Source organism: Gordonia sp. CPCC 206044, assembly GCF_048537895.1.
Classification (GTDB): domain Bacteria; phylum Actinomycetota; class Actinomycetes; order Mycobacteriales; family Mycobacteriaceae; genus Gordonia.
Genome location: NZ_JBCLVL010000004.1, coordinates 115,344 through 445,480, shown reverse-complemented (window position 1 = coordinate 445,480; position 330,137 = coordinate 115,344). Strand labels below are relative to the sequence as shown.

Here is a 330,137-nt window from a genome sequence, read left to right as displayed (position 1 = left end):
TGTTCTGGCACCAGTTCTCGATACGCGGCCTCGCTGCGCTCGGACGCTACTCGATCAGCGGACTCAGGGACACCTCAGCGCGCTCGGACACTACTCGATCAACAGGCACGGCTTACTACCCCTGTGCACCAACAGGACTCACCATCCCGAACTTGTCGGAGGGTGCCTTTACAATGGCAATTAGGTGACGACTGTGGTGGTGAAAGATATTGCAGCACAGTCCGATAACTGTGGATGAATTCTTCCATGGGCACGTATGTTCGACTACAATCGAGTCATGCCGTTGGACACCCTGATACCCCTGCTGCGTGAGGTGACGATCGACGCCGATGCGACCGGTCGCCACGTCTTCGACACCACGAAGACATTGATGGACGTGCGTAACCTCGTCGACCACCAACTGGCCGTGCATGTGGCGGCGATGGACAGGTTGGGGGTGGCACAGCGTTCCGGCGGCCGCACGCGACGACTGCTGATCGAGATGGGGGCTGCTCCGGCGGTCGCCGACCGCTGGCTACGCATCGGGACGGCCCTGGACCGGCTGGAACGCGTCGCGGCCTACTCTGCGGACGGCGTGTTCTCCGGCGAACACGTCGACGCGGTGGTGCGCGGGATGGCCCACATCGATCAACGGGCGCCGGAACCGCTCTCGGCGGGGTCGGTGATCGAACACGAACTCGCCCTGATCGCCCAAGCCTTCTCCGGCGCCACCCCACGCGAGGTACTCGCGGTGGCGCGCTCGCGCGGCAATCAGATCGCCGACGACCAGGACGGGCTGCCGGCCGCCGAGGACCGGACGATCAACGAGGTCTCCACGACCGTGGCCGGTGATGGTCGGTTGGAGGTGTTCGCCAATCTCGACATCGTCACCGGCGAGAAGTTCGTGTCCGCCGTCGAATCCCTGTCCCGCAAACGGCCTGAACCCGACGGATCCGAGGACGCCCGGTCGGCCGGGCAGCGGCGTGCCGATGCATTGGAGATGATCCTGGATGCCGCGGCCAAAGCCACCAGAACAGGTGACGCCGACTTGGTGGTCGCCCCGAAAACGCAGGTGAGTGTGACCGTGCCCGCCGACCATCCGGATCGTGCGTCTCTGGAATGGTTGGGTCCGGTCTCGCAGACCACGGCACATTTGGTGGCGTGTGATTCCGCGGTCACCGTGTTCGAGGTCGACGAGCACGGCGCGCCCCTCGGCGTGAGCAACGCAGCGAGGTTGTTCACCGTCCAGCAGCGTAAAGCGTTGATCGTGCGTGACCAATGCTGCGTGAAGTGCGGCGCCGCCGCCGGATTCACCCAGTGTCACCACATCATCTACTGGTCACGCGGTGGTGCCACCGTCATCGACAACGGCTGCCTGTTGTGCACCGCCTGCCACGCCCAAATCCACGCATCAGACTGGGAGATCATCATGGGCGCCGACCGACATCCCTGGCTGATCCCACCCGCCGACGTCGACCCGACACGGACTCCATTGCCGGCCTACAACCGACGCACCATGACACTCGCAGCCTGACCACCCCAGTGAGCGCCCGCCTGCCCCGGTCTCTGCGGCCACCGCCCGCAGTGAAGGCACAGTCAGGAGGTTGATCTCGATACGCTCGCTCGCCTTGCGCCTCGCGCGCTACTCGATCGGCGGCGGGTGAGCATCCCGCGCGCGGATTCGATACCGAGCACATCCGCAGAGCCGAAACAGGCTGACCCACCACAACTCTCACCAACGCCTAGACCAACGACCCAGGACAGCCCCGGGACGTACACGACCCTTGAAAACTCCACGGTGTGAACAGGGAAACCCCGTTCGGGTGCTCGCCGACCAGTAGACACGGCGGGCACCCGAACGGCGGCCATATCGCGACGCCCGAAAACCACCTGCCGACAGGATGGGATGCTCACACGCTGGACGCGCAGTCCGAGAGCTCAGGCGAAGGCGCGTCCGACAACCCGTGAGTGGGTGTGTCCGGGGTGCACAGGGCTGCCCGAGAGCCCGACGGTCTACCGCTCGTCGAAACTCGTCTCCGTCGGTGCAGGCGGAAGTGTCACCACTGCACCGGCGTAACTGAGGCCCGCCCCGAAACCGAGTAGGAGCGCGGTCTGGCCGCCCTTGGCCTTACCGGTCGCGAGCATCTCCTCCATGGCGAGCGGAATCGATGCCGCCGATGTGTTACCGGTGTTCTCGATGTCGTTGGCCATCGGCACCTCCTCGGCGAGTCCGAGGTTCTTCTTCATCAGTTCGTTGATGCGGGCGTTCGCTTGGTGCGGCACGAACACCTCGATGTCCTCGATGCCGACCCCGGAGGTCTCCAGGACGCTGGTCAGGGCCTTGGGTAGGGTGATCGCCGCCCATCTGAACACTCGCGGACCCTGCATGGTGACGACCATGCGCCCGACCGGGTCGGTGGCCGGATCCCTGTGCTGGAACTCCTCGGCACGATCCATGTACTCCGGGATGTCCCAGTTCTGGCCGATCGCCTCGGCGTTCTCACCGTCGCTGCCCCAGACGGTGGGAGAGATGCCGTTGTCGGTGCTCGGCCCGACGACGACCGCGCCTGCACCGTCGCCGAAGATGAACGCGGTGTCGCGGTCGGTCGGTTCCATCACCACCGACATCGTCTCCACGCCGACGACGAGCACGTACTCCGCCGACCCGGCTCGCACCGTGTCGGCAGCGATCCCGAGTCCGTATCCGAAGCCACCGCAGCCCGCGGCGACGTCGTAGGCGGCGATTCCGTTGAGTCCGATGTCGTAGGCGACGATCGGGCCGCCATGCGGGATCTTGGTCTTCCAGCTGTTGGTCGCCAGGATCAGCGCGCCGATCTTCTCCCTGGGGACACCCGAGTTGCGGATCGCGCGCTCGGCGGCGACCGCGGCCATCGAACGCGCGGTCTCGTCGCCGCTGATCCAGCGGCGATTGCGGATGCCGCTCCGCTCGAAGATCCATTCGTCGGTGGAGTCGAGGACCTCGCAGACCTCGTCGTTGCTGACGAGACGTTGCGGTCGGTACGCACCGATGCCCAACATCGCAACATTCTGGTGCCCGGTCTTCGCCGCAATACCCACCGCAGTCTCCGTTCCTCGTTGATCGGACGGTGCGATTCTAGTCAGCTCTGACCCAAGCCCACGTGGCCCTTTGGTCCTTTGCTTCGCCTGCGCCCGCCGCGGTCGGTCACAGCGGCCAGAAGACCGGGATGATCCCGACTGCGACGACCAGCCACACCAGCATGACCACCGCACCGAGACGCCAGTAGTCGCCGAAACGGTAGCCGCCCGGGTTCATGACGATCATGTTGGCGGGTGTCGCGATCGGCGTGAGCAGTGCGGCGGCGCCGGCGGTACACACCAACATCAGCACCGGCCTCGCGTCCACCCCGACATCGGCGGCGGCCGCCAACGCGATGGGGATGACGATCAGGGTCGTCGCGGCGTTGCTGATGAACTGGCCCAATGCCGCCGTCAACGCGAACAGCACCACGAGCAACACGTACGGGCTGTGATCGGACACGGCATCGACGATGGGCCGGGCGATGTCCTCGGCGGCGCCGCTGCTCGTGATCGCCGACGACATCGGGATGAGCGCCGCGATGAGCACGATGGTCTCCCACGACACCGCGCGATAGGCCTGTTCGGTCGTCAGGACGCGGCTGCCCACCATCGCGACGGCGCCGAGTAGCGCGGCCACCACAGGAGGCACCAGCCCCGAGGCCAGCAAGACGATCATCGCGACCAGGATGATCCCGGCCCGCGGCGCGGTGCGATGCAGCGGCACGGTCTGCCTGCGCAGTTCCTCCGACGACGCGACCACCAGAACCTGCTGATCCTCCTCGAGTGCGTCGATCGCCTGCCATGGACCGTGCACCAGCATGGTGTCGCCCTCGACCAGGTCGACCATCCGTGGCCCGACGTCGGAGCTGCGTCGCCGCACGGACAGGACGAGCAATCCGGTGTCGGGCCGGATCATTCCGGGGAAGACCGGTTGACCGATCAGATCGGAGCGTGGCGGAACGACGATCTCGCTGATGCCGACGTCGCGGTCGACCAGCCGCCCGCGGGTGCCGCGCCGGCCGGCGACATCCTCCAGGGTGAGGTCATGGGTGCGGGCGAAATCGTCGACCGCGGAACCGGAGCCGGACACGACCATCACGTCACCCGCGGCGACGTCGTGGTCGTCGCCCAGCGGCGTACTCTCCCGCGCGCCCTGGACGGCGATCCCGACGATCTCGGTGCCGGCGAGCAACTGATGGGCAGTCTTGCCGACACATGCCGACTCGGGGTCGACGTGCAACCGGTAGATCCGGTCGTCGAGCCCGTAATGGTCGACGACCTGTCCCACGTAATTGCCGAAATCGACTGGAAGGTCGTCGGATTCCCGTGTCGGTAGCAAACGGTCGCCGAACAGTGCGATCGCGCCGTAGGTCAGTATCACCAGCGGGACACCGACCAACGCGAACTCGAAATACCCGAAGCCTGCGCCGGTCGCATCCCGGGCGGCGTCGTTGACGATGACGTTCACCGGGCTGCCGCTGAGGGCCAGTAACGAACCCGCACTACACGAGTAGGCGAGGGGGACCAGGATCTTCGACGGCCCGATGGATGCGTGCCGGGCGACCGCGACGGTGACCGGCACCAGGGCCGCTGCGGCGCCGTTGATCGTGATCAGTGCCGAGAGGATCGCGGCGAGCAGCGCGATGGCGCCCAGCACCCGGACCCGTGTGGTGCCTGCTGCTCGGGTCAGCAGCCTGCCCGCCCAGGCGGTGATGCCGGAGGCCTCGAGACCTTCACTGACGATGAACAGTGCCGCGATGAAGACGATGACGCTGTCGCCGAAGCCCGACGTCAAACCCTTCAGGTCGATCAGGTCGAAGAAGTAGAGCGCCAGGGCAGAGGCGACCGCGACGACCCCGACGGGGAGGCGGTTCCAGACGAACAGGGCGACGGTGACACCGAGGATGAGCAGGCTCAGCGCGGCATCCGTCACCGACTCATCGTTACACCACCGGTTGACGGTTCGCAGTCGATGAGGTGATCAGGACCAGGCGTGGACGACGTTCTGGGCTGCATCCAGGCCCTGGGCGACCAAGGTCTCCGTCGCTTCGATCCCGTTCTCGACGAGCAACTCCACATCGGCCCGTGCCGACGACGGGAAGGGTTTGAGGACGAAATCTGCCGGGTCCTGACGACCGGGCGGACGACCGATGCCGAGGCGGACGCGGAGGTAGTCACGCGATCCCATGGTCTGACTGATGGAGCGCAGCCCGTTGTGTCCGCCTTCGCCGCCGCCGCGTTTGAGGCGTACGACGCCGAAGTCGATGTCCAGCTCGTCGTGCAGCACGATCAGATCGTCGGGGCCGATCGAATAGAACTTGGCCAGCGGGCCGATCTGACGCCCGGTCACGTTCATGTACGTGCGTGAACGGGCGACGATCACCTGGTGGCCGGCGATGGTGATCGGGGCGGCCTCGGCCCCCGATTTCTTGTGCAGTTTCCACCGCTCGCCGGCCGAGGCGACGAGGCCATCGGCGACCATCGCGCCGATGTTGTGCCTCGTCTTCTCGTACTTCGGACCAGGATTACCCAGTCCGACAATCAGTTTCACCGTGTGGTGAGTGGTGCCGGATTATTCGGCCGACTCGGCCGGTGCCTCGGCAGCTTCGCCTTCGCTCTCTTCGCCCTCGGTGTCGAGGTCGCTGGAGGTCGGCGACTCGTTGATGGCGACGATGAGCAGGTCCGGGTCGCTGACGAGTTCGACGCCGGCCGGCAGATCCAGATCGGAGGCGTGGATGGCGGTGCCCGCCGCGACGCCTTCGACGCTCACCACGAGCTGCTCGGGGATCGACAGCGCGTCGGCCTCGATCTCCACGTAGCTGGCGTCCTGGACGACCAGGGTGCCGGCAGCGGCGTCGCCCTCGACGACGACGTAGACCTCGACGGTGACCTTCTCGCCGCGGCGGATCACGAGCAGGTCGACGTGCTCGATGTAGTTGCGGATCGGGTGGACGTCGATCTGCTTGGTCAGCGCGAGCTGGCTGGTGCCCTCGATGTCGAGATCGATGATGGCGTTGGTGCCGTTGGCGCGCAGGATCGCGGCGAGATCGCGGGCCGGGAGGTTGAGGTGCTGCGGGTCCGAGCCGTGACCGTAGAGGACGGCGGGGACCTGGCCCTCGCGGCGGGCACGACGAGCGGCGCCCTTGCCCTTCTCGGTGCGGGTCGTCACGGACAGCTTGGCGGCATCGGTGGCCATGTGTTCTTCTCCTCGTTCGGCGGTTCGCGGTGAACCGCGGCGGTCCTATTCGGTCGCGGCGGGCGGCATCGAACCGAACCGTCCGGGTGTGCAGAGCACCCACGGAGGAGGCACAGATGGTCGCGCCGATAACGGTGATCGCTCACCCTCGCCGAGACAGCCCGACCAGAATAGTCGATGTCCAGGGCCGATGTCACATCGGGACTGTGCCATGGCAAAGCGGCCAACGGTGTTCCCGTGACCCCGGGTGACAGGCATACTGGCGCCATGACCTCGCAGACCCCCATCGAGATCGTGACCGGCTTCCTCGACGACCTCGCGCGCGGCGACCTCGATCGCGCCCTCGAGGCCGTCGACGACCACATCGCCTACACCAACGTGTCGTTGCCGACCGTCAACGGGAAACACAAGGTGGCCAAGATCTTCGCCCCGATATCTCGCCCGTCGTTGGGCTTCAACTACCAGATGATCAACGTGGCCGCCGACGGTCCGGTCGTCATCACCGAACGGATCGACGAACTGCGGGTCGGTCGGCTGGTCGCCCAGTTCTGGGTGTGCGGTCGTTTCGAGGTCCGGGACGCCCGGATCACCGTGTGGCGTGACTACTTCGACTACTTCGACATGACCAAGGCGTTGCTCAGGGGAGTGGTCGGAGCCGTCATCCCCGCCGCGAGCAAACCGTTGCCCGCAAAACCGGCGATCGCGGGGTAGACGGCACCGACATCCCGGTGCGTCACGCGAGCTGCAGCTCCGGTGAGTACATCTCGATCCAGTGGTAGAGGTCGAGGACCCGGTCCATCTGCGAGCGCAGGTCACCGGGTACGTCGTGGGAGTCGGCCGCGACCATGGCCCGCACCGCGCCGTGATCGACCACGTCGAACACCTGATGGGTGCGCTCGGCGGCCACATCGGCCAGTTGGTACTGCAGGGCCTGCGTGTACTTGACGTCCTGGGTCGACGGGTATGGACTCTTGGTCCGGTTGACCACAGACCGCGGGAGCACGTGTTCGGTGGCGTGGCGCAGCAGACTTTTCTCCTGGCCGTCGAAGGTCTTCATGGCCCACGGCGTGTTGTACACGTATTCGACGAGCCGGTGATCGCAGAACGGCACACGGACCTCGAGGCCAACCGCCATCGAGGCGCGATCCTTGCGGTCGAGCAGCATCCGCACGAACCGGGTCAGATGGAGGTTGCAGATGACACGCATACGTCGCTCCTGTGCGGACTCGCCGGGGACGTCGGGAACCGCCGCGCGCGCCGACGCGTATTGATCGGCGATGTAGGTCTCGATGTCGAGGTCACTCTTGAGCTCCGGTGTCAGCATCGAGTAGCGCGATCGTGTCATGGTGTTGTCGAAGGCCAGCCACGGGAACGTCTCCGCCGAGGTGGCCTCCTCGTCGAAGAACCACCGGTAGCCGCCGAACACCTCGTCGGCGGACTCGCCGGACAGCGCCACCGTCGACTCGTCGCGAATCGCCTTGAACAACAAATAGAGTGATGCATCCATGTCGCCGAGTCCGGCCGGGATGTCGCGGGCTCGGATCACGGTCCGGCGAACATCCGGGTCGGTCAGGTCTGCGGGGTCGAGCACCACGTCGCGGTGCATCGAGCGCACATGCGCGGCGACGTCTCGGACATACGGTGAGTCGGGGGTGTCCCTCATCTCGTCGGGTTGGAAGTTCTCTTCTTGGGCGACGAAATCGACCGAATAGGTATGTACGCGTTGACCTTCCGCGCCGAGTCGGGCGGCGGCGAGGCCGGTGAGGGCGCTGGAGTCCAGTCCGCCAGAGAGCAGGACGCACCGCGGGACGTCGGCCACGAGCTGTCGGTCGACGGTGTCGGTGAGCAGCGAGCGCACGTGTGCGACGGTCGCGTCGGTGTCGTCGGGATGGGGGCGTTCGGGCAGCGACCAGTACGTCCGGGTCGACATCGTGTCGCGTGAGACCGTCATGACCGTCCCGGGTTCCACCTCGTGGATGTCCTCCCAGAGTGCCCAGCCCGGGGTCTTGGTCATCGCGAACAGCTCTCGGAGTCCGTCCTTGCCGACCCGGTGCGACACAAGGGGATTGGCGAGGATCGCCTTGGGTTCGGATCCGAACACCACGCCGTCTGCCGTCCGCGAGAAGTAGAACGGCTTGATGCCGAGCCGATCGCGGACCATGATCAGCTGCTCGCAGCGGCCGTCCCAGATCGCGAAGGCGTACATGCCGTTGAGGTGATCGACGACGTCGGTGCCCCACTCCAGATAGCCGTGCAACACGACCTCGGTGTCGCTGTCGGTGTCGAACTCGTGCCCTCGAGCGATCAGTTCCGTGCGGAGTTCGCCGAAGTTGTAGGTCTCACCGCTGTAGACGATCACGACATCGCCGGCGGCGGTGCCGACGACCATCGGTTGGCGGCCGAGTGGGAGATCGATGATCGCCAGCCGTCGGTGTCCCAGGCCGACGTGGCGGTCGAGGTAGACGCCCGCGTCGTCGGGACCCCGATCGCTCATCGTCGAGGTCATCTCTTCGAGGATTCGTCGCTTGTTCGCCAGGTTGTCGGCGTAATCGACCCAACCGGTGATTCCACACACGTTCGTACACCACCTTTTTTATTAGCATTGCTAAATATATTGGTGGTTCGGTCTAACACGGAACCGTCGTGCTGACGACCGGCGTTGCGAGGGTTGCCGGGGATGCCCGAATAATTGTCCGGTCAGAGAATCTCGTCGAGCCTGTCGATCGGGCGGGCCAGGCGAGTTCCCTTGTCGGTCACCACGAAAGGCCGCTCGACGAGAATAGGATTGGCCACCATCTCGGTGAGCAGTTCGTCGTCGGAGCGTGCGTCGAGATCGAGTTCTTTGTACAGGGCCTCACGTTTGCGGGCGGCCTCCCGGACGGTCAGCCCGGCATCGGAGATCATCGTCGTGAGCTGTTCGCGGGTGTACGGCTCGTTCACGTACTTCACGATGTCGGGTTCCACGCCGGCCTCACGGAGTTTGTCCAGGGCCTTGCGGGAGGTCGAGCACTTCGGATTGTGATAGATCGTCGCGTCCACGGAGGTCAGCCTACCGGTCTACGTGTTCGTCTCCGGTGATCTCCGGGCGACGTCGATTCCCGGGCATGATCTCCCGACGGCATGATCTCCCGACGGCATGATCGCCGGACGACGACGAGCTCCGGACAACGCAGCCGCGGGCCGTCCGTGCAGAACTGTGTGAAGCTTCACTCAGATCTGCCCAGACGGCCCGCGGCTGTGGGTCGTCGTCGGTGCGTCTACGCGCTGCCGTTGAAGAGACTCGTCACCGAGCCGTTCTCGAAGACCTCGCGGATCGTCTGTGCGAGCAGCGGTGCGATCGACAACACGGTGAGGTTTGCGAAGCGCTTCTCCTCGGGGATCGGCAGGGTGTCGGTCGCGATGACCTCCTTGGCGCCGCAGTTGGCGAGCCGTTCGGCAGCCGGATCGGAGAAGACGCCGTGGGTGGTTGCGATGATCACGTCACCGGCGCCGGCGTCGTTGAGGACCTTCACCGCACCGGCGATGGTGCCGCCGGTGTCGATCATGTCGTCGATCAGCACGCAGGTGCGGCCCTCGACGTCGCCGACCACACGGTTGGACTTCACCTGGTTGGGGACCAACGGGTCACGGGTCTTGTGGATGAAGGCCAGCGGTGCGCCGTTGAGGGAGTCGGCCCACTTCTCGGCGACGCGCACGCGGCCGGAGTCCGGCGACACGACGGTCACGTTGTCGGTGCCGTAGTTCTCCCGCACGTAGTCGGCGAGCTGACCCTGGGCGTGCATGTGGTCGACCGGACCGTCGAAGAAGCCCTGGATCTGATCGGTGTGCAGGTCGACCGTGATGATTCGGTCCGCGCCCGCCGCCTTCAACAGGTCGGCGATCAGGCGAGCCGAGATCGGCTCGCGCCCACGGTGTTTCTTGTCCTGCCGGGCGTACGGGTAGAAGGGGAGGATCACGCTGATGCGTTTGGCCGAGCCGCGCTTGAGAGCGTCGATCATGATGAGCGACTCCATGACCCACTGATTCATCGGGTAGGGGCAGCTCTGCAGGACGAAGGCGTCGGAACCACGTACCGACTCCTCGAACCGTACGAAGATCTCTCCGTTGGCGAAGTCGCGTGCAGTCTGGGGTGTCACCTTGATCCCGAGTTCATCGGCGACGGCTTGTGCGAGATCGGGGTGAGCGCGGCCAGAGAACAGCATCAAGTTCTTCTGGTTGTCCGTGGTCCAGGTCATGGAAACCTTCTACTAGATATGTACTGCGGTCAGACGGTGCGCTGTTACGTGCCGGGCCGGCTGTTGACCGAATCGGCCTGTTGGGCATCGAGCGCGGCGCGCGCCGACTCGGTGTCCGGGCGCTTGCGCACCACCCAGTTGTCGATATTTCGTTGTGGTCCCGACGACACCGCGAGCGCGCCGGGTGGGACGTCGTCCCGCAAAACCGTACCTGCTCCGGTGTACGCGCCGTCGCCGACCTGTACCGGTGCCACAAACATGTTGTCAGAACCGGTGCGGCAGTGGGACCCGATCACCGTACGGTGTTTGCTCACGCCGTCGTAATTGACGAAGACGCTCGACGCACCGATGTTGGTGCCGTCGCCGATCGTCGCGTCGCCGACGTAGGTGAGGTGCGGGACCTTGGAGCCGTCGCCGATCTCGGCGTTCTTGGTCTCCACGAAGGTGCCGATCTTGCCCTTGACGCCGAGACGCGTGCCCGGGCGCAGGTAGGCGAACGGCCCGACGTTGGCGCCCTCGCCGATCTCGGCCTCGCTGCCATGGGTGCGGATCACGGCCGCCCCGGCCCCGACGGTGACGTCGCGCAGCGTGGTGTCGGGTCCGACGGTCGCGTCGTCGGCGATGGCGGTGCCGCCCTGCAGCTGGGTGCCGGGTTCGATGCGGACATCCTGGCCGATGGTGACGTCGACGTCGATCCAGGTGCTGGCGGGGTCCACCACGGTCACCCCGGCCAACTGATGGCGACGCACGACACGGCGATTGAGTTCGGTCGCGAGGTCGGACAACTGGGCGCGGTCGTTGCAGCCGGCGACGAGATAGGGGTCGTCGACGGTGTACGCGCGAACCGTCGCGCCTGCCGTGCGGGCGATCTCAACCACGTCGGTGAGGTAGTACTCGCCCTGCGTGTTGTCGGTGGACAGTTGGGTCAGCGCGGTACGCAGCAGTGCCGCGTCGAAGGCATAGACGCCCGCATTGACCTCGGTGATGGCGAGTTGTTCGTCCGTGGCGTCACGATGCTCGACGATCGCGAGGACATCGGCGCCGTCGTCGGTGCGCAGGATGCGTCCGTAGCCGGCCGGGTCAGGGGCGATGAAGCCGGTGACGGTCACCCCCGCGCCGGTGTCAGCTTCATGATGGGCGACCAGTGCCTCGAGTGTCGGGCCGTCGAGGAGCGGCACATCGCCCGGCGTGACGACGACGGTCCCGGTGAAGTCGGCGGGCAACGCGGCCAGACCGGCGAGAACCGCGTGCCCGGTACCGAGCTGCTCGGTCTGTTGGGCGACGGTGATCTCGCGGCCGATGCTCGTGCCGATGGCGTCGATCGCCGACTCGATGCGTGCACGTTCGTGACCGACCACGGCGATCACATGGTCGGGTTTCAGCGCGGCGGCACCGCGCAACGCATGCCAGATCATCGGGTGGCCACCGAGGGTGTGCAGGATCTTCGGCGTTTTGGACTTCATCCGAGTCCCTGCGCCGGCGGCCAGGACGATCACGGCGGTGGTCGGTGAGGACGGCATGTCAACCTCCGCTGTCGGGATTCGAGGTCGTGGGCGAGGCGATGGCGATGCCGCGACCGCGGACGCGCCCGATGTTACGCACCGGCCTTCACCGACTGTGCCCTCACCCGCCGGTGACACGCCTGATAGAACACTTGTGGGCGGGATGCCTATCACAGACCACATGGAGGTACATCCAAGATGAGCACACAGAAAGTCGCGATCGTCACGGGCGCAGCGCGCGGTATCGGCGCGGCGGTCGCCAAGCGGCTGGCGTCCGACGGTCTGGCCGTGGCCGTGCTGGACCTGAACGCCGATTCGTGCGCCGACACCGTCAAGGCGATCACCGACGCGGGCGGCAAGGCCGTGGCCGTCGGTGCGGACGTGTCGAACGAGGAGTCGGTGGCGACTGCGGTGACCAAGGTCGCCGAGGAGCTCGGCCCGCCGACCGTCGTCGTCAACAACGCCGGCATCACCCGTGACAATCTGCTGTTCAAGATGTCCGTCGCCGACTGGGACGCCGTCATGGGCGTGCACCTGCGTGGCGCCTTCCTGGTCACCCGCGCCGCACAGAAGTACATGGTCGACGCCGGCTGGGGCCGCGTCGTCAACCTGTCGAGCACGTCTGCCCTGGGCAACCGCGGCCAGGTCAACTACTCGGCCGCCAAGGCAGGTATGCAGGGCTTCACCAAGACCCTCGCGATCGAGCTGGGCAAGTTCGGCGTCACCGCCAACGCGATCGCTCCGGGCTTCATCGAGACCGAGATGACCGCCGCCACCGCCGAGCGAGTGGGCGTGCCCTTCGAGGACTTCAAGGCCGCTGCCGCCAAGGAGATCCCGGTCAACCGTGTCGGTGCCCCCGAGGACATCGCGCACACCGCGTCGTTCTTCATCAGCGAGGGCGCGGGCTTCGTCTCCGGCCAGGTCGTCTACGTCGCCGGCGGTCCCAAGGACTGATCCGTCTTCCCGCTCACTGATCTCGTTCCCGCTCACTCGGTTGAGTGAGCGGGAACGAAACAGGGGAGCGGGAACGCGCGTCGATCAGCCGCAGCAGGGCTGTGGCACAATCGTCTGCGCAGTGATCCCCCATGGTGTAATCGGCAACACTTCTGATTTTGGTTCAGGCATTCCAGGTTCGAGTCCTGGTGGGGGAGCAACAACGCCGATCGATCCCGGTGCGTACCCGTCGGGTCAACGACGCCGGGCCGCCAGAACCTTGTGGGTGACGTCGTCGGGATAGATGTTGCGCCGCGGCGTCACGAGGTCGCGGGCGCGCAGTCGACCGGCGAACCCGGCCAGTGCGCGGCGGTCGGATGCGGTGACCTCGATGCCGAGATGTTGTGCGGCAACAGGATGTTGGATCGCGCGGATCGCGGCGGTGGGCAGTTTCTTGAAGTACCAGTGGTCGGGTCGCAGGAGTTGATCGCGATACCAGTCGAGGCCGGGATCGGGATCGAGTTCGGTGGCCAGGGCGTGGTCGAAGTAGTCGTGGAAATCGGCCAGGGACGTGGGCATCTCGCGCGCGGAGATGCCGTAACGCCGATACCACTCACAGGTCTCGCCGTAGAGCCGGGCGCGATCGGCGTCGTCGATCCCGCCGAAGAAGGCGTCGACGCATGCGAACAGCGCGTCGACGTAGGTGGCGTGTTCGAAGAAGAAGACCGACGGATTCAGCGCGTGGTAGCGAGCTCCGTCGGGTCGGCTGCCGTGGAACTCCTCGTGGCTGTAGCGGATCAGCCGCACATCGTCGAAGCCGTCGTCGTATGCGGAATGGATGATGCAGGGCGCGGTCCGTTGCTTGTGGACGAACACCCGCCGCGGCACGATCGAGAACGAATGCGTTGCCGTCGCGATCGACGGATGCAGCATCTGCAGGGACACCGCACGGCACATCGACATGACGAAGCGCCGGTCGCCGACGAAACGCCACAGCAACGATGTCTCGTCCAGCGTGACGGTGTCGTCGGTCTGTCGACGTGGGCGGGTTGTGCTCATCGAATGGATCTCCCGGCAACGGCATTTCTGACAACAGTTGTGATCAGATTACCGTGATGTCGGGGCATCGGCCAGGGTCCTTGGTCCTGGCGTCAGTTGCCCGCACCCGCGACGGCCTCCCATGTGGCGCGCTCTACGTCGGGGCCGAGCAGGCCGGTCTGGGTGACGATGATCTCGGTCGCGCCGGCGTTCCGGTAGTCACGCAGTCCCGCTCGGACGGCGTCAGCTGAGCCGATCAGTCCGACCTCGGCCGCGGTCGACTGTCCGCCGAGTTCGATCACCCGCCGGTACGACGGGATGGTGTCGTACAGAGCGGTCGCCGATGCCAATTCGGCGCGGCCCGCGTCCGGGTTGTCGGTGACGAGCGTTGGCACCAGTGCCACCACTCGCGGTGCCGGCCGTCCGGCCTCGTCGGCGGCGGCATGCAAGGCCGGCACGATGTCCCGTTCCAGCACAGTCGGATTCGCGAGGAACGGGAGGATGCCGTCGGCGAGCCGTCCCGCAACCGACAGGGCTCGGGGCCCCAGTGCGGCGACCAGGATCGGTGGCACCGTGTCGGCGCCGGGCAGGCGGGTCGGCAGGGTCGTCGAGGCGGTGATCTCGGTTCCGTGGAAGTCGACAGATCCGGTCGACAGCACCGTGCGCGCCACCGTCAGGAACTCTTCGAGGCGTTGGGCCGGGCGGCGGAACTCGATGCCGAACGCACTCTCGGTGAGTATCCGTGTCCCGAGGGCCAATCCCAGTTCGAATCGCCCGTGGGTGGCCGCCTGCGCCGTCTGGGCCTGTGCGGCAACGATCAGTGGATGACGTCCGAAGATCGGCACGGCCGAGGTGCCCACGGACACCTCGGGCACTTCTCGGCCGATGATCCCGGCCAGTGCGATCGCGTCGTAGTCGTATCGCTGTCCCAGCCATACGGCACCGATGCCCGCGTCCGCGGCGGTGCGGGCCTGTGCGATCACGGTGTCCACTGAATTTCCGGTGCCCTCGACCGTGAGGGCGGTGCCGATCGTCATGACGGTCACAACGACGTCGGACGCGCCCTCCTTCCCCTGATCGAGTTTTACGCGCGATGAACTTGATGTGGTGTCGTCGGGGGTAACTCAGACCAGTGGCGACGTCGGTGGGAGTTCGAGTGCGACGCGGCCGACCTGTTCGCGGGTCACCTCCCAGTCCCAGAACGCATGTGTCGCGAGCATGTTGATGTCGCGGAAGAACCGTTGCAGCGGGACGTCGTGGGAGAAGCTCGACGACCCGGCACTGTGCGCCATCTCGTTGACCGAGGTGCGGCAGTGTTCGACGATGGCCGCTGCGCTGCCCTTGAGGCGCGCGCGGTCGGCCACCGAGAACCGCTCTCCGAATAGTTGTTCGGTCTGCCGGATCTGATCGACGACGAGGCGTTCGGCCATGTGCGCGTTGATCTTCGACTGTCCGAGCATGATGTGGGCGTACTTGTTGTCCTTCATCACCGTTGCGCCGTGTGTCCCGACCCGGCGGTGGGTGATCTGCTCGAACGAGTTCGCTGCGCCCCGTAGCGCGCCGGAGAACACCGGCATCGCCTGTGCGTAGAGGAAGGGCAGCAGCGGGGCATGGTAGATCGGGTTGTCGAAGAGTCTGGTGCCCTCGCTGTCACCGGTGGCGACGTCGCGCTGGGACACGACGCGATGGTCGGGGACGAAGACGTTGTCGAGGACGATGTCGTTGCTGCCGGTCGCGGCCATGCCTGCCATGTGCCAGACGTCGTCGACGCGGACGTCGGCGACCGGCATCGCGAACGAGTACATCTGCTTGTCGGAGCCGATCCCGGAGATGATCACCCAGTCGGCGTGCATGATCCCGGTGCCCCAGGGGACCTTTCCGGTGACCAGCCATCCGCCGTCGGCTCGCTCGGCCCGGGTCGTCGGCGAGGTGGTTGCCGGGGCCAGGACGAACGGGCGGTCGGCGAAGAACTCGTTCTGTGCCTGTTCGGAGAATCGGGTCGCGAAGACCCCCGAGTGTCCGATGTAGAACGCGAACACCCAGCCGGTGGACATGCATGCGGCACTGACGATCTCGACGACGGCCCGATGTGTGTCGAGGCTCAGTTCGTGGCCGCCCCAGCGTTTGGGGGTGAGGATCTGCATCAGGTCGGCGTCGATGAGCTCGGCGATGGTGTCGTCGTGCGGTCGGCGCATCGCTTCGGCTTCGCGGGCGCGGGCGGCAATGTTCGGCGCCAGGGCGCGAGCGCGTTCGACGGCTTCGTCGTGGGTCAAGGACATCTTCCACACCTCTCGTCGGTCCGCGCAGCGGGCTGCCGGCGCGGAACTCGACCTCGAGTCTGACAAGTGTCAGAAAAAATGACAAGTGTCAGATCCGTGGAATCGTCACGACCCGGTGACCACGAACAGCCCGTCGATCACGAGTTCGGCGATCTGGTCGGCGTAACGGTCGAGGTCGTCGATGTCCGTCGGGGTGTGGCGGCCGAGTCGTGCGGCCAACGGGGCGTGTGTCATCGCCATCGTCGGGCCGATGATCGTGAAGAAGAGCAGGTGTCGCGGGACGTCGAGGATTCGCCCGGCCGCGGTGAGGCGGTCGATCGGCTCCCAGATGTGCACGAACGACGGCTCGATGTACTTGTCGTACAGGTAGGTCAGCCGGTCCGAATCGCGAGCCGCTTCGTCGGCGAGGAGGCGGTGGAGGTCGGGATGGCGTGCGGCATTGCGGTAGAAACCGCGGATCGTCTTCTTCACGAACTCGTCGTCGGGGAGGCGTGCGTCGGGCGTCGACATCACCTCGGCCTCCGCGCAGGCGAAATCGACGACGGCGAACCAGAATGCCGACTTGGAACCGAAGCGATCACCGACGAAGTTGCGGCTGACCCCGATCCGGGCGGCGAGCTCGCGAACGGTGGTGTGGTCGTATCCCAACTCCGAGAACGCGGTCAGTCCGCGGCGCAGGATCTCCTGGTCGGACCTGCCACGGTCGCCGGTCGGTACTGGCTTCGTCACGACGCCACCGTAGCCGCCGGTGTGCCACAGCGGGGTCGAGGTCGACGCGAACGGTCACCGGGTCGACGCCGAGTGCGCGGACGTACATCGCGTTGAGCCATCGCAGTGGGTGCAGTCCGCAGAACATCCGTTGTCGCAGGAACGGATCATCGTCGACCATTACGTGAGCCGATCCGTCCACCCATGCGAATCGCAGCCCGAGCCGCAGACGTACCCGTACGCGCGGATCCGACCGGATGTTGGCCACATACCCGGCGCGCATGCCGTGCTCGGCCACGATCCACAGGGTGTGGCCGCAGCGCCCGTTGCCGACCGGTACCACCCGTCGTAGACCGGAACGGCGGCCGGTCGTCTCCAGCAGGGCCCAGCCGAACGGAACGACGCCGACGCGAAACATGAGGCGCACCAAGGGGTTCACCAGCCAACGCTGCATGCAGGCCACCGCTGTCCGTTTGCCGTGAGGTGAGAAGACTGTCAGCGCAACGTTGCCTGCCATGACCGCGGTGACGATCACGGGTTGCACGGGCCGGTCGGACGTGGTCGGGTCCGCGGCCCACATGAGCCAGCTCAGTCCGGCAACCGCTGCGGCACCGGAGCCGACGAAGGACACGCGACGCTCCATACGTTTGTATGGTTCCATACGCATGTATGGTTGTCGAGTGTCTCGACGAATCCATCCGGACCCGCTCACCTCCGATGAACTCGGTCTCGCCGTGCTGGCCGTGGCCGCCGACCACGGACTGGCGGCCGCGACCATCCGGGAGGTGGCTGCGCGGGTGGGCGTGTCAATCGGGGCGGTCCAGCATCACTTCCCGACGAAGGCCTCGCTGCAGATCCACGCGTTCGTCGCGCTGGTCGACCGAGTGTCGGCACGGGTCGATCGTGCTGTCCGCGATTCGGCACACCCGATCGAGGACGCCCTCGCCGAATTGGTGCCCCTCGACGAGGAACGCCGTGCCGAAGCCCGGGTGATGATCGAGTTCGCCGCGCTCGCGGTCCGCACGCCGGCGCTTGCCGAGGTGCAGGAGCGCACGCTACGCCGGATCCGCGACGGCCTCGCGAACGCCCTGGAGCGTCGAGGCGTGTCGCAGCCTGGTCTGCGGGCGGCAGCGTTGATCGCCGTCGTCGACGGACTCGCGCTGCACATGGCGAGTACCGGTGGTGGCTACCCCGACGAGGATCTCGGCGCGGTCCTCCACGATCAGCTGAGCCTGGTCCTCGGCGAGCGTGCCGCCGGCTGACGAGCTACTCGACGAGCCCTTCGCTCTTCAGCCAGTCGAAGGCGACGTCGGAGGGATCTTCACCGTCGATGTCGATGCGTCCGTTGAGTTCCTGCATCACGTCGTCGGTCAAGCGCTGCGACAGCGTCTCCATCAACGGCTGGATCTCCGGGTGGCTGTCGAGCGTCTCCTTGCGGACCACCACGGTGCCGCTGTACGGCAGGAAGTACTTCTTGTCGTCCTCGAGGACGACAAGGTCGAGGTTCTTGATCCGGCCATCGGTGGTGTAGACCATGCCGAAGTTGCACGGTGAGCCTTTGGCGGTCGCCGTGTACACCACGCCGGAATCCATCTGCGTCACGTTCCCCGCCGGTACGCCATTGGGTGTGTTGTAGGGCATCCCATAGGTTTTCAGCATCGGCAACAGCCCGTCCGGCCGGCTGAAGAACTCGTCGTTGACGCAGAAGGTGCGCTCGTTGACGGGCAGCCGGGCGATGTCGGACATCGTCTTGATGTTCAGGCGTTTCGCCGTCGGGGTCGACATCGCGAAAGCGTAGGTGTCGTTGAAATTGGCGGGTGGCAACCAGACGAGGTTGTTCTCGCTCAACTCGACGTCGTGGACCCGCTGCCAGAGCTCTTGCGGATCCGCGATCACGTCGGTCTCGTGGTGGTAGGTCACCCATGCGGTACCGGTGTACTCCCACAACAGATCCGCGTCACCGTTGAGCTGAGCCTGCCGCGACGACGCCGATCCCGGCGCGTTGGTCATGTCGGTGACGTCGGCACCGGCCGCCGCGAGGTACGTGGCGGCGAGCTTGCCGAGCAGGATGCTCTCGGTGAAGTTCTTCGACGTGACCGAGATCTGCGCACCGTCCAACGGCTTCTCGCCATCGGGCAGCGACGCGCTGTGGAAGGTGCCCGACGAACTGACCAGTCCGCAACCGGCGAGTGCGATGATCGCGACGACGAGCGTGAGGATCGGCCGGGCGCGCCTCATGACAGTCCCCTCGGGGTCGCGAACAATTCCACGAGTCGGCCGAGCCAGTCGATGATGAGCGCGAGCAGACCGACCAGGATCGCCCCGGACACGAGCAGTTTCGGCAGGAACAGGGTCACCCCCGTGGTGATCAGGGTGCCGAGGCTGGTGGCGCCGATGAAGGTGCTCAGGGTGGCGGTGCCGACCAGGATGACCAGGGCGGTCCGGACGCCGTTGAGGATCACCGGAACGGCCAGCGGGAGTTCCACCTGCACCAGGGTGCGCACGGCGGAGTACCCGATCCCACGGGACGCCTCGACGGTCCGCTGATCGACCTGGCGGAGTCCGACGATGGTGTTCTGCAGGATCGGGAGTACCGCGTACACGACCAGACCGATGACGGCGGTCTTGAATCCGGTACCCAGCCAGAAGGTGAACAGGACCAGCAGGCCGACCGCCGGCGCGGCCTGGCCGACGTTGGCGATGTTCACGGCTATCGGGTTGAGCCAGCGCATCGACGGACGGGTCAGCAAGATACCCAGCGGGATCGCGATGACCACCACGATCACCGTGGAGACCAACGTCAGTTTGATGTGGTCGATGATGGTGGTCTGCAGCGTGCTCCAGGACAGCGATGCCTGCTCGGTCTCGGTGAAGGTCGTCGACTGGTACCAGACGATGTACCCGACGAGGAGCACCACGATGATGAGTGGCTCGAACCACACATCCATCGGTAACCGTCGCAGACGCTTCATGAGCGCTCGTCGGTCTCGTCGGCCGGGTCGGCGGTGTGCTCGGTGTCGTCGACCTCGTCGGTGGCCACGACGATCGCCGGGGTCTGGTCGGTGGCGGTGCCCTCCGTGTGCTCGACGTAGGAGGTCTCCTCGTCGTCGCGCGCCTCGGCCAGCTGGTTGCGGATGATCTCCATGACCGTGTCGATCGACAGCGACCCGACCACGACGCCGCGACCGTCGGTGACCAGGACGCCGCCCTGGCTGGCGGCCAGCATCGTGTCGAGGGCATCGTTGAGCGTCGACGAGCGGGCCACCACGGGCAGTCGGGGCTCGATGTAGTCGGAGATCTGTGGTTTGGCGGCGACCTCGTCGAGTGTCGGCCACGCCCGCGGGTGACCCACGTTGTCGACGACCACCACCCAGCCGTTGCCTGCCTGATGGGCCCGTGCGAGCACTGCCTGGGATGATTCCCCGACACGCGCGGTGGTCACCTGTTCGTGCTTGACGTCGCGTACCCGGGAGAACGTCAGATGGGCAAGTGTCGCACCGGATCCGATGAACTTCTCGACGAACGGGGTGGCGGGGTTGGCGAGGATCTCTTCCGGTGCGGCGTACTGCTCGATGTGGCCGCCCTCGGAGAGGATCAGCACCTTGTCACCGAGTTTGGTCGCCTCTTCGAAGTCGTGCGTGACCACGACGATGGTCTTGCCGAGCTCGTGCTGGATACCGATGAGGCTGTCCTGCAAGCGAACCCGCGTGATCGGGTCCACCGCACCGAAGGGTTCGTCCATCAACAGGATGGGCGGATCCGCGGCGAGGGCCCGTGCGACACCGACACGCTGCTGCTGGCCGCCGGACATGTCCTTGGGTAACCGGTGGGCGAACTCGTCGGCGTCGAGCCCCACGAGATCGAGCAGATACTCGGTACGTTCGGCGATGCGCTTCTTGTCCCATCCGAGTACGCGGGGGATCGCACCGATGTTCTTGGTCACCGACCAGTGCGGGAAGAGGCCTCCGGACTGGATGACGTAGCCCACCGACTGCCGGAGCTTGTCGGGGTTGGCATGGGTGACGTCGCGGCCGTCGATGAGGATGCGGCCCTCGGTCGGCTCGATGAGGCGGTTGATCATCTTCAAGGTCGTCGTCTTGCCGCATCCCGACGGTCCGACGAAGGCCACGATGTGGCCTGCCTCGATCTCCAGGTCGAGACGCTCCACCGCCGGTTTGTCTTGTCCCCGGTAACGTTTCATCACACCGTCGAGCTGGATGGGCACCCCGGTGACGGTGCGCTCCGAGGTCGCGGAATCGGATGCGGAGTGGGTCATTGGAGTCCTTTGGAGATCGTGGCGCGCCCGAGCAGGACGAGGAGTCCGTCGAACACCAAGGCGATGATGACGATGAGAATGGTTCCGGTGAGGGCCATTTCGAGGGCGTTGGCACCGCCGAGCCTCGACAGACCGCTGAAGATGAGCGACCCGAGGCCCGGCCCGAGCACGTAGGCGACGATCGCGGCGACGCCGATGATCATCTGGGTGGACACCCGGATCCCGGTCAGGATCACCGGCCACGCGATGGGCAGTTCCACCGACACCAGGATTCGCCACCGCGGCAGGCCGATTCCGCGGGCCGCCTCGACGACCGCGGGAGGCACCGAACGCAAACCGACGATCGCGTTGCCGATCACCGGCATCGTCGCGAAGAAGGCCAACATGACGAACGACGGCACCACACCGAGGCCGAACGGCACGATCAACAGGGCCAGCAGGGCCAGTGACGGGATGGTGAGTGCGACACGGCTGCTGGTCAATGTCAGGGCCGAGAAGAACGGGAGCCGATAGACGATGACCGCGACGACGACGGCGATGATCGTGCCGACGAGGACGGTCTGAAAGGCCAGAGATGCGTGTTGATAGGTGAGAAAGGTCAGCGTGCTCGCCTGATCCTGTACGTAGTCCCACAACTGCAATGGGAATCCCCTCGTCGTCACGCCCGACCGTGTCCAGCATCGTCAACCGGCGACCGGAATCACGAGCTGAACCATCGGTCAGACTATCGGCGTAGGCGAGATCGCATGCGGCAATGGACTCGTCAGGTCGTCGAGATCGGCGTTGCCGAGGCTGCGCAGCCCGCGGAATATTCAGCTGACCAGGGCAGATGTCGAATCCGTAACGATTGTCGGGTGTGTCTGGCGTTTCGGCCGTCCTGCGTCAAACCTTTTCGTCGAAACACTTTTCCAGCACGCGGCTCCGGATGCGCCACCCATCGTCGGTGTGTACCCAGGTGTCGACGTACCAGATCCCGATCAGGAACGTCGAATGATCGGGCGTCTGCATCGGATTCAGGCACAGACTCCGGGTTGTGGCCGTGTCACCGTCGACACGGATGTCGTGGTTGCCCAGGAGATGGCAGTAGGCAGAGAACGCAGGCAACACCTCTGCGAGCCATCGCTTCACCTCGGTGAGATCGCCGACGATCCCGCCCATCACGCTGTAATCGACGACGGCATCCGTGGTGAACACGGCATCCAGGTCGTCGAAACGTCCGGAGTCCACGGCGGTCGAGTAATCGGTGAGTGTTTGTTGGATCTCCAGTCGCGCCGAGATCTCTTCGATCGTCATCATGCTTACTGATTACCGCACCCGGCGTCACGTCGTTAGTGTTGTGGGCGTGGCAGTGAGCCGGCCGAGCGACAAGTCCGAAGAGGTGCAGCGCGCACCTCGGGCCCGGATGACCGGTGCCCAGCGTCGATTGCAGCTGATCGAGGTCGCCCGCGGATTGTTCGCCGAACGCGGATTCGAGGGCACATCCATCGAGGAGATCGCCCAGCGCGCCGGGGTCTCCAAGCCGATCGTCTACGAGCACTTCGGCGGCAAAGAGGGTCTCTACGCCGTCGTGGTGGACCGCGAGATGGAGACACTGCTGGAAATGGTCACGTCGTCGCTCACCAAGAACCGGTCGCTGTACCGGATTCAGCAGGTGGCGTTGGCGCTGCTGACCTACATGGAGGAGCGCACCGACGGATTCCGCATCCTGGTGCGCGGCGATCGCACCAGCACCAGCGAGACCGCCACCTACTCGAGTCTGCTGAACGACGCCATCAGTCAGGTCGAGCACATCCTGGCGGGCGATTTCGAACGTCGCGGATTCGATCCCGCGCTGGCTCCGCTCTATGCGCAAGCTCTCGTCGGGATGGTGTCGGTGACCGCACAGTGGTGGCTCGACGTACGGGAGCCCTCGAAAGAAGTGGTCGCTGCCCACCTCGTGAATCTGTGCTGGAACGGGCTCACCCGTCTCGATCCGCACCCGGTACTCGTCGGCCCCGACTACGTCGAACCGGTCGGGCGAACCAGCGCCGAATCCGATTGATCCACTGCACCAACTGATCTCGCGTGAGAGGCGCAGACGCGAGTTGGTCTCTACGGGATCACGAGAGCACCAGGCTGCGTTTGGCGAGTCCCATCCAGAAGCCGTCGATGACCTGATCGGGGATCTGCTCGGGATCGTCGCTCGCGCCCAGGGCAACGAACAGTGGCGAGAAATGCTCGATCGTCGGATGCGCGTACGGCATACCCGGTGCACGGCGTCGGAAGTCGATCAGGGACTCGACATCGCCTGCGGCGAATCGTTCGTGTGCCCACGCATCGAACTCCACCGACCAACCGGGCGGCGCCGCCTCCGGGCGGGGATCGGTCAGGTAGGGAAGTCCGTGGGTGGTGAAGCCCGAGCCGATGATCAGCACCCCCTCGTCGCGCAGTGGGGCCAGCCGCCGGCCCAGGGTCAGCAGCGATTCGGGGTCCAGCGTCGGCAGTGAGATCTGCAGGACCGGGATGTCGGCGTCCGGGTACATCACCGTGAGCGGGACGTATGCACCATGGTCGAGTCGGCGATGCCGATCGTGTGCCACCGGTTCGCCGTCGGGCATCAGCGCGGCGATGCGGTCCGCCAGATCGGGTGCGCCGGGTGACCAGTAGGTGGTCTCGTAGAAACGGTCCGGGAAGCCCCAGAAGTCGTAGGTCAGGCCGACGGTCGGGTCTGTCGAGCCGATCGTCAGCGGGGCGGCCTCCCAGTGCGCAGACACCATCAGGATGGCCGTCGGCCTGTCCAGACGGGCCGAGAGGTCCGTCAATTCGTGGACCCAGCGCTCACTGTCGACCAGGGGCGGTGCGCCATGGCTGAGGAACAGGGCGGGTTGACGGCCGTCGGCCGCGGGCATGCTCATGTCACCATCAACCGGACCGTGGTCCGGATGATTCCGGGGCGGCACCGATCGTCCCGCCACCGGTTGCGTTGCGGCATCATCGACACCATGGCCACCATCCGTCCCGCGACTGTCGCCGACTGCAGTGCCATCGCCGACATCTATCGACACTACGTCGAGCACACGGTCGCCACCTTCGATTACGTGGCACCGACGACGCAGACGTGGGAGGAGAAGCTCGCCGCCATCCATGCGGCCGAGCGGCCCTTCCTGGTCGCCGAACTCGCCGACGACGTGGTCGGTTTCGCCTACCTCGGAGCATTCCGGGGCAAACAGGCCTACGCGTGGACGGCCGAGGACACCATCTACCTCCATCCCGCCGCCGGAGGCCAGGGGATCGGTTCGGCGTTGATGGTGGCGTTGCTCGAGGCCGCAGATCCGGCCAACGTGCGCCAGATCGTCGCCGTGATCGCGGATCCGGGCGGTGCCGCGTCCATCGCGCTGCACGCCAAACACGGTTTCACCGAGGTCGGGCGGACCCCGGGGGTCGGATACAAGTTCGACCGCTGGATCGATTGCGTCTACATGCAGCGACCGACGGTCTGAAGTGTCGTCGCACCCGCCTACAATCTCTTGAGTGTCATCTCCCTCCGCCCTGCATGGGCTCGCAGCTGTCACATGTGCGGACAAGTCCATCGCAGACCTGGTCGGTCGGCGGGGGCAGGACCGTCTCGACATCACCGCCCCCGACGCCGCCCGGCCGTTCGTGGTCACGAGTCTCGCCGCAACCGGCGATGCACCGTTGCTGGTGGTCTCCGCGAACGGACGTGAAGCAGACGACCTGACCACCGAACTCACCGAACTCCTCGACGACCCGACGGCCGTTGCGCAGTTCCCGTCGTGGGAAACCCTGCCGCATGAGCGCCTGTCGCCGAGCGCCGACACGGTGGGGCAGCGGTTGGCCGTGCTGCACCGCCTCGCCCACCCCGAGGAGGGGTCGCCGCTTCGGGTCGTGGTCACCACGGTGCGGTCGCTGGTACAGCCGATGGCCCCCGGACTGGGTGATGTACGCACCATCGTGCTGCGCGAGGGCATCGAGGTCGACTTCGACGGTCTGCTCGCCGACCTGGTCGACATGGCCTACGAGCGCGTGGACATGGTCGGCCGTCGAGGTGAGTTCGCGGTGCGCGGCGGCATCCTCGACGTCTTCCCGACCACAGCCGATTTCCCGGTGCGTGTGGAATTCTGGGGCGACGAGGTCTCCGAGATGCGCGCCTTCTCGGTTGCCGACCAGCGCAGTCAGCCGGAGATCGACGCGTCGGTCGTCCGCATCCTGCCGGGCCGCGAGATCATCCTGACTGCCGACGTCCGGGCACGCGCCGCCGAGTTGGCCCAGCGTCACGCGGGCGAACAGGTGCTCGCCGAGATGCTGACCAAGCTCGCCGACGGCATCCCGGTGGAGGGCATGGAGGCCCTCATCCCGATGCTCGTCGACGGCGAGATGCAGATGCTGACCGAGGTGCTCCCCGACGGCACCGGTGTGCTGCTCCTGGATCCGGAGAAGATCCGGACACGAGCCGCCGACCTGGCCCAGACCGGCGCGGAGTTCCTCGAGGCGTCCTGGACTGCCGCGGCGCTCGGCGCGGCCGCCCCGGTGGACGGCCGTGGAGCCGACGGATCCGGAATCGACCTGCAGGCCAGTTCATATCGCGCGCTCGCCGACGTCGAGAAGATCACCCTCGCCGCCGGGCGGGCATGGTGGACGCTGAGCCCACTCGCCACCGGCAGCGACGAGGAACTCGCTCTCGACCTGACGGCGGGGCCGGCGCCACACGGCAGCGAGGACGAGATCACGACCATGTTCGCGACGTTGCGCGCGCACGTGGGCACCGGCGGAGCCGCGGCGATCGTGGTGGCGGGCAAGGGAACTGCGCAGCGTGTCCGCGAGCGGCTGTCCGAGGCCGAGGTGCCGGCCGAGATCGCCGAACCGGGCGCGCGCCCGGAACCGGGGCACGTGTCGGTGTACCACGGCACCCTGCGGCGCGGGATCGTCTGTCCGGATGCGCGATTGGTGATCGTCACCGAGGCGGATCTGACCGGCAACCGGGTGGCCAGTGTCCGTGACGGCAAACGGTTGCCTGCCAAACGTCGCAATCAGGTCGATCCGCTCGCACTGTCGGCAGGCGACCTCGTGGTGCACGATCAGCACGGCATCGGGAAGTTCGTCGAGATGATCGAACGCACCGTCTCCGGGGCGCGACGCGAGTACCTCGTGCTGGAGTATGCGTCGAGCAAACGCGGTCAGCCCGCCGACCGGCTGTTCGTGCCGATGGACGCGCTCGACCAGCTGTCACGCTACGTCGGCGGTGAGCAGCCTGCCCTGTCGAAGTTGGGCGGCTCGGACTGGCAGAACACCAAACGCAAGGCGCGTAAGGCGGTTCGGGAGATCGCCGGTGAGCTAGTCCAGCTCTACGCCGCGCGACATGCGGCACCCGGCTACGCATACAGCCCGGACACGCCGTGGCAGCGGGAGATGGAAGACGCCTTCGACTTCACCGAGACGATGGACCAGCTGACCGTGATCGCCGAGGTCAAGGCGGACATGGAGAAAGCGGTACCGATGGATCGCGTGATCGTCGGCGACGTCGGCTACGGCAAGACCGAGATCGCCGTGCGCGCCGCGTTCAAGGCGGTGCAAGACGGCAAGCAGGTCGCCGTTCTGGTACCGACGACCATTCTCGCCCAACAACATCTGCAGACTTTCAGCGAACGAATGGCAGGCTTCCCGGTACGGGTGCGCGGACTGTCCCGCTTCACCGATGCCAAGGAGTCCAAGGAGATCATCGAGGCGATGGCCACCGGTGAGGTCGATGTGGTCATCGGCACCCATCGTCTGTTGCAGACCGGTGTGACCTGGAAGGACCTCGGCCTCGTGATCGTGGACGAGGAACAGCGTTTCGGTGTGGAGCACAAGGAACACATCAAATCGCTGCGTACCCACGTTGATGTCCTGACGATGTCGGCGACACCGATCCCGCGCACCCTGGAGATGTCGATGGCGGGCATCCGCGAGATGTCGACCATCCTCACCCCGCCCGAGGAGCGTCATCCGGTGCTGACCTACGTCGGCGCCTACGCGCCCAAACAGGTCTCCGCGGCGATCCGACGGGAACTGTTGCGGGACGGTCAGGTCTTCTACGTGCACAACCGGGTGTCGACCATCGACAAGACGGCGCGCGACATCGCCCAGATGGTGCCCGAGGCGCGCGTCGTGGTGGCGCACGGGCAGATGAACGAGGACCAGCTCGAACGGACCGTGTCCGGATTCTGGAACCGTGAGTTCGATGTGCTGGTGTGTACCACCATCATCGAGACCGGCCTGGACATCTCGAACGCCAACACCCTCATCGTCGATCGCGCCGAGAACCTCGGACTGTCGCAGTTGCACCAGCTGCGCGGCCGGGTCGGCCGGAGTCGCGAACGTGGCTATGCCTACCTGCTCTACAGTCCCGAGCGACCGCTCACCGAGACGGCTTACGACCGGCTCGCCACCATCGCGCAGAACAACGAACTCGGCGCCGGTATGGCAGTCGCACTCAAGGACCTCGAGCTGCGTGGTGCGGGAAATGTGTTGGGCGCCGAGCAGTCCGGACACGTCGCAGGCGTCGGCTTCGACCTCTACGTCCGGCTGGTGGGGGAGGCGGTCGAGGCCTACCGCGCGGCCGCCGACGGTACGCCGGTGCAGACAACCGAGCAGACCGAGGTTCGGATCGACCTTCCCGTCGATGCCCACATCCCGGTCGAGTACGTCGATTCCGACCGATTGCGTCTGGAGGCCTATCGCAAGTTGGCGTCGGCCACCGACGATGCCGTCGTGGACGGGGTGCTCGCCGAACTCGCCGACCGCTATGGTGAACCACCCGAGGAGACCCGCCGGCTCGCGGCCATCGCACGTCTGCGGTTGCGTTGCCGCGAACGCGGTGTCAACGAGATCGGTTTGGCCGGAACGAATGTCAAGATCGCGCCGATTTCGCTGCTGGACAGCGAACAGGTCCGTCTCAAGCGGCTGTACTCGTCGGCGGGCTACCGGGCGACGACGTCGGTGGTGACCCTGCCGATCCCGCGCACCGGTGGTGTGGGTTCCGAGCGACTGCGCGACGAGGAACTCATCGACTACCTGACCACGTTCCTGTTGTCGTTGCGACCGCCGCAGGCATCGGCCGAGTGATGGCCGCCCGGACGCCGACGACGACGGCGGTGGTCGGCTGCCGTCGGGACCGCACCCCTCGAGCGGGAGGTATTGCCCGGTGACCGTCGTTCTCCTCGATCCGCTTCGGCCCGACGTGATCCCGATCCGCGCGATCGGATTGCTGTCCGGACCGGTCGTCGTCACCGCGGAGGTGAGTCCGTCGACCCTGCGAGATCTGGGCCTTCCCGAGTCCGTCCGCACCGACGTCGATGACCCCGAGGCCACCCTGATCACCAGCGACCGCACGCATCCGTTCGTCACCGCGCGACGCGAACGCGACGACGAGTTCATCGCCGCGAGCAGACAACCCGGCGAAGACCTACTCGAAGCCGTTGCGCTGATGGAGACTCTGCGGCGGTCGGGCCCCTGGGAGCGTACGCAGACACATCTGTCGCTGCGGCGCTATCTTCTCGAGGAATGCTACGAGGTGCTCGACGCGATCGACGACGGCGACCCCGAGTTGCTGCGCGAGGAACTCGGAGACCTGCTGTTGCAGATACTGTTCCATGCCCGCATCGCCGCCGACGACACTGCCGACCCGTTCACCATCGACGACGTCGCGCGCAGTTTCACCGAGAAGGTCACGCGCCGAACACCGGGAGTCCTGTCCGGCGCCCATGCAGACCTCGAGACACAGATCCGTGAGTGGGAGGAACGCAAGGCTGCGGAGAAGCGGCGAGGCTCGGTGCTCGACGGTGTGGCGACCACTGCGCCCGCACTGGCCCTGACGCAGAAGGTGCTCGAGCGCCTCGCCGCCGCCGACTTTCCCGCGGATGCGATCGACCCGGCGGTCACCGATGTCGTCGTGGCGCCTGGCGGTGACAGTGTCGAAGAGGTTGCGCGTCAACGTGTACGAGCGTTGATGCGTGAGGTGCGGGCCATCGAGGAGCGTGCGGCGGCGCACGGCGTCGCACTCGAGAGTCGTGACGCCTGGTCGAGATTCGGCGTCGACGGCGACCGCTGAGGAGCGCTCAGCCCTCGAAGAGGTGCTGCCCCCACCATTCGCCGGGCCGGAGGCCGGGCGGGATCGCGAACACCGACGAGCCGTTCGGGATCAGGTACTCGGTCATCGCGTCCTGGCGAGAGAGCACCTGCTGCATCGGCACGAACTGCTTGGACGTATCACGGTTGAACGCGATGAAGAACAACCCGGCGTCGAGATGGCCGAAGCCGTCGGAGCCGTCGGTGAAGTTGTAGCCGCGACGGAGTATCTGGATGCCGCCGAGGTTGTCGGGGTGGGCCAGGCGTACGTGCGCGGTTCTCGGAATGAACGGTGCGCCATACGAAGTCACGTTGAAGTCCGGGGTGTCGAACTCGTCCTGCTGGCCGAGTGGGGCGCCCGAGCCCTTGTACCTCCCGACGATCTGTTCCTGTTCGAGCAGGTTGCCGCGGTCCCAGGGTTCGATGTCCATGCGGATACGTCGCGCGACGAGGTAGGTGCCGCCGGTCATCCACTGCGCGGCGGCCGGGTTGTCTTCGGGCGCCACCCAGACCCAGCGGTCCAATAGGTCGGTCTGCTCGGCGCGGAGGTTGGCCGTTCCGTCCTTGAAGCCGAACAGGTTGCGCGGGGTGTCCTGACCTTCGGTGGTCGACGAGGTGCGGCCGAATCCCAATTGCGACCACCGCACCGCGACCACCCCGGTGCCCATGCGGGCCAGGTTGCGAATGGCGTGCACGGCGACCTGCGGATCGTCGGCGCACGCCTGAATGCAGATGTCCCCGAAGGATCGGGCGGGTTCGATCTTCTCGGCGGCGAAGGCAGGCAGGTCGGCGAGGGCGGCCGGTTTGCGGTCCGCGATGCCGAAACGGTCGCGCCGGGCCGGATCCGAGACACTCGGGCCGAACAGGCCCGGCCCGAACCCGATGGTCAGGGTGAGGTTGGCGGCACCGAGGCCCAGTGCCTCACCGGTGTCGGTGGGCGGCTTGTAGTCACCCATGCCGACCGCGCCGTCGGGTGTCGTCTCTTCTCCGCGGGTCATCCGCTCGGCGGCCGTCGTCCAGGCCTTGAGCATCGCGATCAGATCGGCCCGCGAGTCGGTGATCACGTCGAAGCTGGCGAAATGCAGACGGTCCTGCACAGCCGTGACGATGCCTGCCTGGTGTTCGCCGCGAAAGGCGACCATGTCGGTGCCGGTGTCCTCGGCTGCCGTGGCCCGGCCCAGCGCGGCGCCGCCCGCCGCTGCGGCGACCACCCCGACGCCCGCGCCACCCAGCAGTGCACGGCGCGAGAAGCCTTGCCGCTTGGGGGGTTCGGCAGGAGTCGGGGTGTCGTCGGTCATCAGCCCAGCACCAGCCCCGGCACCTGCGACAGCGTTGCCGACAGGGCGTCGATCTTGTTCGACAGATCCTTGCGCTGTTCGGGTGTCACCTGCGTGTACGACACGTAGCCGTCGCCCTCACGGAACTGGTTGATCGCCGTGCGCACCTCGCCGAACTGACCGGTGATCTTGTCCATCAACTGCGGATCCTTCGCGGCGATGATCGGCTGCATCGTCGCGATGGCGGTTTCCGAACCGTCCACGTTGGCCGCGAAGTCCCACAGGTCGGTGTGCGAGTACCGATCCTCTTCACCATCGACCTTGGTGGCTGCGATCTCGTCGATCAGCGCCTGCGGTCCCTGCACGAACGAGCGGGTCTCGAAGGTGAAGTCGGGCTTGCCGACCTCCTCCTTGAGTTTGGTGACGTTCGCGAGCAGTTCGTCGGCCACCTTGTCGATGTTCGCCTTGGTGTCGGTGGCCTTCGCGTCGGCCGCGTCCGTCGGTGCGATCTGGCCAGGCGCGTCGCCGATCTCGGCTTGCTGCGGCGGCCACAGGTAGCGCTCCAGACGGTGGAATCCGGTGAACGGCTGCTTGCCGTCCTCGGTGTCGTCCCAGCGCATGTCGATGGCCGGATCGAGGTCGGGGAACGACTCCGCCACCGGCTCGATCCGCTCGTACGGGGTGCGGGTGAGGCCGAACTCGGCGCGGGCTGCGTCGAGGTTGCCGCTCTTGATGTTGCCGACGAAACTCTGGGTCTGCGCGACCAGCGTGTTCAGCTGATTGCGGACGTAGGTGACGTACTGCTCCTTGGCGTTGTTGACGTCGGCCGGGTCCTGGGACTTCTCCTTGCTCTCACCGCTGACGCTGATCTCCTCGCGGATGCCGGTGCCGACCATGCCCGGCTTGCAGGCCACCGTGTAGGTGCCCGGATCGGTGACCTCGACGGTGAGATTGCCGGACAGGCCCGGCCCGATGTTCTCCACCTCGCCCAGCACGCGATTGTTGTTGCCGTACACGTAGAACTCGGTGACCTTCGATCCGTTGTTGGTCACCTTGAAACTCACGTCGCCGGTCTGGGCGTCGGTGCCGTCGAGCTCGCAGGCGTCGTTGGTCGAGGTGACCGCGATCGCGCCGTCGGCGCCCGCCTTGGAGGTACAGCCTGCCAGCAGCATCGGCGCGGCGACTGCCAGCGACAGCATCGTGACCGCGGTGGTGCTTCTCGAGTTCAACTGCATTCCTTTCAGATACCGGCGTCTGTGGCGGCCGGGGATGGGGACGTCGACTCGGCGCGTTTCGGGGCGGCGGGACGTTGGCGGTTGGCGCGCAGGAAGAAGAAGAGTACGACCACGACGTACACGCACCATGCGACGACCTGCAGGACCGTGGGGTCGGGTCGGAAGTTGAAGATGCCGGCGAACACCGTGCCGTACCACGACGACTGGTCGTAGTGCTCGCTGATGTCGAAGGCGAGCGCGTTGCCACCGGGCAGCCACCCCACCGTCTGCAGTGCGCGGACGCCGTACGAGAGGATTCCGGCGGCGACGAAGATCAAGAAGATGCCGGTGTAGAGGAAGAACTTGTGGAAGTTCAGGCGGATCGCGCCCCGGTAGAGAAGCACCGTCACCACGACGGCGACCACGATGCCGACCAACAGGCCGAGCAGCGGCCACAGGCCACCGGACACGCTCTCGGCGTATCCGACCATCAGGAGGGCGGTCTCGAATCCCTCGCGACCGACCGCGAGGAACGCCAGACCCAGGACCGCCGACGCGCTCGTCATCAGGGCCGTCGACATGTCGTGTTTGAGATCGGACGAGATGTGCACGGCCGCCTTGCTCATCCACAGCACCATGAACGTCACGATGGTGACTGCGACCAGCGATGCCACGCCGGCGATGAGCTCGGCTGTCAGCGTGGTGACCGTTGAGGTGCCCAGGTGGATGATCAGGAAGATCGCGATGACCATCGCCACCGCGGCGGCAACGCCCGCCCAGATCCATTTCAGGGCATCGCGTCGGTCCGCCTTGACCACGAATGCCACCAGAACCATCACCACGATGCCCGTTTCGAGGCCTTCGCGAAGTCCTATGAGCCCGCTCCCGAACATCTGCGCGAAAACCGACGGCGCGCTACCCGCGGCCAAGTACTCCATGCGGACCTAACTGCTCGCAGCATCGCAAGACGCTGGTTTGGTGAGGCTAACCACGTGACGATAGCCTCCGCATCCGGGAACCGAAAGACCCGATTGTCAGTTGTCACATCGGCCGAGTTCTCGGTCGGAGAACTCGGAGGGAGGCTGCCAGGTGCGTGTCGGAACGGTGAACGTGCGGCGCAGCGTGCTGGTTTCGCTGGCGCTCGGTGCGACATTGCTGTTCGTGTCGGCCTGCCTGGACCTGCCGAGGGTCACCCGCCCCGACATTCCCGACGGCATCCCGCCGGGTGCCGGAGCGCCGACGCCGTACATCGACATCAACGCGCCCGGCCGCACCGCCGAACTGTTGCGTGGTTGGGCGACCCCGATCTCCGATTCCACCGGCATTCCGTTGATCGCGCTGGAGTCCTACGGCAACGCGGCGGAGATCCAGCGCCAGCAACACCCGGAATGTGGGCTGGCGTGGACGACGCTCGCCGGGGTGGCGGCCGTGGAGAGCAAACACGGAACCCATCACGGCACCGACATCGCGCCGAACGGCGACACCTCGCCGCCGATCCGAGGGGTCGCGCTCGACGGCACCCGCGGCAACATGACCATCCACGACACCGATGGCGGCAAGATCGACGGCGACCCCACCCATGATCGTGCGATGGGCCCGTTCCAGTTCATCCCCGAGACCTGGAACCGCTTCGGCGTGGACGCCAACGGCGACGGCCGGGCCAATCCCGACAACCTCGACGACGCAGCGTTGTCGGCGGCCCGCTACCTGTGCGTCTCGGCGGGTGGCGACATGACGACGCCGGAGGGCTGGGAGAAGGCCGTCAAGGTCTACAACAACTCGACCAAATACGTCCTCGACGTGCGCGACCGCGCCAACGCCTACTCGATCAACGTCCGGTACTGAGCCGGGTCGGCTCACGAGTCCATCCCTTGGCACATGTGTCGCGCACGGACAGATTAGGCTTTGACCCGTACCTGTCGGTGTCGTCGACGACGCCGACCCGTCGACCGTAAGGGGCTAGGGCTGTGGCAATGATCGAGCAGGTCGGTGCACGCGAGATTCTCGATTCTCGGGGCAACCCGACCGTCGAGGTCGAGGTGGTACTCGACGACGGCACATTCACTCGCGCCGCGGTCCCGTCCGGTGCCTCGACGGGTGAGCACGAGGCCGTCGAATTGCGCGACGGCGGTGAACGTTACGGCGGCAAGGGTGTCACCAAGGCCGTGGAGGGCGTGCTCAGCGAACTCGCCCCCGCAGTGATCGGGCTCGAGGCCGAGGACCAGCGCCTGGTCGACCAGGCGCTCCTGGACTGCGACGGCACCCCGGACAAGGGCCGCGTCGGTGCCAACGCCATCCTCGGTGTCTCGCTCGCCGTGGCCAAGGGTGCCGCCGAGTCCGCGGGTCTGCCGTTGTTCCGTTACATCGGCGGCCCGAACGCACACATCCTGCCGGTCCCGATGATGAACATCATCAACGGTGGTGAGCACGCCGACAACGGAATCGACTTCCAGGAGTTCATGATCGCCCCGGTGGGAGCTCCCACCTTCAAGGAGGCGTTGCGCTGCGGAGCCGAGGTGTACCACGCGCTCAAGTCGGTCTTGCACAAGCAGGGGCTGAACACGGCACTCGGTGATGAGGGCGGCTTCGCGCCCGACCTGCCGAACAGTGCAGCCGCGATCGAGGCGATCGGTACCGCGGTCGACAACGCCGGCTACAAGTTCGGCCAGGATGTCGTCATCGCCCTCGACGCCGCGGCCACCGAGTTCTTCTCCGGCGGCGTCTACAAGCTCGAGGGTCAGGACCGGTCGTCGGACGACATGATCGCCTACTTCGAGAAGCTGGTCACCGACTTCCCGATCGTGTCGATCGAAGACGGTCTTGCCGAGGACGACTGGGCAGGCTGGGCGAAGTTGACCGAGGCGATCGGCGACAAGGTGCAGCTCGTCGGCGACGACCTGTTCGTCACCAACCCCGAACGACTCGAGCGGGGGATCTCCGAGGGCGTCGCCAACGCACTTTTGGTGAAGGTGAACCAGATCGGTTCGCTCACCGAGACCCTCGATGCGGTCGCTCTGGCGCACAACAACGGCTACAAGACGATGATGAGCCACCGGTCGGGTGAGACCGAGGACACGACCATCGCCGATCTCGCGGTGGCATGCGCATCCGGCCAGATCAAGACCGGTGCGCCGGCACGCAGCGAGCGCGTCGCCAAGTACAACCAGCTGCTGCGCATCGAAGAAGGTCTGGGAGACGCGGCACGCTACGCGGGGGACCTCGCCTTCCCACGGTTCTCGTTCGGTTCGTGATTAGCTGTTCCCCATGACATCAGGCGGGCACCGAGAGCGTGGTGAGCGGGCCCAATCGACTCGTGGGGCGCCGAACACGCGGCGTCATCGGGTGCGGGCGGACCGGCGTGCGACCACGCGCGGCCCGGCCGGTCCCCGGTCTCCGGGGGCCGGCGCCGGGCCGACACGTCCATTGCGTGGATCGGTCACCGAGACGGGTGAGCAGGAAGTTCACACCGACGACCTCGAACTCGACGACGTCGACGTACCGCCCGCGACGCGGGTCCGTCGGGATCGCGGCCGTGGCCGACGGCTCGACGCGGCTCGGATCGCTGCGCGTTGGGAGGGCCTCGACGCCAAGCGTGCGATCGTGTTGGCGTTGGTCGTCAGTGTCGTCGCGTTGACGCTGGCGATGCCGGTGCGAACCTACTTTTCGCAGCGCGCCGAGTTCGATCAGTTGAGTACCAGCAACGACCAGCTGCGCACGCAGGTGAGTGACTATCAGCAGAAGGTCAATGAACAGGGAGATCCCGCATACGTCGAGGCGAAGGCGCGCGAGCGTCTTCAGTTCGTGCGGCCGGGGGAGAAGGCATTGGTGATGATGTACCCCGGCGACGATGCACGCGCCGCCGCTCAGAAGCAGGCGGCCGATCGTGCCCGCAATCCCTGGTACGGCAACTTGTGGGAGTCGGTGTCGACTCCGCCCGACGCCAAGTGAGCGTCTCGGAATCGGATCTCGCCACCATCGCGGCACAGCTCGGACGTGAGCCCCGCGGTGTCATCGAGGTCAGCTATCGCACTCCGGACGGGGCGCCCGCGGTGATCAAGACGACGCCCCGACTTCCCGACGGCACGCCGTTTCCGACGCTCTACTATCTGACCGATTCACGTCTGACCGCCGAGGCGAGTCGGCAGGAGTCGGCCGGGGTCATGAAGGACATGACCGCCCGTCTGCAGTCCGATCCCGAACTCGCCGCCGCCTACCGGCGGGCACATGAGGAGTACCTGGCCGAACGCGACGCCATCGAGTCGTTGGGGACCGATTTCACCGGCGGTGGGATGCCCGATCGCGTGAAGTGCCTGCACGTACTGATGGCGCATTCCCTGGCAAAGGGCCCCGGCACCAACCCGCTCGGAGACGAGGCCGTCGCGCTGGCCGCGACCGGCGCGCTGCGGGGCACCGCCATCCCGCAGGACTGGCCCGCGCACGTTGCGGACCGGGACGAGCCCACCGACACCGCACCGGAGGATCCGACCGCATGACCGTAGTCGGCGCGGTGGACTGCGGGACCAACTCGATCCGCCTGCTGGTCGCCCGGTCCGACGACTCCGGTCGTCTCGTGGACCTGCACCGTGAGATGCGTGTGGTCCGGCTCGGCCAGGGTGTGGATGCGACTGGCCGGTTCGCCGCCGAGGCGATCGAGCGCACCCGGGTGGCCCTGGCCGATTACGTGGAGATCCTGTTGTCGCTGGGTGCCGATCGAGTCCGTATGGTCGCGACGTCGGCCACGCGTGACGCCGCCAATCGCGACGAGTTCTTCGAGATGACGTCCGCCCTCCTCGGCCGAGTGGTGCCGGGCGCAGTCGCCGAGGTGATCACGGGTGACGAGGAAGCGCGTCTGTCGTTTCGGGGTGCTGTCGGTGAACTCGACCCCGCGAGTGGACCTTTCGTGGTGACCGACCTCGGCGGAGGCTCCACCGAGGTGGTGGTCGGCGACGGCGACGGTGTCCGCGCCGCCTTCTCCGCCGACATCGGGTGTGTGCGTCTCACCGAGAGGTGCCTGCCGTCGGATCCGCCGACCGACGACGAGGTCACTGCTGCAAGGCAATTCGCGCGGCGCCGACTCGACGAGGCGTTCGCCGCGGTGCCGGTCGACGGTGCGCGGACCTGGGTCGGCGTCGCAGGCACGATGACCACGTTGGCCGCCGTGGGTGCGGGGCTGACCGAATACGATCCCGATGCGATCCACCTGTCCCGGATCTCGCTGGACGATCTCGACGTCGTGTGCCGCAGGTTGGTCGCGATGACCCGAGCCGAGCGTGCCGCGCTGGGGCCCATGCATCCGGGCCGCGTCGACGTCATCGGTGGGGGATCGCTGGTGACCATGGAACTGGCCGACGAACTGCGTCGGCGAGCCGGCATCACCGAACTCGTGGTGAGCGAACACGACATCCTCGACGGAATTGCGCTGGGCATCCTGCCCGGCCCGACGTCGGATTCCTGACCCACCGCACCTACCGCTGGGACCTTCCCGCTTGTCGCACCGACCGATGGTCGAGTAGGCACCGAGGCGCCAGCCGAGGAGCCGTATCGAGACCACCGACCGCCGCACACACCATCATCACCTACAGCGTTGCGGCAGTTGCACATTCCGGCCACGTGCTCCTGGAGGTGATGGCCATGCACGGCGCGACCCTGCTCCGCGGTGCCTTCACCAGCGAGGAGCGTGTGCGACCGACGGCCCGGTCGTCCAGGCCAGGTCATCGAGAGATTAGGGTAGCCTTCCCCATGAACCTGCAGGTGTGGTCGTGCAGTCGGTCGTCACGCGAACCGACGGCCGGGCCGGCCGGCGGGCACGTCCACTGGCGATACGGGTAGGGGAACGGAGGGCGGCGATGGCTGCTCGCGGCTTCGGAGGGACCGTCATGCGCGCATTCGGCGCGCGTGACCACCAGGTGACGGTGATCGGATCGACGTCGATCACGTCGCACTGTGTCCGGATCAGATTCCGTTCGGAAACATTGTTCACGGAAGCGCTGACAGGGCCGACCTCGTGGATTCGTGGGTGGTTCCCGGACGGCGCGGGTAAGGAACACCAGCGCGGCTACACCTTCGCCGAGGCCGACGCCGAGACGGGTGAGTTCGCCATCGACTTCGTCCTGCACGAGCCGTCCGGCCCGGCGTCCCAGTGGGCACGTGACGCGCAGCCCGGAGACGAGTTGTCGGTGATGTACATGAGTTCGGTGCCCTTCGAGGTGCCGAAGGAGAACCCGCCGCTGGGCTATCTGCTCATCGGCGACTCCGCGTCGATTCCGGCGATCAACACCATCGTGGACGCGATGCCTGCCGAGATCCCGGTGGAGCTGTACCTCGAGGAGCATGAGCCTGCCGACCGTGAGATCCCCCTGAACAGTCATCCCCGGCTGCGTGTGCACTGGGTGCAGCGGGCCGACGCAGCGTCCCTGGCCACCGCGCTGGAAACCCGCGACTGGTCGAACTGGTACGCCTGGGTCGGTCTGGAGTCCAACTCCCTCAAGGAGGTTCGCAAACGCTTCAAGGAGTTCGGCTTCCCGCGCTCGGAGGTGCACGCGCAGGCGTACTGGGCCCAGGGCAAGGCGATGGGCAAAGACCGCGACCCGGAGGCGCAGACCCCGGTGGTCGACACCATCGAGGCGAGTATCGACTCTGCAGATGAGACGGCACCAGTTCCGGCCGCCGCCGCGCCGCCATCCACGGACACTCCCGCGTCGGGGCAATGGCACGCCAACGCCGCAGGTCGCCTGCTCGCACCGCTGAAGGGCACGCTGATCGCCGCGGGCGTCTTGCAGGCGATCGTCACACTCTTCCAGTTCGCGCCGTACCTGCTGCTCGTGGAATTGGGCCGACGGCTGTTGGCGGGTGCCGACTCGAGCGAACTCTGGGCGGTCGGCATCCTCGCGTTGATCCTGCTGGGCGTCGGTGCGTTGTTGGAGGCGGTGCTGCTGCTGTGGCTGCACGCCGTCGACGGCAACTTCGCGCGCGACGTGCGCAGTCGGCTGCTGGGCAAGCTGGCCCGTCTGCCGCTGGGCTGGTTCACGGCACGTACCTCGGGCAGCATCAAATCGGTCGTGCAGGACAACACGTTGTCGTTGCACTACCTGGTGACCCATGCGGTCCTCGATGCGGTCGCCGCTGTTGTCGCGCCGATCGCGGTGCTCGTGTATCTCTTCACCGTCGACTGGGGCATCGCATTGTTCCTGCTCGTGCCGGTGCTCGGCTACGTGCTCACCATGTATCGCATGGTGATCGCGTCGGGCGGGAAGATCCCGCAGTCGCAGGTCTGGGCCGAGCGGATGAACAGCGAGACCGCGGCGTATCTGGATGCGCAGCCGGTGATCCGGGTGTTCGGCGGTGTGATGGCGTCGGGTTTCCGGCGCAGCCTCGACGGGTACATCGACTTCCTCGAGGACTGGCAACGGCCGTTCGTGCGGTCCAAGACGGTGATGGACCTCGTCACCCGGCCGACGACGTTCCTCTGGCTGATCGCCGCGGTGGGCACCGCGTTCGTGATCTGGGGCTGGGTCGAACCCGTCGACCTGCTGCCGTTCCTGTTGCTCGGCACCACCTTCGGTGCTCGACTGCTCGGTATCGGGTACGGCCTGAGCGGGCTGCGCAGCGGCATGCTCGCGGCCCGCGACATCCAGGTGACGCTCGACGAACCCGAACTCGAGGTCCTGCCGGGCTCTGCGGAGGCGACGGTGCCGGCTGCCCGGGTCGACTTCGACCGGGTCGTCTTCGGGTACCGGCGCGACCTTCCGGTGCTGCACGACATCTCGCTGACCCTGGAGCCCGGGACGGTCACCGCGCTGGTCGGTGCATCCGGTTCCGGGAAATCGACGTTGGCCGGTTTGTTGGCCAGGTTCCACGATGTGGACGCGGGTTCGATCAGGATCGGCGGGTGCGACATCCGCACCCTGAGCTCGGACGAGTTGTACCGGCGGATCGGTTTCGTGCTGCAGCACACCGAACTCGTGCACGGCACCGTCGCGGAGAACATCGCCCTCGCCGTGCCCGATGCCTCCCGTGAACAGATCGAGGAGGCGGCGCGCGCGGCCAACATCCACGACCGCATCCTGCGTCTGCCGGACGGCTACGACACGGTACTCGGCCCCGACGCGGCGCTCTCCGGTGGTGAACGTCAGCGTCTGACGATCGCCCGCGCCCTTCTCGCGGATGCACCGGTGCTGATCCTCGACGAGGCAACGGCGTTCGCCGATCCGGAATCGGAATACCTTGTGCAGCAATCGTTGAGTCGGCTCGCGCATGATCGCACGGTGCTGGTGGTCGCACACCGGCTGCACACCGTCGTCGACGCCGACCGGATCGTCGTCCTCGACGGTGGTCGCATCGTCGAATCCGGAACGCACAGTGAATTGCTGACCACCGGCGGTCGCTATCGAACGTTGTGGGAATCGACCGGTGAAGCGCAGCGGATGGCAGGAGTGGACCGATGATCCGCACTTTGTTGGCATTGTTGCCCACCCAGGGCCGCGCCGAGTTGATCCGGTTCGTCGGCTACTCGATCATCTCGGTGATCGCACGTGCGGTCGGCGTGGTGATCTTGGTGCCGCTGATCTCGGCGCTGGTGGAAGGCCGACACGACGACGCATTGATCTGGCTCGGTGCTCTGACGGTGGTGACGATCGTCGGATGGGCGGTCGACGCCGCCGGTTCGCGGGTGGCCTACGAGCTCGGATTCGGCGTGCTGAACAGCGCGCAGCATGGTGTGGCCGAACGTCTTTCGCGTACCAGGTTGACCTGGTTCGGCGCCGACAACACGGCCACGGCGCGACAGGCGATCGCATCCACGGGTCCCGATCTGGTGGGCGTGATCATCTATCTGGTGGTGCCGCTGATCGGGGCTGTTCTGTTGCCGATCGCGATCGCGGTCGCGTTGATCCCCATCGCCTGGCAGCTCGCGCTGGTCGCGCTCGCCGGAGTGCCGCTACTGTTGACCGCCCTGTGGGCGACCGGAGCGGTCAGTCGACGCGCGGATCAGGTTGCCGACGAGGCGAACTCGCGTCTGACCGAGCGGATCGTCGAGTTCGCCCGAACCCAGCAGGCGCTGCGGGTCGCGCGACGGGTGGATCCCGAGCGCAGTCTGGTCGCCGGCGCACTGAGCCATCAGCACGGTGCGACGATGCGGTTGCTGCTCATGCAGATCCCCGGTCAGTTGGTGTTCAGCGTGGTCAGTCAGATCGCGTTGTTCGCGCTCGCCGGTACCGCGGCGTGGCTGACGGTGCGTGGGGACCTGTCGACGCCCGAGGCGGTCGCGCTGATCGTCGTTGCCGTGCGATACCTGGAACCGTTCACCTCGCTCGGTGCTCTGGCCCCCGGCCTGGAGACCACCCGCCTGACCCTGCAGCGGATTCGGACGGTGCTCGACGCGCCGGTCGTCGCCAGTGGGGCCGAGCAACTGTCCCTCGACCAGGCGCCTCGGATCGAATTCGATTCCGTCGGTTTCCATTACGGAGATCCGGCACACCCCGTTCTCGACGGTCTCGACCTCGTCCTCGACGCCGGTTCGGCCACGGCGATCGTCGGACCGTCCGGTTCCGGCAAGAGCACCATCCTGGGATTGATCGCCGGGCTCCACGAGCCCACGTCGGGACGCATCCTGTTCGACGGCGTGGACGCTGCCACACTCGACACCGAATCCCGACGCGCACTGACCAGCGTGGTCTTTCAGCAGCCGTACCTGATGGTCGGCTCGATCGAGGACAACATCGCTGCAGGCGCACCGGATGCGGCGCCCGCTCGGGTTCGTGCGGCCGCCTCGGCAGCACGCGTGGACGAGATCACCGACCGTCTGCCGGACGGATTCGCGGCGCAGGTCGGGGAGGGGGGCTCGGTGCTGTCCGGCGGGGAACGTCAGCGCGTCAGCATCGCCCGTGCGCTGGTGAAGCCCGCGTCGGTACTGCTCATCGACGAGGCCACCAGCGCGTTGGACAACGAGAACGAGCGGGCCATCGTCGATGCGCTGTCGTCCGACGACGTGCCGCGTACGCGCGTCATCGTCGCGCACCGGCGTGCCGGATTGCGTCGCGTCGACCGTGTCGTGGTCGTCGAGGACGGGGCGGTGGTCGAGTCCGGTGCTCCCGAGGAGTTGCTCGGCGCGAATGGTAGGTTCGCGAAGTTCTGGCAGCACCAGGACGCGGGCGCGTCGTGGCGCCTGACCGAGACCGTGACACCGGGCTGACCCGCATCGAGCAGACCATGCCACCCAACAGATTTGTTGGGTAGGATGAGCGCATGACCAGTGCCCGTGTCCGCGACCTGCCGACGAGTTCACGCAGGCTGACGTCGCGATCCTCCGAACGCAACGACCCGCTCGCGCCCACTCGGGTCAGTTATCTCGCCGACAGCTTCGGCAAGACGCGACTGGCCGAACTCATCGGGGTCAGTCGCTCCCAGCCCACGCGGTGGATCACCGGTGAAGAGCATCCCGGGCCGATCGCCGGACCGTTGCTGATCGACCTCGAGCACATCTACGCCCGCGCCCGCCTGATCTGGGGTGAGAACGCAGCACAGGTCTGGTTGACCAGCCAGAACTCCTACCTCGGCGGCGCCCGCCCGATCGATGCCTTGAAGCTGTCGGGGGCGGCGGCGGTGTTGACGGCGCTGGACGCCGAAACCTGGGGCGGGGCAGTCTGATTGCTTGCCTATCGGGTGTTTCCATATCTCGAATCAGCACCGCCCGGTCGACCCGGTCACCCCTTGTACGAGCATCGTCCGCAGCTCGGCGGCAGGATCGATCACCCGGACTACCACGTCTGGTATGTCTCGCGCCTTGCTGAGGCGGCGTGCGGCGAGACCTTCGGCAACCTGCGCGAGTGGAGCGAGGACATGTTCGAGTTCCCGCAACTGCCCGGTGCTCGTCGCGCGTTGGGTACCTTCCGGTTACCCGACGAATTACGCGTTCTCGACCTCGACGACCCGGCCCAGCTCAGCCGCCTGGGCCTGCGTCCGTCACAGGTGGTGGTGCGTAACCTGACGGTCACCCAGCGGTGGGGGCACGAGATCTATTCGGAGACAAATGCTCTCGGCGAACGTGCGTGGGATGCCGTCTCGTGGTGGTCGTATCACCGGCCGCAGTGGACGGTGCTGGCGTCGTGGCTGCGACCCGAGGTGGTCGCGGTCGACGATCTGACGCCGACCCACCCCGCAATCGTCGATGCGGCAGACACCCTCCTGCGGCCGATCGTCGTCTGAGGATTCGCCCCGACGATCAAGCGGGCTGACGCAGCGAGATGTTGTTGCAGGCCTCGCACACCGTCTCGGGGATGATGCCGTTGCGTTGCAGGAAGCCGAAGGCCACGCAACCCAGGCAGAGGCCGAAGACGCTTTCGAGTGTGGCGGCGACGATGAGCAGGCCGACCACGATCTGGGCGGCCAGGCCGAGACCGAACAGCGAAAGGACCAGTGCGGTTGCGCTGAACACGAGTCCGACGGCCTGCGCGAAACGCTTCGGCGGTCCGGGTACCAGGCGCGACTTGCGCCAGATCTTCGGCACGATGATCCGGACGGACAGCTGACCGAACGGCGAGAAGCGTGGTCCCGCCATCACCCGGAGCACGAAGCCGAGGGCGAGGAGGGCATAGACGAGCGGATGGTTCACCACGATCGCGATGATCGCGAGCACGATCACCAGACCTGCGGTCGAACGTGCCGCGTACTCGTTGACGGGATTGGGGAACGTCAACACAGACGGCAACGAACGGGACATGTGAACCTCCTCGAGAACAACGACCAAACCTAATCAACGGCGCTGACAGCGGCAAATATTTCGCTCACGCCGATTCGAACGAGGCGATCGTCGCCAGCACCTCGTCGCCGTACTGCTCGAGTTTGGCGTCACCGATTCCGGACACCGACCGGAGTTGGTCGGTGTTGTCGGGCCGCCGAGCGGCCAGTTCACGCAGCGTGGCGTCGTTGAACACCACATACGGCGGCACTCCCCGCCGCGACGCCTCTCCCTTGCGCCAGGTCCGCAGATGCTCGAACAGCCCGCGGTCGGCCTCGGGCAGGTCGACGGCCGCCTTGGCCGTCTTGGTGCGCCCGATCGTGCGGACCGGTTCGGTGCGCAACATCACGGTCGTCTCACCACGCAGTACCGGGGCGCTCTTCTCGGTCAGCGTCAGCACCCCGTAGTCGCCGTGAGGCGCGATCACCCCGGTCGCGACCAATTGTCGGACCACGCCGCGCCACCCGGCCGCGTCGAGTTCGGTGCCGATCCCGTAGGTGGTGAGGCGGTCGTGGCCCTGCTCGCGGATGCGTGCGGTGTCTGCGCCACGCAAGATGTCGACGAGGTGCCCGGCACCGTAGGACTGCCCGTGCTCGCGGTGCAGTCGCACGATGGTCGACAGCAGCTTCTGTGCCGGGATGGTCCCGTCCCAGGTGGCCGGCGGGCTGAGGCAGGTGTCGCAGTTGCCGCAGTCCTGGGCGTCCTGGCCGAAGTAGCGCAACAGCTGGCGGCGCCGACAGTCGACTGTCTCGCAGAGCGCGAGCATCGCGTCGAGATGCTGCTGTTGGACCCGACGATGCGCCATGTCGCCGTCGGATTGGTCGATGAGTCGGCGTTGCTGCATCACGTCGGCGAGTCCGTAGGTCATCCAGGCGATCGACGGTAGCCCGTCACGACCGGCGCGACCGGTCTCCTGGTAGTACCCCTCCACGCTCTTGGGCAGATCGATGTGGGCGACGAACCGAACGTCGGGTTTGTCGATGCCCATGCCGAACGCGATGGTGGCGACCACCACCACGCCGTCGGCCCGCAGGAACCGTTCCAAGGTGTCCTGGCGGACCCGCCGATCCAGACCGGCGTGATAGGGCATCGCATCGACGCCGTTGGACTTCAGGAACTCTGCGGTCTTCTCCACCGATGCCCGGCTGAGCGCGTAGACGATGCCGGTGGCGGGTGCGCCGTCGACGACTCCCTCGGTGCGGATGAACTCCAGGAGCTGCTTGCGTGGCTCGGACTTGCCGACGATCCGGTAGGTGATGTTGGGGCGGTCGAAGTCGGCGACGAAATGCCGGGCATCGCGCAGGTGCAGGCGATCGGTGATCTCTTCGTGTGTTCGCGCGGTCGCGGTCGCGGTCAATGCGATCCGGGGGACGTCCGGCCAGATCTCGGCCAGACCGCCGAGTTCGAGATAGTCGGGCCGGAAATCGTGACCCCATTGCGAGACGCAGTGCGCCTCATCGATGGCGAACAACGCGATGGGGGCCTGCGACAACAGGTTCCGGGTTCCTGCGGTGTTGAGTCGTTCAGGTGCCACGTACAACAGGTCGAGCTCGCCCGATCGGAACGCGGTCTCCACCTCGGCGCGTTGCTCGGACGACTGGGTGGAGTTGAGGTACGCGGCGCGCACGCCGAGTCCACGGAGCGCCGCCACCTGATCGGCCATCAACGCGATGAGGGGCGACACCACGATCCCGCAGCCCTCACGCACGAGCGCCGGCACCTGATAACAGAGGCTCTTGCCACCACCGGTGGGCATGAGAACCACCGCGTCTCCGCCTGCCACCACGTGCTCGACGATCTGTTGCTGGTCGCCCCGGAACGACTCGTAGCCGAAGGTGGAACTGAGCACCTGCCACATGTCCGACATGGGACCAACGTTACTGAGGCGGGGTAGGACCGGCGCAGACCGCCGTCAGGATCGGGGATCGTGGGGCTGTTGTGGAAAGCTGTCCTGCCCGAACGGTTGTGGTGCGGGCGCATGCTGATCGCGAACGGGCTGTGCGGCAGGCATCGGCTGACCGTAAGCCTGTTGGGGATAGGGCGGTACCGGATACGCCTGTGCGCCATACGACGAGGCGGGATACGGCTGTGCCGGATGGCCCTGTGGCGGATACGTGGGCGGGGGAGCCTGTGGTGTGAAGGACTGTTGGGCGAGCGGATGTTGCGGTGTCATCGGGTACCCCGGCGCTTGCTGCCCGAACGATTGCTGCCCGAACGGTGGCGGTCCGGTGTGGAACATCGGTGGCGGCGTACCGCCGCGGGCGCGATCACGCTCGGCGAAGTACGACCACCCGAAGAAGAACGACACCAGCACCCCCAGCATGGCGATCGCCAATACGAGCGGGAAGACCCAGGCCAGGACGAACAGCCAAGTGGCCATGCCGAACCAGTCCTGGCCGCCGATGATGTAGATGAGGAAGTAGCTGACGAGGATGACGAGCGACACCACGGACAGGAATGCTGCGGCCACCCGCGCCGCACGGGCCACCGCCGCGAACATCGCGGTGATCACCAAGAGTGCGAACACCAGCAGCGAGAGCACCCAGGTCCACTGGAACGATCGCATCAGCGCGGGCGCGCGACCCGACAGCAGGTGGGTGACGAAGTGCCAGGCGTGGCCGTTGTTGATCAGGACCACGGTGACCACGATCGCGTAGAGGAACGAGATCGCGGCGACCAGACCCACTGCGACGGTCGAGAACACGAGTGATCCCGGGCGGCGCACCTGGGGTGCGCCGCCCGGGGATGACGAACTCATGACTCGGGTGACTCGTGGTCGGCGGTTGTCGGTCCGTCGACTGCCCGCGGGGCGGGCGGTTCGATGTCGATCTCATCGTCGATGACTGCGTCGATGATGTGGCGATCGTCGTCGACCTCGGCGCGCCGAGCCGCCTCGGCCATCTCGAATCCGTCCGTGACGATCTCGCCGACCTCACGGGCGACACCGGCGACCGCACCGGTGATGATGGTGGCGATCTGTCCGACATGAGTGGCCGTCGACTCGACGATCTCCTGCACCAGGTCCTTGTTGCGTTCGAACCGGTTGACCATGGTTCGCTCCCCTCGACCGTGGCCGGTCGCAGACGCCGGCCGATGTTGCCCACGAGGATACCCGCGACAGGGCGTACGGTCGGTCAGGCGACCGACGCAGGCTTCTCGCGTTCCACGGTCACCACGATGTCGTTGTCGTCGCGGGTCATGAAGTTCGGCAACGACAGTTTGGCGATCTTTGTCCAGGTGGATCCGAGTTGGTGCATCAGCGAGCCGGTGTTGTAGGGCAGACCGTAGCGTTCGCAGATCTCGCGTACCTCGCCGGCGATCTCCGGGTAGCGGCTCGCCGGGATGTCCGGGAACAGGTGATGCTCGATCTGGTGTGACAGATTGCCGCTCATGATGTGGAACAGCGGCCCGCCGGTGATGTTGGCAGATCCGAGCATCTGTCGCAGGTACCACTGGCCACGCGTCTCGTTCGCGCACTCTTCCGGGGTGAATGTCTGTGCCCCGCTGGGGAAGTGGCCGCAGAAGATGATGGAGTACGACCAGATGTTGCGCACCACGTTGGCGGTCGCGTTGCCCAGCAACGTCGGGATGAACAACGGGCCGGTGAGCGCCGGGAACACGATGTAGTCCTTGAGCGTCTGGCGACCGGCCTTGCGCCACATGCCTTTCACCAGACCCTTGACGTCATACCACTTGCGCTTGCCTGCGACGATGTTCTCGACCTCGAGGTCGTGCAGCATCACTCCCCATTCGAAGAGCAGCATGAGTGCGGTCGCGTAACCCAGGTTGCCCAGGTAATAGGGGTTCCATTTCTGGTCACGGGCCATCCGGAGCACGCCGTACCCGATGTCGCGGTCTTCACCGAGGATGTTGGTGAAGGTGTGGTGCATGTAATTGTGGCTGTGTCGCCACTGATCGCCGGGGCAGACGTTGTCCCACTCGAACTCGCGTGAGTTGTAGGTGTCCTCGCGCATCCAGTCGTACTGGCCGTGCATCACGTTGTGCCCGATCTCCATGTTGTCGAGGATCTTCGACACAGACAGCGCGCCGACGGCGGCGATCCAGGCGGGCGGGAAGAACCCCAGGTACATCAGTCCCCGGCCGGCGATCTCGAAGCCACGTTGGGCTCGGATGATCGAGTACAGGTAGTCGCGGTCTTTCTGGCCCAGGTCGGCGACGACGCGTGCGCGCAGGTCGTCGAGATCGCGGCCGAGAGCCTCGACCTGGTCGTAAGTGAGCGTGATGTTCTTGGGATCGTCGTGCTCCACGAGCAGGCCGGTCAGTGGCCTGGTCGCGTTGTCCGGGGTCTCCGGACGAGCATCGGACGAATCGGTGGTCGGGACGAGTGCGGTACTGGTCATGGTCATACCTCGATTTCCACATCGCCGACAGGGGCATTGATGCACAACTGGATCTGCGTGTCGGCTTCGGTGTCGGTTTCTCCGGTCAGCACGTTGCGGGTGCAGCCGGATCTCTTGATGGCGGTGCAGGAGAAGCAGATCCCCATCCGGCAGCCGGATTCCGGGCTCAGCCCGGCGGATTCGGCCTGGTCGAGGATGGTACGACCGTCGTTGGTCGTCGATCTGGCGGAACGTAGGAAGCTCAGCTCGCCGTCGACGGGCGCGTCGGGGTCGACGACGATCGGCGCGGCGAGTGTGAACGCCTCCTTGTGGAACTGCTGGGTCATGCCGGTGGTGTCGTAGTGCTCCTCGACGGCATTCATCAGTGCGGGCGGTCCGCAGACGAACATCTGGGCGTCGTCGAATCCCGCGATGTCGTCGAGGTGTGCGCCGGTGAAGTGTCCGTCGCCGGCGTCACGCGTGTGATGCAGGCGTAGGTCGATGTTCGGGTGCGCCGCGGCCAGGGCGGCGAGTTCGGCGCGGTAGGCGACGTCTTCGGATGTGCGCGCGTAGTGCAGGAAGGTGATCGGTTGCGCGTACCGTTCAGCTACGAGCGTACGCAACATTGAGAGTACAGGTGTAATTCCGCTGCCACCACTCACGAACACCATCGCGGCCGGGCGTTGCGAAGGCAGGACGAACTCGCCTTGCGCCTGTTGGAGGCCGACGACCATCCCGACCCGCGCGTGATCGCGCAGATACGTGGAGACGAAGCCGTCGTCATGGGCGGTGATGGTCAGTTCCAGATCCCCTTCCGCATCGGTCGCGGCATTGGCGGGGGAGAAGCAACGCATGTGGCGGACTCCGTCGATCACCACGCTGAGCTGGACATACTGTCCGGCTTCGTGGCCTTGCCACTGTCGTGTCGGACGCAGGCCCAGGCGCACGGTGCGGGGTGTCGGGTGCTCGACCGCGACGACCTTGGCGCGCAGGTCGCGCCAGGTGAGCATGGGGTCGACCAGTTCGAGGTAACGATCGACGGGGTGCGGGGACAGGGCGGCTTCGACGATCGAGCCGACCAGTTCGGGGAATCGGATGCTCATGGGCTGGCTCCGTTCGAGTGTTCGGTCACCGTTCAGTGAACAGATGTACACAAACCAGTGTGACACATCGACGCGGCGGGCCGTCAAGACGAATCCGCGGTGACGGCGATCACTGGCCGGGCTCATCGGTGCGGAGGCTGCGGCGTCGACGCGATGCACGACCCTTAGACTCGGTGCGTGACCAGGTCCCGATCCACATCCCGTTCGCGCGGCGCGCGTGACGGTGCCGAGGCGGAGAGTCGGGCCGAACGCAAGAATCGGACGCGCCAGGCGCTCCTGGACACGACGATGGAATTGGCGTCGGACCGCAGCTTCGCCAGCATCAGCCTGCGCGAGGTGGCGCGAGGTGCAGGCATCGTGCCGACCGCGTTCTATCGTCACTTCGCGTCGATGGAAGACCTGGGCGTCACTCTGGTCGAGGACTCGATGCGTGTGCTGCGGCGTACGCTGCGTGAGGGCCGTCGTGATCTCGCGGCCCGTCAGGGCCTTCCGACGGCGCAGAACTCACTGGCCATCCTGTTGCGACACGTCCACGACAACGAGGCGCAGTTCCGGTTCCTGGTGCGTGAACAGCACGGGGGTATCGCGGAGATCCGGCGTGCGATCGACACCGAATTGCGGCTGTTCTCCAAGGAACTCGCGATCGACCTGTCGCGGCTGCCCGACCTCGCGCAATGGCAGCCCGAGGACCTCGAATTGGCGGCCGAACTCATCGTCACGATCATGCTCACCGCCGTCGCCGACCTCCTCGACAACGACTACCGCGGACCGGCCGCCGAACGCGAGATCGTCGAGCGCACCGAACGACAGTTGGTGATGGTCTTCCTCGGAATGGGGCGCTGGCGACCGCGGCCTGAGTGATCGCGCGGTGGGTACCGGCTGTCCGTATCGGCAAAACCCCTGAACACCGCCGGTTATCGGACTTATGCTCGGGATATGTCCGACGTGGGCGAAATCGGCAGCCAACTCGGTCCGTACCGCCTCGACGAGGTGCTGGGCCGCGGTGGGATGGGCGAGGTCTTCCGGGCGTATGACACGGTCAAGGGACGCGTCGTCGCCCTGAAACTGCTCAGGCCCAGCGTTGTCGACGACCCGGCGTTCCAGGAGCGGTTCCGCCGGGAATCCCATGCCGCAGCGAGTCTTGCTGAGCCGCATGTCATCCCGATCCACGATTGGGGCGAGATCGATGGGCTCCTCTATCTCGACATGCGCTATGTCGCGGGAGTGAATCTACGTACCGCGATTCGACGGTTCGGAGCCCTGGAACCCGAACGTGCGGTGGCGATCGTGGGCCAGGTGGCGGCGGCTCTCGATGCAGCGCATCGTGCGGGGCTGGTGCATCGTGACGTCAAGCCTGAGAACATCCTGTTGGACGACAATGACTTCGCGTATCTCGTCGATTTCGGAATCGTGCACGGTGGTGCGGCAGATACTCGGCTGACGCAAACCGGCACGACGGTCGGTTCGGTCGCTTACATGGCACCCGAGTTGTTCGACTCCGAAGAAGCCTCACCGTCCACCGACATCTATGCCCTCACCTGCGTGCTGTTCGAATCCCTCACCGGGCGTGTGCCGTTCCCGGCCGATACGGTCAGTGCCGCCATCAAGGCCGCCGTTCTCGACCCGCCACCTTCGCCGAGCGGTGCCGACACACGGGTGCCGAGGGCATTCGACGCGGTGATCGCACGGGGCATGGCACGTGACCCGGAGCAGCGTTACCCGACGGCACGTGATCTCACGCTCGATGCGCGTAACGCGTTGCGTGGAACGGCCTCCGCCGGTGAGCCGGCCGATCAATCTACCTCTGTCATCGCAAATCCTGTTGTCCCGCAACGGGTGCCGCCGCCGGCCGGGGCAGCTTATCCGCCACCGCAGTATCCGCCGCCGCCGTACGTGCAGCAGCCCTATCCGCAGACACCCTCAGACGGCCAGCGGCGCCCGACGTTGCCGATTCTGCTCGGTGTCATCGCTGCGGTGTTGATCGCGCTGTTGGCCCTGGGCGGTTACTGGCTGGTGTCGGGGAGGTCTGACAACGACGAGGCATCCTCTGCCAATCCTCCACCGACCACACCGACGATCACGCACACCGTGACGCCGACAACGGCGCAGACGCCGTCGACCACGACGATCACCGAGGCGCCGCCTGGCTCGTCGTCGTGTGGTGCGGGGGTGTCCGCGGGATCGTCGGTCACCAGCTGCCCGTTCGCGGTTGCGGTCCGTGACGAGTATCTGCGGAGCGGTCCGAGCGGCGTATCGCGGGTGATCGTCGCCTACAGTCCGACCACCGGCACCGCCTACACCATGACGTGTGTGCCGGAGGGCGGCGCGGTGGCCTGTCGAGGGGGCAACAATGCGGTCGTCTACGTCTACTGAGTCGCGGGTGCGTGTGGCCGGCGTGGGACGCCCGTGATGCGCGATCGGCCGGTGGCGTGGATCTGTCTGTCGGTGGCGGTTCTTCTCGGTGTCGTGGGTTGCGCTTCGGCGATGTCGCAGCTGCCGGTCACCTCCCCGTCGGTCACGCCGGTGACAGTCACCGTCACGGCGACCCCGTCGACGCCGGACACTCGGGACCAACGACCATCTCTCGCTGACGGATTTCGGCGCGCGACGTCGTCGGTAGGTGTGCCGGTCGGGGTCGCGGTCGCGCCGGTGGGTGGCGACCCGGCCGCGGTGTTGGCCCTGGGCGACGGGCAGATCCATGTCGCGTGGTCGACGATCAAGGTCCCGCTGGCGGTCGCAGCCGAGCGCGAATCGGGGATCTCCGCGGCCGAAGAAGCCGCCATCGTGAACTCGGACAATGCGTCGGCCGAGCAGCTCTGGGCGTCGCTCGGTTCGTCCGAGCAGGCCGCTGCGGCGGTGACGGCGGTGCTGCGCGAGGGCGGCGACGACACGACCCTGGTGCCGTCGCGACAGCGCAGACAGGGGTTCACGACCTTCGGTCAAACGCCCTGGTCGCTGCCCTCGGCCGCTGTGTTCACAGCCAATCTCGAGTGCATGCCGGGGACGTCGCACGTCGTCGATCTGATGGGGCGGGTCGGGGCGAACCAACAGTGGGGTGTCGAGGACATGGCCGCGCCCGCATCGATTGCGGTCAAGGGCGGGTGGGGACCGGGTATCACGAGTGGTTACCTCGTCCGCCAGATCGGGCTGGTGCGTTTTGGTGACGGTCGTGCCACTGCAATCGCCATGAGTGCCGTTGCCGCATCGATGGATGGGGGGATCGCGGCCCTCGATGTCGCGGCAGGTTGGCTCGACGACAACCTCACCCGTCTGCCCCGGGGGCGCTGCTGATTCGGGTGTGCCATCACCTCATGGCAACCCACCTCACTTCGCGGTATCTACCTTCGCGCGCGCGAAGGTAGACACCGCGAAGTGAGGTATTTTGCGAGCCCGGCGGGAACGTGTCGGTTTCGCATCGTGTCTGGCAAGTGTCGGAGGAGCATCGTAGCCTGTTGCAGGAGTGACTCAGGAGATCGATGTGACACGTATGAAACGAATTGTCGGGCTGACCGCGGTCGTGACCGCCTGCGCGGTGCTGTTCGGCGCTGCGACGGCCGGTGCTTCACCGACTTGGTGGCCGAAGCAGCTGCCGCCGCTGCCGCCGCAGATCGCGCAGCTGTTCGAACCCCCGGTCCCGATGGAGAAGAAGCTCGCCAAGAGCTTCGCCGCCTTACAGAAGTCCATGCGCAAGTCACTGCCGGGGCAACTCGGGCTGGCCATCGCGCCGGTGGGGTCGGACGCCCCGATCTCGATGGGCAATCTCGAGACTGGCCGCGCATGGTCGACGTTGAAGGTGCCGGTGTCGCTGGCGGCCGAGCGCAACAGCGGTGTGCGTATCGCGGCCAAGGAGGACAAGGCGATCGTGTTCTCCGACAACGATGCGGCGGGCGATCTGTGGGGTTCGCTCGGCGGTGGCGCGAGTTCGGTTCAGGCGGTCACGAATGTGCTCCGCGAGGGACATGACATCAGCACGCGCGTCAGCTCGGAAGCCGACGATCCGCCGTCGTATCCCGGCTACACCATGTGGTCACTGGCAGATCAGGCACGCTTCGCCGCGCACCTGCCGTGCCTACCCGACGCCGAGCACGTGATCCGGCTGATGAGTTCGGTGGCGGCCAACCAGCAGTGGGGCATCGCCAAGCAGGTCACCCGACACGGTGCGGTCACCGCGGTCAAGGGCGGTTGGGGTCCGGGCACCGGTTTCTCGTCGGCGTTCCTGGTGCGCCAACTCGGTGTCATCAGCACAAACGCCGGGCAGGTCGCGGTGTCGATGGCCGCAGTGCCGAAGAGCAACTCGTTCAGCGACGGCACCCGGATGCTGAACAAGATCGGGGCCTGGCTGAACCGCAACCTGGCGTCGTTGCCGACGGGACGTTGCTGACCGGATCAGTCGTCACGCCGGGCATGACGCCCCGGCGGAGTGGTCGGCGTCGGTGGTTTCGGGGCCGCGCGCCGCGCCGGGACGTCGCCCGCTCGACGCGGCGGTGACGTTGCGCCAGCGGGTGTGCTCGCCCGAGCCGAGGGGGCGGTGACTCGCTCGGTCGGACTCGGGCCGACGGCCGCCGGTTGCGTCAGTGCGGCGGCGATCACCGTGGTGAGCGGCACCGACAACGCGATGGCGATACCGCCGACGAAGGACCGGGCCAGTTCCACCGCGACCGTGTCGGTGGTGAGCAGTGAGCCGACGGGCTGCTGGGCCACCGAGAACAACAGCAACAGTGGCAACGCGCTGCCCGCGTAGGCGAACACGAGCGTGTACACGGTACTGGCGATGTGGTCGCGTCCCACCCGCATCGCGGCGCGAAATGTCGCGAGCCGGGAGGGCTCCCCGGCGGCAGCGAGTTCGAAGGCCGCCGACGCCTGGGTGATGGTCACGTCGTTGAGCACGCCGAGGGTGCCGATGATGAAGCCGGCGAGCAGCAATCCGCTGATCGAGATCGTGCCCTGATAGACCTGCAGGCTGGTGGTCTGGTCGCCCGACAACCCGGTCAGATTCATGGTCTCGATCGCCAACCAGCTGAGCACCCCGGCCAGGACCAGTGAGGTCAGCGTGCCGAGCAGCGCCGAACTCGTGCGCAGACTGATCCCGTGGGCCAGGTAGAGCACCACGAACAGGATGGCCGCCGACGACACTACTGCCACCGCCACCGGAGACTTCCCGTCCAGGATCGCCGGCAGCGTGAAGACGGCGAGCACCCCGAACGCGAACGCCAACCCGATGATCGAGCGCAGGCCGCGCCAGGCGGCCACCAACACGACCGCCGCGACGAACAGCACCGCCCAGATGATGGTCGGGACGGTGCGCTGGAAATCGAAGAACGTGTAGCGGTTGGTGCCGTCGGGACCCGGGACGGTGCTCAGGCGAATCTTGCTGCCGACCTGCAGACTGGGCTGACCTGCCTGCGGTTCGTCGGGATCGCCCTGCGATCGGACGGCTCCGGGCTCGGTTCCCGCCTGCGCCCGATTGGTCGGGATCTCCAACAGGGTGAAACGCCCCTCGTCGGTGCCGCTGTCCACCTGCACGGTGGTCTGGATGCACGGACCCTGCCCGGAGATGCCCTCGATTTGGAACTCCGCGCTGTCTTGCACCGTCCCTGCCAGCGGATTGAGGCAGTCGGCGCGGACCTGCCCGACGACGTGACCGTCCTCTGCCTTGATCGGCCCTCCGTCGGCCGACCGGAACTGCATCGGGATGGCGTGGTCGTCGCCGGACGGCCACAACACCACGGCGCCGATGACCACCGCGATCCCGACGATCGAGAGGGTGCCGATCACGATCCACCTGGCGAACGGCGAGAGCGCCGCCGGGATCTCCGACAGGTTGTGGGTGTGTCCGTGGTGGACCTGTTTCTCGTCGCGGCTCACCCACACACCATAGGCGGTCTGCGGGTGGTGCCGCTCCCGTCGCGGGCGCCCGGTGTCGGATTCGGGTGATCTGTTGTCGCGCAGGTGGTTTGCGGTCGCGACTCAGATGACGGCGGGGGAGCGTCGGATCGAGTCGTCGATGGTCGACAGCGGTCCGCCGACCCGATAGGCCGCCCCGCGGTGATTGTCGGGTAGACGATCGCCGCGGCCGAACAGTTTGTGACGCAACGTTCCTGGCGTATAGCTGCGATCGTGCACGCCGCGACGCTCCAACGCCGGGATCACATGATCGACGATGTCGGCGAACGAACCCGGTGTGACCGCATACGCCACGTTGAACCCGTCGACGTCGGTTTCGTCGACCCATTCCTGCAGTGCCTGCGCCACCTCGTCGCCGGAGCCGATCAACACCGGGCCCATGCCGCCGACGCCTCCCCATGCCGCGATGTCGCGCACCGTCCACTCCGAACCCGATTCCGAAGCCTGCTGGAATGCGGCGACGGCCGACTGGATGGCGTTGCTGCGCACGTTGCCGATGGGATCGTCGAGGTCGTAGGCGGCGAGGTCGATGCCCATCCATCCGGACATGAACACGAGCGATCCCTCGTCACTGGCGTAGCGCCGGTATTCCTCGGCCTTTGCCCGCGCGGCTTCCGGTGTGGAATCGGTGATGATCGTCAGCAGTGTGTAGATCCGCGCGTCGTAGGGATCGCGCCCGGCCTTCACGAGTTCCTCGCGTGTCTGCGAGACGATATCGCGCAGAATGGCTTTCGTCGGAGCGGCGACAAAGATCGCTTCGGCGTTCGCGGCCGCGAACCGGCGGCCGCGCGGGGAGGCGCCTGCCTGGTAGATGACCGGTGACCCCTGCGGTGACGGCTCGGCGAGATGGATGCCGGGCACGGTGAAGTGCTCCCCGCGATGTCCGATGTGGTGCACCTTCGCTGGGTCGGCGAAAATGCCGTTGGCCCGGTCGCGGCGGACCGCGTCACGTTCCCACGAGCCCTCCCACAGCTTGTAGAGCACGGTCAGGTACTCGTCGGCATGGTCGTAGCGGCTGTCGTGTTCGAGTTGGTCGTCGGCGCCCATGTTGCGGGCGGCAGCGGGCAGATATCCGGTGACGACGTTCCAGCCGATGCGTCCCCGGGTGAGATGGTCGAGCGTCGACAGTCGGCGGGCGAACGGGTACGGATGTTCGAACCCGGTACCGGTGGTGACGCCGAACCCCAGGTGTTCGGTGGCGTGCGCCATCGCCGACACCAGGAGGAGGGGATCGTTCACCGGGATCTGCGCGCCCTGGCGGATGGCGGCCTCGTCGGTGCCGGCGTACACGTCGTAGGTGCCCAGCACGTCGGCGATGAACAGGCCGTCGAAACCGCCTTGCTCCAGTAGTTTCGCCAGATCGACCCAGTAGTCGATGGTGTTGTAGTCCCAGGAGCGGTCGTCGGGGTGTCGCCACAGTCCCGGGGACTGGTGGGCGACGCAGTTCATGTCGAACGCGTTGAAACGGATCTTGCGGGCAGGGGGATACTCGGGCACCCCAGCGATGGTGGGGATCCGGGCGCGTGGACGCCAGGGTTGGACTCAGCGTGAATCCAACGTGTGCGCCGGGTTGTCGGGTACTAGTAGAGACATGCGATCAACCGATGTGCTCATCGACGGATTCGGCCGTGTCGCCGGCAATGTGCACGCCGTGCTCGACGGCATCACGCCCGAGCAGCTCATCCACCGCCCCGCGGCGGATGCCAACACCATCGCCTGGCTGGTCTGGCATCTGACCCGCGGGCAGGACGCCCAGATCGCCGACGTCGCCGGTACCGAGGAACTGTGGCTCGGGTCGGGCTTCTACTACCGGTTCGGCTTGCCGTTCCCGCCGCCGGCCACCGGGTACGGTCAGTCGCCCGACGAGGTGGCCCAGGTGGTGGCCGAGCCGGAGCTCCTCGCCGAGTACTACGATGCCACCCACGCCGCGACCATCAGTTATCTGCAGGGTCTCTCCGACGACGACCTCGACCGGGTCATCGACGAGAACTGGAATCCGCCGGTGACCTTGGGGGTTCGGTTGGTCAGCATCCTCGACGACGACGCGCAGCACGTCGGACAGGCGGCCTACATCCGAGGTCTGTTCGGCTGAGGTCAACCCACGCGAGATGCGGCCCCGCCGGATGCACCCGTGAGACCATCGGGAGATGGCAGACCGCACGACGCAGCAGCCGGCCGGCTCAGATGCCTCGGTCGGTGTCGACACCGGTGCCGGTGCAGCGAGCGAGTCGATGGTGACCGTCATCATCGCGTTCGCGATGAACATCCTCATCGCCGTGGCGAAGTCGGTTGCGGCGGCGATCACCGGTTCGGCCTCCATGGTGGCCGAGTCGGCACATTCGTGGGCGGACGCGGGCAACGAGGTCTTCCTGTTGATCGCCGAGCGCCGGGGAGCGCGGGGACGCGATCGCAAACATCCGTTCGGCTACGGTCGCGAGACCTACATCTGGTCGATGTTCGCCGCTTTCGGGCTGTTCACCGTCGGAGCCGTGGTCTCCGTGATGCACGGGATCACGTCGTTGACCGAACCCGAACCCGACACGAATTATCTCGTCGGTTATGTGGTTCTGGCCATTTCCGCAGTGCTGGAGAGTGTTTCGTTCCTCCAGTCGGTCCGGCAGGCCAACGAGGGCGGGCAGCGACTGTCCATGCATCCGGTCAGATTCGTGATGAGGACGTCCAACACCACCCTGCGTGCCGTGTTCGCCGAGGACGCTGCGGCGTTGACGGGTCTGGCGATCGCGGCCACCGGTATGGCATTGCACGAGATCACCGGTTCGGCGGTCTGGGATGCGATCGGGTCGATCCTCGTCGGTGTCCTGCTCGGGGTCATCGCCGTGTTCTTGATCAAGCGCAACAGCGAGTTCCTGCTCGGGCAGTCGGCGCTGCCGGTGGCGCAGACGGCGATCCTGCGGGAACTGCTCGACCACGAAGACGTCGACCGTGTCACCTATCTGCACGTCGAGTACGTCGGTCCCATGCGGTACTACCTCGTCGCCGCCGTGGACATCGTCGGTGACCTCGCCGAACACGATGTGGCAGTGATGCTCCGACGAATCGAGACCGAGATCGAGCAGCACGACTCCATCGTCGAGGCGGTGCTCACACTGTCCACGGCCGACGAGCCGTCGTTGACCCCGTGAAGCCCACCCGGTGCTCGCGCATGGCGTAGGTTGACACCCGTGGACCTACGAATCTTCACCGAACCCCAGCAAGGCGCCACCTACGACGACCTGCTCCGGGTGGCACGGGCCACCGAGGACCTCGGCTTCGACGCGTTCTTCCGCTCCGATCATTACCTGGCGATGAACGTCGACGGGCATCCCGGTCCGACCGACGCATGGTTGACCTTGGCCGGACTGGCCCGGGAGACCTCCCGAATCCGACTGGGCACGTTGGTTACATCGGCGACCTTCCGCCATCCCGGGCCGTTGGCGATCTCGGTGGCGCAGGTCGACCAGATGAGCGGCGGTCGGATCGAATTGGGTTTGGGGGCAGGCTGGTTCGAGGAAGAGCACACCGCCTACGGCATCCCCTTCCCGGCGCTTGGTGAGCGTTTCGACCGGCTCGAGGAGTCGTTCGAGATCATCACCGGCCTGTGGGGGACACTCGACGGTCAGACGTTCGACCACGACGGCAAGTACTACACGCTCGCCGATTCGCCTGCCCTGCCCAAACCTGTTCAGGCGCCGCGTCCGCCGATCATCATCGGCGGCGCGGGCAAGAAGCGCACACCTGCACTCGCGGCCAGGTTCGCCGACGAGTTCAACTCGGCATTCCAGCCGGTCGATGCGGTCGTCGAACAGGTGGGGCGCGTTCAGTCGGCATGTACGGCGGCCGGTCGGGATCCGGAGAGCATCACGTTCTCGGCGGCCCTGGTGCTGTGCTGTGGGCGCACCGACGCCGAGCTCGCCCGCCGTGCCGATGCGATCGGGCGCGAGGTCGACGAACTGCGTGAGAACGGTGCGGCCGGAACACCGGCCGAGGTGGTCGAGAAGATCTCCCGTTATCAGCAAGCCGGTATCAGCCGGATCTACCTCCAGACGCTCGACCTCGACGACCTGGACCACCTCGACCTCGTCGCGAAAGAGGTTGCGCCGCAACTCGGCTGACATGTGGGTTGCCGACGGCGAGGTGGTGCCGTCCGGCTCACCGGGCGAACGAGGTGTGCATCTCCCAATAGAGGATCTCGGCACCACCGACGGCGGTCACGTCGAGTGCGCCGGCATCGGTGGTGCGCACGGCGTCACCCTCGTCGAGGCGTCCGATCCCGACGGCGTCCACCCGTCCGCGCGCCACGTAGAGGTGTCCGAACGGCGCCGCGGGCAGGGTCGCCGTCTGGCCGTCGGTCAGCACTGCGACATGCAGGGCCGCATGACGATTCGCGATGGAGACAGCCGGGGTGTGAGCGTGCTCGGGCATTCCCGACGCCACCACGACCAGACGTCCCTCGGCGAGGTCGTCGGCGAAGTCGTGTTCGGCGTAGCCGGGTTCGAGGCCCGCATGTTCGGGCGCCACCCACATCTGCACCACCCGCAGGGGCCGTCCGTCGAGACGGCCGGTCGCGTTGCCCTCGGCGTGACGAATACCCCGGCCCGCGGTCATCCGTTGGACGACCCCGGGCACCAGTGTTCCCCCGTTTCCCGCCGAATCGCGGTGTCGCAACACACCGTCGAGCACCCAGGTGACGATCTCGGCATCGCGGTGCTGATGTGTGTCCAGGCCTTCGCCCGCCTCGACGATGTCGTCGTTGTGGACGAGGAGGACCCCGTGGGCGTTGGCGACGAGGTCGAAATTGCCCGTCGCCGGGAACGATTGACGCGACGACAGCCACTCGTTGCTCCAGTGATCACGGTCTTCGCCGCGAATCGTCTCGATCATCGTCGTCCTCTCGTGGGCAGGGTCGCCGTCAGGTGCCCGGACAAGCGGGTCATGATGTCGGCCAGAACCACTCCGTCGGCGTCCGACAACGCGTCGATGAACAGCGTCTCGACGCAGCGTGCGTGTTCGTGGGCGGCTGCCCGGAACGCGGTAGCGCCGGCGGGGGTCAGCACGGCGTAACTGCCGCGCCGATCCTCGTCGGCGGCCTCCCGGCGCAACCAGTTCCGTCGGACCAGGGTGTCGATCTGATAGGACAGGCGCGACGTCGAGAACACCAGGTGCTCGGACAGATCGCGCATGCGCAACCGGCGTCCGGGCGCGTCGTGCAGCAGCATCAACACCTGGTAGTCGGCCAGCGTCATGTCCGAGCTCGCCTTCAGTTCGGCGTCCAGCACAGTCTGGAGGCGCGCGCTCGTCTCGATGAAGACCTGCCACGCAGCCCTGCGGGGATCTGGTTGTGCGGCTTCGTGACTCACCGCGGGGTGTGGGGCATCAAGGCGTCGGGCGGGATCACGCCGAGTCGTCCGGCCTCGAAGTCCTCGATCGCCTCGATGAGTTGCTGTTTGGTGTTCATCACGAACGGTCCGTATTGGAAGACGGGTTCGCGGATGGGCCTGCCGCCCAGCACCAGCAGTTCGAGTGCCGGTCGATTCGAATCCTGCCCGGCGTCGGCGGTGACGGTGATCCGGTCGCCCTTGCCGAACACGACGAGTTGGCCCTGTTGGACCGGACGTGCCTCGGTGCCGACGGTCCCGCGACCCGACAGCACGTATACGAGGGCATTGAAATCCGGCTGCCACGGGATCGACATCTGCGCGCCCGGAGCGACGGTGGCGTGGGCGAACGTGATCGGTGTGTGGGTGGCGCCGGGACCGGCGTGCCCGTCGATCTCCCCGGCAACGACACGGATCAGTGCGCCACCGTCGTCGGTGGTCACCAGTTTGACCTCTGCGCCCTCCAGATTCTGGTACTTCGGGGCGAGGAACTTGTCGGCGGCCGGCAGGTTGACCCACAGCTGGATGCCGTGGAACAGACCACCGGATTCGACGAGCTCGGCAGGCGGGGTCTCGATGTGCAGGATGCCCGCGCCGGCGGTCATCCACTGGGTGGCGCCGTTCTCGATCAGTCCGCCGCCGCCGGTGGAATCCTGGTGTTGGAACCGACCGTCGATCATGTAGGTGACCGTCTCGAACCCGCGGTGCGGATGCCAGGAAGTGCCCCTCGGCTCGCCCGGCTGGTAGTCGACCTCTCCCATCTGGTCCATGTGGACGAAGGGGTCGAGGTCTGCGGTGCTTGCTCCGGCGAAGGCGCGGACGACCGGGAAGCCTTCGCCCTCGAAGCCGCGTGGGCCGGACGTCACCGACTTCACCGGCCGTTCGGTTTCCTGGGGTGTCGCGGCGTGCACCCGGGGCAGGGTCAATGTGTCTGCGGTGACGGCGGGCATGTCGGGCTCCTCTCAATCGCTCAATTTTGAGCTATGTAGCGGTCAACCAGACACTTCGCAGGGTTATTCCCCCCGGTCGTGGCGGAAGGCGACCCCGTCAGACGTCGGCCATGAATAATCGGGGCATGGTCGAGACCGGTACCGGAAACAGGGGAGCCGATCAGGACGGGCGGCCACCTGAGCGGCAGCGTTTCCGAAAGCTCGCGCAGGCCGCGCTCAACGCGGATGTGACGGTGGAGCAGGTCGAGGTGATCCTTGCCGACCTCGGGGACGTACTCGTCGACATGAACAAGACCATCGGGGGACTCGACGGCGCCATCGACAACCTCGGCGACACGATGTCGCGTCTGACCGGCACCCTGGACCAGGTCGATGCGACGGTGATCGCGATGGGTGATGTGGTGGGCCGCCTGGAACGGGTCGTGGGACGGGTGGAGGCGCTCGTCGCCCTCGGGGAATCGGCGTTTCGCCCGTTGGGGGTCCTGGAGTCGTTCGGACGGGGCGTCGCCACGCGACTGAACCTGCTCCGGTAGGCGGTCCCCGCGATCAGCCGCCGATCACCTGGCCGGGACGGTGCTCGGCACGACGGACGACGCGGCCGGGCCGGAGCCGGCCGGGGCGGCGGCATCGTCAGCGGCGGGCACCGCGGTGCCGACCTCGGCCTGCTGCTGGGTCGACATGGACGGCGACACGCTCGGTGACTCGGTCACCGTCTCCGACGTCGTGGCCGGCGCCGACGCGGGTGCCGACGAATCGGAAGCAGGCGAATCGGATGGGGGGACGGACGAGTCCGCCGCGCTCGACCCTGCCGCGCTCGACTCTTCTGTGTCCGACCCTTCTGCGTCCGACCCTTCTGCGAGTGCGGCCGCGGTGATCGTGGGCGACGCCTTGGCCGCGACCAGGGCGGCTCTCGTGGCCTTGGCAGCGCCGTCGGGTTCCGGGCTGCCCGACGCGTTCACCACGGTCACCTTCTCGGTGACCGGCGGGTTGTTGCGCAGCGCCTCGAGCACGTGTTCCTTGCCGTCGGCCAGACCGCGTCCCCAGTTCTCCCAGGTGTGTCCGCCGTAGTTCGGCAGCGAGATCACCGATGCGCCGCTCTGCGCGGCCTGCAGTTGCATCAACACCGTCGACACGGCCGACAGCATCTCGAGAGCCATCGCGCTGATCTGATCCTGCTGCGACAGTTTCGCCAGTTCACTCGTGGTCAGGAAGCCGTTGCCCGACGAGATGATCAGGGTCTGGCCGTTCTCCTCGAGCTTTCCGACGTTCTTGGACGGATCGTTGTCGGTCCACCGCTGACTGCCCGGTGTGCCCCACATGTTGACGATCCCGTTGATGTAGTTCGAGACCAACGTCTGGGATGCCATCACGCCTGCGGCGCCGATCGGGTTGTCGATCTGGTAGTAACCCGACATCGCCTGGACCACCTTGAACTGCTCCGGGTGCCGCTCGGCGAGAGTCACCGCAGGTCCGCCGGACATCGACAGACCGATGATGGCGTTGTTGCTCTTGCTCACGCCGAAATTCGTCGCGAGATAGTCGGGTAGTTCGGAGGTGAGGAAGGTCTCCTGCTTGATCGTGGCGTTCTGGTCGCCTGCTCCGCCGTCCCAGTCGGTGTAGAACGACGATGCGCCGCCAACCGGCATCACCAGGGTGGTGTCGCTGCTGCCGTCATAGACCTTGGCCGCCTGCACGTCGGTGGTCCAGGCGGAGCGTTCCTCGCTGGCGCGCATGCCGTCGAGCAGATAGACACCCGAGTCGCTGCCGTTGGAGGCGCGGATCTGGACGATCACGAACTTGTTCTGCGACGGCGACCAGACCTTGCAGTTCTGCACGTAGTTGCCGGACTTGTCCCAGGTGCAGCCCTCGCGCAGGACCTCGGGGTGACCGGCGAGCGCCGACGCCTTGTTGCCGCCGGAGACCAGGGAACTGATCCCGAACAGACCCAGGCTCAGTGCGACGACGATGCCGATCCCGGCGAGACGGCGTCGGCGGCCTCGACCCGTTCGAGCGGATCGGGGCGCATCGTCGGCGTCGGCAGAGGTCTGCCATCCGTCGGCGACCAAGCGTGCATCCAACGGTTCTGGTGACGTGGGCATGAGACTCCTGACACGATCGCGCGATTTCCCCCGATGCACAGCGCTCCGTCACGGAGCGCGTGTGTGATGACTGATCTGTCGTCGCGAGTGCGGGTGGCGTTACAGCCACCGGCACGCGTCATGCCTGTGGATTCGCTGTGAGACGTGCGCGAACGCGAAGGAGTTCGAGGCAACTACTCCGGCGGTGGTGGTGGCTTCGGGGCCCCTGCCGGCGGTGCGATCTTCGGGTAGCGACGGGTGCCGGTGGTGGTATCGGCGGTTGCGGCGACGACACCGCCGTCGGGGATCGGCGCACCGGGCTTCGGTCGCCCGGGCGCCGGGTCCCAGTCGGTGTCGACCAGACGCTTCTGGACCGCGATCGCGATCGCGAGCAGCGCGGCTCCGATCGCCAGCATGACGATCACTCCCCAGGCGCCACCGAGTTTGGCGGCGTTGCCCAACAGGAAGCCGAACCAGCCGAAGTCGGCGTCACCGAAGGTGGTGTTCTCGCTGCCGAACGAGCCCAGCACACCGAGCAGCATCGCGGGCAGGAAGGTGATGAGCAGCCCGTTGACGAAGCCACCCGCGACGGCACCCCACCGCCCGCCGGTGGCGTTCCCGTACACGCCTGCCGCGCCGCCGGTGAAGAAGTGCGGCACCAGGCCGGGCAGGACGAGAGCCCAACCGAACGCCGGTTCGAGCCACACGGTCAGCACCGCGAGTCCGACGAGGCCGGCGACGAAACTGGAGATGAACCCGATGAGGACGGCGTTCTGGGCGTACGGGAACACGATCGGTGCGTCGAGTGCGGGGACGGCACCGGGAACGACGCGCTCGGCGATGCCCTGGAAAGCCGGTACCAGTTCGCCGAGGATGGTGCGGACGCCGAACAGGATGACGGCAACGGCGACACCGAAACTCAGGCCCTGGGTGACACCGTTCATGATGTAGTCGCCCATGCCCGTTGCGGCACCGGCCCCGGCATCGTCGGCGTAGGCGTCGAACGCCGTGTCGGAGCCGACGCGGATGACATAGATGATCGAGACGACCACGTACATCAACACCATCGACAGCGCGGTCGCCACCATCGAATCGCGAAGGAACCGTAGCGATTCGGGAAGTTTCAGTTCCTCGGTCGATTTGCTCTTGCGGCCGACGAGTCGGCCGGTGATGCCGGCTGCGATGTAACCGAGCGTGCCGAAGTGGCCGATGGCGATGGTGTTGTCGCCGGTGATCCGTTTCGTCCAGGGCTGCGAGATCGCAGGCAGCGAGACCATCACCACCCCGAGCAGCACGCCGCCGACGATGACGACCGACAGCGACGGGAGCCCCGCGGTGGCCAGCACGATGGTCAACAGCGTTGCCATGAACAGTGTGTGGTGGCCGGTGAGGAAGACGTAGCGCAGGGGAGTGAAGCGGGCCAGCAGAAGGCTGATCGCGAAACCGAGGATCATCAGCCAGGCGACGCGCGCGCCGTACTGGGCTTGTGCGATGCCGACGATCGCTTCGTTGGTCGGCACCACACCGTGCGCGCCGGTGGCGCCCTGCAGCATCACCCCGAGTGGTTCCAGCGACGTCGCCACCAGGGTGGCGCCCGCGCCGATGAGGAGGAACCCGAGTGTCGCCTTGAGCGCTCCACCGATGATGACGCCGACCGGCTTGCGCAGCGCGGTCAGACCGACCGCCGTCATGATGCCGATCAGATATGCCGGGACCGCAAGGATTTCGTTGACGATGAATTCGGCGATGTCGACGAGCCAGTCCATCTGCTGCCTCCGCTCTACACGTCGTACGCCGAGCGCATCGCTGCGTCGACTTCCTTTGTACTGGTGAAGTTCTCGATGACGATGACCGGGATCCCGACGTCGCCCAACGTCTTCGCGATCTCATCCGACGTGAGGATCAGATCGGCGTCTTTCGCCTTTCCCTTCGCCGAGATGGTGTCGGTGGCCTCGACGGTGAGATAGGGAGACCATCCCCAGGTGCCGAGCACCTGTTCGAGGGTGTTCTTCAGGAAGAGGCTGGTACCCAATCCGTTGCCGCACACGGTCAGGATGTGTCCGCCCGAAGCGCGGGTTCCGGACGCGGGGGCCGTGGTGGCAGGGCCCGCGCCGAGAATCTCCAGAATCTCCGCAGGTGTACCGGCGGAGTCGAGGGCAGCTTTGCGTGCGGGATCGCCGAGGGCCTTCGCCAAGTCGGCCATCGCGGTGGTGTGCGCGGAGGCGTCGGTGGCCGCCAGGGCGACGACCAGTGACACCGGATCGTTGGTCGCGTGACCGAACGGCACCGGGGAGGCGAGGCGCAGCCACGACATCCCCGTGCGGTGGACCGCCGCGGACGGGCGTGCATGGGCGAAGGCGAAACCGGGGGCGATGACGATGTACGGGCCTTTGTCGTCGACGCTGTCGATCATCGACCGGGTGTAGTCGGGATCTGCCACCCCGGTTCGTTCCAGCAGGCCACCGGCGGCGGTGATCGCCTCCCGCCAGTCGGCGACGCGCACATCGAGAGCCACAGCATCGAGGTCGAGGAGGTCGGTGATGGCCGCCATGAGGCTGGACCATACCCGCGATGCCGTCTCGTCCAGGGCGCTTTGTGCCATATCGGTTGGTCGCCGCGCGCCGGGTGCCACCGCGTGCCGAGGGCCGTCCCACCCTGGCGCGGGGTGCCACCCTCGGATCGGGTCGGCGACGATCTCGTATCGAGATCATCTGCACGGCAAGCATTCTCGGCGACGAGACGCACGGCGCCACCTGTCACGCGACCGGCGGCGGTGTCGCGACAAACAGATCACCCCTCCGCCGACCGGCGAAGGGGTGATCAGCAGCGATGGTCGGTCAGGCCCCGTAACCGAGCAGCGATTTCACCTCGAGGAACTCGTCGAACGCGTAGTCGCCCCATTCGCGACCGTTACCGCTCTGCTTGTAGCCGCCGAACGGTGCGACCGGATCGAGTTGAGCACCGTTGAGCGAGATGGAGCCGGCGCGGATCCGCGAGCCGACCTTGCGGACCTCCTCCACATCCTTGCCGGAGACATACCCGGCCAGCCCGTAGTCGGTGTCGTTGGCGATCTCGATCGCCTGGTCGAGTGAGTCGTAACCGATCATGACCAGCACCGGGCCGAAGACCTCCGTGCGTGCGATCTCCATGTCGTTGGTGACGTCGGAGAACACGGTCGGGCGCACGTAATAGCCGGTGGGCAGGTCGTCGGGGCGACCGGGGCCGCCGAACACGACCTTCGCGCCGTCGGCGACGCCACGTTCGATGAGTCCCTGGATCTTGTCGAACTGTGCCTCGGAGACAACAGGTCCGAGACGGACGTCCCCGCCGGGGTCGCCGACGGTGAGTGTCTCCTGGACGGACTTGGCGGCCTCTTCGGCCTCGGCGAGCCTGCGCGACGGCACCAGCATGCGAGTCGGCGCGTTGCAGGACTGCCCGGAGTTCACCATCATTCCCGCCACGCCGCCTGCCACGTTCTGGGCGAGGTCGGCGTCGTCGAGGATGATGTTGGGGCTCTTGCCACCGAGCTCCTGTGCCACACGCTTGACGGTCGGTGCGGCGCTCTTGGCGACCTCGATACCCGCACGCGTGCTGCCGGTGAACGACACCATGTCGATGCCGGGGTGGGCGGAGATGGCCGAACCGACTCCCGGTCCGTCACCGTTGACGAGATTGAAGACACCGGCGGGAACGCCTGCCGCATCGAAGATCTCGGCGACGATCGCGGCACTGAACGGGGAGACCTCGGACGGCTTGAGAACCATGGTGCAGCCGGTGGCCAGAGCAGGCGCGACCTTGCACATCACCTGGTTCAGCGGCCAGTTCCACGGGGTGATGAAGCCGCAGACGCCGATCGGCTCCTTGACGATCCGGGAGGTGCCCCGATCCTCGGAGAACGAGAAGGTCGGCAGCTGGGCGGCCGCGGTCATCAGATGCGCGAGCCCGATCGGGACCTGCACGTTGCCCGCGAGCCCGGCGGGTGCACCCATCTCCTCGGTGACGGCGGCGGCCAACTCGGGCATGCGCTTCTGGTACTCGGCGACCACCGCGTTGAGGACCGCGACCCGCTCGTCGATGCTCGTCTGGCTCCAGGTGGTGAATGCCTTGCGCGCGGCATCGACCGCGGCGTCGACGTCCGCGGCGGTTCCGAGCGCGACGTGGCCTGCGGCCTTCTCGGTGGCCGGGTTGATGACGTCGATCAGGTTGAGCTCTTTAGGCTCCACCCACTGGCCGTCGATATAGAACTTGGTGATCTCGCGCATGCTTGTCCTCCATTCGGCGAGGTGTTGTCCACACCACACTATGCCCCCGCCACGTTCGGCGGAACACCCGTGAGGAAACCTGCGTTGTCAGATTGCCGCGCGTGCGGCGGTGGCTGCGAACTCGCCAGGCGCCGAGTCGTGCATCAGGAGTGTCCGGTGGAGGGTCGCAGGCACCGTCGGGTGGCTGGGGATGGGTGGACCCGGACGTGACCGGCCAGGCAACTCGACTGTGCGAGCGGTGGTTTCGTCGGTCGGATCCGCTCGTTCGGCCCACGGGCGGGGCGGCGCCGGTTAGAGTGCCGACCCAGGCGTGGCCGACGAAGGGGGAGCCGTCGATGACACTTCATGACCAGGAATTCCATCCCGATCTGGCGCGGATGGCCCATTTCCTGCCGCGAGGCATCGTGGGTCCGCGGACCCTGCCGACGATCCGTGCGTTGACGGGACTGACGCGGCTGTCGCGCAATGCCGACGTCGAGGTCCGGCGCCTGGACTCCGGCGGCAGCGTCCGCATCACGACGCCCCGCGGCACGACCGGTGACGTCCCGGGATTGCTGTGGATTCACGGCGGCGGGTATGTCATCGGGACGGCGCAGCAGGATGATGCCCTGTGCCGACGATTCGCCGACGATCTCGGTGCGATCGTGGTGTCGGTGGACTACCGGCTGGCGCCCGAGCATCCGTTTCCCGCACCGCTCGACGACTGCCACGAGGCCCTCTCGCTCCTGCGTGGGTTACCTGGTGTGGACACCGACCGGATCGCCATCGGCGGAGCGAGCGCCGGCGGTGGACTGGCCGCCCAACTGGCCCTGCGGATCAGGGACCGAGGCGAACCTCGGCCGATGTTGCAATTGCTGGTGTATCCGATGCTCGACGACCGCACGGCGGCGGCGTCGGGAGACGAGACGAATCTGCGGATGTGGCACGGCAAGTCCAATCGCTTCGGATGGGACGCCTACCTCGGCGGCGCGGATCCGGTCGACGTGGCCCCGGCGCGGCGGGCCGATCTCGCCGGTCTGGCCGACGCGTGGATCGGCGTCGGCACCCACGATCTGTTCCACCTCGAGGATCTCGCCTATGCGGACCGGCTCCGAGCGGCCGGGGTCGACTGCGACGTCGAGGTCGTCGACGGCGCCTTCCATGGCTTCGACCTGGTCAGCCCGGCGGCGCCGATATCGCGGGAGTTCTATCGGCGTCAGGCGGCGGCGTTGCGGTCGGCGTTTTGTGACGAGAAGGGTTAGGCCGACGGTCGGGGTCAGCCGATGCTGCTGGCGATCGCCACGACGACACCCGCGATGACCAGGATGCCGACGATGACCGCACAGGTGATCGCACGCTCGCGGCGATGATGTTGCACCGCATTGATACCCAGGCCGATCAGCACGAGGATCGCGGCCGCATAGATCGAGATCCCCAGGGTGAGTGCGGCTGCGTTCGCGTCCGCCATGGCCAGTGGCGCACCGTTATCGGTCATGCGTCGAGTGGACCATGTGCTGGTCGGCGTCGGTCATCCGGGTCGCTCGGTGGTCGGTTCGGTGGCCTCGGCGACCCACGTCACATGCAGCGGAAGGCCCTGCCAGAAATGGCCGCGCTGCTCGGAACTCGTCGCGACCACCACCGCGAACGGATGACGGTACTCCAATTCGACGATGGTTCCGCCGGCGCCGGGCGGTAGCGGCCGGTCGGGCGTCGGGGAGTGTGCCACGGTGGCGAGCAGGGCCTGCTGCCATCCGCCGTGCACGATCTGTGTGCCGTTCACGGCCGCCGCCACCACGCCGTCGGTGTCGAAGCGTGCACATGCGGAATGCCCTGCGGTGGCGGTGTCGAACGGCGCGCCGATCCGCGCGCACAGCCCCTTCTGCAGCACCGACCAGTAGCCGAGCCCGTAGGCCATGAGATCGAACGAGTCGCCCACCGTCCACGCCGGCAGGACCGCGCAGTTGTGCTGCTGCTCCATCCATCCGCTGCGGTGGGCGGGGTCGCTGCCCACCCGCCACCAGCCGCCGTCGCCGACGGGCAGTTCGTCGCCGCGGAGCATGATGCGTTCCCCGGTGGCGAAGCGTCGCACCAGGCGGGCCGCGGCCGCCGACACCGCATCGCCACGCAGGGTCGGGTCGCCGATCACCGACAGCGTGAAAAGTCCGTTGCTGCAACGGTTCACCGTCACTCCCAGGAAACCGAGCTGCGGGTCCCAGGCGAGTCCGCAGTCCGGTCCGCGGGTGCGTAGGACGCGGTCGACCGACCACTGTGTGAGAGATCCGGCCGGGCGGATCTCCAGCGGCATGGCCCAGCGGCCGTGTGCGCCGAATGCGATGCCACTGGTGAGTGCGGGAACGTCGGCCACTGCGTCGTCGGCGGGGCCGAAGGGTCGGCTGTTGTCGGCGCCGACCGGGAAACCGGGGATCAGACCCCACGTGTTGGCCGACGCCCAGGTGTCCAATTGTTCGGTCGGCGGCGGTTGGTCTCCCACCCAATGTCTCAGCGCGGAGAGGCGGTCGATGATCGCGGACAGATCGGCGTTGTCCACCAACGGATTCAGCCACATCGTCGGCCGTAGGACACAGGCCGGGTGGGGCAGTGCGAAAACGGCGTCGATCATCTGGGCCGCGATCGCCGGCGACGGCACGATGTCCTCGGGCCCCGCGTCTGCCGCCTTGCCCAGCATCGCGAGCTGTGCCCACATGGCCAGCGGGGACAGGCACGAATGTGGGATCGGTTCGGTGCTCGCACCGGTGATGTCGCCGCGGTTCACCGCCGTGACCGTGGCATGCATGTCCTGGAACCGTCGGGTGAAGTCGGTGAGCGTGCCGGCAATGGTGGTCATCGGTGCGCCCTCCCGAGACGGTGTCCGAACCTGGTGACGGCGCCTACGCGCCTGACGGACCGACACTAATCGAGCCTCCCTTGACGATCGACCTTTTGTCGTTCACTCGACTGTCGCTCGGGAGCAAGCCCGTTGCGTATCGCACGCGCGCGTGAGAATGTCGTTATCGTGATACAGAATGCTGTTCTTGTGGACGGATGCCGATGACCACCGTGGGTGTGGTCACCGGTGCGGGGCGTGGCATGGGCCGGGAATGTGCGCGCCGGCTCGTGTCGTCGGTCGACAGGCTCGTGCTCGCGGACGTCGACGAAGCGACCGTGACGGCGGCGACCGAGGAACTGTCAGACAGTGGGGCAGCGGACGTGGAGCCGTACGTCCTCGATGTCACCGATGAGGTAGGCCTGGCTCGGCTGGCCACGCGTGTGGAGGAGCTCGGCACGTTGCGGGCGGTTGCGCATGTCGCCGGTATCTCGCCGACGATGGCCGACTGGCGGCGAGTCTTCACCGTCGACCTGGTGGCGACCGCGAGGTTGGCAGAAGCGTTGCGGCCGTTGGCGACCACCGGCACGGCATGGGTCTGCTTCGCCTCCATGGCGCCGGTCATCGGCGGGCTCGAGGTCGACGACGCCACCGCGGCGGTGCTCGACGATCCGCTGGCCGAGCACTTTCTCGACCGTATCCGGGAGACCTTCGGGCCCATGGTCGAGCAGCCGGGTGTGGCCTATTCGCTGGCGAAACTGGGTGTCAAGCGGTTCGTCCAGCAGGAAGCAGTCCGCCTCGGGCCACTCGGCGGGCGCATCTGCTCGATCTCGCCCGGCCTCATCGACACACCGCAGGGCCGTCAGGAAGCCGCCGTCAATCCGCGCATGGCGGCCTGGGCCGAGCAGACGCCCCTGCGTCGGTTCGGACGGGCCGAGGAGGTGGCCGCCGTGGCCGCGTTCGCGCTGTCGGAACAGGCCGGATTCCTCAGCGGCATCGATCTTCTCGTCGACGGCGGTGTCTGTGCCGCGGTGCGCGGACCGGCCGTCGGTCGGTGATCAGGTACCTCGGCTACCACGATCGCAGCGACGTGGGTTCGATCCACACCGGATGTGAGTAGTCGGTCCGGAACCTCTCCGGGGTGTAGTTCAGACCTGCGATGTCGTCGCGGTATTTGTCGACGTAGGCCTGCCAGGTCGCTTCGTCGACGGTGCGTTCGAGATCGGCGACGCCCTTGAACACCACGACGTGGCCCCCTCCGGCGTCGGAGTTGAGATTCAGTGCCGCATGGGGATTCGCGGTCAGATTGCCAATCTTTGCTGCGTTCGGCTGCGAGAAGATCAGCACCTTGCCGTCGGCCCACAGGAACCACACCGGCGTCGGCACCGGAGCCTCGCTGCTGTTGACGGTGGTGAGCCAGATGACCTTGTCGCGGGCCAGGCTGTCGGCGACGGTTTCGGGTACCGAGATCGTGGTGGTGGTCATGTCAGCGTCCCTTCGTTGTGGTCTGCGCAACGACGGGTGTGGGGGCGCTATTCCGGGAGGCCTCGCAAGTGTTTGCGTTCTGCTCCGGGTTTCGGAGCGAAACGCAAACAACAGAGTGTGCCCCCAGTCGGACTCGAACCGACACTTGGCGGATTTTAAGTCCGTTCACACGGCGAACATAGCACCAACGAATTTGCTGGTCAATAGTGCACATCGTCGCAGGTAGAGCGAATAGTGGAAGTCAATGACCAAACCTGCATAGGACTGTTTAGCACTGACCAAATGGCAGATTGCCACACGCTGCCACACGTATACTTGGCCGTGTGGCATGGACAGAGTTGCTCCCGAGTGGCAAGTACAGAGCTATGTACCGCGACCACATGGGGAAGCGGAAGAGTGCTGGGACCTACGTCAGGAAGAACCAGGCGCTAGGCAAGGCTGTTGCTGCTGAAGATGAGGCAAGGAGTAGACCGGCATCCTCATCCATGACATGGGGGGAGTGGGAGGCCATCTGGACCCCGCAGCGCAAAGTGCAGCTGTCGACCCTGGAACGGGATAACAGCCGCATCAAACTACACGTCAGGCCGAAGTGGGAAGACGTCCCCCTGAGCGCTATCACCACGCCCGCGCTGCAGGCCTGGATTGACAAAGACCTCAAGGGATTTAGCCCCTCCACGCAACGCAACCTGAAGGCAATCATGGGTGCCTCACTGAGGGCTGCTGTACAACGTGGCCTGATACCGCTGAACCCGTGCCAAAGTCTCTCCATGCCCAGCCTCAACCCGTCGCCCGAACGCTGGCTGTCGGTTGATGAAGTCGACGCCATCCGTGAGGTCCTCGACGACAAGTACAGGCTGGTATTCGAACTTCTCGTTGGCACAGGTATGCGATGGGGTGAAGCGGTAGCGCTGCACTGGGACGACGTGGACCTCAAGGCCAAGGAGATTCACGTTCGGATGTCTTGGGACCGAAAGAACTTGTTCTTTAAAGCCACCAAGACTCGGGGTACGCGGACCATACCCATCGACTCTCGACTCGAGAAACTACTCAACACAACCCTCGACCGAGATGGACTGGGGTCCAGGCCCGATAAGGAATACCAAGGCGTCGCCACACCGCGATTTGGCTTGGTACTCGCACCGTCCGGTAACCCTCTCGAGGCGACGTCGTTCGCCCACGGACTCACGGCAGCAGGGCGAGCCGCGTTCGTCACGGAAGGCCGGCACCAGAAGAGGGTCGGCAAGGTTCGCCCTCACGACCTCAGACATACGTACGCGAGCCACCTAGTTCAGCGGGGCATCAGCATCACGACCGTGTCCGCACTCCTAGGCCACAGCACCATCGTGACAACACAGAGGTATGCACAGACAGGCAAGAGTGAGTGGGACTCGGTACGGAGTGCACTCGGGTAGCGGCAATGCCAACAACATTGCCAATCGGATTGCCAATCACATTGCCAAATGTGTCGACCAGAATTTTGCCAATGCTGAGGTTCTATGGGGCACTAATTTTGTCCGAGGACTGAAAAATCGCTAGTGCTGAGGTTCTACTGAGCACCTGTTGAGCCGTGACCTTGAAACTTGCAGGTCAACGACTCGTGTCCTCGAGACCTCTACGCACACATGCCCCCTGGTTACCCTCCCCTGGGGGTATTCGCTCGCCTCGCACCATACGTTTGCTCGCCCTGTGTACGGGTTCTCGGGGGTTTTTCATGTGTAGGCATGTATAGATGTGCGTACGTGAGTAGACGCTATTCGCCTGTCCTGGCGTGAAATATAACCGAGCGCGTGTAGTGCTGGACATCGTGGACCTAGGGGGGGAACTGTAGTTCCGGACGGGGGGAACTGTAGTTCCGCCCGGTCCGGAACTGTAGTTCCCCCTAACTCCCCACTGGAACTCCTCAATGAACTCCGCAGTATAGAACTTCGCTCAATCTGACGCTTGAGCTAGGTCGCTATCAATAGTCTTGCAGAAGCCGAAAAAGGCCGTATCGTAAGAATTGAGGGTTGAACGGAAAGTTCCCCTCACCCCCTCAGAACTTGCCCGACATGGGCATCTCGGTTTCAAGTTCGCTCCCGTTGAGCGACTGCCGAAAGGGCAGCATCCTTAACACCCAGTGAACTGCTGGTCGGATGCTGTCCTATTTTCATTTTCACCACTTCCACACGGAGGCAGCACAATGCCTGCACCAGTACAGCACAACCGAGTCACCGCTCGTTGGTCCAAGCAGTACGACGAATACCTCTACCGAGTGTCAATCTTCGGAATCACCAATGCCCTCGCATTCACCGAGGAAGGTCTCCGGGAACTCAGGGCAAACATCGACCAAGCTCTGACTTTCTACGCCGAAGACTGATAATCACCCCACAACTCCTCAGGAGACTCCATGGCAACCTCAACGCCCTTACAGCGCTGGGATGACGAGTTCAACACAAATCCGGAGACGTACACGTTCCGCGGAGTGGTGAACACTCTCCGCAAGTACGCCGACAATCACACACTCGAGTGCTGGCCTTCAATGGCCAAGCTGAAGGCGAACACGGGTCTCACCGAGCGTGGTATCCGAAAGCAACTCGACAAGGCTGTCGAGGCCGGATGGCTAGTGCGACTTCGTATCGGACACCACGGCACTAGCGAAGACGGCTCAGCAAAGAACATCTCGTCCAAGTACAAGCTGAAGTTTCCTCATGAAGACTTCACTTCTGTCCCAACGACCTACCGCGCTACCCAATCACCGGAACCCATCCCTTGCCAATGGCATGTGAACGGAATCCATGTCAACAAGTGCAAGCGACTCGGACTAAGGGCAAATGCCCTCGGTGGACTCCTCAAGGCTTGGGCGGTAGGCGAGAGTGTCAAGTCCTCCAACTGGGACACCAAGTTCACGGCAATGCTCAATGTCATTGAGTCGGAACGTGACCCGGAGATTGAGGGCTTCACCAACATTAGTCAGTACCTTCCACCAGACGCAGAAACGTTCGAATGGTGGAACGACTACGCGCTAGACAACTAACTGAACATCTTTCAGCCAGGGGAGGGCACACCTAAAAGGAGCCTAAATTGGCTAAGACCGTCATTCAAAACAGTAATCTCACCGTCCAGAAGGCGACTGGCTATGAGCCGCGCTGGGACCTTATGGCTTACAAAAAGGGCCATGACGGTGAGAACGCCGTCATTGACTGGTTGGCTACGGCTGACGACACATTCACCATCGAAATCAAGAACGACGTCCAAGCGCGACAGACCGGAAACGTATACCTCGAGCTCAGTTGTAATGGGCAGGTATCTGGCGTTCTCCGCTCCGAGGCGACCTGGGTGTCTATCACAATCGGCTCACTCATACTGACCTTCCAACGTGACCTGTTCGCTGAGTTCATGTCCGAGAAGGCCACTGAGGCATTACACAACGGCAACAAGAGGGGCAAGAATCCCTACTGGATTGCTGACACCACCAAGGACCCCAAGTATCCCACTAGAGGCCTGGTCTACAACATCGCATGGTTGGTGACGGACGTCATCGCCTACGAGAGGGCAGCAAGGTTGGCAGCCTGATGCTCGAGTACATCCTCATCATCGTGTTCAGCATCTTCATGGTCGGCGGACCTGTACTGAAGTGGTGCACCCGACCTAAGACTGAGGTTGGCCGCATCCTCGCAGTGTCCAGTGACTCTCAAATCCTCAAGGCGGCAGCGCAAGCGGTGGAATCCTATGAGCAGCTGGACCGGCAGCAAGGCGACCAAGTTCACCAAGGCCGTATTAGAGCACTACGGAACCGTCTGTCATTTGTGCGGAAAGCCGGGAGCGACAACAGCTGACCACCTCCTGCCGAAGAGTCAGGTGCCCACTGCCATGTGGGACCTGGCTCTCTGCAGGCCGGCACATAGGTCATGTAACTCAGCTCGGGGAACCATGAGCATTGGAGAGTGGTTCGCACGGCATCCACTGCCGACCCACCCCGACGCTAACCCCAGCCGAGACTGGTGAGCCCGGACTCGCATCGAGCTTGAGACTCAAAGAAGTGGAGCTCATCGGCTGCCGCATGTAGCCCACTCCTAGGGGTGGAGTGCCATGCCTGACTAATCATCGAACTCGATTGAATTCGTTGAATTGTCAAAGAAATGAAAGAAACAAGGTTCAGTACAAGACATGCATTGAGCGGGCGCAAACCTTTTTGATTCCGCGCCCTCAGCAACCCCGCGCCCCGTTGCCTGTTTTTCCCTCCAGAAGACCCGTGAACGCGTTGTGTTCGCTGACAGACGTATAGGAGCCCATATGGAGGACGTATGGAAAACCGCGTCTTGCCAGAGTTGTGGCAGGTCACTAAGGCCTCAGCGTGCAAAATCCGCCGACTGGCCTGGGACCGTCAAGGCCTCGAGTACCACAGAGTGTCAACAGTGTGCTGAGAAGCGACGCGCTGAGCAGGAAGTGTTTGAGAACGACTACACCCGCGGTCGACACAGCCTCATGCTCGAGAAGGCCGTATCCAGGGCCAGGGAGGACGACCTCCTTGATGACATCGATGAGGCCATGGTGTCGGTAGCACGGGCGGCTGCCTATGGCCTCGATTACGCGGAGGCGCACCCGAAGGCCTCGTACGCAATCAGCCACCTTCTCGGTCCCTATCGTGAAGCGCTCGCGGAACTGCAGATGACTCCGAGCTCACGCGCCGACGCTCAGGCTGACGTGTTCGGAGATTTGATGGACGAGCTCGGTGAGCCTTCCTGACCCGGCACCCCGCTACTTCACACCGCGCAACCCCGACAGAAAGACGTATGGCTCCCAGGTCGCAAAGGTAGCCAACATCCTCGGTACGCCCCTGATGCCATGGCAGCGTTACGCCGCAGATGTTGCGGGCGAGGTCGATGACAGCGGACTGTTTATCTACCCCATCGTGGTCTGGACCGTTCCGCGCCAAGCAGGCAAGACGGCGCTATCGATGGCCACATGTAACCAACGCTGTCTCATCAAACCCCGTCGCAGGGTGTGGCACACAGCGCAGACCGGTCTAGACGCAACAGACCTGTTTCTAGCGACGGCAGATGAGCTCGAGACCTCACCACTGAGCTCAGTGGTGAAGATTCGGAAGTCGGCAGGCTCCCAATGGATACGGTATGCAAACGGCTCCACAATTAGGCCTCATCCGCCAAAGGAATCGTCACTTCACGGTAAGCAGTCCGACCTCAACTTCATCGACGAGGCTTGGTCGTTCTCTGAAGTAACTGGGCAAGCGTTGATGCAGGCGATTGTGCCTACCCAGGCCACTCGTCCTGGTGCACAGACAATCATCGTCTCCACGGCAGGAACTGCTGAGTCGACTTGGTTCCGTGAGTTCGTAGAGCGAGGCAGGGCCGGCGACCCCGGCATCTGCTATCTGGAGTACAGCATCCCCGATGACATTGATGCTCTCGACCTCGAGGCTGTCGCGTCCTATCACCCGGCGTACGGCCACACCATGGACATGGACGCGTTTGTCCGGGCGGCTGCTCAGTTTGGCGATACCCCTGGAGGTTTCGCTCGCGCGTACGGCAATCGCTGGACACAGACTCGCGAACAGGTCATCCCACTGGATGCCTTCGAGCGAGTACAGACGGACGAGCCGATTCCGAAGGACGCCCGAGTGGCATTCGGTGCAGCGGTCTCCATTGACCGCTCATCCGCGGCCATCTGCGCGGCGGCAATTGTCGACGACGAGCCAATCGTCGAGCTAATCGACTTCAGGCCAGGCGTCGACTGGCTGGGACCGCGACTCAAGGAACTGAACGAGCGGCACTCAAACAGCGGCCTTGTGGTGGATGGTCATGGCCCTTCATCCACGGTGGTCGACTACCTGGACCTCAACAGAGTGGCATTGCTGCCATTGACAACAAAGGACGTGACAGCTGCCTGTGCCGAGGTTCTGGACCGTATCAAACAGGGCCGCATCAAATTCAGACGTAATCAGGACATCACAGATGCAGTGACATGTGCATCTACGCGCAACGTCAGCGACCAGTTTGCGTGGTCTCGCCGAGGTTCCGCCGGGTCCATCGCGCCACTGGAGGCTGCCACATTGGCGGTCCGTGCCGTAACCCACCTCCAGGCACCTCCACCAAAACCAAAAACATACTTCGCGCAATCGGAATAGGAGTCCCATGGGCTGGAAGGAATGGTTCGGAGTCGCGTCCGACCCAGTCATTGAGGCTGCTGCCAACAGCTATCAGGTGGCTATCGCATCCCCGTTCGCGCCGGCAACGACCCTGAACTCTGTTGTGTGGCCAGACATCATGGGTAGCGACTACCTCCCGCTAACCCGTACTGAGGCCGTATCAGTGCCCACGGTGTCCCGTTCGCGGCTTCTCATCGCAGGCACTATTGCCCGTTTACCACTCGAGGCACGGCGAGATGACGAGCTCGCCGATAACCAGCCGGTTTGGCTGACCCGTACAGACGGTGCGATGTCCCCGTATCACCGGATGCTCTGGACAGTGGATGACCTGATTTTCTACGGATGGTCGCTGTGGGCCGTCACCAGGGACACTCAGGGCCGCATCACCAGGGCTGACCGCATTAACTACGACCGCTGGAGCTTTGACGTTGCCGGTCGCATCGAGGTCGACGGAGAGCTCGTCCGCAGTGACAGCGTGGTCTTAATCCCCGGTCCACACGAGGGGCTTATCACCTTTGGTGCCAGGACTATCCGGCAGGCATCCAATCTTCTGCAATCCGCGGACAAGGCAGCAAAGAACCAGACGGCATACCTCGAGCTCCATCAGACGAACGAGGCATCGCTCACCGACGATGACATTGCCGAACTGGTCAATAGCTGGGCAAAGGCTCGCACGGGCGTCAATGGCGGCGTGGCCTTCACTAACAACGGTATTGAGGTACGCGAGCACGGAGCTCCCAACGAACATTTACTGATTGAGGGTCGTAACGCAAGCGCTGTGGACATCGCCCGCTGCATGGGAATCCCTGCAGCCCTTATTGATGCCCAGGCGCAACAGGGCTCGTTGACCTACGAGACCACTCAAGACCGCAACGCGCAGTTCCTGACATTTGGCCTGAGTCCCTACATGGATGCCATCAGTGGACGCCTTTCACAGGATGACGTTGCACCTCGAAAGACGGTCATCCAGTTCAGCCTTCAGGACTTCATCGGCGACGTGAAGTTGCCTATCAAAGACCAGCAATCGAGGTCTGAAGAGCCATCGGCTGCAGAACCTGAGACCGCACCCACCCTAGACCAGGAGGCCGGCAACGAATGACCTCGATTCAGTTCATGCCCGACGACCCGACGGTTGTAGCCGAAGCGGAGTCCCGCACCGTTGTTGGTCTTGCAGTGCCGTTCAACATCCCCGGCAATACGTCCGGTGGGAAGGTTTCAGTCGACCCTGGAGCCATCCAGATTCCCGAGCGACTGAACCGGGTCAAGCTACTTCGCGACCACAACCGTAATGCGCCAGTTGGGTACGTAACCAAGATTGAGACCACCGAAGAGGGCCTTCTCGTGTCCTTCAAGGTTGGCAACACCCCTGAAGGTGATGTTGCCCTGACCGAGGCCGCAGAAGGTATCCGCGACGGACTCTCTGTGGAACTGTCCGCCGTGAAGCGGTCTCCCGATGGTAAGCGCATCACTTCCGCCAACTTGGATGCCATTGCCCTCGTGGCTGTTCCGGCATTCACAGAGGCACGCGTCTCGAACGTCACCGCCGAACAGGCCGACGCAGAAGACGACTTCCATACCAATTCCAACCTCGCCTCAGAAGGGGCGGAAGGAGAATCCATGTCCGAGCATCTCGAGCATGAGGTCGCCACTGAGGTGACCATTGAGGCCGCTGCCGTTCCGCAGGGTCTTGTCATCCCGTCCAAGAAGGCCGAACTGACCGCCTCCGAGGCTACCGATGTCATCAACGCATACGTGCGTGGCGACCGCTCAGCCGAAATCACCGCAGCCTTCAGCGATATCACTCACTCGAGCAATATTGCCGTCGCCCCGGCTTCGTGGGTGGGCGAAGTGTGGTCCGGTGTCGCATACCAGCGTCAGATTGTCCCGCTGCTCACCAATGGCAATCTGACCTCGTACAAGGTGACCGGCTGGCGCTGGAACACCAAGCCCGCGGTCGCTGAGTACGCCGGCAACAAGGCGGCGGTGCCGTCCAATTCGCCGACCACAGAGTCTGTGACGGTCGATGCTCTTCGCCTGGCTGGTGGCCACGATATTGACCGGAAGTTCATTGACTTCAATGACGACGAGTTCATCGCTTCGTATTTCCGTGCGATGGCAGAGAGCTATGCCTATCTGTCCGACGAAAAGGCCGCTGACTTCGTTATCGCGTCTGCCACCGACGTCGTCACTCCCGCAGCCGGACTGCTCGAGGCCGTCGCCATTGGGGCTGACCAGGTCCATCTGGCCACCCGCTCGAAGGCCACATTCGTCCTGGTGAACCCGGCAGACCGCCGAGACCTGCTCGTCGGCACCTCCGCCGCCGAGGTTCCGGCGTTCCTGGATGTTCTCGGCATCAACCCGGCCAATTGGGTTGCCTCGGAGCACGTCGCGGCTGGCACCGTGGTCGTTGGCACGAAGCCCGCGGCCACCTTCTATGAACTCAGTGGTTCGCCGATTCGCGTGCAGGCTGAGCACATCGCAAACGGTGGACGTGATGCCGCTCTGTTCGGCTATTACGCCACCTTGCTCAACGACGACCGGGGCATCGTTTCCGTGTCGTTCCCGAGCGACAACGTTGCCTAATGTCCACCCCAGTCACCCCTGAGCAGGTCATCACCTACCTCGGAGTCGCAGGAAGCCGAGACGAGGAGGCAATTAGTGCTGTCGTAGATGGCGTCAACAGTCTCCTTATTGCGTGGAAGGGTGACCTGGACGAGTGGCCTGCCCACTTCATCACCGGCGGCGTGATGCTCGCCTCGAGGGTCTACCGTCGCCGAAATTCTCCCGCAGGTGTGGAGAATTTCGGCGACGTCGGGGTGGTCTACGTACAGCGCAATGACCCTGACGTTGCACAGTTACTTGAGCTCGGGGTGTATAAGCGCCCACAGGTTGGGTGACCATGGACATCCTTGATGAACTCAATGCCCTCGTCACCACACTGCGAGATGCGGGCGTAGATGCCTACCTGGACCCACGAGACCTCAACCCTCCGTGTGCGTGGGTTGTGGCTCGAAACTTCACCGTCTGCCAAACAATCGGTGGTAGTGGGGAGATGCAGGTTGAGGTCTATCTCATCGTTCCAGACCTCGGATACGAACAGGATTGCCTACAACTCAATGCCCTCTTAGACAGGGCTCTTGAGGTCATCCAGCCGGACGAACCGGTCTCACTGTCCGAGCAAGTCGGTATTCCGGGGGTCACCTCACCACTCCCGGCATACCAAATCACAGTCAATATTCCCACGGGCTAAGGAGTTTCAACATGCCTGTCAAGTACACAAAGGTTGGTCCGGGCACTCTTAAGCTCGGTGCAATCGGTTCCGAGGTCGACTTCAGCTTCCAGGTCATTGAGTGTGTCCTGGCTGCCGATAAGGACCAGGAAGACAACATCACCGTACTGAGTGGTGACACCATCCCCGGTGACATCGCCTACAGCTGGCAGATGAAGGGCGAACTGGTCCAGGACCTGTCTGCCGACGGTGTCAACAAGTTCGCGTTTGAGAATGCGGGAGAACAGGTCCCGTTCGCGTTTGAACCGAATTCCGCATCCGGACCGTCGTTCTCGGGCACGCTTATCGTCGACCCGCTCGACATCGGCGGCAAGGCTGGAACCAAGCCGACCGCAGAGTTCGAGTTCAGCATTGTCGGCAAGCCGACCTGGGATACTGACGTCACCCCCTGATGCCTAAAAGGGTTTACGTCGAAGGGGGTCCCCGGCTCCGCAGGTCACTCCTCAAAGCCGGGGGCTCCTTCAATGACCTACGCAGCGCCAACAAGAAGGCTGCCGACACCGTCCGACCAGCAGCCAAAGCTGCTGCGCCCAAGGACTCGGGAGCGCTCGGACGTTCCGTGAGGAGCGGAGCCACGCGGAAGGCTGGCGTGGTGCGTGCTGGCAGCGGAAAAGTTCCATACGCCAACCCAATTCACTGGGGCTGGCGAAGCCGAGGTATCAAGGCTAACCCCTGGATGTCTCGAGCTGCTCAGGCAACAGAGCCTGAGTGGACCACTGCCTATCAGGTAGAGGTCAAAAACATCATCGACAAGGTCAGAGGTATCTGACCTTCAACCACCTAGCTTAGGGGTAAGCAATGGCTGTTACTCGACTCATTATTGACATCGAAATGACCGATGGTTCGGTGTACAACGATGTCAAAACCACTTTGGCAGACCAGGTTGAGTACTCGAAGACTCGCCAGAAGCACAACTGGCCGAGCATTCAGGACGACCCGTCTCTGTTTATCAACTTCCTCGCCTATGCCGCGGCGAAGCGGCTGGGGTACTTCGGCGGCACCTGGGACGAGTTCTGCAACCAGTGCGCGGCGGTAGGGGAGGCCGGTGAAGAGGAACTGGACCCTACCCAGAGGACGACATCCGACGCCTGATATGCGCACTCGCTGTAGCCACAAACACGTTGCCTAGTTCGTGGTACGGCGAAGACGACGAAGCCATCCTGACCTGTCTCGAGATTCTCGAAGAACAGTCGGAGGCTGCTCAAGGATGACGTCCACATAACTTGAAGGAGAACGTAAATGGCACGGTCCACTGCGATTCTGGCCATCCATATCGTCTCCGATGCGACGCGTGCTAGCGATGGTTTCAAGAAGGCCGAACGTCAGGTTCGTAAGTTCGAACGACGACTGAGCGCAGTCAACGAACTTGCGCCCGTTCGCGTCGTTAACTCCCTGGCGAGGATGGCCACGCTCGCGACGGTGGCGACTGGAGCAGTCGCTGCAGCCGGTGGCGCAGTCGGAGCTCTCGGTATCGCGCTTGCCGGCGCTGGCGCGCTGGCTGCACCGGCACTCGGGGCCGTCATACTCGGACTCGATGGCATCAAAGAAGCCGCCAAGACCATCTCTCCGCAGTTCGATGCCCTGAAGAAGGCGGTATCGGACACCTTCCAGAAGGAGATGACTCCAGCCTTCAAACAGCTTGGAGGACTCCTTGATTCGCTGACTCCCGCGATGAAGGGGATGGCGTCTACGCTGTCGTCGAGCTTCGCTGGTGTGGTGGGTGTGCTCACCGGACCGATGAATGGTGCCCTGAACACCATCGTGCGCGGTGGCCGGCAATTTATCGGTGCAATGCAGCCAGGTATTGAGCGGTTGGTGACCGGCATTCTCAACCTTGGCGTCGGAGCAGCGTCCTCCGCCGATGTTCTGGGTAGAGCCTTCGGAAACGTGCTGAGCGCAATCGGGGACGTGTTCACCAAGCTCCAGCAGACGGGTCAGTTGACCACAGTCATGGATGGTGCTGCTGCAGCAATCAATGGTCTTGGCAACTTCATTCGCCCGGTCATCGAGCTGGTGGCACAGCTCACCGCATCTATGGGACCAGTTCTCGGGCAAGCATTCACAGCCCTAGGCACGTCTATCGCTGCCATCACACCGCAACTGGCTGCCCTAGGGCAACAGTTCGCTGAGGCGCTGGTGCAGGCTATCCAAGAACTGACACCGCACCTGCCGACTATCATCCAGGGATTCAGTCAGATACTCAGCGGCATTACTCCACTGATTGGGCCCTTTGCTGACCTGGTCGGGGCAATTGCTCCTCTTACGCCCGCTATCGTCACGCTCGCTGTTGCCTTCCGTGGGCTCAACGCCGTTGCAGGAGTGGCTACGACGCTTCGCATCCTAGCCCCTGCCATGAAGATGTTCGGCACCAACAGCAAGGCTGCAACGGGCGCGCTCAAGGTATTCAAGGGCATATTTGGCGGTCTCGGTGGTGGGCTCAAGCTGTTGGCAGGGTTCATCGGCAAGGCGGCAATCGCGATGATTCCGTTGATTGTCCAGGTGTGGTCACTGACTGCGGCACTGTTGGCAAATCCCATCACGTGGATTGTGCTGGCCATCGTCGCTCTCATCGCTGTCATCGTCCTCATCGCGACCAAGACCACGTGGTTTCAGACTGCCTGGAAGGCGATGTGTACCGCTGTCGTCGCTGCCTGGAACTGGGTGGTTGGCCTCGTCAAGGCTGTCTGGCAAGGTGTGGTCACCGCATTCCAGGTCTCGGTCGCATGGCTCAAGGGAGTCTGGGATGGCTTTGTCAACGCCATGATTGCGGCCTGGAACTGGATTAAGTCCGCCGCCATCGCTGTCTGGAATGGCATCAAGGCCGCAGTCGCTGTGGCCATCGGCTTTATCCAGGCCGTCATGGATGGCTTCCGTGGCGTGGCCTCGGCCGTGTGGAATGGCATCAAGGCGGTTGCGGTTGCCGTGTGGAATGGCATCAAGTCTGCGGTCACCACGGTCATCAACACGATTAAGGGTGTCTTCAATACTCTGAAGTCTGTTGGAACCTCGGTCTGGAACGCCATCAAGGGTGCAGTGGACACCGTCAAAGGCGCGATTGAGGGCGTGGTCAATGCCATCAAGAGTGTCATCTCGTGGATTGGGAACATACACTTCCCGTCACCCCCTGGCTGGATGACCTCCCTGTTCTCATCTCCGGGTGCTGAGTTCACCTTCCAGCCGCCCAGTGCCTTCCGATTCCTGCCCGAGGGGTTCCAGACCTTCGCTGCCCGAGGCCCTGAACTCACTGCAGCTTCAACCCTTGGCATCTCACCAAGCGACTTCGCTCGGTGGGGCGCAGGTGCTGGTCGGACCGAGGTCAACAACACCAACATCAACATCCGTATCGAGGGTGCATTGGACCCGATTGCGGTCGGGAGGCAGGTGGAGAGCGTGCTCGGTAAATACCACACCACCACGGGCAACTCGCAGCAGGTGGCTTGGAAATGACCTACGAAGCACGTGACATCAAGGTCAAGCCCAGGGTCTACCTAATCGACCAGTGGTACTACGACGCCGATGAGATGCAGATTCTTGACGGCATCTCGGTGAGGTGGGGTCGTACAGGTCTCACCGAGTCCGCATCTCCTGCCACTGTTGCTATCCGGCTGCTAGACCCAACCGGTACGTGGGTTCAGCGGATGCGCGACAACGCCATCATTGGCGAGGCCATCAGCCTCTTCGCCGGCATCAACTTCAACACCAGCACGCTGACCTGGGAGCAGGGGTGGAACTGGTTTCACGGGCGGATTACCGACGTGGAGATTGAAGACGCACCCAAAGACCCCGAGACCAACCTCTCTCGCGGTGACATTGTCACCATCAGCGGTGTCGACCGTATGGCCCAGTGGGGCAACGTGGTTATGTACGACCACGCTCTTCCTCTCGCCGCGGGCCAGACCGTCATCACTAGGGCTAACTGGATTAAGCTCCAGGCGCTGGAGACCACGCAGATAACCGACGTCTTCTTCGACCCGTACTTCGAGACCAAGACATGCAGCGAGACCGCGGTCGACGGTCAATCGATGCAATCCATCATGGATTCATTCTATAAATCGATGGGTCATACCTATTCATATAGCCCCAAAGATAACGTGGTTCGAAACAACGGTCGATATAACGGGACTATAGACACATCCTTTTATCGTGGCTCCGATGGCTACCTGCATATCGCTCCTGCCGCTAATCCTCGACCTGGTGCGTGGGGTACCGATGATGATGATTTCCTGGGAACCAGCCTGGGTGCTCAAGTCGTCGCGCCGTCTGGTCGAAGTATCAAGCAATCTGGCTCCGAGCGCATTAATCGACTTCAAATGTCCTATCGCGACAAAGTCACCGGCGAAGACAAGACACTTGTGCGAAATATCTTAGACACCGGTGAGGGCGTCCGACTGATGACCGCGCAGACGTGGCTAGACACTACCTCCGAGGTTGGGAACGTAGCCGAGCAAGTCTTCGGCAGTCTCAACTGGGAAGGGTCGCTACCGCTCCACCCCGAGGTCACGTATGACACTCGCCTGAGCGGGGATTCGTTCCAGTCGGTGGTTCAGGCCATGGACCTCATCATGGCTGGCGAGCGTCAGTACCTCGTGTTCATCGCCGGCTCACCGTGGACAGTTAGATTGGATAAATTCCATCCAATCTTTGGGGTCCTCGGAGGCTCCATCGAGTACCGAAGAGGCCGCTGGGTCATCACGATGCAGCTGCAGCCGTACTACCACGACGACGTTTTCTTCGGCATGGACGAGCCAACCTGGGACGACCTTCCTCACGAAATTGAGTGGGGAGACGAGGCCGATACCACCAATAAACTGGACCACTCTATCCAATGGCACGACTTGAAGTTTGTAACTGACCCTTCAATCAAAGTCTATGCCGACGAATTTCCGAATGATTAGGGGTAATCAATAATGCCCGGATATACAAATAATTACGACATCCCTTATCCGCTGTCCGGTGACCCGATGTACCAAGGTCATGCACACATGAAGGCGCTGGCACAAAAGGTCGATGAGACCATGGTGAGTGTCAGTGGAGTGCCGGGCCCCGCGGGGCCTACCGGACCGGCTGGCCCCGCGGGGCCGACTGGGGCTACCGGTGCAACCGGCGCTACTGGCCCTGCCGGACCGGCTGGTGCCGTAGGCCCGCAAGGGCCTCAGGGTGACGACGGGCCAGAAGGTCCGGAAGGGCCTCAGGGCCCCGCGGGGCCGACTGGCGCTACGGGTTCGACGGGTGCAACTGGCCCCACCGGGCCGAAGGGCGACACCGGAACCGGTCTGCAGCTGGCGGGGATTGTCGCGAGCTATGCCAACCTCCCGAGCAGCCTCGGCACCGCAGATGCGGGCAAGGCGTACATCGTGGATTCCGATGACCTGCTGTATATCTGGTCGGGGAGCGCCTGGCCTGCTGATGGTTCAGGCCTCGAACTGCAAGGCGCAGAGGGCCCTCAGGGTCCGCAGGGTGAACCTGGTGCGCCTGGAACTACCTCATGGTCCGACCTCGTCGACAAGCCGGTGTCATTCACTCCGAGTGCGCACACCCACGCCGCTGCGGACATCACTTCAGGCACGCTCGATTCGACGCGAGTGCCCAATCTGGACGCCGGTAAGATTACGACGGGCACATTGGGAATCAATCGGGTTCCCACTGGGACAACGTCATCCACGGTCTGCATCGGCAACGATGCTCGGCTCAGCGATGCCCGTACCCCGACGGCTCACACGCACAGTGCCGCCGATATCACCTCAGGCACACTGGCTGCGGCACAGGTCCCAAACCTGGATGCCACCAAGATTGCGACCGGGACACTGGATGCTGCCCGGATTCCGCCCGTGACGTCGGCCATGATTACCAACGGCACCATCGTCAACGCGGACATCAGTACGAGTGCTGGGATTCAGCTGTCCAAGCTCAGTACCACGGGAACCGCGTCCTCGAGCACATATCTCCGTGGTGATGGGGCTTGGTCTTCCGCGCCGGTCCCCGCCGCGTCTGGTGGGTATATCAGGCGGACTGCAGCCCAGGCCGTTGCTACAGGTACAGACACGATGGTCTACTTCACCTCCACGGCATGGGCGTTCGGAGGCACTGCTAGGGGAGGCCTGAGTACTGCTGGTCTCGAGATTGGCGAGGCGGGCATCTACATGGTGGAAGCAGTGTGGCCATGGGCAACCAACTCTGTTAACCGTCGCAACATCAAAATCACGCTCAACAACGCCAACATCAACTCGACCATCGCCCAGCAAGACGTCCTTGCCACACCGTGGGACAACGTGTCGCGAGTAACGACCATCGTGCCCTTAGCTGCCGGTGACATCCTCTACGTCTTCGTGGCCCAGGACTGCGGCAGCAACCTGAATGGTGGCCTGGCCCTCAAGGGGCTGGAAGAGGGCCGACTGGTCGCCACACGCATCTCCGCGGCGGCCTAAGGGCGTCAGCCACGCTAGGTGGCTGACTGCGATGGTGGTGCTCGAATCCGTGCGTGTGCATCAAGGCTTGCCACACGAAGGGTGTGACCCCAACCCTTCGTGTGGCAACTCCAAATGCGTCTGCGCTGGTCATCCGGTGCCCCCAGTCGGACTCGAACCGACACTGGGCGGATTTTAAGTCCGCTGCCTCTGCCAATTGGGCTATGGGGGCTCGACGGCGGTCCGTCGGCTCACGTGGTGAGCATAGCGGCGTGGCCCAGGCAGGGATTCAAGTGGCGGGGATCTCGATACGCGTCCTCGGCTGGCGCCTCGGTCGCTACTCGATCGGCGGTGGGTGCTCGATCGGTGGTCGGCGATTCGCGCGCGCTTTCAGCCCGGATGACACCGAGGCCCCGCGCATCGCGCGGGGCCTCGGGTCCTGTGAGAGTAGGACTTGCTGATCAGCCGAGGCTGAACGGTTTGCCGTACAGGTTGACCACCTGGGTGGTCTTCTCGGTCTGGACCGAGACCTTGGCGAACGAACGTGCCTGGGCGTAGCCGGCACAGCCATTGATCATCATGGTCGCGTTCGTGTAGGCGAGTGCACCTTCGCCGTTACGGAACTTGACGCTCTTGCTGTGGCCGCGGCTCCCGAACGGGTCCTGGTATTCGGCGTCATTGATGGAGAACATCGCTGCCTGGCCGGGGCCGATGGTGACGCTGCCGCCGGTCGACGCGGTTCCGGTGATGTTGACGCCGCCGGACTCGGACAGGCTCGGGCTCGCCTTGCCGTCGGTGGTGCTCTTGGCGCCGAACGTCATCTGGCAACCGACGATGTAGCCCGCCCCGATGCCGATGCGCGACTTCTTGTCCGAGGACTTGAGGTCGTAGCGGCCCGAGACCCAGGCGTTACGGTGCAGCGGGGTGCCGCCCAGGGACGGATTGATGCGAGCGCGCTCGTTGGTACGCGTGATGGTGAGCGTGGAGCCGTCGTTGAGGCGCTTCACCACGGTCTGGTTGGGCAGCCGCACCTGCGTGTCGGCTTGTGCCACACCCTGTCCGAGTAGCGGAGCCGCGGCGATCAGGCCGACGACGACAGCGCCGGCCCGGCACGCGTTACGGGAAAAACGGTTGGAGACAATCTTGTTCATGTGGACCTCTGTCATCCGATGGAGAAGGGCTTGCCGTACAGGTTGACCTTCTGGTGCAACTGGCCCGTGGTCTCGACGGTGCTGAATGCGCGAGCCTGGGCGTAACCGCCGCAGTTCTCGATGCTCAGCTGGGCGCGGTCATACCCGAGGGAGTAGGTGCCGGGCTTCTCGATGTCCCTGGTCGACAGCTGCACGAACACGACCTGACCTGCTGCGATCGGGATCGACAGGTTGGCGGTGGCCGATGGTGCGGCCGAGATGGTTCCGGACAGGCCGCCGGACAGGCCGGTGATGTCGACCTGACATCCGACGATGTAACCGGTCGACAGGGTCGCCGCTGCACCGTTGGTCATGGTGCCGTTGGTGCCGGGCATCGCGTCCTCGCCGGCCGCGCCCAAGCTCGGTCCGGCCTTGGCGGGCTTGAGCTTCGGGGCCTTGAGCGTGACGGTGCCACTCACCCACGCGGTGCGTGAGGTGGGGTTCGCGGCCATCGATGGCGAGATCTGTGCCGATTCGTGGCTGCGGGTCAACGTGACGCCTTCGCCGTGTGCGGTGCCCCCGGGCAGGCGCACGAACGTGTCGGCCCCCGCTGCACCGCCACCCGCCAACAAAGCGGCTGCCGCTGTGCCGGCTGCCGCTGCGGATACCCCAACAGTTCGAAAGGCCTTCTGCCTGTTCCTCATCCAACTCCTCCTCGTTATGGCGGTGCAAAGCGGCAGCGACCCAGGACAAGAGACTCGGGGAGGCGTGAACGCCGAAGGCTGACCGCTCGCACTGAAAGCCATGAGTACCGTATATGGAAGAGTTATGAAAGTCTAATGTGATCGCGATCATCGCGCCCGGTTGCGCACGAAGGCGCCGGGCGTTGTTCCGGTGTGGGCGCGGAACGCCCGTGCGAAGGAGCTCTGGCTCTGGTAGCCGACGCGGATGGCGACCGACGTCACCGAATCGGCCGATCGCAACAGTGCCTTGGCCGACTCCATGCGACACAGAATTCGCCACTGCTGGAAGCTGTTTCCGGTGTCCCGACGAAAGGCGCGCTCGATGGTGCGGGCCGACGAGTGGGTGTCGCGAGCCCATTCGTCGATGGTTCGGCTGTCGGCCGGATCATCGCGGAGAGCTTCGGCGACCAGTCGCGCCGGCCCCGGGGCGGGCATCGCGATATCGAATGCTCCGGCCGGTGCTGATTGCTCCACGACCGACAGGAGTTGTTGTCGCAGCACGCTTTCCGGAGCGAGGTGCGAGGAGTGCGGGGTGCTGAGGATGGCGAGGGCGAGTGCGCGGAATTGTGAGTCGACGGCGACCACGTCGGCGCACCGGAGAGTTGTGCTGATCGACGGTTCGAAGAACGTCGGCACGATCACCGAATCCGGTCGCGGCCGCATCATGTAGCGGGTGCCGGCGGGAACCCAGATGGCGTGGTCGCCGGGTACGCTCACCGACTCGCCGTCGTCGAAGTCGAACTCGGTGGATCCGCACACCTCCCACAGCAACGCGTGTGCAGACCGATGGAGTCGGCGGACCTCCGTGGGCGGGGCGTGGGCGGAGCCCGGCAGATGGGCGGCCCATGCCCTGTCATGCCATGCCCTGTCACGGTCGCGACCGGAGGTTGGCGTCATCTGCACAACTCCTGTCGGTTATGGTCGGATTTGTGAGCTTAGGTAACGATAGCCTTACTTAGCCGAGCCATAGTCGGCACGGGTGGGGGAACCGGGCGATTTCGACGAGACGGACACCGCCGAGGTGTTGTGAATGCGACGGGGATGGGTAGTGACGCAGCAGGTGACAACGAGTTCTTTGCTCGAGGACGCGCAGGATTGCTACGGGTTCGTGCCCGCGGTGACGATCGACGATGACGTCGTGGACTTCGAGCGATTCGCCGAATGCGTGGAGTGGCTGACGGCCGATCTGCAGGCGTGTGGCGTCTCGTCGGGCAGCCGGGTCGGTCTGGGCGTGCAATCCGGTTGGGCACTGGTCCTGACCTGGCATGCCTTGGTCGCGATCGATGCCGTCGTGGTGCCCATGGACCTGTGCGACGAGGACTCCGTCGAGCAGGCGCGGGCGCTCGACCTCGACTTCGTGCTCGCCCACCGGGCACACGACAACGTCCTCGAGGACGTGATCGACGAACTGATCGACGAGGCGACCCCACCGTGTGTCTACCGCGTGGCCGAGGAGTTCGCCCTGGTCGGGGTCGGCGACGAAGGGCCGGGCCGGCCAGGTGGCGGTGGCCTGGTGACCGACCTCGATTCGGGTCGTGTCGAACGCGCCGACCACCTGCTCGCCGAGGCCGAGCGCATCGGACGTCGGCTCGACCTGTGGCCGGGGGTGCGGGTGCGGCTGTGTGGAGCGTTGAACACCAGGCCCGCCATGCTGCTGATCATCGCGTGTGCGGCTCGTGGCGCCTGCGCCTGCGTCGAGGCGTCGTCGGTTCCCACCGGCGACACCGCGATCGAGGTCGTGCCCGTCATCGATCGACCCGAATCCGAACAGGCGCGTCCGTTGCTGTCGGTGGTGTGCTGAGGCGATGGTCCGGCAGGTGCCGTGATCGGGCGCTGAGGGCTCAGTTCGTCGCGGCGACGACCAGGTCCGCGAGTTCGTTCTCCTTGCGGTGGCGCAGCGTGGCCACGATCGAGGCCGCGTCGGAGTCGTCCGGGAGCCACAGTGCATCCCGGACGATCGTGAGCAGCCCGGACTTCGACAGGCGCCCGCGTCGTGCTCTGCCCAACCGGGCGAGGACCTGTGCGGTCGGTGCGCGTGACGCATCGACGTCGGCGCTGCGCACGTCGAAGGAGTCCGGGCCGAAATCGAGGAAGATCGGATCCCCTTCGCTGAGCCCCAGTTCGGTGATGAATCGCTTGATCGTGCCCGACCGTGCCTGCACCGAGACCCACATGAAGGTCTGCGGGCCACGCGGACTCGACAACTGCACCGACTTCCCGGGTGCGATACCGACGATCCCGGCCAACGCCGACGGCAGGTTGAATGCCGAGCCCTTGACATGCGCTGCGGTCACTGTCGTCGCCCAGTGCACGGTGTCGCCGTCGCGGTACAGCCCGCGGGTGCGGGTGGGGGACTTACGCGGCGCGTACGGGCGCCGACGTCGGGTCACCATGTCGTCGCGCGTGACGAAATCGCCTGCGCTCGCGTAGGCCCGGACGCTGGCCTCGGTCACGTCGTATCGCCCGGTGATCTCGTCGATCACCTCGCTCAGCGGTACGGGGCCGTCGGCGCGGGCCAGGATTCGGTCGATCTGCACATGCACCGGTTCGTACTGCTGTAGACCCCAACGACGCAGGCCATAACTGTTGCGATCGGTCTTCACGATGCGGTCGTCGGTGACCAGTGCGTTGCGCACCGACGACGGTGCGCGCGGAAAATCGACGAGACCCTCGATGATCTGGTCGAAGGTCTGGGGGGTCGTGGCCGTCGACAGGAATGCCGCGACGAGATCTCCGGTCGATGCGGTCGAGGAGATCACGTGATCGGCGATCAGGGAGTATCCGCTGCGGTGCAGCCAGCGGCGCGCGGCCTCGAGGTGGAGGCCCAGACCGTTGGCGACCTCGGCGGCGGGCGCGATGTCCTCGGGATTGGCGCACGACTCGACCGTCGCCCGGGTGAGTGCCGCGGATTCCTTGAGGGAACCGTGCACGATCCAGTCGTCGGCGGCGACCAGTGCGGGGGTGGCGGCGGTGAGCAGTCGCCACGTCGGGATACCGACCGATTCGACGATGGTGTCCATCTCCGGGATCTCCTCGACCAACGTCTCGACGTCGAGGACGGGATCGGCGCGGCGGGTGATCTCGTCGGACAGTGCGCGCAGTTCCGGCGTGTCCTCGACGATCGACGTGAGCCGATTTCGCAGACCCCGGTCGATCTGGGTCACGCGTTCTCGCGAGGTGCCCAGCATTCCGGCGAGTTCGGATTGCGTGCGCGGGCGGGAGGCCAGGATGCGGTCGTGCAGAACCAGACGGTCACGATCGGTCAGCGAGGTGACGAACACCCGCAGCTCGGCGGGTGCGCCGGGTGAGCGGGTCGTGTCCGCCGCGGAGCGGACGTCGTGGACCACACCCGACCGTGCGACGAATCGGGCGATGAGGTTGACGATCGTGACCGGACCGATGCCGGGCAGGTCCATCAGTTCGGCGGCGGAATGGCCCATCAGGCGTGCGATCGTGTCGACGCCGCTCTCGTGCAACACATCTCGAGCGGCGCGCGGCAGTGGCAGCGGTTCGGTGCCGGGCCGCACATTCGGGAAGTCGTCGATGATGCGGCGTGTGGCGCGGTCGGCCAGATAGCGCTCGGCGATGCGATGGCAGAACCGCTCCAGGTTGACATCGGTGAGGGTGTCCACCGGGGTGCTGCGTATCCACGCATTCACCACGATCTCGTCGTCGGCGAGGATGCCCGGCCCGCGTCGGTACTCGGCCAGCCACGGCAGCAGTTCGATCCACGGGCGGTCCGAGAGGTTCGCGCCGCGAAGGCGTTCGGCGAGTTGCCGGTCATCGGGAACCGTGGCCTCGGTGGAGGCCAAGACCTCGGAGGAGGACGGTGACATCGGTCGCTTCCCTGACTGTCGATTCGTGGCTGCGCCCGGCGTGGCTGACGGCGCCGGGTTCGTAGCCGAGAATAGCCTATCGTCGATGCGCCTCGAGTGCAGGAAAGTCACCTCATCCGCGGTCGTCGGGTCGGGATCTCATGCAGGCAGCTCGATGTCGAGTGCGGACAGCACCGTTCGGAACTTGGCCGATGTCTCCGCGAGCTCGTCGGCGGGGTCGGATTCGGCCACGATTCCGCCGCCGGCCCAGGTGGTCAGGCCACGGCCGTCGGGGTCCAACTCCGCGCATCGGATGCTCACCATCCATTCGCCGTCGCCGTTGTGGTCGCACCACCCGACGGCTCCCGCATAGAATCCGCGGCCGCCCTCGACGGCGAGGATGTGATCGCGCGCAGTGGCCGTGGGTGTGCCGCAGATGGCCGGGGTCGGGTGCACGGCCGCCGCGAGATCGAGTGCGGTGGTCTCCGGATCGGCGACGCGACCCTTGATGGATGTGCCGAGATGCCACATGGTCGGGGTGGTGGTCAGTGATGGTTCGGCCGGGACGTCGAGGTCGCTGCACCACGGCGACAGCGCCTGCGCCAGCGCATCCACCACGTAGCCGTGTTCTCGACGATCCTTCGCCGACGCGGCCAACCGGCGCCCGCCGGCCCGATCGATGTCGGGGTCCGGGTGGCGGGCCAACGAGCCCGCCAAGGGGTGACAACTGACCACGTCGCCTTCCTTGCGGACGAGTACCTCAGGGCTCGATCCGACCAGATGATGTCCGACGAAGTCGCCTCCCGCGGGGGAGAGGTCGGCGGCGAAGGCGTTTCCCTCGTGGTCGCGGGCACTGAGCAGTGCCGCGAAATCCCACGGCGACATCGCCTCTGCTGCCTGCACGGTGAGCCGTCGTGCCAACACCACCTTGCACATGGGATTGGACGGGTCGGCGAGCGTGCGCACCGCGTCCGCGACGCGATCCGCATGCTGGTGCGGCGCAGGATGTGCTGCGGTGACGCGCGCGGCCCGCGGTGCGGTCGGAGTGTCGCGGTTCCATCGGCCCAGGTGGCGGTGCAGCTCCTCGGGTGCGGTCAGTGCGCATCGATCGCGCGGATCGAACGGCAGCGCACCGACGATCCCGGGCGCGTGACCGGAGCGGAGCAGCGCACGTGCCTGGTCGACGTCGTCGAGGTGCTTGCGGACCCCGGTGGCGATCACGTGTTCGTCACGGCGGGCGAGGAGGAAGACGGGTTCGTGATGAGAGTCATGGTCACCCATGGGTCGCAATCTACCAACTTGGGTCGTTCTAAGATAGGCTTTGTTTCCTGTGAGAGGCGGCACGTTCGGCCGCCCGTCCGCCGACTACAGGAGCTGAGATGTTGCGCACCGTTGTGAACGGAAAGATCCACCGGGCCACGGTCACCCAAGCCGATCTGCACTACGTCGGTTCGATCACCATCGACGAGGACCTGATGCGCGCGGCCGATCTCATCGAGGGCGAGCAGGTCCAGGTCGTCGACATCACCAACGGGGCGCGTCTGGAGACCTACGTGATCACCGGCCCCGCAGGCAGCGGTGTCATCTGCATCAACGGCGCGGCCGCCCATCTCGTGGATCCCGACGACATGGTGATCATCATGTCGTTCCTCCAACTCGACGAGACCGAACTCATCGCGCACCAGCCCAAGGTGGTGCACGTCGACGCCGACAACAAGATCGTCGCCCTCGGTAACGATCCGGCCCAGCCGGTTCCCGGGGCCGTCGACCAGCTGTCCTCGCGCTGAGGTCGCCGATGTCCTCCTCGACACTGTCTCTCGCCCGGCAGATACCCGCGACCGCAGCGCAGACCGCGATGTGGTTCGGCCAGCAATTGGTCGGTGATTGCGCCACCTTCGTGGTCGCGCAGGCGTGGGATCTGCCCGGTGAGGTGGACACCACCCTGCTGCGCCAAGTGCTGGCCATGGCATTGGGTGAGGCCGAGGGGATGTCGGCACGATTCGGCACAGAGCGGGACGCGGTCGTGCAGACGCTCCCCGACGAGACCGCCGTGCAGGCCGACGACATCGAGGTCGTGGCCCTACCTGATCGCCTCGCCGCCGACCGATGGATGGCGACGCACAGTCGTCGACCGATCGACCCCTCACGCGGTCCGTGTTGTACGGCAACCGTTCTGGAGGTCGACGACCGACGAATCGTCTTCTTGCGTGCCCATCACATCGTGGCCGACGCATTCGGCCTCACCCTGATCGGACGTCGGGCCGCGGAGATCTTCACCGCCCGCGTCGGTGGGCAGCCGGTGCCGGATCGGTGGTTCGGGACGGTCGGTGACGTGGTCGCCGAGGAGGGTGCGTACCGCGAATCCGACCGGTACCGCACCGATGACGAGTTCTGGCGTGCACGTGCAGAACTGCCGCATGACGACTCGTCGCTCGCCGCACGGCCGGGTGACGCGCCGATCCCGCAGGCGGTGCGCTCGCATGCGGTCGAGGTCGACTCGGAGGTGGCCGACCGGCTCGTCGACCTCGCGGCCGCAGGGTCGGCGACGATGGGAGACGCGCTCACCGGCGTGCTCGGTGGATGGATTGCATCGGCACGCTCGACGAGTTCGGAAACGCCGGTGACCGTGGGGTTCCCGGTCATGAACCGATTCGGCTCGGCCGCCATGACGGTACCGATGTCGGTGGTGAACGTGGTGCCGCTGCATCTGGGGATCGGGGCCGAAACCACGCCCGCCGCGGCGATGGCGATGGCGAAGGCCGCGGTCGGGGAGGTGCGGTCACACACGCGGTTGCGCGGCGAAGAGATCGCGCGGATGCGCGGCAGGCAGCCCGGGATCTGGATCAACATCAAACCGTTCGGCGACGAACTCCGGTTCGGTGACACGACGGCCACCATTCATTCCCTGGCCCGTGGTCCGGTGCAGGAACTGACCATCACGGCGCGCAGGGTCTCCGAGTCGGGCGCGCTGGAGCTGCAGTTCGACGCCGACGCCGGCCGTTACGGCGCGGATGAGTTGGCGCGAGCGGCCGGCGATTGTGCTGCCTTCGTCTCCCGGGTCGTCACCGACGAGGCATGGGAACAGCCCCTGGCTCGTTCGACGATGCCCGGTGATGACGGTGTTCTGGGAGAAGGTGTGCGGCAGCCGATTCCCGAGATCGGCGTCGCCGACTACGTGCTCGGGGGAGCCGGGAACGCCCAGGTGGTCACCGCGCAGGGTGCCATGACCGGCCCGGAGGTGCGGCGCGCGACGGCACGGCTGGCCCGGATGCTCATCGACCTCGGCATCGGGCCCGAGGACCGGGTGGTGGTGATACCACCGCGAACCGAACGTCTGGTCGTGGACGTGCTCGGTGTGCTCTCCGCCGGGGCCGTGTGCGTGCCGATCGATGGTTCTGCTCCGCAGGCCCGTATCCGCACCATGCTCGATACCGCGGCCCCGCGCCTCGTGCTCGCCGCTCGAGAGGTCGTGGACCGCTTGGGGGCCGGAGCGCTCGAAGGGCAGACCTGGTCGCTGCTGGTGTCAGAGGACGTGGACGGGCGGGAGGTCTCGATAAACCCTCGGCCGGCACCCTTGGCTGGTCGAGCGGCGGAGGGCGAGGTCTCGATACGCCCTCGGCTAGCGCCTCGGGCTACTCGACCGGCGGGTGATGGGGTTCGTCCGTTGGGTGACGAGGTTCGTCCGTCGGCTGGTGAGCAACTCGCGGAGGGCGAGCTACCCGTCACCGACGCGGATCGGATCGCACCACTGCGCGGCGCCCATCCCGCGGTCGCGATCTTCACGTCGGGGTCCACGGGACGACCCAAACTCGTCGCCGTTCCCCATGTCGCACTGGTGAATCGGCTCATGTGGGCGGCGCAGGACTGGGCCGACGACGCTGCAGGCGACACGCGGATCGCCAAGTCCTCCATCGGATTCATCGACGGCATCACCGAGATGCTCGCCGCGGTACACGCGGGCGCTCGGCTGGTGATCGCCGATCGCGCGGCGATGGTCGACCCGAGCAGACTTCGTGCGCTCGCCGACGAGGTGTCGGCCACGGCGTTGACGGCCGTCCCGTCGGTGGTCGCAGAGCTATTGGGCGCGGAGCTATTGGGCGCAGAGGGATCGGGCGCAGAGGGATCGGGAGACGAGGCCGAGCCGGCACCGGCGGTCATCCGGCGGTGGACGCTCAGTGGTGAAGACCTGCCCCTGACCGTGCTCGACCGCATCCGGATGAGATCGCCCGATGCCGTCGTCAACTCGTACGGGTCGACCGAGGTGACCGGTGACGTCACCTTCGCCGATCTCGTCGCCGAGGACGCGCCCGTCACCATCGGCGGGCCGGTGGTGAACACCACTGTGCGAGTGCTGGATTCGTGGCTGCGACCGGTCCCGACGGGTGTTCCCGGTGAACTGTACGTCGCGGGCGCGCAGGTGGCACGCGGATACGTGGGCGCGACCGCCGAGACGGCGTCGCGGTTCGTCGCGGATCCCTTCTCCTCCGACCCGGGGCAGAGGTTGTACCGCACCGGGGATCGGGTGATCCGGCGCGCCGGGGCCGCATCCGCGGACCTCGAGTTCGTGGGCCGCGTCGATCACCAGATCTCGTTGCGGGGCCTGCGCATCGACCCGGGTGAGATCGAGGCCGCGCTGACGTCGATGCCGGGGATCGGCGGCGCCGTCGTCGTGGTGCGTGAGATCGTCGTCGGGCAGCCGGTGCTGATCGCCTATGTGACCGAGGCAGATCCGGGCCCGATGCCGGAGCCCGAGGACATCCGGGCGGGGCTGAGCGATGCGCTGCCACGGCATATGGTGCCGGCCACCGTGGTGACCCTGGAGCGCTTCCCGCTGACGTCCAACGGCAAGCTCGACCGGGCAGCCCTGCCCACACCGAACGCGGCGTCCGAGGCGACGTCTGCACCCCGCACCGATGCAGAGCGTCTGCTGTGCCGGGACTTTGCGGACGTCCTGGGCATTGCGGAGGTCGGTGCGCAGGACAGCTTCTTCGCGCTCGGCGGCCACTCCCTGTCCGCGAACCGCCTGATCGCGCGACTCTCGGCACGCGGGGTCGAGGCCACCATCGCCGACGTCTTCGATCATCCCGAGCCTGCTGACCTCGCACGCCATCTGGGCACCCGGTCGACGGGGGAGACCGCGGCGCGCACAGTCGATCTCGGGGAGGTCGAGGACACGCCCCGGGCGCCGGCGTCATTTGGGCAGCAGGCGCTCTGGCTCACCGAACAGATGTCGACCGACCAGTCGGCCTACCGTGTCGGCGGACTCTTCGAGATCGATGGTCGGCTCGACGTCGGCGCGCTGCGGCTCGCGGCTGCCGATCTCGTCGACCGCCATCGCGCATTGCGCACGGTGTATACCTGGGACGGCAGTGACCTGTACCAGTCGGTGCTGGCCGACGACGAACTGCAGAACCGCGACATCGTCATCCACCGGACGGTCGCCGACGACGAGATCGGCACGGCCGTCCGTGAATTCGTCGCGACACCAATGGATCTGTCCGCCGACCTGCCGGTGCGTCTGCTGGTGTTGGAGGCCCCGTCGGCACACCTACTGGTGTTGTCGGGCCATCACATCGCGACCGACGAGGGCTCCGTCGGTCACATCGTCGCCGATCTGACCGAGTCCTATCGGGCACGTAGCGGTGGCGAGGCACCGATCTGGGATCACCTGCCGGTCACCTACGGCCAGTTCGCACGCTGGCAGCGGGAACGACTGGGCAGCAGCACCGAACCCGACTCCGTACTGGGATCGGATCTCGCATACTGGCGACGCGCCCTGGCCACACATCCGCAGACGATTGCTCTTCCGCACTCGTCGCCCCCCGAGGCCGGACGAGTCCATACGGTGTCCAGCAGGCGGGTCCGGATCCCGGCCGAGGTCGCCCACGCCCTGCGCGCGCTGGGCGCCGAGCATGCGGCCAGTCCGCTGATGGTCGCCGAGGTGCTGATCGCGATCGCATTGCGGGCCCATGGCGCCGGTGACACCATCCCACTCGGCAGCCCGGTGACGTTGCGTGACGATGAGCGCTTGGCAGGCGTCGTCGGCTTCTTCGTGAACACGGTGGTCTTCGCCGTGGACCTGTCCGGGGACGTCGATGTACTGGGTGCCCTCGCACGCGTACGCGAGAACAACCTCAGCGCATTCGCGCACCGCCAGGCCCCCTTCGAGTTGGTGGTCGACGCGGTCCGCGACGATTCGGCGAATGGACTGCCCGCCGACCGTTCCCCACTGTTCCAGGTGATGATCGCCTACCGTGACGGCGCGGCGGCGACCGAGTTCGACCTCGGCGCAGCATCATTGCGTCGGCTCGGACGCGGCGAGACCTACAGTCGGGTCGGCATGTCACCGGATTCGACGGTTGCGAAGTTCGAACTCGTCTTCGGCATCGAGGAATCCGCCGACGGCGGTTGGACGGTGGGCGTCGACTACGCCCGCGAACTCTTCGACGTGGCCGCCGTGGACGGGGTGATGGAGACGGTGGCCGCGGTGGCGGCGGCCGTCGCAGCGGACCCGACCACCGGTGTGGACGACCTCGTGCAGTTGGCGACACCGGGTCTCGGCGACACCGTCGAGACCGTGGACATCATCGAAGCCGCCGATCGGGCCGCCGGTGCCGACCTCATCGCCCATGTCGGTGAGATCGCCGTGCCGCTGCACAGACCGGTTCCAGTGTGGGCGCTGCGTCGCGCCTGTCTGGCGTGCGCGCCGATGATTTTCGCCGGCCCCGGGATGAGTCCCGTCGTCGCGCCGGATCCGTTGGCTCCGAACGGTGTCGACCAAGCGTGTGCGGTGGCGTCCGGTTTCGTCGCCACCACGCGCACTCACCCCTCCGACCCGGTTCCGCATCCGCCCGAGGTGGGCGTTGGCTGCCTGGTGGACGAGGCGGGCATGGTGACCGCAGCGAGGCTGTCGATGCGTTACGGCGACCCGGGCGCGGTCGATGTGACCGCGCGATTGTTGGTGGCCCTGGCCGAACAGGCCGAGGCCGATGGGCGCTCCTCCACAGTGGTGCCGGTGCACCCGGACACCCGCGTCGTCGAGCTCCGGCGCGCCGAGGAGGTGACCGACGAGCTGCTCGACGACGAGTACTGGGTCGAGTTCGTCGAGGACACCGCCGACGCCGAACCGTTGCGACTCGATGCCGGTGGTGGGGCGACAGGCGATGTGCGACACCACCTCGGCCACGGTCCGGTTCCGGTCTCCGACCGTGTGACACCCGACGTGCTGCTGACCGCGCTGGCCGCCGCCCTGGCCACCCAGCCGGACCTCGGATCCGCCGACGCCCTGCTGGTGGATCTGGAAACCTCTGCCCGGGACGCCGAGACCGCCGTACTGCCGGGGCGTCTGGTCCACCGACATCCCGTGGCGCTGCCGACCGATCTTCCCAACGGGCATCTCGAGCGCGCCTATCAGGCGGTCGCGGATCGTCGGGTGCCCTCGGAGCACGCGGAGGCGTATCAGCTGTTGCGGCACGAGATCGTGCACACCCGCGACATGTTCGATGAGGTGCCCGAGGCAGACATCCTGTTGCGGGTCTTCGAGTCCGACGTGGAGGGAGCCGTCACCCCGATCGCTCTGGGTCACTACGCGCTCGTCGTCACCGCTCATGTGGGCACCACGCGCAACGGACAACGCGTCGTTCGGCTACACGCCGTGGGTCGTGCGAGCCTGTCGGCTCCGGTGGACCTCTCGGTGCTGGCCGACGTGATCGGCGAGTTGGGCGTCGGCCCCGACGACGGACTGCGTGAGCTCGTCTCCGACGGTGCGGCACATGCGCTACGCACCACGTCGCCTGCGCCGTTGGTGGAGATCACGCCTGCCGCATCGCGCGCCATCGCGGACAGATTCGGAACCGTCGACGACGTGCTGCCGGTGTCCGGCCTGCAGGAGGGGCTGCTGTTCCATCTGCAGATGGCAGCCGAGCAGGGGGTTGCGGATCTCTATGCGTCTCAGGCCCGTCTGCGTCTGCACGGCAACGTCGACGTCGCGCGGTTGCGTGCCGCGGTCGAGGCATTGCTGATCCGGCATCCCAACCTGCGTGCCGGTTTCGTCACCCAGGCCGATCGCAGCGTCCAGGTGATCCCCCGTGACTTCGAGATCCCCCTGCGGGTCACGTCGGCGGACACCGAGGACATCGTCGGGCAGATCCTGCGTGACGAGCGTGCGCGTCCCTTTGCCGCGGGCCGTCCACCGCTGATCCGATTCCTGCTCGTCGAGGTCGACGACGGCGACCGGATACTCGCGATCACCTTCGAACACATCTTGATCGACGGTTGGTCCTACCAGTTGTTGCTGGGTGAACTGCTCCATCTCTACGACGACCCGTCGGGGCGCGCGATGCCCGCTGCGACGCCCTACCGCGACTATTGTGCGTGGTTGTGCGGTCAGGACCTCCCGGCCGCGCGGACGGCATGGGAGCGGTACCTGTCCGGTCTCACCGAGCCGACGTTGTTGCGCCCCGACGCCGTGGAGCGCCCCGCCGATCCGAGCGCGGCCCGCGACCATCACCGGGATCTGAGCCGTGAACTGACCGAGCGTGTCCGGGCCACCGCGCGCGACACGGGTTCCACCGTCAACACCGTGCTGCAGGCGGCATGGGGGATCACGTTGGCGCGCTTGACCGGAGCCTCGGACGTCACGTTCGGCACCACCGTGTCGGGGCGGCCCCCTGAGCTACCGGGTTCGGAGAACATCGTCGGGTTGCTGTTCAACACGGTCCCGGTGCGGGTGCGGATGGATCCGTGGGAGAGCGTGGCGAGCATGCTGACGCGTCAACAGCGCGCGCAGATCGACGTGGTGGACGCCCCCTACGTCAGCCTCGTCGACATCGTCCGCGAAGCCGGTCTGCCGCAACTGTTCGACACGTTGTTCATCACGCAGAACCATCCCGCGTCGGACACGACGCGCCGATACGGGCCCGACGGCGGAGTACGCGTCGACGACACCGTGCTCGAGGACTCGACCCATTACCCGGTGTCGTTCGCCGCCCATCCCGGCGCGACCATCCACCTGCGGTGCGCCTATCGGGGAGACCTGTTCGACGCAGACGAGATCATCACGCTCACCGACCGTTTCGTCGGCGTGCTCGAAGCGATCGCAGGTGATCCCGGTCGATCGGTCGGGTCACTGGACGTGATCGGGGCCGACGAGCGGCACAAGGTCCTCACCGAGTGGAACGACACCGCGCGGGACGTGTCCGAACAGACCGTCGCCGATCTGTTCGAGGCGCAGGCCCGGCGCACCCCCGAAGCGATCGCGGTGATCGCGGGTGCGCGGCGGATGACGTTCGCGCAACTGCAGTCCGAGGTCAACCAGCTCGGACGACTGCTGATCGCACGCGGGGTGGGCGCCGAGCACAAGGTCGCACTGCTGCTGCCCCGGGACGAACGCATGGTGGTCGCCATGTTCGCGGTTTTCGCCTGTGGTGCAGCGTATGTGCCGATCGACCCGGATCACCCCACCGATCGCATCGAATACATGCTCGACGTCGCGGGGCCGTCGGTGATCGTGACCACCGACGCACTCCGCGGCAGGGTCGCGACGCTCGACGTGCCGACGGTGAACCTCGACGACGACTCCGTCCGAGATGCCTTGGCGGCGAGTGATCCCGGTCCGCTGGCGGCGCACCGTGGGGACGTACACCCCGACAATCTCGCCTACGTCATCTTCACGTCCGGCTCCACCGGACGTCCGAAAGGCGTTGCGGTCGGCTATCGGGGATTGACGAACATGTACGTCAATCACCAGGAGAAGATCTTCGACCGCGTGGTCGCCCATCAGGAGGGTCGTCGCCTCGCGATCGCGCACACCACCTCGTTCTCCTTCGACGCGTCGTGGGAACAGCTGTTCTGGCTACTCACCGGGCATCATGTGCACATCATCGACGAGGAGATGCGCAAGGAGCCCCTCGAGCTGCTCCGCCACTATGACGAGACATCGGTCGACGGTTTCGACGCGACTCCGTCCTACATCGACGTACTGGTGGAAAACGGTCTGCTGCACCGTGATCGACCGTCCGGGCGCTCGACGGCGGCCGACGGCGTGGGCGTGGTGTTCGTCTCGCTGGGCGGCGAAGCGGTGCCCGACGCGTTGTGGCGGACGCTGCGCGCCGCACCGGGCGTGGAGTCCTACAACCTCTACGGGCCGACCGAGTACACGATCAACGCGCTCGGCGCCGATCTCGCCGACAGTGCTCACCCGACCCTGGGTCAACCGATCGCGAACACCCGCGCCTACGTGTTGGATCGAGGATTGCGCCCGGTGCCACCGAACGTGGTCGGCGAACTCTATCTGGCCGGCGCCGGGACGGCTCGCGGCTACCTCGGACAGGCGGAGAAGACGGCGGAACGGTTTGTCGCGAGTCCGTGGGGCGAGGGCGGTGAACGGATGTATCGCACCGGCGATCTGGTCCGTTGGCGAGACAACGGGACGCTCGACTACCTCGGCCGCGGTGACGACCAGGTGAAGATTCGCGGCTATCGGATCGAACCCGGCGAGATCTCCGATGCGCTCGCCACCCACGAGGCGGTGTCCCGCGCTGCGGTGGTTGCACGTCCGGACGCGGCGGGCCAGCCCAGGTTGCACGCGTACGTCGTGCCGGCGGCATCTCCCGTCGATGTCGACGAACTGCGTGACCATCTGCGAGACCGGCTGCCCGACTACATGATCCCGTCAGCGATGGGTGTGGTCGATGCGATCCCGCTGAATGTCAACGGAAAGGTCGATACAAGGGCGCTACCGGTTCTCGACCTCGACTCCGATCGACACGAGCCGCCTGCGACCGAGACCGAACGTCAGGTGTGCGAGATCGTGTCCGAACTCGTCGGCGCTGCGAGCGTGTCGGTCACGTCGTCGGTGCGGGATGCCGGTGGCAACTCGCTGGTGGTGATGCGCTTGGTGTCGCGGCTTGCCGAGGTGCCCGGTGGTGAGAGGGTCACCGTGCGGGACCTGTTGTCGGGTCTGACGATCCGGCAGATCTCCCAGATGATCGACGACACCGGGACCGACGCCGGTCTCGCGCAGCACCCGCTGCTCGTGGAGTTCGCCCGAACACGGTGTGGCAGAACGCTGGTGTGCCCACCCGAAGGATTCGGTCTCGTCATCCCCTATGCGGAGTTGATCGAGCACCTCCCGGACGGTTGGGGTTTGGTGGCACTGCGGGATCCGGCGCAGGTGCCGTCGGAAGCGCCCTACCGGGACTTCGCCGCTCTGGTCAGACGCTATGTCGACGTGTTGCAGACCGAGGTGTCGAGTGCGGGTCGCATCGATCTCCTCGGCTGGTCATACGGTGGGCACCTCGCGTTCGCGATTGCTGCCGAGCTCGACCGGCGTGGGATCCGGGTCGGATCACTCACCGTGGTCGACGCGTATCCGACGACCGCTCGACCCGAAGGGCCGTTGTCGGAGGCGGCCGCGACCGAACTGACCGAACAGGGATTGCGCTCGGCCACCGGGGCGCGTGCCGACGCGACCCGTGCCGAGTTGGTGCGGTCGATGCTCGGCGGTGCGCAGACGGTGGGCGACGACGCCGACCACGACGCGATGTTCGATGCCTATGCACGCTGCGAGCGGATGCTCTCGTACGGTACAGACGGGACGGTCGACGTCCCGGTCGCGTTGATCGGGTCGACGACCGGACGTCCGGCGCACATGCCGTCGATCGCCGAGGCGTGGCGTGATCATCTCGACGACATCCGTGTCGTCGAGGAGCACGCGATCGCACATGCACGGTTACTCGACGCCGCATCGGTGTCGCGCTGGGTGCCCGCGGCGCTCGAACTCTGGCAGTCGGATTCGACAGCCGGCTGACCGGAGAGACGTTCGCCCGACCAGGGCGTCGAGAAAGAGATGGAGAAACCAGGACATGCGAGGAAAACTTCGACTGGTGATGGCGAGTTCGCTCGCCGTGGCGGCGCTCGTCGCCTCCGGCTGTTCGTCCGGAGAGTCCGAGAGCACCGACAGTTCGGCCACGAACGGGGCGACCAGGACCTTCGCCGCCGCGAACGGGAACATCGAGATCCCGGCGCAACCGCAGCGAATCGTTGCACTGTCGCGCGTGATCCCGTCCCTGTTCATCGCCGACGCACCGGTCATCGCGGCGACCTCCGGTTACGACACAAGCACCATCGTCGACGAGGACGCGATCAAGCGCTACCAGGAGGTGGCGACCCTGTCGACCGGAACCGCCAAGACGAATGCCGGTGGTGGAACACAACTGTCGTACGAGCAGATCGCAGCCCTCAAACCCGATCTGATCATCTCCGGTTTCCCCCAGAAGGCGTACAAGTCGGGGATCAGTGACGAACAGTTGCAGGCGATCGCCCCGACGTTGAGCCTGGGCCCGTCCACCCCGACCGAGTGGCGTGAGGTCGGCGAGAAGGCAGCAGACGCGGCCGGACGCGCAGACGAGTTCGACCAGCAGAAGGCGGAGTACGACAAGCTCGCAGGCGAGCTCAAGGAGAAGTACGCAGGCACCGTCGCCGGAAAGAAGTTCGCCGCGTTCTCGGTGTTCAACTCCACGCAGGCCGATTCGTTCCAGCGCGAGTTCGACGACTCGTTCACCACGAACATCGCCAACGACATCGGCATCACGTTCCCTGGCGGCACGCCGAAGAAGACGTCGGAAATCGTGTCCATCGAACGACTTTCGGATCTCGCCGACGCCGACTACATCGTGTACCAGGTCAATCCCGACGGCTCGCTGAAGTATCCGCGTATGCAGGACGTCCTCGACTCGGAGGCGTGGAAGAACCTGCCTGCGGTGAAGGCGAATCGGGTGATCCCGGTGGCCTACGCGTCGTCGGAGAGCTATGCGGGCGCCATCAAGAGCCTGCAGTCGCTCTCGGCGGCGTTGGACAAGGCGTCGACACCCGCCACGGCAGGGAGCTGACGCGTCGTTGACGGAGAACGGCCGGGAGGCGTTGCTGCGCACCATCGGGCCCGCGCGGGCACAGGTGGTGACCGCGATGGCCTTGCAGATGGTGTGTGCATTGGCAGTGGTCGGCACGTATGTGGCGATCGTGGCCGCCGTCCGGCGGCCGGCGGACACTGGAGAGATCTCGTGGCCGCCGGTCGTCGTGGCCGTGATCGCCCTGTTCGCGACACCGTTGGTGCACGCCTGTTCGTACTCGCTGAGTTTCGCGGCGAGTAGGCGCATCGAGCAGGGGCTGCGCAGCGACATCGTCGCGCACCTGTCACGGATTCCGTTGGGCTGGTTCACCGGCGGTCCGGCGGTGTCCCGGCTGCGGAAGACCGTCAACACCGATGTCGGCACGGTGACCGGCCTGATCGGCGAGGCCGTGCCGAACCTTGCGCGTCATGTCACGGTGACGGTAGCCGCGCTGGCATACCTGTTCAGCGTCACCTGGCAGCTCGCCGTGGTCGTGACGGTGCCGGTGGCGATCGCGTCGGTCGTCGAGTGGCGGCGGATGGGGGTCGCGTCGGACGCCGACCGCGCTCACGACGAGGCGGCCGCGCTGCTCACCGCGCGGACCACGGAGCTGAGCCAGGGGATCTCGGTGGCCAAGGTCTACGGGATGGCCGATCGCGAGAGCGGTCGTTTCCGGACGGCGGCCGACGCATACGCGGACAGCTACATCCGCCGCGAGAACGATCATCAACGACGCAGTCGTCTCACCACGGTGCTCGCGTCGTGGATATCGGTCCTCGGTCTGGTCGTGCTGATCGGCACCGGGCTCGTCGGCGCCGACGTGATGGCGCCGACCGACCTGGTCGCTTTTCTGCTGTTGTCGTGGATCGTCTCGCGCGGGGTGTGGGCGCTTCCGACTGCGTTGATGACGTGGCGACGCAGCTCGCTCGTGCTGAACGGAATCCGTCGGCTACTCGCCGAACCACCGCTGCCGGTGCCTGCCGTACCCACCACCTTGGTGTCGGGTCCGGTTCAGGTGAGGTTCGACGACGTCGATTTCGGGTACACGCCCGACGATCTGGCGATCTCCGGTATCGATCTCACCCTGCGACCGGGAACCACGACGGCGGTGGTCGGCGCGTCCGGGTCGGGAAAGTCGACCATCGCCCGCCTGATCCCGAGGTTCTGGGACGTCACCGGCGGTGCGATCACGATGAACGGCAGCGACGTCCGGGACCTGGACCCCGAAAGTCTCTATCGGGTCGTGTCTTTCGTGTTCCAGGACGTCATGCTGCTGCGCATGTCCGTCGCCGACAACATCCGGCTCGCACGGCCCGACGCCGACGACGCGGTGGTCGAGGCGGCGGCCCGAGCCGCTCGCATCCACGATCGGATCGCTGCCCTTCCGCGTGGCTACGAGTCGGTCGTCGGGGTGGATGCAGAGTTCTCCGGTGGTGAAGCCCAACGGGTTTCCATCGCCCGGGCGATCCTCGCCGACACCCCGGTCGTGGTGCTCGACGAGGCGACCTCGGCGGCCGACCCGGAGTCGGAGACCGCGGTCGCCGCGGCACTGAGCAGACTGATGCGGGGACGTACGGTACTGACCATCGCGCACCGGCTCGCGACGGTGATCGACGCCGACCAGATCGTCGTCCTCGATCACGGACGCATCGTGGAGGTCGGTACTCACGACGAACTGGTGGCCGCAGATGGCCGATACGCCCAGATGTGGAACGTGGACCGGGTGGCGCGCAGATGAGGGGATCGACGATGAGCCGACACGGTGTGTTCGGCGCGCTGCGGCCGGTCGTGGGCGCCGAGGCGACCCGGAGGCTGGGTGCTGCGCTGTCGATCGTCGCCGTCGCCGCGGTGCTCGAAGCGGCGTGTTTCGCCCTGTTGGTGCCGCTGCTGACAGACCTCTTCGCGGATCGGTTCCCGAGGGCATGGTTGTGGGCGGGACTGTTCGTCGTCGGCGGTGCGATCGCATTGGCCTTGGAGCGCTGGGCGTTACGGGCCCAGCGCGCGGTCACCACCGAGGTGGTGGCGACCCTTCATCATCGCGTCGGAGACCACGTGCTCACGCTTCCGCTCGGATGGTTCACCACTGCGCACACCGACGCCTTGAACCGCCTGTTGAACGAGGCGACCCGGTCGCTGGCGGTGATGGTCAACGGGATCGTCGCGATCAACGTCCGCGCGGTGGCCACCGCCCTCACCCTGTGGGTCGTGATCGCGGTGGTGGACCCACCGACCGCGTTGATCGCCGCGGGTGGACTCGTGGCGGTCGCGGTCCTCTATCGGCTCGCGACGCGGATGCTGCGCAACGGCAACACCGAGTCCACCGCGGCCACCCAGGAGATCGAGTCGCGGGTATTGGAGTTCGCCCAGAAGCAACCGGTGTTACGGGCCCACGGCCGGGTCGGAGCTGTCGACACCGACCTACGGGCCGCACTCGAGACGGTGCGGCGCGCAGCGGCACGGTACTTCCGTGGAGCGATTGTCGGCGTCACCGCCTTCACCCTCGGCACCGCGATCCTGCTGGCCGCGGTCCTGGGCATGGCGTGGTGGCGTCTGGAGGCCGGTGCGCTGTCGATCGCAGCGGGCATCGCGGTGGTGGTACTCGCGGCGCTCGTGGTCGACGCGTTGGCCCCATTGGGGCGCACCGGCAGTGTCATCTGGGCGTCGGAGCAGACCCTTCGCGAGATCGGCGACATCCTGCACACCGAACCGCTTGTCGAACCCGCGGTGTCGGCGCCCGTGGTCGACTCGGGAGTCCAGTTCGTCGGCGCGACATTCGGATACGACCCTTGCGCGCCGGTGTTGGCCGACGTGGACGTGACGATCCCGCCCGGTGGTGTGTGTGCCGTGGTGGGGCCGTCGGGCGCGGGAAAGACGACGTTGGTGCGGTTGGCGGCCCGGTTCTGGGATGTGGATGCAGGTGCCGTGCGGATCGGCGGGGCCGACGTGCGGGAACTTCGTGGCGTGGACCTGATGAGCCAGATCGCGGTGGTCTTCCAGGACGTGTATCTGTTCGACGGCACGGTCCGCGACAACGTGCTGATGGGTGGACGCGACGCCGACGCCGCCGAACTCGACCGTGTCGCCGAGCTGTCCCGGCTCGACGAGGTCGTACAGCGGCTGCCCCTCGGCTGGGACACCCCCGTCGGAGATCGTGGGACCGCCCTGTCCGGCGGTGAGCGACAACGTGTCTCGATCGCCCGCGCTCTCCTCAAGGATGCGCCGGTGGTGTTGCTGGACGAGGCGACGTCGGCACTCGACCCGGAGAACGAGGCGGCGGTGCGCGCGGCCCTGCGGCATCTGGGGGAGGGCCGCACCTGCCTGATCATCGCGCACCGGCTACAGACCGTCCGCGCCGCCGATCAGATCGTGTTCCTGGACAAAGGTTCGGTCGTGGAGGTCGGCACCCACGACGAACTCATGTCGCGCAGCGAACGCTACGCCCGGTTCTGGCGCGATCAGTCAGACCCGATCGACCCCACCGCACCCGATGAGAAGGAGATGAGATGAGCACAGCCCGGCTCGAACCTCACGAGACCGACATCAACCTGGTCATGCACGCGTTGACCCCGCGATTCGTGGAGGTCGTGCGCACCGACGCGCTCACCCCGCAGATGCAGCGGGTGACCTTCACCTGCACCGAACCCGATGGTTTTCACTTCGTGCCGATGGCACCGGACGACCACGTCAAATTGTTCTTCCCACAACCGGACACCGGCGAGATCGTCATGCCGGGGATCGGGCCCAACGGGATCGAACCACCTGCCGACGGTCGTCGGCCGACCTATCGCGACTACACCGTGCGGGGGTTCGACCGCGGACGTGCGGAGGTGGTGATCGACTTCGTCCTGCACACCCACGGTGTCGCGGGCACGTGGGCGGCGACCGCGAAACCGGGTGACCGCCTGGGCATGTTGGGGCCGCGCGGTTCGCACATCTATCCCACCGGTTACGACTGGTACCTGCTGGCCGCCGACGACACGGCGCTGCCTGCCATCGGCCGCTGGCTCGAAGAACTCCCCGAGGGCAAGCCGGTGGTGGCCTTCATCGAGGTCGCCGGACCCGACACCGAGGTGGAGCTCACAGCGCGCCCGGACGCGCAGGTGCATTACCTGCATCGTGGCGACGCCGCACCCGGAGACAGCCCACTGCTCGAACGGGCGATCCGCGACTGCGACCTCCCCGAGGGGGAGTTCTTCGCCTGGATCGCGGGCGAGGCCAACACGCTCAAACCGATCCGTCGTTACCTCCGGCGCGAACTCGACGTACCCAAGGGACGGATGAAGGTCGACGGGTACTGGCGCAGTGGCACGGTCAATCTCGACCATCACGATCCCGGCGACGACGAAGACTGACATTGTCTGTGGTCGCTCAGGAATACTCGGTCGCCGCGTCCAATGCGCGGCGCATGCTCGGCATCGTCGTCGGTGTCGGGGTGCTGGTGGCGGTCTGTGCCCTCAGCGTCGCGGTGGGTGCCAAGACGATCCCGCTCGGCACCGTCTGGGATGCCCTGTTCTCCTTCGATCATTCCCCCGACGAGATCATCATTCGTGAACTACGAGTTCCACGAACGATTCTCGGGCTGATCGTCGGAGTGGCCCTCGGGGTGAGCGGTGCCCTGATCCAGGGCATGACCCGCAATCCGCTCGCCGATCCGGGGCTGCTCGGGGTCAACGCGGGCTCGGCGTTCTTCGTGGCCGTGGCGGTCGGGATCTTCGGGTTCACCGGGATCTGGACCTACCTCTGGTTCGCGTTCGCCGGGGCCGCGCTGGTGTCGGTGATGGTCTACATCCTGGGATCGATGGGAAGAGGGGCGCCGTCACCGATCCGCTTGACCTTGGCCGGGGTCGCGGTGAGCGCACTGCTCACCGGTATCACCCTGGGGCTCACCTTGCTCGACCCCGACGCATTCGACGAGATGCGTTACTGGCGCGCCGGTTCGATCGCCGGACGTGACATGTCCATCACCGGCGCAGTCCTGCCGTTCATCATCGTGGGGTTGGTGCTGGCCGTGTGGGCGGCCCGATCCCTGAACGCGATCGCTCTCGGCGACGACACCGCGAGATCGTTGGGCGCCGATGTGGGCCGCACCCGCGTTGTCGGTACCGTCGCCGTCGCACTTCTGTGCGGAGCGGCGACGGCCGCGGCCGGTCCCATCTCCTTCGTCGGTCTGATGATCCCGCACATCGCGCGATGGGTCGTCGGTCCCGATCAACGATGGATCGTGGCGTACAGCATGATCGGCGGCGCGATCCTGGTGCTGCTGTCCGACGTGGTCGGCCGCGTCATCATCCGGCCGGGCGAGATGCAGGTCGGTGTCGTGACCGCCTTCATCGGTGCGCCGGTGCTGATCTTGTTGGTGCGCAGGGCGAAAGCGAGTGGCCTGTGACCCGGACGAGTATCGACTTCGGACGCCACGTGGTGGTGGCACGCGGCCCGTCCGGCGTGCCGTCGGCCCGGATCGTCGTGCGCTCGGTGGTGGTGATCGCGGCGCTGGTCGTGGCGGCGCTGCTGGTGGCACTGCTGGCCCTGGCCACCGGTGACTACCACGTCTCGCCGATGCACGTGATCGACACGGTCTTCGGTGGTGGCACGCGATTCGAACGGTTGGTCGTCACCGAATGGCGGATGCCGCGCGTGCTCACCGCGCTGGTACTCGGCGCCGCACTGGGAGTCAGTGGTGCCATCTTCCAATCGCTGACGCGCAATGCGCTGGGCAGTCCCGACATCATCGGGTTCAACACCGGCGCCTACACCGGGGCGCTGGTGGTGATCCTGGTCATCGGGTCCGACCACCGATACGGCACGGCCGCGGGCGCACTCGCCGGTGGCGTGATCACCGCACTGGCCGTGTACGCGTTCGCTTTCAAGCGCGGCGTCCAGGGGTTCCGATTGATCATCGTGGGCATCGGGCTCAGCGCGATGCTCGCCTCGCTCAACACCTGGCTGATCCTGAAGGCGGATCTCGACGACGCGATGTCGGCGGCGACCTGGGGTGCCGGCACCTTGAACGGGATCACCTGGGCCGACGCCACACCCGCGTTGATCGTGACGGCGGTCCTGGTGCCGTTCATCGTGATCGCGTCCTACCTGGGGCCGGTGATGGAGCTCGGTGACGACACCGCGCGGGCATTCGGTGTTCGCGTCGAACCCACGCGATTGTTCGTCATCGTGCTGGGCGTGGCGTTGACCGCAGTGGCGACGGCGGTGGCCGGACCGATCGCCTTCGTCTCGCTGGCCGCACCCCAGTTGGCCCGCAGGCTGACCCGGAGCGCGGGTGTGGCCCTGGCACCCGCCGCCGCCATGGGCGCGCTGCTGCTGGTGGGTAGCGACTACATCGCCCAGCACGCATTCGCGCCCACCCAGTTGCCGGTCGGCGTGGTCACCGCATCGGTGGGCGGCGTCTATCTGGTTTGGCTGCTCGCGCAGGAGGCACGACGATCATGAACAACAGCACACCCGACACCGCGTCGACCGTCGCCCGGTTGCAGGCGCGCGACATCACCATCGGCTACGACGAGCGGGTGATCAGCGAGTCGCTGTCCATCGACATCCCCGACGGGGCGTTCACGGTGATCGTGGGGCCCAACGCGTGTGGGAAATCGACTCTCCTGCGGGCACTCTCACGGCTCCTGAAGCCATCGAGCGGATCGGTCGTCCTCGACGGGCGATCGATACGCTCCTACCCGGCGAAGGAGGTGGCCCGCAGGCTCGGGCTGCTCCCGCAGACATCGGTGGCGCCGGAGGGCATACGCGTCGCCGAACTCGTGGCCCGCGGGCGTTTCCCCCGACAGTCGATGTTCCGGCAGTGGACGCCGGAGGACGAGACGGCGGTGCAGGAGGCGATGGCGGCCACCGGCGTCGGTGACCTCTCGGGACGCCTGGTGGACGAGCTCTCCGGAGGGCAACGCCAACGCGTCTGGGTGGCCATGGTGCTGGCGCAGGAGACACCGCTGATGCTCTTGGACGAGCCCACGACCTTCCTCGACATCGCCCATCAGATCGAGTTGTTGGACCTGTGCGCGGAACTGAACCGCGAACGGGGCCGTACCCTCGTCGCGGTTCTGCACGATCTCAACCATGCATTCCGATACGCCGACCACCTGGTGGCGATGAAGGCCGGACAGATCGTCGCGCAGGGACGGCCTGCCGACATCGTCGACGCCGGACTCATCGAAGACGTGTTCGGCCTGCGCTGCCGCATCATCGATGACCCCGAATCGCATACCCCCCTGGTCATCCCGCGACTGAGAGGAACGTGAATGACCGCAGCGCTCACCGCTGAATCCGTCACCGGTGCCCAGGCAGGCGTCTGGTACGGGCAGCAGTTGGCCGGCTCGTCGTCGACCTTCGTCGTCGCGCAGGGCTGGGAATGTCACGCCCCGCTGCATCTCGCGCGGCTCGTGGATGCGATCACCGGTGCCCTGGGAGAAGCGCCCGAACTCTTGTCGAGTTTCGGGTCGGTGGACGACGAGGTCGTCCAGTGGCCCGGCGCGCACGATGCCGATCAGGTTGCGGTGGTGGACTTCTCGGCCTCCGACGACGCGCGTGCCGCTGCCGACGCATGGATGCGTCGGCGCACCGGGACCGGAATCGATCCGTCGTGTGACCCCTGCTTCGACGTTGCGGTCCTGCGGCTCGCCGACCTCGACAACGGGATGGCCGAGGTCGTCGTGCACGTGCGCGCCCACCACATCGTCGCCGACCTGTATGCGCTGGGACTGTTCGGTCGGCGGGTGGGGGAGTTGTACGAGGCGTCGATGACCGATGCGCAGCCACCGTTGCCGTGGTTCGGGCGAGTCGGCGACGTCGTGGAGCACGAGGCGAGTTACCAAGGGTCGCCGCAGCACGACGAGGATGTCGCGTACTGGACGGAGGCCCTCGACGAGGTCGACTCCGTGAGCAGCCTCGCCGCACCGGCCGCGAACCGCCGGCAGGTCGCCTCGGTCGTCTCCCATGCCGAGCTGATCGACCCCGACACCGCGGATAGGTTGACCCGGCTCGGTTCTCGGGCCGGGGGCTCCTGGGGCGACGCGGTCACCGGCATGCTGGCGGCAGTCGTGGCCGGACGCCTCGGCACCGATCGTGTGGTGCTCGGCTATCCGATGATGAACCGGCTCGGGACGCCTGCCGCGGCGGTACCGACCATGGTGGTCAACGTCGTCCCGCTGCTGATCCCGATCACGCCGTGGATCTCGGTCACCGAGGCGACCGCTGCGGTGGTCGAGGGTGTGCAGCGCATGCGACCACACGCCCGTTGTCGCGGTGAGGAACTCGCGCGGTTGACGGCGCAAGGCCGACCGCGGATCTGGGTGAATGTGAAAGCCCTCGACGATCGACTGCGGTTCGGGGACGTGGACGTCACGGTGCACTCCTTGTCACGCGGACCTGTCGAAGAACTCACGGTCACGGTCCGCAAGACCTCGCGCGGCGAGATCGAGATCCAATTGGATGCAGATGATTCCGTCTTCGACGGTGCTGACCTGCGTCGGTTGGCCACGGAGCTGGTGGACCATCTGGGCGACGCCGCCACACCGAGGCGCTGGGATGCGCCGGTGGCGAGCGTACGCGGCCGGACCGCCGTGGACGAGGGGCCGCAAGCCGAGTCGTCGGAAACGCTCGCCGACCTTCTCGCCGGGGCCGACGGCGACGGCTCGATGGTCGGCGACGTGATCGGGGCCGACGTGATCGGCGAGGACGAGGTCGTCGACTACGGCGAACTCCACACGCGTGCACGTCAACTCGCCCGGGTCCTGATCGAAGAGGGCATCGGTCCCGACGACCGGGTGGCGCTGCTTCTGCCGCGCGACCCGTCGGCGGTGGTCGCCATCGTGGCGATCGGGCTGACCGGTGCCGCCGCCGTCCCCGTCGACCCGGGGTACCCGCGGGCGCGGATCGAGCACATCCTCGACGATGCGCAACCGCAGATGGTGGTGAGTGACAGCATATTCGGCGAACCACGGGAAGGTCTCGACGTGTTCCGGCTCGACGATGCCCGGACGCTCCGGCGGCTCGTCGCGACGGATCCGGCACCGTTCACCGCCACGGAGCGCCATCGACCGGTGCATCCCGGACACCTCGCGTGCGTGGCCTACACCTCGGGATCGACCGGGGTCCCCAAGGGCGTCATGGTCACCCAGGGTGCGATGGTCAACCGGCTCGCCTGGGCCGCACGCGATTGGCTGGGCGGCACCATCGGCGCGGGTACACCGGCGGCGCGGACATCCCTGTGGAAGAGCCCGATCGGATTCATCGACGGCATCACCGAGATCCTCGGCGCACTGCTGCGCGGCGACCGGATCGTGATCGCCGGTGACGATGCGGCACGAGATCCGCAGGCCCTACGGGCACTGATGCGGACCCACGCGGTCCCGCACCTGACCGCGGTCCCGTCGTTGATCCGTGAGCTCCTCACGGACATGCCCGACGAATCCGACACCGTCGCAGCGGGTTCACCTGCCGTCTGGATCTCCAGCGGTGAGCGACTCGCCGACCACCTCGTGCACCGCCTCGAACGGCACCACCCCGGCGCGCGCCTGATCAACTCGTACGGTTCGACCGAGGTGACCGGCGACGCGACCTATGGCGAGGTGGTGTCGGGGCAGGCCGTGACCATCGGGTCCGCGGTGCCCGGGACGTCCGTGACGATCCTCGACTCCTGGCTGCGTCCCGTCGGCATCGACACCGTGGGCGAACTCTACGTCGGAGGTGTCCAACTCGCGCGCGGCTACCACGGGCATGCGGAGTGGACCGCCCAACGATTCGTCGCCGACCCCGATCACGCGGGTGGGCGTCTGTTCCGTACCGGAGATCTCGCCACCCGAGACCGGTTCGGGCGTATCCGACTGCTCGGCCGCACCGATGACCAGGTGAAGATCCGCGGTGTCCGCGTGGAGCCTGCCGAGGTGGAGCGAGTCGTCGCCGATGCGCCCGGGGTCGATCGGGCGGTGGTCGGCACCACGACGACCGGCCCCGACGATGACGTGGTGCTGATCGCTTATGTCACACCGGCATCGAGCGGGGCCGCCGCACTCGACGTCACCGCGATCCGAGCCCATGCCGCCGCTCGGTTGCCGTCACACATGGTGCCCGCCGCGGTCACGGTCCTCGACACGATCCCGTTGTCGGCGCACGGAAAGGTCGACAGGGCCGCGCTGCCCGAGCCGCACTGGCCCGACGACGGTGACGAGGTCGTCGCCGCACGGACCGAGACCGAACACATGCTCGCCGAGGCGTACCGCGCCGTCCTCGGGCGCGGAGGTCGGTCGGTACACGACGACTTCTTCGCGCTCGGTGGTCATTCGCTGCTCGTCACGCGACTGCTGAACAGGTTGTCGGGCAACGGGACCGCCCGCCTGACGATGCGCGACGTCTTCGACCATCCCACCATCGCCGACCTCGCGGCGCTCGTCGACGGTCGCGGCATCGACGGGCCCGGGGGTTCGACCGACCGGGATTCGGTGCCACCGGTGGCCGCCGGAACAGGTGCGGACGACGCGGTGTTGTCGGCCGCACAGGAGCGACTCTGGTACCTGTTCCGCCTGGAAGGGGCGACCAGCGCGTACAACATTCCGATCGTGTTGCGGCTGCCCACCGTGCCGGATGCGCGCGCACTGGATGCGGCGGTGCGCGACGTGGTCGAACGTCACGAGGCACTCCGCACGGTCATCGCCGAGGACACGGGCGGCCGGGCGACGCAGCACGTCGTCGCGATGTCGGAGATCGACACGACCACGACGAGCATCCGGGTCGCGAGGGGCGAGACCGAAGCCGCGTTGGCGGACTGTGCCACGCACGAGTTCGACCTCGCCGGGGAGATCCCGATCAAGGTGTTCACGGTCGCCGAGGATGACGACGGTCCATGTGCGGTACTGCTGCTGGTGCACCACATCGCCGGAGACGAGTGGTCGTCACCGCTGTTGGTCTCGGATCTGTCGGCGGCCTACGTCGCCCGAATCGGCGGTGACACACCGTTGTTCGACCCGCTGCCGGTGACCTACCGTGATCACGCGGCGTGGCAACGATCGCTGCGCACGCACCCGCGGATGCGCGACGGCATCGACCACTGGCGTCGCCGGTTGGCCGGGGCGCCGGCGGAACTCGCACTGCCATACGACCATCCGCGACCGACGACCGCCGACTATGCAGGCGGACGGGTGGCGTTCCGCCTGGACCCCGTGGTCGCGGATGGGCTGCGGGAACTCGCCCGTCGCAGACGGGTGTCGATGTTCATGCTGCTGCACACCGCGGTGGCCGTGACGCTGGCCAAACAGGGCGCCGGAGATGACATCGTCGTCGGCAGCCCGGTGGCCGGCCGGGACGACGTATCCGTGCACGACCTGGTCGGGTTCTTCGTCAACATGGTGGTGTTGCGCACCGACCTCGGCGGGAATCCGTCGCTCGGCGAACTCGTATCCCGGGTCCGTGACACCGATCTCGAGGCGATGGCGTGGTCGGATGTGCCGTTCGAATCGGTCGTGGATGCGGTGTCGCCACCACGCGTGATGGGACGCCACCCGTTGTTCGGGGTGATGGTGCAGTTCCGCGCCGCCTGGTCGATCCCCGGGTTCGCCGGGCTGCCGACGGACGTCACGCCGATCGATCCGGGCACGGCGAAATTCGATCTGACCGTCGATGCCACCGAACACGAGGCGTCGGGCGAGATCGACGTGCGCCTCGATCATTCGGCAGGACTGTTCGATCGAACCACCGTCGAGACGTTCGCCGCTGACTTGCAGATCATCCTGGCGGCGCTCGCGTCGGACACCGACCGACGGCTGTCGGACCTCGACACGATCGACGATGCCCGGCGGCAACAGATCCTGCATCGGTGGGCACACGGTCGGGCGTCGGATCTGCCGCGCGCGACGGTGGACGCGCTGCTGCGGCGCGCAACGGCCGAACACGCCGGACGGGCCGCGATCCGAGCGGGTGCCGACGTCGTCGACCACGCCGAGTTGGATCGTCGGGTCGGGGTGCTCGCCGGACGGCTCGGCGCCGCAGGCGTGCGTCCCGGAGACCACGTCGCTGTCCTGACCGGACGCGGTGTGCAACTGCCGGTCGCCCTCGCGGCGGTCTTTCGGGCCGGGGCCGTGTGTGTCCCGGTGGATGCCGGCTACCCGGCGGAGCGGATCTCGTTCATCCTCGCCGACTCGGGAGCGTGTGCCGTGGTGGTCGACTCGAGTACCGGCGACGCGGTGCCGTCGACCGCCGAAGTGGTGATCCGCGCCGACGACATCGGTTCGGCCGGGGCCGTGGCCTCGGGTGCCCCGGTACGTCCGGAATCGGGTGCCATGCTGCTCTACACGTCCGGATCGACCGGGACTCCCAAGGGTGTGTTGCTTTCGCACGCCGCGTTGTCGCATCGGATCATGCTGGCGGAGAAAGACTTCGGCGTCGGTCCCCATACGGTGGGCCTGGCCAAGTCGGCGGTGGGCTTCGTGGATGCCGCGACCGAGCTGTTCGGCGTGCTCTGCGCCGGCGGCACGGTCGTGATGGCCGACGACGACGCGGCAGGTGACCCGTCCCGACTCGCGGCGCTCGTCGGCGAGCACCGCGTCACCGATCTGGTCACCGTGCCGACCATCGCACGCCTGCTCGCCGACGATGCCACGGTGTCGTCGGCGCCGATCGGCCGCTGGGTGTGTTCAGGAGAGTCGCTCACCGCAGCCGTGGCACGGCGTGTGGCCAGCGCGGCGCCCCGGGCCACGGTCGTCAATCTGTACGGATGCACCGAGGTGTCCGGAGACGTGACCGGCCACGAGGTCCGCGCGACCGACACCGACGAGACCGCGGTGCCGATCGGTCGCCCGTTGCGTGGCGCCCGCGTGTACGTTCTCGACCAATGGCTGCGCCCGACCCGACCCGGGGTGATCGGCGAACTCTACGCAGGCGGACCACATCTCGCCGACGGCTATCATCGACGGCCGATGGAGACGGCGACCAGGTTCGTCGCCGATCCCTTCGGAGCGAGCGCGGGTGGGCGTCTGTATCGCACCGGCGATCTGGCCCGGTGGGATCGTGACGGGACTCTGCACCTCGCCGGGCGCGCCGACGACCAGATCACGGTTCGCGGAGTGCGAATCGAGCCGGGCGAGATCGCGGCGATGATCGAATCGCTCGAGACCGTCGACACGGCCGTCGTGGTGCCGAGGATCTCGGAGACGACCGGCGCGGTGATGCTCACCGCGTACGTCACCGTCCGGGCGGGCGTCGACACGGCGGTCGACGGGACACAACTGCGTTCGGCTCTCATCGGCCGGCTGCCGGACACCATGATCCCGGCCACCGTCATCGTCCTCGACGACCTGCCACTCAACCCGAACGGCAAGATCGACCGGCGGGCACTGCCCGCTCCGACGCCGGATACGGATGCGGCACATCGGGAACCGACGACCGCAGCCGAGGAGCGGTTGCGTGCGATCTTCGCCGATGTCCTCGGACGGGCGGACGATCCGGGATCGGTGGGTGTCGACGACGACTTCTTCGAACTCGGCGGCGACAGCATCGCATCACTGCGGGTGGTGGCGGCGGCGGTGCGCGACGGGCTCGCGTTGACCTCGCGGCAGATGCTCGAGAACCGCACGGTCGCGGCACTGGCGGCGACCGTCGACGCGGGCGTGCCGTCGGCGCAACCGGAGCCCCCGTCGGAGCCGATAGCGGTGCCACCCAGCACGATTCAACAGCGTCTACGGCAGTCGGGTCGTCCGATCGACGGTGACGTCATCACCGAGATGGTGCGAGTCGTCGGCGACGGTGACCTGACCACGATGCGATCGGCGGTGCTGGAGGCGAGCCGTCGGCACGAGGCGCTGCGCCTTCGTGTGGTGCCGAAGAACAAACTCGTCTGGGTCAGCGAGATCCTGCCGCCGGACACGGACCGGATCACCGATCAGATCGTCGACATCTCGATGGCAGCGATCGACGACACATCCCTGGCGGAGGCGGCCGACCGGCTCGCCGAGCGCGTGCAGATCACCGAGGGACGGCCGTTGGCCGTCGGTGTGGTGGCGACCCCCGACGGGCATGTCGTGGTGCTGGCGGCGCATCAGATGGCCCTGGACCGGCGTTCCCTGCACGCCTTGGCGGCCGAGATCTGCGGGGGAGCGCCCACGAGCGCCGACATGGCGTTCAGCGCCGCGACGGCCGCGCTCGACGAGGTGGCGCGGGCCGACGACGGACGGTCGGCGGCCATCGAGGCTGCTGCTGGAGAACTGATCGCACTGCGGCCCGGGCCGTCAACCGACTGCATCGGGTCGGCGTATGCATCGACGATCGTCTCGGGCGCCGACCGTGCCGCGGTGCGGGCCGGGTTCGCCGGTGTGGTGCAGGCGGACTCCGCAGACACCGACACCGACCTGAGGGGTCTGCTCGACGGCTCCGCCGACGGGGCGATCGGCGCGTTCACCACACCGACCGTGCCGTCCGGCACATGGGGATCGGGGGAATGGATCGCGTTGCTGCGCTATGGAAATCGCACTGTGCGCAAAGCCCTCAAACGCATGGGTCACGGCACCGCGCTGGTCACCGAGGCGTTCGGGGAGATCCCGCGAGCGCACCGTCGGGAGGGCGTCGAGGCGGACTACCCGGTAGTGGCCCGATTCCGGCAGTGCGCCGATACGGATGGTTTCGAGCTCACCGTCGTCGCGGACGACGACGCGACCGCCACTCGGCTGTGCTCGCAGTGGGCCGCCGCGATCGCTCGGTAGACAAACGCGGACCTTCCAGGCGAAACCGGGTGTAGCCACACTCCGGTTCGCCTGGAAGGTCCGCGTTCGTTACGGCCGTCAGAGAGAAGCCAGCTGGGGTGTGAGCGCGTCGAGCAGATAGGGGATGCTGGCGGCACTCGGCGATCGGAACGCCTTGGCCTCGACCAAGGAGAACGCGGTCACCGAGCCATCGCGCACCGCACGGACCGACGACCAGTTCGGTTGCTCCTCGAGCGACTTCTTGCGCTCGGCCTGCACGATCAGGAGATCGGCCGCATCGAGTTTCGCGGTCTGTTCGACGGACAGCGAATTGTTCTGCGTGGCAACGTCGGCCATGGTGAGCCCGATCGCCTCCATGAACGATTCCTGGCTTCGGGCGCTACTGGCCACGAGGTAGGACCCCTGATAGAAGCTCACCTGCAGGAAGCTCTTGCCCTCGATCTCGGGGTGGGCCGCCCGGGTGTCCGCGAGCTTCTTCTCGACGTCGGCGATCACCGCGTCGGCTTTCTGGTCACGCCACATGAGGGCTCCGATGGCGCGTGTCGTCGCCTGCCAGTCGTCGGCGTCATGCGTCTTGCCCTGGGATACGTAGGTCGGCGCGATCGCACTCAACGTGTCGTAGGTCGCCTGGTCTTTGGCCTGCAGCGCACCGGCCAGGATGAGGTCCGGTTGCAGTGCGGCAATGGACTCGGGATTGATCGGGTCGAACTGATCACCCAGCTCGACCACGGACGGGGCGAACGGCGTCTTCTGCCAGGGCCCTGTCGCCCGCGCACCCTTGGGAAGGAAGTTCGCGATCCCGACGATGGTGTCGTCAGCATCGAGTGCCGTCACCGTGTCGGCGTAGGCGGGGAGCAGGACGACGACGCGCTCGGGAGCCGCATCCGTGTGCACCGGGCCGAATGTGGTGTCGACGGTGTGTGCGCCCGTCTCGTCGGATGTGGAGCTGTCGGATCGATCGTCGGAGCTCTCACCGCATCCGGCCAACACCAGCAGGGTGGTGAACAGCGCGGCGAGCAGACGGAATCGCGTCATGTCGGTCCTTTCAACCAAGTCACACCATCGGGTCAGCTTATGACCTGAATGGAAGTTTGACTATAGGCTAATTTGGACCTATCCGACGACGCCGCTCGGTGCGCGCCGAGTCCCGGGCTGCTGACGGGGCATCCGGTTCGGCGGGACCGGGTAGGGCCTGCCGCGATCAAGAGTGCCTGCGGCGATGTTGGGCCCGCACGCGATGACGGCATTGCGTGCATCCGGCACCGGATCGCCGAAATGCGGCCGCGCGGTGTCGGGCCGGTGTGCGAAGTCGAACGTCGACGTCATGTCTCCGACGACACGGCGTCGCCAGGGTGTCAGATTCGGGACGTCGACCCCGAATCTCTTCTCGATGAGCCGGAGTTGCGACGTGTGGTCGAATGTCCCCGAGGCCACCAGGCCGCCGCGGCTGTACGGCGAGATGACGAAACAGGGAACCCGGTAGCCGAGACCGATGGGGCCGCGGATGCCCTTGGCCGACGCCACCTTGCCGAGATCGGGGACGCTGACGTACTCGCCCTTGGTGCCCGGTGGTGGGGTGGGCGGCGTGACGTGGTCGAAGAATCCGCCGTTCTCGTCGTAACTGATGATCAGTGCGGTCTTCTCCCAGACCGCGGGATTCGAGGTCAGGATGTCGAGGAGCGTCACGATGCCCACCGCACCGAGCGCCGCGGGGAGTGCGGGGTGCTCACACTCCATGGCGGGCGGAACCACCCAGGAGACCTTGGGAAGTCGGTCGGCGGCCACGTCGGATCGGAAGTCTTCCGGATAGCGCGGGTCGATGCCGCGCCGGGCCAATTCGGACGCCGGGTTGCGCGCCTGTGTGAAACAACCCATCATGCCGTCGAGGAGTACCGACGACACCGGGCCGAGGTCGCGATTGTTGTAGATCTTCCAACTCACGCCCGCGTCACGCAGATTCTCCGGCATCGTGCGCCAGCTGTAGGCGAATTTCGGTATGAGCGTTGGTGTCTCGAGCAGCGGCCCGCCATGTGTGCCGTCCGGGTCGAGTGTGCCGCTCATCCAGTAGAGGCGATTGGGGTCGGTCGGTCCGAGGACCGAGCAGTGGTAGTTGTCGCAGATGGTGAAGGCCTCGGCCAACGACCGGTGGACGGGGATGTCCTCGCGCTCGTAGTAGCCCATCAGGGCGGGCGCGTTGTCGCGGCCGACGGCCTCGATCGACATCGGCAGCCAGCCGTCGTTGCGCCCGTTGTGCCAGGCACGGTGCATACCGGACCAGGAGTGGTCCGGGTCGTTGATGCACTGGCCGTCGAGGTTCGCGTCATGGCGGGTGTCCAGCCGAAACGGCAGAGTGTGGCCCCGCCGCGTCGGGCCGACTCCGGGGGCCCAACCGCGTTGTTTCCACGCAGCGGACTGTTCGCCGAATCCACGTACGCCGGAATATGTTCCGAAGTAGTGATCGAAGGACCTGTTCTCCTGCATGAACAGGACGATGTGCTCGATGTCGTCGAGCGATCCGGTGCCGGCCGGGTCGGCGGACGCGTAGGCCTTGTCGATGATGGGCGCGGCCCACGATGTCAACAATGCTCCGCCGCCGACCGCGGCGACCCGCGACAGGAACTCACGACGTGACAAACCGGCAAACGGGTTGGAGGACATGGGACTCCCGGTGTGAAGGATTCAGGCGGGGTCAGTGTACTCCCGGAACCCGTACTGTTCGTGTGGTCCGATCGCCGCGAATTCGAACAGACCGTGACCAGTTGACTCGTCATCGGATACGACAAAACGGGCGAAATGGTCTGTCACGCAGAACATCTTCATCGTGGGATCGAGCTCGGAGACCTTGAGGTGGAGGTCCTCGACCTTGAGATCGCCCTGCCACATCCCGTGCCGCCAATCGGGCTCGAGCCCGTAGCCGGTGCCGAACGCGAGGTAGTTGGCGAGCTCGGGTCGACAGGTCACCGTCGTGACCTCCCCGGTTGGTCTGGTGAAACGCAGTGTGGCCTCGGCGATCTCACGTGTTCCGGGGATGAAGGTCAGGTCGTGGACGACGTGACCCAACCATTCGGAGTCGCGGTCCGGATCGCGCCACACCCGTCGCGCGTCGTCCATCACGCGTTCGCCGGTCTCCGTCTCCTGCACGACCACGACGATGGAGAAGTCGTCGAACTCCATGACCGAGTAGATCCAGAAGAAGGTCCCCGAGAGGTCGGCGGCCGCTCTGCGTCCCTGCGGTTCGGGTTCACCCACGGGACGGACGCCCCACGAGCGGTCGCGGTTGCCGCCCCACCCGTCCGGCGCGACGTCGAATCGTTTGCCGTCCACCGACAGGGTGCCCGCCCACGTCCCGGTCTGCACGAATCGTTGGGTGTCGAAGACGACGCGCTCGATCTGGCGCTGGAAGTGGCGCGGCTCGAGCACCGCCGGACCCGAGGAGGTGAACGTGAGATCGAAGGAGAGGTCGCCGTGTCCGTCGTCGAGGGCCACCCGTAGCCGATGCAGTCCCTCGAGCACCTCGATCGTGAACGGGCCCACCCGCAGGTCGCTTCGGTCGTCCCCGAGGGCACGCGAGGCACGCACCACGATGTGTTCGTCGCCGTGACGCGCGACGGCGAAACAGTCGGTGACCCCGAGATTCGGGTACACGCCGAGTCCGATGATGAGCCAGGGTGATTCGGCATCCTGACCATGGCAGTTGAAGTAGTAGCGGTCGTAGAAGTTTCGATCGGACGTCGCGACGTGCCGGATCACCTCCGCGGCCTGGTGGATCGGGTAATCGTCCATGGGGGACAGGGTCATCGGATCGCCTGCCAATAGGTTCCGTTCATCATCGCCTCCAGAGTTGCGCGGTGCATGATCATGTCGTCGGTGTCCTCGGGTTCGCTCGCCTGCCCGAAATGGATGGCGCGGGACTGGATTCGGTACATCACGACGGCGTGGATCAGCGCGGCGTACGTCGTGTAGAAGTCCAGGTCGCGGGGTTCGTGGCCGGAGAGACGGTGATAGATCTGCGCCACGTCGTCGCGGCGCAGGAAATCGGGTAGTCCCGGCATACCGGCCAGTTCCGCGAGATCTTGGAAGAATCTGTGCAAGAAGATCAGCCACGCCACATCCAACTCGCGCGGGCCGTACGCGGCCATCTCCCAGTCGAGTACGGCGGCCGGTGTGAAATCGCGGTAGATGACATTGCCGATGCGAGCGTCACCCCAGGTCAGCACCGCGTCGGTCTCGTGCGGGAAATGCTCGTCCACCCAGGCGAATCCGCGTTCGATCAGCGGCGAACCGGCGCGACCGCTCGCGGCCCAGTCATAGAACTCGCGGGTGCGCCGGATATGGGCGCGCAGTGGCGTCTCGCCCGGGCCGGGGAGATCGAGGGATTCCTTCGGTACCGGTGCCGCGTGGATCCTCGCCAGGGTCTCGACGGTGGTCTCGGTCAGCCGTGAGCGCTGTTCGGCGGTCGCCTCGCTGACCCAGGACCCGAACGTGTAGGGCATGACATCCGGCGGCACCTCACCGTCGACACGTGCCATGACGAAGAACGGCGCTCCCAGCGGGGTGGAATCGGGCTCGGACCAGAACAGCCGGGGTACCGCGACGTCGGTGGTGTCGGCGATGTGTCCGATGATCCGGAACTGCCGATCCAGGTCGTACCGCGCGAACACCGGATCGCTGTCGGTCAACGGTGCGAGGCGTGCCACCAGCGGGTGGTTGCGCCCCTCCCACTCCACGTCCAACACGATCGTCTCGCTCGACATCCCGTTTGCGGACGGGATCTCGAGGCGGTTGATGGTGGGCGGCGAGTCGAGGACGGTCGGTAGCCAGTCGGCCAGGCGTGCCCGCAGCAGATCCGGGTCGCGTCGCGACGAACTGGGACGGGCGACCTCGTTCGGGTCGGATGAATTGCTTTCCGGCATCGGTACTTCCATCGAACTCGCGGGAATGGGATCAGCTGGAATTAGAACACGTTCCGCCGTCCGTGTGGGTAGGGTTTCGGCAGATCGGACACGACCGGTTCGTGCATCCTTGACCTGCGCACTCGCGGTGTCCACCATGGGGGCATGGACGCCGCGTCGATCACCGGGGCGCGCAATTGGGATGCGGTCCGGGCCGACCACCCCGAGGTCGTGAAACGCCTCGAGGACGGTTTGCTGCGATCCGACGACGCCGCCGACGCGGTCATCGCCGAGATGTACGAGCGCTCGATGGCCTGGCCGCAACTGCTCGCCGCCGTCGACACAGGTTCGGCGGCCGTCGAGGTGCCGCCTGCGCTCGCGGCGTTGCTCGATGCGGCCGGATCGTCGCCACCGTGGTTCGATGCCGCGCTCGCCGACGCCGGGGCGCGTGCGTGGTGGAGATTCGGCACGCTGCAGTCGTCCACCCTGTACCAATCGTTGATCTACGGCTACAAGGCGCAGGGTTTCGTCCGTCCGCTCGCCGCGACCGGGCGGCTCGGCGACGGCACCCTCGAACGGGTTCAGAACACCGCTCGCTGGGTTGCCGAGGCGACCACACCGGGTGCGATGGCCCCCAGACAGCCGGGTTGGGTGGCGACGATACGAATCCGGTTGTTGCATGCCCTGATTCGAGATCACCTACGTACCGACCGGTCGGGTACCGGGCAGGTCTGGGACGACGAGGCGTGGGGCATCCCGATCAATCAGACCTACTCCCAGTTGACCATCACCGGTGGCTTCCTGGTGCTGCCACTGATCGTGGCCAGAGATCTGGGTATCCGGTACAGCAGCGCCGAGCGGGAGGCGATCTGCCATCTGTGGCGGTGGATCGGATACGTCATCGGTGTCGACGAGGACCGGCTCCCGGTCGACTTCTCCGACGCCCGGGAACTGTTCACGATCGCCGCCGAGTTCGAACTCGAACCCGACGCGGTGTCCAAACGGTTGACCCGTGCGCTGCTGCGCGATGGGTTCGACCTGCACAACGCCCTGCCGCTGCCCGCTCCGATGGTGACGATGATGGGGCTGTTCATCAAACCGGTTCTGTCCACATCCTTTTCGTCGATCAGCACCCGGTGGGTGGAGCGACCGGCGGCCGGGGCGCTCGGGCTGCGCCGCACCCCTCTCCATCATCTCGTCGATGTGGCCCGGCCCGCGGTTCGGCTGCGTGAGGTGGTTCGTGCGACCGGACTGCTCGGCTCCGAGAGTGCCGTCGTGCGCAGGGAACTACGCACCGTCCGACGTGGGCTCGGGTTGCCGCCCGTCGACGATCCACCGTTGACCGAGGTTGGTTAATCTTGGTAACTTAACGCCGGTAATCAACTGGCGGGAGACACGCATGCTGGCGACCTTGACCCGATGGATTCTCCGTGCGCCGCGCGCGGTGCTCGCCGGTGCGGTCCTGCTGCTCGTGCTGGCCGGGTTGTATGGGGCCACCGCGGCGCAGCACCTGCTGGCCGGTGGCTACAGCGACCCGCATTCGGAATCGTCACGCGCGGAGAACATCCTCGACGAGCAGTTCGCTCGCGGCGGTCTGCAGGTGGTCATCAAACTCGACGCGCCCGCCGGGACGGCCATGGCCGACGATCCGGCGGCGCGCAGGGTCGGCACCGGCGTCGTCGCGGAACTCGAACGCCTCGACTACGTGCAGCGGCCGATCCTGTCTGTCTGGCAGAACCCGACGTTGGCGCCCGCACTGGTCAGTCGAGACGGCAGATCGGCGCTGATCGTCGCGACCCTCGCCGGCGGTGAGGAGGACGCGCCTGCCCACGCCGCCGACATCGAGGACCGGTTCACCGGTGACCGGCAAGGGATCTCGATGCGGGTGGGTGGTCAGGCGCTGGTGTTCCATCAGGTCAACGAACAGACCACCAAGGATCTCGCTGTCGCCGAGGCGATCGCGATCCCCATCACTTTCCTGGTGCTCATCGTCGTCTTCGGTGGTCTGGTGGCCGCCGCGCTCCCGGTGGTGATCGGGATCGTCGCGATCATCGGCACCTTCGCGCTGCTGCGTCTCATCGCCGGTTTCGCCGACGTCTCGATCTTCGCCCTGAACCTCACCACGGCAATGGGTTTGGCGCTGGCCATCGACTACACGCTGCTCATCGTCACCCGATATCGCGAGGAGGTGGCCGACGGTTCGGCGCGGCCCGCGGCGATCCTGACGACGATGACGACCGCCGGGCGCACGGTGGCCTTCTCGGCGGTGACCGTTGCGCTGTCGCTGGCGGCGTTGGCGATCTTCCCGATGTACTTCCTGCGCTCGTTCGCGTACGCGGGCATCGGTGTGGTGTTGGTCGCGGTGCTCGCCGCGTTGATCCTCACCCCGGCGATCCTGATGGTGCTCGGTGCCCGAGTCGATGCGCTCGACATCCGCCGTCCGGTGCGTCGACTGCTGCGCAGGCCCGAACCCGTCCCGCGTCCGATCGAACACAGCCGCTGGTATCGCAGCGTCCAGTTCGTGTTGCGTCACGCTGCGCCGGTGGCCGCGTCGGTGACGATCCTGCTGCTCGTCCTCGGTGCGCCGTTCCTGGGGATTCGATTCGGCTTCCCCGACGATCGGGTGCTGCCGCCGTCGGCCACGTCGCACGCGATCCAGGAGGAGGTCCGGGACGGGTACGCGCAGGACCTGTCGTCGACCGCCACGGCGGTCCTGTCCGGTGTCACCGATGACGCCGCGTTGGCGGCGTACACCGCCCGACTCTCGCTGGTGGCCGATGTCGACTCGGCGACCTCGTCATCGGGGACATTCGTGAACGGACGGATGATGGCGCCCGGCGATCCCGCCGATCGCCGCGACGACGTGGCGATCGTGTCGGTGTCCACCGGCCTCGAACCCATGGGTGACGACGGTCTGGCGCAACTCGACGAACTGCGGGCGATTCCGCCGCCAGCCGGCGCGGAGGTCATGTTCACCGGCCTCGCGGCGACCAACGCCGACACCGTCGACGCGATCTACGCCCACCTGCCGTGGGTGCTTGCCGCCATCGCCGTGGCGACCTTCATCCTCCTGTTCCTGTTCACCGGCAGCGTCGTGCTGCCCCTGAAGGCCTTGGTGCTCAACGTGTTGTCGTTGTCGGCGACCTTCGGTGCCATGGTGTGGTTCTTCCAGGACGGGCATCTCGACGGACTCGGGACCACGGCGACCGGCTATCTCGTGGCGACGATCCCGGTGTTGATGTTCTGCATCGCCTTCGGGCTCTCGATGGACTACGAGGTGTTCCTCCTCGGTCGCATCCGCGAAGAATGGTTGGCCTCGGACCGCAGTCGCGACGGCAGCGATCATGCGGTCGCCGTCGGGCTGGCGCGGACCGGTCGGGTGGTGACCGCTGCGGCGTTGCTGATGAGCATCGTCTTCGCGGGCATCGCGGCGTCGGAGGTGTCGTTCATGCGTATGTTTGGGGTGGGGCTGACCCTCGCCGTCCTGATGGATGCCACATTGATCCGGATGCTGCTGGTCCCGGCGTTCATGCGTCTGGCAGGCCGCGCCAACTGGTGGGCACCGGGACCGCTGCGCCGGCTCCACGACCGATTCGGGCTCTCGGAGGAACCCGCCCCGGTCGCCACAGCAGGACCGTCGAACCAGGAGAGCAGTGCCGAGCACGACGAAACGCAACCGGTCGCCCCGCGGATCGGGTGAACTGCTGGCCGAGGAGATCATCGAGGCCGCGATGGCACTGTTGGTCGAACTCGGCGACGACGCCGCGGTGTCGATCCGCGCGGTCGCGAGTCGCGTCGGGGTGACACCTCCGTCGATCTATCTGCACTTCGCGGACAAGGGGGCATTGCTCGACGCGGTGTGCGCGCGCTACTTCGAGCAACTCGACGGTGTACTCGCCGAGGTGTCGGCGGGCGTCGACGATCCTCTCGAGCGTGCGTTGCAGCAGGGGATGGGCTACGTGCGGTTCGCCATGTCGACCCCCGTCCTGTATCGCATCGCCTTCCGGCCGACCGCCGCGGACGGATCGTCGAAGGTCGACGAGGTACTCGCCGCGTCGGCGTTCACGCGAATGACGGCCACCGTCACCGACCTGGCCGCAGAAGGGTTCTTCCCACAGTCGGATGTCCGTGAGGTGGTGCTGGAGTTCTGGGCCGCGGCTCACGGCGTGGCATCGTTGATGCTCGCGAAGCCCGGACTGCCCTGGGGTGATGACCTCGTCCTGGCCGAGACCCTGATGCGTTCGGTGTGTCTCGGACGGACCGTCCTGGGCACTCTCGCGTCCGCCCACGACCCCTCTGACGTGCGCGCCTGGTTGCGTGCGCAGCGGGCACCGCAAGCCTGAACGACGACATCGGCCCGTCGTCTGTCGCACTGAAAGTCAAGAGAAGGTAAAGTCGGGGATCTGAGCCGGAACCAACCGGCCTCGGGAGGCGTTGTCACCGCAGACCCACAAGCGAGTAAGGAGCACATAGGTGCGAGAGAGCAGCAATCCGGTTATGCGCGGTGTGGTCCGCGATAACCAGACCGGCGCGGCCGGTTTCGGCACCGGAGCGGCCGCCGCCGGGCAGGGTGCCGTGTGGAATCAGTTCGGTCAGCAGACCGATCCCTACACGCAGCAGGCACCTCAGGTCAGCCGCCAGCTGACGATCGACGATGTCGTCACCAAGACGGCGATGACCCTCGGTGTGCTGACCATCTCGGCCATCGCGGCCTTCTTCGTGTCCCGATCCAACCCGGGCGTCGCGGGCCTGCTGATGGGCGTCGGCGCCATCGTCGGCCTCGTCCTGGTGATGGTCGCCTCGTTCGGCCGCAAGCAGGACTCACCGGCGATCGTCCTCGCCTACGCCCTGTTCGAGGGCCTGTTCGTCGGCTCGATCTCGTTCGTCTTCGCCGACGTGATGGTCAGTGACGCCTCGGCCGGTGCGCTCATCGGTCAGGCCGTCCTCGGAACCTTCGGTGTGTTCTTCGGGATGTTGCTCGTCTACAAGGTGGGCGCCATCCGCGTGACACCGCGGTTCACCCGCATGTTGTTCGCCGGCATGATCGGCGTCATCGTCCTGATGCTGGGCAACCTGATCGTCGGTCTGTTCAACGGCGGTTCGGGTTTCGGGCTGCGTGACGGCGGGCCGCTGGCGATCATCTTCTCGCTGGTGTGCATCGCGCTCGCCGCGTTCAGCTTCCTGCTGGACTTCGACGCCGCCGACCGCCTGATCCGGGCCGGTGCGCCCGAGCGGGCCGCCTGGGGCGTGGCCCTGGGTCTCACGGTCACCCTGGTGTGGCTCTACATCGAGATCCTGCGTCTGCTGAGCTACTTCAACTCCGACTAGGAGTCGGTCGCCTGATCGCTCGCGAAACCCCGCGTCGTCCGTCGGCGCGGGGTTTCGTCGTGTCCGGTGGAAATACAGTCGCGTGGTGTCGGTGTTGGTTGATACGTTCGGTGGCATGTTCTGAGCCGTGATGCCCGGTCCCGTCGACCCGGCCTGCACCATGACTCACCCGCACCGAATATCACCGCGATGATCTCTGCCGCGATGATTTCCGCTGCCGGAACGAGTCGACCCGATCAACGCCCGCATCCAACGGCCCCGTCGCCGTTTCGTGGAAGGACCGCATCAGTGGCCGCTGCCCACCCCGCGTCGTCGACCTCCGACGACCGGTTGTCCCGTGAGAACCTGCTCGTGATCAGCGTCCTGCTGATCGCGTCGTTCGTCGTCATCCTGAACGAGACCGTGATGAGCATCGCGATCCCGGTGCTCCAGGAGGATCTCGACGTCCCACCCAGCGTCGGTCAATGGCTGACCACCGCGTTCATGCTGACCATGGCCGTCGTGATCCCGCTGACCGGCTTCCTCATCCAACGCGCCGGGACCCGCGTGCTGTTCGTGGTCGCGATGTCGGCGTTCACCGTCGGCACGGTGATCGCTTTCGCGGCACCCGGATTCGAGGTGTTGCTGGTCGCCCGGGTGATCCAGGCGGTCGGCACCGCGATCATGCTGCCGCTGCTCATGACCACCGTGATGACCATCGTCCCCGAGCACCGTCGCGGCGTCATGATGGGCAACATCTCGGTCGTCATCGCCGTTGCACCCGCGCTCGGTCCCACCGTGTCCGGATTCATCCTCGACCACTTCGGATGGCGCTGGGTCTTCGGTTTCGTCGGCCCGATCGCGGCCGTCGCGCTCGTCATCGGTGCCGTCCTGGTGCGGCCGGTAGGACAGACCATCTCCACCCCGATCGACTACCTGTCGGTGCCGCTGACCGTGCTCGGCTTCGGCGGGCTGGTCTACGGCCTCGCCGGGATCGGTGAGGCGGCCGAGGGCGACGCGCCCGTGCCGTTGTGGATTCCGTTCACCGTCGGCGGTCTCGGACTGGTGGCCTTCGTCGTCCGGCAGATCATGCTGCAGCGCGACGACCGGGCACTCCTGGATCTGCGGGTCTTCCGCTCCCGGGTGTTCAGTGTGTCCATCGTCGCGATGATCGTCGGCATGGCCGTCATGCTCGGCACCTTCATCGTGGTGCCGTACTTCGGGCAGACGGTGCTCGGGCTGACCCCGTTCACAACTGGTCTGCTGACGCTGCCCGGCGGCCTGCTGATGGGCCTGGCCGGACCGATCGTCGGGCGAATCTACGACCTCCGGGGTCCGCGCGTCCTGGTGATCCCGGGCGCCCTGCTCGCGAGTGCGGGCGTGTGGATGCTGAGCACCATCGATCCGTCGACGACGGTCTGGTGGTTGCTGTCGGCGAACGCGCTCCTCTGTGTCGGGTTGGCGGCGCTCTTCACGCCGTTGATGACGCTGGCACTCGGGTCCGTGGAGCCGAAACTGTACTCGCACGGATCAGCGGTGCTCGGCACCCTGCAGCAGGTGGCCGGAGCCATCGGCACCGCACTGTTCATCACCATCATGACGGTGGTGTCGACCAACCAGATGGACGCCGGAGTCGAAGCCGCCGAGGCGGTCTCGAACGGTGTGGCACGTGTGTTCGTCGTCGCCGGGGTGCTGAGCCTGGTGTTGCTGGCGCTCGTGATCTTCATCCGGCGGCCTGCCGCCGTCGGTGACGAGACCGTGGATCTGGAACCGGCTCCCGAGGATGTCACGGCCGCTCCGTGACGCAGCGGGAACCATTCCGGGACAACGAAACACACCGCGACCCCCGAGGAACGTGTCCTCGGGGGTCGCGGTGTGTTCCGGTCGGGCGGTGACCCGATCAGCTGAGGCGTTCGAGCACCATCGCCATGCCCTGACCGCCGCCGACACACATCGACTCGATGCCGAAGGTCTTGTCGTGGGTCTGCAGGTTGTTCAGCAAGGTGGTGGTGATGCGGGCACCGGTCATGCCGAACGGATGGCCCAGGGCGATCGCGCCACCGGACACGTTGAGCTTGTCGTGGTCGATGCCGAGCTCATTCGCGGAGCCGAGGACCTGCACTGCGAAGGCCTCGTTGATCTCGACGAGATCGATGTCGGACAACGACATCCCCGACACCCGCAGCACCTTGCGGATCGCCTCGATGGGTCCGAGGCCCATGATTTCGGGAGACAGGCCGGTGGCCGCGGTCGCGACGACGCGGGCCAGCGGGGTGAGGCCGAGTTCCTTGGCCTTGGTGTCACTCATGATGACGAGGGCGGCGGCGCCGTCGTTGAGCGGGCAAGCGTTGCCCGCGGTGATCGTGCCGTCCGGCCGGAACACCGGCTTGAGCTGGCTGATCTTCTCGTAGGTGGTGCCGGCGCGCGGCCCGTCGTCGGCGGCCACCTGGGTGCCGTCGGCAAGCGTGACCGGGTCGATCTCGCGGGCGAAGAAGCCGTCGGCGATCGCCTTCTCGGCGCGGTTCTGGCTCAACACACCCCAGCGGTCCTGGTCTTCACGCGAGATGCCGGTGAAGCTGGCGACGTTCTCGGCGGTCTGGCCCATCGCGATGTAGACGTCGGGGACCAGTCCGTCCTGACGCGGGTCGTGCCACGCCGGGGCGCCGCCCTCGGCGGCCTTCTCGGTGCGGGCCATCGCTTCGTCGAAGACGGCGTTCTTGGAGTTCGGCGCGCCGTCGGCGCCGCCGGAGATGCCGAAGCTGGAGACACTCTCCACGCCACCGGAGATGAGGACGTCGGCCTCACCGGCCTTGATGGCGTGCAGGGCCATACGCGTCGTCTGCAGCGACGAGGAGCAGTAGCGGTTGACGGTCACGCCGGGGATGTGGTCGTAGCCGAGCTCGACCGCGATCACCCGACCGATGTTGTAACCGCCCTGACCGGCGGGCTGTCCGATACCCCAGTGGATGTCCTCGATGTCCTTCGGGTCGAGGGCAGGCACCTTGGCGAGGGCGGCGGCGACCATCTGACGGGAGAGTTCGTCAGGGCGGACGTCTTTGAGAGATCCCTTCCCGGCGCGGCCGATGGGGGAGCGGGCATGGGCGACGATGACTGCTTCAGGCATGTGATCACCGTACCCGGCGGTGGTCACGCGCTTCGAGCCCCCAAGCACTTGCTTGGTTCGGGGGTCATCTCAGCAGCCGTCGCACACGGCTCATGAGCTTGTTCTGCTCGACCGTCTCGGAGACCTCAGGTGGCTGCGGAAGTGGTGCGGGCCCCCATGCGCCGATGGCCGACAGGACCTCGGGCATCAAGATGTCGGCCGCCAGTGCATAGCCCGCCGCGGACGGGTGATAGCGGTCCGGTGAGAACATGTGATCGGGTTTCGCGAGGAACTCCTTGGCGAGCATGTCGGCCATCGGCACCGGTCGGCCGCCGGCCGCGCGGACGGCGCCGCGTTGGGCGGCGGCGAGTTGAAGTCCCCAGCGCCGCAAGACAGTCCGCAACGGTTGGGGGATCGCGGTGATGACCCCGAAATCCGGGCAGGTCCCGACGACGACCTTGGCGCCGTTGTCCACCAGCACGCGCACCGCCGCGCCCAGACGTCGCGCCGACGACCGGATGCCGTTGGTCGCGGTGACGTCGTTGGCGCCGATGAGGATCACCGCGACGTCGGGGTGCTCGCCGGTGATGAACATGGCCTCGATCTGGGCCGCGAGTCCTTTGGAGGTGGCCCCGACGATCGCCTTGTTCGCGTAGCGGACCACCTTGCCGGTCTCCGTCGCGACCCGGCGCGCAACCTGGACACCCGGAGTCTGCTCGGCGGAATCGACACCGAGTCCGGCCGCCGTCGAGTCGCCGAAGACGACCAGATACAGATCGGCGCGGGTGTCACGGGTCCGGCGATACGGACCGGTGCCGTCCGGGAGGTAGATGCCGTCGCCCGCGGGGGCGTTGTCGGTGCGATGCGGGATCACCGTGCGCGCCTCGGCGGCCTGGTTGTTGAGGTAGTTGTAGGCAACCCAGGACGCGCCCGCGCTCGCCGCCGTGGCCGCGATCGACGCGCCCACATCGCGCAGCACCCGATTGCCGTCCATGACCGATCTAGTGCCGTCCGGCGCGGGACGGTTCGGCGCTGTGGGTGGGCTCGAACTCGGGCACGGCTCCCGAGTTTAGCCGGTTCTCACCTCCGGGTTCGATCCACTTCGAGGTCTCTGGGACCATGGAGGTCATGCGGATTGCGGATCACGTCGTGGACCTGGTGGGCAACACCCCGCTGGTCAAGCTCAACTCGGTCACCAAACCCGGTTCGGGCCTGGTCGCGGCCAAGATCGAGTACCTGAACCCCGGTGGCAGCAGCAAGGACCGCATCGCGGTTCGGATGATCGACGCCGCCGAGGAGTCCGGGGCACTCAAGCCTGGCGGCACCATCGTCGAGCCCACCTCCGGCAACACCGGGGTCGGTCTCGCCCTGGTCGCCCAGCAGCGCGGTTACAAATGCGTGTTCGTCTGCCCGGACAAGGTCGGCGAGGACAAGCGCAACGTCCTCAAGGCCTACGGCGCCGAGGTGGTGGTGTGCCCGACCGCGGTGGCACCGGACCATCCGGACAGCTACTACAGCGTCTCCGACCGCCTGGTACGTGAGATCGACGGGGCGTGGAAGCCGGACCAGTACTCGAATCCGGCCGGGCCGCAGAGTCACTACGAGACCACCGGCCCCGAGATCTGGGCCGACACCGACGGCACCGTGACCCATTTCGTCGCGGGCGTCGGAACCGGCGGCACCATCACCGGCACCGGGCGCTATCTCAAGGAGATCTCGGACGGCAAGGTCAAGGTCGTCGGCGTCGACCCCGAAGGGTCGGTCTACTCCGGCGGAACCGGACGTCCCTACCTCGTCGAAGGTGTCGGCGAGGACTTCTGGCCGACCGCCTACGACCCGGCGGTGCCCGACGAGATCATCGCGGTCTCCGACGCCGATTCGTTCGACATGACCCGTCGCCTGGCCCGTGAGGAGGGGCTGCTGGTCGGCGGCTCCTGCGGGATGGCGGTCGTGGCGGCCCTGCAGGTGGCCGAACGTGAGGGCCCCGACGCCGTGGTCGTGGTGCTGCTGCCCGACGGTGGGCGCGGATACATGGCCAAGATCTTCAACGACGAGTGGATGAGCAGCTACGGCTTCCTGCGCACCCCTCTTGACGGCAAGGCCAAGGAAGCGCTCGTCGGCGACGTCCTGCGCGGCAAGACCGGTGCGCTGCCCGACCTGGTGCACACCCACCCGCAGGAGACGTTGCGCGACGCCATCGAGATCCTCCGCGAGTACGGCGTGTCCCAGATGCCCGTCGTCGGGGCCGAGCCGCCCGTCATGGCGGGTGAGGTGGCCGGTGCGGTCACCGAGCGCGATCTGCTGAGCGCCGTCTTCGAGGGACGTGCCAACCTTGCCGATCCGGTGTCGGCACACATGGGTGATCCGTTCCCGCTCATCGGTTCCGGGGAACCGGTCTCGGCGGCGACCAAGGCGCTCAGCGAGTCCGACGCGCTGATGGTCGTCGAGGACGGCAAGCCGATCGGCGTCATCACCCGGCACGATCTGCTCGCGTTCGTCAGTACCCACCCGATCGTCGGCTAGCCCCACCACCCGGACACACGACAGAGGAGTCGCGCCCATGAGCGAGCAGCGCAGCGCAGTCGATTCGACCCGCTGGCAAGGTTTTTCCACCCAGGCCATCCACGCCGGCTGGGATCCGGACCCGCGTACCGGTGCGGTGAACGTGCCGATCTATGCCAGTTCGACATTCGCTCAAGACGGCGTCGGCGGACTGCGTGACGGCTTCGAATACGCGCGTACCGGCAACCCGACCCGACGTGTCCTCGAGGCCAACCTGGCGGCGTTGGAAAAGGGTTCCTACGGACGAGGGTTCGCGTCGGGCATGGCCGCGACGGACGCCCTGTTGCGCGCCACGCTGCGCCCCGGTGATCACCTGGTGATCCCCAACGATGCCTACGGCGGCACCTTCCGGCTGATCGACAAGGTGTTCTCGCAGTGGGGGATCACCTACTCCCCGGCGCCGGTGTCCGACGTGGACGCCGTGCGTGCCGCGATCACCCCGGCCACCAAGCTGGTGTGGATCGAGACCCCGACCAATCCGCTGCTCAACGTCGGCGACATCGAGGCGATCGCCGCGGTCGCGCACGAGGCCGGTGCAAAGCTGGTGGTGGACAATACGTTTGCCTCGCCATACCTGCAGCAGCCGATCACACTCGGGGCCGACGTGGTGTTGCATTCGACGACGAAGTACCTCGGTGGGCACTCCGACGTGGTCGGCGGCGCACTGGTCACCAACGACGAGGAACTCGACGATGCGGTGGCATTCCTGCAGAACGGCGCGGGTGCGGTGCCCGGCCCGTTCGACGCCTACCTCACGATGCGCGGGGTCAAGACCCTCGCCGTCCGGATGGATCGGCACTGCGACAACGCCGAGCAGGTCGTCGAATACCTCTCCGCGCACCCGAAGATCGACTCGGTGCTCTACCCGGGCCTGGCGCAGCATCCGGGGCATGCGGTGGCGGCCAAGCAGATGCGCCGGTTCGGTGGCATGGTCTCGGTGCGCCTCAAGGACGGACAGGCTGCGGCACAGGAGTTCTGCGCACGTACCGAGGTGTTCACCCTGGCCGAGTCGCTCGGTGGGATCGAATCGCTGATCGAACATCCGGGCGCCATGACGCATGCCTCGACCGCCGGTTCGCTGCTCGAGGTGCCCGCCGATCTGGTGCGTCTGTCGGTGGGTATCGAGGACATCGCCGATCTCCTCGGAGACCTCGAGAACGCGCTGTCCTGACTCCGCTGTCCTGACCCTGTTGCGAAGGTAGGTTCAGGGGCGTGCTCCTGACCTCAGGTGATGTGGACGCGGCCACCCGGGCGCTCGACGGTGTCATGCGCCGGACCCCGTTGGTCGCCTCGCGGGTTCTCGCCGAGCGGATCGGCCACGACGTCTGGCTCAAGTGCGAGAATCTGCAGCGCACCGGATCGTTCAAGCCGCGGGGCGCCTACCTGCGGATCTCGCGTTTGAGCGAGTCGGAACGCGCTCGCGGGGTGGTCGCGGCCAGTGCAGGCAATCATGCGCAGGGCGTTGCGTGGTCGGCGAGCCGTCTGGGAATCGATTCCCGCGTGTACATGCCGGTCGGCGCGGCGCTGCCCAAGATCGCGGCCACCGAAGCCTATGGCGCCGAGGTGATCCTGACCGGACAGACGGTCGACGAGGCCCTCGTCGCGGCTCGCGAACACGCCGCCGAGACCGGCGCGGTGATGATCCATCCGTTCGATCACCCCGACATCGTGGCCGGACAGTCGACGGTCGGCGCGGAGATCTGTGACCAGTTGCCCGATGTCGGCGCCATCGCGGTCCCGCTCGGTGGTGGCGGACTGCTGGCCGGGGTGGCCGCCGCGGTGAAACTGCGCCGCCCACAGGTGCGTGTGGTCGGCGTGCAGGCGACCGGTGCCGCGGCCTGGCCCGGATCGCTCCAGGCCGGTCGGCCGGTGGCGGTCGAGGCGATGAGCACGATGGCCGACGGTATCGCCGTGGCCCGGCCGGGTGATGTGCCCTTCGAGCACATCGACGCCCTCGTCGACGATGTGGTCACGGTCGGTGAGGAGGCGCTGTCGACGGCATTGCTGCTGATGCTCGAACGCGCCAAGTTGTTGGTGGAGCCGGCAGGCGCGGCCGGTGTGGCCGCAGCGATGAGCGGGCTGCTCGACGACGTGCCGGGGCCGGTGTGCATCGTGTTGTCCGGCGGCAACATCGACCCGCTGCTGCTCAGCCATGTGACGACGCACGGGTTGAGTGCGGCCGGGCGCTTCCTGACCGTGACCGCGACCGTGTCCGATCGTCCCGGCGGCCTGATCACCCTGCTGGAGTTGCTCCGAGACCGCGGTGCCAGTGTCGTCGACGTGGTGCATTCGCGTGTCGCCGACGATCTGTACCTCGGGGAGGTGCAGGTGACGGTGAGCGTGGAGACCCAGGGGCCCGAGCATCAGCGCGTCGTTCGGGATGCGTTGTCGGAAGCGGGCTTCCTACGCACCACACCGACGGTCACCTGACGGACCCGCACTACTCGTCGAGCGACGCGGCCGTGCGCGCCCGCCGCTGTGAGGGGCGCGACGGGCACACCGGATTCGCTGTGCGCGGACGCTCAGGTCTGCGGGGACAGCTTCGCGAAATGCCGCACGGTGTCGGTCTCGACCATCTTGAACACCGAACTCGCGGTCGGTCCGGAGAACGCGATGACGGGTTTGGCCGACGTGGTCAGTTCGAGGGCGAACGACCAGACGAGCCGGCAGCCGACGTCGGCCGGTCGCACCTCGGTGAGTTCACCGAAGCGTCGGAGCCCAGGGGTGTTGGCACTCACCGCGCGGAAGGCGTTGCGGTAGTTGCCGGTCTCGGCATCCTCGTCCCAGACGAAAAAGTACTCGGACAGACTCGCGAACCCCGGTCCGAGCGATGCCTGCCGGGTGGTGCCCACGCCGTAGGGGGCAGGCGAGGTGAACTCGGTCGATCTGATCGGACGACACCAGTCCAAGGTGTGCTGGCGTGTGAGCTCGGCCCATGCCCGCTGCGGTGTCACAGGCAGATTCACGTCGATCCGGTAGGTGACCGGGGCGTTGTCGAAGAAGTCGAGGTCGATCTCGTCGAGTTGGTAGCTACGCGCCATGCGTTCCATTCATACACGCCCTTGACCGGCGGGCGGACCGTGTGGGGCTAACCTGGCTGGGTGTCTGCATCCGACGGTGTCACCGTGATCGGTCTGCTCGGACCGGTCGCGGTCGGGACGGACGCGGGGCCCGAGGAGTTGACCCCCGTTCCGGGCCTGCGCGCCCGTCGCCTGCTCGTCTCGCTGGCATCGGCCGACGGCCGCACCCGATCAGCAGAGCGGTTGATCGACGACGTGTGGGGCGACGAGCCACCACGATCCCCGGTGTCGGCCCTGCACACGCAGGTGTCGCGGCTGCGCCAGCTGTTGGGGCCGGGTCGACTGGAGGGGGTGGCCAACGGCTACCGCCTCGTCGGTTGCCGAACGGATCTGAACATCGTCGAGGAGCTCGCGCAGTCCACCGATCCGAATGATCTCGACCGTGCCGCGCGCTGGTGGCGCGGTGCGCCGGGCGACGACCTCGGTGAGGACACCGGGGGCCTCGACGACGAGCTCAGGCGCCGGGCCGACCGACTGCGGAACCTCCTCGATCAGCGGCGTACCGGTGCCGCGCTGGCCGCAGGAGACTACGCGTTGGCGCGCGAGATCGCCGACACACGGTGCCACGCAGACCCGTTGGACGAGTCCGCGCACGTGGATCTGATGCGCGCGCTGGCCGGGGAGAACCGCATCGCCGATGCTCTGGCGGTGTTCGCGAGGTTGCGGCGTGCACTGTCGGAACACCTGGGCGTGGATCCGGGCGCACAGGTCGTAGCCCTCAACACCGAACTGTTGTCGCGCTCCGCCGACGCCGACGTCGGGTCGTCGGCGGTCGCGGCCTCGACGCGACCACGTCGGGCCCGCACCGTCGGGCTGATGGTCGACGCGTCCGATCTCATCGGCCGCGACGACGACCTGACCGCGATCGTCGACCTGTTGAAGCGCCATCGCCTGGTGACCATCCAGGGTCCGGGTGGCGTGGGCAAGACGCGCGTCGCCCATCGGGTGGGCGACGCGATGGCCGAGGCCGGACGTCCGGTGTTCTACGTGCCGCTCGCACCCATCCGCAACGACGACGACGTCGTCGCGGCCATCGCGGCCGCACTGGGCGTCGGCGAGACCGACATCGGCGGCGGGGGCCGCCCACGGCTGGCGGTCGGTGACCTGGCCGACCGCCTTGTCGACGCGGTGCGAGGGCAACAGGCGGTCCTGATCTTCGACAACTGTGAGCAGGTCATCGATCGGTGCGCGCGGGTCGCCGCCGACCTCCTGGCCGCCGAGCCGCAGCTGTCCATCCTCACCACCAGCCGCTCACCGCTGATGTTGGCTGCCGAGCAGATCTATCTGTTGCCGGTGCTCGATGTCGGCGAGAACGGTTCGGCGGTCGAGCTTTTCACCCGGCGGGCGTTGGCCGTCCGACCGGATGCGCGGCTGCCGCGGGCCCAGATCGCCGAGCTCTGCCGGCACCTCGACGGTCTGCCGCTGGCGATCGAGCTCGCGGCGGCGCGCATCCGGACGATGACAGTCGGCGAGATCTCCCAGCGCCTTGCCGAACGATTCGCGTTGCTGCGCGGTGCCGATCGCACCGTACCGGACCGGCATCGCACGCTGTACGCGGTCATCGAATGGAGTTGGGACCTCCTCGATGTCGACGCGCAGGCAGCGATGCGGCGCCTGTGCAGGCTACCGGCCGGGTTCACCGCGGACACCGCTGCAATCGTCATCGGCCAGGGTGGTGTCGGTCTGTTGGACACGCTCGAGGCGCTGGTGAACCAGTCGTTGCTGACCGTCGTCGAGTCGTCCGGTCACATCCGCTACCGCATGCTGGAAATGGTGCGGGAGTTCGGTGATCGCATGTTGACGACGGCCGAGGACACCTACGAGTCCGATGCGGTGGATCGAGCCATGTGGCGTTGGGCGCGAGGATTCGCCGAGCGCATCGAGGAGCAGTTCGACGAGGGGGTCGACGAGAAGTTCTTCGACCGGATCGCCGCCGACGTGGACAATCTCGTGTGGGTGCTGCGCCGTGCCGTCGAATCGGTGCGGGATCCGGACCCGCAGCGTCGGGACGAGGCGATCGCCACCGTCGTCGGCGTGTACCCCTCGCTTGCCGGTTTCTGGATGGCGCGTGGCCTGCACGGGGAGGTGATGTCGTGGGGCGAGCGGCTTCTCGGCTCTCTGCCTCGACCACCCCGTGATCCCGACGACGCCACACGCCGTCGGTGGCAGGCGACCGTGCTCGCCGCGATGGCGCATCAGGCGATGCGTCGGAATCTTCGGGCGGTGGCGTTGGGGCGCTACTACATTCGTCTGCTCCACCGTCCGGAGCGGATCTTCGACGAGGCGACCGAGATGCTGTCGGCGTGCGCGATCAGTCGGACACCGTCGACGGCCTTCCGGGTGGTCGTCCGCGCGACGAAGGCGGCAGACGAGCAGGTGCGCACGTCCGCTTTGGCGATCCGACTGAACGCCCGGGAGAATCTCGGCAGACTCGATCAGGCGCTTCGTGACGGCCTGGCGTTGCGCGAGATAGCCGAGCGGTACGCCAACAGCTGGATGGGTGCGATGAGCCAGGTGACGCTCGGCAACATCTTCGGCCAACAGGCACAGTGGGACACCGCCGTTGGCTACTACCGAGGTGGCATCGCGGAGCTGGCACGTATGGGGGCTCGCGACGACGAACTGCAGACGCGGGCCTACCTGGTGGCCACGCTGGTGGCACTGGGCCACCTGGACGAGGCGGAGGCCGAACTCGCCGTATTGGCCGACGGGTGGAAGCCGTCGGAACCCGATCCGCAGGGCAATCCCGAGGTCGTCGGCGGCATGATGGTGGGCTTCGCCGAGCTGGAGTATGCGCGTGGGCATCTCGAGCAGGGATCGGATCTCTTCCGGCGGGCCGGGGCGTTGGTGGCCCGCGAGCATCCGCTGGGTGCCCAGGATCCCGGCGCGGTCATGCTGATCAGCGCCGCGATGATCGGATTGGTGCGCACGGGGGAGATCACCCGTATCGACGACTTGTTGGTACTGGTCATCGACAGCCTGGAATCGACGCTTGGCCCCAGCGGGTGGATCGATCTCCCGCAGGCGGGATCGGTCGCGATGGCCGTCGGGTATCTGTTGTGCGTGACCGAGCCGTCGACTCCGGACGGACCCCGACTGTTGGCCCTGGCCCGACGATTGGGCGCCCGACAAGACTATCCGGCGACCCACCATGCCTACTCGACGATGGCCGAGTGTTCCGGACTGTCTGCGCAACAGTGGGATTCGCTGATCGCCGACACCGAGAGCATTCCGCGACGCCAGGCGGTGGACGAGGTCCGAACCATCCTGGCGCCGCGGGGGAGCGGCATGGGCCGCGGGTGATGTCAGGTCACGCGTTGCGCATGTAGGCGCGCACGGCCAGCGGGGCGAAGACCGCCGTGATCACTGCGGCCCCGATCAGGGCCCAGAGCACGTGGATACCGACGTGTCCGTTCGCGGTGAGTTCACGGACCGCTGTGACGAGATGGCTGACCGGGTTCACGTTCACGAACGACTGCAGCCAGCCCGGCATCGTGTCCACCGGCACGAAGGCGTTCGACATGAAGGTGAGCGGGAACATGATCAGCATCGAGATGCCCTGCACCGCTGAGGCCTTGCTCATCAGGCAGCCCATCAGAGCGAAGATCCAGGACACCGCGAAGCTGCAGATCATCACGAGCAGGGCCGACGCGACGACGCCCCAGAAGTCGGGTCGCCACCCCATGATGACGCCCATCACGATGGTCAGAACGGATGCGATCAGATACCTGATCACGTCGGCGAGCAGGGCGCCGGCCAGCGGACTGATCCGTGCGATGGGCAGGGATCGGAATCGATCGAAGACCCCCTTGTCCATGTCCTCGCGCAGCTGGGTGCCGGTGACGATGGACGTCATCACCACCGTCTGCACCATGATGCCCGGGATGATCACGGGGAGATAGGAACTCACGTCACCACTGATGGCACCACCGAAGATGTAGGTGAACATCAGCGTGAAGATGATGGGCTGGATCGTGACGTCGAAGAGCTGCTCCGGGTTGTGCCGGATCTTCAGTACGCCCCGATAGGCCATCGAGAAGGACTGTCGAATGGTCTCGGCCAGGCTGACCGACGTCTTGGCCTGCAGGCGTGCAGGTCTGGTGGTGATGGCGCCGCTGCTGACGGCGTCGTCGATGGTGGTGGCGGTCATCAGGCTGCCTCCTGCTTCTTCTCGTCGGTGGCGTCGGCGGGCTTGCCGGTGATGGTGAGGAAGACCTCGTCCAGGCTCGGCTTCTGGACGTTGATCTCCTCGATGCGGATATGGTTCTCGCGCAGGGCGATCAGCACGTCGGGAACGAGCTCGGACCGCTGCAGCGCCGCGGAGACGCGTGCGGCTTCGGGGCTGACCGTCGTCGACTCTCCGAGCACCGATTCGACGATGCGGCACACCTGCGGGACGTCGGCGCGATCGGCCGGAACCAGCTGGAGCGTGCTCGCCCCCACCGACTGCTTCAGTTCGTCGGCGGTACCGTCGGCGATCACGACACCGTGGTCGATGACGGCGATGCGGTCCGCGAGTTGATCGGCCTCGTCGAGGTACTGGGTGGTGAGCAGCACCGTGGAGCCGCGATCGACGAGATTGCGGATGGTCTGCCACATCTGGGCGCGGGTGCGTGGATCGAGACCCGTCGTCGGTTCGTCGAGGAACAGCAGTGGCGGTGTGTCGATGAGGCTGGCCGCGAGGTCGAGGCGTCGGCGCATGCCGCCCGAGAAGTTCTTCAACGGCCGGTTGGCGGCCTCGGTGAGGGAGAACTCCTCGAGCAGTTCCTCGGCGCGGGCACGCGATGCCGGACGGGAGAATCCGAGCAGTCGAGCGAACAGGACGAGGTTCTGGGTGGCGGTCAAGTCTTCGTCGACCGAGGCGTACTGCCCGGTGACACCGACCAGCGATCGCACGGCGACGGCCTCGGACACCACGTCGTGACCGAACACGGTGGCACTACCGGAATCCGGCCGCAGCAAGGTGGCGAGCATGCTCACCGTGGTGGTCTTCCCGGCCCCGTTGGGTCCGAGCACGCCGTACACCGATCCTTCTGGCACGACCAGATCCACGCCGTTGACGGCGCGGGTCGATCCGAAATGCTTGACCAGCCCGCGCGCTTCGATGGCGAGGCCGGTGGAGGTGGTATCTGTCATGGCCACGACCTTGCCCGCAGGCACTGTCGTGGGACTTACGCGTCCTTACACGGCGCTCACCAGGGTGTCCGAGGGCGCTTTCGTGACCCTGCGTGGCTGCTCGGTCCGCCGCGCGATGTAGGCCAGGCCGAACAGCAGCATCGGGATCAACAGGTACCCGAAGCGGCCCACCGGGGCGAACAGGAAAAAGCAGGTGAAGCCGATGCCGATGAAGGTGGCCGCGGTCGAGAACGTCGTCGGGGGCCGACGGACGAGTACGTAGGCGAGAACGATCCCGCACACGGTCAGCAACACCATGTCGGTCAGTCGCCCGGCCGTCCCGAGTGATGCGAGGAGCACACCCGGCATGGGGCTCTGCGCCGGCGTGGCGACCGCACCGATGCCTGCGGGGAACTCGAAGACCTGGGCGATGGTGTCCGATATGGACAGGATCGCCGGCAGCATGAACACGGCCGACGCCGCCAGGAACACACCACCGAAGCGTGCGGCCACGCGCCATCCGTACCGGGTGACCAACAGCGCCAACACGATCGGGAGGCTCAGCAGCGCAACCCATTTGATCGCGACGGCGGCGGCGATGCACAGCGCGCCCGTCACCGGATGCCGGGTGGCGGCCAGGGCCAGCCCCAACACCAGGAAGCCGGCCAACGGGAGGTCGACGCCGCTGGCGCACATCTCCAGCGCGACAGTGGGCGATGCGATCATCAGGACCGCGATGTGGCGCGCGCGCCCGGAATGTGCGTGGAGTAGCCGCATGGATCCCCAGATCCCCACGATCGCGATGGCGGCGCACCAGATTCGCGGATCGCCGACGATGTTCCACATGCTCCCCGGGTCGAGCCCGGCGCGCGTCATCAGCGCCGCAGGCATCCCGAAGATCGCCATCACGGGCAGGTACGGATTGATGTCGGAGAGCGCGGATGCGTCGTGCACATACGGGACGCCGCTGGTCATCAGCAGACTGCCCGAGCGAGAGATGATCTCGACTTCGTTCTGCATCTGATGGTGACCGTTGAGCAGCATCGCGAAGGGCACCACGAGCGCACCGGTCAGGGCCGCCACGCGCGCCAACCGCGGACGGTGGGCGCCGGCGGGCAGCGGAACGAGGGAGATCACCGCCGCAACGGCATAACCGATGGCCGCGGAGTGGGCCCAGGTGATGTGCGCATCGAATCCCGAGAGCTTGAACAACGTGAACGCGCCGGCACCGAACCCGATGTAGGTCAAGGCCTCGACATGGTGACGTCGGACGTGTCGCGCTTGACGCGAAACCACATTGAGCATGGAATTGGTTCCCCGGTCTACTGTGGAGTAATACTTAGTTGCACATATCAACCACTGCTGTTTGCTGAATGTTAACCGTTGGGGGGTCGATGTCCATAACATCGCGAGACCGTCCGCAGACGGGACCTGTGCCGACGGCGGGGAATCAACCGTCATTATTGCGTGTCTGGCTCGCACGCGCACGGATTTACTTCTCTGTACCCCGATGGTGGGTGGAGATCATCCTCATCTGGACGATCTACCAGACCTACTCCTGGGTGCGGAACCTCGGCGGCAAGGACATTCCCCGCGCCTTCGACAACGGTCAACTGATCCAGGACATCGAGCAGCAGCTCCACATCGACATCGAACTCCCGGTCAACCAATGGGTGCACGAGCATTCGTTCATCGCCGACCTGAGCGCGCTGGAGTACCACACACTGCACTGGTGGGTGACCATCGGCGTCGCCGTCTGGCTGTTCTGGAGACATCGGGGAGGGTGGCAGCGCGGCACGGTGGCAATCGGCTATCGGCGGGCGTCGCTGGTGTTGGCGCTCACCACGGTGATGGCGTTGGCCGGGTTCTATCTGATGCCCACCGCTCCGCCGCGCATGTATCCGGGATACGTCGACATCATGGCGCAGACGTCGAGTTGGGGATGGTGGGAGGCGTCCGGCTCGCCAGGCCCGGAGTCGATGACCAATCAGTTCGCGGCGATGCCGTCACTGCATTGTGGTTGGGCGATCTGGAGTGGGCTGATGATCGCGCTGCACGCTCGTCGGACGTGGGTGCGTGTCCTGGGTGTGTGTTATCCGCTGGTGACGACGTTCGTGGTGGTCGGTACGGCCAATCACTACATCCTCGACGTCGTGGCGATTGCCGCGGTGATCGCGGTGGCGTTGGTGATCGTCTGCGCGCCGCGACGAAGGAATCGTTCAGGCGGCGGGGGCGTGGACGCGTCGATCGGCCGGCAGGTCGGTGCCGTAGCGCACGACCGAACCGACGCGGCCCAGACGCCCCTCGACGACCGTGATGGCACCGGCGAGTTGGTCGGGGTCGTCGACGTCGGCGACCAGGGCGACGGTGCGTCCGTTGTTGCCGAGCATGAACGGGACGACCTCTGAATAGTGGCTGCTGATGACAGCCAGCGGGACACCGTGCCGGAACAGCGACCGGGCATGTTCCAGCACGGCCGCGTCGTCGTCGAGGACGACCAACGGGACTTCTGTGCGGGTGGATTTCCTCATGTTTCGAGGATGAACCCGCAGGTTGGGGACGGTCTTGGCTCCGGCTGTGGATTTGCTGTGCGTGCGGTCGGGTTTCGCCGACAGCACCTACGTTCGCGTCGAGAGCGCCTTTGCTGAGGTGACCCATCCACGGTCCGAGACCTCGCCCGATGGTCGCGGAGGTTCCAGGCAAAGATGGGTGAAGCTACACACCGCTCTGCGAGGAGGTTCTGCGGATAGCGCGTGGCGCGCCGGGACTCGCCGGAAAGTTCAGCGGCGGGCGAGGGTGCGCAGGGTGACGGCGGCCATCTCACGTTCGCCGAGCGCGTTCGGGTGCACCGTCACCGACTGGACGTCACTGATCAACGGTTCGATCCAGCGCACGCCCTTGGGCTTGCAACTGTCGTGACCGATCGATGCGGCCGCGGCGTCGACGTAGGTGAGGCGTGTGATCGCGGCGGCCCGACGGATCGCGTCGTTCAGTGTGGCCTGGATGCCGTGGGTGTAGGTGACATCGCCTGGCGCGATGGGGAAGTCGGGGCACACCTGCGGTTTGGCGGGCAGAATCCACGGATAGTTGACCACCGCGACACGGGCACGCGGGGCATGTGCCCGAATGGCCGTGTAGGCGCGAAGGAGCTTGGGAAAGGTCTCAGTCCGGATCTGACGTGCGATCGAATTGCCGTACTGCTGCTTGCATGGGGCGTTGGCTCCCGGTGAAGATGCTGCTGCTGCAACACATTTGGCGACGGTGCTGCCGAAGATGTCACCGTCGTTGCCGCCGATCATGAACGTGACCAAGCGCGTCCGCGGCGACAACGCCTCGAGTTGTGGTTTCAGACCGGGGTATTGGGCGCGGTAGAAATCGTCGGTCTTGGCTCCGCCGCAACTGACATCGGTCAGTCGCACGGCGGTCCGGTCCGCGATGAGGTGCGCGTAGTTGATGTTCGACTGCGCGCACTGGGGCAGGGTTCCGGGGGCCGTCGGTAAGACGCCCGACCCGGCGGAGTAGCTGTCGCCGAGATTGACGTACTCGACGGGGATCGCCTGGGGCGCCGCGGATGCGACCGCTCCGGGTGCACAGGCGATGACCGCCCCGGCAGTGATGAACGAGGCCCAGAGCCTGCGGGCCGATACGCGCGGTTTCACAATTGAGATATAACACAGATCACAATCGCATTGCGCACGCGACATGAATCACATTCGATGATCGAGCTCGACGTGGAGGTTCCGATGCGGTGCGGCCGGCGGTGGATGGTTGGTCGATGGGTGGTCTCGATACGCCTCGGGCTCGCAGGCTCGCTCGTGGCTACTCGACCGGCGGGGGCTCGACCGGCGTGGGGTGGGCTCGAGCGGCGAGGGCACACTCGGCTGACGGTTGGTCGATTCGTGGTCTCGATACGCCTCGGGCTCGCAAGCTCGCTCGTGGCTACTCGACCGGCAGGGGTGGGCTCGACCGGCAGGTGTGGGCTCGACGGGCGAGGTGGGGTTCGACGGGCGCGGGGTTGCCGCCGACGCAGAACTCCCACGAACCGCGACGATGGCGCCGCATGTTCGTGGGAGTTCGGGATCGTTCGGATCGGCCGGTCACCGGCCTGGGGGATCAGCCGTGGTACGGCTCTGCGCTGACGAGGGTCACCTTGATCACGGCGCCGCTCGGCACGCTGTACTCGCGGGTCTCGCCGACCTTGGCGTCGATCAACGCGGCACCGAGCGGGGAGCTCGGTGAATAGGTCTCGATCGACGACGCGCTCTCCTCGCGGGTCGCGATGAGGAAGGTCTCCTTGTCGGCCTCGTCGCCGTCGTAGTAGACGGTCACGACGGATCCGGGCAATGCCACGCCCGACTGGGTGGGCGCCTCGCCCACCTTCGCGTTGTTGAGCAGCTCCTGCAGCTGGCGAATACGTGCTTCCTGCTGGCCCTGCTCCTCGCGGGCCGCGTGGTAGCCGCCGTTCTCCTTGAGGTCACCCTCTTCGCGGCGCTCATTGATCTCCGCAGCAATGACCGGTCGATTGGCGATCAGTGAATCCAGCTCGCCCTTGAGGCGGTCATGCGACTCCTGGGTCAGCCACGTCACCTGAGTGTCGGTCATCGGTCAACTCCTTTGTTTTGTCCGCCAGCCCGGATCGGATTTCCCGACCTGGGCAAATGGACTGCTCTAAATGCAGCAACACGACCCCTCGCGGAGCCGTGTATCAATACAGGGTAGCAGCCGGTGAGAGCTAAAGCACATCGGTGACTGGTGGTCGGGCGTGTTGGAGCGCCTCCTGGTAGGAGGGTTCGGCCTTCTTGAGCCACCCGACGACGAGGTAGGTCACCGGCATGATCGCGATCTCCACCAACGTCTTCCAGATGAATCCGACGATGGTGTAGTTGACGAAATCACCCCACGTGGAAATGCCCAGCGCGGATGCCGCGATCGAACAGAAGACCAGCGTGTCGGCGAACTCGCCGACGACGGTCGACCCGATCAGACGGGCCCACAGGCGTCGCTCTCCGGCGCGCTCCTTCATCTTGACCAGCACGAAGGAATTGAGGAACTCGCCGGCCAGATATCCGGCGAGGCCGGCGAGCAGGAACTGGGGGACGACCCCGGCGACCGTCCGGAAAGCCTCCTGTCCGTCGTAGAACTCGGCGGCAGGCAGCTCGATGGTGAGCCAGAAGCAGATAGAGGCGAGCAGGAGGATCGCGAATCCGGCGAGGATCGCGCGACGCATCGCGCGGAAGCCGTACACCTCGCTGATCACGTCACCGAGCACGTATGCCAGTGGGAAGAGGTAGAATGCACCGTCGGTGACCAGGCCGTCCATCTGGATCGGACCCAGCGAGACGTGCAGCCAGTCGTCGAACAGGACGACACCTTTGGTGCCGGTGATGTTGCTGATCAGCATGACGCCGACGAACGACGCCAAGAGAAACGCGTAGTGAGGGCTCGAGACGGTGGCGAAGACCGCCCGTTCGCGTGCCTTCGCCGTCACGGGGTCGATGCGGTGAGGTAGGCGGGCACATGCGTGGTGCACCCGAAGACCTCTCCGATGACGGGCGGCTTCGACGTCGCCACCTCGGTGCGCACCCCGGTCTGGGTCTGGTCGCCGGCCGGGATCAGGATCTCGCGACGACCTGTTTCGTCGCCGTCCCGGGAGCGACCCCGAACCACGCACGACACCGGTGTCTGAGGATCGGCACGGGTCACGGTGAACTGAACGGAGACCGTCGAATCATCGAGGATCTGATAGGCGGTCGCCTCTCCGGACACGTCGGGGCTCGCGAACTTGGTGTACCCCAGCCAGGCGAGAGCGACCCCGGCCACGACGACGAGTACGGACAGACCGACGAACCACCGGCGTCGACTCGTCGACGACTGCTCGGTCGGATACGTCGCGCGGGGTCCGCTGCGCGGCCGGTCGTGGCCGACGTCGGTGCCCCCGTCTGAACTGTTCACGCGTCAATACCTACCATGGGAGGCGTACCGATCCGAAGGTGAGGAAGCGTGACCGAATCTCACACTGGCGGCCCACACGCCGGGCTCCGTCTGATGGCGGTCCATGCTCACCCCGACGACGAGTCCAGCAAGGGTGCCGCCACCACTGCGAAGTACGCCGCAGAGGGCAACGAGGTGCTCATCGTCACCCTGACCGGTGGTGAGGCCGGCGACATCCTGAACCCGGCGATGGATCGTCCGGGTGTCAAGGAACGCATGAGCGAGATCCGCCAGGAGGAGATGGCCCGGGCGGCTGCGGCGCTCGGCGTCGAACAACATTGGCTCGGATTCGTCGACTCCGGGCTGCCCGAGGGCGATCCGCTCCCGCCCGTGCCCGAGGGCTCGTTCGCCGCGATCGACATCGAGGAGCCGATCGAGGCTCTCGTCCGCGTGGTCCGTGAGTTCCGCCCGCACGTCATGATCACCTACGACGAACGTGGCGGTTATCCGCATCCCGACCACATCCGCGACCATGACGTTTCGGTGGCGGCATTCGAGCGCGCGGGGGATCCGGCGGCCTATCCGGGTACCGGCGAACCGTGGACGGTGTCGAAGCTGTACTACACGCACGGATTCATCCGAGATCGGATGGTGCTGTTCTCCGACGAGTTCGAGCGTCACGGCCAGGAGAGCCCGTTCAAGGAGTGGCTGAGCAAATGGGATCCGAGCCGCGGGGACATCATGGGGCGGGTCACCACGCAGATCGAGTGCGCCAAGTACTTCCCGCAGCGTGACGACGCCTTGCGCGCGCACGCCACCCAGATCGACCCCAACGGTGTGTTCTTCAAGGTCCCGCTAGAGTGGCAGCAGCGACTGTGGCCGACCGAGGAGTTCGAGCTCGCGCAGACCCGCGTGAAGACCTCGATCCCCGAGACCGACCTGTTCGCCGGAATCGAGGAACCATGAGCCCGCTGAATCCGATGCACCTGGCCACCGGCCTGCAGGTGTTGGCTGCCCAGGAACCGGAGGGCCCCGAGTTCGGCAAGGCCTCACCGCTGGGATTGCTGATCATCATCGTTCTGTTGGTCGCCACCGCGTTGTTGATCCGATCGATGAACAAACAGCTCAAGAAGCTGCCCAAGGATTTCGACGCCGAACACCCCGAGCCCGATCAGCAGTTCGACGACGGGACCGACTCGGCAGGGGCGGCGGAGGCCGACGATGCGTCGCGCAGCTCCGACGAGCATCCGCTCGACGAACGGAAATCCGCAGACACGTGAGGCCCGCAGACACCTGAGGCCCGCGCAGACCTGGACTCGCCGACACAGAGACCGTAGAACCGAGACCGCAGACACCTGACCGGCTCACCACCACGGAGGTTCTCCGTTGTCACGTAATGCGCTCGACGCATCATCGAGTCCGTACCTGCGCCAGCACGCCGACAATCCGGTGCACTGGCAGGAGTGGGGGCCCGACGCGATGGCCGAGGCCACGCGGCGGGATGTCCCGGTTCTCCTGTCCGTCGGGTATGCGGCCTGCCACTGGTGTCACGTCATGGCGCACGAGTCCTTCGAGGACGAGGCCACCGCGACGGTCATGAACCGTGATTTCGTCTGCATCAAGGTCGATCGTGAAGAGCGGCCCGACATCGATGCGATCTACATGAACGCGACGGTGGCGATGACCGGTCAGGGTGGCTGGCCGATGACGTGCTTCCTCACCCCGTCGGGCGAGCCGTTCTACTGCGGAACCTACTTTCCGTCGTCACCGCGCGGCGGCATGCCGTCGTTGGTGCAGGTATGCGATGCGGTCACCGAGGCGTGGGTGCAGCGACGGTCGGAGATCGACGCCCTCGGGGCTCGGGTTCGCGAGCATCTGCACTCCAACACCGCCGCGCTGCCGATGCCCGACACCTCTGTCGACGAGGCTCTCCTCGACCATGCGGTGGCCACCGCACTCGGCGACGAGGACCGGACGTCCGGAGGATTCGGTGGGGCACCCAAGTTTCCGCCGTCGGCGCTGCTGGAAGGATTGATCAGATCTGCGGAGCGCACCGGCGACGATCAGCCGACGGCTGCCGTCAGCCGGACGTGCGCGGCGATGGCGCGCGGCGGGATCCACGATCAGCTTGCCGGTGGCTTCGCCCGATATGCGGTCGACAACGACTGGGTTGTACCGCATTTCGAGAAAATGCTGTACGACAATGCGCAGCTGCTGCGCGTGTATGCGCATCTGGCCCGACGGACCGGCGATCCGTTGGCCCGGCGCGTCACCGAGGGGATCATCGCCTTTCTGGAGCAGGATCTGCGCGTGTCCGGGGGATTCGCCTCGTCGCTCGATGCCGACACCGACGGCGTCGAGGGTTCCACCTATGTGTGGACATCCGACGAACTGGTGGCCGTCCTGGGCGATGACGACGGGCGTTGGGCTGCAGATCTTTTCGAGGTGACTGCCGACGGGACGTTCGAAGACGGACGGTCCACGCTGCAGTTGCGTAGCGACCCCGACGACCCGGCGCGATTCGACTCCGTGGTGCAACGTCTGCTGGTTGCGCGGCGTGGCAGGCCCCAACCCGCCCGCGACGACAAGGTCGTGACCGGGTGGAATGCGATGGCGGTCACCGCGCTCGTCGAGGCGGGTGCCGGACTCGGTCGAGAGGAGTGGATCGAGTTGGGCGCCTGGTGCGCCCGGCTGATCGTCGACGAGCACATCGTCGACGGTCGTCTGCATCGGTCCTCACTCGGCGGTGTCGTCGGGCAGCCCGCCGGCGCGCTCGACGATCATGCCGCCCTGGTCACCGCGCTGCTCACCCTGCACCAGGTGACCGGGGAGTCGGCGTGGCGCGAGGAGGGGCTGGCGCTTCTGGACACCACGATCGAGTCGTTCGCCGATCCCGGGGCGCCCGGCGCCTGGTTCGACGCCATCGGTGACGGACTCATCACCCGACCACGTGATCCGGTCGACGGGGCGACGCCGTCGGGCGCCTCGTTGATGGCCGAGGCGTTGTTGACGGCGTCGGCGGTGGCTCGATTCGGACCGGCGACCCGCTACGCGGAACTGCTCGATGCCACACTGGCGCGGTCGGCGGTGCTCCTCGCCAAGGTCCCGCGGTCGGCAGGGCACTGGATGTCGGTCGCGACCGCGCGCCTGCGCGGGCCGCTGTGCATCGCCGTGGCGCAGGGCGAGCAGAGTTCGGGTGCGCTCGCTGCGCACGCGCGCGCCGTTGGCCCCGGTGGGGCGGTGATCGTTGCGGGCGAACGGGATTCGGTTCCCCTGCTGGACGGTCGTGGGACGGTCGACGGCGCCGACGCGGCATATGTGTGCCGGGGTACTGTGTGCGGGCTGCCGGTGACGACCACCGACGATCTCGACGCGGCTCTGGTCGTCGACCCCGGCCGCGGCTGATCGTCCGACCGGACGATATCTGGTCGGTGGCCTGTCGTGGACGCGCCGGAATCAGTAGCGTGACACCGTGACCTGGAGAATCGTGCGGTTCCTCGCCGTGGTGTGCGTGGCGCTCGGTGTGGGGACGTCGGTGTCGGTGGCACCGGCGGCGACTCCGATCCGCATGGTCGCGCTGGGTAACTCGTATCTCTCGGGGCAGGGTGCCGACAACCCGGGGGCAATCCCGGCGGACATGACGTCGTACGAGCCGGGCACCACCGGGCCGGACAACTATTGCTTCCGTAGCCGTTTCGCCGCGGTGGCGCTGGTGGCGCGCCGACTCGACGCCCGGTTCACGAACGTCACGTGCGCAAATTCCGAACCGCGGCATGTCGATCGCGTCGCCCAGTTCGACGAGGGTCGGCAGATCGACCACGTGACGGCCGACACCGACATCGTCGTGATGCAGGTGATCGGCAACCCGGAGTTTCTCACCGTGATCATGTGTGTCCAGCTGGGAGAATGTGATCCACGAACGATCGAGCGATCGGTGACCATCCTGGACGGGGAGCAGCGGCGACACGAACGTCAGATCATCGCCGAGATCAAGGCCCGTGCACCGCATGCGCATGTCTACACGGTGGGTGCACCGCCGGTCGCGCCACGTGTGGGCGACGAATACCGTTCGCGCTGTGGATGGTTCATGTCGGATCGCGAAGTGGTGCTGCTGAATCGCTTCATCGACAAGGTCAACGAGGTCTCCCGCGACAACGCGGCACGATTCGGTGAGACCTTTGTGGATCTGGATCGGCCGGGTTCGCCCTGGAACGGCCGTCACGATCTGTGCAGCGCAGATGCGTGGGTGTGGGGTCCGCGGGTGGCCGCCCCGCAGCACGCACCGGACGCAGTGCAGTTGCGTCACTGGATTCTCGGGGGATATCACCCCACCAAGGCCGGGCAGAGGGCCGATGCCGAGGTGTTGATGCGCTACATCCGGGAGCGGGAAGCGACGAGCCGCTGACCGCTCACAGCGCGAAGCGGGTGGCCGCTGCGCCCTCGGGGCCCACCAAGGCGCACAGCCGTCGGTCGTCGTCACCCAACTGCATGAGGAGCACCGCACCTGCGGGGCGTAGATCGATGTTCACGCCCTGACCGATCGGCCAGCCCAGGAAGCGGCAGACGAAGGACCGCGAGAAGTGGCCGTGCGACACGACGACCACATCGGTCGACGCGAGCTGGCGCTCCACCCGGTCGACTGCGGAATCCACGCGAGCGGTCATCGCGTCCACGGATTCGCCGTTCGGCGCGCCCGAACCCCAGATCGTCCACTCGGAGTCGTGGTCGGCATGGATCTGCGCGCGGGTCAGTCCTTCGTAGTCGCCGTAATCCCATTCGGCGAACACCGGATCGACCTCGTCGACGTCCAGACCGGCCAACTCGGCGGTGCGTTGCGCCCGCCGGCGCGGAGAGGCGAACACATAGGGGGCCACGAGTCCGAGTCGGTCGGTGATCCCGACCAGTGCTCGGGCGTCCTGCTCGCCACGCGGCGTCAGCGCGATGTCGGTGCTGCCGGTGTGGCGGTTGGTCAGCGACCATTCGGTCTGGCCATGGCGGACGAGCAGAACGCGTTGGCTGGTCCGGGCGTCGGCCGGTGTCTGGTCATCGCTCACAAGTCACGAGCGTAGCGCGTCGGCCAACCGCTGCACCGCCCAAACGATCTCGTCCTCGGTGATCACCAACGGTGGGGCCAGGCGCAGGGTGGAGCCGTGGGTGTCCTTGGCCAAGACGCCCACTTCGGCCAGGCGTCGGCACAGGTCCTTGCCGGTACCGAGTGATGGCTCGACGTCGATGCCCGCCCACAAGCCTTTGCCGCGGATCGCCACGACCCCGTGCCCGACGAGATCTGTCAGACACGCGTGCAACACCGCGCCGAGTCGCGCAGCCCTGGCCTGCCAACTGCCGTCGGAGAGCATCTCGACGACGGTCTGTCCGACCGCCGCGGCGAGCGGGTTGCCGCCGAACGTCGAGCCGTGCTCTCCGGGATGCAGGACGCCGAGCACGTCGTGGTTTGCGACCACCGCCGACACGGGCAGAACGCCGCCGCCGAGCGCCTTGCCCAGCGTGTAGACATCCGGTTCGACATCCCAGTGCTCCACGGCGAAGGTCTTGCCGGTACGGCCGAGCCCCGATTGGATCTCGTCGGCGATCAGCAACACGTCATGATCCGTGCACAGTCGGCGGACGCGGGGCAGGTAGTCGTCGGGAGGCACGACGATGCCGGCCTCACCCTGGATGGGTTCGATCAGCACGCCGACGGTGGTGTCGTCGATCGCATCGGCCACCGCCTGTGCATCACCGAAGGGCACACGCACGAAACCCGGTGTGTACGGGCCGAATCCGTTCCGCGCATCGGGGTCGTCGCTGAAGCTGACGATGCTGATCGTGCGGCCGTGGAAGTTGCCGCCCGCGACGATGATCGTGGCCGTACCGTCGGGTACCCCCTTCACGTCGTACCCCCATTTGCGCGCCACCTTGATCGCGGACTCCACCGCCTCGGCACCGGTGTTCATCGGCAACACCATGTCCTTGTCGCACAGGTCGGCCAGGGCCGCGCAGAACGGTTCGAGTCGGTCGGACTGAAAGGCGCGACTGGTCAACGTCAGCCGATGCATCTGCTCGCTGGCGGCGGCGATGATCCGTGGATGTCGGTGGCCGAAGTTGACGGCTGAATAGGCGCCGAGGCAGTCGAGATAACGGCGCCCGTCCACGTCGGTGATCCAGGTTCCCTCGGCGGTGGCCGCCATCACCGGCAACGGCGAGTAGTTGTGTGCCACATGCAGTTCGGCGAGATCGCCGGTCTGGTGGGACATGTTGACCTCCATCCGCGTCGCTGCGCCGCGGGCGTTGGGGCCGAGGGATCGTGACCTCAATTCCAGCGTGCAGCATTTGACGCCGCCACCGCCTTTGCGTAGCTCTGACAGGTCGACCCCGATGGGTTCGAAACCGGCGTCGCGCACCGCGTGAGCGAGTGTCGACGCCGCCTCGGCCATCACCACGTGGCGTCCGTCCGACACGAAGTTCAGGCCGAGGACCTCGGCGTCTGCTCGGGTCGCGATGATCGCGTCCGGGAACATCGCGGCGAGCAGTGTCCGCGAGGCAGTCGAGAAGGCAGGCGGGTGGTAGGCGACGGTGTCATCGTCGAGGACCCCGAGTGCGGTGTCGAGGTGGTAGAAGCGGGGATCGACGAGTTCGAGGGTGATGACCGGCAGGCCGGTGATGGCTGCGACTTCCGCGTGGGTGTCGCGGTGGCTACGGAACCCGGTGCCGGCGAGGATTCGATTCCCGACCACCAGGAATCGCCCTCGCCCTCCTGAATCCCGGTGGTGTGATGGACGGGCCCGAAACCGGTGGACGAGAGCCACTCGGCGTAGAGATCACCTTCGGGGCCGCGCTCGGGGAAGGCGAAGCGTGCGGCGATCGTGCGCCCGGCGACACTGAGCCCGCCGTTGGCGGCGTAGACCATGTCCGGCAGGCCGGGTGCCGGGTCGACGAGATGTACTGTGTGGCCGAGGGATTCGTAGACCCGTCGTAGATCGTGCCATTGTCTGAGCGCGCGATCGACATCGACGGGCACAGCTGGATCCATCCACGGATTGATCGAGTACGACACGGTGAAGTACGTCGGCGGCGTCATTGCGTACGTACGCAGACGCGACACCCGGGTCGGTGCCGTCGTCGACGAAGGCGTCGTCAACGTCATGAACTGACGCTATCCTCGGACATGGACGCAATCAATCGCCGAATCTTGTGCATTGGCGCAACAGAATGACTGCATAACTGCCGAAATCGGAGGAACATTGCGCACGATCGATGATCTGGACGAAAAGGTGCTCGGCTGCCTGACCCGTGACGCCCGGGCGACCTACGCGCAGATCGGTGACGAGGTCGGATTGTCGGCGCCTGCGGTGAAACGTCGGGTGGACCGGATGCTCGACGATGGGGTGATCAAGGGTTTCACCGCTGTCGTCGACCCGGACGCGATGCAGTGGACGACCGAGGCATACGTGTCGGTGTCGTGTCGCGGCAACATCTCACCGGCCGCGCTGAGGGCGGCGTGGGAACCGATCCCCGAGGTCGTCAGCGCGGCGACGATCACCGGTCCGGCCGACGCGATCCTGCGTGTGCGCGCACGTGACGTCGGTCATCTCGAGCGGGCACTGGAACGCATTCGCGGCGCCGGGCCGGTGGACCATTCGGAATCGATCATCGTGCTGAGTCAGCTCATCACTCGTGGACATCCGTGATCGCTTCGGCGGGGGACATGATTGCGCCGGCAGCGGCGGGCGTGGAACGGGTTTCGGGAGCAAAGAAGGTCGCGTACCAGGAGTGGGTCACGATGCGTGCGGCCTCATCGACCTCGACCGCGGAGGTGCTCAATCGTTCCTGTGCGAACCACACGTACGCCGATTGCTCCACCAAGCAGGCCATCGCTTCTGTCGCGAGCCGGGCATCGGCGCCGTTGATCTGGGTGATCTGGTACGTCGATTCGAGCGCACCGACGAACCTCTCGATGTGGCGCTCGCGCATCTGCCACCAGAAGTCCTGGAATCGCTTTTCCACGTGTGCAGCCTGGATGAAAGCCCGCATGACGTCTCGGTTGTCGCTGTAGAGCTGTAGATAGCCCCGATTCGACTCGAGTAAAGAGTGATAAGGATCGGTCGCGAAATCGTGGTCGTGCGAATTGCTCGCCACGAAGAGTTGTTCGTGTAGGTCGGCGATGACCTGGGCGAACAGATCTTCTTTGTTCTTGAAATAACGGTAGAGGCCACCCATCGAGCTCTCCGCGACCTCGGCGACATCGCTCATGCGCGCGTCGACATACCCGTCTCTGGCGAAGACCGTGCGGCCGGCGGCTACGAGGTGGTCACGGGTGCGACGGCCTTTGGTCGTCGTGGGTTCTGCTGGCACCTCGGTGATCCCCTTTCGTCGGCCGGTCGGTCACGGCTCGGGAAAATCATACCCAGTGGACTCCAGAAAAAGCGACGTCACTCTCTTGTGACGGGCCGCCGGTCGCGGCGCGCTGGGCGACCGGCGAGACTGATGTACACATATGGCCTCCTCTGTCGCATGTCCCTACGGATCGGGTGATCCGAGCGTTGCACTGGCCATCTTGTCGAGCAGTTCTAGCATGATTCGAGCCTCGCCGTCCGATAATGCGGCGAGGATCCGGGAAGCCGAGGCTCGCGACGCGACGACACCTTCGGCATACCACTGTCGTCCGGTTTCGGTGATGGTGACGAGACGTTGACGTCGGTCATCCGGGTCGGGGGCGGTCTCGACGGCTCCGAGGTCGCGCAACCTGTCGACGATCCCTTTGATTGTCGCAGCGTCGGCAGAAATCAAGCGGCCCAGCCGATTCTGAGGGAGGGGGCCCAGTTCGGCAAGCCGCGCCAGGGCGGCGAAACGGGGTGCCGACAGCTGGGGTGGCGCCGCGCGTACAAACGCGGCGGTGCTCTCCTGGTAGCAGCGCCGCAGTAGGTACCCGACGTTCTGGTCCAGCCGGTAGTCGTCGGTTCCATCGATGTCTGGATTGTGTCTCATGCGCACCCGCCCTCGGTTGGCCCGCAGATTATCAGTTGAACAGCGCCGACTCGCCGAGATCATTAGTATGCAAATCAACTTCGGCGGGCAATGTCACCAATCGTTAACAAAAAAGCGACGTCACTCTCTTGACTTGGAGCCGCGCGCGTCACAGAATCGAAGGCGCGTTCGGAGCATGTAATCCATGCATCAGTCCGGCACTTCGGCCGGAGTCGGATCAACCTGAAACGGAGTTGCCGTGAGCATCAGTGGACCCATGGTGGTCTCGGAAGCCGAAATAGCCGAAGCCGCACACGCTTGCGAGTCCGAGGTCGTCAACTCGTTTCTACGGCAACTCGATCGGGACCCGAATCGAATGGCGGTCACCGACGATCGTGCATCGGTGCTGACGCGAGGCGAGCTCTGGATCCTGTCGGGTGAAATAGCCGCAGAGATGCAGTCAGCGGGGCTCGCCGCGGGCGACATCGTCGTCATCTGCATGCCCAATCGCGCCGAGTGGGTGGCCGCCTACCTCGCCACTCTCCGATGCGGTCTGGTGCCGGCGAGCCTTCCGGTGACTACAGATCCCGATGCGATCGCGTATGTCGTCGAGCTCGTCGCGGCGCAAGCGCTCTTGCTCCCACGCGAGCATCGAGGGCGTGATTTCGCCGTTGAAGCCGAATCGATCTCGGCGGCTGTGTCCGGTCGACTGAGCGTGGCGACGTTCGGGGACGCGGGGCAACGATCCTGGCATGTGTTCGACGGTCCGATCCGGTCCAGACCTGTTTACCCAGATGGCCTTGCCCATGTGCTCTTCTCGTCGAGTACCACCGGTCGATCCAAGGCGATTGCTCACTCTGACGAAACACTGAGCGCATACAACCGCGGCGTGATCGATCGATACGGGGTGTCCGAGGATCAATCGATTTTCATGCCGTCGCCGCTTGGGCACAGCACGGGTTTCTGGCACGGCGCACGCATGTCGTTGCTGACGGGCGCGGCATTGGTGCTGCAGGACCGTTGGGATCCGCGAGCGGCACTGCAGGCGGTACGTCGTCACGGGTGTTCGATCACCGTTGCTGCGACGCCATTTCTCACCGATCTCGTTGATGTCGAATGGGATTTGAAGGAACCGAAGCTGCGGGGGATGAAGGTGTTCCTGTGCGGCGGTGCGCCGGTGTCGCCCGATCTCATCGAGCGAGCGCAGGTGCAGATGCCGGACACTAAGATCGCCTCGATCTGGGCGATGAGCGAGGGCGGCGCGACCTCCAGTATGCCCGACGATGCGCCGCAGATAGTTGCCCACGGCTGTGGGCGGGTTCTGCCCAGGGTGCTTCTCGAGACCATTGCAGACGACGGAACACGCAATCCCCGTGGTGTGGAGGGCGAAATCGTCATGCGGACCCCGTCCCAGTGTCTCGGGTACATCGGACAGTCGGCGCTCTTCGCCGAATCATTCACTGAGGAAGGGTATTTCCGAACCGGAGACCTTGGCGTGGTGGACGATGCCGGGTATCTCCAGCTGACCGGACGACTCAAGGACCTGATCATCCGTGGAGGTGTGAACATCTCGCCGGTGGACATCGAGAATGCCGTGTTGCGTCACCCTCGGATCGACAAGGTCGCGGTCATCGGCAGCCCGGACGATCGACTCGGCGAGCGGATCTGTGCAGTCGTCACTCTTCGAGAGGGGACCCTGTCGTCGAACGACCTCGTCGACTGGCTCGCCACCGAGGGAACACCCCGTCGGCTGTGGCCCGAAGAACTCCACGTCGTCTCGTCCATGCCTGAGACACCTGCCGGAAAGATCCGCAAAAACCATCTGCGAGAGATGATCACAAAGGAGAAGCGATGACCGAGTCCGATCTTACGGGTGAGACCGTCACCATCGGTGACATCGAGGTTCGGTACACGCGACACGGCAGCGGAAGGCCTGTCGTCCTCGTCCACGGGCTCGCCGAGGGGCGGCGCAGCTGGCATGCAGTCCAGGAAGGGCTCGCCGACGTCACCACGTTCGCCTATGACCTCCGCGGTCACGGCGATACGACGTTGGGTACCGGGGCCGGGAATCTCTCCCAGCTTCGTGACGACCTGATCGGATTTCTCGAGTTGGTGACCGGGCCGGCAACTTGTATCGGATTCTCACTCGGTGGGACGATCGTGCTCGCGGCTGCCGCGGAGCGTCCGGATCTTGTCCGCACGGTGGTGGCTCTTGGTACTTCCAGCGTCGTCGGGCGAGGCGCTGCGGCGTTCTACGCGCAACGGATCGAGTTGTTCCGCGGGTCGGATGCCGCGGCCCAACACGCGGCGCTACGTGACGACACCGTTGCCGCGCTGCATGATTCGGACGTTCTTGTAGACAGGGTCACCGCCGAACGGACTGCGGCGGTGGGCGATGGAGGTGGCTACGTCAATGCCGCCACCGCGATGGCGGCATTGGCAGGTGATCCGCTGACTCTCACCCTCGCGGGTATCGGTCCCGGCACCCGAACCTGGATCGTCGGGGCGGACCACGACACCTTCTGCCCGAAGAAGGCATCCGACATCATCCTGGCTGCCATCCCACACGCGAGGTACGCCGAGATCGTCGGCGCCGGACATCTGATGGCCGTCGACCAGCCGGCGCAGACCATCGAAGTTCTCGCGCGGGCTGTCAATACGTAGACGCAACAATCCATTCGAAGGGAAGAACATGGAATCGACTCAGGTTGCATTGGTCACCGCGGCCGCCGGAGCCGGTATCGGCGCAGCCGTTGCCACCCGCTTGGCCCGGGATGGCTTCGACGTCGTTGTCACCGACATCCACGAACGGCGGGCGATGGAATTCGCAGCGAAACTATCGGCCGGCTTTGGGCGAGAGTTTCGTTCGTACGCACTGGATGTCACCGACGAGGACGCCGTCTCATCGACTCTGGCCGCTGTCGAGTCCACACACGGACGACTGGACGTCTTGGTCAACAACGCAGGCTGGAGCACGATCGCGCCGGTTGCGGAGATGGAGGCCGACGTGTGGCGGAAATGCATCGATGTCGACCTCAACGGGACTTTCTACACGATGCGTCACGCATTGCCGATCATGCAGCGCAACAAGTCCGGTGCGATCGTCAACATCAGCTCGATCGCGGCGTACGAGACGAGTACCGAGCACGGGGCGGCGTACTCGGCGGCCAAGGCCGGTGTCCTGGCCCTCACGCGGGTGGCCGCTGCCGAGAACGGCACACACGGGGTGCGGGTCAACGCAATCACACCCGGACTCATCTACAACGACTTCCTCCGCAAGATCTACCCTGACGAGTTCTTCGACGGTTATGCGGAGAACCGTTCGCTCGTCGGACGGGTCGGCAGACCCGAGGACGTCGCGGGGCTGGTGGCTTATCTTGTCGGCCCCGACGCTGGTTACGTGACCGGCGAGGTATACGGCATCAGCGGTGGGGTGCATCCGCATGGCTGAGTTGCATCCGGTGTACTGGCCGGTCCGCGATCTGACCGCCGCATACGCGTGTGGCGACCTCGACCCGGTCTCCGTGGTCGAGGACGTCATCGAGCGCATCGACGAGGTCGACGCCCGACTTCATGCTTACACGCTGACCACGCCAGAACTCGCACGCGCGCAAGCACGTTCGGCGTCCGAGCGCTACCGTCGTGGTGATATCGCGCCCCTGCTCGGAGTGCCGGTGTCGGTCAAGGACGCTTTCCACATGGCTGATCAGGAGACCAGTCTGGGGTCGCTGACCCAGCGGGGTCGCGTGGCGCGATCGGATTCCGGCGCGGTGGCCCGCCTCCGGCAGGCCGGAGCGGTCTTTGCGGGAAAGACGAACGTTCCCGAATTCTGTCAGTCGGCGACAAACGAGAATCTTCTCGGCCACGACACAATGAATCCGTGGGATCCGTCCCGGACCCCCGGTGGATCGAGCGGGGGAGCGGCTGTCTCGGTGGCGGCCGGTATGGCGACGGTCGGCCTCGGCTCCGACGGCGGCGGATCGATCCGCATCCCGGCTGCCTTCTGTGGTCTTGTCGGCGTCAAGCCCTCGCTCGGTCTGTGTCCCGACGAACGTGGCTTCCGTGCCATGACCGACTTCGTCTCTGCCGGACCTCTGGCGCGCAACGTCGACGACGCTCGTCTGCTCGTCGAGGTGCTCTCCGGCTCGGCGTTGGATCGTGCAGACGTACCGACGTTGCGTATCGGGTATTGTCCGCGCCCCGAGGGGCGTCCGGTGGACCCCGAGATCGTCGAACACATGGATCTCGTTGCGAAAACATTGGTGGCACAGGGGCATGACGTCATCGAACACGAACTGCCGCTGGAAGGATGGAACGAGATCTTCGGGCCCCTGGTGCTCGATGACGAACTCCGGGAGCGTGCTCACCTTCTCGACGCCCCGGATCTGCTGACCCGCTATGAGAGGGCGAGCCTGCTCGCGGCTCAGCGGTTGTCCAGCCAGGAGGTAGCCGACGCTCGGGCCGCCCTGGCGTCCTACCGTACTCGTATCAATGCTGACCTACATGTGTTCGACGTCTACTTGACCCCGACCGTCGCCACGCCTGCGTTCCGACTCGGCCAGCGGCCGACGACGATAGACGAGACTCCGGTCGACTGGCTGTGGGGCGCCTTTCCGTTCACGTCGCCGTTCAACGTCGCGGGCACGCCGGCGGTCACGCTGCCGGTCGGCCTGGCGCGCGGTCTGCCTGTCGGTGCCCAACTCGTCGGCGCCAGCGGCACCGACGCCAGGTTGCTGGACCTCGCCGAGAACGTCGAGCGCGCCGTGGCATTCGATCAGACACCTGTAGTGCGACGATGGGCCGACGGCAAATCCCCGATACCGGCGGGAGCCCAGCGGTGAGCGAGTCCGGGTTGGTAATCCGGTCCCACGGCGACACAGTCGAGATCTGCCTCGACCGTGCCGAGCGGCGGAATGCGCTGTCGCTGCGGATGCTGGCCGAGCTCGAACGAGCTGTCGGCGGCGTACCGGGGCATGTGCGGGCGGTGGTGTTGACCGCGGCGGGGGATGTCTTCTGCGCGGGCGCGGACTTCGCCGAGCTGTCCGGCACATCGGCCGATCTCGCCTACGACGATGCCCTCGGGGCGGCGGCGGCTGCGATTCGTACCTCAACGGTGCCGGTGCTGGCGGCGATCGAGGGGCCGTGTCTGGGTGCCGGTGTGGAACTCGCGATGTCCTGTGACGCCCGGATCTGCGGGCCACGGGCCATGTTCCGCGTCCCCGCAGTGGAATTGGGTTTGTTGTACAGTCCCGCAGCTATTCGACGGCTGCACGCCGTCGTGCCCCGCGCGGATCTGACACGGCTGTTGGTGTTCGCCGAACCATTCGGACTCGACGATGCCCTGCGTGCCGGTCTCGCCACCCACATCGTCGGCGACGACCCGCGGGAGGCCGCGCTGGCGATGGCGGCGGCGGTGGTGACCCTGCCCGACGATGCGGTGCGGTCGACCCGGATGCTGTTGCGCGACCTCGATGATCAGATATTCGACGAGAGCAGCTGGCGCGATGTCCGTATCCAGGTGATGGACAGCGGAGCAAGGCGCACCGCGGTGGATGCGGCGCGCAGGAAGTATGTCGTCGGTCCGTGACCCGCGACCATGGCCGAATCGATTCCTGACTGATTCCATCGAACCTTCTCGACCATAAGGATTTCCATGAATACGTCTGCATCCACTTTTGCGAACCTCGAGTCCCTCAGGGGACATGATCTCGGACGGAGGACCGTTGCCTACTCCGAGACAGATGCGATTCTGTATGCGCTCTGCGTCGGGGCCGCTCCCGACGATCTGCCGATCGTCTATGAACGTGATCTCCATGTTCTCCCGACGTTCGCGCTGGGCAAGGGTCTCTGGGCGGTCGAGGCTGCAGGAGCGCTGGATGTCTACGATCGCCTCCGGACGCTGCATGCCGCGCAGACTCTCGAGGTGCATGATCGACTGCCGCGGTCGGGCACACTCGACATGCGTGCACACGTCACCGACGTGTGGGACAAGGGGTCTGCCGCCATGGTCGACATCGTCGTCGAGTGCGCAGAGGTCACCGCAACCTACTCGATCTTCGTGCCCGGCGCGGGTGGGTGGGGAGGACAGCGTGGGCCATCATCTCCGACCGCTGACACTGCCGAGACCACTCGTACAGATCATTTCTCGATCGATGCTGGTCTTCCGGCGCTGTACCGACTCACCGGCGATCTGCATCCGGTCCACATCGACCCCGAGGTGTCCGCGGCGTACGGCTTCGACCGTCCGATCCTGCATGGACTGTGCACCTTGGGCATTGCAGCACGGACGATCGCGGCGGCCGCCGACGCTCAGCCGTGGGAACTCACCGGACTTCGCGCGCGATTCGCGGCGCCGGTTCTGCCCGGCACGACCCTGACGGTGTCGGCGGGTGCCACCGACGCCGGCGTCGACTTCTCTGCCGCCACCGGAACCGCGACCGTTCTCAAGGGCGGCCACGCCCGCTTCTGATCCAGTTCGGGTGCTCCTGCCCAAGGCGCTCCTCGATCGAAAGGTGAATCCAGATGACCACCACCGCAGAGAGTTTCGGCACGCGACAACAGAAACGTGCAGCACTCGCCAGCTTGGTCGGTACCACCGTGGAATGGTTCGACTTCTTCATCTATGCGACCGCGGCGACTCTTGTGTTCTCCACCGTCTTCTTCCCTGACTTCGGCGACAACGTGGGGATCCTGGCCTCGTTCGCCACGCTGGGGGTGGCCTTCCTGGCACGTCCGGTCGGTGCATTCATCTTCGGTCACATCGGCGACCGGCTCGGCCGCCGGACCACCCTCATCATCACCCTGACCGTTATGGGTGCCTCCACCGGACTGATCGGATTGTTGCCCACGTGGGACCAGGTGGGGATCTGGGCGCCGATACTGTTGACCCTCTTACGATTTCTCCAGGGAGTCGCAGTGGGCGGCGAATGGGGCGGCGCAGTCCTGATGAGTGTCGAGAATGCTCCACGGGCCCGGGTCCGTCTGTACGGTTCCGCGCCGCAGGTCGCGAGCCCGTTGGCACTTGTCCTGGCGACGATCATCATGTACTTCGTCGCCAGGATGCCCGAGGAGGCATTGATGTCCTGGGGTTGGCGGATACCTTTCCTCGCGGGGTTCGTGCTCGTCGCGATCGGCATGATCATCCGGCTCGGCGTCGCCGAATCGAGTGAGTTCACCGCCGTCAAGTCATCAGGTGCGGTGGAGGGTTACCCGATTCTCCAAGTTCTCCGTCACATGCCGGGCAAGGTGGCTGCCGGAATCGGACTGCAGGCCAGTGTGATCGTGCTGTTCTACCTCATCACCACCTACATGCTCACGATGGCGACCAACACCCATGGTCTCGCTCGCAGCGAGACCTTGCTGATCCTGCTCGTCGCGGCGGTTGTCGACCTCGTCGCGATGATCGGGGTGGGCATGCTCTGCGATCACGTTTCTGCGTGGAAGGTCTTCATCTGTGGTGTCGTGTTCACCGGTGTGTTCGCCTTTCCGCTGTTCGCGCTCTACGACACCGGAAATGTCTGGTTGATGACCGTGGCCTTCACGCTTGCCCTGGTCCTCGGCCATGCCACCACTTATGCGGTGGTGTCCAGCCTCACTGCCGAGTTGTTCCCAACGAACGTGCGGTACAGCGGCGTGGCGCTGTGCAGCGCATTCTCGGGGGTTGCCTGGGCGGCGCCGACTCCATTGGTGGCCGCAGCGCTGGTGCCGACTGATGGTTCTCATCACTGGTGGCCGTTACCCGCGATCCTCGTCGTCACCGCGGTCATCTCGCTTGGATCGGCGTTGGCTGCGATCAGCCGCGACACGGGCGGGATCTCCACTTCGGGCTCTCCCGGAGCGCCGGCGCGACGAACCTCCACACCTGAACCCGTCTGAACCGTCCGACGGACGCCGACCCACCATCACCGAGGAGAACCTGAATGTCTTTGTCACTCACCGAAGAACAACACGACCTGGCGGCGTCAGTTCGCGAGTTCTGTCGCCGCGAGGTCGGCGACCGGGCGCAGCGGGACAAGCTGACCGATTGCGGTCGCCGATCACACAGTCCGGAACTCAATCGGAAAGTCGCCGAACTCGGGTGGGCCGCCATCAACTTGCCGGAGGAGTACGGGGGTGGAGGCGGTAACCACGTTGATGTCTGCGTGCTGTTGGAGGAGCTTGCACGCGGCGTGGCGCCTTTGCCCTGGCTCGGCACCACGTTGATCACCGCGGGCATCTACAACCGGTTCGCCGCCGAACAGACCAGACGCAGAGTCATCAGCAGTGCGGCTTCAGGCGCGGCGCTGTCGATCTCGATGTCGGAAGCGGGTGCGGGATCTGATGTCGCCGCGCTCACCTGCCGCGCGGACCGATTCGCCGATGGGTGGGTGGTGAACGGGTCGAAGACCTGGTGCACCAACGCACATCTGGCCGACAGCATCCTGCTGGTGGCCCGTACCGCACGAGGTGAGAAAAAGCATCACGGGCTGACCATGTTCCACGTGCCCACGGATACGCCGGGACTGGTGATCAAAGGCATCGACACCATGAACGGCGAAGAGGTCAACGATCTCTACTTCACGGATTGTGTGTTGCCGGTCGACTCGGTGATCGGTGAGATCGACAAGGGCTGGGGGCAACTGATGGCAGGTCTCGTGACCGAGCGTCTGATTCTTGCCGCGCAGGCCATCGGGACGGCGCAACGTGCCTTCAGTGACTGTTTGACGTTCGTCACCGAGCGCACCCAGTTCGGTTCGCCGGTCGGTTCCTTCCAGGCTCTCAAACATCGCATCGCCGATCTGGCAACCGAGATCGAATGTGCACGTCTACTGGTGTACAGCGTCGCACATCAGGCCGATGCACACGGCTCCCAGTCGGATCTGTCCCTGGCGTCGTCGATGGCCAAGCTCAAGGCGACGGAAGTGGCAAAGGCAATGGCGGTCGAGGGGATGCAGATGATGGGTGGCTACGGATACTCGACGGAGTTCGACATGGTCGACCATCTTCGGGTGTCGCTTGGCGCGACCATCTACGGCGGGACCAACGAGATCCAGCGTGAGATCATCGGTCGGTCCTACGGTTTGTGACGGGTTGTCGGGGGCGGCTGTCGCATGCCAAGGCGCGCGCGGGATTGGAACCCGGGTGCTCCGGGTGCTAGCCTGTCGGACGTGATCAACACCGTGCGCGCTTATTGGCGCTTTATCGAGGCTCCGGGTGGGGCCAAGATGAAGCGCTGAATCGACGCGCGCACGCAACACCCGGAGCCCGAGCAGCGACCGACAGGTCGCTGCTCTTGTCATTTCAAGGGCGCCCGGGATACCGAACAACCAGGGGTGCCCCTCGACGAGATCAGGGCATGACCTGTGAAAGGTACGACGTGACCACGACCCCCGACCTGACCGCCGAATCCACCTCGGATCGCCGGATCAAGTCCTTCCGCTCGATTCCCTCGCCGGACACGATCCGCAGCGAACTCCCGCTGACCGCGCGCCGTGCGCTGGCCGTGCAGGCCGACCGCGAGGAGATCGCCGACATCCTGGCCGGTCGTGACGACCGGTTGATCGTCGTGGTCGGACCGTGCTCGGTGCACGACCCGATTGCGGCCCTCGACTACGCCCGTCGGCTGGCGCCCCTGGCGACCGAATACGCCGACCGACTCAAGATCGTCATGCGCGTCTACTTCGAGAAGCCCCGCACCACCGTCGGGTGGAAGGGACTCATCAACGACCCCGGCATGGACGGCACCTTCGATGTCGAACGCGGCCTGCGAACGGCACGGTCGTTGCTGCTGGACATCATCGACCTCGGTCTCCCCGTCGGATGCGAGTTCCTCGAGCCGACCAGCCCGCAGTACATCGCCGACGCGGTCGCGTGGGGTGCCATCGGCGCGCGCACGACCGAGTCCCAGGTGCACCGCCAGTTGGCGTCGGGACTGTCGATGCCGATCGGCTTCAAGAACGGGACCGACGGCAACGTCCAGGTCGCGATCGACGGGGTGAATGCGGCTGCGGCACAGCATGTTTTCTTCGGTGTCGACGATTTCGGTCACGGCTCGGTGGTGGAGACCGCGGGCAACGAGGACTGCCACATCATCCTGCGTGGTGGCACCCGCGGACCCAACCACGATGCGGAGTCGATCGGTGACGCCGTTGCCGCGTTGGCGAAAGCATCGTTGCCGCAACGGGTCATGATCGACTGCTCCCATGCCAATTCCGGCAAGGACCACATCCGGCAGGCCGAGGTGGCCGACGAGATCGCCGCGGCGATCCGGACCGTTCGTCGCGCGGGTGACGCGGTCACCATCAGCGGTGTGATGCTCGAGAGCTTCCTCGAGCCGGGAGCGCAGTCGCCCGACGCCCGCCCGCTGACCTACGGCCAGTCGGTGACCGACAAGTGCATGGGCTGGGAGGCCAGCGTCGCCGTGCTGGCGACGCTGGCCCGGACCTGACCGTCAGATCATCTCTGCGAGAGGCGTTTGCGGAGTCCCAGCGCGAGGTCGACAAGCAGGAACGCGGCCAGGCTGATGCCGAGCAACGGGACGAACCATCCGATCGCGACGGTGAGTACGACCAGCGCTGCGAGAACCCCGACGGGAATGTCGCGCAGTGCACCTCGCTCGGGCGCTCGGCCCACCGGGCGTGACCGGTTGCGCGGGCGACGCTGCCACCACATCTGGTAGCCGCGCACGATCACCGCGACGAGACCGATCGCGAGCACGAAGAGTGCGATCTGGCTGGGCAGACCGAAGAGGATGCCCATGTGCAGGGCGATACCCCAAGTGGCGAGCTTGGCGGCCAACGGCCAGTCGGCGAACCAGGATTCGTCGACGACCGAGTGGGAACGTCCGTCGACGGACACCGAATTCGGTGACAGTTGCCACGGCTGACGGGTCTCGGTCACGGTGTAGGCGGTGTCGGTGGAGGCCGGGATGGTGATCTCCACCTTGTCGTGGACACCGGCCGCGTCTGCCGCGCGCTGCACGGCGTCCAGCGCAGCGATCCGGGCGCCGGCATCCGTGTCGGTCATCGCGGCCGCGGACGTGTGACCCGAGTGACCGTCGTGCGTGGCGTGCTCGGCCGTCTCGGTACCGGCGAGGTCGGTCGCCACCGCAGGCGTGGTCCAGTGCAGTGCAGACCGTAGCTCGGTGACGTTGTCGCCGGCATACCGCGACCACGTCAGTCCCGTCGCGGACAGGAAGACGAGACCGATCACGAGCCAGATCCCCATCGCTCCATGCCATCCGAGTGTCTTCTGATGGCCACGGGCGGCGCGATCGATGCCGAACAGACGGGCGCGACCGTTGCCGCGCCGATACCGTCCGATCCAGAGGGCGAGCCCGCCGAGGGCGACCACCCACAACCACGACGCAGCGAGTTCGCTGTAGATGCGCCCGGGCTCGCCGAGGTGCAGGTTGCGGTGGAACTGGTCGATCCAGGTGCGCAACGGTAGGGCGGCGGCGCTGCCGTAGGACACCAGCTCGCCCACCGGGCGGGCGGTGACGGGGTCGACGAACACGGCGCGTCGTTCGGATTCGCCCAGCGACGGGTCGTCGAACAGGACCCGGGTGGTGTCGCCGGTCGCGGAGGAGGGGCGGACCGCCGACAGCGTGAGGTCCGGTCGGGTGGCGACCGCGGATGAGACCTGTTCGGCGAGTGGACGGACGGTGCCCGTCGAATCGGTGTGCAGATAGCGCTCGTAGACGACGTTCTCGAGAGTCGGCGACAGCGCGTAGAGCGCCCCCGAGATCGCGGCGACCACCACGAACGGTGCGACGAGGATGCCCGCGTAGAAATGCAGGCGCCGCAGCAGGCTGCGTGTCGCACGCGTCGGCGCGGTCGGTTCGGTCTCCGCGGGCGGCGGGGAAGAGATGGGTGGGTCGTGCATCAAGGACACGGGTGACTGCCTTTCGGGTACGCGCGATCGGCGCCCGGCAACGGGCGCGAGCGCGCGGAAACGAGAATGGGCCCGACCCGCGAGGTGGCGGATCAGGCGGTGAAGAGAGGACGGCAGGCGGCAGGAGGACCGCGGGTGCCGATCGAGGCCAATGCCGCCGGACTCAGCCGGCGATCCCGGCCACCGGATGTGCGGACCGTCCACGGTGATCGCGTGCGGACGGGCGCCGACAGCAGCACCCTGACGATGTGTCGCAGCGCCGTCAGCACCACGACGATCGCGGACTCCAGCATCCGGCACACCATCGCCGTGGTGAGCGCCGCGACGGCGTGCAGTGCCAGCATGTGCATCGACACCAGCTCACCGTGGCCGCCGGACATCGCCGTCAGGGCGAGGTGTGCAGCCGACTGGCCGCCGAGCAGACCGACGAGGAGGGTGCGCATACTTCCGCGTGCCGTGGACCGCGCCGCGACGAGCCAGCCGACGCCCGCGCAGACCGCGACGAGCATGGTGAGTGCGACGGTGTCGGGAACCCCGCCGTGTGCCGTCGTGTGCGCACCGATCGCGGTGACCGCACACGCAGCGCCGACAACACAGCCGCGCAGGTGGCGCACGGTCGGCGGCGTCGGATTCACGGGTCGTAGCATATCCGGGCAATGCGGTCACCACGGCATCGGATAGTGTTCTGGCTGCCATCGATTGGCCGCATGTCCGATGAGGGAACCCGGTGAGAGTCCGGGGCTGGCGCGCAACGGTAACGGTTCATCCCGAAGCCCGATCGCTCGTCGGACGCCGCGTCTGTCCGATCCCGGCCTCGCGCACAGGCCCTGACCGTGGAGCGTTTCGTCATGCACTTCGCACGTGGTCGTCTCCGACCGCTCACCATCGCCGCGCTCGTACTCGTCTTCGTCCCCGCATGCTCAGCGGCGACGGATCCGACCGACGCCGAGCGTGCATCCCGCCCCGGCTTCCCCCGAACCGTGGAGAACTGTGGACGGACCACGACCGTCGACCATCCGCCTGGGCGAGTGGTGTCACTGAATCAGGGGAGCACCGAGATCCTGTTGTCGCTCGGGCTCGCCGACCGTGTGGTCGGCACCGCGACGTGGACCGATCCGGTCCGCTCGGATCTCGCCGCCGACAACGCTCGTGTGCCGCGCCTGTCCGACAACCAGCCGTCACTGGAGACCGTGCTGAACACCGAACCGGAGCTGGTCACCGCATCCTTCGGGGGCACGCTGGGTCCTGGGGGTGTCGCCACGCGCGAGCGTCTCGAGCAACTCGGGGTCAGCACCTATCTGTCGCCGAGTGACTGCGACGGCAAGACCGCCGACAGCGTCAACGCCGACGGCGCGCGCACCGAGCCGTTCACGATGGACCTCATCCACCGCGAGATCCGTGAGCTCGCAGAGATGTTCGACGTCTCCGAGCGTGGGGACGATCTCATCGCACGTCTGCGCGCGCGGGAAGAGCAGGCGGCCGCCACGCGCTCGTCCGGCGTGACCATGGCGTTCTGGTTTGCCGACACCAGGACCCCGTACATGGCGGGCTGCTGTGGATCGTCGGGTGTGATCGCGTCGGCGGTCGGTGCCACCAACGTCTTCGCGGATACGAAGGACGAATGGCCACAGGTGAGTTGGGAGACGGTCGCCGACCGCGATCCGACGGTGCTGGTGCTGGCCGATCTGAGTCGTCGCAGTATCGACGGTGATGCCCTCGCGAGCAAGATCGCGTTCCTCGAATCGAATCCGGTCACCCGGGAGATGCGCGCGGTTCGCGACAAGCGATACGTGGTGGTCAACGGAGCCGATCTCAACCCCTCCATCCGGACCGTGGATGGTATCGAGAAAACCGCTGCGGCGCTTCGGCAATGGCACTTGGTGAGTTGACCGCGGCGACGAAGTCCGCACGTGGTGTGTGGACGTCGGCGACGATCGGGCTCGCCATCCTCGTCGTCTCCCTCGCGATGTCGATCACGATCGGGGTCGCCGACCTGTCGGTGGTTGATGTCGGACGTGTCGTCGGCAGCCATCTCGGTGGTGGTGACTCGGGGTTGTCGGCGATCCGGGACGGCATCGTGTGGGAACTGCGGTTGCCCCGGGCGCTGATGGCGGCCGTATGCGGGGCGGGATTGGCGTTGTGTGGTGTCGTCATGCAGTCGCTGCTGCGCAACGCGTTGGCCGACCCCTACGTGCTCGGTGTGTCGTCCGGGGCGTCGACCGGAGCGGTCGTGGTGGTGGTCCTCGGCCTCGGCGGTGGTGCGTTGTCGTTGTCGCTCGGGGCGTTCGTCGGTGCCATCGGTTCCTTCGCCGCGGTCATGGCGCTGGCCGCGGGAGCCGGTGGCGGGACGTCGCGCATCGTTCTGGCCGGTGTCGCGGGCACGCAGCTGTTCTCGTCGTTGACCTCGTTCATCGTCATCTCGTCGGCCGACGCGGAGAGCACCCGTGGAATCCTGTTCTGGTTGTTGGGTTCGTTGAGTGGGGTCGACTGGACCGACGTCGCGGTGGGTGCGGTCGTCGTCGGCGTGGGGACCGTGTTCTGTCTGACGCAGGCGGCGGCGCTCGATGCCTTCACCTTCGGCGAGAATGCCGCGGCCGCACTCGGAATCGGCGTACGCGGTGTGCGGACGGCGTTGCTGTGCGTCGTGGCGCTCGTGACCGCTGCGCTCGTCAGTGCTGTGGGCGCGATCGGGTTCGTCGGGTTGGTGCTGCCGCACGCGACTCGGTTGATCGTCGGGACCCGGCATCGGCGTCTGCTGCCGGTCGTGGTGATCACCGGGGCGATCTTCATGGTGTGGGTGGACACGATCGCACGGACGGTGTTCGCGCCACAGGAGGTGCCGGTCGGGGTGGTCACCGCACTCATCGGTGTCCCGGTGTTCGCGATGTTGCTGTTCCGGATGCGTGTCCCGACATGAGGCTGATGCTCGAATCATGGGCGCACGGATGAGGAGGACAGATGGTACTGGCCGCTGATCGGGTGTCGTGGCGGCGCGGTGGCACCCGGGTACTCGACGAGATCAGCCTCGACGTGACGCCGGGGGAGACGCTGGGCATCCTGGGGCCCAACGGTTCCGGCAAGTCCTCGTTCCTGAACGTGCTCGGCGGATTGGTCCGGCCCGACCGCGGCAGTGTGTGTCTCGACGGTGTCGACCTGCGACGGATGCGCCGACGACACGTCGCGCGACGGGTTGCGATGGTTTCCCAGCACGCGACCACCGACATCGACATCTCGGTGCGTGACGTGGTCGCCCTCGGACGCATTCCGCACGGGTCGTTCCTCGGCGCGGACCGTGCGTCCGAGCGGATCGTCGACGAGGCGATCCGCCGTACCGGGCTCGCCGACAAGGCGGCGAGGAAGTGGCACACCTTGTCCGGCGGTGAGCAGCAGCGCGCGCAGATCGCCCGCGCGCTCGCCCAGGAACCGCAGGAGCTGCTGCTCGACGAACCGACGAACCATCTCGACATCGCCCACCAGCTCGACCTGCTCGGGCTGGTGGCCCGGTTACCGGTCACGGCGTATGTCGCCTTGCACGACCTCAATCTGGCCGCGATGTTCTGTGACCGTGTGCTGGTGCTGCGACGAGGCCGTGCGGTGGCTCTCGGACCGCCGGATCAGGTGCTCACCGCGGCGTTGATCGCAGACGTCTACGGTGTGCACGCCGACCTCGTGGACACGGGCGGTCCCGCACCGTCGGTCGTCTACCGCGCGAGTGTCCGGCCGGGGCCGCCCGACCCGGTTCTGCTGTCAGCAGAACCGGCGGAAATCGGTGCGTCGCGCGACCTACGATCGGCCCATGAGTGACCGACCTGCATTCGTCTCGCCGGCCCGGCGAAACCCGGCGTCGGAACACACCACGGAGCCACTCTGGCGTGAGGTGATCGGGCGCATCCTTCGTCGTCATCGGCACGAGCGCGCCGAGCGGCTCGTCGAGACCGCCGAGCGCGCCGGGGTGTCGAGCCAGTACCTCTCCGAGCTGGAACGCGGGCGCAAGGATGCATCGTCGGAACTGTTGGCAGCCGTCGCCGGCGCACTCGATCTGAGTCTGTTGGACCTCACCCGAGAGGCCGCCCGCGAGTTGTCGCGGATGGCGCCGGTGCCGGTGTTGACCGCCACGACCGCGGCGCCACCGGCCGTGGTGCCGATGCGCGGGCTGCGCGGACCGGTGGCGCTCGCCGCGTGAGGCCGCCGGGTCATCGGGCCGGATGTCCGCGGGTGTCGATGATCTGGTCGGCGATCCCGTAGTCGACGATCTCGGTGGCCCGTAGTACCCGGTCGCGATCGGTGTCGCGGCGCAGACTCTCCAGATCCTGACCGGTGTGTCGACTCATCGCTTTCTCTATCTCCTCGCGGACCCGCAGGATCTCCTCGGCGGCGAGGATCAGGTCCGGGATGGTCCCGCGGCCCTGGCCCGACGGCTGGTGCAGGAGGACCCGGGAGTGCGGGAGCACCGAACGCCGACCCGGGGTGCCCGCGGCGAGCAGGAGTGCCGTCGAGGAGAGTGCTTGTCCGACACAGGTCGTCGCGATCGGCGCGTGGCAGTACTGCATCGTGTCGTAGAGCGCGAAGGTGGCCATGATCGATCCGCCGGTCGAGTTGATGTAGAGATCGATGGGGGCCTCGGGGTTCTCCGAGTCCAGGTGCAGGATCTGGGCGATCAGTGCGTTGGCGACGCCGTCGTCGATCTCCGTGCCCAGGTAGATGATCCGATCGTCGAGCAGACGGCTGTAGACGTCCATGACGCGCTCGCCCTGCGGTGTCCGGCTGATCACGTTCGGGATCGTGTAGGTGCTCATCGCGTGACCCCGAAACCCGTGGAAGCCGGTGTGAGCGGGCGGATCTGCGTCACGTCATCGACGATGTGGTCGATGAATCCGTAGTCGAGGGACTCCTCTGCGGTGAACACGTGATCGCGCAGCGAATCGGCGAACACCTTCTCCACCGGCTGCCCGGTCTGCTCGGCGATGATCGTCAACACGGTGTCGCGGACGTGACGCAGATCGTCGGCCTGCAGTTCGATGTCGGGGGCATATCCTCCGATCCCCGCGGAACCCTGGTGCAGAAGCACTTTGGCGTGGGGAAGGGCGAAGCGTTTGCCACGGGTGCCGCAGCACAGCAGGAACTGTCCGGCGCTGTAGGCCATGCCGAGGTCGACGGTCACGACGTCGTTGGGAACGAGTCGCATGGTGTCCATGATCGCGAGCATCGCGGGCACCGAGCCGCCCGGCGAATTGATCCAGAGACTGATGTCGGCGACGGGGTCTTCGGCGGCGAGGAGTACGAGTTGCGCGCAGAGCTCGCTGCCGATCTCGTCGTCGAGTGCCGAGTCGAGCATGAGGATTCGTTGGGTCAAAAGGCTTTCCGCTGTTCTCTTGCGTAGCGGCAGGGGCCGTCGGTCTTCGCTCATGGCATTCAGCGTGACCATGTGCGGGGCCGTTGTCTGCGGCGTGCTGCTCTGGGCAGAGTGCTGCTGCTCTGGGCAGTCGGCCGAGCCCGTCAGACCACGTCGACGTCCGGGCGGGCGTCGGGGATGGTGACCAGCGCACGGCGGTGCAGGGACGCGGTGGGCGTCGCGATCGTCTGTGCCACTCGATATTCGGCCTCCCAGCGGTCACGGTGCAACCGGTTGAGCACGTAGCCCCGTTGCGCGTTGCCGAAGCGGACGTGCGGGGAGGCGGCCTTGATCGCCCGGTCACGATCGTCGCTGTCGGAACCATCGGCTCCGGATGCGATCGAGGTGCCGGCCAGTTCCACTCCCACGGTGGGCGAGTCGCGGCGGTAGGTCGGGCGCAGATCGGCGACCACGTTGCGGTGGATGTCACCGACGATGGACACCAGGTTGGTCACACCGCGCGCACGTGCACCGTCGAGGATGCGCGCGCGGGACGCCTCGTAGCCGCTCCAGCCGTCCATGCTGACGGCGCGGGCGCCGTCGTCGGTGTGGGCGAGATCGGCGATGGTGGTCTGATGTGCCAGGACATTCCATCGACGCCGACTGCGGGCGAGGCCGTCGAGAACCCACCGCTCCTGGGGTGCGCCGAGGATGGTGCGGCGGGGATCGGCCGTCGCGGCGTTCTGCGGAGCGTCGTTGTCGTCGTTGGCCTGATCGCTGCGAAACGATCTGGTGTCCAGGACGCTGAACTCGGCGAGGTCGCCGAAGGCGAAGCGCCGGTAGGCGCGGATGTCGGTGCCGCGCGGCTGCTGCGTCACGCGCACCGGCGTGTTCTCCCACCATGCCTTCAGCGCTTGGGCGCGACGCAGTGCGAACTCGGGTAGCGGTTGACGGTCTTCGGGAATCGCTGCGGCCCAGTTGTTGTCGACCTCGTGGTCGTCGAAGACACTGATGAACGGACTGGTGCGGTGGGCGTGGCGCAGTTGCGGGTCGAGTTTGTAGAGCGCGTAGCGGTCCCGATAGTCGTCGATCGAGGTGGCCTCCCGTCGGGCGGATTCGGGCATCGCGTCGGTCTGTCGTCGCCCGCCGCGCGTCGGGATCGGCTTCTCGTAGATGTAGTCGCCCAGGTGGAACACCACATCCGGCGCGGCCGAAGCCATGTCGGCGTAGGCCGCGAAGAAGCCGTCGGCCCACGATTGGCACGACGCGAACGCGACGCTCAAGGCGCCGACGCGCGCGCCGGGCGCGGGGGCGGTACGGGTGCGGCCGACCTCGGACAGATCCCCGAGCGCACGGAAACGGTAGAAATAATCGCGCCCCGGTTCGAGGCCTCGGACATCGACGTGGACGCTGTGGCCGTGTGCGGGGGTCGCGAGTTCGAATCCGCGACGGATCACTCGACGCATCGACTCGTCGGTGGCCATCTCCCAGTCGACCACGACCGGCGCGGGTCCCATGCCGCCGCCGCGGGCGAGCGGTGCCGCCGCCAATCGTGTCCACAACACGACACCGTCGGGCAGGGGGTCGCCCGAGGCGACCCCGAGGGTGAACAGTTGCGCGCCGCGACGGGGCGCGCCCACCGACGCGGCGGTGTCGCCGAACAGTCCGGGGAGGAACGCGACTCCCGCGGCGACGCCGGTCCAGGTGAGGAAACGTCGACGGGAGGTGCCTGCGTGCACCGTCTTGTCGGGGTCGATGAGGAGGTCCGGCCGAGGGCTGGTGCGCATGACCCCAGCCGAACAAGGGCAATTGACTCCACGTCGTCGGCCGGTTGACTGTCGCATGAGGTCCGTGTGAATGCGTGTCGACGCGGTTCACGCGGATGTCATCGAGTCTGGACGTCGATCAGCCGGCCACGACCATCCAGACGGCGATGTAATGCAGCAGCGCGGCCACCGCGGTACAGGCGTGAAAGACCTCGTGATGACCGAACACCCCGGGCCAGGGATCGGGCCAGCGGGCCGCATAGAGCACCCCGCCCACGCTGTAGAACACCCCACCGACGGCGAGCAGCACGAGCACGGCGACCCCGGTGTGGGTGACCAAGGCCGGGGCGACCGCCACGATGACCCAACCGAGCAGGATGTAGAGCGCGACACCCAGCCACCGCGGGGCCGTCGGCCACGCGATCTTGAGCGCCACCCCGCCGAACGCGCCTGCCCACACGATGCCCAACACCCACCAGCGAACCGAGGCGGGTAGGGCCAGCGCGCAGAAGGGGGTATAGGTACCCGCGATGAACAGGAAGATCATCGAGTGGTCTGCGCGTTTCATCCGCACGCGGGTGCGCGGGGTCTTCCAGGCGATGCGGTGATAGCTCGCGCTCACGGCGAACACGCCGAACACGGTCAGCGCGTAGATCGCACACGCGACTGCCGCGCCGGGCCCCCGGATCACGCCCGCACCGATGACGACAGCGAAACCCGCGGCCACCGCGACGAAGGCGGAGTACTGGTGGATGACTCCACGCAACCGGGGCCGTTCGCCCGTCAGCGTCGGATCCATCAGTGCGTTCACAGAACCTACGGTAGCGTAACTTGGCGATTCTGGGCCGGGTGTGACGAGGATCGCCGCGTGCGAGAAGGCGGATGGCGTCGCGAGGCGGCCGGGCGAGGACACCGTCGGGTCATCCGCGGGCGCTAGGCTGGTTCGCGATGAAGCTCCTTCCCGATCGCGCGCGTCGACCGATGCTCCGCGTCTACGAACGCAGGCTTATCCAGCTGACCGACGCGTCCCGCCTGCCGCGCCACGTCGCGATCATCTGCGACGGCAACCGACGCTGGGCACGCGAAGCCGGCTTCGAGGACGTCAGTCACGGCCACCGCGTCGGGGCTCAGCGCATCGCCGAGATGCTCGGCTGGTGTTCGGATCTGCAGATGTCGACCGTGACCATCTACCTGCTCTCCACCGAGAACCTCCAACGGGCGTCCGACGAACTCGACGCGTTGATGGAGATCGTGCCCGACATCGTCGACGAGATCTCGGGTCCCGACGGCACCTGGCGCGTGCGCATCGTGGGCAGCCTCGCCGGGCTGCCCGACGACGTCGCCGAACGGTTACGCAAGGCCTCCGAGCGCACCCAGGACCGGAGCGGGATGAACGTCAACGTGGCGGTCGGTTACGGGGGACGGCAGGAGATCGTCGACTCGGTCCGGTCGCTGCTGCGCGAACGCCTCGACGCCGGCGACAGCGCCGAGGAGATGATCGACGCGGTCACGGTGGAGGCCATCGACCGCAATCTCTACACGAAGGGACAACCCGATCCCGATCTCGTCATCCGGACGTCGGGGGAGCAACGGTTGTCCGGATTCCTGCTGTGGCAGAGCGCTTATTCGGAGATCTGGTTCACCGACGCATACTGGCCGGAGTTCCGGCGGGTGGACTTCCTGCGCGCGCTGCGCGACTACTCGGCGCGCAATCGGCGGTTCGGCAAGTAGTCGGCGAGCAGATCGAGCAGTGCATCGACGTCGGTGGTGAACGATGACGCCGACGGGGTCCCGAATCCGACCACGATGCCGCCGGACTCCTGGGGTACGTCGGGGTGACGGAATCCGGACAACCCGACGAGCGCGATGTCGCGACGGGCCGCCTCTGCGGCGATGAGCGGCTCGATGTCCGCGGGAACCGGGATGACCGCGTGTAGACCGGCCGCGATGCCGGGTACGTCGACCCCGGTGCGGGCCAGTCGGGCGGTCAGTACGTCCCGACGACGTCGGTAGAACTGCCGGCTGCGTCGGATGTGCCGGTCGTAGGCGCCGGTGTCGATCAGGTCGGCGAGGATCAGTTGGTCGACGACACTCGCGTCGGGTTCTCGAATTCCCTTGGCCTGCACCACGGTGTCCACCATCGGTGGCGGCAGCACCAGCCACGCGATCCGTACGGCGGGCGACAGGCTCTTGCTCACCGAACCGGTGTAGATCACCGCGTCCGGTCCGAGTGCCTGTAGTGCGCCGACAGGTTCGCGGTCGTAGCGCAGTTCACCGTCGTAATCGTCCTCGACGATCAATCGGCCGCTGGTCCTGGCCCATTCGATGACGGCCGTCCGACGCGTCGGTGACAGCGCAATGCCCGTCGGGTACTGGTGGCTCGGCGTCAGCAGGACCGCAGATACGCTGTGCGGCAACGCGTCGACGACGGCGCCGCCGCCGTCGATCGGGATCGGGACGGCGGCGGTTCCGCCGCGCTCGACGGCCTGCCGGTGAAATGGCAGGCCGTGGCTCTCGACTGCGATCGTCGTGTCGAACACTGTGCGGGACAACAACTCCAGGGCACTCTTCACCGATGTCGTCACGACGATCTGATCGGGTGTGGTGCGCACTCCCCGGGCGCGTGAGAGATAGGCCGCCAACGACGTGCGCAGCGCGGGGTGGCCGTGCGGGTCGCCGGGGCCGAACGCATCGTCGGGGGCTGCGGTGACTGCGCGACGGGTCGCGGCGATCCAGTCCCGTCGCGGGAACAGCGACGGATTCGGTTGTCCCAGAGAGAAATCGTGCCGTGGTGCGGATCGCACGCTCGACGATGCCGGAGTCAGTCGGGGAGCGGTCGTTCGCTGTGCCGTGTCGGCGACCCGGGTACCGGAACCCTGGCGTGCGACGAGCCAACCTTCGGCGACCAATTCCTGGTACACCGCGGCCACCGTGCCGCGTGCGAGACCGGTGTCGGCGGCCAGCGAGCGGTAGGGCGGGACGCGGGTGCCGGGCGGCAGGCGCCCGTCGTCGATCGCCTCGCGTAACGCCGACGCCAGCGACTGCCGTCGGCGCGCGCCGCGTCCGCGTGCGGTCTCCGTCGGATCCGGCTGTAGGTCGAGATACAGGTCCGTGCCGAGACGTTCGGCAACCACGGTCCACGGATCGGAATTGACTCTCGATTCCATGCATGAATTGAACCACTTTGATGATTCAATTCTCGTCTAGTCTGAGATCTGCCAGGTCGCGACGACGAAAGAGGAGAGCCATGAGAGCGGTTGTGCTGGGCGCGAGCGGGGTGATCGGACGGCAGCTCGTCGACATACTCGCCGAACGAGGCGTGGACGTCGTCGGCGCGCACCGGGCGACGGGGGTCGACGCCTATGCCGGCACCGGCCTCGCCGATGCGTTCGCCGGGGCGGATGTGGTGGTCGACTGCACCAACGTCACCACCACCAGTGCCCGCAAGGCCATCGACTTCTTCGATACGGTGGCGGCGAATGTCGGTGCGGCCGCCACACAGTCGGGTGTCCGACGGGTGGTCTGCCTGTCCATCATCAATGCGGCCAGGCCCGAGGTGAACGCCAAGTTCGGTTACTACCAGGGGAAGGCGGCGCAAGAGAAGCGCTACCGCGACGGGTTGGACAGCGTCACACTCACGGTCGTCCGCTCGGCGCAGTGGTACGAGCTCGCGGTTCAGATGATGGCATCACTGAAGCTCGGCCCGGTGGCGGCGGCGCCACACATGCGCTGTCAGCCACTCTCCGCACACGACGCTGCGGCCGCGCTCGCCGATGCGGTCACCTCGTCCACCGACGGTGTCGTCGAGGTCGCAGGCCCCGCCGTCGTCGATCTCGCCGACATCGCCAAGGCCATCGCGCGCCGGACCGGATCGCCGAGATGGGTCGTCGGGGTGAAGTTCGGCGGTGCCGCCATCCGCGACGGTGGCTTGGTGCCCGACAGCCCCACCGTGACCGCGTCCACCACCGTCGACGAATGGCTGGAGAAGGAGTATTCGGCATGACCGTGACACCGGACAGCCTGCCGGAGACCCGACGAATGTGGTTGCCGCGCACCAATCCGAACGTCTACAAGGCGCTGGTCGCGTTGCAGCGGGCATCGTCGGAAGGGATGGATCCGGAACTCAACGAGCTGATCAAGATCCGTGCCTCCCAACTCAACGGGTGCGCGTACTGCCTGCACATGCATCTGTCCGATGCGCTTGCCGCGGACATGGACCCGCTGCGCCTGGGCATGGTGGCGGTGTGGGCCGAGGCCGAACACCTGTTCTCCGATCGTGAGCGCGTGGTGCTCGAACTGACCGAGCACGTCACCCGACTCGGCGAGAACGGCGTACCCGAAGACGTGTTCGACCGTGCGACCGGGGTTTTCGACGAGGTCGAACTGGGTCAGGTGCTCGCGTCCATCGTGATGATCAACGCGTGGAACAGGATCGCGGTGACCGGACGGTACCCGGCCGGCCTCGACGAGCGGAAGATGCGCTGAGGGGCACCGCACGCGGATCCGTTGTCGCGCAGGTGCTCACAACTTGCGCAGACGCACCCGATTGATCGAGTGGTCGGCATCCTTGCGGAGCGTCAGCGTCGCCCGTGGTCGGGTCGGCAGGATGTTCTCGTTGAGATTGGGCAGATTGATCGACGTCCACAGATCCCGGGCGGCGACGGTGGCCTGCTCGTCGGTCAGCGACGAGTAGTAGTGGAAATGCGACTCGGGATTGGCGAACGACGTGGTCCGCATCTGCAGGAAGCGGGAGATGTACCACTGTTCGATGTCGGCGGTCTTGGCATCGACGTAGATCGAGAAGTCGAACAGGTCCGACACCATGAGTGTCGGCCCGGTCTGTAGGACGTTGAGGCCCTCGAGGATCAGGATGTCGGGCTGTCGGACGTAGTGGCGCACGTCGGGAACGATGTCGTAGGCGATGTGGGAATAGACCGGGGCGGTCACCTCGCGGGCCCCGGACTTGACCTCGGTGACGAACCGCAGCAGTGACCGTCTGTCGTACGACTCGGGAAAGCCCTTGCGGTGCATGATCCCTCGTCGTTCCAACTCCGCGGTGGGGAGCAGGAAACCGTCGGTCGTCACCAGATCGACCTTCGGATGCGAATCCCATCGGGCCAGCAATGCCGCGAGAACGCGAGCCGTCGTGGACTTTCCGACCGCCACGCTGCCCGCGATGCCGATGACGAACGGCACCTGACGATTCGTCTGCCGTTCGCCGAGGAAGGTGGATGTCGCGGCGAACAGGCGCTGACGGGCGAGGACCTGGAGGTGGATCAATCGCGACAGCGGGAGGTAGACGTCGGCGACCTCGTCGAGGTCCACCTGCTCGCCGAGACCCACCAACTGCTGCAATTCGTTGTCGGTGAGCACCATCGGCATGGATTCTCGCAGGTCACGCCACTGTCGGCGATCGAGCTCCAGGTACAGACTGGGGTCGCGCCCGGTCGTGTCGCGTGCCATGGCCTACAGCTTAGGGCGCACTGTTTTCGCGCTGTCGGTAGCCTCCGCTCATGGCCTCGACACGCATCAGTTCCTCTCCGGTCACCGACTACTTGCGTCTCGGTCTCGCGTTCGACCGTCTCGAGGAAGGATTCGTCGACGCATTCACCGGCGACCCGCGGCTACGTGCCGAAGTGGCAGGTGGTCCGGCCCCGGACCCGGCGGAGCTGGCCGACCGGGCGCGGGGGCTGCGTGCCGACCTCCCCGCCGACCTGCCTGCCGATCGCGCCGCCTTCATCGGAGCCCACCTGGCGGCGCTCGAGTGTTCGGCCCGCAAGTTCGCCGGCGAGCAGATCGGTTTCGTCGACGAGGTGCGTGCCTACTTCGACGTCGACATCGCGATGGGCGACGAGCAGGTCTATCGGGATGCGCACGAGGCGTTGGCCGTCGAACTCGAGGTGCCGGGTGCCCGCGGGGCCGCGCTGGCCGAAGCATATGCCGCACACAAACGCGCCGACGAGATCCCGGCCGATCGCGTCGACGATTGTGTGCGCGCCTTCACCGGGGCGCTGCGTGAACGGGTCCGACAGACCTACCCGCTGCCCGACAACGAGATCGTCGACTTCGAGGTGGTCACCGACAAGCCGTGGTCGGGGTTCAACTACTACCTCGGCGACTACCACTCGCGGGTGGCGATCAACGTCGACCTCACCCAGTACATGTCGTCGCTGCCGCATCTCATCGCACACGAGGCATACCCGGGCCACCACACCGAACACTGCCGCAAAGAGCAGATCCTGGTCGGCGGTGGTCAGGAGGAGCAGACGATCTTCTTGGTGAACACCCCGCAGTGTCTGATGGCCGAGGGGCTCGCCGACCACGCCCTCGTCGCGGCGATGGGGCCCGACTGGGGGTTGTGGGCGCAGGAGATCTACGCCGACCTCGGGCTGCGGTTCGACGGCGCGCGTGCGCAACGGGTCTCGCGTGCCACTGCCGGCCTGCTCAGCGTGCGACAGGACGCGGCTCTGCTGCTGCACGATCGTGGTGCCGACGAGGACACGGTGGCCGCGTTCCTCCAGCAGTGGCTGCTGGCACCACCCGCGCGCGCCCGGCAGATGCTGCGCTTCCTGACCTCACCGCTGTGGCGTGCCTACATCAGCACCTACGTCGAGGGCTACCGACTGCTGCGTGACTGGCTCGATCTGGTCCCCGACGCCGACCGGTTGGCCCGGTTCGGACGGCTTCTCGACGAACCGCTCACCCCGGCGCAGCTGAGAGCCGAATTCGGTGTCGACCAGGTCGGCCCATAGACTTGACGCCATGAGCCTGAATTCGATGTCCCTGGCCGAGCTCGATCCCGATGTGGCCGCGGCGATGAACGGTGAGCTGAGCCGGCAGCGCGACACCCTGGAGATGATCGCGTCGGAGAACTTCGTGCCGCGGGCGGTGCTGCAGGCGCAGGGCAGCGTGCTCACCAACAAGTACGCCGAGGGTTACCCCGGGCGCCGCTATTACGGCGGCTGCGAGTACGTCGACGTCGTCGAGGACATCGCGCGCAATCGGGCCAAGGAACTGTTCGGCGCCGACTTCGCCAACGTCCAGCCGCATTCGGGGGCGCAGGCCAACGCCGCCGTGCTGATGGCGCTGATGAACCCGGGGGAGAAGCTGCTCGGCCTCGACCTCGCGCACGGCGGGCACCTCACCCACGGAATGCGGCTGAACTTCTCCGGCAAGCTCTACGAGATCGAGTCGTACGGGGTCAGCAAGGAAGACTTCCGTATCGACATGGACGAGGTGCGCAAGATCGCCCTCGCCGGTCGCCCCAAGGTCATCTGTGCGGGATGGTCGGCCTATCCGCGGACCCTGGACTTCGAGGCCTTCCGCTCCATCGCCGACGAGGTCGGCGCCTACCTGTGGACCGACATGGCGCACTTCGCCGGACTGGTCGCCGCCGGCCTGCACCCGTCCCCGGTGCCGTACTCCGACGTCGTGTCCAGCACGGTGCACAAGACCCTCGGTGGCCCCCGCTCGGGTCTGATCCTCGCCAAGCAGGAATGGGCGAAGAAGCTGAACTCGTCGGTGTTCCCCGGTCAGCAGGGTGGACCGCTGATGCACGCGATCGCAGGCAAGGCCGTCGCGCTCAAGATCGCCGGGACCGACGAGTTCAAGGAACGTCAGGAGCGCACCCTCTCGGGCGCCAAGCTCCTCGCCGAACGTCTCACCGGCGCCGACGTCGAGAAGGCAGGCGTCTCGGTGCTCACCGGAGGTACCGACGTCCACCTGGTCCTCGTCGACCTGCGCAACAGCCAGCTCGACGGTCAGCAGGCCGAAGACCTGCTGCACCAGATCGGTATCACGGTCAACCGCAATGCGGTCCCGTTCGATCCGCGTCCGCCGATGGTGACGTCGGGCCTGCGCATCGGTACGCCCGCGTTGGCCACCCGTGGGTTCGGTGACGAGCAGTTCACCGAGGTCGCCGACATCATCGGTACCGCCCTCGCGGCCGGCACCGACGCCGACGTGTCGGCGCTGCGTGGCCGCGTCTCGCAACTCGCCCTCGACTTCCCGTTGTACGAGGGACTCGAGGACTGGGGGCTGATGAGCCAGCGGTGACGGGCGATTGGCCAGACGGTCACGGCATTGCCTATTCTGTGTGACGATGAACGCATTGACCGAGGATGAGCTGATCATCGCGCTGGAAAAGGCGCTTCCGGAGATCGCCGAGGACCATCAGGCGGCCGCGAATCCGTGGAACCCGCACGACTGGGTGCCGTGGGATGCGGGCAAGAACTTCGCCTTCCTCGGCGGTGAGGACTGGGATCCGTCGCAGGCCACCCTGTCCGACGAAGCGCGCGCGGGCACACTCGCGCTGCTGCTCACCAAGGACAATCTGCCGTCCTATCACCGGGTGCTTGCCAAGCATTTCCCGGCATTCTCCGATTGGCGTCAGCTGGTCGGTGTGTGGACGGCCGAGGACAACCGGCATGCCATCGTGCTGCGCGACTACCTCGTCGTGACGCGTGCGATCGATCCGGTCGACGCCGAGGAGCGTCGGCGGATCCACGTGACCGCCGGGTTCCGGCAGCACACCGAAGACGTCGCCGACCTCGGCCCACTCGACGTCCTCGCACTGATGGCGGTCCACGAGAACCAATGTGTCGGCTTCGTGCAGAAGTTGACGCCCGCGGTGACCGATGACGTCTTCGCGCAGATCCTGGCGAAGATCTCGAACGATGATGCGCTCCAGGCGAAGACCTTCGGTGCGTTCTTGAGCGCGGGTCTGGTCGCCGACCAGGAGAGCACCGTCGTGGCCGTCGACCGCGCCCTCGAGCAGATGACGCGCGAGCCGATCGGGCACGATGTCGCCGACTTCGACGCCGAGCGCGCTCTCATCGCCGGATACGAGGATGCGCAGTCGCATGCCACGATCGCCGCGGCCCTGGCCGACCAGCTGAAACTGGACACACTCCAGGGGCTCAGTGCCGACGCCGAAGCGGCACGCGGACGGATCCTGGCGCTTGCCGGACGCTGACGTCCCGGTTGCCTCCCGGTAACGCCGTTTACGCATAATTCACGCCGACACACCCCGCTCAGACGTACCGAGCGGGGTGTGTCGGCGTACGTTGACGAGTGACGGGCCGCGGGGAAGCGGTTCGTCCGGGAGGTTCGATTCGTGGTCTGCACCAGCAACACGAGAGGGCCGGCCCCGGTCCTCGTCCACCTCGGCTGACCAGCCGGGACGGGCAAGAACCAGCCGGTCGTCGCAACTGGTTTGTGCGGGTGCCGCACAAACGTAGGAGCCCTACGTGACCACACGCACCTACGTCCTCGACACCTCCGTGCTGCTGTCCGATCCCTGGGCGGTTCTGCGCTTCGCCGAACATCATGTGGTGCTACCGCTGGTGGTCATCGGCGAACTCGAGGGCAAACGTCACCACCACGAACTCGGTTGGTTCGCCCGAGAAGCGTTGCGGATGCTCGACGACCTCCGGCTCGAACACGGTCGACTCGACGTCCCGCTGCCCATCGGCGACGAGAACGGCACGCTGCAGGTGGAGCTCAACCACACCGATCCCAGTGTGCTGCCTGCGGGTTTCCGTACCGACAGCAATGATTCACGCATCCTGGCGTGCGCCCTGAACCTGCGCGCCGAGGGCAAGGACGTGACGCTGGTGTCCAAGGACACCCCGCTGCGAGTGAAGGCGGGTGCCGTCGGACTGGCCGCCGACGAGTACCACGCGCAGGACGTGGTGGTCTCCGGGTGGTCGGGGATGGCCGAGATCGAGACCGACACCACCGTCGTCGACACCCTGTACAGCGAGGGAGTGGTCGATCTCGACGATGCACGGGAACTGCCGTGCCACACCGGGATTCGGATACTCGGAAACGGCTCGAGCGCTCTCGGTCGGGTCAACCCGGACAAGCGCGTGCAGTTGGTGCGCGGTGATCGCGAGGCGTTCGGTCTGCACGGACGATCCGCCGAACAGCGCGTCGCATTGGACTTGCTGCTCGACGACAGTGTCGGGATCGTGTCGCTCGGCGGCAAGGCGGGCACCGGGAAGTCGGCGCTGGCGTTGTGCGCAGGACTCGAGGCGGTGCTCGAACGTCGCACACAGCGCAAGGTCGTGGTGTTCCGTCCGCTGTATGCGGTGGGCGGCCAGCAGCTCGGCTATCTGCCCGGCAGCGAATCGGAGAAGATGGGCCCCTGGGCGCAGGCCGTCTTCGACACGCTCGAGGGTCTGGCATCTCCCGAGGTGATCGAGGAGGTGCTCAGTCGAGGCATGCTGGAAGTGTTGCCGCTCACGCACATTCGTGGTCGGTCGCTGCACGATTCGTTTGTCATCGTCGACGAGGCGCAGTCGTTGGAACGCAACGTGTTGCTGACCGTGTTGTCGAGGTTGGGTGCAGGCTCGCGGGTGGTTCTCACCCACGACGTGGCCCAGCGTGACAACCTGCGCGTCGGACGCCACGACGGCGTCGCCGCGGTCATCGAGAAGTTGAAGGGCCATCCGCTGTTCGCGCATGTGACTCTCACCCGGAGTGAGCGTTCGCCGATCGCAGCGCTCGTCACCGAGATGCTCGAGGAGTTCGCGCCCGGTTACTGAGCTCGCTCAGCCGGTGAGTCCGTTCGGTCCGTAGCAGAAACCCCGGTTTCGGGAATCCACCTTTCGATGCTCCGAAGGTGGATTTTCGAAGCCGGGGTTCCTGTTCTCTTGTGGAGCCGGTGACTCGTCGTCTGCGTCTGATCTACATGGACGATTTCCGAGACCTCGACCACGCGGTGAATCGGCAGGAGCTGCTGGCGGGAGGCCGCACCGAGTACGACATCCGACTTGCGGTGGATGCCGGAGTCCTCGAGTACCTGTCGCGCGGGGTCCTCATTCCTGCTGCTGTGTTGGACGGAACGCCGGAGCAGCGTCATCGCGAACTCTGCACCGCGTGGATGCGCCGCGCACCACACGCGAAGCGGGCATTGGCCGAGGTGTCCGCTGCAGCGCAGCTCGGCCTGCCCGTGTGGGGGCTGGATGTAGAGCGGGTGGTCATGGCCGACTGGTCGCGCACGCCCGGGAGCCGGTCGACCGGGGGCATGCGGTTGGTGACCGACAGGCGACCGGTCGCGACGGTCGTGGCGAACGGATTGTCGGTGACCTCGCCTGCACGCACGGTTGTGGACATCGCCAGGCGCAGCGGACGAATCCCGGCGATCGCGGTCGGGGATGCCGCCTTGCATGCCGAGTTGTGCACCGCCGACGACCTCCAGAACGAACTCGACCTCATCGAGGGTATGACCGGCGCGGCGCGCGCTCGACGTGCGGTCGCCGAGATGAGTGGCCTGGCCGAGTCCGTGCTGGAGTCACGTAGCCGCATCGAGATGCTCGACGCGGGCATCCCGCGGCCCGCGCTGCAGGTGGACATCTACGACGACGCGGGCAGATGGGTGGCCCGAGTCGACTTCTACTGGGAGACCGAGCGGGTGGTGGGGGAATGCGACGGTGCGTCGAAGTACAACGGCTCGGAGGGGCCGGCGTTGATGCTGTACGAGAAGAGACGAACGGACACGTTGGTGGAACTCGGCAACCGGGTGATCCATTGGGGTTGGGGCGACGTCGATGCAGCATCGCAGCTGATCGCTCGAGTGCGGCGTGTGTTGACTCCGCCCGCGGCCTGAGACGTACCCCGGTTTCGGGAATTCACCTTCGGAGCATCGAAAGGTGGATTCCCAAGACCGGGGTGTCTGCCGTTCGGGCTGGTCGGGCGGATTTCGGTCGAGAGTGACCCGATCACAACGGCACCGTGACCATCCCGAGATTGACGACATCTTGCGCTTTGGCACACTGGTGTGGTGCAGAAGTTACTGATGAGGCGATTGAGGTTGCTGGGACTAGTGGTGATCGCGGTGATGTCGGCCCTTGCCGGCAGTGCCGGGACGGCACTCGCGGCCCCCGGCACTTCGACGACCCCGTCGACCACTCCGACCTCCCCGTCGACGAGTGCGTCCCCGGGGGCGGCGATCCCCAAGACGGGAATCCCGCAGCTCGACACCCTGCTCGACACTCTCGCCGGGAACCTCGGCATCGGTGGCTCGACAGGGAGCGCGGAAGCGGACAGCAGCCAGATGGTCGTGGTCACCGCGCCCAAGGCGAGCGACACGACGGCCACCCTGACTGCCTTCGAGCGGGGTTCGGATCAGTCGTGGAAGCCCGTCATCGGGCCGGTCAAGGCATTCCTCGGCTCACAGGGGATGGGCGAACCGAAGGACAACGTCCCGCGCACGCCCGAGGGCACCTTTGCGCTCGACCAGGCCTTCGGCCGGCTGGCCAATCCGGGCACCAAGATGCCGTACTTCAAGGTCGACCGTCAGGACTGGTGGGACTCGAACATGAAGTCGCCGACCTACAACACCCATGTGCGTCAGACCAAGAGCCCGGGTGGTGACAGCGAGAACCTGTACGACGCGGGACCGGTCTACGACTACGCGGTCAACATGGCGCACAACCCCAAGCGCACCCCGGGCAAGGCGTCGGCGATGTTCTTGCACGTCACCAACAACGAGCCGACCCAGGGCTGCGTGGCCATCGACAAGGCGGCCATGCGCAAGGTGCTCGCCTGGCTCGACCCGGCCAAGCACCCCAAGATCGCGATCGGTGTGAATCAGGCCGCACCGCAGGGCGGCTCGACGTCGCCGAGCGGCTCGACCCCGCAGGGCTCCACCCCGCAGAGCGGCACACCGCAGAGCGGAACCCAGCAGGGTTCGACCGCCCCGTCGACCACACCGCCGTCGAGCACCACGCCGACTCCCGGGTCGCCGAGCATCCCGGGCGCGGACACGCTGACACAGTTGCTGAACCAGATCGTCAGCCTGGTGCCGTCGTTGCTGGGGACCGCGAACGGCGGATAGACCCGAGCAGTTGTTCGTGGAGCGGGGACCGGCCTCAGGCCGGTCCCCGTCTGCGTCGGAACCCGACCGCACGCCGACCGCCGAAGTCGTCACGCGGCGCGGTCACCATCTCCACCTGGCGCCGCGCCTGTTCGACGACGGGGGTGTCTGGATCGAGGACGGACAGGTATTCCCGATGTGTGGCCAGTGAGCGGATCGCGCGGTCGATCTGATCATCGACGGCGACCGCATGGGTGGCCTCCGGCCCGTTCTCGAACAACCAGCGCGGTCGCACGGCGGGATCGAGGGCGTCGTAGGCCTCGCGCACCGCGGCGGCGAACTCCATGTGGTCGGATTGATTCGGTTGTCCCGGCGCCCATTCGGCACCGCCGAACAACGACAGGATGAGCTGCGGGGCCAGGCCCTCGACGACGGAGCCGATGCGTGCGCGCAGCTCGGCGGTGTTGCGGATCGAGCTGTCCGGGAAACCCCAGAACGTGACGTCGGCGACGCCGACCACCGCGGCCGACGCGCGCTGCTCGGCTTCACGTAGCGGCCCGGCGATCTCGGGAGCCATCCCAGCGATCCCGGCCTCGCCGCTCGACGCGAACGCGTAGACCACGCGCCGACCCTCGTCGGTCCACCGGGCCACCGCGGCCGCCATGCCGTACTCGGGGTCGTCGGGGTGTGCGACCAGGACCAGGCCGGTGTCCCAGTCGGTGGGGAAGGCTTCCAGTGACGGTGCGTCCATGGGCCGAACATAGCGCCTGTCGCCGACGAGATGTCCGTCTCGCGCCAACGCGTCGTGTGACACCCGCGCGCCCGGCGTCCGCGACCTCTCCGGTCAGTCGCTCCGTCGTCGGATCACGGTGACGGCGAAGTCTGCATCGTCGTGCCAGGCCCGCAGATCCCATGTCGCGAACCGGTGTTCGATGGCCAGCCCCGCGTCGGCTACTGCGGCGTCGAACTGGTCGAGCGAGAGTTCGCGATCGGTGTGGAAGCCGACGACGATCACCCCGTCCGGTGTCAGGTGGTCGACGAAGCGGCGCAAGACCTCGGTCTCGGTGTCCGGGGCGAGGAACACCATCACGTTGCCCGCACACACGATGGCGTCGAAGGGTTTCGGTTCGCCCTCGGCGGCGAGGTCGAGTCTGCTCAGATCGCCGACGATCCAGTGCGGGCCTGGATGATCGGCCTGGGCGGCCGCGATCAGCCGAGAATCCACGTCGACACCCACCACGGTGTGTCCGACGTCGTGCAGGAATGCGCCGACCCGCCCTGGACCGCACCCGGCATCGAGGATACGTGCGCCACGCGGCACCATGGCGTCGATCAGACGCGCCTCGCCGCCGAGGTCGACACCGTCGGCGGCCATGGTGCGGAACCGTTCGATGTACCACTCACTGTGACCGGGTTTGGTGTCGGTCATCCATCGGGGAAGCGGGGTCACATCGAACAGGTTACGCCGGAGCCCGTAGGGCCCCTCAGCGCTCGTGGTCGAGGTTCGCCATCTTCAGCACGTCGAGTCGCTTGTCGAGTTCGTCCTCGGTCAGTTTGTCGCCGATGAGTCCGCGGTCGACGACGGTCTGCCGGATCGTCTTGCCCTCCTTGAGGGCCTGCTTGGCGACGGCTGCGGCCTCTTCGTAACCGATGGCGCTGTTGAGCGGGGTGACGATGGACGGCGAGCTCTCGGCGAGGGTGCGCAGCCGCTCCTCGTTCGCCTGCAGTCCGGCGATGCACCGGTCTGCGAAGAGCCGGGAGACGTTGGCCAGCAGCTTGAGTGACTCCAGAACGTTGCGCGCCATCATCGGGATGTAGACATTCAGTTCGAACGCCCCGTTGCCGCCACCCCAGGTGACCGCCGCGTCGTTGCCGATGACCTGTGCGGCCACCTGTGTGACCGCTTCGGGCAGAACAGGATTGACCTTGCCCGGCATGATCGAGCTGCCCGGCTGCAGGTCCGGGAGGTGGATCTCGCCGAGCCCGGTGAGGGGACCCGACCCCATCCAGCGCACGTCGTTGGCGATCTTGGTCAACGAGACGGCGATCGTCTTGAGTTGCCCGGACAGCTCGACCAGCCCGTCGCGGGCGGCCTGTGCCTCGAAGTTGTCCTGCGCCAACGACAATGCCTCGACATCGGTCAGTCGCACCAGCTCGACGACCACCTTGGTGCCGAAGCCGTTGGGGGCGTTGAGTCCGGTGCCGACCGCGGTGCCGCCGATCGGGAGCTCACCCACGCGGGGGAGCGTCGCGGTGACACGCTCGATGCCCGCCTCGATCTGGCGCGCGTAGCCCCCGAACTCCTGACCGAGGGTCACCGGCACCGCGTCCATGAGGTGGGTGCGGCCGCTCTTGACCACCTCACGCCACTGGGTCGCCTTGTCCAGCAGCGCCAGCCGCAGGTGATCGAGCGCCGGGACCAGATCGGTGACGGTGGCCTCGGTGGCGGCGACATGGGTCGCGGTGGGGAAGGTGTCGTTGGACGACTGCGACATGTTGACGTGGTCGTTGGGGTGCACGTCGACGCCGTTCGCCTTGGCGATCGACGCGATGACCTCGTTGGCGTTCATGTTGGAGCTGGTGCCCGAACCGGTCTGGAAGACGTCGATCGGGAACTGGTCGTCGTGCTTGCCGTCGGCGATCTCCTTGGCGGCCGCGATGATCGCGTCGGCCCGCTGTCCGTCGAGCAGCCCGAGGTCTTTGTTGACCTGTGCGCAGGCAGCTTTCAGCAGACCCATGGCGCGGATCTGGGTGCGCTCGAGGGGGCGGTGGCTGATCGGGAAATTCTCCACGGCGCGCTGCGTCTGCGCACGCCACAGTGCGTCGATCGGAACCTTGACCTCGCCCATGGTGTCGTGCTCGATGCGATACTGCGGCTCGGTCATGGCGTGCGTCCTCCGGTTACGTCGATCGGTAAGGGTCTCCTTACCACGGTATACCCCGACGATCTGTGCCGTAGATCTGTGCCCTCTGGTGGCATGGATCTACGGCGCTGGGAGGGGACCGGTCGAGATGTGGATTGCGCCGGCGTTGTTCACAGATGACCTTGCGCGGCGGACGCGGAGGGGTTCGGCGGCGACACTGTGGGCATGACGGCCCGGCCCGAGAACTCGCAGTCCGACGGCGCGCACCCCGACGGCGCGCACCCCGACGGCACGCACCCCGACGGCGCGCACCCCGACAGTGCGCACCCCGACAGTGCGCACCCCGACAGTGCGCACCCCGACAGTGCGCTCCTCGACGAGATCCTCGCGGACCAGGACGGGGTCATCGCGCGTGGCCAGGTCCTGGCGCTCGGTTTCACCCCGGCGTTCGTCCGGCGCAAGGTTCGTCGTCGCGAATGGGCGACAGTGCACCCCGGGGTCTTCGTCGACCACACCGGTCCGCTGACCTGGCGACAGCGGGCCTGGAGCGCGGTACTGGATGCGGCACCCGCGGCGTTGAGTCACGGCTCTGCTGATCCACGGTCGGAGCCCACCGGACCCATCCACATCGTCGTCGACCGCGCACGTCGCGTGACCCGACGTCCCGGTGTCGTCGTCCACTACGGCACCCGCCTGGACGAGAAGGTGGCGTGGCACGCGCATCCGCCGCGCGTACGGATGGAGCAGGCGCTCCTGGACATGGCCGAGTGCGCGTCGTCGAAAGTCCGGGTGGTCGCGTGCCTCGCCGATGCCGTGCAGGCCGGAAAGACGACGGCGGACAGAGTGCTCGTGGCCGCGCAGCGTCGCCCGAGGCTGCGGCGGCGGGCGTTCATCGAAGGTGTGCTCGTCGACATCCGCGACGGCACCTGTTCGGTGCTCGAACATGGCTACCTGACGAAAGTGGAGCGCGCACAAGGACTTCCATCGCCACAACGGCAAGCGTCGACGACCGTCGGGCGACGTGGATTCCGGGACGTCGACTATCCAGGATGGGGGCTCGTCGTCGAGCTGGACGGTCGCATGGGACACGACGGTGCGGCCGACCGCGACGTGGACATGGAGCGCGACCTCGACGCCGCGGTCGATGCCGATCGGCTGACACTGCGGCTGGGGTGGGGCCAGGTCTTCGATCGCGCGTGCTCGACGGCGGACAAGGTCGGTCGCGCACTCACAGCGCGTGGGTGGACCGGAACGCCGGTCCGATGCCCGTCGTGCCGCGCTGTGCGGTAGGTCCACGGGTAACGCCGTAGATCCGTGCCACCAGGTGACGCGGATCTACGGCGTAGAGGCTGCTACCGCTCCTTCGAGCGGATACGGACGCCACCCAGCGGAACGGTGACACTGCCGCCGGGATCGGTGAAGAAGTCGTTGCCCTTGTCGTCGACGACGATGAAGGCGGGGAAGTCCTCGACCTCGATCTTCCAGACCGCTTCCATGCCCAGCTCGGGGTACTCGATGACCTCTTGGCTCTTGATGCAGTCGAGTGCGAGCCGTGCGGCCGGGCCGCCGATCGAGCCGAGGTAGAAGCCGCCGTGCGATCCGCACGCCTCGGTGACCTGCTTGGACCGGTTGCCCTTGGCGAGCATGACCATCGAACCACCCGCGGCCTGGAACTGTTCGACGTAGCTGTCCATGCGACCGGCGGTGGTCGGGCCGAACGACCCCGATGCCATGCCGTCCGGGGTCTTGGCGGGCCCTGCGTAATAGACCGGGTGGTTGCGCAGGTAGTCGGGCATCGGCTCGCCCGCGTCGAGACGTTCCTTGATCTTCGCGTGTGCGATGTCGCGTGCCACCACGAGCGGTCCGGTCAACGACAGCCGTGTCTTGACCGGGTGCTTCGACAACTCGGCCAGGATCTCCGGCATCGGACGGTTGAGGTCGATCGCGACGACCTCGCCGCCCGCGATGTCCTCGGCGACACCGGCGTCGGGCATGTACTGCGCCGGATCGGTCTCGAGCTGCTCGAGGAAGACGCCGTCGGCGGTGATCTTGCCCAGCGCCTGGCGGTCCGCCGAGCAGGACACCGCGATCGCGACCGGACACGATGCGCCGTGACGCGGCAGCCGCACCACCCGGACATCGTGGCAGAAGTACTTTCCGCCGAACTGCGCCCCGATGCCGAAGGACTGGGTCAGCTTGAAGACCTCTTCTTCGAGTTCGACATCGCGGAAGCCGTGTGCCGACATCGATCCCGACGTCGGCAAGGTGTCCAGATAATGTGCCGACGCGTATTTCGCCGTCTTGAGCGCGAATTCGGCAGAGGTGCCACCGATCACCACGGCCAGATGGTAGGGCGGGCACGCCGCGGTACCCAGCGAGCGGATCTTCTCGTCGAGAAACTCCAAGAGCCGCTTGGGATTCAAGATGGCCTTGGTCTCCTGGAACAGGAAGGACTTGTTGGCCGAGCCGCCGCCCTTGGCCATGAACAGGAACTTGTACTCGGGACCCTTGGGGCCTTGCTCGGTGGAGTAGATCTCCACCTGCGCAGGCAGATTGGTGCCGGTGTTCTTCTCGTCGTAGGTGGTCAGCGGGGCCAGCTGCGAGTAACGCAGATTGAGTTTCGTGTAGGCGTCGAAGACCCCGCGCGACACCCACTCGGCGTCGTCGGCGCCGGTCAGCACACCTTCGGACTTCTTGCCCATCACGATCGCCGTGCCGGTGTCCTGGCACATCGGCAGGACACCGCCTGCGGAGATGTTCACGTTCTTGAGCAGGTCGAGTGCCACGAAACGGTCGTTGCCCGACGACTCCGGGTCGTCGATGATCTTGCGCAGCTGCGCGAGGTGGGCGGGCCGCAGATAGTGGCTGATGTCGTGCATCGCCTCGGCGGTCAACGCCTGAAGGGCCTCCGGGGCGACCTCGAGAAAGGTTCGGCCGTCGACGTCGAAGGTGCGCACACCCTCGGTGGTGATCAGTCGGTACGGGGTGTCATCGGCGCCGGAGGGCAGCAAGTCGGCATAGCGGAACTCCGGAGCGGGGGCTGTTTCGCTCACGCCGGAAATCGTAGCCCGGCAGGTCGGCGGCGATGACGGCGCCACCGACCCGCGGCGACCTCAGACGTCGAGGCGGGAGTACTCGCGCAGCTTCGCGGGCTGATGGACGGCCTCGATGCGCCGGATGGTGCCGGACTTGGACCGCATGACCAGGGAGCGGGTCGTCGCGCCGTTGGGACGGTAGGTGACGCCGCGCAGCATGTCGCCGTTGGTGACGCCGGTGGCGCAGAAGAAGGAGTTCTCCCCGGCCACGAGATCGTCGTTGGTGAGGACACGGTCGAGATCGTGACCGGCGGCGATGGCCTTCTGGCGCTCCTCGTCGTTGCGCGGCCACAGCTTGCCCTGGATCTCACCGCCCATGCACTTCATCGCGACGGCGGTGATGATGCCCTCGGGCGTACCGCCGACACCCATCAGCATGTCCACGGTGGAGTAGTCGTCGGCGGCCGCCACCGCACCGGCGACGTCGCCGTCGGAGATGAGACGGATCTTGGCGCCCGCCTGGCGGATCTCGCCGATCAGGTCGGCGTGACGCGGACGGTCGAGGACGATGACGGTGAGGTCTGCGACGTCGATGCCCTTGGCCTTGGCGACCGAGTTGATGTTCCAGCTGACCGACTCGTCGATGTTGATGGCGCCCTTGGCTTCCGGGCCGACCGCGATCTTGTCCATGTAGAAGACCGCCGACGGGTCGTACATGGTGCCGCGCTCGCTCACCGCGATCACCGAGATGGAGTTGGGGCGCCCCTCGGCCATCAGCGTGGTCCCGTCGATCGGGTCCACGGCGACGTCGCAGTCGGGTCCGTCGCCGTCGCCGACCTCTTCGCCGTTGAACAGCATCGGGGCCTCGTCCTTCTCGCCCTCGCCGATCACCACGACACCGCGCATCGAGACGGTGGACAGCAGCTGACGCATCGCGTCGACGGCCGCTCCGTCGCCGCCGTTCTTGTCGCCGCGACCGACCCAACGGCCCGCGGCGAGCGCCGCGGCCTCGGTCACACGTACGAGCTCCATCGCGAGATTGCGGTCGGGGGCCTGGGGATTGGGGGACATGTGGAACTCCTCGGCGTCGCGGCAATGACAAGGCGGTGGATGACAAAGTGGTGGGTGTAGCCATCCTTGCATGTCACGCCGAGTGTGGGCGCAGCCACCCCGGCCGTATGGCCCGGCGGCGGAGCCTCCTCGGCCGGGCTGGAATACTGGACGATCATGGCCGGTAAACCACGCATCCTGCACAGCAGCAAAGACATGATCTGGTCGTTGGTGCCACTGCTGATCATCTGCGCGGTGGTGGCCATCGCATCGGGCAACTGTTCGGTCGGATTGACCGGACAGGCCTCCGACGACCAGACGCCGTCCTTCGACGTCACCCACGCTCTCGCGGCAGACGCCCGCGATCTGCCGTTCCCGATCCGGCGCCCCGCGACGCCCGAGGGGTGGAAACCCAACTCGGGGTCGACCCAGGAGGTCGGTGGCACCCGGGTGAGCACCGTCGGTTGGATCACCGATGTCGGGGCCTATGTGCAGCTGAGCCAGACCGACGCGACCGAGGACGATCTCGTCGGACACCTCGGCGACGGGGCCGCGCTGGGGGCCGGGACCAAACAGGTCGGTGGTCGCGATTGGGTGGTCTACACCACCGAGGACGGCAAGAAGTTCTGGATCACCGATCTCGGCGACGTCCGGATCGCGGTCCTGTCGCGCGGGCCCGACGACGCCATGGCGACCATCGCCACCGCGGTGCTCGGTCAGGCGCCACTGACGTCCCGGTAGCCGCTCGTTCTTCAGCCCTCGGCGTCTTCGTCGTCGGCGGCGAGCGCCGTCTCGATCCGGTCCCGCGCACCCGCGAGGTGTTCTTCGCATCGCTTGGCCAACGCCTCACCGCGCTCCCACAGTGCGAGCGATGCGTCGAGGTCCAGGCCGCCGTGCTCGAGCGTTTCCACCACCTCGACCAGTTCGTCGCGGGCCTGCTCGTACCCGAGGTCGGCGACCGGGATCCGGTCGTCGGAGTCGTCGGCCTTCACGTTTGTTCCCCTTCTGTCACCTCGGCGACCGATGCGCCATCGGACACCCGGATGCGCACGTGTGCGCCCGGTGGCATGTCCGCGACGGCACCGACGACGTGCGGCCGTTCGGTGTCGACGCGCTGGACCACCGCGTAGCCGCGGGCGAGTGTCTGTGCCGGTCCCAGTGTGGCAAGCCGGGCCGACAGATGTTCACGGCGGCGATCCTCGGCCTCCACGTGGCGCCGGATGTCGCGGCGGATGTCTCGGCGCATCCGGTCGACGGTGTCGGCGTGGCGGTCGATCATCGAGAACGGTCGGGCGAGGACCGGACGTGCGCGCAACCCGTCGACGACGTGCGACTCCCGGCGTACCCAGTTGCGTAGGGCGTGGGCGCTGCGTCGACGTAGATCCCCGATGCCTGCGAGTTCGTCCCCGACGTCGGGGACGACCCGTTTCGCCGCATCCGTGGGGGTGGCGGCCCGCACGTCGGCGACCAGATCGAGCAGCGGGGTGTCGGGTTCGTGCCCGATGGCGCTGATCACCGGTGTGGTGCAGCCCGACACCGCGCGCAGCAGGGCCTCGTCGGAGAAGGGCAGCAGGTCTTCGACGCTGCCGCCACCGCGGGCGATGACGATGACCTCGACCTCGGGATCCGCGTCGAGTGCGGCGAGGTGCGTGAGGATGCGCGGCACGGCCGTCGGTCCCTGCACCGGGGCGTCGCGCACCTCGAATCGCACCGCGGGCCACCGACCCGACGCCACCGACACCACGTCGCGTTGCGCGGCGCTCGCTCGGCCCGAGATGAGCCCGATCGTCCTGGGCAGGAACGGAAGTGGCCGTTTGAGTCGTGTGTCGAACAATCCCTCGGCGGCCAGCAACTGACGGAGTCGCTCGATACGCAACAACAGTTCACCGACACCGACGGGCCGGATGTCGGTGATGCGCAATGACACGGTGCCGCGACCGGTGAAATACGTCGGACGGCCGAGGACCACCACGTGGCTTCCCTCGGTCAGCGGAACCTCGGTGCGGTACAACAGATCCGGGTTACAGGTCACCGAGATGGAGAGGTCCGCGGCGGGGTCGCGCAGGGTGAGGAACGCGGTGCGGGTACCGGGCCGACGATTGATCTGGGTGACCTGTCCTTCGACCCAGATCTGTCCGAGCCGGTGAATCCAGTCGGCGATCTTCGTGTTGACCGTCCGCACCGGCCACGGGTGTTCGGCCGAGTTCGACGACTGTGCCGAGGTCACGTGGTCGGTTGCCGCTTGCTGTTCTGCGAGGCGATGCGGTTGTCGATCATCGTGAGGAACGGCGCGCGGGCCCTGGTCGCCTTCTCGTAGGCGGACAGCTGCTCGAGCTCGTCGAGGCCCACCGAGCGCAGCTTGGCCCGCAACTGGGCGAGGGTGAGGCCGTCGTACTCGATGTACTCGACGATCTCCGGAATCGGCCCGTCGACCGACGGCGCCTTGGGCTCGGGTGGGCCGTCGCCGCTCACCACCTCGTCGGGAGGCGCGCTGTAGAGGGCGAAGCGACCGGAGGAACCCTCGGTGGTGGGCTGGTCGGAATCGTCGGCGTCGCCGTGCGCCCCGGAGTTCGCCGTCTCCCGCGTGCCGGCTTTCTCGGCTGCCGTGCCCTTGACTGCCGTCTTCTTGTCTGCCGTCTTCTTGTCTGCCGTGTTCTTGACTGCGGCATTCTCGACCGGGGCGTTCTTGGTGACCGCTTTCTTCGGCGCCGGTGTCTTCGCGGGCGGTTCGTCGGGGGCCTTCGCCTTCTTCGCGGCGGTGGGCTTCTGGGCTGCGGGGGCGCTCTCGATGGGGGTGTCGTCGGACTCCGGATCGATGGTGTCGTCACCGCCGGAGTCGTCATCGTCGTCGAAGCGGGCCCACTGCGGCTGTTCACTGGGTTTGTCGAACAGGCTCTCGAGCGCGAGGTCACCCTTGATGGCGAGCTCGGCGATGCTCTGCTGGAGGCGCATGCCGGTCTGCAGGGTCTGACTCACGGCCGTCATGGGCAGCGTGACGGCCAGCGCAGGCAGCTTGCGGGTCTCCTCGAGCGCGGTCACGACGAGGCCGGCGGCAATGCGGGCCGGATAGGGTGCACGAACCATGTCCTCACTCTGCCATCCGCGGGGGTACTGATCCACCCGGCACGACGAGGCGGCGTGACGGGGCACCTCGTCGACAACCCGTACCCTGGACACCATGGTTGATCGCAAGCGTGTCCTACTCGCCGAACCCCGCGGCTATTGCGCCGGTGTGGACCGTGCCGTGGAGACCGTGGAGCGGGCCCTCGACAAGCACGGTGCACCGGTCTACGTGCGCAAGGAGATCGTCCACAACCGACACGTGGTGGACACGTTGTCCGAGCGTGGAGCGGTGTTCGTGAGCGAGACCGACGAGGTGCCCGAGGGTGCGATCGTGGTGTTCTCCGCCCACGGTGTGTCGCCCGAGGTCCACCGGACGGCCGCCGAACGCAGCCTCAAGACCATCGACGCGACGTGCCCCCTGGTGACCAAGGTGCACCAGGAGGCGAAACGTTTCGCGCGCGACGACTACGACATCCTGCTCATCGGCCACGAGGGGCACGAGGAGGTCGAGGGCACCGCGGGTGAGGCGCCGGAGCACATCCAGCTGGTCGACGGACCGGATCATGTCGACGACGTCGAGGTGCGTGACGAGTCGAAGGTCATCTGGTTGTCGCAGACGACGTTGTCGGTCGACGAGACGATGGAGACGGTCCGTCGTCTACGTGAACGGTTCCCGGATCTGGCAGATCCGCCCAGCGACGACATCTGTTATGCCACGCAGAACCGGCAGGTCGCGGTGAAGGCGATGGCGCCGCAATGTGACCTCGTCATCGTGGTCGGGTCCAAGAACTCGTCGAACTCCGTGCGTTTGGTCGAGGTGGCCCTGCAGAACGGGGCATCGGCCTCGCATCTGGTCGACTATGCCCGCGAGATCGACCCGCAGTGGCTGGATGGCGTGACGACGGTCGGCATCACCTCCGGCGCCTCGGTTCCTGAGATCCTCGTCCGCGGTGTGTTGGACTTCCTGTCCGAATACGGCTTCGATTCCGTCGACACGGTCAACACGGCCAACGAGACGTTGACGTTCGCGTTGCCACGTGAACTCCGGCCGGCGCGCTCGGCCAAGTAGCGGGGCCGGCGCTCAGTAGTCGTCGGGGTCGAGTCGTCGAATCCGGCGATGCGGCATGGCGATCGCCAGTACCGCGACCACCAGCGCCACGCTGAGTCCTGCACCGGCGAGCCCGACATCGCGGGCCGTGCGGTCTTCGGCCGGAGGGGTGGCCGGTGCGGAGATCGGCCGCGCCGCGGTGAGATCGGCTCCGGCGTCGGTGATCTGGTCGGTCAACGCGGCCACCGGATCGATGACGCCGTGGCCGATGCGGGTGTCGTGTCCGGCCGCCGGTGCGTGCGCGGTCCGGATGATCCGCCGGATCACCTCCTGGGCATGCAGGTGCGGGAAACGCGCGCGAACCAGCGCGACCGTCCCGGCGACGTAGGGGGTCGCGAAACTCGTACCGGCGATCGGCACCGGTCCGTCGGCGCCTTCCAGCGCGTCGACCGGCCGCGCCGACCCGTCACGAGCGTCGAGGCCGACGATCCCGGTACCGGGCGCCGCGACGCCGACCCAGGGGCCATGGAGGCTGAAACCGCTCGGTGTGGCGGTGTCGGCGTCCACCGCGCCGACGGTCAGGACATACGGCGCGAACCGTGCGGGGCTCGCCACCGTGGTCACCGATGTCCAGCCGTCCGGATCTGCGGGACCGGGGTCCGGGTTCTGCTGACGGCATGCGGTGTCGGCGGACAGATTGCCGGCGGCCACCACCACGACCACGTCGCGGTCGTAGGCGAATTTGATTGCCGCTCCCAGCGTTCCGTCGTCGATCGGGGAGGTGATCGGTGCGCAGGCCGCTTCGGAGATGTTGATGACGGTGGCGCCGAGATCCACCGCGCGCACGATCGCATGGGCGAGTGTGCGCACCGAACCGTAGCCGCGTCCGACGCTCGTGGCGTCGGAGGTGATCGGCGAGGCGGCCGGGCCATAGGCGGCGCTGGACTGACGGATCGAGATCAGTGCGGCATCGGGTGCGACGCCGGCGAACGCGTCGTCGGGACTCGGTGCGGCCGCGATGATCCCGGCGACCAGGGTTCCGTGCGCATCGCAGTCGACCAGGCCGTCGCCCGACGACACGTAGTCACCGCCACCGCGTAGTCGGGGCAAGCGCGGATGCGGGGTGACACCGGTGTCGATCACGGCGACGGTCTGCCCGCCACCCCGACTGAACCGCCACGCCTCCGGAAGGTTCAGCATCGACTGTGCCGCAGAAGGGTTCGAACCCACCGTCGATCCGGTCGCCGACGTGTTCGCGCACAGCGTGCGCTGCTCGGTGGCCTCCGGCGGTCCGACCGGCGCGTACCGGACCAACGCATGCGCGTCGATCGGTGGCGGTCCGACGGCAGCGGCCGGTCCGACCCCGCCGCCCGCGGATACCGCGACCACCGAGATCAGGGTCGCGAGTGTGCCCGCAACGCAGCGCATCTCAGAGTTCCCTGACGATCTGATACAGGTCCAGAAGCCACAACAGCGACGGTACGACCGTGACGACGAGAAGATACTCGCCGAGTTCCGCGGCGCGGCGCATCACCGGTGAGAACTCGTGGCGAGGTGCGACCACACCGAACCCCATCGCGGCCACGAGCAGCGTGAGGGCCGCGACGAATCCGGCGATCTCGTTGCCGCTCGGCGCGCAGACGGACACACCGATGACGGCGAGTACCGACACCGCGCCACCGCCGATGAGCGCCACCGCCTGGGCGAGGTCACCGTGGGATCTGCCCCGCAGACACAGGATCGCCGCGACCACCACCGCGAAGACGACCGGTACCCAGTCGCGTTCGGCGGTCGCCGCGGTGATCGCCGCGCTCGCCGCGGTGACCACCGCGGCACCGACGACGAGGCCGGTCAGATACGCGTTGGCGAGATGGGATCGCCGCGCGAGTGCATCGACGCGGGGCAACGTCATCGCACCGATCGCGCCGATGCCCTCGAGTGTCGGCGCGGGATCGACCTCGTGTGCGTCGAGTGTCACCCCGGCGGTCGGCACCGGAGGCAGCGGCAGCTTGGCGAGCACGATGGTCGCCCTCGGGGACAGTGCGATGGTGAGCAGGCCGAGACCGGCGGTGACCGCCGCGACGTCTCCGAGGGGGACGCCGCACAGCAGTCGTGTCGCACAGGCCGTGGCGCCGAGTGCGGCGGCGGTGGTCACACTGCTGTGCAGGATGGCGCCCACCCCGGTCAGCCGGTAGGACGCCACCACCGCAACCAGGGTGACGGTGCACCCGAGCAGCAGGTGGGCCGCGCCGAGAGGGCCGGGGACGGTCAGCATTCCGGAGACCATCGCCACCGCGACGGCGGACGCGGCGAGCGCCGTGGCACAGCCGGCGTCGCGGACGTGGCGGGCCACGATGGTCGCGGCGGCGAGCAGTGCGATCGCCACGACGGCGGCGAGTCCGGCCGTCCATTGCCCACCGCCATGCCACCGGTGGGCGATCATGGCGAGCGCCGCGGTGATCGCCGCGGCGGGGGCGATGGCGAGACCGGTGATCCGGGCACTCGCCGCCGACCAATTGGCGAAGCGAGATTCATTCAGCTGAGCGACGGCGTCGACGACGTCGTCGAACAGCGCGACACCCTCTCCGGGGCGAGTGGAGCGCAGCATCAGGAGGTCGCCGTCCCGGATTCCGGCGTCGGCGAGTGAACGGTCCGGGGCGATCGGTTCATGCCCGACCAGCCCCAGCGTCCACCGTCGCGCGAGGTCGTGGACCCGCGCCGGATCGTTGCCGGGAACGTCGGGCTCTCGTGGTGTGCGAGTGCGTGTTTCGACCTGGTCGACGAGGTCGCCGAGCAGGGCGGCAATCGGTACCGCCGCAGGTAGGCCCACATCGACCTGGGTCTGATGGCCGAGTACCGACACCCGGACGTACTCGGGTTCGACACGCGGTTCGGACGCGGCCGGTCCCGCCGGATGACGCTGTCGGATCGGCGTCGTTCCCGGGTGTGGTGGCAGATGTGTTTCCACAGTCGACATCTCGTGATCCTCCCCAGCCGGATTCGCGGTTACGATGCGAATCTCGCCAATTGTGTAGGAGTTCGACCCGGTCAGACCACCGATCGGCCGGCGAAGTTTCGGGGGACAGAAATGGTTGCGACGACCGACGGTTTCGTGCGTGGTCCCCGGATCGCGCCACCGCGGGTGCCCGGTGGCGAACTCACCATCGCGCCGCCGCCGGAGGTGCCGCGGATCGTGCCCGGCAACCTGCTCATGAGGTTGTTCCCGGTCGTCATGGTGGTTGCGGTCGTCGGCATGGTGGCGGTGATGTTCGTGACGGGTGGGCGCACCGCACTGTCGAATCCGCTCTTCATGATGTTCCCGGTGATGATGGTGCTCTCGATGTTCGGGATGGTCGCCTCCGGCGGCCGGGGAGCGGGTAAACGAGCAGGCGAACTCGACGAGGAACGCAAGGACTACTTCCGGTACCTGGGGCAGACGCGAGGTCGGGTACGTCAGACCGAGCAGGCCCAGCGCACGTCGTTGACCTGGACACACCCCGACCCGGACACACTGCTCGACATCGTCGGCAGCCGCCGGATGTGGGAGCGCCGCACCGGCGACAACGACTTCGCGCACGTGCGGGTCGGTCTCGGCTCGCAACGGCTGGCGACGCGTCTGATGCCACCGGAGACCGGGCCGGTCGAGGACATCGAACCGGTGTCCATGGTGGCGCTGCGCCGGTTCGTCCGGACGCATTCGGTGGTGCATCACCTACCGACCGCGATCGCCCTGCGTGGATTCCCCGCGGTGAGCATCGACGGTGCACGTCAAGCGACCCGCGACTTGGTCCGGGCGATGCTGGTGGAGCTGTGCGCTTTTCACGGGCCGGACCATCTGCGCGTTGCGGTGGTCACCGCCGACCCGGTGGGGGAGGCCTGGGATTGGGCGAAATGGCTTCCGCACGTGGCGCATCCGACTCATCGTGACGGACTGGGTGCCACGCGGATGATCTATCCGTCGCTGGCCGATCTCGAACATGCGATGGCTGCCGAGCTGATGGAACGCGGGCGGTTCAGCAGGTCGGCGCCGCCGGCGGCCGGGCGGCTGCACCTCGTGGTGGTCCTCGACGACGGTCGGGTCGTCGGGGACGAACGGTTGATCGGTGATGCGGGCACCGAGGGGGTCACACTGCTCGATCTGACCGCACGCGTGGGTGGGCCGGCGGCAAGTCGTGGCCTGCAGCTGGTGGTCCGGGACGGAAGGATCGGCGCGCGTGGCGCTTTCGGTATCGAGGAGTTCGCTGACGCGGATCGTCTGACCGTAGCCGAGGCAGAGGCGCTGGCCCGTCGGATGGCCCGTTACCGGCCGACGACGCCGACGACACTGGCGAGTCTGGAGACCGAGGTGACCGCCGTCGATCCGGGTCTGCCCGCACTGCTCGGCATGGGCGACCCGTCCGCATTCGATCCTTCTGCGTTCGACCCCTCTGCATCCTGGCGGCCCCGCGTCGGACGGGAGCGTCTGCGGGTTCCGATCGGGTTCACCGCCACCGGGGGACCGGTAGAACTCGACATCAAGGAGAGCGCCCACGGCGGTATGGGACCCCACGGACTGTGTATCGGCGCCACCGGTTCGGGCAAGTCCGAGTTCCTCCGCACGCTGGTGCTCGCGCTCGCGGCGACCCACTCACCGAGTGAGCTCAACCTCGTGCTGGTGGACTTCAAGGGCGGTGCAACGTTTCTCGGCCTCGAGTCGGCGCCCCATGTGGCGGCGCTGATCACCAACCTCGAGCAGGAGATCTCGATGGTGGACCGGATGCGCGACGCGTTGTCCGGTGAACTGCACCGTCGTCAGGAAGCGCTGCGGGCCGCGGGCAATTTCGCCAATGTCGGGGAGTACGAGCGGGCCAGGCGGTCCGGTGCCGCGTTGGCGCCGATGCCCGCGTTGTTCATCGTCGTCGACGAGTTCTCCGAACTCCTCTCGCAGAAGCCTGATTTCGCGGAACTGTTCGTCGCGATCGGGCGGTTGGGACGCTCCCTGCACATCCACCTGCTGCTGGCGTCGCAGCGCCTCGAGGAGGGCAAGCTCCGTGGCCTCGACAGTCACCTGTCCTACCGGATCGGTCTGAAGACCTTCTCCGCGAACGAGTCCCGGACCGTCCTCGGTGTGCCGGACGCCTATCACCTGCCGAACGTCCCCGGGTCGGCGTACCTGAAGTGCGACTCGGCGGAGCCGGTCCGATTCACCACGTCGTATGTGTCCGGGCCGTATCGTCCGGCGGGCTCGGCCGACCACGTGATCGACGACGCGCTCGCGCAACGCCATGGACGGATGAAGATCTTCACCGCACTCCCGGCTCCGTCCGACGAACTCGACGTCGCCGTGCCGGACATCGGCGCTCTCGCCGATGCGCCCGCGGATGTCGAGGTGACCGCACCAGCGGAGGCGCTGCCCACCCTGCTCGACGTACTCGTCGGCCGGATGGTCGGTCATGGCCCGCCCGCCCACGAGGTGTGGCTGCCGCCGCTCGACGAGTCGCCCACGGTGGACGGGCTGGTACCCAGGCGGGATTGGTCGGTGCCCGGTGCACCCGGCGATCTGCGGATCGCGGTCGGGGTGGTCGACCGGCCCTACGATCAGCGCCGCGACATACATCTCGTGGATCTGTCCGGGGCGGCAGGCAATGTCGCGGTCGTCGGTGGACCGCAGAGCGGCAAGTCGACGACGTTGCGCACCCTGATCATGTCCGCGGCCGCCACGCACACCCCGGAACAGGTGCAGTTCTATTGCCTCGACTTCGGTGGTGGCGGACTGGCCGGCATCGCCGGGCTGCCGCATGTGGGGACGGTGGCCGGGCGCGGGGACATGGACGCGGTGCGGCGGACGATCGCCGAGGTCGCCGCCATCCTGCGACAGCGCGAACTGCTGTTCGCCCGCGGTGGGGTCGAGTCGATGCGAGCCCTGCGCGCGGTCCGGCGCGACTGGTTCGCCGGTGGGATGCGCGATCAGACAGACCCGTTGCCCGACGACCGGCATGGCGACGTCTTCCTCGTCGTCGACGGGTTCGGGGTGCTGCGCAACGAGTTCGAGCAGCTCGAAGAACAGGTCAACGAGATCGCAGCGCTGGGGCTGTCCTACGGTGTCCACGTGGTGCTGTCGGCCACGCGGTGGGCGCAGATCCGTCCCGCGGTGAAGGACGTGATCGGTAGTCGTGTGGAGCTGCGTCTCGGCGATGCGATGGACTCCGAGATGAGCAGGCGGGCAGCAGGACTCGTGCCGCACGACCGACCCGGGCGTGGGTTGACGCCCGGCGAACTGCACATGCTGATCGCACTGCCACGTCTCGACGGGGTCTGCGCCGTCGATTCCCTGGCAGCCGGCGTTGCGCACGCCGTGGATGCGGTGGCTCACGCGTATCGCGGGCGCGAGGCGATGGAGGTGCGCAAGCTGGCGGTGCAGATCTCTGTCGACGAGATAGATGCTCTCGTTGCCGAACGTTCCGTCATGCTGGGCCGCCATCAGGTGGCGATCGGGGTCGGCGAACTCGAATTGGCCCCGGTGGTCCTCGATTTCGCCGTCCAGCCGCACTTGCTGGCGTTTGCCGACGTGGAACATGGCAAGACGAACCTGTTGCGCACCATCGTCTCCGGGCTGACACGCGCCACGTCGCCCGACGACGTCAAGATCCTGTTGGTCGATCACCGGCGGACCATGTTGGGTGTCGTCGGCAGTGATCATCTTGCCGGTTATGCGAGTTCGGCGACGGTCACCGCATCGATGACCGAGGATCTGGTGCGGTATCTCGCGATGCGCCTGCCGCCCGAGGACATCACCCCGCAACAACTGCGCGACCGCTCATGGTGGTCGGGTCCGGACGTCTACGTCGTGGTCGACGACTACGAGATGGTGGCGACGGCGTCGGGCAATCCGCTCTTCGCGCTCATCGAGCTCATCCCGCAGGCACGCGACATCGGCCTGCACGTCATCCTGGCGCGGCGGTCGGGTGGTCTGGGCCGTGCGATGTTCGATCCGCTCATCGCCGCGCTCAAGGACCTGTCGTGCGACATGCTGCTGATGAGCGGTGACCGCGACGAGGGCTACATCACCGGTAGGGTCCGCATGCAGCAGCTCGTCCCCGGCCGTGGCGAGCTGATCTCGCGTACACGGCCGGCAGAGATGATCCAGGTCGGCCATATCGAGCCAGAGGTGTGATGGATGGTGCCCGCTGCGTCGCGACCCACCGTCGTCGATCTGGCCTACGGGCGGATTCGTCTGTCCGACGGGCGTACTGCCGACGTCACCGAACTGCTCGATGCCGTCGATGCCCCGACCGTCGCGACGGCTGCGGGCGCCCAGGTGTACACCCATCAGGCGTGGCAGAGGGTCTGGCACGATCTCGGATTACCCGACATCGGCCCCGGCGGTCCGCTCCCGGTCGTCATCGGTCACCCGAGCACGTGGGGGCGGTTGCGTTCGTCGGTGTTCGCCAGGTCCACCGCCGAGATGTCCGTGCCGGTGTCGGTGGTGCCCCGCGCGATCCTGATCGCGCGTAGTCACACCGACATACCCATGCAGCGGTGTGCGGTCGTCGAAACGTCGCATCTGCCGAACACGCCCTCGGATCCGGCTCGGCCGGCCGCGAGCACATGGGACGTGGCGCGCCTGAGACGGTCGTCGTCGGGATGGGATTTCGACAGCATCGACGTCTTGATCCCCGACGCCGACGACATCGGCGCCCGGACCGAGGCGATCGTCGACGACACCGTGGAGGCGGTCTTCGTGGACGGCGACGATCCGGCAGAGGTCACGCGCGCGATAGAGATGATGTCGGCGTACACCGTCGCCGGTCGTGTGGTGGCCGTCGATCGCGAACTGATCCGCCGCTACGGATGGCGAACCGGGCGCACGCAGGAGCCCGACGGACCCGTCGAGATGCCGGCTGTGCTGAGCGATCCTGGCGTGCAGAGCCGGCCGCGTCCGTGGGTGCGGCGGTCGTTGTGGATGGCCGGTGCCGCGGTCGTGGCCGTGGCGCTGGTCGCAGGCGTCGTCGGGTTCCTGCATCGCGACGACGGAGAGTCCGAGGCGCAGCGCACCGTGACGCTCGGCCGAACCGATCTGGTGGTGCCCGCCGACTGGCGGGAGAGCGACCTCGATGCGGACGGGCAGTCGGATGCCGATGCGGCCTCGCGGACGGTGTTCGTCGATCGCGAGGACGGGCGACGCATCCTGGTGGTGCAGGGCGAGGTCCGCGACGACGCCACCCTGCAGTCGGTGGCGACGAGCCTCGGCAACCGGATCCGGCAGCGCGGCGACGACGTGGTCACCGAGTTCTCACCTTCCACCCGCTTCGTGGGTCGCGACGTGATCAGTTATCGCGAAGCTCCGGGCTCGGGCAGCGCCATCCGGTGGTATGTGTTGGTCGAGTCCGGTCTGCAGGTATCCATCGGCTGCCAGGCGGGCAACGAGGGGGAGCCCGTGGACGCCGAGTGCGAACGCGCCGTGTCGTCGGTGCATATTGCACCCGAGGGGTGACCGGCGTCCGTCTCGGCGCGTTTTGACCCTGACCAGCGCCATCGCGTACCCTGGATCGCTGGTGCGTGGCATCTCCCGGCAGCCTGTCGTCGGAGATAGTCGAGGCCCGGGTCCCAACTGGTCGCCGGGAGCAACTTCTGCCGCGTCGCCGGACCAGCACCCACATCGACAGAGTTGAGGACAACTGTGCCTACCTACACCCCGAAGGCCGGTGACATCACACGTACGTGGCATGTCATCGACGCCAGTGACGTGGTGCTCGGCCGGCTGGCCGTGCAGAGCGCGAACCTGCTCCGCGGCAAGCACAAGCCGACCTACGCCCCGCACATGGACGGTGGTGACTTCGTCATCATCATCAATGCCGAGAAGGTCGCGCTGACCAGCAACAAGGCCGAGCGCAAGCTGAACTACCGCCACTCGGGTCATCCGGGTGGGCTCAAGGTCCAGACCACCGAGGAACTCCTCGCGAGCCACCCCGAGCGCGTGGTCGAGAAGGCCATCAAGGGAATGCTTCCCCACACCAAGCTGGGCAACGCCATGGCGTCCAAGCTGAAGGTCTACGCCGGCCCGAACCATCCCCACGCGGCCCAGCGCCCCGTGCCCTTCGAGATCAAGCAGGTGGCCCAGTGAGCAACGAGAACATCAGCGACGAGGCCGTGGAGAACGCCGTGGAAAACGCCGCCGAGGCCCAGGCCGCTGCCGGTGACGACACCGCTGCCGCCGAGACCGCGGTCGAGCAGGCCGTGGAGGCCGTCGAGCAGGCTGCCGACGACTACGACACCGACGCCGAGGTTGCCGAGTCGCGCGGACCGGTCGTCATCGACCGCCCGATCCAGACCGTCGGCCGCCGCAAGGAAGCTGTCGTGCGGGTGCGCATCGTCCCGGGTTCGGGACAGTTCCAGCTCAACGGACGCAGCCTGGAGGACTACTTCCCCAACAAGGTGCACCAGCAGCTGATCAAGGCTCCGCTGGTCACCGTCGAGCGCACCGAGTCGTTCGACATCTACGCCAAGCTCGTCGGTGGTGGCCCCTCGGGTCAGGCCGGTGCGCTGCGCCTGGGTATTGCCCGCGCGTTGATCGAGGTCACCCCGGAGGATCGTCCCGCCCTCAAGAAGGCAGGCTTCCTCACACGTGACCCGCGTGCGGTCGAGCGCAAGAAGTACGGCCTGAAGAAGGCCCGTAAGGCGTCGCAGTACTCCAAGCGCTGATCTTGGCACGCCTTTTCGGAACCGACGGCGTCCGAGGCCTGGCCAACGCAGAGCTCACTCCCGAGCTCGCGTTGCGCCTGGCTTCGGCCGCCGCGGTCGTTTTCGAGGAATCCTCCCGCCAGGACGTACGTCCGCGAGCGGTGGTCGGGCGCGATCCGCGCGCTTCCGGTGAGATGCTCGAGGCCGCCGTCTGTGCGGGCCTCGCGGCCACCGGTGTCGACGCCATCCGGGTCGGTGTGGTGCCGACCCCGGCGGTGGCGTTCCTGACCGCCGACTACGGTGCCGACTTCGGGGTCATGATCTCCGCGTCGCACAATCCCATGCCCGACAACGGCATCAAATTCTTTTCCGGCGGCGGTCACAAGCTCGACGACGCGGTCGAGGACCGCATCGAAGCCGCGATGGGCGGCGACGATCCCGACTCCGCCGAGTTCGCCCGCCCGATCGGCGCGGCCGTCGGTCGTGTCCTCGACGCCACGGATGCCGGCGACCGCTATCGCACGCATCTGTCCGCGGCGATCGACAACAGTCTCGACGGCCTCACCGTCGTGGTGGACTGCGCGCACGGAGCGGCCTCCACCCTCGCGCCACTGGCATACCAGGACGCCGGGGCCGAGGTCATCGCGATCCACGCCGAGCCCGACGGTCTGAACATCAACGAGGACTGCGGCTCCACCCACATGGACAAGTTGCAGGCCGCCGTTCTCGAACACGGCGCGGATCTCGGGCTCGCCCACGACGGTGACGCCGACCGCTGTCTCGCCGTCGACGCCGACGGCGAGATCGTCGACGGCGACGCCATCATGGCGATCCTCGCGACCGGACTGAGTGAGCGGAACCGGTTGCACGACAACGTCTTGGTCACCACCGTGATGAGCAACCTCGGCCTGCACATCGCCATGCGCGAGGCGGGAATCACCCTGGCGACCACTGCGGTCGGTGATCGCTACGTCCTCGAAGAACTGCGTCGCGGAGGCTACTCACTCGGCGGTGAGCAGTCCGGACACATCGTGGTGCCGGGTGTCGGCACCACCGGCGACGGCACTCTCACCGGGTTGCTGCTGATGGCGCGGATGGCCGAGACCAAACGCTCGCTGAGCGAACTCGCGGGCATCATGACGGTGCTCCCACAGGAGCTCATCAACGTCCGCGTCGGCGACAAACATGCTGTGGCGCAATCGGAATCGGTACGACGTTCGGTGTCGGAGGCGGAGAGCGAACTCGGTGCCGACGGGCGGGTGCTGCTGCGGCCGTCCGGTACCGAACATCTCGTCCGGGTGATGGTCGAGGCAGCCAGCGCCGATGTCGCCCGTTCTGTCGCACGCCGGATCGCCGACGTGGTGGAGGCGGCCGGATCATGACGTCTCCCGGTGCCGTCCTCTTTGATTTCTCCGGCACCCTGTTCCGGTTCGAGGCCTCCGACGACTGGTTCGCCGACCTCCACGACGAGGACGGCAACGTGCTGCATCTCGATCATCAGGCCGAACTCATCCGCCGGATGACGCAGCCGGTGGGAGTCCCCGACAACATCGGTGACGATGATCGGATCGCTTGGGAGCAACGTGATCTCGATCCCCGGCAGCATCGTCGCGCATACCTGGCGATGCTGCGGGCGTCTGGACTCTCGGTGCCGGGACATGCCGAGCAGTTGTATGCGCGGGTGGTCGATCCGCGCTCCTGGCAGATCTTCCGGGACACCGAGGCGGTTCTGCGTGGCCTGAATGCCGCCGGGCTCCCGGTCGGTGTGGTCAGCAACATCGCCTTCGATCTGCGTGAGGTCTTGGCACTGCACGACCTGGCAGACCTCGTCGACGTGTACGCGCTCTCCTTCGAGGTGGGCGCGATCAAACCGAATCCGCAGATCTTCCATGCTGCACTGGACCCCCTGGGGATCGCGCCGTCCGACGCACTGATGATCGGCGACAGCGAGGAGGCCGACGGCGGTGCGCGTGGTCTCGGATGCGCCTTCGTCCGTGTCGACGACGCCCCGGCCGACCAGCGCCCCACCGCACTTCTGGACGCGGTGCGAGAGCACGGCATCGCCCTGGATCACTGACCGGCCCTCTGATCGTCATCGGAGATGGAACCGGATGACATCCCGACGCGTCTAAACTTCAACGCCAACTATGTGCGTGCCCGGACCGCGGGTCCGGACCTGACGTCGAAGGGGGAGTGATGGCCGAGGCGGAGATGTCCGTCGATGTCGACGAGGTGCGGGAAGTGGTCTCGTTCTACCGCCGGGCAGCATCTGCCGTGGGCACCGCCGCCGCCGACATCGGTACCCACGACCTGGGCAGTTGGGCAGTCGGCGACGAATACCGTGACCTCGGCGAGCGCTTTCGGGAGATGGGCAGGATCCTCGCCGACCGGCTGGGCGAGCAGGCCCGAGCCGCGGATCGACTCGCCGATGCCCTGCATCGGGGCATGGCGGCGATCGTCGACGCGGACGTCGCCGTGGCAGGCGACGTCACACGAGCCGGTCGATCGGATGGGACCGGGTCGTGAGTCGCGTCTCGAACTCTCTGGCCGCGCTGCGTGAACACGCAGCCGACGGCATCGACGACCTGATCGACGTGCTCGCCCTCGGCGCGACCCTGGGGGTGCCGGGCGCCACACCCGACGAGGTCCGACGGCCGTTTCGGGTGATCAGCGGTCTCGACGTCTCCGGAATCACCGCCGACGGGCACCGACTGTCCACCGCGCACCGGGCGGTCGCCGAACAACTGCATCAGCTGCCCGAGCAACAGGTCCGGCTGGGCTGGGGATGGGCCAGCGAATCGGGTGAGCGGGCGCTCGCCGCGGTCGTCGATCATCAGCGTCGTGCCGAAGCCGATCTGCACGTGCTGCGCACATTGTCGGATGCGACGAACGCCGCATCGTCGGGGATCGACCAACTGTTGCGCACCTGGTTCGTCACCGTCGCGCGCCTGTCGGCGCCGCTGGTCGCGGGTGTGCCGATCGCGGAGGTGCCCGGAGCCATCGTGGTCGGTGAGTTGCCGCCGTCGGTCGTCGTCGCCGACATCGCGTCACGAGCGGATCTGTACTTCTCCTCAGCGGAGGCGACGGTGGACGGTGTCGACGAGATCCTCGGGCAGCTCAACAGAGCAACCGAGGGCATGGACATCGAGCCGTATCCCGGCGTCGTCGGTCCGGTACCCCCGAGCGCCGACAGGTCGTCAGTGCCGGGGGCGTCCACAGCGCCGTCCGGGGCGATGGAACCGTCCTCGCCGAGCGTTCCGGCCGTTCCACCAGCGGGTTCGTCGATCACGGACGACGGGTCGGCCGGACATGCGACGGCGCCCGAGACGACCGAGGGGCCCCAAGGGGACAACGACGAGGTGGACGTACCGTTCCAGCTGACCTCGCCGCAATCGGATCCGAACCCTCACGCCGGGGATGCACCGATCACCGAACCGAGCGGGTCCGGTCCCGCCGAGCACGCAGGCGTCACCGCGCCCGCCGCACCGAGCGGACCTGCCGAGCCCACGGCGCCTGCCGAGCCCGCCGAACCGCCCCAGCCCGTCGAACCCGGCCGGCCTGCCGAGCCCGCTGCGCCTCCCGAATCCGCCGAACCCGCCGCGTCGTCCGACGACACGTCCGGGACGCACGCTCCGGAGTCGTCGGCCCCTCAATCCGGCACGCCGGGGTCGGGGTCGCAGGGATCGGGAGATCTGGCCTTGGCGGGCGACGAGTGAGTGCGCAGCGAGCACCCAGACAGGGTGGCACCCAGACAGGGCGCCAGGGACGAGGGCGGCGATGAACCTCGCTGACCAGATCGAGACCATCGCACGGCGCGCGACCGATCAGGTCGTCTCGGCCTCGCACGCGTTCTCCGAGACGCAACGTCGGCTCGCCGACGAACTCGAGGAACACCGTGCCGCCGGAGCGGTCGATGAGATGGATCCCGACGACTCCGACCAGGAGTATTACGAGTCCGAACTCGACGACTCGCGGCATCGTGACCCCCTCGAGGACGACCTCGACGCCGACGACACGGCCGCGCGGATACTGTTTCCGGCCGACTCGGCGGACGCCGATACACGGTTCCCGCGCGACGACGAATAGGCTGTCGGTGTGCCGGCGACCAAACCAGTGCGGAAATCTCGGGGTGGCAAGCCTTCTCGGTCACCCGACAAACTCATCACCGAATTGACGCGGCGCGGCCCCCATCGGGTGCTCCGCGGCGACCTCGGCATCGTCGGGATGTCAGGCCAGGTGTACGCCCCGGCGACGGGGCGCAAGCTGCCTGCCATCGCCTTCGGGCATGGCTGGCTGGCCGACAGTCGGCGGTATCGCGACCTGCTCTATCACTTCGCCTCCTGGGGTTTCGTGACAGTCGCACCCGACGGCAACGCGGGAGCTCTCGCCTCGGATGCCGGTCTCGCGGCAGATCTGCGGGCAGCGTTACGGATCGTGTCGCATGTGTCCCTCGGGATGGGTGCGGTCACTGTGGACCCGTCCCGCGTCGGGATCGTCGGACACGGGTTCGGCGGCTCCGCGGCCGTGTTCGCCGCCGCTGACGTGCAACTGCTGGGGCAGCCGGCACCGGATGTGGCCGGAGTGGCTGCGCTGTTCCCGGCGCCCACCACGTCCTCACTGCAACCGGCTGCGGCATTGGTCAGTGCGCCGGGGTTGATCGTCTCCGGAGCGTCGGAGCTGCACACCGTGGACTCCAACGCCCTGCCCTTGGCGCAGGCGTACGGCGGCGATGTGGTCTTGCGCACGCTGGGCAAGGGCAATGCCCGGGACCTGTTGGAGCGCCGCACCGTCAAGTCGTTGATCGGCATGAACGGCGCCAACAGTGCGGTGCACGCACAGGTACGTGCCCTCTGCACGGGCTTTCTGCTGGACACGGTGGCCGATGACCCCGAATACCAGGCATTCGGTGATCCGCAGGCCCACCTCGGCAAGATCGGTGTGGTCGACCTCGCGGACCCGCCGGCCTCCGCCGTCGATCCGGTCGCGAAGCTGTTCGGTGCCAAACCGCGCAAGCGGATGGGCCGGAAGCGCTGAGATCACCGGTACGCTGACTGTCTATGTGTGGAATCGTCGGATACGTAGGTCGCCGCGACGCGCTGGACATCGTGGTCGAGGCGCTTCGGCGGATGGAATACCGCGGCTATGACTCGGCGGGTGTGGCGATTCTCGACGGTCACGGGGGCACCGCGATCGAGAAGAAGGCCGGCCGGCTGGAGAACCTGGACAAGCAGATCGCGACCGTGGGGCGGCAGGGCCTGAGCGGAACCACCGGCATCGGGCACACCAGGTGGGCGACCCACGGGCAGCCGACGGACCGCAACGCGCATCCGCATTCGAGCACCGACGGAAAGATCGCCGTGGTGCACAACGGGATCATCGAGAACTACGCGGTGCTGCGCGCCGAACTCGAGGATGCCGGCATCGAGTTCAACTCCGACACCGACACCGAGACCGCGGTGCACCTGCTGGAGCGTGACTACGCGAGCGGCCCGACCGCGGGCGATTTCGTCGCCAGTGCGTACACGACGCTGCGTCGTCTAGAAGGTGCCTTCACCCTCGTCTTCACGCACTCCGATCACCCCGGAACCATCGTCGCGGCCCGCCGTTCCACCCCGCTGGTGGTGGGTGTCGGCGACGGGGAGATGTTCGTCGGTTCCGATGTCACCGCGTTCATCGAGCACACGCGCGACGCCGTGGAGTTGGGCCAGGACGAGGTGGTGGTGATCACCGCGGACACCTACGCGATCACCGACTTCGACGGAGAAGCGCGCTCGGGCAAGCCCTTCCACATCGACTGGGATCTGGCCGCCGCCGAGAAGGGCGGCTACGACTTCTTCATGCTGAAGGAGATCGCCGAACAGCCTGCGGCACTGGCCGACACGTTGCTCGGGCACCTGGAGGGCGGCCGGATCGTCCTCGACGAGCAGCGGCTCACCGACGACGACCTCCGCGATGTCGACAAGGTCTTCGTCGTCGCCTGTGGCACCGCCTATCACGCAGGACTGCTGGCCAAGTATGCGATCGAGCACTGGACTCGACTGCCCGTCGAGGTCGAACTCGCCAGCGAGTTCCGCTACCGCGACCCGGTCCTCGACCGTTCGACGCTCGTGGTCGCGATCTCCCAGTCCGGCGAGACGGCGGACACGCTCGAGGCGGTTCGTCACGCCAAGGACCAGAAGGCGCGTGTGCTGGCCATCTGCAACACCAACGGCGCCCAGATCCCGCGCGAATCCGATGCGGTGCTCTACACGCACGCCGGACCCGAGATCGGAGTCGCGTCCACCAAGTGCTTCCTCGCCCAGATCGTGGCCGCGTATCTGGTCGGTCTGGCCCTTGCGCAGGCACGCGGCACCAAATACGTCGACGAGGTCACTCGCGAGTTCGCCGCGATGGAGACGATGGCGACGGCCGTCGAAGAGGTCCTGGGCACCATGCGGCCGGTCCGCGACCTGGCGCGATCGCTCGCTCACCACAACACGGTGCTGTTCATCGGACGTCACGTCGGCTATCCGGTGGCCCTCGAGGGCGCGCTCAAGCTCAAGGAACTCGCCTACATGCACGCCGAGGGGTTTGCCGCAGGCGAGCTCAAGCACGGCCCGATCGCGCTCATCGAGGATGGACTCCCGGTGATCATCGTGATGCCGTCGGCCGATGGCCGCGCCGTTCTGCACTCGAAGATGGTCAGCAACATCCGAGAGATCCAGGCCCGTGGTGCCACCACCATCGTCATCTGCGAGGAAGACGACCTCTCGGCCCGTTCGGTCGCGGATCACTTCATCCCGATCCCCAAGGTGCCGACACTGCTGCAGCCACTGGTCTCCACGGTTCCGCTGCAGGTCTTTGCCGCCACCGTCGCCCAGGAGCGCGGCTACGACGTGGACAAGCCCCGTAACCTCGCCAAGTCGGTCACCGTCGAATAGGTCGGCACCCCATGCCGATCCGCCATCTGACCGCCGCCGGCGTACGCGATGCCGAGAGGGCCGCGGGCGACCTGCTAGTCAACGGCACGCTGATGCGCCGTGCTTCCGCCGGGGTCGCCCATGTCGTCATCGGCGAGCTGACCCGCACCGGCGGATGCTACGGGCGACGTGTGGGGCTGGTCGTCGGGGCCGGTGACAACGGCGGTGACGCACTGTTCGCGGGTGCCGCACTGGCTCGTCGGGGCGTGGCCTGTGTCGCGGTGCTCCTCGCGCCGGACCGGGCACACGCAGCCGGTCTGGCTGCGTTCCGACGGTCCGGCGGTACACGTGCCGACCGCCTTCCCGCCGGACTCGACGTCGTCATCGACGGAGTCGTCGGGATCGGTGGCCGAGGTCCGCTGCGGCCCGCGGCGGCAGACGTGTTCGCGGCGCTCATCCCCGCCGATGCCGGTGGCCCGCTGGTGGTGGCCGTCGATCTGCCGTCCGGTGTCGACGCCGACACCGGCGTGGTGCACGACCCGGCCGTGCGCGCCGACATCACCGTCACGTTCGGAGTCCGTCGGCGGGCGCATCTGCTGGCGGCACCCCGGTGCGGACGGGTCGAGGTGATCGATATCGGCATCACCGCACCGCCGGACGACTCGGGGACCGTGTTGTCGGCGCTCACCGACGACGAGGTCGGCGATCTGTGGCCGTTCCCGGGGCCTGCCGACGACAAGTACAGCCAGGGCGTCGTCGGGGTGATCGCGGGTTCGGCGCGGTATCCCGGGGCCGCGATCCTCGCCACCGGCGCGGCCGTAGCCGCGACATCCGGTATGACGCGTTATGTCGGGACCGCTGCCGACGAGGTGGTGTCCCACCATCCCGAGGTGGTCGCGGCCAGCTCACTCGATGACGCCGGTCGGGTCCAGGCGTGGGTGGTCGGGCCGGGGATGGGTACCGACGACGACGCACTCGGGGTGTTGCGAGCGGTGCTCGCCACCGATCTCCCGGTGCTCGTCGACGCCGACGGGCTCACCATGGTGGCACGGCACCCGGAGCTGGTGACAGCGCGTACCGCACCCACACTCCTGACCCCGCACGCCGGGGAGTTCGCCCGGCTCGCGGGTGCTGACGTCACCGACGACAGGCTGCGTGACGTCACCGATCTCGCCGCGAGATGGCAGGTCACCGTGTTGCTCAAAGGGCGGATCACGCTCGTCGCGGACCCCACGGGGAGTGTTCTCGGCAACGATGCCGGCGCGTCGTGGGCGGCGACGGCGGGGGCCGGCGATGTGCTGTCCGGCATCGCAGGCGCTCTCCTGGCTGCCGGCCGCGATCCGCTGCGCGCGGGGGCTGCGGCCGCGCGTGTCCACGCGCGTGCCGCTCAGTTGGCGGCCCGAGGAGCCCCGATCGGCGCGTCCGACCTGCTCCGCGCGGTGCGCCCGACCATTCGGGAACTGACGGCGTCCCCGCGGTGATCGGTCCGCTCGGTCACCCGACGTTGAGCAGGACCAGCGCGTCGACGATGAGACCGGCAACGGTGACCAGCCACATCAGCCCCAGCACCATGACATCGCGGGCGGCGAGGCGATGATGCCGATGACCGACGGTCGCGATCACGGTGAGGATCAGACCAATCGGTCCCGTACAGACGCCTGCGACGATGCCCGCCGGGGCGATGGCAACGAAGATCAGGGCCGGCCAGCAGCCCGCGAAGACCGCCATGATGGCGATCACCTCGGTCAGCACCGCGCCGACCAGCACCGCGATGCCACCGAGGTTGACGAACAGGGCGATCAGCACCGCACGGCGAGGTGGTGCCGGAGCCGTGCGCGCCGGGGCAACAACGGCGGTCTGCGGGAGACGGGGAGCTGTGTCGATGAACATGTGACCAGTGCACCAACACACATACGGCCGCACATGAGCGGAACTACTCAGAACGCGCGGGGGAAATCCACTCGCCGACATCTGGGACAATGGACGCGATGACCTCTCATGCCCTGACCGCGACCATCGACCTCGATGCCATCGCCCACAACGTCGGTGTCCTGCGCTCGGCCGCACGCACCGACGTGATGGCCGTCGTCAAGGCCGATGCCTACGGGCACGGCGCCCTCCCGGTGGCGCGGACGGTACTGGCGGCCGGGGCACGCGAACTCGGAGTGGCCCACATCACCGAGGCACTGGAACTTCGTGAGGCGGGCGTCGACGCCCATATCACCGCCTGGCTGCACAGCCCCAGCGCCGACTTCGGTGGGGCCATCGACAATGGCATCGACATCGCGGTCTCGTCTGGGCGTCAGCTCGCCGCGGTGGTGGCCGCGGCCAAGGAGCAGGCGACGACCGCGACGGTGTCGGTGAAGGTGGACACCGGGCTCAACCGCAGCGGCGTCGCCGCCGACGAATGGGCCGATGTCGCCGACGCCTTGGCCAAGGCCCGCGCCGACGGATCGGTGACCGTTCGCGCGGTCATGTGCCATCTCGCACGGGGCGACGAGCCAGACCATCCGTTGAACTCCCAACAGGCCCAACGCCTGGACTCCGCGGCGGCGGACCTGCGCCGGCTCGGTGCGCCGCCGCAGGTGGTGCACATCGCCAATTCGCCTGCCGCCCTGACCCGTCCGGACCTGGGTCGCGACCTGGTTCGTCCCGGAATAGCGCTGTACGGCCGGACTCCGGTGCCCGAGCGCGGCGACTTCGGTCTCATCCCCGCGATGACGTTGTCGGCGGAGGTGGCGCTGGTGAAGAAACTCTCTGCCGGACAGGGTGTCTCCTACGGTCACACCTGGATCGCGCCGAGGGACACGGTGATCGCGGTCTTGCCCGCCGGTTACGCCGACGGGGTGCCGCGACCGCTGTCCGGGCGTTTCACCGTCCGCATCGGCGACCGCGTGCTCGGCGGCGTCGGGCGGATCTGCATGGACCAGTTGGTGATCGACCTGGGTCCCGACGGAGGCGGGGTCCGCGAAGGGGACCGTGCGGAGCTCTTCGGTACAGGTCGTGGCGGCGGCCCGACCGCCAAGGACTGGGCGGACGCCACCGGCACCATCGACTACGAGATCGTGTCGACCATCGGGGCCCGGGCGGTGCGCGAGTACCAGGGCGGCTCCGGTGAGTGATTCCCGTCGCGCCGGCTGGCTCGCGGGTGCCGGCGGCATCGCTGCATTGGGTGCGGTGGCAGCCGGAGGCGTGGCCCGCGACGTCGCCCGCCGACGCGCGGTGCGTCGGCGAGATCCGCATGCCGACGAGGATTTCACCGCCATCTACCGCGATCCCGCGACGACAGTGACCACCGACGACGGGGTCGAACTCGCGGTGCGCACGGTGGTGACCGGGACTCCGGACGGCCTCGACGACGGTCGGGGAGAACCGGAACTCACGGTCGTGTTCGTGCACGGCTTCAGCCTGCGGATGGCCTCCTGGCACTTCCAGCGTCGAGATCTCGAGCGGCGCTGGGCGGATCGCCGCATCCGGATGGTGTTCTTCGATCAGCGAGGGCACGGTCGAAGCGGCGCTGCCGAGGCGCAGACGTCCACGATAAGTAGGCTCGCCGACGACACGGCAGCGGTGCTGCGAGACGTCGCCCCGACGGGACCGGTTGTGTTGGTGGGGCATTCGATGGGCGGCATGACGATCATGGGGCTTGCCAGGCGGTATCCGGAGCTCTTCGGGGCGGGTGGCCGGATCGCCGGGGTCGCGTTGATCGCGACCGCTGCGCGCGGTATCACCGAGGGTGGCCTCGGCAAGGGACTCCACAACCCGGTGGTCGACGGGTTCCGACTTGCCGTGCGACGTGCCCCGGGAGCCGTCCGTGCCGGGCGTGGGGTCACGCGGGCTCTTCTCGAGCCGGTGTTGGTGGCCGCGAGTTTCGGCCCCGACTTCTACAGCCCCGCCGCCGGCCGTGCGGTGGAGAAGATGATCCAGAACACGCCGATCGAGACGATCGTCAATTTCTTGCACGCACTGGAGAACCACGACGAGTCGACGGCGTTGCCGGTGCTGGCACAGGTGCCGTCGGTCGTGGTGTGCGGCAACCGGGACCGTCTGACGCCGCTGCAGCGATCGGTGCGCATGTACGGCGAGCTCGGTGAGGACTCGGCCCTGGAGGTCGCCGACGGTGCCGGGCACATGGTGCTGATGGAACAACCCGACCTGGTGACCGACGCGATCGTCGACCTGGTCGGTCGCGCCCGGGTGGCGAAGCCACGACCGCGGCGCGGATGGTGGAAGAAGATGCGGGTGGCGCGATGACCGATACGGAGACTTCGTTTTTCGACGCGGGTGCGCGGGTGCTGCCCGATGTCGCCGACACCGAAAAGCTCGGTCGGGAGATGGCGACGTCGCTGCGGGCGGGCGACCTGGTGATCCTCGACGGTCCGCTCGGTGCGGGTAAGACGGCAATGGCCCGGGGGATCGCGGCGGGCCTCGAGGTCGTCGGTCGGGTGTCGTCGCCGACCTTCATCATCGCCAGGGTGCACCGGCCCGGACGTCCCGATCGGCCCGGGATGGTCCATGTCGACGCCTACCGTCTGGGCGGGTTGGACGAGCTCGATGCGCTCGACCTCGATTCGGATCTCACCGACTCGGTGGTCGTGGTGGAGTGGGGTGAGGGGGTCGCCGAACGTCTCGTCGACCGTCACCTGATGGTCAGGTTGCGCCGCGACCCGGAATCCGAAGTCCGTCGCGCCGAATGGGAATGGGTGAACCACTGATGCGGATACTGGTGATCGACACGGCGACCGATGCGGTGGTGACCGGTGTCGCGACCATCGGCGACGACACTGACGACCGGGTGCTCGCCGAACGGGCGGTGTCGGACGGACGGCGGCACGCCGAGGTGCTCACCACGCTCATCGCGGAGGTGCTCTCGGAGTCCGGAGTGGGCCGCGCCGATCTCGACGCGATCATCGTCGGTTGCGGTCCCGGCCCGTTCACCGGTCTGCGTGTCGGGATGGCGACCGGGTCGGCGTTCGGCGATGCGCTGGGGGTGCCCGTGCACGGCGTCTGCTCGCTGGATGCGGTGGCAGCAGAACAACTCCGGACCGATCCCGACGCCCGTTCCATCCTGGTGGTCACCGATGCGCGCCGACGCGAGATCTACTGGGCCCGATATGCCGACGGCGCCCGGGTGTCGGGACCGGAGGTCACCGCACCTGTTGATGTGGTCGAGACCTTGCGCGACGAACCGATCGATATCGTCGTCGGATCTCCTTCGCACGCACCGCTGTTCGGCCGCCCGGTGGGTGCACCGACGGTCCCGTCGGTGGCGGGCCTGGTCGCCGCGGGTGCCGACGCGGTGCGTTCCGGTGCGGCACCGGAGCCGTTGGTGCCGTTGTATCTACGGCGCCCGGATGCCAAGGAGCCCAAGCCGCGTCGTAAGGCGGAGGTGCTCAGATGACGGCCACCGGCGGGCTCATCATCGACGACCTCGACTATTCCGACATCCCGCGGTGCGCTGCGCTGGAGAAGGAGATGTTCGAGGGCGATTCGCCCTGGCCGGCAACGGCATTCCGGGCCGAGCTGAACGCGCCCTACAACCGCTACTTCGCAGCGCGTGAACATCCGGGCGGCGAGGTGGTCGGCTACGCCGGTGTCTCCACACTGGGAACTCCGGGATCGTTCGAGTGTGAGATCCACACGATCGCCGTCGCGCCGTCCCATCGTGGCCGCGGATACGGTCGGGCGTTGCTCGCGGCGCTGTTGGAGGTCGCCGACGGTTGTGCCGCACCGATGTTCCTCGAGGTGCGCACCGACAACGACACCGCAATCGAGCTCTACGCCCGCAACGGTTTCGTCCGGTCGGGGATCCGGCGCAACTATTATCAGCCGTCGGGTGCCGACGCGTACACAATGATCCGGCCGGCCACCACGTCGGTCGTGCAGCAACCCGGGGGTACCCGATGATCGTGATGGGAATCGAGAGTTCGTGTGACGAGACCGGTGTCGGGATCGTCCGATGGGCTCCCGACGAGGTCGGCGACGGAGGACGGGGCACCGCCACACTGCTCGCCGACGAGGTGGCGTCGAGTGTCGACGAGCACGCGCGTTTCGGTGGCGTCGTCCCGGAAATCGCCTCCCGGGCACACCTCGAGGCGATCGTCCCGACCATGCAGCGGGCCCGCGAGGCCGCGGGTGTGGACCGACCGGACGCCATCGCGGTGACGATCGGGCCGGGACTGGCCGGGGCACTGCTCGTGGGGGTTGCCGCGGCCAAGGCATACGCGTTGGCCTGGGATGTACCGCTGTACGCGATGAACCACCTCGGCGGGCACGTCGCGGTGGACACCCTCGAACACGGCCCCATGCCCGAATGTGTGGCGCTGTTGGTTTCTGGTGGACACACACACCTGCTGCACGTCACCGACCTGGGCCGGCCCATTGTCGAGCTCGGTACGACCGTCGACGATGCGGCAGGGGAGGCGTTCGACAAGGTGGCCCGCCTGTTGGATCTGGGCTTCCCGGGTGGTCCAGCATTGGATCGTGCTGCCGCGCAGGGTGATCCGCATGCGATCGAGTTCCCGCGCGGTATGACGGGGCCGCGTGATGCGCGCTATGACTTCTCGTTCAGCGGGGTGAAGACCGCGGTGGCGCGCTATGTCGAGAAATGTGAGCGGACCGGGATCGAGGTGCCCGTCGCCGACGTCGCGGCGTCGTTCCAGGAATCGGTGGCCGACGTCTTGACGCGTAAGGCGATCCGGGCCTGCACCGACCTCGATGTGGACACCCTCGTCCTCGGCGGTGGCGCCACCGCGAACTCGCGAATCCGGTCGCTGGCAGCCGAACGCTGCGCGGCCGCGGGCATCACCTTGCGCGTGCCCAGGCCGCGCCTCTGCACCGACAACGGCGTGATGATCGCGACGCTCGGTGCGCATGTCATCGGTGGCGGCGCAGCTCCGTCGCCGTTGACGGTGGCCACCGATCCCGGAATGTCGGTGCAGGTCAGTCAGCTCTGATCGGCGAGCAGCCGACGGCAGTTCAGCGTGCCGTCGGCCAGCACGGCGCGATGGGTCGGCCGAGCCTCCAGGTAGCGCTGCTCACCCGTATCGGTGAGACCGGCGAACACCGAGCGACGATCGGCCGGGCACATCGCGCGGGACACCAGGCCGTCCTTCTCCAGTCGGCCCACCACCCGCGACAGTGCGCTCTGGCTCAGGTGTACCCGGTCGGCGAGCTCACTCATCCTCAGTGTGTGATCGTCTGCCGCCCATAGCAGTTCGAGGACCTCGAACTCGCTTCCGGACAGCCCGTGGTGGGACTGCAGTTCGCGGTCCAGCGCGCACGAGATCTTGTGGTAGCGAACCGAGAGATCGTGCCACGCCGCCGCAAGGGCGTCCTGGTCGAGCTCTGGGTCGGTTGACATGCGGCGATGCTACCACGTGCACGCGCATTTAATGCATAGGAAATAAATGCATACGCATTTGATGTAGACGCATTAGATGCAAGCGCATATAGTTTCGCGCATGACCCAGACACCAGATCTCGTCATCACCCGCGGTACCACCGATCCGGCGACCGCACCCCCGACAACCCGCGTCACCACGGCCTCGGCATGGCCGGCGCGGACGTGGATCCTGCTGGTCGTGCTGGCAGGCGCGATGTTCCTCGATGGTCTCGACGTCTCCATGGTCGGCGTTGCGTTGCCGTCGATCGGTGCCGACCTCGGACTCGGGCAGTCGGAACTGCAGTGGATCGTCAGCGGTTACGTGCTCGGATACGGCGGGCTGTTGCTGCTGGGCGGGCGAGTCAGCGACCTGGTCGGAAGGCGTCGGGTGTTTCTCGTCGCACTCGGGGTCTTCGGCGTGGCATCGGTGATCAGTGCGGTCGTCGACGTGACCGAGCTGATCATCGCGCTGCGATTCGTCAAGGGGGTGGCCGCGGCCTTCACCGTGCCGGCGGGACTGTCGATCATCACCACGACGTTTGCCGAGGGGCCGGCGCGCAACCGTGCCTTTTCCATCTACACCGTCTGCGGTGCGAGTGGATTCTCGCTCGGCCTGGTGTTCGGTGGGCTGCTCACCGAGTTGTCCTGGCGGGCGACGCTGATCTTCCCCGGCCCGGTCGCGTTGGTGCTGCTGTTCGCGGGGATGCGGGTGGTGCCGAAGGTGGCCGTCGAACGGTTCGGCTGGGCGCGGTTCGACATGGTCGGCGCCATCGCCAGCACCGGTGCGCTACTGCTGCTGGTGTTCGGCGTGGTGCGCGCGCCCGACCTCGGCTGGACGTCGGCGACGACTATCGTCACCCTCGGCACGTCGGCCGTGCTGGCGATCGCCTTCTTGGTGGTCGAGATGCGTCATCGGCACCCGCTCGTCCGACTGGGGCTGCTGCGGTCCTCGGCGCTGGTGCACGCCAATGTGTCCGCCGCTCTCATGTTCGGGTCGTACGTCGCCTTCCAGTTCGTGGTGACGCTGTACCTACAGGACTCGCTGGGTTGGTCGCCGTTGACCATGGCACTGGGTTTCCTGCCTGCCGGCCTCATCGTGGTGCTGAGCGCGACACGGATGGACCGGGTGCTCGACAGGGTGCCCACCCAGTTCCTGCTGATCGGCGGATTCGCCGCATTCTTGGGTGGATATCTGTGGTTCGCCCGGGTCGAGCCGGGCATGTCGTATCAGAACTTCTTGCTGCCCACCATCATTCTGTTGGGCATCGGTTTCGCGATCACGTTCCCGTCGGTGACGTCACAGGGGACCGCCGGTGTCGATGATGACGAGCAGGGGCTCGCCTCGGGCCTGGTGAACACGAGCGTGCAGGTCGGCGGTGCGGTGATGATGGCGGTGGTGACCGCGGTGCTGGCCAGTTCGGGGGAACCGACCCGACCCGGGGAGCTACTCGGCGGGATGTCGACCGCGGTGTGGGTGGTGAGCGGGTTGTCGGTCGTGGGTCTCGCCACCGCGGTGGTGGTGGCCGTGACCACGCGCGGGCGTTCGCCGATGGCGGACTGATATTTGCACCCTCTGCCCTTGAGTGCTGGCACTCGCCTGTATAGAGTGCTAGTGGCACTTGTGTGAAGCCTCGGAACCCGCGACGACGGGGTTTCGCCCCAGGGCCGTGAACGTGCAAATCGTTACACCGTTCAACAACTCAGTACGAAAGTTGAGGACCCACATCGTGGCGAGCGTGAACATCAAGCCGCTTGAGGACAAGATCCTGGTGCAGGCCGTGGAAGCCGAGACGACCACCGCGTCCGGTCTCGTCATCCCGGACACCGCCAAGGAGAAGCCGCAGGAAGGCACCGTCATCGCTGTCGGCGAAGGACGGGTGACCGAGCAGGGCAACCGCGTTCCGGTCGACGTCAAAGAAGGCGACACCGTCATCTACAGCAAGTACGGCGGCACCGAGATCAAGTACGCCGGCGAGGAGTACCTGATCCTGTCGGCACGTGACGTGCTGGCCGTCATCGGCAAGTAAGACCCGCACATCCGCGTGTCTGTTTCGCCCCGGTGCCCTCGTGGGCGCCGGGGCGTTGCCATTTTCGACCGCCATCTGGCCCTCCAGACTCGTATTTCCTGAAAGAGACTCATGCCCAAACAGATTGAATTCGACGACGTAGCGCGTCGCGCGCTCGAGCGCGGCATCAACCAACTGGCTGACGCGGTCAAGGTCACCCTCGGCCCGCGTGGACGCCACGTGGTGCTCGCCAAGGCCTTCGGTGGCCCCAGCGTCACCAACGACGGTGTGACCATCGCGCGTGACATCGACCTCGAGGATCCGTTCGAGAACCTCGGTGCGCAGCTGGTGAAGTCGGTGGCCACCAAGACCAACGACGTGGCAGGCGACGGGACCACCACCGCGACGGTGCTCGCGCAGGCCATGGTGTCCGCGGGCCTGCGCAACGTGGCCGCCGGAGCCAATCCGATCGCACTCGGCGCCGGCATCGGCAAGGCCGCCGACGCCGTGAGCGCCGAACTGCTGCGCGTGGCCACCCCGGTCGACGGGGAGAAGGCGATCGCGCAGGTGGCGACCGTGTCGTCACGTGACGACGAGGTCGGTGTCATGGTCGGCAAGGCCATGACCCGCGTCGGCGCCGACGGTGTGGTCACCGTCGAAGAGGGGTCGGGCCTGCAGACCGAGCTGGAGGTCACCGAAGGTGTCCAGTTCGACAAGGGCTACCTGTCCCCGTACTTCGTGACCGACGCCGACAGCCAGGAAGCCGTCCTCGACGACGCCCTGGTGCTGCTCTACCGCGACAAGATCAGCTCGTTGCCCGACTTCCTGCCGCTGCTGGAAAAGGTCGTCTCGGCGGGCAAGTCCCTGTTGATCATCGCCGAGGACGTCGAGGGCGAGCCGCTGTCGACACTCGTGGTGAACTCCATCCGCAAGACCGTCAAGGCCGTCGCCGTGAAGGCTCCGTTCTTCGGTGATCGCCGTAAGGCCTTCCTGGACGACCTGGCCGTGGTGACCGGCGCAACGGTGATCTCGTCGGACATCGGCCTGAAGTTGGAGACCGCCGAGCTCGATCTGCTCGGCTCGGTGCGGCGTGTCGTCGTCACCAAGGACACCACGACCCTCGTCGAGGGTGCAGGCACCAGCGAGGATCTCGCCAACCGTGCCGAGCAGCTGCGGCGGGAGATCGAGCAGAGCGATTCCGATTGGGATCGCGAGAAGCTCGCCGAACGGCTGGCGAAGCTGGCGGGCGGCGTCGCCGTGATCCGCGTCGGTGCAGCCACCGAGACCGCCCTCAAGGAGCGCAAGCACCGTGTCGAGGACGCGGTGGCCGCGGCGAAGGCCGCGGTCGAGGAGGGGATCATCCCCGGTGGCGGTTCGGCGATCGTCCAGGCCTCGGCCGTCCTCGGCGCCCTGGAGTCCGAACTCACCGACGACGAGGCACTCGGGGTCCGGGTGGTTCGCGACGCTGTGCGGGCACCGCTGCACTGGATCGCCAGCAACGCGGGTGAGGACGGCGCTGTCGTCGTCTCGCGGGTGTCGGAAGCCAAGGCAGGCCACGGCTTCAACGCCGCCACGCTGACCTACGGCGACTTGCTCGCCGACGGCATCATCGATCCCGTCAAGGTGACGCGGTCGGCGGTGGTCAACGCCGCCTCGGTGGCTCGGATGGTGCTGACCACCGAGACCGCGGTGACCGACCGACCCGAAGAGGCGGCCGATCAGGGCCATGGTCACGGCCACGCCCACTGAGGTATCGGTAGGCGCCGAATTCTCGGAGCAGTGAACAGACGATGGGGGCATCGATCCGTCTGGATCGATGCCCCCATCGTCGTCTGCGCGTGGCGCGGTCGGATCGCCCGACCGATGATCAGCTGGCGATGCGCCTACCGACGCCGCGTTTCATCAGCAGGCTGCGCTCGGATTCCGAGAGCCCGCCCCAGATTCCGTATGGTTCGGCCACGGCCAGCGCGTGCTCGCGGCATTGGGCGATCACCGGGCACTGGTGGCACATCTCCTTGGCGCGGCGCTCCCGCTGGGCGCGCGCCCGGCCACGCTCGCCGTCCGGATGGAAGAACATCGACGATTCCACCCCGCGGCAGAGGCCATGCATCTGCCAGTCCCAGATATCTGCATTGGGGCCGGGAAGATGATTCGGCTGAGGCATGACAGCGGCTCCTTGTCTGCGAGTGGCACTGCGTATTTCTTCAACGCAAGCTCACAGTAGGCAAGCCCGAGAAATTGCGTCAATACCGATGAAAACCGGTTGTGGCAGGGTCAGAATTCCACTGATGTTAACGCGTCGTTATAAGACGGGCTGTCGCTACCACATGGGTGTGGGGAGTGTGTACGCCACCCCTGAACGGGTGTCGTCATATGCTCTGACCAGCTGGTTATGTTGTCAGATGGCGCTTTTCGGCATCCATGACACCGATGGGATCGAAGGTTTCACGAAAGGGCGCACGTAACACGTAGGAAATGCTCTGCACATTTGTTGGTGATCTATCTGTCGAATTAATGTTTGTAACCGAAGGTTAAATTCGTGCTAACTGGAACCGGCCGACCGGCATTGGTTGCCGCTCGACAAGGCGGAAAAACAGCGTCTGATATGGGGAAATGTGCTTCGGGATACGGCCTGTGGAAGGGGGCGGTGGAGAGAGGAGGTATCGGTCACACCGCCCGTGCGCTGACGATGTTGGACGCCGTCGACGCGTCGGGCCGGGTCGCAGGCGACGACGTGCTCCGTTCGTTGGCCTCGTCCACGAGGGGATCGCTGCTCCGTCAGGCGGGCCGTCACCGCGACGCCGTGCGGCACGACGGCGCGGCCCTTCGTCTGGCCGCCGCGAACGTCGCCGACGGCGCGTGGTGGCGCGCGGCGTTCATCGATGCACTCGTCGGCCTGGCCGCCGACGATCTGGGGATGCTGCGCTTCGGTGCGTCCGACCGTCTGCTGAGCCGGGCCCGCGCGGTGCATGCCGACCGGCCGGGGCAGTGGTGGACCGACCATCGCCCGCATCTGCGGGTCGAATGGGTGTCGACCGAGTTGGCGATCTACACCGGCGATCCGTCGCGGGCGGTCGAGCACGCCGAGCACGGGCTGCGGCTGGCCGATCGCGACGACGTCCCGGTTCGGCATCGGGTCAAGACGCTGCTCATCGCCGCCGCGGCGGCCGCGAGCTCGGGAGACGAGCAGCTCGCGCGGGAGAGGGCATCGGCGGCCGCGGCCGGTGCGCGAGCCCACGGTTTGCTGCCCCTGTACTGGGCGTCGTCGTCTCTGTTGAGTGCCCTCGACCCCGACGACCCGGATCTGTCCGCGAACGTGGCCCGGTCGCGCTCGGAACTCATCTATCGTGGCGTTCCGTTCACCGAACCCTGAGGGCGAGTGGGTGCCCGCTCGGTCGGTGACCATCGCTAAGGTGACTGGGGGACACAGACCGGCACCACAAACACTTGTAACACGGGGATCTCAACTGACGATGAAGCTGACGGGTGGTGAGTTGGACGAGGCTGTCCAGGCCGCAGGGCTTGGCGACCGCGTCGCGCTCACGTCAGTGCTCGAGAGTGTGCAGGATCCGATCCTGCGGTATTGCCGGGGGCGTATCGGGGTCGGGGAACGGCACCTGTTTTCTGCCGACGACATCGCGCAGGAGGCGTTGATGGCGGTGATGACAGCACTGCCCCGGTATCAGGACCAGGGCAAGCCGTTCATGGCTTTCGTGTACGGCATCGCCGCCCACAAGGTCGCTGATGCGATGCGTGTCGCGGGGCGGGTCAAGTCCGATCCGGTGGAGACGATGCCGGAGACGGTGTCTTTCAACGGGGGACCTGAACAGCTCGCTCTGGACGCCGACGGCAGCCGACGGATGCGTGAGCTGATGGCGATACTGCCCGAGAAACAGCGGGAGGTGCTGGTGTTGAGGTTGGTGGTGGGTATGTCCGCAGAGGAGACCGCGGATGCCATCGGCAGCACTGCCGGCGCAGTACGGGTTGCCCAGCACCGGGCATTGGCAAAGCTGAAGGACGAACTGAGGAAGGCAGGTGAGACCGATGGCAGACGAGCGTGACCCCGCCGATGCCGGCTGGGATCTGACCGAGCCGATCGACATGACCTCGGTTCACCTCGACGACCAGTTCATCGAGGCGTTGTCGCAGGATCTGCCGGTCCCGACACACGACGACGCCGAGTACCAGCTCGCCGAATTGCTGTCCGGATGGCGCCACGAGGCCGTGACGACGCCGTACCCCGAACTGCCCAGCGTCGAGGACGTCGAGTTCGCCATCGGTGCAGCCGAACGCGCCCGTCGTGGCCGCGGGATCGTCCGTCATCTGCGTGTCGCATCGGGTGCGGCGGCGATCGTCGTGATCGCCTGCGCCGGCGTGACGGTGCTCGCGGAGGGCTCCTCACCGGGAGATCCCCTCTGGGGTGTGAAGCGGGTGGTGTTCTCCGAGGCGGCTTCGCAGACGCAGGCATCGATGGATGTCCAGTCCAACCTGGAGAAGGCCGAGGAGGCCGTCGCCGCCGGAAACGTCGAGGAGGCTGCAGGCCTGATCGCCAGCGCCGAGAAGAATCTCGGTCCGGTACGTGACGCGGACACCCGGACGCGCATGAGCGAGTGGATCGATCGGCTCCGAGCCGACACCGACACGAGCACGTCGTCCTCGACTGCGGGTGGATCGTCGTCAGGCGCCTCACAGAGCAAGTCCCGCCCCGGCGATCCGGCATCGCCACCGCGCGATCTGCTTCGCGAGCGAGGAGCTGATCCGCGCAATTCGGTCACCGTGACCAAGCCGGGACCGATCGAGACCTCCAAGCCGGACGGGTCGGGCACCGACCGTCCCGATCGCGACCTGCTGCGTCGGCAGATGACCGACGACACGCGGACCGATTCGCGCGATGCGACGTCACCGTCGCAACCTGATTCGGGTGGTGGCTCCAAGGACGAGACCGCGCCCGGCGGAGCATCGAAGACCGAGACCACCACGACGACCGTGCCGAGTTCGCCCTGACGGCAGCCGCAGACCCGGCGTTCGAGGCGTGTGCGGTGCGGACCTACAGGGCTGTGGTCCGGAGGTGTCGGTAGGTCTCAGCGACGATCGTCGTCGCCATGGCTGCGGGCATCGGCGTACCCGCGGCAGTAATCCCACGTGACGTAGGCGTCCGGACGCGGATCCACCGCGGGTTCGTGTGGACGTACCGTGCCGTCGATCAACAGCTGCAACAGGTTTGCCCGCAGCATGTCCCAATCGTGGTAGTGATCTTCATGACAGTCGTCGCAGACGACGACCAGTCCGCGCACTCCGCGGTGTGCCAACAACGCCTCGTAGACGGCGAGGTCGGCGAGGTCTTCCTCGACCGCCATCCGCTCGCTCTCGTCGAGCGGGATCCCGGGTTCCACAGAGTCGAGTGCCGAGGCAGGATCGCTGGGATCGTCGGCGAACGGGTCTGGCGGCAGGCCGGGGGGAAGGTGGTCACGCACACGTCCACGGTAACCGATGAAGTCGGTGTGATGGGGTGAGGACTCCACAGCGCTGCGCCCCCGCCTCACGCGGGTACCACGGGGTGACCCTGAGCACTGCGGCGATGCCGATACCATGGAGTGATGACGCACGTTCGCACCGGTGGAGATGACCCCGGCAAGGTCGCGATGCTCGGCCTCACCTTCGACGACGTTCTGTTGCTCCCGGCGGCCTCCGACCTCATTCCCAGTGACGCCGACACGTCCTCGCGGGTCACCAAGCAGATCACCCTCAAGGTACCGCTGGTGAGTTCCGCGATGGACACCGTGACCGAAGCGCGGATGGCCATCGCCATGGCCCGCGCGGGCGGAATGGGCGTCCTGCATCGCAACGTCTCCATCGACGACCAGGCCGGGCAGGTCGAGACCGTGAAGCGGTCCGAGGCCGGCATGGTCACCGATCCGGTGACCTGTTCGCCGGGCGACACCCTCGCCGATGTCGACGCGATGTGCGCCAGGTATCGCATCTCCGGGCTCCCGGTGGTCGACGACAAGGGTGAGCTCGTCGGGATCATCACCAACCGTGACATGCGGTTCGAGGTCGACCAGTCGCGTCCGGTCTCCGAGGTGATGACCAAGGCTCCGCTGATCACCGCCCAGGAGGGCGTGTCCGCGGAAGCCGCACTGGGACTGCTGCGTCGCAACAAGATCGAGAAACTGCCGATCGTCGACGGAAATGGCAAACTCACCGGGCTCATCACCGTCAAGGACTTCGTCAAGACCGAGCAGCACCCGCTGGCCACCAAGGACGCCGACGGCAGGCTGCTCGTGGGCGCCGCGGTCGGTACCGGCGATCCGCAGTGGGATCGAGCGATGGCCCTGGCCGATGCGGGTGCCGACGTCATCATCGTCGACACCGCGCACGCCCACAACCGGCTCGTGCTCGACATGGTGGCCAAGCTCAAAGCCGAAGTCGGCGAACGCGTTCAGATCGTCGGCGGAAACGTGGCGACCCGCGAGGCTGCGCTCGCTCTCGTCGAGGCAGGAGTCGACGCGGTCAAGGTCGGCGTCGGACCCGGCTCCATCTGCACCACCCGCGTGGTCGCGGGAGTCGGTGCCCCGCAGATCACCGCGATCATGGAAGCCGTCGCCGTCTGCAAACAGCACGACGTCCCGGTCATCGCCGACGGTGGACTGCAGTACTCCGGCGACATCGCCAAAGCGCTCGCCGCAGGCGCATCGACCGCCATGCTCGGTTCGCTGCTCGCCGGCACCGCCGAGGCCCCGGGTGAGCTGATCCTGGTGAACGGCAAGCAGTTCAAGAGCTACCGCGGTATGGGATCGCTGGGAGCGATGCAGTCGCGCGGGCAGGCCAAGTCGTACTCCAAGGACCGCTACTTCCAGGACGACGTCCTCAAGGAGGACAAGCTCGTCCCGGAGGGCATCGAGGGTCGCGTGCCGTTCCGCGGGCCGCTCGAGCAGGTGATCCACCAGCTCGTGGGAGGGCTGCGCGCCGCAATGGGCTACACCGGTGCCGCCACCATCCCGGAGTTGCACGACGCACGCTTCGTGCAGATCACCGCGGCCGGGCTCAAGGAATCGCATCCGCACGACATCACGCTCACCGCCGAAGCGCCCAACTACTATTCTCGCTGACCGCGTCCCCTGTCGGACAAAGCTCGCGTAGCAGAAAGGCGCAACGGTGCGTGATCTCGTGGACATCGGTATGGGCCGAACGGCCCGCCGGACGTTCGAACTCGAAGACATCAGTATCGTCCCGTCCCGCCGGACCCGCTCCTCCAAGGACGTGTCGACGGCGTGGCAGATCGACGCATACCGCTTCGATGCCCCGATCCTGAGCCACCCGACCGACGCCCTGGTGTCGCCGGCGATGGCGATCCATCTCGGCAAGTTGGGCGCGCTCGGCGTCATCAACGGTGAGGGTCTGTGGGCGCGTCACCGCGACGTCGAGGCCAAGATCGAGGAACTGATCGAGGTCGCGACCGAGAACCCCGACCCGCTGGCCGCGATTCGTCATCTGCAGCAACTGCATTCGGCGCCGCTGGACACCGGCCTCCTCGGTGAGGCGGTGGCCGCCGTCCGCGATGCGGGCGTGACGACCGCGGTCCGGGTGAGCCCTCAGCACGCCCAGGAACTCACGCCCGCACTGCTCGAGGCAGGCGTCGAGATCCTGGTGGTGCACGGCACGATCATCTCGGCCGAGCACGTCGCTCAGGTGTCGACAGGTGGATCGGACGAGGTGTTCGCGACCGGCCCGCACGACGGCGTGGTGCGGGAACCGTTGAACCTCAAGACCTTCATCAACGACCTCGACATCCCCGTCATCGCGGGTGGCGTGCACGATCACCGCACCGCGCTGCATCTGATGCGTACCGGCGCGGCGGGCGTCATCGTCGGTTACGGTTCGGCGGCCGGCGCAACCACCACCGGAGAGGTCCTGGGCATCGGGGTGCCGATGGCGACGGCGATCGCCGATGCCGCCGCGGCCCGTCGTGACTACCTCGACGAGACCGGTGGCCGCTACGTCCACGTCATCGCCGACGGCGACATCCACGCGTCGGGCGATCTGGCCAAGGCCATCGCGTGTGGCGCCGATGCGGCCGTGCTCGGGACGCCGCTCGCGGCGTCGGCCGAGGCGCCCGGTCGTGGTTGGTACTGGCCGTCGGCAGCGGCGCACCCGGACACACCGCGTGGTGCCCTCCTGCAGGTCGCCACCGACGAGGATCGGCCGAGCCTCGAGTGCGTGCTCACCGGACCCTCGCAGGACCCGTTCGGGGAGCTCAACATCGTCGGTGCGCTGCGTCGAGCGATGGCCAAGGCCGGCTACAGCGACCTGAAGGAGTTCCAGAAGGTGGGGCTCTCGGTCCGCGTCTGACGGGTGCGTCTACGCAATCGTGACAATGGGCGTTAGTATGTTCGTCCATGGCAGCCCACCATGACATCTCGCACTTCGACGTGCTCATCATCGGTTCCGGATTCGGCGGCAGCGTCAGTGCGCTGAGACTGACCGAGAAGGGATACCGCGTCGGTGTCGTCGAGGCCGGTCGACGCTTCGCCGACGACGAGTTCGCCAAGACGAGTTGGCGGTTGAACCGGTGGCTGTGGGCGCCGAAACTCGGCCTGTACGGAATCCAGCGCATTCATGCGCTCAAGGACGTGATGATCCTCGCCGGCGCGGGTGTCGGCGGGGGATCTCTGAACTATGCGAACACCCTGTACAAGCCGTCGACGCCGTTCTTCACCGACCCGCAGTGGCGGCACATCACCGACTGGGAGGACGAGCTGGGGCCGCATTACGAGCAGGCCCGACGCATGCTCGGGGTGGTCACCAACCCGACCGTCACCCAATCGGACATCGTGATGGCCGAGGTGGCCCATGAGATGGGAGTGGGGGACACCTTCCGCCCGACGCCGGTCGGCGTGTTCTTCGGCTCCCGCACCGGCTTCGAGGGGGAACCCGGGCAGACGGTCCCCGACCCCTACTTCGGCGGTGCCGGGCCGGCGCGAACCGCGTGCACCGAGTGCGGGGCCTGCATGACCGGATGTCGGGTCGGCGCCAAGAACACGCTGATGAAGAACTATCTCGGTCTGGCCGAACGCAATGGCGCCACCATCATCGACCGGACCACCGTCGACCGCATCGCGCAACGTTCCGACGGAACCTGGGAGATCGGTACGCATCGTTCGTCGGCGTGGGGGCCGCTCGGTCGTCGGGGGCGGACGTTCACCGCCGGTCAGGTCATCATGGCGGCGGGGACGTTCAACACCCAACGGCTCCTGCATCACGCCAAACACAGCACCCTGCCCGACATCTCCGAGTCGATGGGTGTACTCACCCGGACCAACTCGGAGTCGATCCTCGGCGCGATGGCAGGCAAGTACGACCCCGACCACGACTATTCGCAGGGCGTCGCCATCACGTCGTCGTTCTATCCCGAGCCGAACACGCACATCGAACCGGTGCGATACGGCAAGGGCTCCAACGCGATCGCGTACCTGCAGACGTTGTTGACCGACGGCGGCAGCCGCATGAACCGGCTCGGCCAGTTCCTCCGGCAGGTCATCGCCAATCCGTTCCTGCTGGTGCGACTGTTGGTGGTGCGCAAGTGGAGTCAGCGCACCGTGATCGCCCTGGTGATGCAGAACACCGACAATTCGTTGACCACCTTTGTCCGGCGGCGCGGGCCGTTCCGATACATCACCAGCAAGCAGGGACACGGCGAGCCCAACCCCACCTGGATTCCCAAGGGCAACGAGGCCACGCGTCGCGTGGCGGCGAAACTGCCGGGTGGTGTCTCCGGTGGCACCTGGGGTGACATCGTCAACATGCCGCTGACCGCCCACTATCTGGGCGGCTGCGCCATCTCCGACGATCCGTCGGCCGGTGTCATCGACCCGTATCAGCGGGTGTGGAACTACCCGACGCTGCATGTCACCGACGGGGCGGCGATCTCGGCGAATCTCGGTGTGAACCCGTCGCTGACGATCTGTGCCCAGGCCGAACGCGCGATGTCGCTGTGGCCGAACAAGGGGCAACAGGATCAGCGCCCATCACAGGGCGAGCCGTATCGGCCGGTGGCGCCGGTCGAGCCCGTTGCGCCGGTGGTCCCCGCCGACGCGCCGGGTGCGTTGGTGTTGCCGACGCCGAAGGTGCGCCCGGCGGCAGGATGAGCCGGATCAGCCTCGGGCTCACTGCGTTTGGCGCCTGACTCGACGGTGGCCGGTCCCTGGTGACCGGACCCTGGCTGGTGCTGTGTGGTGCGGTCGGTCCCCTCCGCTGGTCGGTCCCTCTGGGTTGTGACGTGGTCGGTCTGTGCTGGTCGGTCCCTCCGGTTGTGCCGTGGGGTGCTGTGATGGTCGGCCGCTCCGGTTGTGACGTGGGGGTGCTGTGATGTCGGCCCTTCCGCTGGTCGAGTAGCGTCCGAGCGCAGCGAGGCCGCTCGGGTTGTGCCGTGGGCTGCTGTGATGGTCGGCCCTTCCGCTGGTCGAGTAGCGTCCGAGCGCAGCGAGGCCGCGTATCGAGACCTCGAACTCAGACCTCGCAACTCAGACCTCGCAACTCAGACCACGCGAACTCAGTCCAGCCCGCGGGCGGTGAGGGTGTCGGCGAAACCGTCGGCGGTGCGCAGGGCGGCGAGCACCACCGGCGCCACCAGGATCCTCGGGCCGGGGCGTAGCCCGCGTGCCTTGCGGGCCTCGTCGACCTCCCGAACCACCTCCACCATGAGGGGAATGGCGCGGATGGTGAGGGCCAACGCCATCGCCACGTGATCGACGGGGACGCCGATCCGATGGAGCGGCCCTAGCGCGCGGGTGATGGTCTCGAGCATGTCGGTGGTGCGGGTGGTCAGCGTCACCACGGTCGCCAGGGCCACCGACACGAGCAGCACACCGCAGAGCACCAGCGCATGCGACCAGTCGGTGAACAACGCCTGGCACGCGAAGATGAACACCAGTACCCACAGCATCGGACGGAGCTGGCGCCACGCGGTGACGGGCCCGACGCCGCCGACTGCGTAGACGAGCGCGACCGCGAGCACCGCGACACCCGTCGCGGCCGGGCTGCGTACCGTCAACGAGATCGCCAGGATCGACACCGCGAGCGCGACGAGCTTGAACCCGGGTGGAAGTCGGTGCAGGAGGGTGTTGCCGGGCCGGTAGATGCCGAGGACGTTCATCGCGGGACCGCCGTCATGACATGAGTTCGCGATAGGCGGCCAGCGCGGGCTGTGGCGCGTCGTCGGCGACCACACGTCCGTCGTCGAGGACGACGACCCGATCGAAGTCACCGACCAGATCGAGGTCGTGGGTGACGACGATCAACTGCTCGTCGAGGGTGGCGAACACCGAGCGCAGCATCAGGCTGTTGCGGAGGTCGAGCAGTGTGGTCGGTTCGTCGGCGACGATCACCTGTGGTTCGGTGACGAGGATGGACGCGAGCGCCAGCAACTGTTTCTGCCCACCCGAGAGGCGTTGTGCGGGGTGATCGACGTGATCGCCGAGGCCGAAGCGCGCCAACACCGACCGTGCCTGTTCGGTGCGCTGCGCCTTGGGCAGGTCGGTACGGCGCAGGGACAGTTCGATGTCCTCGAGGACGGTCGGCATGATGATCTGCCGGTCCGGGTCGGAGAAGATGAACCCGACGTCGCGCCGAACGCGGCGTTTGTGTTTGGCCGCATCCACACCGTTGACGGTGACCGCACCGGAGTCGGGCACCACCAACGCGTTGATCATCCGGGCCAGCGTCGATTTGCCGCTGCCGTTGGCCCCGACGATGCCGATCCGGCGTTCGGCGAGCTCCAACGTGACCTCGCGCAGTACGGAACGACCGTCGTATGCGTGTGAGACGGCGTCGAACTCGATCATGCAGATACCGACGGCGCGGTCCGGCGCCATCGCAGCGGACCGATCAGACCCGGCCACCCGCGATGCACCTGCGCCGCGACGAGGGCCGTCACCACGGCCTTGACGACATCGCCGATCACGAAGGGGCCATTGGTGGTGATCGCCGCACCGAGCGACATGCCACGCATGGTCAGTCCGACGATGCCGCACAGGTACAGGACCGCCATGCCGCCGAGCAGATTGATCACGATGCCGGGCAGAACCCGGTAGCGGGGTGCGCGGGGGCCCGACCACATCATCAGGGCGGTGAGCACCCCGATGATCGCCACCGCCGGGAGGAAGCCGACGAAGAAGCCGCCGGTCGGCGACGACAGTGCGGTCCAGCCGCTGCGACCACCGGCCAGGATCGGCAGGCCGGCCAGGGCCAGGACGGCGAACAGCACGACCGCGAGGGTGCCCTTCTTGGGGCCCAGGATGGCGCCGGCCAACATCACGCCCATGGACTGCAGGGTGATCGGGACACCGCTGGCCAGGTTGATCGTGCCGGGCAGGCCCAGAGCCGCGATGAGCGCGGCGAAAACGGCGGCCTGGGTGAGGTCGCCCATGCCCAGTGACCAGCCGCTGCGGGGTTTCGTCGGAGAGTTCATCGCGACTTCGGAGTATTCCATGGACCGGCGGGAATCCTGTCGTCGAGGTATGCGGCGAGGTGGTGGCCGACACGCCCTAGACTGGACCGGGTGACGGATTCTCCAGCATCGACCTCCCTGGGTACCGACGGACCACGCCCTGTCCTCGTCGTCGACTTCGGTGCCCAGTACGCCCAGTTGATCGCCCGTCGGGTCCGCGAGGCACGCATCTACTCCGAGGTCATCGCGCACGATGCGCCGGTCGAGGAGTTCAAGGCCAAGAACCCCGTGGCGATCATCCTCTCCGGTGGACCGTCGTCGGTCTACGCCGACAATGCGCCCGGCCTCGACGCGGAGATCTTCGAGCTCGGTCTGCCGGTGTTCGGCATCTGCTACGGATTCCAGGCGATGGCCAAGGAACTCGGTGGCACGGTCGCCAACACCGGTGGCCGCGAGTTCGGACGCACCACCCTGACCATCACCGGCGACGGTGTGTTGCATCAGGGACTCACCGAGACCCAGCCGGTGTGGATGAGCCACAACGACGCCGTGCAGGCACCCCCAGAGGGCTTCAGCGTCACCGGTTCCACGCCGGGCGCCCCGGTCGCCGCGTTCGAGTGTCTCGACCGCAAGATGGCAGGCGTGCAGTATCACCCCGAGGTGCTGCACACCCCGCACGGTCAGCAGGTGCTGACCAGATTCCTGTACGAGGTCGCCGGGCTCGAGGCGACGTGGACGCCCGCCAACATCGCCGATCAGCTCATCGATGCGGTGGCCGACCAGATCGGTGACGGTCTCGCGATCTGCGGACTGTCCGGCGGCGTCGACTCCGCGGTGGCGGCCGCGCTCGTGCAGCGCGCCATCGGTGACCGGCTGACCTGCGTCTTCGTCGACCACGGTCTGCTGCGCGCCGGGGAGCGGGAGCAGGTACAGCACGACTTCGTCGGCGCGACCGGCGCGAAGCTGGTCACCGTGGACGCCGCCGAGACGTTCCTGGGCGAGCTCGCAGGCGTCAGCGATCCCGAGGCCAAACGAAAGATCATCGGACGGGAGTTCATCCGGTCCTTCGAGGGCGCGGTGTCCGAGGTTCTCGGTGACCGTGAGGCTGCAGGGGACAAGGTCGAGTTCCTGGTGCAGGGCACCCTGTACCCGGACGTCGTCGAATCCGGGGGTGGCAGCGGCACCGCCAACATCAAGAGCCATCACAACGTCGGTGGTCTGCCCGAGGATCTCGAGTTCGCACTCGTGGAGCCATTGCGTCTGCTGTTCAAGGACGAGGTGCGTGCGGTCGGGCGCGAACTCGGTCTGCCCGAGGAGATCGTCGCCCGCCAACCGTTCCCGGGGCCCGGGTTGGCCATCCGCATCGTCGGTGAGGTGACCGCGGATCGCCTCGAGATGCTGCGCAAGGCGGACCTGATCGCGCGTGAGGAATTGACCGCGGCCGGACTCGATGCGCAGATCTGGCAGTGCCCGGTGGTGCTCCTCGCCGACGTCCGCAGCGTCGGGGTGCAGGGTGACGGTCGTACCTACGGGCATCCGATCGTGCTGCGCCCGGTGTCCAGCGAGGACGCCATGACCGCCGACTGGACGCGGGTGCCCTACGAGGTACTCGAGGTGATCTCCACCCGCATCACCAACGAGGTCCCCGATGTCAACCGCGTCGTCCTCGACGTCACGAGCAAGCCGCCGGGCACCATCGAGTGGGAGTGATCTAGGACCGTCGCGACGAGCGGGCGCCGGTCAGGATCAGGATCAGGCCGATCAGCAGACCGGTGCCGACCGCGATCCAGCCGAGATCCGCCGCATCCGGTAGATCGGGTCCGCCCAGCAGTCCCCAGGCCGCGACCACGAGGGCCACCAGACCCAGCACGGTCAGACCAGGGGCGCGATGGCGCCGTTCGGCGTCTATCTGCTGCTCGCTCATCGGGCCACCTCCACGTGCCCGACATCGGTGCGGGCGTTGATGGTCAGAACCGGACCGTCGGTGCCGTCGGTGCCACCGGACAGCCCGACCGGGCAGGTGAAGTCACCGACGCCTGCGTTGCAGTCGGCCCGGACGTTCATCGTGTCGGGCACCTGCACCTCGATCTCGCCGATCCCGTTGCGCAGGTCCACGGTGCGATCGGCGGTCAGGTCGACCTCACGCAGGTCGAGCACCATCCGCCCCATGGTGAGGCTGTAGTCTCCGTCGATGTCGTTCTCGCTCAAGGGTTTCCACATTCTCTCACCGACACCACCGGAGGGCAGGCCGTTGAACTCGCCGGAGACGGCGGTGGTGATCACCACGGCGACCCCGAGGGCCAGCGCGACGGGTACCAGCCCGGTGCTGTGCGCCCCGCTGCGCCGCTGTCGCAGGCCGGCGTAGACCAGGCCGACACCGACGACGGCGAGTGCCATGGCGACGATGCGCCCGACGGTGAACCATTCGGCGCCCAACTGATGGGCTGCCGCACCGGCGGCGGCGACCACGACCGCCGCACCGAGGACGACGAGGGTCAGGGGCGATCGGCGTTCGCGCGGTTCGGCAGGTGGCGGTGTGGGTTCGGGGAGATCCCAGGCGAATTGGGCGGTGCCCAGCGGATCCCAGGCAGGTGGGGTGCGGTGTGCGTCGGCGGGGACGAAGGCCGGATCGGCCGGCGGCGGTGACATCGCAGCTGCGGGCGCTGTGGTGCCGGGGGCCGACGCCGCGATGGGTGACGTCGCCGACGGCGGCGACACGAACGGCGGCGCCATCGTCGCACCCGGCAGCGGCCCGTTCGATCCGGTGGCCTGCGTCGGGTCCGACATCATCGCCCGCGGAATCCACGGCTGGATCGAATCCGTCACGACCGGCGATGCGGGTGCGGCGGTCGGTCGGGTGTCGGCGCTCGTCCCGGGCGGCGGCTCGGGGGTCCGTTGGTAGAGAAGCCACCAACCCAGCAGCATCAGCGCCGCCCCCAACAGACCTCCGGAACTCCACGTGCGGTTGCCGAAGGACGTCACCAGGATGATCGCGAGGACCACGAGCAGGATGAACCGGGGATTGCGGTGACGGTGATGATGTGACGGGCGACCGTGCATCATCGAACCGAGATGATCGCGATTGCGGTCCTCGCTCGGCATCGTCACCCAGGCCGCGATGTAGAGCAGCACACCGCTGCCACCGAACAGTGTCGCGACCACGAAGGCCACCCTGACCAGCGTCGGATCGACGCGATAGCGCGCCCCGATGCCTGCGCAGACACCCGCCACCGTGCGTCCTGCACTCGGCCGGATCGGCCGTGTCGCCCACATCCCGTCGATCTGCTTCGTGTCCATGGTCCCCATCGTGGCCGCACAGATGGTGCCGGCGCATCGGGGGACGACCCTGAGAAAGTCCCTGATGTGCACTCCGGTCCGGCCGTGCCACTATCGATGTGTGACCAGTGGTGTGCCCATGCCCGTGCCCCCGGCCGCGCCGTCTCCGACGCCGCGGTTGGTGCGACGCGACGGCGGCCGGGTCATCGCGGGTGTGGCCGGCGGCATCGCCGATCACCTCGGGGTCGACGCCTTCCGGGTGCGGGTGGTGTTCATGGTGTTGGCCGCACTGGCCGGTGCCGGAGTTCTCGCGTACGGCCTGCTGTGGTTCTTCTGTCCACCCGGTCAGGACACCCGGCCGCCCGGTCCGGGTGAGCGTCGCCAGGCGTATGGACTGGCACTGGTCGGCCTGGTCGCGATGTCGGTGGTCGGTTTCGCCACCTCGGGCACCCCGGCCGCGTATCTCGTGCCCTTCGTGTTCGTGGTCGTCGGGGCCAGCCTGGTGTGGCGTGAGTTCGACACGTCGCGTTCGTCCCCGCGGGCTCCTGTGCTCACCTGGACGCGATTGATCGGCGGGGTGCTGCTCGTCATCGGCGGGCTCGTCGTCATCGTGCTGGCCGGGGATCAGCGGTTCGGCGGGCTGTCGACGACGGTGCTCGCCGTGATCGCGACGCTCATCGGTGTGCTGTTGCTGACGGTTCCGTTGTGGATGCGTCTGTGGCGGGCGCTGAACGAGGAGCGTGCCGCGCGCATCCGCAACGCCGAACGCGAGGAGATCGCTTCGCATCTGCACGACTCGGTGCTGCAGACACTCGCCCTCATCCAGAAGCAGGCGTCGCGGCCCGACGAGGTGGCACGACTTGCACGCAGCCAGGAACGCGAATTGCGCGGTTGGCTGTTCGGTGATCCCGCGCAGCGCGCGGGATCGTTGTCGGCGAGCCTGCAGGGCGTCGGGGCGGAAGTGGAGGACGACTACGGGATCGAGGTCGACGTCATCACCGTCGGCGACCTACGACCCGACGACGAGCCCGCGGCGACGCGGCGTCGATGGACGGCGTTGGTGGGGGCCACCCGGGAAGCACTGATCAACGCCGCCAAGCACTCCGGCGAACGCAAGGTCGACGTCTATGGCGAGGTGACCGACGATCAGGTCGAGGTGTTCGTCCGCGACAGAGGAGTCGGGTTCGATCCCGACCTCGTCGACGACGACCGCCAGGGGATCGCCCGCTCGATCCGCGTCCGGATGCATCGGGCCGGTGGCGAGGCGACGATCGACTCGCTGCCTGGGCGGGGTACCAATGTGCGGTTGATCATGCCGCGCGGTGCCGCGACGACCGCCGATCCCGAGGTCGAATCCGTTGTGTCGGCGGAGCATTCACGAGAATCGGAAGGACATCGATGACAGACGCGGCGATCTGCCGGATCTTCCTGGTCGACGATCACGCGGTTTTCCGCTCCGGGGTGCGCGCCGAGCTCGCCTCCGAGCAGGGGCTGCAGGTGGTGGGGGAGGCAGGCACCGTGGCCGAGGCTGTCGATCACATCGTGCGCATCCGCCCGGATGTGGTGTTGCTCGACGTGCACATGCCGTCGGGCGGTGGGGTCGCGGTGTTGCGCGGGGTCACCGAACTGTTGCCCGACGGGACGGCGCCGGTGTTCCTGGCGCTGTCGGTGTCAGATGCGGCCGAAGACGTGATCGCGACCATCCGGGCCGGTGCCCGCGGCTATGTCACCAAGACCATCGACGGGGCGGATCTCGCCGACGCGGTCCGGCGCGTGGCCGACGGCGACGCGGTGTTCAGCCCGCGGCTCGCCGGGTTCGTCTTGGATTCGTTCACCGGCAAATCGACTGCGCCCGAACCACCTCTGGACCCCGAACTCGATTCGCTGACCAAACGGGAACTCGAGGTGTTGCGGTTGCTCGCGCGTGGTTACACCTACCGAGAGATCGCCGACGAGTTGTTCATCTCGATCAAGACCGTCGAGACCCATGCGTCGAATGTGCTGCGCAAGACACAGCAGTCGAATCGGAACGCGCTCACCCGCTGGGCCGCGACCCGGCACATCGGCTGAGCAACGCCGATCGTCACACCAGCGCGATCACCAGGCCGACGATGACGGCGACGATCGCGATCACGGCGAAGATCGACAGGACCAGGGTGGTGGTGGATGTCGACGGGCCGGTCCACTGAGAGGTACCCGACGGTGACGTCGAGCTCCTCGGCCGACCCGACACCAACGTCGACGGGGTGCCCTGCGTGCTCTGCGTCGATGACCGGTCGGGTGTGCTCGGGCCGGATGTCGCGGGTGATCCGACCGGGACGTGAGTGCCGGTCGGATGATTACGCGGCGGGCGGGGAGATCGCTGCGCCCACACCGGGATACCGCCACCGGGGTTTGTGAGCGGGCTCGACAGGATCTGCTGTGGTGTGCCGCGTGAGCCGGCGGCCACCTCGGCGAGCAGGTCGCGGGCTTGGGTCATGGTCGGACGCCGGGCCGGGTTCGGTTCCAGGAGTTTCAACAGGACCGGTTGTAGCGCGCCGGCTTTCGTCATCGGATTGATCCGGGCGCGGGCCACCTTGTGGAGCAGGGCCAGCGAGTCGTCGTCGACGCCGAACGGGGGTTGTCCTTCGACCAGGGTGTACACGGTCGCGCCGAGTGAGTAGACGTCGGAGGCCTCGTCGGGTTCTGCTCCGCGGGCGACCTCGGGTGCGAAATAAGCGGGGGTGCCGGTGATCACGCCGGACTGGGTGAGTGCGACATCGTCCTTGATCCGGGAGATACCGAAGTCGGTGAGCTTGACGAGCCCGGCCTCGCGTCCGGTGGTGACCAGGATGTTTCCCGGTTTGATGTCCCGGTGGATGATGCCCACCGCGTGGGCCGTGACCATGGCGTCGGCCACCTGCGCGCCGATCTGCGCCGTCTGGGCAACATCGAGAGTCCTTGTCACATGCAGGATCTGGGCGAGGCTGCGAGAGGGGAGGTACTCCATGACCAGCCACGGCTCCCCGCCGTCGAGTGCCACGTCGTGCATCGCGATGGCGTTGTGGTGGGCGAGCCGTGCCGCGATGCGACCCTCGCGCATGGCGCGTTGGCGGATGTTGTCCGCGGATTCGTCGCTGAGTCCCTCGGTCGACACGACCTGCTTCGCGGCGACGTCGCGGGCGAGTAGTTGATCGCGGGCGAGCCACACCGAACCCATGCCGCCACCGCCGATACGGGAGGTGAGACGGTAGCGACCGGCGACCAGGGACTGTGGTCCCGGCGTGCGGTGGCCCTCGGGTGGTGGAGGCATAGGCTGCATGATAGTCGGCCCGTCGGGGCGGGGTCGACGCGCTTGACACCCCGATCGCACATGTGTTCGACTTGGCGCATGCGGTGGTCCGACCAAGGCGTCGAGGTCGACGACGGTGCGCTTCCCGGGTTGGGTAAGGCGGGCCTGGTGCGATCGGTGCAGACCCCGGAGTTCGAAGGGGTCACCTTTCACGAGGTGCTGGCCAAGAGTGCGCTCAACCAGGTCCCGGAGGCGTCCAACCTCCCATTCCGCTTCACGGTGAACACCTTTCGCGGCTGTACGCACGCCTGTCGTTACTGTTTCGCGCGCCCGACACACGAATATCTGGACCTCGATGCCGGCAAGGATTTCGATTCACAGGTCGTGGTGAAGCTGAACGTTGCGGCGGTTCTGCGCAAGGAGTTGCGGCGGCGTTCCTGGCGGCGCGAGACGGTGGCGCTGGGCACCAACACCGATCCGTATCAACGGGCGGAGGGTCGGTACCGGCTGATGCCCGGGGTGATCTCCGCGTTGGCGGAATCGGCGACGCCCTTCTCGATCCTCACCAAGGGGACGCTGTTGCGACGTGACCTCCCGCTGCTGCGTCAGGCTTCCCGGCAGGTTCCGGTGAGCATCGCGATCTCGCTGGCGATCCACGATCCCGAATTGCAGAAGGCGCTCGAGCCGGGTACGCCGTCGCCGAAGGCGCGACTGGAGTTGATCCGGGCAGTGGCCGATGCGGGGTTCGCTCCCCACGTGATGGTGGCGCCGGTGATCCCGTATCTGAGTGATTCGACGACTCATCTCGACGCTCTGTTGGCGGCGCTGGCCGAGGCCGGGGCGTCGGGGGTGACGGCCTTTCCGATGCATCTGCGCGGGGCCACCAAGCCGTGGTTCCTCGAGTGGCTCGCCGAGCACCATCCGGCATTGGTCCGTCGTTACCGAGGGCTCTACGGCCGGGGTGCCTATGTCACGCCCGAGTACTCGGCGTGGCTCCGGGACCGGATGCGCCCGCTGGTGCAGCGGCACGGGCTCGTCGGTGCGCAGGGGTTCCGGGACGAGGCCGCCCAGGCGGCCGAGCCGATCGCGAAACCCGAACTGCAGCAATCGCTCACGCTGTTCTGACGACCGTTAGGTGGTGCGCGCGGATCGCGGGTGCGGTGGTGCTCGTGGTCGCTGACACCCCCTGTGACCGCTTGCGTTGACGGTTGTCGGTGGGCCGTCCTACTATCGAATCAATCGAAAATGTGTTCGAACAGCTTGCACCTTCCCGGCACGCTGATTGCGGATCATCGCAGTTCAGGAGGGTGTATGGGCGCCGTGGAAAACGTCGTGGAGCGGACCGAACTGGAACGCCTTCGTCGTCAGATCGCAGTCATGTCCGGACGGCCCGACCATCGTCGGGTCGACGTCGCCGACGAGTCTGCCGACGTGTTGCCGGTGCCGGAGGCGCTGACCGATCTCCTGCCCAGACGCGGGCTCGTCCGGGGCAGCGTGGTGACGATCGCCGGCGCCCGGTCGATCCTTTTGGCGATGATCGCGTCGGTCTCTGCTTCGGGGGCGCAGGTCGGGATCGTCGGTCTGCCCGCGCTCAACCTCGGGGCCGTCGTGGAGTTGGGCGGCGACCTGTCGCGGATCGCCACTGTGCCGAATCCGGGGATCGATCCGGTGGAGGTGGCCGGGGTACTGCTCGACGGGATGGACCTCGTCGTGCTCGGACTGGAGGGGATCGCGGTACCGCCCTCTCGCACCAGAGTGGTGATGGGACGGGTGCGTAAGCAGATGTCGACCCTGATGATCGTCGGCGGGAACTGGCCCGGTGCGCAGTTGCGTGTGGACACCGAGGTGGTGGCCTACCGGCATCTGCCTGGTGGAGCAGGGCAGGTCGATCTCGGCGGAGCGCGATCCGGATACGGCCGGATCGGCGGTGTCTCGGTGCAGGTTGCCGTCACCGATCGTGGACACAGGCGTGAGATCGGTGAGATCGACGTGGTGGCAGGCGGTTTCGGAGACGCGAAGGTGTCATTGGTGTCGTCGCGACATCGGGCGGATCTGGCGGTGGCGAACTGATGGCCACCCCCGATCGGTTGCCCGAGCCGCGGGGAGGTCGTGTGCTGGCGCTGTGGTGCCCGGATTGGCCCGCGACCGCTGCGGCGATCGCAGACGACCTCCCTCCGCATCATCCCGTTGCCGTGTTGCACGCGAATCGTGTCGTCGCCTGCTCTGCCCCGGCGCGGGGTGCGGGTGTGCGGCGAGGTATGCGCAAGCGGCAGGCGCAGGCGGCCTGTCCGGAGATGACCGTCGTCGTCACCGACGAGAATCGTGACGGGCGGATCTTCGAACCCGTGGTGTCGGTGGTGGCCGATCTGGTGCCGGTCGTCGAGGTGCTGCGTCCTGGGCTTCTGGTTGTCCCGTTGTCCACGGCGACAAGGTATTTCGGTGGTGAGGACGAGGTGGCCGAGAAACTCATCGATGCGGTTGCCGCGGTGGGGGTTGAGGCGCAGGCGGGTGTGGCCGATCAGCTGTTCACCGCGGTCATCGCCGCGCGGCACCACGAGCACGTGGATCCCGGTGGGGATGTCGCGTTTCTGGCCGCTCGTCCGGTCGCCGATCTCGCCGTCGAGCCCAGCCTGAGTGATCCGGGCCGGACGGAGTTGGTGGATCTTCTGCGCCGACTGGGGATACCGACGATCGGCGCCTTTGCCGCATTGTCTGTCCGAGATGTCGCGACCCGGTTCTCGGCGGACGCCGTGGTCGCCCATCGGTTGGCTGCCGCATTGCCCGGCAGGCCGCCGTCGGGTCGGACGCCGCCTGCCGATCTGGTGATCGAGCACGCCTGCGACCCTCCGATCGAACGTGTCGATGCCGCAGCTTTCCTGGGACGACGACTCGCCGACGAATTGGCCGGTCGGCTGCGATCGGCCGCAGTGGCCTGTACACGGTTGACCGTCGAGGCGATCACCGAACGGGGACAACGGCATACCCGGACCTGGCGGTGTGCCCAACCGTTGACCCCGGAGGCGACCGCAGATCGAATCCGGTGGCAACTCGAAGGATGGTTGACCGGCGGGCGGCCCGGTGCCGAGGAGCGGCCGGACTCGCCGATAGGCATGCTCCGGCTCGAACCCGTCGAGGTGGTCACCGCAGGGACTCTGCAATATGCCTTGAGCGGCAACGGGTTGCCGGATGATCCGGAACTCGACGAACGAGCTCGTCGATCGCTGGTTCGGGTGCAGGGGTTGCTCGGCGGCGATGCGGTGCAACTCCCGATACCCAGTGGCGGGCGAGGGCCGAGGGATCGGGTCACCATGGTGGCGCTGGGTGACGAGCGACTCCCGAAGCGCTCACCGGATGCGCCGTGGCCGGGGCGGATGCCGCAGCCGACCCCGGCGGTCCTGCTCGACACCCCCATTCAGGTGTTGGATCTGGCCGGACGGTCGGTGGCGGTCACCGGACGTGGTGCGTTCTCGGCCGAGCCGACCACGGTGCGGATGGAGCGCCCTGGTCGTGGGCGGGGGAGTTGGGAGCTGCGATGGTGGGCCGGTCCGTGGCTCACCGGCACCACCGGCGGCATCGATGCGGTGACCGCACGGGCGCAGGTGCTGCTCGACGATTCGCGGGCCCTGTTGCTGCGGTACGAGAAACAGGGCTGGGCGGTGGAGGGGGTCTACGAGTGAGCGCGTATCCGCGCCACGCTCCTGCCTACCTCTGTCGGTCCTCCAGGCGCTGCCCGGCCACCCACAAGACCGCTCCCCGGATTTCCGGAACCCTCAGACCCGCCCACCAGCGCACCGCCGTTGACGTAATGTCGACGGTCCCTTTGTCCTGGGCGCTATTCAGGGTCAGACGAAGACCTGGATGGATTCTGCGACACGAAATGCCGAACCCTAAGCCTCGGGTCGCGAGTGAGCGGCAGCCGGGTCCAGAGGCTGATCGGCACCGCGAACTACGAGTTCGCACCCCGTGCCATCACCGGCCACTGCTCGGTCGTCCCGTCGGGTGTGACCGCATGAAGTTCGTCGACGAGGTTCACCGCGGTGCACACATGGTTGGGCACCACATGGACCTCGGTGCCGAGCGCGGGGATGTCCGGGGAGGCGGTCGGGAAGTCGATCACCGCGTGATGTTCGGACAGCGAGGTGATCCGAGCGGTCGGCGCATCGAGCAGACGGCCGAAACCCGTGACCCACGTGGGACGATCCGCCCCGAGGATCTTACTGCCGGCATCGACCACCACCCGCGTCCCGGTCCGATGCACCACGGTCGCCACGGCGACGAGCGCCACGTCGTCGAAATCGCACGTGCCGAGCTCCACCTGTTGGGCATCGTTGAACGGATACACGCCCGGCCGGATCTCGGTGAGTACCTCCGACCCGCTGAACTCGACGGTCGGCGTCGACCCGCCGCTGCGCACGACGGGCTCGATCCCGCTCTGCCGCAACTTGTCCGACGCGATCGACAGTGCCTCCATCTCGTCCTCGGCGGCATGTATCGGTGCGTCGTCCGGACCGTAACCGTGCCCGGGAAAAGTGAACACGCCGACCACGTCGAGGCCGAATTCGGTTGCGGTCGAGGCAATCACGCCCGCCTGCTCGGCGAGTACGCCGGTGCGGTGCTGGCCGGAATCGACCTCGACAGCGAGCGTCACGGGGGTGTCGGTGAGCTCGTCGGCCAGACATTGCACAGCGTCGACGGAGTCCACTCCCAAGCACAGCCTGCTGGTCCGGGCGGCCAATGCGCGCAACCGGGCGCCCTTGGCCGGCGTCACCCAGAGCGGATAGGCGATGAACAGGTCGGCGCTGCCCGGAGGCAGATGATCGACGAAGGCCTCGGCCTCACCGATCGTCGCGACGGTGAGACCGACTGCGCCCGCATCGAGTTGGCGATCCGCGATCTGCGCACACTTGTGAGTCTTGGCATGGGGCCGCAACTGCACACCGGCGCTGCGCGCCCGGTCCGCGGTCGCTTCGATGTTGCGCTCGAGCCGGGCGACGTCGACCCGCAGGTACGGAGTATCGGTCATGTGGCGTCGGGGTCGTCTGCGGTGCCGGGGGTCCGCCCCATCGCGGCCGCCGATTCGCCGAACATCAAGAACTCCTGGTGCAGGATGCGCGTCGTGAGTCCGGGCGCGATACGTTGACCGAGTTCGGCGAGATTGCCCACCGCCGAATCGACCCGTCGTGGCCGTGCGGTGATGCCGTGCAGGACACGGGCTGCCGCCTTGTCGACGCCCCAGACACCGGCCTGGTTCTCGTAAGCCTCGGTGGGCGCGATCATCCGGGTGCGCACCAGGGGCAAGCGCACGTTGGTGAAGGTCACGTGATCGGACAGCGTCTCGGTCGCGGTCACGTCGCTGAAGGCCTCCAGGGCCGCCTTGGATGCGGCGTATGCGCCGAATCGTCCACCGCGAGACTGCACCGCGATCGACGTCACGTTCACGATGTGACCCGACCCCCGCTCCACCATGTGCGGCAGGAGACCGAGAACGAGGTTCACGGCGCCGAAGTAGTTCACCGCCATCAGCCGTTGATAGTCGTGCAGACGCCCGGTGGCGTTGATGGTCGCGCGTCGAATCGACCGCCCGGCGTTGTTCACCAGCACATCGACGTGATCGTGTTCGGCGAGGACGGATTTGATCATCGACCCGACGGATTCCTCGTCGGTGATGTCGCACTGGTATGCGTGTACCTGGCCGGGCGGCACCCCCTCCTTGGTCGCGGTCGCCGTCAGTTCGGCGCGTGCATCGTCGAGGGCCTGCGCGTTGCGGCCGACGATGAAGACGTTCGCGCCGCGCGCGACGCACATGCGTGCGGTGGCCTTGCCGATCCCGCTCGAACCGCCGGTGATCAGGATGTTCTTGCCCACCAGCGGCCCCCGCGGATCGCTGTGCCGGTGTCTGGCCGGGTCGAGGTGGTTGGCCCAGTACGACCACAGTCGCGGCCCGTAGTCGGCGAGGTCGGGCAGCACGATGCCCCGATCGCGCAGTGCGGCGATGGTGTGCTCGGAGCGGAAGTCCACGGGCAACGACATGGTGTCGAGCAACGCCGTCGGAACACCCTGCTGCGCGGCGATGAGGTCGCGTCCGGCGCGCAACGGCCCGGATCCGGCCAATCGGAGCATCGGTGCCACGACGCCGTGCGGGACCACGTTGTGGCCCTGCGGTCCCTCGAATCCCGGCGCGATCGCGTTGTACATGTCGGTGATGGACCGTCGCTTCGGGTCGGACAGATGGAAGACCAGACCACTGCGTTCGGGTTCGGGTGTGCACAGCGCGACGATCGAATTGGCGACGAAATCGACCGGCACCATGTTGATCGAACCGAGATCGGGCATGGGCACTGGGACCGCCGAGGGGAGCCGGCCGAGTAGGCGGAGGTGGCCGAAGAAGTAGTACGGGCCGTCGATCTTGTCCATCTCGCCGGTCCGGGCATCGCCGACGACCACCGAGGGCCGATAGACCCGCCAGCGCAGGCCATCGCGCTCCCGGACGAGTCTCTCGGCCTCGTATTTGGTGCGGTGGTAGGGCGAGGGAAAGCCCTGCCCGGCGTCGAAGTCTTTCTCCGTGAACCTGCCGCGGTGGTCGCCGGCGACCGCAATCGACGACACATGGTGCATCAGAGCGTCTTTCGCGATGGCGAAGTCGGCGACCCGCGACGTGCCGTCGACATTGGCCAGTTGCTGGGAATCGGCGTCTGCCGTCATGTCGTAGATGGCCGCGAGATGGATGACGTGGTCGATGTCGGGTAGCGAGTCGGCATCGAGGCCAAGGCCCGCGGCGGTCAGATCGCCGACGACCGGTGTCACCCGGTCCCGTGCGTCGATCTCGTCGAGGTGCTCACTGAATCCCGACAGTGACGATTCGCGGGTCAGCGCGACGATGTGGGCGTCCGGCTCGACGGTGAGGAGCCGATCGATGACCCGACGGCCGATGAACCCGTTGCCGCCGGTGATGAAGTAGTTCGTCATGGGTTCGGTGTGTCCCGTTCTGTGAGGCTGACTGAACCAACGGACCTACTTCCTACTTATCGGTAAGAAGTCTCGGTCATCCAGCGTGACACTTACATTGACTGATGGCAACAATCAGGGGGTCCGTGCGAGGTTTGGCGCAAATGCCGTTTTAGTCAGATAACTGATCAGTTACCTGACTAAAGGTGTACGGTGGAGTCATGAGCGACGAGACCGACCTTGGTGCGCTCGCCACCGATCTCCGAGTGGTGATGGGGCAATTGACCCGCCAACTGCGCAGGCAGGCGCCGATCGGCGACCTGACGCGATCGCAGACGAGTGTTCTCGGCCGGATCGAACGGGACGGTCCGGCCACGGCCAACGATCTCGCGCGCGCCGAAGGAATGCGGCCGCAGTCGATGGCGGCGATCGTCGCGTCGCTGGTGGAGGCGGGGATGCTCTCGGGAGCCCCCGATCCCCGAGACGGGCGCAAGACGATCCTCTCGTTGTCCGAGCGCGCGGTCGACGAGTTCCGCGCCGGTCGACTGGCCCGTGAGGATTGGCTCGCGGCCCGGATGGCCGACGTGCTGACGCCCGCCGAGATCGACGGGTTCCCGACGACCATCGCACTTCTCCGACGACTCTCCGGCGAGTCGTCCTGACCGAACCCTCACCGAAAGGGGCTGCCGAATGAGCATGACCACCCTGGACCCACAGACCGCACTGATCGTCATCGACCTGCAGACCGCCATTGCCGACCGCGACGACGTGGCACCGCATTCACCTGCCGAGGTCATCGCGCGGTCCGTCGCACTGATCGAACGTTTCCGCGTGCACGGTCTGCCCGTCGTGCTGGTCAACGTCGACGGGACGCCACCGGGACGCACCGATCTGCATTCCGGGGGCTCCCGGATTCTGCCTCCGGAGGCAACGGAGTTCGTCGAGGAGGTGCGTCCCACCGACGACGACATCGTTGTCACGAAACGAGCCCGCAGCGCGTTCGCCGGTACCGGCCTCGAGAAGACGCTGCGCGATCGCGGCGTCACCCAGGTCGTGGTCGTCGGGATCGCGACCGGCGCCGGCGTGGAGTCGACGGCGCGCGATGCCCATGAAGCGGGCTTCCATGTGACCCTGCCGGTCGACGCGATGACCGACACCGATGAGCGCAGGCACATCCACAGCCTCGCCGTCACCTTCCCGACCATTGCCGAGACCGGTTCGACCACAGAGCTTCTCGAACTCCTCGACACCACCAGGCAGTGACGGCGCGCGCGGCCGTCGCGGCCGATGCGCACCTCCCCAACCCGTTCGGCTGGAGATTCACCGGCCCCCTGATGATGGGGTCGACGCTGAACCCGATCAACAGCTCGATGATCGCGACGGCTCTGGTGGGCGTCGGCACGGACTTCCATCGTGGCCCACAGTCGACGGCGATTCTGATCTCGGTGCTCTACCTGTGTAGCGCGATCATGCAGCCGACGATGGGCAAGCTCGCGCGGGTGTTCGGTGACCGACGGGTCTTTGTCGGCGGATTGCTCGTCCTGGTGGCGGCCGGCGTGATCGGTGCGTGCGCGCCGGCCTTCGGTTTCCTGGTGCTCTCCCGTGCGCTCATCGGGATCGGTACGTCGGCGGCCTATCCGACGGCGATGTCGATGGTGCGCAAGCGCGCCGACGCGATCGGTACGGGCGTACCGAGTCGGGTGCTCGGGGGATTCTCCATCGCGGCTCAGGTGATCGCTGTCGTCGGACTCCCCGTCGGCGGTGTGCTCACCGGTGTGTTGGGTTGGCGGGCCGTGTTCTTCGTCAACATTCCGGTCGCGGTGCTCACGTTGGTGTGGGTGATGCGCAGTGTGCCTGCGGATCCGCCGATCGAGCACAGCGGGCCGCTGGCATTGCTGCGCACGATCGACGTCGTCGGGATCGTGTTGTTCGCCTGCACGATCGCCGGGGCCCTGGTCATACTCGGTGATCTGTCGAACCCGATCTGGTGGTTGATCCCGACAGTGGTGTTCGCATTCGTCGCACTGGTGGGATGGGAGCGACGGACACGGTCGCCGCTGATCGACGTGCGGATGCTGGCGCGTAATCGCCCGCTCGTGCGGACCTATCTGCGTCAGGCGTTGGCTGCGCTCGGCTCCTACACGGCGATGTACGGGATCAGTCAGTGGATGGAAGATGCCGCGGGATACAGCGCGGCCCGTGTCGGTGTGATCCTCATACCGCTGTCTGCGGCGAGTGTTGTCGTGGCGCGCGTGAACTCGACGCATGGATGGGTGCGTCGTCCGCTGACGTTGACCGGCATCTGCTTCGCCTCGTCCGGGGTGCTGACGCTCGTGATCGATCACTCTGCGTCGGTGTACCTGCTGATCGCGATGTCCGTACTGTTCGGTCTCGCCAACGGGCTCAGCGGATTCGCGAATCAGGCGACGCTGTACACACAGAGCGCGGCCGACGAGATCGGAGTGGCATCGGGCCTGTACCGGACTTTCGCCTACATGGGGGCGATCGCGTCGTCGAGTCTGATCGGGATCGCGTTCGGTGCGCATGCCACCGATGTCGGACTGCATGTGGTCGGGGTGGTGATCGTCGTGATCGGCGTGGTCCTGACGGCCATGACGGTGCTCGACAGGCGAATCCCGCGAGAGGTGCGGTGAGCGGCCGGAGAAGTTGGCGCGTATGCCCTTTGATCGACCTGTCGGTGGTCGCAGCCCGTGAGTGTGTGCTTGGGTTGCCGTCATGCGGGGAAGATGGGGCGCGGGTGCATTTCTGGCTGCGCTGCTGGTACTGATCGCGGTGATGGTGGTCGTCGTGGTGTCGGTGCCGCGCAGTGTCGACGGCCTGGCCCGGGCTCCGGAGAGTCCGGCGGTGCACCCGGGCGAGGATCCGGCCATCGAACCGATCGCGACGGAACCCACCTCGCGGTGGAAGGTCGATGCGAAGGCGTTGTTCGGTGCGGCGGCGAGTCCGAAGTATCTGATGGTCAAGGCCGCCTCCGATGATCTCGTGGTGGTCAGTGGGCTGCCCGCGGGCCAGACACCGTCGCCGGTCGCGGCGATCTCCCCGGACGACGGCCACCCGCTCTGGGAGCATCCGAGCACGTTCGCCGCGAAGCAATGCGCGTTGAGTCGTGACGGTGCGCTCGCGTGTGTGCGAAACGGGGATTCGGGGACCGATTCGACCCTGGTGGCCTTCCTCGATGCGGATACCGGCGAGGTGCGGACCACCAAGACCGTCACGACGCCCGGGTACGCGAACATCGTCCGGGCCGGCGACGGCTTCCTCGTCTACACCGAGAACTTCTCCGGCGGTCTGCAGAAGACGACGGCGCTCACCTGGTTCGATTCCGCCGCGGCGCGAACGTGGACGAGAACCCCACCACCGGAGCTCGAATACCCGGAACTCTCGGAGGCGGGAAACGTGGTGGCGATCGCCGATCACCGGAGCGGCGCACGGGTGTACGCGTTGGACAGTGGCGTGGAACTGTACGACTCGACGCGCGATTTCCGGGCCGCGTCGGCGACGACGTCATATGGTCCGCCGACGGTCAGTGTCGCCCCCAACGCGGCCGGGTTCGCGGTCAGCTACAGCACGATCGGAGGCAAGAGCGCCGGGGATCGACTCCTCCTGTTCGACCGACTCGGTATCCGTCGCAACCAGATCGACGGCTTCCGCCTGACACTGCGGCCCGACGGCACCGAGGGTGAGCGGATTCCGGTGGAGCGTGAGGACGAGAAGTCGAGTGCGGACTTCGCCGGGGTGTTCTCGATGACGCAGGGACGCGTGTTGTGGGAGCAGCCATCCGACTACACCCACGACGTCAGCCTGGTGTCCGGCAAGTTGCTGAGCATGCGGAGCAGCGCTGCCGACCGCGAGGGCTACCAGTGGAAGCTGTTCGACGGAGCCACCGGCGAGCCGCGGGCGACCGTGGCCGCGAGCATCTACATGGATCTCGAGGCATTCGACGGTGATCGCGTCGTGTTCGAAGGTGACATGCGTGCCGGGGAACCCGGCCCGGGCGCGTACACCGCTTTCGACGCCGCCAGCGGGCAGCAGGTGTGGCGCGTCAAGACCAGACAGAGCGCCGACGACGTCAACCTGCGCATCGTCGGGCCGTATTTCTTCCGCTACGACGCCCAGGTCGGACGATCGGTCGCATCGATCACACGGTTGGGGTGAGGGACCGACTGGTTTATCGAACGTGTGTTCGATAAACTTGCCCGGTGGGATGGGATCAGGGTCCACCGACGTGGTCGGAGATGGAGCGCGTGCTCTCCGGCCGCGCGCCCGACGGTGGCCGACCGGGCGAGACGTTCGGGCCCGGGGACAACTCCGGCGACGGGAACGACAGTCCGGCCTGGTCGCGAAAGCGCGGTTCCTACCGCGCGGAGGGGATACGGCGCGGTAGGTCGACCGTCGCCTTCGCGGAACTGCACGCGCACAGCTCCTACAGTTTTCTCGACGGTGCCTCGATGCCCGAGGAGATGGTGGAGGAGGCGCAACGTCTGGACTTGCGCGCACTGGCACTCACCGACCACGACGGTTTCTACGGAATAGTTCGATTTGCCGAAGCGGCAAGGGAATTCGCCATGCCGACGGTGTTCGGTGCCGAGCTCTCGCTGGAACCCGATGTCACTCGCACCGGCGTGCCCGATCCGCCCGGGGAACATCTGCTCGTCCTCGCCCGGGACGGCGAGGGGTACCGGCGGCTGTCGCGGACCATCGCCGACGCGCACATGATCGCGGGGGAGAAGGGGCTGCTGCGCTACGACCGTGACGCTCTGCCGGATCTGGCGCGCGGGCACTGGTTGATCCTCACGGGCTGCCGCAAGGGTGCGGTGCGGCGTGCTCTCGAGAGGGGCGGACCGCGGGCCGCCCACGACGCCCTGGCAGGCCTGGTCGACCGTTACGGCCGCGACGACGTCGCCGTCGAGCTCACCGCGCAGGGGTTGCCCGACGACGACGAACGCAACGCGGTCCTGGCCGGGCTCGCCGACGATTTCGGCCTGGTGACGGTGGCGACCACCGGTGCGCACTTCGCCGGACCGCGTCGTCGGCGTCTGGCGACCGCCGTCGCGGCGGTACGTGCACGCACCGACATCGAGACCATCGAGGGTTGGCTACCCGGGGTCGGCGGCGCGCATCTGCGCAGCGGTGACGAGATGCGCCTGCTGCTGCCGGGGCACCCCGAGGCCGTCGACAACGCAGTCGGTCTGGCGGCCGACTGTGCATTCGAACTCGGGTTGATCGCCCCGCAGCTACCGCCGTTCGACGTGCCCGACGGACACACCGAGATCAGTTGGCTGCGTGAGCAGACCATGGACGGCGCGCTTCGTCGATACGGTTCGCCGGGGACCAATCCGCAGGCCTATCGGCAGATCGAACACGAACTCGCGATCATCGAGGCGCTCACCTTTCCCGGCTACTTCCTCGTGGTCGCCGACATCGTGAACTTCTGTAAACGCAACGACATCCTGTGCCAGGGTCGGGGGAGCGCCGCGAACTCGGCTGTCTGCTATGCGTTGGGTATCACCAACGTCGACCCGGTGGCCAACGAGTTGCTCTTCGAGCGTTTCCTCTCGCCCGAGCGAGACGGGCCGCCCGACATCGACGTCGACATCGAATCCGACCGGCGTGAGGAAGCCATCCAATACGTCTATCGACGGCACGGACGCGATTACAGCGCCCAGGTGGCCAACGTGATCACCTACCGCGGTCGTTCCGCGGTACGGGATATGGCACGAGCACTTGGCTATGCCACCGGCCAGCAGGATGCGTGGAGCAAGACTCCCGACGAGGCCCCCGCCGACGTCACCGATCTGGCAGGCGAGATCCTGGGCATGCCGAGGCATCTGGGCATCCATTCCGGAGGGATGGTGATCTGCGATCGTCCCATCGCCGATGTCTGCCCGACCGAGTGGGCCCGGATGGAGAACCGCAGTGTACTGCAGTGGGACAAGGACGACTGTGCCGCAATCGGTCTGGTGAAGTTCGATCTCCTCGGGCTGGGCATGTTGTCGGCGTTGCACTATGCGATCGATCTGGTGGCCGAGCACAAGGGCATCGACGTCGACCTCGCGGAACTCGACCTGTCCGAACCCGAGGTCTACGAAATGCTGTGCCGAGCAGACTCGGTCGGCGTCTTCCAGGTCGAGTCGCGGGCACAGATGGCCACCCTGCCCCGGCTCAAACCACGCACCTTCTATGACCTCGTGGTGGAGGTGGCGTTGATCCGGCCCGGGCCGATCCAGGGCGGATCGGTGCACCCGTACATCCGGCGACGCAACGGCTTGGAGAAACCGACCGTCGAACATCCGTCGATGAACAAGGCGCTCGACCGCACCCTCGGGGTGCCGCTGTTCCAGGAACAGTTGATGCAGCTCGCCGTGGACGTGGCCGGATTCGATGCGGCCGGGGCCGACCAACTGCGGCGGGCGATGGGTTCCAAGCGGTCGCCGGAACGGATGGAGCGGTTGCGTCGGGAGTTCTACGACGGCATGGAACGTCTGCACCAGATCACCGGCGACACCGCCGACCGTATCTTCGAGAAGATGGCTGCCTTCGCCAATTTCGGTTTCCCCGAAAGTCATTCGCAGAGTTTCGCGTCCTTGGTGTTCTACTCCGCATGGTTCAAACTGCATCATCCAGCAGCCTTCTGTGCCGCATTGTTGCGGGCTCAACCGATGGGTTTCTACTCGCCGCAGTCGCTGGTAGCCGACGCGCGCCGACACGGGGTGACGGTGCATCGTCCGGACATCAACCGGTCGTCGGTGCACGCCACGCTGGAGAACAACGGACTCGAGGTGCGGCTGGGGTTGTCGGGGGTGCGCGGCATCGGGGACGACGTGGCCGAGCGGATCGTCGAAAGCCGTGAACGCGATGGCGATCATCGCGGCGTGACCGACGTGTCCCGGCGTGTCGAACTGACGGCTCGACAACTCGAAGGCTTGGCCGGAGCGGGTGCATTCGACTGTTTCGACGTCAGTCGACGACAGGCGCTGTGGGAGGCGGGAGCGGCCGCCACGGTGCGAGCCGACCACCTGCCCTTCGACGCGGTGGGAAAGACGCCGACCCTGCCCGGTCTGTCGGAAGTGGAGTTGGCCGCCACCGATGCCTGGGCCACCGGGATCACCCCCACGTCCTATCCCACCCAATTCTTGCGGCCGCGGTTGAGCGCGATGGGGGTGGTGCCGGCGGACGGACTGCTGTCGGTGCCAGACGGGGCCCGCGTCATGGTGGCGGGTGCGGTGACCCACCGGCAACGGCCTGCGACCGCATCGGGGGTGACGTTCATCAACCTGGAAGACGAAACCGGCATGGTGAACGTGGTGTGCTCGGTCGGCTTGTGGACGCGTCATCGGAATCTGGCACACTCGGCATCGGCATTGCTGATCCGCGGCACGGTGCAGAACGCTGAGGGGGCGGTGACGGTGGTGGCGGAACGGTTGCAGCGCTTGGATCTTCGTGTGGGCACGCGTTCCCGGGACTGGCAATAGGACGCTCGGCAACAGGAGGCGGAGGGCAGATGTCGAGGCAGGTCGTGGTGACCGCGAAACCCAGCAGTCGCAAAGGTCCACTCGTGGAGACCGGTCCGGACGGGACGATCACCGTCTACGTCCGCGAGCCCGCCGCCGAAGGCCGGGCCAACAAGGCGGTCGCCGAGATCCTTGCCGAGTATCTGGGGGTGCCGAAGAGCAAGGTCGCCCTCGTCGGAGGTGCCACCGCGCGGACCAAGCGTTTCCGCATCGATTCCTGACCGGCCACCCGAGAGCTCGAACCCGCAGAATTCAACCCTGCAGCGTTCAACCCTGCAGCGTTCAACCCTGCAGCGTTCAACTCAGGCCCTACACCGCGCCTGCGAAACCGTTCTGGCGCCATGCCTCGTACACGACGATGCTCGCCGCATTCGCGAGGTTGTGGGACCGACGGTTCGGCAGCATCGGGATCCGGATCTGATCGGTCATCTCGGGCAGGGTGAGTACCTCGTCGGGCAGCCCGGTGGGTTCTGGTCCGAACAGCAGGACGTCGTCAGGCTGGTAGTCGACATCGGTGTGATAGCGCGAGGCGTGCGCGGTGAACGCGAAGACCCGCGCCGGTCGCAGCGCCGACAACGCCGTCGGCAGATCGGGATGCACTGTCACCGTGGCCATCTCGTGGTAATCCAAACCGGCGCGTTTGACCTGGGCGTCGGACATGGAGAACCCGAGGGGTTCGATGAGGTGCAGTTCGCAGCCGGTGTTGGCGGCCAGCCGGATCGCGTTGCCGGTGTTGGGCGGGATGCACGGCTGATAGAACATGATGCGGAACATGGTGAGGTCAGTCTAGGACTGCGGACCACGCCGACGGTTGTCGGCCGTGGATTCCGCCTCGAATCCGGACCAGGGGCCCGCGACCCGGCGCGTTCGAGATCACACGTGGAGCGCGGTGTTGGCGCCGCACAAGAGTACGCACAGCGTCGAATCATCCTCTGGTGCAACGGCTCCGGTCAGCACTGCGGCGACCGCGGCGGCGGTGCCGTGTTCCACCAGGATGCGCGTCGACTCCCACAGGTGCCGTCGGGCCGCGATCACATCGTCGTCGGTGACGAGGACACTGCCCACGTCGCGCCCGGCGATCGTGGCCCAGCAGATGTCGCCGACCCGGGAGGCGCCCAGCGAGTCGGCGGCCACACTGTCGGGATCCACGGACACGGGACGGCCCGCGATCAGCGCCTGATGCAGGCACGACGAGCCGGAGGGTTCGACGCCGACCACCCGGTCACCCGGACGCGAGGCGGCGGTCAGCCCGCCGAGCAATCCGCCACCACCGACGCAGGCGACGGTCGTCAGCGGGCCTGCGACATCGTCGGCCAGTTCGAGGGCGATCGTGCCGGCGCCCGCGACGATGTCGGGCTGGTCGTAGGCGTGCAGCAGGAGTGCTCCCGACTCGGTCGCCATCCCGACCGCCGCATCGGCGGCAGCCTGATAGCGGTCGCCGACCTGGTGCACCGTGGCCCCGAGTGCGCGCAGCGCGTCCACCTTGACCGTCGGCGCCGCCTGCGGCAGCACCACCGTGCAGGTCGTCCCCGCGATGCGGGCTGCCCACGCCGCACCGATCGCCGCGTTGCCGCCGGAGGCGACGAGAACGCCGGCTCGTCCGAGTTGCCCAGACTCCTGTGCATGCAGGACGGCGTTGAGACTGCCACGGACCTTGAAGCAGCCGCCGATCTGCGTGTATTCGAGCTTGAAGACGACCTCCCGCGGGCCGTGCACCGTCGCCAGCGTCGCGCGCAGCACCGGGGTACGGCGCAGATGGGCACCGATGCGATCGCGGGCGGCGGCGACTGTCTCGGGACCGATCGGCTCCGGAGGATCGTGGGCGGCAAGCACGTCGATCCACGGTAGCCGAACATCAAGTGGAACAATGGGGTGCTGTGAGCGCGATACGACTGGACGGCAAGACCACCCGCGACGAGATCTTCACCGATCTGGGCGCCCGAGTCGAGAAGCTGCGTGCCGAGGGCATTCTGCCCGGCCTGGGCACCATCCTGGTCGGAGACGATCCCGGCTCGCACTCCTATGTGAAGGGAAAGCACTCCGACTGCGCGCGGATCGGGGTGGCGTCGATCCGCAAGGATCTGCCTGCGGACACGACCACAGAGGAACTGAACGCGGCGATCGACGAGCTCAACGCCGATCCCGACTGCACCGGCTACATCGTGCAGCTGCCGTTGCCGAAGCATCTCGACGAGAACGCCGCCCTCGAGCGCATCGACCCGGCCAAGGATGCCGACGGACTGCATCCGATCAACCTCGGTCGGTTGGTGCTCGGCAAGGAGTCCACGCTGCCGTGCACCCCGCGGGGCATCGTTCACCTTCTTCGGCGATACGAGATCCCGATCGCCGGGGCACGGATCACCGTCGTGGGGCGCGGCGTCACCATCGGGCGACCGATCGGTCTGCTGCTGACCCGTCGTAGCGAGAACGCCACCGTGACGCTGTGCCACACCGGCACCCGTGACCTCGCTGCCGAGGTCTCGCGCGCCGACATCGTGATCGCCGCCGCCGGCGTGGGACACCTGATCACAGCCGACATGGTCAAGCCGGGTGCCGCGGTGATCGACGTCGGCGTGAGCCGCGACGAGAACGGACTCGTGGGCGATGTCGCACCGGGCGTCTGGGATGTCGCGGGTCACGTGTCGCCCAATCCCGGCGGCGTCGGCCCGCTGACACGGGCATTCCTCCTGGTCAACGTCGTGGAACGGGCCGAAGCCCAGCTGGCGGAGCGAACCGCCGCAGGAACGGTGGGGTGAGTTCGCTGGCGGCGACCCGCACACGCGCCGACCGCATCCGGCAAGCCCGTGAACTGCGGCGTTACCTCGTGCAGATCCCTTATCTCGTGGTCCTGCTGGGGGTGTTGATCGCCGCACTCCTGGTCGTGTTCGATCGCTGGCGGCGTGGAGCGTTCGTCTTCGGCTCGGCGTTACTGCTCGGTGCGGTCCTGCGTGCTCTCATCCCCACCTCGCGAGCGGGTTTACTCCAGGTCAGGGGACGTTTCTTCGATGTCGCGGCGATGGCATCGGTGGGGACGCTGATTCTCTGGCTGGCGACGTCGATCGATCCCTTGGGCACAGATTGATTACAATAGAGACATACGCGTGACCTTTGCACCCGCAAACGGCCGCGTTTCCGGCCAACACGACCGCGGGGAGCACGTATCACTTCGACGATCGACCACGGGGACTCGTCCCTGCCTGAAGATTCCACGTCGATGGGCATTTCTGCCGGCGACGGGATGATCCACCATGTCCTGCTGACCCGGGACAACGTGGGACGCAACGTGGTCGACAGCCGGGTCATCGACGTGGATCGCAGCGACGGTCTGGATGTCGCGGGGCGGGTGAACGCGGGGATCGAGCTCATGCTCGGCGCAGCACGCGATGCGGGACGTCGGGTGGGACCCATCGGGGTGGCTGCGCGTACCGCCAAGCAACGGCGTGAGTTGCGCTCTCGGGGCTCCGGCCCGCGCCGACAGATCCATCTGGTCGCCGACGACGAGGCCGTCGTCGCCTATCTGTCGGCGACCGGTCACATCGGGCGTTTCGAGAATGTCGTGGTCGCCGATTGCGGGGACACCGGCATGACGCTGTTCACCGTGGAGACGGCGACCAACCGCATCAGCGCGACCGAGCGCTCCCGGGTCCTGGCGGGTCGACAGATCGACCGCTCGATCGTCTCGCAGCTCAGCGAGGAGTCTTCGGCCTCCGACGGACGTGCCTCCAGGCCTCCGCGGCGCGCGCAGCTCAGCGCTTGCCGGACGGCCAAGGAGGAGCTCTCACCGAGTCCGTCGGCAGAGGGTGCTTCGGTCCCGCTCGGCGACGGTCACGTCACCCTGACTGCCGAAACGGTTGCGGCGGCGGCCGCGCCGATGGTGGACGAAGCGCGAAAAGTGTTGAAGCGCTACATGTCCGAGAGTGTCGACCGTGGTGTTCGACCGGAGGCCGTGGTGTTCGTCGGCGGCATCGCCAACCTCCCCGCGGTGCGGGGGATGGCCGATGGTACCCAGGCCGAGGTGGTCGTCCCGGAGATGCCGGAGCTCGCCGCGGCCATGGGTGCGGCAATTCTGGCGGGTGCCAAGAACGCCGCCGACGGCACATCGCGGCTCGCCTTCATCGGTGGAAAGAAGCAGTGGGAGTGGTTGTCCGGCACGCCACTTGCGGTCGCCGGTGCCCTACTGGCCGCCACCATGATGACCATCTACGCGGTCAGTTCCGCACTGACCGGCAACAGCACACCGGTTCCGTCACCGTCTCAGCAGACGACGCCGTCGGTGACCAGTGTGATGACCACGACCGACGATCCGGAGTCCACGACCAGGACCACGACGACCCAGGCGGCACCTCGGCCTCAGGTGCCGGTCGAGCCGACGGCTCCGGTGGAGCCCACGACCACCGCGGTGCCACCCGAGACGCGGTGGAACGAATCACCCGGCTGGGCGACCACGGAGTTGCCCCCGACCCCGCCGCCGGGGGAGCAGTCGACACCGTCGACGACGACACGAACGCTCTCGCCGTACCCGTTGCCGTCGTGGCCGTGGACGCCTCCGGGTACACAGCCCGAACCGACGATTCCGCCGGATCTGTTGCCGCCCGGGATGCGTCAGGACCCGAGTCGGTCGACTCCACCGTCGTCGTCGGATCCGACGACGTCCGCGGTGCCGCAGCCCCAGAGCTACGAGTGGGATTTCGGTACACAGGGATCCGGGACGAGCCGTGACGAGCGCGGCAGCGCGCCGCAGGGCTCCGACGGGGCCCGCCAAGACGGCCAACCGGACAACGGCGGTGCGGCACAGGGGAGCGGCCGGTCGGCCGCGGTGACACCGTTGCTGCCGACGCCGGTCCCGCCGCGCTGAGCCCAACCGGTCGCAGGGGCAGCGGGTCCCGGGGTCAGCCGCGCTCAGGCAAGTGCGGCGTCCCTCAGAGGCGTGCGAGTTCGACGGTGCGCTTGAGGAGATCGCTGATGGCGTCGAACTCGGTGAGGAAGCCGTCGTGACCGTTGTCGGAGTGCACCACCTGCAGGCCGCCGATGCAATTGCCGAGCTGCTCGGCGAGCTCGACCTGTAACCGCAAGGGGTACAGGCGGTCCGAAGCGATACCGCCGACGATGGTCGGCACCTTGCATCCGGCGAGTGCGGTCTGGGCGCCGCCGCGATTACGTCCGACGTCGTGGTGGTTGAGCACCTCGCTGAGCACCACGTAGCTGCTCGGATCGAACCGCTGGACGAGTTTGTTCGCCTGGTGCTGTAGGTAGCTGTCGACGGCATACCGGCCGCCGGACAGGGGCACCTCGTCGCCCTGCGGGTCGTTGGCGAAACGCTGGTCCAATTCCACCTCGCCGCGATAGGTGAGGTGGGCGATCCGGCGGGCCACGCCGAGTCCCGCGGTGGGGATGTTGCCGGTGCCGTGATAGTCGCCGCCCTGCCAGTGTGGATCGGCTTTGATGGCGGCGATCTGCGTTGTCTGCGTGCCGATCTGATCGGCGGTCGCACGTGCGCCGACGGCGAGGACGAGCGCACAGCGCACCATCTCCGGGTACTCGATGGCCCATTCGAGAGCGCGGGCCCCACCCATCGAACCGCCGACCACGGCGCCGATGCTGGTGATCCCGAGTTCGGCCACGAGGGCGCGTTCGGCGCGTACCTGGTCGAGGACGGTGATCTGCGGGAAGCGAGATCCCCACGCACGTCCGTCGGCAGCGGGCGACGCCGGACCGGTGGAGCCGCGGCAGCCGCCGAGGACATTGGCCGAGATGACGCACCACTCGTCGGTGTCGATCGCGCAGCCGGGTCCGATCAGACCGTCCCACCAGCCCGCGGACAGATGCTGCTCGTCGGCCGGACCGGTCACGTGCGAATCACCGGTCAGCGCGTGCAGCGTGAGGATGACGTTGTCGCGGGACGGAGACAACGTCCCCCAGCGCTGGAAGGCCAGGGTGACGTCGTCGATCCGTTCGCCGTTGTCGAGTGAGAGCGAGCCGATGCGGACGCTGCTCATCGCCCCGTCGGGCATCTGTTCCCAATCGGGTCGATCAGCGGGCTGGATACTCGGTTCGATACTCACCGACACAGGTCACTCACTCTGCAATTCACCTCGATCTTCGTTGTTCACCTTGTCACTTCGCCGCTGCGAACCCCTGCTCGAGGTCGGCGACGATGTCGTCGATGCCCTCGATACCCACGGCGAGACGGACGAGTCCCGGTGTGACACCTGCGGCCAACTGCTCCTCGGGGGCCAGCTGGCTGTGGGTCGTGGATGCCGGATGGATCACCAGCGACCGCACGTCACCGATGTTGGCGACGTGGCTGTGCAGACTGAGGGCATCGACGAACTTCTTGCCGGCGTCGACGCCGCCGACGATCTCGAAGCTGACGATGGCGCCCTGCCCCTTGGGGAGCAGCTTCTGTGCGCGGTCGTACCAGGGAGACGATGCCAGCCCGGCGTAGGCGACCGAGTCGACCTGATCATGACCTTCCAGGAAAGCGGCAACCCGCTGCGCGTTGGCCACGTGGCGCTCGATGCGCAGGCTCAGCGTCTCGAGGCCCTGAGCCAGCAGGAAGGCGTTGAACGGTGAGATGGCCGCGCCGGTGTCGCGGAGCCACTGCACACGGGCCTTGAGCGCGAATGCCGGTGCGCCGAGATCGGCGAACACCGCACCGTGATAGCTCGGATCCGGGGTGGTGAAACCGGGGAACAGATCCTTCCCGTCACGCTGACCGCGCCAGTCGAACGTGCCACCGTCGACGATCACACCGCCGATCGCGGTGCCGTGCCCACCGATGTACTTGGTGGCCGAGTGCACGACGATGTCGGCGCCGTGCGCCAGTGGGTTGAGCAGGTACGGGGTGGCGACGGTGTTGTCGACGATCAGAGGCAGGCCGTTGCGATGGGCGACCTCGGCGATGCCGGTGATGTCCAGGATCTCGTTGTTCGGATTGGAGATCGTCTCCCCGTAGAGGACGCGGGTGTTGTCCTTGATGGCGGCCTGCCACGAGTCGAGGTCCTCGGGATCCTCGACGAACGAGACCTCGATGCCGAGCTTGGGCAGCGTGTAGTGGAAGAGATTGAACGTCCCGCCGTAGAGGCGCGGGCTGGACACCACATGGCCGCCGGTCTCGACGATGTTGAGGATCGCGTAGGTCTCGGCGGCCTGGCCGGACGCCACGAGAAGTGCGGCGACGCCGCCCTCGAGGGCAGCGATCCGCTGCTCGACGGTGTCCTGCGTGGGGTTCATGATCCGGGTGTAGATGTTGCCCGGTTCGGCGAGCCCGAACAGGTTCGCGGCGTGCTGCGTGTCGTTGAAGACGTACGACGTCGTCTGATAGAGGGGCAGCGCACGCGCATTGGTGGCCGGATCCGCGGTCTGACCCGCGTGTACCTGCTTGGTCTCGAAGCTCCAGTCGGCTGCCGGATTCGTGGTGTCGTCAGACATGGATGTAGTGATCGCTTTCTACGGTCGGCAGGGTGCAACGACCCTGATGGGGTCCGACCTTCGGACCCGCGCTTGCCTCAGAACGCATTGCGTTCCTCAACCCGGTCATCACCCGGAGCACCCCACCGCGGTTGGAGGGTTGCCGATCAGCAAGCCGGGGCTTGACGCTGATGCTCATGACCTGGCGTCAAGGATATAACACGGTCTACGCGCGACCAGAACCGTCCTGATCGGGCTGATTTCAACGTGTGTTCACCCGCCTCCGACACGGGGTTTCTCTCGAAATGCGGCGCGTTTCAGGATCGCGTATCTAGAGTTTCAGATAGCCCCGATTCGGGTGTGCCGCCTCGACGCATCCACCGGGTTGAACAAAGGCCGTGACGCATGGTGGATCGGTTGACCGGGCTTCGTCGGCGCGCGATCGTGTCGGTCGCCGCGATCGCGAGCGGTGTGGTGATCGGAACGCTGTGTCTACCCGGGACATCCGGCACGGCATGGGCCGCCGACGGTGACTGCGGGGGAGGCGCGGTCGTCGTGGTCGGGGGTACGTGGGATCCCGAGGGCGCGATCATGGTCGGGGTCACGCAGCGCTACACCGGGCTCAACCCCGACAACACGGAGAATCCGGACAGCCCGTACGCAGGCGACAACGCCTACGAGATCATCTACGCCGACTACCCGGCGACCGTCTGGCCATTGGGCGCGACCGGATACGACGCGAGTTCGGAACTCGGCGCCGCGTCGACCACGAAGGCCGTCGCGAGCTATCAGGACGCATGCCCGGGCAACCCCGTGGTCATCACGGGATACTCGCAGGGCGCGCGGGTCGCGGGCGACGTGCTGTCGGACATCGGCAACGGGCGGATCGGGGCGGTCGACATCCACGACACCCCCGACGATCCCACCGACGACGTCCTGATCGACCCGAGCACGATCTCCGGCGAACTCTTCGCCGACCCACGCAGGCCGGGCGACAAGACCGGCGAGGGTATCGAGCTGGCGCTGATCGGCATCATCCCGGGCCTGACCATGACCGGTTCCCGGGACGGCGGCTTCGGTTCGCTCGGTGATCGAGTGGTGTCGGTCTGCATCGACGGCGACCCGATCTGCGACCTGCCCGATCCGATCTACGATCCGATCGGCGCCCTCGACGGACTGGCCGGTTACTGGGTCAAACACGGCCGCTACCCGTTCTTCATGTTCCAGGACCCGCGGTCGAACTGGTGGAACGGTCGCGAGAACTCCTGCGCCGACGATCCGGCCGCGACCTCGTGTGCCATCGCATTCGACTCGTCGGTGGCCGAATGGTTGCGGGAGACGGCCGCCGACATCGGTTACATGGGCACCATTCCGGACTTCCTCGCCCTACGTCCGACGATCGACCTTCCGTTCGGGATCGAACTGTCCAATCTGCAACCGGTGGTGCGGCTCGTGCAGGATCGACTGCCTCCGCTGCCCCGACTCGGCTACGGCGCCTACCTGCCAGACGTTTTCGTCTTCGAGGACATCTGGAACGGGATCGTGGGACTCGACGCCGACCGGTTCCGCGCCGGCATCACCGCCCTCGGCGCGAGCGTGGGCAGCGTGGTGCGTTGGCCGGTCAGTTTCGTGAAGTACTGGGCAGGCCGGGTGGTCAGCACCGTGCAGTCGGTCGAGGTGCAGTCGGCTACCGCGACCGATCTCGGGCGACTCACCATGACCGGTATCGCTGCCCGCGACGTGGCCTCCGCACTGCGGACCTCGTCGGCGCCGTCGACCGGTGCGACGACGTCTGCGGCTACGACGACATCTGCAGGCACGACGACATCTGCAGGCACGACGAGCGCGGCGGCCGCGACAACGGATTCGGCGTCGGCATCCGCGGCAGGATCAGCGACAGGGTCCGGGCCCGCGGTGCCCGGTCCCACGGTGCCCGGCGGTGGCCGTGGTGACGCACCGAGTCCGGCGCTCCCGGACCGTGTCGTCGACGACGCGACCACCGAGACGGCCGAGCCGACCGCGGTGCCCACGCCGCCCCCGCCCGAGCGCAGCGAGCCGCCGGCGCCATCGCCGACGGATTCGACCACCGAGCCCGCCGACACCACCGAACCCGCCGACACCGTCGAGACGGGAACCGCGGGAGAGCAGGCAGGCGACGACGTGCCGTCGGACGATCCCGACTCGGGAGCCGGGTCGGGTCAGGACGCCGGGTCGGGGTCCGACGACGCGGCCGACACCGACGGAGCGTCCGCGGATCAGTGACGCCGGCGGTGACCTGGCGACGACATCGGCGCTCCGCGGCACCTCGGGCTCACGTGGTGTCGTGAACTGCGATGGGGGATGGCGTGCCGGTCGGTTTCCGGGCGTTTCGGGGGACAGCCAGTTCTCGGTGTGAACGAACTCACCGAGTCCTGGGGAATCCGCGCGGGCAAGCCCGCGGTTGGTGCTCGAGTGACCTCAGCCCCCACCCACGTCGCCGACACGGCCGCAGCAGCCTCTCCAGCGATCCGCCGCTGGGCCATCCTGGCCCTGGCGCTCGGCGGGTTCGGCATCGGCACCACCGAGTTCGTCGCGATGGGGCTCCTACCCAACATCGCCGACACCCTCGGCGTCAGTGAGCCCACGGCCGGACACGTGATCTCCGCGTATGCACTCGGCGTGGTCGTCGGTGCGCCGCTCATCGCCGCCCTCACCGCGCGGATGTCGCGGCGCACATTGCTGATCGGACTCATGGTCGCGTTCACCGTCGGCAACCTCTTCACCGTGCTGGCACCGAGCTACGGACTGCTGATGGTCGCCCGATTCGTCGCGGGACTGCCACATGGCGCCTACTTCGGTGTCGCAGCCCTGGTCGCGGCGCATCTCGCGGGGCCACGGGACCGGGCCAAGGCGGTCGGCAAGGTGATGCTGGGGCTGTCGGTCGCCAATGTGGCCGGTGTGCCCATGGCGACCTGGCTCGGTGAATCGCTGGGCTGGCGGACAGCTTTCGCGGTGGTCGTGGTGATCGGTGTGATCACCATCGTCGCGCTGGTCCGCTACCTGCCTGCCCTGGCCGACATGCGGGTGACCAACCCGATGACCGAACTCGGAGCGCTGGCACGGCCGCAGGTGTGGTTCACCCTGCTGATCGGCGTCGTCGGTTTCGGGGGGATGTTCGCGTTCTACACCTATCTCAACTCGGCGCTGACAACCGTTGCGGGCGTGCCGGTCTCGGTGGTGCCGGTGGCGATGATGTTGTTCGGCCTCGGCATGGTCGCAGGCAACATCGTCGGTGGTGTCTTGGCCGATCGCAGTGTGCCACTGGGCATCCTGATCGGTCTGGTGTCCACCGCGGTGTCGCTCGCGCTGTTCGCACTCACGCTCCAAAATGCGTGGGCAGCAATGTTCTTCAGCTTTGCGATCGGGCTGTCCGGTTCGTCGACGATCCCGGCGCTGCAGACCCGGCTGATGGACGTCGCCGACGATGCGCAGACCTTGGCGGCCGCGCTCAACCATTCTGCGCTGAACATCGCCAACGCGCTCGGTGCCTGGCTCGGTGGGGTCGTGATAGCAGCCGGCCACGGCTATCGCTCACCCTCGTCGATGGGTGCCGCGTTGGCCGTGGCCGGTGTGGTGGTTCTCGGGATCGCGCTGCTGACCCAGCGCAGGGGCCGTCAGTCGACGGTGGGTGGTGTGGCGACCGTCTTGGACAGGTAGAGCTGTTCGCCGAGCCGGTCGAGCAACTCGAGCTGTGTCTCGAGATAGTCGATGTGATCCTCTTCGTCGGCGAGGATGTCCTCGAGCAGTTTCGCGCTCGTGATGTCACCCTTCTCGCGGCACATGGCCACACCGGGGCGCAGGCGTTCCACGACCTCGATCTCGATCGCCAGATCGGATTCGAACTGCTCGCGCAACGACTGGCCGATCCGCAGCGGCAGGATCCGCTGATAGTTCGGGAGAGCTTCGAGGAACAGGATGCGGTTGGTCAGGGCCTCCGCATGATGCATTTCCTCGATGGACTCGGCGCGGGTCTTGTTCGCGACCTCGGTCAGTCCCCAGTTCGCTTGCATCTTCGAATGCAGAAAATACTGATTGATCGCGGTCAGCTCGCTGGTGAGCTGTTCGTTGAGTAGAGCGATCACCTCGTCGTCGCCACGCATGACCGAGCCTCCGTTCGCAGTGGTACAGCGAACGTAGCACGCGGAACAGCCCCGTGACGGGTTATCGCCACGAGGTGTGAGAACTTGCCGTCAGGCGGCCTCGATCATGCTGCAGTGGTGCTGGTGGCGACCCTTTCGTTGACGATCTGGTGAAGGCGTTCGAGGCAGGTTCCGCATCCTTCGCCGGCGCCGCACCGTTCGCTGACCGCGTCCACGGACCGGCAGCCAGACGAGCAGTGTTCGTGGACCTCTTCTTCGGTCACCGCGCGGCAGATGCAAACGAACATGTCGTCACCTCGTTCCTTCAGTTAGGTAAGGGTTACATAAAGGTGCCCTCCAGGGCAAGGGTTGCCTTACCTTTAGTACGTCCGCACCATTTCCACCCAGTAGGCTCGGGTGCCGTGTCACTCACCATCACCACCGTCAATGTCAACGGCATCCGGGCCGCCGTGAAGCACCGCTCGGAGCGCAATCACGGGCTGCTCGCCTGGCTCGACGAGTCCGAATCCGACATCGTCCTGATGCAGGAGATCCGCGCCGAAGAGGACCAGGCCCGAGAGGCGTTGGCGCCTGCGCTCTACGACGGTTGGGAGCTCGCGATGAGTGCGTCGGTGGTCAAGGGACATGCCGGTGTCGGGGTGCTGAGCCGCCTCCCGCTGGGCAAGGTACGCGTCGGCTTCGGCAGCGACGAGTTCGATCCGACCGGGCGCTTCATCGAGGCCGACGTGACCACCGATCTGGGCCCGACGACAGTGGCGAGCCTCTACCTACCCAAAGGGGCGGCGCAGACCACGGCCGACAAGGACGTGGCCAAGTTCGACGAGAAGGTGCGTTTCCTCGACGCGTTCGGCGCCCATCTCGGGACACTCGCCCGGCGGCGTCGCCACGTCGTGGTCGGTGGCGACTGGAACATCGCTCCCGCCGAACCCGACATCAAGAACTGGAAGGGCAACCTCAAGAGCCCCGGCTTCCTGCCGCACGAACGCGCATGGGTTGCCGACCTGTTGGGTGCCGGTTGGTCCGACGTGGCTCGAGACCTGGCCCCGGACAGCGACGGTCCGTACACATGGTGGTCGTGGCGGGGCAAGGCCTTCGACAACGACTCCGGATGGCGCATCGACTATCAGCTGGCGAACAGGTCGCTGGCGGCCAGGGCCGTGAAGTCGACGGTGCACCGGGCCGGGGCCTACGACCTGAGATGGTCCGATCACGCGCCGATGTCGGTCGTCTACGACTGAGACGGGTCCACCCTCGACAGCACTCGCGACAATGCGGTGGCGGACGTCTGCGAAACTGGAATGCATGAGCAGTGACGTCACCGACCCCGGCACACCGCGTCCCCGCGTGCTGTCGGGCATCCAGCCCACCAGCGATTCCTTCCACCTCGGGAACTACCTCGGTGCGGTGCGGCAGTGGGTGGCCCTGCAGGACGATTTCGAGGCGCTGTACTTCATCCCGGACATGCATGCCATCACGGCCTCGTTCGATCCGGCGACGCTGGCGCAGCGCACGCGACTGTCGGTGGCCCAATTGCTCGCGGTGGGTGTGGATCCCGAACGATCCACGATCTACGTGCAGTCGCACATCCCCGAGATCGCGCAGTTGACCTGGGTCCTGTCCTGCATCACCGGCTTCGGTGAGGCCAGTCGCATGACGCAGTTCAAGGACAAGTCTGCGAAACAGGGCGTGGACGCGGCCGGTGTCGGGCTGTTCACGTATCCGATCCTGATGGCGGCCGACATCCTGGCGTTCGACGTCGACCGGGTTCCGGTCGGTGAGGACCAGCGCCAGCACCTCGAGCTCACCCGCGATCTCGCACAACGGTTCAACGCCCGGTTCGGCAAGGTGCTCAAGGTGCCCGAGGCCTACATCGTCAAGGAGTTCGCGAAGATCTACGACCTGCAGAACCCCACGGCCAAGATGAGCAAGTCCGCGGAGACGGACAAGGGGTTGATCAACCTTCTCGACGATCCGAAGAAGTCGGCGAAGAAGATCCGGTCGGCGGTCACCGACACCGATACCGAGATCCGCTTCGACCGGGAGGCCAAGCCCGGCGTGAGCAATCTGCTCACCATCCAGTCGGCGTTGTCGGGGACGCCGGTCGACGTCCTCGTCGACAAGTATCAGGGCAAGGGATACGGGGATCTGAAGGTCGAGACCGCCGATGTGCTGACCGAGTTCGTGACACCGCTGCGCGGCCGTGTCGCGGAGTACATGGACGATCCGGCTCACCTCGACGCGATCCTGGCCGGCGGTGCCGAACGCGCCCGTGGTCTCGCCTCGGACACCTTGGCCGCCGTCTATGACAAGGTGGGATTCCTGGCGCCGGGTAGGTGAGCCGGCGCCGCGATCGGCGACGACGGAAGGCGGCACCCCATGAGTTCCGCGATCGACTCGGCCAAGGAAGTCGCGGACCGCGGCAAGACCCGGTTCGCCGAGCTCCGTGAGAGATGGGGGTGGCTCGACCACCTCATCCGAACCATCGAGCGCTACAACGACCGGCGGGGCAATCTCTACGCCGCCGGAATCAGTTTCAACGGGATACTCGCCCTGGTCCCGATCGTCATGGTGGCCTTCTCGATCGCAGGCTTCGTGCTCGCCAGCCGCCCCGAGGTCCTCCAGGAGATCCAGGACGCGGTGGTCCGGAACATGCCCGGTTCGATGGGCGATCAGGTCGGCGACCTGATCGACTCGGCCATCGAGTCGCGCACGACCGTCGGCGTCATCGGTTTGCTCGGTGCGGCGTTCACCGGGATCGGCTGGATCTCCGGCGTCCGCGTCGGCATGACCGAGATGTGGGGTGGCCGGGTCACCCGAAACCCGGTGATGTCCAAGCTGTGGGACCTGATCACGTTCGCGTTGCTCGGCGTGGCGTTCGCGGTGACGATGGCGTTGACCGCGCTCGGCAACTCGGGTCTCGCGCACCAGGTCCTGTCATGGGTGGGTCTCGACGACGCGTCCTGGGCTCCTGCCGTGGTGCGGGGTGTCTCCATCGTCGTCTCGATCTGCGCGACGTGGGTGCTGTTCACCTTTGTCATGTCCCGACTTCCGTTGGTGAAACTGCCCTTTCGGAACACGCTGAAGGCGGCACTGCTCACCGCGATCGCCTTCGAGATCGTCAAGACGGTGGGCGGGATCTACCTCAAGTCGGTGCTGAGCAGCCCGGCGGGCGTCGCCTTCGGTCCGATCCTGGGCATCATGGTGTTCGCGTACCTCGCGTCACGGATCGTGCTGTATGCCGCGGCCTGGTGTGCCACCGACTCGATGAACGAGGAGTTCCAGGTGACAGAGGAGGACGAACCACTGCCGCCGGTGGTGGTCTCGCCCAACTACGAGGTCAATCCGATGCCTCGGCCGGCCACCCTGGCGGCGGTCGCGGGTGTCAGCGCGGCGGCGAGCGCGATCGCCGGGTGGCTGCTGCGTCGCTGACGAAGCGTTCCGCTCCGCGTGAACGCTCAGCGCCGTGTGAACAGTCGCATCGCGATCAACAGCAGGATCACGGCGACCAGGGCCGAGATGAGGCCGATGAGGATGCGGACCGACCATCCGGTGGCCTGGTGATCGCTGCCGGTTGCCGTGACCACCTGATGTGGCGTCGCCGTGGTGGGCACTGCGGGTGCGGTGGTCTCCTGGACCGTGGTCGCGGTCGATGTGGGTGCCAGGCTGCCCAGGGTGATACCGGGCGGTGCCCGGAAACCGTAGTCGAACATCGCCTTTGCCTGGTCCCAGTAGGAGTCGGCCTCCACCGTGAGACCGAACATCTGCACGATGACGATTCGACGTCCGTCCCGTTCGGTCACACCCACGAACGTCTTACGGGCGTCGTCGGTGTAACCGGTCTTGCCGCCGACCATACCCGGATAGCCTTCGAGCAGAAGCTGATTCGAGGTCTGCATGAGATAGCTCGGATGGTCCTTGTCGCCGGGGACGTCCGCCCGTCTCGGATAGCCGGGGAACCGGTACGTCGGCATTGCGATCAGTTCGCGGAAAGTGTTGTTGCGCATGGCCTCGCGGAAGATGACCGCGAGATCGTACGGAGACGTGGACATTCCCGCGGCATCGAGTCCCGACACGCTGGCCGCCCGGGTGTCGAGGGCGTGCAGCGAGCGCGCTTTGTCGTTCATCTTCGCCAAGGTCACGTCGATGCCGCCGAGTTCACGGGCCAGTGCGTTGGCGCAGTCGTTGCCGGAGACCACCAGCAGGCCGGTCAACAGGTCACGATTGGTGTAGTGACCGCCTGGCCCCATACCGCACGAGTCGCCCTCGGCACCCCAGTCCTCGGGGGTCGGCACGACCACGGTGTCGAGGTCGAGTTCGTCGAGGGCCACCATGGCGAGCAGCACCTTGATGGTCGAGGCGGGGCGGTAGCGACCGTGCGGATCCTTGGCGGCGATCACCGCGCCACTGTCCAGATCGGCGATCAACCACCCGGCCGCCGTCATCCGTGCCGGCACCGGTCCCGACGCGGGGTCGGCGACCACACCGCATCCGGCCAGTGGTGCACCACCGACCGGCGTCGACGGTACGGGTAGCGGTGCGGGTGTGGCCGATCCGGGTGCGACGACCTCGGATTCGTCGACTGCCGGTGGGGTGCCCGTCCGGTGCGGGCAGTGATCGGTCACCGGCGTCGTCACCGGTGGGGGTGCGGCGAAGGCGAGCGGCGTGGGTGGGCAGGCCAGAACCATGGCCCCGACGGCCGCCACGAGTGCCACCTTCACCTTCATCGGGGGCAGAATAGCAGCGCGCGCCCGTGACGCCTCAGAGCAGTGTGTAGGCGTCGGTGAGAACCGTCCGGAGGATCTGCTCCATCTCGTCGAACTCGGCCGGACCGGCGATCAGCGGGGGTGCGAGTTGGACGACCGGATCGCCCCGATCGTCGGTCCGGCAGTAGAGGCCGTTGTCGAACAATGCGTTCGAGAGGAAGCCGCGTAGGACACGTTCGGACTCGGCGGCCGAGAACGTCTGCTTGGTCGCCTTGTCCTTGACGAGCTCGATGCCGTAGAAGAAGCCTTCGCCACGCACGTCTCCGACGATCGGTAGATCGAGAAGCTTCTCCAGCGTCTCCCGGAAGACCGGCGCGTTGGTGTGCACGTGGTCGTTGATGCCCTCGCGCTCGAAGATATCGAGGTTGGCCAGGGCCACGGCCGCCGACACCGGGTGTCCACCAAAGGTATAGCCGTGCGGGAATGTCGTCGCGCCGTCGGCGAAGGGTTCGAAGAGACGATCCTGGGCGATCATCGCGCCGATGGGGGAGTAGCCCGACGTCATCCCCTTGGCACACGTGATGATGTCGGGGACGTAGCCGAAGTCGTCGCAGGCGAACATGGAACCGATGCGACCGAATGCGCAGATGACCTCGTCGGACACCAGGAGGACGTCGTAGGCGTCGCAGATCTCCCGGACCCGCTCGAAATAGCCTGGGGGAGGCGGGAAACAGCCCCCGGCGTTCTGCACCGGTTCGAGGAAGACCGCGGCGACCGTGTCCGGGCCCTCGAATTCGATGGCCTCGGCGATCCGGTCGGCGGCCCAGCGACCGAACTTCTTCGGATCGGTGGCGAGGTCGTCGGCGGCACGATAGATGTTCGTGTTGGGCACACGGAATCCGCCCGGGGTGAGCGGCTCGAACATCTGCTTGAGTGCCGGCACGCCGGTGATCGCGAGTGCACCCTGCGGGGTGCCGTGGTAGGCGACCGAGCGAGATATCACCTTGTGCTTCAACGGTTTTCCGACAAGTTTGAAGTACTGTTTGGCGAGCTTCCAGGCGCTCTCTACGGCCTCACCGCCTCCGGTGGTGAAGAAGACGCGATTCAGATCGCCGGGGGCGTGGGCGGCGAGGCGCTCGGCGAGTTCGATTGCGGGCGGCGTCGCGTAGGACCACAACGGGAAGAACGCCAGATCCTTGGCCTGGCGGGCGGCGGCCTCGGCCAGCTCGACCCGACCGTGGCCGACCTGCACGACGAACAGGCCGGCGAGGCCGTCGAGATACGACCGCCCCCGGTCGTCGAAGATACGCATGCCCTCGCCGCGGGTGATGACCGGCGGCACAATGTGCTCGCCGTGCCGCGCGAAATGTCCCCAGAGATGTCGGGCGCTGCGCGCGCCGAGCGAGAGTCGGTCGTCGTCGACGGTCATCGGAGCCCTGTCCTCACGACTCGATCGTCGCGGGTCCGGTCATGCTTCGCAACCGATTCCGCAGAACCGGCGACGGCCGCACCGACGACGACGCCCCTCCTCGGGCTGCGAGGAGGGGCGTGGTCGGGGCCGCAGAGTGAAAGCCGGGCTGCAGAGCGAGTCTGCGGTGTCGGGGTCAGCGCGAGAACATCAACGCGCGCTTGACCTCCTGGATGGCCTGCGTCACCTGGATGCCACGAGGGCAGGCATCGGTGCAGTTGAAGGTGGTTCGGCAGCGCCACACACCGTCGACATCGTTGAGGATGTCGAGACGCTCGACGGCGGCCTCGTCACGGCTGTCGAAGATGAACCGGTGCGCGTTGACGATCGCGGCAGGCCCGAAGTAACTGCCCTCGTTCCAGAACACCGGGCAACTCGTGGTGCAGCAGGCACACAGGATGCACTTGGTGGTGTCGTCGAAACGGGCGCGGTCGCTCTGGCTCTGGATCCGCTCACGGGTCGGCTCGTTGCCACTGGTGATGAGGAACGGCTTGATCGCGCGGTAGGCGTCGAAGAACGGCTCCATGTCGACCACGAGGTCCTTCTCCACCGGCAGGCCCTTGATGGGCTCGATGGTGATGGTCACCTCTTTGCCTTGTCCCCCATTCTCCTTTTTCGCGGGCAGCATGTCCTTCATGAGGAGCTTGCAGGCGAGGCGGTTGACGCCGTTGATGCGCATGGCGTCCGAACCGCACACACCGTGTGCGCAGCTGCGGCGGAAGGTCAGGGTGCCGTCGAGGTAGCCCTTCACGTACAGCAGGAGATTCAGCAACCGGTCGGTCGGCAGCGCCGGCACCCGGAAGCTCTGGAAGCCCTGGGCGTCGGGGTTCTCCGGATTGAACCGGTAGATCTTGAGCGTCACCATGGTGGCCTCTTCGGGCACCGGGGGCAGCGGCGGCTCGTCGGAGGCCGGCGACGACGGATTCTGGTCCAGCGTGACTGTCATCAGTACTTTCGCTCCATCGGCTCGTAGCGGGTTTGGATGACAGGTTTCCAGCCCAGCTCGATGTCGCTGAGCAGTCCGTCACCCTTCTTGAAGGCCATCGTGTGCCGCATGAAGTTCACGTCGTCGCGGTTCGGGTAGTCCTCGCGAGCGTGTCCGCCTCGGGATTCCTTGCGGTTGAGCGCACCGACCACGGTGACCTCCGCCAGCTCGAGCAGGAAGCCAAGCTCGATCGCCTCGAGGAGATCGGAGTTGAACCGCTTGCCCTTGTCGTGCACGCGGATCTGGTCGTAGCGCTCCTTCAGAGCGTGGATGTCGGTGAGCGCCTGCTTGAGCGTCTCCTCGGTACGGAACACCGAGGCGTTGTCGTCCATGGTCTGCTGCAGCTTGGTCCGGATGTCGGCGACCCGCTCGTGTCCGTGCTCGGACAGGACACTCTCGAGCCATTCGTCGACCATGGCGGTCGGGGTCTCGGGCAGGGCGACGAACTCGGTGGAGTTCGCGTACTCGGCCGCGGCGATACCCGACCGGCGGCCGAAGACGTTGATGTCGAGCAGCGAGTTGGTGCCGAGGCGGTTGGCGCCGTGGACCGACACACAGGCACATTCGCCTGCGGCGTAGAGGCCGTGCACGACCTCGTCGTTCTCGCCGCCGCTGAGCACCCGGCCGTTGATGTCGGTGGGGATGCCACCCATCACGTAGTGACACGTCGGGTAGACGGGGACCCATTCCTTGACCGGGTCCACGCCGAGGTAGGTGCGGGCGAATTCGGTGATGTCGGGGAGCTTCTCGTTGAGGACGTCCTCACCGAGGTGGGTCACGTCGATGTAGACGTAGTCCTTGTTGGGGCCGGCGCCACGGCCTTCGAGCACCTCGAGGACCATCGAGCGCGCGACGATGTCACGGGGTGCGAGGTCCTTGATGGTCGGCGCGTAGCGCTCCATGAAGCGCTCGCCCTCCGAGTTGCGCAGGATGCCACCCTCGCCGCGGACCGCTTCGGAGATCAGGATGCCGAGACCGGCCAGGCCCGTGGGATGGAACTGGTGGAACTCCATGTCCTCCAACGGAAGTCCCTTGCGGAACACGATGCCCATGCCGTCGCCGGTCAGGGTGTGCGCGTTGGAGGTGGTCTTGTACATGCGGCCCGAACCGCCGGTGGCGAACACGATCGACTTCGCGTGGAAGACGTGGATCTCGCCGGTGGCGAGTTCGTAGGCCACCACACCGGTGGCGACCTGTTCGCCCGCATCGTTCTTGGTCAGGCAGATGTCGAGCGCGTAGAACTCGTTGTAGAACTCGACGTCGTGCTTGACGCAGTTCTGATACAGCGTCTGCAGGATCATGTGACCGGTGCGGTCGGCCGCGTAGCAGGCGCGACGAACCGGCGACTTGCCGTGGTCGCGGGTGTGACCACCGAAGCGACGCTGATCGATCTTGCCCTCGGGCGTCCGGTTGAACGGCAGGCCCATCTTCTCCAGGTCGAGCACGGCGTCGATGGCCTCTTTGGCCATGATCTCCACGGCGTCCTGGTCGGCGAGGTAGTCGCCGCCCTTGACCGTGTCGAAGGTGTGCCACTCCCAGTTGTCTTCCTCGACGTTGGCCAGGGCCGCGCACATACCGCCCTGGGCGGCGCCGGTGTGGCTGCGAGTCGGGTAGAGCTTGGTCAGGACGGCGGTACGGGCGCGGGGCGCGGACTCGATCGCCGCGCGCATGCCGGCGCCGCCTGCGCCGACGATGACTACGTCATAACGATGTTCTTGCATGTGTTCGCCAGTCTCCTCAGTCGACGCTGTTCACGTCGAAGGTCAGAAGCGCGTACGTGCCGAGGACGAGGACGAGGATCATCGAGATCCCGAGCAGCACGTTGAGCCAGAAGCGGGTGGAATCCTTGCGCGAATAGTCGGCGATCACGGTGCGCACACCGTTGCCGCCGTGTAGCTGGGCCAGCCACAACATCGTCAGATCCCACACCTGCCAGAAGGGTTCCTTCCAGCGTGCGGCCACGAACGAGGCGTCGATGCGATGCACCCCGTCGTCCCAGGCGAGCATGATGAACATGTGGCCGATGGTCAGGATGATCAGGGCCAGACCGGAGAAGCGCATGAACAGCCATGCGTACTTCTCGAAATTGCCGCCCTTGCGCATCCGCGGCGCACGCGGATTGTCCAGACTGGCCGGGCGGTCGTATTGGGTTCCGAGGGTCTTGGCGACACCCGGGGTTGCCGAAGCGGTCATCAGGTGCCTCCTAGAACGAATGCTGGATGAGGATCTGCAGCAGTCGGATGGCTGCCGCGGCGAAGACGATCACGAAGATCGACAGGATCGCCCAGAGCATCTGGCGCTGGTACTTCGGGCCCTTGGCCCAGAAGTCCACCAGGATGATCCGCACACCGTTGAATGCGTGGTAGAGCACGCAAGCGACGAGTGCGATCTCCATGAGGCCGATGATCGGCGTCTTGTAGGTCTCGATGACCTCCGAATACTTGTTCGGATCGATCCGGATCACCGCGGTGTCCAGGACGTGTACGAACAAGAAGAAGAAGATGGTGACACCGGTGATGCGGTGCAACACCCACGACCACATACCTGGGTCGCCTCGATAAAGGGAGCGTTTGCGCACCGGCTCCGGAGCCGTCTCGGTCGGGGTGCTCATCAGGAAATTGGCCTCCAACAGCGTCGATGGATGTGCCGAGTCGGCATTATCAGGCTCGGCCGTGGACCCATGGAAGAGACTTTAAACCTATGCTGAGTCTTGACGTAAATTGCCCGAACCGATTTGGGCGACAACCATTCTCGACTTAGGATTGCCTTGCCAACTTTAACGATGGTATGGCAGATCACATCTGGGTCACCCGTGCTGATTGTGAGGTGTCGTCCTTGGCGGCCGAGGTCGATTGGAAATTGTTGCGGCACAACGCGAATGACATGATCGATCGGGCTTACGCGCCGTACTCCGGATTTCCGGTCGGTGCCGCAGGCCTCACCGAGGACGGTCGGGTGGTGCTCGGTTGCAATGTGGAAAATGTCTCATACGGATTGGGTATCTGTGCCGAGGTCGCGTTGATCGCACATCTCGTGGGCTCCGGTGGTGAGCGGCTGGTCGCGGTGTCGGTCTGTGACCGACGCGGGGCGGTGTTGATGCCGTGCGGCCGCTGTCGACAGGTGCTGCTCGAACACGGTGGTCCGGGACTGCTCGTCGATCACCCCGACGGACCGACGACGCTGCGACGCCTGCTCCCGGATGCGTTCGGTCCCGACGATCTGGCGGCGACCGATGAGTGAGGACGTCGAGATCATCGACACCGTCTCGGTGATCGCCACCAAGCGCGACGGCGGTGAACTCACCGATGCGCAGATCGACTGGGTGATCGATCGCTACACCCACAGCGACCCGGGCGCCGGGCCGAGCGTTGCGGACGAGCAGATGTCGGCGCTGCTCATGGCCATCTTCTTGCGCGGGATGAGTCGTCGGGAGACAGCCCGCTGGACACAGGCGATGATCGACAGCGGCCGCCGGATGGATTTCTCCGGATTGCGCCGGTCCGGTCGCCGGCTGGTCACCGTCGACAAACATTCCACGGGAGGGGTCGGGGACAAGATCACGTTGCCGCTGGCCCCACTGGTGGCGTCGTTCGGGGTCGCGGTGCCGCAACTGTCCGGGCGCGGGCTCGGACACACCGGCGGCACACTCGACAAGCTGGAGTCGATCCCCGGATGGCGGGCCGACGTCTCGGCGGCGGAGATGATCGCGCAACTCGAACGCGTCGGCGCCGTCGTGTGTGCGGCAGGCGGCGACCTCGCCCCGGCCGATCGTCGGCTGTACGCATTGCGGGACGTGACCGGAACAGTGGAATCGATCCCGCTGGTGGCGAGTTCGATCATGTCCAAGAAGATCGCCGAGGGCACCGGGGCGCTCGTCCTGGATGTCAAGACGGGAAGCGGCGCCTTCCTCAAGTCCGAACAGGACAGTCGGGAACTGGCCGAGACGATGGTGTGGCTCGGCGAACGGGCCGGTGTTGCGACGCGGGCACTGATCACCGACATGAGCACCCCGCTCGGGCGCACCGCGGGCAATGCCCTCGAGGTGGCCGAGTCCTTGGAGGTGCTGGCCGGTGGAGGGCCTCCCGACGTCGTCGAACTGACGATCGCGTTGGCGCGGGAGATGCTCGACGCGGCGGGGCGGCCCGATGCTGACCCGGCACGGCACCTGGCCAACGGGGCGGCCATGGACACGTGGCGAGAGATGATCCTCGCCCAGGGAGGCGACCCCGATGCCCCGTTGCCGACCGCCCGGCACACGGAGGAGGTCACCGCGTCGCAGGACGGCGTCGTGACCCGCGTGGACGCCCTGTCGGTCGGTGTGGGTGCGTGGCGGCTGGGTGCCGGACGCGCGCTGCCCGGCGAGACCGTGCAGGCCGAGGCAGGGGTGGTGCTCCATGCCAAACCCGGTGAGCGCGTACGTGTCGGTGATCCGCTGTTCACGATGCACACCCAGACGCCGGAACGGTTCGCGGCGGCACGGGCCGTGCTGGCGTCGGCGGTCACCGTCGGCGAGGATTCGCCGCGCACCACACCTCTGATCATCGATCGGGTTACCGTCGGTGCATGACGACCGTCGTTCCGACTCCGCCGTCCGGCCGCCCGCTCGACCTGCCGAATCTGTCTCTCGCGCCGAAGGTGCTGCTGCACGATCATCTCGACGGAGGGCTGCGACCGGCGACGGTCCTCGACCTCGCACGTGAGGTCGGCTACACGGGTCTACCCGCCGACGACGCGGAGTCGTTGGCCCGATGGTTCCGGGAGGCAGCCGACAGCGGTTCGCTGGAACGGTATCTGGAGACATTCGCACACACCGTCGCGGTCATGCAGACGCCCGCGGCATTGCATCGCGTCGCGCGCGAATGCGTGGCCGACCTGGCCGCCGACGGCGTGATCTACGCCGAGGTGCGGTTCGCCCCGGAACAACATCTGGAGGGCGGACTCACCCTCGACGAGGTGGTGGAGGCCGTGTTGGCCGGGTTTGCCGACGGCCAGGCCGACGCCGTGCGAGCCGGGCGTCCGATCGTGATGCGCTGCCTGGTGACCGCGATGCGCCATGCGGCCCGTTCGCGCGAGATCGCAGAACTCGCGGTGCGCTTCCGGGGTGACGGCGTCGCAGGCTTCGACATCGCGGGCGCGGAGGCGGGCAACCCGCCGACCCGCCACCTCGACGCCTTCGAGTTCATGCGCGCCAACAATGCGCCGTTCACGATCCATGCGGGCGAGGCGTTCGGGTTGCCGTCGATCCACGAGGCCATCGCGTTCTGCGGCACCGACCGACTCGGGCACGGCGTCCGCGTGATCGACGACATCGATCTGCCCGCGGGTGCCGACCTCGCGGGCACCGAGTTCGTCGGTGCCGAACTTGGGCAGATCGCGAACAGCGTTCGCGACAAACGCATACCGCTGGAACTGTGCCCGAGCTCGAACGTCCAGACCGGGGCGGTCGCCTCGATGGCCGAGCACCCGTTCAACGCGCTTGCCCGCCTTCGGTTCCGGGTGACCGTCAACACCGACAACCGGCTCATGAGCGACACCACGATGAGCAAGGAATTCCATCGACTGGCGGAGCAATTCGGCTACGGCTGGACCGATTTCGAGCGGTTCACGGTGAACGCCATGAAGTCGGCGTTCCTCCACTTCGACGAACGGCTACGTCTCATCGACGACGTGATCAAACCGGGATACGCGGTGCTGATCGGATGACGACCGACCGATGTCGCCGTCGCCCGGCCGGGCGACGGCGACATCGGTCAGGACTTCTTGACCAACCGGTTCTCGAAATCGTGCACCAGCGCGCGCCAGGCCTCGGACTCGTTGTCGAACGGCGGGCTCGGCGCCATCCGCTTGGGATCGGGCGAGATCGCGTAGTCCACGAACCAGCCGAGCGGCGTGGTGGATCCGAGGGCTTCGGCAACCGAGTCGTCGTCGGCGTAATCGGCTGCGTCCGTGAGCAGTTCGACGGCGAGGTCGAGCTGGTTGCGATCCATCCGGCGCGGGCCGTCGGCGATGTCGGCGGCCAGGCCGGGCAGCACGTAGACGTTGTCGGAGATGACGTCGAACTCCAGGGAACCGTCGGTCGCCGCGGTGCGGACCTCCTCGAACGTGGACACGTCCGCGAGATCGTGGTCGTTGGAATCGGCGAGGAACCGGCCCAGGGCGCGGGTCGAGGCGAACACGAAGATCTTGCCCGACTTGCCCAAGAAGACCGGATCGTCGCCGAGGTAGCAGCGCAGCGAGAGATACTCGCCGTCGTCGGTCACGATCTTGATCGGGTCGATGCCGACGTTCGCCCAGAAATCGTCGTCGTCGACGTCGTCGAGGTCGGAGTCGTCCTCGACATCCTCGTCGTCGGTCTCGTCGGCGGCATTCTCGTCGTTGGCACCCTCGACGAGTTCGAGGTCGTCGTCGGCGGGTTCGTCCTCGTCCTCCGCCGATGCGGCGGCCTCGAGTTCGGCCTCGGCGGTGGCGACGGCGGCCTTGTCGACGTCGGGGGTGGTGATGACGTCGTCGATCGCGTCGACGACGTCATCCCAGTGCTTCGCGATGAGCCGGCCGATCCGGACCCAGAGGTCCACGCCGTCGCGGCCGGTGAAGTTGCGGGTACCGGTGGTCACCGCGCCGAGGATCGGGTTGCCGTTGAAGAACTTGGTGATGACGGTCAGCTCGCAGACCTCACCGAGGATGCGGACGATCTCGAGTGCGTCCTCGAGTTCGGCGATGACCTCGGGGGTCGGGTCCTCGGCGGCGAGCTCGGGCACCCCGACGAGGTCGTAACTGTGTCGGTCGTCGGGCACCAGCTCGTCGGCCTGCAGACCGACCACGGTGGGCCACGCCGGATGCTCGGCGAGGTCGTTGTCGTCGTCGTTGCGGATGTACGCGGCGAGCTCGGCGACACCGGGGAAACCGTAGAGGTCTTCGTCGAGTCCGAGGAATGCCTCCCACTCGTCATCGCCCTCGCGCCACCGGGGCGCCCAGAGGGTGAAGACGTTTCCGTCGGTGAGTCCGAGCTCGATGGGGACGATGTCTCCGGCCATGAGGACACAGCGTAGCGATTCCGCCTGTGAATCCGGGTAGCGACCCCGCCACGCAATCGTGAACGTCTGCGCCGTCCGCGCGGGTCATCGGGGACGGAAGAACCCTTGAAAGCCCTGACCTGCGTTGGTCGTGCGGACCGGGGAGATCTGGACCGGATCGCCCGCCTCCACCATCTGGCCGTTGCCGACATACATCGCGACGTGTCCGTCCCACACCGCGAGATCGCCGGGCTGCAGGTGTGCGCGTGAGACCGGCACGCCTGCGGTGTCCTGATCCTGGGCGAGCCGGGGCAGGTCGACGCCCGCCTGGCGATAGGCCCACTGGGTCAGCCCGCTGCAGTCGAATCCGTTCGGGGTGGTGCCACCCCACACATACGGCACGCCGCGCTGGCCCAGCGCGGCGCGGACCGCGGTCGCCGCGCGTTGATCGGGCGCCTGCACCACGGACCCGTCGGGAAGGGTGATCCCGACGCCACCGTCGGATCGTCCGGCGGTGGGGAACGTGGCGTCGGCAGGCGCGGTGTGGCGCGCCATCGCCAGGACGCGGTCGGTGTCGTCGCGCAGTTCGGCCTGGGTGCGTGCGACCACCTGGAGGCCGCGGCCGATGTGGTCGAGCGCCACCGGGAGGATCATCGCGAGCCCCTGGGGCGTGTAGAGGGTCTGTCCGAGCGACGCAGCGATACGTCGGAACGAGTCGATGAGCGCGGTCAGCTGGTCGGCGGCGAGCTTCACCGTGGCGCTCGCGTCTTCGATCACTCCCGCGGTTGCGGTGCTGTCGTCGGTGACCGATGCCAGGGCATGGTCGGCGCGACGGGCCGCCGCGGTGGCGCCGTCGCCGCCCGCGCCGCGCCAGTCCTGCGCGAGACGCGTGGCATCGTGCGTGGACTCGCGCCGCGTCCGGTCGAGTTGCGGTGCTGCCGTACGCAATCGGTCGGCGGCATTACCGGGCGGCAGGACCCCGGTGCCGAGCGCACTGACCAGGATGCGCAGCGGGCCGATGAGGATCTCCACGGTGAGCATCAGCGATCCCCGTCCCGATCGGCGCCCGAAGACCACGCCTCGTCGTCGGCGTCGGTGTAGCCGCGTGCGGCGTCGCCGGTCCGGGTGCCCAGCGATCGATGCTGGGCTGCGATGGCGTCGAGGCGGTGGGCCCGGGCCTGCAGGAGATGAGCCGTCGCTGCGAGGAACTCCGCCCCGATCACCCCGAAGGTCGGCGCGAGGTCGGCGATCTCGCCGCGCTGTGCGGTGGCCAGGGTGCCCACGTCGTCGGCTGCGGCGAGACGGCCTGCGGCGTAGGTCGTCAACGTGGCGGGGGGAACGGTCAAGGAGGTCATGTGGAGTTCGACGTCGTGGGCGCCGGTCCGGTTCCATCGGGTCCGGCCTGCCTGTCGTGAGCCCGGGAGTATTCGTGACGGAGACCTTAGGGTGATCACCATGCAGGTACAGATCGTCGATCACCCGCTCGCCGCCGCCCGGTTGACCACGATGCGCGACAAGGGGACCGACAATGCGAGGTTTCGCGCGGCACTGTCGGACCTGACCCAGATGCTCATCTACGAAGCGTTGTCTGGGGCGCCCACCGCCCACGTGCCCATCGAGACACCGCTGTGTCCGTTCGATGGGGTTCGACTGGCCCGTCCGCCGCTGCTCGTCCCCGTGTTGCGCGCCGGTCTGGGCATGGTCGAGCAAGCGCACGCGATGGTGCCGGAGTCCCGGGTCGGATTCGTCGGTGTGGCCCGCGACGAGGCGACCGCCCGGCCGGTGCCCTATCTGGAGTCCCTGCCCGACGACCTCCGCGGCCAGCCGGTGTTCATCCTCGATCCGATGCTGGCGACGGGCGGCTCGATGCTGCACACCATCGAGTTGCTGGTGGCACGGCATGCCACCGACATCACCGCGGTCTGCGTGGTGGCCGCTCCCGACGGCGTGGCGGCGTTGGAGGCGTCCGGACATCCGGTGCGGCTCGTGGTGGCCTCCGTCGACGAGCGTCTCGACGACGACTCCTACATCGTCCCCGGCCTCGGTGACGCCGGAGACCGTCAGTTCGGGCCGCGCTGATCAGGCGGCCACCGCAGACCATCGACCACCGGTGCGCCGGACCTGCACCTCGTGATCGAAACACATGCTGATCGTCGCGGATGTCAACGCGTCGTCGACCTGTCCGGACGCCACGACCTCGCCGTCGCGCAACAACATCGCGTGGCTGGTGCTCGCCGGGAGATCCTCCAGGTGATGGGTCACCAGGACGCTGGCGAGATCGGCCACCTCCGAACGCAATTGATCGATGCTGCTGAGGAGTTTCTCGCGGGCGGCGAGATCGAGTCCGGTGGCCGGCTCGTCGAGCAACAGCAGTGCGGGACGCGGCATCAGGGCACGCGCGATGAGTGTGCGACCACGCTCACCCTGACTCATCACCGGCCACACTGATTCGCGTCGGGCCGACATGCCCAGGAGGTCCAGGAGATCATCGGCATGTCGGTGCTCGGCATCGCTGTAGGTGTGTCGTCGGTCGAGTTCGGGGGTGTTGGTGAGACCGGTGAGGACCACCTCGTGCGCGGTCAGGGGGACGTCGATACGCCAGCGCGGATCAACATGCCCGATGTGGGTGCGCAACTCGCGCATGTCGACGCGACCCAACCGCTTGCCGAGCACGTCGACCGTGCCCATCGTGGGGTGGCCGCGCGCACCGAGGATCGTCATCAGGGTGGATTTACCTGCGCCGTTGGGCCCCAACAATGCCCAGTGCTCGCCCGGTGAGACGCGCAGACTCACCTTGTGCAGCAGCGGGCGGCCGCCGCGCACGACATCGATGTCGACAGCGTCGAGCACAGCGTCAGAATGCGGATTCATGATGGGTGAGGACTCCTCTCCGGCAGGGCCGCGGCGACCTGCTGCGCCAGAAGGTTCAGGCGCGCGGTGGTCGACTCGGCGTCGGGATGCGCCGGTGCGACGAGTTCGAGATAGTACTTGAGCTTCGGCTCGGTGCCCGACGGGCGGGCGATCACCCGCAGGGTGGTGCCATCGCCGTCGTGACCGGACAGACGCACGGCGTCGGTGCGCAGATCATCGGTGCGCGTGGCGAAATCGTCGACCTCGACCGGGAAGCCGGCCAACGATCGAGGGGGCGCGTGCCGCAATCCGGCCATCAGCGCGGTGATCTGGGACAGATCGGTCACCCGGATCGCGCGCTGGCTGGTGACGTGCACACCGTGGGCGGTGGCGAGCTCGTCAAGCGCGGCCGACAGGTCGGAACCCACCAACCGGCGGTGGTGGGCGAGCAGGGCCGCGACCACTGCCGCCGAGATGCCGTCCTTGTCGCGGACCGCGTCCGGGTCCACGCAATGACCGATGGCCTCCTCGTACGCGTAGAGAAGTGGTTCACCGGCTCGGACAAGCCATTTGAACCCGGTGAGGGTCGTGACGTGCCGCGCGCCCGCGGACTCGGCCACCGCTCGCAGCAGCGAGCCGGACACGATCGTGCTGGCCACCACCGGCGTGGTCAGGCCGGTACCGGCGAGCAGATGACCGCCGAGGAGCGCGCCGGTCTCGTCGCCGGTCAGCATGCGCCACCGCCCGTGGACACGAGTGCCCACCGCACAGCGGTCGGCGTCGGGATCGAGTGCGATGGCGAGATCGGCGTCCACACGCGCGGCGAGCGCCAGGACCCGATCGGAGGCCCCAGGCTCTTCCGGGTTGGGGAAACCGACGGTCGGGAAGTCGGCGTCCGGGGCGAATTGCTCGGCGACGACGTGGATGTCGGCGAAGCCCGCGTTGCGCAGGGCGGCCAGCGCCGGGGCGCCGCCCACCCCGTGCATCGCGGTCAGGGCGATACGCACCGGCGAATCGGTCACCGTGGCGAAGCGGGTGACGAGGCGTTCGAGGTAGCGCGAACGGACCTGCTGTGCTCGGTCATCGGATGACACAGGTTGTCGTGCAATCGAGTTCGCCGGTGGGGCGGTCTCGATGAGCTGTTCGATGTCGCGGTCGGCCGGGGGGATGAGCTGCGCACCGTCGTCGAGGTACACCTTGAAACCGTTGTCGGCGGGCGGATTGTGCGATGCCGTGACGGCGACCCCGGCGACAGCACCGAGATCGCGGCACGCGAACGCCGTGAACGGCGTCGGTGTCACCCCGGGGAGCGCGACCACATCGAAACCCTGTGCGGCAAGAACGTCAGCCGTGGCCGCGGCGAACTGTCGGGACCCGTGCCGTGCGTCGTGACCGACGATGACCCGACCGCCGCGGTGTCCGTGGTCGATCAACCATCGGCCGAGCGCATGTGACGCGCGTGTCACGACGGCGACATTCATCCCGTTCGGTCCCGCTCGAACCGGGCCGCGCAGCCCGGCGGTGCCGAAATGCAGTGTGTCCGAGAATCGTTCGGCGAGTTCGTCCGGTCCGAGGGCGGTCAGCTCGGCTGCCGATGCCGGATCCGGATCGGTGGCGATCCAGTCCCAGGGGTCGATGGTCGTCATCTCACAGCTCGGCGATGATCGAGGCGAGTAGTTCGCCCATGCGGGCGGCCGACGCGCGGCCGACCTCGAGAACCTCGGTGTGGCTGAGGTGCTCACCGGTGATCCCGGCGGCGAGATTGGTCACCAGCGACACTCCCAACACATCGAGCCCCGCGGCGCGGGCGGCGATCGTCTCGTGGACGGTCGACATACCGACCAGATCGGCGCCCAGGGTGCGCAGCATCCTGATCTCGGCGGGAGTCTCGTAGTGCGGGCCGGGTAACCCGGCGTAGACGCCGTCGGTGAGCGACGGGTCCGCTCGGCGGGCGATCTCGCGTAGTCGCGGTGAATAGGCGTCGACGAGATCGACGAACTGCGCCCCGACCAAGGGGGAGCGCGCGGTGAGGTTGAGGTGGTCGTTGATCAGCACCGGCTGCCCGACGGTCATGTCGGCACGCAGGCCGCCTGCCGCGTTGGTGAGCACCACGGTGTGCGCGCCCGCGGCGGCTGCGGTGCGGACCGGATGGACAACGCGGGACAGGTGATGACCCTCGTACGCGTGAATCCGGCCCAGCATGAGCAGGACCCGGCGTTCACCGAGCCGAATCGAGTGCACGATCCCCCCGTGACCGGCCGCCTTCGGTGGGGTGAATCCGGGCAGGGACGCCATCGCCACGCTGGCCACCGGCGTGCCGAACGCGGCGGCTGCGGGCGCCCAACCCGAACCGAGGACGACGGCGACGTCGTGGGCGGCGCAGTCGGTCTCGGCGGCAATTGTCGCGGCGGCCGCGATGGCCGCGGCGTCGGCGTCGGCGGTGGGATCCATGGGATCAAGACTAGAACCAGGCGATAAGGTCACTGCATGCCCTTTCTCACAACCTCCGGTGACGTCGACGAGCTCTACCTCGGTACCGAAGGGGTGGAACTCGACGAGGCCAATCCGGACAACAGGTTCCGTCTCGAGTGGATCGACGCTCTCGAGCAGATCCTCGACGGAGTGGCCGCGGAGCCGACGCGGCCGCTGGTGATCACCGCCACCGGCAAATTCTTCAGCAACGGTCTCGACACCGACTACATCGCCGCCAACGCGAGCGGTTTGCCGCGCTATCTCGACCGCGTGCACGAGCTCTACACCAAGGTCCTCACGCTGCCGGTGCCGACCATCGCGGCGGTCAACGGTCACGCGTTCGGCGCCGGAGCGATGCTCGCACTGTGCGCCGACGTCCGCTTGATGCGCAGCGACCGCGGATTCTGGTCGCTGCCGGAGGCGGCACTGGGCATGCCGTTCACCCGGGGGATGAGCACGCTGCTGCGAACGCGCCTGCGTGACGACACGGTCACCGAGGCGATCCTGACCTCCCGACGATACGGTGGCGACGACGCGGCGTCGGCCGGCATCGTCGAGGCGGCCGTCGACGTCGAACAGTTGTCGGATCGTGCCCGCGCGATCGCCGTGGAGCGGGCGCCGCTGATCGGGCCCAACCTGGGATTGATCAAGGCCGGACTGCGCCAGCCGCTGCTCGCCGACCTGGCCACGCCGACGCCTCCGACGCTGTTGTGAACGATGTGATCGGGGCATGGTGGGAGTCGCACGGCGCGGACGTGGTCCGCTGGCGACGACACCTACACGCGCAGCCCGAGCTGTCCCGGCAGGAGGTCAACACCACCGAATTGGTGATGGCGCAGCTGTCCGCGTCGGGCCTGCATCCGCGGCGGTTGCCGATGGGCACCGGGGTGGTCTGCGATCTGGGACCGACGGACGGCCCGCGCATCGCGCTGCGTGCCGACATGGACGCGCTGCCGATCACCGAACACACAGGTCTGCCGTTCAGCTCGACCGTCGAGGGCGTGTCCCACGCGTGCGGTCACGATGCACACACGGCGATCCTCATCGGTGTCGCCAAACTGCTGGCGTCGGTCGATCCGCTCCCCGTGGGGGTGCGGCTGATCTTCCAGCCGGCCGAAGAGGTGATGCCCGGCGGCGCGATCGATGCGGTCGCCGCAGGGGTCACCAACGGGGTGAGCCGGATCTTCGCCCTGCACTGCGATCCCAAACTGCCCGTCGGGTCGGTCGGGTTGCGTTCGGGAGCCCTGACGTCGGCTGCCGACCACATCGATCTGCAGCTGCATTCGGCAGGCGGTCACACCTCGCGTCCACACCTCACCGGTGATCTCGTGTACGCGATGGGTTCGGTCATCACCGGGTTGCCCGGCATCCTGTCGCGCCGCGTGGATCCACGGTCGGGGACCATCATGGTGTGGGGAGCCGCTCACGCGGGCAGCGCGCCCAATGCGATTCCCCAGGAAGGCCGTCTGCGCGGAACGGTGCGCACCGGTGACCACGTCACCTGGGGCGAACTCGAACCCCTCGTGCGCAGCGTGATCGGAGAACTCCTCGCACCGTTGGGCGTGCGCTACGACCTCTCGTACTTCCGCGGCGTCCCGCCCGTGGTCAACGACGAGAAGTCCGTGGACATCCTGCGGGAGTCGGTGGCGAAGATCGGTCCGAACGCGGTGGCCGACACCCCTCAATCCCCGGGCGGCGAGGACTTCTCCTGGTATCTCGAAAACGTTCCGGGCGCGATGGGCCGACTCGGGGTGTGGGACGGGATCAGCGCGCGGGTCGACCTGCATCAACCGAACTTCATCCTCGACGAGCGTGCGCTGGAGGTCGGGGTGCGTGCGTTGGCCGGAGTCGTTCTCGGCGCCGGCGACTGACTGTCGGGCCCCTGTTCGTCGGGGTCGGACGCGGTGAGCGCCTTCCGCCGGTGCGTGTCCGAGCCGGAACTCAGGGTTCGATCGGTCCGGGACCGGGCCCGACGTTGCGGGACTCGCGCAGACGCAATTCCTGCACGTACGCGGATGGCGCGCCGGCGATCTCCGCGGCCTCGGCCATCACCCCGAGGTAACGGGCCGAGGGCAGTCCGCCCTCGAACGCGTCGAGAACGTACAACCATGCGAGCCGGGGTCCGTCCGCGGTGTCGACCCGCGCGCGCAGTTTGACGTGGATGCCGAGCTCGGAACCTTCCCAGCGGTCGAGGTTCTCCTCGTCTTCGCCGGTCACGTCGTAGAGGACGACGAACACCCTGGCATCCGGGTCGTCGCGGTCCTCGGTGACCGTCGCGAGCGACCCCTCCCAGCCGATGTCACCGCCTCCGAATGTCAGCCGCCAGCCGTGCAACCACCCCGTGCCCGCCATCGGGGAGTGGGGCGCACGCTGCGCCATCTGCTCCGGATGCATGTTGGAACCGTAGGCTGCATAGAGGGGCATTGAGGCCTTTGACCTGCACTTTCTATTGGGTCGCGTCGTCGGAACCCGTAGGGCCCGTCCGAAACCCGGGGCATTCCAACGATGATGGTATTACGCCGCGGGTCCGGGCACGCCGCAGAGATGGGTGACGTCACAGGGACTAGTTTGTAGAGGAAGGTCGTGGCCGGTGAATGACGAGAGGACTTGTGGACAGTGACCAAGATCGTGATCATCGGTGGCGGCCCGGCGGGATATGAGGCGGCGCTGGCCGCTGCGGCCTACGGCGCCGACATCACCGTGATCGATTCCGACGGCGTCGGTGGCGCCTGTGTGCTCTGGGATTGTGTCCCGTCGAAGACGTTCATCGCGTCCACGGGCATTCGCACCGAGGTCCGTCGCGCCGTGGATCTCGGTATCGACCTGAGCACCAAGGACGCCCATGTGACGCTGCCGCAGATCCATCAGCGCGTCCGGGATCTCGCGTTCGCGCAGTCGGCCGACATCCGGTCACGGTTGATCAGTGAGGGCGTGAAGCTGGTGTCCGGGCGTGCCGAACTCGACGAGCGTCAGATCGGGGTGTCCACCCACGGTGTGATCGCTACCCTCTCGGACGGGTCGACGCAGCGATTCGAGGGAGACGTGGTGCTCATCGGTACCGGCGCATCACCGCGGGTGTTGCCCTCCGCGGAGCCGGACGGGGAACGCATCCTCAACTGGCGTCAGCTCTACGACCTCGAGCAACTGCCGGAGCACCTCATCGTGATCGGCTCCGGCGTCACCGGTGCCGAGTTCGTCCACGCCTACACCGAGCTCGGGGTGCGGGTCACCCTCGTCTCCAGCCGGGATCGTGTGCTCCCCGGCGAGGACGAAGACGCCGCACTGGTGCTCGAGGACGCCTTGGCCGAGCGCGGCGTCGAATTGATCAAACACGCCCGCGCCGACCGAGTCGAGCGGCACGGGGACTCGGTGACCGCACACCTGGCCGACGGGCGCACCGTTTCCGGCTCACACGTGCTGATGACCGTCGGCTCGATACCGAACACCGGGCACCTCGGACTCGAGCGTGCCGGGGTGGAGACCGACAAGTCCGGGTACATCACTGTCGACCGGGTGTCACGGACCTCGGTCCCGGGCATCTACGCCGCAGGAGACTGCACCGGACTGCTGCCGCTCGCATCGGTCGCCGCCATGCAGGGGCGCATCGCCGTCTACCACGCACTCGGTGAGGGCGTCAGTCCCATCAAGTTGAAAACCGTTGCGTCGGCGATCTTCACCCGACCGGAGATCGCCACCGTCGGTGTGTCGCAGCGGGCAATCGACGCGGGTGAGTATCCGGCACGAACCGTCATGTTGCCGTTGGCGACCAACCCGCGGGCCAAGATGAGCGGCCTGCGTCGCGGGTTCGTGAAGATCTTCTGCCGTCCGGCCACGGGTGTCGTCATCGGTGGTGTGGTGGTGGCGCCGAACGCGTCGGAACTGATCCTGCCGATCGCGCTGGCCGTGCAGAACAAACTGATGGTCTCCGATCTCGCCGCCACCTTCTCCGTCTACCCCTCGCTGACCGGGTCGATCACCGAGGCGGCGCGGCAACTCGTGCGCCACGACGACCTCGACTGAGGGTCATCGACTGGGCGGAATCGGCAGCGCTCGAGCTTCGGGTATGTGGAAGCAACGGTGAGCACCTGCGCGGTGGATGACCGATTCGATCGGTTCGAGGTCTGCGAGAGCGCCGATCACCGGCTCTTTCGTCGCGCAGCACGGTAGCGACTCGCCATTCGCGTGCCCGAACTGATCACGGGTCACTCGAGTCGTGTCCGACCAGTCGAGCCATGTCCGCCAAACCGCTGCCTGGCAGGCTATCTATACCTATGATTATCCGGTATAGATGGCGGCGTTACAGGAGGCATCGTGTCCGCAGACTCATCCAACTTCCCGAACTTGTTCTCTCCGATGGCAATCGGGACGGTGGAGCTTCGCAACCGGGTGATCTTGCCTCCGCACTCGTCGGCGATCGGAAACATGTGGGGCTCCGACTCCGACGCAGAGCGCGCCATCGCCTACCTGCGGTCCCGTGCCGAAGCCGGCGTCTCGTGGACCACCCTGCCAGGTCGCCTCGCCAACGTGCTCATCCCCGGTTTCGAGCCCTCCGGGATCAGCGCGGAGACCCGCGGCTACTTTCGGCTGCCGAACTACCATGAGCGTGTCTCGGCCTATGTCGACGCGGTTCACAGCGCGGGAGCTCTTGCCGCACAACAGCTCACGATGATCGGCGGATTTCCGCACGGTCCGTCTGCGCGGCACAGCTCACCGGTCAGCAACCTGGCGCCGCACGTCCTCGATCGTGACGAGATCGCCTGGTTGGTGGACGAGTACGGTTTCTCCGCGGCACAGGCTGTCGACGCCGGAATCGATGTCGTCGAACTGCACGCCAATCACGATGACCTGCAGGAGTGGTTCCTCTCGCCATCGACCAACGTCCGCGACGACCTCTACGGGGGAAACCTCGAGGGGCGGATGAGGTTTACGCTGCGCACTCTTGGGGCGGTTCGCGCGGCGATAGGGGATCGGGTCCTCGGCATGCGTATGAACATGCTGCAAGAGGCCCCGGGAGGCATCGATCAGGAGACCGCACTCGAGATAGCGCGGGCGATCGAGGCTTCTGGACTCGTCGACTACCTACATCTGGTCGCAGGGAGTCCCTGGGGCAATCCGAGCTACATCCAGCCCATGTGGTTCCCCGCAGGAGGCTGGAGCGAGATCGCCGCGGAGTTCCGCACTGAACTGACGTTGCCGATCGTCCACACGGGTCGGATCAACTCACCCGAACTCGCCGAGCAGATCCTGGCGGCGGGAGCCGCGGACGTCATCGGGATGGCTCGCGCGCACGTCGCCGACGCGGAATTGCTCCCCAAGGCTCGGGTCGGCCGGGCCGAGGACATCCGGCCGTGCGTCGGCGGCAACGAGTGCATCAGTAGGCGCTATGTCGACGGACTGCCATTCGGTTGTGCCGTCAATCCACACACCAGTCGCGAGATCGAGATTCCCTGGAACGTACGGCGGATGGACCGGAGGTTGATGGTCGTCGGTGGTGGGCCCGCCGGAATGGAGCTGGCCGCGTTGTGCGCCGAGGCGGGAGCCGAAGTGACTCTGTACGAACGCTCGGAAGTCCTCGGAGGACAACTTCGGCTGGCTATGGTCGCACCGGATCAGGAGCCGATGGGTGCGTATCTCGACTGGCAGAGCAGACGGTTGGATGCTCTCGGTGTTGATGTCCGACTCGGTAGCGAGGTCATGGCAGGCGATGTGCTCGCGCTGCCGGAGGACACGGTGGTGGCGATCGCAACCGGCGCCACGAGCCGGCTTCCAGACGTGGCGGGTACCGACCTCCCCGGTGTTCTGGAATCACGTGATGTGATGTCGGGTGCACCCGTGCCCGGGCATGATGTGCTGATCGTCGCCGAGGATGATCACCTGCCCCCGCTGCTTCTCGCTGATCATCTTGTCACGCAGGGGCACAAGGTGACTGTCGCCTATTCGACGCCTTCGGCGGCCGTGCTTCTGGGCCGATACATCATCGGCTCGATCCTCGGCAGGCTCGACGGGGAAGGCGTGTCGTTCCGATACCTCGAGAAGTTGGTCAGTATCAGCGATGCCGGCGCGACGTTCCGTCACGTCTATTCGGGTCGCGAGCGGACCTACAGCGAACACAAATCGATTGTGTTGTCCTGCGGTGGGGCCTCGGACAGTGCCCTGTTCGACGAAGTCCATGCGCAACGCCCCGACGTCCATATTCTGGGCGATGCATACGCACCGCGCCGACTGGTGTTCGCGACGCGGCAGGCTTATTCGCTCGCCGAGAAGCTCACCGAGGCATCCGTGTTCACCGGCGTCTGAGGTCGGCAGCTCGGTGTGTGAGCGGCGCATCGGGGCCGGCTGGTCGTGCGCGAGTTACGCCAGATCGAGGCTGTGTGCGACCGCGCGGTTCCAGCCGGCGTAGAGGCGAGCGCGTTCGTCGGACGTCATGTCGGGGTGCCAGCGCCGGTCCTCGGCCCAGTTGGCGCGGATCTCGTCCTCGGATTCCCAGTACCCGACGGCGAGGCCGGCCGCGTAGGCGGCACCGAGGGCGGTGGTCTCGCTGACCCGCGGGCGCACCACCGGGACGTCGAGGATGTCGGCCTGGAACTGCATCAACAATTCGTTGACCACCATGCCGCCGTCGACCTTGAGGGTCGACAACGCCACACCGGAGTCGGCCTGCATGGCCTCGATGACCTCGCGGGTCTGAAAGGCGCTGGCCTCCAGGGCAGCTCGGGCCAGGTGTGCCTTGGTGGCGAAGCGGGTGAGGCCGACGACGACCCCGCGCGCGTCTGGTCGCCAATGCGGTGCGAAGAGTCCGGAGAAGGCCGGGACGAAGTATGCGCCACCGTTGTCGGGGACCGATGCGGCGAGAGCCTCGACCTCGCTCGCATGCGTGATGATCTGCAGGTTGTCACGCAGCCACTGCACCAGCGACCCCGTCACCGCGATCGACCCTTCGAGCGCGTAGCGCGTCGGTTGGTCACCGATGCGGTAACAGACCGTGGTGAGCAGACCGTGGTCGCTGAAGACGGGTTCGGTCCCGGTGTTGAGCAACAGGAAGTTGCCGGTGCCGTAGGTGTTCTTGGCCTCGCCGGGATCGAGGCAGGCCTGCCCGAAGGTCGCGGCCTGCTGGTCTCCCAGGATGCCCGCGAACGGCACCCCGTGTAGCGATCCCTGCTCGCGCAGTGTGCCGTAGACCTCCGACGAGCTGTGGATCCGGGGGAGAAGCGCCGTGGGGATGCCCATCTCGGCGCAGATCTCCTCATCCCATTGCAGGGTCCGCAGATCCATCAGCATGGTCCGCGACGCATTGGTGACATCGGTCAGGTGCAGACCGCCGTCGCGGCCGCCGGTCATGTTCCAGGCGATCCACGAATCCATTGTGCCGAAACAGAGTTCACCTGCCTCGGCCCGGCGTCGCGCGCCGTCGACGTGATCGAGCAGCCACCGGATCTTGGGGCCTGCGAAGTATGTCGACAGCGGCAGTCCGGTGCGGTCCCGATACCGATCCATCCCGACGTCACCGGCCAACTCGGTGCACAGGTCATTGGTGCGGGTGTCCTGCCACACGATCGCCGGGTGGATCGGCGTGCCGGTTTCACGATCCCAGATGAGGGTCGTCTCACGTTGGTTGGTCACACCGCAGGCTGCGATGTCCCCGGCATTCAGGTCTGCCGCGGCGAGTGCGCCCGCGACGACGCGCCGGGTGTTGCGCCAGATCTCCTCGGCGTCATGTTCCACCCAGCCGGCCTGTGGAAACGATTGACGATGCTCGATCTGCTCGGAACTGACCACCCGCCCTTGACGATCGAAGATCATCGCGCGGGTGGAGGTGGTGCCCTGATCGATGGCGGCGACGTACGTGTTTGCGCTACCCACGCCGCTCAGTGTCGCACGCGGTGCTCGGCGACGACATCAATTACCCTGGGCAAGCATGAACACCGAGTTCAACCCGGACCGACCAGCGGATATGGGACCGCTCTATCGCGCGGAGGCGTGGCGACGTCTGGGCAGTGAACAATTCGACATCGTCGTCATCGGGGGCGGCGTGGTGGGTGTCGGCGCGGCACTCGACGCCGCCACGCGTGGGCTGCGGGTGGCGCTCGTGGAGGCGCGTGACATCGCGTCGGGCACCTCGAGCCGGTCGTCGAAGATGTTCCACGGCGGCCTGAGGTATCTGGAGCAGCTCGAATTCGGACTGGTCCGTGAGGCGCTGGCCGAACGGGAACTCTCGCTGCGCCTGCTGGCCCCACACCTGGTCAAGCCGCTCCCGTTCCTCTATCCGCTGACGCAGCGGCTGTGGGAACGGCCGTACGTGGCGGCCGGTCTGTTCCTCTACGACCGGATGGGGGGCGCGAAATCCGTTCCGGGGCAGAGTCATGTGACCCGATCCGGTGCCCTGCGGGTGGCCCCGGCGCTGAAGCGGGATTCGCTGATCGGCGGGATCCGCTATTACGACACCGTCGTCGACGATGCGCGGCACAGCCTCACGGTGGCGCGGACCGCCGCCAATTACGGTGCCGTGATCCGCACCTCGACCCAGGTCATCGGGTTCGTCAAGGAAGCTGATCGTGTGCTCGGGGTGCGAGTCCGCGACAGCGAGAACGGCGAGACCACCGAGGTGCGCGCCCACTGCGTCATCAATGCGGCCGGCGTGTGGACCGACGAGGTGCAGGCCCTGTCAAAACAGCGCGGCCACTTCAGGGTTCGGGCCTCCAAGGGCGTACACATCGTGGTGCCGCGGGATCGGATCGTCAGTGAGACCGCGATCATCCTGCGCACCGCGAACTCGGTGTTGTTCGTGATCCCGTGGGAGACGCACTGGATCATCGGCACCACCGACACCGACTGGAACCTCGACCTCGCCCATCCGGCCGCCACCCGTGCCGACATCGACTACATCCTCGAACGGGTCAACGAGGTGCTGGTGATCAAGCTGACCCACGATGACATCGAGGGCGTGTACGCGGGCCTGCGTCCACTGCTCGCCGGTGAGGACGACGAGACGTCGAAACTGTCGCGCGAACACGCGGTGGCCACGGTGGCTCCCGGCCTCGTCTCGATCGCGGGCGGCAAGTACACCACCTATCGGGTCATGGCGGCCGACGCCGTGGAGGCCTGCACCGATTTCATCCCGACCCGGGTCGCGCCGTCGATCACCGAACGGGTACCGCTGCTCGGGGCCGACGGCTACTTCGCCCTGATCAACCAGTGCGAGCACCTGGGCCGCCGATTCGGATTGCACCCGTACCGGATTCGTCGGCTGCTCAATCGCTACGGCTCCCTCATCGACGACGTGCTGTACTACGCCGACGACGACCCATCGCTGCTGGCACCGTTGGCCGCGGCGCCCCAGTACCTGCGGGTCGAGGTGGTATATGCGGCGATCGACGAAGGTGCGCTGCACCTCGAGGACGTACTCGCCCGGCGTACGCGCATCGCCATCGAATATCCGCACCGCGGCGTGGACTGTGCGCAGGAGGTCGCCGAGCTGTTGGCGCCGATCCTCGGCTGGACCCAGGCGCACACGGCCTTTGAGGTGGCGACCTACGTCGCGCGGGTGGAGGCGGAGATCGCATCCCAGCGGCAACCCGACGATGACTCCGCGGACGCGCTGCGCGCAGCAGCACCGGAAGCGCGCCCCGAAATCCTGGAGCCAGTACCTGTACCAGAGTGAAGTCTTGTTTCGCTTTGCTCAATATCGGGACCTTATGCCCTGTCCGATCCCAGCCGAGGGAGGAACAATGGGTTATGGCAGAAGGACAGATCATGGTCGACACAGGTGTGCAGGAACTCACCACAGACGAGGCATGGGAGCTTCTCTCGACCGCTGAACTCGGACGAATTGCTCTGAGCGTCAACGGTCATCCGGACATTTATCCGGTCAATTTCCATGCCGAATCGGGACGCATCGTCTTCCGCAGCGGCGAGGGCACCAAGCTCTCGGAGGTTGCGGTGAACGAGAACGTCGCCTTCGAGGCCGACGACCACACCGCCGCGGGCGGGTGGAGCGTCGTCGCGAAAGGCGCTGCACGCGTGTTGGTGTCGATCCACGACATCGCCGCCGCCGACGAGTTGCCGCTGCATCCGTGGACGCCCACGATGAAGTACAACTATGTCGAGATCACGGTCACCGAGATCAGCGGACGTCGATTCCTGTTCGGTCCGGAGCCGGAACGGTACCCGGTCTAGTGTCGCGTGGCACCTATTCGGGGGCGGGTATCGCATCGGTGCTCCTGCCTTGCGATCGGCTTCACGTCTGACATCGAGGACAGAAGTACGTCGTACGATCGCCGCCGATCGAGCCGAGGGTCCCTCGCTCGATCGGCGTTTGGCATCTACGGCAAGGTTTCCCGCGTCGCCCGTAGACCCACAGCCGGGCATTCGGCGCGGTCTGGCCGGTGGTGGTGCGTGCGGTGCGATGACGGTTGGCCCACAGCATCCGACGACTCAGGTCGACAACGGCAGGCAGATCTGCGTCGGCGACCGGACGAGTCGGCAACATCCCACGCAGGAAACAGATCTCACTGCGATACACGTTTCCGATCCCGGCCAGGAGCCGTTGATCGAGCAGCGCCGCACCGATCGGATCGTCGGGGCGCGTGGCGATCCGTCGTACCGCTTCGGCCGGATCCCAGTCGTCGGCGAGCAAGTCGGGACCCAGATGGTCCAGTGCCGCATCCGGATCGGTCAGGAGCTCGAGGATGCCGAGGTCGAACCCGACCGCCTCGTGGGTCTCGGTGCGTAACACGACGCGCGCCTGGTGACCCGGGCGGTGCCATCGCCTGCCGATCGGTTGTACCTGCCAGACGCCCTCCATCTTGAGGTGCGAGTGGATGCTGACCGCGTCCGAGATCGGCCCGCCGTCGTCGGTGCCCGCGACGTCGATCAGCAGGTGCTTGCCCCGCGAGCGCACCGCTGCCACCTCGTGACCGCTGAGATCGGCGGTGGCCAATGACGGCACGCGAAACTGTGTGTAGGTCAATCGGTGCTCCGCCAGGGCGGCCCGCAACCGCGCAGCGGTCGCGAAGACGGTGTCTCCCTCAGGCATGTTGTCCGTAACGCAAACGGATGCCGCGCGGTGTGGTGGCGAATCCGGCGTCCACCAGGATGCGGGCGAACTCGGTGGTCAGCACCGGTTGCGCATCGATCTGGTCGATCGTCAGCCGGGAGACCCGCCCCGAGCGCACGAGCGACACCACCGCGACCGCGGCCGCCTCCAGGACGGCGACGGAGTCGGTGAAGGTCAGTACGGTCTTGCCGCCGCGCTCGATGAACACGGCGAGCTCGCCGTCCACCAACACCACGAGCGCGCCCGGCTTGCGGCCGGGGCGATGCCCACCGTCGGCGTCGCGGGAGCGTGGCCAGTCCAGCGCGGCGCCACAGGGATTGGCCGGGTCGGTCGCCGCGAGGACGACCGCGCAGTGCGCGGCGCGACGATCGGGCAGCGCGTGGCGGCGTAGCTCGTCGACCGTGGCGGCCGACGCGAACTGCGCACCACCGAGGCCGTCGACGTAATAACCGCGTCGGACGTGGCCACTGTCTTCGAACACGTTGAGTGCCTTGTAGATCCGGGCGAACCCTCCGACCGTGTCCTCTGCGGTCACGCTGCCGCGGGTGATCACGCCGTAGCGGGCGAGGAGTTGTTCGCAGAGCGCCTGGGTGGCGACCGTGGGATCGGTCTCCACGCGTTCGAGCGTGAACCACCGTCCCGACACCGTGGGGGCGACAGCGCGACCGGAGGCGTGTTCGGCGAGGTAACGCGTGGACAATCGCTGTGCGCGTAGTCGAGGTGCCCGACCTCGCGAGCGGTGTGACGGCGTCGATCGCGACGATGACGACGACCGTCGCGGAGCGATCATGGCGCGCACGGGAGCGAACGAATCGTTGCTGATCTGCCCGGCCCACACCAGATCCCAGAGTGCGGACTCGATCTCGTCGGTCGGTGGTTTTGCGTCGTCGGTGCCCGACAGGGCGTCGGCGAGCTGCGGGAAGCGCAGCGCACCACCGGGTGCGAGAGTGCTGACGAGTCGAATGTGCACGCCGGTGGTGTCGATGTCGTCTGCCGGTGACAACGTCAGCGGAGCGACATCGACGGGATGCAGGGCGATCCACCCATCCGATCCGCCGATGCGGCCATGGCCCGACCACACGACCTCGCCGGAACTGAGCAACTCGTCGAGCAGTGCGGGCGTGTAGTCGGCGACGCGGGCCGGAAGCACCAGCGATTCCCAGGCGGAGGCCGGCAGCGGGTAGCCGGCGAGCTGGTCGATGACGGCGGCGACACCGTCGGCTCCACGCAGCCTGTCGTCGGCGGCCACGTGCTGCCAGGATGCGAGGAACCGTGCCAGCACGTCGGTGCCGACCGGGGCGACATCGGCGCGGCTCGCCGCCAGCGATCCGCGGCGGATCTGTCCGAGGACGTCGGCGTGACACCACTGGGTGCTGCGCGCCTCCGTGACGTCGGGGTCGGCGAGGAAATCGCCCTCGACGACCCGTCGGTCGGTGGCCAGGCGCACCAACGTGTCCCGGACGACTCCGCGCGCCATGCCCAGCGCGTCTGCGGCCTCGATCACGGTGAACGGACCGTGGGTGCGAGCATATCGGCCGACCAGATCACCGACAGGATCGCCGACGGGCTCCAGGTATGCGGCCGGAATACCCAGTGGCGCAGGGACCCCGAGGCCGTCTCGAAGCCGGGCCGTATCGTCGACGGCTGCCCAGCGAGCCGCTCCGGCGTGGTTGATCGAGATGATCTGTCCGCTGCGGTGCAACTCGGTCAACAGGTCGAGCACGTAGATCTCGCCGCGATAACGTGCGCCGGCCTCGGCGGTGGTGAGCGGCCCGAGCCACCGCAGCAGGTCCACGATGTCCTCGGCGTCACGCGCCTGACGTTCCGGTGAGAGCCGTTGCAGGCGGGCCACCGTCGTCGCTATCACCGCGGGATCGAGCAACTCGCGCAGGTCGACCCGGCCGAGTAGTTGCGCCAGCAGGCTGGTGTCCAGCGAGAGGGCCGCGGCACGGCGTTCGGCCAGCGGGGCGTCGTCGGCGTACATGAAGGCGCCCACATAGCCGAACAGCATGGAGGCCGCGAAGGGGGATGGGCTCGCGGTCTCGGTCTCGACGACCCGGATTCGACGGTTGCGGATTCGGGTCAGCAGATCGGTGAGGGCGGGTAGGTCGTAGACGTCTTGCAGACATTCTCGCACCGTCTCGAGAATGATCGGGAAGTCGGGGAACTTCGAAGCGACGGAAAGTAATTGGGCGCTGCGCTGACGCTGCTGCCACAGCGGGGCGCGACGGCCCGGATCGCGCCGCGGCAACAGCAGTGCCCGCGCGGCGCACTCGCGGAATCGTGAGGCGAACATCGAGGAGTCCGCCAGTGCGTCGGTGACGAGTTGCTCGATGTCGTCGGGGTCGATGACGAAGACCGCGGCACCGGGCGGCTCGTCGTCGGTATCGGGCAACCGCACGATGATGCCGTCGTCGGAGGCGGTGGTGGCGCCCTCGATGCCGAGGGTCGCCAACAGGCGCGCCGAGATGGCGCTCGCCCACGGTGCGTGGACGCGTAATCCGTAGGGGGAGTGCAGGATGAGTCGCCAGTCGCCCAGTTCGTCGCGAAAACGTTCCACGACAAGGGTGCGGTCGCTGGGTAGATGTCCCGTCGCGTCGCGCTGCTCGGAGACGAGCGCGGACAGGTTGTCGCGGGCATAGTCGGTGAGGCCTAGTCGGTGTGCGTGTTCGGCGAGGGTGTCGTCGTCGGCGATCGCACCGGTGAACTTGCCGATGGCGGCGCCGAGTTCGGCCGGGCGGCCGAGCGTATCGCCGATCCAGAACGGAAGCCGTCCGGGTTGACCGGGAGCGGGGGAGACGAGGACCCGATCGTGGGTGATGTCCTCGATCCGCCAGCTCGTCGCGCCGAGGGCGAAGACATCGCCGACCCGGGACTCGTAGACCATCTCCTCGTCGAGTTCGCCGACGCGGGTGGATTTCTCGCCGACCATGAACACGCCGAACAAGCCACGGTCGGGGATCGACCCACCGGAGGTGACCGCGAGCCGCTGCGCGCCGCGGCGTCCCGCCAACGTGCCGGCGTCGCGGTCCCAGGTGACGCGGGGACGCAGCTCGGCGAACTCGTCGGACGGGAACCGGCCGGCGATCAGGTCGAGCGTGGCGTCGAAGACTCCGCGGCCCAGTTCGCGGTACGGGGCGGCGCGGCGTACCACGTCGAACCAGTGATCGACATCGAGATCGTCGATCGCGGCGGCGGCGATGGTCTGCTGGGCGAGGATGTCCAACGGATTCTGCGGCACCCGCAGCTCTTCGATGGCGCCGTCGAGCATCCGTTCCACGGTGACGGTGCAATGGATCAGATCGGTGCGGTGCTTGGGATACAGGACCCCCTGGGAGATCTCGCCCACCTGATGTCCGGCACGTCCGATGCGTTGCAGCCCACTGGCCACCGACGGCGGGGACTCCACCTGGATGACGAGATCCACCGCGCCCATGTCGATACCGAGTTCGAGTGAACTGGTGGCGACCACACAGGCGAGGCGACCGGCCTTCAGATCGTCCTCGATCTGGGCCCGCTGCTCTTTGCTCACCGACCCGTGGTGGGCGCGGGCGAGCACCGGGCGGGCTCCGGAACTGGCACCGCTGGCCATCACGAACGCCGGGGCGCCGCCCGCGACCGTCGGATTCGACGCCGGTGGGGGTGCGGCGCCGGTCCGTTCCGCATGGATCTCGTTGAGCCGAGCGGTCAGACGCTCGGCGAGGCGACGTGAGTTGGCGAAGACGATCGTCGCGCGGTTCTTCTCGATGAGGTCGACGATCGACGACTCGACATACGGCCAGAGCGAGCCGGCAGTGGGGGAGAACGCGTCGTCGAGGTCGTCGCCCGACCCGGCCGCCGGCGGAATGTTCGCCATGTCGGCGACCGGGACGTCCACGCGGAGATCGAAGGTCTTGCTCGCCGGCGGCTTCACCACCCGACACGGTGCGGCGCCGCTGAGGAATCCGGCGACCACCTCCGGGGGCCGGACGGTTGCGGACAGACCGATACGTTGCGCCGGGGTGTCGAGGAGCTCGTCGAGGCGCTCGAGCGTCAACGCGAGATGAGTGCCGCGTTTGGTTGCGGCGACCGCGTGCACCTCGTCGACGATGACGGTGTCGACGGCGGTCAACGTGTCGCGTGCCGCAGACGTGAGCATCAGATACAACGACTCCGGGGTGGTGATCAGGATGTCCGGCGGTGTCTTGACCAACGAGCGCCGCTGTGCGGGCGTCGTGTCGCCGGATCGCACCCCCACGGTGATGTTCGGTTCGGGCAGATCGAGCTCCTGAGCAGCCCGGGTGATGCCGGTCAGCGGAGCGCGGAGATTGCGCTCGACGTCGACGGCGAGCGCCTTGAGTGGCGATATGTAGACGACGCGGGTGCCGTGCGGGCGATCGGCCGTGGCGGCGAGGCGATCGAGGGCCCAGAGAAAAGCCGACAGTGTCTTGCCGGACCCGGTCGGCGCGATCACCAGGGTGTTCTCGCCGTCCGCGATCGACGACCAGGCGCCGGTCTGCGCCGCCGTGGGCTTCTCGAAGGCACCCGAGAACCACCGCCGGGTGGGGGCGGTGAATCGGTCGAGAATCGAGGCCGGGGAGGGCACATTGCCATCATCCCTCACGTCACCGACAAGCCCGGGTATACAGTCAGGTCACACCAGTGCGTGGGGAATCCGGTGAGAGACCGGAGCGGTCGCGCCGCTGTGACCACGGATCGTCGTCCGACAACGTCGGCGATAGATCGTGGGAGCCAGAATGCCACTCGCTGGTGAGAGTTCGTTTCGCTGGACGCGATATCCCTGGAAAGGACCCTCCATGACTGCTTCGACACAGGTGGCCACCAAGCCCCGGTCGCTGGCCGTACCGAACCTCTCGGTTGCGAGCGCGGCCCTGTGGCTGACCCTCACGGTGATGCTCGCCGCTCTCGCCTACTACTTCCTGGGCTATGACCAGGGCGCGGTGTCGGTGTTCGGCTCCGACACACACGTGCACGAGTTCGTGCACGATGCGCGGCACTTCCTCGGCTTCCCCTGCCACTGAGCGTCCGGGGAACGGGAGACAACCGCACATGGAGAAGAAATTCATCGGCGCAGGCCTGCTTTCCGGCCTGATCGCCGGAATCGTCGCGTACCTGTTCGCCCGCCTGTTCATCGAACCGCAGGTGTCCGAGGCGATCGACTACGAAGAGGCTCGCTCGCACGCCGAGGAGATGCTCGCGGGCCACGATCACGGTGCTCACGAACACGGCGAGCTCTTCAGCCGCTCGGTGCAGGAGAACGTCGGGGCCGGTGTCGGCACGATCGTGTTCGCGGTGTGCATGGGGGCCTTCTTCGCGGTGGCATTCACCGTGTTGTGGGCCTACCTGGGCCGCCGATACCCGGCCACCGACCCGCGGATGGTGGCCGGTGCCCTCGGTGCGATCGGTTTCGTGGCGGTGTTCGCGGTGCCGTTCTTCGCGTACCCGGCCAACCCGCCCGCGGTCGGCGACGACGACACCATCGGTGCCAGGTCCGGGGCCTTCCTGACGATCACCGTGTTGTCGGTGGTGTTCGCGATCGCCGCGGTGGTGCTGGCCCTGTGGCTGCGCCCGCGCATCGGAGGCCTCCTCGGGGGCGTTGCGGCCGCGCTCGGATATCTGGTCGCGGTCGCCGTCACCATCGCGTTGCTGCCGGAGTTCGACGAGGTGCCCGGCCCGCTCATGAACGGTGAGCAGATCGCCTTCCCGGGCTTCCCCGGCGACGTGGTCGGCGATTTCCGTCTCTACGCCATCGCGAATCAGGTGATCCTGTGGACCATCCTGACGGTGGTGTTCGCACTGGTGCTCGGTCTGCTCATGCGTGCCGAGCGCACCGGGTCCGCCGCGGACTCCGAGAAGCTCAGCGCCTGAGCGCATGGTCGTCATCACCGCCGGCCGCACCGGTCCCAATCGGTCGCTGCGGTTCGGCGGTGATCCGTCTCTGGACGACGGCGGGCGTCGCGGCGTTGCACGGTTACGCGACGAGCGCGCCACCCCGGAGTCCGCACACTCCGCGGTGGCCGGTCCGGAGGCCGCGGTGCGCGAGTCCTGCGCGGTGCTCGGTGTCGACGTCGTGATCGACGACGAGTTGCGCAGTCTCGACGTCGGACGGTGGTCGGGACTCGGACCCGAGCAGATCGATCCGGCCGAGTTGGGGAGATGGTTCGCCGACCCGCACGCCTGCCCACACGGAGGCGAGAGCATTGCGGTGTTCGTCGACCGCGTCCATCGGTGGCGGTCCGGGCATGCAACCCTGCCGGAGCTGGTCGTCGTGGCGATGCCTGTCGCGCAGGCCCTGCTCGCACCCGATGCGGCGCACTACTTCGAGGTGGAGGTCCGCCCGGCGACCCGGTATTCGGTGATCTGCCACTGACCCACGGCACGGTCCGGCCTCGCTGTCGGTCGCGTTGGGACGGTCTCGGTCTTGTGTGTCTTTACATCGTGGGTGACTCCTGACACAGTGATCAGGCAACGAGTAGAACATGTTCTGATGTGGGGAGTGTGTGGCGATGTTCGAGTGGTCCGACGAAGACCTGATGGTGCGAGATGCGTTGCGGGCGTTCATCGACAAGGAGATCCGGCCACACGTCGACGAGCTGGAGACCGGTCAGCTCCCCCCGTACGACATCACCCGTAAGCTCCTGTCGACCTTCGGGGTGGACGCGATGGCCAAGGAAGCGCTCGAGAAAGAGCTCGAGGCCGAGGCCGCCGGCACGAAGTCGGCAGGCGGCGGCGGTGGCGGCAGCATGTCCAGTTCGATGTTCATGATCGTCAACATCGAGCTCGCCGGGATCTGCCTCGGTCTCGTCGGGTCGATGGGCGTGTCGATGGGGCTGACCGCGTCGACCATCCGCGGCAAGGGCACCCTCGCGCAGAAGAAGCGCTGGCTCCCCGAACTGGTCACGATGGAGAAGGTCGGTGCGTGGGCGATCACCGAGCCGGACTCGGGTTCGGATGCCCTGGGCGGCATGAAGACGACGGTCCGTCGTGACGGCGACGACTATCTCCTCAACGGCCAGAAGACGTTCATCACGAACGGCCCGTACGCCGACACCATCGTGGTGTTCGCGAAGCTCGACGACGGCAGCGGAACCCCGATGCGAGACCGCAAGGTCCTCAGCTTCGTGCTGGACAAGGGCATGCCGGGGCTCACCCAGGGCAAACCGTTCAAGAAGATGGGCATGATGAGTTCGCCCACCGGCGAGTTGTTCTTCGACAACGTGCGGCTCGGCAAGGACCGGCTGCTCGGTGAGACCGAGGACACCGGGTCGGACTCGCGCGGATCCGAGGGTGCCAAGTCGGGATTCACCGCCGAGCGGGTGGGAATCGCGGCACTGTCGTTGGGCATCATCAACGAGTGCCAGCGGTTGTCGATCGACTACGCGAAGAATCGCACGCTGTGGGGACAGGAGATCGCCAAGTTCCAGCTCATCCAGCTCAAGCTGGCCGAGATGGAGGTCGCGCGGATCAACGTGCAGAACATGCTCTTCAGTGCCATCGAACGCACCAAGGCGGGCAAGCCGCTGAGCCTTGCCGAGGCATCGGCGATGAAGCTGTACTCGTCCAAGGCCGCGACCGAGGTCGCCATGGAGGCGGTGCAGCTGTTCGGCGGCAACGGATACATGGCCGAGTACCGCGTGGAACAGCTTGCGCGCGATGCCAAGTCGCTGATGATCTACGCCGGCAGCAATGAGATCCAGGTGACCCACGTCGCCAAGGGGCTGCTGCAGGACTAGCACCGTGTGCTCGGCCGGCGGCGGACATCATCCGCTGCCGGTCACCACGAGCACGATCAGCGCTGCATTCAGGACCACGATGAGGATCGACGCCAGTCCGGCGAACATCCGCAGGGCGGGCGCGCCGGCGAACTCACCCATGACCGACCGGTCGGCGGTGAGTCGTCCGAGCGGGATGATCGCGAACGGGATGCCGAAGCTGAGCACCACCTGACTGATCACCAACGCCCACGTCGGGTCCACCCCGATCGCGAGCACCGCGAGGGCGGGGAGCAGGGTGATCAGTCGCCGGAGCACCAGCGGGATGCGGACCCGCAACAAGCCGGCCATGATCGTGGCACCCGCCGACGAGCCGACGGAGGTGGCCGCCAGCCCGCTGGCGAGCAGGCCGATCGCGAAGGCCGTCGCCATCCCCGGCCCCATCGCGGCGGACACCGCATCGTAGGCGCCGTTGATGGTGTCGGTGCCTTCCTGGCCGCGGAGGTTCTGGGCCGCCAGCAGCAGCAGCGCGATGTTCACGGCCCCTGCGACGACGAGGGCGCTGCCGACATCCCAGCGGGTGGCGCCGATCAACCGTCGTTTGCGCGCCGACGACTCGGTGACGCCGTGTCGTTCGATGACCAGCGACGAGTGCACGTAGATCGCGTGCGGCATCACCGTGGCGCCGAGCATGCTGGCGGCCAACAAGACCGTCTCGGCGCCGTCGAGCCGCGGGACGAGCCCGGCGAACACATCGCCTGCGGGCGGCGGGTTGACCACCAGGCCGGCCAGGAAGCCCACGACGACGATCATCAGCAGGCCGATCATCACGCGTTCGAAAGTGCGTTGCCTGCGCGGGTTCTGCAGGAGCAACAGGGTCAACGAGACCGCGCCGACGATGGTGCCGCCGAGCACCAGCGGCAGGTCGAACAGCAGTTGCAGCGCGATGGCACCGCCGAGGACCTCGGCCAGATCGGTCGCCAGCGCGACGAACTCGGCCTGCACCCAGTACGCGAGTCGAGAAGGAGTACCCAGCCGTTCGCCGATGAGGGCGGGAAGGCTTCGTCCGGTGACGATGCCGAGTTTGGCCGATTGGTACTGGATGAGCATCGCGACGAGATTGGCCACCACGAGCACCCAGACCAGGAGGAATCCGTACCGAGCGCCTGCGGTGATGTTGGCGGCGACGTTACCAGGATCGACATACGCGACGGCGGCGACGAATGCCGGTCCCATCAGGGCTGCGGTGCGTAACGCCGTGCGTCGCCGGGGGAGCGTGTCGTCGGGACGACGTGGACGCAAGACGGTCATGCCCTCAATCTGGCACACTCGGCCAGCCGCTTTCAACTCGGCGAATAAAAAACTTCGGGTACCCGAAAATATGGCCGGATGTTCACCGGTTGATCAGGCGCCAGAGTCGGTCGCGCGACATCGGGAGCTCGTGTGGCCGGATGCCGATGGCGCGGCGGATCGCGTTCGCCAGTGCGGGTGCGACCGGGTTGTAGGGCGACTCGCTCATCGACTTGGCGCCGAACGGTCCCAAGACGTCGGAGGTGTCCGCGAAGTAGACCTCGGTGGTCGGGATATCCGCCATCTGCGGGACCCGGTACATGCGGAACACATTGGTCAGCGCGACGCCGTCGGCGAGCATGATCTCCTCGTAGAGCGAGGTCCCGATCGCCTGGGCGACACCACCTTCCACCTGCCCAAGGCACTGCTGCGGATTCATCACGGTTCCCGCGTCGGCCGACTGCACCGACTGGAGGATGCGCACGGTCCCGGTCTCGACGTCGACCGCGACACGGAAGGCTGCGACATTGAATGCGATCGAACGCAGATCTCCGCTCTCGACGCCGCTGGCGATGATGCGATCGTCGGCTCGACTGTCGGCGTTCGCCGCCTCGATCATCTCGGCGAACGACACCATGCGCTCGCCTACGAGGGCACCGTCGGGCCCGAGTACCACGCGGTCGGGTTCGGTGTCGCTGATGGTCGCCGCGACATCGACCAGCTTCTCCCGCAATGAGATACACGCGGCGTGCACCGCCTTTCCGGCAACGGTGACACCCGCCGACGCGAAGGCGCCGGTGTCGTGGTCGGCGGCGTCGGTGTCGCCGTGTGAGAGCCGGATACGATCCGCCGCGGTGCCCATCGTCGTGGCCGCGATCTGGGTGTGGACAGTGGTGGTGCCGTTGCCGAACTCGGCGGTGCCCACCCCCACGTGATAAATGCCCTCGGCGTCGACCGCCACTCGGGCACGTGAGATGTGTCCACGCGGGGCCATCGTCGCGATCGCCGACAACGCCATCCCCTCGCCGACGCGCCATTGGGGACCCGTCGGTGCCGCGACACCGTTGCCGCGGGCCATCGCCTGCTGTGCCAGATCCAGGCACTGGTCGAGGCCATAGCTGCCGTAGAGCAGATCGGGTTCCGGCTCGGGGTGGGTGATGAGCAGCGGATCGCCGTCGGCGACCGCGTTGATCCGGCGCATCTCGAACGGATCGATGCCGAGTTCGAGTGCGAGTTCGTCCATGGCGCTCTCGACCGCGAAGATCACCTGGCCGAGTCCGTAGCCGCGGAATGCGCCCGACGGCGGGTTGTTGGTGTAGACCACCTCGGCGTCGACATGTTTGACCGGGCAGTTGTAGACCGAGATGGACTCGGCGCAGGAATGGAACATCACCCCGACCGAGTGGTTCCCGTAGGCGCCGGTGTCGACGAGCACGTCGAGTCTCAGCGCGGTGAGCCGTCCGGTGTGGTCGGCGCCGAGGTCGACCGACACGCGGAACGGGTGACGGTAGGTGGTGCGGGTCATCTCGTCCGTGCGGGTCATCTCGTATGCGCAGGGCCGGCCGGTGCGCAACACCGCGAGCGCCACGAGATCCTCGGTCAGCATCTCCTGTTTGCCGCCGAACCCGCCGCCGACGCGGGCGCTGAACACACGGATACGGTCGGCGGGCATGTCGAGGATGTGGGCGAGTTCGTCACGGACGAGGAACGGCACCTGTGTGCTGGTGCGGATCACGAGGCGGCCGTCGTCGTCGAGCCATCCGATGCTGCCGTGGGTTTCCAGTTGTGCGTGGGAGACGCGCGCCGTCGACCACGTTCCCGAGACAGTGACCGCCGAATCCGCCAGGGCTGCATCGACATCGCCGCCGAATCCGTGATGGAAGTCGGCGATCACGTTTCGGTCGGCGTGATTGACCCGGTCGAGGGCGGTGCGATCCGGGTGCAGCAGCGGTGCGCCCGGCCGGCGGGCGACGTCGGGATCGAACACCGCCGGGAGCACCTCGTAGGTGACCTCGACACGCCGGCACGCCGCTTCGGCGGCGGCCGCGGTGGTGGCCACCACCGCAGCCACGCGCTGTCCGACGAAGCGCACCATCGGATCGAGGATCAGGGTGTCGTCGGGGTCGTCTTCGCGATGCTCGTGCCGTCCGGTGGAAAACCTTGTGGTGGGGGAGTTCTCATGGGTGAGGACGAGGATCACGCCGTCGACCGCCGCCGCGGCGGTGGTGTCGATCGACGTGATGTGCGCGTGCGGATGTGGCGACCCCAGCACGCGCAGGTAGGTCATCCCGGGGATCTCGACATCGAAGGTGAAGGGCTCGGTCCCGGTCACCACGCGCCGTGCTGCGGGCGGGTGCAGTGACTTCCGCACGGTGTCGGAATCGTGTGCCAGACGGTCGCCGTCACGGGGTGGGGGATCGCCGTCGGTGAGACCGTGGGCGATGGCATCACGAACGGATCGATAACCCGTGCAGCGGCAGAGATTTCCCTTCATCCGGCGTGGCAGGTCATCGAGATCATCGGGCTCGAGCGTGGACGCCGTGACGATCATCCCCGCGGTGCAGAAGCCGCATTGGAATCCGAAGTCGTCGACGAACGACTGCTGGAGCGGATGCAGCGCATCGGGGGTGCCCAGGCCGGCCACGGTGGTGATCTCCCGATCCTCCGCCCGATGTGCCGGATAGATGCACGAGTGCACCGGTGCACCGTCGACGAGGACCGAGCAGGCGCCGCAATCTCCTGCGTCACAACCCTTCTTGACTTCGAAGTGAGCGTTCTCGCGAAGCAGTGTGCGCAGGCACTGTCCGGCGCGGGGCGACAGATCCAGTGCTTCGCCGTTGACCACGAACCTCATGCGGGGACGTCCTCGAGTTCGTCACGGACCTCGCGCGCGAGCACGGCCGCCACGGCTCGTCGCCAATCGGCGGCACCGAGCGGGTCGGTGTAGTAACCGTCTGCGCCCGTCACGTCGTCATGCAGTTCTGGCGGCGAGGGTATGCCGGGATAGCGCAGGAGGATCGGTCGGCTGGTGGCGGCCGTGATGCCGAAGACGGTCGAACCGTCCTCGTCGCGGCGTCCGGTGATCACTGCGCCGGAGCGTCCGAGGTCGGCGAGTGCGATCTTGCGGAAGGCCGTGGCGGCGCGCATCGACGACCCGGGGATGTCGACGGCGCGGAGTACCTCGTGGTCGGCGAGAGAGTTGGTGCCGTTGCCGGTGATCAAGTCGGACACCGGGATTCGGCGGTCGACGCCGTCGCGCCCCCAGATGATCGCGGTGGCGTCGAGGCCGGCGGTCAGCGCGATCATCGACCCCGCCGCGAAGGAGCGGCAGATGTTGCCGCCGACCGTCGCCATGTTCCAGATCTTGAACGAGGCCAACAGGGCGTTCGCGCAGGCGCCGAACAATGAGTGTGCGCGCCAGTTCGGACGCTGTGGGAGCCGGGCGATCTCGGCGATCGTGCAGGTGGCGCCGATGCGTAGACCGTCGTCGGGCAGGTCCTCGAGAGCAGGCCAGTCCATGGTGCTCAGGTCGACGATGCCGGTGACGTGGTGATCGGGCTCCGAGAAGACCCACGTGCCGCCCGCGAGAAGGCACTCCCCGGGGGTCAATCGCAGGTCGGCGCGCGTCCTCGCGTAGCGGTAGGTCTCGATCGTGGTGAGATCCATCAGCCGGCCTTCGCCACGAGGCGGCGATGCTCGCGCGCCACGTCGGCGGCGACGAGATCGACGTCGACGGTGAGTATCTCGCCGTTCGCGATGATCTGGCGCCCGTTCACCCAACTCGACGCGATCGGGGGGATCGCGCCGAGCACCAACGCGGCGACCGGATCGTCGATCCCGCTGTGCGCGACGGTCGACAGATCCCACAGCACGAGGTCGGCGAGCTTGCCGACCTCGACCGAACCGGTGTCGGCCTCCCGGCCGAGGACGCGAGCACCGCCGATGGTGGCCAGTTCGAGTGCGGCGCGGGTGGTCAACGCGGTGGGGCCGCCGCGGGCGCGGGCCATCAGGACCGCCTGATGCGCCTCTTCGAGCAGCCGGCACGATTCGTTCGACGCGGCACCGTCGACACCGAGGCCGACGGGGACGCCGGCATCCACGAGGTCTCGGGTGCGGCAGATGCCGTTGCCGAGTCGGGCGTTGGAGGTGGGGCAGTGCGCCACACCGGTGGCGGTCGCCGCCAGCCGCGTGATCTCGTCGTCGGTGAACTCCACACCGTGGGCGAACCAGACGTCGTCGCCGACCCACCCGACCGATTCCATGTACTGCAGCGGTGTACAACCGAAATGCTCTGCGCAGTAGTCGTTCTCGTCTCGCGACTCGGCGAGGTGGGTGTGTAGCCGCACACCGAGTTCCCGGGCCTGCGTGGCGGTCTCGGTGAGCAGTTGCGTTGTCACCGAGAACGGCGAACACGGTGCCAGCGCGACACGCAGCATCGAATCGGCAGATGGGTCATGCCACTTGGCCACCACTTCCGCGCCCGCGGTGAGGATCTCGTCGATCGTCTGCACCACCGAATCGGGCGGGAGGCCGCCGTCCTTCTCGGACAGGTCCATCGAACCGCGGGTGGGGTGGAAGCGTAGCCCGACGGTGTGTGCCGCATCGATCTCGGCGCCGAGCAGGTCCCCGCCGTCGGCGGGGAAGACGTAGTGGTGATCGGTCGTGGTGGTGGCGCCGGAGAGCGCGAGGTGGGCGAGACCGCCGAGCGCGGCGGTACGCACCGCGGATTCGTCGATGCCCGCCCAGATCGGGTACAGCCTGGTGAGCCACTCGAACAGCGTGTGGTCGGCGGCGAGTCCACGGGTCACCCACTGGTAGAGGTGGTGATGGGTGTTGACGAGCCCGGGGGTCAGTGCGCATCCGCGCCCGTCGACACGCACGGTGTCGGCGGGCAGCGTCGGCAGGTCACCGATGGCGACGATCCGTGCCCCGTCGATCAGCACCGGTGTGTCCGGGAGTTCGCGACGATCCGCATCGACGGTGATCACGTGGGCGTTCTCGATCAGGGTGGGCACCCGGGTCACGCTACGACGATCGGGTTACGGACGGGTTTCGTTCGCCAGGCCGCACCGCGGTCCGCTCAGATCTCCTCGACCCGGATCGGTTTGCTCGGTATCGCCAGGGCCAGACAGGAGGACAGGACGCAAGCGGCCAGCGAGATCGCCGCCGCCCACAGGTAACCGGTCTGGCCGGGGACAGGCACGGCCGCGCCGTCGGCACCGGTCACGGTGATCGTCGACCAGGTGAGGATCATGCCGACGGTTGCCGCGGACGTCGACGTGCCGACTACACGCATCAGTGCGTTGACACCGTTGGCCTCGCCGGTCTGCTCCACCCGGACCGCGCGCATGATGAGCGCCGGCATCGCCGAGTACGCGATGCCCAGCCCTGCACCGATCAGTGCACTGACGACGAGGATGAGCCACCACTGGATGCGCCACGGGCCGACGAGCGCGACGAGGAACACGACATAACCGCAGCCGAGGACCACACCGCCGATCGCGAGGGACACCCGCGGTCCGAAGACCGCGGTGATCCGGGCGCTGATGTGTGAGAACAGGAACATCAGCAAACCACTGGGGGCAAGCACCAGACTGGCTTGCAGCATGTCCAGACCGACGCCCTCGGGACTCGAGGTCGGCGCCATCAGCAGCTGGATCGGGATCAGCTGCATCGAGTAGAACGCGAAGCCGGTGGCGATCGAGGCGACATTGGTGAGCAGCACGGGTCGCTCGACCGCGAGCTCGAGGTCGATCAGCGGGTTGCGTGTGCGTCGCTCGACGAACCACCAGATCACCGCCACGACCACGAATCCGCAGAGCAAGCCAAGCGTCAGAGGATTCGTCCAGCCCCAGGCGGCGCCCTTGGACAACGGCAGGAGCAGGCAGGCGAGCATCAGTGCGAGTCCGAGTGCGCCCAGGATGTCGAAGCGGCCGCCGGTGCGGATGGGGCTGCCCGGGACGAGGTAGGCGATGCCCACACCACCGAGCGTCGCCGCGGCGGCGCAGATCCAGAAGAGCGTGTGCCAGCTGAGGTTCTGGGCGATCGCGGCGGCGAACGGCAGACCCAGCGCGCCGCCCACGCCGAGTGAGGCACTCATCGCTCCTACCGAGGACCCGAGCTTGCGGTTGGGGACGATGTCGCGCATCACGCTGATGCCCAGTGCAATGGTGCCGAATCCCAGTCCCTGCAAAGCCCGGCCGACCAGGAACAACGGTAGTGAGGCGGAGATCGCACACACCACCGAACCGATGGCGACGCTGGCCTGACTGAGCACCAACATCAGGCGCTTGCCGTACATGTCGCCGAGTCGACCGCCGATCGGGGTGACGACCGCTCCGACGAGCAGGGTGATGGTGATCGCCCACAAGGTGTTGCCGGGCGACGCGTGCAACATCGTCGGGAGCGCGGGGATGAGCGGGACGATGATCGTCTGCATGAGCGCGACGACGATGCCCGCCGCGCACAGCACGGTCACGGCGAGGCGCGGATGGTTGTCGTGAATGGTCTGCCCGGAGTCGGCGGTCTGGGCAGCCGGGTCCGGGGTGGGCTCGCGGCGCATCGTCGATCGCCGCATCGCGCTCACCACCCACCACCTCCGACGACCACGCTATCGGCCGGTGATCACCGGACAACCCGGAGGGGTCGCTCAACGGACGGGATACTCCGCGACGCAGTCGCCGTTGGTGATGGCCTGCGGGTTGAGCGCGCCGGTGTTGGTGGTACCGAGAACGGCGGTGATCCGTCCGGTCCCGGTGGTGATCGGCGGCAGGGACAGCACCGTCCGGCTGCCTGCGACCCGCGCGGTCGTGTTCGCGACGCCGCTCTTGCCGGTGTCCAGGTTGGACCAGACGACCCGGAACTGTTGTCGATAGCCGATGATCGACTTCGCGTCGGTGACCAGCCGGAGCGTCACCCGGCCGGTGCCCGCGGACTCGGCGGTCGCGACGCTCGATGCGTACAGGGCCATCAGGTTGGGATTCGGGTAGCTGATGGAACAGAGCTGCGTGGCGGCCGGGGCAGCGGAGGCGGGTGTGGCGACCAGTGCGGGGATCGCCGCGGTGCAGAGCGCTCCGGCGACGGCGGCCGTGCGGGTGGTGCGGTGCATCTGGGTGTCCTTTCGTCGTGAGTGCCTTCACAGGACGAATCGGACATCGTGCGACGATCTGTTACCTCGGCCCGGTGCGGTTTCGGCCGCCCACCGTGTGATCGTGTCCGTCGACGCCGCCGGTGTTGACACAAAAGATGTTGGGGCGGTGCTGGATTCGAGGCAACGGCGATCGTGTGACGGCGGTGATGCGGGGCTGCGGTGGCCATCGCCGGCGTGGGTGACGAGGTCGGGTGCCTGCCTTCGATGGCATCGATCACCGACGGATCGATCGGTCGATCCCGACTATGCCGCAACGCATCACCGTCTACGACAGACCGTCGATGTTCTGGAAGACCGCGATCGGCGATGCCGATCGCACATATGATGGAACAAGTGGCGGCCGACTCATCGCCGAGGCCGTGCGCACAGTACGCTGGGCCCACCCCAGCGTGTACTCGACAACGCATAGCCGGGGCGCGAAAGATCGCACAGTGGCGGTTGTTTCGTGTGAGGTCATGATCGGCCGATGCCCAAGGCGCCGCACCGCACCCGGTGCGCGAGGGTACCTGACGAGAGAGAGTCAAGTGTTCGACAAAGTCCTGGTGGCGAACCGTGGTGAGATCGCGATCCGAGCTTTCCGCGCGGCCTATGAACTCGGAGCCAGAACGGTCGCGATCTTCCCGTATGAGGACCGGAACTCGGTGCACCGGCTCAAGGCCGACGAGTCCTATCAGATCGGCACCCCGGGGCACCCGGTGCGGGCATATCTGTCGGTGGACGAGGTGGTCGGCGCGGCCCAGAAGTGCGGGGCCGACGCCATCTACCCGGGGTACGGCTTCCTGTCGGAGAACCAGGGGTTGGCGGCTGCGTGTGCGCAGGCGGGCATCACCTTCGTCGGTCCGTCCGCCGAGGTGCTGGAACTGACCGGTAACAAGGCGACCGCAGTCGCGGCGGCGAAGGCGGCCGGGCTGCCGGTGCTGGCGTCGTCGGAGCCGTCCGCGGACGTCGACGAGTTGCTGGCCGCGGCGCAGCAGATGCAGTTCCCGGTGTTCGTGAAGGCCGTCGCAGGTGGCGGCGGGCGCGGTATGCGCCGTGTGGAGCGACTCGACGAGTTGGCCGACGCGATCGCCGCGGCATCACGGGAGGCGGACACGGCCTTCGGTGATCCCACGGTCTTCCTGGAGCAGGCGGTGGTGAATCCCCGTCACATCGAGGTGCAGATCCTCGCCGACACCCAGGGCAACGTGATCCACCTGTTCGAGCGGGACTGCAGTGTCCAGCGGCGCCACCAGAAGGTGATCGAACTGGCGCCCGCACCGAATCTGTCGGAGGAATTGCGGGAGCGGATCTGCGCGGACGCGGTGGCCTTCGCCCGCCACATCGGGTACTCGTGTGCCGGCACTGTCGAGTTCCTGCTCGACGAGTCCGCCGCCGGGAGCGAAGCGAGCGGGGCGAATGGCTCCAGTCCGTATGTGTTCATTGAGATGAACCCGCGGATTCAGGTCGAGCACACGGTGACCGAGGAGATCACCGATGTCGATCTGGTGGGCTCCCAGCTGCGGATCGCTTCGGGGGAGTCGCTGGCGGACCTGGGATTGTCGCAGGACAAGCTGACGATCCGCGGCGCGGCGATGCAGTGCCGGATCACCACTGAGGACCCGGCGGACGATTTCCGCCCCGACGTCGGTCGGATCACTGCCTACCGAAGCCCCGGCGGTGCCGGTGTGCGTCTGGACGGCGGTGCGGTACTCGGTGCTGAGGTATCCGGGCATTTCGACTCGATGCTTGTCAAATTGACTTGCCGTGGAAGGGATTTCGCAACCGCGGTGCGCCGGGCCCGTCGTGCCGTCGCGGAGTTCCGCATTCGCGGGGTGGCGACCAACATCCCGTTCCTGCAGGCCGTGCTCGACGATCCGGACTTCCGTGCCGGTCGGGTGACCACGTCGTTCATCGAGGACCGGCCGTGGTTGTTGACCTCTCGGGTCTCGGCCGACCGCGGTACCAAGATCCTCACTTACCTCGCCGACGTCACGGTGAACAAACCGCACGGTGAACGTCCCACCACGGTGTACCCACGTGACAAGCTGCCCACCCTGGACAAGACCCGGCTGTCGTCGCCGCCGGACGGGTCGCGGCAGCGGCTGCTGGCGCTCGGCCCGGAGGGGTTCGCCGCGGATCTGCGTGACTCCAAGCGTCTCGGGGTCACCGACACCACCTTCCGAGATGCGCACCAGTCGTTGTTGGCGACCCGCGTGCGTACCAATGGGCTGATGATGGTGGCACCCTACGTGGCGGCGTTGACTCCCGAATTGTTGTCCGTCGAATGTTGGGGCGGCGCAACGTATGACGTAGCTCTGCGCTTCTTGAAGGAGGACCCGTGGGATCGGCTCGCGCAACTGCGCGAGGCCATCCCGAACATCTGTCTGCAGATGTTGCTGCGCGGTGCGAACACCGTCGGCTACACCCCGTACCCCACCAAGGTGACCACCGCATTCGTCGCCGAGGCGACCGAGGTCGGTATCGACATCTTCCGAATCTTCGACGCACTCAACAACATCGAGGCGATGCGGCCGGCCATCGACGCGGTCCGTGAGACGGGCACCGCGGTGGCCGAGGTGGCGATGAGCTACACCGGCGACCTGATGAACCCCGCGGAAGACCTGTACACGCTGGACTACTACCTGCGGCTGGCCGAGCAGATCGTCGACGCCGGCGCACACGTGCTGGCGATCAAGGACATGGCCGGGCTGCTGCGTGCTCCGGCGGCCACCACGCTGGTGTCGGCCCTGCGTCGGGAGTTCGACCTGCCGGTCCACGTCCACACCCACGACACGCCGGGCGGGCAGTTGGCGACCTACCTGGCCGCCTGGGAGGCCGGTGCGAGTGCTGTCGACGGTGCCAGTGCCGCGCTGGCGGGCACCACGAGCCAGCCAGCGCTGTCGGCGATCGTCGCGGCCGCTGCGCACACCGAGCGCGACACCGGTCTCGACCTGGCCGCGGTCTGCGACCTGGAGCCGTACTGGGAGGCGCTGCGCAAGGTGTACTCGCCGTTCGAATCCGGACTCCCGGCGCCGACCGGCCGCGTGTACACGCACGAGATCCCGGGCGGGCAGTTGTCGAACCTGCGACAGCAGGCCATCGCGCTCGGGCTGGGCAACCGCTTCGAGGCTGTCGAAGAGGCCTATGCCGCCGCCGACCGGATGCTCGGCCGGCTGATCAAGGTGACCCCGTCGTCAAAGGTCGTCGGAGATCTGGCACTGGCGTTGGTCGGCCGTGGCATCACCGCGTCCGAGTTCGCCGCCAACCCCTCGGCCTATGACATCCCCGACTCGGTGATCGGTTTCCTGCGTGGGGAACTCGGTGATCCGGCGGGTGGTTGGCCCGAACCCCTGCGGACCGTCGCGTTGTCGGGTCGCGGTGAGGCGCCTGCACCCGAGACCCTCACCGACGACGACTCGGCCTCTCTGGACGTGCCGGGTCGCAAGCGTCAGGAGACGTTGAACCGTCTGCTCTTCCCCGGTCCCACAAAGGAATTCGAAGATCACTTCGAGGCGTACGGCGACACGTCGCGGTTGAGTGCCAACCAGTTCTTCTACGGTCTGCGCTACGGCGAGGAGCACCGGGTGGAACTCGAACCGGGTGTGGAACTGCTCATCGGACTCGAAGCCGTCTCCGAACCCGACGAGAAGGGCATGCGGACGGTCATGTGCGTGCTCAACGGGCAGCTGCGTCCGGTTGCGGTACGGGACCGCTCGGTGGACTCGGCGGTGGAGGCCGCGGAGCGGGCAGATCGATCCAATCCGCACCACATCGGGGCGCCGTTCGCCGGGGTCGTGTCGTTGTCGGTCGACGTCGGCGACGAGGTCGCCGCCGGGGCCGCGATCGGCACCATCGAGGCCATGAAGATGGAGGCCACCATCACCGCGCCGATCGGCGGCAAGGTGGCCCGGGTGGCCATCGGACCGGTCACGCAGGTGGCCCCGGGGGATCTGCTGATCGAGATCGGCTGACACATCGGTGACCGGACGCTGTCCGGAGACGCACACGCGGACCTTCCGCGCAATCGCGGACGTTGCAACGCTCGCATCTGCGCAGAAGGTCCGCGTGTGCGTTCGGAGTCCCCGGCGGCGGGGCAGGGGGCACCCGCCGCCGGGGAGGTCATCACTTGGTGCCGAAGTAGCTGACGTCGTCGCCGTTGATGAGATCCGGTACGGTCCAGCCGTCCAGGTCGTACTCGGCGAGGCAATCCTCGGCCAGGCCCTTCATCTGGTCGACGCCACCGCGGTTCTGCGCGGCGAACAACAGTTCGGCCTTCACGTTCTCGTGGTTCCCGGAGTAGTTGCGCTCATAGAGTTCGTGGCGTCCACCGAACTCCGACCCGATCGAATCCCACAGTGCCTTCATGACTTTCACGCGGTCGACGGCGGTGATCCCGTTGGAGCCACGGACGTACTTGTCCAGATAGGGGCGGACGTCGGGGCTCTTGAAGTCGGCGGCACTCGAGGGGAGGTAGATGAGCCCCGACGCCACGTCCTGCTCGATGATCTCCTTGATCCGCGGATAGCCCTGCATCATGAACATCCGGTAGGTCAGCCCGTACTCGAGCTTCGGGATCACGGTGTCACCGATCCACGGCTCCGGGTTGTGAGCCATCGCATCGGTCAGCGTCCAGAACAGGTTGCGCCAGCCGATCACCTCGCCGACGCGGGTTTGCACCCCGCGGAAGCCTCCCGAACCAGTGCAATCGAGAGCCTTCATCAGTAGGCCCGCGATGAAGTCCAGTTTGACGGCCAAGCGGGTGCAACCCTGAAAGGTGAAGCGCGGCAAGAAACCCGATTGCGGGAAGAAGGAATTGATGCGGTCGACGTCGCCGTACATGAAGACGTTCTCCCACGGCACGAGCACCTTGTCGAAGACGAAGATGGTGTCGTTCTCGTCCATCCGGCTCGACAGCGGATAGTCGTACGGACTGCCCATCACCGCGGCCTGCTCGGTGTAGGAGGTGCGGCAGATCAGCTTGATGCCGGGCGCGTCCATCGGCACCGTGCAGATGAGCGCGAACTCCTTCTTGCGGATCGGTAGACCGTAATGGGCGATGAAGTTGTAGTTGGTGATTGCCGACCCGGTGGCCACCACCTTCGCCCCGGACACGATCAGTCCGGCGTCGGTCTCCTTCTCCACCTTCATGAACACGTCGCCGACCTCGTCGGGCGGGAGTTGCCGGTCCACCGGCGGGTTGATGATGGCGTGGTTCCAGTAGAGAACCTTTTCCTGCGACTCCCGGTACCAGCGCTCGGCGTTGGCCTCGAACGGTGCATACAGGTCCTTGTTGGCGTGCAGGGTGCCCAGGAAGCTGGCCTTGTAGTCGGGGGAGCGCCCCATCCAGCCGTAGGTCATCCGAGCCCACTCGGCGATCGCGTCGCGTTCTTTGAGTAGGTCCGCCGAACTGGTCGGTGCCTTGAAGAACGGCATCGTGACGCCACCGTTTCCGGTGTCGGTGGACGTGGTGACCTTGTCCTTGTGCGGCCCGGAGTGCATCGAGTCGTAGAGGCGGGCGGTCATCCGGATCGGGTTGCGGAACGCCGGATGTGTCGTGACGTCCTTGACCCGTTCGCCGTGCAGCCAGATCTCCCGGCCGTCGCGCAACGACTCGATGTACTCGTCGCCGGTCATCGGACGTGAGGCGAAGTTGCGGGTCTTGTTCGCGGCGGCGTCGGCGGCCGGGTTGACCGTCGGTGCGTCGCCGGCGGGGTCGGTCCTGGGCTGTTCGGTGGTGGTCATGGTGCGTGCCTCTCTCGATGGTGTTTGGGAATCGGGCGGTCGGGTGCGGTGATCTCGATACGGCCTCGGCTGGCGCCTCGGCCTACTCGATCAGCGGGGGGCCTGTGAATAAGCAGTGGCTGTGGTTCGGCGGGGCTGTGAATAAAGCAGGGGCTGTGTATCCGCGGGGGTTTGTGGTTCGGGGGCGGGGGTCAGCGAGGATTGTGGGTGGCCGCGGCCAGATGAAACGGGGTGAACGTGGTGGTCGAGTCGAACCATCCGGAGTGCGGATCGTCGGCGGACAGGGTCCACAGCGAGTTCACCGTGGGCTCGCCGAGATCGTGAAAAGTGCTGCGGTAGTACAGCAGTGGGTCCTTTCCGCTCGCTTCGGCATCGACGATCTCGCCGATGAAGATGATGTGATCGCCACCGTCGTAACTGCGCCACGGGACGCAGCTGAGCGTGGCCGCGGATCCTTTGAGGACCGGTGCGGTCGACCCGACGTCCCACTGCGGCCCCGGATGTGCGGGACGGCCGGCGAAATGCATCGCGATGTCGAGTTGGTCGGCGGCGAGGATGTTCACCGCGAAGTTCGCGTCGCCGAGAAAGCCGCATGCCTTCGATTTCCGGGTCAGGGTCACCTGGCACAACCGTGGCTCCAGAGACACCGCGGTGAACGCGGTGACGGTGGCACCGTGGGGTTCGCCGTCGGCGTTTGCGCAGGTGATGACGGTGACGCCGCTGGCGAACTGGCCGAACACGTTCTGCAGCGCCTTGCGTTCCATGTGACTCCTCCTTGGGGTGAGGCAGAATGTGATGTAGAACATAGGTCGATCGCTCCGGCCTGGCGATCCGGTGAACGCGATGGCGATCCAGAAAACGCGGCGAGATGCGAGGAGGTGTCATGAGCAGGCTTCGACGGCTCCGATTGCCCGGAGATCCGGACTGGGATGCGGCCTCGGACGCGGTCTCCGACGCCTACTTCCCGCACACCCTGAGTCCGCGTGTGGCGGGGAGCACCGCGGCCGATGTGGACGTGGGCGTCACCGTGTTGGGGCCGCTGCGCATCGCCCGTATCGGCTGGGGCGCCGAGGTGGCGATCCACTCCGAGCATCCTGGCGCCTACGGCATCAACGTCCCGCTCGGCGGCGTGCTCGAGACGTGCGTCGCCGGCCACACCGTGGTCTCGACGAGTGGGTTGGCGACCGTGAACCCACCCGACACCCCGACCGACATCACCCGGTGGTCGGACACCTGCACCATCGTCGGGGTGAAGATCGATCGCGACTTCCTGGTGCGTGAGGTCAGCCGAGTGACCGGTCAGGCGGATGCCGAGATTCCGGATCAACTCGATCTGCGAGCCCCCGAGGGAGCCAGCTGGTTCCGTCTGGTCCGGTCCATCGCAGCGCAGCCGGACGACGATCCGCTGCTGTCGAATCCACTTGTCGCCGAACAGCTCGCGGGATCGCTGACCGACGCGTTCCTGCTCGCGGCGTTACCCGACGACCCGTCCGATCGTCAGATGCCGCGCCCGCGGATCGTGACCCGCGTGCTCGATGCGCTACGCGCCGACCCGGCGCGCCCGTGGACGGCGGTCGACATGGCCGAGACGGCCGGGGTGAGCGTGCGACGGCTGCAGGAAGGGTTTCGTGAGTACGTCGGGAAGACCCCACGCGAGTGTCTGACGGAGATCCGGCTCGCCGCCGTGCACGACGAACTGCGGACCGGTGGCGCGTCGTCGGTGACCGACGTCGCGATGAAGTGGGGCTTCACCCATTCCGGGCGTTTCGCCGCCGCGTTCCGGCATCGATACGGAGTGGCTCCGTCGCAGGTGCTGCGGGACTGAGAGTCCAGACGCGGACCCACCGAGCACACGCGAGTGGTGCTATGTCCGCGTGTGCGTGGAACCTCCGCGTTTGCGCGGGGCGCGCGGCGAACGGATCAGCTGCCCCGATACGTCGTGTACGAATAGGGGCTCAGCAGCACCGGGACGTGATGGTGACGGCTGGTGTCGGCGATCTCGAAACAGATGTCGATCTCCGGGTAGAAGCCGTCGATCGCGTTGGCGGCGAACCAATTCCCGGTGTCGAAGACGAGATGATAGATCCCCGGGACGAGGTCGTCGGGTGCGATCTGGGTGATGCGTCCGTCGGCATCGGTGGTCTCGTTGGCCAATTCGGCACCGGCGGCGTCCTGCAGCGACACCGACATCCCGGAGGCGGGCGAACCGGACGCGGCGTCGAGTACGTGCGTGGACAGCCCGGTCATTCGCTCAGTTCCTCCTCGACGTAGACGCCGGCGGGCGTCAGCATGCGGATCAATCGGGCCCGGTTGATCTTCGCGAGCTCCGCGCGGGTGATCCGGCGTTCGGTCTCCGGCTCGTTCTCGATGCGCTCCTCGAGGATACCGAGCAGTTCGGCGGCGGGGCGGCCGTTGGCGAACACCAGATAGACGTGCCCGAACTTCTCCTCGTACGCAGCGTTGAGTCGCCTGAGTTCGGCCAGCACCTCCGGGGCGGCATCCGCGACACCGGACTGCTCGCGCTGTGACGACGGATTGTCGGGGCGGTCGCCGATCCGCGGGTGGCCGGCCAGCGCCGCATCGAGATCGGCGTCGGTGAGTTCGGCCAGGATCGAGTCCGCGTAGGACAGGAAGGATTCCGTGTCGGCGAAAGGCCGGGCCTTGGCGACGCGCAGCGCCCAGATCGAGGAACTGCAGCATTCGTAGAGCTGATGGATGGCCTGGGTCTGGGAGAGTGCATTGAAACTCTCCAGACCCCGCCAGTCGGTGCGACGCATCTTCTGAGCCTAGGAGAGTTCGGGTTGCCGGCTGAACCTGGCCGAGGTGATCGGATTGGCGTCGGCGACGAGATCGTCGAACCGATAGTTGGCGATCTTCGCGATCTCGATGAGGGCGAACGCCTTTTCGCTCGTGTCGGAGTTGTCCATGCGCGCCCAACCGCTCCGCAACACCCGGTCGTAGCGTTCGGTCTCGCGGGCGCAGATGACGAGGGGGAAACCGAAGTGTTCGCGGTAGGCCGTCGCGAGGTTGACGACGTTGCGGTGCTCGGATTCGTCGAGCTGGGACAGGGCGACATGGTCGACAGCACGCGGTTCCCCGGTCTGCTCGTCCTCGGAGCCGAGATCGGGAAAGGCGCGGATCAGGGCCAACTGCCCGTCGTCGGTGCCGGTCAGCATGGCCTCCTGGAAGGCGCTGCGCAGATCGTGCACGTCCGCGAAAGGCCTTTGCTCCCATGCTCGTTCGAGAACCCAGTCGACGTCCTGCACGACGTGGCCGAAAGTGTCACGGAACTGCTCGGCAGACATCGTGTTGACCTCGTCGAGGGTGATCGACCCCGCTCCGGCCACCGCAGGTCCCTTGCCGCCGACGTGGAAGAACAAGAGATTCAGCAGGATCGCCGTGATCGCGCCCATCGTGATGCCGGTCGAGAAGGGGATCTGCAGGATGATGTTCGGCATTGCCTCGTCGACACCGGGCAGTGCAGGGACGTCGACCTGCTCGCCGGAACGTGTGATCACCGTCGTCGGGGTCGCGGACTGGGAGAACTGGACGTAGAGGGCCACCGCCAGCGACGTGGCCGCGATGATCAGGTTGCGATGGTCGGTGAAATCGACCGAGGTCAACGTCTGGATGCCGACGATCGCGACCGTCGCGAACATGATCAGGGCAGCACCGCCGAGAACCGGCGCCGGAATCGACTCGACGATCTTCGCCAGCTTCGGCAGCAGACCGAGCAGCATCATGATGACGCCTGCGCAGGCCACCACCCATCGGCTCTTGACCCCGGTGAGCCGCACCAGGCCGACGTTTTCGGAGAAGGCGGTGTAGGGAAACGAGTTGAACGAGCCGCCGATGACAGTGGCGACACCGTCGGCGCGCACCGCCGCGGCGACATCGTCCTTGCGGATCCTTTTGCCGACGATCTCGCCGGTCGCGAAGATCGACCCGGTGGACTCGACGGCGACGACCAACAGCACCACGATCATCGACACGAT

Annotated in this window: 280 protein-coding genes, 2 tRNA genes, 3 pseudogenes and 3 riboswitches (1 of these 288 only partly in view); of the genes and pseudogenes, 157 read left to right on the top strand and 128 right to left on the bottom strand. The window is 66.7% G+C overall.

The genetic code is table 11. The features are described from left to right. Nucleotides 1–256 precede the first annotated feature (256 nt). Nucleotides 257–1,513, top strand: coding sequence for an HNH endonuclease (locus tag AAFP35_RS08655; protein WP_419221144.1), 1,257 nt, complete (start codon nucleotides 257–259; stop codon nucleotides 1,511–1,513). A gap of 479 nt (nucleotides 1,514–1,992) precedes the next feature. On the opposite strand, the gene AAFP35_RS08650 is transcribed toward AAFP35_RS08655, so the two are convergent. The 4 genes from AAFP35_RS08650 to AAFP35_RS08635 form a co-directional block, all read right to left on the bottom strand. After that, nucleotides 1,993–3,018 carry a beta-ketoacyl-ACP synthase 3 gene (locus AAFP35_RS08650; protein WP_419221171.1) on the bottom strand — a complete coding sequence of 342 codons (1,026 nt, stop codon included), beginning with the start codon at nucleotides 3,016–3,018 and terminating at the stop codon, nucleotides 1,993–1,995. 145 nt (nucleotides 3,019–3,163) lie between these two features. Continuing rightward, nucleotides 3,164–4,972, bottom strand: a complete 1,809-nt coding sequence (locus AAFP35_RS08645) for an SLC13 family permease (protein ID WP_419221143.1) — start codon at nucleotides 4,970–4,972, stop codon at nucleotides 3,164–3,166. A gap of 48 nt (nucleotides 4,973–5,020) precedes the next feature. Next, on the bottom strand, nucleotides 5,021–5,590 hold the full coding sequence (gene pth / locus AAFP35_RS08640) for an aminoacyl-tRNA hydrolase (RefSeq protein ID WP_419221142.1): 570 nt from the start codon (nucleotides 5,588–5,590) through the stop codon (nucleotides 5,021–5,023). Nucleotides 5,591–5,611: 21 nt separating this feature from the next. After that, nucleotides 5,612–6,235: a 50S ribosomal protein L25/general stress protein Ctc gene (locus AAFP35_RS08635; RefSeq protein ID WP_419221141.1), complete on the bottom strand. Its 624-nt coding sequence runs from the start codon at nucleotides 6,233–6,235 to the stop codon at nucleotides 5,612–5,614. Between the two features lie 267 nt (nucleotides 6,236–6,502). Here AAFP35_RS08635 and AAFP35_RS08630 point away from each other — a divergent pair, with 267 nt between their 5' ends. Next, a complete protein-coding gene (locus AAFP35_RS08630; protein WP_419221140.1) occupies nucleotides 6,503–6,946 on the top strand; it encodes a limonene-1,2-epoxide hydrolase family protein in 444 nt (147 codons plus the stop codon). A gap of 22 nt (nucleotides 6,947–6,968) precedes the next feature. Here the strand turns inward: AAFP35_RS08630 and asnB are convergent, their stop codons facing one another. The 4 genes from asnB to glmU all read right to left on the bottom strand — a co-directional run bounded on the left by asnB (nucleotide 6,969) and on the right by glmU (nucleotide 11,990). Further along, nucleotides 6,969–8,810, bottom strand: a complete 1,842-nt coding sequence (asnB, locus tag AAFP35_RS08625; protein WP_419221139.1) for an asparagine synthase (glutamine-hydrolyzing) — start codon at nucleotides 8,808–8,810, stop codon at nucleotides 6,969–6,971. Between the two features lie 122 nt (nucleotides 8,811–8,932). After that, nucleotides 8,933–9,274 carry an arsenate reductase (glutaredoxin) gene (gene arsC, locus AAFP35_RS08620; RefSeq protein ID WP_419221138.1) on the bottom strand — a complete coding sequence of 114 codons (342 nt, stop codon included), beginning with the start codon at nucleotides 9,272–9,274 and terminating at the stop codon, nucleotides 8,933–8,935. A gap of 218 nt (nucleotides 9,275–9,492) precedes the next feature. Beyond that, nucleotides 9,493–10,470 (bottom strand): ribose-phosphate diphosphokinase, encoded by a 978-nt coding sequence (locus tag AAFP35_RS08615; RefSeq protein WP_419221137.1) that lies wholly within the window; start codon nucleotides 10,468–10,470, stop codon nucleotides 9,493–9,495. A gap of 44 nt (nucleotides 10,471–10,514) precedes the next feature. Further along, entirely contained in the window at nucleotides 10,515–11,990 is a 1,476-nt protein-coding gene (gene glmU, locus AAFP35_RS08610; protein ID WP_419221136.1) for a bifunctional UDP-N-acetylglucosamine diphosphorylase/glucosamine-1-phosphate N-acetyltransferase GlmU, read from the bottom strand. A gap of 180 nt (nucleotides 11,991–12,170) precedes the next feature. On the opposite strand from glmU, the gene AAFP35_RS08605 reads away from it, so the two are divergent. Together AAFP35_RS08605 and AAFP35_RS08600 are read left to right on the top strand one after the other, a co-directional pair. Continuing rightward, nucleotides 12,171–12,926: an SDR family oxidoreductase gene (locus AAFP35_RS08605; RefSeq protein WP_419221135.1), complete on the top strand. Its 756-nt coding sequence runs from the start codon at nucleotides 12,171–12,173 to the stop codon at nucleotides 12,924–12,926. Nucleotides 12,927–13,051: 125 nt separating this feature from the next. Beyond that, a tRNA-Gln gene (locus AAFP35_RS08600) sits at nucleotides 13,052–13,123 on the top strand. Between the two features lie 37 nt (nucleotides 13,124–13,160). On the opposite strand, the gene AAFP35_RS08595 is transcribed toward AAFP35_RS08600, so the two are convergent. The 5 genes and pseudogenes from AAFP35_RS08595 to AAFP35_RS08575 all read right to left on the bottom strand — a co-directional run. After that, nucleotides 13,161–13,964, bottom strand: a complete 804-nt coding sequence (locus tag AAFP35_RS08595) for an oxygenase MpaB family protein (RefSeq protein ID WP_419221134.1) — start codon at nucleotides 13,962–13,964, stop codon at nucleotides 13,161–13,163. A 92-nt stretch (nucleotides 13,965–14,056) separates the two neighbouring features. Then, a complete protein-coding gene (locus AAFP35_RS08590) occupies nucleotides 14,057–14,980 on the bottom strand; it encodes a TIGR03564 family F420-dependent LLM class oxidoreductase (RefSeq protein WP_419221133.1) in 924 nt (307 codons plus the stop codon). 87 nt (nucleotides 14,981–15,067) lie between these two features. After that, nucleotides 15,068–16,222 (bottom strand): acyl-CoA dehydrogenase family protein, encoded by a 1,155-nt coding sequence (locus tag AAFP35_RS08585; protein ID WP_419221132.1) that lies wholly within the window; start codon nucleotides 16,220–16,222, stop codon nucleotides 15,068–15,070. A gap of 105 nt (nucleotides 16,223–16,327) precedes the next feature. Then, the gene (locus AAFP35_RS08580; RefSeq protein ID WP_419221131.1) at nucleotides 16,328–16,951 is read right to left on the bottom strand and encodes a TetR/AcrR family transcriptional regulator; all 624 of its coding nucleotides are present in this window, start codon (nucleotides 16,949–16,951) and stop codon (nucleotides 16,328–16,330) included. A 49-nt stretch (nucleotides 16,952–17,000) separates the two neighbouring features. Next, nucleotides 17,001–17,348, bottom strand: a pseudogene (locus AAFP35_RS08575) (nitroreductase/quinone reductase family protein); the annotation flags it as partial. A 262-nt stretch (nucleotides 17,349–17,610) separates the two neighbouring features. On the opposite strand from AAFP35_RS08575, the gene AAFP35_RS08570 reads away from it, so the two are divergent. Beyond that, entirely contained in the window at nucleotides 17,611–18,192 is a 582-nt protein-coding gene (locus tag AAFP35_RS08570) for a TetR/AcrR family transcriptional regulator (protein WP_419221130.1), read from the top strand. A 4-nt stretch (nucleotides 18,193–18,196) separates the two neighbouring features. Here AAFP35_RS08570 and AAFP35_RS08565 read toward each other — a convergent pair whose 3' ends face one another. The 5 genes from AAFP35_RS08565 to AAFP35_RS08545 all read right to left on the bottom strand — a co-directional run bounded on the left by AAFP35_RS08565 (nucleotide 18,197) and on the right by AAFP35_RS08545 (nucleotide 22,502). Beyond that, entirely contained in the window at nucleotides 18,197–19,168 is a 972-nt protein-coding gene (locus AAFP35_RS08565; protein ID WP_419221129.1) for a glycine betaine ABC transporter substrate-binding protein, read from the bottom strand. Beyond that, complete coding sequence (locus AAFP35_RS08560; protein ID WP_419221128.1) at nucleotides 19,165–19,902, bottom strand: ABC transporter permease; 738 nt, start codon at nucleotides 19,900–19,902, stop codon at nucleotides 19,165–19,167. Before AAFP35_RS08560 ends, AAFP35_RS08565 begins: the two co-directional genes overlap by 4 nt. Beyond that, on the bottom strand, nucleotides 19,899–21,206 hold the full coding sequence (locus AAFP35_RS08555; protein WP_419221127.1) for an ATP-binding cassette domain-containing protein: 1,308 nt from the start codon (nucleotides 21,204–21,206) through the stop codon (nucleotides 19,899–19,901). The genes AAFP35_RS08560 and AAFP35_RS08555 overlap by 4 nt, the downstream gene beginning before the upstream one ends. Continuing rightward, complete coding sequence (locus tag AAFP35_RS08550) at nucleotides 21,203–21,847, bottom strand: ABC transporter permease (protein WP_419221170.1); 645 nt, start codon at nucleotides 21,845–21,847, stop codon at nucleotides 21,203–21,205. The genes AAFP35_RS08555 and AAFP35_RS08550 overlap by 4 nt, the downstream gene beginning before the upstream one ends. A gap of 241 nt (nucleotides 21,848–22,088) precedes the next feature. After that, nucleotides 22,089–22,502 (bottom strand): nuclear transport factor 2 family protein, encoded by a 414-nt coding sequence (locus AAFP35_RS08545; RefSeq protein ID WP_419221126.1) that lies wholly within the window; start codon nucleotides 22,500–22,502, stop codon nucleotides 22,089–22,091. Nucleotides 22,503–22,548: 46 nt separating this feature from the next. Here AAFP35_RS08545 and AAFP35_RS08540 point away from each other — a divergent pair, with 46 nt between their 5' ends. Beyond that, the gene (locus AAFP35_RS08540; RefSeq protein WP_419221125.1) at nucleotides 22,549–23,247 is read left to right on the top strand and encodes a TetR family transcriptional regulator; all 699 of its coding nucleotides are present in this window, start codon (nucleotides 22,549–22,551) and stop codon (nucleotides 23,245–23,247) included. 58 nt (nucleotides 23,248–23,305) lie between these two features. Here AAFP35_RS08540 and AAFP35_RS08535 read toward each other — a convergent pair whose 3' ends face one another. Further along, nucleotides 23,306–24,094, bottom strand: coding sequence for a dioxygenase (locus AAFP35_RS08535; protein WP_419221169.1), 789 nt, complete (start codon nucleotides 24,092–24,094; stop codon nucleotides 23,306–23,308). Between the two features lie 93 nt (nucleotides 24,095–24,187). Here AAFP35_RS08535 and AAFP35_RS08530 point away from each other — a divergent pair, with 93 nt between their 5' ends. From AAFP35_RS08530 to AAFP35_RS08520, 3 genes are all read left to right on the top strand, one after another. Next, nucleotides 24,188–24,685, top strand: coding sequence for an N-acetyltransferase family protein (locus AAFP35_RS08530; protein WP_419221124.1), 498 nt, complete (start codon nucleotides 24,188–24,190; stop codon nucleotides 24,683–24,685). Nucleotides 24,686–24,716: 31 nt separating this feature from the next. Beyond that, a complete protein-coding gene (gene mfd, locus AAFP35_RS08525) occupies nucleotides 24,717–28,307 on the top strand; it encodes a transcription-repair coupling factor (protein ID WP_419221123.1) in 3,591 nt (1,196 codons plus the stop codon). Nucleotides 28,308–28,386: 79 nt separating this feature from the next. Then, nucleotides 28,387–29,292 (top strand): MazG family protein, encoded by a 906-nt coding sequence (locus AAFP35_RS08520; RefSeq protein WP_419221122.1) that lies wholly within the window; start codon nucleotides 28,387–28,389, stop codon nucleotides 29,290–29,292. Between the two features lie 7 nt (nucleotides 29,293–29,299). Here the strand turns inward: AAFP35_RS08520 and efeB are convergent, their stop codons facing one another. Genes efeB through efeU form a run of 3 tightly spaced genes read right to left on the bottom strand, consistent with a single transcriptional unit; the run spans nucleotide 29,300 to nucleotide 32,738 of the window. Further along, nucleotides 29,300–30,607, bottom strand: coding sequence for an iron uptake transporter deferrochelatase/peroxidase subunit (gene efeB / locus AAFP35_RS08515; RefSeq protein WP_419221121.1), 1,308 nt, complete (start codon nucleotides 30,605–30,607; stop codon nucleotides 29,300–29,302). Next, a complete protein-coding gene (efeO, locus tag AAFP35_RS08510) occupies nucleotides 30,607–31,785 on the bottom strand; it encodes an iron uptake system protein EfeO (RefSeq protein WP_419221168.1) in 1,179 nt (392 codons plus the stop codon). Before efeO ends, efeB begins: the two co-directional genes overlap by 1 nt. Before the next feature lie 41 nt (nucleotides 31,786–31,826). After that, nucleotides 31,827–32,738, bottom strand: coding sequence for an iron uptake transporter permease EfeU (efeU, locus tag AAFP35_RS08505; RefSeq protein ID WP_419221120.1), 912 nt, complete (start codon nucleotides 32,736–32,738; stop codon nucleotides 31,827–31,829). A gap of 196 nt (nucleotides 32,739–32,934) precedes the next feature. On the opposite strand from efeU, the gene AAFP35_RS08500 reads away from it, so the two are divergent. The 9 genes from AAFP35_RS08500 (at nucleotide 32,935) to AAFP35_RS08460 (ending at nucleotide 43,002) form a co-directional block, all read left to right on the top strand. Further along, nucleotides 32,935–33,645, top strand: a complete 711-nt coding sequence (locus AAFP35_RS08500) for a lytic transglycosylase domain-containing protein (protein WP_419221167.1) — start codon at nucleotides 32,935–32,937, stop codon at nucleotides 33,643–33,645. A gap of 122 nt (nucleotides 33,646–33,767) precedes the next feature. After that, entirely contained in the window at nucleotides 33,768–35,051 is a 1,284-nt protein-coding gene (eno, locus tag AAFP35_RS08495; RefSeq protein ID WP_419221119.1) for a phosphopyruvate hydratase, read from the top strand. A 172-nt stretch (nucleotides 35,052–35,223) separates the two neighbouring features. Then, a complete protein-coding gene (locus AAFP35_RS08490; RefSeq protein ID WP_419221118.1) occupies nucleotides 35,224–35,748 on the top strand; it encodes a septum formation initiator family protein in 525 nt (174 codons plus the stop codon). Beyond that, nucleotides 35,745–36,293 carry a DUF501 domain-containing protein gene (locus tag AAFP35_RS08485; protein WP_419221117.1) on the top strand — a complete coding sequence of 183 codons (549 nt, stop codon included), beginning with the start codon at nucleotides 35,745–35,747 and terminating at the stop codon, nucleotides 36,291–36,293. Before AAFP35_RS08490 ends, AAFP35_RS08485 begins: the two co-directional genes overlap by 4 nt. Continuing rightward, complete coding sequence (locus tag AAFP35_RS08480; RefSeq protein WP_419221116.1) at nucleotides 36,290–37,255, top strand: exopolyphosphatase; 966 nt, start codon at nucleotides 36,290–36,292, stop codon at nucleotides 37,253–37,255. The genes AAFP35_RS08485 and AAFP35_RS08480 overlap by 4 nt, the downstream gene beginning before the upstream one ends. Before the next feature lie 391 nt (nucleotides 37,256–37,646). Further along, the gene (locus AAFP35_RS08475) at nucleotides 37,647–40,244 is read left to right on the top strand and encodes an ABC transporter ATP-binding protein/permease (protein WP_419221115.1); all 2,598 of its coding nucleotides are present in this window, start codon (nucleotides 37,647–37,649) and stop codon (nucleotides 40,242–40,244) included. Next, a complete protein-coding gene (locus AAFP35_RS08470; protein ID WP_419221114.1) occupies nucleotides 40,241–41,989 on the top strand; it encodes an ABC transporter ATP-binding protein in 1,749 nt (582 codons plus the stop codon). The genes AAFP35_RS08475 and AAFP35_RS08470 overlap by 4 nt, the downstream gene beginning before the upstream one ends. Nucleotides 41,990–42,042: 53 nt before the next feature. After that, complete coding sequence (locus AAFP35_RS08465) at nucleotides 42,043–42,444, top strand: antitoxin Xre/MbcA/ParS toxin-binding domain-containing protein (protein ID WP_419221113.1); 402 nt, start codon at nucleotides 42,043–42,045, stop codon at nucleotides 42,442–42,444. 63 nt (nucleotides 42,445–42,507) lie between these two features. Then, nucleotides 42,508–43,002, top strand: a complete 495-nt coding sequence (locus AAFP35_RS08460; RefSeq protein WP_419221112.1) for an RES domain-containing protein — start codon at nucleotides 42,508–42,510, stop codon at nucleotides 43,000–43,002. A 16-nt stretch (nucleotides 43,003–43,018) separates the two neighbouring features. Here the strand turns inward: AAFP35_RS08460 and AAFP35_RS08455 are convergent, their stop codons facing one another. The 6 genes from AAFP35_RS08455 to AAFP35_RS08430 form a co-directional block, all read right to left on the bottom strand. Further along, on the bottom strand, nucleotides 43,019–43,516 hold the full coding sequence (locus AAFP35_RS08455) for a DUF4395 domain-containing protein (protein ID WP_419221111.1): 498 nt from the start codon (nucleotides 43,514–43,516) through the stop codon (nucleotides 43,019–43,021). 64 nt (nucleotides 43,517–43,580) lie between these two features. Continuing rightward, entirely contained in the window at nucleotides 43,581–45,401 is a 1,821-nt protein-coding gene (gene recQ / locus AAFP35_RS08450) for a DNA helicase RecQ (RefSeq protein WP_419221110.1), read from the bottom strand. Nucleotides 45,402–45,446: 45 nt separating this feature from the next. After that, on the bottom strand, nucleotides 45,447–46,292 hold the full coding sequence (locus tag AAFP35_RS08445) for a hypothetical protein (RefSeq protein WP_419221109.1): 846 nt from the start codon (nucleotides 46,290–46,292) through the stop codon (nucleotides 45,447–45,449). Further along, entirely contained in the window at nucleotides 46,289–46,585 is a 297-nt protein-coding gene (locus AAFP35_RS08440; RefSeq protein ID WP_419221108.1) for a hypothetical protein, read from the bottom strand. Before AAFP35_RS08440 ends, AAFP35_RS08445 begins: the two co-directional genes overlap by 4 nt. Nucleotides 46,586–46,668: 83 nt before the next feature. Continuing rightward, nucleotides 46,669–47,895, bottom strand: a complete 1,227-nt coding sequence (locus AAFP35_RS08435) for a fatty acid desaturase family protein (protein ID WP_419221107.1) — start codon at nucleotides 47,893–47,895, stop codon at nucleotides 46,669–46,671. Between the two features lie 2 nt (nucleotides 47,896–47,897). Next, a complete protein-coding gene (locus AAFP35_RS08430; protein ID WP_419221106.1) occupies nucleotides 47,898–48,977 on the bottom strand; it encodes a ferredoxin reductase in 1,080 nt (359 codons plus the stop codon). Nucleotides 48,978–49,154: 177 nt separating this feature from the next. On the opposite strand from AAFP35_RS08430, the gene AAFP35_RS08425 reads away from it, so the two are divergent. The 4 genes from AAFP35_RS08425 (at nucleotide 49,155) to AAFP35_RS08410 (ending at nucleotide 53,358) form a co-directional block, all read left to right on the top strand. Continuing rightward, nucleotides 49,155–49,838, top strand: a complete 684-nt coding sequence (locus AAFP35_RS08425; protein WP_419221105.1) for a TetR family transcriptional regulator — start codon at nucleotides 49,155–49,157, stop codon at nucleotides 49,836–49,838. A 75-nt stretch (nucleotides 49,839–49,913) separates the two neighbouring features. Then, nucleotides 49,914–51,350 carry a serine/threonine-protein kinase gene (locus AAFP35_RS08420; protein ID WP_419221104.1) on the top strand — a complete coding sequence of 479 codons (1,437 nt, stop codon included), beginning with the start codon at nucleotides 49,914–49,916 and terminating at the stop codon, nucleotides 51,348–51,350. A gap of 36 nt (nucleotides 51,351–51,386) precedes the next feature. Further along, complete coding sequence (locus AAFP35_RS08415; protein WP_419221103.1) at nucleotides 51,387–52,268, top strand: hypothetical protein; 882 nt, start codon at nucleotides 51,387–51,389, stop codon at nucleotides 52,266–52,268. Between the two features lie 196 nt (nucleotides 52,269–52,464). Continuing rightward, nucleotides 52,465–53,358, top strand: coding sequence for a hypothetical protein (locus AAFP35_RS08410; RefSeq protein ID WP_419221102.1), 894 nt, complete (start codon nucleotides 52,465–52,467; stop codon nucleotides 53,356–53,358). Nucleotides 53,359–53,363: 5 nt separating this feature from the next. Here the strand turns inward: AAFP35_RS08410 and AAFP35_RS08405 are convergent, their stop codons facing one another. Continuing rightward, nucleotides 53,364–54,842 (bottom strand): YibE/F family protein, encoded by a 1,479-nt coding sequence (locus AAFP35_RS08405; RefSeq protein WP_419221101.1) that lies wholly within the window; start codon nucleotides 54,840–54,842, stop codon nucleotides 53,364–53,366. A gap of 102 nt (nucleotides 54,843–54,944) precedes the next feature. After that, a complete protein-coding gene (locus AAFP35_RS08400) occupies nucleotides 54,945–56,378 on the bottom strand; it encodes an LLM class flavin-dependent oxidoreductase (protein ID WP_419221100.1) in 1,434 nt (477 codons plus the stop codon). 94 nt (nucleotides 56,379–56,472) lie between these two features. Here AAFP35_RS08400 and AAFP35_RS08395 point away from each other — a divergent pair, with 94 nt between their 5' ends. The 3 genes from AAFP35_RS08395 to AAFP35_RS08385 all read left to right on the top strand — a co-directional run bounded on the left by AAFP35_RS08395 (nucleotide 56,473) and on the right by AAFP35_RS08385 (nucleotide 58,993). Beyond that, nucleotides 56,473–56,973 carry a mycothiol transferase gene (locus AAFP35_RS08395; protein ID WP_419221099.1) on the top strand — a complete coding sequence of 167 codons (501 nt, stop codon included), beginning with the start codon at nucleotides 56,473–56,475 and terminating at the stop codon, nucleotides 56,971–56,973. 139 nt (nucleotides 56,974–57,112) lie between these two features. Next, a complete protein-coding gene (locus AAFP35_RS08390; protein WP_419221166.1) occupies nucleotides 57,113–58,024 on the top strand; it encodes a cation diffusion facilitator family transporter in 912 nt (303 codons plus the stop codon). Nucleotides 58,025–58,063: 39 nt separating this feature from the next. Continuing rightward, nucleotides 58,064–58,993: an LLM class F420-dependent oxidoreductase gene (locus AAFP35_RS08385; RefSeq protein ID WP_419221098.1), complete on the top strand. Its 930-nt coding sequence runs from the start codon at nucleotides 58,064–58,066 to the stop codon at nucleotides 58,991–58,993. A gap of 37 nt (nucleotides 58,994–59,030) precedes the next feature. Here the strand turns inward: AAFP35_RS08385 and AAFP35_RS08380 are convergent, their stop codons facing one another. From AAFP35_RS08380 to AAFP35_RS08370, 3 genes are read right to left on the bottom strand one after another with little or no spacing between them, the layout of a single operon-like run. Next, nucleotides 59,031–59,762 (bottom strand): pirin family protein, encoded by a 732-nt coding sequence (locus tag AAFP35_RS08380; protein WP_419221097.1) that lies wholly within the window; start codon nucleotides 59,760–59,762, stop codon nucleotides 59,031–59,033. Next, nucleotides 59,759–60,238: a MarR family winged helix-turn-helix transcriptional regulator gene (locus AAFP35_RS08375; RefSeq protein WP_419221096.1), complete on the bottom strand. Its 480-nt coding sequence runs from the start codon at nucleotides 60,236–60,238 to the stop codon at nucleotides 59,759–59,761. Before AAFP35_RS08375 ends, AAFP35_RS08380 begins: the two co-directional genes overlap by 4 nt. Continuing rightward, nucleotides 60,235–61,206, bottom strand: a complete 972-nt coding sequence (locus tag AAFP35_RS08370) for a pirin family protein (RefSeq protein ID WP_419221095.1) — start codon at nucleotides 61,204–61,206, stop codon at nucleotides 60,235–60,237. The genes AAFP35_RS08375 and AAFP35_RS08370 overlap by 4 nt, the downstream gene beginning before the upstream one ends. 125 nt (nucleotides 61,207–61,331) lie before the next feature. On the opposite strand from AAFP35_RS08370, the gene AAFP35_RS08365 reads away from it, so the two are divergent. Further along, the gene (locus tag AAFP35_RS08365; RefSeq protein WP_419221094.1) at nucleotides 61,332–61,739 is read left to right on the top strand and encodes a hypothetical protein; all 408 of its coding nucleotides are present in this window, start codon (nucleotides 61,332–61,334) and stop codon (nucleotides 61,737–61,739) included. Nucleotides 61,740–61,763: 24 nt separating this feature from the next. On the opposite strand, the gene AAFP35_RS08360 is transcribed toward AAFP35_RS08365, so the two are convergent. The 4 genes from AAFP35_RS08360 to AAFP35_RS08345 form a co-directional block, all read right to left on the bottom strand. Then, nucleotides 61,764–63,305: an alpha/beta hydrolase gene (locus AAFP35_RS08360; protein ID WP_419221093.1), complete on the bottom strand. Its 1,542-nt coding sequence runs from the start codon at nucleotides 63,303–63,305 to the stop codon at nucleotides 61,764–61,766. Between the two features lie 173 nt (nucleotides 63,306–63,478). After that, nucleotides 63,479–65,050: a PTS ascorbate transporter subunit IIC gene (locus AAFP35_RS08355; RefSeq protein WP_419221092.1), complete on the bottom strand. Its 1,572-nt coding sequence runs from the start codon at nucleotides 65,048–65,050 to the stop codon at nucleotides 63,479–63,481. A gap of 14 nt (nucleotides 65,051–65,064) precedes the next feature. Beyond that, complete coding sequence (locus AAFP35_RS08350; RefSeq protein WP_419221091.1) at nucleotides 65,065–65,835, bottom strand: PTS sugar transporter subunit IIA; 771 nt, start codon at nucleotides 65,833–65,835, stop codon at nucleotides 65,065–65,067. A gap of 286 nt (nucleotides 65,836–66,121) precedes the next feature. Next, complete coding sequence (locus AAFP35_RS08345) at nucleotides 66,122–67,546, bottom strand: aldehyde dehydrogenase family protein (RefSeq protein WP_419221090.1); 1,425 nt, start codon at nucleotides 67,544–67,546, stop codon at nucleotides 66,122–66,124. Nucleotides 67,547–67,881: 335 nt separating this feature from the next. Here AAFP35_RS08345 and AAFP35_RS08340 point away from each other — a divergent pair, with 335 nt between their 5' ends. Further along, nucleotides 67,882–68,787 (top strand): alpha/beta hydrolase, encoded by a 906-nt coding sequence (locus AAFP35_RS08340; protein ID WP_419221089.1) that lies wholly within the window; start codon nucleotides 67,882–67,884, stop codon nucleotides 68,785–68,787. Nucleotides 68,788–68,801: 14 nt separating this feature from the next. On the opposite strand, the gene AAFP35_RS08335 is transcribed toward AAFP35_RS08340, so the two are convergent. Together AAFP35_RS08335 and AAFP35_RS08330 are read right to left on the bottom strand one after the other, a co-directional pair. Next, nucleotides 68,802–69,020: a hypothetical protein gene (locus AAFP35_RS08335; protein ID WP_419221088.1), complete on the bottom strand. Its 219-nt coding sequence runs from the start codon at nucleotides 69,018–69,020 to the stop codon at nucleotides 68,802–68,804. Nucleotides 69,021–69,053: 33 nt separating this feature from the next. Then, nucleotides 69,054–70,370 (bottom strand): hypothetical protein, encoded by a 1,317-nt coding sequence (locus AAFP35_RS08330; protein WP_419221087.1) that lies wholly within the window; start codon nucleotides 70,368–70,370, stop codon nucleotides 69,054–69,056. A 203-nt stretch (nucleotides 70,371–70,573) separates the two neighbouring features. On the opposite strand from AAFP35_RS08330, the gene AAFP35_RS08325 reads away from it, so the two are divergent. Next, entirely contained in the window at nucleotides 70,574–71,407 is an 834-nt protein-coding gene (locus tag AAFP35_RS08325; RefSeq protein ID WP_419221086.1) for an SDR family oxidoreductase, read from the top strand. Between the two features lie 13 nt (nucleotides 71,408–71,420). Here AAFP35_RS08325 and AAFP35_RS08320 read toward each other — a convergent pair whose 3' ends face one another. After that, nucleotides 71,421–71,834, bottom strand: a complete 414-nt coding sequence (locus AAFP35_RS08320) for a TIGR03667 family PPOX class F420-dependent oxidoreductase (protein ID WP_419221085.1) — start codon at nucleotides 71,832–71,834, stop codon at nucleotides 71,421–71,423. A gap of 323 nt (nucleotides 71,835–72,157) precedes the next feature. Between AAFP35_RS08320 and AAFP35_RS08315 the strand changes: the two genes are divergently transcribed. From AAFP35_RS08315 to AAFP35_RS08245, 15 genes are all read left to right on the top strand, one after another. Beyond that, nucleotides 72,158–73,246 carry a tyrosine-type recombinase/integrase gene (locus AAFP35_RS08315; RefSeq protein WP_419221084.1) on the top strand — a complete coding sequence of 363 codons (1,089 nt, stop codon included), beginning with the start codon at nucleotides 72,158–72,160 and terminating at the stop codon, nucleotides 73,244–73,246. Between the two features lie 974 nt (nucleotides 73,247–74,220). Beyond that, a complete protein-coding gene (locus tag AAFP35_RS08310) occupies nucleotides 74,221–74,847 on the top strand; it encodes a helix-turn-helix domain-containing protein (RefSeq protein ID WP_419221083.1) in 627 nt (208 codons plus the stop codon). Between the two features lie 47 nt (nucleotides 74,848–74,894). Beyond that, nucleotides 74,895–75,386, top strand: coding sequence for a hypothetical protein (locus AAFP35_RS08305; RefSeq protein ID WP_419221082.1), 492 nt, complete (start codon nucleotides 74,895–74,897; stop codon nucleotides 75,384–75,386). Beyond that, entirely contained in the window at nucleotides 75,386–75,649 is a 264-nt protein-coding gene (locus tag AAFP35_RS08300; RefSeq protein WP_419221081.1) for a hypothetical protein, read from the top strand. Before AAFP35_RS08305 ends, AAFP35_RS08300 begins: the two co-directional genes overlap by 1 nt. Nucleotides 75,650–76,259: 610 nt before the next feature. Further along, nucleotides 76,260–76,559 (top strand): hypothetical protein, encoded by a 300-nt coding sequence (locus AAFP35_RS08295; RefSeq protein ID WP_419221080.1) that lies wholly within the window; start codon nucleotides 76,260–76,262, stop codon nucleotides 76,557–76,559. Continuing rightward, on the top strand, nucleotides 76,546–77,958 hold the full coding sequence (locus AAFP35_RS08290; RefSeq protein WP_419221079.1) for a terminase: 1,413 nt from the start codon (nucleotides 76,546–76,548) through the stop codon (nucleotides 77,956–77,958). Before AAFP35_RS08295 ends, AAFP35_RS08290 begins: the two co-directional genes overlap by 14 nt. 7 nt (nucleotides 77,959–77,965) lie before the next feature. Continuing rightward, on the top strand, nucleotides 77,966–79,078 hold the full coding sequence (locus AAFP35_RS08285) for a phage portal protein (RefSeq protein ID WP_419221078.1): 1,113 nt from the start codon (nucleotides 77,966–77,968) through the stop codon (nucleotides 79,076–79,078). Then, entirely contained in the window at nucleotides 79,075–80,562 is a 1,488-nt protein-coding gene (locus tag AAFP35_RS08280; RefSeq protein ID WP_419221077.1) for an HK97 family phage prohead protease, read from the top strand. Before AAFP35_RS08285 ends, AAFP35_RS08280 begins: the two co-directional genes overlap by 4 nt. After that, complete coding sequence (locus tag AAFP35_RS08275; protein WP_419221076.1) at nucleotides 80,562–80,876, top strand: hypothetical protein; 315 nt, start codon at nucleotides 80,562–80,564, stop codon at nucleotides 80,874–80,876. The genes AAFP35_RS08280 and AAFP35_RS08275 overlap by 1 nt, the downstream gene beginning before the upstream one ends. After that, a complete protein-coding gene (locus AAFP35_RS08270) occupies nucleotides 80,873–81,229 on the top strand; it encodes a hypothetical protein (RefSeq protein ID WP_419221075.1) in 357 nt (118 codons plus the stop codon). The genes AAFP35_RS08275 and AAFP35_RS08270 overlap by 4 nt, the downstream gene beginning before the upstream one ends. A gap of 11 nt (nucleotides 81,230–81,240) precedes the next feature. Next, a complete protein-coding gene (locus tag AAFP35_RS08265; protein ID WP_419221074.1) occupies nucleotides 81,241–81,660 on the top strand; it encodes a hypothetical protein in 420 nt (139 codons plus the stop codon). A gap of 439 nt (nucleotides 81,661–82,099) precedes the next feature. Then, nucleotides 82,100–82,360, top strand: coding sequence for a hypothetical protein (locus AAFP35_RS08260; RefSeq protein ID WP_419221073.1), 261 nt, complete (start codon nucleotides 82,100–82,102; stop codon nucleotides 82,358–82,360). 147 nt (nucleotides 82,361–82,507) lie between these two features. Beyond that, nucleotides 82,508–84,715: a phage tail protein gene (locus tag AAFP35_RS08255; RefSeq protein ID WP_419221072.1), complete on the top strand. Its 2,208-nt coding sequence runs from the start codon at nucleotides 82,508–82,510 to the stop codon at nucleotides 84,713–84,715. Beyond that, nucleotides 84,712–86,163, top strand: coding sequence for a hypothetical protein (locus tag AAFP35_RS08250; protein ID WP_419221071.1), 1,452 nt, complete (start codon nucleotides 84,712–84,714; stop codon nucleotides 86,161–86,163). The genes AAFP35_RS08255 and AAFP35_RS08250 overlap by 4 nt, the downstream gene beginning before the upstream one ends. A gap of 459 nt (nucleotides 86,164–86,622) precedes the next feature. Beyond that, the gene (locus AAFP35_RS08245; protein WP_419221070.1) at nucleotides 86,623–87,693 is read left to right on the top strand and encodes a hypothetical protein; all 1,071 of its coding nucleotides are present in this window, start codon (nucleotides 86,623–86,625) and stop codon (nucleotides 87,691–87,693) included. A 137-nt stretch (nucleotides 87,694–87,830) separates the two neighbouring features. Here the strand turns inward: AAFP35_RS08245 and AAFP35_RS08240 are convergent. From AAFP35_RS08240 to AAFP35_RS08225, 4 genes are all read right to left on the bottom strand, one after another. Continuing rightward, nucleotides 87,831–87,904: transfer RNA gene (locus tag AAFP35_RS08240), tRNA-Leu, on the bottom strand. 229 nt (nucleotides 87,905–88,133) lie between these two features. Continuing rightward, nucleotides 88,134–88,823 carry an MspA family porin gene (locus AAFP35_RS08235; protein WP_419221069.1) on the bottom strand — a complete coding sequence of 230 codons (690 nt, stop codon included), beginning with the start codon at nucleotides 88,821–88,823 and terminating at the stop codon, nucleotides 88,134–88,136. Between the two features lie 11 nt (nucleotides 88,824–88,834). Beyond that, complete coding sequence (locus AAFP35_RS08230; protein ID WP_419221068.1) at nucleotides 88,835–89,506, bottom strand: MspA family porin; 672 nt, start codon at nucleotides 89,504–89,506, stop codon at nucleotides 88,835–88,837. A gap of 147 nt (nucleotides 89,507–89,653) precedes the next feature. Further along, nucleotides 89,654–90,442 carry a helix-turn-helix domain-containing protein gene (locus AAFP35_RS08225; RefSeq protein WP_419221067.1) on the bottom strand — a complete coding sequence of 263 codons (789 nt, stop codon included), beginning with the start codon at nucleotides 90,440–90,442 and terminating at the stop codon, nucleotides 89,654–89,656. Between the two features lie 163 nt (nucleotides 90,443–90,605). Between AAFP35_RS08225 and AAFP35_RS08220 the strand changes: the two genes are divergently transcribed. Beyond that, the gene (locus AAFP35_RS08220; RefSeq protein ID WP_419221066.1) at nucleotides 90,606–91,346 is read left to right on the top strand and encodes a hypothetical protein; all 741 of its coding nucleotides are present in this window, start codon (nucleotides 90,606–90,608) and stop codon (nucleotides 91,344–91,346) included. A 40-nt stretch (nucleotides 91,347–91,386) separates the two neighbouring features. Here the strand turns inward: AAFP35_RS08220 and AAFP35_RS08215 are convergent, their stop codons facing one another. Both AAFP35_RS08215 and AAFP35_RS08210 read right to left on the bottom strand, forming a co-directional pair. Next, nucleotides 91,387–93,381, bottom strand: a complete 1,995-nt coding sequence (locus AAFP35_RS08215; protein WP_419221065.1) for a sigma factor-like helix-turn-helix DNA-binding protein — start codon at nucleotides 93,379–93,381, stop codon at nucleotides 91,387–91,389. 138 nt (nucleotides 93,382–93,519) lie between these two features. Next, nucleotides 93,520–94,641 carry an isochorismate synthase gene (locus AAFP35_RS08210; RefSeq protein ID WP_419221064.1) on the bottom strand — a complete coding sequence of 374 codons (1,122 nt, stop codon included), beginning with the start codon at nucleotides 94,639–94,641 and terminating at the stop codon, nucleotides 93,520–93,522. Nucleotides 94,642–94,739: 98 nt separating this feature from the next. Between AAFP35_RS08210 and panD the strand changes: the two genes are divergently transcribed. The 10 genes from panD to AAFP35_RS08160 are packed head-to-tail and all read left to right on the top strand — an operon-like array spanning nucleotide 94,740 to nucleotide 120,955. Further along, nucleotides 94,740–95,147, top strand: coding sequence for an aspartate 1-decarboxylase (gene panD, locus AAFP35_RS08205; RefSeq protein WP_419221063.1), 408 nt, complete (start codon nucleotides 94,740–94,742; stop codon nucleotides 95,145–95,147). 8 nt (nucleotides 95,148–95,155) lie between these two features. Then, complete coding sequence (locus AAFP35_RS08200) at nucleotides 95,156–105,169, top strand: amino acid adenylation domain-containing protein (RefSeq protein ID WP_419221062.1); 10,014 nt, start codon at nucleotides 95,156–95,158, stop codon at nucleotides 105,167–105,169. Nucleotides 105,170–105,224: 55 nt separating this feature from the next. Beyond that, nucleotides 105,225–106,250, top strand: a complete 1,026-nt coding sequence (locus AAFP35_RS08195; RefSeq protein WP_419221061.1) for an ABC transporter substrate-binding protein — start codon at nucleotides 105,225–105,227, stop codon at nucleotides 106,248–106,250. 7 nt (nucleotides 106,251–106,257) lie between these two features. Further along, nucleotides 106,258–107,988, top strand: coding sequence for an ABC transporter ATP-binding protein (locus tag AAFP35_RS08190; protein ID WP_419221060.1), 1,731 nt, complete (start codon nucleotides 106,258–106,260; stop codon nucleotides 107,986–107,988). Nucleotides 107,989–107,999: 11 nt separating this feature from the next. After that, nucleotides 108,000–109,757: an ABC transporter ATP-binding protein gene (locus tag AAFP35_RS08185; RefSeq protein WP_419221059.1), complete on the top strand. Its 1,758-nt coding sequence runs from the start codon at nucleotides 108,000–108,002 to the stop codon at nucleotides 109,755–109,757. Then, on the top strand, nucleotides 109,754–110,602 hold the full coding sequence (locus tag AAFP35_RS08180; RefSeq protein ID WP_419221058.1) for a siderophore-interacting protein: 849 nt from the start codon (nucleotides 109,754–109,756) through the stop codon (nucleotides 110,600–110,602). The genes AAFP35_RS08185 and AAFP35_RS08180 overlap by 4 nt, the downstream gene beginning before the upstream one ends. Nucleotides 110,603–110,655: 53 nt before the next feature. Continuing rightward, nucleotides 110,656–111,636: a FecCD family ABC transporter permease gene (locus AAFP35_RS08175; RefSeq protein ID WP_419221165.1), complete on the top strand. Its 981-nt coding sequence runs from the start codon at nucleotides 110,656–110,658 to the stop codon at nucleotides 111,634–111,636. After that, on the top strand, nucleotides 111,633–112,694 hold the full coding sequence (locus tag AAFP35_RS08170; protein ID WP_419221057.1) for a FecCD family ABC transporter permease: 1,062 nt from the start codon (nucleotides 111,633–111,635) through the stop codon (nucleotides 112,692–112,694). The genes AAFP35_RS08175 and AAFP35_RS08170 overlap by 4 nt, the downstream gene beginning before the upstream one ends. After that, complete coding sequence (locus AAFP35_RS08165) at nucleotides 112,691–113,509, top strand: ABC transporter ATP-binding protein (protein WP_419221056.1); 819 nt, start codon at nucleotides 112,691–112,693, stop codon at nucleotides 113,507–113,509. The genes AAFP35_RS08170 and AAFP35_RS08165 overlap by 4 nt, the downstream gene beginning before the upstream one ends. Next, nucleotides 113,510–120,955, top strand: coding sequence for an amino acid adenylation domain-containing protein (locus tag AAFP35_RS08160; protein WP_419221055.1), 7,446 nt, complete (start codon nucleotides 113,510–113,512; stop codon nucleotides 120,953–120,955). 78 nt (nucleotides 120,956–121,033) lie between these two features. On the opposite strand, the gene AAFP35_RS08155 is transcribed toward AAFP35_RS08160, so the two are convergent. From AAFP35_RS08155 to AAFP35_RS08140, 4 genes are all read right to left on the bottom strand, one after another. Beyond that, nucleotides 121,034–121,990, bottom strand: a complete 957-nt coding sequence (locus AAFP35_RS08155) for an ABC transporter substrate-binding protein (RefSeq protein ID WP_419221054.1) — start codon at nucleotides 121,988–121,990, stop codon at nucleotides 121,034–121,036. Nucleotides 121,991–122,068: 78 nt separating this feature from the next. Next, nucleotides 122,069–123,613, bottom strand: coding sequence for a phospholipase C (locus AAFP35_RS08150; RefSeq protein WP_419221053.1), 1,545 nt, complete (start codon nucleotides 123,611–123,613; stop codon nucleotides 122,069–122,071). 21 nt (nucleotides 123,614–123,634) lie between these two features. Further along, the gene (locus AAFP35_RS08145) at nucleotides 123,635–124,753 is read right to left on the bottom strand and encodes a hypothetical protein (protein ID WP_419221052.1); all 1,119 of its coding nucleotides are present in this window, start codon (nucleotides 124,751–124,753) and stop codon (nucleotides 123,635–123,637) included. Next, nucleotides 124,750–125,868, bottom strand: coding sequence for a phosphotransferase family protein (locus AAFP35_RS08140; protein WP_419221051.1), 1,119 nt, complete (start codon nucleotides 125,866–125,868; stop codon nucleotides 124,750–124,752). The genes AAFP35_RS08145 and AAFP35_RS08140 overlap by 4 nt, the downstream gene beginning before the upstream one ends. Before the next feature lie 144 nt (nucleotides 125,869–126,012). Between AAFP35_RS08140 and AAFP35_RS08135 the strand changes: the two genes are divergently transcribed. The 5 genes from AAFP35_RS08135 to AAFP35_RS08115 all read left to right on the top strand — a co-directional run bounded on the left by AAFP35_RS08135 (nucleotide 126,013) and on the right by AAFP35_RS08115 (nucleotide 132,957). Beyond that, nucleotides 126,013–127,203 (top strand): oxygenase MpaB family protein, encoded by a 1,191-nt coding sequence (locus AAFP35_RS08135; protein ID WP_419221050.1) that lies wholly within the window; start codon nucleotides 126,013–126,015, stop codon nucleotides 127,201–127,203. 43 nt (nucleotides 127,204–127,246) lie between these two features. Beyond that, entirely contained in the window at nucleotides 127,247–129,547 is a 2,301-nt protein-coding gene (locus AAFP35_RS08130) for an MMPL family transporter (protein WP_419221049.1), read from the top strand. Beyond that, a complete protein-coding gene (locus tag AAFP35_RS08125; RefSeq protein WP_419221048.1) occupies nucleotides 129,501–130,190 on the top strand; it encodes a TetR/AcrR family transcriptional regulator in 690 nt (229 codons plus the stop codon). The genes AAFP35_RS08130 and AAFP35_RS08125 overlap by 47 nt, the downstream gene beginning before the upstream one ends. A 130-nt stretch (nucleotides 130,191–130,320) precedes the next feature. Next, a complete protein-coding gene (locus tag AAFP35_RS08120) occupies nucleotides 130,321–131,175 on the top strand; it encodes a Bax inhibitor-1/YccA family membrane protein (protein WP_419221047.1) in 855 nt (284 codons plus the stop codon). Between the two features lie 288 nt (nucleotides 131,176–131,463). Then, nucleotides 131,464–132,957, top strand: coding sequence for an MDR family MFS transporter (locus AAFP35_RS08115; protein ID WP_419221046.1), 1,494 nt, complete (start codon nucleotides 131,464–131,466; stop codon nucleotides 132,955–132,957). Nucleotides 132,958–133,054: 97 nt separating this feature from the next. On the opposite strand, the gene AAFP35_RS08110 is transcribed toward AAFP35_RS08115, so the two are convergent. Together AAFP35_RS08110 and AAFP35_RS08105 are read right to left on the bottom strand one after the other, a co-directional pair. Beyond that, nucleotides 133,055–134,278 (bottom strand): acetyl-CoA C-acetyltransferase, encoded by a 1,224-nt coding sequence (locus tag AAFP35_RS08110; RefSeq protein ID WP_419221045.1) that lies wholly within the window; start codon nucleotides 134,276–134,278, stop codon nucleotides 133,055–133,057. Nucleotides 134,279–134,342: 64 nt separating this feature from the next. Beyond that, nucleotides 134,343–135,251: an SGNH/GDSL hydrolase family protein gene (locus AAFP35_RS08105; protein WP_419221044.1), complete on the bottom strand. Its 909-nt coding sequence runs from the start codon at nucleotides 135,249–135,251 to the stop codon at nucleotides 134,343–134,345. Nucleotides 135,252–135,385: 134 nt separating this feature from the next. On the opposite strand from AAFP35_RS08105, the gene AAFP35_RS08100 reads away from it, so the two are divergent. Genes AAFP35_RS08100 through ilvA form a run of 3 tightly spaced genes read left to right on the top strand, consistent with a single transcriptional unit; the run spans nucleotide 135,386 to nucleotide 139,249 of the window. Then, nucleotides 135,386–136,780, top strand: a complete 1,395-nt coding sequence (locus AAFP35_RS08100; protein WP_419221043.1) for a cystathionine beta-synthase — start codon at nucleotides 135,386–135,388, stop codon at nucleotides 136,778–136,780. Nucleotides 136,781–136,817: 37 nt separating this feature from the next. Continuing rightward, a complete protein-coding gene (locus AAFP35_RS08095) occupies nucleotides 136,818–137,990 on the top strand; it encodes a cystathionine gamma-synthase (RefSeq protein WP_419221042.1) in 1,173 nt (390 codons plus the stop codon). 41 nt (nucleotides 137,991–138,031) lie between these two features. Then, complete coding sequence (ilvA, locus tag AAFP35_RS08090; protein WP_419221041.1) at nucleotides 138,032–139,249, top strand: threonine ammonia-lyase; 1,218 nt, start codon at nucleotides 138,032–138,034, stop codon at nucleotides 139,247–139,249. 92 nt (nucleotides 139,250–139,341) lie between these two features. Here the strand turns inward: ilvA and AAFP35_RS08085 are convergent, their stop codons facing one another. Next, nucleotides 139,342–139,860, bottom strand: a complete 519-nt coding sequence (locus AAFP35_RS08085; protein ID WP_419221040.1) for an SRPBCC family protein — start codon at nucleotides 139,858–139,860, stop codon at nucleotides 139,342–139,344. Nucleotides 139,861–139,920: 60 nt separating this feature from the next. On the opposite strand from AAFP35_RS08085, the gene AAFP35_RS08080 reads away from it, so the two are divergent. Then, entirely contained in the window at nucleotides 139,921–143,202 is a 3,282-nt protein-coding gene (locus AAFP35_RS08080; protein WP_419221039.1) for a BTAD domain-containing putative transcriptional regulator, read from the top strand. A gap of 7 nt (nucleotides 143,203–143,209) precedes the next feature. On the opposite strand, the gene AAFP35_RS08075 is transcribed toward AAFP35_RS08080, so the two are convergent. Genes AAFP35_RS08075 through AAFP35_RS08065 form a run of 3 tightly spaced genes read right to left on the bottom strand, consistent with a single transcriptional unit; the run spans nucleotide 143,210 to nucleotide 146,262 of the window. After that, nucleotides 143,210–144,049 carry an ABC transporter permease gene (locus tag AAFP35_RS08075; RefSeq protein ID WP_419221038.1) on the bottom strand — a complete coding sequence of 280 codons (840 nt, stop codon included), beginning with the start codon at nucleotides 144,047–144,049 and terminating at the stop codon, nucleotides 143,210–143,212. Further along, nucleotides 144,049–145,035: an ATP-binding cassette domain-containing protein gene (locus AAFP35_RS08070; RefSeq protein WP_419221037.1), complete on the bottom strand. Its 987-nt coding sequence runs from the start codon at nucleotides 145,033–145,035 to the stop codon at nucleotides 144,049–144,051. The genes AAFP35_RS08075 and AAFP35_RS08070 overlap by 1 nt, the downstream gene beginning before the upstream one ends. 45 nt (nucleotides 145,036–145,080) lie before the next feature. Further along, on the bottom strand, nucleotides 145,081–146,262 hold the full coding sequence (locus AAFP35_RS08065) for a hypothetical protein (protein WP_419221036.1): 1,182 nt from the start codon (nucleotides 146,260–146,262) through the stop codon (nucleotides 145,081–145,083). A gap of 125 nt (nucleotides 146,263–146,387) precedes the next feature. On the opposite strand from AAFP35_RS08065, the pseudogene AAFP35_RS08060 reads away from it, so the two are divergent. Beyond that, nucleotides 146,388–147,191, top strand: a pseudogene (locus AAFP35_RS08060) (phosphatase PAP2 family protein); the annotation flags it as partial. Between the two features lie 42 nt (nucleotides 147,192–147,233). On the opposite strand, the gene AAFP35_RS08055 reads toward AAFP35_RS08060, so the two are convergent. The 5 genes from AAFP35_RS08055 to AAFP35_RS08035 all read right to left on the bottom strand — a co-directional run bounded on the left by AAFP35_RS08055 (nucleotide 147,234) and on the right by AAFP35_RS08035 (nucleotide 150,966). Then, entirely contained in the window at nucleotides 147,234–147,545 is a 312-nt protein-coding gene (locus tag AAFP35_RS08055) for a hypothetical protein (protein ID WP_419221035.1), read from the bottom strand. A gap of 249 nt (nucleotides 147,546–147,794) precedes the next feature. Then, on the bottom strand, nucleotides 147,795–148,673 hold the full coding sequence (locus AAFP35_RS08050) for an SGNH/GDSL hydrolase family protein (protein WP_419221034.1): 879 nt from the start codon (nucleotides 148,671–148,673) through the stop codon (nucleotides 147,795–147,797). A gap of 454 nt (nucleotides 148,674–149,127) precedes the next feature. Beyond that, nucleotides 149,128–149,616: a transcription elongation factor GreA gene (greA, locus tag AAFP35_RS08045; RefSeq protein ID WP_419221033.1), complete on the bottom strand. Its 489-nt coding sequence runs from the start codon at nucleotides 149,614–149,616 to the stop codon at nucleotides 149,128–149,130. Nucleotides 149,617–149,746: 130 nt separating this feature from the next. Then, nucleotides 149,747–150,511 (bottom strand): queuosine precursor transporter, encoded by a 765-nt coding sequence (locus AAFP35_RS08040; protein ID WP_419221164.1) that lies wholly within the window; start codon nucleotides 150,509–150,511, stop codon nucleotides 149,747–149,749. Continuing rightward, nucleotides 150,499–150,966, bottom strand: coding sequence for a DUF4307 domain-containing protein (locus tag AAFP35_RS08035; protein WP_419221032.1), 468 nt, complete (start codon nucleotides 150,964–150,966; stop codon nucleotides 150,499–150,501). The genes AAFP35_RS08040 and AAFP35_RS08035 overlap by 13 nt, the downstream gene beginning before the upstream one ends. Before the next feature lie 48 nt (nucleotides 150,967–151,014). On the opposite strand from AAFP35_RS08035, the gene mca reads away from it, so the two are divergent. The 4 genes from mca to AAFP35_RS08015 all read left to right on the top strand — a co-directional run bounded on the left by mca (nucleotide 151,015) and on the right by AAFP35_RS08015 (nucleotide 155,350). Next, a complete protein-coding gene (gene mca / locus AAFP35_RS08030; RefSeq protein WP_419221031.1) occupies nucleotides 151,015–151,911 on the top strand; it encodes a mycothiol conjugate amidase Mca in 897 nt (298 codons plus the stop codon). Further along, entirely contained in the window at nucleotides 151,908–152,225 is a 318-nt protein-coding gene (locus AAFP35_RS08025) for a hypothetical protein (protein WP_419221030.1), read from the top strand. Before mca ends, AAFP35_RS08025 begins: the two co-directional genes overlap by 4 nt. A 106-nt stretch (nucleotides 152,226–152,331) precedes the next feature. After that, nucleotides 152,332–154,350, top strand: a complete 2,019-nt coding sequence (locus AAFP35_RS08020) for a thioredoxin domain-containing protein (protein WP_419221029.1) — start codon at nucleotides 152,332–152,334, stop codon at nucleotides 154,348–154,350. A gap of 67 nt (nucleotides 154,351–154,417) precedes the next feature. Continuing rightward, nucleotides 154,418–155,350: an SGNH/GDSL hydrolase family protein gene (locus AAFP35_RS08015; protein ID WP_419221028.1), complete on the top strand. Its 933-nt coding sequence runs from the start codon at nucleotides 154,418–154,420 to the stop codon at nucleotides 155,348–155,350. A gap of 4 nt (nucleotides 155,351–155,354) precedes the next feature. Here AAFP35_RS08015 and AAFP35_RS08010 read toward each other — a convergent pair whose 3' ends face one another. Further along, complete coding sequence (locus AAFP35_RS08010) at nucleotides 155,355–155,999, bottom strand: histidine phosphatase family protein (RefSeq protein WP_419221027.1); 645 nt, start codon at nucleotides 155,997–155,999, stop codon at nucleotides 155,355–155,357. Nucleotides 156,000–156,002: 3 nt separating this feature from the next. Next, nucleotides 156,003–158,023 (bottom strand): annotated as a pseudogene (gene rocD / locus AAFP35_RS08005) (ornithine--oxo-acid transaminase). A gap of 163 nt (nucleotides 158,024–158,186) precedes the next feature. Here rocD and AAFP35_RS08000 point away from each other — a divergent pair. Further along, the gene (locus AAFP35_RS08000; RefSeq protein WP_419221026.1) at nucleotides 158,187–158,633 is read left to right on the top strand and encodes an Lrp/AsnC family transcriptional regulator; all 447 of its coding nucleotides are present in this window, start codon (nucleotides 158,187–158,189) and stop codon (nucleotides 158,631–158,633) included. On the opposite strand, the gene AAFP35_RS07995 is transcribed toward AAFP35_RS08000, so the two are convergent. Next, a complete protein-coding gene (locus AAFP35_RS07995; protein ID WP_419221025.1) occupies nucleotides 158,614–159,297 on the bottom strand; it encodes a TetR/AcrR family transcriptional regulator in 684 nt (227 codons plus the stop codon). The two genes, AAFP35_RS08000 and AAFP35_RS07995, sit on opposite strands and share 20 nt — an antisense overlap. A 165-nt stretch (nucleotides 159,298–159,462) precedes the next feature. Then, the gene (locus tag AAFP35_RS07990; protein ID WP_419221024.1) at nucleotides 159,463–159,930 is read right to left on the bottom strand and encodes a MarR family winged helix-turn-helix transcriptional regulator; all 468 of its coding nucleotides are present in this window, start codon (nucleotides 159,928–159,930) and stop codon (nucleotides 159,463–159,465) included. Nucleotides 159,931–160,168: 238 nt separating this feature from the next. Between AAFP35_RS07990 and AAFP35_RS07985 the strand changes: the two genes are divergently transcribed. The 9 genes from AAFP35_RS07985 to AAFP35_RS07945 all read left to right on the top strand — a co-directional run bounded on the left by AAFP35_RS07985 (nucleotide 160,169) and on the right by AAFP35_RS07945 (nucleotide 170,335). Continuing rightward, nucleotides 160,169–161,764, top strand: coding sequence for an AMP-binding protein (locus tag AAFP35_RS07985; protein WP_419221023.1), 1,596 nt, complete (start codon nucleotides 160,169–160,171; stop codon nucleotides 161,762–161,764). Then, nucleotides 161,761–162,573, top strand: a complete 813-nt coding sequence (locus tag AAFP35_RS07980; protein WP_419221022.1) for an alpha/beta fold hydrolase — start codon at nucleotides 161,761–161,763, stop codon at nucleotides 162,571–162,573. Before AAFP35_RS07985 ends, AAFP35_RS07980 begins: the two co-directional genes overlap by 4 nt. Nucleotides 162,574–162,601: 28 nt before the next feature. Then, entirely contained in the window at nucleotides 162,602–163,360 is a 759-nt protein-coding gene (locus tag AAFP35_RS07975; protein ID WP_419221021.1) for an SDR family NAD(P)-dependent oxidoreductase, read from the top strand. Further along, nucleotides 163,353–164,750 carry an amidase gene (locus AAFP35_RS07970; RefSeq protein ID WP_419221020.1) on the top strand — a complete coding sequence of 466 codons (1,398 nt, stop codon included), beginning with the start codon at nucleotides 163,353–163,355 and terminating at the stop codon, nucleotides 164,748–164,750. Before AAFP35_RS07975 ends, AAFP35_RS07970 begins: the two co-directional genes overlap by 8 nt. After that, the gene (locus AAFP35_RS07965; protein ID WP_419221019.1) at nucleotides 164,747–165,496 is read left to right on the top strand and encodes an enoyl-CoA hydratase/isomerase family protein; all 750 of its coding nucleotides are present in this window, start codon (nucleotides 164,747–164,749) and stop codon (nucleotides 165,494–165,496) included. The genes AAFP35_RS07970 and AAFP35_RS07965 overlap by 4 nt, the downstream gene beginning before the upstream one ends. Before the next feature lie 66 nt (nucleotides 165,497–165,562). Then, entirely contained in the window at nucleotides 165,563–166,378 is an 816-nt protein-coding gene (locus AAFP35_RS07960; protein ID WP_419221018.1) for a MaoC/PaaZ C-terminal domain-containing protein, read from the top strand. Nucleotides 166,379–166,431: 53 nt separating this feature from the next. Then, nucleotides 166,432–167,784 carry an MFS transporter gene (locus tag AAFP35_RS07955; RefSeq protein ID WP_419221017.1) on the top strand — a complete coding sequence of 451 codons (1,353 nt, stop codon included), beginning with the start codon at nucleotides 166,432–166,434 and terminating at the stop codon, nucleotides 167,782–167,784. A gap of 44 nt (nucleotides 167,785–167,828) precedes the next feature. After that, nucleotides 167,829–168,974 (top strand): acyl-CoA dehydrogenase family protein, encoded by a 1,146-nt coding sequence (locus AAFP35_RS07950; protein ID WP_419221016.1) that lies wholly within the window; start codon nucleotides 167,829–167,831, stop codon nucleotides 168,972–168,974. Between the two features lie 290 nt (nucleotides 168,975–169,264). Beyond that, nucleotides 169,265–170,335, top strand: coding sequence for a 3-deoxy-7-phosphoheptulonate synthase (locus AAFP35_RS07945; protein WP_419221015.1), 1,071 nt, complete (start codon nucleotides 169,265–169,267; stop codon nucleotides 170,333–170,335). 8 nt (nucleotides 170,336–170,343) lie between these two features. On the opposite strand, the gene AAFP35_RS07940 is transcribed toward AAFP35_RS07945, so the two are convergent. Next, nucleotides 170,344–171,771, bottom strand: a complete 1,428-nt coding sequence (locus AAFP35_RS07940; RefSeq protein ID WP_419221014.1) for a PepSY-associated TM helix domain-containing protein — start codon at nucleotides 171,769–171,771, stop codon at nucleotides 170,344–170,346. A 101-nt stretch (nucleotides 171,772–171,872) separates the two neighbouring features. Beyond that, a complete protein-coding gene (locus AAFP35_RS07935) occupies nucleotides 171,873–172,415 on the bottom strand; it encodes a hypothetical protein (protein WP_419221013.1) in 543 nt (180 codons plus the stop codon). Nucleotides 172,416–172,459: 44 nt separating this feature from the next. Further along, nucleotides 172,460–172,578, top strand: a riboswitch (cobalamin riboswitch). A 50-nt stretch (nucleotides 172,579–172,628) separates the two neighbouring features. Between AAFP35_RS07935 and AAFP35_RS07930 the strand changes: the two genes are divergently transcribed. Genes AAFP35_RS07930 through AAFP35_RS07915 form a run of 4 tightly spaced genes read left to right on the top strand, consistent with a single transcriptional unit; the run spans nucleotide 172,629 to nucleotide 175,963 of the window. Further along, on the top strand, nucleotides 172,629–173,669 hold the full coding sequence (locus AAFP35_RS07930; RefSeq protein WP_419221012.1) for an ABC transporter substrate-binding protein: 1,041 nt from the start codon (nucleotides 172,629–172,631) through the stop codon (nucleotides 173,667–173,669). Continuing rightward, nucleotides 173,651–174,697, top strand: coding sequence for a FecCD family ABC transporter permease (locus AAFP35_RS07925; RefSeq protein ID WP_419221011.1), 1,047 nt, complete (start codon nucleotides 173,651–173,653; stop codon nucleotides 174,695–174,697). The genes AAFP35_RS07930 and AAFP35_RS07925 overlap by 19 nt, the downstream gene beginning before the upstream one ends. Before the next feature lie 41 nt (nucleotides 174,698–174,738). Next, nucleotides 174,739–175,584, top strand: a complete 846-nt coding sequence (locus AAFP35_RS07920; RefSeq protein ID WP_419221010.1) for an ABC transporter ATP-binding protein — start codon at nucleotides 174,739–174,741, stop codon at nucleotides 175,582–175,584. Beyond that, nucleotides 175,577–175,963, top strand: a complete 387-nt coding sequence (locus AAFP35_RS07915; protein WP_419221009.1) for a helix-turn-helix domain-containing protein — start codon at nucleotides 175,577–175,579, stop codon at nucleotides 175,961–175,963. Before AAFP35_RS07920 ends, AAFP35_RS07915 begins: the two co-directional genes overlap by 8 nt. A 10-nt stretch (nucleotides 175,964–175,973) precedes the next feature. Here the strand turns inward: AAFP35_RS07915 and AAFP35_RS07910 are convergent, their stop codons facing one another. The 4 genes from AAFP35_RS07910 to trhA form a co-directional block, all read right to left on the bottom strand. Then, nucleotides 175,974–176,576: a ClpP family protease gene (locus AAFP35_RS07910; RefSeq protein ID WP_419221008.1), complete on the bottom strand. Its 603-nt coding sequence runs from the start codon at nucleotides 176,574–176,576 to the stop codon at nucleotides 175,974–175,976. Then, nucleotides 176,573–177,187, bottom strand: a complete 615-nt coding sequence (locus tag AAFP35_RS07905; protein WP_419221007.1) for a ClpP family protease — start codon at nucleotides 177,185–177,187, stop codon at nucleotides 176,573–176,575. Before AAFP35_RS07905 ends, AAFP35_RS07910 begins: the two co-directional genes overlap by 4 nt. Nucleotides 177,188–177,276: 89 nt before the next feature. Continuing rightward, nucleotides 177,277–178,899, bottom strand: a complete 1,623-nt coding sequence (locus AAFP35_RS07900; RefSeq protein WP_419221006.1) for an alkaline phosphatase D family protein — start codon at nucleotides 178,897–178,899, stop codon at nucleotides 177,277–177,279. Nucleotides 178,900–179,017: 118 nt separating this feature from the next. Continuing rightward, a complete protein-coding gene (gene trhA / locus AAFP35_RS07895; protein ID WP_419221163.1) occupies nucleotides 179,018–179,677 on the bottom strand; it encodes a PAQR family membrane homeostasis protein TrhA in 660 nt (219 codons plus the stop codon). 149 nt (nucleotides 179,678–179,826) lie between these two features. Between trhA and AAFP35_RS07890 the strand changes: the two genes are divergently transcribed. Then, entirely contained in the window at nucleotides 179,827–180,609 is a 783-nt protein-coding gene (locus tag AAFP35_RS07890; protein ID WP_419221005.1) for an isoprenyl transferase, read from the top strand. Here AAFP35_RS07890 and AAFP35_RS07885 read toward each other — a convergent pair. Then, nucleotides 180,576–182,045 carry a PLP-dependent aminotransferase family protein gene (locus AAFP35_RS07885; RefSeq protein ID WP_419221004.1) on the bottom strand — a complete coding sequence of 490 codons (1,470 nt, stop codon included), beginning with the start codon at nucleotides 182,043–182,045 and terminating at the stop codon, nucleotides 180,576–180,578. The genes AAFP35_RS07890 and AAFP35_RS07885 overlap by 34 nt on opposite strands. An 80-nt stretch (nucleotides 182,046–182,125) precedes the next feature. On the opposite strand from AAFP35_RS07885, the gene AAFP35_RS07880 reads away from it, so the two are divergent. Both AAFP35_RS07880 and AAFP35_RS07875 read left to right on the top strand, forming a co-directional pair. Beyond that, nucleotides 182,126–182,881, top strand: coding sequence for an SDR family oxidoreductase (locus AAFP35_RS07880; protein ID WP_419221003.1), 756 nt, complete (start codon nucleotides 182,126–182,128; stop codon nucleotides 182,879–182,881). Beyond that, complete coding sequence (locus tag AAFP35_RS07875; protein WP_419221002.1) at nucleotides 182,878–183,363, top strand: carboxymuconolactone decarboxylase family protein; 486 nt, start codon at nucleotides 182,878–182,880, stop codon at nucleotides 183,361–183,363. Before AAFP35_RS07880 ends, AAFP35_RS07875 begins: the two co-directional genes overlap by 4 nt. A gap of 36 nt (nucleotides 183,364–183,399) precedes the next feature. On the opposite strand, the gene coaA is transcribed toward AAFP35_RS07875, so the two are convergent. Further along, a complete protein-coding gene (gene coaA / locus AAFP35_RS07870; RefSeq protein WP_419221001.1) occupies nucleotides 183,400–184,341 on the bottom strand; it encodes a type I pantothenate kinase in 942 nt (313 codons plus the stop codon). 50 nt (nucleotides 184,342–184,391) lie between these two features. Between coaA and AAFP35_RS07865 the strand changes: the two genes are divergently transcribed. The 6 genes from AAFP35_RS07865 (at nucleotide 184,392) to AAFP35_RS07840 (ending at nucleotide 191,719) form a co-directional block, all read left to right on the top strand. Then, on the top strand, nucleotides 184,392–185,630 hold the full coding sequence (locus AAFP35_RS07865) for a DUF885 domain-containing protein (RefSeq protein WP_419221000.1): 1,239 nt from the start codon (nucleotides 184,392–184,394) through the stop codon (nucleotides 185,628–185,630). 25 nt (nucleotides 185,631–185,655) lie between these two features. Further along, the gene (gene glyA / locus AAFP35_RS07860) at nucleotides 185,656–186,933 is read left to right on the top strand and encodes a serine hydroxymethyltransferase (RefSeq protein ID WP_419221162.1); all 1,278 of its coding nucleotides are present in this window, start codon (nucleotides 185,656–185,658) and stop codon (nucleotides 186,931–186,933) included. Nucleotides 186,934–186,979: 46 nt separating this feature from the next. Beyond that, nucleotides 186,980–187,852 carry an acyl-ACP desaturase gene (locus AAFP35_RS07855; RefSeq protein ID WP_419220999.1) on the top strand — a complete coding sequence of 291 codons (873 nt, stop codon included), beginning with the start codon at nucleotides 186,980–186,982 and terminating at the stop codon, nucleotides 187,850–187,852. A gap of 274 nt (nucleotides 187,853–188,126) precedes the next feature. Continuing rightward, nucleotides 188,127–189,425: a PhoH family protein gene (locus AAFP35_RS07850; RefSeq protein WP_419220998.1), complete on the top strand. Its 1,299-nt coding sequence runs from the start codon at nucleotides 188,127–188,129 to the stop codon at nucleotides 189,423–189,425. 119 nt (nucleotides 189,426–189,544) lie between these two features. Continuing rightward, a complete protein-coding gene (locus AAFP35_RS07845) occupies nucleotides 189,545–190,489 on the top strand; it encodes a hypothetical protein (protein ID WP_419220997.1) in 945 nt (314 codons plus the stop codon). Between the two features lie 189 nt (nucleotides 190,490–190,678). Beyond that, complete coding sequence (locus AAFP35_RS07840; protein WP_419221161.1) at nucleotides 190,679–191,719, top strand: L,D-transpeptidase family protein; 1,041 nt, start codon at nucleotides 190,679–190,681, stop codon at nucleotides 191,717–191,719. A 34-nt stretch (nucleotides 191,720–191,753) separates the two neighbouring features. Here the strand turns inward: AAFP35_RS07840 and AAFP35_RS07835 are convergent, their stop codons facing one another. The 3 genes from AAFP35_RS07835 to AAFP35_RS07825 form a co-directional block, all read right to left on the bottom strand. Further along, nucleotides 191,754–192,449 carry a PIG-L deacetylase family protein gene (locus AAFP35_RS07835; RefSeq protein WP_419220996.1) on the bottom strand — a complete coding sequence of 232 codons (696 nt, stop codon included), beginning with the start codon at nucleotides 192,447–192,449 and terminating at the stop codon, nucleotides 191,754–191,756. Nucleotides 192,450–192,542: 93 nt separating this feature from the next. Beyond that, entirely contained in the window at nucleotides 192,543–193,127 is a 585-nt protein-coding gene (locus AAFP35_RS07830) for a class I SAM-dependent methyltransferase (protein WP_419221160.1), read from the bottom strand. A 55-nt stretch (nucleotides 193,128–193,182) separates the two neighbouring features. Then, nucleotides 193,183–194,583 (bottom strand): class II fumarate hydratase, encoded by a 1,401-nt coding sequence (locus tag AAFP35_RS07825; protein WP_419220995.1) that lies wholly within the window; start codon nucleotides 194,581–194,583, stop codon nucleotides 193,183–193,185. Between the two features lie 204 nt (nucleotides 194,584–194,787). On the opposite strand from AAFP35_RS07825, the gene AAFP35_RS07820 reads away from it, so the two are divergent. After that, nucleotides 194,788–195,852, top strand: coding sequence for a hypothetical protein (locus AAFP35_RS07820; protein WP_419220994.1), 1,065 nt, complete (start codon nucleotides 194,788–194,790; stop codon nucleotides 195,850–195,852). A 62-nt stretch (nucleotides 195,853–195,914) separates the two neighbouring features. Here AAFP35_RS07820 and AAFP35_RS07815 read toward each other — a convergent pair whose 3' ends face one another. Beyond that, the gene (locus tag AAFP35_RS07815) at nucleotides 195,915–197,615 is read right to left on the bottom strand and encodes a fumarate hydratase (RefSeq protein WP_419220993.1); all 1,701 of its coding nucleotides are present in this window, start codon (nucleotides 197,613–197,615) and stop codon (nucleotides 195,915–195,917) included. A gap of 60 nt (nucleotides 197,616–197,675) precedes the next feature. Further along, nucleotides 197,676–198,668: a class II fructose-bisphosphatase gene (glpX, locus tag AAFP35_RS07810; protein ID WP_419220992.1), complete on the bottom strand. Its 993-nt coding sequence runs from the start codon at nucleotides 198,666–198,668 to the stop codon at nucleotides 197,676–197,678. A 156-nt stretch (nucleotides 198,669–198,824) separates the two neighbouring features. Between glpX and AAFP35_RS07805 the strand changes: the two genes are divergently transcribed. Beyond that, complete coding sequence (locus AAFP35_RS07805) at nucleotides 198,825–199,388, top strand: DUF4245 domain-containing protein (protein WP_419220991.1); 564 nt, start codon at nucleotides 198,825–198,827, stop codon at nucleotides 199,386–199,388. 11 nt (nucleotides 199,389–199,399) lie between these two features. Here the strand turns inward: AAFP35_RS07805 and AAFP35_RS07800 are convergent, their stop codons facing one another. From AAFP35_RS07800 to AAFP35_RS07790, 3 genes are read right to left on the bottom strand one after another with little or no spacing between them, the layout of a single operon-like run. Next, a complete protein-coding gene (locus AAFP35_RS07800; RefSeq protein WP_419220990.1) occupies nucleotides 199,400–199,639 on the bottom strand; it encodes an exodeoxyribonuclease VII small subunit in 240 nt (79 codons plus the stop codon). Further along, nucleotides 199,636–200,874 carry an exodeoxyribonuclease VII large subunit gene (xseA, locus tag AAFP35_RS07795; RefSeq protein ID WP_419220989.1) on the bottom strand — a complete coding sequence of 413 codons (1,239 nt, stop codon included), beginning with the start codon at nucleotides 200,872–200,874 and terminating at the stop codon, nucleotides 199,636–199,638. Before xseA ends, AAFP35_RS07800 begins: the two co-directional genes overlap by 4 nt. Then, complete coding sequence (locus AAFP35_RS07790) at nucleotides 200,871–201,731, bottom strand: lipid droplet-associated protein (RefSeq protein WP_419220988.1); 861 nt, start codon at nucleotides 201,729–201,731, stop codon at nucleotides 200,871–200,873. Before AAFP35_RS07790 ends, xseA begins: the two co-directional genes overlap by 4 nt. A gap of 94 nt (nucleotides 201,732–201,825) precedes the next feature. Here AAFP35_RS07790 and AAFP35_RS07785 point away from each other — a divergent pair, with 94 nt between their 5' ends. Further along, nucleotides 201,826–202,779 carry a 4-hydroxy-3-methylbut-2-enyl diphosphate reductase gene (locus AAFP35_RS07785; RefSeq protein WP_419220987.1) on the top strand — a complete coding sequence of 318 codons (954 nt, stop codon included), beginning with the start codon at nucleotides 201,826–201,828 and terminating at the stop codon, nucleotides 202,777–202,779. Between the two features lie 12 nt (nucleotides 202,780–202,791). On the opposite strand, the gene mycP is transcribed toward AAFP35_RS07785, so the two are convergent. Both mycP and eccD read right to left on the bottom strand, forming a co-directional pair. Continuing rightward, nucleotides 202,792–204,186: a type VII secretion-associated serine protease mycosin gene (gene mycP, locus AAFP35_RS07780; RefSeq protein WP_419220986.1), complete on the bottom strand. Its 1,395-nt coding sequence runs from the start codon at nucleotides 204,184–204,186 to the stop codon at nucleotides 202,792–202,794. Between the two features lies 1 nt (nucleotide 204,187). Further along, nucleotides 204,188–205,735: a type VII secretion integral membrane protein EccD gene (gene eccD, locus AAFP35_RS07775; RefSeq protein ID WP_419220985.1), complete on the bottom strand. Its 1,548-nt coding sequence runs from the start codon at nucleotides 205,733–205,735 to the stop codon at nucleotides 204,188–204,190. Nucleotides 205,736–205,846: 111 nt separating this feature from the next. Between eccD and eccCa the strand changes: the two genes are divergently transcribed. The 12 genes from eccCa to AAFP35_RS07715 all read left to right on the top strand — a co-directional run bounded on the left by eccCa (nucleotide 205,847) and on the right by AAFP35_RS07715 (nucleotide 220,798). Then, nucleotides 205,847–209,911 (top strand): type VII secretion protein EccCa, encoded by a 4,065-nt coding sequence (eccCa, locus tag AAFP35_RS07770; RefSeq protein ID WP_419220984.1) that lies wholly within the window; start codon nucleotides 205,847–205,849, stop codon nucleotides 209,909–209,911. 3 nt (nucleotides 209,912–209,914) lie between these two features. Continuing rightward, a complete protein-coding gene (locus AAFP35_RS07765; RefSeq protein ID WP_419220983.1) occupies nucleotides 209,915–211,231 on the top strand; it encodes a type VII secretion-associated protein in 1,317 nt (438 codons plus the stop codon). A 186-nt stretch (nucleotides 211,232–211,417) separates the two neighbouring features. Next, nucleotides 211,418–211,861 (top strand): 50S ribosomal protein L13, encoded by a 444-nt coding sequence (gene rplM / locus AAFP35_RS07760; RefSeq protein ID WP_419220982.1) that lies wholly within the window; start codon nucleotides 211,418–211,420, stop codon nucleotides 211,859–211,861. Beyond that, nucleotides 211,858–212,439 (top strand): 30S ribosomal protein S9, encoded by a 582-nt coding sequence (gene rpsI, locus AAFP35_RS07755; protein WP_419220981.1) that lies wholly within the window; start codon nucleotides 211,858–211,860, stop codon nucleotides 212,437–212,439. The genes rplM and rpsI overlap by 4 nt, the downstream gene beginning before the upstream one ends. A 2-nt stretch (nucleotides 212,440–212,441) precedes the next feature. After that, nucleotides 212,442–213,800 carry a phosphoglucosamine mutase gene (gene glmM, locus AAFP35_RS07750; RefSeq protein WP_419220980.1) on the top strand — a complete coding sequence of 453 codons (1,359 nt, stop codon included), beginning with the start codon at nucleotides 212,442–212,444 and terminating at the stop codon, nucleotides 213,798–213,800. Continuing rightward, a complete protein-coding gene (locus AAFP35_RS07745) occupies nucleotides 213,797–214,495 on the top strand; it encodes an HAD family hydrolase (protein WP_419220978.1) in 699 nt (232 codons plus the stop codon). The genes glmM and AAFP35_RS07745 overlap by 4 nt, the downstream gene beginning before the upstream one ends. Before the next feature lie 119 nt (nucleotides 214,496–214,614). Then, nucleotides 214,615–214,944, top strand: a complete 330-nt coding sequence (locus tag AAFP35_RS07740) for a hypothetical protein (RefSeq protein ID WP_419220977.1) — start codon at nucleotides 214,615–214,617, stop codon at nucleotides 214,942–214,944. Next, nucleotides 214,941–216,134 (top strand): hypothetical protein, encoded by a 1,194-nt coding sequence (locus AAFP35_RS07735; protein ID WP_419220976.1) that lies wholly within the window; start codon nucleotides 214,941–214,943, stop codon nucleotides 216,132–216,134. Before AAFP35_RS07740 ends, AAFP35_RS07735 begins: the two co-directional genes overlap by 4 nt. Before the next feature lie 61 nt (nucleotides 216,135–216,195). Next, on the top strand, nucleotides 216,196–216,504 hold the full coding sequence (locus AAFP35_RS07730) for a hypothetical protein (RefSeq protein ID WP_419220975.1): 309 nt from the start codon (nucleotides 216,196–216,198) through the stop codon (nucleotides 216,502–216,504). Nucleotides 216,505–216,531: 27 nt separating this feature from the next. Continuing rightward, a complete protein-coding gene (locus AAFP35_RS07725) occupies nucleotides 216,532–217,452 on the top strand; it encodes a dienelactone hydrolase family protein (protein ID WP_419221159.1) in 921 nt (306 codons plus the stop codon). A gap of 23 nt (nucleotides 217,453–217,475) precedes the next feature. Next, nucleotides 217,476–219,338: a glutamine--fructose-6-phosphate transaminase (isomerizing) gene (glmS, locus tag AAFP35_RS07720; protein WP_419220974.1), complete on the top strand. Its 1,863-nt coding sequence runs from the start codon at nucleotides 217,476–217,478 to the stop codon at nucleotides 219,336–219,338. Between the two features lie 11 nt (nucleotides 219,339–219,349). Next, on the top strand, nucleotides 219,350–220,798 hold the full coding sequence (locus AAFP35_RS07715; protein WP_419220973.1) for an NAD(P)H-hydrate dehydratase: 1,449 nt from the start codon (nucleotides 219,350–219,352) through the stop codon (nucleotides 220,796–220,798). A gap of 13 nt (nucleotides 220,799–220,811) precedes the next feature. Here AAFP35_RS07715 and AAFP35_RS07710 read toward each other — a convergent pair whose 3' ends face one another. Beyond that, nucleotides 220,812–221,207, bottom strand: a complete 396-nt coding sequence (locus AAFP35_RS07710) for a hypothetical protein (protein ID WP_419220972.1) — start codon at nucleotides 221,205–221,207, stop codon at nucleotides 220,812–220,814. A gap of 98 nt (nucleotides 221,208–221,305) precedes the next feature. On the opposite strand from AAFP35_RS07710, the gene alr reads away from it, so the two are divergent. The 6 genes from alr to tsaD are packed head-to-tail and all read left to right on the top strand — an operon-like array spanning nucleotide 221,306 to nucleotide 226,273. Further along, nucleotides 221,306–222,439, top strand: a complete 1,134-nt coding sequence (gene alr, locus AAFP35_RS07705) for an alanine racemase (RefSeq protein WP_419220971.1) — start codon at nucleotides 221,306–221,308, stop codon at nucleotides 222,437–222,439. Continuing rightward, the gene (locus AAFP35_RS07700) at nucleotides 222,432–223,571 is read left to right on the top strand and encodes an alpha/beta fold hydrolase (RefSeq protein WP_419220970.1); all 1,140 of its coding nucleotides are present in this window, start codon (nucleotides 222,432–222,434) and stop codon (nucleotides 223,569–223,571) included. Before alr ends, AAFP35_RS07700 begins: the two co-directional genes overlap by 8 nt. Next, nucleotides 223,568–224,032 (top strand): tRNA (adenosine(37)-N6)-threonylcarbamoyltransferase complex ATPase subunit type 1 TsaE, encoded by a 465-nt coding sequence (gene tsaE / locus AAFP35_RS07695; protein ID WP_419220969.1) that lies wholly within the window; start codon nucleotides 223,568–223,570, stop codon nucleotides 224,030–224,032. The genes AAFP35_RS07700 and tsaE overlap by 4 nt, the downstream gene beginning before the upstream one ends. Beyond that, nucleotides 224,011–224,718, top strand: a complete 708-nt coding sequence (gene tsaB, locus AAFP35_RS07690) for a tRNA (adenosine(37)-N6)-threonylcarbamoyltransferase complex dimerization subunit type 1 TsaB (protein ID WP_419220968.1) — start codon at nucleotides 224,011–224,013, stop codon at nucleotides 224,716–224,718. Before tsaE ends, tsaB begins: the two co-directional genes overlap by 22 nt. Next, the gene (gene rimI, locus AAFP35_RS07685; RefSeq protein WP_419220967.1) at nucleotides 224,715–225,224 is read left to right on the top strand and encodes a ribosomal protein S18-alanine N-acetyltransferase; all 510 of its coding nucleotides are present in this window, start codon (nucleotides 224,715–224,717) and stop codon (nucleotides 225,222–225,224) included. The genes tsaB and rimI overlap by 4 nt, the downstream gene beginning before the upstream one ends. Further along, a complete protein-coding gene (gene tsaD, locus AAFP35_RS07680; RefSeq protein ID WP_419220966.1) occupies nucleotides 225,221–226,273 on the top strand; it encodes a tRNA (adenosine(37)-N6)-threonylcarbamoyltransferase complex transferase subunit TsaD in 1,053 nt (350 codons plus the stop codon). The genes rimI and tsaD overlap by 4 nt, the downstream gene beginning before the upstream one ends. Here tsaD and AAFP35_RS07675 read toward each other — a convergent pair. Continuing rightward, a complete protein-coding gene (locus tag AAFP35_RS07675; RefSeq protein WP_419220965.1) occupies nucleotides 226,264–226,680 on the bottom strand; it encodes a MarR family winged helix-turn-helix transcriptional regulator in 417 nt (138 codons plus the stop codon). The genes tsaD and AAFP35_RS07675 overlap by 10 nt on opposite strands. A 100-nt stretch (nucleotides 226,681–226,780) precedes the next feature. Between AAFP35_RS07675 and AAFP35_RS07670 the strand changes: the two genes are divergently transcribed. The 3 genes from AAFP35_RS07670 to groL all read left to right on the top strand — a co-directional run bounded on the left by AAFP35_RS07670 (nucleotide 226,781) and on the right by groL (nucleotide 230,456). Then, entirely contained in the window at nucleotides 226,781–228,262 is a 1,482-nt protein-coding gene (locus AAFP35_RS07670; RefSeq protein WP_419220964.1) for an MFS transporter, read from the top strand. 166 nt (nucleotides 228,263–228,428) lie between these two features. Further along, entirely contained in the window at nucleotides 228,429–228,728 is a 300-nt protein-coding gene (gene groES / locus AAFP35_RS07665) for a co-chaperone GroES (RefSeq protein WP_006334733.1), read from the top strand. A gap of 111 nt (nucleotides 228,729–228,839) precedes the next feature. Beyond that, a complete protein-coding gene (groL, locus tag AAFP35_RS07660) occupies nucleotides 228,840–230,456 on the top strand; it encodes a chaperonin GroEL (RefSeq protein WP_419220963.1) in 1,617 nt (538 codons plus the stop codon). 118 nt (nucleotides 230,457–230,574) lie between these two features. Here the strand turns inward: groL and AAFP35_RS07655 are convergent, their stop codons facing one another. Then, entirely contained in the window at nucleotides 230,575–230,871 is a 297-nt protein-coding gene (locus AAFP35_RS07655) for a WhiB family transcriptional regulator (protein ID WP_419220962.1), read from the bottom strand. A gap of 483 nt (nucleotides 230,872–231,354) precedes the next feature. Here AAFP35_RS07655 and AAFP35_RS07650 point away from each other — a divergent pair, with 483 nt between their 5' ends. From AAFP35_RS07650 to AAFP35_RS07640, 3 genes are all read left to right on the top strand, one after another. Further along, nucleotides 231,355–232,080 carry a hypothetical protein gene (locus AAFP35_RS07650; RefSeq protein WP_419220961.1) on the top strand — a complete coding sequence of 242 codons (726 nt, stop codon included), beginning with the start codon at nucleotides 231,355–231,357 and terminating at the stop codon, nucleotides 232,078–232,080. A 100-nt stretch (nucleotides 232,081–232,180) separates the two neighbouring features. Then, nucleotides 232,181–232,768: a sigma-70 family RNA polymerase sigma factor gene (locus AAFP35_RS07645; protein ID WP_419220960.1), complete on the top strand. Its 588-nt coding sequence runs from the start codon at nucleotides 232,181–232,183 to the stop codon at nucleotides 232,766–232,768. Beyond that, entirely contained in the window at nucleotides 232,752–233,711 is a 960-nt protein-coding gene (locus AAFP35_RS07640) for an anti-sigma-D factor RsdA (protein ID WP_419220959.1), read from the top strand. Before AAFP35_RS07645 ends, AAFP35_RS07640 begins: the two co-directional genes overlap by 17 nt. 77 nt (nucleotides 233,712–233,788) lie before the next feature. Here AAFP35_RS07640 and AAFP35_RS07635 read toward each other — a convergent pair whose 3' ends face one another. Continuing rightward, complete coding sequence (locus AAFP35_RS07635) at nucleotides 233,789–234,181, bottom strand: DUF5319 domain-containing protein (RefSeq protein ID WP_419220958.1); 393 nt, start codon at nucleotides 234,179–234,181, stop codon at nucleotides 233,789–233,791. A 123-nt stretch (nucleotides 234,182–234,304) separates the two neighbouring features. Here AAFP35_RS07635 and guaB point away from each other — a divergent pair, with 123 nt between their 5' ends. The 3 genes from guaB to AAFP35_RS07620 are packed head-to-tail and all read left to right on the top strand — an operon-like array spanning nucleotide 234,305 to nucleotide 238,852. Then, the gene (gene guaB, locus AAFP35_RS07630) at nucleotides 234,305–235,816 is read left to right on the top strand and encodes an IMP dehydrogenase (protein WP_419220957.1); all 1,512 of its coding nucleotides are present in this window, start codon (nucleotides 234,305–234,307) and stop codon (nucleotides 235,814–235,816) included. Between the two features lie 46 nt (nucleotides 235,817–235,862). Next, nucleotides 235,863–237,056 (top strand): GuaB3 family IMP dehydrogenase-related protein, encoded by a 1,194-nt coding sequence (locus AAFP35_RS07625; RefSeq protein WP_419220956.1) that lies wholly within the window; start codon nucleotides 235,863–235,865, stop codon nucleotides 237,054–237,056. A 47-nt stretch (nucleotides 237,057–237,103) separates the two neighbouring features. After that, nucleotides 237,104–238,852 (top strand): GMC oxidoreductase, encoded by a 1,749-nt coding sequence (locus AAFP35_RS07620; RefSeq protein WP_419220955.1) that lies wholly within the window; start codon nucleotides 237,104–237,106, stop codon nucleotides 238,850–238,852. A 404-nt stretch (nucleotides 238,853–239,256) separates the two neighbouring features. Here the strand turns inward: AAFP35_RS07620 and AAFP35_RS07615 are convergent, their stop codons facing one another. Genes AAFP35_RS07615 through AAFP35_RS07605 form a run of 3 tightly spaced genes read right to left on the bottom strand, consistent with a single transcriptional unit; the run spans nucleotide 239,257 to nucleotide 241,194 of the window. Then, nucleotides 239,257–239,859 (bottom strand): energy-coupling factor transporter transmembrane component T family protein, encoded by a 603-nt coding sequence (locus tag AAFP35_RS07615; protein WP_419220954.1) that lies wholly within the window; start codon nucleotides 239,857–239,859, stop codon nucleotides 239,257–239,259. Nucleotides 239,860–239,872: 13 nt separating this feature from the next. Continuing rightward, nucleotides 239,873–240,547 carry an energy-coupling factor ABC transporter ATP-binding protein gene (locus AAFP35_RS07610; RefSeq protein ID WP_419221158.1) on the bottom strand — a complete coding sequence of 225 codons (675 nt, stop codon included), beginning with the start codon at nucleotides 240,545–240,547 and terminating at the stop codon, nucleotides 239,873–239,875. Beyond that, entirely contained in the window at nucleotides 240,544–241,194 is a 651-nt protein-coding gene (locus tag AAFP35_RS07605; protein ID WP_419220953.1) for a biotin transporter BioY, read from the bottom strand. Before AAFP35_RS07605 ends, AAFP35_RS07610 begins: the two co-directional genes overlap by 4 nt. 69 nt (nucleotides 241,195–241,263) lie before the next feature. Between AAFP35_RS07605 and guaA the strand changes: the two genes are divergently transcribed. Next, a complete protein-coding gene (guaA, locus tag AAFP35_RS07600; RefSeq protein ID WP_419220952.1) occupies nucleotides 241,264–242,862 on the top strand; it encodes a glutamine-hydrolyzing GMP synthase in 1,599 nt (532 codons plus the stop codon). A gap of 1 nt (nucleotide 242,863) precedes the next feature. Here the strand turns inward: guaA and AAFP35_RS07595 are convergent, their stop codons facing one another. After that, nucleotides 242,864–243,076 carry a hypothetical protein gene (locus tag AAFP35_RS07595; RefSeq protein WP_419220951.1) on the bottom strand — a complete coding sequence of 71 codons (213 nt, stop codon included), beginning with the start codon at nucleotides 243,074–243,076 and terminating at the stop codon, nucleotides 242,864–242,866. After that, nucleotides 243,073–244,449 (bottom strand): PspC domain-containing protein, encoded by a 1,377-nt coding sequence (locus tag AAFP35_RS07590; protein ID WP_419220950.1) that lies wholly within the window; start codon nucleotides 244,447–244,449, stop codon nucleotides 243,073–243,075. The genes AAFP35_RS07595 and AAFP35_RS07590 overlap by 4 nt, the downstream gene beginning before the upstream one ends. Nucleotides 244,450–244,567: 118 nt before the next feature. Here AAFP35_RS07590 and AAFP35_RS07585 point away from each other — a divergent pair, with 118 nt between their 5' ends. Together AAFP35_RS07585 and AAFP35_RS07580 are read left to right on the top strand one after the other, a co-directional pair. Then, on the top strand, nucleotides 244,568–245,830 hold the full coding sequence (locus AAFP35_RS07585) for a PspC domain-containing protein (RefSeq protein WP_419220949.1): 1,263 nt from the start codon (nucleotides 244,568–244,570) through the stop codon (nucleotides 245,828–245,830). Next, entirely contained in the window at nucleotides 245,827–246,498 is a 672-nt protein-coding gene (locus tag AAFP35_RS07580) for a response regulator (protein ID WP_419220948.1), read from the top strand. Before AAFP35_RS07585 ends, AAFP35_RS07580 begins: the two co-directional genes overlap by 4 nt. 13 nt (nucleotides 246,499–246,511) lie before the next feature. Here AAFP35_RS07580 and AAFP35_RS07575 read toward each other — a convergent pair whose 3' ends face one another. Next, the gene (locus AAFP35_RS07575) at nucleotides 246,512–247,720 is read right to left on the bottom strand and encodes a protein kinase domain-containing protein (RefSeq protein WP_419220947.1); all 1,209 of its coding nucleotides are present in this window, start codon (nucleotides 247,718–247,720) and stop codon (nucleotides 246,512–246,514) included. 78 nt (nucleotides 247,721–247,798) lie between these two features. Here AAFP35_RS07575 and AAFP35_RS07570 point away from each other — a divergent pair, with 78 nt between their 5' ends. The 3 genes from AAFP35_RS07570 (at nucleotide 247,799) to AAFP35_RS07560 (ending at nucleotide 251,376) form a co-directional block, all read left to right on the top strand. Continuing rightward, the gene (locus AAFP35_RS07570; protein WP_419220946.1) at nucleotides 247,799–248,824 is read left to right on the top strand and encodes an Rv2578c family radical SAM protein; all 1,026 of its coding nucleotides are present in this window, start codon (nucleotides 247,799–247,801) and stop codon (nucleotides 248,822–248,824) included. Between the two features lie 186 nt (nucleotides 248,825–249,010). Then, nucleotides 249,011–249,769 (top strand): hypothetical protein, encoded by a 759-nt coding sequence (locus tag AAFP35_RS07565; RefSeq protein ID WP_419220945.1) that lies wholly within the window; start codon nucleotides 249,011–249,013, stop codon nucleotides 249,767–249,769. Continuing rightward, nucleotides 249,769–251,376 carry a DNA polymerase Y family protein gene (locus AAFP35_RS07560; RefSeq protein ID WP_419220944.1) on the top strand — a complete coding sequence of 536 codons (1,608 nt, stop codon included), beginning with the start codon at nucleotides 249,769–249,771 and terminating at the stop codon, nucleotides 251,374–251,376. The genes AAFP35_RS07565 and AAFP35_RS07560 overlap by 1 nt, the downstream gene beginning before the upstream one ends. Before the next feature lie 269 nt (nucleotides 251,377–251,645). On the opposite strand, the gene AAFP35_RS07555 is transcribed toward AAFP35_RS07560, so the two are convergent. Both AAFP35_RS07555 and AAFP35_RS07550 read right to left on the bottom strand, forming a co-directional pair. After that, nucleotides 251,646–252,722: an alanine racemase gene (locus AAFP35_RS07555; protein WP_419220943.1), complete on the bottom strand. Its 1,077-nt coding sequence runs from the start codon at nucleotides 252,720–252,722 to the stop codon at nucleotides 251,646–251,648. Beyond that, complete coding sequence (locus AAFP35_RS07550) at nucleotides 252,719–254,665, bottom strand: SDR family oxidoreductase (protein ID WP_419220942.1); 1,947 nt, start codon at nucleotides 254,663–254,665, stop codon at nucleotides 252,719–252,721. The genes AAFP35_RS07555 and AAFP35_RS07550 overlap by 4 nt, the downstream gene beginning before the upstream one ends. 200 nt (nucleotides 254,666–254,865) lie before the next feature. Here AAFP35_RS07550 and AAFP35_RS07545 point away from each other — a divergent pair, with 200 nt between their 5' ends. From AAFP35_RS07545 to AAFP35_RS07520, 6 genes are all read left to right on the top strand, one after another. Further along, nucleotides 254,866–255,306: a MarR family winged helix-turn-helix transcriptional regulator gene (locus AAFP35_RS07545; RefSeq protein ID WP_419220941.1), complete on the top strand. Its 441-nt coding sequence runs from the start codon at nucleotides 254,866–254,868 to the stop codon at nucleotides 255,304–255,306. Between the two features lie 28 nt (nucleotides 255,307–255,334). After that, nucleotides 255,335–255,907: a cysteine hydrolase family protein gene (locus tag AAFP35_RS07540; protein WP_419220940.1), complete on the top strand. Its 573-nt coding sequence runs from the start codon at nucleotides 255,335–255,337 to the stop codon at nucleotides 255,905–255,907. Continuing rightward, on the top strand, nucleotides 255,904–257,298 hold the full coding sequence (locus tag AAFP35_RS07535; protein ID WP_419220939.1) for an MFS transporter: 1,395 nt from the start codon (nucleotides 255,904–255,906) through the stop codon (nucleotides 257,296–257,298). The genes AAFP35_RS07540 and AAFP35_RS07535 overlap by 4 nt, the downstream gene beginning before the upstream one ends. A gap of 82 nt (nucleotides 257,299–257,380) precedes the next feature. Further along, nucleotides 257,381–258,820: a hypothetical protein gene (locus AAFP35_RS07530; protein WP_419220938.1), complete on the top strand. Its 1,440-nt coding sequence runs from the start codon at nucleotides 257,381–257,383 to the stop codon at nucleotides 258,818–258,820. Between the two features lie 44 nt (nucleotides 258,821–258,864). Next, nucleotides 258,865–262,137, top strand: a complete 3,273-nt coding sequence (locus tag AAFP35_RS07525) for an error-prone DNA polymerase (protein WP_419220937.1) — start codon at nucleotides 258,865–258,867, stop codon at nucleotides 262,135–262,137. 29 nt (nucleotides 262,138–262,166) lie between these two features. Beyond that, complete coding sequence (locus AAFP35_RS07520) at nucleotides 262,167–262,397, top strand: DUF167 domain-containing protein (protein ID WP_419220936.1); 231 nt, start codon at nucleotides 262,167–262,169, stop codon at nucleotides 262,395–262,397. Between the two features lie 88 nt (nucleotides 262,398–262,485). On the opposite strand, the gene AAFP35_RS07515 is transcribed toward AAFP35_RS07520, so the two are convergent. Beyond that, entirely contained in the window at nucleotides 262,486–262,950 is a 465-nt protein-coding gene (locus AAFP35_RS07515; RefSeq protein WP_419220935.1) for a tRNA (cytidine(34)-2'-O)-methyltransferase, read from the bottom strand. A gap of 99 nt (nucleotides 262,951–263,049) precedes the next feature. Continuing rightward, nucleotides 263,050–263,979, bottom strand: coding sequence for a serine/threonine dehydratase (locus AAFP35_RS07510; protein ID WP_419221157.1), 930 nt, complete (start codon nucleotides 263,977–263,979; stop codon nucleotides 263,050–263,052). A gap of 74 nt (nucleotides 263,980–264,053) precedes the next feature. Here AAFP35_RS07510 and AAFP35_RS07505 point away from each other — a divergent pair, with 74 nt between their 5' ends. The 3 genes from AAFP35_RS07505 to AAFP35_RS07495 all read left to right on the top strand — a co-directional run bounded on the left by AAFP35_RS07505 (nucleotide 264,054) and on the right by AAFP35_RS07495 (nucleotide 267,031). Then, nucleotides 264,054–264,932, top strand: coding sequence for a bifunctional methylenetetrahydrofolate dehydrogenase/methenyltetrahydrofolate cyclohydrolase (locus tag AAFP35_RS07505; protein ID WP_419220934.1), 879 nt, complete (start codon nucleotides 264,054–264,056; stop codon nucleotides 264,930–264,932). Between the two features lie 5 nt (nucleotides 264,933–264,937). Continuing rightward, nucleotides 264,938–265,258: a DUF3017 domain-containing protein gene (locus AAFP35_RS07500; RefSeq protein WP_419221156.1), complete on the top strand. Its 321-nt coding sequence runs from the start codon at nucleotides 264,938–264,940 to the stop codon at nucleotides 265,256–265,258. A gap of 132 nt (nucleotides 265,259–265,390) precedes the next feature. Then, nucleotides 265,391–267,031, top strand: a complete 1,641-nt coding sequence (locus AAFP35_RS07495) for an Hsp70 family protein (RefSeq protein ID WP_419220933.1) — start codon at nucleotides 265,391–265,393, stop codon at nucleotides 267,029–267,031. Nucleotides 267,032–267,095: 64 nt separating this feature from the next. Here AAFP35_RS07495 and metX read toward each other — a convergent pair whose 3' ends face one another. Beyond that, a complete protein-coding gene (gene metX / locus AAFP35_RS07490; RefSeq protein WP_419220932.1) occupies nucleotides 267,096–268,244 on the bottom strand; it encodes a homoserine O-acetyltransferase MetX in 1,149 nt (382 codons plus the stop codon). 46 nt (nucleotides 268,245–268,290) lie between these two features. Then, entirely contained in the window at nucleotides 268,291–269,607 is a 1,317-nt protein-coding gene (locus AAFP35_RS07485) for a bifunctional o-acetylhomoserine/o-acetylserine sulfhydrylase (RefSeq protein WP_419220931.1), read from the bottom strand. A gap of 63 nt (nucleotides 269,608–269,670) precedes the next feature. Then, nucleotides 269,671–269,789: riboswitch (SAM riboswitch) on the bottom strand. Between the two features lie 205 nt (nucleotides 269,790–269,994). On the opposite strand from AAFP35_RS07485, the gene AAFP35_RS07480 reads away from it, so the two are divergent. Continuing rightward, entirely contained in the window at nucleotides 269,995–271,848 is a 1,854-nt protein-coding gene (locus AAFP35_RS07480) for a cutinase family protein (RefSeq protein WP_419221155.1), read from the top strand. Between the two features lie 189 nt (nucleotides 271,849–272,037). Beyond that, complete coding sequence (locus tag AAFP35_RS07475; RefSeq protein ID WP_419220930.1) at nucleotides 272,038–273,282, top strand: MFS transporter; 1,245 nt, start codon at nucleotides 272,038–272,040, stop codon at nucleotides 273,280–273,282. On the opposite strand, the gene bfr is transcribed toward AAFP35_RS07475, so the two are convergent. Both bfr and AAFP35_RS07465 read right to left on the bottom strand, forming a co-directional pair. Then, complete coding sequence (gene bfr, locus AAFP35_RS07470; RefSeq protein ID WP_419220929.1) at nucleotides 273,240–273,725, bottom strand: bacterioferritin; 486 nt, start codon at nucleotides 273,723–273,725, stop codon at nucleotides 273,240–273,242. The genes AAFP35_RS07475 and bfr overlap by 43 nt on opposite strands. 104 nt (nucleotides 273,726–273,829) lie before the next feature. Continuing rightward, entirely contained in the window at nucleotides 273,830–274,012 is a 183-nt protein-coding gene (locus tag AAFP35_RS07465; protein WP_419220928.1) for a (2Fe-2S)-binding protein, read from the bottom strand. Nucleotides 274,013–274,126: 114 nt separating this feature from the next. Between AAFP35_RS07465 and AAFP35_RS07460 the strand changes: the two genes are divergently transcribed. The 3 genes from AAFP35_RS07460 to AAFP35_RS07450 all read left to right on the top strand — a co-directional run bounded on the left by AAFP35_RS07460 (nucleotide 274,127) and on the right by AAFP35_RS07450 (nucleotide 277,154). Further along, nucleotides 274,127–274,963, top strand: coding sequence for an exodeoxyribonuclease III (locus AAFP35_RS07460; protein ID WP_419220927.1), 837 nt, complete (start codon nucleotides 274,127–274,129; stop codon nucleotides 274,961–274,963). Nucleotides 274,964–275,027: 64 nt separating this feature from the next. Continuing rightward, nucleotides 275,028–276,062: a tryptophan--tRNA ligase gene (trpS, locus tag AAFP35_RS07455; RefSeq protein WP_419220926.1), complete on the top strand. Its 1,035-nt coding sequence runs from the start codon at nucleotides 275,028–275,030 to the stop codon at nucleotides 276,060–276,062. A 39-nt stretch (nucleotides 276,063–276,101) separates the two neighbouring features. After that, the gene (locus AAFP35_RS07450) at nucleotides 276,102–277,154 is read left to right on the top strand and encodes a YhjD/YihY/BrkB family envelope integrity protein (RefSeq protein WP_419220925.1); all 1,053 of its coding nucleotides are present in this window, start codon (nucleotides 276,102–276,104) and stop codon (nucleotides 277,152–277,154) included. Between the two features lie 26 nt (nucleotides 277,155–277,180). On the opposite strand, the gene AAFP35_RS07445 is transcribed toward AAFP35_RS07450, so the two are convergent. From AAFP35_RS07445 to sdhC, 6 genes are all read right to left on the bottom strand, one after another. Continuing rightward, nucleotides 277,181–278,449: a serine hydrolase gene (locus tag AAFP35_RS07445; protein WP_419220924.1), complete on the bottom strand. Its 1,269-nt coding sequence runs from the start codon at nucleotides 278,447–278,449 to the stop codon at nucleotides 277,181–277,183. Nucleotides 278,450–278,483: 34 nt separating this feature from the next. Further along, nucleotides 278,484–279,857, bottom strand: a complete 1,374-nt coding sequence (locus AAFP35_RS07440) for an aspartate aminotransferase family protein (RefSeq protein ID WP_419220923.1) — start codon at nucleotides 279,855–279,857, stop codon at nucleotides 278,484–278,486. 175 nt (nucleotides 279,858–280,032) lie between these two features. Then, a complete protein-coding gene (locus AAFP35_RS07435; RefSeq protein ID WP_419220922.1) occupies nucleotides 280,033–280,842 on the bottom strand; it encodes a succinate dehydrogenase iron-sulfur subunit in 810 nt (269 codons plus the stop codon). After that, complete coding sequence (gene sdhA, locus AAFP35_RS07430) at nucleotides 280,842–282,602, bottom strand: succinate dehydrogenase flavoprotein subunit (protein WP_419220921.1); 1,761 nt, start codon at nucleotides 282,600–282,602, stop codon at nucleotides 280,842–280,844. Before sdhA ends, AAFP35_RS07435 begins: the two co-directional genes overlap by 1 nt. Nucleotides 282,603–282,618: 16 nt before the next feature. Then, nucleotides 282,619–283,074, bottom strand: a complete 456-nt coding sequence (locus tag AAFP35_RS07425) for a succinate dehydrogenase hydrophobic membrane anchor subunit (protein WP_419220920.1) — start codon at nucleotides 283,072–283,074, stop codon at nucleotides 282,619–282,621. A 10-nt stretch (nucleotides 283,075–283,084) separates the two neighbouring features. Further along, nucleotides 283,085–283,492, bottom strand: a complete 408-nt coding sequence (gene sdhC / locus AAFP35_RS07420) for a succinate dehydrogenase, cytochrome b556 subunit (RefSeq protein WP_419220919.1) — start codon at nucleotides 283,490–283,492, stop codon at nucleotides 283,085–283,087. Between the two features lie 176 nt (nucleotides 283,493–283,668). Between sdhC and AAFP35_RS07415 the strand changes: the two genes are divergently transcribed. Genes AAFP35_RS07415 through AAFP35_RS07405 form a run of 3 tightly spaced genes read left to right on the top strand, consistent with a single transcriptional unit; the run spans nucleotide 283,669 to nucleotide 286,584 of the window. Next, nucleotides 283,669–284,121, top strand: coding sequence for a cytidine deaminase (locus tag AAFP35_RS07415; RefSeq protein WP_419220918.1), 453 nt, complete (start codon nucleotides 283,669–283,671; stop codon nucleotides 284,119–284,121). Further along, nucleotides 284,114–285,448 (top strand): thymidine phosphorylase, encoded by a 1,335-nt coding sequence (locus AAFP35_RS07410; protein ID WP_419220917.1) that lies wholly within the window; start codon nucleotides 284,114–284,116, stop codon nucleotides 285,446–285,448. The genes AAFP35_RS07415 and AAFP35_RS07410 overlap by 8 nt, the downstream gene beginning before the upstream one ends. Next, a complete protein-coding gene (locus AAFP35_RS07405; RefSeq protein ID WP_419220916.1) occupies nucleotides 285,445–286,584 on the top strand; it encodes an adenosine deaminase in 1,140 nt (379 codons plus the stop codon). Before AAFP35_RS07410 ends, AAFP35_RS07405 begins: the two co-directional genes overlap by 4 nt. A gap of 47 nt (nucleotides 286,585–286,631) precedes the next feature. Here AAFP35_RS07405 and AAFP35_RS07400 read toward each other — a convergent pair whose 3' ends face one another. The 3 genes from AAFP35_RS07400 to AAFP35_RS07390 form a co-directional block, all read right to left on the bottom strand. Then, on the bottom strand, nucleotides 286,632–287,915 hold the full coding sequence (locus AAFP35_RS07400) for a primosomal protein (RefSeq protein WP_419220915.1): 1,284 nt from the start codon (nucleotides 287,913–287,915) through the stop codon (nucleotides 286,632–286,634). A gap of 84 nt (nucleotides 287,916–287,999) precedes the next feature. Beyond that, a complete protein-coding gene (locus tag AAFP35_RS07395) occupies nucleotides 288,000–288,935 on the bottom strand; it encodes a C40 family peptidase (RefSeq protein ID WP_419220914.1) in 936 nt (311 codons plus the stop codon). Further along, complete coding sequence (locus AAFP35_RS07390) at nucleotides 288,935–289,249, bottom strand: type VII secretion target (RefSeq protein ID WP_419220913.1); 315 nt, start codon at nucleotides 289,247–289,249, stop codon at nucleotides 288,935–288,937. Before AAFP35_RS07390 ends, AAFP35_RS07395 begins: the two co-directional genes overlap by 1 nt. Before the next feature lie 100 nt (nucleotides 289,250–289,349). On the opposite strand from AAFP35_RS07390, the gene upp reads away from it, so the two are divergent. Further along, entirely contained in the window at nucleotides 289,350–289,973 is a 624-nt protein-coding gene (gene upp, locus AAFP35_RS07385) for a uracil phosphoribosyltransferase (RefSeq protein ID WP_419220912.1), read from the top strand. On the opposite strand, the gene AAFP35_RS07380 is transcribed toward upp, so the two are convergent. The 3 genes from AAFP35_RS07380 to AAFP35_RS07370 are packed head-to-tail and all read right to left on the bottom strand — an operon-like array spanning nucleotide 289,974 to nucleotide 293,195. Next, nucleotides 289,974–290,765 carry an ABC transporter ATP-binding protein gene (locus AAFP35_RS07380; RefSeq protein WP_419220911.1) on the bottom strand — a complete coding sequence of 264 codons (792 nt, stop codon included), beginning with the start codon at nucleotides 290,763–290,765 and terminating at the stop codon, nucleotides 289,974–289,976. After that, nucleotides 290,762–292,390, bottom strand: coding sequence for a phospho-sugar mutase (locus tag AAFP35_RS07375; RefSeq protein WP_419220910.1), 1,629 nt, complete (start codon nucleotides 292,388–292,390; stop codon nucleotides 290,762–290,764). Before AAFP35_RS07375 ends, AAFP35_RS07380 begins: the two co-directional genes overlap by 4 nt. 1 nt (nucleotide 292,391) lies before the next feature. Further along, nucleotides 292,392–293,195 carry a purine-nucleoside phosphorylase gene (locus tag AAFP35_RS07370; protein ID WP_419220909.1) on the bottom strand — a complete coding sequence of 268 codons (804 nt, stop codon included), beginning with the start codon at nucleotides 293,193–293,195 and terminating at the stop codon, nucleotides 292,392–292,394. A gap of 36 nt (nucleotides 293,196–293,231) precedes the next feature. Between AAFP35_RS07370 and AAFP35_RS07365 the strand changes: the two genes are divergently transcribed. Together AAFP35_RS07365 and AAFP35_RS07360 are read left to right on the top strand one after the other, a co-directional pair. After that, nucleotides 293,232–293,930 carry an enoyl-CoA hydratase/isomerase family protein gene (locus AAFP35_RS07365; RefSeq protein WP_419220908.1) on the top strand — a complete coding sequence of 233 codons (699 nt, stop codon included), beginning with the start codon at nucleotides 293,232–293,234 and terminating at the stop codon, nucleotides 293,928–293,930. Next, nucleotides 293,927–295,087: an amidohydrolase gene (locus AAFP35_RS07360; RefSeq protein ID WP_419220907.1), complete on the top strand. Its 1,161-nt coding sequence runs from the start codon at nucleotides 293,927–293,929 to the stop codon at nucleotides 295,085–295,087. Before AAFP35_RS07365 ends, AAFP35_RS07360 begins: the two co-directional genes overlap by 4 nt. A gap of 70 nt (nucleotides 295,088–295,157) precedes the next feature. On the opposite strand, the gene AAFP35_RS07355 is transcribed toward AAFP35_RS07360, so the two are convergent. Continuing rightward, a complete protein-coding gene (locus AAFP35_RS07355) occupies nucleotides 295,158–295,640 on the bottom strand; it encodes a gamma-glutamylcyclotransferase (protein WP_419220906.1) in 483 nt (160 codons plus the stop codon). 192 nt (nucleotides 295,641–295,832) lie between these two features. Between AAFP35_RS07355 and AAFP35_RS07350 the strand changes: the two genes are divergently transcribed. Then, nucleotides 295,833–297,236 (top strand): NAD(P)H-quinone dehydrogenase, encoded by a 1,404-nt coding sequence (locus AAFP35_RS07350; protein ID WP_419220905.1) that lies wholly within the window; start codon nucleotides 295,833–295,835, stop codon nucleotides 297,234–297,236. Nucleotides 297,237–297,527: 291 nt separating this feature from the next. Next, on the top strand, nucleotides 297,528–299,513 hold the full coding sequence (locus tag AAFP35_RS07345; protein WP_419220904.1) for an FAD-dependent oxidoreductase: 1,986 nt from the start codon (nucleotides 297,528–297,530) through the stop codon (nucleotides 299,511–299,513). Between the two features lie 54 nt (nucleotides 299,514–299,567). Here AAFP35_RS07345 and glpK read toward each other — a convergent pair whose 3' ends face one another. Beyond that, complete coding sequence (gene glpK, locus AAFP35_RS07340) at nucleotides 299,568–301,076, bottom strand: glycerol kinase GlpK (RefSeq protein ID WP_419220903.1); 1,509 nt, start codon at nucleotides 301,074–301,076, stop codon at nucleotides 299,568–299,570. Between the two features lie 55 nt (nucleotides 301,077–301,131). Here glpK and glpD point away from each other — a divergent pair, with 55 nt between their 5' ends. Further along, nucleotides 301,132–302,874 (top strand): glycerol-3-phosphate dehydrogenase, encoded by a 1,743-nt coding sequence (gene glpD / locus AAFP35_RS07335; protein ID WP_419220902.1) that lies wholly within the window; start codon nucleotides 301,132–301,134, stop codon nucleotides 302,872–302,874. Between the two features lie 92 nt (nucleotides 302,875–302,966). Continuing rightward, complete coding sequence (locus AAFP35_RS07330) at nucleotides 302,967–303,389, top strand: pyridoxamine 5'-phosphate oxidase family protein (RefSeq protein ID WP_419220901.1); 423 nt, start codon at nucleotides 302,967–302,969, stop codon at nucleotides 303,387–303,389. A gap of 61 nt (nucleotides 303,390–303,450) precedes the next feature. On the opposite strand, the gene AAFP35_RS07325 is transcribed toward AAFP35_RS07330, so the two are convergent. Both AAFP35_RS07325 and AAFP35_RS07320 read right to left on the bottom strand, forming a co-directional pair. Then, nucleotides 303,451–304,248: a DNA-formamidopyrimidine glycosylase family protein gene (locus AAFP35_RS07325; protein ID WP_419220900.1), complete on the bottom strand. Its 798-nt coding sequence runs from the start codon at nucleotides 304,246–304,248 to the stop codon at nucleotides 303,451–303,453. Beyond that, complete coding sequence (locus AAFP35_RS07320; RefSeq protein WP_419220899.1) at nucleotides 304,241–308,854, bottom strand: ATP-dependent helicase; 4,614 nt, start codon at nucleotides 308,852–308,854, stop codon at nucleotides 304,241–304,243. The genes AAFP35_RS07325 and AAFP35_RS07320 overlap by 8 nt, the downstream gene beginning before the upstream one ends. Before the next feature lie 28 nt (nucleotides 308,855–308,882). After that, nucleotides 308,883–309,031: riboswitch (cobalamin riboswitch) on the top strand. A gap of 34 nt (nucleotides 309,032–309,065) precedes the next feature. Here AAFP35_RS07320 and AAFP35_RS07315 point away from each other — a divergent pair. From AAFP35_RS07315 to AAFP35_RS07300, 4 genes are all read left to right on the top strand, one after another. Beyond that, on the top strand, nucleotides 309,066–309,290 hold the full coding sequence (locus AAFP35_RS07315) for a CbtB domain-containing protein (RefSeq protein WP_419220898.1): 225 nt from the start codon (nucleotides 309,066–309,068) through the stop codon (nucleotides 309,288–309,290). Between the two features lie 28 nt (nucleotides 309,291–309,318). Continuing rightward, a complete protein-coding gene (locus AAFP35_RS07310; RefSeq protein WP_419220897.1) occupies nucleotides 309,319–310,137 on the top strand; it encodes a CbtA family protein in 819 nt (272 codons plus the stop codon). A gap of 4 nt (nucleotides 310,138–310,141) precedes the next feature. Then, nucleotides 310,142–310,639, top strand: coding sequence for a histidine phosphatase family protein (locus AAFP35_RS07305; protein ID WP_419220896.1), 498 nt, complete (start codon nucleotides 310,142–310,144; stop codon nucleotides 310,637–310,639). A gap of 136 nt (nucleotides 310,640–310,775) precedes the next feature. Next, nucleotides 310,776–312,002, top strand: coding sequence for an acyl-CoA dehydrogenase family protein (locus tag AAFP35_RS07300; protein WP_419220895.1), 1,227 nt, complete (start codon nucleotides 310,776–310,778; stop codon nucleotides 312,000–312,002). A gap of 27 nt (nucleotides 312,003–312,029) precedes the next feature. Here AAFP35_RS07300 and AAFP35_RS07295 read toward each other — a convergent pair whose 3' ends face one another. From AAFP35_RS07295 to AAFP35_RS07270, 6 genes are all read right to left on the bottom strand, one after another. Continuing rightward, nucleotides 312,030–313,292 (bottom strand): Nramp family divalent metal transporter, encoded by a 1,263-nt coding sequence (locus AAFP35_RS07295; RefSeq protein WP_419220894.1) that lies wholly within the window; start codon nucleotides 313,290–313,292, stop codon nucleotides 312,030–312,032. Between the two features lie 82 nt (nucleotides 313,293–313,374). Continuing rightward, nucleotides 313,375–316,125 (bottom strand): molybdopterin-dependent oxidoreductase, encoded by a 2,751-nt coding sequence (locus AAFP35_RS07290; protein WP_419220893.1) that lies wholly within the window; start codon nucleotides 316,123–316,125, stop codon nucleotides 313,375–313,377. Further along, nucleotides 316,122–316,937 (bottom strand): FAD binding domain-containing protein, encoded by an 816-nt coding sequence (locus tag AAFP35_RS07285; RefSeq protein ID WP_419220892.1) that lies wholly within the window; start codon nucleotides 316,935–316,937, stop codon nucleotides 316,122–316,124. The genes AAFP35_RS07290 and AAFP35_RS07285 overlap by 4 nt, the downstream gene beginning before the upstream one ends. Continuing rightward, nucleotides 316,937–318,286, bottom strand: coding sequence for an 8-oxoguanine deaminase (locus AAFP35_RS07280; RefSeq protein ID WP_419220891.1), 1,350 nt, complete (start codon nucleotides 318,284–318,286; stop codon nucleotides 316,937–316,939). The genes AAFP35_RS07285 and AAFP35_RS07280 overlap by 1 nt, the downstream gene beginning before the upstream one ends. Nucleotides 318,287–318,351: 65 nt before the next feature. Further along, the gene (locus AAFP35_RS07275; protein WP_419221154.1) at nucleotides 318,352–319,848 is read right to left on the bottom strand and encodes an MFS transporter; all 1,497 of its coding nucleotides are present in this window, start codon (nucleotides 319,846–319,848) and stop codon (nucleotides 318,352–318,354) included. A 72-nt stretch (nucleotides 319,849–319,920) separates the two neighbouring features. Then, a complete protein-coding gene (locus AAFP35_RS07270) occupies nucleotides 319,921–320,379 on the bottom strand; it encodes a hypothetical protein (RefSeq protein WP_419220890.1) in 459 nt (152 codons plus the stop codon). Between the two features lie 566 nt (nucleotides 320,380–320,945). Between AAFP35_RS07270 and AAFP35_RS07265 the strand changes: the two genes are divergently transcribed. Next, nucleotides 320,946–324,371: a pyruvate carboxylase gene (locus AAFP35_RS07265; protein ID WP_419220889.1), complete on the top strand. Its 3,426-nt coding sequence runs from the start codon at nucleotides 320,946–320,948 to the stop codon at nucleotides 324,369–324,371. A gap of 151 nt (nucleotides 324,372–324,522) precedes the next feature. Here AAFP35_RS07265 and AAFP35_RS07260 read toward each other — a convergent pair whose 3' ends face one another. Both AAFP35_RS07260 and AAFP35_RS07255 read right to left on the bottom strand, forming a co-directional pair. Further along, on the bottom strand, nucleotides 324,523–326,142 hold the full coding sequence (locus tag AAFP35_RS07260; protein WP_419220888.1) for a 4-hydroxyphenylacetate 3-hydroxylase family protein: 1,620 nt from the start codon (nucleotides 326,140–326,142) through the stop codon (nucleotides 324,523–324,525). A 191-nt stretch (nucleotides 326,143–326,333) separates the two neighbouring features. Continuing rightward, the gene (locus AAFP35_RS07255) at nucleotides 326,334–326,906 is read right to left on the bottom strand and encodes a flavin reductase family protein (protein ID WP_419220887.1); all 573 of its coding nucleotides are present in this window, start codon (nucleotides 326,904–326,906) and stop codon (nucleotides 326,334–326,336) included. Nucleotides 326,907–327,025: 119 nt separating this feature from the next. Here AAFP35_RS07255 and AAFP35_RS07250 point away from each other — a divergent pair, with 119 nt between their 5' ends. Beyond that, complete coding sequence (locus AAFP35_RS07250; RefSeq protein ID WP_419220886.1) at nucleotides 327,026–327,967, top strand: AraC family transcriptional regulator; 942 nt, start codon at nucleotides 327,026–327,028, stop codon at nucleotides 327,965–327,967. A 95-nt stretch (nucleotides 327,968–328,062) separates the two neighbouring features. Here the strand turns inward: AAFP35_RS07250 and uraH are convergent, their stop codons facing one another. The 3 genes in view from uraH to AAFP35_RS07235 are tightly spaced (at most 9 nt apart) and all read right to left on the bottom strand, a layout consistent with a single transcriptional unit that may run on beyond the window. Further along, nucleotides 328,063–328,389, bottom strand: coding sequence for a hydroxyisourate hydrolase (gene uraH, locus AAFP35_RS07245; RefSeq protein WP_419220885.1), 327 nt, complete (start codon nucleotides 328,387–328,389; stop codon nucleotides 328,063–328,065). Beyond that, entirely contained in the window at nucleotides 328,386–328,919 is a 534-nt protein-coding gene (gene uraD / locus AAFP35_RS07240; protein WP_419220884.1) for a 2-oxo-4-hydroxy-4-carboxy-5-ureidoimidazoline decarboxylase, read from the bottom strand. The genes uraH and uraD overlap by 4 nt, the downstream gene beginning before the upstream one ends. Before the next feature lie 9 nt (nucleotides 328,920–328,928). Then, a protein-coding gene (locus AAFP35_RS07235; protein ID WP_419220883.1) for a solute carrier family 23 protein crosses the window boundary here: on the bottom strand, nucleotides 328,929–330,137 show its 3' portion. It continues 777 nt past the right edge of the window; 1,209 of the gene's 1,986 nt are visible here — the last part of the coding sequence; its start codon lies beyond the right edge, outside the window; the stop codon is at nucleotides 328,929–328,931.

What these genes read in the sequence shown, in the direction of transcription:
- AAFP35_RS08280 (WP_419221077.1), top strand. Translation starts at nt 79,075, where the DNA reads ATGACCTCGATTCAGTTCATGCCCGACGACCCGACGGTTGTAGCCGAA.
- AAFP35_RS08340 (WP_419221089.1), top strand. Translation starts at nt 67,882, where the DNA reads ATGACACTTCATGACCAGGAATTCCATCCCGATCTGGCGCGGATGGCC.
- AAFP35_RS07355 (WP_419220906.1), bottom strand. Translation starts at nt 295,640, where the DNA reads ATGCCCCTCTATGCAGCCTACGGTTCCAACATGCATCCGGAGCAGATG.
- AAFP35_RS08285 (WP_419221078.1), top strand. Translation starts at nt 77,966, where the DNA reads ATGGGCTGGAAGGAATGGTTCGGAGTCGCGTCCGACCCAGTCATTGAG.
- trhA (WP_419221163.1), bottom strand. Translation starts at nt 179,677, where the DNA reads ATGGATCCGACGCTGACGGGCGAACGGCCCCGGTTGCGTGGAGTCATC.
- AAFP35_RS07830 (WP_419221160.1), bottom strand. Translation starts at nt 193,127, where the DNA reads ATGACCGACACCAAACCCGGTCACAGTGAGTGGTACATCGAACGGTTC.
- AAFP35_RS07260 (WP_419220888.1), bottom strand. Translation starts at nt 326,142, where the DNA reads ATGACCACCACCGAACAGCCCAGGACCGACCCCGCCGGCGACGCACCG.
- AAFP35_RS08445 (WP_419221109.1), bottom strand. Translation starts at nt 46,292, where the DNA reads ATGAGTTCGTCATCCCCGGGCGGCGCACCCCAGGTGCGCCGCCCGGGA.
- AAFP35_RS07400 (WP_419220915.1), bottom strand. Translation starts at nt 287,915, where the DNA reads ATGGCCGGAGACATCGTCCCCATCGAGCTCGGACTCACCGACGGAAAC.
- AAFP35_RS08615 (WP_419221137.1), bottom strand. Translation starts at nt 10,470, where the DNA reads ATGACCTGGACCACGGACAACCAGAAGAACTTGATGCTGTTCTCTGGC.
- AAFP35_RS07375 (WP_419220910.1), bottom strand. Translation starts at nt 292,390, where the DNA reads ATGACGACCATCGACCCCTGGGACTGGATCGCCACCGATCCGGATCCG.
- AAFP35_RS07380 (WP_419220911.1), bottom strand. Translation starts at nt 290,765, where the DNA reads ATGAATCCGCATTCTGACGCTGTGCTCGACGCTGTCGACATCGATGTC.
- AAFP35_RS07610 (WP_419221158.1), bottom strand. Translation starts at nt 240,547, where the DNA reads ATGATCGAGTTCGACGCCGTCTCACACGCATACGACGGTCGTTCCGTA.
- AAFP35_RS07365 (WP_419220908.1), top strand. Translation starts at nt 293,232, where the DNA reads ATGCCCTTTCTCACAACCTCCGGTGACGTCGACGAGCTCTACCTCGGT.
- AAFP35_RS07805 (WP_419220991.1), top strand. Translation starts at nt 198,825, where the DNA reads ATGGCCGGTAAACCACGCATCCTGCACAGCAGCAAAGACATGATCTGG.
- AAFP35_RS08545 (WP_419221126.1), bottom strand. Translation starts at nt 22,502, where the DNA reads ATGATGACGATCGAAGAGATCTCGGCGCGACTGGAGATCCAACAAACA.
- upp (WP_419220912.1), top strand. Translation starts at nt 289,350, where the DNA reads ATGCAGGTACAGATCGTCGATCACCCGCTCGCCGCCGCCCGGTTGACC.
- AAFP35_RS08480 (WP_419221116.1), top strand. Translation starts at nt 36,290, where the DNA reads ATGACCGTAGTCGGCGCGGTGGACTGCGGGACCAACTCGATCCGCCTG.
- AAFP35_RS08330 (WP_419221087.1), bottom strand. Translation starts at nt 70,370, where the DNA reads ATGACCACCATTGCCGGCACGCTCACCGACTTCACCCGACGGTTCCAG.
- greA (WP_419221033.1), bottom strand. Translation starts at nt 149,616, where the DNA reads ATGACCGACACTCAGGTGACGTGGCTGACCCAGGAGTCGCATGACCGC.
- AAFP35_RS07930 (WP_419221012.1), top strand. Translation starts at nt 172,629, where the DNA reads ATGCACTTCGCACGTGGTCGTCTCCGACCGCTCACCATCGCCGCGCTC.
- AAFP35_RS07645 (WP_419220960.1), top strand. Translation starts at nt 232,181, where the DNA reads ATGAAGCTGACGGGTGGTGAGTTGGACGAGGCTGTCCAGGCCGCAGGG.
- AAFP35_RS07295 (WP_419220894.1), bottom strand. Translation starts at nt 313,292, where the DNA reads ATGACCGTCTTGCGTCCACGTCGTCCCGACGACACGCTCCCCCGGCGA.
- AAFP35_RS08435 (WP_419221107.1), bottom strand. Translation starts at nt 47,895, where the DNA reads ATGACCAGTACCGCACTCGTCCCGACCACCGATTCGTCCGATGCTCGT.
- AAFP35_RS08110 (WP_419221045.1), bottom strand. Translation starts at nt 134,278, where the DNA reads ATGCCTGAAGCAGTCATCGTCGCCCATGCCCGCTCCCCCATCGGCCGC.
- AAFP35_RS08605 (WP_419221135.1), top strand. Translation starts at nt 12,171, where the DNA reads ATGAGCACACAGAAAGTCGCGATCGTCACGGGCGCAGCGCGCGGTATC.
- AAFP35_RS07550 (WP_419220942.1), bottom strand. Translation starts at nt 254,665, where the DNA reads ATGACGAACTACTTCATCACCGGCGGCAACGGGTTCATCGGCCGTCGG.
- AAFP35_RS07730 (WP_419220975.1), top strand. Translation starts at nt 216,196, where the DNA reads ATGAACCTCGCTGACCAGATCGAGACCATCGCACGGCGCGCGACCGAT.
- AAFP35_RS07785 (WP_419220987.1), top strand. Translation starts at nt 201,826, where the DNA reads ATGGTTGATCGCAAGCGTGTCCTACTCGCCGAACCCCGCGGCTATTGC.
- AAFP35_RS08075 (WP_419221038.1), bottom strand. Translation starts at nt 144,049, where the DNA reads ATGACCGCCACCACCATCGACGACGCCGTCAGCAGCGGCGCCATCACC.
- AAFP35_RS07520 (WP_419220936.1), top strand. Translation starts at nt 262,167, where the DNA reads ATGTCGAGGCAGGTCGTGGTGACCGCGAAACCCAGCAGTCGCAAAGGT.
- AAFP35_RS07310 (WP_419220897.1), top strand. Translation starts at nt 309,319, where the DNA reads ATGGAGAAGAAATTCATCGGCGCAGGCCTGCTTTCCGGCCTGATCGCC.
- AAFP35_RS07880 (WP_419221003.1), top strand. Translation starts at nt 182,126, where the DNA reads ATGAGAGCGGTTGTGCTGGGCGCGAGCGGGGTGATCGGACGGCAGCTC.
- AAFP35_RS08275 (WP_419221076.1), top strand. Translation starts at nt 80,562, where the DNA reads ATGTCCACCCCAGTCACCCCTGAGCAGGTCATCACCTACCTCGGAGTC.
- AAFP35_RS07950 (WP_419221016.1), top strand. Translation starts at nt 167,829, where the DNA reads ATGTCTTTGTCACTCACCGAAGAACAACACGACCTGGCGGCGTCAGTT.
- AAFP35_RS07565 (WP_419220945.1), top strand. Translation starts at nt 249,011, where the DNA reads ATGGGCGCCGTGGAAAACGTCGTGGAGCGGACCGAACTGGAACGCCTT.
- eccCa (WP_419220984.1), top strand. Translation starts at nt 205,847, where the DNA reads ATGGTTGCGACGACCGACGGTTTCGTGCGTGGTCCCCGGATCGCGCCA.
- AAFP35_RS08210 (WP_419221064.1), bottom strand. Translation starts at nt 94,641, where the DNA reads ATGGGTGACCATGACTCTCATCACGAACCCGTCTTCCTCCTCGCCCGC.
- guaB (WP_419220957.1), top strand. Translation starts at nt 234,305, where the DNA reads ATGACGCACGTTCGCACCGGTGGAGATGACCCCGGCAAGGTCGCGATG.
- AAFP35_RS08160 (WP_419221055.1), top strand. Translation starts at nt 113,510, where the DNA reads ATGACCGCAGCGCTCACCGCTGAATCCGTCACCGGTGCCCAGGCAGGC.
- AAFP35_RS07745 (WP_419220978.1), top strand. Translation starts at nt 213,797, where the DNA reads ATGACGTCTCCCGGTGCCGTCCTCTTTGATTTCTCCGGCACCCTGTTC.
- AAFP35_RS08200 (WP_419221062.1), top strand. Translation starts at nt 95,156, where the DNA reads ATGTCCTCCTCGACACTGTCTCTCGCCCGGCAGATACCCGCGACCGCA.
- AAFP35_RS07370 (WP_419220909.1), bottom strand. Translation starts at nt 293,195, where the DNA reads ATGGATCCCACCGCCGACGCCGACGCCGCGGCCATCGCGGCCGCCGCG.
- AAFP35_RS07540 (WP_419220940.1), top strand. Translation starts at nt 255,335, where the DNA reads ATGAGCATGACCACCCTGGACCCACAGACCGCACTGATCGTCATCGAC.
- AAFP35_RS07555 (WP_419220943.1), bottom strand. Translation starts at nt 252,722, where the DNA reads ATGACCGATACTCCGTACCTGCGGGTCGACGTCGCCCGGCTCGAGCGC.
- AAFP35_RS07450 (WP_419220925.1), top strand. Translation starts at nt 276,102, where the DNA reads ATGAGTTCCGCGATCGACTCGGCCAAGGAAGTCGCGGACCGCGGCAAG.
- AAFP35_RS08320 (WP_419221085.1), bottom strand. Translation starts at nt 71,834, where the DNA reads ATGACCACCACCACGATCTCGGTACCCGAAACCGTCGCCGACAGCCTG.
- glyA (WP_419221162.1), top strand. Translation starts at nt 185,656, where the DNA reads ATGTCCCTGGCCGAGCTCGATCCCGATGTGGCCGCGGCGATGAACGGT.
- AAFP35_RS07940 (WP_419221014.1), bottom strand. Translation starts at nt 171,771, where the DNA reads ATGCACGACCCACCCATCTCTTCCCCGCCGCCCGCGGAGACCGAACCG.
- AAFP35_RS08130 (WP_419221049.1), top strand. Translation starts at nt 127,247, where the DNA reads ATGCTGGCGACCTTGACCCGATGGATTCTCCGTGCGCCGCGCGCGGTG.
- AAFP35_RS08475 (WP_419221115.1), top strand. Translation starts at nt 37,647, where the DNA reads ATGGCTGCTCGCGGCTTCGGAGGGACCGTCATGCGCGCATTCGGCGCG.
- AAFP35_RS07980 (WP_419221022.1), top strand. Translation starts at nt 161,761, where the DNA reads ATGACCGAGTCCGATCTTACGGGTGAGACCGTCACCATCGGTGACATC.
- AAFP35_RS07885 (WP_419221004.1), bottom strand. Translation starts at nt 182,045, where the DNA reads ATGGAATCGAGAGTCAATTCCGATCCGTGGACCGTGGTTGCCGAACGT.
- glmS (WP_419220974.1), top strand. Translation starts at nt 217,476, where the DNA reads ATGTGTGGAATCGTCGGATACGTAGGTCGCCGCGACGCGCTGGACATC.
- AAFP35_RS08430 (WP_419221106.1), bottom strand. Translation starts at nt 48,977, where the DNA reads ATGAGCATCCGATTCCCCGAACTGGTCGGCTCGATCGTCGAAGCCGCC.
- AAFP35_RS07270 (WP_419220890.1), bottom strand. Translation starts at nt 320,379, where the DNA reads ATGCACCGCACCACCCGCACGGCCGCCGTCGCCGGAGCGCTCTGCACC.
- AAFP35_RS08535 (WP_419221169.1), bottom strand. Translation starts at nt 24,094, where the DNA reads ATGCCCGCGGCCGACGGCCGTCAACCCGCCCTGTTCCTCAGCCATGGC.
- AAFP35_RS07900 (WP_419221006.1), bottom strand. Translation starts at nt 178,899, where the DNA reads ATGCGCACCAGCCCTCGGCCGGACCTCCTCATCGACCCCGACAAGACG.
- glpX (WP_419220992.1), bottom strand. Translation starts at nt 198,668, where the DNA reads ATGTCCCCCAATCCCCAGGCCCCCGACCGCAATCTCGCGATGGAGCTC.
- AAFP35_RS07710 (WP_419220972.1), bottom strand. Translation starts at nt 221,207, where the DNA reads ATGTTCATCGACACAGCTCCCCGTCTCCCGCAGACCGCCGTTGTTGCC.
- AAFP35_RS07970 (WP_419221020.1), top strand. Translation starts at nt 163,353, where the DNA reads ATGGCTGAGTTGCATCCGGTGTACTGGCCGGTCCGCGATCTGACCGCC.
- AAFP35_RS08235 (WP_419221069.1), bottom strand. Translation starts at nt 88,823, where the DNA reads ATGAACAAGATTGTCTCCAACCGTTTTTCCCGTAACGCGTGCCGGGCC.
- AAFP35_RS08260 (WP_419221073.1), top strand. Translation starts at nt 82,100, where the DNA reads ATGACCGATGGTTCGGTGTACAACGATGTCAAAACCACTTTGGCAGAC.
- AAFP35_RS07515 (WP_419220935.1), bottom strand. Translation starts at nt 262,950, where the DNA reads ATGTTCCGCATCATGTTCTATCAGCCGTGCATCCCGCCCAACACCGGC.
- panD (WP_419221063.1), top strand. Translation starts at nt 94,740, where the DNA reads ATGTTGCGCACCGTTGTGAACGGAAAGATCCACCGGGCCACGGTCACC.
- AAFP35_RS08225 (WP_419221067.1), bottom strand. Translation starts at nt 90,442, where the DNA reads ATGACGCCAACCTCCGGTCGCGACCGTGACAGGGCATGGCATGACAGG.
- AAFP35_RS08215 (WP_419221065.1), bottom strand. Translation starts at nt 93,381, where the DNA reads ATGTCACCGTCCTCCTCCGAGGTCTTGGCCTCCACCGAGGCCACGGTT.
- AAFP35_RS07275 (WP_419221154.1), bottom strand. Translation starts at nt 319,848, where the DNA reads ATGCGGCGATCGACGATGCGCCGCGAGCCCACCCCGGACCCGGCTGCC.
- glmU (WP_419221136.1), bottom strand. Translation starts at nt 11,990, where the DNA reads ATGCCGTCCTCACCGACCACCGCCGTGATCGTCCTGGCCGCCGGCGCA.
- AAFP35_RS08590 (WP_419221133.1), bottom strand. Translation starts at nt 14,980, where the DNA reads ATGACGATCGGCACCGCCCTCACGGTCGAGGGCACCGGAAATTCAGTG.
- efeU (WP_419221120.1), bottom strand. Translation starts at nt 32,738, where the DNA reads ATGGAGTACTTGGCCGCGGGTAGCGCGCCGTCGGTTTTCGCGCAGATG.
- AAFP35_RS07740 (WP_419220977.1), top strand. Translation starts at nt 214,615, where the DNA reads ATGGCCGAGGCGGAGATGTCCGTCGATGTCGACGAGGTGCGGGAAGTG.
- uraH (WP_419220885.1), bottom strand. Translation starts at nt 328,389, where the DNA reads ATGACCGGGCTGTCCACGCACGTACTCGACGCCGCGTCCGGTTCGCCC.
- tsaD (WP_419220966.1), top strand. Translation starts at nt 225,221, where the DNA reads ATGATCGTGATGGGAATCGAGAGTTCGTGTGACGAGACCGGTGTCGGG.
- AAFP35_RS08555 (WP_419221127.1), bottom strand. Translation starts at nt 21,206, where the DNA reads ATGACCCACTCCGCATCCGATTCCGCGACCTCGGAGCGCACCGTCACC.
- AAFP35_RS08565 (WP_419221129.1), bottom strand. Translation starts at nt 19,168, where the DNA reads ATGAGGCGCGCCCGGCCGATCCTCACGCTCGTCGTCGCGATCATCGCA.
- AAFP35_RS07300 (WP_419220895.1), top strand. Translation starts at nt 310,776, where the DNA reads ATGTTCGAGTGGTCCGACGAAGACCTGATGGTGCGAGATGCGTTGCGG.
- tsaB (WP_419220968.1), top strand. Translation starts at nt 224,011, where the DNA reads ATGGGAATGGGTGAACCACTGATGCGGATACTGGTGATCGACACGGCG.
- AAFP35_RS08455 (WP_419221111.1), bottom strand. Translation starts at nt 43,516, where the DNA reads ATGTCCCGTTCGTTGCCGTCTGTGTTGACGTTCCCCAATCCCGTCAAC.
- AAFP35_RS07575 (WP_419220947.1), bottom strand. Translation starts at nt 247,720, where the DNA reads ATGCCTCCACCACCCGAGGGCCACCGCACGCCGGGACCACAGTCCCTG.
- AAFP35_RS08470 (WP_419221114.1), top strand. Translation starts at nt 40,241, where the DNA reads ATGATCCGCACTTTGTTGGCATTGTTGCCCACCCAGGGCCGCGCCGAG.
- efeO (WP_419221168.1), bottom strand. Translation starts at nt 31,785, where the DNA reads ATGCTGTCGCTGGCAGTCGCCGCGCCGATGCTGCTGGCAGGCTGTACC.
- AAFP35_RS08250 (WP_419221071.1), top strand. Translation starts at nt 84,712, where the DNA reads ATGACCTACGAAGCACGTGACATCAAGGTCAAGCCCAGGGTCTACCTA.
- AAFP35_RS07975 (WP_419221021.1), top strand. Translation starts at nt 162,602, where the DNA reads ATGGAATCGACTCAGGTTGCATTGGTCACCGCGGCCGCCGGAGCCGGT.
- AAFP35_RS07435 (WP_419220922.1), bottom strand. Translation starts at nt 280,842, where the DNA reads ATGACAGTCACGCTGGACCAGAATCCGTCGTCGCCGGCCTCCGACGAG.
- AAFP35_RS07890 (WP_419221005.1), top strand. Translation starts at nt 179,827, where the DNA reads ATGAAGCTCCTTCCCGATCGCGCGCGTCGACCGATGCTCCGCGTCTAC.
- AAFP35_RS07485 (WP_419220931.1), bottom strand. Translation starts at nt 269,607, where the DNA reads ATGTCTGACGACACCACGAATCCGGCAGCCGACTGGAGCTTCGAGACC.
- AAFP35_RS08150 (WP_419221053.1), bottom strand. Translation starts at nt 123,613, where the DNA reads ATGTCCTCCAACCCGTTTGCCGGTTTGTCACGTCGTGAGTTCCTGTCG.
- AAFP35_RS07840 (WP_419221161.1), top strand. Translation starts at nt 190,679, where the DNA reads ATGAGGCGATTGAGGTTGCTGGGACTAGTGGTGATCGCGGTGATGTCG.
- AAFP35_RS07445 (WP_419220924.1), bottom strand. Translation starts at nt 278,449, where the DNA reads ATGAAGGTGAAGGTGGCACTCGTGGCGGCCGTCGGGGCCATGGTTCTG.
- AAFP35_RS07325 (WP_419220900.1), bottom strand. Translation starts at nt 304,248, where the DNA reads ATGCCTGAGGGAGACACCGTCTTCGCGACCGCTGCGCGGTTGCGGGCC.
- AAFP35_RS08395 (WP_419221099.1), top strand. Translation starts at nt 56,473, where the DNA reads ATGCGATCAACCGATGTGCTCATCGACGGATTCGGCCGTGTCGCCGGC.
- alr (WP_419220971.1), top strand. Translation starts at nt 221,306, where the DNA reads ATGACCTCTCATGCCCTGACCGCGACCATCGACCTCGATGCCATCGCC.
- AAFP35_RS07865 (WP_419221000.1), top strand. Translation starts at nt 184,392, where the DNA reads ATGGCCTCGACACGCATCAGTTCCTCTCCGGTCACCGACTACTTGCGT.
- AAFP35_RS07675 (WP_419220965.1), bottom strand. Translation starts at nt 226,680, where the DNA reads ATGTCAACCGACCCAGAGCTCGACCAGGACGCCCTTGCGGCGGCGTGG.
- AAFP35_RS08070 (WP_419221037.1), bottom strand. Translation starts at nt 145,035, where the DNA reads ATGACAGATACCACCTCCACCGGCCTCGCCATCGAAGCGCGCGGGCTG.
- AAFP35_RS07920 (WP_419221010.1), top strand. Translation starts at nt 174,739, where the DNA reads ATGGTACTGGCCGCTGATCGGGTGTCGTGGCGGCGCGGTGGCACCCGG.
- AAFP35_RS08420 (WP_419221104.1), top strand. Translation starts at nt 49,914, where the DNA reads ATGTCCGACGTGGGCGAAATCGGCAGCCAACTCGGTCCGTACCGCCTC.
- AAFP35_RS07835 (WP_419220996.1), bottom strand. Translation starts at nt 192,449, where the DNA reads ATGGACGCACCGTCACTGGAAGCCTTCCCCACCGACTGGGACACCGGC.
- AAFP35_RS07820 (WP_419220994.1), top strand. Translation starts at nt 194,788, where the DNA reads ATGACGGCCCGGCCCGAGAACTCGCAGTCCGACGGCGCGCACCCCGAC.
- AAFP35_RS08055 (WP_419221035.1), bottom strand. Translation starts at nt 147,545, where the DNA reads ATGAGGAAATCCACCCGCACAGAAGTCCCGTTGGTCGTCCTCGACGAC.
- AAFP35_RS07425 (WP_419220920.1), bottom strand. Translation starts at nt 283,074, where the DNA reads ATGACCGCTTCGGCAACCCCGGGTGTCGCCAAGACCCTCGGAACCCAA.
- AAFP35_RS08100 (WP_419221043.1), top strand. Translation starts at nt 135,386, where the DNA reads ATGCGGATTGCGGATCACGTCGTGGACCTGGTGGGCAACACCCCGCTG.
- AAFP35_RS07580 (WP_419220948.1), top strand. Translation starts at nt 245,827, where the DNA reads ATGACAGACGCGGCGATCTGCCGGATCTTCCTGGTCGACGATCACGCG.
- AAFP35_RS07395 (WP_419220914.1), bottom strand. Translation starts at nt 288,935, where the DNA reads ATGCTCACCGTGGAGATCCTCATCGGCCCGCTGCGCATCCTGGTCAGT.
- AAFP35_RS08635 (WP_419221141.1), bottom strand. Translation starts at nt 6,235, where the DNA reads ATGGCCACCGATGCCGCCAAGCTGTCCGTGACGACCCGCACCGAGAAG.
- AAFP35_RS07570 (WP_419220946.1), top strand. Translation starts at nt 247,799, where the DNA reads ATGCGGTGGTCCGACCAAGGCGTCGAGGTCGACGACGGTGCGCTTCCC.
- AAFP35_RS08440 (WP_419221108.1), bottom strand. Translation starts at nt 46,585, where the DNA reads ATGGTCAACCGGTTCGAACGCAACAAGGACCTGGTGCAGGAGATCGTC.
- AAFP35_RS08655 (WP_419221144.1), top strand. Translation starts at nt 257, where the DNA reads ATGTTCGACTACAATCGAGTCATGCCGTTGGACACCCTGATACCCCTG.
- AAFP35_RS07915 (WP_419221009.1), top strand. Translation starts at nt 175,577, where the DNA reads ATGAGTGACCGACCTGCATTCGTCTCGCCGGCCCGGCGAAACCCGGCG.
- trpS (WP_419220926.1), top strand. Translation starts at nt 275,028, where the DNA reads ATGAGCAGTGACGTCACCGACCCCGGCACACCGCGTCCCCGCGTGCTG.
- AAFP35_RS07765 (WP_419220983.1), top strand. Translation starts at nt 209,915, where the DNA reads ATGGTGCCCGCTGCGTCGCGACCCACCGTCGTCGATCTGGCCTACGGG.
- AAFP35_RS08630 (WP_419221140.1), top strand. Translation starts at nt 6,503, where the DNA reads ATGACCTCGCAGACCCCCATCGAGATCGTGACCGGCTTCCTCGACGAC.
- AAFP35_RS08650 (WP_419221171.1), bottom strand. Translation starts at nt 3,018, where the DNA reads ATGTTGGGCATCGGTGCGTACCGACCGCAACGTCTCGTCAGCAACGAC.
- AAFP35_RS07465 (WP_419220928.1), bottom strand. Translation starts at nt 274,012, where the DNA reads ATGTTCGTTTGCATCTGCCGCGCGGTGACCGAAGAAGAGGTCCACGAA.
- AAFP35_RS08095 (WP_419221042.1), top strand. Translation starts at nt 136,818, where the DNA reads ATGAGCGAGCAGCGCAGCGCAGTCGATTCGACCCGCTGGCAAGGTTTT.
- AAFP35_RS07990 (WP_419221024.1), bottom strand. Translation starts at nt 159,930, where the DNA reads ATGAGACACAATCCAGACATCGATGGAACCGACGACTACCGGCTGGAC.
- AAFP35_RS08135 (WP_419221050.1), top strand. Translation starts at nt 126,013, where the DNA reads ATGGACGCCGCGTCGATCACCGGGGCGCGCAATTGGGATGCGGTCCGG.
- AAFP35_RS08180 (WP_419221058.1), top strand. Translation starts at nt 109,754, where the DNA reads ATGAGCACAGCCCGGCTCGAACCTCACGAGACCGACATCAACCTGGTC.
- AAFP35_RS07585 (WP_419220949.1), top strand. Translation starts at nt 244,568, where the DNA reads ATGCCCGTGCCCCCGGCCGCGCCGTCTCCGACGCCGCGGTTGGTGCGA.
- AAFP35_RS07910 (WP_419221008.1), bottom strand. Translation starts at nt 176,576, where the DNA reads ATGAGCACCTACACGATCCCGAACGTGATCAGCCGGACACCGCAGGGC.
- AAFP35_RS08345 (WP_419221090.1), bottom strand. Translation starts at nt 67,546, where the DNA reads ATGCGCGAGATCACCAAGTTCTATATCGACGGCCAGTGGGTGGAGCCT.
- AAFP35_RS08360 (WP_419221093.1), bottom strand. Translation starts at nt 63,305, where the DNA reads ATGCCCACGTCACCAGAACCGTTGGATGCACGCTTGGTCGCCGACGGA.
- AAFP35_RS08105 (WP_419221044.1), bottom strand. Translation starts at nt 135,251, where the DNA reads ATGGACGGCAATCGGGTGCTGCGCGATGTGGGCGCGTCGATCGCGGCC.
- AAFP35_RS07330 (WP_419220901.1), top strand. Translation starts at nt 302,967, where the DNA reads ATGGTCGACACAGGTGTGCAGGAACTCACCACAGACGAGGCATGGGAG.
- AAFP35_RS08415 (WP_419221103.1), top strand. Translation starts at nt 51,387, where the DNA reads ATGCGCGATCGGCCGGTGGCGTGGATCTGTCTGTCGGTGGCGGTTCTT.
- AAFP35_RS08140 (WP_419221051.1), bottom strand. Translation starts at nt 125,868, where the DNA reads ATGCCGGAAAGCAATTCATCCGACCCGAACGAGGTCGCCCGTCCCAGT.
- AAFP35_RS08185 (WP_419221059.1), top strand. Translation starts at nt 108,000, where the DNA reads ATGAGCCGACACGGTGTGTTCGGCGCGCTGCGGCCGGTCGTGGGCGCC.
- AAFP35_RS08325 (WP_419221086.1), top strand. Translation starts at nt 70,574, where the DNA reads ATGACCACCGTGGGTGTGGTCACCGGTGCGGGGCGTGGCATGGGCCGG.
- AAFP35_RS07315 (WP_419220898.1), top strand. Translation starts at nt 309,066, where the DNA reads ATGACTGCTTCGACACAGGTGGCCACCAAGCCCCGGTCGCTGGCCGTA.
- AAFP35_RS08145 (WP_419221052.1), bottom strand. Translation starts at nt 124,753, where the DNA reads ATGACCCTGTCCCCCATGGACGATTACCCGATCCACCAGGCCGCGGAG.
- uraD (WP_419220884.1), bottom strand. Translation starts at nt 328,919, where the DNA reads ATGCGTCGCACCGACTGGCGGGGTCTGGAGAGTTTCAATGCACTCTCC.
- AAFP35_RS08025 (WP_419221030.1), top strand. Translation starts at nt 151,908, where the DNA reads ATGAGCCCGCTGAATCCGATGCACCTGGCCACCGGCCTGCAGGTGTTG.
- coaA (WP_419221001.1), bottom strand. Translation starts at nt 184,341, where the DNA reads ATGGCACGCGACACGACCGGGCGCGACCCCAGTCTGTACCTGGAGCTC.
- AAFP35_RS07440 (WP_419220923.1), bottom strand. Translation starts at nt 279,857, where the DNA reads ATGACCGTCGACGACGACCGACTCTCGCTCGGCGCGCGCAGCGCCCGA.
- AAFP35_RS08585 (WP_419221132.1), bottom strand. Translation starts at nt 16,222, where the DNA reads ATGTCCTTGACCCACGACGAAGCCGTCGAACGCGCTCGCGCCCTGGCG.
- AAFP35_RS08365 (WP_419221094.1), top strand. Translation starts at nt 61,332, where the DNA reads ATGGTCGAGACCGGTACCGGAAACAGGGGAGCCGATCAGGACGGGCGG.
- AAFP35_RS07255 (WP_419220887.1), bottom strand. Translation starts at nt 326,906, where the DNA reads ATGGAACGCAAGGCGCTGCAGAACGTGTTCGGCCAGTTCGCCAGCGGC.
- AAFP35_RS08265 (WP_419221074.1), top strand. Translation starts at nt 81,241, where the DNA reads ATGCCTGTCAAGTACACAAAGGTTGGTCCGGGCACTCTTAAGCTCGGT.
- AAFP35_RS08155 (WP_419221054.1), bottom strand. Translation starts at nt 121,990, where the DNA reads ATGACGCGATTCCGTCTGCTCGCCGCGCTGTTCACCACCCTGCTGGTG.
- AAFP35_RS08560 (WP_419221128.1), bottom strand. Translation starts at nt 19,902, where the DNA reads ATGAAGCGTCTGCGACGGTTACCGATGGATGTGTGGTTCGAGCCACTC.
- AAFP35_RS07925 (WP_419221011.1), top strand. Translation starts at nt 173,651, where the DNA reads ATGGCACTTGGTGAGTTGACCGCGGCGACGAAGTCCGCACGTGGTGTG.
- AAFP35_RS07290 (WP_419220893.1), bottom strand. Translation starts at nt 316,125, where the DNA reads ATGAGGTTCGTGGTCAACGGCGAAGCACTGGATCTGTCGCCCCGCGCC.
- AAFP35_RS08335 (WP_419221088.1), bottom strand. Translation starts at nt 69,020, where the DNA reads ATGACCGATAACGGTGCGCCACTGGCCATGGCGGACGCGAACGCAGCC.
- eccD (WP_419220985.1), bottom strand. Translation starts at nt 205,735, where the DNA reads ATGTCGACTGTGGAAACACATCTGCCACCACACCCGGGAACGACGCCG.
- AAFP35_RS07960 (WP_419221018.1), top strand. Translation starts at nt 165,563, where the DNA reads ATGAATACGTCTGCATCCACTTTTGCGAACCTCGAGTCCCTCAGGGGA.
- rimI (WP_419220967.1), top strand. Translation starts at nt 224,715, where the DNA reads ATGACGGCCACCGGCGGGCTCATCATCGACGACCTCGACTATTCCGAC.
- AAFP35_RS08370 (WP_419221095.1), bottom strand. Translation starts at nt 61,206, where the DNA reads ATGCCCGCCGTCACCGCAGACACATTGACCCTGCCCCGGGTGCACGCC.
- AAFP35_RS07595 (WP_419220951.1), bottom strand. Translation starts at nt 243,076, where the DNA reads ATGAGCGAGCAGCAGATAGACGCCGAACGGCGCCATCGCGCCCCTGGT.
- AAFP35_RS07955 (WP_419221017.1), top strand. Translation starts at nt 166,432, where the DNA reads ATGACCACCACCGCAGAGAGTTTCGGCACGCGACAACAGAAACGTGCA.
- groL (WP_419220963.1), top strand. Translation starts at nt 228,840, where the DNA reads ATGCCCAAACAGATTGAATTCGACGACGTAGCGCGTCGCGCGCTCGAG.
- AAFP35_RS07855 (WP_419220999.1), top strand. Translation starts at nt 186,980, where the DNA reads ATGAACGCATTGACCGAGGATGAGCTGATCATCGCGCTGGAAAAGGCG.
- AAFP35_RS08300 (WP_419221081.1), top strand. Translation starts at nt 75,386, where the DNA reads ATGCTCGAGTACATCCTCATCATCGTGTTCAGCATCTTCATGGTCGGC.
- AAFP35_RS08085 (WP_419221040.1), bottom strand. Translation starts at nt 139,860, where the DNA reads ATGGCGCGTAGCTACCAACTCGACGAGATCGACCTCGACTTCTTCGAC.
- AAFP35_RS07405 (WP_419220916.1), top strand. Translation starts at nt 285,445, where the DNA reads ATGACGACCGTCGTTCCGACTCCGCCGTCCGGCCGCCCGCTCGACCTG.
- AAFP35_RS07640 (WP_419220959.1), top strand. Translation starts at nt 232,752, where the DNA reads ATGGCAGACGAGCGTGACCCCGCCGATGCCGGCTGGGATCTGACCGAG.
- AAFP35_RS08390 (WP_419221166.1), top strand. Translation starts at nt 57,113, where the DNA reads ATGGTGACCGTCATCATCGCGTTCGCGATGAACATCCTCATCGCCGTG.
- AAFP35_RS07905 (WP_419221007.1), bottom strand. Translation starts at nt 177,187, where the DNA reads ATGAGCGAAGACCGACGGCCCCTGCCGCTACGCAAGAGAACAGCGGAA.
- AAFP35_RS07590 (WP_419220950.1), bottom strand. Translation starts at nt 244,449, where the DNA reads ATGGACACGAAGCAGATCGACGGGATGTGGGCGACACGGCCGATCCGG.
- AAFP35_RS08530 (WP_419221124.1), top strand. Translation starts at nt 24,188, where the DNA reads ATGGCCACCATCCGTCCCGCGACTGTCGCCGACTGCAGTGCCATCGCC.
- AAFP35_RS07560 (WP_419220944.1), top strand. Translation starts at nt 249,769, where the DNA reads ATGGCCACCCCCGATCGGTTGCCCGAGCCGCGGGGAGGTCGTGTGCTG.
- glpD (WP_419220902.1), top strand. Translation starts at nt 301,132, where the DNA reads ATGAACACCGAGTTCAACCCGGACCGACCAGCGGATATGGGACCGCTC.
- AAFP35_RS07790 (WP_419220988.1), bottom strand. Translation starts at nt 201,731, where the DNA reads ATGGTTCGTGCACCCTATCCGGCCCGCATTGCCGCCGGCCTCGTCGTG.
- AAFP35_RS07250 (WP_419220886.1), top strand. Translation starts at nt 327,026, where the DNA reads ATGAGCAGGCTTCGACGGCTCCGATTGCCCGGAGATCCGGACTGGGAT.
- AAFP35_RS07670 (WP_419220964.1), top strand. Translation starts at nt 226,781, where the DNA reads ATGACCCAGACACCAGATCTCGTCATCACCCGCGGTACCACCGATCCG.
- AAFP35_RS07545 (WP_419220941.1), top strand. Translation starts at nt 254,866, where the DNA reads ATGAGCGACGAGACCGACCTTGGTGCGCTCGCCACCGATCTCCGAGTG.
- AAFP35_RS07415 (WP_419220918.1), top strand. Translation starts at nt 283,669, where the DNA reads ATGGCAGATCACATCTGGGTCACCCGTGCTGATTGTGAGGTGTCGTCC.
- AAFP35_RS07655 (WP_419220962.1), bottom strand. Translation starts at nt 230,871, where the DNA reads ATGCCTCAGCCGAATCATCTTCCCGGCCCCAATGCAGATATCTGGGAC.
- AAFP35_RS07715 (WP_419220973.1), top strand. Translation starts at nt 219,350, where the DNA reads ATGCCGATCCGCCATCTGACCGCCGCCGGCGTACGCGATGCCGAGAGG.
- AAFP35_RS08595 (WP_419221134.1), bottom strand. Translation starts at nt 13,964, where the DNA reads ATGAGCACAACCCGCCCACGTCGACAGACCGACGACACCGTCACGCTG.
- AAFP35_RS08350 (WP_419221091.1), bottom strand. Translation starts at nt 65,835, where the DNA reads ATGGCGGCCATCACCGACCTCCTCGACCTCGATGCTGTGGCTCTCGAT.
- recQ (WP_419221110.1), bottom strand. Translation starts at nt 45,401, where the DNA reads ATGTCGGACATGTGGCAGGTGCTCAGTTCCACCTTCGGCTACGAGTCG.
- AAFP35_RS07620 (WP_419220955.1), top strand. Translation starts at nt 237,104, where the DNA reads ATGGCAGCCCACCATGACATCTCGCACTTCGACGTGCTCATCATCGGT.
- AAFP35_RS08410 (WP_419221102.1), top strand. Translation starts at nt 52,465, where the DNA reads ATGAAACGAATTGTCGGGCTGACCGCGGTCGTGACCGCCTGCGCGGTG.
- AAFP35_RS08255 (WP_419221072.1), top strand. Translation starts at nt 82,508, where the DNA reads ATGGCACGGTCCACTGCGATTCTGGCCATCCATATCGTCTCCGATGCG.
- AAFP35_RS07495 (WP_419220933.1), top strand. Translation starts at nt 265,391, where the DNA reads ATGGGCATTTCTGCCGGCGACGGGATGATCCACCATGTCCTGCTGACC.
- efeB (WP_419221121.1), bottom strand. Translation starts at nt 30,607, where the DNA reads ATGACCGACGACACCCCGACTCCTGCCGAACCCCCCAAGCGGCAAGGC.
- AAFP35_RS08230 (WP_419221068.1), bottom strand. Translation starts at nt 89,506, where the DNA reads ATGAGGAACAGGCAGAAGGCCTTTCGAACTGTTGGGGTATCCGCAGCG.
- AAFP35_RS07410 (WP_419220917.1), top strand. Translation starts at nt 284,114, where the DNA reads ATGAGTGAGGACGTCGAGATCATCGACACCGTCTCGGTGATCGCCACC.
- AAFP35_RS07825 (WP_419220995.1), bottom strand. Translation starts at nt 194,583, where the DNA reads ATGACCGAGCCGCAGTATCGCATCGAGCACGACACCATGGGCGAGGTC.
- AAFP35_RS07530 (WP_419220938.1), top strand. Translation starts at nt 257,381, where the DNA reads ATGCGGGGAAGATGGGGCGCGGGTGCATTTCTGGCTGCGCTGCTGGTA.
- mycP (WP_419220986.1), bottom strand. Translation starts at nt 204,186, where the DNA reads ATGCGCTGCGTTGCGGGCACACTCGCGACCCTGATCTCGGTGGTCGCG.
- AAFP35_RS07605 (WP_419220953.1), bottom strand. Translation starts at nt 241,194, where the DNA reads ATGGAATACTCCGAAGTCGCGATGAACTCTCCGACGAAACCCCGCAGC.
- AAFP35_RS07875 (WP_419221002.1), top strand. Translation starts at nt 182,878, where the DNA reads ATGACCGTGACACCGGACAGCCTGCCGGAGACCCGACGAATGTGGTTG.
- AAFP35_RS08195 (WP_419221061.1), top strand. Translation starts at nt 105,225, where the DNA reads ATGCGAGGAAAACTTCGACTGGTGATGGCGAGTTCGCTCGCCGTGGCG.
- AAFP35_RS07285 (WP_419220892.1), bottom strand. Translation starts at nt 316,937, where the DNA reads ATGGATCTCACCACGATCGAGACCTACCGCTACGCGAGGACGCGCGCC.
- AAFP35_RS07305 (WP_419220896.1), top strand. Translation starts at nt 310,142, where the DNA reads ATGGTCGTCATCACCGCCGGCCGCACCGGTCCCAATCGGTCGCTGCGG.
- AAFP35_RS07390 (WP_419220913.1), bottom strand. Translation starts at nt 289,249, where the DNA reads ATGACCTCCTTGACCGTTCCCCCCGCCACGTTGACGACCTACGCCGCA.
- AAFP35_RS08165 (WP_419221056.1), top strand. Translation starts at nt 112,691, where the DNA reads ATGAACAACAGCACACCCGACACCGCGTCGACCGTCGCCCGGTTGCAG.
- AAFP35_RS08175 (WP_419221165.1), top strand. Translation starts at nt 110,656, where the DNA reads ATGCTCGGCATCGTCGTCGGTGTCGGGGTGCTGGTGGCGGTCTGTGCC.
- AAFP35_RS08310 (WP_419221083.1), top strand. Translation starts at nt 74,221, where the DNA reads ATGGCAACCTCAACGCCCTTACAGCGCTGGGATGACGAGTTCAACACA.
- AAFP35_RS08465 (WP_419221113.1), top strand. Translation starts at nt 42,043, where the DNA reads ATGACCAGTGCCCGTGTCCGCGACCTGCCGACGAGTTCACGCAGGCTG.
- tsaE (WP_419220969.1), top strand. Translation starts at nt 223,568, where the DNA reads ATGACCGATACGGAGACTTCGTTTTTCGACGCGGGTGCGCGGGTGCTG.
- bfr (WP_419220929.1), bottom strand. Translation starts at nt 273,725, where the DNA reads ATGCGTGGCGACGACGAGGTGATCGCTCTACTCAACGAACAGCTCACC.
- AAFP35_RS07615 (WP_419220954.1), bottom strand. Translation starts at nt 239,859, where the DNA reads ATGAACGTCCTCGGCATCTACCGGCCCGGCAACACCCTCCTGCACCGA.
- AAFP35_RS08355 (WP_419221092.1), bottom strand. Translation starts at nt 65,050, where the DNA reads ATGGACTGGCTCGTCGACATCGCCGAATTCATCGTCAACGAAATCCTT.
- sdhA (WP_419220921.1), bottom strand. Translation starts at nt 282,602, where the DNA reads ATGCAAGAACATCGTTATGACGTAGTCATCGTCGGCGCAGGCGGCGCC.
- AAFP35_RS08380 (WP_419221097.1), bottom strand. Translation starts at nt 59,762, where the DNA reads ATGATCGAGACGATTCGCGGCGAAGACCGTGATCACTGGAGCAACGAG.
- sdhC (WP_419220919.1), bottom strand. Translation starts at nt 283,492, where the DNA reads ATGAGCACCCCGACCGAGACGGCTCCGGAGCCGGTGCGCAAACGCTCC.